This window comes from Commensalibacter nepenthis, assembly GCF_029953305.1.
GTDB classification, from domain to species: Bacteria; Pseudomonadota; Alphaproteobacteria; order Acetobacterales; family Acetobacteraceae; genus Commensalibacter; species Commensalibacter nepenthis.
The window spans coordinates 288,356-749,728 of sequence record NZ_JASBAN010000001.1; the positions used below are offsets into that span (position 1 = coordinate 288,356).

Annotated in this window: 411 protein-coding genes, 5 tRNA genes, 1 other RNA gene, 9 pseudogenes and 2 riboswitches (2 of these 428 only partly in view); of the genes and pseudogenes, 166 read left to right on the forward strand and 260 right to left on the reverse strand. The window is 37.5% G+C overall.

The annotated features are described in order from the left end of the window. Positions 1–1,499: the 3' portion of an ATP-dependent Clp protease ATP-binding subunit ClpA gene (clpA, locus tag QJV33_RS01290; protein WP_281461618.1), read on the forward strand. 826 nt of this gene lie to the left of the window's left edge; 1,499 of the gene's 2,325 nt are visible here — the last part of the coding sequence; its start codon lies off the left edge, out of view; it ends in the stop codon at positions 1,497–1,499. A 92-nt stretch (positions 1,500–1,591) separates the two neighbouring features. On the opposite strand, the gene QJV33_RS01295 is transcribed toward clpA, so the two are convergent. Next, the gene (locus tag QJV33_RS01295) at positions 1,592–2,590 is read right to left on the reverse strand and encodes a PPK2 family polyphosphate kinase (protein ID WP_281461619.1); all 999 of its coding nucleotides are present in this window, start codon (positions 2,588–2,590) and stop codon (positions 1,592–1,594) included. A 25-nt stretch (positions 2,591–2,615) separates the two neighbouring features. Continuing rightward, entirely contained in the window at positions 2,616–3,377 is a 762-nt protein-coding gene (locus tag QJV33_RS01300) for an SDR family NAD(P)-dependent oxidoreductase (protein WP_281461620.1), read from the reverse strand. Positions 3,378–3,560: 183 nt separating this feature from the next. Between QJV33_RS01300 and QJV33_RS01305 the strand changes: the two genes are divergently transcribed. Further along, positions 3,561–4,136: a YqgE/AlgH family protein gene (locus tag QJV33_RS01305; protein ID WP_281461621.1), complete on the forward strand. Its 576-nt coding sequence runs from the start codon at positions 3,561–3,563 to the stop codon at positions 4,134–4,136. Between the two features lie 202 nt (positions 4,137–4,338). On the opposite strand, the gene QJV33_RS01310 is transcribed toward QJV33_RS01305, so the two are convergent. The 8 genes from QJV33_RS01310 to aroA form a co-directional block, all read right to left on the reverse strand. Then, on the reverse strand, positions 4,339–4,584 hold the full coding sequence (locus QJV33_RS01310) for a hypothetical protein (RefSeq protein ID WP_281461622.1): 246 nt from the start codon (positions 4,582–4,584) through the stop codon (positions 4,339–4,341). Then, complete coding sequence (locus QJV33_RS01315; RefSeq protein ID WP_281461623.1) at positions 4,577–5,101, reverse strand: GNAT family N-acetyltransferase; 525 nt, start codon at positions 5,099–5,101, stop codon at positions 4,577–4,579. The genes QJV33_RS01310 and QJV33_RS01315 overlap by 8 nt, the downstream gene beginning before the upstream one ends. Positions 5,102–5,230: 129 nt before the next feature. Further along, complete coding sequence (locus QJV33_RS01320) at positions 5,231–6,199, reverse strand: CgeB family protein (RefSeq protein WP_281463362.1); 969 nt, start codon at positions 6,197–6,199, stop codon at positions 5,231–5,233. A gap of 156 nt (positions 6,200–6,355) precedes the next feature. After that, positions 6,356–11,617 (reverse strand): glycosyltransferase, encoded by a 5,262-nt coding sequence (locus QJV33_RS01325; protein ID WP_281461624.1) that lies wholly within the window; start codon positions 11,615–11,617, stop codon positions 6,356–6,358. A gap of 90 nt (positions 11,618–11,707) precedes the next feature. Beyond that, the gene (locus tag QJV33_RS01330) at positions 11,708–15,073 is read right to left on the reverse strand and encodes a glycosyltransferase (RefSeq protein ID WP_281461625.1); all 3,366 of its coding nucleotides are present in this window, start codon (positions 15,071–15,073) and stop codon (positions 11,708–11,710) included. Positions 15,074–15,306: 233 nt separating this feature from the next. Continuing rightward, on the reverse strand, positions 15,307–17,031 hold the full coding sequence (rpsA, locus tag QJV33_RS01335) for a 30S ribosomal protein S1 (RefSeq protein WP_281461626.1): 1,725 nt from the start codon (positions 17,029–17,031) through the stop codon (positions 15,307–15,309). A 779-nt stretch (positions 17,032–17,810) separates the two neighbouring features. Continuing rightward, a complete protein-coding gene (gene cmk / locus QJV33_RS01340) occupies positions 17,811–18,443 on the reverse strand; it encodes a (d)CMP kinase (protein WP_281461627.1) in 633 nt (210 codons plus the stop codon). Beyond that, a complete protein-coding gene (gene aroA, locus QJV33_RS01345) occupies positions 18,440–19,783 on the reverse strand; it encodes a 3-phosphoshikimate 1-carboxyvinyltransferase (protein ID WP_281461628.1) in 1,344 nt (447 codons plus the stop codon). Before aroA ends, cmk begins: the two co-directional genes overlap by 4 nt. Positions 19,784–19,941: 158 nt before the next feature. On the opposite strand from aroA, the gene QJV33_RS01350 reads away from it, so the two are divergent. Continuing rightward, positions 19,942–20,265, forward strand: coding sequence for an FYDLN acid domain-containing protein (locus QJV33_RS01350; protein ID WP_281461629.1), 324 nt, complete (start codon positions 19,942–19,944; stop codon positions 20,263–20,265). 681 nt (positions 20,266–20,946) lie between these two features. Here QJV33_RS01350 and folB read toward each other — a convergent pair. The 7 genes from folB to QJV33_RS01385 form a co-directional block, all read right to left on the reverse strand. Beyond that, positions 20,947–21,342 (reverse strand): dihydroneopterin aldolase, encoded by a 396-nt coding sequence (gene folB / locus QJV33_RS01355; RefSeq protein ID WP_281461630.1) that lies wholly within the window; start codon positions 21,340–21,342, stop codon positions 20,947–20,949. Between the two features lie 12 nt (positions 21,343–21,354). Next, a complete protein-coding gene (locus QJV33_RS01360) occupies positions 21,355–22,161 on the reverse strand; it encodes an SDR family oxidoreductase (protein ID WP_281461631.1) in 807 nt (268 codons plus the stop codon). A 182-nt stretch (positions 22,162–22,343) separates the two neighbouring features. Then, entirely contained in the window at positions 22,344–22,484 is a 141-nt protein-coding gene (locus QJV33_RS01365; RefSeq protein ID WP_281461632.1) for a hypothetical protein, read from the reverse strand. Positions 22,485–22,511: 27 nt separating this feature from the next. Then, positions 22,512–23,438 (reverse strand): FAD-dependent thymidylate synthase, encoded by a 927-nt coding sequence (gene thyX / locus QJV33_RS01370; protein WP_281461633.1) that lies wholly within the window; start codon positions 23,436–23,438, stop codon positions 22,512–22,514. Between the two features lie 87 nt (positions 23,439–23,525). Beyond that, complete coding sequence (locus tag QJV33_RS01375) at positions 23,526–24,959, reverse strand: hypothetical protein (protein WP_281461634.1); 1,434 nt, start codon at positions 24,957–24,959, stop codon at positions 23,526–23,528. Between the two features lie 153 nt (positions 24,960–25,112). Continuing rightward, entirely contained in the window at positions 25,113–27,164 is a 2,052-nt protein-coding gene (locus QJV33_RS01380) for a hypothetical protein (RefSeq protein WP_281461635.1), read from the reverse strand. 102 nt (positions 27,165–27,266) lie between these two features. After that, on the reverse strand, positions 27,267–28,652 hold the full coding sequence (locus QJV33_RS01385; RefSeq protein WP_281461636.1) for a hypothetical protein: 1,386 nt from the start codon (positions 28,650–28,652) through the stop codon (positions 27,267–27,269). Between the two features lie 125 nt (positions 28,653–28,777). Between QJV33_RS01385 and ssrA the strand changes: the two genes are divergently transcribed. The 5 genes from ssrA to QJV33_RS01410 all read left to right on the forward strand — a co-directional run bounded on the left by ssrA (position 28,778) and on the right by QJV33_RS01410 (position 31,492). After that, positions 28,778–29,082, forward strand: a transfer-messenger RNA (tmRNA) gene (gene ssrA / locus QJV33_RS01390). 45 nt (positions 29,083–29,127) lie between these two features. After that, the gene (locus QJV33_RS01395; protein ID WP_281461637.1) at positions 29,128–29,661 is read left to right on the forward strand and encodes a ClpXP protease specificity-enhancing factor SspB; all 534 of its coding nucleotides are present in this window, start codon (positions 29,128–29,130) and stop codon (positions 29,659–29,661) included. Between the two features lie 167 nt (positions 29,662–29,828). Then, the gene (gene wrbA, locus QJV33_RS01400; RefSeq protein WP_281461638.1) at positions 29,829–30,431 is read left to right on the forward strand and encodes an NAD(P)H:quinone oxidoreductase; all 603 of its coding nucleotides are present in this window, start codon (positions 29,829–29,831) and stop codon (positions 30,429–30,431) included. Positions 30,432–30,688: 257 nt separating this feature from the next. Continuing rightward, positions 30,689–31,084: a hypothetical protein gene (locus tag QJV33_RS01405; RefSeq protein WP_281461639.1), complete on the forward strand. Its 396-nt coding sequence runs from the start codon at positions 30,689–30,691 to the stop codon at positions 31,082–31,084. An 87-nt stretch (positions 31,085–31,171) separates the two neighbouring features. After that, positions 31,172–31,492 (forward strand): integrase core domain-containing protein, encoded by a 321-nt coding sequence (locus QJV33_RS01410; RefSeq protein WP_281461640.1) that lies wholly within the window; start codon positions 31,172–31,174, stop codon positions 31,490–31,492. A 73-nt stretch (positions 31,493–31,565) separates the two neighbouring features. Here QJV33_RS01410 and QJV33_RS01415 read toward each other — a convergent pair whose 3' ends face one another. After that, positions 31,566–31,706: a hypothetical protein gene (locus tag QJV33_RS01415; protein ID WP_281461641.1), complete on the reverse strand. Its 141-nt coding sequence runs from the start codon at positions 31,704–31,706 to the stop codon at positions 31,566–31,568. A 197-nt stretch (positions 31,707–31,903) separates the two neighbouring features. Between QJV33_RS01415 and QJV33_RS01420 the strand changes: the two genes are divergently transcribed. Then, the gene (locus QJV33_RS01420) at positions 31,904–32,287 is read left to right on the forward strand and encodes a hypothetical protein (RefSeq protein ID WP_281461642.1); all 384 of its coding nucleotides are present in this window, start codon (positions 31,904–31,906) and stop codon (positions 32,285–32,287) included. A gap of 395 nt (positions 32,288–32,682) precedes the next feature. Here the strand turns inward: QJV33_RS01420 and queA are convergent, their stop codons facing one another. The 3 genes from queA to QJV33_RS01435 form a co-directional block, all read right to left on the reverse strand. Further along, positions 32,683–33,732 (reverse strand): tRNA preQ1(34) S-adenosylmethionine ribosyltransferase-isomerase QueA, encoded by a 1,050-nt coding sequence (gene queA / locus QJV33_RS01425; protein ID WP_281461643.1) that lies wholly within the window; start codon positions 33,730–33,732, stop codon positions 32,683–32,685. Positions 33,733–33,811: 79 nt separating this feature from the next. Further along, on the reverse strand, positions 33,812–34,285 hold the full coding sequence (locus QJV33_RS01430) for a hypothetical protein (protein WP_281461644.1): 474 nt from the start codon (positions 34,283–34,285) through the stop codon (positions 33,812–33,814). Between the two features lie 604 nt (positions 34,286–34,889). Further along, a complete protein-coding gene (locus tag QJV33_RS01435) occupies positions 34,890–36,029 on the reverse strand; it encodes an MFS transporter (protein WP_281461645.1) in 1,140 nt (379 codons plus the stop codon). A gap of 415 nt (positions 36,030–36,444) precedes the next feature. Between QJV33_RS01435 and tgt the strand changes: the two genes are divergently transcribed. Beyond that, on the forward strand, positions 36,445–37,581 hold the full coding sequence (gene tgt / locus QJV33_RS01440; RefSeq protein ID WP_281461646.1) for a tRNA guanosine(34) transglycosylase Tgt: 1,137 nt from the start codon (positions 36,445–36,447) through the stop codon (positions 37,579–37,581). A gap of 90 nt (positions 37,582–37,671) precedes the next feature. Continuing rightward, positions 37,672–38,334 carry an ankyrin repeat domain-containing protein gene (locus QJV33_RS01445; protein ID WP_281461647.1) on the forward strand — a complete coding sequence of 221 codons (663 nt, stop codon included), beginning with the start codon at positions 37,672–37,674 and terminating at the stop codon, positions 38,332–38,334. Between the two features lie 164 nt (positions 38,335–38,498). On the opposite strand, the gene QJV33_RS01450 is transcribed toward QJV33_RS01445, so the two are convergent. Beyond that, positions 38,499–39,305 (reverse strand): polysaccharide pyruvyl transferase family protein, encoded by an 807-nt coding sequence (locus tag QJV33_RS01450; RefSeq protein ID WP_281461648.1) that lies wholly within the window; start codon positions 39,303–39,305, stop codon positions 38,499–38,501. Positions 39,306–39,423: 118 nt separating this feature from the next. Between QJV33_RS01450 and QJV33_RS01455 the strand changes: the two genes are divergently transcribed. Beyond that, the gene (locus tag QJV33_RS01455) at positions 39,424–42,066 is read left to right on the forward strand and encodes a glycosyltransferase (RefSeq protein WP_281461649.1); all 2,643 of its coding nucleotides are present in this window, start codon (positions 39,424–39,426) and stop codon (positions 42,064–42,066) included. A gap of 47 nt (positions 42,067–42,113) precedes the next feature. Here QJV33_RS01455 and pdxT read toward each other — a convergent pair whose 3' ends face one another. Beyond that, entirely contained in the window at positions 42,114–42,713 is a 600-nt protein-coding gene (pdxT, locus tag QJV33_RS01460; protein ID WP_281461650.1) for a pyridoxal 5'-phosphate synthase glutaminase subunit PdxT, read from the reverse strand. A gap of 1 nt (position 42,714) precedes the next feature. Next, positions 42,715–43,602 carry a pyridoxal 5'-phosphate synthase lyase subunit PdxS gene (gene pdxS / locus QJV33_RS01465; protein ID WP_271833015.1) on the reverse strand — a complete coding sequence of 296 codons (888 nt, stop codon included), beginning with the start codon at positions 43,600–43,602 and terminating at the stop codon, positions 42,715–42,717. A gap of 254 nt (positions 43,603–43,856) precedes the next feature. Here pdxS and QJV33_RS11995 point away from each other — a divergent pair. After that, positions 43,857–44,003, forward strand: a pseudogene (locus QJV33_RS11995) (metal-sensing transcriptional repressor); the annotation flags it as partial. 94 nt (positions 44,004–44,097) lie between these two features. Beyond that, positions 44,098–45,492, forward strand: coding sequence for an aminotransferase-like domain-containing protein (locus QJV33_RS01475; protein ID WP_281461651.1), 1,395 nt, complete (start codon positions 44,098–44,100; stop codon positions 45,490–45,492). Between the two features lie 150 nt (positions 45,493–45,642). Here QJV33_RS01475 and QJV33_RS01480 read toward each other — a convergent pair whose 3' ends face one another. After that, positions 45,643–46,128, reverse strand: coding sequence for a DUF2938 domain-containing protein (locus QJV33_RS01480; protein ID WP_281461652.1), 486 nt, complete (start codon positions 46,126–46,128; stop codon positions 45,643–45,645). A gap of 91 nt (positions 46,129–46,219) precedes the next feature. Here QJV33_RS01480 and QJV33_RS01485 point away from each other — a divergent pair, with 91 nt between their 5' ends. Beyond that, on the forward strand, positions 46,220–46,813 hold the full coding sequence (locus QJV33_RS01485) for a Holliday junction resolvase-like protein (RefSeq protein WP_281461653.1): 594 nt from the start codon (positions 46,220–46,222) through the stop codon (positions 46,811–46,813). Between the two features lie 11 nt (positions 46,814–46,824). Here the strand turns inward: QJV33_RS01485 and QJV33_RS01490 are convergent, their stop codons facing one another. Beyond that, positions 46,825–47,715 carry a LysR family transcriptional regulator gene (locus tag QJV33_RS01490; RefSeq protein WP_281461654.1) on the reverse strand — a complete coding sequence of 297 codons (891 nt, stop codon included), beginning with the start codon at positions 47,713–47,715 and terminating at the stop codon, positions 46,825–46,827. 139 nt (positions 47,716–47,854) lie between these two features. On the opposite strand from QJV33_RS01490, the gene metE reads away from it, so the two are divergent. Beyond that, positions 47,855–50,170 (forward strand): 5-methyltetrahydropteroyltriglutamate--homocysteine S-methyltransferase, encoded by a 2,316-nt coding sequence (metE, locus tag QJV33_RS01495; RefSeq protein WP_281461655.1) that lies wholly within the window; start codon positions 47,855–47,857, stop codon positions 50,168–50,170. Positions 50,171–50,278: 108 nt separating this feature from the next. Here the strand turns inward: metE and QJV33_RS01500 are convergent, their stop codons facing one another. Beyond that, entirely contained in the window at positions 50,279–50,851 is a 573-nt protein-coding gene (locus tag QJV33_RS01500) for a CC0125/CC1285 family lipoprotein (protein ID WP_281461656.1), read from the reverse strand. Positions 50,852–51,070: 219 nt separating this feature from the next. Between QJV33_RS01500 and queG the strand changes: the two genes are divergently transcribed. From queG to QJV33_RS01535, 7 genes are all read left to right on the forward strand, one after another. After that, positions 51,071–52,126 carry a tRNA epoxyqueuosine(34) reductase QueG gene (gene queG, locus QJV33_RS01505; RefSeq protein ID WP_281461657.1) on the forward strand — a complete coding sequence of 352 codons (1,056 nt, stop codon included), beginning with the start codon at positions 51,071–51,073 and terminating at the stop codon, positions 52,124–52,126. Beyond that, complete coding sequence (locus QJV33_RS01510; protein WP_281463363.1) at positions 52,123–52,353, forward strand: ribbon-helix-helix domain-containing protein; 231 nt, start codon at positions 52,123–52,125, stop codon at positions 52,351–52,353. Before queG ends, QJV33_RS01510 begins: the two co-directional genes overlap by 4 nt. Positions 52,354–52,419: 66 nt before the next feature. After that, positions 52,420–53,250 (forward strand): TerB family tellurite resistance protein, encoded by an 831-nt coding sequence (locus tag QJV33_RS01515; protein ID WP_281461658.1) that lies wholly within the window; start codon positions 52,420–52,422, stop codon positions 53,248–53,250. 366 nt (positions 53,251–53,616) lie between these two features. Further along, positions 53,617–54,378: an MlaA family lipoprotein gene (locus QJV33_RS01520; RefSeq protein WP_281463364.1), complete on the forward strand. Its 762-nt coding sequence runs from the start codon at positions 53,617–53,619 to the stop codon at positions 54,376–54,378. Between the two features lie 15 nt (positions 54,379–54,393). Then, positions 54,394–55,047: an MlaC/ttg2D family ABC transporter substrate-binding protein gene (locus tag QJV33_RS01525; protein ID WP_281461659.1), complete on the forward strand. Its 654-nt coding sequence runs from the start codon at positions 54,394–54,396 to the stop codon at positions 55,045–55,047. Positions 55,048–55,150: 103 nt separating this feature from the next. Further along, the gene (bluB, locus tag QJV33_RS01530) at positions 55,151–55,789 is read left to right on the forward strand and encodes a 5,6-dimethylbenzimidazole synthase (RefSeq protein WP_281461660.1); all 639 of its coding nucleotides are present in this window, start codon (positions 55,151–55,153) and stop codon (positions 55,787–55,789) included. A gap of 170 nt (positions 55,790–55,959) precedes the next feature. Next, complete coding sequence (locus QJV33_RS01535) at positions 55,960–57,645, forward strand: sugar MFS transporter (RefSeq protein ID WP_281461661.1); 1,686 nt, start codon at positions 55,960–55,962, stop codon at positions 57,643–57,645. A 162-nt stretch (positions 57,646–57,807) separates the two neighbouring features. On the opposite strand, the gene QJV33_RS01540 is transcribed toward QJV33_RS01535, so the two are convergent. Both QJV33_RS01540 and QJV33_RS01545 read right to left on the reverse strand, forming a co-directional pair. After that, positions 57,808–59,226, reverse strand: coding sequence for an NAD(P)/FAD-dependent oxidoreductase (locus tag QJV33_RS01540; RefSeq protein ID WP_281461662.1), 1,419 nt, complete (start codon positions 59,224–59,226; stop codon positions 57,808–57,810). A 45-nt stretch (positions 59,227–59,271) separates the two neighbouring features. Continuing rightward, positions 59,272–60,621 (reverse strand): APC family permease, encoded by a 1,350-nt coding sequence (locus tag QJV33_RS01545; protein WP_281461663.1) that lies wholly within the window; start codon positions 60,619–60,621, stop codon positions 59,272–59,274. A 348-nt stretch (positions 60,622–60,969) separates the two neighbouring features. Between QJV33_RS01545 and QJV33_RS01550 the strand changes: the two are divergent. Next, positions 60,970–61,803: pseudogene (locus tag QJV33_RS01550) on the forward strand (IS5 family transposase). An 85-nt stretch (positions 61,804–61,888) separates the two neighbouring features. On the opposite strand, the gene ppa reads toward QJV33_RS01550, so the two are convergent. Beyond that, positions 61,889–62,413: an inorganic diphosphatase gene (gene ppa, locus QJV33_RS01555; protein ID WP_281461664.1), complete on the reverse strand. Its 525-nt coding sequence runs from the start codon at positions 62,411–62,413 to the stop codon at positions 61,889–61,891. A gap of 257 nt (positions 62,414–62,670) precedes the next feature. Between ppa and QJV33_RS01560 the strand changes: the two genes are divergently transcribed. After that, positions 62,671–63,558: a hypothetical protein gene (locus QJV33_RS01560; RefSeq protein WP_281461665.1), complete on the forward strand. Its 888-nt coding sequence runs from the start codon at positions 62,671–62,673 to the stop codon at positions 63,556–63,558. 177 nt (positions 63,559–63,735) lie between these two features. Here QJV33_RS01560 and QJV33_RS01565 read toward each other — a convergent pair whose 3' ends face one another. Continuing rightward, entirely contained in the window at positions 63,736–63,993 is a 258-nt protein-coding gene (locus tag QJV33_RS01565) for a PIN domain-containing protein (RefSeq protein ID WP_281461666.1), read from the reverse strand. Between the two features lie 139 nt (positions 63,994–64,132). On the opposite strand from QJV33_RS01565, the gene QJV33_RS01570 reads away from it, so the two are divergent. From QJV33_RS01570 to nfsB (QJV33_RS01585), 4 genes are all read left to right on the forward strand, one after another. Further along, positions 64,133–64,206, forward strand: a tRNA-Ile gene (locus QJV33_RS01570). A 103-nt stretch (positions 64,207–64,309) separates the two neighbouring features. Further along, positions 64,310–65,989 carry an energy-dependent translational throttle protein EttA gene (gene ettA / locus QJV33_RS01575; protein ID WP_281461667.1) on the forward strand — a complete coding sequence of 560 codons (1,680 nt, stop codon included), beginning with the start codon at positions 64,310–64,312 and terminating at the stop codon, positions 65,987–65,989. A gap of 88 nt (positions 65,990–66,077) precedes the next feature. Then, positions 66,078–66,599 carry a GNAT family N-acetyltransferase gene (locus QJV33_RS01580; protein ID WP_281461668.1) on the forward strand — a complete coding sequence of 174 codons (522 nt, stop codon included), beginning with the start codon at positions 66,078–66,080 and terminating at the stop codon, positions 66,597–66,599. 235 nt (positions 66,600–66,834) lie between these two features. Next, positions 66,835–67,479: an oxygen-insensitive NAD(P)H nitroreductase gene (gene nfsB / locus QJV33_RS01585; protein ID WP_281461669.1), complete on the forward strand. Its 645-nt coding sequence runs from the start codon at positions 66,835–66,837 to the stop codon at positions 67,477–67,479. 197 nt (positions 67,480–67,676) lie between these two features. On the opposite strand, the gene QJV33_RS01590 is transcribed toward nfsB (QJV33_RS01585), so the two are convergent. The 10 genes from QJV33_RS01590 to QJV33_RS01635 form a co-directional block, all read right to left on the reverse strand. Further along, positions 67,677–68,765 carry a hypothetical protein gene (locus QJV33_RS01590; protein WP_281461670.1) on the reverse strand — a complete coding sequence of 363 codons (1,089 nt, stop codon included), beginning with the start codon at positions 68,763–68,765 and terminating at the stop codon, positions 67,677–67,679. A 180-nt stretch (positions 68,766–68,945) separates the two neighbouring features. Next, the gene (locus QJV33_RS01595) at positions 68,946–69,713 is read right to left on the reverse strand and encodes an ABC transporter ATP-binding protein (protein ID WP_281461671.1); all 768 of its coding nucleotides are present in this window, start codon (positions 69,711–69,713) and stop codon (positions 68,946–68,948) included. Further along, positions 69,707–70,642 carry an ABC transporter permease gene (locus QJV33_RS01600; protein WP_281461672.1) on the reverse strand — a complete coding sequence of 312 codons (936 nt, stop codon included), beginning with the start codon at positions 70,640–70,642 and terminating at the stop codon, positions 69,707–69,709. The genes QJV33_RS01595 and QJV33_RS01600 overlap by 7 nt, the downstream gene beginning before the upstream one ends. Continuing rightward, entirely contained in the window at positions 70,639–71,676 is a 1,038-nt protein-coding gene (locus QJV33_RS01605; protein WP_281461673.1) for an ABC transporter substrate-binding protein, read from the reverse strand. Before QJV33_RS01605 ends, QJV33_RS01600 begins: the two co-directional genes overlap by 4 nt. Positions 71,677–71,865: 189 nt before the next feature. Then, positions 71,866–73,149, reverse strand: a complete 1,284-nt coding sequence (locus QJV33_RS01610; protein WP_281461674.1) for a glycosyltransferase family 4 protein — start codon at positions 73,147–73,149, stop codon at positions 71,866–71,868. A gap of 101 nt (positions 73,150–73,250) precedes the next feature. Beyond that, positions 73,251–74,333 carry a hypothetical protein gene (locus QJV33_RS01615; RefSeq protein ID WP_281461675.1) on the reverse strand — a complete coding sequence of 361 codons (1,083 nt, stop codon included), beginning with the start codon at positions 74,331–74,333 and terminating at the stop codon, positions 73,251–73,253. A 90-nt stretch (positions 74,334–74,423) separates the two neighbouring features. Next, positions 74,424–77,489, reverse strand: coding sequence for a glycosyltransferase (locus tag QJV33_RS01620; RefSeq protein WP_281461676.1), 3,066 nt, complete (start codon positions 77,487–77,489; stop codon positions 74,424–74,426). 49 nt (positions 77,490–77,538) lie between these two features. After that, complete coding sequence (locus QJV33_RS01625) at positions 77,539–79,467, reverse strand: SEL1-like repeat protein (RefSeq protein WP_281461677.1); 1,929 nt, start codon at positions 79,465–79,467, stop codon at positions 77,539–77,541. A gap of 38 nt (positions 79,468–79,505) precedes the next feature. Then, positions 79,506–81,074 carry an HlyD family type I secretion periplasmic adaptor subunit gene (locus QJV33_RS01630; RefSeq protein ID WP_281461678.1) on the reverse strand — a complete coding sequence of 523 codons (1,569 nt, stop codon included), beginning with the start codon at positions 81,072–81,074 and terminating at the stop codon, positions 79,506–79,508. Next, positions 81,074–83,347: a peptidase domain-containing ABC transporter gene (locus QJV33_RS01635; RefSeq protein WP_408869645.1), complete on the reverse strand. Its 2,274-nt coding sequence runs from the start codon at positions 83,345–83,347 to the stop codon at positions 81,074–81,076. The genes QJV33_RS01630 and QJV33_RS01635 overlap by 1 nt, the downstream gene beginning before the upstream one ends. Positions 83,348–83,738: 391 nt before the next feature. Here QJV33_RS01635 and metH point away from each other — a divergent pair, with 391 nt between their 5' ends. The 10 genes from metH to nfsB (QJV33_RS01685) all read left to right on the forward strand — a co-directional run bounded on the left by metH (position 83,739) and on the right by nfsB (QJV33_RS01685) (position 96,969). Further along, positions 83,739–87,233 (forward strand): methionine synthase, encoded by a 3,495-nt coding sequence (gene metH / locus QJV33_RS01640; RefSeq protein ID WP_281461679.1) that lies wholly within the window; start codon positions 83,739–83,741, stop codon positions 87,231–87,233. A 261-nt stretch (positions 87,234–87,494) separates the two neighbouring features. Beyond that, entirely contained in the window at positions 87,495–88,910 is a 1,416-nt protein-coding gene (locus tag QJV33_RS01645) for a hypothetical protein (RefSeq protein WP_281461680.1), read from the forward strand. A 427-nt stretch (positions 88,911–89,337) separates the two neighbouring features. Then, positions 89,338–91,056 (forward strand): Na/Pi cotransporter family protein, encoded by a 1,719-nt coding sequence (locus QJV33_RS01650; protein ID WP_281461681.1) that lies wholly within the window; start codon positions 89,338–89,340, stop codon positions 91,054–91,056. Between the two features lie 59 nt (positions 91,057–91,115). Next, positions 91,116–91,802 (forward strand): thiamine diphosphokinase, encoded by a 687-nt coding sequence (locus QJV33_RS01655; RefSeq protein ID WP_281461682.1) that lies wholly within the window; start codon positions 91,116–91,118, stop codon positions 91,800–91,802. A gap of 228 nt (positions 91,803–92,030) precedes the next feature. Continuing rightward, positions 92,031–92,663, forward strand: a complete 633-nt coding sequence (locus QJV33_RS01660) for a CvpA family protein (protein WP_281461683.1) — start codon at positions 92,031–92,033, stop codon at positions 92,661–92,663. A gap of 57 nt (positions 92,664–92,720) precedes the next feature. Then, positions 92,721–94,190 carry an amidophosphoribosyltransferase gene (purF, locus tag QJV33_RS01665; RefSeq protein ID WP_281461684.1) on the forward strand — a complete coding sequence of 490 codons (1,470 nt, stop codon included), beginning with the start codon at positions 92,721–92,723 and terminating at the stop codon, positions 94,188–94,190. A 15-nt stretch (positions 94,191–94,205) separates the two neighbouring features. Next, complete coding sequence (locus QJV33_RS01670) at positions 94,206–94,871, forward strand: SDR family NAD(P)-dependent oxidoreductase (RefSeq protein ID WP_281461685.1); 666 nt, start codon at positions 94,206–94,208, stop codon at positions 94,869–94,871. A gap of 124 nt (positions 94,872–94,995) precedes the next feature. Then, positions 94,996–95,292 carry a hypothetical protein gene (locus QJV33_RS01675; protein WP_281461686.1) on the forward strand — a complete coding sequence of 99 codons (297 nt, stop codon included), beginning with the start codon at positions 94,996–94,998 and terminating at the stop codon, positions 95,290–95,292. Between the two features lie 160 nt (positions 95,293–95,452). Beyond that, positions 95,453–96,226 (forward strand): glycosyltransferase family 25 protein, encoded by a 774-nt coding sequence (locus QJV33_RS01680; protein ID WP_281461687.1) that lies wholly within the window; start codon positions 95,453–95,455, stop codon positions 96,224–96,226. An 86-nt stretch (positions 96,227–96,312) separates the two neighbouring features. Further along, positions 96,313–96,969 (forward strand): oxygen-insensitive NAD(P)H nitroreductase, encoded by a 657-nt coding sequence (gene nfsB, locus QJV33_RS01685; protein WP_281461688.1) that lies wholly within the window; start codon positions 96,313–96,315, stop codon positions 96,967–96,969. A gap of 98 nt (positions 96,970–97,067) precedes the next feature. On the opposite strand, the gene QJV33_RS01690 is transcribed toward nfsB (QJV33_RS01685), so the two are convergent. After that, a complete protein-coding gene (locus QJV33_RS01690; protein WP_408869662.1) occupies positions 97,068–98,477 on the reverse strand; it encodes a lytic transglycosylase domain-containing protein in 1,410 nt (469 codons plus the stop codon). Positions 98,478–99,005: 528 nt separating this feature from the next. Between QJV33_RS01690 and QJV33_RS01695 the strand changes: the two genes are divergently transcribed. From QJV33_RS01695 to QJV33_RS01720, 6 genes are all read left to right on the forward strand, one after another. Next, positions 99,006–99,776, forward strand: coding sequence for an ABC transporter permease (locus QJV33_RS01695; RefSeq protein WP_281461690.1), 771 nt, complete (start codon positions 99,006–99,008; stop codon positions 99,774–99,776). 25 nt (positions 99,777–99,801) lie between these two features. Further along, positions 99,802–100,905, forward strand: a complete 1,104-nt coding sequence (locus QJV33_RS01700; RefSeq protein ID WP_281461691.1) for a glycosyltransferase 61 family protein — start codon at positions 99,802–99,804, stop codon at positions 100,903–100,905. Positions 100,906–100,923: 18 nt separating this feature from the next. Beyond that, positions 100,924–101,745, forward strand: a complete 822-nt coding sequence (locus tag QJV33_RS01705; protein ID WP_281461692.1) for an ABC transporter ATP-binding protein — start codon at positions 100,924–100,926, stop codon at positions 101,743–101,745. A 104-nt stretch (positions 101,746–101,849) separates the two neighbouring features. Beyond that, on the forward strand, positions 101,850–102,920 hold the full coding sequence (locus QJV33_RS01710; protein ID WP_281461693.1) for an AI-2E family transporter: 1,071 nt from the start codon (positions 101,850–101,852) through the stop codon (positions 102,918–102,920). Positions 102,921–103,057: 137 nt separating this feature from the next. Then, positions 103,058–104,377 carry an L-fucose:H+ symporter permease gene (fucP, locus tag QJV33_RS01715; protein ID WP_281461694.1) on the forward strand — a complete coding sequence of 440 codons (1,320 nt, stop codon included), beginning with the start codon at positions 103,058–103,060 and terminating at the stop codon, positions 104,375–104,377. A gap of 276 nt (positions 104,378–104,653) precedes the next feature. After that, positions 104,654–105,655, forward strand: coding sequence for an aldo/keto reductase (locus QJV33_RS01720; RefSeq protein ID WP_281461695.1), 1,002 nt, complete (start codon positions 104,654–104,656; stop codon positions 105,653–105,655). A 47-nt stretch (positions 105,656–105,702) separates the two neighbouring features. Here the strand turns inward: QJV33_RS01720 and QJV33_RS01725 are convergent, their stop codons facing one another. Then, positions 105,703–106,032, reverse strand: coding sequence for a DMT family transporter (locus QJV33_RS01725; protein WP_281461696.1), 330 nt, complete (start codon positions 106,030–106,032; stop codon positions 105,703–105,705). Positions 106,033–106,096: 64 nt separating this feature from the next. On the opposite strand from QJV33_RS01725, the gene QJV33_RS01730 reads away from it, so the two are divergent. Continuing rightward, a complete protein-coding gene (locus QJV33_RS01730; RefSeq protein WP_281461697.1) occupies positions 106,097–106,252 on the forward strand; it encodes a hypothetical protein in 156 nt (51 codons plus the stop codon). On the opposite strand, the gene QJV33_RS01735 is transcribed toward QJV33_RS01730, so the two are convergent. The 3 genes from QJV33_RS01735 to mutY all read right to left on the reverse strand — a co-directional run bounded on the left by QJV33_RS01735 (position 106,249) and on the right by mutY (position 108,862). Beyond that, on the reverse strand, positions 106,249–106,602 hold the full coding sequence (locus QJV33_RS01735; protein ID WP_281461698.1) for a POTRA domain-containing protein: 354 nt from the start codon (positions 106,600–106,602) through the stop codon (positions 106,249–106,251). The genes QJV33_RS01730 and QJV33_RS01735 overlap by 4 nt on opposite strands. Before the next feature lie 163 nt (positions 106,603–106,765). Then, positions 106,766–107,770 (reverse strand): ferrochelatase, encoded by a 1,005-nt coding sequence (gene hemH, locus QJV33_RS01740; RefSeq protein ID WP_281461699.1) that lies wholly within the window; start codon positions 107,768–107,770, stop codon positions 106,766–106,768. Positions 107,771–107,779: 9 nt separating this feature from the next. Further along, positions 107,780–108,862, reverse strand: a complete 1,083-nt coding sequence (mutY, locus tag QJV33_RS01745) for an A/G-specific adenine glycosylase (protein WP_281461700.1) — start codon at positions 108,860–108,862, stop codon at positions 107,780–107,782. Between the two features lie 21 nt (positions 108,863–108,883). On the opposite strand from mutY, the gene QJV33_RS01750 reads away from it, so the two are divergent. From QJV33_RS01750 to QJV33_RS01760, 3 genes and pseudogenes are all read left to right on the forward strand, one after another. Beyond that, positions 108,884–109,390 (forward strand): DUF721 domain-containing protein, encoded by a 507-nt coding sequence (locus tag QJV33_RS01750; protein WP_281461701.1) that lies wholly within the window; start codon positions 108,884–108,886, stop codon positions 109,388–109,390. 5 nt (positions 109,391–109,395) lie between these two features. Continuing rightward, positions 109,396–110,316 (forward strand): bifunctional enoyl-CoA hydratase/phosphate acetyltransferase, encoded by a 921-nt coding sequence (locus tag QJV33_RS01755; protein WP_281461702.1) that lies wholly within the window; start codon positions 109,396–109,398, stop codon positions 110,314–110,316. Between the two features lie 47 nt (positions 110,317–110,363). Next, positions 110,364–111,398 (forward strand): annotated as a pseudogene (locus tag QJV33_RS01760) (acyltransferase). Positions 111,399–111,648: 250 nt separating this feature from the next. On the opposite strand, the gene QJV33_RS01765 reads toward QJV33_RS01760, so the two are convergent. The 28 genes from QJV33_RS01765 to QJV33_RS01900 all read right to left on the reverse strand — a co-directional run bounded on the left by QJV33_RS01765 (position 111,649) and on the right by QJV33_RS01900 (position 146,672). Then, a complete protein-coding gene (locus QJV33_RS01765; RefSeq protein WP_281461703.1) occupies positions 111,649–113,064 on the reverse strand; it encodes a sulfatase family protein in 1,416 nt (471 codons plus the stop codon). 354 nt (positions 113,065–113,418) lie between these two features. Beyond that, positions 113,419–114,363, reverse strand: a complete 945-nt coding sequence (locus QJV33_RS01770; RefSeq protein WP_281461704.1) for an ABC transporter substrate-binding protein — start codon at positions 114,361–114,363, stop codon at positions 113,419–113,421. Between the two features lie 439 nt (positions 114,364–114,802). Continuing rightward, the gene (locus QJV33_RS01775; RefSeq protein ID WP_281461705.1) at positions 114,803–117,199 is read right to left on the reverse strand and encodes a TonB-dependent receptor; all 2,397 of its coding nucleotides are present in this window, start codon (positions 117,197–117,199) and stop codon (positions 114,803–114,805) included. Beyond that, a riboswitch (TPP riboswitch) is annotated at positions 117,192–117,289 on the reverse strand. Its footprint overlaps the gene before it by 8 nt. A gap of 121 nt (positions 117,290–117,410) precedes the next feature. Then, positions 117,411–119,594 carry an FUSC family protein gene (locus QJV33_RS01780; protein WP_281461706.1) on the reverse strand — a complete coding sequence of 728 codons (2,184 nt, stop codon included), beginning with the start codon at positions 119,592–119,594 and terminating at the stop codon, positions 117,411–117,413. A gap of 94 nt (positions 119,595–119,688) precedes the next feature. Next, on the reverse strand, positions 119,689–121,848 hold the full coding sequence (locus tag QJV33_RS01785; protein WP_281461707.1) for an FUSC family protein: 2,160 nt from the start codon (positions 121,846–121,848) through the stop codon (positions 119,689–119,691). Positions 121,849–121,980: 132 nt separating this feature from the next. Beyond that, a complete protein-coding gene (locus tag QJV33_RS01790; RefSeq protein WP_281461708.1) occupies positions 121,981–122,520 on the reverse strand; it encodes a hypothetical protein in 540 nt (179 codons plus the stop codon). A gap of 3 nt (positions 122,521–122,523) precedes the next feature. Next, entirely contained in the window at positions 122,524–123,423 is a 900-nt protein-coding gene (locus tag QJV33_RS01795) for a tetratricopeptide repeat protein (protein ID WP_281461709.1), read from the reverse strand. Positions 123,424–123,476: 53 nt separating this feature from the next. Beyond that, positions 123,477–124,223 (reverse strand): tetratricopeptide repeat protein, encoded by a 747-nt coding sequence (locus QJV33_RS01800; RefSeq protein WP_281461710.1) that lies wholly within the window; start codon positions 124,221–124,223, stop codon positions 123,477–123,479. Positions 124,224–124,264: 41 nt separating this feature from the next. After that, positions 124,265–126,391: an FUSC family protein gene (locus QJV33_RS01805; RefSeq protein ID WP_281461711.1), complete on the reverse strand. Its 2,127-nt coding sequence runs from the start codon at positions 126,389–126,391 to the stop codon at positions 124,265–124,267. 133 nt (positions 126,392–126,524) lie between these two features. Next, entirely contained in the window at positions 126,525–128,618 is a 2,094-nt protein-coding gene (locus tag QJV33_RS01810) for an FUSC family protein (RefSeq protein ID WP_281461712.1), read from the reverse strand. A gap of 91 nt (positions 128,619–128,709) precedes the next feature. Then, a complete protein-coding gene (gene lnt / locus QJV33_RS01815; RefSeq protein ID WP_281461713.1) occupies positions 128,710–130,308 on the reverse strand; it encodes an apolipoprotein N-acyltransferase in 1,599 nt (532 codons plus the stop codon). 37 nt (positions 130,309–130,345) lie between these two features. Next, positions 130,346–131,191 (reverse strand): GNAT family N-acetyltransferase, encoded by an 846-nt coding sequence (locus QJV33_RS01820; protein WP_281463366.1) that lies wholly within the window; start codon positions 131,189–131,191, stop codon positions 130,346–130,348. Positions 131,192–131,218: 27 nt separating this feature from the next. Beyond that, positions 131,219–131,653 carry a Fur family transcriptional regulator gene (locus QJV33_RS01825; RefSeq protein WP_281461714.1) on the reverse strand — a complete coding sequence of 145 codons (435 nt, stop codon included), beginning with the start codon at positions 131,651–131,653 and terminating at the stop codon, positions 131,219–131,221. Between the two features lie 153 nt (positions 131,654–131,806). After that, complete coding sequence (gene rimI / locus QJV33_RS01830; protein ID WP_281461715.1) at positions 131,807–132,256, reverse strand: ribosomal protein S18-alanine N-acetyltransferase; 450 nt, start codon at positions 132,254–132,256, stop codon at positions 131,807–131,809. 2 nt (positions 132,257–132,258) lie between these two features. Then, on the reverse strand, positions 132,259–132,954 hold the full coding sequence (gene tsaB, locus QJV33_RS01835) for a tRNA (adenosine(37)-N6)-threonylcarbamoyltransferase complex dimerization subunit type 1 TsaB (protein WP_281461716.1): 696 nt from the start codon (positions 132,952–132,954) through the stop codon (positions 132,259–132,261). Between the two features lie 4 nt (positions 132,955–132,958). Then, positions 132,959–133,546 (reverse strand): malonic semialdehyde reductase, encoded by a 588-nt coding sequence (locus QJV33_RS01840; protein WP_281461717.1) that lies wholly within the window; start codon positions 133,544–133,546, stop codon positions 132,959–132,961. 15 nt (positions 133,547–133,561) lie between these two features. Then, positions 133,562–134,128 carry a NifU family protein gene (locus QJV33_RS01845; RefSeq protein WP_281461718.1) on the reverse strand — a complete coding sequence of 189 codons (567 nt, stop codon included), beginning with the start codon at positions 134,126–134,128 and terminating at the stop codon, positions 133,562–133,564. 113 nt (positions 134,129–134,241) lie between these two features. Then, positions 134,242–135,423 (reverse strand): MFS transporter, encoded by a 1,182-nt coding sequence (locus QJV33_RS01850; RefSeq protein ID WP_281461719.1) that lies wholly within the window; start codon positions 135,421–135,423, stop codon positions 134,242–134,244. 169 nt (positions 135,424–135,592) lie between these two features. Further along, positions 135,593–136,819, reverse strand: coding sequence for a tetratricopeptide repeat protein (locus QJV33_RS01855; protein ID WP_281461720.1), 1,227 nt, complete (start codon positions 136,817–136,819; stop codon positions 135,593–135,595). A 15-nt stretch (positions 136,820–136,834) separates the two neighbouring features. Continuing rightward, complete coding sequence (locus QJV33_RS01860; RefSeq protein WP_281463367.1) at positions 136,835–137,278, reverse strand: ExbD/TolR family protein; 444 nt, start codon at positions 137,276–137,278, stop codon at positions 136,835–136,837. 21 nt (positions 137,279–137,299) lie between these two features. Next, the gene (locus QJV33_RS01865; RefSeq protein ID WP_281461721.1) at positions 137,300–137,755 is read right to left on the reverse strand and encodes an ExbD/TolR family protein; all 456 of its coding nucleotides are present in this window, start codon (positions 137,753–137,755) and stop codon (positions 137,300–137,302) included. Continuing rightward, positions 137,752–138,681: a MotA/TolQ/ExbB proton channel family protein gene (locus QJV33_RS01870; protein WP_281461722.1), complete on the reverse strand. Its 930-nt coding sequence runs from the start codon at positions 138,679–138,681 to the stop codon at positions 137,752–137,754. Before QJV33_RS01870 ends, QJV33_RS01865 begins: the two co-directional genes overlap by 4 nt. A 458-nt stretch (positions 138,682–139,139) precedes the next feature. Then, positions 139,140–139,565: an energy transducer TonB gene (locus QJV33_RS01875; protein ID WP_281461723.1), complete on the reverse strand. Its 426-nt coding sequence runs from the start codon at positions 139,563–139,565 to the stop codon at positions 139,140–139,142. A gap of 14 nt (positions 139,566–139,579) precedes the next feature. Further along, entirely contained in the window at positions 139,580–140,287 is a 708-nt protein-coding gene (locus QJV33_RS01880) for an energy transducer TonB (RefSeq protein ID WP_281461724.1), read from the reverse strand. A 55-nt stretch (positions 140,288–140,342) separates the two neighbouring features. After that, positions 140,343–141,474 (reverse strand): peptide chain release factor 2 gene (prfB, locus tag QJV33_RS01885; RefSeq protein WP_281461725.1). Its coding sequence is split into 2 segments (ribosomal slippage): positions 140,343–141,404 and positions 141,406–141,474, totalling 1,131 coding nucleotides; the frame shifts between segments, so codons are not numbered across the junction. A 71-nt stretch (positions 141,475–141,545) separates the two neighbouring features. After that, positions 141,546–144,065 carry a penicillin-binding protein 1A gene (locus tag QJV33_RS01890; RefSeq protein ID WP_281461726.1) on the reverse strand — a complete coding sequence of 840 codons (2,520 nt, stop codon included), beginning with the start codon at positions 144,063–144,065 and terminating at the stop codon, positions 141,546–141,548. 110 nt (positions 144,066–144,175) lie between these two features. Further along, on the reverse strand, positions 144,176–145,090 hold the full coding sequence (locus tag QJV33_RS01895) for an aldo/keto reductase (protein ID WP_281461727.1): 915 nt from the start codon (positions 145,088–145,090) through the stop codon (positions 144,176–144,178). Positions 145,091–145,133: 43 nt separating this feature from the next. Continuing rightward, a complete protein-coding gene (locus QJV33_RS01900; protein WP_281461728.1) occupies positions 145,134–146,672 on the reverse strand; it encodes a TerC family protein in 1,539 nt (512 codons plus the stop codon). A gap of 144 nt (positions 146,673–146,816) precedes the next feature. Between QJV33_RS01900 and rdgB the strand changes: the two genes are divergently transcribed. Further along, positions 146,817–147,419: an RdgB/HAM1 family non-canonical purine NTP pyrophosphatase gene (gene rdgB, locus QJV33_RS01905; protein ID WP_281461729.1), complete on the forward strand. Its 603-nt coding sequence runs from the start codon at positions 146,817–146,819 to the stop codon at positions 147,417–147,419. Positions 147,420–147,440: 21 nt separating this feature from the next. Here the strand turns inward: rdgB and QJV33_RS01910 are convergent, their stop codons facing one another. Further along, positions 147,441–150,044 carry an MMPL family transporter gene (locus QJV33_RS01910; RefSeq protein ID WP_281461730.1) on the reverse strand — a complete coding sequence of 868 codons (2,604 nt, stop codon included), beginning with the start codon at positions 150,042–150,044 and terminating at the stop codon, positions 147,441–147,443. Positions 150,045–150,296: 252 nt separating this feature from the next. On the opposite strand from QJV33_RS01910, the gene QJV33_RS01915 reads away from it, so the two are divergent. Beyond that, on the forward strand, positions 150,297–150,461 hold the full coding sequence (locus tag QJV33_RS01915; RefSeq protein WP_281461731.1) for an AAA family ATPase: 165 nt from the start codon (positions 150,297–150,299) through the stop codon (positions 150,459–150,461). Positions 150,462–150,519: 58 nt separating this feature from the next. Then, a pseudogene (locus tag QJV33_RS01920) lies at positions 150,520–151,002 on the forward strand (IS6 family transposase); the annotation flags it as partial. On the opposite strand, the pseudogene QJV33_RS01925 reads toward QJV33_RS01920, so the two are convergent. Continuing rightward, positions 151,000–151,206, reverse strand: a pseudogene (locus QJV33_RS01925) (IS6 family transposase); the annotation flags it as partial. The pseudogenes QJV33_RS01920 and QJV33_RS01925 overlap by 3 nt on opposite strands. Before the next feature lie 62 nt (positions 151,207–151,268). Between QJV33_RS01925 and QJV33_RS01930 the strand changes: the two are divergent. The 3 genes from QJV33_RS01930 to QJV33_RS01940 are packed head-to-tail and all read left to right on the forward strand — an operon-like array spanning position 151,269 to position 153,170. After that, positions 151,269–152,153: an IS1595 family transposase gene (locus QJV33_RS01930; RefSeq protein WP_281463368.1), complete on the forward strand. Its 885-nt coding sequence runs from the start codon at positions 151,269–151,271 to the stop codon at positions 152,151–152,153. A gap of 7 nt (positions 152,154–152,160) precedes the next feature. Further along, a complete protein-coding gene (locus QJV33_RS01935; RefSeq protein ID WP_281461732.1) occupies positions 152,161–152,595 on the forward strand; it encodes a KilA-N domain-containing protein in 435 nt (144 codons plus the stop codon). A 5-nt stretch (positions 152,596–152,600) separates the two neighbouring features. After that, positions 152,601–153,170 carry a TOPRIM nucleotidyl transferase/hydrolase domain-containing protein gene (locus QJV33_RS01940; RefSeq protein ID WP_346771125.1) on the forward strand — a complete coding sequence of 190 codons (570 nt, stop codon included), beginning with the start codon at positions 152,601–152,603 and terminating at the stop codon, positions 153,168–153,170. A gap of 54 nt (positions 153,171–153,224) precedes the next feature. On the opposite strand, the gene ribH is transcribed toward QJV33_RS01940, so the two are convergent. The 4 genes from ribH to ribD are packed head-to-tail and all read right to left on the reverse strand — an operon-like array spanning position 153,225 to position 156,687. Beyond that, positions 153,225–153,707, reverse strand: coding sequence for a 6,7-dimethyl-8-ribityllumazine synthase (gene ribH / locus QJV33_RS01945; protein WP_281461734.1), 483 nt, complete (start codon positions 153,705–153,707; stop codon positions 153,225–153,227). Positions 153,708–153,737: 30 nt separating this feature from the next. Further along, the gene (ribA, locus tag QJV33_RS01950) at positions 153,738–155,012 is read right to left on the reverse strand and encodes a GTP cyclohydrolase II (RefSeq protein WP_281461735.1); all 1,275 of its coding nucleotides are present in this window, start codon (positions 155,010–155,012) and stop codon (positions 153,738–153,740) included. After that, the gene (locus tag QJV33_RS01955; protein WP_281461736.1) at positions 154,994–155,614 is read right to left on the reverse strand and encodes a riboflavin synthase; all 621 of its coding nucleotides are present in this window, start codon (positions 155,612–155,614) and stop codon (positions 154,994–154,996) included. Before QJV33_RS01955 ends, ribA begins: the two co-directional genes overlap by 19 nt. Then, positions 155,596–156,687 carry a bifunctional diaminohydroxyphosphoribosylaminopyrimidine deaminase/5-amino-6-(5-phosphoribosylamino)uracil reductase RibD gene (ribD, locus tag QJV33_RS01960; protein WP_281461737.1) on the reverse strand — a complete coding sequence of 364 codons (1,092 nt, stop codon included), beginning with the start codon at positions 156,685–156,687 and terminating at the stop codon, positions 155,596–155,598. The genes QJV33_RS01955 and ribD overlap by 19 nt, the downstream gene beginning before the upstream one ends. 79 nt (positions 156,688–156,766) lie before the next feature. Continuing rightward, a riboswitch (FMN riboswitch) is annotated at positions 156,767–156,923 on the reverse strand. Positions 156,924–157,157: 234 nt separating this feature from the next. Here ribD and QJV33_RS01965 point away from each other — a divergent pair. The 3 genes from QJV33_RS01965 (at position 157,158) to QJV33_RS01975 (ending at position 159,418) form a co-directional block, all read left to right on the forward strand. Beyond that, positions 157,158–157,232, forward strand: a tRNA-Thr gene (locus tag QJV33_RS01965). A gap of 427 nt (positions 157,233–157,659) precedes the next feature. Next, positions 157,660–158,571, forward strand: a complete 912-nt coding sequence (locus QJV33_RS01970) for an IS1595 family transposase (protein ID WP_281461738.1) — start codon at positions 157,660–157,662, stop codon at positions 158,569–158,571. 7 nt (positions 158,572–158,578) lie between these two features. Further along, a complete protein-coding gene (locus QJV33_RS01975) occupies positions 158,579–159,418 on the forward strand; it encodes a KilA-N domain-containing protein (protein WP_281461739.1) in 840 nt (279 codons plus the stop codon). Positions 159,419–159,795: 377 nt separating this feature from the next. Here QJV33_RS01975 and QJV33_RS01980 read toward each other — a convergent pair whose 3' ends face one another. From QJV33_RS01980 to QJV33_RS01990, 3 genes are all read right to left on the reverse strand, one after another. Next, positions 159,796–160,632, reverse strand: a complete 837-nt coding sequence (locus QJV33_RS01980; protein ID WP_281461740.1) for a tetratricopeptide repeat protein — start codon at positions 160,630–160,632, stop codon at positions 159,796–159,798. A gap of 69 nt (positions 160,633–160,701) precedes the next feature. Then, positions 160,702–162,966 (reverse strand): hypothetical protein, encoded by a 2,265-nt coding sequence (locus QJV33_RS01985; RefSeq protein ID WP_281461741.1) that lies wholly within the window; start codon positions 162,964–162,966, stop codon positions 160,702–160,704. A 276-nt stretch (positions 162,967–163,242) separates the two neighbouring features. Next, positions 163,243–163,767 carry a hypothetical protein gene (locus QJV33_RS01990; RefSeq protein WP_281461742.1) on the reverse strand — a complete coding sequence of 175 codons (525 nt, stop codon included), beginning with the start codon at positions 163,765–163,767 and terminating at the stop codon, positions 163,243–163,245. 232 nt (positions 163,768–163,999) lie between these two features. On the opposite strand from QJV33_RS01990, the gene QJV33_RS01995 reads away from it, so the two are divergent. Both QJV33_RS01995 and QJV33_RS02000 read left to right on the forward strand, forming a co-directional pair. After that, positions 164,000–164,389 (forward strand): hypothetical protein, encoded by a 390-nt coding sequence (locus QJV33_RS01995; RefSeq protein ID WP_281461743.1) that lies wholly within the window; start codon positions 164,000–164,002, stop codon positions 164,387–164,389. Between the two features lie 120 nt (positions 164,390–164,509). Further along, complete coding sequence (locus QJV33_RS02000) at positions 164,510–165,130, forward strand: hypothetical protein (protein ID WP_281461744.1); 621 nt, start codon at positions 164,510–164,512, stop codon at positions 165,128–165,130. A gap of 60 nt (positions 165,131–165,190) precedes the next feature. Here QJV33_RS02000 and QJV33_RS02005 read toward each other — a convergent pair whose 3' ends face one another. The 41 genes from QJV33_RS02005 to QJV33_RS02205 form a co-directional block, all read right to left on the reverse strand. Beyond that, positions 165,191–165,484, reverse strand: coding sequence for a PIN domain-containing protein (locus QJV33_RS02005; RefSeq protein WP_456305228.1), 294 nt, complete (start codon positions 165,482–165,484; stop codon positions 165,191–165,193). A 356-nt stretch (positions 165,485–165,840) separates the two neighbouring features. Beyond that, complete coding sequence (locus QJV33_RS02010) at positions 165,841–166,359, reverse strand: hypothetical protein (protein ID WP_281461745.1); 519 nt, start codon at positions 166,357–166,359, stop codon at positions 165,841–165,843. Positions 166,360–166,777: 418 nt separating this feature from the next. After that, positions 166,778–167,191 carry a hypothetical protein gene (locus tag QJV33_RS02015; RefSeq protein WP_281461746.1) on the reverse strand — a complete coding sequence of 138 codons (414 nt, stop codon included), beginning with the start codon at positions 167,189–167,191 and terminating at the stop codon, positions 166,778–166,780. Beyond that, positions 167,172–167,420 carry a hypothetical protein gene (locus QJV33_RS02020; RefSeq protein WP_281461747.1) on the reverse strand — a complete coding sequence of 83 codons (249 nt, stop codon included), beginning with the start codon at positions 167,418–167,420 and terminating at the stop codon, positions 167,172–167,174. Before QJV33_RS02020 ends, QJV33_RS02015 begins: the two co-directional genes overlap by 20 nt. Before the next feature lie 76 nt (positions 167,421–167,496). Further along, positions 167,497–171,291: a phage fiber-tail adaptor protein gene (locus QJV33_RS02025; RefSeq protein WP_281461748.1), complete on the reverse strand. Its 3,795-nt coding sequence runs from the start codon at positions 171,289–171,291 to the stop codon at positions 167,497–167,499. A gap of 10 nt (positions 171,292–171,301) precedes the next feature. Beyond that, positions 171,302–171,781, reverse strand: a complete 480-nt coding sequence (locus QJV33_RS02030) for a hypothetical protein (protein ID WP_281461749.1) — start codon at positions 171,779–171,781, stop codon at positions 171,302–171,304. Positions 171,782–171,784: 3 nt separating this feature from the next. Then, positions 171,785–172,279, reverse strand: a complete 495-nt coding sequence (locus QJV33_RS02035) for a phage fiber-tail adaptor protein (protein WP_281461750.1) — start codon at positions 172,277–172,279, stop codon at positions 171,785–171,787. 19 nt (positions 172,280–172,298) lie between these two features. Then, the gene (locus QJV33_RS02040; protein ID WP_281461751.1) at positions 172,299–173,936 is read right to left on the reverse strand and encodes a hypothetical protein; all 1,638 of its coding nucleotides are present in this window, start codon (positions 173,934–173,936) and stop codon (positions 172,299–172,301) included. A 10-nt stretch (positions 173,937–173,946) separates the two neighbouring features. Then, on the reverse strand, positions 173,947–174,780 hold the full coding sequence (locus tag QJV33_RS02045) for a DUF2612 domain-containing protein (RefSeq protein ID WP_281461752.1): 834 nt from the start codon (positions 174,778–174,780) through the stop codon (positions 173,947–173,949). After that, positions 174,773–176,191 carry a baseplate J/gp47 family protein gene (locus tag QJV33_RS02050; protein ID WP_281461753.1) on the reverse strand — a complete coding sequence of 473 codons (1,419 nt, stop codon included), beginning with the start codon at positions 176,189–176,191 and terminating at the stop codon, positions 174,773–174,775. Before QJV33_RS02050 ends, QJV33_RS02045 begins: the two co-directional genes overlap by 8 nt. Then, positions 176,178–176,522, reverse strand: coding sequence for a hypothetical protein (locus QJV33_RS02055; protein WP_281461754.1), 345 nt, complete (start codon positions 176,520–176,522; stop codon positions 176,178–176,180). Before QJV33_RS02055 ends, QJV33_RS02050 begins: the two co-directional genes overlap by 14 nt. A 63-nt stretch (positions 176,523–176,585) precedes the next feature. Further along, on the reverse strand, positions 176,586–176,768 hold the full coding sequence (locus QJV33_RS02060; RefSeq protein WP_281461755.1) for a YqaE/Pmp3 family membrane protein: 183 nt from the start codon (positions 176,766–176,768) through the stop codon (positions 176,586–176,588). A gap of 93 nt (positions 176,769–176,861) precedes the next feature. Further along, positions 176,862–177,416: a Gp138 family membrane-puncturing spike protein gene (locus tag QJV33_RS02065; RefSeq protein WP_281461756.1), complete on the reverse strand. Its 555-nt coding sequence runs from the start codon at positions 177,414–177,416 to the stop codon at positions 176,862–176,864. Beyond that, positions 177,413–178,459, reverse strand: coding sequence for a hypothetical protein (locus QJV33_RS02070; protein WP_281461757.1), 1,047 nt, complete (start codon positions 178,457–178,459; stop codon positions 177,413–177,415). The genes QJV33_RS02065 and QJV33_RS02070 overlap by 4 nt, the downstream gene beginning before the upstream one ends. Beyond that, positions 178,459–178,773: a phage baseplate plug family protein gene (locus QJV33_RS02075; protein ID WP_281461758.1), complete on the reverse strand. Its 315-nt coding sequence runs from the start codon at positions 178,771–178,773 to the stop codon at positions 178,459–178,461. The genes QJV33_RS02070 and QJV33_RS02075 overlap by 1 nt, the downstream gene beginning before the upstream one ends. 19 nt (positions 178,774–178,792) lie before the next feature. Then, complete coding sequence (locus QJV33_RS02080) at positions 178,793–179,443, reverse strand: phage baseplate protein (RefSeq protein ID WP_281461759.1); 651 nt, start codon at positions 179,441–179,443, stop codon at positions 178,793–178,795. A 38-nt stretch (positions 179,444–179,481) separates the two neighbouring features. Further along, positions 179,482–179,700, reverse strand: coding sequence for a hypothetical protein (locus QJV33_RS02085; protein ID WP_281461760.1), 219 nt, complete (start codon positions 179,698–179,700; stop codon positions 179,482–179,484). A 310-nt stretch (positions 179,701–180,010) separates the two neighbouring features. Next, a complete protein-coding gene (locus QJV33_RS02090; RefSeq protein ID WP_281461761.1) occupies positions 180,011–180,610 on the reverse strand; it encodes a hypothetical protein in 600 nt (199 codons plus the stop codon). A 237-nt stretch (positions 180,611–180,847) separates the two neighbouring features. Beyond that, the gene (locus tag QJV33_RS02095) at positions 180,848–181,351 is read right to left on the reverse strand and encodes a hypothetical protein (RefSeq protein WP_281461762.1); all 504 of its coding nucleotides are present in this window, start codon (positions 181,349–181,351) and stop codon (positions 180,848–180,850) included. Between the two features lie 94 nt (positions 181,352–181,445). Continuing rightward, the gene (locus QJV33_RS02100) at positions 181,446–181,964 is read right to left on the reverse strand and encodes a phage tail fiber protein (protein ID WP_281461763.1); all 519 of its coding nucleotides are present in this window, start codon (positions 181,962–181,964) and stop codon (positions 181,446–181,448) included. Position 181,965: 1 nt separating this feature from the next. After that, on the reverse strand, positions 181,966–183,549 hold the full coding sequence (locus QJV33_RS02105; RefSeq protein ID WP_281461764.1) for a DUF3383 family protein: 1,584 nt from the start codon (positions 183,547–183,549) through the stop codon (positions 181,966–181,968). 178 nt (positions 183,550–183,727) lie between these two features. Next, a complete protein-coding gene (locus tag QJV33_RS02110) occupies positions 183,728–185,941 on the reverse strand; it encodes a hypothetical protein (RefSeq protein WP_281461765.1) in 2,214 nt (737 codons plus the stop codon). A gap of 176 nt (positions 185,942–186,117) precedes the next feature. Next, positions 186,118–186,477: a hypothetical protein gene (locus QJV33_RS02115; RefSeq protein ID WP_281461766.1), complete on the reverse strand. Its 360-nt coding sequence runs from the start codon at positions 186,475–186,477 to the stop codon at positions 186,118–186,120. Positions 186,478–187,184: 707 nt separating this feature from the next. Continuing rightward, positions 187,185–187,973: a LysM peptidoglycan-binding domain-containing protein gene (locus QJV33_RS02120; protein ID WP_281461767.1), complete on the reverse strand. Its 789-nt coding sequence runs from the start codon at positions 187,971–187,973 to the stop codon at positions 187,185–187,187. 697 nt (positions 187,974–188,670) lie between these two features. Beyond that, on the reverse strand, positions 188,671–189,084 hold the full coding sequence (locus tag QJV33_RS02125; protein WP_281461768.1) for a hypothetical protein: 414 nt from the start codon (positions 189,082–189,084) through the stop codon (positions 188,671–188,673). Positions 189,085–189,224: 140 nt separating this feature from the next. Continuing rightward, positions 189,225–190,118, reverse strand: a complete 894-nt coding sequence (locus QJV33_RS02130) for a hypothetical protein (RefSeq protein ID WP_281461769.1) — start codon at positions 190,116–190,118, stop codon at positions 189,225–189,227. 48 nt (positions 190,119–190,166) lie between these two features. Further along, positions 190,167–191,117 (reverse strand): hypothetical protein, encoded by a 951-nt coding sequence (locus QJV33_RS02135; RefSeq protein WP_281461770.1) that lies wholly within the window; start codon positions 191,115–191,117, stop codon positions 190,167–190,169. A gap of 102 nt (positions 191,118–191,219) precedes the next feature. After that, complete coding sequence (locus tag QJV33_RS02140) at positions 191,220–192,014, reverse strand: hypothetical protein (RefSeq protein ID WP_281461771.1); 795 nt, start codon at positions 192,012–192,014, stop codon at positions 191,220–191,222. Positions 192,015–192,038: 24 nt separating this feature from the next. Further along, on the reverse strand, positions 192,039–192,599 hold the full coding sequence (locus QJV33_RS02145; protein WP_281461772.1) for a hypothetical protein: 561 nt from the start codon (positions 192,597–192,599) through the stop codon (positions 192,039–192,041). 10 nt (positions 192,600–192,609) lie between these two features. Next, complete coding sequence (locus tag QJV33_RS02150) at positions 192,610–193,053, reverse strand: DUF4054 domain-containing protein (protein ID WP_281461773.1); 444 nt, start codon at positions 193,051–193,053, stop codon at positions 192,610–192,612. After that, positions 193,053–193,409, reverse strand: coding sequence for a hypothetical protein (locus QJV33_RS02155; RefSeq protein ID WP_281461774.1), 357 nt, complete (start codon positions 193,407–193,409; stop codon positions 193,053–193,055). The genes QJV33_RS02150 and QJV33_RS02155 overlap by 1 nt, the downstream gene beginning before the upstream one ends. Positions 193,410–193,412: 3 nt before the next feature. Beyond that, the gene (locus tag QJV33_RS02160) at positions 193,413–194,456 is read right to left on the reverse strand and encodes a major capsid family protein (RefSeq protein ID WP_281461775.1); all 1,044 of its coding nucleotides are present in this window, start codon (positions 194,454–194,456) and stop codon (positions 193,413–193,415) included. Positions 194,457–194,468: 12 nt separating this feature from the next. Beyond that, positions 194,469–194,939 carry a structural cement protein Gp24 gene (locus QJV33_RS02165; protein WP_281461776.1) on the reverse strand — a complete coding sequence of 157 codons (471 nt, stop codon included), beginning with the start codon at positions 194,937–194,939 and terminating at the stop codon, positions 194,469–194,471. A gap of 2 nt (positions 194,940–194,941) precedes the next feature. Further along, entirely contained in the window at positions 194,942–196,189 is a 1,248-nt protein-coding gene (locus tag QJV33_RS02170; protein WP_281461777.1) for a DUF2213 domain-containing protein, read from the reverse strand. 86 nt (positions 196,190–196,275) lie between these two features. Beyond that, entirely contained in the window at positions 196,276–196,521 is a 246-nt protein-coding gene (locus QJV33_RS02175; RefSeq protein ID WP_281461778.1) for a hypothetical protein, read from the reverse strand. A 111-nt stretch (positions 196,522–196,632) separates the two neighbouring features. Then, positions 196,633–196,788, reverse strand: coding sequence for a hypothetical protein (locus QJV33_RS02180; RefSeq protein WP_281461779.1), 156 nt, complete (start codon positions 196,786–196,788; stop codon positions 196,633–196,635). 260 nt (positions 196,789–197,048) lie between these two features. After that, positions 197,049–198,422 (reverse strand): DUF1073 domain-containing protein, encoded by a 1,374-nt coding sequence (locus QJV33_RS02185; RefSeq protein WP_281461780.1) that lies wholly within the window; start codon positions 198,420–198,422, stop codon positions 197,049–197,051. Positions 198,423–198,489: 67 nt separating this feature from the next. Next, positions 198,490–199,941 (reverse strand): phage terminase large subunit, encoded by a 1,452-nt coding sequence (gene terL, locus QJV33_RS02190; RefSeq protein ID WP_281461781.1) that lies wholly within the window; start codon positions 199,939–199,941, stop codon positions 198,490–198,492. Continuing rightward, complete coding sequence (locus tag QJV33_RS02195) at positions 199,889–200,176, reverse strand: hypothetical protein (RefSeq protein ID WP_281461782.1); 288 nt, start codon at positions 200,174–200,176, stop codon at positions 199,889–199,891. The genes terL and QJV33_RS02195 overlap by 53 nt, the downstream gene beginning before the upstream one ends. Positions 200,177–200,194: 18 nt before the next feature. Further along, positions 200,195–201,217, reverse strand: coding sequence for a NosD domain-containing protein (locus QJV33_RS02200; protein ID WP_281461783.1), 1,023 nt, complete (start codon positions 201,215–201,217; stop codon positions 200,195–200,197). Between the two features lie 218 nt (positions 201,218–201,435). Next, positions 201,436–202,416, reverse strand: a complete 981-nt coding sequence (locus QJV33_RS02205) for a GlxA family transcriptional regulator (RefSeq protein WP_281461784.1) — start codon at positions 202,414–202,416, stop codon at positions 201,436–201,438. Between the two features lie 402 nt (positions 202,417–202,818). On the opposite strand from QJV33_RS02205, the gene QJV33_RS02210 reads away from it, so the two are divergent. Further along, positions 202,819–203,586: an acid phosphatase gene (locus QJV33_RS02210; RefSeq protein WP_281461785.1), complete on the forward strand. Its 768-nt coding sequence runs from the start codon at positions 202,819–202,821 to the stop codon at positions 203,584–203,586. A 697-nt stretch (positions 203,587–204,283) separates the two neighbouring features. On the opposite strand, the gene QJV33_RS02215 is transcribed toward QJV33_RS02210, so the two are convergent. The 3 genes from QJV33_RS02215 to QJV33_RS02225 are packed head-to-tail and all read right to left on the reverse strand — an operon-like array spanning position 204,284 to position 206,163. After that, entirely contained in the window at positions 204,284–204,817 is a 534-nt protein-coding gene (locus QJV33_RS02215) for a hypothetical protein (protein WP_281461786.1), read from the reverse strand. Between the two features lie 38 nt (positions 204,818–204,855). Further along, a complete protein-coding gene (locus QJV33_RS02220; protein WP_281461787.1) occupies positions 204,856–205,320 on the reverse strand; it encodes a hypothetical protein in 465 nt (154 codons plus the stop codon). 27 nt (positions 205,321–205,347) lie between these two features. Next, the gene (locus QJV33_RS02225) at positions 205,348–206,163 is read right to left on the reverse strand and encodes a hypothetical protein (RefSeq protein ID WP_281461788.1); all 816 of its coding nucleotides are present in this window, start codon (positions 206,161–206,163) and stop codon (positions 205,348–205,350) included. Between the two features lie 562 nt (positions 206,164–206,725). Here QJV33_RS02225 and QJV33_RS02230 point away from each other — a divergent pair. After that, positions 206,726–207,475 carry a LexA family protein gene (locus QJV33_RS02230; RefSeq protein WP_281461789.1) on the forward strand — a complete coding sequence of 250 codons (750 nt, stop codon included), beginning with the start codon at positions 206,726–206,728 and terminating at the stop codon, positions 207,473–207,475. Positions 207,476–207,661: 186 nt separating this feature from the next. On the opposite strand, the gene QJV33_RS02235 is transcribed toward QJV33_RS02230, so the two are convergent. Both QJV33_RS02235 and QJV33_RS02240 read right to left on the reverse strand, forming a co-directional pair. Next, positions 207,662–208,180: a hypothetical protein gene (locus tag QJV33_RS02235; protein ID WP_281461790.1), complete on the reverse strand. Its 519-nt coding sequence runs from the start codon at positions 208,178–208,180 to the stop codon at positions 207,662–207,664. Between the two features lie 83 nt (positions 208,181–208,263). Next, positions 208,264–209,571, reverse strand: a complete 1,308-nt coding sequence (locus QJV33_RS02240) for an ammonium transporter (RefSeq protein WP_281463370.1) — start codon at positions 209,569–209,571, stop codon at positions 208,264–208,266. 398 nt (positions 209,572–209,969) lie between these two features. On the opposite strand from QJV33_RS02240, the gene cysE reads away from it, so the two are divergent. Both cysE and QJV33_RS02250 read left to right on the forward strand, forming a co-directional pair. After that, positions 209,970–210,806 (forward strand): serine O-acetyltransferase, encoded by an 837-nt coding sequence (gene cysE, locus QJV33_RS02245; RefSeq protein ID WP_281463371.1) that lies wholly within the window; start codon positions 209,970–209,972, stop codon positions 210,804–210,806. Between the two features lie 317 nt (positions 210,807–211,123). Continuing rightward, positions 211,124–211,336: a hypothetical protein gene (locus QJV33_RS02250; protein ID WP_281461791.1), complete on the forward strand. Its 213-nt coding sequence runs from the start codon at positions 211,124–211,126 to the stop codon at positions 211,334–211,336. Between the two features lie 182 nt (positions 211,337–211,518). Here the strand turns inward: QJV33_RS02250 and QJV33_RS02255 are convergent, their stop codons facing one another. The 3 genes from QJV33_RS02255 to rlmB form a co-directional block, all read right to left on the reverse strand. Then, a complete protein-coding gene (locus QJV33_RS02255) occupies positions 211,519–212,574 on the reverse strand; it encodes a linear amide C-N hydrolase (protein WP_281461792.1) in 1,056 nt (351 codons plus the stop codon). A gap of 67 nt (positions 212,575–212,641) precedes the next feature. Continuing rightward, entirely contained in the window at positions 212,642–213,745 is a 1,104-nt protein-coding gene (locus QJV33_RS02260; RefSeq protein ID WP_281461793.1) for a glycosyltransferase family 61 protein, read from the reverse strand. A 90-nt stretch (positions 213,746–213,835) separates the two neighbouring features. Beyond that, entirely contained in the window at positions 213,836–214,600 is a 765-nt protein-coding gene (rlmB, locus tag QJV33_RS02265) for a 23S rRNA (guanosine(2251)-2'-O)-methyltransferase RlmB (protein WP_281461794.1), read from the reverse strand. 129 nt (positions 214,601–214,729) lie between these two features. On the opposite strand from rlmB, the gene QJV33_RS02270 reads away from it, so the two are divergent. Continuing rightward, positions 214,730–214,815, forward strand: a tRNA-Tyr gene (locus QJV33_RS02270). Positions 214,816–215,325: 510 nt separating this feature from the next. On the opposite strand, the gene QJV33_RS02275 is transcribed toward QJV33_RS02270, so the two are convergent. Next, the gene (locus QJV33_RS02275) at positions 215,326–216,075 is read right to left on the reverse strand and encodes an IS6 family transposase (protein ID WP_281461795.1); all 750 of its coding nucleotides are present in this window, start codon (positions 216,073–216,075) and stop codon (positions 215,326–215,328) included. A 121-nt stretch (positions 216,076–216,196) separates the two neighbouring features. Here QJV33_RS02275 and QJV33_RS02280 point away from each other — a divergent pair, with 121 nt between their 5' ends. After that, positions 216,197–217,390: a tyrosine-type recombinase/integrase gene (locus tag QJV33_RS02280; protein WP_281461796.1), complete on the forward strand. Its 1,194-nt coding sequence runs from the start codon at positions 216,197–216,199 to the stop codon at positions 217,388–217,390. Then, complete coding sequence (locus QJV33_RS02285) at positions 217,391–217,954, forward strand: hypothetical protein (RefSeq protein WP_281461797.1); 564 nt, start codon at positions 217,391–217,393, stop codon at positions 217,952–217,954. It abuts the gene before it with no gap. 228 nt (positions 217,955–218,182) lie between these two features. Here the strand turns inward: QJV33_RS02285 and QJV33_RS02290 are convergent, their stop codons facing one another. Together QJV33_RS02290 and QJV33_RS02295 are read right to left on the reverse strand one after the other, a co-directional pair. Then, positions 218,183–218,482, reverse strand: a complete 300-nt coding sequence (locus QJV33_RS02290; protein WP_281461798.1) for a hypothetical protein — start codon at positions 218,480–218,482, stop codon at positions 218,183–218,185. Between the two features lie 34 nt (positions 218,483–218,516). Beyond that, entirely contained in the window at positions 218,517–218,933 is a 417-nt protein-coding gene (locus tag QJV33_RS02295) for a terminase small subunit-like protein (RefSeq protein WP_281461799.1), read from the reverse strand. A gap of 180 nt (positions 218,934–219,113) precedes the next feature. Between QJV33_RS02295 and QJV33_RS02300 the strand changes: the two genes are divergently transcribed. The 3 genes from QJV33_RS02300 to QJV33_RS02310 are packed head-to-tail and all read left to right on the forward strand — an operon-like array spanning position 219,114 to position 222,122. Continuing rightward, positions 219,114–219,341, forward strand: coding sequence for a helix-turn-helix domain-containing protein (locus QJV33_RS02300; protein WP_281461800.1), 228 nt, complete (start codon positions 219,114–219,116; stop codon positions 219,339–219,341). 2 nt (positions 219,342–219,343) lie between these two features. Continuing rightward, a complete protein-coding gene (locus tag QJV33_RS02305) occupies positions 219,344–219,697 on the forward strand; it encodes a hypothetical protein (RefSeq protein ID WP_281461801.1) in 354 nt (117 codons plus the stop codon). Further along, entirely contained in the window at positions 219,687–222,122 is a 2,436-nt protein-coding gene (locus tag QJV33_RS02310) for a DUF927 domain-containing protein (protein ID WP_281461802.1), read from the forward strand. Before QJV33_RS02305 ends, QJV33_RS02310 begins: the two co-directional genes overlap by 11 nt. Positions 222,123–222,341: 219 nt before the next feature. Here QJV33_RS02310 and QJV33_RS02315 read toward each other — a convergent pair whose 3' ends face one another. After that, positions 222,342–222,962 (reverse strand): hypothetical protein, encoded by a 621-nt coding sequence (locus tag QJV33_RS02315; protein WP_281461803.1) that lies wholly within the window; start codon positions 222,960–222,962, stop codon positions 222,342–222,344. A 128-nt stretch (positions 222,963–223,090) separates the two neighbouring features. Here QJV33_RS02315 and QJV33_RS02320 point away from each other — a divergent pair, with 128 nt between their 5' ends. After that, complete coding sequence (locus QJV33_RS02320; protein WP_281461804.1) at positions 223,091–228,073, forward strand: DEAD/DEAH box helicase; 4,983 nt, start codon at positions 223,091–223,093, stop codon at positions 228,071–228,073. Between the two features lie 146 nt (positions 228,074–228,219). On the opposite strand, the gene QJV33_RS02325 is transcribed toward QJV33_RS02320, so the two are convergent. The 7 genes from QJV33_RS02325 to QJV33_RS02355 form a co-directional block, all read right to left on the reverse strand. After that, positions 228,220–228,311: transfer RNA gene (locus QJV33_RS02325), tRNA-Ser, on the reverse strand. Positions 228,312–228,839: 528 nt separating this feature from the next. Next, positions 228,840–229,043: a CPCC family cysteine-rich protein gene (locus QJV33_RS02330; RefSeq protein WP_281461805.1), complete on the reverse strand. Its 204-nt coding sequence runs from the start codon at positions 229,041–229,043 to the stop codon at positions 228,840–228,842. 76 nt (positions 229,044–229,119) lie between these two features. After that, complete coding sequence (gene gatB, locus QJV33_RS02335; protein ID WP_281461806.1) at positions 229,120–230,571, reverse strand: Asp-tRNA(Asn)/Glu-tRNA(Gln) amidotransferase subunit GatB; 1,452 nt, start codon at positions 230,569–230,571, stop codon at positions 229,120–229,122. Further along, entirely contained in the window at positions 230,568–232,049 is a 1,482-nt protein-coding gene (gene gatA / locus QJV33_RS02340) for an Asp-tRNA(Asn)/Glu-tRNA(Gln) amidotransferase subunit GatA (protein WP_281461807.1), read from the reverse strand. Before gatA ends, gatB begins: the two co-directional genes overlap by 4 nt. Next, on the reverse strand, positions 232,049–232,357 hold the full coding sequence (gene gatC, locus QJV33_RS02345; RefSeq protein WP_281463372.1) for an Asp-tRNA(Asn)/Glu-tRNA(Gln) amidotransferase subunit GatC: 309 nt from the start codon (positions 232,355–232,357) through the stop codon (positions 232,049–232,051). Before gatC ends, gatA begins: the two co-directional genes overlap by 1 nt. Positions 232,358–233,102: 745 nt before the next feature. Then, a complete protein-coding gene (locus tag QJV33_RS02350; protein ID WP_281461808.1) occupies positions 233,103–234,215 on the reverse strand; it encodes a glycosyltransferase family 2 protein in 1,113 nt (370 codons plus the stop codon). Between the two features lie 109 nt (positions 234,216–234,324). Further along, entirely contained in the window at positions 234,325–235,068 is a 744-nt protein-coding gene (locus QJV33_RS02355) for a tetratricopeptide repeat protein (RefSeq protein WP_281461809.1), read from the reverse strand. A 171-nt stretch (positions 235,069–235,239) separates the two neighbouring features. Here QJV33_RS02355 and QJV33_RS02360 point away from each other — a divergent pair, with 171 nt between their 5' ends. Continuing rightward, positions 235,240–235,761 (forward strand): GNAT family N-acetyltransferase, encoded by a 522-nt coding sequence (locus QJV33_RS02360; protein WP_281461810.1) that lies wholly within the window; start codon positions 235,240–235,242, stop codon positions 235,759–235,761. A 25-nt stretch (positions 235,762–235,786) separates the two neighbouring features. Here QJV33_RS02360 and QJV33_RS02365 read toward each other — a convergent pair whose 3' ends face one another. From QJV33_RS02365 to QJV33_RS02380, 4 genes are all read right to left on the reverse strand, one after another. Continuing rightward, entirely contained in the window at positions 235,787–236,131 is a 345-nt protein-coding gene (locus QJV33_RS02365) for an aminotransferase-like domain-containing protein (protein ID WP_281461811.1), read from the reverse strand. Between the two features lie 419 nt (positions 236,132–236,550). Then, on the reverse strand, positions 236,551–236,706 hold the full coding sequence (locus QJV33_RS02370; RefSeq protein WP_281461812.1) for a hypothetical protein: 156 nt from the start codon (positions 236,704–236,706) through the stop codon (positions 236,551–236,553). Beyond that, entirely contained in the window at positions 236,687–237,691 is a 1,005-nt protein-coding gene (cydB, locus tag QJV33_RS02375) for a cytochrome d ubiquinol oxidase subunit II (protein ID WP_281461813.1), read from the reverse strand. The genes QJV33_RS02370 and cydB overlap by 20 nt, the downstream gene beginning before the upstream one ends. Next, the gene (locus tag QJV33_RS02380) at positions 237,688–239,064 is read right to left on the reverse strand and encodes a cytochrome ubiquinol oxidase subunit I (RefSeq protein ID WP_281461814.1); all 1,377 of its coding nucleotides are present in this window, start codon (positions 239,062–239,064) and stop codon (positions 237,688–237,690) included. The genes cydB and QJV33_RS02380 overlap by 4 nt, the downstream gene beginning before the upstream one ends. Positions 239,065–239,311: 247 nt before the next feature. Between QJV33_RS02380 and QJV33_RS02385 the strand changes: the two genes are divergently transcribed. Next, complete coding sequence (locus tag QJV33_RS02385; protein WP_281461815.1) at positions 239,312–239,635, forward strand: YnfA family protein; 324 nt, start codon at positions 239,312–239,314, stop codon at positions 239,633–239,635. Between the two features lie 100 nt (positions 239,636–239,735). On the opposite strand, the gene QJV33_RS02390 is transcribed toward QJV33_RS02385, so the two are convergent. After that, positions 239,736–241,358, reverse strand: coding sequence for an NAD(P)/FAD-dependent oxidoreductase (locus QJV33_RS02390; protein WP_281461816.1), 1,623 nt, complete (start codon positions 241,356–241,358; stop codon positions 239,736–239,738). A 196-nt stretch (positions 241,359–241,554) separates the two neighbouring features. On the opposite strand from QJV33_RS02390, the gene QJV33_RS02395 reads away from it, so the two are divergent. The 3 genes from QJV33_RS02395 to QJV33_RS02405 all read left to right on the forward strand — a co-directional run bounded on the left by QJV33_RS02395 (position 241,555) and on the right by QJV33_RS02405 (position 244,184). Then, a complete protein-coding gene (locus tag QJV33_RS02395) occupies positions 241,555–242,547 on the forward strand; it encodes a cation diffusion facilitator family transporter (RefSeq protein ID WP_281461817.1) in 993 nt (330 codons plus the stop codon). A 44-nt stretch (positions 242,548–242,591) separates the two neighbouring features. Next, positions 242,592–243,491, forward strand: coding sequence for a cation diffusion facilitator family transporter (locus tag QJV33_RS02400; protein WP_281461818.1), 900 nt, complete (start codon positions 242,592–242,594; stop codon positions 243,489–243,491). A 117-nt stretch (positions 243,492–243,608) separates the two neighbouring features. Next, the gene (locus QJV33_RS02405; protein ID WP_281461819.1) at positions 243,609–244,184 is read left to right on the forward strand and encodes an NYN domain-containing protein; all 576 of its coding nucleotides are present in this window, start codon (positions 243,609–243,611) and stop codon (positions 244,182–244,184) included. A 25-nt stretch (positions 244,185–244,209) separates the two neighbouring features. Here QJV33_RS02405 and QJV33_RS02410 read toward each other — a convergent pair whose 3' ends face one another. After that, entirely contained in the window at positions 244,210–245,277 is a 1,068-nt protein-coding gene (locus QJV33_RS02410; RefSeq protein ID WP_281461820.1) for a WD40 repeat domain-containing protein, read from the reverse strand. A 204-nt stretch (positions 245,278–245,481) separates the two neighbouring features. Continuing rightward, positions 245,482–245,604 carry a hypothetical protein gene (locus QJV33_RS02415; RefSeq protein WP_281461821.1) on the reverse strand — a complete coding sequence of 41 codons (123 nt, stop codon included), beginning with the start codon at positions 245,602–245,604 and terminating at the stop codon, positions 245,482–245,484. 405 nt (positions 245,605–246,009) lie between these two features. Here QJV33_RS02415 and QJV33_RS02420 point away from each other — a divergent pair, with 405 nt between their 5' ends. Next, positions 246,010–246,465, forward strand: a complete 456-nt coding sequence (locus tag QJV33_RS02420; protein ID WP_281461822.1) for a hypothetical protein — start codon at positions 246,010–246,012, stop codon at positions 246,463–246,465. Positions 246,466–246,496: 31 nt separating this feature from the next. Then, on the forward strand, positions 246,497–246,829 hold the full coding sequence (locus tag QJV33_RS02425) for a hypothetical protein (protein WP_281461823.1): 333 nt from the start codon (positions 246,497–246,499) through the stop codon (positions 246,827–246,829). A gap of 147 nt (positions 246,830–246,976) precedes the next feature. On the opposite strand, the gene QJV33_RS02430 is transcribed toward QJV33_RS02425, so the two are convergent. The 8 genes from QJV33_RS02430 to QJV33_RS02465 all read right to left on the reverse strand — a co-directional run bounded on the left by QJV33_RS02430 (position 246,977) and on the right by QJV33_RS02465 (position 255,421). Beyond that, positions 246,977–248,026 carry a CobW family GTP-binding protein gene (locus QJV33_RS02430; RefSeq protein ID WP_281461824.1) on the reverse strand — a complete coding sequence of 350 codons (1,050 nt, stop codon included), beginning with the start codon at positions 248,024–248,026 and terminating at the stop codon, positions 246,977–246,979. Then, positions 248,013–249,347, reverse strand: coding sequence for an O-antigen ligase family protein (locus QJV33_RS02435; RefSeq protein WP_281461825.1), 1,335 nt, complete (start codon positions 249,345–249,347; stop codon positions 248,013–248,015). The genes QJV33_RS02430 and QJV33_RS02435 overlap by 14 nt, the downstream gene beginning before the upstream one ends. Positions 249,348–249,446: 99 nt before the next feature. Then, positions 249,447–250,532 carry a glycosyltransferase family 4 protein gene (locus QJV33_RS02440; RefSeq protein WP_281461826.1) on the reverse strand — a complete coding sequence of 362 codons (1,086 nt, stop codon included), beginning with the start codon at positions 250,530–250,532 and terminating at the stop codon, positions 249,447–249,449. Between the two features lie 67 nt (positions 250,533–250,599). Beyond that, on the reverse strand, positions 250,600–251,649 hold the full coding sequence (locus QJV33_RS02445) for a taurine ABC transporter substrate-binding protein (protein ID WP_281461827.1): 1,050 nt from the start codon (positions 251,647–251,649) through the stop codon (positions 250,600–250,602). An 85-nt stretch (positions 251,650–251,734) separates the two neighbouring features. Then, entirely contained in the window at positions 251,735–252,802 is a 1,068-nt protein-coding gene (gene mnmA / locus QJV33_RS02450; protein WP_281461828.1) for a tRNA 2-thiouridine(34) synthase MnmA, read from the reverse strand. A gap of 4 nt (positions 252,803–252,806) precedes the next feature. Continuing rightward, on the reverse strand, positions 252,807–253,121 hold the full coding sequence (locus QJV33_RS02455) for a ferredoxin family 2Fe-2S iron-sulfur cluster binding protein (RefSeq protein ID WP_271829061.1): 315 nt from the start codon (positions 253,119–253,121) through the stop codon (positions 252,807–252,809). 24 nt (positions 253,122–253,145) lie between these two features. After that, positions 253,146–254,300: a cysteine desulfurase family protein gene (locus tag QJV33_RS02460; RefSeq protein ID WP_281461829.1), complete on the reverse strand. Its 1,155-nt coding sequence runs from the start codon at positions 254,298–254,300 to the stop codon at positions 253,146–253,148. A gap of 23 nt (positions 254,301–254,323) precedes the next feature. Then, complete coding sequence (locus QJV33_RS02465; RefSeq protein ID WP_281461830.1) at positions 254,324–255,421, reverse strand: cysteine desulfurase family protein; 1,098 nt, start codon at positions 255,419–255,421, stop codon at positions 254,324–254,326. Between the two features lie 255 nt (positions 255,422–255,676). On the opposite strand from QJV33_RS02465, the gene QJV33_RS02470 reads away from it, so the two are divergent. The 7 genes from QJV33_RS02470 (at position 255,677) to QJV33_RS02500 (ending at position 260,455) form a co-directional block, all read left to right on the forward strand. After that, positions 255,677–256,339 carry an alpha/beta hydrolase gene (locus QJV33_RS02470; RefSeq protein ID WP_281461831.1) on the forward strand — a complete coding sequence of 221 codons (663 nt, stop codon included), beginning with the start codon at positions 255,677–255,679 and terminating at the stop codon, positions 256,337–256,339. A gap of 117 nt (positions 256,340–256,456) precedes the next feature. Continuing rightward, the gene (locus QJV33_RS02475; protein WP_281461832.1) at positions 256,457–257,977 is read left to right on the forward strand and encodes an APC family permease; all 1,521 of its coding nucleotides are present in this window, start codon (positions 256,457–256,459) and stop codon (positions 257,975–257,977) included. Positions 257,978–258,005: 28 nt separating this feature from the next. Beyond that, positions 258,006–258,821 carry a glycosyltransferase family protein gene (locus QJV33_RS02480; protein ID WP_281461833.1) on the forward strand — a complete coding sequence of 272 codons (816 nt, stop codon included), beginning with the start codon at positions 258,006–258,008 and terminating at the stop codon, positions 258,819–258,821. A 98-nt stretch (positions 258,822–258,919) separates the two neighbouring features. Continuing rightward, positions 258,920–259,414: a hypothetical protein gene (locus tag QJV33_RS02485; RefSeq protein ID WP_281461834.1), complete on the forward strand. Its 495-nt coding sequence runs from the start codon at positions 258,920–258,922 to the stop codon at positions 259,412–259,414. Between the two features lie 76 nt (positions 259,415–259,490). Beyond that, positions 259,491–259,688, forward strand: a complete 198-nt coding sequence (locus tag QJV33_RS02490) for a hypothetical protein (protein ID WP_281461835.1) — start codon at positions 259,491–259,493, stop codon at positions 259,686–259,688. Further along, on the forward strand, positions 259,634–259,993 hold the full coding sequence (locus tag QJV33_RS02495; RefSeq protein WP_281461836.1) for a hypothetical protein: 360 nt from the start codon (positions 259,634–259,636) through the stop codon (positions 259,991–259,993). Before QJV33_RS02490 ends, QJV33_RS02495 begins: the two co-directional genes overlap by 55 nt. A gap of 93 nt (positions 259,994–260,086) precedes the next feature. Further along, entirely contained in the window at positions 260,087–260,455 is a 369-nt protein-coding gene (locus QJV33_RS02500) for a DUF4186 domain-containing protein (protein ID WP_281461837.1), read from the forward strand. A gap of 4 nt (positions 260,456–260,459) precedes the next feature. Here QJV33_RS02500 and QJV33_RS02505 read toward each other — a convergent pair whose 3' ends face one another. The 4 genes from QJV33_RS02505 to QJV33_RS02520 all read right to left on the reverse strand — a co-directional run bounded on the left by QJV33_RS02505 (position 260,460) and on the right by QJV33_RS02520 (position 265,658). Further along, positions 260,460–261,596: a glycosyltransferase family 4 protein gene (locus QJV33_RS02505; RefSeq protein ID WP_281461838.1), complete on the reverse strand. Its 1,137-nt coding sequence runs from the start codon at positions 261,594–261,596 to the stop codon at positions 260,460–260,462. A gap of 9 nt (positions 261,597–261,605) precedes the next feature. Continuing rightward, complete coding sequence (locus QJV33_RS02510; protein WP_281461839.1) at positions 261,606–263,528, reverse strand: heparinase II/III family protein; 1,923 nt, start codon at positions 263,526–263,528, stop codon at positions 261,606–261,608. Positions 263,529–263,570: 42 nt separating this feature from the next. Further along, the gene (rpe, locus tag QJV33_RS02515; protein WP_281461840.1) at positions 263,571–264,242 is read right to left on the reverse strand and encodes a ribulose-phosphate 3-epimerase; all 672 of its coding nucleotides are present in this window, start codon (positions 264,240–264,242) and stop codon (positions 263,571–263,573) included. Positions 264,243–264,395: 153 nt separating this feature from the next. Continuing rightward, positions 264,396–265,658, reverse strand: a complete 1,263-nt coding sequence (locus tag QJV33_RS02520; protein ID WP_281461841.1) for an RsmB/NOP family class I SAM-dependent RNA methyltransferase — start codon at positions 265,656–265,658, stop codon at positions 264,396–264,398. 164 nt (positions 265,659–265,822) lie between these two features. Between QJV33_RS02520 and QJV33_RS02525 the strand changes: the two genes are divergently transcribed. The 6 genes from QJV33_RS02525 (at position 265,823) to QJV33_RS02550 (ending at position 271,812) form a co-directional block, all read left to right on the forward strand. After that, the gene (locus tag QJV33_RS02525) at positions 265,823–266,614 is read left to right on the forward strand and encodes a glycosyltransferase family 2 protein (protein WP_281461842.1); all 792 of its coding nucleotides are present in this window, start codon (positions 265,823–265,825) and stop codon (positions 266,612–266,614) included. A gap of 54 nt (positions 266,615–266,668) precedes the next feature. Beyond that, positions 266,669–267,349 (forward strand): YggS family pyridoxal phosphate-dependent enzyme, encoded by a 681-nt coding sequence (locus QJV33_RS02530; protein WP_281461843.1) that lies wholly within the window; start codon positions 266,669–266,671, stop codon positions 267,347–267,349. A 247-nt stretch (positions 267,350–267,596) separates the two neighbouring features. Continuing rightward, positions 267,597–269,537 (forward strand): potassium transporter Kup, encoded by a 1,941-nt coding sequence (locus QJV33_RS02535; protein WP_281463373.1) that lies wholly within the window; start codon positions 267,597–267,599, stop codon positions 269,535–269,537. Positions 269,538–269,543: 6 nt separating this feature from the next. Then, positions 269,544–270,716, forward strand: coding sequence for a radical SAM family heme chaperone HemW (gene hemW, locus QJV33_RS02540; RefSeq protein ID WP_281461844.1), 1,173 nt, complete (start codon positions 269,544–269,546; stop codon positions 270,714–270,716). Positions 270,717–270,747: 31 nt separating this feature from the next. Next, the gene (locus tag QJV33_RS02545; RefSeq protein WP_281461845.1) at positions 270,748–271,167 is read left to right on the forward strand and encodes a DUF1489 family protein; all 420 of its coding nucleotides are present in this window, start codon (positions 270,748–270,750) and stop codon (positions 271,165–271,167) included. A gap of 93 nt (positions 271,168–271,260) precedes the next feature. Beyond that, complete coding sequence (locus QJV33_RS02550; protein WP_281461846.1) at positions 271,261–271,812, forward strand: SPOR domain-containing protein; 552 nt, start codon at positions 271,261–271,263, stop codon at positions 271,810–271,812. Positions 271,813–271,826: 14 nt separating this feature from the next. On the opposite strand, the gene QJV33_RS02555 is transcribed toward QJV33_RS02550, so the two are convergent. Continuing rightward, complete coding sequence (locus QJV33_RS02555; RefSeq protein WP_281461847.1) at positions 271,827–273,179, reverse strand: hypothetical protein; 1,353 nt, start codon at positions 273,177–273,179, stop codon at positions 271,827–271,829. A gap of 183 nt (positions 273,180–273,362) precedes the next feature. Here QJV33_RS02555 and QJV33_RS02560 point away from each other — a divergent pair, with 183 nt between their 5' ends. From QJV33_RS02560 to QJV33_RS02575, 4 genes are all read left to right on the forward strand, one after another. After that, complete coding sequence (locus QJV33_RS02560) at positions 273,363–274,466, forward strand: lytic transglycosylase domain-containing protein (protein ID WP_281461848.1); 1,104 nt, start codon at positions 273,363–273,365, stop codon at positions 274,464–274,466. A gap of 14 nt (positions 274,467–274,480) precedes the next feature. Continuing rightward, on the forward strand, positions 274,481–275,629 hold the full coding sequence (locus QJV33_RS02565; RefSeq protein WP_281461849.1) for a DUF3142 domain-containing protein: 1,149 nt from the start codon (positions 274,481–274,483) through the stop codon (positions 275,627–275,629). Positions 275,630–275,673: 44 nt separating this feature from the next. Then, positions 275,674–276,162, forward strand: coding sequence for a hypothetical protein (locus QJV33_RS02570; RefSeq protein WP_281461850.1), 489 nt, complete (start codon positions 275,674–275,676; stop codon positions 276,160–276,162). Positions 276,163–276,229: 67 nt separating this feature from the next. Beyond that, positions 276,230–277,210 carry an AEC family transporter gene (locus QJV33_RS02575; protein WP_281461851.1) on the forward strand — a complete coding sequence of 327 codons (981 nt, stop codon included), beginning with the start codon at positions 276,230–276,232 and terminating at the stop codon, positions 277,208–277,210. A 2-nt stretch (positions 277,211–277,212) separates the two neighbouring features. Here QJV33_RS02575 and QJV33_RS02580 read toward each other — a convergent pair whose 3' ends face one another. The 4 genes from QJV33_RS02580 to QJV33_RS02595 form a co-directional block, all read right to left on the reverse strand. Beyond that, positions 277,213–277,746, reverse strand: a complete 534-nt coding sequence (locus QJV33_RS02580; protein WP_281461852.1) for a YdcF family protein — start codon at positions 277,744–277,746, stop codon at positions 277,213–277,215. A gap of 259 nt (positions 277,747–278,005) precedes the next feature. Continuing rightward, complete coding sequence (locus tag QJV33_RS02585; RefSeq protein ID WP_281461853.1) at positions 278,006–280,147, reverse strand: hypothetical protein; 2,142 nt, start codon at positions 280,145–280,147, stop codon at positions 278,006–278,008. 159 nt (positions 280,148–280,306) lie between these two features. Then, positions 280,307–280,813 (reverse strand): integrase core domain-containing protein, encoded by a 507-nt coding sequence (locus QJV33_RS02590; RefSeq protein ID WP_281461854.1) that lies wholly within the window; start codon positions 280,811–280,813, stop codon positions 280,307–280,309. A 183-nt stretch (positions 280,814–280,996) separates the two neighbouring features. Continuing rightward, entirely contained in the window at positions 280,997–281,572 is a 576-nt protein-coding gene (locus QJV33_RS02595; RefSeq protein WP_346771134.1) for a tyrosine-type recombinase/integrase, read from the reverse strand. Positions 281,573–281,634: 62 nt separating this feature from the next. Between QJV33_RS02595 and QJV33_RS02600 the strand changes: the two are divergent. Next, positions 281,635–282,383 (forward strand): annotated as a pseudogene (locus QJV33_RS02600) (IS6 family transposase). 654 nt (positions 282,384–283,037) lie between these two features. Here QJV33_RS02600 and holA read toward each other — a convergent pair. The 7 genes from holA to QJV33_RS02635 form a co-directional block, all read right to left on the reverse strand. Beyond that, positions 283,038–284,102 carry a DNA polymerase III subunit delta gene (gene holA, locus QJV33_RS02605; RefSeq protein ID WP_281461855.1) on the reverse strand — a complete coding sequence of 355 codons (1,065 nt, stop codon included), beginning with the start codon at positions 284,100–284,102 and terminating at the stop codon, positions 283,038–283,040. A gap of 19 nt (positions 284,103–284,121) precedes the next feature. After that, positions 284,122–284,835 carry an LPS assembly lipoprotein LptE gene (gene lptE, locus QJV33_RS02610; protein WP_281461856.1) on the reverse strand — a complete coding sequence of 238 codons (714 nt, stop codon included), beginning with the start codon at positions 284,833–284,835 and terminating at the stop codon, positions 284,122–284,124. Further along, on the reverse strand, positions 284,832–287,447 hold the full coding sequence (gene leuS / locus QJV33_RS02615; RefSeq protein ID WP_281461857.1) for a leucine--tRNA ligase: 2,616 nt from the start codon (positions 287,445–287,447) through the stop codon (positions 284,832–284,834). The genes lptE and leuS overlap by 4 nt, the downstream gene beginning before the upstream one ends. Positions 287,448–287,470: 23 nt before the next feature. After that, positions 287,471–287,962 (reverse strand): DUF3576 domain-containing protein, encoded by a 492-nt coding sequence (locus QJV33_RS02620; RefSeq protein WP_281461858.1) that lies wholly within the window; start codon positions 287,960–287,962, stop codon positions 287,471–287,473. 127 nt (positions 287,963–288,089) lie between these two features. Next, complete coding sequence (gene larC / locus QJV33_RS02625) at positions 288,090–289,343, reverse strand: nickel pincer cofactor biosynthesis protein LarC (RefSeq protein ID WP_281461859.1); 1,254 nt, start codon at positions 289,341–289,343, stop codon at positions 288,090–288,092. Positions 289,344–289,417: 74 nt separating this feature from the next. Further along, a complete protein-coding gene (locus QJV33_RS02630) occupies positions 289,418–291,610 on the reverse strand; it encodes a tetratricopeptide repeat protein (RefSeq protein ID WP_281461860.1) in 2,193 nt (730 codons plus the stop codon). 226 nt (positions 291,611–291,836) lie between these two features. Then, complete coding sequence (locus tag QJV33_RS02635) at positions 291,837–293,093, reverse strand: tetratricopeptide repeat protein (protein ID WP_281461861.1); 1,257 nt, start codon at positions 293,091–293,093, stop codon at positions 291,837–291,839. A 403-nt stretch (positions 293,094–293,496) separates the two neighbouring features. Between QJV33_RS02635 and QJV33_RS02640 the strand changes: the two genes are divergently transcribed. Then, positions 293,497–294,726: a mechanosensitive ion channel family protein gene (locus tag QJV33_RS02640; protein ID WP_281461862.1), complete on the forward strand. Its 1,230-nt coding sequence runs from the start codon at positions 293,497–293,499 to the stop codon at positions 294,724–294,726. Between the two features lie 327 nt (positions 294,727–295,053). Then, entirely contained in the window at positions 295,054–295,221 is a 168-nt protein-coding gene (locus QJV33_RS02645) for a hypothetical protein (RefSeq protein ID WP_281461863.1), read from the forward strand. A 223-nt stretch (positions 295,222–295,444) separates the two neighbouring features. On the opposite strand, the gene QJV33_RS02650 is transcribed toward QJV33_RS02645, so the two are convergent. The 3 genes from QJV33_RS02650 to QJV33_RS02660 all read right to left on the reverse strand — a co-directional run bounded on the left by QJV33_RS02650 (position 295,445) and on the right by QJV33_RS02660 (position 299,879). Further along, entirely contained in the window at positions 295,445–297,640 is a 2,196-nt protein-coding gene (locus tag QJV33_RS02650; RefSeq protein ID WP_281461864.1) for a GH39 family glycosyl hydrolase, read from the reverse strand. Between the two features lie 528 nt (positions 297,641–298,168). Further along, complete coding sequence (locus QJV33_RS02655) at positions 298,169–298,615, reverse strand: PACE efflux transporter (RefSeq protein WP_281461865.1); 447 nt, start codon at positions 298,613–298,615, stop codon at positions 298,169–298,171. 826 nt (positions 298,616–299,441) lie between these two features. Further along, positions 299,442–299,879, reverse strand: a complete 438-nt coding sequence (locus QJV33_RS02660; RefSeq protein ID WP_281461866.1) for a PACE efflux transporter — start codon at positions 299,877–299,879, stop codon at positions 299,442–299,444. A 106-nt stretch (positions 299,880–299,985) separates the two neighbouring features. On the opposite strand from QJV33_RS02660, the gene QJV33_RS02665 reads away from it, so the two are divergent. Next, on the forward strand, positions 299,986–300,867 hold the full coding sequence (locus tag QJV33_RS02665) for a LysR family transcriptional regulator (RefSeq protein ID WP_281461867.1): 882 nt from the start codon (positions 299,986–299,988) through the stop codon (positions 300,865–300,867). A 75-nt stretch (positions 300,868–300,942) separates the two neighbouring features. On the opposite strand, the pseudogene QJV33_RS02670 reads toward QJV33_RS02665, so the two are convergent. Then, a pseudogene (locus QJV33_RS02670) lies at positions 300,943–301,692 on the reverse strand (IS6 family transposase). Between the two features lie 64 nt (positions 301,693–301,756). Between QJV33_RS02670 and QJV33_RS02675 the strand changes: the two are divergent. Next, a complete protein-coding gene (locus QJV33_RS02675; RefSeq protein WP_281461868.1) occupies positions 301,757–302,122 on the forward strand; it encodes an RNA 2'-phosphotransferase in 366 nt (121 codons plus the stop codon). A gap of 64 nt (positions 302,123–302,186) precedes the next feature. Here QJV33_RS02675 and QJV33_RS02680 read toward each other — a convergent pair whose 3' ends face one another. From QJV33_RS02680 to QJV33_RS02720, 9 genes are all read right to left on the reverse strand, one after another. Next, the gene (locus tag QJV33_RS02680; protein ID WP_281461739.1) at positions 302,187–303,026 is read right to left on the reverse strand and encodes a KilA-N domain-containing protein; all 840 of its coding nucleotides are present in this window, start codon (positions 303,024–303,026) and stop codon (positions 302,187–302,189) included. A 7-nt stretch (positions 303,027–303,033) separates the two neighbouring features. Beyond that, on the reverse strand, positions 303,034–303,945 hold the full coding sequence (locus QJV33_RS02685; protein WP_281461738.1) for an IS1595 family transposase: 912 nt from the start codon (positions 303,943–303,945) through the stop codon (positions 303,034–303,036). A gap of 117 nt (positions 303,946–304,062) precedes the next feature. Further along, positions 304,063–304,449, reverse strand: a complete 387-nt coding sequence (locus QJV33_RS02690) for a hypothetical protein (protein WP_281461869.1) — start codon at positions 304,447–304,449, stop codon at positions 304,063–304,065. Between the two features lie 64 nt (positions 304,450–304,513). Then, positions 304,514–304,966 (reverse strand): barstar family protein, encoded by a 453-nt coding sequence (locus QJV33_RS02695; protein WP_281461870.1) that lies wholly within the window; start codon positions 304,964–304,966, stop codon positions 304,514–304,516. 24 nt (positions 304,967–304,990) lie between these two features. Continuing rightward, positions 304,991–306,001 carry a ribonuclease domain-containing protein gene (locus QJV33_RS02700; RefSeq protein ID WP_281461871.1) on the reverse strand — a complete coding sequence of 337 codons (1,011 nt, stop codon included), beginning with the start codon at positions 305,999–306,001 and terminating at the stop codon, positions 304,991–304,993. 102 nt (positions 306,002–306,103) lie between these two features. Next, positions 306,104–306,253, reverse strand: a complete 150-nt coding sequence (locus QJV33_RS02705; RefSeq protein ID WP_281461872.1) for a hypothetical protein — start codon at positions 306,251–306,253, stop codon at positions 306,104–306,106. 43 nt (positions 306,254–306,296) lie between these two features. Next, positions 306,297–306,857: an Imm42 family immunity protein gene (locus QJV33_RS02710; protein ID WP_281461873.1), complete on the reverse strand. Its 561-nt coding sequence runs from the start codon at positions 306,855–306,857 to the stop codon at positions 306,297–306,299. Positions 306,858–306,885: 28 nt separating this feature from the next. Beyond that, entirely contained in the window at positions 306,886–307,089 is a 204-nt protein-coding gene (locus QJV33_RS02715; protein WP_281461874.1) for a hypothetical protein, read from the reverse strand. A gap of 36 nt (positions 307,090–307,125) precedes the next feature. After that, positions 307,126–308,325: an RNA-guided endonuclease InsQ/TnpB family protein gene (locus tag QJV33_RS02720; protein ID WP_281461875.1), complete on the reverse strand. Its 1,200-nt coding sequence runs from the start codon at positions 308,323–308,325 to the stop codon at positions 307,126–307,128. Between the two features lie 22 nt (positions 308,326–308,347). Between QJV33_RS02720 and tnpA the strand changes: the two genes are divergently transcribed. Then, positions 308,348–308,770, forward strand: a complete 423-nt coding sequence (gene tnpA, locus QJV33_RS02725; RefSeq protein ID WP_281461876.1) for an IS200/IS605 family transposase — start codon at positions 308,348–308,350, stop codon at positions 308,768–308,770. A 150-nt stretch (positions 308,771–308,920) separates the two neighbouring features. Here the strand turns inward: tnpA and QJV33_RS02730 are convergent, their stop codons facing one another. Next, positions 308,921–309,415, reverse strand: a complete 495-nt coding sequence (locus QJV33_RS02730) for a hypothetical protein (RefSeq protein WP_281461877.1) — start codon at positions 309,413–309,415, stop codon at positions 308,921–308,923. Between the two features lie 25 nt (positions 309,416–309,440). Here QJV33_RS02730 and QJV33_RS02735 point away from each other — a divergent pair, with 25 nt between their 5' ends. Continuing rightward, positions 309,441–309,572, forward strand: coding sequence for a hypothetical protein (locus QJV33_RS02735; protein WP_281461878.1), 132 nt, complete (start codon positions 309,441–309,443; stop codon positions 309,570–309,572). 182 nt (positions 309,573–309,754) lie between these two features. Here the strand turns inward: QJV33_RS02735 and QJV33_RS02740 are convergent, their stop codons facing one another. Genes QJV33_RS02740 through QJV33_RS02755 form a run of 4 tightly spaced genes read right to left on the reverse strand, consistent with a single transcriptional unit; the run spans position 309,755 to position 314,571 of the window. Continuing rightward, a complete protein-coding gene (locus QJV33_RS02740; RefSeq protein ID WP_281461879.1) occupies positions 309,755–310,108 on the reverse strand; it encodes a hypothetical protein in 354 nt (117 codons plus the stop codon). After that, positions 310,105–313,365, reverse strand: coding sequence for a hemagglutinin repeat-containing protein (locus QJV33_RS02745; RefSeq protein WP_281461880.1), 3,261 nt, complete (start codon positions 313,363–313,365; stop codon positions 310,105–310,107). Before QJV33_RS02745 ends, QJV33_RS02740 begins: the two co-directional genes overlap by 4 nt. Positions 313,366–313,391: 26 nt before the next feature. Continuing rightward, the gene (locus QJV33_RS02750) at positions 313,392–314,171 is read right to left on the reverse strand and encodes a hypothetical protein (protein WP_281461881.1); all 780 of its coding nucleotides are present in this window, start codon (positions 314,169–314,171) and stop codon (positions 313,392–313,394) included. Then, complete coding sequence (locus QJV33_RS02755) at positions 314,155–314,571, reverse strand: hypothetical protein (protein ID WP_281461882.1); 417 nt, start codon at positions 314,569–314,571, stop codon at positions 314,155–314,157. The genes QJV33_RS02750 and QJV33_RS02755 overlap by 17 nt, the downstream gene beginning before the upstream one ends. Before the next feature lie 62 nt (positions 314,572–314,633). Here QJV33_RS02755 and QJV33_RS02760 point away from each other — a divergent pair. Beyond that, a pseudogene (locus tag QJV33_RS02760) lies at positions 314,634–315,382 on the forward strand (IS6 family transposase). 255 nt (positions 315,383–315,637) lie between these two features. Here QJV33_RS02760 and QJV33_RS02765 read toward each other — a convergent pair. The 3 genes from QJV33_RS02765 to QJV33_RS02775 all read right to left on the reverse strand — a co-directional run bounded on the left by QJV33_RS02765 (position 315,638) and on the right by QJV33_RS02775 (position 318,131). Continuing rightward, positions 315,638–316,876, reverse strand: coding sequence for a tyrosine-type recombinase/integrase (locus tag QJV33_RS02765; protein WP_281461883.1), 1,239 nt, complete (start codon positions 316,874–316,876; stop codon positions 315,638–315,640). 125 nt (positions 316,877–317,001) lie between these two features. Next, positions 317,002–317,092: transfer RNA gene (locus QJV33_RS02770), tRNA-Ser, on the reverse strand. Between the two features lie 61 nt (positions 317,093–317,153). Further along, positions 317,154–318,131, reverse strand: coding sequence for a bile acid:sodium symporter family protein (locus QJV33_RS02775; RefSeq protein WP_281461884.1), 978 nt, complete (start codon positions 318,129–318,131; stop codon positions 317,154–317,156). 131 nt (positions 318,132–318,262) lie between these two features. On the opposite strand from QJV33_RS02775, the gene QJV33_RS02780 reads away from it, so the two are divergent. Beyond that, positions 318,263–319,210, forward strand: a complete 948-nt coding sequence (locus tag QJV33_RS02780; RefSeq protein WP_281461885.1) for a hypothetical protein — start codon at positions 318,263–318,265, stop codon at positions 319,208–319,210. A gap of 3 nt (positions 319,211–319,213) precedes the next feature. Here QJV33_RS02780 and QJV33_RS02785 read toward each other — a convergent pair whose 3' ends face one another. The 4 genes from QJV33_RS02785 to QJV33_RS02800 form a co-directional block, all read right to left on the reverse strand. Next, positions 319,214–319,681, reverse strand: coding sequence for a DUF805 domain-containing protein (locus tag QJV33_RS02785; protein WP_281461886.1), 468 nt, complete (start codon positions 319,679–319,681; stop codon positions 319,214–319,216). Between the two features lie 498 nt (positions 319,682–320,179). After that, a complete protein-coding gene (locus tag QJV33_RS02790; RefSeq protein WP_281461887.1) occupies positions 320,180–321,079 on the reverse strand; it encodes a LysR family transcriptional regulator in 900 nt (299 codons plus the stop codon). Positions 321,080–321,234: 155 nt separating this feature from the next. Continuing rightward, the gene (gene mfd / locus QJV33_RS02795) at positions 321,235–324,711 is read right to left on the reverse strand and encodes a transcription-repair coupling factor (protein WP_281461888.1); all 3,477 of its coding nucleotides are present in this window, start codon (positions 324,709–324,711) and stop codon (positions 321,235–321,237) included. A gap of 21 nt (positions 324,712–324,732) precedes the next feature. Next, the gene (locus tag QJV33_RS02800; protein ID WP_281461889.1) at positions 324,733–325,026 is read right to left on the reverse strand and encodes a succinate dehydrogenase assembly factor 2; all 294 of its coding nucleotides are present in this window, start codon (positions 325,024–325,026) and stop codon (positions 324,733–324,735) included. A gap of 59 nt (positions 325,027–325,085) precedes the next feature. Here QJV33_RS02800 and recG point away from each other — a divergent pair, with 59 nt between their 5' ends. Further along, entirely contained in the window at positions 325,086–327,200 is a 2,115-nt protein-coding gene (recG, locus tag QJV33_RS02805; RefSeq protein ID WP_281461890.1) for an ATP-dependent DNA helicase RecG, read from the forward strand. Between the two features lie 239 nt (positions 327,201–327,439). Here the strand turns inward: recG and QJV33_RS02810 are convergent, their stop codons facing one another. The 4 genes from QJV33_RS02810 to trhP all read right to left on the reverse strand — a co-directional run bounded on the left by QJV33_RS02810 (position 327,440) and on the right by trhP (position 331,599). Continuing rightward, entirely contained in the window at positions 327,440–327,895 is a 456-nt protein-coding gene (locus tag QJV33_RS02810; RefSeq protein WP_281461891.1) for an NfeD family protein, read from the reverse strand. Positions 327,896–327,949: 54 nt separating this feature from the next. Further along, entirely contained in the window at positions 327,950–328,936 is a 987-nt protein-coding gene (locus QJV33_RS02815; RefSeq protein WP_281461892.1) for an SPFH domain-containing protein, read from the reverse strand. A gap of 585 nt (positions 328,937–329,521) precedes the next feature. Continuing rightward, entirely contained in the window at positions 329,522–329,899 is a 378-nt protein-coding gene (locus QJV33_RS02820) for a DUF4145 domain-containing protein (RefSeq protein WP_281461893.1), read from the reverse strand. A gap of 335 nt (positions 329,900–330,234) precedes the next feature. Then, positions 330,235–331,599, reverse strand: a complete 1,365-nt coding sequence (gene trhP, locus QJV33_RS02825) for a prephenate-dependent tRNA uridine(34) hydroxylase TrhP (protein WP_346771126.1) — start codon at positions 331,597–331,599, stop codon at positions 330,235–330,237. Between the two features lie 363 nt (positions 331,600–331,962). Between trhP and QJV33_RS02830 the strand changes: the two genes are divergently transcribed. Beyond that, positions 331,963–332,139, forward strand: coding sequence for a hypothetical protein (locus QJV33_RS02830; RefSeq protein WP_281461894.1), 177 nt, complete (start codon positions 331,963–331,965; stop codon positions 332,137–332,139). A gap of 71 nt (positions 332,140–332,210) precedes the next feature. Here QJV33_RS02830 and gltX (QJV33_RS02835) read toward each other — a convergent pair whose 3' ends face one another. Genes gltX (QJV33_RS02835) through QJV33_RS02850 form a run of 4 tightly spaced genes read right to left on the reverse strand, consistent with a single transcriptional unit; the run spans position 332,211 to position 336,653 of the window. Next, positions 332,211–333,545, reverse strand: a complete 1,335-nt coding sequence (gene gltX / locus QJV33_RS02835; RefSeq protein ID WP_281461895.1) for a glutamate--tRNA ligase — start codon at positions 333,543–333,545, stop codon at positions 332,211–332,213. Positions 333,546–333,582: 37 nt separating this feature from the next. Continuing rightward, positions 333,583–333,984, reverse strand: a complete 402-nt coding sequence (locus QJV33_RS02840; protein ID WP_281461896.1) for a hypothetical protein — start codon at positions 333,982–333,984, stop codon at positions 333,583–333,585. 38 nt (positions 333,985–334,022) lie between these two features. Further along, entirely contained in the window at positions 334,023–335,228 is a 1,206-nt protein-coding gene (locus QJV33_RS02845) for a beta/alpha barrel domain-containing protein (protein WP_281461897.1), read from the reverse strand. A gap of 24 nt (positions 335,229–335,252) precedes the next feature. Further along, the gene (locus QJV33_RS02850) at positions 335,253–336,653 is read right to left on the reverse strand and encodes a class II 3-deoxy-7-phosphoheptulonate synthase (RefSeq protein ID WP_281461898.1); all 1,401 of its coding nucleotides are present in this window, start codon (positions 336,651–336,653) and stop codon (positions 335,253–335,255) included. A 296-nt stretch (positions 336,654–336,949) separates the two neighbouring features. Between QJV33_RS02850 and QJV33_RS02855 the strand changes: the two genes are divergently transcribed. The 3 genes from QJV33_RS02855 to QJV33_RS02865 are packed head-to-tail and all read left to right on the forward strand — an operon-like array spanning position 336,950 to position 339,552. After that, the gene (locus QJV33_RS02855; RefSeq protein ID WP_281461899.1) at positions 336,950–337,771 is read left to right on the forward strand and encodes a MetQ/NlpA family ABC transporter substrate-binding protein; all 822 of its coding nucleotides are present in this window, start codon (positions 336,950–336,952) and stop codon (positions 337,769–337,771) included. 31 nt (positions 337,772–337,802) lie between these two features. Beyond that, the gene (locus QJV33_RS02860) at positions 337,803–338,858 is read left to right on the forward strand and encodes a methionine ABC transporter ATP-binding protein (RefSeq protein ID WP_281461900.1); all 1,056 of its coding nucleotides are present in this window, start codon (positions 337,803–337,805) and stop codon (positions 338,856–338,858) included. Further along, positions 338,845–339,552, forward strand: coding sequence for a methionine ABC transporter permease (locus tag QJV33_RS02865; protein WP_281461901.1), 708 nt, complete (start codon positions 338,845–338,847; stop codon positions 339,550–339,552). The genes QJV33_RS02860 and QJV33_RS02865 overlap by 14 nt, the downstream gene beginning before the upstream one ends. Positions 339,553–339,619: 67 nt before the next feature. On the opposite strand, the gene QJV33_RS02870 is transcribed toward QJV33_RS02865, so the two are convergent. Both QJV33_RS02870 and QJV33_RS02875 read right to left on the reverse strand, forming a co-directional pair. Beyond that, on the reverse strand, positions 339,620–339,829 hold the full coding sequence (locus QJV33_RS02870; protein WP_281461902.1) for a hypothetical protein: 210 nt from the start codon (positions 339,827–339,829) through the stop codon (positions 339,620–339,622). Positions 339,830–339,930: 101 nt separating this feature from the next. Further along, positions 339,931–340,140, reverse strand: coding sequence for an SMI1/KNR4 family protein (locus QJV33_RS02875; RefSeq protein WP_281461903.1), 210 nt, complete (start codon positions 340,138–340,140; stop codon positions 339,931–339,933). Positions 340,141–340,362: 222 nt separating this feature from the next. Here QJV33_RS02875 and QJV33_RS02880 point away from each other — a divergent pair, with 222 nt between their 5' ends. Next, complete coding sequence (locus QJV33_RS02880) at positions 340,363–340,773, forward strand: hypothetical protein (protein WP_281461904.1); 411 nt, start codon at positions 340,363–340,365, stop codon at positions 340,771–340,773. 7 nt (positions 340,774–340,780) lie between these two features. On the opposite strand, the gene gorA is transcribed toward QJV33_RS02880, so the two are convergent. Both gorA and QJV33_RS02890 read right to left on the reverse strand, forming a co-directional pair. Then, entirely contained in the window at positions 340,781–342,178 is a 1,398-nt protein-coding gene (gorA, locus tag QJV33_RS02885; protein WP_281461905.1) for a glutathione-disulfide reductase, read from the reverse strand. Positions 342,179–342,181: 3 nt separating this feature from the next. Further along, a complete protein-coding gene (locus tag QJV33_RS02890; RefSeq protein WP_281461906.1) occupies positions 342,182–343,012 on the reverse strand; it encodes a ferredoxin--NADP reductase in 831 nt (276 codons plus the stop codon). A 324-nt stretch (positions 343,013–343,336) separates the two neighbouring features. On the opposite strand from QJV33_RS02890, the gene QJV33_RS02895 reads away from it, so the two are divergent. Next, entirely contained in the window at positions 343,337–345,664 is a 2,328-nt protein-coding gene (locus QJV33_RS02895; RefSeq protein ID WP_281461907.1) for a helicase-related protein, read from the forward strand. Between the two features lie 210 nt (positions 345,665–345,874). On the opposite strand, the gene ubiM is transcribed toward QJV33_RS02895, so the two are convergent. Together ubiM and QJV33_RS02905 are read right to left on the reverse strand one after the other, a co-directional pair. Further along, on the reverse strand, positions 345,875–347,092 hold the full coding sequence (gene ubiM, locus QJV33_RS02900; protein ID WP_281461908.1) for a 5-demethoxyubiquinol-8 5-hydroxylase UbiM: 1,218 nt from the start codon (positions 347,090–347,092) through the stop codon (positions 345,875–345,877). Positions 347,093–347,139: 47 nt separating this feature from the next. Then, positions 347,140–347,730: a nitroreductase family protein gene (locus QJV33_RS02905; RefSeq protein WP_281461909.1), complete on the reverse strand. Its 591-nt coding sequence runs from the start codon at positions 347,728–347,730 to the stop codon at positions 347,140–347,142. Positions 347,731–347,943: 213 nt separating this feature from the next. On the opposite strand from QJV33_RS02905, the gene hisB reads away from it, so the two are divergent. The 9 genes from hisB to nth are packed head-to-tail and all read left to right on the forward strand — an operon-like array spanning position 347,944 to position 353,133. Beyond that, the gene (gene hisB, locus QJV33_RS02910; protein ID WP_281461910.1) at positions 347,944–348,540 is read left to right on the forward strand and encodes an imidazoleglycerol-phosphate dehydratase HisB; all 597 of its coding nucleotides are present in this window, start codon (positions 347,944–347,946) and stop codon (positions 348,538–348,540) included. Continuing rightward, a complete protein-coding gene (locus tag QJV33_RS02915; RefSeq protein ID WP_281461911.1) occupies positions 348,537–348,893 on the forward strand; it encodes a hypothetical protein in 357 nt (118 codons plus the stop codon). The genes hisB and QJV33_RS02915 overlap by 4 nt, the downstream gene beginning before the upstream one ends. Before the next feature lie 4 nt (positions 348,894–348,897). Beyond that, positions 348,898–349,572: an imidazole glycerol phosphate synthase subunit HisH gene (gene hisH, locus QJV33_RS02920; RefSeq protein ID WP_281461912.1), complete on the forward strand. Its 675-nt coding sequence runs from the start codon at positions 348,898–348,900 to the stop codon at positions 349,570–349,572. An 18-nt stretch (positions 349,573–349,590) separates the two neighbouring features. Next, entirely contained in the window at positions 349,591–350,151 is a 561-nt protein-coding gene (locus QJV33_RS02925) for a hypothetical protein (protein ID WP_281461913.1), read from the forward strand. A gap of 17 nt (positions 350,152–350,168) precedes the next feature. Further along, positions 350,169–350,930 carry a 1-(5-phosphoribosyl)-5-[(5-phosphoribosylamino)methylideneamino]imidazole-4-carboxamide isomerase gene (gene hisA, locus QJV33_RS02930; RefSeq protein WP_281461914.1) on the forward strand — a complete coding sequence of 254 codons (762 nt, stop codon included), beginning with the start codon at positions 350,169–350,171 and terminating at the stop codon, positions 350,928–350,930. After that, on the forward strand, positions 350,924–351,685 hold the full coding sequence (gene hisF / locus QJV33_RS02935) for an imidazole glycerol phosphate synthase subunit HisF (protein ID WP_281461915.1): 762 nt from the start codon (positions 350,924–350,926) through the stop codon (positions 351,683–351,685). The genes hisA and hisF overlap by 7 nt, the downstream gene beginning before the upstream one ends. Before the next feature lie 23 nt (positions 351,686–351,708). Further along, positions 351,709–352,053, forward strand: coding sequence for a phosphoribosyl-ATP diphosphatase (locus QJV33_RS02940; RefSeq protein ID WP_281461916.1), 345 nt, complete (start codon positions 351,709–351,711; stop codon positions 352,051–352,053). Between the two features lie 19 nt (positions 352,054–352,072). Further along, positions 352,073–352,441 carry a histidine triad nucleotide-binding protein gene (locus QJV33_RS02945; RefSeq protein WP_281461917.1) on the forward strand — a complete coding sequence of 123 codons (369 nt, stop codon included), beginning with the start codon at positions 352,073–352,075 and terminating at the stop codon, positions 352,439–352,441. Positions 352,442–352,455: 14 nt separating this feature from the next. Then, on the forward strand, positions 352,456–353,133 hold the full coding sequence (gene nth, locus QJV33_RS02950) for an endonuclease III (protein WP_281461918.1): 678 nt from the start codon (positions 352,456–352,458) through the stop codon (positions 353,131–353,133). 506 nt (positions 353,134–353,639) lie between these two features. Here the strand turns inward: nth and QJV33_RS02955 are convergent. The 3 genes from QJV33_RS02955 to QJV33_RS02965 form a co-directional block, all read right to left on the reverse strand. Next, positions 353,640–355,694, reverse strand: a complete 2,055-nt coding sequence (locus QJV33_RS02955) for a ComEC/Rec2 family competence protein (protein ID WP_281461919.1) — start codon at positions 355,692–355,694, stop codon at positions 353,640–353,642. A gap of 156 nt (positions 355,695–355,850) precedes the next feature. Then, positions 355,851–356,183, reverse strand: coding sequence for a hypothetical protein (locus QJV33_RS02960; RefSeq protein ID WP_281461920.1), 333 nt, complete (start codon positions 356,181–356,183; stop codon positions 355,851–355,853). Positions 356,184–356,304: 121 nt separating this feature from the next. Beyond that, positions 356,305–356,601 carry a Gfo/Idh/MocA family oxidoreductase gene (locus QJV33_RS02965; RefSeq protein WP_281461921.1) on the reverse strand — a complete coding sequence of 99 codons (297 nt, stop codon included), beginning with the start codon at positions 356,599–356,601 and terminating at the stop codon, positions 356,305–356,307. A 296-nt stretch (positions 356,602–356,897) separates the two neighbouring features. Here QJV33_RS02965 and gltX (QJV33_RS02970) point away from each other — a divergent pair, with 296 nt between their 5' ends. The 8 genes from gltX (QJV33_RS02970) to QJV33_RS03005 all read left to right on the forward strand — a co-directional run bounded on the left by gltX (QJV33_RS02970) (position 356,898) and on the right by QJV33_RS03005 (position 368,267). Beyond that, entirely contained in the window at positions 356,898–358,301 is a 1,404-nt protein-coding gene (gene gltX, locus QJV33_RS02970; RefSeq protein ID WP_281461922.1) for a glutamate--tRNA ligase, read from the forward strand. Beyond that, positions 358,294–359,229 carry an aspartate carbamoyltransferase catalytic subunit gene (locus QJV33_RS02975; RefSeq protein WP_281461923.1) on the forward strand — a complete coding sequence of 312 codons (936 nt, stop codon included), beginning with the start codon at positions 358,294–358,296 and terminating at the stop codon, positions 359,227–359,229. Before gltX (QJV33_RS02970) ends, QJV33_RS02975 begins: the two co-directional genes overlap by 8 nt. Further along, positions 359,226–360,518 (forward strand): dihydroorotase, encoded by a 1,293-nt coding sequence (locus QJV33_RS02980; protein WP_281461924.1) that lies wholly within the window; start codon positions 359,226–359,228, stop codon positions 360,516–360,518. The genes QJV33_RS02975 and QJV33_RS02980 overlap by 4 nt, the downstream gene beginning before the upstream one ends. Beyond that, a complete protein-coding gene (gene plsY / locus QJV33_RS02985) occupies positions 360,515–361,189 on the forward strand; it encodes a glycerol-3-phosphate 1-O-acyltransferase PlsY (protein ID WP_281461925.1) in 675 nt (224 codons plus the stop codon). Before QJV33_RS02980 ends, plsY begins: the two co-directional genes overlap by 4 nt. 1 nt (position 361,190) lies before the next feature. Beyond that, positions 361,191–362,339 (forward strand): DNA-processing protein DprA, encoded by a 1,149-nt coding sequence (gene dprA, locus QJV33_RS02990; protein ID WP_281461926.1) that lies wholly within the window; start codon positions 361,191–361,193, stop codon positions 362,337–362,339. A 168-nt stretch (positions 362,340–362,507) separates the two neighbouring features. Then, positions 362,508–365,129, forward strand: coding sequence for a type I DNA topoisomerase (gene topA / locus QJV33_RS02995; protein WP_281461927.1), 2,622 nt, complete (start codon positions 362,508–362,510; stop codon positions 365,127–365,129). A 287-nt stretch (positions 365,130–365,416) separates the two neighbouring features. Beyond that, the gene (locus QJV33_RS03000; RefSeq protein ID WP_281461928.1) at positions 365,417–366,928 is read left to right on the forward strand and encodes a S41 family peptidase; all 1,512 of its coding nucleotides are present in this window, start codon (positions 365,417–365,419) and stop codon (positions 366,926–366,928) included. 187 nt (positions 366,929–367,115) lie between these two features. Then, positions 367,116–368,267 (forward strand): OmpA family protein, encoded by a 1,152-nt coding sequence (locus QJV33_RS03005; RefSeq protein ID WP_281461929.1) that lies wholly within the window; start codon positions 367,116–367,118, stop codon positions 368,265–368,267. 64 nt (positions 368,268–368,331) lie between these two features. Here QJV33_RS03005 and cysK read toward each other — a convergent pair whose 3' ends face one another. Then, positions 368,332–369,315: a cysteine synthase A gene (cysK, locus tag QJV33_RS03010; RefSeq protein WP_281461930.1), complete on the reverse strand. Its 984-nt coding sequence runs from the start codon at positions 369,313–369,315 to the stop codon at positions 368,332–368,334. 172 nt (positions 369,316–369,487) lie between these two features. On the opposite strand from cysK, the gene QJV33_RS03015 reads away from it, so the two are divergent. After that, complete coding sequence (locus QJV33_RS03015; RefSeq protein WP_281461931.1) at positions 369,488–369,937, forward strand: RrF2 family transcriptional regulator; 450 nt, start codon at positions 369,488–369,490, stop codon at positions 369,935–369,937. Between the two features lie 48 nt (positions 369,938–369,985). Here the strand turns inward: QJV33_RS03015 and QJV33_RS03020 are convergent, their stop codons facing one another. After that, positions 369,986–370,546, reverse strand: a complete 561-nt coding sequence (locus QJV33_RS03020; protein WP_281461932.1) for a hypothetical protein — start codon at positions 370,544–370,546, stop codon at positions 369,986–369,988. A gap of 408 nt (positions 370,547–370,954) precedes the next feature. Here QJV33_RS03020 and QJV33_RS03025 point away from each other — a divergent pair, with 408 nt between their 5' ends. Further along, a complete protein-coding gene (locus QJV33_RS03025) occupies positions 370,955–371,506 on the forward strand; it encodes a hypothetical protein (protein WP_281461933.1) in 552 nt (183 codons plus the stop codon). Positions 371,507–371,572: 66 nt separating this feature from the next. After that, entirely contained in the window at positions 371,573–373,579 is a 2,007-nt protein-coding gene (parE, locus tag QJV33_RS03030) for a DNA topoisomerase IV subunit B (RefSeq protein WP_281461934.1), read from the forward strand. Between the two features lie 356 nt (positions 373,580–373,935). Here parE and fumC read toward each other — a convergent pair whose 3' ends face one another. The 10 genes and pseudogenes from fumC to QJV33_RS03080 all read right to left on the reverse strand — a co-directional run bounded on the left by fumC (position 373,936) and on the right by QJV33_RS03080 (position 385,807). Next, complete coding sequence (gene fumC, locus QJV33_RS03035) at positions 373,936–375,387, reverse strand: class II fumarate hydratase (protein ID WP_281461935.1); 1,452 nt, start codon at positions 375,385–375,387, stop codon at positions 373,936–373,938. 109 nt (positions 375,388–375,496) lie between these two features. Next, the gene (locus QJV33_RS03040) at positions 375,497–377,038 is read right to left on the reverse strand and encodes a complex I subunit 4 family protein (RefSeq protein WP_281461936.1); all 1,542 of its coding nucleotides are present in this window, start codon (positions 377,036–377,038) and stop codon (positions 375,497–375,499) included. A gap of 118 nt (positions 377,039–377,156) precedes the next feature. Further along, positions 377,157–379,034: a DNA mismatch repair endonuclease MutL gene (gene mutL, locus QJV33_RS03045; protein ID WP_281461937.1), complete on the reverse strand. Its 1,878-nt coding sequence runs from the start codon at positions 379,032–379,034 to the stop codon at positions 377,157–377,159. 23 nt (positions 379,035–379,057) lie between these two features. Beyond that, entirely contained in the window at positions 379,058–379,576 is a 519-nt protein-coding gene (locus QJV33_RS03050) for a DUF3035 domain-containing protein (RefSeq protein WP_281461938.1), read from the reverse strand. Positions 379,577–379,639: 63 nt separating this feature from the next. Further along, positions 379,640–380,149: a signal peptidase II gene (gene lspA / locus QJV33_RS03055; protein ID WP_281461939.1), complete on the reverse strand. Its 510-nt coding sequence runs from the start codon at positions 380,147–380,149 to the stop codon at positions 379,640–379,642. A 21-nt stretch (positions 380,150–380,170) separates the two neighbouring features. Beyond that, the gene (gene ileS, locus QJV33_RS03060; RefSeq protein ID WP_281461940.1) at positions 380,171–383,050 is read right to left on the reverse strand and encodes an isoleucine--tRNA ligase; all 2,880 of its coding nucleotides are present in this window, start codon (positions 383,048–383,050) and stop codon (positions 380,171–380,173) included. 129 nt (positions 383,051–383,179) lie between these two features. Beyond that, entirely contained in the window at positions 383,180–384,121 is a 942-nt protein-coding gene (locus QJV33_RS03065; protein ID WP_281461941.1) for a bifunctional riboflavin kinase/FAD synthetase, read from the reverse strand. A gap of 135 nt (positions 384,122–384,256) precedes the next feature. Further along, positions 384,257–384,415, reverse strand: a pseudogene (locus QJV33_RS12000) (twin-arginine translocase TatA/TatE family subunit); the annotation flags it as partial. 350 nt (positions 384,416–384,765) lie between these two features. Further along, a complete protein-coding gene (locus tag QJV33_RS03075; RefSeq protein WP_281461943.1) occupies positions 384,766–385,221 on the reverse strand; it encodes a CHAP domain-containing protein in 456 nt (151 codons plus the stop codon). Positions 385,222–385,237: 16 nt separating this feature from the next. Continuing rightward, positions 385,238–385,807 (reverse strand): regulatory protein RecX, encoded by a 570-nt coding sequence (locus QJV33_RS03080; RefSeq protein WP_281461944.1) that lies wholly within the window; start codon positions 385,805–385,807, stop codon positions 385,238–385,240. A gap of 149 nt (positions 385,808–385,956) precedes the next feature. On the opposite strand from QJV33_RS03080, the gene QJV33_RS03085 reads away from it, so the two are divergent. The 6 genes from QJV33_RS03085 to QJV33_RS03110 all read left to right on the forward strand — a co-directional run bounded on the left by QJV33_RS03085 (position 385,957) and on the right by QJV33_RS03110 (position 391,399). After that, entirely contained in the window at positions 385,957–387,147 is a 1,191-nt protein-coding gene (locus QJV33_RS03085) for an aspartate aminotransferase family protein (protein ID WP_281461945.1), read from the forward strand. Then, positions 387,144–388,145: an ornithine carbamoyltransferase gene (gene argF, locus QJV33_RS03090; RefSeq protein ID WP_281461946.1), complete on the forward strand. Its 1,002-nt coding sequence runs from the start codon at positions 387,144–387,146 to the stop codon at positions 388,143–388,145. The genes QJV33_RS03085 and argF overlap by 4 nt, the downstream gene beginning before the upstream one ends. 92 nt (positions 388,146–388,237) lie before the next feature. Next, the gene (locus tag QJV33_RS03095; protein WP_281461947.1) at positions 388,238–388,789 is read left to right on the forward strand and encodes a hypothetical protein; all 552 of its coding nucleotides are present in this window, start codon (positions 388,238–388,240) and stop codon (positions 388,787–388,789) included. 54 nt (positions 388,790–388,843) lie between these two features. Next, positions 388,844–389,767 carry an Hsp33 family molecular chaperone HslO gene (gene hslO / locus QJV33_RS03100; protein ID WP_281461948.1) on the forward strand — a complete coding sequence of 308 codons (924 nt, stop codon included), beginning with the start codon at positions 388,844–388,846 and terminating at the stop codon, positions 389,765–389,767. Between the two features lie 98 nt (positions 389,768–389,865). Then, positions 389,866–390,741, forward strand: coding sequence for a hypothetical protein (locus QJV33_RS03105; RefSeq protein WP_281461949.1), 876 nt, complete (start codon positions 389,866–389,868; stop codon positions 390,739–390,741). A 76-nt stretch (positions 390,742–390,817) separates the two neighbouring features. After that, positions 390,818–391,399: a M949_RS01915 family surface polysaccharide biosynthesis protein gene (locus QJV33_RS03110; RefSeq protein WP_281461950.1), complete on the forward strand. Its 582-nt coding sequence runs from the start codon at positions 390,818–390,820 to the stop codon at positions 391,397–391,399. An 8-nt stretch (positions 391,400–391,407) separates the two neighbouring features. Here the strand turns inward: QJV33_RS03110 and QJV33_RS03115 are convergent, their stop codons facing one another. The 5 genes from QJV33_RS03115 to QJV33_RS03130 all read right to left on the reverse strand — a co-directional run bounded on the left by QJV33_RS03115 (position 391,408) and on the right by QJV33_RS03130 (position 396,758). Beyond that, positions 391,408–391,989: a LutC/YkgG family protein gene (locus tag QJV33_RS03115; RefSeq protein WP_281461951.1), complete on the reverse strand. Its 582-nt coding sequence runs from the start codon at positions 391,987–391,989 to the stop codon at positions 391,408–391,410. Then, positions 391,982–393,424 (reverse strand): lactate utilization protein B, encoded by a 1,443-nt coding sequence (locus QJV33_RS03120; protein ID WP_281461952.1) that lies wholly within the window; start codon positions 393,422–393,424, stop codon positions 391,982–391,984. The genes QJV33_RS03115 and QJV33_RS03120 overlap by 8 nt, the downstream gene beginning before the upstream one ends. Next, the gene (locus QJV33_RS03125; protein WP_281461953.1) at positions 393,421–394,164 is read right to left on the reverse strand and encodes a (Fe-S)-binding protein; all 744 of its coding nucleotides are present in this window, start codon (positions 394,162–394,164) and stop codon (positions 393,421–393,423) included. Before QJV33_RS03125 ends, QJV33_RS03120 begins: the two co-directional genes overlap by 4 nt. A 95-nt stretch (positions 394,165–394,259) precedes the next feature. After that, on the reverse strand, positions 394,260–394,484 hold the full coding sequence (locus QJV33_RS12005; protein ID WP_408869663.1) for an abortive infection family protein: 225 nt from the start codon (positions 394,482–394,484) through the stop codon (positions 394,260–394,262). A 189-nt stretch (positions 394,485–394,673) separates the two neighbouring features. After that, the gene (locus QJV33_RS03130; RefSeq protein WP_281461954.1) at positions 394,674–396,758 is read right to left on the reverse strand and encodes a protein-disulfide reductase DsbD family protein; all 2,085 of its coding nucleotides are present in this window, start codon (positions 396,756–396,758) and stop codon (positions 394,674–394,676) included. A 101-nt stretch (positions 396,759–396,859) separates the two neighbouring features. Between QJV33_RS03130 and hrpB the strand changes: the two genes are divergently transcribed. From hrpB to QJV33_RS03150, 4 genes are all read left to right on the forward strand, one after another. Continuing rightward, positions 396,860–399,343, forward strand: a complete 2,484-nt coding sequence (gene hrpB, locus QJV33_RS03135) for an ATP-dependent helicase HrpB (RefSeq protein WP_281461955.1) — start codon at positions 396,860–396,862, stop codon at positions 399,341–399,343. Next, positions 399,343–400,590 (forward strand): S1C family serine protease, encoded by a 1,248-nt coding sequence (locus QJV33_RS03140; protein ID WP_408869646.1) that lies wholly within the window; start codon positions 399,343–399,345, stop codon positions 400,588–400,590. The genes hrpB and QJV33_RS03140 overlap by 1 nt, the downstream gene beginning before the upstream one ends. A gap of 237 nt (positions 400,591–400,827) precedes the next feature. Continuing rightward, positions 400,828–401,877, forward strand: coding sequence for a transporter (locus tag QJV33_RS03145; protein ID WP_281461956.1), 1,050 nt, complete (start codon positions 400,828–400,830; stop codon positions 401,875–401,877). Positions 401,878–402,057: 180 nt separating this feature from the next. After that, positions 402,058–403,062, forward strand: a complete 1,005-nt coding sequence (locus tag QJV33_RS03150) for a transporter (RefSeq protein WP_281461957.1) — start codon at positions 402,058–402,060, stop codon at positions 403,060–403,062. Between the two features lie 7 nt (positions 403,063–403,069). On the opposite strand, the gene QJV33_RS03155 is transcribed toward QJV33_RS03150, so the two are convergent. The 6 genes from QJV33_RS03155 to QJV33_RS03180 all read right to left on the reverse strand — a co-directional run bounded on the left by QJV33_RS03155 (position 403,070) and on the right by QJV33_RS03180 (position 409,258). Continuing rightward, positions 403,070–403,462, reverse strand: coding sequence for a DUF3293 domain-containing protein (locus tag QJV33_RS03155; RefSeq protein WP_281461958.1), 393 nt, complete (start codon positions 403,460–403,462; stop codon positions 403,070–403,072). 5 nt (positions 403,463–403,467) lie between these two features. Further along, on the reverse strand, positions 403,468–404,622 hold the full coding sequence (gene rodA / locus QJV33_RS03160) for a rod shape-determining protein RodA (RefSeq protein ID WP_281461959.1): 1,155 nt from the start codon (positions 404,620–404,622) through the stop codon (positions 403,468–403,470). A gap of 45 nt (positions 404,623–404,667) precedes the next feature. Beyond that, on the reverse strand, positions 404,668–406,602 hold the full coding sequence (gene mrdA / locus QJV33_RS03165; RefSeq protein ID WP_281461960.1) for a penicillin-binding protein 2: 1,935 nt from the start codon (positions 406,600–406,602) through the stop codon (positions 404,668–404,670). 14 nt (positions 406,603–406,616) lie between these two features. Further along, complete coding sequence (locus QJV33_RS03170; protein WP_281461961.1) at positions 406,617–407,195, reverse strand: hypothetical protein; 579 nt, start codon at positions 407,193–407,195, stop codon at positions 406,617–406,619. After that, complete coding sequence (mreC, locus tag QJV33_RS03175) at positions 407,195–408,106, reverse strand: rod shape-determining protein MreC (RefSeq protein WP_281461962.1); 912 nt, start codon at positions 408,104–408,106, stop codon at positions 407,195–407,197. The genes QJV33_RS03170 and mreC overlap by 1 nt, the downstream gene beginning before the upstream one ends. A 108-nt stretch (positions 408,107–408,214) precedes the next feature. Continuing rightward, on the reverse strand, positions 408,215–409,258 hold the full coding sequence (locus QJV33_RS03180; protein ID WP_281461963.1) for a rod shape-determining protein: 1,044 nt from the start codon (positions 409,256–409,258) through the stop codon (positions 408,215–408,217). 526 nt (positions 409,259–409,784) lie between these two features. On the opposite strand from QJV33_RS03180, the gene QJV33_RS03185 reads away from it, so the two are divergent. Continuing rightward, positions 409,785–410,060, forward strand: coding sequence for a hypothetical protein (locus tag QJV33_RS03185; RefSeq protein ID WP_271789214.1), 276 nt, complete (start codon positions 409,785–409,787; stop codon positions 410,058–410,060). A 185-nt stretch (positions 410,061–410,245) separates the two neighbouring features. Here the strand turns inward: QJV33_RS03185 and QJV33_RS03190 are convergent, their stop codons facing one another. Then, the gene (locus QJV33_RS03190; RefSeq protein ID WP_281461964.1) at positions 410,246–411,160 is read right to left on the reverse strand and encodes an N-acetylmuramoyl-L-alanine amidase family protein; all 915 of its coding nucleotides are present in this window, start codon (positions 411,158–411,160) and stop codon (positions 410,246–410,248) included. 505 nt (positions 411,161–411,665) lie between these two features. Here QJV33_RS03190 and QJV33_RS03195 point away from each other — a divergent pair. The 10 genes from QJV33_RS03195 to QJV33_RS03240 all read left to right on the forward strand — a co-directional run bounded on the left by QJV33_RS03195 (position 411,666) and on the right by QJV33_RS03240 (position 422,873). Beyond that, positions 411,666–414,371 carry an Rne/Rng family ribonuclease gene (locus tag QJV33_RS03195; RefSeq protein ID WP_281461965.1) on the forward strand — a complete coding sequence of 902 codons (2,706 nt, stop codon included), beginning with the start codon at positions 411,666–411,668 and terminating at the stop codon, positions 414,369–414,371. Positions 414,372–414,474: 103 nt separating this feature from the next. Further along, positions 414,475–414,921 carry an RrF2 family transcriptional regulator gene (locus tag QJV33_RS03200; RefSeq protein ID WP_281461966.1) on the forward strand — a complete coding sequence of 149 codons (447 nt, stop codon included), beginning with the start codon at positions 414,475–414,477 and terminating at the stop codon, positions 414,919–414,921. A gap of 331 nt (positions 414,922–415,252) precedes the next feature. Then, a complete protein-coding gene (aspS, locus tag QJV33_RS03205) occupies positions 415,253–417,073 on the forward strand; it encodes an aspartate--tRNA ligase (RefSeq protein ID WP_281461967.1) in 1,821 nt (606 codons plus the stop codon). A gap of 186 nt (positions 417,074–417,259) precedes the next feature. Then, entirely contained in the window at positions 417,260–417,697 is a 438-nt protein-coding gene (locus tag QJV33_RS03210) for a hypothetical protein (RefSeq protein WP_281461968.1), read from the forward strand. Positions 417,698–418,056: 359 nt separating this feature from the next. Next, positions 418,057–419,490 (forward strand): amino acid permease, encoded by a 1,434-nt coding sequence (locus QJV33_RS03215; protein WP_281461969.1) that lies wholly within the window; start codon positions 418,057–418,059, stop codon positions 419,488–419,490. Positions 419,491–419,570: 80 nt separating this feature from the next. Next, on the forward strand, positions 419,571–419,795 hold the full coding sequence (locus QJV33_RS03220) for a sulfurtransferase TusA family protein (protein WP_281461970.1): 225 nt from the start codon (positions 419,571–419,573) through the stop codon (positions 419,793–419,795). Between the two features lie 113 nt (positions 419,796–419,908). Then, a complete protein-coding gene (locus QJV33_RS03225; RefSeq protein ID WP_271789223.1) occupies positions 419,909–420,139 on the forward strand; it encodes an exodeoxyribonuclease VII small subunit in 231 nt (76 codons plus the stop codon). A gap of 20 nt (positions 420,140–420,159) precedes the next feature. Next, positions 420,160–421,071: a polyprenyl synthetase family protein gene (locus QJV33_RS03230; RefSeq protein WP_281461971.1), complete on the forward strand. Its 912-nt coding sequence runs from the start codon at positions 420,160–420,162 to the stop codon at positions 421,069–421,071. A gap of 39 nt (positions 421,072–421,110) precedes the next feature. After that, entirely contained in the window at positions 421,111–421,851 is a 741-nt protein-coding gene (locus QJV33_RS03235; RefSeq protein ID WP_281461972.1) for a TlyA family RNA methyltransferase, read from the forward strand. A gap of 23 nt (positions 421,852–421,874) precedes the next feature. Further along, positions 421,875–422,873, forward strand: a complete 999-nt coding sequence (locus QJV33_RS03240) for a bifunctional GNAT family N-acetyltransferase/(deoxy)nucleoside triphosphate pyrophosphohydrolase (RefSeq protein ID WP_281461973.1) — start codon at positions 421,875–421,877, stop codon at positions 422,871–422,873. A gap of 9 nt (positions 422,874–422,882) precedes the next feature. Here the strand turns inward: QJV33_RS03240 and QJV33_RS03245 are convergent, their stop codons facing one another. Beyond that, positions 422,883–423,776, reverse strand: coding sequence for an SMP-30/gluconolactonase/LRE family protein (locus QJV33_RS03245; RefSeq protein ID WP_281461974.1), 894 nt, complete (start codon positions 423,774–423,776; stop codon positions 422,883–422,885). 82 nt (positions 423,777–423,858) lie between these two features. On the opposite strand from QJV33_RS03245, the gene QJV33_RS03250 reads away from it, so the two are divergent. Continuing rightward, a complete protein-coding gene (locus QJV33_RS03250) occupies positions 423,859–424,611 on the forward strand; it encodes a competence/damage-inducible protein A (protein ID WP_281461975.1) in 753 nt (250 codons plus the stop codon). Between the two features lie 4 nt (positions 424,612–424,615). On the opposite strand, the gene QJV33_RS03255 is transcribed toward QJV33_RS03250, so the two are convergent. The 3 genes from QJV33_RS03255 to QJV33_RS03265 all read right to left on the reverse strand — a co-directional run bounded on the left by QJV33_RS03255 (position 424,616) and on the right by QJV33_RS03265 (position 427,162). Next, positions 424,616–425,575, reverse strand: coding sequence for an acetyl-CoA carboxylase carboxyltransferase subunit alpha (locus QJV33_RS03255; protein ID WP_281461976.1), 960 nt, complete (start codon positions 425,573–425,575; stop codon positions 424,616–424,618). 83 nt (positions 425,576–425,658) lie between these two features. Beyond that, a complete protein-coding gene (locus QJV33_RS03260) occupies positions 425,659–426,576 on the reverse strand; it encodes a tyrosine recombinase (protein WP_281461977.1) in 918 nt (305 codons plus the stop codon). 16 nt (positions 426,577–426,592) lie between these two features. Continuing rightward, complete coding sequence (locus QJV33_RS03265; protein WP_281461978.1) at positions 426,593–427,162, reverse strand: hypothetical protein; 570 nt, start codon at positions 427,160–427,162, stop codon at positions 426,593–426,595. A gap of 188 nt (positions 427,163–427,350) precedes the next feature. Here QJV33_RS03265 and aroB point away from each other — a divergent pair, with 188 nt between their 5' ends. From aroB to QJV33_RS03280, 3 genes are all read left to right on the forward strand, one after another. Next, complete coding sequence (aroB, locus tag QJV33_RS03270) at positions 427,351–428,994, forward strand: 3-dehydroquinate synthase (protein ID WP_281461979.1); 1,644 nt, start codon at positions 427,351–427,353, stop codon at positions 428,992–428,994. 307 nt (positions 428,995–429,301) lie between these two features. Next, the gene (locus QJV33_RS03275) at positions 429,302–430,441 is read left to right on the forward strand and encodes an OmpA family protein (protein ID WP_281461980.1); all 1,140 of its coding nucleotides are present in this window, start codon (positions 429,302–429,304) and stop codon (positions 430,439–430,441) included. Between the two features lie 97 nt (positions 430,442–430,538). Further along, positions 430,539–430,967, forward strand: a complete 429-nt coding sequence (locus QJV33_RS03280; RefSeq protein WP_281461981.1) for a GtrA family protein — start codon at positions 430,539–430,541, stop codon at positions 430,965–430,967. A 34-nt stretch (positions 430,968–431,001) separates the two neighbouring features. On the opposite strand, the gene QJV33_RS03285 is transcribed toward QJV33_RS03280, so the two are convergent. Next, complete coding sequence (locus tag QJV33_RS03285) at positions 431,002–431,508, reverse strand: integrase core domain-containing protein (protein ID WP_281461982.1); 507 nt, start codon at positions 431,506–431,508, stop codon at positions 431,002–431,004. A gap of 633 nt (positions 431,509–432,141) precedes the next feature. Here QJV33_RS03285 and QJV33_RS03290 point away from each other — a divergent pair. Beyond that, complete coding sequence (locus QJV33_RS03290; RefSeq protein ID WP_281461983.1) at positions 432,142–434,358, forward strand: Hint domain-containing protein; 2,217 nt, start codon at positions 432,142–432,144, stop codon at positions 434,356–434,358. Positions 434,359–434,439: 81 nt separating this feature from the next. Here QJV33_RS03290 and QJV33_RS03295 read toward each other — a convergent pair whose 3' ends face one another. Continuing rightward, positions 434,440–435,144 (reverse strand): TenA family protein, encoded by a 705-nt coding sequence (locus QJV33_RS03295; RefSeq protein ID WP_281461984.1) that lies wholly within the window; start codon positions 435,142–435,144, stop codon positions 434,440–434,442. Between the two features lie 153 nt (positions 435,145–435,297). Between QJV33_RS03295 and alaS the strand changes: the two genes are divergently transcribed. The 3 genes from alaS to QJV33_RS03310 all read left to right on the forward strand — a co-directional run bounded on the left by alaS (position 435,298) and on the right by QJV33_RS03310 (position 439,686). After that, the gene (gene alaS, locus QJV33_RS03300) at positions 435,298–437,946 is read left to right on the forward strand and encodes an alanine--tRNA ligase (RefSeq protein WP_281461985.1); all 2,649 of its coding nucleotides are present in this window, start codon (positions 435,298–435,300) and stop codon (positions 437,944–437,946) included. A gap of 152 nt (positions 437,947–438,098) precedes the next feature. Further along, on the forward strand, positions 438,099–438,791 hold the full coding sequence (locus QJV33_RS03305; protein WP_281461986.1) for a carbonic anhydrase: 693 nt from the start codon (positions 438,099–438,101) through the stop codon (positions 438,789–438,791). Between the two features lie 10 nt (positions 438,792–438,801). Continuing rightward, positions 438,802–439,686, forward strand: coding sequence for an endonuclease/exonuclease/phosphatase family protein (locus QJV33_RS03310; RefSeq protein ID WP_281461987.1), 885 nt, complete (start codon positions 438,802–438,804; stop codon positions 439,684–439,686). On the opposite strand, the gene QJV33_RS03315 is transcribed toward QJV33_RS03310, so the two are convergent. Next, on the reverse strand, positions 439,683–440,546 hold the full coding sequence (locus tag QJV33_RS03315; RefSeq protein ID WP_281461988.1) for a DUF2076 domain-containing protein: 864 nt from the start codon (positions 440,544–440,546) through the stop codon (positions 439,683–439,685). The two genes, QJV33_RS03310 and QJV33_RS03315, sit on opposite strands and share 4 nt — an antisense overlap. Before the next feature lie 285 nt (positions 440,547–440,831). On the opposite strand from QJV33_RS03315, the gene QJV33_RS03320 reads away from it, so the two are divergent. Together QJV33_RS03320 and glyS are read left to right on the forward strand one after the other, a co-directional pair. Beyond that, on the forward strand, positions 440,832–441,719 hold the full coding sequence (locus QJV33_RS03320) for a glycine--tRNA ligase subunit alpha (protein WP_281461989.1): 888 nt from the start codon (positions 440,832–440,834) through the stop codon (positions 441,717–441,719). A 1-nt stretch (position 441,720) separates the two neighbouring features. Next, positions 441,721–443,781, forward strand: a complete 2,061-nt coding sequence (gene glyS / locus QJV33_RS03325; protein WP_281461990.1) for a glycine--tRNA ligase subunit beta — start codon at positions 441,721–441,723, stop codon at positions 443,779–443,781. A 1-nt stretch (position 443,782) separates the two neighbouring features. Here glyS and QJV33_RS03330 read toward each other — a convergent pair whose 3' ends face one another. The 6 genes from QJV33_RS03330 to fzlA form a co-directional block, all read right to left on the reverse strand. Then, complete coding sequence (locus tag QJV33_RS03330; RefSeq protein WP_281461991.1) at positions 443,783–446,314, reverse strand: glycosyltransferase; 2,532 nt, start codon at positions 446,312–446,314, stop codon at positions 443,783–443,785. A 144-nt stretch (positions 446,315–446,458) separates the two neighbouring features. After that, positions 446,459–446,998: a translation initiation factor IF-3 gene (gene infC, locus QJV33_RS03335; RefSeq protein WP_281463377.1), complete on the reverse strand. Its 540-nt coding sequence runs from the start codon at positions 446,996–446,998 to the stop codon at positions 446,459–446,461. Between the two features lie 141 nt (positions 446,999–447,139). After that, positions 447,140–449,107 (reverse strand): threonine--tRNA ligase, encoded by a 1,968-nt coding sequence (thrS, locus tag QJV33_RS03340; protein WP_281461992.1) that lies wholly within the window; start codon positions 449,105–449,107, stop codon positions 447,140–447,142. 51 nt (positions 449,108–449,158) lie between these two features. Next, positions 449,159–450,073: a glycosyltransferase family 9 protein gene (locus QJV33_RS03345; RefSeq protein ID WP_281463378.1), complete on the reverse strand. Its 915-nt coding sequence runs from the start codon at positions 450,071–450,073 to the stop codon at positions 449,159–449,161. Next, entirely contained in the window at positions 450,073–451,236 is a 1,164-nt protein-coding gene (locus QJV33_RS03350) for a glycosyltransferase family 4 protein (protein WP_281461994.1), read from the reverse strand. The genes QJV33_RS03345 and QJV33_RS03350 overlap by 1 nt, the downstream gene beginning before the upstream one ends. A gap of 17 nt (positions 451,237–451,253) precedes the next feature. Next, positions 451,254–451,922, reverse strand: a complete 669-nt coding sequence (gene fzlA, locus QJV33_RS03355) for an FtsZ-binding protein FzlA (RefSeq protein WP_281461995.1) — start codon at positions 451,920–451,922, stop codon at positions 451,254–451,256. A gap of 302 nt (positions 451,923–452,224) precedes the next feature. On the opposite strand from fzlA, the gene minC reads away from it, so the two are divergent. The 3 genes from minC to minE all read left to right on the forward strand — a co-directional run bounded on the left by minC (position 452,225) and on the right by minE (position 454,096). Beyond that, positions 452,225–452,932 (forward strand): septum site-determining protein MinC, encoded by a 708-nt coding sequence (gene minC, locus QJV33_RS03360; RefSeq protein WP_281461996.1) that lies wholly within the window; start codon positions 452,225–452,227, stop codon positions 452,930–452,932. Positions 452,933–453,017: 85 nt separating this feature from the next. Next, positions 453,018–453,833 (forward strand): septum site-determining protein MinD, encoded by an 816-nt coding sequence (minD, locus tag QJV33_RS03365; RefSeq protein ID WP_281461997.1) that lies wholly within the window; start codon positions 453,018–453,020, stop codon positions 453,831–453,833. Then, entirely contained in the window at positions 453,830–454,096 is a 267-nt protein-coding gene (minE, locus tag QJV33_RS03370) for a cell division topological specificity factor MinE (RefSeq protein WP_281461998.1), read from the forward strand. Before minD ends, minE begins: the two co-directional genes overlap by 4 nt. Before the next feature lie 88 nt (positions 454,097–454,184). On the opposite strand, the gene QJV33_RS03375 is transcribed toward minE, so the two are convergent. From QJV33_RS03375 to QJV33_RS03405, 7 genes are all read right to left on the reverse strand, one after another. After that, positions 454,185–455,885, reverse strand: coding sequence for an alpha-keto acid decarboxylase family protein (locus QJV33_RS03375; RefSeq protein ID WP_281461999.1), 1,701 nt, complete (start codon positions 455,883–455,885; stop codon positions 454,185–454,187). 146 nt (positions 455,886–456,031) lie between these two features. After that, positions 456,032–456,472, reverse strand: coding sequence for a SufE family protein (locus QJV33_RS03380; RefSeq protein ID WP_281462000.1), 441 nt, complete (start codon positions 456,470–456,472; stop codon positions 456,032–456,034). Between the two features lie 47 nt (positions 456,473–456,519). Continuing rightward, on the reverse strand, positions 456,520–457,854 hold the full coding sequence (gene hslU, locus QJV33_RS03385; RefSeq protein WP_281462001.1) for an ATP-dependent protease ATPase subunit HslU: 1,335 nt from the start codon (positions 457,852–457,854) through the stop codon (positions 456,520–456,522). Continuing rightward, positions 457,854–458,432, reverse strand: a complete 579-nt coding sequence (gene hslV / locus QJV33_RS03390) for an ATP-dependent protease subunit HslV (protein WP_281462002.1) — start codon at positions 458,430–458,432, stop codon at positions 457,854–457,856. Before hslV ends, hslU begins: the two co-directional genes overlap by 1 nt. 42 nt (positions 458,433–458,474) lie before the next feature. Beyond that, positions 458,475–458,867 (reverse strand): response regulator transcription factor, encoded by a 393-nt coding sequence (locus tag QJV33_RS03395; protein WP_281462003.1) that lies wholly within the window; start codon positions 458,865–458,867, stop codon positions 458,475–458,477. Positions 458,868–459,224: 357 nt separating this feature from the next. Further along, a complete protein-coding gene (locus tag QJV33_RS03400) occupies positions 459,225–459,464 on the reverse strand; it encodes a hypothetical protein (protein WP_281462004.1) in 240 nt (79 codons plus the stop codon). A 19-nt stretch (positions 459,465–459,483) separates the two neighbouring features. Beyond that, a complete protein-coding gene (locus tag QJV33_RS03405) occupies positions 459,484–461,043 on the reverse strand; it encodes an ATP-binding response regulator (protein ID WP_281462005.1) in 1,560 nt (519 codons plus the stop codon). Between the two features lie 267 nt (positions 461,044–461,310). On the opposite strand from QJV33_RS03405, the gene QJV33_RS03410 reads away from it, so the two are divergent. Then, a protein-coding gene (locus QJV33_RS03410; protein WP_281462006.1) for a hypothetical protein crosses the window boundary here: on the forward strand, positions 461,311–461,373 show its 5' portion. The gene runs 372 nt beyond the window's last position; the window shows 63 of its 435 coding nt (coding positions 1–63); its start codon is at positions 461,311–461,313; its stop codon lies off the right edge, out of view.

Consider the following 461,373-nt stretch of genomic DNA (forward strand, 5'->3'; position numbering starts at 1 on the left):
AGCGGTTAAAAGCAATTATCCAAGCCCTACAAAACGAAGAAAAAGCCATTCTCTTTATTGATGAAATCCATACGATCGTCGGTGCTGGATCGACTTCTAATGCTTCCTTGGATGCGTCTAATTTATTAAAACCAGCTTTGGCGAATGGCAGCTTACGTTGCATTGGTTCCACAACCTATAAAGAATATCGTCAACATATTAAAAAAGATCATGCTTTGGTCAGGCGTTTTCAAAAAATCGATGTCATTGAGCCAACCGCAGATGAAACATTCCAAATTCTTCTTGGACTAAAGGAAAATTATGAAAAACATCATAATATTTCCTATACCAAAGAAGCGATTCAAACAGCGGTTACGTTATCAATTAAATATATTCACGATCGAAAATTACCTGACAAAGCACTGGATATTATTGATGAGGTTGGTGCAATCCAAGCACTCTTGCCTGAAAATAAAAGAAAGAAAATTATCAACGTCCATGATATTGAAAAAACCATCGCGAAGCTGGCTCGAATTCCAGAAAAAACAGTTTCCTCGGATGATAAAAAATCATTAAAGCAAATTGACGCAAAACTCAAAAAAGCGATCTTTGGACAAGACCAAGCGATTGATTTATTGACCTCTGCCATCAAAATGTCCAGAGCTGGGTTGCGTTCGTCTGAAAAACCGATCGGCAGCTATTTATTTTGTGGCTCTACGGGCGTGGGTAAAACAGAAGTCGCACGCCAATTGGCACATGTCCTTGGGGTTAAATTAATCCGTTTTGATATGTCTGAATATATGGAAAAACATTCTATTTCCAGATTAATTGGTGCCCCTCCTGGTTATGTGGGTTTCGACCAAGGTGGGTTATTAACCGATTTTGTCGACCAGCATCCTCATTGTGTCTTGTTACTTGATGAAATCGAAAAAGCACACGCTGATATCTATAATATCTTGTTGCAAGTGATGGATCATGGCACGTTAACCGACCATAATGGCAAAGTGGTTAATTTTAGAAATGCCATCATTATCATGACCACCAATGCAGGAGCATCAGAGTTCAGCAAGCCTGTTATTGGATTTGTGAATAATCAAATTAATATTGATAATAACGAAACAATTAAAGAAACTTTTTCCCCTGAATTTAGAAACCGTCTTGATGCCATCGTTCCATTTGCTGCATTGTCAAAAGTAACAATTACCAAAGTTGTCAATAAATTTATTCAAGAATTACAAGACCGTTTAAATGAGCAAAAGGTTATTCTCACCCTGTCCCAACCAGCAAAAGATTGGTTAATTAAGCACGGATATGACCCTGTTTACGGTGCGAGACCATTAAACAGAATTATTCAAGATAATATCAGTAAAATTTTAGCAGAAGAAATTTTATTTGGTCAACTTGTTAATGGTGGAGAGGTTCATATTCATGTGGAGAACGATAAATTAAGTTTTGAATATAAAGCAATGCCCTTGCAAAAACTTAAACGACAAAAAAAAGCTGCTTTAGAATCTTCTTAAGTAATTAATTTTTTCCCAAGCCAGTCAAATATGACTGGCTTTTTTTATGCTCGTTACATTAAGAACAGCAAATCATTCTAGGTAAACTTTGATTATTGGTTTTTAATGTTTTGCTTTTCTTCTTTAATCTTTTTTTCAATTTCTTTTAACTTTGCAATTTTCCTTGCTTTTTTCTCTTTCATTAATGCTTTATGATCTGGATCCCCACCCAACTCTACCTTAAGTAAATTCAAGGATGTTAGAATTTCAGGGTTGGGCTTAGGCGCAACCATTTCAAATTTTTCTAACTCAGCTATCATCAATTCAACCACAACAAGACGTGCAAACCATTTATTGTCTGCAGGAACGATAAACCAAGGTGCTTCTGAAGTTGCTGTCATTTCAATGGCTTCTTGATAAGCATCTTGATATTGTTCCCAGAATTTTCTTTCTTTTGGATCACTTGGCGAAAATTTCCATTGTTTATCCGTACGATCCAAACGAGACAAAAGACGTAAACGTTGCTCTTCCTTAGAGATATTCAAAAATATCTTAACAAACCCGTAACCTTGTCTGTGCAAATAGGCTTCAAAATTGCAAATATCTTCATAACGGTATTTCCAAAAATTTTTATCTTTCATCACTTCTTCAGGAAGTCTTTGTTTTTCCAAAACTTCTGAATGAATTTTGGTCACTAATACTTCCTCATAATGACTACGATTAAATATTCCGATTTTCCCTTTTGGTGGCACGGCAACATGAATACGCCATAAATAATCATGTGCCAGCTCAACAGGACCAGGCTGTTTAAAAGAAGCCACAAAGATACCTTGTGGATTGACCCCTGACGTTACATGTTTAATGGTGCCATCTTTGCCTGATGTATCCATTCCTTGTAAAGCTACAATCAAAGTACGATTATCATTAGCATATAATAATTCTTGCAACTCACATAAACGTTTCACCCGTTTTTTCAGAGCTTTTTTAGCTTCTTTTTTAGTTAAAGAAAGTCCTGCCGTATCAGCAGGATCATAATCAGAAAGTTTAAATTTCTTACCATGTTCAACTTTATATTTTGATCTTAGAATTTCACGAGCGGATTTATCAACCATTATTATTCTCCAATTATTTCAATTTTTAATTAATTTTTCTTGCTACGGCAACGCCTGCAGGTGCCTGACATACAGGCATCATTTCAATCCTATTTATATTTACATGAGATGGTAATCCAACAATCCAACTGACTGTCTCAGCAATATCCTCTGCAGTCAAGGGGGTTGTTCCATCGTAAACCGCTTTGGCTTTTTGAGGATCTTGCAACCTAACTTCACTAAATTCAGTCCCACCACAAAGACCAGGTTCAATATTTGTCACTCTGATCGAAGTACCCAATAAATCTGTTTTTAAATTTAACATAAATTGAGCAATAAATGCTTTTGTTGCACCATAAACATTCCCTCCAGGATAAGGATACGTCCCTGCTATACTACCAAGTGAAAGAACATGTCCCTTCTCTCTTTTCAGCATCCCACTGATTGTAAGCTGTGTCAAATGAATAAGCCCAATCACATTTGTTTGAATCATTTGATCCCAATCTGACAAGGAAATATTAGGAATAGGATCAACTCCCAAAGCCAGTCCTGCATTATTAACCAATACATCAATTTCTTGCCATTCAGCAGGTAAATTTTGTAGGGTCTTTTCGATCTCTTTAGAGTCAGCCATATCCATAACCACAGGATACACATTTCCCGACAATTCTTGAGCCAACTGTTCTAATTTATCTTGACGACGTGCTGTGGCAATCACTTTATATCCATCATGCGCCAACCGACGGGTAATTGCCCTACCAAATCCAGCAGAAGCCCCCGTCACCAAAGCAATTTTTTGTTCTGCCATTATATTTTTCCTTGTTATTAACATATTTATAATAAATTATAAAATATATAGATAATTCGCCACTGAAAAAATCATCATTTAAAACAACTTTACATTATACTCTTTAAAAATCTTCATAATTCCCATAAAATGATTATAGTAATATCGTATTTTGTTTCTTTATAAAAACAAGGTAATATAGTTTTGCATTTCTCTGATCTATCCAACGGTCTTGCGGGTCAATTGTTAATCGCCAGCCCTTTCATTACCGCACCGCCTTTTGCACAAACGGTTATTTTTCTTTGTGCGTACTCTCCACAAGAGGGAGCAATGGGGATTATTGTCAACCGTCATCTTACAAAACCCACTCCCGAAGAGTTGTTACAACAACTCGGCATTGCCCCCATTCCTCCAGACGCTGCATTCTCTGTCAGCGCTGGTGGGCCCGTTGAAAATGCACATGGGTTGGTATTACACTCTACGGACTGGGAAACCAACGGATGTATTCCCGTGACGGACAAGGTTTTGTTAAATGCAAGTCTTGATGTCTTACGAGACCTTTCAATTGGAAAAGGTCCTAAATATTCTTTATTAGCATTAGGACATGCCAGCTGGGCGCCTGGCCAATTAGAAGAAGAATTAAAGAATAGTATTTGGCACATCGCGCCTTGCCATGAAGAAATGTTATTCAGTCCTCATTATACGCAAAAATGGCGTAACGCATTACATTCTATTTCAATTGACCCTGGCAAATTATCTTATTTTATAGGAAAATCCTAATTAGTTAATCAAATACATTTCTAGAAATAAATAAGAAACCTATACAGAAAGAGTTCATATCATTCTTTAACAACTATGATTGTCTACGCTCTTCTTCTTTCTTATTATTCCTAGAATATCGTCCAGCTTTTCTGTCTGGATGGTTACCTAACCCTTGAACTTCCCAGTAAAAATCAGAATAAAGTGTGCTTAGATCAGGATATTAAATGTCTAAACCAGAATCACTTATTTGATACCCAGCACAACTGATAATTCCATCAATAAGAGGAGCGTCAATTTCTACATTTAATTGTTTTTTGTAAATCTGTTTGAATAATGGTTCTAATATTTCATAAAATGTTCTCAGAAAAACATCTTCTTGTTTATATTCATTTAACAGACTTTCTAATCGTTCTGCGCATGCTATTAAATTTTCAAAGTTCAAAGAGGGTTTAAACAACTTAACCATTTTGATTTTTTATTTTCTTTTTCATTAAAATATCAACTTGCTCATCTTGCCCTAGTATAAACGGATGCTTACTGAAAGCAACAAAACCGTTTTTTTGATAAAATGCAATCGCTTTATGATTATGTTCCCAAACACCAAGCCACACATAATCCACCTTTTTTGATGCTGCAATCGACATTGCATGTGAAAATAACGCCTGCCCTATCTTTTGCCCATGATATTCGTGCAGGATATATAACCGCTCTATTTCTATTGCATGATCTTCTTTAAACTCATTTTGAGCCATACCAAAATTTAATTTGATATATCCCACATACTCCTCTTCTATCTTGACCATATAAAATTGTGAAAAAGGATTATTTAGCTCTGAACTCAACCGTTCTACTGATAAATTATTTTGCAAGTAATCATCCATATCTTCCTTGCTATTCACCATATAAAAAGTATCAAAGAAACTTTTTTGAGCAATAGATTGCAAAACATGCACTTGTGTAATGGCTACGTGTTCGATTATCATTTTGTGAACTTACCTTTGAAATGAATATTGTACATAGAATAACTGCAACGTATAATATTTCAAAAGACATACAAAAAAAAAGCATGCTACTTATACAGCATGCTTTTTTTTAACTTTAATGATTAAAAATTAATCTAAAAAACCATCCTGTTTTACAATCGATAATACCGTTTCAATGCGTTTAGAATAGGTATGGTCTTTTAAAGTTCTGGCTTGTGCTTTTCTAGCTGTTTCAAGGATTAATTCTGGATTATTTAAGTATTTATCCAATATTTGTTGGAAATCATAACAGGTTGAAAACACTGGTAACTCATCACGTTCATAAAAATCATGAATTGCATAATTGTCTTCATGAAATAACTGCATTGCACCCGCAGCAGCAACCTCAAACGTTCTGGGACCAGGATTAGAAGGCATAATAATAAAGCGTTTATTTTCAAAATGCAAACTACGACCCAAATTTAATACAATTTTAGAACGTTGATATAATTCAATCAACTGAGCTTTTTCGATACGTGCATCTGAAAACCCAATTCCGAACTCACCCCAACCTGGACCAACAATTTTAATATTCAAATCAGCTAAAGCAGGTTTAATACTGCGCATTACATCTTTACGGCTACCGAATGCAACGCCACAGAACATCACATCAATGTTTTTTTCAAGCGTTTCATCGAGAGGTCGGTAATGTAATTTCTCACATGCAGCTAAAGGCAAGAAATGTGCATGTGGATGCTCGTAAAAATTAGTCCCCCAACGATCACACGAGAAAATCACATCAAAATCATCAACAACACGATAATTGGCATCTTGTTCATAAGGATCTTCTGTTGCCCAGAAAATCGTTATTGCACCAACAGCTTTGGCTTTTTGACAAACTTCACCAAAATAAGTGCTTTCTGGTAAATAAGAACCAATAGAGAATACGATTTTAGGTTTGATATAATCAATTGCTGCAGAAGCACCCGCGATATTTGTTGAAATTACATTTCCTTTACCAAAGACACTTTCCCAACCAGACATGATGGCTTCACGAATTTGCGCATTTGCTTGGGATTCATATCTTCCGCCACTGCAAACCAATACTTTTCCACTCATTTTTTCACTGATAACCTTGGTCACAGCGACATTTTTGGGTGTTGTATCAGCATTGGTTAGATTTTTAGTTGTTTTCTTTTTAGATGCTTCAGTAGCATTCGATGCTTTTGTCGAAGCCTTTTTTGGGGTTGTTCTTACTGCCATTTTGCCCGTTCCCTATTGGTGAGAAATTACTTGTGTTAAAATTTGTTGAAGATTGTCTCTAAATTGCTGTTCATTACATTCTTTATCAATACGTGACAATGCATTATGACGCAGTGTATTCCATAATTTTTCCTCTTGATAAAGCCGAACAATTTGTGATGCAAAAAATTCTGGATTGTAGATTGATGCTGCCAAAATATCTGTATCGTCTGTCCAACCCAATTGACCAACCAATAATTCAGTTGCCACAATTGGAATACCAAAAGATGCTGCCTCATGTAACTTATAGGGTATCCCACCAGCAAAACGTGTTGGCGCGATACAAACACGATGGTCATTGTATAAATAAGTTAAATTCTCTACAGCGCCTAATAATTTAACCTGAGGATATTTTGCAAATACCGACATATCAACTGATGGATGCACATATCCAGCAATGGTGAAAGTAAAGTCGTGACCCATTTTTTTTATAACAATGGGGAAAATTTCACTCAAGAACCATTCCAAACTATCAAAATTCGGCGATAGAGAATCATGCAAAGCACCCACAAACAATAACCCAGCTCGGTCTTCCCATTTTTTTGGAGTTGGTCGGACATTTACCATATGCCCTAAAACTGACACTTGATCAAAGCCCGTTGCCTTTGCATAATTGGCATCAATTTTATTCACCGTGACCATTATCTGACAATGTCTTGCACAAGAAAGTTCACGTTCCAAACCAACCTCTAATGTATCCTCTTCACCCTTGTTAAGACCCAAGACATCTTGACGCAGTAATGTTCTTGGTGTTGCGATAACTTCGGTATCTAAAATCAAACAATCATGAGGAATATAACGATTGGCCTCGCCCATCATTGGCAAAATACGCTGTAAATTATGGGTGCGCCCAATCCAAATGGCGTCATAATAGCCAGCACGTTTGAAAAAGAATTCAGATATATCATCAATCGTTTTATCATAAAGCACTTCAACTGTTTCAGGTAAATCAGAATAGATTTGGAACAAATGAGGATATTGATTGTTAATTGGATACACCGTTACACTGTACCCCAAATTTGCCATTTGGCGAATAATGTCATTTGAGCGCACATATCCTGAACCTAAACTGCGCAGGGGAACTCTATCCTCTATAAATAGAATACGCTTGCTGTTCCCTATCCGTTCACGAGCAATAACAACGTTATCAGAATGCCTTGGATGTTGAAAACATAAAAAATCAGCATGAGCTTTTACAAATTTCTGATGGTTACGACGTGTCAAACCACTTGATACAATAGGATCACTGGAAGCATATTCCATATGTTCCACAACAGCATCAGGATGATAAACAACACGGTATCCTGCTTTAAGTATCCTTACACATAAATCAGTATCCTCGAAATATGCTGGATAATAAATAGGCGAAAACCCTTCTAATTGTAACAATATAGACGTCTTAATCGCCATCATCGCAGTAGAGCAATAGTCGACATCACGAACAAAATTCGCCTCAGGAATTGACGGATCATCCCCCCGTAAATAGCCAATTGTTGTCCCATCTCGCCAGATAATAGAGCCCGCTTCTTGTAAATTACCATCAGGATGAATAATTTTCCCCCCAACAGCTGCGATATTATTTTTCGAAACCAAGTGCTTACATAAAATATCAATCGCACCAGGATATAAGTAAATATCATTATTCAAGAAAACTGTAATCGGTGCTTTGACTTGCTCAATCAAGTAATTACAGGCTCTACCATAACCAAAATTATAGGCAAATTTGGTTAAATGAGCACCTATCAAACAATTTTGTATAAAACGCGTATCATCTGTTGAATTATTGTCGCCAATAAGCAGCTGAATCTTGCCCTTATAATTCGCACGCAAAGAAGCCAACGCGGTCAATGTCACAGCCAGATTATTTTTAACCAACATAATGACACTGATGTCAGGTTTTCCCTCATAAGAAAAGTCCAACTTTTGATGCGCTACCGTAGGCAACATAAAATGTGCTTTTTTCCGAAAATATTCCCTAGACTGAACAGTTTTATTGCTTAACCGATAATGAGAATCTTCTGGAAGATGATCGATCCATGCTTCTAGACGTTTATCAAAGACCCAATGCCCAAAAGCATCCCTGTAAAACCCATTTTCAATATCATCACGCACAGAGCCAGACAGATAATATTTTCTTAGATTGACATCTGGATGAGGATTCCTGCATTCCAACGAGCCATGTAACAGAAAATGTTCATAACCGTTACGGAATTTACTGCGTTTGCTTGTTGAAATTACACCTGCTAAATCAGGATATTCTTCTACATAAAATTGCTCAGAAAACCATGGTAAAGGTTCAAATAAAGTTGGTGTTGGATTCATAAAATAATGCTGTAAAGCACTCGTATATTTCCCCGCCTTTATTTCAACTAGAACTTCGGGATATCGATCTAAATACCATCTTGAATCAAAATACAACGAAACCGTTGCCCTAAGATCAGCTTTACTCATATTTAGCAAGTAATTACGAAATGGGAAAAAAGTTTTTTCCACATCACCCGCTTCGTAACAATGACGCTCATAAACTAACGGATCAAAATAGAGTGATCCTGTTTTACGTAACGCATCCCCCTTTTTTAAATAATGGTCATAAGCATTTACATACTCAGAAGACGCATTAATTTCATAAGAAAACTCGGGATTATGATACAAGTAATAATCAGAGGAAAACAACCAGTGCGGTTGGCATTTTTTATGCCCTATACGACAATAATGATCGAAACCAGCTTTAAACTTTCCTCTTTTAATATCTTTTTTTACAAACCCATATTCATAAAGATACCATTGTTCGTCAAAATATGGATTAGGCGAGTGCCCCAAAAAACCACCAATTTGTTCGTAATATTCTTGAACATTATCAATGCCACAAATCTCCATCTTTTGTGGCACATCAGGGTAAACCATCAAATACCACTTCTCATCAAATTGTGCCCATATGGCACCTTGATATGATTTTTCATCTACGAGAATGTCGCTGATATGCATATAATTTTCGGCATCATCCTCTTGCAAGTCTGCGACATTATAAATATCTGCATGACTGGCTAGCCAATGAACATAAACATTCGGATACACGCCATTATTGATATCTCGTTTGACCTCTTTTTTAAAAGAATATAGGTCTAAATTAATCGGTAACGAAGGCTGTAATAATAAATCAATCCCTCTATCGATAAAATGTGCATACCCATTTCTGTAATTTTCTTCTGATCCTAATTCTTTAAATAAGTCAGAATACTCATTATTGTAAAATTTTTCATCAAACCAAAGCAAAGGTGAATAATTTTCTGGATCATCATTCGTTAAATAATGATGTAATGGGTTAATAAAACAACCATCGTCAATTGATACCTGTACATCAGGATATTGTTGCATATACCAATCTGGATCAAAATACCAAGATGTTCTGGTTAAACCGCTGATCGTATCGATATACTTTAAATAGTGGGAATAAGCACCCAATCCCGATTGTATTGGAAAATTGTAATGACCCACGAAAAAAGCAGGGTCAAAAAATACACTTCCACTAATTCCCTCTTTATCGCCCGCACGCAAATAATGATCGTAGCCATTTGCAAAACCATTTCTTGCCAGGGTTTCATCTGTCAAATGTGTCAATTTTTGGCGATAATACGCCTCGGAAAATAACCAATGCGGTGAATATGTTTGATATCCCAAATGACAATAATGTTCAAAACCAGAAATATATTGTTGCTGTTCGATTTGGTTTTGAACTTCTGGATAATTTTTAAGATACCATTGTTCATCAAAATATGGATTAGGAGAATGCCCTTTGTAACATCCAAAAGAGTGATAATATTCTTCAACATTATCAACCTCCAAGGCTTTCATCTCGGATGTGACATTACTATATTTGCGAACATACCATTCCTCATCAAAATCTTTCCAAAAAGCCTTACCAACATTCGACGTAGCAATGGGACGAGGCTCTTTTTTAGAATCCGTCACAGATAAAAAAGGGGGGGATTGCTCTTTTTTCTCAGTGTCAGAGGTTTTTTGATATTCCGCAAATTTAATATCTTCTTTCTGAGGTTCCACTGTAAATAGGGATTGATCTTCCTCTACCGTCAGAACTGGAAAATCTTCATCCTCATTAATGGTTGGTTCCTCTACTACTTTTTGAACAGAATCGTTACCTTGAACATGCGTTACTTCTTCAGATACATTTCTCTGTGCAACTGATTCTGGTGTCGCCTGAAGATTATTTTCAGGAACAATATTGATTTCTTCTTTTATTGCAGGTGATTGAGCGTCTCTAAAATCGGTAATATTTACCTTTAGTTCATTACAATAACGATCAAATAGTACGTGATCTTCTTTTGCAACCCAATATTCAAAAATATTATGAAACATATGAGACGATACAGCGTTGATGACTTCCTCTTGTAATCCAAACTGCTCTAAATCCAAAGTCTCATTTGGCTTTCGCTTTTCTTGACAACCATACAAAATAAAATGCATATATCCATTTCTTAGAGGTTGACCAACACCAACAGAGGCAGCAACATCGCTATAATGTTCACAATAAAATGTTTCCGAAAAGTCAGCCAAAGGGGAATAATTAAAAGGTGTTGAGTTTGATAAATAATGATGTAATCCGCAAGAGAATTCAAAACATTTAATCGAATTTTGAACCTCTGGATATGTATTTAAATACCATTTTTCATCAAAGAACCAAGAAAGCCTTATTTCGCCAGCATTATCAGTCATGTTTTTCAAAAAAAACTGATAAACCCCACCAGTTGAGGATATTGGCTCATAATTATCTTGCTGCAACGAATAAAGATGAGGATTAAAGAAAAGGCTTCCAGAATATAACTTTTGATCGCCTTCATTTAAATAGTGATCATAACCATTTTTATAACCAGCAAAATGATTGGTCAATTCATTATATTGTTGTTGATAATATTCTTCTGTAAACAACCAGTGAGGTGAATGATCCTTATATCCCTCACGACAATAATGATCAAAACCAGACAGAAATTGATTTGATTGAACAGCTTCGGCAATAGTAGGATATGTATTTAAATACCATTTTTCATCAAAATATGGATTGGGTGAATGCCCTACTTTTCTTCCTTTTTCTTGATAGTATAAGTAAACATCTCCAGCATAAATATCCTCAATTATAGGGAGAATGGAAGCATAACGTTTACGATACCACTCATTGTCAAATTTTTCCCATTTTGGAGCCAAAATATCTTTTTTTACCATGTTATCAATCAACTATACTATAAAAACAATCTGGTTTATTAAATAATAAACCAGATTAATACCTATTTTATTCAAAAAACGATAAACAAGTTATTTAAATTTATCATCGATTATTCGAATATTTTTCTCCATAATATCCTCAGTTAAAACGCTATCTTTCACCTCTTCAATAGCATTATTAACGATATTTACAAGAATACCCGTATTGGCAATTTGATATTCATTGTTTACGATGTTAACTAAATACACATGATAATGTCCATTAAACTGTTTAAAACATCCCTGCTTCAAACGAATATCAGCAATAAAACCATTATTTAACGGTGCCGACTGAAAAATATCTGAAGTTTCATGGCGCATAAGTCGTGATGTACCAACAATAAAGCAATCTTCTGATTGATCGTTCACAAATACAATATACATCCGACCAGCCATTAAATTATTGCGATTAAATGCCCAGCCAGCGATTTTCAAGATCGTTTTATCAGCTGTAACAGTATCATTTTCAACTGTACCCTCCTCTTGAATAAACCCGGTGAAATGTTCAATACAATATTCCAACTCTCCAAAACGTTGGGCAAGAATATTTTTCTCTACAAAACTATCCAGCTTGATTCCACGAATTAAACCATCTTTTTCAATAATACGACTAAAATCATCTAAAATAACTTGATTGCTATGTAAAACCGTATGAATTTTCTGAACTTGTCCTTCTTCAACCTCAATTTCATTGGTTGTCAATTGGAACGCAGCAGAACCATTGACAATATTAATCAAACCAATTCTAAAGCGACCTTCACACCATTTTCCTCTTAAAGCAGCCTGTCCAGCAAAACCATTACGAATAGGTGCATTGGCAAAGCTTTCAGCCACATCGGCACGGTTTTCACGTTGACATTCTAAGAATATTGTCAAATCACTATCTGCATGAATTAAAACAGTATATAAAGAGCCCGCATTGGATAATCCAGGAGAGATAAACCAACCACGAATATGGAACTCATGTGCAGGCTTGAACTTTTTATTATCGTCAATATTCAGTATATGATAACAAATATCATCTAAATAATAATTTGCTCCTTGAACAACTGCCCAATCATCAACAGTCTGTGGCAACTCAACATGTAAATCATTGCCTGTTGGTGGGTCGAAAATATGACGAGGCGGTGCCTGATCTTTCCATGATGCATGTGGCAAATAATGTAAACGACCAATATCCCATTTTAAATTACTGACACCTAATTTATCATATGGAACAACATCCTCATAAACTTTTAATAATTCTTTTGAATAATCAGCCGCTGTTACCCATAATTCAGGGGTAATATTATCCATAATTTGTTTGCGCAGCATTTCATCTGAACGGATCAGTTCAAGACGATCAATCACCGTATTCACAGCACCAATCTCAACTTTAAATCCATTCACACCGTCTTTTACACGATCGCCTAATGCCCCGACATCAGTCACAATTGGAATTAATCCATTTTGCCATGCTTCTGATAAAGAAATACAATATGTTTCGGGCCATATAGACAAAGTCATTGCCACATCCGCAACCTGTAATGCCGCAACTTCACCTAATCCATAGGCTCCGTGCAATATCACATTGTCTCTTTTCATTTCCTTTAAAACATTTTCATAATCTGGTTGCATATATCCAAATATATGAAACTCGTAAAGATCAGGATTAGCCGATTGCAGAATGGACAAAATTGTATCTGCACCCTTTGAACGAATAAAATTCCCAACCGTTGCTACTTTGAGTTTTCGACCGTTTAAAGGTTCATATTTCTTCTGTTTCAATGGAATGGACGTATCAGGTGAAGGAATACCCATAACATAGTTTTTCTTAGTTTCTAAAACAGGATAAATCTTCAACGCCAATTCATAAGAATGTTTTGTTCCAAATAAACAAACGTCAACATTTTTCATAATTTTGGCAACAAAGGCACGTCTTGTCTGCTGCACACCGAATTCTAACTTTTCGGAAGTTTTCAAACAAATATCACAAGCACCGATATTCTTTTTATCAATTTCACAATAACGTTGTTCATAATTCAGTAAATTATAATGAGAACAAACTGCCAAAAAGTCGTGATAAGAGAAAACAACCCCAACCCCACATGCTTTTGCAATAATGGGTATGGATAATGTATGATGCCCTAAATGCTGAATATGAACGATATCAAAACTATATTGATTGACAACACTTGAAAATGCGGTTTCTTCGCCAGCATCATTCATTGAATCCAACCAACCCACATCAGGCATATCAAACCGTTCAATTTCCTTACCATTCACATCTGTAAGGTAACAAGCACCACGTCGACGCAACCAATAAAAAAACTCAACATCTTTGACTAGACTGGTAGACAAGATTTGTTGGTAAACTTCAATACCACCCCAGACATGCTCATGCACCGTAGAATGCGTTACAAATAAAACACGTAATTTCGCTTGACGACGTGGCTTTTCAGGCAATATTTCTTGCTTTTGCTTCTTTTGAAAATCTGCCTGAGTAATCTTGGCAATTTCACTCAAACGATCTTTATATAAATGTTTGTTTAAAACAGCTTTTTGTGTCTCTGTTGCTAGTTTTTTTCTTAATTCTTTTTCATTTAAGATATTGGCAATAGCTTCTATTACTTCATCTGTATTCCGTGCAATGGAAACGCCATCTAATTCTTTAAGATATTTTTCATCCATCTCAAATGGCAGCTCAACGACTTGTGCAGTTCCCGCCAAACCCAATTCATATAATCTTGGTCCAGGAGCTGTCGCTTGCCCTACATCACCATGGCTTGCATAATTACGAAACATCGTCAGCGTCACTTGGCTGGCATTTGCGAAATCAATAAAAGATTCAATGCTGACGGGTCTTGGAATAATACGTTTGATTAAATCCTTTGGTAAAGGAGGCAAATACTCATTACCTGGACATATTAATTTAAAACGAGCTTCTGGGAAAGCAATTAGCAAACGACGCAAAACCTCCACACGATTAGGCCACATCGTCCCAGCAAAGAAAATATCATAATCAAGGTCTTGTGTATTTTTAACGGCTCTATAATGAATAGACTTACTACCAGCTAATGGCAAATAATAAGCCTCGACTTGATAGGCATCAATACAGCTCGGATCATTAGTAAATACATAGTCAAAGTTAGAGGTTACATGAACATTAAAATCCAACATAAATGGGTCTTCGAATGCCCAAAATATCATCGTCTTAAAACAAGGTCTTAACCGTTTGATTAATTCAAAATCAGTACGCTGACCATCAATACAAATCAAAACGTCATGTTCGTGTGTGGCTGCAATTGATAATAAATTCATATTATCAGCGACAACAACATTTTCATCTCCCCAAAGTTCTTTTGCTGCTCGTGCAACCGCAAGCGTCAAATAGGAATTTGAATTATGTGTATAGTTTGTGTTGTAAATAACGGCCATGATTAATCTTTATCACCCAGTTGATATTTCAAAACGTAACGATCGTTAAAAACAGAAGTTACGCGCTCAATTGTTAATTAATTATTACTTCATAAATATCTTGATAAATAAAATAGTCAATAGCTACTTACTATTAAATTAATGAATAGTTTAATCGATCTCAATCATAAAAAAAAGCTAAGTAATTTATACGTACTTAGCTTTTAATTTACTTATTTCTTAAGGAGAAATATTTATTCTACGTCTGTATCATTTTCATTACGACGACGAATAGCTGCTCCCAGAATATCCCCTAAAGAGGCTCCACTATCTGCAGAACCATAATCAGAGATTGCTTGCTTGTCTTCTTCAACTTCACGACCTTTAATGGTTAAAGTCAAACGTCGAGCTGCTTTGTCAACAGTAACGACCTTTGCATCAATGCGTTCACCAACAGAGAAACGTTCTGGACGTTGCTCTGCTTTGTCACGGGACAGTTCTGTGCGGCGGATGAAGCCAACAAGAACATCATTCACACTGACATCAACACCATTTGCTTGAATACCTGTAACCGTACAAGTAACAATACTACCTTTGGTAACACTTGCTAACGCATCAGCAGCAGGATCAGCTTGAAGTTGTTTGATTCCCAATGAAATACGTTCTTTTTCAACATCAACATCAAGAACTTTAGCTTTTACAACATCGCCTTTTTTATAGTTGGCCATTGCTGCTTCACCAGCTTCATCCCAAGATAAATCTGACATGTGAACCATACCATCAATATCCGCAGACAAACCAATAAACAAACCGAATTCTGTAATATTACGGATTTCGCCTTCAATTTCTGAACCAACTTTGTGTGTTTCAGCAAATTGTTCCCAAGGGTTAGGTTGAACTTGTTTCAAGCCTAATGAAATACGACGTTTTGAACTGTCAACGTCCAATACAACCACGTCAACTTCTTGAGAAGTAGAAACGATTTTACCAGGATGTACGTTTTTCTTTGTCCATGACATTTCAGAAATATGAACAAGCCCTTCAACGCCAGCTTCTAGCTCAACAAATGCACCGTAATCGGTGATATTGGTAACACGACCTGTGAAACGAGAGCCTGAAGGATATTTGTTTGCAACATTTTCCCAAGGATCTGCTTCAAGTTGTTTCATACCCAATGAAATACGATGTGTTTCAGAGTTGAAACGAATTACTTGAACGCGAACAGGTTGACCAATTTGCAATGCTTCTGAAGGATGGTTCACACGTTTCCAAGCAATATCGGTCACATGCAACAGACCATCAACACCGCCAAGATCAACGAATGCACCATAATCAGTAATGTTTTTAACAACACCGTCAAGGATCATGCCTTCTGCAAGACCTTGGATTAATTCGCTGCGTTGTTCTGCACGTGTTTCTTCAAGAACTGCACGACGAGACACAACAATATTTCCACGAGCACGATCCATTTTCAAGATTTGGAAAGGCTGAGCAACACCGATCATTGGGTTAATGTCGCGAACTGGACGAATATCAACTTGAGATCCAGGTAAGAACGCCATTGCGCCACCCAAATCAACAGTAAATCCGCCTTTAACACGACCAAAAATTGTTCCGTTAATACGTTGATTGCTTTCGAAAGCTTTTTCAAGAGCAGACCATGCTTCTTCACGACGTGCTTTTTCGCGTGAAAGCAGAATTAAACCGTCACGATCTTCGTAACGTTCAATATATAATTCCACCATATCGCCAGGTTTAATTTCTGGCTTTGCACCAACAGGTGCAAATTCTTTTAAAGGAACACGTCCTTCGCTTTTTAAACCAACGTCAACAATTGCATAATCATCGGTTAAACGAACGATTCTTCCTGTTACAACGGAACCTTCGAACCCAATATCTTGACCCAAGCTTTCTTCAAGAAGGGTTGCGAAATCTTCACCAGCAAAATGATCTTGGTGATTTTGTGTGGCTTCAGCCATGTGCTACCTGTAATCCTAGTCATCTTTACAAGGAATAAATCCTTGTTTTATATAGACTTTAAAATTTGCGCGCCTTTATTTTATCCATATAAAAATAAATATACGACTTTTCTTCAAGCATTCTTGAAAAACAAATGATTAAAAAATAATATTTCCTAAAAATATTAGCGGGGATTATATAGGAATTATATAAGTAATTCAATCATTTCTTATTAAATAATTCAAAAAATTTGATCAAACATAATGTGAATACAGTTAAAAGAATCTTCAAAATTGATTAAAGCCATTGGGATGATAAATTATTTTTTTTCTTTTCATGATAAAAAGCAACTTAATTTGATAAAAATTTGAAAAATCACTACCAGAAAAATAGTATCAAACCATCATAGATTAACGCCCTATCCTTAATTCAAAAAAATCTTAATTTTTCTAAAATTACCAATCAGATTTATACAAATAAACCTAAATTTTTAAATAGTGATCTTCCTTATTCAAGTAACGAATATTTTATTGATTGTTGAATGCTTTTAAAGCAAAATATCGTATCATAAAGTAGCGCTTTTGTATCTTGTTGCTGAATTAAAAGCGGGTTTTCATTGCTCAAGCTCACTGAAATCAACGCTATATAAGAAAATTTTAGCAGAATGTAACCCACTAGGCTTTTCTTTAATCTTTCAATTAATAAGTTGATAATAAGTGACAGTTGATTCCCAACTCACCCCACCCAATAAACCAATTATTTTCATCTTTCCCTGCTTTTGCTATTAAACATTATAAATCTAACGCTGAATAATTTCTAACGCCCGTACTAAAACTTCATTCGCACTCAAATAATCTGTATCAATAATGTGCGCATCTTCTGCTGGGCGTAATGGTGCAACGGCACGAGAAGCATCTGCCTCATCACGTTGTGTCAATTCGAGCTCGATCTGCTTGATTTGTTCTTCCTTGACGGGATCATTGGGGTTGGCTGTATATTGTAACCAACGTCGTTCTGCCCGCACTCTAGGTGAAGCAATTACAAATAATTTTACATTCGCATTAGGGAAAATTACAGTACCAATATCACGACCATCCATAACCACACCTTGTTGCGTGGCAAAATGACGTTGCATATCTAGCAAAGCCGCCCTAACCTTAGGTTGTGCAGCCACTTGACTGGCAACTTTATCTACTTCTGGCGTTCGCAAATCGTTACGATTCCAATCTTGTTGCGTTAATTGCTCTGCAATCTGAACAACCTCATTACTTTTAACTGATAAGCCAGCATCGAGCATTTTCCTGCCTACGGCACGATATAATAACCCTGTATCCAGATAAGGAAGCGATAATTTATCAGCCAAAGCTTTGGCTAACGTTCCCTTACCTACACCAGAAAATCCATCAATCGCAATAATTAGATTGTTACTCATAGGTCAAACTTTGCCCCCAACACATTCATTAATGGAAAGTAATTTGGAAAGCTGGTGCGAATAAAAGTAATATCATCAACGTTAACCGACTTTTGAGCGACCAAACCTAAAATAGAAGCACTCATCGCTAAACGATGATCCATATGCGTTACCACCACTCCACCACCAGGAATATTACCTGCGGTGCCGTGAATGATTAAATCATCACCGTCAATATCGACTTGCACGCCATTTCCACGTAGCATCTCAACAATACTGGTGAAACGATCACTTTCTTTGACTCTTAATTCTTCTAATCCTCTGAAACGCGTTACACCCGTTGCATAAGCAGCAGCAATTGATAAAATCGGATATTCATCAATCATAGATGGCGCATGTGCAGCTGGCACGTCAACCGCTTTTAAAGCCCCTGCTTTAATCACCAAATCCCCAACAGGTTCACCCCCTTCAATACGTTCATTCAGTATTTTAAGGTCTGCCCCCATCCATTTTAACACGTCAAAAGCCCCTGTGCGTAATGGATTTAATCCCACATTTTCAATACAAATCTCTGACCCTTTAATCATTGCCGCAGCAACCAACATAAAGGTTGCAGAAGAAGGATCACCAGGCACATTAATATCTTTACCTTGTAATGTTACTGGTCCTTTAAGGCTTATTTTCTTTCCACCCTCTGGTAAATCTTCAACATCAATCTTTACCCCAAAATGACGCAACATATTTTCTGTGTGATCGCGTGTAGCTACAGGTTCTTCTACACAGGTCACGCCGTGGGCGTTCAAGCCTGCTAACAAAATAGAGGATTTTACTTGTGCCGAGGCAACAGGTAAACGATAGGTTACAGGTTTGGCATGATCCGTTCCAATAATTGCCATTGGTAGCTTTCCGCCATCACGCGTAGCAAATTTTGCACCTGTTTCTGACAAAGGAACCGTAACACGTTTCATTGGTCTTTTACGAAGGCTGCCATCGCCTGTCATAATACTTAAAAAACCATGACTTGCCAAAATCCCACTCAATAAACGTGCAGAAGTCCCCGAATTTCCCATATTCAAAACATCTTCAGGCTCTGTTAATTGACCAATCCCTTTGCCAACAACATGCCATTCCCCTTCAGCAATCCGCTTTGGCTGTGCACCCAACGCCTGCATCGCTGCGGCTGTTTGCATCACATCTTCGCCCTCCAGCAAACCCGTGATATGACTTTCCCCTGTTGCAAGGGCTGCAAACATCAATGCGCGATGGCTGATGGATTTATCACCAGGCACATTTATTTTGCCATTCAAGGGTGTTGGCAAAAAAGAAACAATAAGCGGTTTTATTACAGAAGAATTGGTCATATCTTTACTTTCTAAAATAAATTATTGCTAAATAATTCACTACGGGTCATAAAACTTTTATCAGAAATATTGAAATTGTCATTTTAAAGTTTGACATAAGCCTTATAAACTGGCATGTCGCCTATGTATATTTTATTGGTTAGAGGTAGAATAAATCAATGGTTAAATTAGAGTTGGGTATTAAACGAGTATGTTGTTCATGTGGAACTCGTTTTTATGATCTTAACAAAATGCCACCTGTATGCCCCAAATGCAGCACAGAACAACCGATCGAGTTACCTCGTGGTCGCCCACCCGAAGAAGATAATGATACACTGAGTGATAAAGATTTGGATACTGTAATCGATACTGATGATTTGGATACAGATGGCACCGATGTCGATGATGTCATCGAAGATACTTCTGATCTAGAAGATGATGTAGACACCATCGGATCTGAAATCGAAGTTATCAAAGATGATGGCAGAGACGACGATTCTTAGTTGTTTTAAAAAAAATAGCTTTTATGAGGTCTTGCAATTTTCAGACCTCATTCAATCTTGCTATCAACTAATCAGTTAATTCACGACGATATTTACCCACACCTGTTTTACTTGCAAAACTGCTTTCATATTTAATCTTTAAAAAACAAGATCATTATAAAGGGCTGGGTGACAAATTCAAACAGAGCCTGTCATTGATATCACGACAATACAGGACAAAGTTTTTACAAAATACTTGAGACAAGCATCTAAATAACAAAATCACTTTTATGAAATGTAGATGGTCTATATACTAAACTGTCAGTTTGATGTCCCCTTCCTCTTCTATAAAATACGGTCCAGCAGAGACGATCTCTAATATCAATATACAGTTATTTTCTTTACAATAATCACCTAATGGCAAAGAGGCATCTCCATTCGTCCAGCTGAATGAAGGACCCTCTAAATAATGCCATTTAGCAATATTATGAGTTAATAAATGTGTTTACAATATGATCAATTTTATTGCGGTTAAATATGGTGATATTTTTAATTAACATACCCTGAGGACGACGCCATCAATAAATGGACCACCAGTGTCACTCAATCTGCCAGAACAGGAACGAATTCCGACACTGCAAGTATTTCTTAAAAATTCGTAGAATACATTATTCTATGGTATAAATTTAAGCTAATAAAAACTTATACTTCTTTACTCCAACGCTCAATCTCTACACCAACCCCTTGAGCTTCAGGAATGATATCTAGCTTTTCAAGTGTAACTCGCGCCACATGAATACGTTTATCCTCTAAAATTGTTTCAATGATTGTTTCCGCCAAAGTTTCAACCAAATGAAAATGGGTATGGCTAACGATTGTCTTCACTTGATTGGTAATATCTTCATAGGATACAGTCCGAGCGAGATCGTCAATACCGATCCCTTTATCCTCTGTAACTCCCACAGAGATATTTATCTGTAATCGTTGGGTTGTTTCTTGTTCAAAATCGTAAACGCCAATTCGAGCTTGTAAAATCAAATTCTTAATAAAAATACGTCTTAATGGTGGTCTGTTTGACCATGCAGGAAAAAAGCTCATTTCTTAGTTCTATTACTCATCAGTATATGCCCCTACGGCAGGAGACCATTGTAAATGTTGCCCACCATCCAAAGCTAACATTTGTCCTGTCACAGATGGTAAGCAAAGTAACCCTAATACCGCCCTTGCAACTTCTTGTGAAGTCGTTCCTTGCCCCAAAGGTGTCGATTTACATTGACGATCAAATTGTTCATCGCTTTGGCGCTTATGTGCCATTGCAGGTCCTGGACCAACCGCATTCACACGAATAGATTTTGGTGCCAACGCCAACGCCATCGTTTGCGTTAATGTCCACAAAGCTGCTTTGGAAATTGTATAACTAACAAAATGCGGGGTTAGCGACCAAACTCGTTGGTCCAACATATTAATCACGCACCCCTCGCCACCGGTTGGCAGCAATTTAGCAAAATCTTGAATAAGTTGAAAAGGTGCCCAAAGATTCGGATTTTGGTGGTGTTGCCACGTTTCCAGCGTCACGCTATCCCATTCATCACGATCAAATACACTGGCATTATTGACCAATACACCAATCGGACCTAATTGCTGTGTTGCTTGCTCAACTAAAAAAGCCACTTCATCAGGATTAGAAAGCTCTGCTGTCAATAAGACCGCAGAACGCCCCAACGCTCTGATTTCTGTTAAGACTCGATCAGCCTCGGGCGTATAGCTTCGTGCGTGAACCGCAACATCAAAACCAACCTTGGCTAATGTTAACGCAATCTCACGTCCTAAACGAATAGTCGCACCCGTAATAAACGCAACTCTAGGAATTGTGGTCGGAACCATAAAAAAATCATTTAACAATAAACCAACACCCATTTATAGCCTCTGTTTCGTTAAATATAGAAATATTTTTACTATACGCTTATTTTTATGATGAACCATCAAAAGTTTTTTCGTTAATTATTATTTATCATACAGAAATTAGAACCACATCAAGATTATTCAACATGTCTTTATCCTAAAACTATGATATTTTTTGAAAGATAACAAACAGCTTATTATTTTGGCACTGGAATTGCCTCTTGATGCAGGTACTGTTGATCTGCATCCAAGTCACGTCCAACAGGAAAAAACCACATGCCAAGCATCACAAGAATAAATAACAATCCGATGGCTGATAAATAAATCAACTTTTGCACTTCGTCTTTTCCCGCTCGTTTAAGTCATTATTTGCTTTGATAAGGAGTCAACATTTGCATCATTTCTGTCCACTCTCTTTTAGTTAAACCACTATTTTCCTGTTCAACCGTTTCACCATTTAACATTTTACCCAAAACCTGCATCATAGATGCAGAAAAAGTCACGGCTCCACGACGATAATCTTCAAAGGCTTCACAAGCAATTGGCACCCATGCTTGAAGGGTTTTTAACATCGCTTCGGCATAGACTCTGATTTCATATTGAGCGTGTGGATCGATACGCAATTGTAAGAAATGGAATAAATTATGCAAGTTAATTTTCCAATACCATTGGCTATAACTATTCAACGTTAAATTCATTCTGGCAAGTTCACGTGCTAAACCATATCCACCTTCTTTGGCTGGATTTAACAATGTTTCATAATGATCGTAACATTGTTGAGCATCTTGTTTTAGTAATTGAATGACCGCAGCAGCTTGCTCAGAGGATAAAACATCCCCTCTTCCTTGATTATTAATTTTACTTTGTGCTGCCAATACTTCAGGTTCGGGGATATAAAATTCACGATCCATAATAGAATAACGCGCTGAATATTCATTAACACTTGCCGTACGATGGCGGATCCACTGACGTGCTACAAAAATAGGCAAACGCACATGATATTTGATCTCACACATTTCGAAAGGTGTCGTATGATGGTGGCGCATTAAATAGCGAATTAACCCACGGTCTTCAGAGACTTTCTTTGTCCCAGCACCATAAGAAACCCGCGCAGCCTGAACAATAGAAGAATCATCCCCCATATAATCCACCACGCGCACAAACCCATGATCCAAGACAGGTAATGCTTTAAATAATATAGCCTCTAATCCAGGGGAAACAGGGCGTTTGGTTGGAATTTGAATGTTGGATTGAGAATCTATTTCTGCTTGTTGTTCTGCTGTAAGAGGCATGATAATCCCACTCTGATTAAAAAATAAAGTCGCAAAAGTGCATTTCTTTATAAACCACAAACACAGCGCTGAACACCCATAGGGCAACTAATTTTTAGGGATCGCCGTGATCGTCATATTATTTTGATTAATTAACTTAAAGAAGTCCAGAAAATTCATATTTAATAAACTATTAACACGCTCTGGCGTTTCAAACATAATCGATAAATGCATCATATGCTTGGGATACTGTAAAATATCTGCCAATGTTGTATAAAGTTGGCGATCAAGCTCAAAATCTTTTCCTTTAGAAAACTCTATAAATTTATCAAGTGTGTCCGCGTAAACTTGACTGGTGGTCTGCTTGGTGTTCTGTGCAAGAATTGTGAAAATTCTGTTTTTTAAACCTGCATCATAGACCGATAAATTAACAGCTTTCAATAAAATACTATCCGACCAATTGACAATATAGGGATCGAACATTTTTTGATCCACGTAAAAACGACTTTGCAAATACAACCCTATAAAATCATATCCGAAATAATTTAATTTATTCAATGAAAATAAAGAATCTTTGAGATAATAAGTAAAATTCGAGTGAAATGCGCCGTTAATATGCGTATATCCCAATCTTTTCAAATATTCTGCAAATAAACTATAAGAAGAAGTTAAGTCATAATCAAATTTGTCTGCTAAAATCTCACCGTCCCACGTAGTATCTTGACGTGACAGATGAATATTTAACTGTCCAATTGACAATCTATTCTGATGCGCACGATAACCAACCACACCATATGCTTTAAAGAAAAAATCTGTGTTGGATAAAAAAGAAGCAATGCTTTCTATTTCATTGAACTTGCGATCATTAGACATTTCCAAAATAAATTGATCAAAATGCAAAGCGTCCAAAGATGCAGATCGACCTGTTTTATTTGCAGGGTCAATATCAACATTATAAAAAATATAGGGGCGTTTTTTTGCAGAACCCTGTCTGGTAATTTGCCAGCTTCCTAGACGTAACTTTCCCCATTCTGTATAAAAATAAGCCCCTTTCATATTGCCTTGTTCAAAAGAAATATTCCGAATATCAGCCAAAGAAAATCCTGTTTTTTTATCTGACTTTGTAAATGCTGGTATAGTTAAATTGTCAAATGTTAAAAAAGCAATAGATGCTGACAAAGAAGGTGATTTTAATTGAAAATCTTTAATATTTAAGTTGCTGACACTGCGCGTATCTTTTGGCGTTGCGGATATTTTCCTCATCGTCATTTCTATATTCTGAGGAAATATCAGCTTAACATTTGAAATAACAACCGATTGCGTTAACCAATTAATATGAGCCTTTGAATAAGAATAATGCCCATTAACGCCAACTAGCTGTTGCAGCCTGCTTTGCACATGAAGCAAAGCATCCTGTGCGTGCGTATGAGCGACTTGGTAAATTTTAACCCCAACCCATATAAAGAGTGAGCACATAACCAATATTAATATTAATTTCTTTTTCATACTGCTGGCAAAATTCACAATAGTTAATAAAACCATTTTATATTAAACTTTATTTATCTATAAAGCATAATAAAAAAACAAAGAAACAAAATTATCACCTCTGTTCATCGGTTTCCAGGGGGTAATTAATCCAGCATTCTCAATCCAATGAAATAAACCATGAAATGACTTCCATGGCTTAATTAAAAATTAATGCTTTACAGGAACCGCTTGGATTTTAAGATTTAACAAATCAAACTGCTCTGCTGGGGTTTTTTCTTTAAAATTAGCCCCAGAAATAGGCGTTACTGGTGTGGAGGACAGTTTAATTTCTGTCGTTTGTGGATTTTGCAAAAAGACCTCAAGTGTTTTCACAGTATCTTGCGCAAAAGCAGCAGGAATTTCTTTCTGTTTTTGCATGGTTTCTTTGACCGAGGTCACCAGTTCCTCTTTTAGCTCTGTTTCCGTTTTTACTTGCTCTTGGCTAGCAGATTTTAATAATCTTTCGACAACACCATGATTTTGCAAAATAACGCTGAATTCTTTTAATTTTACATTAGGGTTTGTTAGCATTATTTCAGGGGAATTATAAGAAATATATAATGGCATATTTGCTTGTAATGTTGCATTAATTTTACCGATGTCCTTAAACGTCAAATCCTTTAACGACGCAGATAAAACGTTTGTATCCATTTGATATTGCATATTCAAATTACCTGAAACAGAAACTTTTTGATATCCGATCCGTTTCAATGCTTGCAATAATTCATTATAACTTGTGTTAGGAATAGAAAACTCTAAACCATCAAGCGCATATGTCCCATTGGAGCTCCCTTCTTTGCTCACATCTGAATGAATGGTTAATGCCCCTAGTGAAATAAAGTCATGACCCATAGAGAATTTTAAACCTGAAACCTTACCCTCACTTTGAATGCCTCCAACCTTTTGGATATATTCTTTTTGCAAACCAGCAATATCTTTACTAAATGTATTAGGATTATTGAAATCAAGATTCTTTAGCATACTGACAAGTACCGCCACATCCACTCCAGAAGTTTCATAAGAGGCTAAGGATAGACTTATTTTATTGAAATAGGGAATAACAACAGAAAAATCTTTGATAGACTGGCTGGTTTTACGATTCATGCCATAATCTTTCATTTGATACTGAGCCAATTTAAACACAAATTTATACTCTTCTATTTGCAAATTATCGATACTAAAAAGGTTAAATTGCATTTCCGATATTAATTGAATGTATTCTTTGATTTTTTCACTCGTAGATTTGCTATAATCTTTATCAGTAGCAAACTCTGATTGAGTTTTAAGCATATTTGCCAAATTGATTTGATCAATTTTAAAAGCGCCAATAGATACAGTATCATTGGAATCTTTAACTAATAAATCCTGAAGCAAAATATCTGTCTTTTTGTCTAGCCCATAATTTTTTGTCTGATAGTGAGCGATTTTAAACGCAGAACCATATTTATCTTTGAATTGCAAATCATCAATGTTCAATAAATCAAATTGCACCATTGATAAATTTTGAACCAAAGCTTTATTTCCAGCATCCGATGATCTTTGATTATTTTTATCTGAAACAAATTCTTCTTGCTTTTTTGAAATATCAGCTAAATTCACTTGATCCATTTTAAAAGATCTAATTGAAAAATTATTACGATTTTTATCAGATAAATCTTCTAAAACAATATCCGTTTTCTGACCTAACCCATAATTTTTCATTTGATAATGGGCGATTTTAAAATGTGTTCTGGAATCTGGTTTAAATTCAAGATTTTGTAGGTTTAACAACCCGAAATTTATTTTTGATGGAACAATTTTTTTAATCTTGCCATTTTCAATCACAATCCACCCAGCATCTGCTTTGGCATTGGCAATTTCTGTGTGTTCAATGGTCAAAGGCGCTTCTGAGGAACCTTCTTTTTCTTTAACTGCCAATTTATCAATAGTTAGATTTTTAATTTCATTATCAGAGCTCATCGTGGCACTGACTTTATCAGCTGTGTAAACTTTACCATCTATATATTTTACAACAACTTTATCCATTGTCACTTCTTGTGAAAAAACACCAATATTGTGATCTGCATATGCTATCGTCAAACCAGGAAACGTGCTTTTAATCAATTCAATTTTTTCTTGAAATTTCTTCTCTGCTCGTTGAGAAACGTAATAATATCCGCCCCCACCAACAACGCCAACACCGATCACAACAACAGCTCCAATAACCGCAACTTTACTCATATCAACCACCAAAAATATTCATTATATTCAAAAAAAGCTGTAGAAATATGAACTTCTACAGCTTTATACAGTCAAAAGAATGATGTTAACTGGTTCGTTAACTTATTTTCCCGCTTCTGTTTTAACGGTCAAATTCAATTTCTCCATTATTGATAATGGAGAAATCCCTACCAGTTCCATACCACTCACAGGTGCTGTAGGATTCATTGTAACAACCAGTGGTTTATTAGGATTATTAATCAAATCAATAACCGCTTCATCTGCTTGCTTTTGAACAGGAATTGTTGCATTTGCTTCATCTTGTTTCAGCTCATTGATCATATTTTCTTTGACTTTATCAGCGGATACAGATTGTTTTTTGGCTTCTTGGTCAATGACTTTTTGAAGCAATCCTTGGTTTTGTAAAATAACTTTCAAAGAAATTAGTTTATAATCCGTCATGACTGATTGAGGATTGGTATTTGAAATCGCTGCTGGACCATTGAATTGTAAATCAGCATTCAAGTTACCCATATCCTTGATCGTCATTTCAATAGGGGTAAAAGACCATTGTTGTTTGGCTTTGCTGTAACTAGCTGAAATTTTACCAAATCCATCCAGTTGGCTATATCCCATTTCCTTGAGCGCAAATAATTGAGGATTATGTGCTGTATCGATTTTTAAACCAGAAAATGTTGCAGAGCTTTTTTGGTCGCCGTTTTGATCGATAGCATTTTCAGTTTCAATTTTAGCAAGAGACCAGCCTTGACCTTTAGAATTAAATTCTAGACCTTCCAACGTGCCTTTTTTAGGTTGACCTGGTAGTAATACTTGCGGTGTTTTTCCTTGTTCAACCGTAGCAACGATTTTTGCAAAATCCAAGCCATCTATTTGCATTTGATTGACTTTTAAATCTTCTGAATCTCCTTCGCTATAGCTCGATTTCAATTCAAATTGTTTTAAATTTTGATCGGATTTACGATCTAAACCATAGTTTTTTAATTCATATTGTGAAACCGTAATGGTTTCGCGTCCATTTGGTCCAACAGCTTTGATGCCTTGAAGGTTTAATAAATCAAAACTAACCTTTGAAGGAAAAAAATTCTTAATTTTACCATCTTCTATAATCACAGCATCTTTGGCAGCGACGGCGTTTTTAATATCAATATGATTAATGTCAATCGTTCCATCATCAATCGCAGTATGAAATTTATCCAAAGAAACATCGCCCAACTTGTCTTGAGAAACGCCACTGGCTACCAATGTATCGGCTGTATATTCATGTCCTTTATCATCTTTGAAAACAACTTTATGCAAAGTAGCAGATTTAGAAAATGGGCTAACACTAGAGCTTTCATATTTTAATGAATATCCAGGTATTGATTTTTCAATTAATGAAATGGTTTTATGCAATTCCTCATTTGCTTTATTAGAGGCATAATAGTAACCACCCCCACCAATAATTCCAATACCAATAATAACAATACCAACAACGGCGCCTTTACTCATTAAAACTATCCTTCACTAAAACTAAACTAGCGTCATTATAAATATAGTTTTACTTTATACAATTCCTCTTATAAAAAAAATGATAATCGTTACATATAATCTATAGTTTTATTTATTTTGCCCCCCCCCTTTTTTTATTTTGAAATTTAAGATATGATAATTACGTTAATTCGTTAACTATGGTAATAAACGGTATATGGAATAAGCGTAGTGGACCCGGGGGCAGTACCCGGCATCTCCACCAATTATGGGGATGAAACAGGCTCGACACGCGTAGTAAAGATATATTTTTTACTCGGCATGGTTCCGCCGTTATCGGGCTATATTTTACAAATGCCAACGATAATTTCGAGGCACACGCTGTTGCGGCCTAATAAGCCAATGTAACAAGCGCGGCTGAGGGTGCGCCGGGCAACAGAAGCCCCTCATTATAAATACATATATTAAATATAAAGTTTTAAAGAGACTGTAACATATGACGCATTCTGATGGTTTTGGTGAAAACCCACCCACAAACTTATTACCTTATCAAGGATGGATTGAATCAGCCTATCGCCAAGTAACCATCAATGCATTGAAACATGTTGCTCTAAATGGAATGCCTGGTAATCACAGTTTTTACTTAACTTTTCTTACTGCTTATCCTGGGGTTTCAATTCCTGCTCGTTTAAAAGCACAATATCCCGAAGAAATTACAATTGTTTTACAACATCAATTTTGGGATTTAACGATTGATGAACAAAAACATATTGTATCAGTCGGTTTATCTTTTGGTGGCGTAACATCCACCCTCATCATCCCTTCAGGGGCAATAACCGCCTTTTCCGATCCAGAAGCCAAATTGCTATTTACTTTCTCGCCGTTGCCATTACCTGTTTCTGCGATATCGACCTCACTAATCAAAGAACATACAGACACTAATGTCGAAGCATTACCCACATCCGACATTCCTGATACCCAAGAAGCCCCAGTTATCAGCCTAGATGCATTTCGTAAGAAACACGAATAAAAAAAACTCTAAATAATACAGTATCTCAACAAAGATTTAAGCTCATTATATTTTATCGCTTCCTACTCTTAGTTTAAGATGTTTTTATTAAATGACCTTTTATCTTTTCGAACATATTCGTTAAGATAAAATCATTACAAAATACATTACTATGAAGGATTAATATAATGTCTGCACGTATCTTAGTTTTATACTATTCTGCTTATGGTCATATTGAAACAATGGCTTATGCCATTGCCAAAGGGATCGAAGCGACAGGAGCTACCGCCATTATAAAACGTGTTCCAGAAACAGTTCCAGAAGATATCGCCAAAGCCAATCATTTTAAGCTCAATCAAGCTGCTCCAATTGCAACACCCGATGAACTTGCTAACTATGACGGCATCATTCTTGGCACTGGCACTCGTTTTGGACGTATTTCCTCTCAAATGGCAAGCTTCCTTGATCGAACAGGTGGATTATGGGCAAAAGGTGCGTTAATAGGAAAAGTTGGTGGCGCATTTACCTGCACTGGCTCACAACATGCTGGTCAAGAGTTAACATTGATGTCTCTCATAACCAATTTGATGCATTACGGCATGACAATTGCCAGCTTCCCATTTTCTTTTGCGGGACTTACAGAAATTAACGAGGTTACAGGTGGCACGCCATATGGTGCATCAACCATTGCTGGTCCAGATGGTTCACGCGCAGTCTCTCAAAATGAACTCAATGGTGCTGAATTCTATGGTAAACATGTAGCTGAAATTACCAATAAATTAAAATCATAAAGTAAAATAAAATGCTCTTTTAAATAATTTTTTTTTATTATAAAGAGCATTTTTTAGGTATCTTGCTTATTATAAAATTATGCCAATTCTTTATCAAAGAAACAGGTAACTTGTCTTTCATCATTTGCATAAGATAATGTAATCGCATCAAAGCCATTTCATTTGGCGGCTTCCCATGACATAATTTGCTCATTAATCAAAATTATAATCTGTAGGAATTGATCGCGTTGTTTGCAGTGATATGGAATATTACTGTAATGAACATGCATAGGAAAACGAAGTTTACGCTGTATCATCGAGAGGAGATATGGCGATTATATCATCAAGAGAAAGCCATGGTAACGGATCTGGCTAAGCGTTTTATGGTCAGCAGACCTACGATTTATGTTGTATTAAGGCGAGCTCGGTTGCAATTATTTGTGCCGATGGTCAGCACAAATGAGCGTTATAAAACGATCAAATATGGCATTAAACGCCTTGCTAAGATTGAAAAAACACTTGAGGACAACCTCAGACGGCAAGCCAAAAAATATAACAACTCTTATCCTGGGGAGATGTTGCATGTTGATACAAAACGGCTTCCTTTGTTGAAAAATGAGACTAAACTGCAAACTCGAGAGTATCTTTTTGTAGGTATTGATGATTTTTCTTGAGAACGCTATGCTGGGATTTACAACGATAAATCTCAGTTTAGTGCAGCTCAGTTCCTACAAGACGATGTGCTGGTTCAATGCCCTTATATGATCGAATGTGTTTACTCTGACAATGGCAGAGAATACCAAGGAACACCTGAGCATCTGTTTGTTAAAACCTGTTATACCAATCGGATTAACCAGAAATTTACCAAGCCAGCTTGCCCTCAAACCAATGGCAAAGCAGAGCGCGTCATTCGCACACTCATGGAAATGTGGCATGAGCGTGAATGGTTCGTCAATGCTCAAGATCGAAAGTTAAAGTTGAAACGATTTATAAATTATTATAACATTGTTAAACCCCATAAAGGCATTCAAGGAAAAACACCCTATGAGGTCTTAGATGGTTATTTTAAACAAAATCTGTAAACAACGCGATCAATTTCTACATTTAATGATTATATAATATTTTATGTGACCCACAACTAACTGGTGCATTTTTTCATTGCAAACCATGTGTAATAACATAAATAATGCCGCTAATAACGCCCCTATCATCAACATGTGCAACTCCATGCGACAATCGAAAATAAGGCGATATCATCGCCATCTGCTCTTCACTCAATAAAAATAAATCACTCATCGGCTACCTCCATAACATCAATGAATCATAAGGCAATTAAAATAGGAACTGACAAAATTAATAGGTCTTGACCCTAATCGGAAATTGTTTATTATTTTCAGAGTAATTAGGTGATATTTGAATAGTTTGATCCTTCTATTGTATTTGTACAAAAATAATATTATATTTTTATGTTCAAAAGATATAGGTTAAGCAAAATGACAATTAAACATTTTTTTATTACTAAGAAAACAGAAAATGCAATCTTAGAGTTGCAGGATAATAAATTGGTTATGACCAAAGTTTCAAAGCGTAAACCAAAGGTTTATCTTTCAACAATAGATATGAAAACAGGGGTTATTCATAATAAGTCTAAAATATTTCGAACTGTCGATCTTGTGCTTGTAAATCCTACAACATATGCATTGCAAAGTAAAGAAACTGGTCTTTTTTACTCCAGCGCTCCTCTAAAAGCCGATAAAGTAACAGCATCCGTAGAGGTAAATTGTAGTAAGGTTCAAGAGTGGGAACATTTCAATCTTCAAAAAAGTAAAAATATCATGATTTCTGATGATATTTTAAAAGTTCTGAGTGATCTTTAGCATTATATTATCACAGAAAATGATAGCTATATTGAAATATTAGTATCTAATCATAGAGTAGAGACACTCTCCCAACGTATCCTCAATCAAACATGAATTGCTTTAAAAATAAAACCATTCCAAATATTTGACAGATTTTTAATTGCGATATATCAGGAGGTTTACTTGAATATTGATAAAATTCATATGAATTTATATAATAAAAAGAAAACAAATTGAAAAAAATATTGTGACTTTATCTTTAATGTTGTTTCTATGAATAGCACATGCTCAATCTAGCAAAAAGCAAGCGATTTAGGTTGTTGAAGGGTGTCGCAAAAGTGGATCAAGATAAAGAAAAATATAATATGAAACAAGAAAACTGCTTTGATCTTGATAAACTAAAATAACCTTCTTTATATAGGCGCTCTCTCAATCAAACACGCATCTCCATAAGAATAAAAACGATACCCACTTTGAATGGCATGTTGATACGCATGCCGCATTTTTTCTGTTCCTCCAAATGCACAAACCAACATAAATAATGTTGATCTGGGTAAATGAAAGTTTGTCATCAACATATCAACAACTTTAAAACGATAGCCTGGACGAATGAAGATAGAGGTTTCTTTGTGAAATGGATGTATAATACCGTGTTCATCAACAGCACTTTCCAATAAACGCAAAGAGGTCGTTCCAACTGCAATAATACGTCGTTTGTCTGCTTTGGCTTGGTTTAAATGTTTGGCAACTTCAGGGGTAATAATGCCATATTCTGCATGCATGTGATGATCGTTAATATTATTACTACGTACGGGTAAGAACGTCCCAGCCCCAACATGTAAGGTTAGGGTTAATCGTTCAACGCCAATACGATCAAATTGCGCTAAAAGATCATCGGTAAAATGTAATCCTGCTGTAGGGGCTGCCACGGCACCTGGATGGTGAGAGAAAATCGTATGGTAATCTTTTTCATCTTGTTCTGTCGGACCCGTTGGACGCACAATATAAGGGGGCAGGGCAAGTTGACCAATAGCGCGTAACCATTCATCAAAAGCATTACCTTCAATGCTGAATCGAATGAAGCCACTGCCACCAATTTCTAATTCTTCAACTGTTGCATAAACTTTGTCATCAGGGAAATCGAGTTTATCGCCTATTTTTAATCTTTTACTGTTTTTGATTAATACATGCCATCGTCCATCACCCATTGGGCGATCCAACGTAATTCCAATATGGGCTGTACCGCGCATGGCGGATAATTTTGCATGAATGACTTTGGTATCATTCGCAATAAGAATATCACCTTTATGAAAAAAAGAAGGGAGGTCACGGATGATTTTATCTTCTAGATCATGCTGAGCAGGAATATAAAGTAACTTAGCTAGCTCTTTGGGGCGCATAGGATGATGCGCAATAGAGTTCTCTGGTAAGTCAAAATCAAAATCAACCGTTTGGTTAGTCATTCTAAATTATCCATTATCATCTGGCGGAGAGTTACTATGCCTATAGATAACGAATGATAAGAATTAATCAAGAGCGATCTTATTTCTGGCAATGTTTTGCCAAGCTTTGTAATGGATTATGATCGTCAACATAAGGTGCCAGACCATCGCCAATATAATAAAGCAATCCAACCCCTTTGTCCGTTGCGTATTGCGCAGATTGCCCACCAAAGAAATAAGATGAATCAGCAACTTTTTTAATCCGTTCCTCAAAGGCGCGTTCATTGATAAAAGATTTATCAAGATCAGGAGGCAGCTGCCGACCATCAGTTGCCATGGTCAAGATCAAATCTCCAGCAACGCAGATTTCGATATCAGCATTATTGATATTTGTTTTTTTATAGCATCTTTGCACATCTTTAATCAGCCCACTCAAGCCTTGTTGACACACAATAGGCGCATATCGATCGATGACTTTTTGTGCAGTCTGTGGAGACATTTGTTTTGAATATATTTGTGCGTTGGCTGATATGGGTAATAATAGAACGGTTAAGACTAAAAGCGTTTTTTTCATGAGGAGTTCTCGATAGAGATATAGGAATAACTATATAGAATTATTTGGTTTTCTTGGTTTTGGAATAAACGGTAATTCCTTTTTCTAAAGGGTTTTCCTGATATTCCGATTGTTAATTATACCAATCATCAAATGGAATTTCAAACTTATAATCTTTATATTTTTTCCAAGCATAAATTAAAACAGATTCTATTTTAATTTATGCTTATAATAGTGTCGATCTTTTTCACAAGTCATTTGAGGGATAAGCTGTGCAAGATCGTCTTGCGCAAGAGCTCATTGCTGAAAAAGGTTACGATGCGGACAAGTTCAGGCAAGCCTTGAATAATGGAAACATAAAGCCTTGCATTCCTTTTCGAAAAGCTAGAACAGGAACCATCCTCTTTAACAAGACAATCTATAAATTATATCATAAGGTTATGAATATATTTGCAAAATTCAAGGATCGGAGAGTATCGACACGAGATAGGAACGATACGCTCATACCTTCTTCTCCGCAATATGCATCCCTACAAGTGTCATCTTTTATCTCAATGAATGAGTCCTGACATTAGAGGGTATACAAGAGTTGTTGCATTTATTTAAGTAAAATATATTTATTTATCTAATTTTGTTTAAAGGTTATAAATATTTGTATTAATAATATTATAAAACAGATTCCTGCTGAAAAATAAGGTAATTGTAATGGATTGAAGTCGGAGACTAACAATAAGCCTCCTAAGAACGTTCCTACTGAACTACCTAAATAGTTAAAAGAGCTATTAAGTGCCACTGCAACTGCACCATTAGAACTGTTGATAGAAAATAAAATATGCTGCTGTGATGGAAGATAAGACCATCCCATAGCACCCCATATTATAAATGGTAAAAAAGTCCAAGGTTCATTAAAACTTAATCCTGTAGGTAATAAAAAGAATGTTAATGTTAATATTATTAAAATTCCAATCATTAACAATTCAGGTTTTCCCGTTTTGTCAATAACTATACCGATTGTAAAACTTGCAATAACTCCTCCAACTCCCCAAGACCATAAATATAAAATAGTATGAGGTGCTTCAACAGTTTGTTGTAATAAAGTAGGGATATATGAATAAAGTCCTAAGCTAATCATGGCAATTAAAAAAGTAATATATACCGTTGTTGCTGTATAAGCTTGTGTTAATAAGGATAATCGTTTTTTTAATGAAGGAGGTGGTGGTATAAAAAGATTGGGAAAGTTAAATAATAAACCACAAAGGCTTAGAATACCAATAAATGTTATAATCCAAAAACAATTTTGCCAACCTAAATAAGTTGCAATGTTTAACCCAACAGGAACACCAATAACTACCCCAGAGCTCATCCCTGCAAAAATAAATCCCAAAGCTTTTCCCTTATTGTTTTCTTTTGATAATGCAACAGCCGCAGAAGAAGCCATTGGTGAAAATAAACCCGCCCCTATTCCCGCAATAGCACGGGAAAATAAAAGCATTTCTAAAGAGATACTTAGAGCACTTAGTATATTTGCAAGAGTAAATATAAATAATGCTAAAATTAATACTTTACGTATTGACCATTTTGCTAAGATTGTAGAAAAGAAAGGCGCTGAAAGTGCATAACAGAGTGTAAAAACAGTTATTGTTTGTGCATTTTGTACAGTATTTGTACCAAAACTTTGTCCAATATCAGGTAATAATCCTGTGGTAATATACGCATCTAATCCAAGAGAAAACATTCCAATAGATAAAAATAATAATTTATTCATGAAACAAATCCTCTTTAGTATTTGTAATTTACGTTATATTTAAAGTAAGTGCACGTTTATTTGATGTAAATACAAGTATTTGTTAATTTGTTTTTATAAATATCAAATCATAATTTCATAATCATTTTAAAAGTTAAGGAGGATATTATGATTACAATTGCTGTATTAACGACAGATTTGAAAAACGATTTGCAAATAAAAATAATGAAAGAAAACAAGCTATTACTAATGTAAGAAAGTCTTTTTCACATTTTTTAAACGAAATCAGAAAAAAGAGACAATTCCTACAAATAAGATATTTAGTCAAATACAAAATATTCTTGTTTTTTATTTAAAGCGCATTCTCTACTTTCTTTTCAACGCATAAATTTATATAAAGAACCTTATCCATTCAATATTTATGCAAACAACTGATATGACCCAACCAAAATTCCACTGGACTAAACAAGCTCAACATCACAATGCGCGTGCGGGAACCTTACATACTGCACATGGCGACGTACAAACCCCAACCTTTATGCCCGTAGGCACTGTTGGAACTGTCAAGGCCATGACGATGGATGCCGTGCGCTCTACGGGTGCAGGAATTATATTGGGAAATACCTATCATTTGATGTTACGTCCAGGCGCAGAGTTAGTTCATGAGTTGGGTGGGTTACATAAATTTATGGATTGGTCTGGTCCAATTTTAACGGATTCAGGTGGATTTCAAGTCATGTCCCTTGGAGATTTGCGGAAGCTTGATGAAGACGGCGTAACATTTAGATCTCATATTGATGGGTCTGCACATCGATTAACCCCAGAAAGCTCTACTGATATTCAATATCTATTAGATGCCACCATTACGATGTGTTTTGATGAATGTCCTGCCCTACCCGCCACTTATGAAACCATTGCTAAATCAATGCGGATGTCAATGCGGTGGGCAGAGCGTTCTCGCAAGCAATTTAAAAACCGTCCTGGCTATGCACAATTCGGAATTGTGCAAGGTGGTATTGAACCTGATCTTCGTGCTGAAAGTGTCGAGGCATTAACCAATATTGGTTTTGAAGGATATGCTATTGGCGGGCTGGCAGTTGGTGAACCTCAAGAACAAATGTTCTCTACCCTTGATTTTACCACACATTTAATGCCTACCGATAAACCTCGTTATTTAATGGGTGTTGGCACGCCGGACGATATGCTGGGTGCCATTGAACGAGGGATTGATATGTTTGACTGTGTGATGCCTACGCGTGCAGGGCGCACAGGGCGAGCTTATACTTCACGAGGCACGTTAAACATGAAAAATGCGTGTCATATTCATGACCCTCGCCCCATTGATCCAGAATGTGATTGCCCAGCTTGTTCCAAACATAGTCGCGCCTATATGACCCATTTATTCCGTGCCAAAGAAATATTGGGGGCAATGTTATTAACATGGCATAATATTGCTTACTATCAACGCGTTATGCGCACTATCCGCCAAGCAATTATTGAGGATGATTTAACAGAAGTTGCAGCAGGTTTGCGTGCCAATTGGATAAAAGGCGATTGGTCTGTTGATGAATAATATTTATAAAAGTGATGATAATGTATTTTATTCATTATATAAAATATAGATAATATGGATGAATACTCTATAATAAAAAGGAGCATATTGATGAAATTATCTTCCAAATTAGTAGAGTTATTTTTTATTTTAGGAGTTATCGTTATGAATATCGCACAAACACAAGCCACCCCATTACATGAAGCTGTTCGTAATCATGATGTCAAAAAGGTCATGGAGCTTGTTAAAACAGAAGCAATAGAAGCACGCGATGGACAAGGCAGAACAGCATTAATGATGGCCACACAGCAAAATCATACAAAGATTGCAAAAATATTAATTTTTGCTGGAGCTGACGTAAATGCCAAAGATAATATCCAGGATACACCTTATTTGCTGGCTGGCGCACAAGGATATAATGATATTTTAAAACTGACTTTGGAACATGGTGCAAATATCAAAGATACCAATCGATTTGGTGGAAATACCATTATCCCTGCAGCAGAAAAAGGTCATCCAGAAACTGTTAAAATCTTGTTAAAAGCTGGTGTTGATCCTAATCATATTAATAGATTAGGTTGGACGGCATTGCTAGAAACGATTATTTTAGGTAATGGATCGCCTTTGTACACAGAAATCGCCGAAATTTTAATTAAAGGGGGTGCAGACGTCAATATTCCTGATAATGAAGGGATCAGTGCATTACAACATGCCAAACAAAAAGGTTATAAAGATATGGTTGATCTGTTGATTAAATCTGGCGCAAAAGAATAGTTCTTCTATAATAAAAAGACGAGCAAAAAGACAAAACTATAGATGAAATTTGATCAATTTCAACCATCTTTTTCTCTATACTCGCTTTTAAAATAGATTGAATACTCTCCCTCTCCATCTCTTTGTACATTTCGGTTACAGGAGTGATAAGAGGGAAGTTTATATTATTTGATAAATACAGTATTTGAAAACATGTTTTGAATAGAGTGATTAAATACAGCTTCATTTTTATAATAAGAATTCGGGTAAAAATTTACACGCATATTTAACAAAGATCCTAAAATAGCTATATGTAATCGATCTGTATTAACCACTTTATATTCTCGTAAAAAACTGATTAATGAACGTGTAGAGTTTCTTGCTAGACTGATATTTGCCCAATAATCGCCATTCCAAGATAATGAAATATCGTGATTATTTTCATGATTTGCCTTGGTTTTAGATTCATCATCTGTTCTAAAACAATTTACCTCCTCCTTAAAACCAACAGGAGCTTTTTTATCTAGATATTTATTTAAAATTAATCCAAAAGCCATATCATGGGTTAATAATACAGATTTATTCGCAACATATCCTAAACTTAGTATTTTACTATATGAGACCTCTTCACGACAGCAAATGATAAACCGATCTTGATTGTAAGTAAATAGATCATTATAGCCTCGAATCGTATGAGGCAAAATTATTGTCTTGTAGAATAATTTATACTGTTGATGAATGAAATTATACCCATCTAAATATAATCCCTCAATCAAATTTCCACCGCCAGCATATAGTAAAATATCGCGCTGGGAATCATAACTTTCCTTATTACTCCAAAAATGAAATGAAAACCCTCTTTTTTCGAAAAAGTCATAAGTGGCTGCAGCAATAACACTGTCCCCAGCATTCCCAGGATTAGATTTGTATATAAAGCGATATTTATAATGAAAGTCATTTAGTATATTCGATAAAGTATCGTTATAAAGCATATGACAAATCCCGACATAAAAAACTATTATAGTTACTATTTTGTAGTATAAATGAATTCGCAAAATATCTCTATGAAAATCACATTTAGACCAAAATTAGATAAAAGTACTGTAAATTATGAACAAAATATTAATAATTACCCCTGATATAGAAGGTCCAATTCGAAATGGTGGCATTGGAACTGCATTTACCTCATTATCGCACTTACTTGCGTCAACAGAGCACTCGATAGATATATTGTACACAACACCAGTGTCAGAAGTTGCAGATAAACCCATTGAATATTGGGAAAAAATTTATAAAAAAAATAACATTAATTTTATTCAACTCGATTTTCCAAAAGATTTAATTTTTACGAGCCCACATTTTAGAAATATTAGCTATCTTGTCTATAAATGGTTGGTAAATAATAATTATCAGACTATTATTGGTTGTGAATGGCAAGCTCTACTTTACTATAGTTTACTTGCAAAAAAACACGGGCTCAACTTTCTTAATACGAACTTCATTATCAATACACATGGCGCGACTTTATGGGCAGATGAAGGAAATTATCAACTTCCCTATGGGCAAGATAATATCGAACTCTACTTTATGGAGCAAAAAGTTGTCGAAATGGCAGATGCAGTTATTAGCCCTTCACAATATTTGCTTGATTGGATGACTAGTAAGAAATGGAAACTTCCACAAAACACACAAGTCATTTTAAACTGTGAACCTTTTTTATTAGAAGAACCTAAAACGATAGAAAATAAAACTAATAAAGAGTCCTATTTAGAATTAAAAAAAGACATAAGCGAAACTGATCCTACCAAAGTTGAAATTGTTTTCTTTGGTCGCCTTGAAACCAGAAAAGGTTTAGATATATTTTTAAAATCATTAGAATTATTAACTTTAGAACAAATTGACACTATTTCTAAAATTACTTTTCTTGGAAAAAATGTAAATATTCATGGTGTTGATTCTGTTACCTATATTCGTGATAAAATCAAACATATACAAAAACAAATCACTGAAAATACTGATCCTGCGCAACTTAAACAATTTTTACTAAAAAGTAAAAAAAATAACCAAGTTAAAAAGTCAGATAAGTTTGAAAAATCAACAATATCCAAAGATTTAAAGCCTGATTTATCCAAAAAAATTAATATTATTAATACTTATAATCGGATGCAAGCACATGATTATATTCAAAATAAGAATGTGCTTGTGGTGATTCCTTCTTTGGTTGAGAATTCTCCCTACACTGTGTATGAATGTTTATTAAACAAGATTAATTTTATTGCTGCTGATGTTGGTGGAATTCCTGAACTGATCAAACCAAATCAGCGTGAAAATATCTTGTTTAAAACAACACCCGTTGAGCTTTATAAAAAACTTTCATATAGAATAAATTCCTTGCGTGTCAACGCTGAACTCATTCAAGATTTAAACACTATTCATCAAAATTGGCTCAAGGAATTAGACAAACCAGTCTCTATTTTACCCTCACCAAATACCCCAACAAAAACTCCAAAAGTAAGTGTTTGTTTGACCCATCATAATCGTCACACATTGTTACAGCAAGCCATCACCTCTTTACAACACCAAACTTATGAAAATTTTGAAGTTATTCTGGTGGATGATGGTAGTAGAAGCAAAGAAACACATCAATATTTAGACTTAATTCAACCCTATTTTAACAAAAAAGGCTGGAAAATCATAAAAAGCACCAATAATTATCTTGGCGCTGCTCGTAATCTTGCCGCACAACATGCTCAGGGTGAATATTTATTATTCATGGATGATGATAACGTTGCAAAACCCCATGAAATCAGCACATTTGTAAAGGCTGCTTTGCATTCTAAATGCGATATTCTAACGACCCCTAGCGAAATTTTTTATACAGAGAAATATCCTTCTGATTTAGAAGATACAACTACATATTGGTTGCCAATAGGTGGGGATTTGAATACCGGCAGTATTCAAAACTGTTTTGGAGATGCAAATGCATTTATAAAAACACAAGTATTTGCTGATCTTGGGGGATTTACTGAAGATTACGGTATTGGGCATGAAGATTGGGAATTCTTCGCCAAGGCGGTGTTCAAAGGATATCAGTTAGAAGTTGTTCCAGAATCGTTGTTTTATTATCGCGTATTAAATACTGGAATGTTTTTAAGTGGAAATAGTGCTAGAAATCTTTTCCGTAGTTACCGTCCCTTTATGGATTCAGATGGAAAAACCCCTTACGCACTGGGATTAATACCAGCTTTATACGACAAAATTAATAATTTAGAAGGTGAGTTACATCATTGTAAATCTCAATCTCATTATAATGAAATTTATGCTATTAAAGAACAATTAGATCATTTATTTTCACAACAAAAAGAGGGATGGGCTAATGATCGATTTAACATCCTGAATGAAAAAATCGAGGCGCTCACATCTCAACAAAAAGAGGGATGGGCTAATGATCGATTTAACATCCTGAATGAAAAAATCGAGGCGCTCACATCTCAACAAAAAGAGGGATGGGCTAATGATCGATTTAACATCCTGAATGAAAAAATCGAGGCGCTCACATCTCAACAAAAAGAGGGATGGGCTAATGATCGATTTAACATCCTGAATGAAAAAATCGAGGTTCTTCTATCCGAACATAAAGACCATTATGCTGACAACAAATTGGAGGCGCTTGAAAATAAATTAAATAAAATATTAGAAACTATTGAACACAATAATAATCAGAAAACCTTTAAAAAATATCTAAAAAAGTAAACTGATGATCGCATGGTTAATTATTTTTATACAATTAACCATGCTTATCATTTTGTTATAAACTTTAAATCTTGTAGGATAATTTTGGACATAAAATATCCAATGACCTCGTTATTATCGGTCAATTCTGGGTGAAATGAGCATACCAAAATATTACCTTGCTCTGCCATGACGATTTTATCTTCGTAAGTTGCCAGAGCTTTTACGCCTTGCCCAACAGAAGTAATAAAGGGCGCACGAATAAAGACCGAAGGAATGGCTTTGCCAACATTCTCAATATCGAGATCAACTTCAAAGCTATCAACCTGACGACCAAAGCCGTTACGTGTCACGGCAATATCAATCAGATTCAATGGCTTTAATTTCTCTCCACCATCCGTGATGCCAGAACCGCATAAAATTAATCCTGCACATGTTCCAAAGACAGGATTGGTTTTGGCGAATGCTTGAATAGGTTCATATAGGTTTACTTGTTGGATCAAACGGCTGATTGCTGTTGATTCACCACCAGGAATAATGAGTCCTTGAACCTGTGCCAAATCAGCTGGAGTTTTAATGGCAATGCCTTGTCCACCCAGTTGATTGATCTGACTGATATGTTCACTGACCGCCCCTTGCAGGGCTAAAACTCCAACTTTCTTGGTCATTTTATTGGCTTCTATCTTGCATACGGTCTGAACCGCTTAAATTCTTCATTTCGATCCCTTTCATAGGTTCACCTAAACCTTTTGAAAGTTCTACGATCATTTTATAATCTTCAAAATGCGTTGTGGCTTGAACAATTGCACGAGCGAATTTCTCTGGGCTGTTAGATTTAAAAATACCTGAACCAACAAACACACCATCCGCACCCAAAGACATCATTAATGCTGCATCTGCTGGGGTTGCAATACCGCCTGCTGCAAAATTCACAACAGGAAGTTTACCCAAATCTTTGATTTGTTTTAACAACTCATAAGGTGCCCCCATATCTCTGGCAACAACCATTAACTCATCATCAGAGGTAGCAACAACGTCTCTGACTTGAGCTTGCACCATACGCATATGACGAACAGCTTCGACAATATTTCCTGTTCCTGGTTCGCCTTTGGTACGAAGCATAGAAGCCCCTTCCCCAATACGACGAAGTGCTTCGCCAAGGTCACGACACCCACAAACGAAAGGCACGGTATATTGGCTTTTTAACAAATGAAATTCATCATCTGCTGGAGTTAATACTTCACTTTCATCAATATAATCAACGCCCATTGCTTCCAAAATACGTGCTTCAGCAATATGACCAATACGAGCCTTTGCCATGACTGGAATAGTAACGGCTTTCATAACTTCTTCAACAATGGTTGGATCAGCCATACGAGCCACCCCACCGGCCGCACGAATATCAGAAGGAACACGTTCCAATGCCATAACCGCAACTGCGCCTGCTGCCTCAGCAATTTTTGCTTGTTCAGCATTCACAACATCCATAATCACGCCGCCTTTTTGCATTTGAGCCATGCCGCGCTTTACGGTATCAGAACCAATCTTTTTATTCATTTTTCTCTCCAATTTACAGAATTGCCCCATCATGCAAAAAAAAGCAAGAAATGACAACAACCAATTGGATTGTTTTTTACCCATCCAATTTATTTAAATATTTTACCTTAAAAATATAACATTTGGATTTTATATCTTTCATTAAACTATACCCCAGTATAGTTTAATGAAAGATATAATATGCATAGTCTCCACAATAAAAAAAGCTACTGCCATGCATTCGTCGCATCAAAGGGTAATCTGAATCTTTAGAAAAAGCATTAGAATTGGAAGAAGATTGCTTAAATATCCTTCAACATATTGCTGCAATTCGAGGTGCTGTGAATGGGTTGATGGTAGATGTGCTTGAAGGACATATTACTGAACATGAATATATTATTGATAATGAACATCTTCACTGACCCAAACTCAACAAATAAAAAAATAATATCACTTAAATTACAAATTGATAAAATAGATAAAAAATCGTTTCAATCAACATTATAAACAAACACTATGTGGAACCTATCTTCATCTTCATCCCAGCCTTTATACCAACAAGTTATTAACCTAATCGAACAAGCGATTATGAATGGACAGCTATCACCAGGAGAGCGTTTACCTTCTGAACGTAAAATGAGTGTTCTGTTGCAAGTCAATCGTTCTACAATTATTCATGCATTAAATGAATTGACCGATCGAGGCGTGATTATTCGCAAGATTGGCAGTGGCTCTTTTGTTAATCCCGACAAATGGGGATTACAAACACATCCTTTGATGAACTGGCAGCCTTTGAAATCGGCTTATACCCAGTTTCCTAAAGATGATTATACCTTACAAGTTCAGCATTTTCGTAAAGAAAGCAATGAACATCAAAAATCAATCAAAGACATGGCAACAGGCGATCTTTCCCCAACTTTATTACCCGATTTAAACTTTATGGATTTGCCTATCAAAGACCTCTTATCCCTTGAACAAGATGATGAAACCACACAGCTAGGACTTTACTCTTTTCGCCAAGCAGTGCAAAGCCACATGCAAAAACGATTGGGATTAAAAGTAGATTTATCTGAAATATTGATTACCACAGGCACGCAACAAGCGTTGTTTTTAATTTCTCAAACCCTATTAAAGCCTGGAGATCGCATTGGCGTGGAAGCCCCCTCTTCTTTCTATCGATTACCGATTTTTCAAGCCGCTGGATTACGAATTTGTGCATTACCTATGGATGATAATGGCGTGATGTTACAAGAATTAAAAGCGTTACTGCAAAAACATCCGATAAAAATGGTGTTCTTAAATCCTTTATTCCAAAACCCTACGGGCTCTTGTATGGATCAAAAACGTAAGCAACAGATTTTAAAATATTGTCGTCATCATCAAATTCCAATGATCGAAGACGATGCGTGCAGCATGTTGTCTTTTTCATCAAACATCAATATTACCCCAATCAAAACCTATGATACCCACCAGCAAGTGATTTATATGGGGTCGTTATCTAAATATATGGGAAAGAATATTCGAGCTGGTTGGATCATTGCCCCCAAAGCCATAATTACTCAACTCGCACATATTCGACAGCAAATTGATGGTGGATTAAGTGTTTTACCTCAATTATTGGCAGAGCATTATTTACGGTATCAATTAGACCCACATTGTAAAAATTTAAGAAAACAACTTTCTATCAAAGCAACGCAACTATGCCAATGGTTAGAAAAATATCATAAAGATGATTTATCTTTTACCTCACTTCAAGGAGGATTATATTGTTATGCAAAATTTCATGAGGATAAAATCAAAGACATGCCAAGGATTTTACAAAACTGGCTAAGCCAAAACATTACCATCGCCAAAGGAGAAGAATTTGGCGGGAAAGTTGGTGAAATTCGGTTTAATTTTTCACAGTTTTAAGAAAACTATAATTTTTTTACTAAATCCACCATAACTTCTCTACACTTAACTCTTTGCTCTTTTGAAACTTGAATTATGTCGCCATAAACTTCATGCGAATGCTTATCCATTTTACTTAATGGTAACCCTTGATTAGCAGCGATCTCTTCACTAGACAAATGATCCTAACAATAACGCCGTTCCATACATACCCACTGCGAAAAATGTATGTGCAATGATCCCCAAAACGCGGACAGTCCACGCATTGGGTAACTTAGAGGCTGCAAAACCAAGACCAAGACCTGGTTGTAGAATAAACCAACCTGCGCCCAATGTGATAATCCCCCAAATCCATACAGGCAGGAAAGCTGGATTGGCAAACCATTCGTGACCACCATAAAGCGCAAAAATAACGCCATAGATAATCCCCACCGCATAATGAAAAATCCATCCCAATGCGAGTTCATTTTTATAAGGGGTCAAATCATCAATGGTATCATTAAATAATTTACCATCTTTGAGGTTCCAAACCCATCGCCCTATGGGTGCCCAATTGGCTCTGGACTGTCCTGGCAAAAAGCCAAAAATCATATCCCAGATATCTAAAACAACAGTCGCACCAAACCCGATTATAATGCCGTCTATAATTAAGCTCATCCTATTTTACTCTTTAACGAATTGTTTATAATTTCATAAGACTATATAGTCATCTTGTTATAAATAAAAATAAAAAAAGAGTTCATAACCTATGAATACCACCATCATAATCGCTTTATTTATCATCATTGTTTTATTACTCTATTATATCAAAAAAATCGAAACGATTGCTGAATTGAAAAAGCATCATCAGCAAGAAATCAATGCACTCAAAATAAACCCCTATAAAGATATGAATGTATTAAGAGCTGAAAAAAATAAAGAAATACGAATTTTAGAAGAAAATTTACATAAATTACGAACTGAATATTACAAAGGGATTAAGCTGCCGATAGAACACGCACTAACCAGTTCAAGAAATGCTTTCAAAAGAGAGTTGGGAGAATTATTTTGCCCGTTTCATAAGGGTTTCCCCTATCATCCAAAGGATTGCATGTTTGTAGGCAATCCAATTGACTATATCATTTTTAATAATTTAGATGGATACCGTGATGGAGAAAAAAATATAGAAGATGTAGAAATTATATTCTTCGAAGTTAAAACAACTCATTCTGCGCACCTCTCTACAATTCAAAAAGCCATCAAATATGCAATTGAGAATAAGAAGATTAAATTTAAAACATTTCAGTATGATGAGAATACTATTAATAAAGGAAAAATAACCTTAAGTGAAAAGTATAATTAAAAAAACACGCTTTAATATAATGTCACTGCCATTGCTTGGTCTATAAACGATTGAATATATGACAGCTCTTGATCTTTTTTACGTATTCCAACATGAATATGTTTGGATATGCCATTCTTTCCTAATCGAACGGCAGCAATCTTAAATTGCTTCATATTTTCTTTGACTAACCATAAAGGTAAAGCCGTTACGCCACGATGGCTTTCGACCATTTGCAAGATAATATCTGTTGTTTCTATGGTTTTATGTTGATGCGGAATAATCCCCGCTGGAATCAGAAATTGGCTGTAAATATCTAAACGATCAACTGGCACTGGATAGGTAATCAAGACTTCGCTCAACAAATCAGAGGGTTGAATATATTTCTTGCTTTTTAAGGGATGATTTTTACCCACAACTAAAATCTGTTCATAATCAAACACAGGTTTAAACCATAAATCCTCTTTGAAAATTGGATCAGGTGTGACCAACAAATCAATTTCATAATTCTCTAACGCAACCAAACCACCAAATTTGAATTTTTGCTTTACGTCAATATCAATGTTTGGCCATGCTTCTAAATAAGGAGAAACCACTTTTAATAACCATTGATAACAAGGATAACACTCCAACCCAATACGTAAATTACCCGCTTTTCCCTCGGCATATTGCTGTATCATCATTTCTGCATGATTCAACTGAGGCAAAATACGACTGGATAATGATAAAAGATATAACCCCGCTTGCGTTAACCGTAAATATCGACCATCCCTGACCCACAATACCACACCCAATTGTTGCTCTAGCTTTTTCATTGTATGGCTTAATGCGGATTGGCTAAGGCATAATGTTTCCGCAGCTTTTGTCAAAGATTTTTGCTTATCTAGTTCTTTGATAATCTGCAAATGAATAATTTCGATCATTTAGTATCATTACCTCTCAATATTATACACTCATTGAACCATGCATTATATTCATAGTTCAATGAATTAATATCATTTTTATTTCAAGTTTGTTTTACCTATTATACTTGTAATTCACGTTCAACAGGAAAATAGACACATGGTAACGACACATAATCTTGGCTTCCCGCGCATCGGTGTTAAAAGAGAATTAAAATTTGCACTGGAGGCCTATTGGAATGGTTCAGAAACACAAGAAACACTTTTGCAAACAGGCAAAGAATTAAGGCAAACCCATTGGCAACATCAAAGTCATTTAGATTACATCCCAGCAGGGGACTTTTCTTTTTATGACCATATTCTGGATGCCAGCTTTTTATTAGGAAATATTCCAACCCGTTCGATCAAACAACAAGATACGCTTTTAGATCAATATTTTCGTGTTGCCAGAGGACGCTCGGTCAATGATATTGCGGACGGTAACCAAACTTTTGCAGGGGAAATGACAAAATGGTTTGATACTAATTACCATTATATTGTTCCTGAGTTTACCAATGATACAAAATTCTCGTTAAATCCAGAACATTTATTACAACAAATCAAAGAAGCCCAACACATTAACCCCAATGTTAAACCTGTCATCATAGGGCCTGTCAGTTATTTATATATTGGTAAAACCTATGGTGATCTTGACAAAATTAGCTTATTGCCACAATTGATTGAAACTTATCAACATTTACTAAAAATACTTGCTGAACACCAAGTGAAATGGGTGCAATTTGACGAACCAATTTTAGTCACTGAACTTTCTGAGGCTTGGAAAAATGCGTTTATCTCAACCTATCAAGTCTTAAATACGCCTAATATTCATATTTTAATTGCCACCTATTTCGGACAATTACAAGATAATCTTCCTTTGCTGGCTGAGTTGCCTGTGCAAGGGGTTCATTTAGACACAATCAATGCTTTTGAAGAAATTAATCCACTGATAAATGCCATCACAGACAATAAAATCATCTCATTAGGGGTTGTTAACGGGCGTAATATTTGGAAAAGTGATTTAAATGCAATTTTACAATGGCTGGAACCGATCGCCCAACAATTAGGAGAGCGTTTGTGGATTGCCCCTTCTTGTTCTTTGCTACACGTCCCTGTTGATTTAAATAACGAACAAAAGTTAGATCAAGAATTAAAGTCTTGGATGGCTTTTGCGTTACAAAAACTTGAAGAAATTAACATTCTTGCCACCGCTTTAAACCAAGGCAGAGCCTCTGTCCAACAATTCTTGGACGCAAATCAATCTGCAATCAATAGTCGTAAAAACTCTGATCGCACCCATAATCCAGCAGTGCGTCATGTTCGCTCTTTAATTACACCAAAACTTGGACAAAGAAAAAGCAATTATGCTGAACGATTTAAAAAGCAACAAGCCATTTTGAATCTTCCTTACTTCCCTACTACAACGATTGGATCTTTTCCTCAAACTGCAGATATTCGCAAAGCAAGAAATCAATTCAAAAAAGGATTCATTGATTACGAAACTTATCAAGCGGCAATGCATAAAGAAATTGCCTTTTGTATTGAACAACAAACCAAACTAGAACTTGATGTCTTTGTTCATGGTGAGGCAGAACGTAACGACATGGTGGAATATTTTGGCGAGCAACTGAATGGATATGCAATCAGCCAACATGGATGGGTGCAATCTTATGGGTCTCGTTGTGTAAAACCACCCATTTTATACGGAGATATCTCTCGTCCCACTCCTATGACGATTGATTGGATTAAATATGCACAATCTTTAACGGATAAACCTGTCAAAGGTATGCTCACTGGTCCCGTTACCATCTTAAATTGGTCTTTTGTTCGAGACGATCAACCAAGATCAGAAAGCTGCTATCAACTGGCTATGGCAATCAGAGCCGAAGTGTTGGATTTAGAAAAATCTGGCGTCAAAATCATTCAAATTGACGAAGCTGCATTACGTGAAGGGTTGCCATTACGTCGTTCACAATGGAATGAATATCTGAATTGGGCTGTGGAATCTTTTCGTATCACCGCCAACGGCGTGCAAGACGAAACCCAAATTCATACCCATATGTGCTATTCTGAATTTAATGATATTATTGCTGCCATTGCATCTATGGATGCTGATGTGATTACCATTGAGACCTCGCGTTCTAATATGGAATTATTAGAGGTGTTTGAACAATTCAACTATCCAAATTCAATTGGTCCAGGCGTATATGATATTCATTCCCCCAACATTCCATCAACCAAGCAAATCACCGAATTAATGGAAAGAGCCAAACAACTTATCCCCGTCAAGCATTTATGGATCAATCCAGATTGTGGGCTGAAAACACGTCAATGGCAAGAGGTCATTCCTGCTCTTGAACATATGGTTCATGCTGCTAAATATCTAAGAAAAAACACTATTAACGATCAATTTTATGCATCGATTACCACACATTAATCTTTAAAGCATTTGATGTACTCTATTTTTGTTTTTTAGTATAAAACAAAAATGTTGTTTACAGTGATATGGAATATCACTGTAAACAACACGATCAATTCCTACATATTATTTATGTTGTTCTGGCTGTTGGATAATCACCTGCCCTGTTGGGCTGACACCATATTTTTGACCGATCGTTTTTAATATTAATGCTGCATTATACGCATTTTGTGGCGCAGTTTGCTCGTTCGCATAACATTCTATGTTATAAGCGATTTCTGCGGGTCCTGTTGTAACCACTTGTGGCACTCCATAAAATGGGTCATTCCACACAGGTGTCCCCCAAGCACCAGGACCCCAAAAACCTGGACCGCCACCCCAATAACCACCGCCATATCCACCGCCAGCATAAGTTACCTCTCTTTGTGGTTGTTTATGAACGTTGCTAGAGCTATTCATCACAATAAAATATTGATACCCATTTTGAATCGTCGTTTGGGCGGCTTTAATCAACGTAATATTTTGTGCTGCGGAATAGCTGATATTGTCATTTGCTATATAAGCGATGCGAAATGTTTGTTTATTTAAGGGATATGCGCTAAAATCACCAAGCTGATTAAACGATAAAGGAGTGCTTGATGCACATCCAGAAATTGCCACCACCACAGCAAGTGCTGGTAAAAAAGAAAAAGCCTTCATCCTTAATCATTCCTTTACATTTGATGGAAAATTATTGCTGACAAAAAATCAACTTACAAAAATAAGATACTCATATTGTTGAATATTTTACAATATATTTATTCTTTTAATGATTTCAATAATCCCAATAAACTCTTTTGTTTTTCTTTACGCTTAATTCTGATAGGTTAGTGCTTTCTTAACATATTTCCTTTATCAAACTCTTTTGTTTTATAGCTCATGTTACCTGTATCTTTCACGCATCTTATTCGGAATAAAGCATTTGAACTGGGGTTTGATCAGTTTGGTATTTGTAAAGCACAACTTTCGCCAAAAAAAGCACAACAATTAAACGAATTTATTGAAAAAAAACGCCACGGAGACATGCAATGGTTAGAAGATCGTGCTTTTCAACGGTCTAGCCCAGACCATTTATGGCCAGAAGTCAAATCTGCTATTGTTTTAGGAGTTAATTATGGACCTGACCTTGATCCACTCGCCAATTTGAACCGTCCTCTAACGGGAAATATTTCCGTTTATGCACGCCACAGAGACTATCATGACATGATAAAAGGATGGTTAAAACATTTGGCACAATATCTTTTAAAAGAAGCCAAACCCTATTCAATACCAACAGATCAGGTTAAAGTCTTTGTCGATACCGCACCCATTATGGAAAAACCCCTTGCCCAACAAGCAGGGCTGGGTTGGCAAGGCAAACATACCAACTTAGTCTCGCGCCAATTTGGCAGTTGGCTTTTTTTAGGAGAAATTTTAACAACCTTAGAGCTCCCCTCATCTGAAATTCCCAAAAACCATTGTGGTAGTTGCAATCAATGTTTACAAGCATGTCCAACGCAAGCCTTTCCAGCCCCTTTTCAATTGGATGCTCAACGCTGTATCTCTTACCTTACCATCGAATATGGGAACAGCATTCCGATTGAATTTAGAAAAGCCATTGGCAATCGCATTTATGGATGTGATGATTGCTTAGCGGTATGCCCATGGAACCGTTTCGCGCAACATAGTCGCCATATAAAATTACAAGCACGCCAAGAGCTTAATAGCCCTTTATTACAGGAATTTATACAATTTTCAGAAGAGGAATTTCGACAATTTTTCTCTGGCTCACCTGTCAAACGGATTGGATATATACGTTTTATACGCAATGTTTTAATTGCAATCGGGAATTCACAACAACAGTCATTGCTATCTCATGCATTATTATGGAAAAATCATGAGAATGCTATTGTCCAAGAAACAGCCCAGTGGGCGATACAACAACTTCAATTATGAGCAATCCTTATTTACAAAAACGCAGCCTCAGGCTTTCTGGTCATAAAACCAGCGTAGCCTTAGAACAAGAATTCTGGCAAGCCTTAGAACAATATGCTCAAAAACAACAATGTTCTTTAGCAGCATTAATCATGTCTATTGACACAGACAGAGACCCCAATCGACCGCTTTCATCTGCATTACGATTGGCAGCATTGGATTTTGCATCAAAGTCAAAAAACGGATAAAAACATTGCCTTTTGCTGCAAAAATAGTAGACTTGTAGTCTATTTGTAATTTGTATTGTTGAGCATATGGCGTTTATTGGAAAAATTTTTGGTACCGTTGCTGGCTTTGCTGCTGGGGGACCTATGGGTGCTTTATTGGGCGCAGCATTAGGACATGCAGCGGACAAAAATACTTTGTTGGATCCCCCTCCTGGTGGGTGGACAGAACAATGGAAACGTAAAATCTCTCCAGATTTTATGGGGGCTGCCAGCTATATCGCTGTAAAAATGGCTGTCAATACAGGTAAAAAAGATCAAGTACTTGCACTCTGTATGATTATTCTATCCGCAAAAATCGCCAAATGTGATGGCGCCGTTAATCGTCAAGAAATCGATGCTTTTAAACGTTTTTTTGCAGTGCCTGCTCAACAGCAAGCAGCAATTGGAAAATTATTTGACCAAGCACGCCAACGCGTTGACGACTATCCAAAATTTGCAGAGGAGCTTTCTATTGCTTTTAAAGACGAAAAGAGCAAACTCGAAAATCTTTTAATCTTGCTCTTTGCCATTGCCAAAGCAGACTTAGATCCATCAGCGCCATTACATGACGAAGAAGAAAAATTCTTACGCCAAGTTCATAAAATCTTTGAACTGCCTCAATCTGCATGGGATTATGCATTAAATGGTGGAACTTTACGTAGTGTAACAGAAGAACAAAACCCTTACGAAGCCCTTGAAATCCACAGTAATGCCACAGATGAAGAAGTGCGTAATCAATGGCGCAAATTGGTCAGAGAACATCACCCAGATGTCATGGCATCCAAAGGTGCGTCAGAGGCAGAAATGGCAAAATCAGCCATTAAAATCGTTAAAATCAATGCTGCTTGGGATTATATCAAACGCAATCGCGGTCTATAGGCACCAAATAGTTCATTCATCATTTTTTACATAAACGATTCTTATGTGCAATTCTTGTTTTATATCAATATTTTACAATAAAAACTAAAATAATATTGTGATTATATTACAACATTTCATCAAGATACGATTATTTTTTATTCTATCCATAACCTTTTTTCTGTTGTTTAGAAATGAATCTGCTATGGTCGAAACGCATTCTGTGCAAAATAAATAACCATTATATTTTGAATCATCTTTGAAATATTATTTGGTACGTTTAATATAATCTATGAAATTAATTAAGGTCACTTGAGAGGCAAAATGGATTTGAATTACACGAATATTTCTCATTCTTTACAGTCTCTAACAAAGAAAAAACAAAAAATGCGTCGTCTCTCTTATATCACTTTGACTGTTGGTTTATCTCTTTTTGCCAGTGCTTGCACAGCACCTGTTCCCAAAGATCCAGAAGCCTTGGCTGAATATAAACGCAATAATGATAAATACGAACCCACAAACCGTGAAATGTATGATTTTACCATGACAGTGGATAAATATACGTTACGCCCTGTGTCAAAGGCATATGTATGGGCGGTTCCCAAAGTGGTTCGCAAATCTCTGAGCAATATGATTACAACAATGAATGAACCTGTTGTATTCTTTTCTGATGTAGGTGCTGGCAAACCAAGGCGCGCAGGCGATACCTTTGCCCGTTGGTGTATCAATATGGTTGCTGGTATTGGTGGTTTTATTGATGTTGCCTCGATGGTTGGGTATGAACATCACGATACCACCCCAGGCATGACCTTGGCTTCTTGGGGAATTAAATCAGGTCCTTATTTATTTGTACCCTTTATGGGACCATCGAGCTTTCGTGAAGCCGGTGGCTCTATCATCGCTGTTGGTTTGCAACCGCTTAACTATGTCCCCAGAGGATATGGGTTGATTACTTTTAACTGGGCCTATAATATCCTAGGTGTGATTAGTGCTAGAGCTGACTATATGGATGCGTTGGATCAGTTACAAAGAGATTCATTGGATCCTTATGCAACAGTTCGAAGTGCATACCAACAACAACAAAGCGCTGAAATCAAAGAGCTGATTAATGACCATAGAGCCACAACACCAGCTTGGTATATAAAATAAGTTAGGAATTATACAATGAAGAGTTACTCTTGTCGTTTTCTTTTTTCTGTAGCCGCAGTTTCAGGTATATTATTATCTAGTACTATAGTTCCTCATGCTCCCTTTGCTATTCCAGCTGCGCACGCGCAAAAAACTTATTCAAGTGCAGAATTACGTCAATGGCTTGAAGCCACAGGCAATAAAATGGTCTCTGTTGTAAACAGCAACAAATCAGCAAAAGAGAAAAAAGAACAATTTTTAACGATTTTAAATCAAGATGTTGATGTAGATACGATCGCTAAATTCTGCCTTGGTCGCTTTTGGCGTGTTGCAACACCAGAGCAACAAAAAGAGTATGTCCAATTATTCCATCAGGTTTTAATTAACTCTATTACTGACCGTTTGGGTGAATATAAAGGCGTTTCTTTTGACATTGGCAAGGTTTCCAACGTTGAAGGCGGTAGATTTTCTATAGAAACCATCCTTCATCGTCCAAAACAACCCAATGTTTCAATACAATGGATTATCAGCACAGAAAGCGGATCCCCTAGAGTGGTGGATATTATTGGTGAAAATGCGTCCTTATCCGTAACACAAAGAGGTGACTATACGTCCTTTATTGCTCGACATGGTAATAATGTGTCTGCATTGATTGATGCTTTAAAACGTCAAATCTCAAAACATCCATAATCATTCATTTCAAAGATAAATATATTTAGTGAAAAGCCAGGAAATCTTATTCTCCTGGCTTTTTTATTTCAATCTATACTAAACAAACGGGGGATCTAATATCATGACCGCTCCTCAATTTTCCAATGATTTCATTCTAGAGCTTGAACAGCTCTTTTCTTGGCGCAGAGATGTCAGGCATTTCCAGTCTAAACCGGTTGATAACCAAATTCTGGACCAACTTTTATCAGTTGCCTCGTTGGCTCCGTCTGTTGGTCTCAGCCAACCTTGGCGGTATATTAAGGTTGAAACCCCTGCACTTCGTGAAGCAATTTATACCCTCTTTCAGGAATGTAACCATCAAGCTGCACAAGAATATGCGTCTGAACAACAACAGCTTTACTCTAATTTAAAACTTTCTGGTCTGAACGATGCCCCTCATCATATCGCAGTCTTTTCAGAGGCAAACCCACAACAAGGCAAAGGATTAGGCAGGCAGACTATGCCAGAAACCACTGCTTACTCAACCGTGATGTCTATCTTCAGCTTTTGGTTGGCTGCCAGAGCCTATAATATTGGTGTGGGTTGGGTTTCAATTTTACCTCCTGAAAAAGTAAAATTAATTTTAACCGTTCCAAAAGATTGGAATTTTGTAGCCTATTTATGTGTTGGATATCCACAATTTCAAAACATAATCCCAGAACTAGAGGAAAAAGGCTGGGAAAAACGCAATCCAGAACGACAGCAATGGATCATTAAATAGAACCATCAAAACATCATATATAAATAATCTCTACTCGATCTGATAAAAATCTTTTGATTTTTATATTTGTGTGTTTTTCTATAGGTATATTATTTTGCTTACTATAATTTTATATGTAACAAGCGAAATTTAATGCTCCAATTTTATAAAAATACAGAAACAGGACGATTATGAGCAATTCTTCACTAAGGGTTTCTGACACACCTGAAGCCCATCAAAATTCATTCACATACTATCCCGTCGCATTAAGCGTCATGACAACTGTTTTCTTCATGTGGGGATTTCTGACATGTTTGAATGATATTCTTATTCCACATTTAAAGACCGTATTTGAATTAAACTATGCCCAAGCAATGTTGGTTCAATTTACATTCTTTGGTGCATATTTTCTAATGTCTATACCGGGGGGAAAAATTATCTCTTCATTAGGGTATAAAAAAGGCATTGTCGCAGGTCTGATTATTGCAGCCATTGGTGCATTTGGATTTTGGCCTGCGGCTATTTCTTCGAATTATTATATTTTCCTGATTGCTCTGTTTATTTTGGCGACTGGGATCACAATCTTACAGGTCGCAGCCAATCCATATGTGACTTTACTAGGATCTCAAAAAACCAGCTCTAGCCGATTAAATTTGGCACAAGCCTTCAACTCTTTAGGAACGACCGTAGCTCCCTATCTTGGCGGGGTTCTAATTCTTGTAGGTGCGTCTTATACATTGCCAAAGGACGTTGCAACAGCTCCAGAAACAGTGCAATTAATTTCTATACTTGAAAATAAATCACTCCCCGATATTCAATCAGCATTCAATCAAGCAAAACCAGAAAATATTGCTTATGCCCTTAAAAACATTCCACCTTTTATATTCAATAAACTTTCGAATGAAGTGTTATTAGAACAATCCAATCGCCTTCCCCCTGAAATATTAGGAACCGTTTTAAGCGATATCCCTACTGAGCAAAAACTCTTTATCCTTAGCAATATTTCTACAGAAAAGTTGGATCAATTGCCTGCTGATGCGCTTGTTCAGTCAATGGATAGTCTTGTTACGACTTCATTAGATACAAACCAAACAAGCATGCTTCAAAAGTTAAAAAATGAAATAACACCCGCCACGCATCAAAAGATGCAAGCATATCGGACTAATCAAGCCAAATCAGTGCAAAAACCCTATGCAATATTAGGGCTCATTCTTTTGTTACTGGCTGGTTTCGTTGCCATTTTTAAACTTCCTGAAAATAAAGATCAAGCAGAGGAAAATAAAGATACACCACATTCTTTGAAAGATGTATTTCAATATCCTCATGCAGTTTTGGGGGCATTAGGGATTTTCTTTTATGTTGGTGCTGAAGTATCGGTCGGCAGTTTTATGATTAGCTATTTAACATTACCCGATATTGGTCGCATGACAGAACAAGTTGCCTCTCAATATGTTGCTTTTTTCTGGGGAGGCGCTATGGTTGGGCGTGTAATAGGGTCAGCATTAATGGTGAAAATATCCCCACGAAAATTGCTATCTCTTTGTGCAATCGTTAATGTCTGTTTGCTGGTTATTACATTGACATCTTCTGGCAACCTTGCCGTTTACTCGATTATTTCCATTGGATTATTTAACTCTATTATGTTCCCCACTATCTTTTCTTTGGCAGTGACTGGAATGGGAATTTTAACTGAACAAACATCAAGCTTGGTAGTAATGGCAATCGTCGGAGGCGCTGTAATCCCATTTGCTCAAGGCTTTATTGCCGATAGCATCGGATTACATCACGCTTTCTTATTGCCACTCCTTTGTTATTTTTATATTCTATATTACGGTCTAAGGGGTGCCAATCTTTCTAAAACAGTTACAAAACAATAATAACTATATTACTGGACAATAATATGTTGTCCAGTAAGCATTAGTTGTAGGAATTGATCGCATTGTTTTACTGTCATTTCACAATGCCACAAAGATAAAAAAGCAGCCTTTTGATTTAAAAAATCATTAAGCTGCTTTATATAAGTTAGTAAATCATATTCATTAGAAAGATATCATTTTACCAGGTGTAATCATTCCTTGTAGTCCTAACAAAGATTTTGCTAGTGGGATCGCCACTGGTGATAATTGTCTACCTAACAAAATAGAACGATGCTCAATCGCTGCCAACATTGCAAAATCATCGTTATTTTTTAGAATGTCATCACGTATAGATTTACCGATGCGAACTGTCTGCGCAACACCATGGCCGCTCCATCCATTAACAGAATAAATAGGCACTTGCTTTTCAATTTTACGACAATCAGTCGCACCATTGAGAGTTAAGTCTGTGGTACCACTCCATGCAAAATCAAATTTTAAATCTTTTCTTTCTGGAAATACAGTTTCAAGACGAGACGTTAAATATGCAATGGTTTTTTCTTCGTTCCAACGAGTCCCTGTCCCTTGCCCACCGAACAAGATACGCTGTTTTTTAACAGGACGATAATAATCAATTTGAAATTGTGTATCATATACAGCCATATCGGTTGGCAATAATGTTTTTGTACCCCCTGCAACTGGATTTGTTACAGCCACATATGTATAAAATGGAATGGTCGCATCAGCCTCAGATAATAACTTAAATGTAGAATCATGCACAGCAAGCACAATGCCTTTTTTGGCTAAGACACTACCTGCTTCTGTTCTAACTCTGGTTCCATTGGGAGTTTCTTCAATTTCAAGGACTTCGCTATCCTCAAAAACCTGTCCACCATTTTGCACAAAGCCATAAATCATCCCACGAACGAGTGCCAACGAGTGAATTTGACCGCCCATACTGTCTAAGGCACCGCCAAAATAAATCTCAGAGTTAATATGCTCTTTAATTTCATATTCACCTAACATGCTAACGGAATCATCGCCAAGATATCTACGAGCATCTGCACCTTTTACCAATGCACCAATATGACCAGGATGAATTGCAGCGGTTAAATGTCCCTTGCGCATATCAACAGATAAATCATATTTACTGACGATCTCTCTGATTAAGTCAAAACATTCAATAGATGTAAAACGCCATAAACGACATGCTTCGTCATAATCAAAATGTTCAATCATAGTTTCGGCTTCCCAACGGGCTAGCCCTGGGGTTAATTGCCCCCCATTACGACCCGAAGCCGCAGAACCGATGCGATTTTTTTCTAACAAAATTGTATCAACACCAGATTCTGAGAGATGTAATGCTGATGAAGCACCAAGCAATCCCCCACCAATTACCACGATATCACAAGTTGTTTCTTCTTCCAGTTTGGGAAAACCAGCCCAACTAGATAAGGTTGCTTCGTAATAATTTGCTGGATGTTCTGGCTTTTGATCGCCATCCACCCAACTCCAATCTTCTTGTTTATCTGTGTTATTGGTTGGAGCAATCAATGCATCATCAATTAATACTGGTTTTTCAATCTTTTGTTTTACAGTCATTTAATATAACTCGATATATATATATATATATTAATGATAAGGATTCTAGACTTTTGATTCGTAATTTTCGTTATCTGGAACGAAAAGTGATTTGTTGATTTTCTTTAGATAAAAAAGATAAAGCAATCCTAAAAATGTCCATGATAAGCCAAATATAAAGGAATCTTCTTGTAAGTTCAACCACATATACGCAACTGTTACCAAACCCAAGACTGGGAAGATCAGATTTAATAAAATTTGCTTCATGGTTGCAATTTCTTTGTTTTTGTAAACAAACATGACTAAAATACAGACATTGACTGCACTAAATGCAATCATCGCGCCAAAATTCACAAAGGACACGGCTGTATCTAAGCTACAAAAAATAGCACCTAAAGATAAAAATCCAACTAACAACACACAGAAATAAGGGGAATGATACTTGGGATGAACATATCTAAACATCTGACCAGGGATAAATCTGGCAATGCCCATGATGTATAATAGTCTTGCGGCACTAGCATGCGATGCCAATGCAGAAGCCAACGTATTCACCAACATCGCAATCATAAAGAATTTTTGGAAAATGATTCCCCCGACATATAATGCAATTTCAGGAGAGGATGAATCTTTATAATTTTTTAATAATTCGTTTGTTGGGTAATATAATTGAATAAACCAAGCACTGATGAAAAAAATTATCCCACCAGATAATACGGTAATCATAATGGCTCTGGGTATGTTCTTTTTCGAATCTTTTGTTTCATTCGCCAAAGTCGATACCGCATCAAACCCTAGGAAAGAGAAACATAAAACAGCCGCACCACCCACAAGTGGTTCCAAGCTATTATCACCATTGAATAAGGGTTTCATGGTTAATACAGCAGTTACACCTTGTCCTAATTTTATATGAATGACCAAATATATAAAATAAATCGTTAAAATTAAGGGTACGCCCACAAATATAAAATTCATATTTGCCAATAAACTGACGTTACGTAAATTAATAAAGGTCACAATAGCAACGTAAACAGTTATTAAAATCCAATTGGGAATATCTGGAAATAATGCACTTAAATAAGCACCAGACAACAAGGCATTAATCATTGGTAATAACATATAATCTTGCAGAGTTGCCCATCCAACAATAAAACCATTCGCTTTACCACATATTTTACTTGTATATGTAAACGCAGAACCAGATTCAGGAAAGGTGGCTGCTAGTCGACTATAACTCATAGCGGTTAACATAATAGCCACTAACGTCAATAAATAAGCCAAAGGCACTCGACCATTTGTACGCTCAGACACGATACCAAACGTATCAAACACAGTCATTGGCGTCAAATAAGCTACACCAATGATAACGACTTGCCATAATGATAATAGCTTCTTACTCTTTTTTAACTGATCCATTAATTACATCTTTAACTTCTCGAAATATTACAAAAGCATTTTAAAATAAATTGCTATAACAGAACAAAGCAATTAAATTTAAAATAAACCTTATACTATGCAATTTATGTAATAAATAGCAAGAATAACATTGCTGTTTATAACAATATTTGATTGATATGCCCTGAAATTAAGTAAAAAAACGTTTTTATACTTTATAGAAATCTTTTGCTGTCAATATATGTTGATAAAAATCACAAGGATTCAATATGTTATTTGTATTATTATCTAAAAGCCTGACCGATAATTAATTTGAGTGATTTCAGTTATTTATGATTCTCTGTTGTTAGCACAACGACGGAGGCTCAAATGACGTGGACCAAAAACACTCGCAAGCAATATGAACGCAACTCAATGCGCTATGCAAGCGATAGTTCAGACAATGAATGGTCAATTATAGAACCGTTTCTTCAACGCTACAGTTCCGTTGGGCGTCCATGGACGCATAAGCCGCATGATATATGGGATGCTGTGCAGTACATCGTGTCAACAGGTTGTCAGTGGCGAGCACTTCTGAAATAATTTCCGCCTTACTCGACGGTACAACATCATTTCTACAATTGGCGCGACAACGGTCTTTTGGTCTTGATCGACGAGACTTTGGTGGAAGCAAAACGCATTCTTGAAGGGCATAGTCCTTTACTAACAGCGGATATTATCGACAGCCAGTCGGTGAAAACGACTGAAAGCGGCGGTTCGCGCAGTTATGATGCTGGAAAGAAAATCAAGGGGCGCAAGCGCCATATTCTGACCGATACAGCAGGCAACTTGCTGACAGCTATTGTGCATAATGCTGACATTCAGGACCGCGACGGTGCTACTCACGTCATCGAGCTAGCTAAAGGGAACTATCGCTCCATGATAAAGTTCTTTGCCGATGGAGGCTATGCAGGAGACAAACTCGCAACCGCTGTGGCGCATATTAAAGACTCCTCCATTGAGATAGTTTGTCGTTTGGACTGTATGAAAGGCTTCGTTGTTATCGCTAAAAGATGGGTGGTAGAGCATACTTTCTCATGGCTCAACCGCTGTCGGCTATTGGCAAAAGATTGGGCAGCCACTCTTGCTTTGTCCGAAACACGGACCTTCACCGCTTCAATCCGAAAAATGACACGAGCTATCCCGCAACGCTTACAAAAATAATTATAAGTCAGACTCTAACATTACTAGTGGTTGCTGAAAGTATGTTAATCAATTAAAAAAGGAGCAAAAATGCTCCTTTTTTACATTATTTTTTATAGTTTTTAATCGAAGTTTCGATGAGTTCACATGCCTTGGCTTTATTATCCCATCCTTGGATTTTAACCCATTTTCCTTTTTCAAGATCTTTATAGTGGGTAAAAAAATGTTCGATTTCTTGGCGGGTGATTTCTGGAATTTCTGAAACTTCGTTGATATTGGTATAAAAAGGGTGGATTTTATCATGTGGAACACAGATGATTTTTTCATCCATTCCCGATTCATCTTCCATTTTTAAGACACCAATCGGGCGTGCACGAATAACACATCCTGGAATAACAGGCTCTGGGCATAGCACCAACATATCAATCGGATCACCATCAGCAGCCAATGTATTGGGTACAAATCCATAAGCAGCTGGATAAACCATTGGGGTAAAGACAACGCGATCAACAAATACAGCACCGCTATCTTTATCAACTTCGTATTTTACTTTTGAACCTTTGGGGATTTCAATAACAACATTAATATCGTTTGGCACATCTTTGCCAGCAGCAATTTTAGATAAATCCATAATGTAATTCCAATCTATATGAAAAATACGGTAACTGTAGCGAATTGTAAGAACATTTTCAATATATATAAGCTGTTTGTCACCATGTGCTTTTATGATTTATAGATAGAGATACAAAAATTTGATTTTCGAAGAATTATTAAAGTAATATTATAAGGGAGATATTTAAAAGAGACTGCCAAAATGAATTAAGAGAATATTTATAAAATTAATTTTTTTGATAAAAAATTTATGCATAATATAAGGAATATTCATCAATGACAATAACGCATTTAAATTATAAACTCATTGTATTAGAAGCCATTAAAAGAAAAATTATTGTTATTAATCCGAATGATTATTCAACAAGAATACTTATTGGGGATAAATCTGGAACTCCAGATGGTCTTGTATTTAATCCAAATGATCAGCTACTTTATTGGACAAATATGGGTGCAGATTACGATATTTGGGATGGTTATATTCAACATTGTACTTTGGATGGCAAAGATAGAGGTATTACGGTTAAAATGGGAGAGACCCATACTCCTAAACAAATCCAATTAGATCATCGAACAAACTATTTATATTGGTGTGATCGTGAGGGTATGAAAATTGAACGCTGTCATATTGAAACGGGTAAGGTCGAATTTTTACTAGATACACATGAAATGTATTTGGATGAAAATAATAAAAACAGACATTGCGTTGGGATAGCATTGGATATTCAAAATAACCGCGTCTTTTGGACAATGAAAGGCCCACCCAAAGGCGGAACAGGTCGTTTGCTTTGCGCGCCTTTTGATTTTAAAGATAAGCAAGCTGTTATTGATCCTTTTCAGATTAATGTCGTTTACGATCATTTACCAGAACCGATTGATTTAGAAATAGATTATAAAAATGACTATCTTTATTGGTCAGACAGAGGCGCCGAACCTGATGGAAACTCTTTAAATAGATTACAACTATCAACCTTAAGTAAAAAGGAAGTCGTTATTCGTGGGTTTGATGAAACGATAGGGTTTACGGTCGATGCAGATAATCAACTGGCTTTTGTTTCTGATAAGACTGGGCATGTATATCAAGCTGACCTGCAAACCAAAGAGAAGAAGGTAATTTACAAATCAGAAAACGGTGGGTTTACGGGGTTGATTAAAGTTGGTTAGTTGTAGGAATTGACGTAAAATATTATGCTCGTCGACAGGTATAGTTTGAATAATAGGTTTCTAAAGCTGCTGTAGAATTTTTATTAATATCAGCAAATTCTTTATTTATTATAGAAGTTAAAAAATTAACTGATTTTGCTAATTTGTCAGATGTTCTAATTTTTCTTTGAAACTCTTTTAAGTTTTTTGCAAATTATCTAAACCGTTTTTGGTATTATCATTAGTATGAGAAATGATTTCATTGATAACAATTTCAGAAAAAATAACAGGAATGCTTACAGAAGAAAATTGTTGCAAAGCTTGTAAAAAAGGTGAATCGAATTTATATCCCATTTTATGAAAGATACAAGTATCAACGCTGATACCAATAATTTTGTTTTCTTTAATTAGATCAATAATTTTCTCTTTGTTTTTTCTTGGCATAATTTGCTTCACTTGTTAAAATTTCTATTCGTAATTTGCGAATATTCTGTACTAATTTTGGCATAGGAACAAATTGAGAAAATATTTATTTTTTTTTAGATAAAACCCTTGCAAAAAAGATCATTTTACGGCAAATAAGTGTAGCGTCTATGCGCCTGTAGCTCAATTGGTTAGAGCCGGCCGCTCATAACGGTCTGGTTGCAGGTTCAAGTCCTGCCGGGCGCAGACGCTTTTTATATATTTTTTCGCCTGAAGCAAAGAATTGGGCGGGCATCATTTCCCCCCTATAGTATATGTTTGATGGATTTTTAAAGGGAGCTTCTCGACGATGGCTGGTCCTCAGTATGTTTATGTAATGAAAGATTTGACCAAGGCTTATCCTGGCGGGCGTGAAGTCTTCAAAGGGATTACGTTATCCTTTTTGCCAGGTGTGAAAATTGGTGTGCTTGGGGTGAATGGTGCGGGGAAATCAACCCTTTTGAAAATCATTGCTGGCAAAGATAAAGAATTCGGTGGTGAGGCATGGGCTGCCGAAGGAATTAAAGTTGGGTATTTAGAACAAGAACCTCAGCTTGATCACACTAAAAATGTCGGCGAAAATGTTGCCGAAGGGTTTGGTCCTTTAAAAAGAGCCGTTGATCGTTTTAATGAAATCTCTATGAAGTTCGCAGAACCCATGGATGATGATGAAATGAATAATTTGCTGGCTGAACAAGCAGAATTACAAGAAATCATCGATGCTGGAAATGGTTGGGATTTAGACCGTCAAATTGAAATTGCGTTAGACGCATTGCGTTGTCCGCCTGCAAATATGAATGTTGAAAAACTTTCTGGAGGTGAACGTCGTCGCGTCGCACTTTGTCGTTTGTTGCTTGAAAAACCGGATATTTTGTTACTTGATGAACCAACCAACCATTTGGATGCAGAAAGCGTTGCTTGGCTTGAACAAACATTGCGTGAATATACTGGCACCGTCATCCTCATCACCCATGATCGCTATTTCTTGGATAATGTGACAAACTGGATCTTGGAAATTGAGCGCGGACGTGGCTATCCATTCGAAGGGAATTATTCTTCATGGTTGGATCAAAAACGTAAACGCTTGGCTCAGGAAGAAAAAGAAGAAAGTGCACGTCAACGTGCATTGGCTGCTGAACAACAATGGATCAGCGCTTCACCAAAAGCAAGACAAGCCAAAAGCCAAGCACGTATTGCAAAATATGAAGAAATGCTAGCACAAAGCCAAGAAAAAGCTGGTGGAACAGCTGAAATCAATATCGCACCAGGTCCTCGTTTGGGAAGTGTTGTGATTGAGGCAGAAAATCTCAGTAAAGGATTTAACGATCGCTTATTGATTGATGGTCTTAATTTCAAATTACCACCAGGGGGCATTGTTGGGGTGATTGGTCCAAATGGTGCAGGGAAATCAACATTATTCAAAATGATTACGGGCGCAGATAAACCCGATCAAGGTGAAATTCGTATTGGTGAGACAGTCCAATTGGGATATGTCGATCAGTCTCGTGATGATTTAGACCCTAATAAAACCGTATGGGAAGAAATCTCTGGCGGAACAGATGTGCTTTATTTTGGCAAGCGTTCTATTGCGTCTCGTGCTTATGTAGGTGCATTTAACTTTAAAGGTTCCGATCAACAAAAGAAAGTCGGTATTCTTTCTGGGGGTGAACGTAACCGCGTGCATTTGGCAAAAATGTTGAAAAAAGAAAGCAACGTTTTATTGCTTGATGAACCAACCAACGATTTGGATTTGGATACATTACGTGTATTAGAAGAAGCGTTAGAGGAATTCGCAGGTTGTGCTGTGGTTATCAGCCATGACCGTTGGTTCTTGGATCGTTTGGCAACGCATATTTTGGCTTTTGAAGGGGATAGTCACGTTGAATGGTTCCAAGGGAACTTTGAGGCTTATGAAGAGGACAAACGTCGTCGTCTTGGTCCTGATGCAACTGAACCAAGTCGTATTAAATATAAACCTATTTCACGGTAATTCCTATTTTAGCATGTGAAATAGATGCACCCATTTCATTATAGAATGAGATGGGTGTTTTCATTTGTAAGAGTTTCTAGAAAATGTCATGATCTCGTCTCAGTTATATACACCAAGATTAATTTTATCCCCTGTCGGATGGCAAGACTTAGAAGATGTTGTTTCTTTGAAAACGGACAGCCAAGCATTTGGTCACATGTTAGGGGGGGTCAGAACACGATTAAAAGCTGAAATGGAAATGGCAGAAGATACGACATATTGGGGCTGTCATCGAATTGGTATGTATGTTGTTCGTGAAAATATACGATCTGGCTGTTCTCGTTTTTTAGGGATAACTGGTATTCATCATCGTCAAGATGATCGCGGGTATGCGTTAAGATTTTCTTTATGGCCGTGGGCACAAGGGCGCGGATATGCCCGTGAAGCTGCCTATGCTGTATTGATGGAGGCTCATGCTAGAGGATATGAACGTATTGTTGCAATTTCAAAAGAAGATAACATTCCATCCCGACGTGTGTTAGGTGGAATAGGAATGGTAGTTGAAGAAGTCTTTATGCGATATGGTAACAAAATGTTGATGTATGTCAGCACAAACGATAATAGAAGCTAATCCTTATTCAAATAAAATGATTAATAATTCTTTTTTGCACTTTAACAGTAAACCAGACTTTAGAACTTTTGCACGTTAATTACAAATATCATCGATACTTAATAATCTAAAATATCTATTGTGTTCGTGTATTTTTCTTAAGTTTCTTACTCATGTAGTCGCCCAGTAATCTTGATTTTATATTTACATAAAGCTGTATTGTATCCTAGATTTAAAATTTTTAAAGGATACCTCTATGAATATTGTTAATATTTCAAAACAACGTTATACCGCAAAACGTTATGACAAAAATAAGCTTGTTTCCTATCAAGATCTGGAAAAACTGTTAACAGTTCTTAGAAACAGTCCCTCCTCTGTGAACTCACAGCCATGGCATTTTATTGTGGTCAATAATGCGACTTCACAAGACAAAATCTTGCCAGCTATTTTAGAGTTTAATCATGCTCGTATTACAGATTCATCCTATACAATTATTTTTTGTATCAAATCGACACTAAGCAATGATTATTTAAAACATATTCTTGATACAGAAATCAAAGATGGTCGCTTTACCAAGCCAGAAATAGCCCAAAGCATGGATAAGGATCGCCGTTATTTCATTGGATTAAACAGTGCCACGGATGAACAATTACACAGCTGGGAAAGTCACCAATTATACTTGGCTTTGGGACAATTTATGTTTGCAGCAGCCTCTATTGGAATAGACTCAACCCCAATCGAAGGGTTCGATGCACCAAAAATGGATGAACTGTTAGGATTAAAAGAAAAAGGTTTAAAAAGTATCGTCGTCGCCAGTATTGGTTATCACGCCGATAACGACAGCAATGCCAAAAGACCGAAATCACGATTGCCAAAAGAGGAAATATTTACGTTTATTTAAATATTGTTTTAACCTTAGCATCACTCACAATTTGGTAAATCGTTGTTAATAAGAACATTAATGAAAAGAAGCTACTTATAGCTTCTTTTCTTAGAAATAGATTTCAATGTTAACGTTCAGTTATTTTATGTATTTAAACATTTTTATTTAATAACTTATGAATAATACACAAACTTAATCGATAACATTAGTATCATTTAATCAGGAATTACTGTAAAATGCGTTTGTGTTTCTTGATTAAATTGAAAAGTATTATCTGTTGGTTGATCAAAAGTATTTACAATAGCGTGAGCAACACAATCTCCTGCCTCTAAATGAATAGGTAGTTTATTGTTTCCTGACATTTGTTTTATATCAACACCACGGCCACTACCACTTAATGTCATATCAGAAACAACATTGCTTGTTGACCAGTTAATAGAATTGCCTAAACCATGCATACTACTTTCAGTATCTTGCCACATAAACTTTGTAGGGCTATGATTTAAGAAAGCTTCTTGACAGCTTCCATTTTTATAAACAGCAATCTGATTATGACCTTGCCAATTTTTCAATGTTGCCAGAGGATTCATCATACTTGCATTACCGTACACACTTGTTAAAGTCCCTGCTGGAACTGTGTTGTTAGCCCCATCCTTTGTCACTGGTATTACCACATAAGATACTAAAGGATAGATACCAGGCGAAAATTCACCATCTAAAGAATATGTTTTTACAGCTTTTGGATTAGGCACTTTAATAATTAAATTTAAATCTGCTTTCATCGTATAATTTTGATTAGCAAAGTCTGATCCATCCATAGATAAAAATACACATCTACCTTTACCAAATTTCATTGGTATACCATCTGATAATTTATAATCATAATTGAATGTTTGTACACCAGCCACATTTTGCTTAACAATTGCTGTATTATACGAATACCCACCATATTTATTAAAGATAACATTATAACCATCCGCTACCTCTCCTTGTGAAGGGCAAGCATCTGTAGTACTAGATAAAAGATTAAACAACGTTTCTGAATTTGTCTTGTCTTTACCAGACACAATATACTGCAGTGTCTTTGTTGTAAAACTACCTTTAATACCGTAAAATTTTGTTCCCTCGACGACATAATCTGGCAAAGTTACAGCAAAAAGATTTTTTTTATCAAAATTTAATGATTGTTTTGTTAATTCTGCTTTAAATGGAATAACCTGATATCCATCTTCCGCATAAGAAGAAGTTGTATATCCAGTTAAATAACTAGACATAACAACAAAAGCTAAAAGTATTTTTTTCATAAAATAATCCTGAATGTAATATTATATTATTTAATTTTAAATAAAAATTGTAATAATAAAATAGTTATTAATATATTATTACTTTTATTATTATATCATAATATTTTATAAAAAATAGACTATATTATTTTTTACTTAAATATACAAATAAAAAAGGACAGTAACAACTGCCCTTTCTCACTACCAATCGGACGTATGTCCCAATAAACCGAAAATCTCTCGACGGATTTTTAAAAGCTCCTTAGCATCCCGATGTCTTGGATAATCCATATCCAATTTGAACTCTCCAATAATATGCGCTGGGCGTTGACGCATCACAATGATGCGAGTTGCAAGCAACAAGGCTTCCTCAATATCATGCGTGACCATCAGACCTGTAAATTGTTTATTTTGCCACAAATTCACCAACTCTTTTTGCATGGTAATACGGGTTAAACTATCCAGTTTTCCCAAAGGCTCGTCTAAAATTAATACACTCGGATCATTGACCAACGCCCTAGCCAACGCAACACGTTGCGCCATCCCACCAGAAAGCTGTGATGGATACGCATTATCAAACCCTGCCAGTCCAATCATTTCCAACATATCGGATATGACTTTATCATCCTTTTTCTTTTGGATTTTAAAGCCCAATTCCACATTTTGTCGAACGGTTAACCAAGGAAACAAGGTTGGATCTTGAAACACAACAATGCGAGACGGATCAGCAGAAATAATTTCTTCACCATTGGCTTTGATTGATCCTTGTTCAGGATGCTCCAACCCCGCCACCATTCGCAGCAACGTCGATTTTCCGCATCCTGAAGGTCCCAAAATCACAACGAACTCATTGGGTTCAATCGTTAAATCGATATCTTCCAACACAGGCAAATCATGGTCATCTAAACTATAACTATGACTGACATTCGTAATTTCGATTTTTTGTTGTTTGACCAAAGAATTTACCATTTAATACTTTCCTTTTGCCAACCTAAAAGACGATTACGAACTTTAAATAACAATGTCATAAAGGAAGTACACATCACCGCCATAATTAACAAAGCTGCATACATATTGGGATAAGCTGCCCAGCCTTGCGCCCATTGCATATAGAACCCAAGACCTGCCTTTACCCCGAGCATTTCCGCCACAACCAGCATATAGAAACATGATCCCAATGCCATAAACATCCCAACAAACACAAAAGGCAATGCTGCGGGAATAGCCACATGACGAATCAGGAACAAAGGTTTTGCCCCCATTGTTTTGGCAACATCGTAATAGCTGGGATTAACCCCAGCTATCCCTGACCAAGTCAATACTGCTACAGGAAAAGATGCCGCAAAAGCCATCAATAACTCGCCCGCGACAAAACTGGATGGAATCACGGCGAACAATAAAGGTAAAAACGCCACAGGTGGCAAAGGACCTAGAAAACGCAAGATGGGATGTGCCCAATAGCCAAAGAGCTTTGACCATCCCATCCCAACGCCAATAATAAATCCAATGACACAACCAAGAATATACCCACCCACCAGCAACATCATGGAATGTGCTAAGGAATTGAGCAATTTAGCCCAATCGGTAATAAATACATCCAGTAATTCTTGGGGCGCACCAAAGAACGGTCTTGGCAACAATAATAATTTTGCTTGGATCAGTTCCCAAACACCAATAAATACCGCCAAAGCCAATAGCCATGCGCCATAATAGCGCACTTTATTCAAAGGCAAAGTGACGACGGTTAAAAGCGCAATCACCAAACAACATAACGCAAAAGTAGCTGTTCTTGGAAAATCATCCGCATTTGGAATAAAATAAGTCAGCCCTGCCGTCACCAACCAAGCCACAGAAGCAACAATTTGAGACCAATATGCGTTCTTTACAACTTGTTTCATCCAATAAAAAGATCCTGTGTCACTTTATTAGCATAAGTTTCAGAATTTAGACTCTGTGGAAATACACCAATCTTTTTCAGCTCGTTCGCATAAAACACCACATTGTCACGTAATTGTTTTCCAACAGATTGTTCGTGCGTACCTTCTGTTTCTAAAATAGCAGCCAATTCTTGAGCAGATACTTTTGGTGCATAAGGTTCAAACATCTTCGCAGCTTCCATTTTATTATGATGCACCCACTGCCCAGCTTCTAAAATAGCTTGTGTAATGGCTTTGGCAACCATTGGCTCTTTGCGAATTAATGATCCACGTAGCCCAACCACACAACAAGCAATATGCTGCCATTTACCCTCCATGTTGGAATCAATGGATACTAATTGGTTTTTTGTTTGGAATAAATGTGCCAATGGATCATCCAAACCTGCGGCTTGTATTGCCCCTCGTTTCAATGCAAGCGGCAACATGTCTTCTGGAAATTGACGCCAATTGACATCTTTTTCAGGATCAATGCCGATTTCTTTAAAACGCATACTAAAGAAATTCTTGGCAGGTCCACCAATATCGCCAACACCAATGGTCTTCCCTTTTAAATCTGCAAGCGTTTTAATAGCACCATTTTGCGGTGCCAATAAATGCAAACAGCCAGAATGTAATCCAGCCACTAATTTCACATCAAACCCTTGTTGCAAAGGTTTTAACCATCTTAATGCCATGCCTGATGCACCGTCTGCTTTACCAGTAGACATGGTTTCCAACATTTGATCAACGGAACCCGCAAAATCAATAAAATTCACATCAAGATTATATTTCTTAAAGAACCCTTTTTGTTGAGCCACTGGAAATGCTGCTGTACAAATAGAATCCGCACTCCATGCCAAGGTTACCTTACGCGGTGTCCCTTCAATTTTAATAGGCTCGCCTATATTCGGAAATGCTGTATCCATTTCTGCAGCCATTGCATGGCGCAATGGATTAACCAATAATGCCGCCCCAGAAGCAGCTAATAATGAACGTGAAAATTGCCGCCGATTCATAAGATTAAACCCCATGTTAAATTGTAAAAGAAAAGGAAATATAGAATAAAATAGATTAATAGTAGTATGTAATTAGTTTATTCAAAAATACAATCTTATTTTCAAGTACAAAGATTAAAAGCACTATAATTTTAAGTATAAATTAAGCAAAAAATTGCCTTATTCTTTTCAATGAACAAGGCTTTTATATTATTTTTTATAATTTTGTATAGCTCTATCCGCAGGCGAGTTCCCTAGATTCAAGGACGGCGTTCGATGATGAATTAAATCATCAATCAATGTTTCATAATTTTTAAGATATTCATCCATGGACAGGCTACGTTCTGCTTCAGCCCGTGCCCCTTTACGAATAGATTGCGCAAGTTTTTTATCCTCTAAAACTTCTAGAATCCGATCCGCTAATGCATCATGATCTAAAAATGGGGTTAATATTCCCGTAACACGATCTGCGATAAATTCTTGTACTGGTTGTGTATCACTAGCGATAATCGGACACCCCGTTGCCATTGCCTCTCTTAAAGACCAAGATAAAACAAACGGATACGTCAAATAAATATGCGCATCAGAGCGTTTTAAAACACTATTAAACACATTATACGGAACTTGCCCTGAAAAATGCACCCTCGACATATCAAGTTTTTTATGCACTTCTTTTAACATGTAGTCACGCCAAGACATACCACTTTCCAAACTGGCACCATAACTTACCTGTTCTCGACCAATCATGAGGACTTTAACGTCTGGACGTTCTTGCAGTAATTTTGGCAATGCCCGCATGAAAATATGAAACCCACGATAGGGTTCTAGCCCTCTGGCGACATAAGTCACCAGCTTGTCATCTGGTTTAACAACAAAATCCTTTAATTCCAAATCGGTTTTATAAATCGATGGATCAGGACTACATTTTTTAAGATTAACCCCTTCCCTTAAAATCGTAATTTTTTTCTGAGCCCAATCGGGATAGGTTGAATGTTGAAATAATGTTGGCGTCTGCCCCCAACCTGGATTGGTTGCTGAAACCAGATTAATTGTATTTTTAATTCGCACGCGCGCAGGCAACATTTCATCAGCTGGGAATTCAGGATCAAAATCCACATCCAATCCAGAAGAATGATAGTAAAATTCAGTATAGCTTAAAACAGGAACATCGGGGTATATGTCTTGTAAATTTAACATTTCTCCCCACCCTTGATGCCCAATAATAATATCAGGGGTCAATCCTAGATTTTTAAGGGTTTTGATCGTTTGATAAACAGCATCCCCTCTTTTCATTGCCAAATCAAGCTCTCCCAAAGGAGCAGGCAACCCTTTGGCTGGCTCGGGAACTTGATAAAAAACTGAGCGTACTCCCTCAATTCTAGCGTTCGAAGGTTGGCTGATAAACACAATCTCATTATCAGGTTGCTTGGCAAGATGTTGAACGATATGTAAATATTGCCCAGGAAAATTCTGATGAATAAATAAATATTTCACGACGATACCAATTCAGTAATATTTTACCTTGCCCTATATCCTTTGATCCAAGCACAAGGTAAAATTGTCACACTAAAGTTATAAAAAACAAATACAAAATTTTATTTTGTTTTCTTAATTGTGGCTTTTGTCGTTACCTTACGCTCCATCGCTTTTAAAGCGGCTTCTTTCGATGTTGATGTTTTTAATTTTATATTGCTTCGCACTGATTTTGCTGGGACTATTTTTCTAATAGTTTTTTTCGGTGCCTCGGTTTCCAAAGGAACAGAAGCCGTGCTTGAAACACCAAAAGATTTTCCATCAGCAATAGAGATTAATTCAACGCGGACTGCCTCTAAGGGGGCAACAGATTCCGCAGACAACATTGTCGCATCTTCTACAGGTCCAACTTTTGTACCATCAACAAAAGTAGCACTTAAACGAACATGATATTTTTTCGCAGCCTCATCGCTCAATTTAATGCTGAGCCCACATAATGGTAATCCCATACCGCGGCTACCGCAGAACTGGTTGCCTTGATGCCAAGGGGACATCCATCCTTTTCCCAACAAAGCTTGATATTCGATGTCTTCTGGTTTGATATAATTATTGATATTCAATCCAAACCCTTCGATCCAAGTTTTGCTATCTGGAATACCAATCCAATCGCCCAATTTTACAGAAACGTCACCCATTCGTTGAATATGAGCAAAAATAGAAATGCTATTTTCAGAATCTGTTGCGGCTTGTTTGACAGCTGTTTGTTGTTCTTGTTGAGCAATATTGGCATATTCTTTGACAGCGGCAACTGGAACAACATCATTGTTATTTAGAGCAATAATTTCGGGTGCGTCATTTAAACGCACGACTTGTAACTTAGGTGCTGGCAATTGACTGGACGGATTTTGATAAACAGTCACTAAAATCAAACCAGCCCCCCCTGAAATTCGGATCAGAGCAGCATTTTTTTCGGCACCCAACCAGCCATCTTTTTCAAAAGTTTCAATTGACACATGTGCCGACTGTTTGAATGGCGGCAAAGAAATACGCAAACCAGGGAAACCAAAATCATCTGCTGGGGCTTGTTCTGGTGCATGATAAATACAATACAATCCCACATCTAAGCTCATCAAATGACCGTTGACATTTAAATCAATCACTCTTTGTTGTTGCCCTTGCCTTCCTTGATCTTTGCCTTCTGACATTTATATTTCCCTATTTTGCAGTAATTATTATATTTGAATTAATTTTATTTTTTTATTATCTAACTTAACCAGTACAACATTGCGGCATAATTATCCATCATCTAAATGTTTTGCCTTTCTATTATACCGCAACTGTTTACAAAGAGTTAATAGCATATCATTTTGTTCAGGAATAGTCATTAAAAGCGATAAAGCCCATCCCCTTTGCGTATTTTTTATTCGTTGTGCAATTGCACCTATATCGAAGGCAGCGGTTGACAATCCCGAGCGCCATGCAATGCTAAGCGCATAACACCATGTTTCTGGCCAAATCGCTGGAAAAAAAGCCATGTCTGCATTTTGTTGTTTGACCAAAGCAATTGCCTCTTCCTCCTTATAAGTACCTGTAATAAACAAACGATCTGATTGCTCAAAGATACGATCATCAACCGTTCGACCAACCAAAACAAATTCCAAAGGCAGCGCCCTTTGATCCGCATCTTTGACCAACGCTTTGATAATATTAAATCCCTTTTCAATACCAATCGCACCAATGATACAGACTCTAAATCGACCTGAGTTCATGATAGGTTGTAAATATAAATCAGCCTCGGCAACTTGAGAAAAATAGGCGAGCTGTTCGATCGATAAATCAGGGCGATCATCCTCTAATTCTTGGATTTGTATCCTTTTTAATTTAGGAAAATGCTTTGAAATTCGGTCTTTCGTATCTTCAGAAGGCACAATAATCGATCGTGCTGCATTTAACTCTTTCTGTGAACGCGAGAGCCATTGTCGTATTTTAATAGGGTTTTCTTCGTCAAAGCGATCATTACCAATACATTGCTGACATACATCCATATCCTCGGGTTCACCACAATAATGTTCTTGCGGATTAATCAAAGATATTCTAGGACAAAAAGACATATAATCATGCAGATATACCTCATATTCAATTTCTAAATCTTGTAATAAATTACGAACAGCTACATGATGACCCGCAAAATGATGAACTTGTATTATTAAAATATTTATACTCTTTAAAAATTGTAATAAAATACTATATTCCGATGGCAAATTAAACACAAGATTAGGATATAGGTCTTCAATCTCAATTTTAGTTGATAGAGTTGATTTGAATTGTATTTCAATACGACACGCATCACCTAATAATGTCGGACGCAGGAATAACGCTATTCCTCCTTTTAAACGCCAATCACTGGCACGTTCCTGTACGGCTCGTTCCACACCCCCACCATAAGTATGGGTAATAAACAAACCATATTGCAAGGATTTACCGAGTTTCTCTTGCTTTCTTTCAAATTCCTTTAACCGATACAAATCGATTTGACGACGTATAATACGCAAAAAATCTCGATCAATATACGCCATGACCATTTCATCATAGTCGGGGTAAAATTTATTCAAAATAGCAATATTACGTTTTAATAATGCATTTTTATTATTTTGAAAGGAAACGCCCCCTTTGTGACCCACAAAAACATCTGCTGCTAAAACATGTCGCCAGCCTAAATGCTGAGCGCGCATGCAAAAATCATTTTCCTCGCCATATCCTTGTGCAAATAAATTCTCTCTAAACAGCCCCACTTGATGCAAACAATCATGACGAATAAACATACAAAAACCATGCGCTGTCGGCACATCAATTATTGTTTTCTTATTGATTTTTCTGACGACATTCATCAAACATGTAACGGAATTTAAGTCTGGAACAGGATTTGCTTGGTCATGATAAGGATACGAGAAAATACTAGCATCATTCGAAAAAGGCGTAACCGTTCCAATCGCCTGATCGCTATAGGCAGCATCCAGTAAACCTTTAAGCCATCCCTTTGGCACCAACGTGTCACTATTTAATAACACCACATCATACCCAGACCAAGCCATCATTCCTGTATTTACAGCACCTGGAAAGCCAAGATTTTTCAAATGATGTATCATGAAAACATTATCGTGATTGACCTGGGATTCCAGCCATTCTATTAACTCGATATCTGGCGAGCAATCATTCACAATCTGTATCTTCACTCCTTTGGGCAATGTTTTCAAAACTGATTGCACACAGGATATTGTTTCTTTTTTTCCTTTGTAAACAGGGATAATGACAACAATACCTAATCCTAGATATTCCGATATTTGAGGATAACTCCCCTTGTAATATGCAGATACTGGCAGATAATGTTCATGTTTTTTATTATTTTTCCTATATCGATTCGTTTTGCACTGTAATAATAATGGATCAATTGGACTACCAGTTAAATGCCTGCCATACGCATCCGTAAAAGAATAAGACCCTGGTGAGAATTCCTTTATATCAATAAAAAATTGCTTGGCTTTAAAAAGAGGAAATTCCAAAGTTGCTACATCGAATTCTGTTTCGGCTTGCACCTGATTACACAGAGTATTTTGCCCGTCATACACGTCAATCGTTGAAACGCGATCAGCTTCTGCTGGATACCATAACCAGCCTTTGACACAGTGATCATTACTTTCGACAAAACCTTCTGTGCGTATAATTGCTTGTAAATCAATAGGGCTGCCAACCAGTGGTTTTTCCTGTGTTTCAATGGATAGGAAAGAAAAATGCTCCCACCCCTCTGGTAGAGAAAAAAAAGGGTCTTTTGTTTCTAAAATTAAAATATCATCTAAAAATACAAAAAGCGTTTGGCGTTTTCTGTTATCAATCCACACCTGTCCCAAAGAGCCAATAACACCACAGCACCCTTCTTCTCCGCCATCCCTAACAATTTCTCTAATGGTTGACCATGAAGTCTTCGCTGGGCAATAACGAGACAATAAATATTGTATCGCTTCAATGGCTTGAGGAAATTCATTTCTGTGCACATGTATGATTGCTAATACGACCCACCCTTGATAAAAATCAAATTTTTTAATTAAAGGCATAAGCAATCGATATGCATCATTATATCGTTGCTGTTTTAAAAGCAACATCACCAAATCAAAAGTAATATTTGGATTATGTTCTGCCAATCGATGGGCACGATCCATCCAACGAACAGCTTCTACAATGTTGTTTTTATTTTGCTCATCCAGAGCACGTATAAAAGCGGATTGAGCACTTTGACGTATACGCTCAATCCCCTCTTTTTTTTTCTTAGTATATTCTAATAGTCTTTTTTTATATTGATTTGACAATGAACCACTCTTCAAAAGTTAAATTACAGGATTCATCATTTTTCAAATATTACTTTTTCTTTACAAAGAACAAACCAGGAGCAACCTCTACTTTATGGGTTGGTTTTTCTTGCGTTATTCCTTCAAAAACAGGTAATTCTTGCTCTTGAGATCCAGAAACTTCCTGAATTGTTTTAGCCTCTTTGGATTCTGGAACGAAATTAGGGTTTTCTAATCTTTTCAGATCGTTTTGAGCATCTTTTTCCCCAGCTTTCAAAGCCATTTCAAACCAATATTTTGCTTGTTTTGTATCTTGTTGTCCAGCCAAACCTTGCGCCAAATAGCGACCTAACATTAATTGAGCTTTTGAATGCCCTTTTTCGGCTGCCTTTCTGAACCAAATCTGTGCTTTTTCACGATTAGGTTCTAAATGATTACCCCCACCATAAATAGCACCCAAAGAAAACATTGCTGGGACACTGCCTTGATCTGCCGCCATTTGATAGAATTTTAAGGCCTCTTCGGCAAGGACTTGTCCATTATTAGATTTACCCTCTAATAAAATATGAGCCCATAAAACTTGTGCATCTACAATCCCTTCTTCTGCTGCAGATGATATCCAAGCATATGCCTCGTCAGGTTTTTGCTCTCCTCCGGCGCCCTCAAGCAGCATTCTGCCATACCAATATCGTGCTTGCATCACTTCTGGACAGCTTTTCCTCAGCCATTCTCTGGCTTGTTCTTCTTTTTCGATATCAAAATTAATGGTATTACTTTTCAACAAAGCCACTGCCAAATTAAACATAATCGGCTGCACGCCCTGTTCGGCACCAGGCGTTAAATACTCCTTAATAACATCATCTATTTGCAACTTACTATCGGGTAATTGAATTGCCATATCACCAAGGGTGACCGTCGCAATAACGTCCCCTTTTTTAGCTGCAAAACTCAGTAAATCTATTGCCTTATCTGTCGATTGCGGAAGACCCATTCCCCTCAGATACAATAAACCCAACGACCTTGTTGCCGTAACATGCCCACTTTCGGCTGCCACCACATACCATCGTGCCGCCTCTACATAATTAGGCGGAATATCATCATTTCCCTGACCATTCATATCAGCCAATACAACAGCCGCCTCTATATCCCCTGCCAATGCAGCCTTTCTTAGCCACGTTTCCGCTTGAATGAAATTTTGTTCTACGCCTTGACCATTTTTTAACGCAACACCATACAATGCTTGAGCCGCTCTGACACCATTTTCAGCTGCTTTTTTGTATAATTCCGCCGCACGTTTAATATCAAGAGGCACCCCTCTACCTGTTTGATACATCACCCCTAATTTGTATAATGCGGTTGCCATATCTCTTTCTGCAGCAACATTTAGAAATTTAGCAGCTTCAGCATAATCATCATCATTTTCGCCCATTCGCAATAAAAGTAATCCTTTACCCATATAACCTTGGGCGGAATCTTGTTCAATTGCTTTGTCATACCAACTTAACGCCTCAGAAACAATTTCGGAGTCTTTTGTTTCTGAAGAAAGTAAATAAGCATATAACGCTTGGGCTTCAGCCAAACCTTGTTCGGCAGCTTGTTTGACCCAATAACGTGATTTATCTAAATCAGGTTGTAAATTATCGTAATTTTCTTCTGGAGACGATTCAAAAATATTTTGCCCCGTTATTTCTTGCGCTTCTGGCACACCCCTCATATATAGCAATGCCAGCATATATGCTGAATCAATCCAGCCTGCTGTTGCTGCGGTTTCATGCCACAAAGCCGCTTCACTAAGGTTTAAAAGAACCCCATGTGCATTTAAGTAACACATCCCCAACCAATATTGTGCCTCAGGAGACTGCATTGACGCAGCTTGAGAAAATTGGTTAAAAGCTGTTTCATAATCTTCATCTTCATATGATTTCTTAGCCTTTTCCAATATTTTCTCAATTTTTTTAGATTGACGACTTTCACCGCCTATTCTAAACAATCTGCGCATTTTAAACTCCTGTAAATTCAACAGTAAATACTCAATTATTACTGAGGATCACGCATACCATTGGTTAATTGGGGAACAATACCATTCATCAAATACTGCGCAACAGTTCTTTTACCAACATGGATATCAGCAGAAACAATTAATCCTGGTGTTGGATGAAAAAAGTTAGGAACGTTGTGTAATGTATATTTTTCAATTTTTAAACGCGCTCTGAAAAAAGGTTTATCCCTAAAGGTTATAGGTGCAGCCCCCAATCGGTTTGTTTCTTGTGTCATATCACCTGGTTGGAAAACGTCAGCACTAATATTTGTCAGGACTGCTTCGGCACCACCATATTGAGTATATGGAAAAGTATTAAACTTAATTTTTGCCTTATCTCCCAGCTTCAAATAACCAATCTCGTCACCAGAAACAACAGCCTCAACTTCTAACCCCGTGCCAACTGGAACAAGAGTCATAAAAGGAACACCAGCATTTAATACCGAACCAACAGACCCTTTGGTAATAGATAAAACAACAGAATCCTTTTCAGCTCTTAGTAATACTTTATTTTTACGCAAGAGTGCCTTCTTGTAGTCGCCATCATCACGTGCATATTGTTTAATGGCGATATTCAATTCTTTAAAGATCGTCCCTTTCCAATTCTCAATATATGCCTTACGATCTGATTGTAAGGATTCAATACGCTTGACCGTTGCATTTGCTGTTTGTTGCGCTGTTATCAATCGATTTTCAACATCCATCAACGTATCTTGTGAACCCAATGTGGATAATCTGCTACCGACTTCTTCTTTTTGTAATTTTTGACGCATTTGGTGAACATCAGTAGCCACTTTCACACGACCTCGTAACACTGCAATACTCGCAATAGCATTTTTTAACTGAGCTTGTTGTTCAGCAATTTTTTGATCAAAACCATCAACCTTTGCGTCATATTCCAACTTACGTTTCAGAAATAAATTTCCTTGTTCAACAGAATATAAATCTGATGGGTCAACGGTATAAGTTTTTTCATCTGCCTCTGCGCGTAAACGATCATATTCTGCTTTATCAGCACCAACTTGAACTTTTAAATTGTCTAGATCTGCGTCCGATAATGTTGGATCAAGATGGGCAACAACCTGTCCTTTAGCAACAAAATCACCTTCTTTAACATCAATTGATTTAATAATACTTTGTTCCAAAGGCTGTACTAACAAGGGCGTTTCTGTAGAAATTAACCGACCGTCTGCCGACACCACTTTATCAAGTGGAAAAAAGCACATTCCTAAAAATGAAAAAAGCGCCAAACCACCAATCAACCATGTAATATATTGGGCAGAAGCTGTTGGAGGCATATTAATCGCTGCAGAAGTCGGAGAATGAAATTCCAACAATGCAATAGGCATATCGGCCTGGAAACTATCATCAGAATCTGCCTCAGGCAAATAATACCCATCTGGCACATGTTCATCATCATTCTGACCGTCGGCGACCTCAGATGCTTTTACACCTTTCTCGGTCAACTGCCGATTTTCTTTAGATAGAATTGCGTTATCTGTATCGTTTTTTCCATCAGGTTGAGCGCCTTTTGGTAATTGATCATGTTTATTATCATCAACCATCATTACATTCCTTCAGGCACGAAACCATCGCCGCTTTGTTTTTCTTTGCTAGATTTCTCTTGTGTATGCCGATTTTGTTGCAACCATAAAGTACGATAGATTTCGCAACTTTCCAATAACTCTTCATGATTACCAATTGACTGCATTACCCCTTGATCTAACACTAAAATTTTATCACAATTTACTAGGGAAGAAAGTCGATGCGAAACAATAACCATTGTACGCCCAGTTGCAATACGCTCTAAGTTCGCATTAACCAAAGCTTCGCTTTCTGGGTCCAATGCTGACGTTGCTTCATCCAAAATCATGAATTTAGGGTCTAGAATAACAGAACGTGCAATAGCCAATCGTTGACGTTGTCCACCAGAAATATTAGTAGACCCCTCTTCAATAAAGGTATCATAGCCTGCAGGCATACGCTCAATAAACTCTTCGGCTCCTGCTAAACGTGCGGCACGAATAACATCATCCATTGTTAACCCTGGACGACCTGCTGTAATATTATCTTTGATCGTTCCTCTAAATAAGAAGTTATCTTGTAACACCACACCAAAAGAACGTCTTAAATGTGTCAAGTTAATCTCACGCAGATCGACACCATCTAACCGTAAAAAACCTGTATATTCACGACTGACACCTTGCAACAAACGGGTAATTGTTGATTTACCAGAACCACTTCGTCCAACCAACCCTAACATTGTTCCGGCAGGAATAGAGAAACTTAAATCTTTTAACGCGCGACTACTGCCCCCAGGATATGTAAAATTGACATTTTCGAATGATAAAGCTCCAACAATTTTAGGACGTAATCCCGTTGTTAATGCTTTAGTTTCTGTAGGATTATTTAAAATTTCACCTGCTTGACCAAGAGACGTATTTACCTCTGTAATGGATGAAGTCAATTTCGCCATACCAACTAATGGCGTGGCAACTCGCCCTCCTAACATCATAAATGCCACAACCACACCTGCATCAATTCCAGATGTAGGATTTGTGATTGCTAAAAACGCACCGATCAAAATAATACCACGGTTAATGAAGAAATCCAGTGGCATCACCAATGTTTCTGGCCAGTTTTGTATACGAGAAGTTGATAAACGCCACTTAGAAACAACGGCAATAACCTCATCCCATTCACGTCGACGTGCAGGTTCCAATGCCAATGTTTTAACCGTTCTAATTCCAGCCACAGTCTCATACATCATTGACGCCCGTGTCATTTCAGCTTCAATACGGTTACTAAATCGCTTAGTGATAGCCGGCAGGAATAAAATGACAATAAGACCAATCAAACCGGCAGCTGCAACCGTCAACCACGCCAAAGTAGGGCTGATATAGAATAAAAACGGCAAAATCACGACCAACGTAAACAAATCCAAAAACGTCGTCAGCAATTTACCTGTAATAAAATCCCTAACCATATAGATTTGGGATACCTTCCCAACAATACGACCGGCTTGTTGACGTTCGAAAAATTCCAATGGCAGTGCCAACAAACGATTGTAAGTATGAATAGAAATACGAGAATCTAGCCTCGTAGCTAAAACAGCGGTTAATTCACGACGCGCATAGCTAATTAAAACTTCATAAAAAGATAAAATAATCAACAAGCCCGAAATCGAAATCAGTGTTGCAGTTGAATGAAAGGCAATGACTCGGTTAACAACCTGCATCACAATAAAAGCTGGGAAAATTTGTAAAATACTGATAATCATCGAAGCAAAGCTGATATCACGTAATAGCATACGTTCACGTAACACCATCTTGGCAAGCCACGTAAAGTTAATAACAGCATCACCCTCAGAAAGATTCCGGTTGGCTTTGACCAACAACACATCCCCTGTCCACGCTTGGCGCAATCGCAGTTCATCAACCGCAATCGGGGCATCTGTTTCTTTTCCAAGAGGATCCCTTAGAAAGACAACCCGTTTCTTTGGGTTAACCCCAACCATTAATCCCGCAGAACCATCCTTGAACATTAACACGACAGGCGGAGAATTATACAAACGAATCAAATAGCGCCACTTTAAACGCATACCTTTTGCAACCAAGCCCTGACTATTGAGCCAACGAGCAAGAGTTGCTGGAGAAGGAGATGATTCGTCTGGTTGCGTAGCAAGATCCCGAATATCAAGATCAACACCATGATATTTTGCGGCTGCTATTACGGCACGAATACGGATCATCATCGGAGAAAGGCGCTCAGTTTTTTCAGACGCACCGTCTTTATTTTGCCCCGATCCTGACTGAAGGGGAGTGTTTAATGGTTGATCCACGGATCATCTTTCATCAAAAATCTCTACAATACTAAAACTCAATGCTTATTGGATATTGAATTACCTAGACTATTACTCTTAGATGACTCTTTTCCAAAGAAACACAACGGAACATATCAATAATTTGTTAATAATTCAACCATTTCAGATATTCTTAAAAATTAAGTATTTTAAAAAACGAAATATTGTAAATTATTTACCTTATAATATTAAGTCAAAATGGAGATGATAAAATAATTTTATATACAAAACAATATTATTTTATATTAATCTTTTTAATTTTATATCTTGTCATGATAAAGTAGTATTTAAATTGAAAAAACTTAACTTACAAACTTCAATCAAACATCTTCACTCTTTATCTTAACCGATCATTAGGCTTTTTTTATTTATGTCTGGACAAAGTAAACTTCTCGAAAAACTTCAACAACAAATCCTGCTATGTGATGGTGGCATGGGTTCGATCGTTCAAATGCTTGACCTTGATATCCAAAAAGATTTTTGGGGCAAGGAAAATTGTACCGAAGTCCTAAACTTATCCAGACCCGACCTTGTTCGCGATATCCATCGGCAATATTTCGAAGCAGGCGCAGATATGGTGGAAACCAATTCCTTTGGCGGATCCACGATTACCCTTAGCGAATTTGACCTTCAAGACCAAACCTATGAAATCAACAAACGTGCTGCTGAAATTGCCCATGAAGCAGCGAATCTATTCAAAGATGGCAAGGAACGTTTTGTTGTTGGCTCTATTGGTCCAGGAACGCGCCTGCCCTCGCTTGGTAATGTTGCTTATGATCCATTGGAAGCTGCGATTGCAGAACAATGCCGTGGATTGATAGATGGCGGTGTTCACGGGTTTCTTATTGAAACATGTCAAGATCCACTGCAAATCAAAGCCGCTGTAAATGCTGCTAAGCTCGCACAACGCGAAGCTAAAATATCCTTGCCTATATTCGTGCAAGTCACCATTGAAACCACAGGAACCTTGTTGGTTGGCAGCGATATTGCCGCAGCTGCAACCATTATTGATGCGCTTGACGTGGATATGATGGGAATGAATTGCGGAACAGGTCCTCGCGAAATGGCCGAAGCAATCAAATGGCTGTCACAATATTGGCCTCGCCTGATCTCTATGCAGCCTAATGCTGGCTTGCCTGAATTATTGGACGGCAAGACCCATTATCCTTTATCCCCCGAAGAAATGGGACATTGGATGGCACGATATATTGAGGAACAAAAAATCAATATGCTGGGCGGATGTTGTGGGACAAACCCTAATCATATCGCTGCGATGGACAAAGTATTACGTGAAAGAGCGCAAAAAGAAGGTTCTGCGGATCGTCCTAAAACCATTCCACGCACGCATATTGCAGTACCTTCTGTTGCTAGCTTGTTCTCCTCTGTGCCTTTACGTCAAGAAAACAGTCTCTTTTCTATTGGTGAGCGTTGTAATGCTAATGGTTCCAAAAAATGGCGTGACTTACAAGCGGAACAGGATTGGGATGGATGCGTTACGATTGGACGTGAGCAGTTAAAAGAAGGCTCAAATGCACTTGATGTATGTATGGCGTTTGTAGGACGTGACGAAATTGCAGAAATGGGAGAAATTATCCCACGCTTTACCTCGTCTATTAATGCACCTTTGGTTATCGACTCTACGGGTACTGATGTTATTGAAGCCTGTTTGAAGTTACATGGCGGAAAGCCTATTATTAACTCCATCAATTTCGAGGATGGCGAAGAGATTGCTGCCGAACGCATGGTATTGGCAAAAAAATTCGGTGCTGCCGTGGTTGCATTAACTATCGATGAAGTCGGCATGGCAAAAACGCCCGAGGATAAATTACGCATTGCTTCACGTTTGGTTGAATTTGCATGTGATCGTTATGGGTTACCTCAATCAGATTTAATGATCGATCCCCTCACCTTTACTATTGCAACTGGCGTTGAGGATGATCGAAAACTGGGTTTATGGACTTTGGAAGGCATCAAAGCCATCCATGATAAATTCCCAGATATTCAAATTGTGCTTGGACTGTCTAATATTTCCTTTGGACTAAATCCTGCAGCTCGTGCAGTATTAAACTCTGTCTTCTTATATCATGCCCAACAAGCTGGCATGACTTCGGCGATTATTCACGTTTCAAAAATCCGCCCCATGCATCTAATTGACAAAGAAGAAGTCAAAGTCATGGAGGATTTAATTTTTGACCGCAGGACAGCTGACTATGATCCTTTAAAGAAAGTCTTAGAAATCTTTGCAGATCGTAAGGCTTCTCAGGCAGCAGCACGCCCCGTTGCTACGACAATCGAAGAACAACTGCATGATCGTATCGTTGATGGCAACCGTAAAGGGCTAGAAGAAGATTTAAACAAGGCAATGGAAAAATATGAGCCTTTGGAAATCATCAACACCTTACTCCTAAGTGGAATGAAAACGGTTGGCGAGCTGTTTGGTTCTGGTAAAATGCAGTTGCCTTTCGTTTTACAATCCGCTGAAACCATGAAAGCTGCGGTTTCTTTCCTTGAACCTTTTATGGAAAAAACCAGCGATGATACCAAAGGCACCATGGTTCTAGCGACTGTTAAGGGTGATGTGCATGATATTGGCAAAAATTTAGTTGATATTATCCTTAGCAATAATGGCTTTAACGTTGTTAATTTAGGGATTAAAGTGCCTGTTGCGGATATGATTGTGGCTGCCAAAGAACATAAAGCCGATGCGATCGGTATGTCAGGGCTATTGGTCAAATCCACCGTTATTATGCGTGAAAACCTTGAAGAAATGGCAGAACACGGTTTGGATATTCCCGTATTATTAGGTGGTGCTGCCTTGACCCGTGCTTATGTCGAAGAAGATTGCTCCGAGGCTTATAGTAAAAATAATGGTTTGGTTGCCTATGCTCGAGATGCGTTTGATGGGCTAACCTTGATGGAAAAAATTGCTGCGAAAGATCTAGACAATTATATCGCAGCACAAAAAATCAAAAATAAACGTCCCAAACGTAATGCTAAAAAAGAGAAAATTGAAGCTATTCCTTTAACCAAAGCAGAAGCCACTCAACGACGCAAAGAAATGGCACCTACTGAAGATGTCCCTACTCCACCTTTTTGGGGCGTAAAGAAATTAGAAGCCAAAATGAAAGCGATTTTGCCTTTTCTTAATGAGCGTTCTTTGTATCAACTCCAGTGGGGTATGAAAAAGCAAGGAAAAACATTGGAAGAGTTCCTTGAAAATGCCAAGACTGAGTTACGCCCAATCTTACATCGTTTAATTGAAGAGTGTGAAAAAGAAAATATTTTGCAACCCCAAGCTCTTTACGGTTATTGGAAGGCTGCTGCTTGTGGCGAAGATTTGATTTTATTTGATGAAGATGGTCAAACAGAACTTTGCCGTTTTGCATTACCCAGACAGCCTGGTGCCAATCGTTTTTGTTTGACTGATTTCGTTCATGATATTGATGATCCCGTGCGTGATGTCGTGGGGTTACAAGTTGTTACCGTAGGTCAACAAGCATCTGATACAACCCGTGTATGGTTCGAGGATAATCGCTATCAAGATTATCTGTATCTACATGGATTATCCGTTGAAATGACAGAAGCTATGGCAGAATACACACACCAACGCATGCGCTCTGAATTAGGATATATGGGGGAAGATGATCCCGATATGAACCAATTATTAATGCAGGGCTATCGTGGATCACGCTATTCTTTTGGGTATCCAGCTTGTCCCAATTTAGAAGATCAAAAACATATCTTAAAGCTATTAAAAGCCGAACAATTGGGTATTTCTCTATCTGATGAATGGCAATTACATCCAGAACAATCCACGTCTGCACTGGTGTTATTCCATCCAAAAGCAAAATATTTTATCGTCTAGTAAAAATGAAATAATTTAAACGATTTTCTCAAGCGATTTAAATTCAAAATATATTTACAGCCATTTTTAAAATTAAATCTAGTTGTAAATATATCATACTAGTAAATTATTACTTTTAAAACAAATGATTATATCCACATAATAATACGTATCGTACCTATATAATCAAATAACTGGTATCTTTAAAAACAATACCTGTATTAAATAATACAAAATGATACTTAAATATATAACAAAAAGTAATAACTTAAGGGGTATATTATGATTATTTATGAGGGCAAAGAACTATTTCTGCATCATCATGAAGGTAATACAGACTATATTATAATCTCATTTTTAGGAGCCCACGAAACTAATATAGCAAAAGAAACCTTTTTTCTTAAGCCTATTGTAGAGAAATATAATATATCTTGTTTAGGGATTACTCCTAAAGTAGATAATTATTATCTACATTCTGATATGCATGAAATTATTTCTTTGTGTAATGATATTACTAAAAATTACAAAAAAATTATTCTTATTGGTCAGTCTGTGGCAGGCTATGCCGTAATAAAATACTCTAAACAACTAAATGCCGATGTTGTATTAGCCTTAGCACCAAGAGCGACGCTTGATCAAGAAATATGTACAGTAACAGACGAAACGGTAAAAATAGCATCAGCACTTACCCCTGAGCAAGTTAAAGAGACAACAATTAAAAAAGATGATTTGCAAGGGGAAATATTTATTGTATACGACCCCTTAAGTCGTTCACATTGGTTAGATAAAGAACATATTGGTTTATTAAAAGAACAAATCCCTCATGTAAATTTCATCGTTACTTATTTTACAGAACACCTCATCATTTTTCATCTACTAGGATCACAAGTATTTAAATCTATTATTGATTCTTTAGTTTCTGGAAATAAGCAAAATATTGTTCAAACTATCAACTACGTACGACGGCATCATATCACAAACATTGAATCCAAAGTTCTTTTGTTAACTGAAAAATATCCATATCTTATCTACAAAATGTTGACGAGCCAGTCCATGTCAAAGGTTAGAAATAACCACAGATTATTTAATAATAATACATTAATTTTAAAATTATGTTTCTGTTTAACAAATAAAGGATATCAACAAGAAAGCTCACAACTCTTACAAAGCATTTTTATTTCAAAAACTGGTAATTTGGAAAACTTCTTTAAACCAAATCAACAATTACGATGCCTGAATCCTTATCCATATCTTATAAGTTTCCATGGTAACTTCTTGGTTTATAATTACAACACAAATAAAGTCGAAACAGCTATTAATCTTGATGAAAAACCTAACTGCGCGCCTATTCAGCTTTATAATCAAAATGGTAGAATAAAACTTGTATGTATCCATCATGGTTATCTGTTTGAGCTAGAATATTACGATAATATGTCTTTTAATTTAACTAGCCTTACAAATGATCCTATACCCAATCAGATCAAATTAACATTTTCTGGTTACATGATATTTATCCATACTTCTGACAAAAAGCACTATATAGGGGTCAATGCTAATGGAAGTATACATTACGCAACAAAGCCACAAGGTTGGGAATCTTTTACTGCCATTCCAGCCATTTACTCTTCAGAAAATACAAAGCAACATAGTTTATCTTTTAATGTGAATAATCATAATATCACCATATCTATTCAATAGAATATAAATATAACTCAAAACCTACGATATAAATTTTGCTGATTGGGCTACAAAATCTGGTCAAATTTTACTATCGAGATAAGATGACGATAACGAATTTGCCTCAATAAATTGCCATGATGAATAATAGCCCAAACCCACATTTTTTAACAATATCAATTTATTATATAATCGTATTAACATATTCTGATACTTGCAATAAATACAAAAAAACATATGAATATTGCTGCCACTATCAGTGGATGTCCATTGCAAAATATATAATTGCATTATATCAAAATTTAATGGTATAATACTTGCGTTTTTGAATGCCGTTTTATTTTTAAAGCATTTCTATTAATCGCTATTTACCATATTTTTATTTTATCTCGCATTATATATCCTCTCAAAAGTTATTATCACTCTTTTATTTAAGTGAGGTTTATCATTGAATCTTGTTAATATCATTGATCTTGCCGGTAGTGTCGCCTTGTTATTATGGGGTGTGCATATGGTCCAAACAGGCGTACAGCGCGCTTTTGGTGCAAGGCTCAATCTCATTTTATCGAAAACATTACGAAACAAAATTCAAGCTTTCTTTGCAGGTTTGGGCATTACTGCCGTTTTGCAATCATCCACAGCAACGGGATTAATGATTACCAGCTTTGCTGCGAACGGAGTGATTGGGCTTCCTTCTGCCTTAGCAGTGATGCTAGGGGCAAATGTTGGAACAACTTTGATTGTTCAACTTTTATCGTTTGATGTCTCTCGTATCGCCCCATTATTCGTTCTAATTGGGGTGATGATGTTCAGACGATGGATGAATGCCGTGCGTGATTTGGGCAGATCATTCATTGGATTGGGATTGATTTTGATCTCTTTGCATCAATTCTTGGAAATCCTACAGCCTTATACCAACCAGCCTTCTTTGCGGATGATGCTGGGAAGCATCGCTGACATGCCATTCATTTCGGTGTTAATTGCGCTAGTTTTAACATGGATTATGCATTCCTCTGTTGCTGTGGTTCTATTAATTGCTTCCTTTGCATCGCACAATGTCATCTCACCAGAGACTGCTTTTGCAATGGTTATTGGTTCCAACATAGGAACCGCGTTGAACCCAGTGCTTGAAGGTGCTGGCAAAGATACCGTATCCAAACGCCTGCCTGTTGGTAACTTATTAAACCGTTTGATTGGTGCAGCGATCTGTCTGTTATTCCTGACACAAATAACCCATTGGCTGATTTATTATTATCCTGACATGAACAGATCGGTTGCCAATTTTCATACGTTTTTTAACATTGTTACAGCGGCTGTATTCTTACCCTTTTTGACCCCATATGCAGAGTTCCTGAAACGCATTATGCCACGTCCAAAAGAAGAAAAAACAGAGGATCCATCCAAACCAATATATCTTGATAAATTAGCAATTAAACAATCCCCTATACTTGCAATTAGCAATGCGATCAGAGAATCTTTGCGTCTATGTGACTCCTTAGAAAAAATGCTCTATGGGGTGGATAACACCTTAAAAAGCAAAACCCCTCAAATCGCTATTGAAGCACGAAGAGTAGACATTATTTTGGATAAATTAAGCAATTCCATCCAAAGTTATGTCACAGCACTGGATCCTGAATCTTTAAACTGCCATGAGTTAACACAAACGGAACGTATATTGACTTTTTGTACTCAAATCGCCAATGCCAGTGATGTCTTAGATCGCAATGTCTTACCCACAGTTCATAAAATGGCTAAACAGCGGATTATATTGCCTGATGAAATGATGCAGCCGTTAAAAGATATGTTAAAACGGATGCACAAAAACTTGCGGATTGCTGCGATTTTGCTGATGAATGAAGATGAAACCATTGCCAGAAAACTTGCTGAGGAAAAAGATATTTTCAGAGAAACTGAGAATCAAGCCAACTCTATTTATTACCGCCGCTTGCGCGAGGAAAACACCAACAAAAAAACACAGATACTTTATGGTTCATTTATGTTGGAACTTGCGCGTGATTTAAAACGCACCAATACACATATCGTCGCATCAGCAGCTTATCCAGTGTTAGATCAATCGGGATTGTTGTTACCCAGTCGTCTACAACCTGAGGATGATGCAAATTTATCTGTAGACAAGGAGTTATCCAAAAGTGAAGATAATGAATAATGATCTATTCACAGCTTCACATCATTTTATAGTTACAATTTCTTAACATATCTACTCTCATGACCTCTAGTCCACCGCAGAAGAAACGCCATATGATATACTATCCTATGCCAACTGGAAAAAGCACTGCACAAACCATTATCCTTGCCAATGGTGATTTCCCTTGCCATCCTGTTCCCGTATCTATTTTACAGTATAATCAAGATAGGCTCGTCTGTTGTGATGGGGCTGCTAACCATTTATTTGATCATCATCTTACTGCACAGACCATTATCGGGGACGGCGATTCTTTATCATCTGAAAATCAGGCAAAATATCAAGATCAGTTTGTAAAGATATCAGAACAAAACACCAATGATCTGACCAAAGCCGTTCTGTTTTGCCAAAGTAAATCCATTCAATCTTTGATTATTTTGGGCGCAACAGGGAAAAGAGAAGATCATACCATTGCCAATATTGCCTTGTTAGTGGATTATTTATCAATAATTGAAACTGTCACAATGATTACTGACTTTGGTGTTTTCAATGCTATTCGACAATCGTCAAATTTTGAAAGCTATTCTGGACAACAAGTCTCTTTATTCAGCCCTTCCCCTACCCCGATTACCACAAAGAACTTGAAGTATCCTTTGGATAAACAAAGCCATACCTATTGGTGGCAAGGGACGTTAAACGAATCTTTGACGAACGAATTTATAATTGAAGTTAATGAGGCCTTGATCGTTTATCGAGCATTTCAAGAATAATTAACGCTCGTACAAAAAATAGCAAAATATTTTTTACCAAGATTTGATTTTAAAACAATTATCCCTATCTATCATTCATCGAGCAAAATAACGATCAGGCAAATAACCAAGTTCTAGATATAACGAAAATAATTTATAACTATCTATTGATATAAAGACAGTGTTTAATTATGAATATGTTTTACACACTTCATTAAAAAGGGATCTCTTAATAAAGTGCTAGATAATATGAACTGGATTGATCTGGTTTGCCTTGGGGTGATTGTCCTAAGTGCTTTATCGGGATTAACCAGGGGCTTTACCCGAGAATTCATTGGTTTATTTGGATGGGTTGTTGCTGCAAGCCTTGCTAATCGTTGGTACCCTGATCTTGTGCCAAAGATCACCCCTTATATTAGCAATGAAACCCTCGCAGACATTGCATCATTTGCTATTATTTTTCTATTATGTTGCATTGTCATCAACACCCTTGCGAATGTAATTGTCGGTCAGAATTCAACTCGTTTTTCTATATTAGGAAGGTTGGATCGAATTTTGGGGGCTGCCTGTGGCGCAGTAAAAGGTTTTGCCACGCTAGCGATTATTTATATTTTGGGTGGAATTATTTTCCCTGCTGCACAATGGCCTGATACGTTGCAAGAAAGCCAAATGGTTCCTTATGTTTATCAAGGAGCTGCCTATATCAATGAATTATTACCCAGCTCTATGCAAAGGGATATCGTTGTACCACAGGTAAAAACACCCAGAAGTTCTTATCCCGCAGATACAAACACGAACACCAATGTAATTACTGATCCAAATGCGCCTATGCCTGCCACTGGACAACAGAATACCAACCAAGGGATTTCCCCTGATTATTAAGCTCATATTACTCTTTTACGATTATTTTGTTTTTCCCTTAACCACCACGGATTTATCATGACACATTCCTCTCTTTCTTCTCATGAACTTGATTTTATCGACGATGACGAATTCCACGAAGAATGCGGTGTTGTCGGTGTATGGACCACTCAAGATGCCGCTTCTTTGACCGCATTGGGGTTACATGCCTTGCAACATCGTGGACAAGAAGCCAGTGGCATTGTGACCTATGACGGGAATCAATTTCACACACATCGTGGTCTAGGATTGGTTGGAGAAGTCTTTGATGACCCCAGAGTGATTGCCTCTTTGCCAGGAGGAATGGGAATTGGTCATAACAGATATGCCACCACGGGTGAAACACAATTACGTAATGTGCAACCTTTATATGGTGATTTTGAATTTGGCGGGTTTGCGGTTGCGCATAACGGCAATTTAACCAACGCACAATTATTAAAACAATCTTTGGTGCGCAGAGGATGCTTATTTCAATCCAGCACAGACAGCGAAGTCTTTATCCATCTCATCGCAATTTCTTTATATAGCAACGTGATTGATCGTTTTATTGATGCGATTAAACAAGTTCAAGGGGCATATTCTTTGGTTGCTTTATCCAAAGACATGTTGATTGCTGCCAGAGATCCTTTGGGGGTTCGTCCATTAATTCTTGGAAAACTACCATATAGTCAAGATAAAAATTCATGGGTTGTTGCTAGTGAAACTTGTGCTTTATCCAGTATGGGTGCGGATTTTCTTCGTGATATCGAACCTGGCGAAGTCATTATTATAGATCAAGACGGTGTCCGTTCCATCCATCCGTTCTCTGACAATACGTCAAGTCGTTTTTGTATCTTTGAGTATGTATATTTCGCCAGACCTGATTCAGTCATTGAAAATAAATCCGTATATATAGCACGTAAAAAAATTGGTGCTGAACTAGCAAAAGAATCCCATGTTGAAGCTGACGTTGTCGTTCCTGTTCCTGATTCTGGTGTTCCAGCAGCGATTGGTTACGCCGAGGCAAGCAATATTCCTTTTGAGCTAGGGATCATTCGTAGCCATTATATTGGACGAACCTTTATTGAACCAACCGATCAAATCCGTAATCTAGGTGTTAAGCTTAAACATGCAACCAATCGTGCCGTCATTAACGGTAAACGTGTGATCTTAATTGATGATTCGATTGTTCGTGGAACCACATCCAAGAAAATCGTTGAAATGGTTAGAGCAGCTGGCGCAACAGAAGTTCATTTACGCATTGCCTCCCCACCTACACAACATTCTTGTTTTTATGGAATTGACACCCCTGCCGAAGAAAAATTATTGGCACATACCCATTCAATCGACGAAATGTGTAAATTAATTGGCGCAGATTCGTTGGGATTTGTGTCTGCTGATGGTCTTTATCGTGCATTGGAAGAGGAAAAAAGAAACAATCCAAATCCACAATATTGCGACGCGTGCTTTACAGGTGATTATCCAATCCCACTAACAGATCATGACATGCAGTTGGTAAAATCAAAATAAGCAATGGATTTGCCATTGCAAAATAAAATCGCATTTATTACAGGTGCCAGCCGTGGCATCGGTCAAGCCTGTGCTGTTGCCTTGGCACAGGCTGGTGCGCATTGTATTATCAGCGCCAGAACTCAGATGGGATTAATGCAAACAGATGACCTAATACAATCCGTTGGGGAAAAGGCAACGTTATTGCCTTTGGATTTAGGTAGTCAAGATGCTTGCAAACAAATTGATCTGATTGGTCCATCGATTGCAGCTCAATTCAAACGATTAGATATTTTTATCCATGCTGCTTTTCAATATGTTCCCTTAACACCAGTAACACAAATCACCGATGTGGCATGGGACAAAAACATACAGGTTAATTTATCAAGTCCTTGGCGATTAATCCGCACATTGTCGCCATTACTCTCTGCCACTAAAAATGCCAATGCATTTTTCTTTCAACCGATGGCTTCATACCTGCCCTTTTGGTCGCCCGTTACAGCTATACACGCAGCACTGGGGGCAATGATTCAATCTTGGCAGCAAGAAATTGCACAATTATCCTCATTGCAAATCCATTATCTTCCCCTATCCCCTACGAATACTTTATTAAGACAATCTTTTTTCCCAGCCGAAAATAAACAAACCTTAAATACACCTGCACAAACAGCCAAAGAAATCATTGCGCACATTATTCATTAATATTTTTATAATTGATTGACATCCTTTTACTTATTTAGTATACTTAAAGATCGGTGTAATAATTTTACGGCAAAACCCATATATGAAATAATCGCTAATTAATAAAGTGGAAAGGAGAGAAAACATGTATTTAATTCATCGTTATCTCTATGGAGCAACTGTTTGTTCTCTTGTTGTTTGGACAATTTACCTATTAACCATAGATTTTTTTTCAATCGCATTTGTTCCTTATCAATATAAACAACTTATCCACGTCCCTCTGCCGGTAAGCTGGCTTAGCTTTTCTTATTTAGCACTCATTAATATGGCTACACTGTTAATAATCTCTGGTTTAACATTGATTGCTCAATTTAAAAACATCAAAATCATTCCAACACCTATTTATCACCTAGATGGGTCTGAAGATAAAGTGGAAATTTAAATCTTTTGTGAAATACATTGCTTTTTATAATATTATCACGTTAATATTTTAATTTTATAAAACGCAATGTATATCCAATGTTTGAATATTCCTTTATACAAAAAATCAGAAAGAATATAACAAACAAAATATACACAAATCATGGACTAATTTAAGTAAGATGAAATATTTTGTTATATATCCTGATGACAACAAAGATAATTTAGAAAAATTCAAAACTAATAATCAACATCTAGCACCTGAAATAGATATTATTCCTGTCAAAGCACCTGTTTCTAATCTTAATTTGCGTGATGAATTAATTAAAAAAAATATTATTACCAAAGATAATGAATATGATTTGATAACCCTTGCTTTTACCAAAGCCCACATTTTATTATGGCAACAAGCAGTGGAAACCCAATCCCCAATCACTATCTTTGAAGCAAATACAATTACGCACAAAGATTTTTTGGACCATCAAAAACAATCTTTATCCTTGAAAACTAAATATGATTTAATGATTTGGGGATATAATTTAAACTGGAACCCTTGTTTAGAGATAATACCTAGCTTACCTAAGGTCATTTATACATTTATAGGTTACGGCACAGAAGAACTCAAAACACCCAATAACGATCTAATTGATGTATCATTATATAAAAATAGCGACTTACGAGCCGTTCAAACGCTTAAAATGCTCTCTTTTTCTGGTATGGGGTGTTATAGTATTTCTGTTAACGGCGCAAAACAGCTTTTACAAAAAGCAATTTCTATAGGAAACGAAGCAGCTCCGTCGTATCAAGAAAAACCTTACGGAACTAATTTTTACGTTTTTAATCCTGTTGCTAAGCGAGAAAACACTTCTTTTGACGTAGAAGTCAACCGTCATATACAATCATTAAATACATACATGACCATCCCAATGTTAGCGGTCATCCCAACAACTCCTTAACCCATCATTTATTTTATTACTTGATTACTTACATCATTTTGTATGTATTCCATTAAACCTAGCTCAATTTTTTAAAAGAGAAAAATATGAATCTTCAACAAATTATTCATCGACGTTATTCAACAAAAAAATATAATCCCAACAAAAAAATACCCGAAGATCAAATTGAACAATTAATCGAATTATTGCAATATACGCCAACATCGATTAATTCACAGCCTTATCATTTTGTTTTAACAGGAACCCCTACGGGTAAAAAGCGTATTGCAACATCTATGGCTGATGGGCATTTTGTTTTTAACCATAACAAAGTTATTCATGCTTCTCATACCATTGTTATTTGCTCTAAAACCAGCATAGATCGTGAATATCTTACTAAAACGATTAAAAAAGCCCATAAAGATGGTCGCATTGATTCCCTTGAAAGGGTAGAACAACAAATCAATCAATATATGGGCTTTATTGATTTGCATAATAATGTACATAAAGATGCTCAAAGCTGGATGGCAAGACAATGTTATATTGCATTAGGCAATTTATTACTGGGTGCTGCTGCTTTGGGAATAGATGCAACGCCTATAGAAGGTTTTGACAGTGCGATTCTTGATAAAGAACTTGGTTTAACAGCACAAGGTTACATGAGTTTGGTTGTCATTGCTTTGGGATATAGAGCCGATGATGATATATTTGCTAAATTACCAAAATCACGCCTACCTAAAGAAGATCTTTTTACTTTTTTATAAGATAGTCAGTAGAGAGATTAAATTTTAATCAACACATATATTGTAAAAGAAAAAGCAGCTTTAATAGCTGCTTTTTAATATAATATGTTCAATAATTACTAGATTTTCGAAGGCGAAAGCAACATACAAGAAGATAGTTTTTGACACGCATTTTGGGCTGCATCTTTGCTTAGCCCTGTAACTCTGGCGCGATAGAGTTTATTTTTACCAACTTGAACAGCCTGCACTTGTTGAGAGCCTGCCCTTAAAGCCGCCTTACTTTTTGCTTTACCAGCAGCACTTTGCGCTAGTGAAGAGGATGCAAAAGCCCCAACCTGAATGCCCCAATCTCCAGAAGAAGAAACGTCACTGGTCTTTACAGGGGCAGTCACAGCTCTTTTGGCACTCGCAGAAGGCATACGATAAGAAACAGGTTGATAATAACGGCTGCTATTGCCAACAGGTGCCGAAGCAACTTGGACCGGTTGAGAAGAAGGTATGAAAACAGGTGGCTCACCACTAGAAACAGGTGGTGAGGACGCCTTATATCCCCTTGATGCCCAAGCTGATTTAATATCTTGGCGTGTTTCTGATTGTGCCACTGTCGTCGGTTGACGATCAAAACTTTTCCACTGTGTTGGATATCCTGTATCAACATTACGCCATGATGATTTAGCCGAAGCCACAACACGTCCAGAATTATTTAAACTTTGACCATTTAATGCTTCCGTGGTCGCAGTACCAACACGGTTTAAACTCGCTACATTTAAATTATCTGCAGATGATTGACCACCACCATTCATGCGATTAGCCCAAGCCTGTTGCACTGAATTCGCTTGTGGAGATAAAGCTAACTGACGTGAGGATGTTGGTTGCGCAGCCGACGCATAAAGGGTTGGATCAACACCTGAACCTAAACTATGGCTTTCCACCAACAAATCTGCTTGAGAGCGACGCTTTGGATTAGCTCCTTGAATCTTTGGACCAATTGAAGCCACATAACGACGTGTTTCCAAAGGCAATGTTCTGTTACGGGTTAAGAAATCATCCAACCGTCCCGGTCCACCATTATACGCAGCCAAAAAGCCTGGAGACCCGTAAATATCATACATTTGACGAATATAAGCGGCACCAGCAGCAATATTATCATGTGGATCATACGCATCATCACCCAAATTATATGCGATCCGCAGTTCATCGTAAGTGGGTGGCATTAATTGCATTAATCCCATCGCACCAGGTCCAGAAGTTGCAAACGAATTTCCACCTGATTCTTGCTTCATCACAGCGCGTATCCATGCTTCGGGTACATCAAACCGTTCAGATGCCTCTTTGATATAAGGTCCCCATGGGTCACTTGCTGGACCAGGAGGCGCATAATAAGAGCGAGCGCGTGCTTTATAATTGGCAACTTCTTGTGCAATAGGGAGCTGTTGCTGGCGTGGAGCAGAGGAAGAGCAACCGGCCACTAAAGCTGCCAATCCACCAACGCTCCCGATGCGCAATATCAAGGCAGTAGACGATTTCATTGACAGCTTGTGTGGAATACGAAATTGACACCAACCGAATGAAGACTGTAATAATTTGCTTCTCAAGTGCGCCATCATGCCTTTACCTTAATCAATATTCATTCAAAAATAAATAATTCCATTTAATTTTGAGTAAATTTATGCACTTATCCTATGTTTTATGATGTGTTTATGAGATTATATTTAATAAAAGAATCAAAATAAATCCAATAAATATCTTCTAACATTTACAAGAGATTTATTCTTTTTGCAAGCACAAGCTACGGGATTAACCATTAAAAATACACACCATCCGTTAAAAAAGAAATCTTTGCTAAACATCTGTAAAAAAGCCTTAATATGTAGCCTTTAATATAAAGATTGTTTCTTGGAATACTATCCTTTATAGTTAGCTATCTCACCATTTGAGTGTGTCATTGTTTTAAACATCTTGATCTTTTTCAACTCTAATTGCATAGTCATTTTAACCGAATGTCATTACTTACAAAAATAAATAGCAAGACAACAAATTCGCGATACTATCAGGCAGTGATAGATATTATCAATGGATTTAAATTATGGCGATTAGCGCTCTCTCTGGGTTGGTTTGATATTAAATTGCGATATAAAGGTTCTGCTTTGGGACCGTTGTGGATTACATCGACTTCGGCTGCTATGACTGCAACAATGGGTGTTATTTACAGCTCACTATTCAAAATGGATATTCATGAATACTTACCTTTTGTTGCTTTATCAACGGTTTTGTGGGGACAGGGGATTGCTTTAACCTTATCAGATGCATGTCAATGTTTCCTTCAGGCAAATGACACCATCCACTCTATCAAGCTCCCTTTTTTCCTACAGGCACTTCGAACAATTTTTCGTAATATAATTATTTTATGTTTAAACCTGATTATTCCTATTATCGTTTTTATTGTATTCAAAATACATGTGGGTTGGAATGCCTTATTGGTAATCCCTGGTTTTATCTTGTGGTTTTTTAACGGATTGGCAATTTGCTTGTTGTTGGGCTGTATCTGTGCTCGATATCGTGATATTCCACAAATTATTAATAGTTTTATACAAATTATTTTTTACATAACGCCTATTATTTGGTTACCACATCAATTAAAACATCATATGTCTTATTTGGTTTTTAATCCATTATATCCTCTTATCGAAGTGGTCAGAGGACCATTGTTAAATAATGGTTTTAATAGCACTATTTGGATGTATGCGCTTGGATATAGTATGATAATATGGTTGGCATCTGCATATGTTTTTATCAGAGCCAGAGGGCGTTTAGCTTTTTGGATCTAAAATTAAGATTTTTGAGGTATTTAAAATGAAAATTAAGGGTCAATATTCTTCATTCACCTTTCGCCCACCGGGTGTGTTAAAGAGTTCAGTCTCAACATCCCCTCGCCCAAGGTTAAAACCTGTTGAAGTTATCCCTAATCAACAAATGCTGCGTTTAGCGCAAGGCATTGACCCCAAAAATGAAAAACCACTAGAAGCGCTTGACGAAATTCCAGCAGGAATGCTGTTTTTTTGTGAATTGGAAAATGCTTATTTTATCATTAAAGACGGTATAGACGGTCTGATTATTACCGATGATTTGCATGCCATTTCAGAAAGTATGTATGATACAAAATTTCAACCAAGCGATCTGCCTGAATTACAAAATGTTGAATTATTAGATCATGTCTTTCTCTCTTTTGATTCACAATGGATGCGTTATAATCACTGGATGGGATATTGCTTGTCCAAAGCGTATTTAGCAAGCCTGTATACCCCTGAAACTGTACAAATTGTAATTCCAGAATATCGTGAAAACACGTCTATCCCACATCCAATTTCAAAGGAAACCTATGAGGCCACCCTTAAAAAAGCAGGATTAAATAAACGCGTTGTTCAGTTAAAAGACGGAATTTATAAAGCCAAGAAATTGACTTATTTCTGGCCAAACAGTTATTTACCACACTCTTATTTTAATTTTCATGATGCAAAGTCAGTTTTTTCACATATTAATAAAACCACCAAATATGATGATCACTTTCCTCCTCGTTTTTTCATCAATCAAGATCAAAATATGGAGCCTATTTTGAATAATCAGGATATTGATTTGATACAAAAAACACTGGAAGAACTAGATATACCCTGTATTGATTTAGACAAAATGGATTTAACAAGCCAAAGAATCCTTTTCTCTCAAGCTGAGTTAATTATTGCACCACATAGACCAGAGTTAATTAATCTTTTATATTGCAAGAGTGATACAGAAGTCATTGAATTCACACGTTCATTAAACAGAACAAATTATTTGCCTGCTTGGCCTTATTTGATTTCATCCTCTAATCGATTGCAATACACATTCTTTGATCTTGATTGGGTTGTCTTAACAGCCGACATGATTAAAAATGCCGTCCATAAACTTGATTCGATCTGATTTAACCAAGCGCATATAATGAACATGTCAGCCCCTGCCAGCTTTATTAAACTTGAACATCTATCGATTGAATTCCCTGTATTTCAATTAGAAAGCCGTTCTTTGAAAAAAACATTATTTTCCAATGTCAAGAAAATGATGAATAATCCACAGCGTCATCACCAACGTACAGGGGCTGAAATCGTCACAACAGCCAATAATGATGTCGTTGTTCAAGCATTACGGGATATTAATTTGACCATTCGATCTGGTGAAAGAGTGGGATTAATTGGTCATAATGGCGCAGGAAAATCAACATTACTTCGTGCAATTACAGGGATTTATGAGCCGAATTCTGGTCATATTCAAAGCCATGGTCATATAGAAGCGTTGCTCAGCACCAATGCCGGAATGAACCCTTTATTATCAGGCAGAGAAAATATTTACCTTCGGGGGAAAAGGCTGGGACTATCTACAAAAAAAATCCAAGAATTAGAAAAAGATGTCGAAGCCTTTGCCGAGTTAAATGAATTTATAGAGCTGCCAATTAAAATATATTCTTCAGGCATGTTAATGCGGCTTGGCTTTGGGTTATCAACCTCTATCGTTCCTAATATATTATTAATGGATGAATGGTTTATGGCGGGTGACAGCAATTTTCAAGAAAAAGCCCGTAATCGATTGGTATCAATCGTTGACAAAGCTGATATTCTTGTGTTGACGACGCATTCTTTGCCTATTTTACAGCAATGGTGTAATCGACTTATTTGGCTCAAAGCGGGGCAAATTATCGCTGATGGACCAACAGAAATGATTTTAGAACACTATAAACATGCGATGACAATGGATTCTGACTCTTAAAAATTGAATTCTTCTATTGTATTATTCTAATAATCACTGCAAGATAAAATAACATGGCTTAATTTTACTCTTATTTGAAATATAAATTGTAAATGTCTTCTATTATGCCCTCTCCAACAGAACCAACGCAACAAGAACGGTTTTACGCTTTGATTCAAAACGTGGTCATCGCCGCTGTTGGAATTCTGGCCATTTGGTTAATTGGTGATTTGTTAATGATCGTTTTTGCGGCAACATTAACGGCCATCATTTTAAAAGGCCTTGCGTCTATTTTACGTAAACATACACACTTGCCTTATTGGATATCCTTAACGATTATTATTATCGTCATCATCAGTGCTTTTATTGCATTAATGTTAACCAGCGGGCCACAAATTAGTGAACAAATTATCAAATTAAAACATGCCATTACAACACAAGTAGGCAGCCTTCGCGATCAATTACATACCAATCCACTAGGCAGTATTATTATGGATTATCTGCCAAACTCTGTTGGTGGAGGTGGGCATCGTCCTTCAGGTGCTTCTTTGGGATCACGTATAGCAGGTTCAATGACAGGCTTTATTACCTCTGTTTTTGGGGTTTTGGGTACTATTTTTGTAATCTTTATCGCGGGATTATATTTTGCAGCATCCCCGACCTTATATGGAAACGGATTGCTGCGTTTATTCCCAAGTCGTCAACGTCCGCAAATGCGTAAATTATTATTAATTGGTGGACACACATTGTGGTCATGGACAGCAGGACAATCCATCGTCATGTTGGTTGTGGGAAGCTGTTCTTTTATTGGGCTGAGCATCATTGGAATCCCATTGGCGTTGGCATTGGGTGTCGTTGCAGGCTTGGCGAATTTTATCCCTTATATTGGCGCGATTATCGGTGCGGTGCCTGCAATTTTGATTGGATTATCCCAAGGAAGACAAGAAGCTATTTTGGTTTTGGTTCTATATTGTGTTATTCAATTTTTAGAGGGGAATGTGATTTCTCCATTAGTACAAAACCACGCTGTACGCATGCCTCCTGGGATCACTATTCTTTCACAAACCGTCTTTGGAACGATCTTGGGGATGCCAGGATTGATTTTGGCTTCACCTTTAACGGCTGCGATTTTGGCAATTATGGATGCCAGCACGCCAAAACTTAAAGATGAAGAGAAATTACCCCCTTTGGATTAAACTGTTACAAAAATATTACTGAGCGCGAAAAAGAGTCCCATTTATAAAAAGAACGGTTTGAATTACTTGTTTTTGATTAGATTAACTCTTTTTTACTGATTAGTATAATTGCATTAAATTAGTAAAAAGGAAGTCTCATGACTAATAAAAATTCTATTGAACAGCTTCCAGATGGTTATTTAAATAAAACACCAATTTTTCAATTTATCTTACTTTCTTGTTTATTTGCCTTATGGGGCATCCCAGTTAGCCTGAATGATATTTTAATCACACAATTCAAAAGTATTTTCAATTTAAGTGATTTTGCAAGCGCTCTTGTCCAAAGTGCATTCTACGGGGGCTATTTTTTAATTGCTATTCCAGCCTCATTAATTATCAAAAAAACAAATTATAAGACAGGTATTATTATTGGGCTGGCTGTTTATATTATTGGCTGTTCTTTATTTTTCCCTGCTTCGACGATGGCAACCTATACAATGTTTTTGGCGGCTATCCTTGCCATGGCTTTTGGTCTGAGCTTCCTTGAAACAGCTTCTAATACCTACAGCTCTATGCTAGGACAAAAAAAATACGCCACATTGCGACTCAATATCAGTCAAAATTTTCAACCCTTTGGGGCTATTTCTGGTGTATTGATGGGAAAATATTTAATTTTTCAGGACGGCACCAGCCTTCATTCCCAAGTGCAAAATCTTTCTGGAGATGCGCTCAAAGCTTTTCAATTAGAGCATTTGCAATATACGTTAACCCCTTATAAATATATTATTATTCTTCTTGCTGTTGTTTTACTGTTATTTATTTTAACATCCTATCCAAATTGTAAACCAACCAACACTGCAAATCATAAAGTCGAAAAAGCCTCTTTTGGGGAAACAGTTTCGTATTTAATCAAAAATACCAGCTTCAGAAACGGTATTATCGCACAATTTGTTTATGTTGGCATGCAAACTGCGGTATGGTCATTTACCATTCGATTGGCTTTGGCATTGGGGGCTCACAATGAAAGAGAAGCTGCCAATTTTATGCTATACAGCTTTATTTGTTTTTTCATTGGTAAATTCATAGCCAATGTCTTTATGACCCGTTTTAACCCTAAATTAGTCCTCTTTATTTACTCTATCATTGGAACAATATTACTGCTCTATGTGTCTTTTGCCAGTGACTTTTCCGCGATTTATGCAGCCATCTTAACCAGCGTGCTAATGGGGCCTTGTTGGCCAACGATTTTCGCTAATAATTTAGAGGTCGTTGATAAAAAATACGTTGAAATCGCCGGTGCTATTACTGTCATGTCTATTGTTGGTGGTGCGGTTGTCCCTGCAATCCAAGGATTTGTATCCGATCATTTACATTCTATGCAACATGCCTTTACTGTATCCGCTATATGTTTTGCAATTGTTGGGCTTCATTTCCTTAGAGAATATCTAAAAAAAGATAATTCCCCTACTGTTGTTTAACGATACTACCATTCCTTTATTAATTATTTATTAAAGGAATGGGTAATTGTTCAAAAACCTTTCCATATTGGGGTTGCATTCAATCCCATTTATCATTAGCATCATTATATCGACTGTTACTTTATAACGTGATGTCAGGGATACAACATTGTTCCTTTAACAATAATTTATCTCAATTGAATGATTCTATCGATCGAACCCTATATCATAGAACATATTCACGACTTATTTTTAAATAATCGCCTAATTATTATATTGATAGTGTAAGGAGATTTCATGTCAAGTAATTCAAAAGATACTGTTACAATCAAGGGAATAGACCAACCTATATTACGCATTGCCCTTGGAACTTGGGCAATTGGCGGGTGGATGTGGGGAGGTCCCGATGATGACAATGCTATTAAAACCATTCACAAAGCCATTGATAATGGGATCAATATGATCGATACAGCCCCGGTCTATGGGTTTGGGCATTCAGAAGAAGTGGTTGGAAAAGCCTTACAAGGAAAAAGAGACAAGGTTGTCATTGCAACCAAGGTCGCCCTGAATTGGACAGATGATAAACAAAAAGTCTTTCGTGACACTAGACCTGAACATATCCGCCAAGAAATTGAAGAATCTTTGAAGCGATTAAAAACAGATTACATTGATTTATATCAAATCCATTGGCCTGATGATAAAACCCCTATTGAACAAACCGCGATTGAATTAAATAAATTACATAAAGAAGGCAAAATCAAAGCCATTGGGGTCAGTAATTTTTCTGTCCAACAAATGGAAGATATTTGTAAATATACAGAATTATCCTCTATCCAGCCGCCTTATAATTTGTTTGAAAGAGAAATTGAAAAAGATATTCTCCCCTACGCTGAAAAACATAATCTGGCGGCGCTTTGCTATGGTCCTTTATGTCGTGGCTTATTAAGTGGTAAAATGACCAAAGATCGCATATTTAACGGCGATGATCTGCGTAAATCCGATCCTAAATTCTCGGCTGAACATTTCGAAAACTATCTGGCCGCGACCAATGAGCTAAAGGCTTTTGCTAAAGATAATTACGATAAATCATTGCTAGTCTTGGCTATTCGTTGGGTTTTAGATCAATATCAAGGTAATATCCCATTATGGGGAGCCAGAAAGCCAGAGCAAATTGAGGGTGTTCGAGATGCTTTGGGCTGGTCTCTGTCTAAACAAGATTTAGAAACAATCAATGATATCTTAACTAAACATATCAAAGAACCAATTTCACCAGAATTTATGGCTCCTCCTAGCCGCTAATCAGTTTTTATCCCTTTTATCATATGGATAAAAGGGATTTAAATAGTTTATGTGTGATGGCTTATATTTCCAAGATTAACAATAACAACGCCTGTCACGATAAAAACGATGCCAATAATGGAAGTAAGCGATAAATTTTGCTTATAAACAAACCAAGCAAGTAAACAAATGCCTACTGTTCCTATGCCGGACCAAATCGCATAGGCAATTCCAACAGAAATTTCACGTAAAGCCATTGACAAAAAGTAAAAAGAAACACCATATCCTATTAAAGATAACAATGTAAAAACCCAATTCGTAAAGCCCTCAGATGCTTTTAAACTGCTGGTTGCGCATATCTCTAAGAGGATTGCAATTACTAAATATATATAAGACATTCATTTTCTAACAAATATTAAGTATAATATAAACACCAACATACTACAAAAAGGAGTAATCATAATGGGTATATACGGAACAATGATGATATTAACAATTATTGCTTTTTCATTATTTCAGTTTTTTCTTAAAATTATTGGATCGACACAAAAAGAGAACGCTCATAAATCATTAGAAGAAGCTATTCAAAGAGACACAGATGAATTCAATCGATCTTAATTTGCTTTAACCGCAGGCTGTTGCTCATGAATATCGAATTGAATTTGTGTTGAATTAAGCGCTTTTTTCTCTAAAATTGGGGTGATCGTTATTTTGATATTTTTGGTCTTGTAAAGTTGTGCAATTTTTACCATTGAATTCGTAATGATCTCTGCATTAGCAACATTCCCTACTTTTAATGGGATCACTTTTTGTAATGCTTGTGATGTAAATGCTGTATTTCCGGTAAAGCTAATTTTTTTGATGGTTGCTTGAGAAACATATTCCTCTTGAGTGTCTGAAGCGGGATTTTCTTGTGTATTTTGTTGAGTTTTACCTTGGGATATTTCACTTACAGAATGCGTATTCATGGGTTTTGCATGCACAATAAGAGCTGTAAAAAATCCACAGAGCAGCATCATAGAAAAAAGATATTTTTTGTTTACCACAATTATTCTCATTTGTTTTTCAACCATAAAGTTCGCATTCTAAATAAATTTGACTTTAAATTGCAATAATTTTCTATCAATATTCCTAAACCCACCCTTTAATTTCTTGGTCAATCAGATTTTTTAACAGAGTAATTGCCAAAGGATGGTCATTTATACAAGGAATATAGGTAAATTCTTTCCCTCCATTGGACAAGAAAAGCGTTCGATACTCATAATCGATTTCCTCTCTGGTTTCCAAACAGTCCGCCATAAATCCAGGGGCGACGACAGCAATATTTTGGATGCCCTGCTTGGTATATTCTGTAATAACATCGGCAATATTAGGTCCTAACCATTTATCTGGTCCGAAACGAGATTGAAAAACCAACGGCATTTCTTGTTCGGTTTTACCCAAGACAGCACGTAAAGCAGCTGCTGTTCTCTGACATTCCCGTTCATAAGGGTCTCCTGCTTTCACATAACGAAGTGGCAAACCGTGAAAAGACAATAAAATACGTTCGGGTTGCACAGCCAGTAATTGCAATTGCTCTTGGATCGTATGTTGTAACGCCTTGATATAATCAGGATGATCGGCAAAAGAAAATAATGTACGTATAGCAGGTTGTTGGCGATAGCCCATCAAGGTGCGAAACACTTCATCATTTACGGTTGCCGTTGTCGTTGCACTATATTGTGGATATAAAGGCAAGACAAAAATATGATTACAATCTTGATCTTTTAAAAAATTAAGTTTCTTTTTAATCGATGGATTGCCATAACGCATCGCCCATTCAATGCAAATATGTTGTTGTGTGAACTCGAGCTCCAAAGTCTCGGCTTGATTTTGTGTAACCACCGCCAATGGGCTTTTATTTTTGGTTTTATCCCATATTTTTTTATAGGAATGCCCCAAACGACGTGGGCGAAATGTTAAAACAAACCCTTGTAAGATCGGCTGCCATAACCAAGACGATAGCTCAATCACACGTTTATCCGACAGAAACTCGGACAAATATCGACGAATAGACCAATAATCCGTTCCCTCTGGCGTTCCCAAATTCACCAATAATACACCTATCTTGGGACGATTATTCTGATTATTATTCATGATATTTTCCTATTTTAAATCTTCGGATGATATTGTGGTCATATAGGCAATCATTTTTTTCATTAAAGATGAACAAGGATATTGGCTCAACTTATTCAAATCAATCCATATATTGTCCTGTGTTTTCTCAAGCAACTTTAAATTATTCTCTAGTTTAAACAACTTAACTTTTAAAGTAAAATGTGTAAAGACATGCTTTATCTGTCCACTTTCTTTAAAATTTCCATGACAACCAATTTCATTAAGTGCTTGTTCTAAAGACGTAAATTGCTCTGACCATAATGTGCTAGGCAATTCCATTGTTCCAGCCAACACACCTTTTTCTGGACGTTTACACAGTAAAATTTGACCTTTTTCATTTTGGATAAACAGAGAAATACCATATTTCGTCGGTTTCGCCGTTTTCTTTTGACGTATTGGTAAAATATCAGCAATATTCTCCTGACATGCTTTGCAAACTTCTGATAAAGGGCAAATTAAGCATAATGGATGTTTAGGCTTGCAGATTGTTGCGCCAATATCAAACAAAGCCTGTGCAAAATCCCCTGCTCTTACTTGCGCCTCTTGCCCTGCATTCAGTATTTTTGCAAGGCTCATTAATGTTGGTTTAACCGCTGGCAAAGGCTCTTGGATTGCAAATAATCGTGCCGTTACACGCTCTACATTCCCATCCACCGCGACATAAGGTTGGTTATACCCAATGGATAAAATTGCCGATGCTGTATAATCGCCAATCCCTGGTAATGCTTTTAATGCGTGATAATCATTGGGGATCATCCCGCCTTGTTGTGCGATTTCTTGGGCACAACGGTGAAGGTTACGAGCCCGGCTGTAATATCCCAATCCCGTCCACATCGCCATTACTTTTTCCAATGATGCCTCTGCCAGATCATTAAGCGTTGGAAAATTTTCAATAAACTTGTTAAAGTATGGAATAACTGTTGCAACTTGGGTTTGTTGCAGCATAATCTCGCTAAGCAATACGTAATAAGGATTAGGTATTGTGCCTGTTTTTGCTCGCCATGGCAAAATGCGTTGATGACGATCATACCAACGTAAAATCAAAGTGGCATATGGAATTTGAGTCGACATATATCAATGGTGCCTTTAAACATGGATGAACAAAATAGTGACAATGATGCATATTATAGTGCAGACTATCCTGTAAATAAAACAGCAAAACGTAATCATGATATGTATCAAATTGCTGGCTCTATTCAAAAGGTCACGCGCCCTATTTTCAAACAAAAAACACTGTCAACTATTCAATTAATCACAGATTGGAACGATATTATCGGTCATCATTATGGAAACCTTACATTTCCCTATCGGCTTGTCAATGGCACGTTAACGATCGCTTGTTCCAGCACAACCGCTGCTGAAATGCACTATATCAGCAATAACATCATGCAAAAGATAAATATTTATTGTGGCAAACCCATTGTCACCACAATCAAATTTTTATCAAACAGAAACGCACTGGCTTCATTATCCAAAAAACCGATTTTACCTATTCGTCCGCCCGCCCCTATTAAAATAGATAATTTTCCCCACAGCCCCCTGCAAGAGGCTTTGGCGAGATTAGGTGGACATTTACAATCTAAACACAGAGGAAAATAATCATTATGTTTGCACATCATCAAAAATTAATTGAAAAAGCAAAAGATAAAGAAGCCCCCAAATGTGCTGTCTGTTATCCATGCGAACATACTGCCATTGAATCAGGCATAGAAGCACACAAGCTCGGGCTGTTAAATCCTATTTTTGTAGGACCAACAGATGAAATCAAAGCCATTGCTGCCAAACATAATATTTCTTTGGATGGGTATGAAATTGTTGATGCAAAAAGCGAAGCCGCAGCAGCGACAGCCAGTGTGCAATTAATCCGTGAAGGCAAAGCGCAACTCTTAATGAAAGGCAGCCTTCACACTGATGTCATGCTAAAGGCCGTCGTGAATAAAGAAAATGGCTTAAGAACAGGCAAACGCATTACTCATGCCTTTTTAATGGATGGTTTAAACTGGGAAACACCTTATATTATTTCAGATGCTGCGATTAATATTGCACCCGATTTAACCACCAAAATGCATATTATCCAAAATGCCATCGATTTACATCATGCCTTGGGTTATGGCGTGCCACGTGTAGCGATTTTATCCGCTGTTGAAATGGTTAATCCTGATATTCCATCAACCCTAGAAGCAGCAGCCTTGTGTAAAATGGCAGATCGTGGGCAGATCACTAATGGCATTTTAGATGGTCCATTAGCCTTAGATAATGCCGTCAGCTTAAAAGCAGCTCAAATGAAAAAACTGGATACACCAGTCACAGGCAAAGCACAAATCCTAATCCCACCCGATTTGATCTCTGGCAATATTTTATTCAAAGCATTATGCTTTATTGGCGATCAACCTGCCCATGCGGACAGTGCTGGTATCGTTTTAGGTGCCAAAGCCCCAATTATTTTAACCAGCCGTGCCAGTGGTCTGGATAGTCGATTGGTTTCTTGTGCAATGGCGAAATTAACTTATTATCACAGTGTATAAAAGAAGGCAAAGAGTATCTAGTAATAGATACTCTAACATTATAAAGAATGAATGTTAATCAATTTACAAATAAAAATACAACAAGAATATCATGGATAGATCAATTGAAAGCGATATGTATGATCCTTGTTGTTTTTACACATTGCCATGAAAATACATATGATCTTCCCAAAGTTTGGACTAGTATTTTTTATTCTATCGATAGATGCGGTGTGCCTATATTTTTCATGTTGTCAGGTGCATTTATTATCGCCAAAGCATATAACCAAAACATATTTACTTTTTATATTAAAAGGATACCAAGATTTATTTTCGCAATCGCTCTTTGTGCGATTGTAACCAACACGATTTTCTTAATAACAACTGGTAAGCCTATTATACATGCTGTATCATCAGCCATTTATCATTATAACGGTATCTATAAAGGTGATGATGGTAAAGCTATTCAATTATAGTTTATGTATCCTTTGATACTTCTTTACTTAATGGCTCCTTTTATATCGAAAATGGTTATAAATTCAACTAACAAAGAATTGTTGCTTTATATTTTTCTATGCCTACTTTTCAATCAAATTCAGGATATATTTTACGTAGCTAATATAGAAACAGCATTAAACAAATTTGGGAAAGAATTTACTGGTCCCTATGTTGCTTACTTTATTTTAGGTTACTATTTATTCAATATTAAAATAAAACATAACAAAATTTGGTTGATTTTCTCTATTCTTTCTTTTTTCTCAACAACTTGTTTTTTATATATTTTAGATATGCATACTAATATAAATATGCATTGGTACGGAAGTTCTTTGCCTATATTTATATCTAGCGTATCATTGTTTTTTATACTCAAATATCTTTTATCTTGTATGAATCTTTATTTTTTAAATGATATAGGTAAGAAATCTTTTGGAATCTATATTTTCCATTATGCAATCATATTTATCATTTTATATTATATCAAGGATATAAAAATAATCTGGTATTTAAAATGCTCTCTTCTCTTCTTTATATCCTTTTTTGGAGCATATATAGCTACAATATTTTTCTTAAAAATCCCACTATTAAATAAAGTCTTAAGCTGATAATCAATTTGAAACAATTTTATCTTGATTATGCCTTCTTTATTAAAATTAATGTATTTGCTCTATTTTGATCAATTAATCTTTGTCAAACCATTTTTTGATTTTAAATCTTGAGCTTATACTTTAGTTTCTACTAAAAATTACAGCATAAAAAGAAACCACAGCTTAAAACCGTTAATTTTAAAACATTAAAGCACGCTCTGTCTGATTAAAACAACTTCTTAGTCAAAATATTCTATATTTATTAATATTACTCATCATTATCAGCAGGAACACCATAATGATCGGCAAAATGCTTGCCATCTGCACCCCAGCTGTAGTTTTGAGGAGTATAAGGCAACATTGTTGCATTCCATTTTTTCCAATCTTGTTTTAATCTGGAAAATAATTCAGGTAAACGATCTTTTAAATTCGCCCGTTCTTTGGGATCACTAACAACATCAAATAAAAACTCGTTCTTACCAATTTTTAAATATTTATACTGACCTTCTAAGTGCGCATGTTGGTCATGGATATTATAACGCCAAAACAAACTGCGCTTGCCTTTTTTGTTTGTATCCGTCAAAAATGGCAATAAATTTACACCATCTGTTGGGAACGATGGATCTGGTTTTTTCCCAGCAGCATTGATAAATGTTGGCAACCAATCCATTGTTATATTTACTTGTTCGGACACAGATCCAGCTTTAATCTTGCCTGGCCAACGCACGACAACAGGAACACGCACCCCACCTTCTAATAGCTCCCCTTTCATACCTGTAAATGGGGCGATATTTGAAAAGCGTTCCCCTCCATTATCACTGGTAAAAACAATAATTGTATTCTCAGCCAAATGGTGATCGTCCAATGCTTTTAAAACTTGTCCAATTTGGTCGTCCATTGCTTTAACCATATTACCATAAGTCTTTTGTGTGCCACCATCATAATCAAAAATATGTCCATTTATCCGTTTTGATTCAGCTTCATCCTCTGAACCTTCCCAAGGCCAATGGGGTGCATTAAAATGTAAACTGATAAAAAAAGGATGATCAGTTTTTGCATATTCATCAATTAAACGAATGGTTTCCTTACCAAGTAACCCTGTTAAATATCCGTGGTCGTGAATCACTTGGTTATCACGATAAAACTGGTCTTCTCCTTTATGCTGTTGATGGGTAAAATAATCAGCAGCCCCACCCAATATTCCATAAAAATGATCGTATCCACTTTTCAATGGACCAAATTGAGGCGGATATCCTAAATGCCATTTCCCAATCAATGCAGTTTGATAACCAGCTTTTTGCAATTGTGCAGGCAATGTTGGCAATCCTGGTCGCAGTCCAATTCTTTTATCCTTGCCTGTCAATGGTTCGTCCAAACCACATTCTATACGATCTTGATAGCGTCCAGTAATCAATGCGGTTCGCGTTGCCGAACAAACCGCTGAATTAGCATAAGAACGGATCATGCGTACACCCTCATTTGCAAGACGATCGATAGCAGGTGTTGTATATCCTGGATTACCAAAACAACTAATATCCCCATATCCCAAATCATCAGCCAAGATAAAAATAATATTTGGTTGCTTGGTTTGATGGGAAATATTTGCTTTCGTTTTAAGCGTCGTCGCAACGCCCAATCCAACAAAAGCCCCCAATACACCGCGCCTATTTAATGAAGAAGCCATCATCATTACCTTTTCTGTTAATATTTATTAAACATACTATATTGTATGTTTTATTAAACATGCAACTATAATTTTAAGTAATTTAAAATATACAACTATAAAATATAGTTTAATTATTGATTACTCTGGGCTTCATCTAGCCATTAAGTTCAAAATAGAATATCTTTTTTATATTACCATTTCCTTCATTTCCCAAATATCTTCAGAAATATGAGGAATATATGACACAGGGCTATTTACATAAAAATGAAAAGCCATGTGAATTTTACGTAAAAATCAAGTAAAATAAACAATCAGAATATATCTCGAAAGATCAGGTGGTTCATCAAAACACACCTGATCTATCATGCTCTATTACTTTACCTGTACAACATAATCAGATAACGGATGTTGTTGCTTAATCACTTTTTTATTAAATAAATAATTCATAAAATTCTGAATCTTTGCGTCATCTATGTTGCCTGGCTCTGGCGCGATTGAAGACAATGTTGCTAGCCATGCGGCTTTGTTCAAGGGTGTATTGAGTTCGGGATGATCTTTGATTGCTTTGTTGAACATCTCATCAGAATGGTTTTTAAAATAGTCATTGCCTTCTTTTAATGCCATCATAAACCGAGCAATCTTTGGATCTTTGGCTTTGTCAGGACGTGCGACAAAAATTAACTCATCATAATTTGGTACGCCATAATCTTCAGGATAAAAGAATGAAACTGGAAATTTACGTTGTTGCAAATCAATCAATTCATAATTCCGTGCTGCCCCGATCACCGCATCTACCGCACCTGTCATTAATGCTTGTTCTAGTTGAAAATTCACATTAATTAATTGAACATCAGACAAAGATAATCCTGCACTTGCCAACATACTTCCTAAAACAGCCTGTTGATCTCCCGCAATCGCAACACCTATTTTCTTGCCTTTTAAGTCTTTGATCGATTTAATATTGCCATTCGTAATCAACACATCCATCGGTTGATTCAACAAAGATCCAACTTGAACCAATGGAATATGCTGATCCACCATCATCCCTAGTTGTATAGGATAAGAAATAGCCATATCCGCCTGCCCTGCTGCAACTAGTCTTGGTGGTGCATTGGGATCAGCTGGTGCGATCAATTCCACATCCAATCCATGTCGTTGAAACGCCCCACTATATTGTGCTGCCAACAATGATTCATGACTGGCATTTAAAAACCAATCCAAAATCACTGTGACTTTATCATTGGCATATGCACCAGAATTAATGAAACATCCAGCCACCAAAATAAAAATAGCCAACAAATATTGCTTTTTGATCATATTTTATTCCTTATTCACACAATACAATGATTTAAAACAACGCCTTAATACAAAAAAGAAAAGTTTTTATAATGAAAGCAAAAACAATAATTGTGCCTGCTAACGAGGTCATAAAAACAACAACAAGATATATCCCAGTAAATATAATGATAACATAATGCCAAAAGCGATTATATTTTATTTCTGTTTCTAAAATCAGGGGCAATATCCACCCATAAATATTGATAAACTGATCGAAAATAAAATCAAAAATCCTTAACATAAATCAAGACCAACATACATTACTCACTTATGTTTTGTGCGTTCAATAGCAGCATTGAATTGATTTGCTAATGGCTTCCAATCATCAATAATTTTTGTAGGAAAAGATAATATAGATCATTTTGCTTTAATTTTATCATCCAACATGATTACTACTTTTTCATAATTAATATCTTGTCTAAAACGCAGTCGTCATGGTCAACATTGTCGCAAATCCACCGCCAATATAATAATAAGGCGACGATCCAGGAATGGTTGTACCATATTTTCCCACTGTATCATGGGCATTACTGGTTGGGCTGGAAACACCAGAAAGATATTTTTGATCGGTAATATTGATAAAATTCATACGAATTTGTGGGTGCTTCATAAATCCATAACTATCAAATCGATATCCAATTGCCACATTACCCGTTGCAAAAGAACCAATAGATTCATCATTCATAAAGGTTGCATATTGCTTACCCACCATTTTGACATTTCCATTGGCAAAAAAATGCCCATTATCATAAGTTAACCCCACAGCAAATTGCCAAGGTGGACTACGCACAGCTTGTTTGCCTTTAGTAGGTAATAAATCGCCATAGGTGCGCAAATCATTATCCATTCTGGTATATAAATATTCTCCAGAAACATAAGGGCTGAAATGATGCCAAGGTTTTAATCCAATTTCTGCATCAACCCCACGCGATGTTTGCCCACCAGCATTAATACTGGAACCTACCCAAGCCCCATTTTGACGCAAGATTGTTGAAATCATACGGTTCGTATAATTATAATTAAAAAACGTAATACTGCCTAGGAACCTTGATCCATTATACCGATATCCCAGCTCTTCTTCGATAGAATATTCTGTTTTTAAGTTATTCGTTCCTGATTGAACAATATTGCCTGAATTGGGATCATATGTATCAAACAAAGTTGATTTATGCGGCACAGCAAAATTCGTATTCACACTGGCAAAAATCTGATGCTCTTTGGTAAATTGATACCGCATTCCTATTCTTGGCAAAGGTTTAGAAACATTGTCACCCGTGCGATATTGTGGACCAGGTAATTGATTCCAGCCTGCACGGTTCAAAAATACTTGCTTGAACCCCACATCGATAAACAACTTATGATCCATAAAATTCATATGATCGCCCAAAAATATGGCATTCGTTTGTGTAATTGTATGATCGTTTTCGGCAGCTAATTGCTGACCATTGGGTAAATGAATGTTATTGTTAGAACCACTCCATAAATCCCATGGTTTTCCATTTGATGATACTGCCGTAAAAGGTTGTGTGACAACATCATCTGAATAATCATACCAATATCCCAATAATAACTGATGATGTTTTAGATTATAAGTCAGTGTCGGTGTAAAGCCTGAACGATAGGTGCGTTGAAACCACCCGCCCATTACCAGTGCAGAGCCATCCACCGCCCCTGGGATAGACATCTTGCCATCAACAGGTTGGTTCCCTTGCCATAAACTATCTGTGTTTAATATGGTTCCATATGGTGAATTCCCATACCCATATTGAAAATAAGGGGTGACTTTGAATTGTAATTTATCAGTTAATGTAAATTGAGAGGGTGCAGCAACATAGATTTGTTGGAATGTTTGTTGATATAATTTCCAATAATTTGTATTTTCAAGACGATCTTTATACCATGTTCCAGAATAATTATTACCATTCCCTGGCCCTTCTGTAATCCATTCAGATTTCGTTGGCGTATAATAGCTGCTGCTTAATGCGTGGTTCCAATCCCCAAGCAATGAAACATGGTTATCATTCCCCCATTCTTTGGTGAACTTGAAATCAATATGATTTCTGTGGTCATATCCAGGTCCACGCCAATTATTGCCACCTGTGTAAGAATAAGAAATAAATCCTTTGATGCCCGTTTTACCGACCTCACCCGTGTCAATTCGCATAAAGGCACGCCCTGTATGGTGTGATCCATAGGACAGCTCTGTCATGCCTCCAAAATGATCCACAGGGTCTCGTAATTTTAAATTAACCACCCCACCTGCTGCATTATAAACAGGGCTGTCTAAATCAGGAGATCCTTGAGCCAAGGAAATGGTTTGTAAATTTTCACTATCGACAAACTGATTTAAATACCCAAATCCATCAGAGGCATCATTGAGTGGCATTCCTTCCATTACATACCCGATCGAATTCCCCGTCATTCCACGCACAGTAATATCATTTTGCGAAGATATTCCATAAGGATCAGAGCTCGACACATTCGCCCCAGGTAACATACTGAGAAGATTAAACACATTGGATGTTGGTGCCTGCATTTGAATATAATTTTGAGAAATATTGCTGACCGATTTATTTGCGGTTTCAGGCTTTATCAACCCACCGCCTGCTTGATCGCCTGCATACCCATAAGCTGTTTTATATCGTGGGGTTTTACCTGTCACCGTAATATGTTCCCCATCTCTTTGATCTGTAATATAAGGTTCAGATGATGGCACTGACAAAGCTTCTTGAGCCAGACTTTTCTCATCAATACAAGGCAATAAGAGTGTGATTACAAAAGATACGCGTACGAATAACGAGACTTTAAGTGTCATTTTTTCCTCTCCCTTCGCTGGCATGATCCAGATCAGGTTCTACGGGTATATTCTCAGCCTCTAATCAGAGAGACACCCCGGTTAAAACAAATTATTTTAGCTATTTACTGTATTTCAATAGGTTTGAATAGACCTTTTTATCAAGAATAATCCATTTCGATCAATAGTGTGATTTTTAAGTGAATTCACATTCATTCCAATTTTTATCTTTTTACTCGTTCCATTTATCATCCAATAGGAAATAATGATTTACATCTAAAAATGCCGCATTTTTCTCTAGTGAATCTGCAATAATGGTCAGACCTGAAATAGCAGCAATAATCTCCATCCTAACTGCCAGATTTTTTTCAATTTTTTCCCTTTTACGCAACCGCCTAATCACATTATGCGCCATCATGACTGTGCGACCATAAGAACCATGCACGTTAAATCTTTCAACACGTCGCAAAACAATTTTTAAGAGTATTTTAATGTCATTCGTCACAATGTCTTGATCAATCATAGAGCGTAACCGCAAGACATTCAGCCCAATCATCATAACGGCGATGGTACCCAAGTGATACGCCTGCACAACTTTAGTATTTTTGGTTGTATTTAATTGTCGCATCATTGTGACCAATAATTCAGTGGTTTGAAATAACCAAATACGCGGACTTTTTTTTGTGACTTTGGGTAATAAACGTAATTTTTTTAGTAATGTCTGACGCAAATGTAACCGAGTATGAAGTGGTGTATAGGGATAAAATAATTTAAAAGAAAGTATAGTAATAATAATTCCCATAAATAAAGATAATGAATTATTAAAAAAAGATATTTCATCCAACCGCACCCCATTATCCAACCCAACCATATAAGGCAAATAAGAAGCATACGACGCTGATACAGATAGCGTTTTCGGATTGGCAATTCCCAATCCACCAATCATGGTTGGAATAAATAATACAGCACATAATGTCTCAATATCGCTTAGCGATGGAATAAAATAAAAGGTTAATAACCACCCAGCCAACAACGCCCATAAAGACCCTTTTAACCATCCCATCGTCGTCGCAGATGGATTTTCAAACAAGCAAAAACGTGCACATCCCATCCCAACCAAGGCAACAGCTGAACCCCCTTTATCCCAACCGGTAATATACCACATGATACATGCTGCAAACATCGCCATTAACGTGCGAATACAATTTTTCCATGCCAAATCATAATTTAAAGAAGGATGAACATGAAATTTAAAAGGATCATTTTGCACAGGATGTGTACTTTTATAATACTCATCCAACGTCACTTGCAATTCACCCAAAAGCTCACTTAAGGTTCTAAATAAAATTCGATCGTTAAAGATCGCTTCTTTATATTTTTCACAATCCTCTGGATCGCCTGAATAGTTCTTTTCATAAAAACTATCTGTAATACGTTGTCGACATTCCCAGCGCAATTTATTTAATTGCCTTTGTTCATGTTTAAAATCTTGCTCTTGATCGATCCGACGCAATAGCTTTTCTAAACGATCTTGAACTTGTGGAATAATCGTTGTGAATTCAGACGTTACATTTTGGAAATGCGACATCTGGGTCGCCAATCCCATCCCTCTGGCAATAACCGCTGTCACCGAAAATAACGCAGCATGCGCATGATCCCCAGTATGGTCATACCCATTCATTTCAATTTGTCTAAATTCAATCGAAGAATTAAAATTTACAATAGAATCAAATAACTCTTGGGACTCTACAATCGCCTTGGTATCCCCACCAACAATCTTAAAAACAGATTCCAACGTCCCTTTGATTGCAAACAATAAATTGTCATTCAGTTGCTTACGCGCATGACTATCAAGATTTAAATCAAAAATACGACCCACAAAACTATCAGCAAAAACACCCAAAAGAATATAAGTCGTTCGTGACATCGCCAACATAAAAATACCGTTGGGATTATCCACAGAACCAAAAGCAATAATCGCACACGTATATCCCGCCAGCACCATGGCATATGCTTTGAAACTTTGCATACAAGTTCCAAACCATACGCAAATCGACACAAATAGCGTGACCGCAATATCAAATAACCACGCCTCTTGAGGGAATATCGCAACAAAAAAGACGGCTGCAATCGCACCAAAAACCGTTCCAACCGCACGCCAATAGGCTTTGGAAATCGTTTCCCCACGCGATGTATTGCGTGCGCATACCCAAACCGTCATAGGCGCCCATTTTGGGCTGTCCATTTGCAACCATAATGCAATCGCCAACGCTAGGAAAGACGCAATCGTTGTCCGCAATGCAAAAAAAAAGGCTGATGCGGATGGCGCATAAATCCAACGAAAAGATTCTATAAATTCTTTGCGTATTAGTAAATGCCTATCCATCCAAGACGTGACTGTTTGAAGTCGTGTCACAATAACCCTTTTTAAATGAAAGTGAAAAACTTGCCTAAGTTATCCCTTTTTTCATTGATCTTCAAACAATTATTTCACGTAAAATAGCTGTATCTTAATAAAATAAAGACCTGTATGATCTGACACGTAAAAAAGATGCGTTTTTATCCAAAGCATAAGTCATTAATATTAAGGCAGAAATCGCCACACTGATTTCCATACGAACGGCTAAATTCTTTTCTATGGCTTCCCTTTGACGAAATTTTTTAATCGCACGATATGCAATAATTACCGTACGTGTATGTTGTCCATATTGCGCTTTATGTCCCTGAAATTTGGCAACTCGCCGTAATACAACCCGCAATACATCACGAATATCTTGGGTGATAATATCATTCTCTACCATTAACCGTAGGCGAATAACACAAATCCCAATCAACATCACCGCCATACTGCCGTGACGATAAGCATTTGCTGTTGAAATGCTTTTATTAATCCCAAGTTGATTCATGAGGATCGTAAAATTACCTGATACGAAATTAATCCACTCTCTGGGCGAATAAGGTTTGGCTTTATTGGCTAAATTATGTAATCCATCCAACAATTTTTGACGCATTTGGAGTTTTAACCTGCGCCCATGATAGGGGAAAATAATGCTATAGGCAATCAACGCGACTAAACCACTTATAAATAATGCCATTGCATCATTAAAAAATGCCAGTTCATTCACTCTGCCACTATTTTCGAACCCCAATAAATAGCAAAAAAAGAACATATATCCACCTGCAATCGGCGCATATTTTGGCGTGCACATCGCCAAAGCACCAATAGACATCGGAGGTAATAAAATCATACATAAAATTTCAAAAGAAGTAATCTTTGGCATGATGAACATATTAAAAATAAAGGTTACTATGATCGCAATACATATCCCTTTGAACCATCCCACACATGCGACAATAATATTATCAAATACGCAAAATCGCGAACACCCCATACATAAAAATGCCAAGAATACAGTGGCATTGCTCCACCCTGTAATCTCCCAAATCAGGCATCCAATCGTAATGGTAACAAAGGCTCTGATCGCATTTCGTGCGGCACGTTTATAATCGGGTGGAAATTTTATAGAGAATTTAAAATTATCTTGCAGAGTGGTATCTTGACTTTTATATAATTCTAATAAAGTGCTTTCTAATTCTGCCAATATTTCACGTAAATTTTGATATAAAATACGATCATTCAAAGATTTTTGTGCATGAGTCGCATCAAACTCTTGGGCGTTTCTAACATCGCGATAAAAGCTATCAGAGATTTTTTGCCTACACTCCCACCGTAATTGATTAATACCCGCCAATAAGAATTTTAACCCATCGTTATTTTTTAACCCTTTGATAATGGATTGTAATGTGCTTTCTGCCTGTGGTAGGATTCGATCAAAATGTAATAATTGATTTTTCATTTCCTTAAGGTGAATTGAAAAGCCCATCGATTTAACCAGCAAAGAAGAAACTAGGGATAAGGTTGCCCGTGCGTGATCGCCTGTATGTCCTGTTCCTTTCAACTCTATTTCACGGAATTCAACATTATGAGTTAACGCAATAATCGACGTTAAAAGATGATCCGATTGTGCCGCAGCCCAATTTTTCCCCTGAATAATATGTATTACCGAAATCAACGCGCCTTCGACTGCTTTTTGAAGATCATTATTTAATTTTTGATGGGCATAGCGATGCAAATTGACTTCGAACAAACGAGCCACCAAATTTTCAATAAAAATACCTAGGATAAAATAACTCCCCCTCGACATTGCCATCATAAAAGTTGTGTTTGGATCTTTCACAGAAGCAAATAAAACAATCGCACAGCTAAATCCCGCCATTGACCAGCCAAACGATAAAAAATGTCTTGTACAACTGGCAAACCAACAACAGACAGAAACCCATAATGCGACTGTTAATTCAAATAATAACGGTTGTTGAGGAAAGCTGGACATAATGCATAACACAGCAATAATGCCGACAATATTTCCCAAAATCACCCAATAGGCTTTGGATAATATTTCCCCACGAGAAGAATTTTGCGCCACCACCCAAACAGACATAATCGCCCAACGTGGGCTGTCCATTTCCATCCATAAAGCAATCGCCAACGCAGCATAAGAGGCGAGAATAGTTCTGAATACAAAAATAATTGCAGTTTTAGAAGGAAAAAATAACCAACGCCAATTTTCAAACGAAAAAAAATCAAACGATATTATTCTGCTAAAACGCACTAAATCAGCCTTACTTATATTTTAAAATAAAATGCATCTTACTAAAATGACGTAAAAATCAAAGTCTCTCTTCATCAATTAAATAAAAAACGTTATTTTGTGATAAATAAAACATTCTACTTTAATTTTTCGTTATTCTATTGCTTTAAAGCACGTCGCTATTTTTACAGATAATGAATTATAACGTGATTCCAACGTTTCTGAATATGTCAATAAAGCAACCATTGCTTGACCATCGGTGCCTTTTAACAATTTCATATACACGATATTCCCATCCTTATCATACCCACTGACAATAGCCCACCGAGAATGACTTGTACGATAGGTAATGCGACCAGCATCACCAAGCACAGAATGACTGACTTCTAGGATCATTTTCTCGAAATCATTATGATAAAGAATATTTAAACTATTTGACCCATATACGCGTATGGTGGCACCATCCTTGGCAAGGAATATTTGACCATCTCCATTCTCTGCTTCTCCTTGTGGGATCATGAAGGGTGGATAACATATTTGATAGTGAAAACGAGAATTCTGATAAACACGCCACTGACTGGTTAAAGATGTTTCCTTGGCAATTCCGTTATGAGTTAAAAATAATAACCCAACGATCATCCATGAAAAACAATATGCAATTTTGAGTTTTGTAATATATCTTTTAAAATTCATGAATTATTCTTTGAGTTTATTAAACCATAATTGTGATTGCTCAAGGTTCTTAGCCACACCTGTCCCTTGCTGATACATCATCGCAATATAATGCATTCCCTCTTTATTTCCCAACTTGGCAGCATGTTCATAATAATAAAAAGACTGCGTTGGGTTTTTCACTATTTCATCTCTTCCAGTATAATAAATTTGTCCCAACATTAAATCAGCATCAATAATAGCTTGTTTTATCGCTTTATCTTGATCCGCGGGATCAGTTGCAGCAATTTTTCTCCATATCCTCACCGCTTTAACAGGATCAGCACGACCAGTGATCCCCATAAAGTAAAAATTACCCTGTTGATAGAGGGCAGGCAAATATCCTTGTTGTGCAGATTTTTCCAACCAATCCAAACTGGTTTGCAAATCATGATTATAAAGATATAACATCGCCAATTGATATTGCGCTTTGGCATTGTCTTGATGGGCTTGGTTTTGAATGTGTTGAAGCGTCATTAACAAGGATTGAACTGATTCCAAACCTTGTTGATCGATCAATTTTAACATCGCCACAGCATCTTGATTGCCTTGTTTCACAGATTGCTTATAAAATATCATCGCTGCCCTTGTATCAGCAGGCATCTGACAGCCAATCAAGTGTAACTGTGCCAAATGATATAGACCCACACCATTTGGTTTTGTTAAATAGCTTTTCCCTGCTTGCAGACAGCCTATTCCATTACTTTTATCATCAGGGTAATAAGTCTTATCAATAAAATGCGTGATTAGATCTTTTTCATCAATCGTATTTTGCGTTTGTGCATTGATTAAAGAGGGTAATAAATTGGAATACGCAAAGCTACTCGTCGTACAACCCATTGAAAACGTAACTATCATGTAGAATAGTCGTCTTTTTTTTTGCATGGATATTATCCTAAAAAAATCCTTAATCAATAACTTCCAACAATGATAGACAATTATCGATTTTGTTGCAATTTATCACATGCTTGTTCATAACCATTGGCACAAGATTGCTCATAATATGCTTTTGCTTTTCCTATATCTTGCTCTACACCATGACCATATTCATAGATTTCACCAAGGTTAAATTGTGCATAAGCATTGCCTTGCTCGGCAGCTTGTTCATAATAAGCGATAGCTTTTTGGTAATCTTGTGCCACGCCCTCTGCAAAATAATACATTCCGCCCAAGCTAAATTGTGCATTCACATGATTTTGAGCGGCAGCTTGCTGATAATAGACAACAGCTTTGTCAAAATCTTCGTCCACACCATCACCTAAATGATATTTTAATCCCAAGTAAAATTGAGCATTCGCATTGCCATATTCTGCCGCTACAGTAAAATAATCTATTGCCTTTGGAATATCCTTGGTAACCTCAGCACTGCCTGTAAAATATAACATGCCTAAATTATAGTGAGCTTCGGTATCCCCTTGTTCGGCAGCTTGTTGATAATATTGAACAGCTTTCTGAAAATCTTGCTCTACACCAGCACCATGTTCATAGAGCAACCCAAGATAAAATTGAGAATCTATATCGCCTTGACCTGCGGCTTTTAAAAAATATTCAGCAGCTTTGAGGTAATTTTGTTCACCCCCATCCCCTGTGAAATACATCAAACCTAAACCATATTGAGCCTTTGCATTGCCTCTATCAGCCATTTCTTGATTATGTTTGAACGCTTGTTGTTGATCTTGTGTCATTAAACTGCTAATCCTTTATAATATAATCAATATAGTCTATTTTAATGTTTCTTAATTCTTAAAAAAGAAGCATTTTTGTCCAACGCATAAGAGATCAAAATTAACGATGAAATCGCAGCACTGACTTCGACACGAACAGCCAAATTTTTCTCTGTTGCTTCACGCTGTCTGAAACGTGTAATGGCACGATGTGCAATCATGACGGTTCTAGCATGTTGAGCATATTCCGCACGACGACCATCAAAAACCGCAATCCTTCTTAATACAACCCTTAAAATATCCTTGATATCTTCTGTCATAATATCATGTTTAACCATGTGGCGCAGGCGAATAATATTAATCCCAATTAACATCACCGCCATACTGCCATGACGATAGGTTTTTACCAATGTCGTGTTACGATCTTCATTTAATTGACGCATTAACACCACAAATGCTTCGGAAACAAATCCAACCCATTCCCTCGCCAAAGGTAAGGATGATGCTTGTGCTAACTGATGCAAACCGCGCAATAATTTCATTCTCATTTGGCGTCTGAGCTTTCTGGCACGATAGGGGAAAAATAATCGATAGGACGCCAACGCAAACACACCACTCGTAAACACAGCAAGCGAATTGTTTAAAAATGAAATTTCATCCACACGTCCCTCATTCGCAAACCCCAACATATAGCAAAAGAAAAACGCATAAGTCGACGCAACCGGTGCAAGACGAGGAACACACATTGCCAACGCCCCAATCCCCAAAGGAATAATCATCAAAATAAATAATAAATTCAGATTACTAACAGCAGGCATAATAATGAAATTATAAAAACCCCCGACAATAATCGCAATACATGCCCCTTTGAACCACCCCAAACACGCCAAAGTTGCATTTTCAAACAAGCAAAAACGCGCACATCCCATACATAAGAATGCTAGGAATAAATACCCTCTGTCCCAACCTGTGATTTCCCATGCAAAACACCCCAACGCAATCGCAAAAAAAGCACGGATTGCGTTCCTCCATGCTCTTTTAAAATCGAAACTCGATTTTACCTCAAATCGGAATTTATCATGTAAATTAAAATCCCGACTTTTACTTAACTCGCGTAAAGTAACTTCTAATTCTGCCAAAATTTCTCGTAAACTTTGATATAAAATACGATCATTTAAACTTTTACGTGCATAATCTTCGTTGGTGGCTTGGGGTTGCCCCAAATTTTTATAAAAACTATCAGCAATGCGTTGACGACATTCCCAGCGCAATGCGTTCAACGCTGTTAATGTTTCTGATAAGGGTGCTCCTGTCTTTAATTGTTCTCGTAATTTCAATAAATAACTTTGCGTTAATGGAACAATATAATGAAAATTAAGAACGTCTTTTTGAATTTGCTTTAGGTGAATAGAGAAGCCCGTTGCCTTGACCAACAATCCAGACACAGATGCCAACACAGCGCGTGCATGATCGCCAGTATGCCCCGTTCCCTTCATTTCTTGCTCTCGAAATTCAATATTATTATTCAAATTAATCATAAAAGAAAGAAGCTGATCTGATTGAGCCACCGCCCAATCATCCCCATCCAACATCTGAGCAACGGACTTAATACCTTCTTCAACTGCATTTTGCAAATCATCATTAAGCTTTTTGTGTGCTTGATGATGTAAATTCAGGTCAAATAAACGTGCGGTAAAATTCTCTGCCAAAATCCCCAAAATAAAATAACTACCACGCGACATAGCAATCATAAAAGTATCATTGGGATCACTGACCGAAGATAATAACACAATGGCGCAACTATATCCCGCCATCACCATCCCCAACGCTCGAAAGTTTCGTGTGCAACTGGCAACCCAACAACAAAATGCCACCCATAATGCCACCGATAACTCAAATAAAAGAGGTTGTTGAGGAAAACTACCCATAATACAAAGGGCAATAATAATGCCCGTAATATTGCCCACAATAATCCAATAGGCTTTGGACAAGACCTCTCCTCGAGAGGAATTTTGCGCCACAATCCATACCGCCATAATCGCCCAACGTGGACTGTCCATCTCCATCCACAATGCAATCACAAGCACAATATAAGTGGCAAGAAGCGTGCGAAACGCAAAAATTATCGCCGTTTTTTGAGGGGCATATAACCACCGTAACGATTCAAAAACGGACTTACTTAAAATCATGGACAAAAATGCCTAATCGTATTTAATAATGATTATTTCAAATAATTATTAAAAATTTATATATATCATAATATGAGTATTACAAAATATTATAAAGATCCTTTTATAAATTTCATATTACTCAATATTCTATCTAATCTCGATTATATAAACGATACGAAGGGTTAAGAAAAGCAGCATTTTTGTCTAATGCAAAGAAAATTAAAGTCAAATACGCAATTGCCTCTGTAATTTCCAAACGTTTGGCAAGATTTCTTTCTTTTCCTTCTCTTGCTCTTAATCGCCGCACCGCACTTTTAATAATTAAAACCGTGCGCCCTAAACGTCCCCCTTGGAAATGCTGAATACGACGCATCACAACCCGCAACTCATTTTTAATATCCTCGGGCAATACATCATGATCGATCATACTGCGTAATTCCATAATATTTAACCCAATAGACATCACCGCCAATGCGCCATGATTATATTTTTGAATTAAAATCGTTTCATTCACAGGATCAAATTGACGCATTAACGAAACGAACCAATCCATTGTCGATGCCAACCAACGACGATGATTAGGATTCTGCGAAACCGTTGTTAATTCACGAATACTATGTAACATACGAGACCGAATTTCGCGCCTGACTTTCTGAGGAGAATACGGGGCAACAAATCGAAAAGCCATCGCCGCCAAGCCCACCCCACAGACAACAGCTAGGGTTGTGTTTAAAAAAGTTACCTCATCCATCCGGCTTTGATTACTCACGATAACCAAAAAGGGGAAAAAAATAGTAAAGCTCATTCCGATACCGCGCGTGGGTAAATGATAAATTGCAAGCCCGCCAATGAATAAAGGGATAAACAGCATCAAAAATACCATCTCTATTGAAGTAGTTAACGGCATTAACGTTACATCAATCAACCACGCAGCCAAAACGCAAACAATCACCCCTTTGAAAAAGCCGATACACATCTTATAAGCATTTTCAAATAAACATAACCGCCCGCATGCAACACATAACAACCCAATCGCGCTGGATAATTCATCCCATGCGGTAATTTCCCACAAAAAACACGCTACAATAACAGCAATAAACACACGCAGCAAATTCCCCCACGCTAATTTAAAATTATACAAAGAAGGTAAAGAAAATCTAAATTTATCTTTTGGATTTGGGTTAATTGCTTTTTGATATTGTATAATTATGACTTCTATTTCACCCAACAACTCACTTAAAGAGCGATATAAAATACGTAAATTCAACAAACTATTTTCATTTTTACTATTTTGTATCGCATTTGTATCCTCATAAATATAATCTGTAATGATTTGTCGGCAATCCCAGCGTAACTGACTGAGTGATTTTAAATGATCTTGAAAATTTTTATCCTGCTTGACTGATACAATCAGCTGATCCAAGTATTTTTGTATCTTTGCAATAATATTTTGAAACCGAATATCTTTTTCAAAATAATTCATATAGATGGTTAAGTTAATCAAACGCGTTAACACAACACTAATTGATGATAAAATCGCATATACATGATCGATTGTACGATCATCTCGCATCAATTCTTCTTTGCGGAATTCGACACTACTTTGAAACGCAGAGACTGCGGCAAAAATCTTTTGTACCTTAAATGCTGCTTGATAATCCCCTTTCAAAGTTTCACCAATCACCGTCAAAGCCCCTGAAACAGCCTGAGACAATTTGTCAAACAATATGGCTTGACTTTTTTCACGCATATTTAATGCAAAAACACGCTCGATGAAGGTTTGGCACAACACCCCAAGAATAATATAACTTCCGCGCGACATTGCCATCATAAAAATCCCATCAGGGTTGCTTGATGTACTCAATCCAATCAATGCACAAGTATACCCCGCCAACACAACGCCATAAGAACTGGAATTACGCATTAAGCTGGCTATCCAACAGCAACAGCCCATCCAAACAGCCAAACCAACCCCAAATAGAACAGGCTGTTGAGGAAAAGCAGCCGCCATTAAAATAGCTATACTAACCCCAACCAAAGTGCCAACAACACGCCATCTTGCTTTGGAAATCGTTTCCCCTGGTGACGTTTGGGCAACAATCCAAACCGTCATCATTGCCCATTTGGGACTGTCTAGCTCCATCCATAACGCAATCGCCAACGCCAAATATGATGCAAGAAGCGTCCGTAATGTGAAAAATATTGCTTCCTTAGGGGGGGCATATAGCCATGAATATGATTTCAATTTATTCAATGCAAACGGTTTGAAGTTTTTTATCCACTCTAAAGTCACAAAAATTGAACTCACATCCAGATATTATTTAAAAAACCACAGATTATTCATCTGCTTTATTAAGTATTTTCATTGTATTGTTGGGCACAATGATCCCCAATAAAATATAAATCAAGGAAATGATCAACGGAACCCATCGTCCTGCATATGAAAAAATCGTTCCAGACAATGAACCAGGCAAAGCAACCGCTTTCGCAGCACCTATTCCCCAACCAATCCGTAATAATTCACGACCATAAGGATCAAATACTGCTGAAATACCCGTATTCGCCACACGAACAATCGGGATACCCTCTTCTACTGCCCGTAACCTTACGGCAGCCAAATGTTGACGAGGACCGGCTGAATTTCCATACCACGCATCATTTGTTAAATTCAATAACCATTTTGGTCTTTGCGAGGAATCAATAACTTGCCCTGAAAAAATAACTTCATAACAAATCAAAGGTCCAAAAGCACTAACCCCAGAAAGCGGTATCGTTTGCACACCTTTTCCCGGCGTTAATGGTGAACCTGGGACAATATGAAATGGGATATACCAAGGCTGAGATTCCCCAAAAGGCACCAATTTTGCCTTGTCATATTGTGCAATAATTGCACCATCTTCGGGCTTTAACACAACCAAACTATTATGAATATGCCCTTGCTCATCACGCGTAATAGCACCCAATATTCCTGCAACCGCACCTTTTGCTTCTTGCATCAATATTGATCTCGCCATGGAATCATAGGTTATGTCGCCAGGAAAAGCGCTCTCTGGCCATGCAAATAATACGGGACGGTCAGGAATGGATTGTTGCTTTTGAAGTTGCAATGCCTCTTGCATCCCCTCTGCTGTCAAAGACAAGTAATTTTGGAAAATTCGTCTAGGATCCGTATTGTTAATTTTATCATCCTCAGCAATATTGCCCTGAATTAATGCAACAATCGGCGTATCTTTGTGTGCAACAGGTGCTGGGGCAACCCTCGCCAATCCAGCCCCCACCCAGCATACCAACGCAATACCAAGCATCATCCAACCTTTACGCCCATAAATAGGTAATAAAACCAACAGAACGGTGAATAATGTCAATCCATCTACACCAACCCATGCCGCAGGCTGTATTAACAGATCGCCCACATAACCTGGGATTTCCCAAGCGCTGCCCAAAGGATTCCAAGGGAAACCGGTTAATATCGGATTCCACCAAGACGGCGATAATAAAATCGCCCGAGACATATCACAAACGGTCCATAGTCCTGCGAAAACAAAAATCTTTCGCCATCCATTGGGACGTAACCAATAATATAACGCCCCGACTAATCCCGTCCAAAAAGCCAGTAAAATTGCACATAAAGGGGAAACAATAGGAACAAGCCACCAAAAATCTTGTGCCCGGATTAGTATCGCATTCACCAACCAAGACAAGCCAACCGTATGTAACCCAAACCCAAACCAATATCCTTGAGCAAAGGCTTTTTTCCAGCTTGGAGCTTGTTCTATCCTTAAAAGCAATACAGGAAACGTAAACAATAACATCGGAATACAATAAGTCGGAGGGAACGCTAGTGCAGAAAGCCCCCCCATTCCTATTACCAGCAAAAGCCCTTTGATCCCAGTAATAGTGGTTAATTTATTCAAGACACTATGTGCATTCATCATTAAAAACTTTGTTCATCATGCGATGCACTGTTCTAGGTCATTCCAAGGCATCACGCAAGCGACGTTCGTAATGACGGTAATATTTATCCGCAAATAATTCTGTTTTGACGATAATCGCAACATCAGTCGTATTAAACTGTTCATCAATCACTGCGCCGTCACCCACATAGCCACCTAAACGCAAATAGCCTTTGATTAATGGTGGTAATTTAACCAACGCATGACGGTGATTTAAACTATGGAGATCCATATGCACCATCTCAACACGTCTTTCTGGAACAGCAGTCACCCTTAGCGCTGGCGGGGCTAAATGTGCATGATATAAATAGGTCAGACTTTCGGCATGATCGGCTAAATTGGTTCCTGGCAAGCTGGCACAGCCAAATAAAATATCAATACGATGAATAAAAATATAAAGCGCAATCCCTTCCCATAACAGCTGCATCGCCACACGCCCACGATATTTTGCATCAATACAAGAACGTCCAACTTCTAACAACCGACCAGGATATTCTTGTAAGGCAGACAAATCATATTCCCCTGCACTATAGAATTTCCCTGCCAAATCCGCTTTTTCCTGTGGCAACAAACGATAAGTTCCAACAACCTGATCCATGACTGTGCTTTGATCGTAATCAATTACCAATAAATAATCCGCATATTGATCAAAATCATCAAAATCTCGTTTGGTACGAACTGCTTGTTCGCTGGGGATTGCCCCCATTTCTTCATAAAAAATACGATATCTTAACGCTCTGGCAGCATCACGCTCTTCATCATTTTTAGCCAAACGCACGCCTAAATTCCCAGCACGTAATTCAACATGCTCATCACGTCGTAAATTCAATTCTAATAAATTATTCGTGGATTTTTCTTCTATCACCACAATCAATTTCCCTTTCTCTAGCTTTTATTTCTCTTGAATACGACGTGCAAATAGCTCTAGGCGATGCTGTAACAGATCAAATCCCAGTTTTTTTGCCATCACTTGAACCAGCTTAACATGTTCGGGATCTTCAAATTCAATAACTTTTCCTGTATCAACATCAATTAAATGATAATGGGTTCCTTGTTCTGTAACCTCATATCGGGCTCTACCACCACCGAAATCATGTTTTTCCAAGATTCCTTTTTCCTCTAGCAAACGCACCGTCCGATATACGGTTGCCACTGAAATATTATCATCAAGACGAGAGGCTCTGCGATACAGTTCCTCTACATCTGGATGATCGTGGGATTGTGACAAAACGCGCGCGATTACACGGCGTTGCCCTGTCATTTTCAATCCTTTTTCAATACATAAACGTTCTATATGGGATAAAATATCTTTATTTTCGCGTGTCATAGAAACCAATTTAACAATTAATAAAAACTTTTTCTAAAGTTGCTTATAAAATACACAGAATGCAAATGATATTTTATAAATTATGCTTTTTTTTAAGATAAACAGAAAATAACATTTAAACAACAAATTATTTATTCATGCCGATGATGATGTTCATAAGGTCAAAGACATTAACAAAGCATCCACATTATTTTTATAATAATTGGCTCGTCTCCCATTATGGGAAAAACCCAATCGATGATATAAATTCACTGCCACCAGATTATCCTCTGCAACATCCAGCAACACTTTTTGAACCTGTTTTTCCCTCATTTTTTCTAAAAAAATACTGAACAAGCTTTTTCCTATGCCTTGATGTTGTTTAGCAGGATGGACACAAAAAGTAAGGATCTCTGCTTCATCCATTATCAAAGAATATAATAAAAATCCATTGAGTTGATTATTTTCATCATAATCAATCACCGCGTGATGAAAAGAAATTTCAAGCAATTCGTGAATATCTTTTTCTGTCCAACGTTGTTTTCCAGAAAAAGCCACCCTATGTAGCAAAGACAATTCTACTTCTAATTCTGTATTGCTATGGCTTAAAAATTCGACTGCCATTCCTAAATCGGAGCCTTTCTTAACCCTTTTTGTGGTAATTTTGCTTCGGGTGGGTCTACATATAAAGGATATATCTGATTCGAAATAATTCTTTTACTATCGTACTGATCTGAAATTTTTGCCATCATAAGCGCATCTGCTTCATTCATATCTTGCAATTTATGCGCATGACTTGGCAGCGTGTCTTCTATCGTTGCAATAGCCTCTCCAGTAATAAAAAAAGGCTCATCAGGAAAAAATATTTCGGTATCATTATACGCAATCACTCGTGAAGACTGATTGGTTTCCACGAAAACACGCCCTCTACGCGCTTGTGTAACATGCCAAATTAGTTGAGAGGACCCATGATGAACAGACAAGAATGGAAATAGCACCTCGCCACGCCTTAATCCAATTGCAGGGCATCCTAATCCAAGCTGCATTCCCAAAGCAAACGCAATCGATGCGCGCAGCCCCGTAAATGACCCAGGTCCCACCATCACAGCAATCAAATTGATTTGATCTGCAGTTAGGATATTTTGCTTAATAAAAGACTGAAAATACTGTGGGAACCGTTCAGAACCCCCTTTAAGCGTTGTTTTTTCTTGTGCAATAACGGAATATTTCTCGTGATTCTGTTGGACAATCGCAATATAATTGGGCGCTGTTTCAGACGAAGACGCACCATTCACGACCAAAATCGTTTTACAGTCGCTCATCAAATTACAACATCAAACATGCATCTTGGAATTCAAGACGAGGCAACCGTTCAGATTGTTGATCTTTCTTGGCATAGCCCAAGCAAATTAAAAAATTAGAATGCCATCCTTGATCTTCAAAAAACAAGGTATCAACCATGGAATTATCAAATCCTGACATTGGCCATACATCCAGCCCCAATGCTCTGGCTGCCAAAATCAAATATCCCCCTTGTAACGTTGAATTCCGAAAAGCTGTTTCCTCAGCAAAAGGAATATCCTCGGCATACCAAGAGCGCAGCTCTGTTTGAGGATATAATTTAGGCAATTCTTCGTAAAATAAAGGATCATGAGCAACGATAACAACTACTGGTGCGTTCAATGCATTATCAACATTCCCCCCCGATAATGCAGAACGGAGCTTTTCTTTGCTAACCACATGGGTTAAGAACGCAAAACGTGCTGGCTGACAATTACCAGATGTCGGCGCTAGCTTTACCAAATTATAAAGTTGAATCAACAAAGCAGGTTCAACTTCTTTATCCGACCAAAATTTTGGCGTTCTGGCATCTTCAAATAATTGACGCAAAGATTCCTCTGGCAATGAGCTCATTTGCAAATCTCTTTTCTAAAAATTGACTTTTTCAACAGAGACAAGATCAGGCAAATGACGGCGTAAAATTGTCTCTACTCCGTGTTTTAACGTCAAAGATGAAGATGGACACCCCTGACACGCACCTTGCATCCTCAGATAAACGCTGCCATCTTTATAACCATGAAAAATAATATCCCCACCATCACGCGCCACAGCTGGTCTGACCTCGTCATCAAGAATATCTTTGATTTTCTCGACAATCTCTTGATCTTCAACAGCAATTTTCATCTCAGAATTTTCAGAAGTTGCGGCATCCATTTTAATCATCGTCTTGTGCATTAAAATGAATTCGATCATTACGGATACAACCAACCCTTTTAAGGTCTTCCAATCCACAGAATGATCTTTGGTCACCACCAAAAAATCAGAGCCAAAGAATATTCTTTGAATCCCTGCAATATCAAATAATGATTGTGCCAAAGGCGCACAGACAGCGCTTTCCTTATCTGCAAATTCAATCGCTTGATGTTCTTGCAAAATGGTTCGCCCCAAAATAAATTTCAATGCGTTTACATTCGGGGTTTCTTCGGTATGGATCATTCTTACTTGAGAGTCCTTAACGCTCTGTATCGGATATACTATATAATTAGACAGATATTCTTTTTATGCTTTTCTTGATAAATAATCAACTCTTGTTCACTTTACAACGATAATCATTCAGTAAAATAGGCTCTGTTCTTGGTAAACATCACAATAATCACCGCAAGCACCATCGAGACCAATAAAACAGGAATCGTCCGTTCAAACCCATTACATACAAACGAAATCACATTGCCCAGCACACTGCCAAAGCCAAATCCCAAATAAATAAAGCCATAATTTTTGGTAACCCCTGCGATGCCAAAAAAATCACCTATCAATGGTGGATAAACAGCAATCGTTCCCCCAAACGCAAAAGCAATACACGCCACCGCAATAAAAAAGAATAGCGTATTCAAAGCGAGGTAACAAATAGTTGCAACCCCTATACACAACAATATTTGGCATATTCTCAAAGATAATAAAGTGCCAATTTTATCCGAGGCACTTCCAATCACCAAACGACCACATAAATTAAAAAATGTTAATACCGCCACCGCATTCGCCGCCATATTCGCATCCAGATGTGCTATTTGTTCGCCAATATCTTTGGCGGCACCTATGATATAAATACCCGTCATAGACGTCATTAAAAAAATTGCCCAAAACCCCCAATAGGATTTATAAATCACCACTTTTCTTAAACTATTGGCAGCATTTTGAATTTGTTCTGGGGCATTAACCATCACAAAGGCTGGCACAATCATCAATACAAAAACAATAATACCCCAAAGAAAAAAAGCATATTCCAACCCATACGAGGTCAACAGATGATGATTAACATATTTAAAAATCACCCCCCCAAGCCCATAAGCACCAATGGATAACGAAGCAATGACCCCTTTGATTTGTGGGAACATTTTAACACAATTGGTGATAATCATTAAATAAACAGCACCCTCTGCCGCACCCATAATAATTCCTGCACCAACATATATCCCTAATAGATTGGTGGATTGCGAAGCAAGAAATAACCCTGCAAACATCAACATTGCGGCAATCATGGTCGTATAACGAACGCCAAATTTTCTTTGCAAATAAGCTGCTTGGGATGATGCTAAGGATAGGCTTAGACAAAACAAACCAAACGTTATCGCCACTTTGTAAACATCAACATGTAAATGATGCGCAATAGAACTGTTAAACAAACTCCACGTATAAGCAGACCCCAAAGCAAGTTGAATAATAATCGTCCCGATCAGCGTGAGGATTTTTCGAGAAATAGGTAACACATCAGGTAAAACTGCTGAATTCATGGCAATATATTACTTTCACACTTATTTAATATATATCGATAGACAGACATCAATTACCTTATTTCATTACTCAAAGAGCAATCAAATCACAATATTAAAAGACCGTTCTGAATAATTAGTGAAATATAAAATACTAGCCATAAAGTTCCTTATGAATATCTTTTATCCCTTAATTTGCTTGTAATCTCATCAACCACAACCTTGCCAACTCTGCTGGTACTCCTGTTCCTTTGATGGATTTCAATATCTGGATTGCCTTGGCTTTTTGACCTATATTTTGCTCGGCAATCGCGCTTTGCAATAACGCAAGATTACGATCTGTAATAGGCTTAGACAAAGCATGTTGCATCAACTTTGGTGCCTCAGTCACTTGTCCATTCCAGAATTGATCGTATCCCAACGTAAATAAAGCATCACCAGAAGGATCTTTTTCTGCTTGTGCAAGTTGAGTTGAGTAATCTGCTTTCGCTTTTGCCGTAATTTTCCCGACATAATCTTCAAAACGCAACACACGTTTTTGATCGCTGCTTGCAAACAGATTTTTACTATGAATTTGAGCCATCGCTTGTTGTGCAGCATAAGGATAACCCGCTTGAATAGCAATCTCCGCCATCGTGATATATTGATCGGCTGTTGTTAATAAACCTGCTTGGGCTCTGAACTGCCAGACTTCGAATTCAACAGCAGGCTTCATACCCTTGGTCGTCACCAAAGAATTCATCACATGCGACCAATATTCAGGTTTTGGATAATGCGTTGCAAGCTCCATATAACTATTGCGCACCCCCTCTTTGTCGCCTAATTTCTGTTGACAATTCACCATAAATTGCCATTGCGTTTCCGCAGGAACAGAGCCCTTTTTAAGCTCTGTGTCAATTTGCTTTTGTTGTTCTGCCAAAGCCGATTTATAATCATTATTCAAAAAGTAAGACTGGATCAGCAAGGTCTGCATGTGAGGATTGTCCCCACCTTCTTTGAAATAGCTTTGAATATATTGGATGGTCTGGGGATATTTTCTGGAACGATACGCCAAGCTGGCTTGTGCCATCATCGTTTGAACACGTTGTGCTTTGGTTAATCGGGACGAAGCCAATAAATGCGTATATCCCGCCAAAGCAGCATCAACTTTGTTTTGTTTGACCGCAGAAGCAATTTGCAGCTGTGTGATAATATCGCGTTCATAAGGGGTAGCATTCGAGATTGCTTGTGCTTCTTTGATCGCCTCATCAGCTTGAGCATATTTACTTTGCTTCATGAACTGCTCGGCTTTTTTCAACGGCACCGCCATTTGATTGCTTACCACATCTTTGGCATGAAGCGTTACCGTACCAATGCTGACCACAGATGTTAAAATGGTTGCTACAAATAAATTACGCATCCAAACTGATTGTTTCATCAACTCTATCCCGACTTAATTTTGTCCCATAATCCCAATTTTTTTAATACCCAACCGTTGAGCATCCGCCATAATAATGGCAACTGTTTTATAACTTGCCAACCTGTTCGGTTTGATAAAAATCGTTGGTTGATCTGGAAGCGCTGCGATCTCTTTAAATTTCTGTTGTAACGCCTCTTCATTGGCAACCGTCTGATTATCAAATGAAATCGTATTATCAAAATCAATACCAACTGTTAGGCTTGGTGGCGGTTCAGCTTGGGTGGGATCGCCACTCCCCAGTGCAAGTTGCACGGATTGCGTTTGCAAAGGAATGGTAATAATCAACATCACCAACAATACCAGCATCACGTCAATCAAAGGGGTCGTGTTAATATCAACAATAACCTCTTCCTCTTCTGTGCTTTTTTGCATAGCAAGACGGCGCATTTGTCGGGTTCTTAATGTATTATTATTCATCATTAATCATCCTTGTTCCCCCTAGTTTGGCTTTGGAGGTTGCGTAATAAAATCAACACGGCTGATCCCAGCTTGTTGACATGCTTCCACGATTTTACCAACAAATTCATAACGTGCATTAATATCTCCACGGATTTGAATTTGGGGTTGTGGCTTCAACGCTGCGATTTCAGCAAGTTTTGTATTTAATGTGCTAATATCTGCAATAGGTTGTTCATCCCAGAACATTTTCCCCTGAGCATCAACCGCCAACACAATATTCCCTTGCTTGACAATCGTCATATGACTCATCCGTTCAGGAAGGTTGATCTGCACCGAGTGCGTTGCAACTGGAATTGTAATCAAGAAAATAATTAATAAAACCAACATAATATCGACCAAAGGGGTTGTGTTGATTTCGGAAACAACTTCGTTTTCCTCGCCCCCCATTCCCCCATAATCCCCACCACCGCGGGGACCACCTATGTGAATGCTCATGCAGCGTCACTTTCTTTCGTTGCTGGATTTTTAGATTGAGGATTTCCACCAATCAATACACATTGAACATCTGCTGTGAAATTACGGGCTTGATCCATCACCACTTTGTTACGACGTACTAAAAAGTTATATCCCAATACTGCTGGCACAGCCGTTGCCAAACCAATCGCAGTCATAATCAACGCTTCACCCACGGGGCCTGCAACTTTATCCAATGTTGCTTGACCGGCAATGCTGATTGCAGAAAGCGCATGATGAATCCCCCAAACCGTTCCAAATAATCCAACAAAAGGTGCCGTTGAACCCACTGTTCCAAGGAAAGCCAATCCGCTTTGTAAACGCCCTTGAACATGATCCAATGCACGATGCAAGCTCATTGATACCCAGCTATATAAATCGATAGAATCTTGCAAGGCACCTTTGTGATGTTGCGCAGCTTCAATCCCATTTTCTGTAATATAACGATATGCAGATTGAGAACCTAAAACTTCAGCACTTTGTTGTAAATTCTTTTGTTGCCAGAATTTTTTGCGGCTGACTTCTTTATACGCACCTGCAACGCGATTTTGTGCAATCACTTTAATCACAATCACATACCAGCTACCAATCGACATAATCGCCAAAATTAACAACGTAATACGAGAAACAATATCTCCACCTGACCATAATGCTTTTAATCCATAAGGATTTTCAGCAGGTTTTACCTGATCCGCAGCGGCAGGCATCGCAGAAACAGGCTGTTCTTGTGCAGGTACACGCGCAGCTGCTGGTTGTGCTGTTGCTGGGGCTGCTGGTGCAGCAGCAGGCTGAGAAGGTGCTGCTTGATTAGGTTGTTGTGCCATAGTTGTTTGATTAGCAGCCACCGCCATTGCTAATGTAAAAGCAACAGGAGCAACATAACGAACAAAGTGATAACGCTTACTCATAATTTAAAAATATTCCTCAACAAAACAAAAAAGCAAAATGGTTCAAAGATAATCTAGTCTTTATATTCAATGGACTAACAAACACGAAAACGCATCTCAGAAATGGACTTACAAACAAGCCCTCTCGGGATAAACAGTAACAAAATCAAAACGAATCTTAAGTAAATCAACCTCGGAATACTCGATTGAAATTGACTTAGAAAAAAACCATCATCTCTTTTGACAGTCTTTCTGAGTAATTTTGCACTACAAAGCAAACGGGTTCTCCTCAATGCCTTCGTTTTTTATTGCGTCAGAAGAAACGGTCAACTTACGCTGATTTGCCGAGTTTTCTTTTGACAATTTACGACCAAAAAAGACATATTTTTTTGTGTTGGTTGATTTAGAGGACATGCTCCGCAATTTTTGTATGTTCTCGTATAACACAATTAAATTATTCATTCTTTGTAACATAGTACTTATTGACCTAATCTAAAATCAACAACATAGCGATGCTTATATTCTCTGACAGGAACACCTTCTTCCATCGCTGGATCGAACAGAGCTTGCATCATATAACGTAAAGCAGCAACATCAAACGCTTTATGTCCACTAGTTTGCGTTATCTCACAATCGACGGGCTTTCCTGTGACTTCTACATCACAAAATAATATAACCCTTCCCTGCTTTCGAGCGTCCAACATATCCTTTGGATATTCCAGCTGGACACCGTTAACAGGACGATTTCCAGCTGCACGCGTGATTGCCTCTATATTCGCTTTTGGCAATTTTTGTTCCGTTTTATTTGCCCAAGGATATAAGAATTGACCCAACGACCCTAGACAACTTAACAAAAATAATAATGCTGAAAAAAACATTTGTAGAAGATGATATAACTCTGACAATAAAAATTATTACCTTATAATCTAAAGTTAATCGTATAACGGTGTCCTAATTCTTTGACAGGCACACCATTTTTAGTCGCAGGGCGATATCGCGCACTATTGACATATTTCAATGCAGCCTTGGTAAATGACATGCCCCCAGAGGAACTGATTACATGACAATTACTGGTTGAACCATCTGTCTCTACGTCACAAGATAAAATTACACGCCCTTCCTTTTGAGCAGCTTCCATATCAGGGGGGTACTCAATCTGCGCCCCGTTCAAAGGGCGACTGCCTGCACTGCGATCGGGCTTACCAACACCCGCATTTGACTGACCTTGACCTTGCGTGCCTGCCACCGTACCAGAGGTCGCATCAGGTTGTGTGGCTGGCTGACTATGTAAAGGTGGTGACACAGGAGGACGTTTTTTAACCTGCTTTTTCTTGACTATTGGAGGAGGCTTTGGTTGCGGTGGTGCCTCGGTATTAATTGGTGGTGGCTCTATTTCAGGAGGCGGTGGCACAATCATTTCAGGGGCTGGCGGTTGCGCCGTTGCCGATGATGAAGCCGAAGAAGCAACATCAATAACTTGAACCTGTACAGGAAGCGTTTCCGCTTGTTCCTTTTTAGGGGTTGATAAAAACACCACCAAAAGCCAAATTACCAAGAGGTGAAAGATAACAACTCCGATGAACCCAGCAATATGCTCAACAGGATGACGCTCATTCAAATTGACCATTAATCAATTCTTCCTATACTTTGTAAAACCATAACCACCCAACCCCTATAACATTTTATGATGCCTGAGCACTAGCTTCCGAACGTGTTGCCCCAACCCGTAATGCCAAAGCCGCCGCCATAAATTCATCCAGATCCCCATCTAATACAGCTTGAGGATTTGTTTTTTCAACCTCTGTACGCAAATCTTTAACCAATTGATACGGCGCCAATACATAAGAACGAATTTGATGTCCCCATCCAATATCTGTTTTCCCAGCTTCTGTTTGAGCAGCAGCCTCTTCTCTCTTTTTCAATTCAGCTTCGTACAGACGTGCTTTCAACATCTCCATCGCCGTCGCACGATTACGATGTTGTGAGCGATCCGTTTGACAAGCCACAACAATCCCTGTTGGCATATGGGTAATTCGAATAGCGGACTCTGTTTTGTTAATATGTTGCCCACCTGCACCAGAAGCACGATAGGTATCCACTTTCAAATCCGATTCATTCACATCAATTTGTATCGAATCATCAATCACAGGATACACCCATACAGACGCAAAAGATGTATGACGACGTTTCGCAGAATCAAAAGGCGAAATACGAACCAAACGATGCACCCCAGCTTCTGATTTTAACCAACCATAAGCATTAATCCCACTGATTTGCAATGTGGCGGATTTAATCCCAGCCGTTTCCCCCTGCGTGCTTTCCATAAATGTTACCTTATATCCACGCTGTTCAGCCCAACGCGTGTACATACGCAACAACATTTCCGCCCAATCTTGAGCCTCGGTTCCACCGGCACCGGAATTTACCTCTATATAACAATCATTACGATCTGCTTCACCAGACAACAGACTTTCGATCTCAAGGCGTTTCACCTCTTTTTCTAATGCTTTTAAATTATTCAAAGCATCATCAATAATGGCTTGATCCTCTTCAACCTCAGCCAACTCAATCATCTCAAGATTATCTTGGCAATCACGCTCTAACTTGCGTACTAATTCAACTTGATTAGCAAGATAGGTTCTTTCTTGCATAATCTTTTGCGCATTATCCGCATCGTCCCATAGATTAGGGTCTTCGATCTGATGGTTCAGCTCCGCAAGTCGATCTAACGCAACATCCCAGTCAAAGATGCCTCCTCAGCAGCTCTAACGACTGCTCAATCACTTGATGAATGGCTTCACTCTCTGTAGACATATCCTCTTAACTTCCAATTGCAAATGGTTCTCAATATTAATATCAACTTTTTGAAACGAATACAAGTCTGTCTAATACAAACCACCCATTCCAATATCCTCCCCACCCCCAGATGGTGATGGGGCTATTTTTGGCTTGATCTTACCATTATCGTTTACGTAATCGCCTGAATATCCAACCCCCATATTATCTTCGGAATCTGGAACATTCTCAGCCCCCGTATCTGCAGCACTTAATGTACCTGTCGCAGCTCCTGGACTTAAATTAATGCTATCCCCTGGTTTTTGATCTGTTTTAAACGCATCGGTAACCATCCCCTTACTGGTGCTATAACTTGCCATAACAATGCCAGAAGGTCTGATAAAATCTCTCTTTGGATAGGTAGGCAAGACATCTTTCATATAAGCATTCCAGACTGGACCTGCCAACACGCCACCCGCCATTCCTTTTCCAAGCGTTTTAGGCGTATCAAATCCAAACCACACAATGGTCACCACATCAGGCGAAAATCCTGCAAACCAAGCATCGTTAAAATTCTGAGATGTTCCTGTTTTCCCAGCAATTGGTGTATCGATCCCTTTGCTTGCAGAAAAACCCGTTCCACGACGCATAACATCTTCCATCATCGTGATAATTTGGTAAGAGCTTTGCGCTGATACAACGCGTTTACGATTATCAATAAGCGTAGGTAAATGATTAGGATCATTCACGTCATTAGCTGAGAACTCACCTGAACGCCAAATCACTTTACCATTGCGATCTTGAATATAATCAACAGTTGTCGGATGAACGACCACCCCACCCGCAGCAATACTGGCATAAACCCCCGCATGACGCAAAACAGTCGTTTCCACAGCGCCCAAAACTGCTGGTAATACTTTTGGCATTGAATCCACTTCACCCAATGCAATAGACAGATTCGCAACAGCATCCATACCAATTTGTGCCGCCAAACGAATAGTAACCAAGTTCCGTGAATATCTTAACCCGTTATGTAGCGCCGTTGGTCCCCAAAAATTCTTTTCATAATTGTTTGGATGCCAATCCCCCACTGAGAATGGAGAATCCATAAAAATCTGTGAAGGTAAAATCCCTTTTTCCATCCCCGCTAAATAAACAATCGGTTTAAAAGATGATCCGGGTTGACGCATAGCCTGTGTTGCTCTGTTAAATTGAGATTCAGCAAAAGACCATCCACCAAACATTGCCAAAACACGCCCAGTCCGAACATCCATCGAGACCAATGCCCCTTCGATCAAAGGAATCTGACACAGCTCCACTTGATTACCCTCTGACTGAGGTTCAACCATGACAATATCACCATCTTTCAATGGTTTCCGTTTTGACCAAGATAAGCTTTTGGATAAGATCGTTCCTTGATGAGTTTTTCCTGCGCCAGACAACCAGCCCACTTCGCCAGTTTTTGCATTTAATACCATTGCCAAACGCCAATTTGGCAACATACCCGCGGGGGCTTTTTGTTTCTTTAAATTCTCTGTCCAATCAGCAACAGTATCCTCGCCAAGATGTGTCACCGCACCACGCCAACCATGATTACGATCATATTTTATCAAGGCTTGACGCATTAACTTTGTTGCCAAAGTCTGATCTTGTAAATTAAGGCTGGTATGAACTTCCAATCCACCTTGCATGGTTTTCTCAAGACCATACCGATCAATCAAATCACGACGTACAGCCTCGGCATACCATTCTGTTCCAGGTAATGGACCACGTCGACCACTGATATTTTTGGAAGATATCGGTTCATTTTGAGCCTGAATTTTTTCTTCTTGAGTAATCGCCCCTGTTTCCGCCATCCGACTAAGTACAAAATTACGGCGTTGCTTGGCAGCTTCTGGCTTGCGAAACAAATCATAATTATAAGGCGATTTTGGAAGCCCGCCCAAATAAGCAGCCTCAGCAGTGGTTAATTGGTCTAAATTTTTATGAAAATAGATTTGTGCCGCTGCTGCCACCCCATAAGCCCCAGCACCAAGATAAATTTCATTCAAATAGATTTCTAGAATCTGATCCTTGGTCAAAGATTGTTCAATACGCATCGCCAAAATGGCTTCTTTGATCTTGCGTTCCAACTTGCGGTCGTTATTTAACAACATATTCCGCGCCACTTGTTGCGTAATGGTCGATGCGCCTACCAAACGTTTACCATGAACTCGAAAGATATCTTGCAACACAGCGCGTCCAATAGCCATTGGATCGACACCACCATGGGTATAGAAATTTTTATCTTCAGTTGAAATAAAGGCATCTTTGACTTTTTGGGGAATAGCCGCTATTGGCACGAACAACCGACGTTCAGAAGCCAATTCAGCCACGACCTGATCGTCACCAGAATAAATCCTGCTCATCACAGGGGGGGAATAATCGCGCAACCCCACAATGGTTGGCAATCCTTTGACTGCACTTTGATATTTTATCCAAACGGCAAGCCCCCCACCAACAAATACAAATAAAATCAATCCAGTCAGTGACCCAATTAATATTCGCCAGAACCGGTATCGACGGCGAGGCGAAATAGCAGTAGAATTTTTACGTTCAGAGTCACGCGTATCAGGGGTTTTAGGAGACATATGAATCAGGCTCTATTCTCAAAAATAATATAAATAATTCAATTTAACTGTCATATATACAGATTTTCAACAAAAATTGAAATAAGCCAAATCAGTTAAGGATTAAAAACTTACTCTTCTCTCAAATATAATTTAACAGAATCTTTACGTTTTTCCCACATTTCTGCACCTTCTTGATCTAGGCGTGCAAATTCGACATCTGACAGATGAATATTCACCGCCGCCACATTTTCTTCTAAATGATTGACTTTACCCGTTCCAGGAATAGGAATAATCTGCTCGGCACGTCTTAACAACCATGCCAACGCAATTTGACGAGCAGTCGCTTGCTTATTCATCATGATTTCTTTTAAGACAATCCCCTCTTCAAATTCTTTTTGATCCAAAGGGGCATAAGGGATAAAAGCAATATCATGTGCCGCGCAATATTGTAAAACATGCTCTGATTCACGATTAATCAGATTATATTTATTTTGAACCGAAACAACATTGAAAAATTCTTGCGCTTTTTTAATCATGCTGACCCCCACCGCAGACAACCCAACATGACCAATCAATCCTTCTTGCTGCATTTTGGCAATCACTTCAAATTGCACTTCTGGTGATGTATCTTCTGCCACGCGATGTAATTGCCAAAAACGAATCTGATCCAGCTTTAGGCGACGTAAACTCATCAATACACATTGACGCAAATACTCAGGATTACCAATCGGACGCCAAATATCAGGACCATGACGCGTATGTCCGCCTTTGGTTCCGATTAATAATTCTGGTGGATAAGGATACAAAGCTTCACGAATTAAATCTTCGCTGATAAATGGACCATAACTGTCCGCTGTATCAATAAAATTGACCCCCAATTCCACCGCACGTTGTAACGTTGCAATGGCTTGGTTGCGGTCTTCAGGTTCCCCCCACACGCCCTGCCCAACAATACGCATTGCACCAAAGCCCATACGATTAACGGCGATATCCCCACCAATTTTATATGTGCCCGCATTGGCTGCATTTACATCTAAGCCCATTTTTCGGTTCCTTTTCTACAAAATACCATTTTATCAAAACCGCCTATTGTTCGTTTACGTCTGTTATTTTTGTAATTCTGACTAATTCAATACGATAATCTTTGACCTCTAAAACTTTAAATCGTAATTGTTGAATTTCAATAACTTCACCAACATTTAATATTCGTTTGTGATGCGCAAACAAAAATCCTGCCAAAGAAACATATTCTTCATCATGATCAAAAAAAGCACCACAATTCAAAGTCATCATTACAGAATGGATGTCTGTTGACCCTTTGACAAGCCATCCATCGCCATCTTTGATAATTTTTGACGTTTCGTCTTCATCAGGAAACTCCCCAGCGATTGCCTCCAACACATCCACAGGGGTTGCTATTCCTTGAACAGTATCGAATTCATTGGTAATAATCACCAAGCGCCCTTTGGCTTTCTTTAAGGTCGGTAATAAGTTAATCACATCAATCATATCAGGCACAATAATCGGAGGATATTGTTCAGCAAATTCCGCCACATTCCCATTCTCATTAATAACCATCAACAAATCTTTGGCTCTGACAACGCCGATAATTTTATCCAATTCCCCTTGACAAACAGGGAAAATATTATGCGGTGTCGCCATAATCTGCACTTTGATTTCCTCCAAAGAATCTTCACAATCAATCCAAGATACTTCTATACGTGGGGTCATAATACTGCGCAATGAGCGCGATGCCAATGTCAAGACCCCATTAATCATATAGCGTTCTTCTTCGGCAAAACTTTCCTGCAACATATTTTCAGTATTACCCGCAGCTTGCCTAGGCGCATTTCCGCCAAGCAATCCCAAAATTTTTTCAGCAGTTCGATCTCGAAAAGGTATTTTGGATTGATTTTTAAGGAAATTCCGTCGCGCCACTTGGTTAAAGAATTCAATAAGCAAGGAAAAGCTGATTGCAGCATAAATATATCCTTTGGGAATATGGAACCCTACGCCATCAGCAACCAGACTGACACCAATCATCATTAAAAAGCTGAGGCACAACACAACCACCGTAGGATGCTCAATGACAAATTTTGTTAACGATTTCGAGGCATAAATCATCACTATCATTGAAATAATGACCGCCGCCATCATAATCGCCAGCTCGTCGACCATTCCAACAGCGGTGATAACGGAATCCAAAGAAAAAACAGCGTCCAATATAATAATCTGAACAATTACCACCCAAAATTTGGCGTTGCCTTTACCTTGATTATCTTGATGCTCATGCCCTTCTAATCGTTCATGCAGCTCCATCGTGGCTTTGAATAACAAGAACACACCACCAATAATCAAAATCAAATCTCTGACTGAAAGGCTGAAGCCTCCATAACTGACCAACGGTTTGGTCAATGTTACAATCCACGACACAATGGATAATAACCCCAGACGCGTCACCATCGCCAAAACCAGCCCAATAATTCTGGCTTTATCGCGTTGGTTAAAAGGGAGTTTATCAGCAACAATCGCTACAAAAACGAGATTATCGATCCCAAGGACAATTTCCAAAACAATTAAGGTTATTAGTCCCATCCACGCCGAAGGATCCAATAAGAGTTCCATATTTCTTTCTCAAAAAAAATAAAAAGCCAATTTAATCATTATTCGTATCTCAGTACAAAAATTATTTATATCACCCCAAGTTCCATGCCAATATGTTAAAAACGATCAAGTCCACTTTATTTATAGAACAAAGAAGATTTTTTTATGACGACTTATCGCAAACTTAACCATAACTCTGAATTGGTTGTCGCCACATATAATACTGGCAAAGCAAAGGAAATAAGCAGTTTACTGGCTCCATTTAAAATAAAAACCTATTCTGCGAGGGAATTAAATTTACCAGAACCAGAAGAAAATGGTTCCAGCTTTCAAGAAAATGCACGCATCAAAGCCTTGGCTGCGGCTCAAGAATCAAAATTACCCAGCCTTGCTGATGATTCTGGTTTTTGCATCAATGCGCTAAATGGGGACCCTGGGATTTATTCTGCACGTTGGGCAGGTCCAAAAAAAGATTATGTTATGGCGATGCGCACCATGTATGAAAAATTACAATTTTTCTCTGATCGTTCTTGTTACTTTATTTCTGTGCTGTGCTTGGCTTATCCTGATGGATATACATGCGAATTTGAAGGGAAAATTGAAGGCGAATTTATTTGGCCAGCCAGAGGTCAAAATGGACATGGCTATGACCCAATTTTTCAACCCAAAGAGTTCTCTGTCACTTTTGCAGAAATGAGCGAGGCTGAAAAAAATAAAATCAGCCATCGAGGGTTGGCTTTTCAACAATTTATAAAAAATTGTTTCTAAGCCACTTTCTTTTCCCGCTTTTTATCGCTCATCAATATCACGTTTAGGTAATAAAGCGGGAACCAGTCCCAACGTTACAAGCAAAGTACATCCCAATGAAATCAACAATAATACCCCCATACTTGACGTTCCAGGATGCGCAGAGGCTGCCAAAGCACCAAACGCCGTTCCTGTTGTCAATGCAGAGAATAAAACCGCTCTGGCTGTGGGAGAAGATAACGGTTCTTTTAACCCCTCTCTCCAATTCATCACAAAATAAATATTAAACGAAACGCCAACTCCTAAAAAGAGTGGCAATGTAATGATATTCGCAAAATTCAACGATTGCCCAATCACAACAATCACAATAATTGTCATTAATGCCGATAAAATCAACGGGATCATGACCAGAACCATATCCAACACACGTCGTAATGCAATGAATAAGATAATCGCCAACACAACTATCGCCATGATTGCAGCAATAATAAAAGAATGAACGACTGTATTGGCACTTTCGACAATATCAACAACCGTTCCCGCTGCATCAGGTGCCACAGTGCGAACTTGTTTTACAAAATCAATGATTTGATCGGTCGTTAAATCAACTCCTTTTGGGTAAACCTCCACCCTTAGCCGTCCATCTTTTGTGCGATATTGCTCAGCAAGTTCTGCTGGAATATCTTGCGTTGTGGTGATGGTTGGTGTCAAAATCATTTTCAGTCGCTCTAGCTGATAAGGCAAGAATTTAACCAAATTATCATTAATTGCAATCAGTTTATCATCAGGCATTTTCTCAATTTTTTGCAAAGCAACTTGCATACGACGCAAAGGACTATCAGCAGACACTAGGTTTTGAATTGAATCAAGACCTTGCACCATTTTCTCTACAGACTGCCGCAATTCTTGGGCTGTGGGTTTATCCTTTTGATGTTGCAAAGACAATGTGGGCAACAAAATAGAAGCCGCATCATTCAGCATTAACATTTTTTCTTGTTGTTTTTCTGGAATAAAAGAGTTCAACCAAACAACATTTTTCACCGCAGGCAGTTTTTTAAATTTCTTGGCCATTTCTTCGGCTTGCTGAGGGGTATCAACTATAATATCAGCAGTATAAGGTGAGGTATTGGGATCCCCCATCATTTTTTTCAATGCTACCATCCCTTCAGAATGAGGATCTTTGGTATGAAATGGATCAGCATCAAAAATAACTTTATGATCTGCAAGCAAGAAAATACCAATCGCCCCCAGCACCGCATAAAAGCTGATTATCATAAAACGATGCTGACGCATTTTTTTATCAACAGATTTTAACCAAGGGAAACCAGCTTCTTTTTGAACAATATTCGGACGGAAAATCACCAGTAAAGCGGGTAAAAATGTAACTGTACAAACAAATGCAATTAACATACCCCCACCAGCAATCAAACCTAATTGCTTAACACCAATAAAATTCGTTGGGGTAAATGCTAAAAATCCAGCTGCTGCTGCCACTGCTGCGGTAAAGATTTGATGTCCTGCCTCATAGCCTGTATGAGACAACGCATAGGGTAAATCTTCTTTTTTCTTGGTGCTGATTAAATCCTGTCCTCTAAAACGCACACAAAATTGTATGCCAAAATCAACAGCAATACTGACGAATAAAATCGCAAAAGAAATCGAAATCAGATTTAATGTCCCGACTGCTAATGTCGCAAAACCCGTTGTTAACACCAATCCGATAAAGAGCAATAATAAAATAGGTAAAATTAAACGCCAAGTGCGAACCGCCATAAATAGCCAACCCGCAACCAACACAAATGAAACAAATAAACCAACAATCATCCCATGCAAAACGGTCGAGAATTCCTCGTCGTTAATTTGAGCATCACCAGTCATATAGACTTTGACCGCACCACTTTTAACATAAGGCAAGTTATTCATGGTTTCGCGTAATAAATCAGAAGGCACACCTGAAGGACGAATTGAATTCAAATCCATCTTTGGTTTTGCAATAACAAGCTGATATTTCCCCCCAAGGTCTGATAAATCCCCAGACAGACTTTTTTCCCAAGAGAAAGGTTGGATTTTCCCTTCGGCATTTTGGGTTAGAACATTCGCAAAGCCATTCAGCGCATCATTAAATTTAGATAGATCAATCTGTTTTTCTTTGACCCCCAACGTCACCATTCCCAACGTATCAAACAATCCCCGCATCGAAGGATCGGCGGATAAGCTGCTTAAAAAAGGTTGTGCTTGAATGATATTATTTAAGGTTTTATCCAGTAAAGGAGTTGGCAAAAAGAGCAACCCATTCCTGACAAGAAATGGATCATTTTGCAAAGATTCAACAAAATAAAAATGTTTTTTATCGTTCTTTAATTTATTTACCAATGCCTGTGCACTCAATTCTCCCTCTTCAGGAATCTTTGATTCAAATAATGCCACCAACAAATATTCTCGTTGTGGAAAGTCTTTGCTCATCTGATCGGAACGTTTTTTCCAATCCATACTTGATGAAAACATCTTACTTGTATCTGTTGTGATCTCTAGATTTTTATAAGCGACCCAAGACGAGGCTATTGCAATTACAATATAAAATAAAATCACAAACCAAGTATGGCGAGAACAAAACGCCACCACACGCCCAATAAATGTGGACATCATTGGTAATAAACCCCTTTAATCTTCATATTGATTATCACTTAAATAGATACAATTAAGCTGGCAGAATAATTTGAAATGGAATTATCCTTGCATCCATAAATAGAAATAAACAGGAAAGAAAACAACCATTATATCCACACAAAAATAAAAATAGTACAATTACAACGATGGAGTAGAATAATTTTTTAAATGCAATAAAATAGTTTTTATTACTTACACGGATATTGTTCATCATTTTACACAGGTTTATTTATGCGATTAATCAAAGCAAGAGTGCAAAATTATCGAAGCATCATCGACAGTGGCGAATTCAAGATTGATACAAACAAAACAATTTTGGTAGGTATTAATGAATCTGGCAAAAGCGCAATTTTAGAAGCATTACATCTCTTAAACCCAGTCTTGTCGCAAATTTAATTATGTATTTTAGTATAATATAGAAATGGAGTGAGTATTTATATTTTAGGAACGATTTATGTCTATTGGTATCTATAGCAAGCTTATATTAAGGTCTAAGGATGATTTTAAAGGTCGCCACTTTAGTGGGTTGATGATTATTCAAGCGATCAACTAGTATTTACGCTATTCCTTAAGTTATCGAGATATAGAAGAATTATTTCTAGAACGTGGGATAAATGTAGATCATAGCTCGTTAAACCGTTGGGTATTACGCTATGCATCACTATTAGAAAAACGTTTGAGAAAATATAGAAAGCCCCATTGTGGAGAGGTTAGAATTGATGAAACCTATATCAAAGTCAAAGGTCAGTGGAAGTATCTATATAGAGCCATTGATAAAGAAGGCACAGCTATTGATTTCTTGTTAACAGCTAAAAGAAATATAAAAGCCGCACAACACTTTTTTAGAAAAGCATTTAAAGAAGATGGTCTATTCGCTCCAACCCATATTGGAACAGATAAAGCATTACCGTTTCCAAAAACCATACAAACCATGAGGAGCATAGCGTAATACCCAACGATTTAACGTGCTATGATCTACATTTATCCCACGTTCTAGAAATAATTCTTCTATATCTCGATAACTTAAGGAATAGCGTAAATACTAGTTGATCGCTTGAATAATCATCAACCCACTAAAATGACGACCTTTAAAATCATCCTTAGACCTTAATATAAGCTTGCTATAGATACCAATAGACATAAATCGTTCCTAAAATATAAATACTCACTCCATTTCTATATCATACTAAAATACATAATTAAATTTGCAACAAGACCTTCCCAGATGAAGAAGCGTGTATCAAACACCTTGAGAATTTAAAATGGGGTGGCAATATTATCTCTCCTTTTGATCCAGCTTCAAAAGTTTATGTATGTAAGGGTAATCGATACCGTTGTAGGAATACTAGTAAATATTTCAATGTTAAAACAAACACCTTATTTGATAATTCAAAAATACCACTTCAAAAATGGTTTTTAGCAATATGGATTATTACTTGTCATACTAAAGGAATCTCATCAGTGCAGTTAGCTAAAGACTTAGGTGTGACGCAAAAAACAGCTTGGTTTCTTCTGCATCGTATTCGCAATTGCTTTAGTTTTGATAATAACAATGTCTTAAACAATGAAATTGAAGTAGACGAAACTTATGTCGGTGGCAAGAATAAATTTCGTCATATCTGTAGAAAAGTACAACATTCTCAAGGTAGAAGTTCAAAAGATAAAACACCTGTATTTGGCATGATTGAACGTTCAGGAAAATTAAATGCTAAAAAGGTTAATGATGTATCAGCAACAACATTGACAAAGCAAATTGTTAGTTACGCTAATAAAGATGCCACTATTTATTCTGATGAATGGTTAGGGTATTCACAACTAACTAAAATCTATAACCACGCTATCGTAAAACATGCCAATAAAGAATATGTTAATGGTAAAGTTCATACTAATACTATAGAAGGTTTCTGGTCGTTATTTAAGCGCGGCATCATTGGAATTTATCATTCGGTGTCAGTTAAGCATTTACAAAAATATGTTGATGAATTTGTATTCCGCTACAACACCCGTAAACACCGGCAAGACCATCGCTTTGATTATCTGCTAACACATATGAGTTGTAGAATGACTTATCAAAGTTTAACGACATGAGGTAGAAATGGAACAATTAGATTTACCGCTTATTCAAAGACAAGAAAATAATGTTTTAATATCGCAACGCGCTTACGACGGTTACATTAATGCTACTGCTATGTGTAAAGCTGCGAGTAAAGAGTTTAAGCATTATAATAGTTTATCCACTACAAAGGCCTTTGTTCAGGAACTTTCTTCCGTGGTCGGAATTCCGACCACGGAATTAATACAGTCAATACAAGGAGGTGTTCCTACATTACAAGGTACATGGGTACATCCTCAAGTAGCAATAAATTTAGGCCAATGGGCATCACCCAAATTTGCTGTTCTGGTATCTAAATGGGTTTTAGAATGGATGCAGGGTGGCGAGAAAAAACACTCAACACTTCCTTGGCACATTCGCAGGTATTTAATCAATAGAGAAAAAATACCACCTACTCATTTTTCTATAAATTTATAATTATTTTGTGTAGAGATGTATATAATTACCAAAATTTATTATTAGAAGGATTAACAGACTTGTGGTATTTGCAAGGCATTAACAGTCTTATCGAAAACAAGCTAAATGAAGATATCGCCTTATTACCTGTAGGTGGCGTTACCAAAATTACCATTTATGCAAATATATTATGTAATAATGACCTTAAAACCGTTGCATTCATTGACTCAGATAACGAAGCCAACCAAGCCGCACAAGATGCTATTATAAAATATAGACTTGGCAACAAAAATATTTTACAAGCCAAAGTATTTTGCAGTCATAATATTCCTGCTGCTGCAACTGAAGATATTATTAGAGCAACCTTAATTCCGATTTTTGAGAAGATTTATAACAAAAAAATCAGTGAAAGAGATAAAACATCAACGGAACCTATTATTAAAATTTTCAAAAAAATACAAAAGGATTTTTCAAAGGAAAAACTTGCAAAAGAATTCTTACAGTGGGCAAAGGAAAAATCATCCAGTGATCTTACCGCTGATGAACAAACGCATTGCCAAAATCTAATCAATACAATTAACCGGCGCTTAAAATAAAAAAAGCGGTCAGACCCAATGAAGGATCTGACCGCTTTAATAACTATCCTGATTTTATTTATATTGTTGGATCAAAGCAATGCTTTCAATACAAGCAGCCACCGCTTCACGTCCTTTGTTGTCTTTGTTTTCCTCTGAACGGATTTCAGCCTGTTCCCCAGTATAGGTTGTAAGAATACCAAAACTGATGGGTATTTCCGTTGTCAAAGAAGCCTGCATAATGCCAATTGTCGCCCCAAGGCTGATATACTCAAAATGTGCTGTATCACCTTTAATCACACATCCCAAGCAAATAACCCCGTCATATTTACCAGATTTTGCCAACGTTTGCGCAATTAATGGCAGTTCAAACGCACCAGGCGCATAGATTAAATCTTCTTCGACATTAAAAGGAATATGATGTTCGGCTAACCATTCTTGTGCGCCCTTTGCCAATCCACCTGTTACTTTTTCGTTAAAACGACTGACCACGATTGCAACACGTGGCATTTTCTTAAATGTAAACTCTTTCAAAGATTGAGGAGCTTGTTTAACCATTATCAAAGACTTTCAATAAGTAAATTATAATTATCGATCATTATGCTCAAAGGACAATGCGTGCCCCATACGATCTCTTTTTGTTTTTAAATAAGATTCATTATGCGGATTGGCTTCAATTTCGATAGAAACACGGTTTTGCACAGAAAAACCTTGCTTTTCCAACATTTCGAGCTTGTCCATATTATTGGTTAACAAATCAAGCTGATGGATATGGAGCTTTTCTAAAATTGCGCCTGCCACTTTCCAATCGCGCATATCGGCTGCAAAACCCAAGCGGTGATTGGCTTCTACGGTGTCTAACCCTTGATCTTGCAACGCATAAGCAGAGATTTTATTGAACAAACCAATGCCGCGCCCTTCGTGCCCTCGCAAATAAATCACAACGCCTTTATCAGATTCACCAATCATTTTCATGGCTTTGTGCAGTTGAGGACCACAATCACAACGCAAAGACCCCAATACATCCCCAGTCAAACATTCGGAATGCAATCGAACCAAAGGTGTTTTACCATCATCCAAAGAAAAATCACCTTTCATAATGGCTAGATGCTCGTTCCCTTTTAAATCAACAAAAGATTGCACCGTAAAATCTTCACCACCGTAATAATTAGGAAGTTTTGCAACCTCTCCAGCTCTTACAAGAGAAATCAACGGATCGACGGGCGCTGCATCATATTGTTTGCGCCATTCAATAATAGCAGACACACTTACCAATGGAATTCCGTGCTGGGCTGCAAATTTTTTCAGCTCTGGCATCCTAGCCATCGTGCCATCTTCATTTAACACTTCACAAATTGCAGCAACAGGTTTTAATCCTGCCATTTTAATCAAATCAATCGAACCCTCGGTATGACCATCTCTTGCCAAAACACCATTTGGATCCGCAACCAAAGGAAACATATGACCAGGGCGAACGATATCATTGGCAGTGACATCATCCTTCATGACAACCTCAAATGTTTTCGCACGATCATCCGCAGAAACACCCGTTGTAATCCCCTCTTTGGCTTCGATAGAAATAGTAAAAGCCGTTTCATGAGGGGATGTATTATGTTGTGCCATTTGATACAAATTTAATTGCTGGGCTTTATTCGCCAACATTGGCATACATAAAATGCCACGCGCATGGGTAATCATGAAATTAATAATTTCGGGCGTTACGAACTCACCCGCAGCAACCAAATCGCCTTCGTTTTCACGACCTTCATCATCAACCATTAATACCATTTTACCAGCACGTAAGGTATCAATAGCAATTGTCAGCTCAGGACTGAGCGTTTTAATCATTTCTGGACTAAACATAAATTCTCCACATACTTTGCAATAATATCCACTTCCACATTTACCATATCGCCTAGGGATAAATATCCCAGCGTCGTATGTTCCCAAGTATGCGGAATAATCATAATATGAATAATAAACTCATCTGAACTGGCACCATCTTTGCCAATTTCACCAACACCATTAAGGGTCAAGCTGGTCCCATCAATCGCAATAGAGCCTTTTTCAACAACATATTTTCTTAAAGATGCGGGGAACGCAAAAAAAACTTTATGTGCATCGCCACTTTGCTCCGCTTTAACAAATCGTCCTGTAGCGTCCACGTGACCTTGAACAATATGTCCAGATAAACGCGTTGAAGGCGTTACCGCACGTTCTAAGTTAACGCGTTTATTAACCTGTAATTGGTTTAAATTGGTTCTATTGAGTGTTTCAGAACTAATAAAGAACGAGACCTTCCCTTGTGCATCGTATTTCACAACGGTCAAACAAACACCGTTTACGGCAACACTTTCCCCTATGGAAAGATCTGGAATACCCGTATCAACCTCAATCACCATCGCATTAGGTTTACGGTTAACGGTTAAAATGCTTCCTAAGGATTCTATGATACCAGAGAACATAAATCCTCCTTTTCAAAAAGAAACTGCACATCCGATAAAAGTTGGCGTGTTGGGCAAGCAGGATGCTTGGAAATAATTGCCACGTCATCTTCACCTTGGGCTTGCTGGCGAATAGTCAACCATTCGTCCCATAATTGGCGTTGACGAAATTCTTGTAATAATACAGGACCCGCCTCGACCATTGCCCACATGACTTTATGGGCATAAAGCAGTTCTGGCAATTGCTCTAAATCATTACAAAGTAACAAAGAAAAACCATTGGCTTTTGCTTGTTTTATATAATGTTCAGACAAAGCATCTTCTAATTTTTCTTTGACTTGGCTGCAAATCACTAATAAACGGGTTACATCTGGATGATCGGGCACATGACGAACGGTAAATGAAGGAATATCCATTTTAATCGTATTCACACCTGTAATAATTGCCTCTGTCCCACGACGCAGCTGATGTGCCAAGGTTAATGATTTTTGCGATGTAAAGGTTTTTTGTCCTTTGGGAGGAACCATCGAGCCCGTCATATTCATTGCTTGTTTGACGGTAATCCAAGTTTTTTGTTCTAACATAAATTTGGTAAAGGGAGCCAACAAATCAATACATTGTTGGTGCCAGTATTGTGCTATTTCAGAAGAATGTTCTTCTAGTAAAATAACATCTTTACCGCCTTCACGTAATCTGATATGTCCTGCACCAGCAACATACGGATTAGGGTCTTTGATACCAATCCATATTCTTTTTGCAGGTGTTTTTAACAAAGCCTCGGAACAAGGTGGCGTGCGACCTGTATGATTACAAGGCTCCAACGTTACAATCACATCGGAGATCCGATCCCATACCCCAAGCTCTTTACATTGCTGCAATGCCAAAGCCTCTGCATGCAATGCACCCGCTTGATGATGGGCGGCAACGGTTAAAATATTCCCTTGTTCGTCTAAGATCGCACAACCAACAGGAGGATTGGGCGCGGTACGCCCAACATATTGCAAGGCTTCGCGAATGGCTCTACGAAACCCATTTACAATTCTTTCAGAAAAATCAACCTTATCTAATAAAGTTGAATGAATGCGTGCTTGCATTATAAAATCAGTCCTTTGCTCTGGACGCACGCGGGCAGATATGCCAGACCCGTCGCATAGTTTCCTATGTACAGTCCCAGCACGTTCTTTCTCATCCGGACTATGACCGTCGGCTTCGGAATTACACCGAAATCTGCTTGACCTTATGTTACTCGTAACATAAGCGCTCACGGGCTTAGAAATATTGCCATTTCATCACCGTCGGTGAGGAGTTCCACCTCGCCCCAAGAACGTCGTATTCATTTATAATAATTTTAAGAGTCGTTAACGTCTCTTGATCCGTATTCTAAATTTATTTGACCATATTATCAAGATAAAAACTGTATTTTCATGAGAAATTCTAACAATAAAGCGTGATTATCGATCGTTCAAAAGGAAATTAAAAAAAATTAAAGTTTTTATCATTTTTTACTTGTAATCCAACTCAAAATATTGCATAGAACATTCCAGCAAGCGTCATCATGCGAAACGCCGGATTAGCACAGTGGTAGTGCAGCGGTTTTGTAAACCGAAGGTCGGGAGTTCAAATCTCTCATCCGGCACCATATAATTTCCATTATATTATAATTTATCAGCATTCACATTTAATGTTCTATAATGTGCTGAGAAATCAACAGCCTTTGAAACCTGCGACCCCATCAATAGGAAAAAGTACATAACGCGCTTATATATAATGATCTGTTCATAATTTTATCCTTAATAATGGTCTCTATATGTCGTAAAAAGCAGCAATAATTCTTTTTCAATTTGGTATAGATTGAATATAAATTTAACGTTAAAATAACCAGTCGGTATCTGTCATTTTCCCTTTAATTAGGCAAAGTAACCGACACTGCACAATCACCTTCGCCAACGCGAATGAACAGTTCTTGGTTGATATGAATTAAAAAATTTAAGGTAATTATATACATTTATACACAAAAATATTGACATTGTGTTAAGTTATACTAAGATATTAGTAGAGGTAGCAGAATGATTAAAAAGTTTAACACTATCATAGATCTTATTAATACTTTCCCAGATGAAGAAGCGTGTATCAAACACCTTGAGAATTTAAAATGGGGTGGCAATATTATCTCTCCTTTTGATCCAGCTTCAAAAGTTTATGTATGTAAGGGTAATCGATACCGTTGTAGGAATACTAGTAAATATTTCAATGTTAAAACAAACACCTTATTTGATAATTCAAAAATACCACTTCAAAAATGGTTTTTAGCAATATGGATTATTACTTGTCATACTAAAGGAATCTCATCAGTGCAGTTAGCTAAAGACTTAGGTGTGACGCAAAAAACAGCTTGGTTTCTTCTGCATCGTATTCGCAATTGCTTTAGTTTTGATAATAACAATGTCTTAAACAATGAAATTGAAGTAGACGAAACTTATGTCGGTGGCAAGAATAAATTTCGTCATATCTGTAGAAAAGTACAACATTCTCAAGGTAGAAGTTCAAAAGATAAAACACCTGTATTTGGCATGATTGAACGTTCAGGAAAATTAAATGCTAAAAAGGTTAATGATGTATCAGCAACAACATTGACAAAGCAAATTGTTAGTTACGCTAATAAAGATGCCACTATTTATTCTGATGAATGGTTAGGGTATTCACAACTAACTAAAATCTATAACCACGCTATCGTAAAACATGCCAATAAAGAATATGTTAATGGTAAAGTTCATACTAATACTATAGAAGGTTTCTGGTCGTTATTTAAGCGCGGCATCATTGGAATTTATCATTCGGTGTCAGTTAAGCATTTACAAAAATATGTTGATGAATTTGTATTCCGCTACAACACCCGTAAACACCGGCAAGACCATCGCTTTGATTATCTGCTAACACATATGAGTTGTAGAATGACTTATCAAAGTTTAACGACATGAGGTAGAAATGGAACAATTAGATTTACCGCTTATTCAAAGACAAGAAAATAATGTTTTAATATCGCAACGCGCTTACGACGGTTACATTAATGCTACTGCTATGTGTAAAGCTGCGAGTAAAGAGTTTAAGCATTATAATAGTTTATCCACTACAAAGGCCTTTGTTCAGGAACTTTCTTCCGTGGTCGGAATTCCGACCACGGAATTAATACAGTCAATACAAGGAGGTGTTCCTACATTACAAGGTACATGGGTACATCCTCAAGTAGCAATAAATTTAGGCCAATGGGCATCACCCAAATTTGCTGTTCTGGTATCTAAATGGGTTTTAGAATGGATGCAGGGTGGCGAGAAAAAACACTCAACACTTCCTTGGCACATTCGCAGGTATTTAATCAATAGAGAAAAAATACCACCTACTCATTTTTCTATGCTAGATCAAATGACATTAAAACTATTAGCACCTCTAGAATCAAGAGGATACTTATTGCCGGATCGAATGATGCCAGACATTTCTCTAGGAAAAATGTTTTGTAAATGGCTAAGAAGTAATGGTTATGATCCAGATTCTTTCCCAACATATACTCACTCTTTTGGAGACGGGAAACGCCCTAACGTCAATGCAAAACTATATCCAAACGAACTAATAACTTCTTTTAATTTAGAGGTTAATAATTGGATTGTAGATCCTAACAAAGCTCTTAAATATTTCAAAGATCGTGATAAAGAGTCAGTAATCCCGTTAACCAATTTTATTCTTACTTTACCAACTCCTGAGAATGCTCGTACAGAACTAGACAATAAACTAATTACAGCATTGACATACAACCCAAAAGATCAATTCTAAATAAGGTTTTTTAGATTTAATTTTTCTATGAATTTGTAATTATTTTGTGTAGAGATGTATATAATTACCTATTTTTATATTCTTTGGAATAATTAGATTTATTTTTAGATTTAATAACAGATAGTGTGAATACTATTTGTTACGATACTTAATAAAATTGTTTTTACAGTAAGTTTATTCATTAAGTATCAGGCTAAAATTATTTGGAGCATCAATAAATTCTATATGATTATAATAGGTTAAGGTCGTCATTGGTCTATACTCAAAAGAACACATTTATAAATAACCATAACTAAATTTATCCATAAACTAGCTTAATGAAATAGTTTAAAGATAGAATATGGCAATCCTATTTATTATTAATCTCTATTATGTATTTAATCATGATGTTGAAGTAATTTTGAGTCTTTCATGATGTTAATATTAAATTTAGCTTGTTCACTTCCTTGAGCGGCAGCTTTTTGAAAATACTCCATTGCTTTGGGATAATTCATATGAACAAGAATTCCGTCTCTATAAATTATCCCAAGATTTACTTGAGATTGCATATCCCCTTGATCCGCAGCTTTTTGAAAATACTCCATTGCCTTTATCGGATCCCTAGGCACACCTTTACCTTCATAATACATTGATCCAAGACAAAATTGAGCTTTTGCAAATCCTTGGTCTGCGGCTTTTGTGAAATATGCTATTGCTTTAGAGTAATCTTTAGACACTCCTTGACCTTCATAATACATCATCCCAAGACTTAATTGTGCCTGAGCAAATCCTTGATCAGCAGATTTTGTAAACAATTCTATTGCTTTAGAATAATCTTGAGGAATTCCTTTCCCTAGATAATACATTGTTCCAAGACTTGACTGTGCTTGAGCAAAGTTTTGATCAGCGGCTTTTTTAAAATATTCTATTGCTTTAGAGTAATCTTGAGTTACACCATCACCTTTATAATACATGATGCCAAGAATAAATTGAGCCTCTTTACTATTTTTTTCATCAGCTTTTTGAAAATACTCTCTTGCTTTAGAATAGTCTTGAGTTACTCCTTTCCCAGTATAATACATTGCTCCCAAGCCGAATAAAGCTGTGAGGTCACCAGCGTCAGCACGTTGTTCTATTGCTGCAACATTAGGTTGACTAGTATCAACAGAAAAAGATTGATATGGAATACATAATAAGGAAAAATTAACTAAAAAAACGTATTTGAATAACTTCATTGGAACAATCTATATAATGTTAATAAATAAGAAATAATACAAGAATTTATTGAACTTATAAAGTTTTTTTTAAGAAGCCCCTCTCATGCCAGCTTGAATAGAATGATTGCTTGCAGCAACAACACCTCCTTTAGAAATAGGAATATTATTTTCAAAAGTATGTTGGGTTGTTTTAGATCCATTTTGATTTACTGTAATAGATAAATTTAACTTTTGAGATATTGATCGAGGCATATTTAATATTTGATTCATTAATTTTGAATTTGTATTATAGCTTGAAGAATATGGTAAAGATGGTTGCTTATTGATAGAATTTTTGATTATTTCCTCTATTGGTAACGATGACGTTTTCTTAGGCATAAGAACTGGAGATAATAAACCTTTTTTATTTTGATTTACATTATCAGGAATATTAGGCGAAGAAGGAGATTGAGAATTTTTTTTCTTTAAAGCAGCAGCATCATTATTAAGTTTTTGTTGTTGTAATGTTCTTAATATTTCTGGATTACTATATAAATTTTTTAATAGTTGTTCTAATGGAAGTTGAATTAACTCTTTTAATGGCAAAAGCATTTTACCATTATTTTGTAAAATTCCTATTTGTTTAGTTGTTGTATCTAAACCAATATTAAACCCTTTTTCTTTTAAGGCAGCCATATTTTGTTTTGCTATTTCTGACGTAAAAGGTCTTATATTAGCAGCGATTTTATCTAGCTTTTCACCTAATGGTATCATGCCACCATCTTTAGTTTTCAAAGAAAAAGGAAAACTAAGTTTGTAAGCAATACTATTCGGATTATCCATATCAGGAGGTATATATCCTGTACCATACATGCCTGTAAAAGAATTGGTAACTCCATTAGCTATATTATTTCCAGGATCTTTACTTGGTGGCGCACCCTTTTTCTGGTCTTGAATGATTGCAACACCCATTGTATTTAATAATGCAATTATATCTTTATTTTTTTGTAATTCTTGTTGAGAAACCTCATACGTTTTTATATCTTTTACTCCATACACTCGATTTGGCATATTTTTTCCAGAATTAGCGGCTGTTGCTGCTCCAGTATTTGTTATACCTAAATTAAATAGTTCTGTTCCACCCTGTATTGGATCCGAAACATTTACCCCTGTCAAGTTACCTATTTTAGCCAATGATATAAGTACACTCTCTACTTCTTTTAAACTTTCTGGAGTAGAAAAGTCTTTATATTCATTTTTAAAATATTTTGTTACATTATCAAAAAAAGATTTCCATTGATTATTGTACCAATCATCTATAGTTTCTTGATCCTTCTTTGCTACCACTCCTCCTACAGCAGCCTCTGATCGTATATCACGTGTTTGTTGAATATTATCGGATAGATGATGAGTTTGAATATTTTGTTTAATACGATCTTTATAATCTTCTTCAACTGTTTCCCCTTGCACTTGCGCTGCATAACCAGGATTTCTTTTTATTTCTTCTAATCTCTGTTTCGCATATTTTATTCCCCCATTTTTAAAATTTTCTTGATCTTGCGAAGAAACATATTTAGCGCCAGAAGATGTGTATGAAGTATATACATCGTCATCGTCTGAATGTTTTAAAGTTTCTTTTAATGCTGTTTTATCTAATGCAGATTTATCTTTTTTATTATAAATAGCTTCTATATTTTCTCTTAATAAATTAGAAAAATCTGATTGAGTTTTTGCTTGTTGTAACTGTTTTAATAGTTCAGGATTATCTTTAGCTTGAGCTTCAACTATGGATTTTATCCAATCGCTTTGCATCAGATTGTCTTTATGGGTAAAAAGATCATTGATTTTCTTTGCATCTTCATCTGCTTTTTCTGCACTTACATTTGAATTACCCATAAGTTGACGATTAGCATACAAATCTGCCATTGGAATACCACTAGCATTAGAAATATTATCCATTGTTTGTAGAGTTTCTTTCATCGTGGGTTTTTTCATAATGTTTATAATTTGCTGCAAGGCAATATTAATATTAGAAAAAGCTTGGTTTTGATTAGCTACGAGTTGACTGTATTGTAACCCTTCATTCAATTGTTTTTGAGCTGCTTGTTTTCCATTAGTTTCAGCAACGTCTAAAATTTTAGAATTTTTAATTTGTGTTAATGTTGTATCTAGATGTTTTTCATATGCCATAAATGTCGAATTAATTTTAGGAAAAGTTTTTTCAAAAAATTCATTCATTTTATTAGTAGCAACTTTCACACTTTCATTTGTTGCTTGAACTAAAGCTTTATAAAAAGCATCCTGTTTTTGATTTAAATCATTCTGATGTTGACTAATAGTATTATAAAAAGTCATTTCTGTGTAATTAGGCATTTTTAATAATCCTAAATATATTGGTTATTAAGACATAAAAAAAGACGCAGTTATTGTGTCTTTGGTTTAGATATTTTTTGATTTTTTCTATAATTGAGTCATAAAAAAACGACCTCTGAATGGGTCGTTTGTTATCTGTTTGATATTGCGATCTACCTTGTAGGCGCAACAATTTCATTATGGTTTTTACCATAGCATAATTATACAAAAGTTTCAATGAATTATACCTTATCAGGCTTGCTGGCTTTGTTGATGTAGCCAGCAAGTGAATATCTATTACAATCTCATTCCTTGTATTTTTATCTGCACTTTTCCATCATCTGTATTTTGTAACTCGTAGCGAATATCATTATCGAAAATCCCTTTATTTAACAGAATATTTTGTATTTCTTGTTTATCTTTAGCAAAATATTCCTGAGGTATTTTTTCCATATATTGATCTAAAATTGTTTTATCAGCCATAGCACTGACTGTTGCCGAACAAGTTCTAATCTTACTTTCCTTGTCATAAGTTATCTCTTTGACAAAAGAAGGTTTCATCTTGGCATGATAAGTTAAATCTATTGTCATTATTGCTGGTGCTGAAGGAAACTCTTTTTTAGAAAATATTCTTTCTCTACTTTGTTCGATATTACTCCATGATTTTAACTGATTATGAATGGCATCTTCATAAACTGATTGTATCAATTGTTCTGCCTGTTCTGATTTACACGCTGGTGGCGCCTCATCAGAACATCCACCTAATAATGGTAATATAAACATTCCTACTAAACATTTTATCCCTATCATTGATTTTAACATTATACCCTCACTGTTATATCATTATAAAAATCATTATTGAAGTTATTTTGATTCTTTAATATTTATATATTATACAAATGTAAATTGAATTCTTTATGGATGCTTATATGATTATATTTTATATTGACATTATAGTAACAATTATATATCGAATATATAATAATCAAAATTGATATTTATATATATATCAATTTAAAATCTTTAGAACTTCTTATTTGATTGGATATATAAAATGAACTATAAAATACTTATTACAGGTCTATTGACCTCTGTATTTATCTCATCTGCTTGTTTAGCAGCAGGAAGTAATCCTTTATATTCTTGTAAGAATGTTAAAGCGCTTGCCAATAAAGATGAGAAGAGTAAATCAAACTTTGTTTTTCATACTATGCCTAATTATGTCGGTAATAGTGATGTATGGAGAGATGATATTGAAGCTAAGTTTGCTTGGATTAATAAATATCACGCTCAATCAGGACGTTTATTAATCTTTTTCGTACTTAATAAAATGTGTAACAAACTACCTAGTAATTATAATCCAACAAAATATCCTATAGAAGATATGTATTTTTATGCAGTTGATAATACGTTTAAGTATCTTGAAAAAAAAGATAGTGAATAAATAATTAAAGTTTTATATTTTTAATTCTTTCCATTGTCATTTTTTACTATTATATTAACACCAATAATGATTTAATTTAGAACTCAGTTAATATTCAAAAATGATGATAGGAAATAGGGCATGAGTGGTATTATCGAGATGATTGATAGTAATGAAAGTGGTAAAAAAGATACTGTTGCTACTACGGTTAGAATGAGTGAAGAGATTGCAGCTAAGATTGAAGGACTTGTAGATTACCTTGAAACAACCAAAAATGAGGTGATGTTAAAATTATTAACTACGGCTCTCAATCAAGCTTACAACCATATTGATGAAATTAATAAAGATAGTTCTCTTGAAACACATAAGGGTGAGAAAAGTTATTTTTTATTAAATACTCATAAAGGTGATAATATTGATAGTCATAAAAGAATGATCCAAGAAGGTAGAGCAGAAGCCTTTTGTAAACCTTGGATGGATGACATCAAGAAAATTAAAGAGAATGATATTGTATTTTTGTATAGCAATGGTGATGGCATCATTGGTTACGGTGTAGCTACTGGACAAGTAGAAAGTGGATATCGATATGATGATGATAAACAAGACCCTAGTTGTTACCAAGTTTTAAAAGAGTTTAAACAACTGAATAAACCTTTTAAAGCCAGTGATATTCGTAAAATTTTAGATAAAAAAATCCCGTTTTTAAAAACCCTTATCACTATTAAAGAGGGTGAGAAATTACTCAAATCTATTAAAAAATAATAGAGAATAGACAAGTGCTTTTTATACAGCCCTTGTCTATTCAATTAATATAATAAAATATTAAACCCAATTTTCTACAGTTAATCCCTTTACCCTTTTAAACTCTTTAACATTATTGGTAACTAAAGTTACTTTTAACGCTAAGGCATGAGCAGCAATTAACATATCCAAACTACCAATTGGTTGACCTGTTGATTGTAATTGATGCCTTAACTCTGCGTAATGCCAAATAGCTTGTTCGTCATAAGGAAATATTTCTAAAGATGCTAGAAACTTATTGAGTGCTTGTTTGTTTCTTTGTGATCCAGATTTTTCAACACCAAAAGCAAGTTCTGAAGCGGTAATACTAGAAATTCCGGTCTTGTCGCAAAGTTTTAAGTTTAGTGGTTTTTAATATTTTTCTTCAAAATAGGATTTTTTAATTCATTGTATTATATAAATATTTTATAATAACTAACACTAGTAAAAACTTAAAATTTTATAAAATTTAAACTTTGCGACAAAACCAAATTATCTATTTCGCTGCTTTAAGTTGCTAGCCTCAGTGAAACACCTGAATAATAGACAAAAAATAAATGCTTAACTTGGTAATCTACTATCAAACCCAATAACGTTATTTGTTTTATTGGTCATGGTATATTTATCTATGGTTACAATCATATTATAGTGAACGTATTGTAATATTAACAGTGATTAAAAACTCTTAATCATCAAGCATCAATTGCTTGTTGGAACCGATCGATATTCTCTTGCCAAACGGCTTTTCCCAAAGATGTGTTATAGTATTTCTTATGATATTGTGCCATTCCGCTCGCATCATTTGCCAGTGGTAAGGCTGTTGGAACCCTTAAATAAAAAACCCTACACATCGCAGCAGCAAAGAAAATATCCCCTGTTAATGTGTTTGCTTTGGGAATTCCTGTACTATCTGTGTTAAAAGTGCCAGCTATATTTTTAAGCAAGGCTGCAAGATGGCTGCGTTTTGGAGTGTTTAAAAAGTTCTTCCAAATATCATTATAGGTAAATGGTTCCATTTGCATCGCACCCACGGCAGGTCCTTTGCCAAGTTGCTTGAGATACGTATAACCGCCAGCATATCCTTCGGCTAAGAACGTGCCTGTAACTTGGTTAACTGCACGCGCCCCACCCAAACCCAAATAGTCCAACGCAGGTTGCACGATTTCATTTTTTAAATGAGGAATATAAATCCCTCCTGTGACTTTAGACATATTCAATTTTCCTTTTGATTTTTCGTGATAATTTTAAGGTTGTATTTGATTACGTTATTAGTTTTTACCGCCTCCGATAAAAACATATTTCCTGATGGCAGGAAAAACTGATTGTATTGACGTCAACAAAAATAATACCTTTTTCGGGGACGCCCCGAAAAACCTAAAAAATGCTACTTAACCGCTATTTTTATTGGGTCAGTATAATTTAGATAAAAAAAGCCACCTCAACGGGTGGTCATTATACTATCATAACTTTCAAAATATTTACTTTCACCTTTCTCGCCAGACCTTAATTAAAATACTGATTGCACGGATTAGCAAAGACAATGGGATACAGACTGCCATGACAGGGATGACCCATGGGTCGTGGATTTTGATCCATTCGGCGTTGCTTTCCCACCACCATTTCAGGATTTCAAAGAAGTTCATAGTGTTTCTCTATCCCCCTTGCAATTCTGTAAAGGGCATAGAGATTAATGGATGCAAATATCCCCCACGCGACCAAGCTGAAATGCCATTGACCATAAACAAGGATGTTTAACGTTCCCCAAATCAATAAGATAGAAGCAAAAAAGGCTGCAAAGCCACGACCTAATAAATTATCACAACCAAGTGAAACCAATTGAAACAACCCGACAAAGATAAACAAGAACTCCCACAAATGAGCAGGTAATATCTTGATAAACCCATCAATAAAGGATTGTTGAATGATAAAGCTGTTAGGCACACATAATCCATACACCCCAACAACCACCAGTAAAATAGAGCTCCACCACTCGGCAAACCAATGATCGTGCGTTTTCATTGAATTAAGTAATCTTTTGACCATCCTTACTCTCCGTTTTTGGGATCGATGGCGTTTTAAACGATGCTAATACGTGAAATAATTTCCATAATGTATAAAGTTTACTGGTCGGCTCTGGCATTTTCCAAAACCGAATAATCAACGTGCAAATCGTCACCATCGCCGTCACCACAGCCACAATATTCCCCGCAATATCCCCAGGAATAACCCCCAGTAAATATTGAAAAACCTGCATTAACAAATCCGTATCCATCTTCTCTTTTCCCATAAAAAAGGCATAAAAAAAGACGCTTAACACGCCCCATTTCATGCCTATTATTATTGTAATTTTAGTTCAATACATTCCCCATTGCATCAACCCATTTTGCTCCATCCCACCATACTGGTTTGTTATTAATATCATCAAATACTTGTAGACCTTTGGGTGTGTTGTATATTAAACCATTACTAATATAATCACTTTTTGTTATAACAGTTTGAATATATCTTTTAGAATTACTATTTACATCAAAATAAGTGATTACACCATTATAATAGTTCTGCATACTATATACACCTGTAACAGATGATACTTTCACCCAAAATATACCAGGTTTATAATAATCTAATTCAACTGTATCACCATTTACAACAGTAATTTTTGAACTAGTTCTTTCCTCAACATTATCATCTATATATGGTGATAAAAAGTACCCAAGTATATCAGCATTTGGTATTGGTTTTTTTGTAATAACTCTAATTATTGTTTTTGCAGTATATTCCATACGAAAATTTTCAAAAAACGCCATAGATGTATGTTTAGGATTATCAAAAGTTAGATTAATAATAACATTTGTTAATTTAGATACATCACCATTTGGAGCAGCATTAACAACATCCTTTTCAAATGTTAAGGAATTAGCATTAATAACTACAGGTATATCCTTACCTACCCAAGATGTACCATCCCACCATATAGGGGTTTTATTATTAATATCAAAAGACTGTGTACCAACAGGAATTTTTGAAGTGTCTGTTATAGTGTCTTTCTTATCTGATGGAATATAAGGAACACCTAATGGTCTTGCTTTTGAAACATCATCAGTACTCTCATCCCAAATAACAGGTGTAATAAAACCATCTTGTTTTTCATCATCATCAGATTGTGTAAAATAGTTAGTAGCTAATGCAATAGTCCCAGCCATAAACTTATTAGAAATAGTTTTGATGTTAGATGTAACCATCCTAATTTCAGATAGTTTTTTAGGTAAGAATCTGAATAATCTTGAAGATATATACCAAGGATCAACAGGATTTAAATTTGCATTATATCCATTAAATCCAGTAATATCATGTCCAATAAATTTATCATTTGCAATTAATGCAATTTCTTTTTCATCCCCATATGCATCAATATATCCACCTAATTTTAATGCAATTGACATACTACCATCTTGAGTATTAGATGCATCATCTGAAGGATAGAAAAATATATCAACTCCTTTATAAGGATCTTCGGTTGTATATGGTGCCCATTTATTGTTAGCATATCTTCCATAAATTCTGAATTTATTAAAATTAACAAATCCAAATGTTTGAGTTTGATCTCTATAAGTTCTTGTAAATTGACCTGTTAAGTTTTCATCTGTTAAATAATTGTTATATTTTGCAATTTTTATATTACTTCTAAAATTAACAGATGAAACTGAATAGATATCAATTCCATCTTTAGTAAGTGTTATAGAAGAATTACCAATATTGTTTGGGTCTTTGTTAGTCATATTTAAACTCACAGAACCAGATTCATTTATAGAAATTGAACTCTCTTGGTTTTCTCCTTCTTGATATAATTTTATACCATCACTATTTGAAAATGAAGTTTTATAATCACCAGAAGTAATATCTAAATTACCCTCACCATCTGATTTAATTTTTCCACTATCTGATAAAATAGATTTTACATTTAAATCAACGGTTCCATCATTGATATAGTTTTCTCCATCTTTACCAGCGTCCCCCGTTTTACCTTGTTCACCTTTGACGAGTGCGAGGTTAAGTGTATTAGCACCATTTTCACCTTGAATAATTTCGGCTGTTGCTTGTTGATCTGGTTCAAGCGTTGTGACGGTTCCGATAGAAAGAGTTGGGTTGATCCCATCTGATCCTTTTTGACCTCTAGGGATCGTAATATCAAGGACTGCATTAGTTTCATCCCCAACATTTGTAACACGAGCCTCTGTTTCAGGATTACCCGTTGTAACAGTGCCAATAGAAAGAGTTGCAGCTTGTCCTTTATCCCCACGAGGAATGGTAAAGTTCAAAAGAACATCGCTTTGTGTGCCGACATTTTCAATGATGACATCTGTGCCTGGCTCACCCGTTGTGACAGAATTCACAGCAATAGAGGCAGGTTTACCCTCTGGTCCCGCAACCATTCCAAGAGGTTCTGACCATTCACCGTTTTCAAGTTTGATATAGGTTTTGGCTTTGTGGTCTTGGGCTGCTAGTTGTAGATACATATCCCCAGGACGAGGCGCACCCCGTTCGTCTTGAACACCTGTGGAGGCATTGGGTTCTTGTGTGCCCGCATACCAACGAGAGCCTGCATCCCCTTTATCCCCTTTGGGTAATATAAAATCTAACAGTGCAGCATTCTCTGTCCCACGATTAACAACACTGGCAACCGCACCATTTTTTACATCCCCAATTTGAACAGTGGCAGCTTTACCATTTTCACCTGGCAACCCTTGAATCCCCTGAATACCCTGCTCACCTTTATCCCCTTGGATACCCTGAATACCTTGTTCACCTTGCGCACCTTGTTCGCCTCGCTCGCCTTGCGCGCCTTTGATGTTACCGACTAATTGCCATTCAGAGCCATTATTGACGTAAATATCATAAGTCAATTCATCAAAGTAACAATCAAACTCTTTATAGTTCTTTGACGACGCAGGAACGCCCTCAGCACTAATCCATAAAGAACCACGTTCACCTTTATCCCCTTGGATACCCTGAATACCTTGTTCACCTTGCGCACCTTGTTCGCCTCGCTCACCTTGCGCGCCTTTGATATTGCCTGATGGTTGCCAATTGGTACCATTAAATACAAAAAAATCAAACGTTTTCGTATTTAAATAACTATCTAATTCTTTAAAATGAGACGATATAACTGGGGCTTCTGATCCAAAAAACCATAAAGAACCGCGTTTGCCTTGATCCCCTTTTAGATTACTCAACTTCACCCATTGTGTCTTGTTAAAGCTAAACAGGTCGCTACTGGTCGTATTAAAATACAAATCACTGGTTTTGTAGATCGCATTATAAACAGGGTCGCTGGTTCCAGTGTAAATAACGCTGCCATCTTCCCCTTTTAAATTACCAATCTTATCCCATGAATACAAAGTATCACTTACTGGAACAGTTTCAAACAAATCACCCGTAGCCGTATTCAACCATAAAAGGTTTTTGCCAGCATCATCATTCACAGGATCACGATTAGAGGTCAGAATGTGTGTTCCAGCTTCCCCTTGAATCCCCTGAATACCCTGCTCACCTTTATCCCCTTGGATACCTTGAATACCTTGTTCACCTTGGGGACCTTGTTCGCCTCTGGGCAAAGTAAAATCAAACACAGCGTCATATTGTGTGCCTGTATTCACAACACTTGGTTGACTACCCGCTTCAGAGGCAATCACTTTACCAATGGTAATACTTGCAGCTTTGCCTTGCTCTCCTTGAGGACCATCATTCCCAATCACATAGGCGCCATTCTCACCCTCGCCAATAACACCAGAAGGAGATATCGGTAAGGTTACAACAAAATTCAACACTTCCGTCAATGCCGTTGTCACGGTAAAACGAATACCAACTTTGGTATTTAAAACGCCCCCACTAATCCGAACTTTGAATGTTTGACCAGAAATGGTAATTTGATCAACCACAATTGTATCATCAGAAGAACTGGGGGACGCAGTAACGCAAGTAATCCTGTCCGTAGATGCCATTCGATTAGCCATCGAAAATTGATAGAATACCGATTCGCTGGGCGATTTACATTGCAAGTCTATTTCTGTTTGCCCCAAACAACCAGCAGGCAAAATTACAATCTTACCACTTTGAATCTTGTTTAAATTATTACAAGTCATTATTTTTTCCTTAATTACAGTTTTCGTTATTATTTGAACCTTGCATCAAAACACCCCCATTCAGCCAAGGACTGCCATCACCTGGATCTGAAGTTGGTAAAATTTTAAATGCTTCTGCCAATGATTTCTGCATCGCTGTAGGCGATAGAGAGTTAAAATTTGATGGATCACCCGAAGCAACACGAACAAATCCCTCGTCCAACCATAAGGAACGTCCGTTCGCGGGATCCGTTCTGGGCATAGTTTGAGTAGCCCTTTCCATAATCATTAACGCGACTTCACTGTCTAAATTATTCAATTTCGCTTTATAGACTTCTGCCCCATTGCCGTTAATATCTCTTAAGACAAGAATTTGATCATCAGATAAAATCATATTCGTTTTTTGAACAACTTCAACTGCTTCAGAAGATGGCGTTTCATCGCTATTCCCATCGCAGAATTCAAGATTGCTGATCATACAGCAATTTTCTTTGTTTTTATTTGCTAACATCGTTTATACCATAATATATGAATTTTTTTTATTAATAAGATAACGACCATCAATCGCCAATGCGTTGAATGGTGGTCTGTAGTTAGGAGCATGACTTGTTTTAACTAGAGCAATAACTTTATGATCGCTATTCGTTTTATCTGTAAAACGACCATAAGTCGGTAATATAATATCTTGGAAAAACTCATTTCCTTTGTTGGTTTGCACAACAAAAGTCAAATAAAATGAACAGTTTTCTTTTCCATCAGAAATCCAAGCTGTTAAATATTGTTGTCGAAAAAAAGAAGAGTTAACTTTTAATTCTGCACGATTACATAAAACTTTTCCTTTGATGATGACTTCTCTATCACTCAATTGATTGGAAAAATCAACTGAGTAATCTAGATAAGAAGCAATATGTTTTGCTGAAAAAGTTGAAATTCCCTTTTTATTTTTAATGCGCTTAGGAACTGTATAGATACGTAATGGATTTAAATTAAAGCTGGATAAAAGTTCCATAATAACCGATAGCCTTTCCTTAAAGATGTGCTTGAACGTAACAAGAAACTAATCCAACATCTTCAGTCACTTTATTTTCTTTTGCTCTTCCTACAATGACATCTTGTTTATTTGTACTGACAACGCCATATCCATCTTGACCAATAGTTATTTTATCGCCGCACTTCACAATCCCTTTGACTTTGACGGGTACTTTACCGTTTAATGCAATTAATACAGAATTTGGATTATCTTTTGCATCACCATTCATCACATATCCTGGTTTTGTCGACACTACGCCAAAAAACTCACCAGCTTGGTTCAAAGACCGACATAAAGTCACCTCAGAATCAAAACCATGACACATTAACGTACCTGGTTCATAGTCTGGACGGTCAGCTTGATAATATTCAGCCAAGTCAGCATTTGGACCATTTACAAATGCCCCAGCAGGAGCATAAACATTATAATCATCATGGTTTAATCTCAAAATTGTAACATGTATATTTTGAGCTTTGTCATGTAATTGTATTGAATAATCTATGATATTTTCATTTTTGACATTGTTTATTGTACGTGCTTCCAAACTTGTTTGCCATGTTACTTCTTTTGGAGTATATGTCATCTGCATAAGATTATTCTCTATTGCGAATACGCTTTGTACATGAAGTGTTCCACCATTAAAAAAGGAATTGTTTGCAGAAAAAAAAGTGCTAGTTATATTACTATTATCAGTTTCACATTTTAAGGTAATTACACTATCTTTTCGGACATCTTTTGTAGTGCCGTTGTCAGACGATGGAAAACCAAAAAACATATACTGGTCACCATAGAAATCTATACTTCTATTATTTTGTGTAATGTAACCTGAGGCGTTACAAAAACGATATTCAACCGCCTTCATTGTACTGGCTTGAAATGGTGTACTACAAGTCCCCTTGGGAGCAAAAGTGCTATTTACATATGATAAATTAGCCTTCTTATCTAACTCTTGATTTACATATGTTGTATCAGCCTTCTTACCCAACTCTTGATTTACATATACTGTATCAGCCTTCTTACCCAACTCTTGATTTACATATACTGTATCAGCCTTCTTACCCAACTCTTGATTTACATATACTGTATCAGCCTTCTTACCAATTTTATAATAAACGTCACCAAAGGTTTTAAGATTATTACTATCACTAGTATCATTGCTATTAATAACCACTATATCATCTTCGGCGGCTTTTAATCTTCTTTCTAAATCTTTGAAATCAGTTTTAATCCAATTATTTTGCGGACTTTTAGTATTATCAGGATCATTTTGGTTGTTATCGCCTATGGAAAACCATAATGTTTGCACCTCATTATTGCTTTGTAGAATTGCACCAAAAGGATATCCATTAATTTTCTTGCAAAATTCATAATTATAAGTCGCTGTCCCACCCGCCTGGATCCATTGCAAACTCTTTGTTATACGATATAGAATACCGTTGTGATCTTGACCCCATGGTGGTTGTCCCCCTCTTATCGCTGAGAGCATCGTAATTTCTGGAAAGCCTTGCTCCATACTGGCTCTGGCTACATGAGCCTTTTCTGCTTCGGCTGCCAGCTCTGGAATGTTAAATCTTCTTTGTGTTCCTTCTGCCCATGTGGTCGTAAATAATTGTGGCTTGTCTGTTGATGTTGTCATCTTACTCTCTTTAACTTCTTTGAACTTGAATATCTACTTCGTAAAATTCCACACCTGATGGTCTGGACAATAATGCTGTATTGTAAATTAATGCGACTTCTCTTTTGATGGGCAACCAATTTAAATAAATAGTTAGGGACATATCTAAATTATCTTTGATATATATAGAGCGTGTATATGTATAATCTTCACAACATGTTGCAACACAATTATGGTCACATATCTTTTCACATTTTTGACTACATTCTTTTTCAGCTAACAATGCCATTAATAAAAAATTGATATTTGAAATACTATAATTACTAATATTAGCGTACGCTTTGGCTAGAATTAATTTGCGAAAATCTTTGTCATCAAAACTATATTCTTCAATCAAATTAACACCATCATTGTTCTGTCCCTGAAAATCGCGAAACATACCAAAAGCTGTTTGATATTGTTCTGACTGTTTATCTAGCGGCACAGACGGATCATATAAACTCTGATCATATCCAGTAATGTCACAATAAGGTCTGGCGATTAATAGGCTCTCCTCATTAAATCCCCAAAAAACTCCCATAAACGTACTTACTTTACGTGATACACCAACAATACGCCCCCAAATATCTAATCCAAATCCCTCTGCTGTATTGATATTCCAAACCATTCGATAAAAATCATCAAAAAAAGGACAAACTTTAATTTTTTGATCGATAGCATCCAACAAAGCTAGTAGCGTTGGTGAATTAGAATATTGCGCAATAACGGTTGCCTTATAATCTAAACATGCTGGACCTTGATCCCGAAGATCATTACGATTTTCATTACAAACAGAACATTCTTTTTGATCAGTATTATCATTCATAAGATGCTCCATGTGCTTCTGGAAAGACTTCACTTATTTTTGGATCAAAAACGACATCTATATTGTCTATGTCCAAAGTTGGCATTTGATTGATGGCAACTTTAATCATATCCTCGGTTGGATTTGCACTTAACCCTATTTTAAGATTGATAATTTTGACCCAATCACCCAAAGATTGAACAGCACAATAAAATTGAGATGCTAAAATCTGACTACCCATTCTGGGTTTATTAACACCATTTTGCTCAGTGAATACACTGTATATCTTATTTTTAACTAAAACCGTTGGATCACCTACAATTGGTTTTGGTTTAGATAATTTCACAGAAATATAAATAGGAATTTCTTGTGCGAAATCAAAATTAATTAAATAAGTAGGCACTGCACTGGGAGCATATAACGCTTTGCCATTCGCATCGACCGTGTCATCTGCGACTTCTACACTAATACTTCCATTTAAAGCGCATCCCGGTGTTTTTTTGCGCCAAATGGTTTTAGCAATTTTCAATTCAATATTTGATTGCTCGTTTAGTGTGATGGGCTCTGAATTCGTTGTTTGCTGTTTCTTTTGATAGACACAAACATAAATACTATGGGGCTTTATAACCAGATCATTGGTAATTTTCTTCTCTATGCCTTCATAATTTTCTGTAACATACGCATCTTCAACCTCATCCATCATTAATAAATTCGCCATAATGCTATCCACACTATTTAACGAATTATGCGCAACAGATTGCCTGCGTCTTTGTTCAAATTGGGCTTGGCTCTCGTTCTCTCCACCTATAATTCCATCATACTTATTGGTAACACTCTCCCATCCTTCAATAACTTCATATCTTTCTGTTAATGTCCCTGCTGGGCATGGAATTTCACCTTTTTCAGTACATTCAAAATTAACATCAATAAAGCTTTCAATTACTTTTATAGGTTGATTATTTTTATCATATGCATCTACCTCTTGATTTATCATAACGGCATTTTCATCCAATGACCGATAGATATTTCCCTGTATATCTTTCACTAGAGTACCGGCGGGAATAATAGTTCCTTCTTTGCCACTACATTTAGCACGCACAGTCGTATAAGTTGCTTGTTTACGCTCAATAAAATAAATTCGCCCAATCGCATCTTGCATACGCCCAATTGCATAGTTTGGATCAACTTGGTTCACATAATGAGCCAACAAACGATTACGATCAGATATAATCGCAGCAATAGAAGTTACCAATTGCCCTTGTGGTGTCGAAAGTAAAAATTCATTATTTGAATTGTAAAATTTAAGTTTATTTTGAAATGCATTTTGAAAATCTTGAATAACTCCGTTGAGGATTTCGCTTTCTTCTGGTAAGGTAATGCCACTATTTTGAAATTCTAATTTTGGTACGTTTGTTTGATTAGTAGACGACATTAATAGTTTCCCCACTTATACTGGTAATAAAAATATTTCCATGTAAAACACGATGATTATCAACGTACATATCAATATCGCTATGCATGACTTGATCGACCTTATTGACACGAGCCAATAAGAGGTTACGAATTAATCCTAGATTACTGTTCACACCCAATATCTGAGCAAAATGAGGGGTTCCTTGGGATTGATCGTACCAGCCCTCTCCTTCGAATAATTTAATCTCATTTGCAGCCTGCTGTGCAATGGAATAAGGCTCAATACAAACAGCAATGTTGCCATTTACATCAGCCATCAAATCCCAATCTTCTGTTAATAATAAATCCATCTTTTTACCCAATAAAAAAGCCACCTCAAAGGGTGGCTTGCAGTTCTCAATATTTTTAAAATTTTATTGATATTTTTTAAATTTTTGATCGGTTCGCCAATTACTTAGCGCATAAACAGCCCAAATCGCCGCAGGTATCCAACCAATTAATGTAATTTGTAATAATAAACAAAATAATCCTTGAAACGGTTTTCCAATTGTAAAGAACACAGTAAAAGGTAACAAAAGAGCTAGCAATAATCTCATTATTTTTTCCCTTTAAAACAATATAATACATTATTATATGATATTGATCGTTTTAAAAATCAAGTTGTTCTTTTACCATTAAAAGCACCGTGATTATTGAGGAGGAGTTGTTTTCTTTCCATCATATAAATGCGTATGCCCCACAAAAGAAATACCATTAATTGTTGCATCTTTATCAATGGTTACATTACCTTTAATATTTATATTTGTTGCCTCTATTTCAACAGTATCACCAGTAATTTTAATAAAAGTTTTTGGCTCTTCATACAATAAAGACGCAATATACATCCCGTCAGACATCGAATGTTTCCGTAAACTGGCTGGTTTTGCTTTGCCCTTACTTTCCACAACATCAGAAATATCGCGTGAGGCAAATACAACCAATCCCTTATCTCCGGCCTTTGGCTCAATAATCAATCCATAATCCCCGCCTTGCAATCGCGCATAAGGGATGCCCGTGATTGGAGCATGTTTAACAGATTTTCCTTGATTATCCAACATATCAACCATTGGCATCGCATCCAAGGTATGATTTTCATAGACTTGCAGAACCGTAACAGGCATTGCTGTGGAAACGCTGCTAAGGGCATTATCTATAATACCAACCAACGTATTGAGACTGCTGTTCCCTTTATTTGGATTTATCATTTCTTTTTGTTACCTTCTTTATCTTCTTTTTCAAAGTTTCTGGCCAATCCAATCGTTGTTAACCAAGGACCATTTGGGGTAAAACATGAAAGCTCATGTTGCATTGAAATCATATATTTCCACAAACCATTCACAGGTTCATAATGTGATTTAACAAAAATTTCCTCCCCAAAAGTAATGGCTCCTGTAAAAATAGAACGAACAGTAATCCCCCCATTCGCATAAGCAGGATATCCAATCATCCCTGTTTCATAAGAAAAAAACCTTGGAGACCATTTTTTTATTTCTTGTTGATTTGAACCAGATTGATTCATAGCATCATTCAAAGACATATCCATTGGCCAAATATAAACTGTGCCATTTTGGACATTAAAACGAAAATGAGCATCATTGGCACATTTGCGAATTTGCTCTATTAAATCACCACTGTAATTCGCATTATTCAATTTTACATTCACGCCAGCATTTTTAAATTGTAAATACAATGGATCATCTGGAGTTAATGAAGATTTGCGATTATAATTATCAATAATAGACTTCATAATACCTGCTGCGTCACCTTTCCCTCGAAAAGATAAAGACTTTGCAGGAACCAAATTCAATCCCCCCAATGCCATTGCTCTAACATGAAATGACACATCAGGTGCTGAACCAAAATCAGTATAAGCAACGCTGATACCGCCTTCAAAAATCTTGGTATAAACAGGTTTATCAGGGGGACTGTCATAAGTGCTTGCATAAATAACGATAATATTCCCAAGACTTTCAGTCTCTTTTTGATATTGCCCCAAAGTTGTCAACGCATTTGCCAACTCTGTATGAACATTATAAATTGTACAATCACACTCTGGTAAGCTACCACCACCGCTATAATTAATAGATACGCTAGCCTTTAAATTCTCGACAACTGCATTTTTTGCTTTGGTTGCAAAAAATGTTTTCTTACCATTTTTATCGTAACCACCAATAAATTCGAATTTTAAATACCGTTTGGTAAAAGCAGAATATAATTTGGAGGATGGATTATTGATAACATCAACCATTACATCCCCACCCCGTCATCACCTTCATCCAAAGCATATAAAAGATAGCGCGTACCAAAACCCGTATAAACTGGATGATTGAAGCCTTCTTGATCGACAAACATCAAATCACCAGGAAAATTTAAATATGCAGAGCGCACCAAACGCACACGATCCAGACATAATATCCCTGTTAATACAGGTTCAACCCCATCATATATATCCATAAAAACGCCTGCATTTCCTTTGTCCATCAGGCGAAAACTGTACATAGTTCCACCAAAATTAGATGAAAATTCTTGGGCTTCTATTGCATTCAAAGATATTATTTTCATGAGTATTCTTCTTTATATATTATTGCGTTTTGCTTGCAGCTTGCTGCTGACTTCCTGAAGGAGAAGTCGTTTCCAATTGTCCCTGATTTTTACTATCGGCGAAATATTCCACAGTATTTTCCAAATCACTCTTAATCGTACTGACCAATATTTCTTGAAACGTAATGTGATATTGTACTAATTGCGTTCCTTGGCTTGAACTACGATTAACAGAATAGCCCGTAATTTTGATATTTTGCATGACACGCTCTGCGGTATGCAATTCAAACAATATAATTTTACTTTGAGCTGTTTCCAATGCAGTTTCAAATAATTTACGTTGTTTTTCTGTGCCTGTAGACACATAAGTCACTTGTCCTTGACGAGGTTGTTCAACCAAATTATATGCAATGGTTTTTCCCTGCTCCACGGGTGCCGTTGTTATATTAAAATTTTTGTTATAATTTAATGCCGTCACCCCACTTTCTGTTAATAAATCTGATGTTAAAAACTTAAAGGAATTTAAAAACCCTTTTTTATCATCCTCTTTTAATACAGATTCATAAAAAGCATTTCCTTTTGCATCGAAAATACCAAAACGAGAGTTAGCATTAATTAGCTGGTTTAATGCCTTCCACCCCGCACTTTGTGCATAAGATGCCATCACATCCCCCACCCCTATTTTTGCCATCTGGTCCTCCATAAAAAAAGCACCCAAAAGGTGCCTGATTATTCAATATATTGTTTGTTGGAAAAAATTATAAATGCTGTAAATTTACTCGACTTTTTATTACACAAATTAAGAATATTATTTACATAAGAAAGACCGACCATGAAAAAGCTGTTATTCACTCTGATTGCGCTGACCTTACCGCCATCCGCTGTTACAGAAAGAAAACTGGAACCACGGGAAACACTAAAAGAAGAGGCAAAAAGGTCTTGTTGCAAAGTTTTAAGTTTAGGAGTTTTTAATTTGTTAAAGTATTATAGATATTTTATAATAACTAATGCTTGTAAAAACTTAAAATTTTATAAAATTTAAACTTTGCGACAAAACCATCAGATTTGTTGCATTAGAATTCAAATTTACCGTCGATTTGCTAAAAAGTTTGATCTCGTTTATTATTTATATTCTGTTTTATTTGTTCAACAATAACGATTTCATTATAGTTATTAATCAGTATAACTTCCAAGAAATCGTATAAATCTTGAACCCCGTAAATGGTTTTAAGATCATTCAGCGTCGCAAAACCAGAAATTACGACTTGGCTGATGGTTTGGGGGATATTGGGTGTATATCGGATGACTGAGTGGTCACTGAGTCCATATAACTGAGAAATTTGCTCAAGTGACGCTTGGCGCCGTTCGTAAAAAAATCAGTATGTAATTTAAATGCCTCCCGTTTTAATCCAAAAATGGTTGAGGCCTCTTCAATATATTGCGTTGGATTATTTAAGACCGGTTCGGTCATTTGACTTTGACCTGGGTTTAGATAAATTGAACAACATTGCAATAACGGATCGCTAACCACACGTAATTCATCATAAGGGAGTTGAAAAAACATAGATGAAAAATAAATCGCTAAACTCTCTGTTGCTTGATTAATCGCAGCCTTACCCTCTTCACGTTCTTCAACAACTTCTTCCAGAGATTTATCCTCATTCAGCTGTTGAACATAAGAATAAACCAAAGGCAATAAAACTGCTAAATCCTGAGAAGTCGCATTGCGCAAAATCGCATTAATTGTGCGTTCTGCCCATGCTTCGGTATCAAACGCTGACATTTCTGTGATTTTAAAAAGTTTGCCTTGATCTCTACCTTTTTCTTCAATCTTGAGGTCAATTGAGCGACGTGCCATCTATAGTTCTCCAATAAAAAAGGCACCTGTTATGAGTGCCTGTTTGTGTTTGATTTTAAAATGTTATAAAGTTATTATAGTTTCAGTTAGGATATAAGATAGGATTATAATTTATGGCTAAAAGACCACCGCCTCCAAAACCAACCTCCTCAACTACTCCACCCACTTCACCTTCTAGGATATCTAATGAATCTTTAGTCAGAGCGAATGATTCAAAAAATAAACCAAAATAAAAAACTATTTCATTAATAGTTGAACTAAAAAACCAATAAAAGGGGTAACTAAAAATGATATCCAAGCCCCTTTCATACATTTTTGTAATCGATAGTAAATTCGAGTATTTTGTTGATTATGTCGTTCATATTTGAGTGTTAATTTCTCAATAATTTCTAACTCAGTTCCGAAATCGTTTTGAAAATCATCCATTCCTTGTAATTTGATATTAGTATATACCCAAGGCGTAGAATAAAGTGTCGCTACACATAAACAAGCTGTTATTAGAATAAATATCAACATAATTAATGATGAAAAATAAAAAACCGGATGCATAAAAAAGACAGCACACAGAGCAATACTAATTGTAACTGTCCATCCAACTAAACTATTTGCTCTATTCTTTAACCGCTGCACTGCATCATCTAATCTTTTTGCTTCTTCTTTAGCATATTCCAAAGATAGCCTTGCACACCAAAGTCGCAAACCATCCTCTTTGACTTCTCCAACCTCAATTTCTTGATCCATTATATTCCTCAACTGCTTTTTAAGAAATTATACTATATTTAACCCAAACAAATAATAGTAAATAGGAAACATTATTCCTATTTACTTTGAAATATTAAACTTCTAATGTTTCATCCACTGATTCAAAGCGGAATTTACAAGCAATCGGTTGCAAGATTTTCGCATGGGTTGGAATAGATTGCCATTCCAACCAATACCCATTATTCAACGCAAACGTTTTTCCTTGTGAAGGAACAATCATAGTCCCATTAAACTTCATGGTTTCACGTTGAACTTGCATAACTTTTGCCAATGCTTGCAATGTTGCCAATGAATCAGAAGCGGCAATAAAGGTAATGGTTAATTCAACAGTATTTGCTGTTGCCAAATATCCACCATATAAATTCCCTTCCATTGAGGTTTGTGTTTCAACCATGGTTTGATGGGAAAAGCTGAATGGATTATCAGAGGTCATTCCCTCTAAGCTCAATGGAACGCCAACCAACGGGGATACAAACCCTGTTGCTGTTGATCCAAGACCCACAGTATCTGCTGCGGTGTTATTCATCCAAGGGTTAGACGCAATCAATGTTAATTTTGTATTAATTGCGGTAATTGTTCTATTTGCTGCCATGTTACTGAATCTCGATACTATTCATGTTGATTTGTTGAACGGATTGACCATCTGTGTACCAGAAATCAATAGGGGGTGATCCACGAGCAACCCGTATTTGTGGGCTTACTCTTGCCATATCGATTTTGAGGTAATACCCAACTGTCGTAATATTATTAATTTGAGATTGATTTAACCCTGCTTGTTTAAGCTGTTGAATTTGTTCATCAGCCAAACTGATCCCAGAACGTATAGCCCCAAAATTCGCAAATTGATCAATCGCTGGTTTAATGGCTGTCGTTAAAATCCCTTTACCATCTGTATTATACGGAATTTGTCCTCTGGCCAACAACGTCATTACAAAATAATATTGTAATTGACGACGCATCCAAACTTGACAGAACCAGCTGTCTAGCCATACATATTGTCCAGAAATACGACCTTCATACATAAAGGTAAAGTTACTGGTAGAAGATGCCCAAACACCATAAAAGTTATATCCTTTGGCTTTTAATACCAAAGCATCACTTTCATTTTGAACATTCGCTTTTAATAAAGAATTTCTTCTAAATGCTGCGGTAAAACGACCATCCGTTTTGGTCAAATCCCACGCTGCGGGATATCCAGCGATAAAGGCACAAAGCGATGGATTACAATAGGTACAAACAACACCTTCATACTCTCTTTTCTTAACCACTTCAGCAATAGATAAATCTTCTTCTTTTACATTCTCAGCAGAACCAGAAACCGTCTCAGAATTTGTCGCTTTTCCATCAAGATTTGCATCATTCAAAAGAACACAAACATCATCTTTCATCGAATTTGCCCATTTTGCAAATTCTAATTTTTCAGCACGATCTGTTGCAATTAATTTATTAAGATCACTACTTGATAATTTGTCTAGATCTTTTTGATCCGCAAGGTCCCATGCTAAAAACACAGAACAAAAAGATAAATTTGTTTGACGCAATGTATTAAGTAACTTAGCGATATTTGTATTTGGTTGTACAATTGATTTTCTGGCGCCTGTTTCTGAGGTTAAACATAAGTTGGTTGCTAATTCACCAGAAGCACTGATATTTGACCCACCATTTTCAACGGTGATCGTCATAGCATCATTTCCATAAGAAATCGTTGCCGGCTGTTTATTTGTAGTTGCGTCAAGAGGAATAGCTGCGCTTAATTTTTTTGCTGCATCACTTAAACTTTTAGAACGGCTTAAATCAACTTCTGCAAGATCATACGCTTTTTGATCAATAGTAATTGATAATTTTCCTGTAAAATTGCGCAAATCTGATAGGCTGGTAAAAGTTCCACCAATCAAACTGATCGAAGGATTGGTTAAATAATAAGGAGCCATATATAATTGTGCTGCAACACGATCTGAGTTCGTAAAACCAGCAAAATATACAGTTGCCAAGTTATATTCACTGGAATCATAACCAAATTTGCTGCCAACTTGATCTGCACTTGTAAAAGTAGTTGTCTGTCCTGCTGGTAATCCAGTTGATTTTGTCAACATTAACCCAAATAGGTTATTTCCATTATTCCCGACGTCTAATACGCCAGGATTAATTTTTACAATATTATTTAAAGGTATAGACATAAAATTCTTAATCCTTACTTTATTTTGGATTGTTATTTAAATAAAAAAAGGACACATAAAATATGTCCCTCGTTTCATAACGGGTTCTAACCCCGAAATTATTTGATGATTACTCCAATAAAAAAGGCATCTTTTTACAGATGCCTTTTCCATAATTATCAGTTTAATCAACAGGTGATTAAAAGTCAGATAACGCAACACGTTTCCATTTATTGGTTCCAACACAAACGTAATGATAATTCACGTCATCTTTGAATTCACCTACGGTACATGGCGCAGAAGCAGAAGATGGCGTTGATAATGTTCCCACAAATTGCTGTCCAACAATTTTAGGCGCAGAGATTTTATTGGTTAACTCAGCTGTTTGACCATAATATCCATTAACACCGCGGATATTTGCACCGCCAGCAACATTACTTCCAACAAACAAATCACCCCTTGTATCTGCTTTTCCAGCGGCTTGATCTGCATCAGTATAATTCCCAGCATCTAATTTTAAGTAAACACCTTTCAATTCCTCACTATTTTGAAAAAATATTGATTTTCCAGTAGCTACTGATAAGCCCTGTTTCATCATTGGATAAATATCAAAGAATGACTCTCTTACCCCAAACCGAACCAAAGGTTTCTTATTTTCAATTGAAGCACCAGTAGTAGTATTATAAAAATCAAAGCCACCATAATCATTCGTTGGATCAATATTTGTAAATTCAGTATGGGCATTCCCTGGATAATACGTATTCCAAGTTTGCATCGATCCTTGTCCGTTGACTTTTTTCTGCGTTTGATTGTAACCCGCAGCTGAAGTTAAAATTGCTTTTCCAAATAATGCATTTCCATGTGCAGTGATCTGTTGTGCAAAATTAACAGAACCATCACCTTCTTGACATAATCCTTGGTTTGAATCATTTCCAAGCAAACAAACACCACCATAATGAGCCCCATTGTAATTAAAAACAATTGAACCCATACGGTCTCCATCAAACAACCCTTTTTTACGATCCCTCTTGCTATTATAATCCATCACTAGGCGTACACCATAATCACGCCAGTCATTATATTTAACCACTTCTCTATTAATAATGGTATTCATATGTATAATACTAGAATAATCACTAGGTGATAAACGACTGGCAAAAGAATTCATAATATGATTAGAACCAACGATAGGATCCTTACTATAACCATTTTTATCAATAACGTGTGGTGCACCATCTCCACCTATAAATGTACTAAATCCAGAAAATTCTAATCCATCACCAACGGTTTGCGCCACAAATGCCCGAGGCAATCCATCAGGACCGTTAACAAGGTAAGCATAACTATCTTCCGTTACTGCATTTGGATGACAATTTGGACGGCATTCAAAAGAAGTGGTCCATCCATGAAAGGTTAAACTGTGCGGTTTGGTCCAATTATGAGCGCGAAAATCGAATTCTTCTCTCTCATATTCATTTGCAATTGCTGTAGCATTGTCACCAATAACTCTGCTACCTTCGGCAACCATAAATTCATTTTCAGCAAAAATTTTATTTGAAACACCAATAAATACCATCGGAACTTTATATGTGGACAACTCATTATCCAAATAGTGCACATCTGGAATTAGATGATTAGCAGTAGCAACACCATTTCTTACAGCCCAATCATAAACATAAATATGATTTGCATCCCATGATTTGATATAACCCCAATATCTATTTGGCACTATTAAATTTGGGTAACTTTTCATATTTGGATCAATCACATTGGTTGCAATATACATCCCTTGATGAAGCTGCGACATTTGCTCATCAGTCATTGGAGAAGACAAAGTAACGACCCCCACACCAAAAGAAGAAGCCTGCGTAACTATTCGTGCTGGCGTATTATCATCATAATGATAAAAACCAACAGTGGCCATATCACCGTTAGTAATCGCACTTGCACCAACACGATAATCCAACCCAGAAACAGCAGCTTGACCGTCACCACTGCTCATTCCACCAGCCGATGAAAAAACACACAATGTACAGCCAGCATTATAATTTCCATAGGGTCGACCGTAAACAGAAAGAGATGTCGGAACAGTTTTCCCGTTTGTGTCATAATCACCACCAAACTGCACCGTTTCTTTTCCCAAAGTAAAAAAAGATTGATCATCTGGAACTAATTTTATCAATGGACGTTTAACGATTGTTCCATCGCTCGATTGATATTGGTCAACAATTTTTAATTGTGATGCCGTAATACCCAAAGGGGTAGTTATATCCCTAGTATTGATAGTTTGTGTATCATCAGCCTTAAGTGTTGTAATATTATCCTTCGCATGCCCACATGCCAACGATAGCATAAAACCAAAACAAGCCATCGTTATGCTTGTATTGATCTTCAACATTCCTCTTAAATTCATTTGTTATTTACCTTGTAAATATATTGTAATTATTAATAAAATTTTGTAATATTTTTATGAAAATAAAATAAAAAAAGTAATATATCACGATATATTACTTGTCCTATTCTTTATCTTATTTAATTGTTCTCTTAGTCTATGTTATAAAAATTAGCGCTATGCTCAATTGAACATTTCTAAAATTCATTGGTTTGATTAATACTTAATGCTTTTTGTATCTTGATATAATGAACGAACGCAGCACTGACGATTGCTAAGGAAGGTGTTAATGTAAACAAAGAAGCAAAAAGAATTAATATTGTTTGACCTGATGGGTTATTCACAGTTGGGGTCATAAAAAGATACCAATATGACAAACCCCAACCAATTGCACAGACAAGAACCAGTGTGATTAATGATGGTAATTTACTGACTTTCGCCATGTTAAGTTGCGATGATTTAAACGGAAACGTCAGCAATGCGATGGCTGCACCAAGAGCAATAATAAACCCCAGACCACCAATCATTCCCGCTTTAAATATAACAATTGAATCCATAAAAGATCCTTTATATAAATCAACCCACTTTTAATCACTATAATAAAGTTTTTTATTCAACACAATCTTCTTGTGTTGATATAACCAACAACCTATTTAAGACCCAATGCTTTTTTTAGCTGACCAAACTCACCGCTTAATGATGCCTTACGTTCTTCAATTTCATCTTATTTTTCACGATCATCGTCAAATCCTCGGATAATAATATAATCTATGAAATTTTTTCTATAAGGGCGTATCTAAATTGTAAATATCCCCCAATCAATAGGTGCCTCATAAAAAAATTTAGCCCCATCATGTAAAGTTTAAGGCATATTTTCATATCATCACTATATAATGGAAATAAAATATTGCTGTATTATGCAAATTGCTCTCTCGCTCAACTGTCATTAAATCTTATTTCAAATGCTTTGACCATTTTATATGATTTAATATTCTTGTTGCCATAAAATTCAATAGAGACAATCACTTCATAAACTTTATGTACAATTTTATGCTGAGCAGTATATCTTGTTTGGCTATATGAAAGCGTTCTTTCCCTAGAAGATTATATCAAGATATAAGGGGTTTGAGATGGAAATATTCTCTTGTTTAACCCATTCACAATGGATAATTTCTCACCGTTAATCGTTACCACTTTACATATAAATTTCGCAAAAAATTATGCAAATTCCTTATGATATAATCCTTTTTCTATTTCTGATTTATCATAATTTATCCCTTAATTCTTTATTTATCGAAGCAAACGCATATTGTAGCTTATATTGATACCGATGATCCCCTTTGGCATTATATTTCTTCGCCACGCTAGAAAAAGTCATTACGTCCCAGCCTGTGATATATTTTTTAATGATAGCTTTTTTATACTTTAATTGCATCCCAGGTTGTAAATGATGCTGATTTATTGCTGGATTTAACTGCTTAATAATTCCAATCGTTGTATGATGTGACGAGGCAATTTTATTTAAATTATCTCCTGCTTTCACATTTAAACGATATTCAGTATCCTCATTAATAACTGTTCTATACCCATATTTAGCATGACGCATTAACAAATACGCAATTCCTGCTTGAATATTCAACTGGGGATTATGTCGAATTTTCTCTTTGTTATTAAAAGTTAAATTCGGTTTATATTCAGGGGGAATAATCAGTTCAGCACCTTCACTTTGAATATGTATTTTACCATTTTTTAACCGAGTTTTCTTTAAATGTAATACCGCTTTTAATCCAGCATCACCCCTATTCCCAATTTGCATCGGACGTAAACGCCACGCAGAATTTTTATGCCCGCTTTCTATCCATATAATTGCTTTGACCATGCGCCAATCTAAATCATGATAATTTGACGCTGGGTATTTGTTTTTAAGATAGCGATTAAATGTATCCACGATTTGACGAATATCAGAATCATACTGATTTCTCATTTCATTTGTTTGACTGAAATTATCTGAACAATAACTATGACATGCAGCGGGCATGCCATCATAAGACATGTCCAGCCTCTTTTATATTTTAAACTGTAAAAGATTTATCAACAGAGCAATAAAAAAGGTCTTTATTGACCTGAATATCAAGCCTAAAGACCTTGCTCTTAATAGATGATTTTATAAAATAAACACAATAAAACCATTCTGAAGATAATATACCATCTTTAATCAAAAGACGCAAGTGTATAAATCATAATCTTTGAAATTAATGACGATCTTAAGGAACAGGTTTACTTGCATATACGACTCTTAGGCACTGCCCTGACAAATTCCTACTTCATAATGATACTCAAAATATGTGGTTACACTATAACAATCTATATGTAGGAATTAATTTTCTAATTTCCTGCAAAAGAGCCACGGTAAGTAGTGGTATGCTACTTTTTTGTTTTGCATGAGGCTTTTGTGACTTGGCAAAAAATTTTGTTTGTTTTGCAAAGGGCTTATGTGATTTCGCATGAGTTTTTTTGCTCTTAACATGTGGATGAGTAGGTATGTTACTCTCCTAATCAGCGATGCCAACACCCATCACAATTTCTTTGGCACTATTTGCACAAACACCAAATTCTGAATGATATTCAAAATAAGCAACTACCGAACATAAATCTTCATCTTGATCTTCAGCATCGATGATAATTCTTTAATTTCAATATCTTCACTATATAATATATAAATTTTTTTATATTTTTATTTTTCTTAACTTTTACTCAACATAATCTTCAAGCACCGCATCATCATCTTCTGGTTTATCGAGTTGTGCGACCACGGCGACTTTGCACCAATCAGAATTCTCCCATGCTTCCAAGCGTTGTACGACCAGCCAACGCCTGCCATAAAACTCCAATAAATCCCCACCCGCACCACGAACACGATCAATGCCAAAAGCCTGACCATTAACATACACAACTTTGCGCTCGCCTTGTTGGTTTAAAAAATGAGAATGCGTTAATTTATCCCCTGGCACAGACTGAATTTGCAACTCTACTTGAATGGGGTCTTCGTAAATCGGCTTTTGCTGAGTTCCTTCTAACTCATATCCTTTGGATCGATACAAAGACCCCATAATGTTGGGATTCACAACCCCAATCATTCCCCTAACCAAGTCATGGATTTTCATGATTATTTCCCTTTTACTTTATGTATCGTGACATCTTATTGAAAAACCCCTCCTCGTTTTTTAAACAATATGCAGGGCTATAAATCTCGAATAATCGAAATTTATAAGCCCTTTATGTATTCATTAAATTTCAGAAAAAATTATTTAATTAATTGATCTGAATCACTATACGAATAAGTCATTTTTCCTGTTTGAATATTCAAATTTGCTTTGACAATCGGAACAATTACACCCGACTGTTGATAATAATCTTTTTGATAATAACGAGCGTCATTCAAACCACTTTGACCTTGATCGTTCACCATATAAAAGAATGTTTGAATAGGCAATTTTGCAGGTTCTGCAACTAAGTTATTAGCTGTTAAAGGTGCTACATTAATCAATATTTCATTATAACTGTAACTACCTCTGATATCTTGCAATAATTTTTGAGCATTTAATGCTTGGTTAAATGCATTGGCGGTATCGGTTCTGTTACTTGACAGATCAAACCCACATTGATGACGTAACCTATCAGAGCTATTATCCGCAATAGATGTAAAATGATTAATCCATGATGCCGCTGTATTAATTCCCTGATCCTGACATGCTTTACTGACTGTTGGATAAGTATAATGCTCACCACATCGATATACCCTTCCATCAGTCCAACCATCTACTGGAAAAATACATCTAGCCTCATCCCCCACTTTCCCTTTGGGAACAATCATCGAGGGATAATAAATCAATCCCAATGTTTTATTTTGAAAAGCTTTGTCAATTGGAATATCCCGTCTAATATACATAAAAGGAATACCTTTTTTTATATAAGATTGATAACTGGGATCCCACACATGATAACTTGTAGATGGACTGGTAAATCGAATTAAATTCCCTGAACATAAATATCCAGGCTTATCGCTTGATCCGCAATTCTTAACGATTTTATTATAATTAGCTATTAAATCTTGGGCAACATTAGCATCTGCTTTATTTGCAAATCCTGCTGCAGACACGACAACAGTCATTAATGAAATTACATGAATAAATTTCATATTATGCTATCCTTTGATTTTTTAATGAAAATTTTTATATATTAACAATTATTTGTTAACATTTTGATCAGCAATATTATAACTGTAAAGAACTTTACCGAATGTACTATCTTGATGAACTTTTACAATCGGAATAATAATATGGTTATTTAGATCATAATATCTTTTTTGGAAAAAACGTGCATCCTCTAACCCAGAATTTCCTTTTGTATCTGTTGTATAGAAAAATGCTTGTATCGGAAGATTTTGTGCATTCCTTATATGACCATTACTGTCCGCTGGCCATAATTTCATAATTATCTCATTATAATACATAAAAGTATCACCATTGATTACACCCTCAGATACCGCTAGATCACGACCTTTTAACATCTCATTGAACATATCTGCTCTATTGGCTGTACCTTGTTCAATGTTAAAGCCACATTGATGAATACCTCGTGTCCAACTTGTCCCATCTGATGCTTTTGGAACAGAAATAAAATGTTGATACCAGCCTTGTGCAGTATAAATTCCTTGTTCTTGACAACTACGGCTTGCATTGCCATGTGTATTACTATCTAGGGTATTAACCCCACAGCCTTTGACCCGTTCATTGGTATCTGCATCTACTGGAAATGCACATGTAAATTCAGCTTGTAATTTAGTTTGTGGTCTAATAAGTGGAGGATAATAAATAACTCCAAAATATTGACCATTAAATTCAAGACGGCTTTTTACATCCCGACGTATATACATAAAAGAAACACCATTCTCATTTTGATATGAGGTTGAGGGTGCTTCCCATGGTAAATAACTATGATTATTCGTTGTAAACCGAACAAGATTCCCTGAACATAAATAAGCAGGTTGATCGCTTGATCCGCAATTTTTTACAATCTTATTATAATTAGCTGTTAAATCTTGCGCAATATTAGCATCTGCTGAACTAGAGAACCCCACTACGCTAATTGCAGACACAATAACAGCCATCAATGAAATTTCATGAAGGAATTTCATGGCGTGTTTATCCTTAAATTTTAAATGAAATTTGAAAAAAATATTTTTAAAAAGAAAATATTTACTAGGTTATAATCCTAGTTATTTTGAATTAGATATTAATTATCCCAACTCAAATTGATTTACATTAATATCTTTGACTGACATACCTGCCAAAATAATTGTGTGATTTTCTAATTCAATAATAGCATTGCCGTTGACATCAATTGCTTTAACCAAAATCTCATTTAAACTATTTTGATCTAGACCATATTGATATAAACTAATTTTATTTTTTGCATTTAAATTAAAATTCAAAATCATGGTTTTTCCTCCAGTAACAGAGGATTTGACAAACATAAAACTATTACTTGAATTATTGCCTCCAGAAAAAACAGACATTCCTGTGCCTGCAGAAAAAACTGTATTTCCACTCCCTGAAAACATCCACAATGATGACAAAGCATCATTATTAGGATAAGCCCAAAGCGTTAAATTTGCTGTTGATTGAGAAGCATTGATCATACACCCCCCTTTATCTCCAACAACAAACCCGTTCTCACCAAAAGCATCAAGGGTTAAATTCAATCCATCACTCAGAAAGATTGATGCAGTACCATTGACTTCAGCATATGTTTTTCCAGTGCCGTTTAAAAAGCTTAAATCACGATCCGCATAGATTGTATTATTGCTTCCTTTAACAACCTGCAAGTTAGTATTAGAAACACCATGCACTGTTGCATTGGTTGAATTATTAATACTACTTTGTGCTACATTGTTTTTATCATAATTAATAAGGAATGCAGTATAATTATCCCCTCCTGAAATAGTACTACCCCCTAAAAGTTTATTAATACTATTACTCACGGGTGTATTTAAAGTAATTACACCTTGATTTTGATAATCATTGATTGTCATATTGACTCCAAATATTTGTGTTAATTAATCTTTACCATTCATTATAAAAACTAAACCCTTTGATAATGGTGGCCAACTTTCATGTGTTTTTAAAAATTTATTCCATAATGATCTGGTAATTCTGGTAAAACCAACATCCCCACAAGTTGTTTCTTTTTCTTTGATCGGCATGTCATTAATACCACGTAACAAAACCTTGTGTTTTCCCAAAGAAATAACAACACCATTTGGAAAACGACATCCAATCACAACATAGTTCTGATGATCTTCTTCAATGATCTGTCCAGAATTGTCATTATCAAAAATCCTGTTATGCAGTTCCGTTGTAATGACACGATCAACAGGTTCAAAACTATCGCTATTTCCTGTAATCTCTTGATCCTCATCTTCTTGAACATGACAATTTTTGGTTATATTTAGTGCTGAACGCAATAAACATTCTGTTTCATCGGACTGAATATCATCATCAATCGTATCTTCTACAGCAGCAGAAACTTTATCTGATGCTTTAAGCTTCTGAACTTTAACTGTTTTTTTTTCCGAAGCAGATTTGTTTTTTGTTGTTTTTACCTTAATATCAGCCATTACATGTTCCTTATGGAAAAATTCTTAGTCTTGGATCGGGAATAGGTCGGATATAGAATGTGCTGCGGTATTTTTTGCTGAGCGCCCAAAATTCTTGACCGTATCGGGTCTGGGACAACCATGGATCAATTTTTCCAATGGTACCTTTGGTATCAACTGACAAAGAAACACTGCCCTCTGAAACAGAGGAAACAGGTCCCATAAGTTGATCCCCATCGGCTGTTTTCTTTTGTAATAAAACCAAATGGGAAACCAATAGATTCAATAAAATACGACGCTCTCTTGCACAACAAACAACCCCTTTACTACTGGGATTGAAATACATTGCTGCGCGTTCAGCGATTTTCTGCACATTATGAGGTCGGAAAAAACTTTCAAGTTCTGGAAAACTTGCAGCCCATTCCGACCATTCAAAAACAACTTCCCGATCCGATACAACGGATCGTTCACTCATTAAATTTGTCCTGCTTTAACTTGTTCCAAAGTCTTAGGGAGTTTAGAAGGATCAATCCGTTCTAAACCGCTCTTTACTTCTGATTTTTCATCCGCTTCATCCAATAAACGTTTCTTTTTATCAGATGCAAAGATCAGTCCTTTTTTGACAGGTTCGAATTCTTGATAATCTTTGATCCATGCTTCCCAAAAATCACGAGGAACTTTGGTTAATCCGACACTGTTAGAAGGAGCCATAAAAAAAGGCGCTTCGATGCGCCCACTTTGCATTACCCCATTTAATCTTACACGCTGTTTACCAACGTCTAAATATATCCCGTGCGGTAACTTGCACGCGACCAAAATATCATCACTCATTCTTTATACCCCAATCATTTGTGCGACTAATACAGGACGTGTTAAAATGGTTCCCCAAGAGCCTTGGGTTAATTTTTCTTTCATCGAAGAGCTTTCACGAACCACACCATGGCTGCGTAATTTTTCAGAGAATGCACACGTAAATGTATCAATGCCTTGATAATTTTCGACGAATAATTGCACCAATTCCCCACCTTCCAATGAAAGTTGCGGTGCGCTCATTTGAACTAAATTAGGAAAGTTCTTTTTCAATAAATCAAGAACAGAAATGCCATACTCATTAGTTTTTAATAAATAAGCTTGGACATTATTAGAAACGACCAATTTCAATGGACTATCCATATCCACAGCGCTATCTAAACTGACCACACCTTTGGTTTGGCTTTGCAGCTCACGATATAGCTCTTGGATATCTTCGTAGATTTCCATTGCAGTAGCTTTTTCCCAAGTGGTTCCTGAAGCAGCTTTGGTTTTAGGTGCAATCGCTGGCAATAAATTAGGATCATTTAATGCGCCATAATTTTGTAAATTAGCCACGCCAAAGAAATAGCTTTGGTTTTGCCAATGGTTTAACAACAATGCTGCTGCTAACCGTTTACGTGAAGGCAAATCAATATTGGCAAGTCCTGCACGACCTACTTCACGATCACCCCATTCAGCAAAAGCTTGTACAAGGAATTGTTGACGTTGTGGAAAATTCGTATTCATACGACTATATCCAGCTTGATGAAAATCTCCATAAGCCGCAACATCACCAGCAGGTTCAACAACGGTAAACATCATTGTATCATGCAACCAATCACCCTTTTTTGCTTCGCCATAAATTTGTGCAGCTTTTAAAGGCGCAATCAATACATCAATTATCTGGGGATCAATATAGGTGGTAAATTGTGAAGGAATAGCATTATTACCAGCGGTAATTGGTGTAAATGCGCTATCACCTACTCTGGCATTGATATTATATTCGACAACATTTGGCAAATGAATACCAAATTCATTTGCTAAAATAGCTCTGTCACGAGCCCATGATTTTGTTTGAATAGACATTAAAATAATCCCTTAAATCCACGCTGAAATAGCAACCAAATCGCCACCTTTGGCGTTGGATACATATTTATATGTTGTGGCAATTCCTTTACCACCGACAACAACAGCACCTGTTGCACCGTCTACACTGACAACATCACCGCGTTTCACGGCATTGGCATCTGCTGGTAAAGCAACCAAAAATTCACCTTTTTCGTAAACAGTCACCATAAACCCTTCGGGAATATTTATGGATGCTTCTTCTAAATAGCGTGCTGGCACGCCTGTTAATTCACGACCAACAAAACCTGCTGGGCTGGCTGAACCGGTATTGACAACGGTCTGAGTTGCTTCATCAACCCAAACAAAAGACCCTGCTTGGACCCCATTAACACCTGCTTGAAAAAAACCGTTCCCTAGCAAAGATACTCTGATATTCGTTGAGGCAAAATCACCATGCCAACCTTTTGCTGGCTCTAAATTTACTTTATTTTGAAAAGACATTCTTAAATACTCCGTAACCGTGTTGCACCAAAACGTTGCAAATCACCTTTATGCATTCTTTTGCTATCGTTTGCTCTGCCATGAGATTTATGGGATAAAACCAAATCAACCGCATATTTCAATCCAGCATAACCCATGGATGCTGGTGGTGCTTCACCAGTAATTTCAACAAGAACACTGCGCAAGATTTCTTCACCTTCATCTTCACTGATCGCCCATTCACCCACCAAAGGTTTTACCAATTGACGTGCTTCTTGAGCTTGTTTTGCTTTGGCTTTTAATTTCTTTTCAATGGAACGTTCCAAAGAAGCTGCATCAAAAGCTTGAACGCGTTGTTTTGTTTTTTTCTTATCCAAACGATCACAATCAGAGACATCCAACTCTGATTCATCATCATCTTGTGCGGAAACAGTGTCGACGGGTTCTTCGTCACCAATATAGTCTTCACCTTCATCCATCACACGATTAACCGCAGCATCTATTTGATCGTCTTTGACACAATCGCAATCTGCTGCTGTCATGTTGTTTGATAAAATGGCTTGTAAGATTTTGCCAAGATTTTTACGTCTTGTACCACTGGCGGTTGCAACTGCATCTGCGACATCACTACGGCTTAGCGCAGTTTTACCGAGTAAATTTGCCAAGGCGGTTGTTAATTCCAGCCCTGTGTCATTAAGTTTTGGCATTGTGTTATTCAACCTTTCATCTGAAACTCTAACATCTGGACCTGCCCGTCCTTCTGCCACTAATGCGACGTGATCGACATAAATTTCTGTCATAATCCCGTCATAAGATTCCCCTTCAAATTCACCCTTATCCATAATCGGGGTAAACGCATAAGACGCTGATAATTCAGCCTGCGTATTATTCTTAATCGCCTCGATATAATCCCCATCCCAAATCGTGATAGAAGATTGAATATAGGGATAAGAAAAAGCAGGTTCAGAACCCGTCGTTCCAATAACTTTGGAGTTATCCAAACGATTAGCATCCGCTGCTTTATGAACATAAAGAATGGGTCGTTCTTTAAAAGATCCCACCGCTTTTTCCAAAGCATCAGGTGAGCGTAAAAAACGATATTTTTTATTGGGATCAAGCCCATATTGCTTATGATTGTTGATTTCAACACCATAATATTCACAGACATTTGCTTTGGTTAAATTCGTGTTATGTACACGCAAATGCCCGTTCCAGTCTTCGAAACGCATAGACTGCGCATCAAAAACCACCGTTCTGTTTTTTAATGTCATGAAATTATAATATATTCCTAAGTTTATTAATAAATAGGATCGATAAATCATAAGAAATAAATGATATATCGATCTATAAATTATTATTAGCTTGCTTGATTATATGCGTCTGTTTGATCCAGTTTATTGTAAATATATGTAACCAACCCAATTGTTGCATCGAGGTCTAATTTAACAATAAAAACATCAAAGCCAACAGTATCATGATAATCTTGGTACCCACGCGCTTCAACCAAAGCTGTTTCATTCATATAGAAAAATACTTCTATCGGTAACGTTTTAGGGTTTTCAATTTGAAAGGCATTATTATAAACAGGAATACTTAAAACCAATTCATTATAACTTGCACTGCCTCAAGCTTCTTGCAAGGGTTTCTGACCCCCCATAGCTGCTTTAAAAATACTCTCTTGATTGGTTACAGTGCTTACTAAACTAAATACACATTAATGAAAAAATCTATTTCCACCAGGAATGGTACGATCCGAAAAGCATTTATACCAACTATCTGCTGTTGTAATTCCTTGTAATTGACATTGCGTGCTGGCAGGAAAATAATTTACAAATAACCCACAACGACCATATGGACGACCATCTGTCATCCCACCATACTCTATTGACTTAGAACTAGGATCCCATACATGGTAATTTGGGCAATAAGATTCTTGACGAAATCAAATACCAAAATAAAATATCAGAACATTTATATGCTGGTGTATTAACATCACCACAATCGCTTACAATTTTATTATAATTTGCATTCAAATCATCAACAATGTTCGCCAATACTGTTTGGATGCCCCAAACTAAAAATAGCCTCCATTAGGATACGTCTAAGATCATCTTTTTATTCATCGAAGCTCTAAAAATTTTTATGACTAATAATCTCTTTCACTTTTTTTGCATCTACTGCACCAATGTTTGCATAATCAGTAAGAAGCTTGGCTGTATTAACATCGACTTGTGATTGTTGGACTTCGTCCAATTGCCATAAAGAGTTAAATTCAAAAGTAAGATTGGGATCAATAATGCCAAATAAATGGAGCTGGACGATATTTAGAATTGTTTGAATGGGCTGGCGTAGAACGGATTGTTGTAATGCTGAAATTTTATCATAAAAACAGCGTATTTCTCCATCAGAAGAAGCATTCAACCCCGAAGGTGTAATCCCCAATAATTTAACCAAAGGAATACCAGAGATAGAGGCTAAATGTTCTTGAGATTGGGCTTGTAATTTATCCAACCCTGTTAAAGGGGTGGCGATATTTGCCAAATCTTCGCTATCTTTATCAACAATTTGCAGACCACGATTATCCCGATATGCTGCCATTAATTCTGCACGTTTGCTTAATTCTTCACAGCCTGGGCTTAATAATTGTGATAAATCGGTCTTTAACACCATGGTTGAAAAAGATTTAATCAAATCCGATACAGATTGGCGCGTGCGTAACCAATTATCCACATAAGGTTTGCACATAAATGCCAATGGCACCCCCCCAAAGTTATAGGCTGGTTTTAAAATATCTGGCACGGGTTGGGAAATCATTGAAATCATTCGAGACGCGTGGATTTGCTGTCCCAAAATCCACCATAATGACGGTTTATAGAAATCGTCACTAAACGGATCAATCGCATCATAATTCACAGGCGTAACCCACGTAGGATCAACGAGTTTAAATCCCTTTAACTCTCCTTTTTTTATTTTCTTGGGGGTTAAAAAGAGCGGGCTCATTTTCTCTTCTGGATCATGTTGCGCTGTTTGTAAATCGATATATAAAAAAGATTGTCCAAAATACCCTTCGGTGCAAAGTGATTTTCGCAACAATCCTTGAATATCCAATCTTTTGAATTCAGCATTGATCTGAGCAATTTTATCATCATAATTAACGATTTTTTCTTGACTCTTGATTGTAATCCATTGCCGTGTTGCTTCTTCTGCTCTGGTTTCCACGACCATACGATATTCACCACGTAAAGAAAGCTGTGCTAAATAAGGATACCCTGGAAATCCAATCCCTTCTTCAAATAAAGTTGTCATTGGATCGTTGGTTACATTAAAATTACGGAATTGATCTGTAAAAAGACTGTCACTGACCAGCGAATAATCGTCTTCATCGCTTCCACCCACAATCCCATCTGGCGCATCGTAAGGTGCAAAAAGATCGTGTTTATTAATCGGATTATTTTTTCTGGTCTCAGAAATATAAATTTCTCTTAATTTAGTTTTTTTTACCATTACTTCTTTTCTCGACTATTTAAAAAAATCACAAGGAACAAATACAAGCATTTTTACATTCACCCAGCTATTTTGAAATGCGTAATAAATTTGCCAAAGACGGCATCTTTGGTAAGCCTTTTTTAATGGCTATAAATGCAAAAGCGCCCGATGCTGCATCGACCTGATCGTCATGACCGCCTTTTGGAAAACAGCTTAACTCTTCTAAAAAAGCTCTATTCCAAGGGGCGCGGATTAATGCAATATTTCCTATATTGATTTGTGCTGCGAAAGGCTCTGCTCGGGTTGCTTTATCCCCTGTTTCTCTTACTGACTGAATTTTATACCCAGCCAATAATTTCGTGTAATATTGCACCTGAGCAACCCCTGCTTGACCAGGGTCTTGAGGCAACACAATATGCACGTCATATCCATCCTGGCTGGCCACAGCCATCACAGTTTTCTCTACCTCATCAGGGCGACCACGAAACCTTACAACATCAAGGATCGTATATCCATCATCCTCATTTCGTTGCATTTTAACCCCCACCGTCCAATCGGGGTTATAGCTTCCTGTTGCTTTACTGGCGGCAAAATCCCACCGTCTAACTACCTTAAGCGCTTTGGGCGCTGCATCAATAATAGGAACCCGTTGTATTTTGAAAAATGAACCTGTTGATACCGTTGGTACCCCTTGATACAAAGCCATCCAATCTCGTTCGCCAACAGCTTTTTCGATTTGAGTTAATTCTTTGTCACCAAAAACTTGCCCCCATAAAGGTGCATTCACAGACCGACCTAAAAGATCATTATCCATTGCCCTAGCTGGTAAATGCAAAACATCCCAAGCCTCGCCCGTACCATTTTCCATTTCATTTAGTAACCGCCCCGCAAGGTCATCCACATGCCAACGTGTTAAAACCAGAATAATCGCACCACCTGGCATAATCCTTGTTCGTAAAACGGATTTATACCAATCCCAGACATTCTCTCTGATAACTTCACTTTCTGCATCTTGACGGTCTTTGATTGGGTCATCAATAATCGCAAGATCACCACCATAACCCGTCATCGCCCCACCAACCCCAGCTGAAAGAAAAATACCACGCTGATTGGTTTCCCATAAATCCTTTGCTTTGCTGTCCGAAGACAAAGCAACCGTTGGAAAAATGTTTTTAAATAAAGAGGAACTAACAATATTACGCACATCCCTACCAAAACTATCTGACAATTTTGCAGAATAGCTGGCAAGAATCAGTTGTTTGGTTGGATTACGTCCCAAAAACCATGCAGGAAAGCGTTTAGACGTTAATTCACTTTTCCCATGCCTTGGGGGCATAAAAACCATTAACCGTGTGATTTTTCCTTGTTCCACCGCTTCCAGTTTCTGACATAAAAGACGATGGTGAGAACCAACACAATAATCTTGTTTTGTATAAGTGGTAAAATCAATCAAATGCGTTCGGGCTAATTGCCGTTTTGCGAGCTCACGACGGGCTGCCTGCCTTGCTTGCGCCGATAAAGATTTGCAGCTCTTCATCACTCATCTCCTCTGGACGCTTTAAATTAGTTACTTCTAGTTTTGACTCTGTTAATTTTGCGTGAAGATACGGTGCAACTTTATATGCCACATTCAACGCCAAATCATAATTTTCCTCTTCAAGGCTTTTATTCATGATAAAAATCATGACTTCTAAAGGTGTTTTTTGTGTTTTGGAAATAGATTTTCTTAATATTTTCTTGGTTGGTTCTTTAGATATTCCTTTATCAATCATTACATTCAACCTGTGATTTTAATTACTAATAGTATTATTTCGACCTTGATTTAAAATATTACTAGAATTGGAAGCATATGCGTTTCCAAAAACCTTCCAGCCTCTAGTATCTTGATCCAACGTAATGCCGACTGCATATTTTCTAATAATATTATTGCTAATAATATTTGTATCTAATCCTTGCGGTGATGCGCGATGCATCATAATTGCATATCCAGAACCATTACCTTCAAATTGATTGCCTGTAATAATATATCCATCAATATAAGCATTACATGCAATACCAAAAGTATTCATATACCTTGTAAAAACAAGATTATTACTGAATAAAAAACATGTTGTCCCCCCATCAAAAAGTACAGCACAGTAATAACAATCAAACTGAGAATTTGTGATACCAATTTGATAGCCATTATCAGGAACATACACTCCCGTTTGACAATTAGTAAAATTAGATTGTGAAATTGTTAAACCCTGAGTATCTATCTTATTTTCGACGCCGCGCATTAGGCGTAAAAAGATACAATCTGTAATATTCGTAACAATAGAATTAACTGTATTCGAATCATAGTGCTGTGAAAGAACTGAAACTCCAACGGAATAGTTAGAATTATTGTCGTTATTACCAATAAAATCACAATCCACGATATTATTAAAAGAAATTCCAATCATAGTTAAACAACTAACCCACCCAGCATTACCCGATGCTTGCCCGCCGTAACCAGTTATTGCCACTCCACGCATGGATAAATAACCACCAAAAATATTAGAACTATTATTGACTATATTAAGACAGGTACTCCTACTGTTACCTTTGGTTACCAAGCTCAAGTCATAGATATTATATCGGGAAGATCCATTACCAATATCTGTATGTGACAAACCAATACCCGCACCACTTCCCTGATCATTCCATAGAAGTCTAGTAACTCCTTTACCCTGCCCCCGAATTGTAATCGACTGGTTGACATTCGCAATTTTTCTTGAATTTAATTGAACTATTAAATAAATAAATGCCTGCCCCAAATTCAATAACTGCATTTGCCATAGCTATTTCAGCTACAATTTTATTCCATATAGCAGTACAATCGACTGCTCCGTTCGATATTGCTCCGTAATCATCGAAATAATATGTTTTCATTTTTTTCCTTTACATATTTTATAATAAAAAAGGCGAACATAATTCTTATTACATTCGCCATGAATTGATTCATTAAAGTTAATTTTGTTTTCTTAACAACTATTTCTATTTTAGTGTTTCATTCAATAACGGAAAATATACAACGATACACACTTGGCTTTAACCCAACAATTCTCGTAAATACTCTGGTAAATGCGCCCTCATCTCTATATCCAACATTATAAGCAATTTTATGAATTGGCATATGCGTGAATTGCAAGAATAATTGTGATTGATGAACACGGAAACGTTGTAAATATTCAGTCACATTGCAACCTGTTGCTTTAAAAAAACGCCTTTGCAACGTTCGTTTGGTTAATTTTGATACTTCGGATAGTTTTTTTAAAGTGATTTTGTCCCTAATTTTCGTCGTTGAAATCCATCGTTGAACTCTTAAAATATCATTATCCCCATGATAAAAAGACGGCTCAAAAATACTATAATGCCGTTGCTCTCTGGTCGAAGGTTGTATCAAACACATCTTAGCCGTTTCAGACATCACAACTGGACCTAGCAATCGTTTAATCAAACATAGACCCAAATCTGCCCAGCTCAAACCACCACTTGCGGTAATAATATCTATATCATCAATAAGTAGCTGATCAGTGTTGATATGAATTTGAGGAAAGGCTTTTTGTAAAGAATTTGCATATTTCCAATGTGTGGTAACAACTCTATTGGTTAACAATCCCGTTTCACCTAATAAAAAAGCCCCTGTGGAAACAGAGGCCAAAATTGTGCCCTTTTGGTGGTGACACTGCAAAAACTTAATATAGACATCATCCTTTGAAATAGAGGGTATCCCTTGTAAATCAGGCGGGATAATAATTGCAGAAAAATCCCTATTTGGGTGATAGAATTTTAAAAATGCAATATCCGTGTAATCAATTTTATCTTCTAAATCAATAATGCTTACCTTTAAATTAGGCAAACATTGTTCAGTGATTTTCTGAGCCGATTGATTGGCTATGGTAAATAGATCTTTTAATCCCAAAACGCTTGCTTCTTGTGCGCCAGGATAGCGTAAAATACCAATATGTATTGCTTGAAAATTTTTCATTTTTGCCGTCATGATTATATAAATGAGAATGATTACTTAAATAAATAGAGCCCATAAAATTGCTCTATTTTATTTTGCTGAAAATCAGAAAAATATGACATGAATTAATCATCAATTTTCCTGAATATAGACAGGTTTGATGAAAGAAACTGCAAACTAAATCTAAAAATTATATATAAGATCAGGAAGAAATTATTCACAAAACCTGCCATTCATATTTTTGTATATACATACAAAAAACTGGACAATAACCTTTAAACTATTGCTCAAATGACACCTATATGTTTCCATTAGTATAAAATATTTATTTAACACATACATATTCGAAATGACTTGATCAGTTTATATTTATTAAATTATATAACAAATGTACTATTTCAAATAAATCAATAGGATTACTTCATGATTCTCAACAAAATTACGGCATCACTCTTTCTAGGTGGCATAATATTAAGTATTCCAACGCATCTATTGGCGATTGAAACACAATCTGTTTTGCAAAAGAAAACCAACGAACCCTATACCTCTTATTTAAAAGAAAGCAATATGGTAAACAGTATTGCTTTGCTTCCACCACCCCCAAAAGAAAATAGTGCGGCTTTTATCGCCGACCAAGAGGCGTATAAACAAGCATCAACACTTGCTCATACACCCAGATGGGCTGTGGCCCAATCAGATGCAGACCTTAGCGATCATAACATTGGCAAACCATTCTCAAACGTTCTAGGCGTGTCAATTTCCAAGGAAAATACACCAGCCACTTATCATTTAATGCGTAACATAATGGTTGATAGTGGCTTTTTAGGAACCGAAAAAGCCAAAAAATACTATAAACGCATCAGACCTTATGTGTATTATCACGCGCAAACATGCTCACCACAAGATGATAACATCCTAAAACATAATGGTTCTTATCCTTCTGGTCACACTGCTATCGGTTGGGCAACCGCTTTGGTATTTGCAGAAATGTTTCCAGAAAAACAAGATCAAATTTTACGAAGAGGATATGATTTCGGACAAAGCCGAGTGATCTGTGGTGTTCACTGGCAAAGCGATGTTGATGCTGGGCGAATCATTGGTGCAGCCGTTGTCGCAAGGCTGCATGCCAACAAAGAATTTATGCAAGATTTTCAAAAATCAAAAAATGAACTTCTTGCAAAGATGAAATAACAAGAATAGCCCCATTATTAAAATTATAATGGGGCTATTTTCATAAAAATAGAGTATATACTTAACGATTAATCATCGCCATCAATAAGATTTTATTAAAATTTCTTTTGAAAAAAAACAATGTGTTTTATACTCACGCCTATAATAAAGACGCAATGAATACATTGTACAATAAATTTAACACAAGTTTGACAAGAGTGCAAGCCCTTTTAGATCATTTGGCAGAATATTTATCGACACAAGGCTTTAGAATAATTTTGATAACCACGCCCTTTTTGACAAATTTGAGGCATATCTTGTTAAATAATTTCCCAAGAATGGCTGTCATTTAATTGTAGAGTAAGTTCATAGCGCTTTTTTCTTGATGCTATTATCATCCAAGCCATCAATGGTCAAAATGACCTTTGCTTGTAAAGGGCATAATTGCGAAGTTTTACAATATATACGAGATTGTTATAAGGTAACAATCTGTTTGCCCTCTGCATCCCTATTGGGTAATTTATACTATAAAAAGCAATAATAACTTCCAAAAGTTTTTGTTCTGTTTTCCCTATATATAACGTTTTTCAGACGCGGAAAACGGTAAAAATAACGAAATAATACAAATTACTATACTCTTTTCAATCAGTGCGATACTATTTTTTCACTATAACAAACACGCTCAAAAAGTATCATTTTTAACCTTTTATGATAAAGTTTATTTCATAAACACATTTTCATATGCTTCTTCTAATAAAATAAAGGTTGAAAGCACCTGCCCCATCGTATAATGCAAATTTAACTTCATCGCTTGGGAAATGTCTTTTGTGCTCATATTTCCTAGCACGATCATATTTAAAATTTCCCTGTGATAACGCCCCATCTCGTTCCACAATTTAAAGAGTTTCTCATAGGCTTCATGTTGTGCTGCAGAAGGCTCCCAAGAAGACCCTCCCCCATCCCTCATAAAATTCATTTTAGCATATAAATCGCCCGTTTTACCCAAAGCCTTTTCACATAAAATAGCATATTTTTCAGCATAATCTTTTTGCTCTTGGGTAATGGATCCTCTGTTGAACATTTCATCATAAACGGCTTTACGGCGTAAACGCGTCGTCACTTTTTTGGGATTATCAGCATCAATCTTTTTCTCAACTTGATATTCACCCCGCAAATATGGAACAACCATCCCTTGCTTCTTAACAATTTTGGGGAACGTAACCCGTGGTTGCTTTTGGGTATAATTGGTCAATTTATTTCACTCCTCAACAATAAAACGCTTTAATTTTTTTAAAGTAATTTTTGCAATATTTTCATATTACGGGTAACTTTTTCCTGATGATTCATCAGAACATTTTCTACATTATGAGCAGACGGAAAGAATGGCGTTAACACTGCCAATTCTTTACAGGTTTCAGTATTAAAAAGAAGCAAAGGGACGGTTTTAAAAATCGAATGTAAAGATTTTACTTTCAGGTCAAAAACCTCTTTGCTTAGAGGATGAGCAACCGCAAAATTAATAATTTTGAAAAAATCAACAAACACCTTAAAATCAACCGCTGTCTGCGACAACAACTCTAATTGTGCTAAATATTCCTGGACACGTTTTTTTTCAAACAAAGAGGAAAGCGAATCTATTATCAACCCATTATAATCTTGCTCTTCGGGAGTTGGCACAACAGAAAGCCATTTGGGTAACGTTAACAAATGTTGCTTCACATAACCATCATTTATTTTTTCCGAGATCAAACACATAAAATATTCCTATATTCACGTATATCTTTAAAAAGTTGAGCATAACTCAAGATTCTTTTTTTTTTCATCAGTCAGCTTGGATGTTGTTTTGCGCCACTGATTTGCGATCCTGCACCATCGACGCCATGCGGCTGACCAATCCATTTTGATTGCTTCTTTTCCGACTTTTGCATGCCAATAATCGCGAAAATCCTCGGCTAATGTTTCTGGACACAGATCAAGATCAAACGCAAATTGACGACATTGTGCATCCGGATACCAATTTGATGGTAAACGTGAGCCCGAAGCTCCATAAAAATTTTCATCTTTACCCTTGATATCGCCCTTTGTAGGTTCCATATTAGATAAGATGTCTATATTTTGTATTTCATTCGTTATATTTTCATATAAGGAAGAAAAATTTATAACATTTTGTTCTCCTTGATTTTTGTCACGATAACCAGAAGATATTTTTTTATTTTTTAACTGGTTATCGTTTTTTTTATATCGAAGCTCAAAATCGTTATAGTTTGTATTTTGATTGCGTCTCTTTTGCTCTCTTACAATACGACGGCAATATAAAACACCCTCCTCAGTCACAGAGCACACATCATTATCAATCAGTTTTTGTAGTAAACGTTCTGTTCTGTCTTTGCGAATACCAACACGTTTGGCAATATCAACCGCAGTCATCGGACGACCATTAATAACTAAATAGCCAATTTGGTCACTTTTATGCATAATCGCAATTAAATTAATCCACAACCCTTGTGCTGCCAAATCACAGCTTTGTAAATTAATATCATTCAACCACGCATCCCAATAGAATTTTCCCCAACTATACTTAAAACCCATTTTTTCCATGGTGTTTACCTTTAACCACATTTTTATAGGCAATCATTGAATATTCAACATTCCCTCTTTAATTAAACTCGTTCACCCTTGATCTTTAATAATGGACTTCTAAATTCATTAATATCTATATAATAATAAATAATTGTCCATATACAAATAAACATATATTAAATAAACTATTGAATACTTATTGATTAGAATATAAAACTATATTCAACAATAAATTTATGTAAAAACAGAATTTTAATTATATGAGAAAATTTTAAAAAAATTAATTTCACTTTTAATATCTTTAAAATTAAGTTAATTTTTTAAAATACTCTCTTGAATATTTAGAAATACATAATAAATTCTTCATAAACCGATACCTCCTCTATTTGGTATAAATATCTTTAAATAAGTTTTATATTCCGATATAAAAACCTTTTAAAATATTTATAAAGATGAAATTATTAATATTAAGGTGAATAATTGTAATACAAATTACTTTTAAGGTTATTTAACCTTATTGTCAACATTAAATAAGGCTATAAATCCTGATATCTTTTCAACATTCAGCAAATTGACGAACATGAAGAATAAAATCTTACTAGATCAAATTGAAAAATTACTTCGCGAAAAAAAAATAAGTGCCAGAAAAGCCTCTATTAAGGCTGGTGTTGGAGAGGATTTTATCAGAAATTTAAAAAGATATAGTAATATCCCAAAAACAGATAAATTGTTAAAGCTTGCCCAAGCCCTAGATGTGAATGTAAATTACTTCCTTAATGCGGCGCAATGTAATGAGTCAATTTCGCCAGTTGAGGTGAATTCACCGATTCCAATCACAACAATTTACATACGTGGCGAAGTCCAAGCAGGACAGTGGAATACAGCAACAGAATGGACCGAAAACGATTGGATTCCGTTGACCGTTCCTGTTGATCGCCGCTATAAACATTTTACCAGCTTTGCCTTGACTGTCAAAGGCGATTCTATGAATTTATTATACCCCGAAGGTACGATTATAATTGCGGTTAATTTCTCTGATATTGGTCGAAATCCAGAAGACGGGGATTGCGTCATCACAATCAGGAGAGATTCTTTAACCGATTGTTATGAAGCAACACTGAAAATTATCCAAATCAAAGAAGATGGCAGTGTTCTGTTATGGCCCAAAAGCGATAACCCCAATTTTGTCAAACCAATTATTTTGCCAAAAATGACCACAGAATATCAAGGTAATGGTATGGATGGTGATATTGCGTCGACTCCTGATATTACGATTCAAAGCCTCGTAATTGGCAGCTATAATATGGTTGGTAAAATGAATATCAAATAATAATAAACTTCAATGCATTAACTACAATTTAACACGAATAATACCACGAAATCGTAACTATAAAGAACATATTTCAAAACCAATAATGTTATAACATGGTAATGAATATATGACGAATAATAAAAAAGACCTGTATTCTAGTCAAAAGAATACAGGTCTGTTCATTGGTATTTTTTCAGAATAAAATTATTTACCAGTAGCTGATTTTAAATGTTTATTACATTCACTGTAATATCCACCACCTTTTTGAATCCATTTTAAGCCACCATTTTTATTTGATGTTTTATTCAAATGATATTGCTTTTTACAGGTATTCATACGAGCAGTTCCCTCTTTTTCACTGGCAAACTGAGGGTCAATTTTATCAGGGAACACAACATCTCCACTGACAACAGGTGCTTTTTCCACTGCGTCTTTTTTCACAGGCTCTTTTGCTTCATTGGCTGGTTTGTCAGCTTTTGCCGCATTTGCTGCTGGTTTATCAGCAGGGATGGCAGCTTTTTGATCGCAGTTGGCTGCTTTGAATTCTTTAAAATTCTTTTCTTTTAATGTATTGGCCTTTTTAGCAGCACTAAATTGCTCGTAACATGCTTTTCCTTCTGCTGCATGAGCAGAATAAGAAAACCCAACCATCGTGCCGACTGTTAACACAGCAACAGTAGCATAAGATCCTAATATAGAAATTGGGGAAAGGAAATTTTTCATGGATTACCCTTTTAATATGAAAAAAAACTACCGATAAATAATATCCTTTTTAGATAAAGACACTATTCAAACATTCATAAGAATTATGAGTTAATCTGCTCATTATGTAAAGCCATATCCAACCCTTCACGTTCTTCATCTGGCGTCACACGCAAGCCAATGGCTTTATCAATTAATTTTAATAAAACCCAAGAAACCATACCACTCCAAATAATGGTCACCACTACGGCTTCTATTTGAGCAATCACCAATCCAATAGATGCCGAGATTCCTGCTGGATCAGATTCCGTCGCGGATAAAGGACCAAATGCGAATACACCAGTCAGAATAGCACCAATAATGCCACCAATCCCATGCACCCCGAACGCATCCAAAGAATCATCATAGCCTAATTTATGTTTCAGATAAGAACAGCTCCAAAAACAGGCTATTCCACCGATAAAGCCCATTAATAACGCAGGTCCAGGCAACACAAACCCTGCCGCTGGCGTAATCACCACAAGCCCCGCAATAGCACCAGAAACAACTCCTAAAACAGTTGGCTTTTTACGTTTGATCCATTCAATACACATCCAGCCAATACCACCTGATGCGGCGGCAACTTGAGTAACCAACATCGCCATCCCTGCGCGTCCATTTGCCCCTAATGCTGAGCCTGCGTTAAAACCAAACCAACCCACCCATAACAAAGATGCACCAATCACCGCATAGCCCACATTATGCGGGGATAAATCACGTTTACCAAAGCCTATTCTTTTGCCGACCATAAATGCGCAAACCAAACCAGCTACCCCAGCATTGATATGCACCACAGTGCCACCCGCAAAGTCAATCGCCCCTAACGCAGCCAACCATCCTGTTGAAGTCCATACCCAATGTGCAATCGGCACATAGGATAATAATCCCCATCCAAGGCAAAACAAACATAATGCGCTAAATTTAATACGTTCCGCAGCGGACCCGACTAAAATTGCCACGGAAATGATGATAAATGTCATTTGAAAAATAACATAAACACTTTGTGGAATGGTCATCATCACAGGTGCTGAACTATCAGCCCCTAATACAAACCCTTTATCAATCCCCAAATGATAATGATCTAGGATCCCACCCAGCATAAATTGAGAAACATTTCCAATAAAAGGCGTTCCTGTGGTAAAAACAAGACTATATCCAATCACAACCCATAATATACTCATCATACAACAAATAGAAAAAGATTGCATCATCGTTGCCAGAACGTTCTTCTTTCTGACCATACCAGCATAAAACAAAGCCAATCCAGGAATAGTCATTAATAAAACCAATGCTGCACTGATTAGCATCCATGCTGTATCCCCTGTATCCAACGTTGGTGAAACAACCGTAGCGCCATAAGCATGCATGGGCATTATACCAAGCAACCCCATTAGAAAATAATTTCTTAGCCGCAAAACAGTTAAAATTCTGCCCCCCATAGACAAAAATCCCCTTCTAAAATACGATGTATGAAAAATATAAAATCCTCAAACAGTCCAAAATGATAATTATACATCAATAAATAGTTCATTCTTGATATATAATTTTTAATCTAAACACGAAACTGTGATTGTTGGTAATATTTTTTTGCCAAATCAATATAAAAAATAAATCTGTTTCTTAAAAATGACATATTATATAAACTGAAAACAAAGTAATAATATATGTAATCTTTATCTTAGGATTTTTTGAAAATAAATTTTGCGAGGCTTTATTAATGAGTGATTCTTTATCGCGTTATCCAAATCCCATTATTCCAAAACAAAACGCCATGAATAATCCACGCAATACACTTGCCAGTGGTCCAGATAGTCATGAAATCAATCTGGATGCTTTATGGATAAAAATAATCGACGAAAGCCGTGCTTGTTGTGACCCTTTATTAGCCAGCTTTTTTAATGCGTGCGTTCATCGCCACCCTAATTTTTCCGCAGCATTGGCGGATATTATCGGACGCAAATTAGGCGATACTTCGATTTCCCCATCAGCACTGACGCACCTGATCCAAGAAACCTATCAACAGAGCCCTCCCTTGGTCTCTGTCGCAGCGGCGGATTTAATTGCGGTCATGATGCGTGATGCCGCTTGTAATAATTTAGTAACGCCTTTTTTATTTTTTAAAGGATTTCATTCAATCCAAGCCCACCGCATTGCCCATTGGTTATGGAGACAAGAGCGTCCTTTCCTTGCCTTGCATATGCAAAGCCGTATTTCCGAAGTCTTTGCGGTGGATATTCACCCCGCTGCAAGACTGGGTCAACGGGTTATGATTGACCATGCCACAGGTGTCGTCATTGGGGAAACGGCTGTCATCGAAGACGATGTTTCTATTTTACAAGCCGTTACATTGGGTGGTACCGGCAAGGTCGAACAAGATCGCCATCCAAAAGTACGCCGTGGTGTCTTAATTGGCGCTGGTGCCAAAGTTCTGGGCAACGTAGAAATCGGCGAAGGGGCAAAAATCGGCGCTGGTTCGATTGTATTGGAAAATGTCTTGCCTTATACCACAGTCGTCGGCAACCCCGCCCGCCCTGTTGGTGTCAAACACAAAGACTTGCCTGGAATCTCAATGGATCTTTCTCTACCGCCGATTGATTATGTAATTTAACATTATCATGTTGCAAAAGGGTAAGATATAAAAATTTTATATTCTTAGTCTTTTGCATATTAAAAGTCATATTCTTTTAATATGTGATTAAACAATGTTAAATGATATTTCCAACCTAGCGCATCAGACATATAGAACTACAACCCATGTTTGCAAGAATTATATATTTCGGTTAAATTAAGTATCGAAAAAATTTTTGAATATAATCAGCATTTCTATATGATTGAATTAGGGATTACAGGTAATGGTTATATGCCCGTTATTGCCCCCATTTCCAAAGAACCTTAATCTTAGATCAAAAACGATTAGGAGGAGATATGTCCCACCTTAAATATGACTTTGATGATTATCATTTTGGATATGACGACTATTTATATCAATTTAGAAAACTTCTTGATGCCAAACCTTCTATGAAGGATAACGATATTAATTGGGACGAAAACTGGCTAACTCGTTATAATTACTTGCTTAAGGTTCCTAAAAACCACACCAAGAAGTTCTTTATGACTATCCACATGAAATATTGTTAATTGTTCGCAGCATCCCCCCTAACGAAGAAATCGATAACGAGAATAATAGACAATTCAATGATATCAATTCCCCATTATTCCAACATTATCTAAAGTATCGCTCTTAACAAAACCTATAACGTAGATCGTATCAAAACCAACACTATTTAAAGCTGCATACTCTAAAAAAAATTATATATATCTCACTTTACCCCATTGATCGGCAAAAATTTAAACATGGGTGCTTCTTTGAACGATGCAGTGGCGTTACCAGAGAAGATATTGGTTTGGTCTTTGCCAAGGTCTAATTTTTTGACTTTGCCAGTTTTTTCCGAGAAATCGACTTGATCTAAATCAACCCAGAATATATTGGGTGTTAATGCGGATTCAAAGTAATAGCGTTTATTTTGCTGATCCGCCAACGTGCGCCATCGTGTCGAGGAAATATTGGGTTCGTTTTCTGTATTAATACCAAACGGCACAGACGCATTGCGAATCACACTAAATACGCTTGCCACAGCAGTCCGATTATCAAGTTTTTTGGGAATAGCATTAATATAAAAAGAAGCCCTAGCAAAACGATCCGCAGCACGATTGGTGCCTGGCAACATGACCGTTCCCCCAATGGATTTCCAGTAAGCATCCAACGCTAATTGCTGGTCAAATACGGGCGAGTTCGTCAGCACTTGGTATTTACGATTATGGTGAATGATTTGTTTGCCATCAATATATTCGATAATCGCACTGTCGCCCGTTGGATCAGAGATAGACATATGTAAAGTCGCCATTCTTTTCTCACCTGGAACAGCATCGGTGATGACGGTAAATGGTTCTTTTTCCAATGCTGCAACAGCTTCATCAACGGTGGAAAAATTATCCAATACATATTGCCCCCATACAGAAAGAGACAATGTCGGTTTATCCTTGACAGGCGTGGGGTAAACGGACTCTACCAACCACAACATATTCACATCCAGACCTTTTTCATTCATACCGTCTGTGGTGGCAATGTCATATCCTGTGGCAATTACGCTGCCATATTTAGATTTCCAATGAATTGTATTTTCACCCGTGGCACCGTCTCGATTCATTCCTCGAGGTAAAATCCATAAATTCGTTCCAACATCGCGTTTCCAATCCATAGATCGTGCGGTAATGACTTGTTTATTATCACCTAAATAGACTGCCCTAGTGCAAGCCAAGCTGGTCGAAGAAAATAAACAAGTCCCTGCAATAATAGCATTCAGCAATTGACGCATGATCTATAACCCTATTCCCAACATAATTATTCATATAAGATAATCAAAAAACAATAAGATTACAATATTATTCTGGGATAAATTGTTCCAGCTCGTCCAGTCTTTTGGAAACAAAATCAATATCCAATATATTCACCCATGCGCTAAGATGATCTGGCTGGTTATGATCCACGCCTGTATCGAATTTATCCGCCCAATATCGTAATTGACCTTGCAAAGACATTGTCAGGAAACAAGGATTATCATGATGACTGGGGATTAATTCATAAATGATTGTATTGGGTTTACAAAAAGCAATATTTGACAATCCAGCCCCCAGTAATGCCACAACGATTTTCGCATGCTGAAAGATCACAATCTGTTCATCAATACTATATTTTTCCGGATCAAGGATAAAATATCCCTTTGCCTTTAATAACGCAATTAAATCGCCTTCATTGCTGAGATGGCGGTGCTCTTTATTGGCACGGCTGATATAAATCTTATCATGACATAATTCAGAGGTTACAGGAATTTTTACATTCCCAACCATTATTTCATAGGCTTTGACCGACAATTTAGACTCAATAAAATCCGCCTCACCCGTTGCCAGTTCATAATAAATCAATGATGAAAAGAAATATTGTCTGTCTTTTTCCACTTGGAGACATTGGGATAATTTTATTCCCAACAACTCCAAAGTGCGCTGTTGCCAAGAGGTTAACGCCATCGGGATTAAATATTTACCCTCTATCCCCGATTGTTTCGCCGCATAAAACGCAGGGATCGCATGAGCCAACCAATGAAAATAATTCCCTTCCCAATGGTCAAAACAACAAAAAACAGGTTCTTGATCTTCGTAAATAATCAGATTTTCAGAACGAACAGACAAAGATTTCAGTAGATCGCCATTAATAAAATGGCTGCTATTCACAATTGTTTTATTGTCTTTGAAAAAAACTTTGTAATAAACGTCTAAAACAATTTCTGGTAATTGATAATAATATATTGGTTTAGCAGCACTTTTCCAACCAGAAAATGGATAATAATGCTGATTTGACAAACGCTCAACACCAACCCATGTCAGGCGACCATCACATAAATCACAAAATTCAATTTCAACCTGCTTTTGCGCAACGTCCGCAAGGTATAAATCTTTGGGTTCTGATATTACTTCCGCCTTTAGTTCCATAAAATCTTCCTGCTTGCTAAACTGCTTTTTAATTGCAGAAAAAAATGAATTCAATCCCATTAATTTATACCTAAATGATTTCAACGAATATTAAAAGAAATGACGTGTGATCTCATATAAAGCAATCGCTCCAGCCACAGAGACATTCAAACTATCAATATCGCCCGTCATCCGTAGGCTGGCAATTTCATCACAATTTTTTTTGGTCAACTGTCTGATCCCTGCACCCTCTGCACCCAAGACCAAGACAACGCGGCGTTTTACAAAATCAGCACCATTCAGCAAATTGCCATGTGCATCCAATCCAACCACCCATAATCCAGACTCTTTTAATTTAATCAATTCACGGGAAAGATTAACCGCACGCATAATGGGAATAGTGTCCAACCCACCAGAAGCTGCCTTGGCCATAACACCACTTTCATCAGGAGAGTGACGATCTTGTAAAATCACCCCAGCCGCACCAAAAGCCACCGCAGAACGTAAAATAGCCCCAATATTCCGAGGGTCGGTAACTTGATCCAACATTAAAATAGGACCTTCACGTTCCAACATATCCTCTATACTGGCGCTGCCCAACGGCATGACATGCAACGCAATTCCTTGATGCACTGCCTCCTTGCCACAGATTTGATCCAATACAGGACGTTCAACAATTTCATGTCCTATTTTAAGCGGTGTATCCAATTTTGAAATTACAGTGTCATACGCATCAGACGTTGCCACCAAACGCATTTTTTGACGTTTACGATTGGATAATGCCGCTTGTACTGCATGTTGCCCATACAACCAAAAACCACCCTTTATAGTATAATTCGCATTGTTATTTGTGTTAGGACGAGGTCTTCTATTCATGGATCATCAATCTTTAAAGTTATTAAAAAACAGACTTTATAAAAAAAAACGAAAATTCTCCAGTGAAAAGTTATTTATCTTGTTGACAATTGCTTAACAAACCTGTTATTAACCTCCTATCTTATTTACGGAGGGGTGCCCGAGTGGCTAAAGGGGGCGGACTGTAAATCCGCTGACGTACGTCTACGTTGGTTCGAATCCAACCCCCTCCACCATCCATATTGTCCAGTATGTTGATTTTATTTCCCATAATAAATTTATTATTTATCTCTAATCATTGCTATGGTTAATTGTTACTTTAGTCAACATAATTAAATTTGAACAATATTAATCACACCTACTTATTACATATTTAAGAAATCAACGTTTTTTAAAAAATGATATTTTTCTACTGGTTCTTAAACTAATATTATTCACAAGACCAACTATCTTTTCTTTTTAGATTCTGATTCTTGATTCTTTTAAAAAGACAAATTCAATACAAGGCTTGATCTTACTGCATTCTATTAACGATAATCGTACGATTTGCGTTCAAATTTCCTCCCACCTATTCTCTATAATAGAATTTTTAAAAATTATACATAGAGTTACTAACAAAGTTATCCACAGATTTTTTCAAAAATAATATTGTTTTAAATGCAGAGCAAAAACGTCTATTTCTGTAGATATTATGGTCTTGTCGCAAATATTGAATGGTGCTGTGATTAGCCATAAAGCTAGCTAATTTAGACGGGTATATTATTATTTAAACCGAATATGCTTTGAATGAGTTTTATTTGTTCGTTGATTGTCCATTTTCCTTTAAAGCCCAGTCCTTTTTTTATCCAGAGAATGGCCTCATATCCTTTGAGTGTTTTCCTTGCGGTATGAAAAGACTGAAAGCAACCATTCTTTGGGATAATTCTCTTTACTCTAAAATGATCATTTTCTATTCCCTGTTGTAAAGATTTCTTTGTTTCATGAACGCAGTGATTGGCAAGGATATGCTCACTCTTCATGGTCTGTATGGTTTTTGGAAAAGGAGATGCTTTATCTGTTCCAATATGGGTTGGAGCGAATAGACCATCTTTTTTAAACGCCTTTCTAAAGAAACGTTGTGCTGCTTTGATATTTCTTTTAGCTGTTAATAAGAAATCAATAGCAGTTCCATTCTTATCAATGGCTCTATATAGATACTTCCACTGACCTTTTACTTTGATATAGGTTTCATCAATCCTCACCTCACCACAATGGGGTTTTCTATAGCTTCTCAAACGTTTTTCTAATAGAGGAGCATAGCGTAATACCCAACGGTTTAACGTGCTATGATCTATATTTATCCCACGTTCTAAAAACAATTCCTCAATGTCTCGATAGCTAAGACAATAGCGTAAATACCAGTTTACCGCTTGGATAATCATCAACCCACTAAAGTGGCGACCTTTAAAATCATCCTTAGATCTTAATATAAGCTTGCTATAGATACCAATAGACATAAATCGTTCCTAAAATATAAATACTCACTCCATTTCTACATCATACTAAAATACATAATTAAATTTGCGACAAGACCGTATAATCTCATGATATAAGATGGGTTTTATAGTGGGTTATAATATGAGTCGCATACCAGCTGGTCAATTAACTATTCGCAAGATTGATGGTCTCGAGGATGGCGTTCATGGTGATGGTGGAAACCTTTATTTAACCATCAAAGGGCAAGCGCGTCATTGGACAGTGCGTTATTTTAGTCCAACCACCAATAAACGTCGTGAGATCGGTATAGGATCAGCTTACATCCTGACTCTAGCCAAAGCACGCCAGATCGCTGTTGATATACGCAGGCAAATTGCAGAGGGCATTGACCCTTTGGAACTCAAAGCCAAAGCAAAGCATCAAAAGCAAATACCACATTTTGCAGAATTAGCCGAACGCTATATCGAAGAACAACAAGCAGGCTGGAAAGATCCCAGATCCGCCCCCATTTGGAGAAGCTCTTTATCCCGCATTGCTTACCCTGTCATTGGCAGTAAAATCGTCTCATCTATTGACACGGATGATATTCTTGCTGTGTTAAAACCCATTTGGACAACCAAGACAGAAACGGCCGATCGGGTTCGTGGTCGAATAGAACGTATTTTAGATTATGCAACAACGCATCACTGGCGTGAAGGGGATAATCCAGCACGTTGGAAAGGGCATTTATCCAATATCCTTCCTAAGCCCTCCTCAGTAGCTAAAGTCCAACATCATGCAGCCATTGAATGGCAAAAGATCCAACCTGTGATTGTTAACTTGCAAAAATCTGATGGCATCAGTGCGTTGGCTGTGCAATTCTTATGTTTATGTGCATCTCGTTCCAGTGAAGTGCGTTTTGCACGGTGGGAGGAAATTGATTGTGATCAAGCCATTTGGACAATTCCAGCCAATCGTATGAAGACAGGGAAAGAACACCGCGTGCCTCTATCACACCAAGCCATAAAGATTTTAAAGACAGTTGAAGCATTTAAAAAAGATAGTAAGAGTTTTATCTTTCCTAGTATTAAAACGAACAAAGGATTATCTGACGTTGCCTTATCCAAAGCTTTGCATTTGGCTGCTAATACCAAAGAAGTCACCATTCACGGATTAAGATCAACTTTTCGGGATTGGTGTGGAGAAGCCACCAGTTGGCCAAGAGACGTGGCAGAAATGGCATTGGCTCATACGATTGCCAATAAAGTAGAAGCCGCCTATCGTCGTGGCGATCTATTTGCCAAAAGACGCGACATGATGCAACAATGGGCTGAGTATTGTTATCAGGAAAGTTAAATGTCAAAGACACGTAAAAAATTCCTTAGACGTATATACAGATATTCATATCAAAAGGGCGCGGCATGGCCTTTTTATTTTGAATTACAGATTCATAATCCAAAGGGAAACCCAAAAACCGATATATGGGAGATTATTCATGAAGATTTTGAAGAACCTGTCATTACAGTCGATGAAGTGAATCGATGGTTTACCAAGTCTTTTTTTGAACTTACGTTAAATGAAACAGAATTATTTACAAAAAAGTTGAACATTTTACGCGTTACAAAACCTATTTATACAATGCCTGTATATGAACCTATGCGTCAAGTTATCCATCTTTATCAAAAATTATGGGATAGCTTACCCGATACAATCAATTTCTTAGATGAAAAAGCTACTATTTTTAATGATAATATAGATCAAATGAAAGATATTGTTTTTTTATCTACTCATTGCAAAGCTATTCTACAATTAATTAATTCTTTAAAACAAAATGCTTATCTTATTGATGAACCATCATTAAAATATCAATCAGCAACCAACTTTAAAATATCAATCAGCAACCAACTTTTGGCATATTGATACGGTTTTTATTGCTCAAGAAATACTACATTTTGCAGAAACTAGAAATTTAAAGTTTAGTTTTAAACAAGCAAATTCTATTTTTATTCAGCTGATCCATTATATTTTAAAAAGAGTTGGAATACGTTGCGTCAGTCAATCTGCCATTGTGCAAGCATTAAACCGTTTTAAATCAGAAAAAGAATATAAAAAAATGATTAAATATGCACCTGATTAATCGTCATTCATTTAATTTTTATTAACAAGATAGTGTAATTCTTCGTCACTCATCTCTTGTATTTTCTTCATTTGATGGATATTGGCATTTACTTCATTTAATCGTGCATGTAGATAAGGTGCAGCTCCTTTGGCAGCTTCTAAGGCTAGTTTATAATCTTCACTTTCATAGGCTTGATTCATAATCTTTAGAATGATTTCTAATGGGCTTTGAAAATCTTCTTTGTCCATGATGGCTTGGACAGTTGATAAAGAGATTTTATGAGTTGATCCTTTTTTACGTCCTGATCCGTCTCTATATCCACCACGCATTTTTTATTCTTGCCTCTTTTATTGATTAATTTGATTATTTTTCAATGTGACACTCTTTATGATCAGCATTAACAAACTCAACTTTAATGGATTGCTCATCTCTGTTGGATTGTGAATTAAGTTCAACTTTATCACCATATATTTTTGGTAACATCTTACTTAATCGCCATTTCATCGTATCAATCTGTAAACGTGCTTGTTGGATTTGGATCATGCTTTGCATAGGCTGACGAATAATCTCATCCATCTCATCAAAGAATTGATCTGCCTGCATCATTCTTGCTTGTGTGTATTGGTCGGAAAACGCTTTATTACTTTGTAACCAACTATAAATTGTATCGCGATTAGGTAAAGAATCATCTTTACAAATTTGACGCAAACTTTCTCCGTCAACGATTCTCTGACAAATATGATCTATTATGTCTTTTGTATAGATTGAAGGTCGTGCCATTTAATAAAAAACCAATAATAACGTTATATATCAATATATTATTATAAAATATTTTTCCAAAAAGTACAAGATTTTAAAAGCCCAGTACATTTTTAAAAAAAGTTGTACTGGGGGCAAAGGCTAATATTTATGATTATTAGTTATCTCCATTTAACATATACAACTTGGAGATTGTCGATTATGACACAACCAACACTTTACCACCCGATGTCTTTACTAAGCATCAAAGATACTTGTGCATATTTAAGCACTTCACGGGCAAATCTGTATCGCTTATTACAAGCTGGCAAGTTAGAAGCCATTAAGATGGGGCGCAATACTCGTATCCCTTATGCCTCTATTGAAGCCTATATTCATAGCTTACCCAAACTTCATGATCATTCCTCTACTCAACGTAAAGGAGTGTAATCATGAGTGTTTATGTCAAAACAAATAGCTTCAGAGCTACCCCTCATCAATCTTTGATCAACTATAAAGCCATCAAAGAACAGGCAAGGATCAATAGTCATTCTTTATTGAGACAATGGCTACCTAATGGGATCATTAAAGCCCATGAATATATTGCTTTAAATCCCACGCGCAATGATCAGCATTTAGGATCTTTTCGAATTAACATGCGTTCAGGACAATGGGCAGATTTTGCAACCTCTGATCGCGGTGGGGATTTAATTGCATTACTGGCTTATTTAGATCATTCCACTCAAAGCCAAGCAGCACGTAAAATCTCTTCCCTTTTTGGATTGGAGGTTCATCATGTTGGATAAAGTCAACTCATCTTCAACTTGTGTAGAGCAAGAACTGATCTGGGAACCTATCATTCCAGCACCAAACGAACCCAATAAACCATCATTTGCATCCAGTATGTGGGTTTATCGTGATGCGAACAATAACCCATTAATGGCAAGATTGCGCATTAAAAAAAGTCATGTGAAGAAAGACTTCTTACCCATGACGTATGGACACCGTGTATGGATTGATAAGCATGGAAATAAGCAAGATCAAACCAAGTGGCACTTTAAAGAACCCAATTCAGTGTTGCCATTATATGGGTTGGAGATCCTTACACAGCGTCCAACTGATCCCATCCTTATCGTTGAAGGGGAAAAGACAGCCGATGCCGCTCGGATTTTATTCCCTGATTATGTGGTGATGACCTCACAAGGAGGCAGTCACGGAGCCAGTCGCAATGATTGGTCAGTGTTAAAAGATAAATCCATCATCATTTGGCCAGATCACGATCAAGCAGGGGAAGATTATGCAAAAAATCTTATTGAAATTTTATATGAGATTGGTATTCAATTCCTTCGCAAAGTCGCTTTACCAACAGATTTACCCAATGGATGGGATCTGGCTAATCCTGTTCCTCAAGATTGTTTAAAGAGTAATCAAAAAGAACACGACTATTTAACGCATTTACTGAATAATGCTCAGCCGATCGAAAAACCCATCAAGATCATGATGCCCTCTGGTTATAAATTCTATAAAGATGGATTATATTATACCAATCCTTCTAAAGATGATGCTTTACCGGTTAAAATCTGTGACCCCTTTACGATCTTAGGTGCCACAGAGGATAAACACGGTGCTAATTGTGGGTTATATATTGCGTGGATCAATCAGAACTCAGGTACAGAGCATACATATTCTATTCCACGTAGTTTAATCCATTCTAATGGTAATGAGATTCCTGCCACCTTAGAGGGGAAAGGATTGGCATGCCTTATTGCTGGACGGAAATTGTTATTGAACTTTATCAGTCAAGTAAGAATCAATATCCTATTACGGAGCACTCATAAAACAGGCTGGCATCATTTAAATAACCAAGCTTTGTTTATGATGCCGAATGGGAAGGTTATAGGGTCATCATCACAAACTAATAGTAGCTTAATCCTACAAACGGGGAATATCCATCAAGGGCAATGCTTTACCCAATCTGGTAGCTTATCAGACTGGCAAGAACAGATCGGACGGTATTTGGTTGGTAATTCTCGATTACTCTTCTTTGCCTGTGCTTCTTTGGCAGGAAGTTTACTGGAGATCACTTATATTTCTGGGGGTGGATTACATCTAATCGGTAAAAGCCAATCAGGGAAAAGCACAGCGTTATTTGTTGCAGCCTCTATCTGGGGGAAAGGTGCCAGAGATGGACAAGTCAGAAGCTGGCGACATACAGGCAATGGATTAGAAGGTATTGCCAATGAAACGTCTGATTTATGTTTAATCTTAGATGAGTTTGGAGAAGCCTCAGCCAAAGAGATTGGGGATATTATTTATATGCTGGCCAATGGAATTGGTAAAGGCAGAGCCAATCAATTGGGTAATGCACGTTCTGTAAAAACATGGCGATCCATCTTCTTATCCTCTGGAGAAGTGATGTTAGATCAAAAGATGGGAGAAGATCAGAGATCCAGTAAAATGGGGCAGAAAGTCAGATTTATGGAAATCCCAGCCGATGCTGGGGCAAATATGGGGTTATTTGAAGATATCCATGAATTTAAAGAAGCTGGATTATTCGCATCTTACCTACAAACGCAATCAGCCAAATTCTATGGCACGGTTGGGCTGGCTTTTATTGAATCTTTATGTAAAGCACGTCAAAACAATGAGGAAGGCTTTAAACAACAACTCATACAAGCCATAGAACAACGCACACAAGCACTTTTATCAAAGAACACAACCAGCAAAGATGGTGCGATCAGAACCATTGCACAGCGTTGCGCCTTGATTGAACAAGCAGGATTACTAGCCATTGAGTATGGAATATTCCCATTTGATCAAAATATGATTATTCAAAGCACTGAACAATGCTTTAAAGACTGGATCAATCACAACCCCAATCTGCAAGAACATGAAGAAAAACAAATGATCCTGCATATCAAACATTATCTCGAAACGCATGGAGCCAATCGGTTTATTGATATGACGTTCGCAGATACCGACAGAACGCCCCACCGCGTTGGGTATAAAAAGAAAAATACCAACGGCGTGTTCGATTATTTAATCCTTGCGCAAAATTGGGAAAAGGACATGTGTAAAGGATTTAATGCAAAAGAGGTGGCAAAAGCACTCATGAAAACTGACTTATTAGAACAAAAAGAAGGCGTGCGACCGAACTATAAACTTACTATTCCTAGTATAGGATTAACACGTATTTATCACATTAAGGCCAGCATTATGGAGTATGAATAAACAAAAATAAAACCTAAAAAAAACACTGGGGAACGTGGGGAAGCTGGGGAATGAGCAGAATACAGCCATTAATTCCTTCCCCAGTAAAAATATGCATTGGGGAGCACTGGGGAAGAAAAAACTAAATAAAAAACATTATAAATCAATATGTTATAAAACACTCCCCACGCTCCCCAGCTTCCCCAAGGAAAAATGAAGGGTTTTTTACTCATGTTTATTTTAGAAATTACCCTTAATTATAGAATTGAGTTTTTGTAGCCTCTCAGTCATATAATTACACGTATCATAAGAAACAACAGAACGAATATCATTTAATGCTTTATCTGGAATTTGTGGATGTTCATTATGTGCAATTTTTCTAAATGCTTTTTGGATCATATTTGATGTGCTTTGATCTAATGTAGATGTTGTTGAATTATCCATCAACGCTAAACTATCACTTGAATATTTATTGTTTGCATTATAAGCAATAACCATTTCAACAAGTTCAATAAACTTACCAATGTTTAATTCAATAGGGTTAAAGTTATAATCTCTATCAATTGTATAATCTTCTAGATATAATTTAACTCCCACACAAACAGGCACAGATTTTTGATCTGTTGATTTTATTTTAAGATTTATAAAATATACAGATAATGCTCTAAGATCACTATTTTTAGAACAAAACAAATCTGTACTTGAGCCTTTATTGTAATTACTACATTTAACCAAAGAATTATCATTAAAATCAACAATAGGCGGCTCTGCATGAGATGAGTTGAATAAAGTTATATTAATTAAACATATTAATACAAAGGATGCATATTTAATATAATTAAATTTTTGCTTTTTATACATTGTCATTTTCCTTTAATATTTTGATTAATAATTTAAAGACAAACAGTAAAAAATAACAATATAATTTTTTTTTAAATAAGCTAAAGTAATAATAATCATGTAACACAAATTTCAAACGGAGCCATCCCGTGACGACACCCTTACAAAACTTACTTGCACAATTCAGACTACAAACACAAACAAAACGTGACAAAGGAACCAGTTTTGAAAATCTAATGGTGCAATATTTTAAAACAGAGCCTGCTTATAAAAGTATCTATAAAGACGTTCTTTCTTATGCGAATTGGGTGGATCAGTATGGTGATGCATTAAATATCACTAATAAAAAAGATGCTGGTATTGATTTGGTTGGGGTGACGTTAGATGGAGAATATCATGCGATTCAATGTAAAAATTACAATCCTGATGAAACAATCAACAAAAGTGAAATAGATAGCTTTTTCACAGCATCAGGCAAGAAATACTTTACGCACCGTATCATTGTATCAACAACGGATAAATGGACTAAAAATGCCGAGGAAGCATTAGAAAACCAAAACCCACCTGTTTCTAAAATTGATTTACATTATTTAGAACAAAGTATAATTGATTGGTCAAAATACCAAAATCATGCCAAAACGATTTTAAAACCACAAAAGACATTAAGAGACCACCAACAAACTGCTCTTGATGCGGTGCAACATGGATTAAAAACCGCAGATCGTGGCAAGTTGATTATGGCCTGTGGCACAGGGAAAACCTTTACCTCACTAAAGATTGCTGAGGCGATGGCTGGTAAAGGCAAGATGGTTTTATTCTTAGTTCCCAGCCTATCTTTGCTTAGTCAAAGCCTAACCGAGTGGACGCAGGAAAGTGCTATTGAGATAAACAGCTTTGCTGTTTGTTCAGACAGAGATGTTGGCAAAAAACATACCCAAGAAGATGACAGTGTCATTGTAGGGATTAGTGACCTGCAATTCCCAGCGACTACCCATGCCAAGAGTTTAAAAAGAGCAATCACGGTGGCACGGCAAAAGCGCCCAGATGCCATGATAGTGGTTTTTTCGACCTATCATTCTATTGCCGTATTGCACGAGGCACAGACAGGAGAGCATGCGTTATCTGCTTTTGATTTGATTATTTGTGACGAAGCCCATCGCACCACGGGGGCAACGTATGATGGTGAAGAGGAATCTGCTTTTGTTCGCGTTCATGATAATGCGTTTATCAAAGGGAATAAACGATTATATATGACGGCAACACCACGGATTTATGCCGAGGATAGCAAGAAAAAAGCCAAAGATGATAATATTGTTATGTATTCGATGGATGATGTGCCGACTTATGGACAGGAACTTTACGTCATTACCTTTTCCCAAGCGGTGGCACGAGATTTATTGGTGGATTACAAAGTCATTGTTTTGGCGGTTGAAGAAAGTCATATCAACAGACGCTTACAAGGCCTACTAACAGATAATAACAATTCGTTAAAGGTGGATGATGCGGCCAAGATTGTGGGCTGTTGGAAGGCTTTATCTAAACAAGGTTTATTTGAAAAAGATCATGCGCTGAGCAATCCGATGCAACGGGCAGTGGCATTTTGTCAGGTAATTGAAAGCACCTATAAAGGCAAAGTCCATAAAGTTAGCTCTAAACTGATTGCAGAGATGTTTGGCAGTGTGGTTGAACAATATCAAGCTTATGAAACCAAAGAATTATTAAAAGAAAATCCTAATGCACCAATTGATCCTGCCTTAACCATGATTTGTGAGGCAGAACATGTAGATGGTGGGATGAATGCCAGTGAAAAAGAACAAAAGCTGGATTGGTTAAAAGCGGAAACACCAGAGAATACTTGTCGTATTTTATCCAATGTTCGATGCTTGTCTGAGGGGGTGGATGTTCCCGCCCTTGATGCGGTGTTATTTTTAACGCCTCGTTCCTCTCAAGTTGATGTGGTGCAATCGGTTGGGCGGGTGATGCGCAAAGCCCCAAATAAAGAATTGGGCTATGTGATTTTACCTGTGGTGATTCCTGCTGGTATAGAGGCGGATAAAGCGTTGGATAATAATCAGACCTATCGTGTGGTATGGCAAGTATTAAATGCACTGCGTTCGCATGATGATCGTTTTGATGCGATGATTAATAAGCTGGAATTTAACGGCACTGCCCCTGCAAAAATGGAAGTTATCGCAGTTGCAGACAAGATTGCAGCCAAAAAGCAAAAACAAACCAAAACACAGAAAATGGCAGGACAAGCCCGTGGGGGCAGTGCCATTGGTAATGCAGCCCCACCGCCCATCCAAGAAACCATGAGCTTTGAAGTTGGCGAAATTGAACGCGCGTTATATGCAAAAATTGTGAAAAAATGTGGTAATCGCCATCATTGGGAAGATTGGGCAAATGATATTTCCAAAATTGCCCAAACCCACATTGATCGGATTAAGTTGGTTTTGGAAAATCCAGAAAATACACAAGCCATCACGACTTTTAATGAATTTGCACGCGAATTACGTGATGATTTGAATAACAGCATCAGCGATGCAGAAATCGTTGAAATGCTGGCACAGCATTTAATTACGAAACCTGTCTTTGATGCGTTATTTGAGCATTATGAATTTACACAACATAATCCGATTTCCAAAGCGATGCAAAAGGTTCTAGATCAATTTGAAGAACAAAGCCTAGGAAAAGAACGCAATACATTGAACTCTTTTTATGAATCGGTGCAAATGCGTGCCAACGGAATTCATAATGCCGAGGGTAAACAACGCATTATTGTTGAACTTTACGATAAATTCTTTCGGAATGCTTTCCCCAGAATGACGGAAAGATTAGGCATTGTTTATACACCAATTGAGGTTGTGGACTTTATCATTCACAGTATTGAACATGTCTTAAAATCTGAATTTAACAGCAGCCTTGCCGAACCCAATGTACATATTTTAGATCCCTTTACAGGCACTGGCACCTTTATTACACGCTTGTTGCATAGTGGTATTATTCCACGTGACAAATTACCGCATAAATATACCAAAGAAATCCATGCGAACGAGATCGTGTTGTTGGCTTATTATATTGCCGCAATTAATATCGAGTCCACATATCACGGGATGATGACGCAACAAATTGATGGTCGCAACCCTAATGAAACAGAACAAGAAATTGAAAAAGCCTATATACCTTTTGCAGGGATATGCTTAACCGATACGTTTGAAATGACCGAGGACACGCAAAAAGACATTGAACATGATGTGTTACTCCGTGAAAATAATACACGGCGTTCACGTCAACAAAGCCTTGATATTCGCGTGATTATGGGCAACCCACCCTATTCCGCGGGGCAAGAATCAGCCAATGATAATAATGCCAATGTGGCCTATCCTTTGCTGGACGGACGTATTCGGGAAACTTATGCCAAATACTCCACCGCAACCAATAAAAATGCGTTATATGACAGCTATATTCGTGCCATTCGTTGGGCATCGGATCGTATCAAAGATTGTGGGGTGATTGGCTTTGTCACCAATGCCAGCTTTGTCGACAGCAATACCAGTGATGGATTAAGAAAATGTTTAACTGAAGAATTTAGTAGTTTGTATATTTTTCATTTTAAAGGAAATGCCAGAACGTCAGGAGAGCAAAGACGCAAAGAAGGAGGTAATATTTTTGATGCGGGTAGTCGTGCGCCAATTGCGATTTCAATTTTGGTTAAAAATCCTGAACAAAGCCAAAAGGGACAGATTTATTTCCATGATATTGGCGATTATTTAACCCGCACGCAAAAATTGGAAACCATTCAAGAATTCATCAATATAGAGAGCATTACCCAACAACAAGGCTGGGAAAGGATTCTTCCTGATGCGTTTAATGATTGGATCAATCAACGCGATCCTAATTTTGATCTTTATATCTCTATGGGCGATAAAAAAGATAAACAAGCCATCACAATCTTTGAAAATTATTCTCGTGGTGTAGCAACAAGCCGAGATGCATGGGTTTATAATGCTTCTCTGCAACAATTAACGGATCAAATACAACGCTCTATTAATTTTTATAATAATGAAGTTGATCGTTACCTTGCCCAACCCCAATCTGCGAAAATAACCAAACCAGAAAATTTTGTAATTTTTGATTCTACAAAATTTTCATGGGATTTTGCGAATAAACAAGATTTAGAAAAAGGAAAAAAATATCAATTCATTGAGGAATCTCTTTATCAAGCTTTATATCGTCCTTTTACGAAATCCTATTGTTATTTTAATAAAGATTTAAATAATAGACGTTACCAAATGCCTAGACTTTTCCCAACAGCACAAACGGATAACCGGGTGATTAGTGTAACAGGTCTTGGGGTTACGAAAGATTTTTCTTGTATAATGACTAACATTGTTCCTGATGTTCAATTACAAGCAAATGGGCAATGCTTCCCATTATATCTCTATGACACGACCTCCACCGATGATTTATTGGGCAATACCACCCCACAACGACGCGATGCCATTACCAACGAAGCCTTGGCACATTTCCAAGCTGCCTATCCCAATGAATCTTTTACAAAAGAGGATCTATTCTATTATATCTATGGCTTACTCCATTCCGAGGATTATCGCACGCGGTATAATGATAATTTAACCAAACAACTCCCTCGCATTCCTTGTGTGAAATCCTTTGCTGATTTTATGGATTTTTCCAAAGCAGGACGCGACTTGGCAGAATTACATATTCATTATGAAACGGTCGATTGCGATACAAGTGTGCAAATTGACGGCCTGACCATCACTCCCCAAGGGATCAAAGGCGGTAAAGATGATCATTTTTATGTCTCTGCCATGAAATTCATCAAAAAAGACATCAAAACCACGGTGATTTATAACAGTCATTACACCATTAAAAATATTCCAGAGCAGGCCTATGACTATATCGTCAACGGCAAACCAGCCCTTGAATGGATCATGGAACGCCAAAGCGTCACCACAGACAAAAAAACAGGTATCACTAATGATGCCAATGATTGGGCAATTCAAACCATGAACAATCCAAAATATCCGTTGGAGCTTTTCTTGCGTATCATCACCGTCAGCCTTAAAACCAACGAAATCGTCAGAACCCTGCCAAAACTGAAACTGTAACCCTACAAATACAAAACGCTGTCCATAAAATGACAGCGTTTATCGCTTGATAAGAATCTATTCAATCCATAAGATGGGTTTTATTATGGGTCAGATTTAATTTTTAAGGAAATATATAATAAAATCAATATGTTAATTAACATAAATGGCGGAGGGGATGGGATTCGAACCCACGGTACGACTTTCATCGTACAACGGTTTAGCAAACCGCCGCCTTCAGCCTCTCGGCCACCCCTCCGCAAGAAGAGTTGCTTAGTAACACGGCGTTTGCTCTGATATGGTTCTAATCGTTTATGAAGAAACTGTCAATTTCCTTTTTATATTTTTTTAAAATAATTATGTTTAAAGCTGTTTATTTATGATGAATTAAAACACTATCAAAAGATGACCTCGGCTTTACCTGTACTAATTCTATAATAAAGAGACATACTCTTCTCTTTTAAACGTCTAAACAAGAATATGCTCGATGATTATCTTGACCAATCGTTACCAAGACTAACGAAAATACAATTATTGCTGATTACGACATGATTATTAATGTTAGGATCAAAAATAAACTTGTTGCACCTAATGAGATTACCGCTATTTTTTTGATAAAATTCAAAATAAATTACCCGAACTGCAAGAGGAAAATGATCTTTTTGCTTTGGTTCAGAGAAATTATCAATTTATATAATATACTGATAACCCTAGCAAAATTGTTCAACTAGATGCTATCAAACAAGGCAGATAGGATATTTTGTCTTATCTGGTGCTCGAACATTTTTTATAAATCTTTGCTCACTTGTCCTAATTCTTTAAAGTTCAACCGTGCTTGATGAAGCGTTATTCTATTAGATCCACTATCTGCATCAGCTTGATCATTTTGTATAGGATCATCTTCCCAAAAACAGACAGAACAAATATCATAATTCCCATTACTGGGTTCAGCTCTGGTTAAAAAACTACAACAAGCGCATGGATATGTCATTTTGAACCTCTTAATACATTTTAACAAAAATTACTCAAATCTATTAACGACGTATTAAGAGGCTCTCAATTATCTTTTAAGATAATTGTTTTTTCAACAATTCATTGACAATGCCAGGGTTGGCTTTACCTTGCATTTCTTTCATGACTTGCCCAACAAAGAACCCAAATAATTTATCTTTACCAGATTTATATTGTTCAACTTTATCAGGATTAGCGGTCAAAATATCTGCAATCACTTTTTCAATTGCGCCCGTATCAGTAACTTGCTTTAACCCTTTGCGTTCCACAATATCCGCAGGCATATCGCCTGTTTCAACCATATCTTCAAAGACTTCTTTGGCAATTTTACCATTAATGGTGTTATCAGCAATCAAATCTAATAATGCACCCAATGCGTCTGCACTGACTGGACTTTCGTGGATTGTTAATCCTTGCTTGTTCAATACAGCAAACAGCTCACCCGTGACCCAATTGGATGCCATACGACCATCACGTCCTTTGGCAACTTGTTCAAAGAAATTCGCAATATCTTGTTCAGCAACCAATACATTTGCATCATAACGAGGTAATCCATATTCTGATTGGAAACGATTGCGTTTATCATCAGGCAATTCCGCCAAAGTTGATTTTAAATAATCAACATGAGATTGCTCGACAATCAAGGGCAATAAATCTGGATCAGGGAAATAACGATAATCGTGCGCGTTTTCTTTGCTGCGCATCGTGCGGGTTTCCCCACGAGCCACATCGAATAAACGGGTTTCTTGATCGACTTCACCGCCATTTTCGTAAATCTCAATATGACGTTTGGCTTCGATCTCAATTGCCTGCATCACATAACGAATAGAGTTGATATTTTTTAATTCACAACGCGTACGATACTCTTCACCAGGCTTACGCACAGACACATTCACGTCGGCACGCATAGAACCCTCTTCCATATTTCCATCACATGTGCCAAGATAACGCACAATCGCACGGATTTTACGAAGATAAGCCCCTGCTTCTTCTGGGGAACGCATATCAGGTTCACTGACGATTTCCATCAACGCCACGCCAGAACGGTTTAAATCCACAACCGTGTCTTTGGGTGTTAAATCATGAATGGATTTCCCTGCATCTTGTTCCAAATGCAAACGAGTAATCCCAATATTCTTAACCGAACCATCTTCTAGTTCAATTTCAATCGTGCCTTCCCCAACAATCGGAAACTCAAACTGAGAAATTTGATAGCCTTGAGGCAAATCCGCATAAAAATAATTCTTGCGATCAAAACGGCTCATCAAGTTAATTTTAGCATTTAACCCAAGTCCTGTACGAATGGCTTGATCCACACATTCACGGTTCAAAACGGGCAACATTCCAGGAAATGCAGCATCCACAAGGCTGACATGCATATTCGGGTCAGCACCGAAATGTGCTGATGCGCCAGAGAATAATTTGGCTTTACTGATGACTTGCGCGTGAACTTCCAACCCGATGACTACTTCCCAAGCACCCGTTGAACCTTCAATCATATAACTCATAGGGAACCTCCAGCAATAAGAGTGGGTTTATGGGTAAAGTTTGCTGCTTTTTCCATCGCAGAACCAACGGCAAACAACGTTTCCTCACCAAAAGGACGACCCAATAATTGTAATCCCAAAGGCAATCCCTGACTGCTTAATCCCGCAGGAAGTGCCAAACCAGGAACCCCAGCCATGCTGGCAGGAACCGTGAAGATATCATTCAAATACATTTGCACGGGATCTTCTTGATTTTCACCTTTGGCAAAAGCTGCAGTTGGAGCCGTTGGGGTTAACAACACGTCAACCTTATCAAACACATTCGTGAAATCTTGATAAATTAATTTACGTACTTTTTGCGCACGTAAATAATACGCATCATAATATCCCGCAGAAAGCACATAAGTGCCCATCAAGATACGACGTTTAACTTCGTCACCAAATCCTTCACCGCGTGTATTTGCATAAAGCTCATCCAAGCTGTTACCCACAACACGACGACCATAACGAACGCCATCGTAACGTGCTAGGTTTGAAGATGCTTCAGCAGGAGCAATAATGTAATAGGTTGCTAAACCATATTTGGTATGAGGTAATGAAACATCCACAATTTCACAACCTGCTTCTTTGAGCCAGTTAATCCCTTGCTGCCAAACGGCTTCTATTTCAGGGGACAAGCCAGGCGCACGATATTCCATTGGAATACCAACTTTCATACCTTTTAAAGAACGGTTACACGCTGCACGATAATCAGGCACTTCTTTATCTACAGAAGTACTGTCTTTTGGATCAAAACCAGCCATTGATTGCAACATAATTGCACAATCTTCAACGGATTTCCCCATTGGGCCAGCTTGATCGAGAGAACTTGCATAGGCAATAATCCCCCAACGGCTGCAACGACCATAAGTTGGTTTAATCCCCGTAATCCCACAATAAGCCGCAGGCTGACGAATAGAGCCACCCGTATCTGTTCCCGTTGCACCCATTGCCATTTGTGCAGCAACCGCAGCAGCAGAACCACCAGAAGATCCGCCAGGAACGAGGAATGTATCTTCACCCTTACGTTTCCATGGATTTTCCACCGCACCAAAGGCAGAGTTTAAATTTCCAGAACCCATTGCAAATTCATCAAGATTCACTTTGCCCAAAAATACAGCACCATCACGCAATAAATTAGCGGTGACTGTGCTTTCATAAGGAGGCACAAAATTTTCTAAAATACGGCTGGCTGCGGTGGTTTTAACGCCTTTGGTACAAAATAAATCTTTGATTGCCAAAGGAATACCCGTTAATGCAGGTGCATTCCCAGCAGCCAATTTTTTATCTGCTTCTTTGGCTTGTTGAGTTGCAGCGTCCGCAGTCACCGTAATATACGCATTGATACGATTATTTAATTGGTCTATCGCTTTGATATGCGCTTTGGTTAATTCCTCGGCACTAAATTTCTTTTGACGCAATCCATCGACTGCCTCGGTAATTTTCATTCCCGTTAACATTATTCAACCACCTTTGGCACAGCATAAAAATCAGCAATCCGTTCAGGAGCATTGGAAAGAACATCTTCTTTACAGTCCCCATCCGTCACAACATCTTCACGTAAACGCAACTGGGCAATTTCCGTGCCAACCATTGGCTGCACATCGGTAATATCAACTTCGTTTAATTGTTCCATCCAATTGATAATGCCACCCAAATCCGTGGCGTAAGTCGTCAACTCATCCTCTTTGACCGCCAAAGAAGAAAGTTTGGCAACACGTTGGACAATTTTCGTATCCAATATTTTATCCGTCAATTCAGCCCCCATCGTTTCAATAGTGCTTGAGTTTATAAATTTCAAAATTACTTTTATTCTATACCATAATATGAGATCAAAGAAATAAGGGTTATTAAAATTATTATAGAAGATACGAAAATGAATGAGTTAGCCCCATTATTGATGATCTTATTGATATGTATTTTGCCTTTTTTGATTTTCTTTGTACCCGTTCTTTATAATTTGATTTATTGTTTTACACAAACACCTCAAAAATCATTATTTAATACAAACTATAAAGGAAAAAAGCTATTTTGGGCGCATCTAATGATCTATTTATGGATCATTATTCTCCTCATAATCAATAGTACACTCTTATATCGCTCTGAATCTTGTATTCAAACAACCGACATTTTTATACCATCGCGTTATCCCTCGCATATTTCCTCAAATGATATTTCTTTAAAAATAACCATGAATATTGTTTTTGATATGGGTATTTTTTGCTGGGCTCCTTGGGTTTTGCTTTATCTACAAAAAAGACCGATTGCACCAATACGCAAACTATTTACTCAATTTTTATGGGTTCTGCTAGCGTTCACCATTATTTCTCTGATACTACATTATGATATATTACACATGAAAAAATACTAAACTCTTTATGAATATTTATGATTTTAATTCATTTATTAACCTAAAAAAATTATCGATAAACTGTTGGTCTGTGCTTTAATAACAAACAATCAATCATTAGAACCCACACCAATATAAACAACATAAAACAGACTATTCTTAGTTATTTTAACTGTGATAATTTTAAATTAAAGATATATAAATCATTTGGGTTGGATAAATATTGAGTAAAATTATCTCGTGGCACTGAAAGGGTAGAATGTAGCACGTTCGTCATACGTGTTTCATCGATAAATCCATGTAAACAAATGTGCCGAATAGGATGAATGCCAGCATCTTTGACATCTTTGCTCGTTAATAAATATTGTATTATATCAACATATCCAATCGAGTAATTTTCGGGTTTATTTACATCTGGATATCGAATAAGAATTTTGTGTAGATCAGAGGGCTGTATGGGGATATATTTGGCGTTAAAAACAGAATCTATATCAATCGAAAGGGACAAAAACAATTGAATTAATTGATAAAAATAAATATTACCATGATTACGATAGAGTTGAAAATATTCATATTTACTCATGGAAAAATACTGAACCAGATGCCCACCTGGCCCTACGTAATTCTTTACAGATTCTAAATTATTGACATTAACATAAGGGGTCAATTTCGCTTTTGCCAATGCCAATGTTTCCTCAAATGAACGATTATGAAAGTGAACATAAGCCAACCGAGTATCAAACTTTTTTTTAGAATTTCGAGCAGCAGGATGATGAAAACCATGATCTAAATACTGAATTGTATTGCGTGCAAAAAAACCTTTTGCAACACAAGTCGGTGAGAAAAAACCAACCTCACCTGGAACATTCAGATAAGATTCATGCATTAAAAACGCATCTTGAATCCCAACCAAACTTTGAAAATAATGATGGATTTCATCTTTGTTACATGATGGATACTCTTGTTGTAAGATAATAAATTCATCTATATCAATGGGAATAGCAAAATCATATGCTTCTTTTTTATCCCATTCCTTGATGATATTACCAATAATATCACCTTTATCTTCAAAATCTTTGCCAGTATCATACTGCCTTATCACATGACATCCAAGCACTTCATAAGAAGATAAAATCTCTTTTGTTTTTTCATTGGTCGATCCATTATCCAAAATATACAAATTCTCTATACCAAATAAATATGTATAATATTTGATCCATGCGTCTAATAAATAAGTTTCATTTTTCTGCATGGTAATACAACGGATATTGGGCATATTGACTCTCTAATCAAAGGATTTGAATGACACAAATTATAGATCAACAAAATGAACTTGCAAAATAATATATGTATAAATTGCTGGCATTCATCAATGATAACATGAATTATAAATGCTCTTTATATTCTTTACACCCATCCGCATTATGCAAATCACAAGATTGCTTGAAATACAATTTAGCTTTTTCTTTATCTACATCTGTTCCTGTGCCTGTTTCATACATATATCCCGCATTATAAGCCCCATCAGAATGACCATTTTTAGCCGCCGCCTTAAATAACTCTAATGCTTTATGATATTCAACAGCACCGCCTTCTCCTTGATAATAAATAAGTGCTAAATTATATTGGGCTTCTGGTACATTTTGTTCTGCTGCCCTTTTGTACCACAAGATTGCTTGTTGCATATCTTGTTTTACCCCCATGCCATGTTCGTACATATACCCAACATTGAAATCTGCTTTGGGCATATATTGAAATGCAGACATTTGATAATATTTCATTGCCTTCATATAGTCTTGGGGTGTTGCAACCCCCTGAAAATAAATTACACCAAGATTAAATTGCGATTGTGCGTCACCTTGATTGGCTGCTTGTTCAAAATATTGGATCGCTTTATGATAGTCTTTGGAAACCTTCTTGCCTTCTAAATATAACACGCCAAGGTTAAATTGAGCTTTGACATGTCCTAAATTTGCTTGTTTTTCCATGTCAGTCACATCCATAGAGGTATGGGAAACAATATCGGTCCTCGGTTTATTCGGAGAAACAATAATATTGGTTTGAGCGATGGCTATATGGACTGGAAAACATCCAAGCATCACAAATAATAACCGCCAAAAACACTTCATCTTTAGTACCTTTTATCACTGAAATCATAGAATTTTTTACAATATAACGCCAAAATAAGTGTTTGTAACAATTTCTTTTCCCTTCATAAATACAATTTATCTACTTTTCCTTTATTTAACAAAGTGATATAGATAATGTCATTTTTAAACCGTTGATTTTATGAAAAAATAATGATGAATATTTATCCCGCTACAGATCGCGAATTAGACGATATTTTAAGAATTCAAGATCTTTGTTACCATGAAATAGAACCAGAATCCCCAGAAGTCATGGCATCAAAACTCCATACCAGCCCTAATACATGTTTTGTTGCCAAAGATACTAACGGGGTCAGAGGATATTTGCTCTCTCTCCCTTCCAGTTTGGGAAACCCACCCCAATTACACAGCAATACACAAACCACAGAGCCTGATCCTAATTGTTTATATTTACATGATTTGGCAATTCACCCCAATGCCAGAGGGTTGGGAGTCGGTAAATTACTGATACAATATTTCGCAAAAACTGCTCTTGAAAAACAATTTCAACATGCGTCATTGATTTCAATTCAAAATTCAGTGCCCTTCTGGGAAAAATATGGATTTAAAGTCATTCCTCCTAATGCTTATTTACAAAAAAAGCTGAAAACATATGGAGATAATGCAACTTATATGGAATGTTTTTTACCAGATTACTATTCAATCACAGCGTAACATCAACCAACATATTTTAATCGGATTAGTTTGTTAAAGCACTTTCAAACGCACTTACATCAAATCCATGCTTGGGATGTTCGGGAATGGTGATAACGTTTAACCCCAACCTTTCTACTACTTGCCAAGCACCATAGAAAATTGTTTGTTGTAATAAGATACAATCACCTAGCTTGGTTAATGCTTGTAACGACAGATTTAGCGCATCCAACGCCCCAAAGGTAATCACAATATCTTCTGGCTGAGTGGAAATCCCATTTAAACTATACCGACTGGCAAGGATTTGTCGCCGTGGCAAAGAGCCAAGGGGCATACTATCTGTAATCAATAAACTATTGGATATTTTTGCATGTCGTGCAAGGATTCTCATAAAATAGGTATTGCACAATAATGAAAGCGACGGAAATGCTGATCCCTAGTGGAATAATATGATCTTGTTGCAGCTTTTTTAGATAATCGAATACCAATGAATTGATTTTAATATTCGTAGTTAACACAACTTTATTCGTGTATTCTGGGGGTATATTTATCCCCCAGATACATAATATCCAGATTTTGTTTCGTATAAACCATCCTTTTGCTTCCAATTCTTGATACGTGTTTAATATCGTCATCAAGCTATATCCAGAGCTGTGAGCCTGTGCTCTCAAAGAAGGTAACTTTTATGCGCAGCCCAAGACCCGCTTTCGATCAAGAATTGAATATTTTTAGCAAGCTGTTTAAATTTATACAGTGATCTCAACATCAAAAAAGCAAAAGTAGCACTATAATAATAACATACCTACATCCTTAGTGATAAAGGCTGTTCTTTGCCATCAATAATAGTACCCGAAAGCACTGCGCCACAATCCCCAAAGACAAGACCCCAGACAACCATAAAACAATAAACCATTGCCATTGTTTGAGTTGAATATTCTTTGTGCGATTAATGATACCCTTCATCATCTACCCCCACTTTATTTTTAAACACCCAATAGGTTAATATTGTATAAGCAATAATAATCGGCAATAAAATCCCAACACCAATCAAAGCAAATAATTGACTACTATGAGGCGCTGCTGCCTGCCACAACGTAACAGACGGTGGAATAATATTAGGCCATAGACTGATTAAAAACCCAGCATAGGTAATCAATACCAAACATAAAATATATAAAAAAGGTTGCTTGTCACACTGCGTCCGACATGCACGCAAAATAAGCCAAGAGAATAGCAATACTAAAACCGGCACTGGTGAAAGATATAATAAATTAGGCATTGTAAACCAGCGTGATGCAATCTCTGGATGAATAAAAGGCGTATATAAACTAACACCTACAAAAATGACCAATAATCCAATGAGTAATTTAGGCATTAAATGATACATGCTTTGTTGCAAATCTTCTTTAGTTTTTAAAATAAGCCATGCACATCCCAAAGCCGCATACATCATCACAACACCCACACCCGTAAACAAAGAAAACGGTGTTAACCAATCCAGAGGACCACCAGCATAGGCGTTATTGACCACATGTATCCCTTGGATATATGCGCCCAAAATAACCCCTTGGAAAAAACTGGCTAAGGTTGATCCCCAAATAAACGCCCAATCCCATAAATATTTACTGCGATGTGCTTTAAAGCGAAACTCAAAAGCCACCCCTCGGAAAATAAGAGAGACAAGCATTAGAATAATTGGAATATATAAAGCTGATAAAACCGTGGCATAGACCAATGGAAACGCTGCAAATAATCCAGCCCCTCCTAAAACCATCCATGTTTCGTTCCCATCCCAAACGGGGGCAACACTATTCATCATCACATCACGATGTTTATGATTTTTGATAAAAGGAAATAAAATCCCTATTCCCAAATCAAAACCATCCAAAACGATATAAATCAACACACCAAGCGCAATGATACTTGCCCAAATAATCGCTAAATCTATCATAATAGCTCTTCCTTATTATTCACTTTTGCAGATGGAGCATATAATGCGTATTCTTTGGGTCCTTGATTGATTAATTTAAAAATATAATATATGCCACTGCCAAAAACGACCGTGTAAACAATGACGAAAACAATCAAACTTAATCCGACTTGATCTGCAACAACCGTGTTTGAAAAACCATGTTCCGTGCGTAACATATTATAGACCACCCATGGTTGGCGACCAACTTCTGTGGTTACCCAACCTGACAGTAACGCAATATATCCTGTTGGTCCCATAAAGAGCGCAAAGTAACTGAACCATTTGCTGGTATATAATCGTTTTTTATACCGCAACCACAAGGCTGTGAATGACATTATAATCATCAAGAAGCACAACCCAACCATCAAGCGGAAACTCCAAAAAACAATCAAAGAATTGGGTCTATCTTGTGGTGGAAACTCTTTTAAGCCTTTAACCACCCCATTCCAATGGTGGGTTAAAATCAAACTGCCAACATAAGGAAGAGAAACAGTATAATAGTTTTTTTCTTGCTTCATATTTGGAATAGTAAATAAAATCAAAGCCATTGGATTGTCTGTATTTGTCTCCCAATGTGCCTCAATAGCTGCCAATTTAGCAGGCTGATATTTCAACGTATTTAGCCCTTGTGAATCGCCGAAATAAACCTGAGCACAAGAGGTAGCCAAAACCATCCACAACGCCATAGAAAATGCTTTTGTTGTCATTGGCGAGCGATGACCACGTAATAACTGCCATCCTGACGCGCCAACCACCAATAAGGAAGATACTAAAAAAGCCGCCGTTCCCATGTGAAGTAATCGATGGATAAAACTTGGGTTAAAGATAATTTGCCACCAATCATGGGGGACAATAATCCCATTTTCGACGCTAAATCCCTGAGGCGTTTGCATCCAACTGTTCGAGGACAAAATCCAAAACATTGAAATACATGTTCCCAATGCAACCATAAAAGTCGCCGTAAAATGGGCTTTGGGTCCAACGCGTCCCCATCCAAATAACATGATACCAAGAAAGCCCGCCTCTAAAAAGAACGCGCTTAACACTTCATAGGTTAACAAAGGTCCTGTGACACTTCCTGCAATACGGGAAAATTCGCTCCAATTCGTGCCGAATTGATACGCCATCACAATGCCCGACACAACCCCCATTCCAAACGCAACCGCGAATATCTTAGACCAATATTTAAACATGTCTAAATAAACTTGTTGCTTCGTTTGCAGCCACTTCCATTCAATAATCGCCAAAAAACAGGCTAAACCAATAGAAGTCGCTGGAAAAATGATATGAAACGAGACGGTAAATGCAAATTGTATCCGTGCCAATTCCAATGCTGTAAGACCAAAAAACATAATTCCACCTTATACACTTTGTTAATAAAAATACTGCACAAAGACTGTTAAGCATGTAATGATGCTAGTAAATAAAAAAATAAAATAAAAACCATAACAGATCATTAACAAGCTTATATATGGTAATCTGTTATACCATATATGACATCATTGCTATGTTATTTAACCTCACATCAATTTGATTGCTGCATTATAGCATCTTTATAGTTAAACCTCTATCAAAAAAACGTTTTTTGAGAATATATTGATGACCTCTTTTATCTTCTACCTCTTGGCTGCGTTTGCAGAAATTGCTGGATGTTTTTCCTTTTGGGCATGGGTGCGTTTGGGGAAAACCCCGTTATGGATCATACCAGGCACGTTCTCTTTGCTATTTTTCGCATGGATTTTAACAAAAATAGACGTGGATATGGCTGGTCGTGCCTATGCCATTTATGGTGGGATTTATATTATTTGCTCTTTGATCTGGTTATGGGCGGTCGAAGATACTCCACCCGATAAATGGGATATCACAGGCGCAATCATTTGTTTATTAGGAGCAAGTATTATTTTATTCGCTCCACGCTCATAACTGAATTTTATCGGCTTTATAGAGTTATTCTAAGGAAAACACGAAATGATATGCTAAACGCTATCAACATATCATTTCGAGCATACTATAAATTATATATTTATGGTTGTCCTATGATTGATCTTGCCACTGCTTCTGCCATTTTAATCCCATCAATCGCAGCAGACATGATCCCTCCTGCATAACCAGCCCCTTCGCCTGCGGGATATAAGCCTTGGGTATTAATACTGTTACCATTATCTTCTCTGGGAATACGAACAGGCGAAGAAGTGCGTGTTTCAACACCCGTCATCACCGCATCGGCAAAGCTAAAGCCAGATAATTTTCGGTTAAAGGAAGGTAAAGCCTCCTTAATCGCATCCACAACAAAATTTGGTAAAATATCAATCAGATTACTCGGGGTCACGCCTGGTTTATAAGAGGGAATGACATCCCCTAATGCCTTGGTTGCACGCCCTGCAAGGAAATCTTCTACCCGTTGAACTGGCGCCTTGTAATCCGATCCACCCAGGACAAAAGCCTTGCGTTCCAATGCTCTTTGAAAATCAATCCCTGCCAATGGATGATCTGGATAATCTTTTTGTGGGTCAACACTGACCACCAATGCCGCGTTGGCGTTGCGTTCCGCACGAGAATATTGGCTCATCCCATTCGTGACCACACCGCCTTCTTCTGAGGCTGCCGCAACCACCGTTCCCCCAGGACACATACAAAAAGAATAAACCCCGCGTTCATTCCCCGCATGATGCACCAATTTATAATCCGCTGCTCCGAGCTTTTTATGACCCGCTTGCGAACCAAAGCGCACTTGATCGATCATGGATTGAGGATGCTCTATCCGCACGCCCACAGAAAAAGGTTTTGCTTGAATAGCAACCCCATCTTTGTATAAAGAGCTCATCATATCTCTGGCACTATGTCCCGTAGCAAGGATTACATGACGACTGGCAATTTGTGTGCCATCGATTAATTGAACCCCCATAACTTGACGATCTTGATTCATTAAAATCGATTCAACATGCGCACTAAATTGATAGATTCCGCCCAAAGATTCAATTTCTGCACGAATTTGCTCAACCATACTGACCAATCGAAATGTGCCAATATGGGGTTTAGAAAGATATAAAATCTCTTCAGGCGCACCCGCTTTGACAAATTCGGTTAATACTTTATGCCCATAATGGTTTGGGTCGCTGATCTGTGTGTATAATTTACCATCCGAAAAAGTTCCTGCACCGCCTTCGCCATATTGAACGTTACTTTCTGGATTAAAATTTGATTTGCGCCAAAACGCAAATGTATCCACCGTACGTTCACGTACCGCTTTGCCTCGTTCCAAAATCAACGGACGCAACCCCATTTGTGCCAGCAAAAGCCCCGCCATAAATCCGCATGGACCCGCCCCAATCACAATCGGTCTTTGATAAGAAGACTGGTTGGATATTTTTTCACCAGCAGCACGATCCACGACAAATTGATACTGAACTGCGGGTGCTTTTTGAATATACTTATCTTGAGCATGGGCACGTAAATACGCTGCATCATCGACAACAACACAATCAATCGTGTAAACCAGTAGAATATGTCCCCGTTTACGCGCATCATACCCACGACGAACGATATGATATTCTTTAATATCTGTTAAAATTCGTTGTTTAAGTGCATTTTCAAGGTCTGCATCACTGTGATTAAGAGGAAGTTTTAGTTCTGTAATTCGAATCATCGGCTTTATTACTGTGAAAAAATATTTAAGAAAATAACAAGGTAAGATGTTTTCAGGATATACCCTATAAATAACATAGAAAACTATTTATATTTACCATCAAAATCAGTATATTAATACGAAAGTTAAATTCATTCTTCTGTATTACCCCTATTTATCAAATAAAATTAATCCTCATTACCAAGGATCGCCTGACATGTCCGATCATTCCCATCATCATCACGAACATGACCACCAGCATAATGACGACCATCATCATGGCTGCAACGATGGTCATTCGCATTCACACTCTCATGGACATCACCATGTTCCAAAATCCTTTGGCACAGCATTTGCCATTGGAATCACATTAAACCTGATTTACGTCATCGCCGAAGCGGCATGGGGGTTTTGGGGCAATTCTTTGGCATTATTGGCAGATGCCGGACATAATCTTTCTGATATTCTTGCGTTGGCATGCGCTTGGATTGCCGCCATTCTGGGAAAGAAAAAACCAACCGATAATTTTACCTATGGGTACCGCAGAACTTCAATTCTCGCGTCCCTGACCAATGCTGTGATCTTGCTGATTGTCACAGGTGGGATTATTCTGGAAGCCATTGAACGTATCCTGCACCCCGCCCCAGTTGCTGGGTGGACGGTGATTATTGTGGCGGCTATTGGTGTGGTTGTCAATGGTGTGACCGCAATGATGTTTGCTTCTGGACAAAAAGAAGATTTAAATATCAAAGGCGCTTTCTTGCACATGGCTTATGATGCGTTGCTTTCCTTGGCGGTGGTTGTTACGGGGATTATCATCCTCTTTACCAATTTTAATCTATTAGATCCGATTATCAGCCTTTTTGTTTCCGTTGTCATCATCATGGGAACATGGTCTTTGCTCAAAGATTCTGTGACGTTGGCGGTGGATGGTGTGCCAACCAATATTGATCGCAAAGAAGTCGAACAATATCTGCGTGAATTGCCCAGTATCGTTGATTTACATGATTTACATATATGGGCAATGAGCACCACTGAAACAGCATTGACCGTTCATTTGGTCAGTAATGTTGACCATCGTTTGGATGATTTCCTATCCGTGACTTCGCAGCAGCTCAAAGATCGGTTCAAAATTGGGCATACAACAATTCAAATCGAATTACAGCACGAAGCCGATGCTTGTCTGTTAGCCCTTGTAGAAGCCGTATGATCGTTTCATCATTATTGGCAAACATAAGATAGAAATCCCTCTCCATGATTTTTAAAGTTGTCCAAGACAAAAAAATACTATTCAGTATTGGCAGTATTATTATCAGTATCGTTGTATTTTCTTTAAAATACATGGCTTGGTACAGTACCAACAGCGTTGCATTCTATTCAGATATGCTTGAAACGCTGATTAATGTTGCTGCTGCGGTCTTAGGGTGTATTGCTTTGATCTTTTCATCTCGCCCTGCTGACCCACAACATCCCTATGGTCATCATAAAGCGGAATATATTTCTGCAGCTATCGAAGGATTATTGATATTAACCACTGCGGGATTAATTATATATGAATCCCTTGAGGCTTGGCAGCACCCCAAATTACCCTCTGCGCCTTTTATTGGAATATTCTTTAATGGAACGGCGGGTATCGTTAATTTAATCTGGTGCATTATTCTGATCAAAATTGGCAGAAAATATTGTTCCCCTACCCTGATTGCGGGAGGGGAACATATTTTATCTGACGTTTGGACAACATTTGGATTAATTAGTGGCTTTATTTTAATTCCTATTTTTCAATGGACCTTATTGGACGCAATCCTAGGGTTTTGTATCGCCATTAATGTTCTGCGCGTGGGGTTACATGTGATTATTGATTCTTTCAACGGGTTAATGGATCAAGCACCATCCACGCAAGTGGCAGAACATATCTATGAAATCATAAAATCAAATGCCCCCGAAGCATTGGAATTTCATATGGTGCGTTTTCGTCAAGTTGGTGCAATTACTTTTATTGATTTTCATTTGGTCGTTCCTGGCACAATGAATGTTTACCAAGCCCATGAAATTTGTGACCGTATAGAGGTTGCGCTTAAAAAAGCAATTGGTTGCATTTCAGTAAATATTCATGTTGAACCCGAAAATGAAGCAAAAGTAACGATTACAGAATAAAATAAGAGTAACTTTATGAAGATTTTATCTTTTTTTATTTTTTTATAATTAAAATATATATCTTTTGATAAAATTCGCATATTATACCGGCATTACTGAATCAAATTGGTTACAAATATGCAAATCTCTTCTCGTTGTGCAATCTTTCTTGACGCTGGGTATATTGAATATATCACACGACAAGAATTCCCAAATATACAAATCAACTATGAAAAATTAGTGACAGAAATCACTTCCGACCATTTTTTGTTCAGAACTTTTTACTATAATTGTTTGCCAAGTTTGGATTTTTCAACCGCTGAAGATGATAGAAATCTTTACGAAGGAAAGATGAATTTCTTTGAAGCATTGAAATTTCTTCCTCATTTTGAAGTACGGCTTGGTTTTTTATCTAAATATGAAGATCAAGAAAGCAACTCATTAAGCTTTCACCAAAAACGTGTCGATATCTTGATGGTTGTCGATATGATGCAACTTGCCTTAACCAAACAAATTGACCATCTAATCATTGCCACAGGGGATGGGGATTTAATCCCCGCAATCCAAGCAGTTAAACAAGCAGGTGTGTTGGTTACCTTATGGCATGGCTCTTTTCGTGGAAAAGCCGCTCCAAATAGAGAGCTTTTCCAAATTTGTGATGAACGGTACGAGCTTGGAAAAATCATCCATAAAATACAAAAACAGGATCGATAATTTACCTATAAAGCATCAGAGCCAATTATGCTGATGCTGCCAAATCAATAACTCCAATCACACCTTTTTCTGTACCGAAACACAATATATCCCCTGAACTGTTGAAATTCAAAGCAGTAATTGCACCAAAATCCTTGTCTTGTCCCAAAGTAATAGGTAGCACCTTTTCCCCGTCTGGACTGATTAATAAAACACTGCCATCAATAAAACCTGCCGCAAGTAAATCCGCATAAACAGAATGAAACCGCACGATCGTACAATATCCCCCAGGAATACCAGGTAATTCAACGGGTGGTTTTCCCATCGGTCCACCATCAAAAAATGGCCACATCACCACCGATTCAGCACCGCTGGTCGCCAACCATTTCCCATCATTGGAAAAACTCAAAGATTGAACCTTTACTGGGTACCCACTCATGCGCATATTATGCCCATCAGAAATACGCCACCCATGTAAATCATGATCTTGCATAGCGGTTACAATGGCTTCTTCTTGTGGATGTAACGCAACAACGAGATGACTGCCTTTCCAAACGAACTCTTTTATTTTTGCGCTTTCTTTGCCTGTTATAGACCATAAGGTTGTGCCGTTATAATAAGACGTTACCAGTTTTTGACCGTCTTTGTTAAAAACCACATCACTGACAGTGGATTCATGTTCTAATATCGTTATAGGGGCATCGAACTGATCTTGATAGACATGAACCTCTTTACCAACACTGAAAGCAAGGAGTGTACTAACGCCTGTCGCATCAAACCAAGTCACCATATGCTCCGCCCAACGTTTGGTTTTTACCAACAATTCAGGTTCTTTTCCCGGGACAATCCGCAAGATTTGATTATCGTCACCCGCAGTAATAAAGCCAGAAGGGGTCATATCTTGGGACAAGCATAAAATTCCCCCCTCATGAGGCTGCAACTTTTGCCACTTTTCAGGCTGTTGCAAATCTTTACGATCAACCAACCATAAATCCCCATCCGCCGTCGCAAAAGCAATATATTGACCATCTTGAGAATGAACACAATCAATTATATTCCCTTCAACCTCTTTAAATTTCCCACGACTGTCAATTAATTGCAGGGGTGTCTTCATGATATTTAATCTCTTTCAATTCAAGTAGCAAAATTTTGATCTAGAAAATAACGGATATGGTTAAGAGTTAAACTTACTTAACATCTGGTCTATCGTCAATTTTGTTTCTTGGGATAATTTGTGGTAAACCATTATGAATTGTGCTAAAAAATCATTTTCTGTATATAAAAACACCAAAGGAAATTCTAACACATCTGCCAGCTTTTAGGCGGTTTCGATATCGACCTTATGCACGCCTTTTTTTTCATATCGATTAACTCGGGGAATGGCGACGAATTCATCAAGCCCTGCAAGAATGTCCAAATTTTTTTTATGATAATCCTTCAAGCTTTCTAGCCTCTTTTAAACGACAGCAAAAGATATCTCGATACGATTTCGGTACCATTGTAACTCTTTAAAAAAATAAGAGTTACGATATTCGTAGTTTATCTAAACCATGTATAATACTGGGTTATTCATAGTATTTAAGAAGGTTAGTATCTAAAATGAACAATATTCTTGGATTTTTTTGGGTTGATTATGACAATTTTAGGAGGGGGAACAATTATATCGCCATTCTATGTATTTCTCTATGACATCCGTCATGATTATATTCTATCAGCAACCTTGGATATTCTTCTATTTCCTTACGAAATATTACGAGGGTTTTACTTGTTTCTTGCCTATTTATTTTAGAATTCACCATGAATGGAATAAGTAAAATCATAAATCAAAACAATTAAGGAATATTGAATGAAACGAATATTACCATTATTATTTGCAAATATTTTGATATTAAGCGGTTGTGCTTCAATCGTAGGTTCGAGCAAACAAAATATAAGCATCAACAGCAACCCAGACAAAGCATCTTATGTAATTTCTGATAATAAAGGAAATATTATAGCCCAAGGCGAAACTCCCTCCTCGGTATCATTAGAAAAAAGTGATGGTTCCTATTTCGGAGGGATACAATATACGGTTACTCTAAGCAAAGCTGGCTATAATGATATCAAATATCAACTAAAAACTTCCCCCAATGGTTGGTATTATTTGGGTAATCTTGGATTTGGTGGGCTAATTGGCTGGTTCGCCGTCGATCCATTTAGCAGTAAAATGTATAAAATCAGACCGAAAACGCTAAATCAAGAGTTAACCCCAATCAATCCTAATACACCAACGCCAGAACCTATAATTCAGACCATAGCTTAAAGAATTATATAATGTTTAAATGAGAAAATAAATGAAGAAAAAATATATCATATTATTGGGAATTTCTTTGCTATCCACACAAGCATATGCTCAAATGCCCTCAGACAATATACCTACTGGACTAGAAACACCTAGTAGTAATAGGGGGTTAAACAATGCGAATCATCCTGCACCCTCTAATCATAACAATGCAACCTATCAAAGTAATATGGGTAACCAATACCAATATGATTTAAACAATCCTTCGGATAGACTTGAATATTCTGTTGATGTAGACGCACAAACAAGAGACAAGGCAAATCCTACGATACAATTAGATAGAAAAATGGGGCAATTTGGTGGGGGTATTGATCCTGATAATTAATAATCTTGCTATCTTAAATTCTGCACTATTTACAATGACTATTTGTATAATATAAATACAAACACCATTATAATTCAATGCTTTAATAAAAATACGTATATTCATTAGAATATACGTACTATCAAAGTCTAATAAGCCATTTTAATTTTAAGAAGACGCAATACAGCTTTTAAAACCGTCACGTAATTTCTTCTCATCCAAATGACGACCAATAAAGACCAGACGGGAACATCTTTTTTCGTTCGGTTTCCAAGGGCGAATAAAATCCCCATCTGCCATCATATGCACAGCTTGAAACGCAAAACATTCTTTGGAATCAGAGAAATTCAATATCCCTTTGGTACGCAACAGCTCGACACCAAATTGTTGTAAAACAGACCCTATCCAAAGATCAAAGCGTTTTGAATCTAATGGCTGGTCTTCTAACAATGATATACTGGTGACACCATCCCCATGATGATGATGTGCGTCATGGTCATGCTTATGATCGTGATCGTGATCGTGATCGTGATCGTGATCGTGATCGTGATCGTGATCGTGATGATTATCCAAGAAATCAGGCGCTAATTCCAACGCTTTTTTCAAATCAAATCCACCACGATCTAGAATTTTATCCAACGCAATTTGACCTTTTTGCGTATGATACAAAGCCACATAAGGGTTAATCGCTTTAACCCGTTGTTCCACTGTTTTTAAAGTCTTTTCATCCACAAGATCGATTTTATTCAGCAAAATTACGTCTGCAAATGCGATTTGATTAACGGCTTCTTTGCTATCATCCAGTGTTTGCATGACATGTTGAGCATCAATCACAGCAATCACCGCATCCAATCTGGTCTTTTTCTTGACGTCCTCGTCTACAAAAAATGTTTGTGCCACAGGCGCAGGATCAGCTAAACCCGTCGTTTCCACAATGATTCCATCAAATTTCGTACGGCGTTTCATTAATGTACTTAAAATACGCACTAAATCCCCACGAATAGTACAGCATACACAGCCATTATTCATTTCAAAGATTTCTTCGTCTGCATCAACGACTAAATCGTTATCAATCCCTAATTCACCATATTCATTCACAATCACCGCATATTTCTTACCATGTTGTTGCGTTAAAATATGATTTAACAAAGTTGTTTTACCCGCACCTAAATATCCCGTAAGCACCGTCACTGGCACCGTGTCGTTAATTTCTGACATTATTATGCTCTCTTTCTTTCATTGTTGTTTGATAATCCCAACTATATGCTAGCCCCATACCTAGTAATAAGAAAAACCACCCCCCCAACGGCATATTAAAAAAGCTGCTGGTCGAGGACAAAGGCCATTCATGAATAAACACTGCTGCAAATAATCCCACGCACCATGCTTTTTGAACGGCTTGATTTTTAGTTGTTGCCGTAACGGCTAATCCCTTGGCTAGTTCAACCAATAAACTACCAATAAATAAAATAAATAATAATAATCCAGGAATGCCAGCATCAATAAAGATTTGTAAATAATGATTATGAGGATGCGTCAAACAGATAATCGCCCCCCCACCATTCCCAGAACTGGGATCCCAAAATGGCCAGCCATAAAAATAAATCGGATTACCGCACGCATGTTTAAACGCATCATATCCCAACCCTGCCCAAGGATTCATCACCCCCATAACAAGGGCCCTGACATAGACCAATCCATAAGGGCTGGTGGAAAAATGAGACATTTGGTCTATAAAATGCGTCACCAAATGATTAAAACTTTCAGGAGAAGCAAAGGCAGTCACTAGAATAAGAACAGGAATAGCGATCAATGTTGCCAACGCTAAAACACGCAAATATTTTAACCAAATCGTTGCAATTCCTAGACCAAATACAAACAAAACAAAGGGCATTCTTTGTCCTGCTAAAATCATGATCCCAATCACAAATAGCAAACAAAATAGCGTATAAATCTGTCCCCTAGGCTTTTTACATTGCCACAGTAAATAAGCACAGCTCGCCAAAGTAACCGGCAACAAAATCCGCGACAATGGTGCAGCAGCCCGCGGATGCTCATAAGGTCCCGTCAAAGTACCATCAAAATAACGTGGCATTCCTAAAATATTATAGCCAATCGTTAATTGTGCCAACATATTGAGCAAAATATATATTACACAAAATGTAATAACATAAGCCAACCATCGGCGATATTTTGCTTTTCTTAACACCCATTGTTGCATAGCAATAATAAAAAATAAGAAACGAACGACTCCTATTGCTTGTAGGAAGCTGCCATTGGTTGCATATCCTGCAACTGAACCAAAAGGTATAGAGCAAATCAATAACCATCCCCACCAAGCAAACATCAACATCACCCAAGTTTGCTTTGTCCATTCCCATTCTTTATGTATCAAGCAATCGAATATAAAACAAATCGCAACATAGCTGATTAATCCATCTGCAATCCCTCTGAAATGCGTCAAAAAGAGGGGCAAAATAAGCGTTGCACCTATTGAACTATATTGAAAAAAATCTGATATTTTTTTATTTTTAACCATATAAAAACTGCACCACTTAATCCATAAAATGCCAAAACGATTCCAAGACCCAGCATAACGCTTTACTCTATAATAATCGCAGCATAAAATAAAATTTTATTAATGATATTCAACAGCCAGAGCAGGGCATATTCTTTTTCTAAATGCGACCAATCTTTGAAGTGCATCTGGTTTATTATACAAAAAAGCTTGTTGCCTCGCTTTTGTCGATAATTCTTGTTGTAACTGGATATCATTTAACAATTTAGATAACATGATCGCCGCTTGCTCGGTTTTTTTAGGATCAATAAACACCCCACCTTGACCAACGATTTGAGGCAATGCCCCCACAGAGGAAACCAACAAAGGAGTACCACATGCCATTGCCTCTAAAGCTGTCATTCCAAAAGGTTCCGACCATCGGCTGGGCATAATCACAGCCGAGGCATGTGCCATCTTTTGCAATACTTGATCGTAAGGCAAATAGCCTGTCATATAAATTTGTTTTGATTTAATTTGCTGTTTTAATTGCTGAATAAAAGGCGTTTGGGGACTGTTTACATCAAAACGATCTGCACCGATCATTTCGACCGTCCATGTTGGGTCTATTTGCAGAAATTGCTCACAAATTTGGACAAATAAATCTGCTCCTTTATCAGCAACAACGCGACCAACAAATAAAATTGTTCTTTGACGTTCAGTAATAGGAACATATGCAGGAATTTCTTGAAAATCAATCATATTGGGCAATATTGTAACGTTACCTGTCACATGATGGGATAAAAAACGATCCTTTACCCATTGAGATACCGCAACCACATGCACTTTGCGCAACATTTTTTTTCGCTCTATACTGGTTTTTAACCCTCTCATCAATAAGGGGTCATTATGCAACGTTAACGTCACAGGTATACGAGGAAATCGTTGTGCAATAAATAAAGCAATCTCGGGGCGGTTATGGATTTCAATCAAACAAGGACGATATTTTTTTACAAAACCAGCAACACCATGACGATATGCTTTGTTTTTCATGAAAATTGAGAACCAATTTTTGGATATTTCTAAATAGCGCAATCCTGAAAAGGGCAAATTGGTCAAAGCTCTCCCCACGATCAGATCATTGGGTTGCGCCAAACGACGCACAAGCAACCCAACCGCACCAACACAATCGGGCGAAAAGCCTTCTTTTGGAGGAAGCACTGTCATTATCCTTGATGTTTTCTTCATCACGACAGTACCACCCTCCTTTTAATATTTAACTAAATATCAATAACTATTTGATCTTTGCGTCGCCAACAAAGCTGGGATAAATATAAATTAAATAATCAGATAATACATTATTCATTACATTTAGACCCCGTAAAAATAATGCAATATTTCCCAAATATGATGGCAAACGACGTTCAAAAATCAAAGATTGCTCTCTTTGTCCTATATAAAGATTGCCTTTTAACAAAGTTAGCGTATCTTCTGGAGAAAGTTTTAATAAGTTTGCAACATCCACAATATCTTTGGATTGTGGTGTTAATTGATCTTTTCGTTGATTAAAGCCTTTGATAATACTCAATGTTGTATTCACAAAAGGTTCAACATAATAAGGTTTTGCTGCAATCATGTTATCCATTGTTACCCAAAAAACATACGTAGGATATCCCCAATCCGCAAGTTGTTGAGAATTTACCAATACATGCCCATCTTTTTGAAAATGAAGCAACGTAATCCCTTCAACATAAGCCCCATCGATATCTCCCTTTTTCCAAGCATCCTCTATTTTATCCGCAGGCATATTGATTAATTGCACTTTGTGAAAATCAATTTTCCAATGTTCTAATGCTTTTAACAAACTATAATGAGCAGATGTTAAAAAAGGCACAGCAATTTTTTTACCGACCAAAGATTTTGGCTTATCAATATGGCTTTGATTACGTAAAACCAGCCCACTGCCTGTGCCATATTGCGAACTGATAGCAATAATGCGCACCTGAACACCCGCTGTCACCGCAGAGGTCAGCGCAATCAATCCAACTGGTGCGAAATCAATTTTTTCAATAGCAAGATCATGAAGCATTTGGAAATCATCATTATATTGTTTCCAATCAATCCGTTCCCCAAGCGCTTTTCGATAAGCTCCATTGACTTGTGCAATTTTTGCCAAATCAACCTGATCTGTCCACCCAATACGGATCGCAGCATGGGCCGTTTGATCGACAAGACAACAAATAAAGACCATCAATAACGCAACAACACATAAAATATAGAATTTTATCTGACTCAAAGATGATTTTAAAAACAACTGCAGCATCCCAATATGTAACGATTTCATTGCTTATACCCAGAGAAGCCATTTCTCAGGCATTCTCTGTAATACAACAGCAACCTTTGGAAGAAAAGAAAAATATTATATAATATTATGATAATGTAATAAAACCACCCCCCAATACCCGTGATCCTTGATAAAATACACAGGCTTGCCCAGGCGCAGGATTGCCCGTTTCTTCTAATTCCACTTGCACACGCTGATCTGGTAATATTCTAATGGTTGCAGAGCGTTCTTGTTCTCGCGCACGGATTTGAACATTACAACGCATATCTTGCTCAGGAATAGGTATCAACCAATTTAAATCACGCAAATAAAATAACTTGCGCCCCGCATCCTGTTTTGGACCAATAACAATGCGTCGGGTTTGGGAATCAATACGCAACACCATTTGCTTGTCGCCTTGACGCATTGCCAAATTACCCAAACGTTTGGTTTGCCCTACAGTGTAATGAGCGATCCCTTCATGCTGTCCTAGAACTGCGCCCGTTTCATCAACAATATCGCCTTGTTCTAACCCTTCGGGGGACAGTTTTTCAACAATTTGAACATAGGATTTATCGGTAACAAAACAAATATCTTGGCTATCTGATTTTTGCGCAACCGTTAAGCCAAAACGTTCTGCCTCTTGACGAACAACATCTTTATTAGGCATTTCACCCAAAGGAAAGCGTAAAAACTCTAATTGTTCAGAGGTCGTTGCAAATAAAAACCAAGATTGATCGCGGCTCATATCCACAGGGCGATGAAGTTCTGCCCCGTTAATACCCTCTATCCTACGGACATAATGCCCGGTTGCCATTGCGTCCGCGCCTAATTCCCGCGCCATATTCAACAGATCAGTAAATTTGACCCCTTGATTACACTCGATACAAGGAACTGGCGTTTCCCCTCGTGTATAAGATTGTGCAAAGCGATCAATCACCGTTTGGTGAAAGCGATCTTCGGCATCAATTACGTAATGAGGAATTCCTAATTGATCGGAAACTCTGCGGGCGTCACGAATATCTTGTCCTGCACAACATGATCCTTTTTTCACCACACCACGCGCATCATACAACTGTAATGTAGCCCCAAAAACATCATGTCCTTGCTCTTTTAACAAAGCCGCAGTCACAGAACTGTCAACACCACCAGACATGGCAACCATAATACGCATTGTTCTATGACAATCTTGGTAAACGAACAACAAGACCGTCTAATTCTTCGGTCATAATAATTTGACATCCAAGGCGAGAGGTTTTTTCAAGACCAAACGCCATATCCAACATATCTTCTTCTTCTTCAGCAGCAGATTTTAATTTATCCCACCATGCTTCATCAACCACAACATGACAGGTTGCACAAGCCAATGAGCCTTCGCAAGCGCCTTCTAGATCAATATCATTTTTATGAGCAATTTCCAAAACAGATAACCCAACAGGCGCATCAACTTCACGTTCCGTGCCATCACGTTCAATAAATGTCATACGAGGCATTTTTACTTCCTTTAAATAAAATGATTATCTTCCTGCCATAATATCTTCATAAGCACAAGATAAAGCATCAATCACTTGCTGTATTTCAGTTTGCATTGTCATCCGACCAAACGATAACCGAAAACTTTGAAATGCTTCTTCCGTAGACTTTCCCATCGCAATTAAAACATAAGAGGGAACGAAAGAAGATACAGTACAAGCAGACCCTGTTGATAGATATAAATGAGGCGTTTTCTTGAAAAGATCAAGAGCCTGCACCCCAGGAAAGCACAAATTTATACATTGTGGCAAAGAATGTACCAAAGAACCATTGACCTTTATCATTGGAATTGCTTTGCGTAACCCTTCCAACAATTGACGTTTATAGTATCCTAATCTTAAATTTTCTGTGTGCCTTTCTTGTTGCAAAATCTGACACGCAGCACCCAACCCAACAATTAACGGTACCGCCAACGTTCCAGAACGAATCCCTCTTTCTTGATATCCCCCATAAAATAAAGGGGATAATCTTACGCGTGGTTTACGACTGATATATAAAGCACCCACCCCCTTGGGGGCATAGATTTTATGTCCTGATAATGATGCCAAATCAATATGTTGGAATGACGGAGAGCTTATTTTACCAACCGCCTGCACCATATCACAATGAAATAATGCCCCATATTCATGCGCTATTTGTGCCAATTTTTCAACAGGATGCAATACACCAGTCTCATTATTTGCTGCCATGATACTGACTAATAATGTTGGAGTTTTAAGAGCTTCTTTGAACCGTTCTAAATCAATCAGACCCTCATGATTTACTGGCAAAACAACAATTTCAATTCCCCATTCAGCCAAGGAATGAACTATTTCCAAAACTGTTTTATGTTCCGTGCAAACAGTAATGACTCTGCGTGCCGTATTGCCTTGTTTAAGTAAATATTTAACTGCTCCTTGAATGGCAACATTATTGGCTTCTGTGGCTCCAGAAGTAAAAATAATTTCTGAAACCATCACCCCTAATAGTTCAGCAACCTGCGCTCTTGCTTGTTCAACGGCATGATGGGCTTGTTGTCCTAGTTCATGATCCGAATGGGGGTTACCAAAAGACTGGGTAAAATAAGGCAACATCGCCTCTAAGACTCGTTGGTCACAAGGGGTTGTGGCTTGATAATCTAAATAGATAAATGAATCCAATAAATCATTCCCTTTACAATGATCTATGCAGCAATCATTCGGCAATAAGCCTCTATAAATTGTTCTGTTTCTTGTTCGGTAATATTCCACGGCAAAGAAACACGAATACTATACCCTGCCAAATGTTCTAATCCCATTGCAATTAACACGGGGGATTTTGCCACTTTACCCGAAGAGCAAGCTGATCCCGTTGAAACACAGAAACCAGCCATATCCAATGCCATCAGCTGTTGTTGAGCTGATTTACCTTCGAATGCTATACAAGACGTATTATCCAACCGCTCTGCACCCTCACCGCAAACTATGGCACCTTGCTTTTTCGCCGCCATTTCAATCGCATCACGCATATGTATAATAGCAGTTCGGTCTTGAATATAAGAAGCCCTCACTGCTTCTGCCATTCCAACAATGATAGGCAAGGCTTGCGTTCCGCCTCTGCGCCCTTGTTCTTGACCACCGCCAACAAACAAAGGCTCTAATCGTTTTGCACCTCTGATATTGCCCGGGGCTAGTAACAAAGCACCAACCCCTTTGGGACCACCCATTTTATGGGCGGAAACCGCCAAACTATCTGCGCCCAGTTCTAATAAATCAATTTTAATGCGCCCCGCTGCCTGAACCGCATCAACATGCAGCAAAGCCCCGTATTGGTGACATAATTCTGATGCTGCTTTGATGGGGTGTAAAACACCTGTTTCACTATTAGCAAGCATTAAACAGACCAACGGTGGGGTATCGACCTGTTGCAATGATTGTTCTAAGAAACCAAGATCAACAATTCCTTGTTGCGTCACAGGTAAAATGGTTTTAGGACAATCAATTTGACTGATCGCGGGATGTTCCGTTGCCCCAACCCACAAAGGGCGATCTTGCTTTTGTCCATAGATCGCCAAAATGTCTGCTTCTGTGCCACCAGACGTAAAAATACAGTTTTGAACATCCCCTCCAAAATGATCTGCAATCACTTCACGTGCATCCTCGATCATATGATAACACCGCCGTCCCATTGCATGCACCGACGAAGGATTACCCGTGACCTGCAATGCTTTGACCATTTCTGATATCACAGAATCTCGAACGGGCTCGCTAGCATTGGCGTCTAAATAAACAGGCTTATTCATCTTTGCTCTTTATCAATAAGAATAGGGTTGTTCAGTTTACAAACTTTACCCAGAACACTTCAATAAAAAAATAATAATTTGATAACTTCTCATAAAATAACAAAATCACATAAAAATTATGTAATTTAATCACAGGGATATCATTAAATTCTTTAAAAATGCTTTTCCTTTATCTAAAATCGTTTTATAGAAGTAGGCTTGTGATTCTTTTTTCAGCAATCAAGCTCATCATTTGTCAAACTAACGGATAACTATATGCCAGAGGTAATGTTTGCAGGTCCTGCAGGTCGTCTTGAAGGGCGGTATCATCATTCTCATGAACCCAACGCCCCTCTTGCGTTAATTCTTCATCCCCATCCCTTGCAAGGGGGAACCATGAATAATCGTATTACCTATACGATGTATCAAACGTTCCAGAGTTTGGGTTTTTCCGTATTACGTTATAATTCTCGAGGCGTTGGACGCTCTCAGGGCGAGTATGATGGTGGCATTGGTGAAATCTCTGACGCAGCAGCAGCACTCGATTGGTTGCAAATGGCAAATACAAATTCCAACGAACTCTGGATCAGTGGCTATTCCTTTGGTGCGTTTGTTGGGATGCAATTATTAATGCGCCGTCCCGAGATTCAAGGCTGGATCAGCGTTGCCCCTCTTGCCAATCATTATGATTTTAACTTCCTAGCCCCTTGCCCTTGTGGTGGGCTAATGATTGCAGGTGAAGCCGATACCATTGTCCCAGTTGGGGAAATTGATAAACTTGTTGAAAAGCTGAACACCCAAAAAGGCATTGATGTCGATTATCGTGTTTTACCAAAAGCCAATCATATTTTTGCCAACGAAGCCGATAAAATTGGTCAAGCGATCGAAGAGCATGTCCAAGACATCATTACACGTCGTAAAGAATCACCATTAGATTAATATTTTGGTCAAAAAAATGGTTTATTGATGCCATTCTTTGACCATTTGTATTTTATATCCCATGAATAAATCATTTTTATAAAAACTGATTTTACCGCTGATTTAAATTTTTTAAGTATGGCCCTTATTTCAAAGCGTAAATCCCTTGAACAAATTACAAAAGAAGCAGATTCCCATAATCTGCATCGTTGTTTAGGACCTTGGCGACTGACCACGATTGGGGTGGGTGCCACGGTGGGTGCGGGTATTTTCGTCATGACAGGCACGGCAGCGGCTAATTTTGCAGGACCGGCGGTCGTTTTATCATTTATCATTGCCGCTATTGCATGTCTTTTTACTGCCCTCTCTTACGGAGAGCTCTCTTCAACTATCCCTGTTGCTGGATCTGCTTACAGCTATGCCTATACGTCATTGGGGGAGAAATTTGCATGGGCAGTTGGGTGGCTATTATTACTGGAATATGGAATTTCTGCGGTTTCCGTTGCGTCTGGATTTTCCAGTTACAGTGTGTCTTTGTTACAAGATCTTCATATTAACCTGCCTTCCTTTATCCATCATCCGATGTTTCAACCCTCACCCGAAGGTTATAATAAAGGCATTATCATTGTAAAATCGATGGATCTGGTCGGGGCGATGTGCGTTATGATGGCTTCTATCGCCTTATTATTTGGTGTTTCAGAATCTACTACAATCAACGGAATTATTGTTACAATCAAAGTCGGTATTTTAATTTTATTCATTGCCATTGGATTTTTCTATATTAACCCCATGAATTTAACCCCTTTTATCCCTGAATCAACGGGGGCTATGAATTTTGGAACCACAGGAATATTCAGGGCTGCATCAACCACTTTCTTTGCATATATTGGTTTTGAAGTCGTTTCCACCGCTGCATCCGAAGCAAAGAACCCTCAAAAAGATGTTCCTTTTGGGATTGTTGCTTCTTTGGGGATTTCAACATTAATCTATATCGGGGTGGCTATTGTGTTGGTCGGTGTGGTTCCGTATAAACAATTAAATGTTTCCGATCCTTTGGCAATTGCAACCAACTATATTAATATCCCGTTTTTAACATGGACACTAAAAATCAGTGCCGTCATTGGGCTATGTTCTGTCATGTTGGCGTTATTATATGGCCAGACACGTATTTTTTTTATTATGGCAAAAGATGGGTTATTGCCCCCCGCATTTTGCGGATTGCACCCACGATATAAAACCCCTTGGCGTGGCACCTTGATTCTGGGTGTATGCGTTTCCATTGCCACTGCCTTTTTACCCATCGACATTATCAGTGATCTGGTCAGCCTTGGGACAGCATCAGCATTTATTATCGTTTGCTTTACTGTTATTTGGCAACGTAATGCACATCCTGATTTACCCCGACCTTTTGAAGTGCCTTTGGGTGGGTTCTATTTAAGGGAAATATGGATTGGATATATCCCCATGTTAGGCATCATTAGTTGTATAGCAATGATTATTCCGCTATTAATTGATATGGTTTCGTCTATTTTTCATCATAACCCTATTCCAATGATTTTATTAATTTCCTATGCAGTGGTTGGTTTTTTTGGATATTATGGGTATGGTCGTAAACATTCCGTAATTGGAAAACAACACCAATCGCCTAACCAGTCCTAGTCCGTATTTTATATAGGGAATTACCACAATGCAAAATCTATATCCACGCGTCGCTGCTTTTACGCTATGCTACAAAGAAGATATTTTATTACCTATTTGGGTAAATTCCTATAGCAACCTTGTTGGTCGTGAAAACCTATTTATCTTAGATCACAGCAATGAATCTCCTATTGTCATTGAGGGTATCAAAAGTGCAATTGTTAAACGCCCTTATTATGATGAAGTTGAACGACTGAACGCAGTCAAAATGTGGCAACAACAATTACTTGAAACTTATAATTGGGTCATTTTCTCTGATACGGATGAATTTATTGTATTTCGTCCGCCCTCACCTAATATAACCATACAAACCTATCTTGGACAACAAACCGATAAAATTTTACGTTGCATTGGTGTAAAAGTCGTTGATCCAGAAAACGCGCCACCAATGGATTGGACCAAACCTATTCTGCCGCAACGTCCCAAAGGGATGATTTCGAGCTGGTCTTGCAAAGCGCTAATCAGCTCTATTCCCAATGATTGGAACCCAGGTTTCCATACAACAAATTCTAGTTCTACATGGAATAAACATTTTTGGTTATTTCATCTTAAATATGCTGATGAAACCCGTTTAATGCACAGACTTTCTATGACGCGTCAATTCGAATGGAGCGCACAAAGTATAAAAGCAGGATTTGGCGGATTGCATCGTGTATCTGATAGTACAATGCGAAAATATTTGAATAAATTACGCACAAATCAACAAGACGGCACTTTGGATGATATGTTAAACACAACAACTGATCCCAATATAATTTCCTCACCTTTGATGGATATCCCTCAGGATTTAATGTCCTCGCTTTAACCTAATAATAAAGAATTAAAGGATAAAACCCTTTATATATTATGGAATAAACAACTTACTATTCTCACCCCTTATATGATGATTAAAGCACAACAATTATGATAAAAAAATATCTATTCTTTATCTCTTTACTGTTATTTTTCCCTTTGACGGCCCATGCAGTTCCTGCACCTGTTGCGATGCTGCCTTTGACAATTGAAACAGCAATTAAACAATTTTCGCCCCCTTTCTGTCAAAACGGATTGCAAGGATTGGCATCAGCCGTTGAAAAATGTTATCAAAACACTAAAGATACCAGCGTCACCATGGACATGTGTATTTTAGGCGATATCACGATTGCAAAGATATTGATCCAAGACAAAAAAGCTGATCTATCGATATTAGATAGAAAACCCTCAGAAGTGATCGCTGATAAAAATATCCCCGTCAGTGGAACAGAATCTTACTTAAATTTCGCCTCTGTGGTAAAACGACTACAAATGTTGGGCGACATGCCACGGTTTTATATTTACAACAGCCCACAAATCTTGGCGTATTTACAACAAGGTGCTGATCCTGTGTATAAAGGTATCACAGGGCATTGTAAAAAATAATAAAAGCCTATTTGCATTATTTATTTCTTTTTTATATAAGAATTTATGAAATATAATAATAGTAATATAGGTTATCATGAAGAAAATATTATTTACACTTGCTGCTCTTGCCCTACCCTTTACGGCGTCTGCCAAAGCAGAGCATACATTACCTCAATCAACGATTAATGCCTCTATTAAACGTTTTACGCCTGCTTATTGTAAAATGGAATCGATGGCATGGCCAAGGCTTTGGATCAATGTTTTAAAAAAGCAGGCATCAGAAGTCCAATAGTTGATCAGTGTTTGGTTGGTAGTGGATCTATGCTGAAACTATTAATTAAAGATAATAAAATCAGTCAGGAAGAAGCTGAACAAATTGTTGCAGATTTCCAAAAAAGTCCAATAGACTTAATTACAGATAAAACTATTCCAATGACGGGAACAGCTGTTTATTCAAACTACAAATCTCTACTTAGAATGATGGTCTTATCTGCTCTTTCACCGCGTTACACAAATTTTGAAAAAGGTGAAATGCTGCGTTATATACAACCAGGTGTCCAAGAAACTTATAAAAATCTTGTTGAAAAATGTAAATAAATACAATCATACTGAAACGATCACATCTCTCTCTACAAAAGGATATAAAAGACAGATGCTCTTTTATATCCTTTTTAGTATCGTGAGGGATCAATGACCTTCCCCAAGCCTCATCTTATTCTGCAACGCCTTAGCTATTCAGCTTTTCGCGCTCGTTTTACTCTAAAAGAAAAAGAGCTTGCTTATTTACATCAGCAAGGGATGGATAAAATCATGTCCCATGCGCAAGATTTTATCATGCAACGGCTTGCGCCAGCCGAGCCTAAGAATGATGGGAAACAAACCCCTTGGAAAGGACATCCTGTCTTTATTACCCAACATGCCACGGCGACTTGTTGTCGGAGATGCCTACAAAAATGGTATAACATTGCTCAAAAACAACCATTAACCTTAGAAGAGCAAACTTATATTTTATCTGTCATTCACTTATGGCTGATACAAGATTTACAAAAGCACTCATAAGCAGCTAATGAGATAACAATATCTGCATGGCTTTCTTGAGTTGCTGTTCCTCGGTAAAACACTCCAAGCCGCGCTTGCGCCCTCGTTTACCCATTGCTTGACGTTCTTGGGGATATTCAATCATCCACGCCATTGCCTTTGCCAATTCAGACACAGAGCCAGCAGGAACCAATAACCCCGTTTTTTGATGTTCGACTTGCTCACGTGGACCACGAATTGCGGTGCTTATTACAGGAAGCTCTGACAGCATTGCTTCAACAATCGACATGGGCAAGCCTTCAAAATGGCTGGGTAATACGAACACATCTGCTGCTTTCATCAATTGGTTAATATCGTCTCTGTATCCCCACAACCGTAATTGATCGCCTAATTTTTCTTTGGCACTATCAAACGCGCGATCTAACGCATCCCCATGATCCGAAGAGAGACGTTCCCCAACAATCCATAATTCAGTATTCTTATATTGTGCTGCAATCGCGATAAAGCATGCTAATAATTCAGGATATCCTTTATGACGCACCAAGCGAGAAACAATTAAAAATACGATTTTATCGTTATTAATTCCAATAGCTTGACGGATTTCAGAACGTATAGCTGCATCAGGTGCAAATTTCACAGGGTCTCTGCCATTCCCAATATAAACAGGCTGAGGATGAATCTGTAATCTTTTTGCATCTTTGGTTTCTTCCGCAGAAACCGTCATATAAAGATGTGTAATTTTTCCTGCACACCATTCCAACGCAAATGATAACCCACGCCGGATCAAAGATTTCATCCCTTGCCCTGCTTGATTAAATAAATACCCATGACAAGTATAAGCAATAATCGGAGTGCCACACAAAAACGCTGCCACTCTGGTTAAAAAACCACTGATCGGCATATGTGCATGCACAATATCAGGTCGTTCCTGCTTAATAATTTTATAAATCGCCCACAACGCCTTGATTTGACCCACAGGCGCATAAGAACGCACAAAAGGCACCGTCCGAATTACAAAGCCTTCTTGTCGGACTTTTTTGAGCAAATCACCCTCGGCACAAACACCAATAACTTCATGTCCTTGTGCTTTTAAAATACGCATCAAAGGCAATAAAAACTGATATAATGAAAAATCAACATTGGTTACTTCAAGAATTTTCATAACAACAACTTATAACTTACGATGCAACGCCCAGCGAACGATCTGTGGTGAATTGACTGCTTTTTTAGAATTTTCAATTTCAGAAGTTGGTTTTTCTGTTTCTTTTTTTTCTGTTGACTCTGGTATCACTGGGTCTTCTTGCGACACAATTGTTTCAGGCATAGTTTCAGGATGTATAACAGCATCACTTTCCTGCCCACTTCTTTTATCATTGTTTTTACTATGAAAAATAGCCACATAATCCGAACTCTCCTCTTGTTGTTCAACCAACACCGTTTGGGTATCGACTGCATCTGCACTAGATGTCAATTCTGTTGGAACAGAAACGATTTCTTCTTTATTAGCCTCTTTCTCTGGCAATGTCACATATAAAACAATCTGCTTGGTCAATACACGACTGCCACTGCCAAAATAAACACTTTCTTCTATTCTTGCATCTGCACCAGCAAAACGAAACCACCAAATTTGTCGACCTTCATGCGGATTATTGGCCATTAAGGAATAAACATGCTCAGGCTTCCCTTTAACAAATTCAATAAATTCTTCTTCAACAATGATAGAAGGATGCAAATGAAAACGCACCATAAAAGGATAGTGTTGAGGACCATCAATACGCTCCTCACCCTTCAGGATTTGACCGCTTGATGAGAGATAAATTGTCCGTTGATAAATAACTCCATAGCGTTTTAACCAGCCATTATGACCCATTTCCAAAAGGTGGGCGCCCTCTTCTATATGATGTTTTGCAACGGCTTCAAAACTAGAGGTTACTTTGCCCTGTACAAATTCGACTGAATCCGTACCATTTAAATCAAGCACAGAATGTGCAGCCGTACATCCCAAAATAGATCTCCATGTTTTGGTTTCGCCCGCACCACAATTGACAAAAACACGTTGTTTGCCAACAGAGAATTCCACAGAAAGACACCCTGCATGTTTACTTCTGCGACCAATATCGGCGGGGGTGCCACTATCCACCAATAACGTTGCTCTATTGGCGTGACAACGAATATAGCCACCCTTGGTCATATTGGTCATTGCCACACGCTTTTGAGTGGCGTGAAATAAAATACGATCAATAAATTGCGAATTTGATTCGTTTGATCCATTAAACAAAGCCAACCCACCATCACCATGACGCAACGCACGCAATGCCCTGCTCAAATTATCCAACGCACTGGTTAATTCATTCGGCGGACGGCGATGGATCAGCTGATACATTAATTTAATTTCAACCAAATCTTGCAACACCATCAATTGGATTTCAGCGTTACGCTCTATATGAACCCCGTCTTCGAGGATTTGATTAGCCAGTTCATTCTTTAAACATTTGGTTATTTTTACAATCAAATCAAATTGTTCGGGCAAACATAATGAAACAGCCATAACCCCCTTTAGCATTGCAAATGCATAATAGCTGCGAGCAGTTGGGGGCAACATAGCAGTGATATAACGTCCTTCTATCATCACCCGATGTATAAATTGTCGTTTAAACGCTTCATCTGCCGAGGCAGCAAAAAAATCGTAATGCCCCAACCAATTGGTCAAGCGTTTCCCTAAAATATCGCCTCGATAAGCAACTTTGTGTTGCGTATTGAGGGGACGGCTCATCCAATCGACGATTAATGCACGTGCACATAATCGGGCATTATCCGTTCCAAATTCTCGCAAATCACGTAGCCAAGAAAAATCGAAAATCTTACATAAGCCATCAATAGGGATATTTTGCTTACCCCATAATCCAGGTTGCAAAGAAATAATGTAATCTTTGTAAATCAACTCTCCTTTAATCAGATGCATTCCATAGATAGAATCACCACTCCATAAATCACGCAGAAAATAGGCAGGGTTTAAAGGGAGTTTTCCATAGCCAACAGGAGGAAGGAGCGCCAAAGATAGCCGCATTTTTCGTAGCATGCTTTGTAAAGCCATCCTGACCTGCCCCCTTCTTGTTTAACAAATAATGAATAATTGCTATTTTTTATCTGTTCCACGCAAAGCATTCATCGCCTGACGGTAATCTTTTTGACCGTAAACCGATGTCCCAGCAATCAAGACATCCGCCCCCGCTTTGGTGACGAGTGGCGCTGTTTCCTTTGTAATCCCACCATCGACACTGATACGAATATCCCGTCCTGTTGCATCAGCCATTTGACGAATTTGTTGTATCTTTGGCAGTTGGCTTGCAATAAATTTTTGCCCTCCAAAACCTGGATTAACGGTCATAACTAAAATCGTATCAACCATATCCAGAACTTCAGAGATTGCCTGTGCTGGGGTTGCTGGGCATAATACGATCCCAACTTTGATCCCAAAAGATTTAATCGTTTGTAACGTACGATGCGCATGAGGACCAGCCTCTATATGAAATAAAATCTGATCTGCCCCTGCTTTGACAAAGGGTTCTATGAACAAATCAACAGGTTGAATCATTAAATGCACATCGAAAAGAAGTTTACTATAGGGACGTAAAGCCTTGATAACCGAAGGACCAAATGTCATATTCGGTACAAAATGCCCATCCATAATATCTAAATGAATCCAGTCCGCACCTTGTTCATCAACGGCTTTGATTTCTTCACCAAAACGAGCAGCATCTGCAGAAAGGATACTTGGGGCAATGAGAGGAACGGCTAAAGCTGGCATAAAAACTCCATTCGTAATGATAACAGGATTCACATTTTATTGAAATTATACAATAAAATGACATTAAACTAGGTAAAAAGAAATATGATATACACGCAATTTCGCCAATTTTTTCTAATTTTTTACAAAACGGTGTTTATATATCATAGTAAATCATTTTTTTACAAATCTTGCCATAAAAAATCCGTCCAACCCTCCTTTTTCTGACCACATAGAGGGCAATGTCCTAACCCAACCCTCTTTGATAATACTTTCAGGTAAAAATGGAATATCCTCAACCGTCAAAGGTAAAGGCAATATTTCTGGCAAACTGGACATATATCGTGCTTGCTCTTCTGCCTCGGCAGGTTGTAGGGAGCAAACGCTGTACATTAAACGCCCCCCTGGTTTTAAATATCTTAGTGCCGCCTGAATTAATTGACGTTGCACGTTGACCAGCCCACTAATTTCTTTTGGTTTTTTTATGTGCAATACATCAGGATGACGACGGAAAATACCAGTGGCAGAACATGGGGCATCCAATAAAATCGCATCAAATTCTTCTTTATATTGCAGCTGGGCGGCATCAGATTGCACAATTTCTGCTTTTAATTGCAAACGATCCAGATTTTCCTTTAAGCGTTTAATCCGTTTTGGATCCTTTTCAACAGCCACGACCTGTCCGCCAGCCATCACGAGCTGAGCAGTCTTTCCACCAGGGGCAGCGCATAGATCAGCCACTTTTTCACCTTGTTTTACCTGTAATAAAAATGCAGGTAAAGACGCTGCCACATCTTGCACCCAAAATTGTCCTTCTTCAAATCCAGACAAATTATTGACTTTGGTTCCCACAGGATATCGATAACTATCCGCACATAACAAAACCCCACCTTGTGGAGCAGATAGACCAGATTTGACAGATAAATCCAAAGGCACTTCATAATTCAAACATTGCGCTAATTGACGGGGATTAAAGCCTGCTTTATCCCATTCTTGCCATAACCAAGTCGGTAAATTCAACCGCTCTTGATCGAGCCCTTCTAAACATTCCTTGCCTTGATCTGCGACTTTGCGTAAAACCGCATTCACCAAACCTGTAAACCCAGAAAACCCATTTTTGCGCGCCAAATTCACTGTTGTATTAATCGCAGCATGCCTTGGCGTTTCCAAAAAAATAATTTGTGCAACCCCCAACAATAAAATAACTGAAACAGGTTGAGGTGGCGCGCGTCGTAATAAAGGTTCAATAATGGCTTCCAAGACACCTTTTTGCCTTAGACAACACACGATCAACCGATAGGCTGCGGCTTTGTCTCGGCTATCTGCGTGACGAGATAACAAAAGATCCAAAACAGCATCCAAAGAACGGTTACGTTCTAAAACTTGGCAAAGGGCTTCAAAAGCGATTTGACGAGTGTCGTCTTTTTCTTTATTCATTATTTCTGACTTAATCTTATAGTTTTATATTGAATGGGATTTTCTTTGTTTTACACTTTAAATACATATTATCAATCCTATATCCCTTAAATATGCCACATTTCTGCTTATTATAGTATCTTTATTTTTCATTACTCCACGACAAAGGAACATTACTTTTTACCATGAAAAAATGGTCTATCCTTCTGCCTTATTACAACGAAAAAAAATTCCTAACTGGCACATTAGAATCCATCTGTGCTCAACATTTCAAAGACTTCACATTAATTTTAATTAATAATGCCTCTGACGACCAATCCGAAGCTATTGCCAAACAAACATTAGCAGCCTATCCTGATATTGATGCTGTGTATCTATACGAGCCTAAACCTGGCAAGACACTGGCTTTAGAAACTGGATTAAAAGCAGTCAACACCCCTTATGTTGCCACGATTGATGCGGATACCTATTATCCGCCTTATTATCTTTGGTTTTGCAATCATATTTTCGAACAAAAGCCAGAAGTTGTTGGTGTAATGGCATGTGACATTTATGCCCCTTATTATGACCATAAAAGTCAAAAACGATGCCGTAAGATTGCCAGAAAATCAAAAATATTTAGCAAACAATGCCACGCGGGTGGATATGCTCAGACCTTTCGCACCGATAGCTTAAGGCAAGTGGGCGGATTTGACCAACAAATTTGGCCTTATGTCCTGATGGATCATGAAGTTGTTCATCGTTTACTCAAAGTGGGCAAAACTTATTATTCTGCTAAACATTGGTGCATGCCCTCTGAACGACGTGCAGACCGTAAAAAAGTCCAATGGAATAAATTTGAAAAGATGCTCTATGAATTCACTCCGTTTTTCCTAAAAGATTGGTTTTTTTACAGCTATTTAAGGAAAAAATTCCAAAAACGCAAAGCCACAATCACGCAGTTGCGCGAACATTTATGGGAAAAAAAAGATGGATAACGCATTCTATTCATTCTAGTATAAAATTCATTTCAATTTATACTGATTTTTATAATGAGCGCGATCACTATACAACAGAATCTTGATATAATTACACAACGTATTGAACAAGCAGCTTTGCGTTGTGGTCGTCATTCCAAAGATATCCGATTGGTAGCCGTATCAAAATTTCATCCGACACCAGCCATTCAATCTGTGATAGACCATCATCATTTGATCTTTGGCGAAAACCGTATTCAAGAAGCCAAAGAAAAATTCACACCTTTAATTGAATCTCATCCTAATATTCAATTACATATTATTGGTGCTATTCAAACCAACAAAATCCTTGATGCCGTTAAAATTGCCAATGTTATTGAAACGATCGACCGCGTTGCTTTGTTAAATCCTTTACAAAAAGCAATCGATAAAACTGGGCGATGCCCCAAATTATTCATTCAAATCAATATTGGTCAAGAACCGCAAAAAACAGGAATATTACCCACACAAGCAAATGAGTTTATTGAACTTTGCTTGAAACAATTTGGCACCAACGTGCACGGTGTGATGGGAATCCCCCCTATTGGTAAGGATCCTGTTCCCTATTTTCAACAATTAGCTCAATTTGCACATCATTACGAATTACCTGAAATCTCTATGGGAATGTCTGCTGATTTCGAAGACGCGATTGCATGTGGCGCCACATTCGTGCGTGTCGGCTCTGCTATATTTGGGGCTCGCCCTGCAAAAATATAAAAAAACTTTCCAAAACATATAAAAAGCTATATGTGTCGTTTGTTTTGGCTTACAGTTGTTTTTGAATAATCTGTAGCGATTATGAATATATGTGGAGTTTCTTTACATGACTGATTCTTCCAACGAAGAAGATAATCATCACAAAGACAAATCATCGTCGAACAAAGCTGATGATACAAAATCTGTGATTATTGCTGCCTCTGGTGATGCTGTTCAAAAACCAACAGAAGAAATCCAAGGCGATATTATGGTTCTTCCTTCGCTCGATGAAGAAAGCCAAATTACCGAATTTGGAACCGATCAACCAGAACATAAAATAAAACCCATAAGCGCAGCGATCTTAATGACCGTTCTTGGGGTTGTTTATGGCGATATTGGTACCAGCCCCATTTATGCATTCCGTGCAACAATGGGGGTTGTTTCCAACCATCATGCTGATTTACAACGCTGGGAAATATTCGGTATTATCAGCCTGATTTTCTGGGCTTTGGTTTTAATTGTGACCGTTAAATATGTCATGCTGGTGATGCGTGCTGACCATAATGGCGAAGGCGGCATATTGGCATTAATGTCTTTGGCACAACGCGTTACCAAAAATACCAGAGGTAAAATTGCCTTGGGTATTGTAGGGATTGCGGGAACTTGTCTTTTCTTTGGTGATGGCATGATTACCCCAGCGGTCTCGGTCTTATCCGCCATTGAGGGGCTAGAAGTCTCCGTGCCAAGCATGCAAGAATTTATTGTGCCAATGGCTCTGGTCATTTTATTTGGTCTCTTTTGTATGCAAAGCAAGGGAACAGAACATATCGGCAAAATCTTTGGTCCAGTTATGTTCCTATGGTTCAGTACGATTGGTGTTCTGGGGCTGTTGCAAGTATTACAACATCCTTTTATCCTCGTTGCTTTGTCCCCTTATTATGCCATTTCTTTTGTGATCCATCACGAATGGATGGCGTTCCTAGCGCTTGGCTCTGTTGTGTTGGCGGTTACAGGTGCCGAAGCACTTTATGCAGATATGGGACATTTTGGCAGAAAACCGATTGGATATGCATGGGTATTCTTTGTATTGCCTGCATTAACTTTAAATTATCTGGGTCAAGGTGCATTGGTTTTAACCAACCCCCATACGTTAAGTAATCCTTTCTTTTACTTAGCCCCCCATTGGTTTAATATTCCTTTGGTTATTTTATCAACCTTAGCGACTGTAATTGCCAGCCAAGCGGGTATCTCTGGTGGATTTTCTCTTGCCAAACAATTAACCCAACTTGGATATTTCCCACGACTGCGTATTTTACATACGAATGCCCATGAAGAAGGGCAAATTTATGTTCCTGACGTTAATCATGCATTAATGATTGGATCGTTATTATTGATCGTCAGCTTCAGATCATCCGAAGCCTTGGCAGCAGCTTACGGTATTGCGGTGACTGGAACATTTATTTGTACAACCACATTATCATGCGTTGTGTTCCATAAACTTTACAAATGGTCAGCTTATAAAGTTGCGATCATATTTGGTATTTTCTTCTGTATTGATATTCCATTTTTTACTGCCAATGCGCTAAAAATTCCTGAAGGTGGCTGGGTGCCATTATTGCTTGGTATTTGTTTAACCATTATGATGACCTCTTGGAACAAAGGGCGCAATATCATTATCAAAAAACGTGCGCAAGATGCGATGCCAATTGCCTCATTCTTGGCGCGTTTGCCACAAGGGAAAATTACTCGTGTATCTGGAACAGCAATTTTTATGACACCAGATCCGATGTCCATTCCCAATTCTTTAATTCACAATTTGCGGCATAACAAAGTCTTACACGATCATGTTTTATTCGTCACGATTGAGAACTTAAAGCAACCCGAAGCAGAATATGGTCATCGTATTGCAATGCGTCAGCTTGCACCCAATATTTATCAAATCATTGTGCGATATGGGTTTATGGAGATGCCTAACTTACCAAAAGTCTTGGAGCTCTTAAAATCTCAACCACAATTAGAGTTCTTTGATCCGTTACAAGCATCTTACTTTACCACCAGAGAACAAATCGTTCCTGCTTCTATTCCTAAGATGAGCAAATGGCGGATGGCTATCTTTATGTTTATGAACAGAAATGCCAGCCCTGTCACTGACTTCTTACGAATTCCTGCGGATCGTGTGGTTGAATTAGCTGTGCGGGTATCTATTTAATTATAGATGAAAGCAAGAGTTCAAAACACACAGCAAGGCATTGGGCTTTATATTCATTGGCCCTTTTGCCTTGCCAAATGTCCGTATTGTGATTTTAACAGCTATGTTGCTGAACATATTCCGCAAGAAGCTTATGCCAAAGCCTTGGTGCAAGAATTAAAAACAGCCTTAGCTGAAATTCCAAAGATTCCCCTAACCTCTATTTTTTTTGGTGGGGGAACGCCTTCCTTAATGTTCCCTTCAACGGCACAAGCACTGATTGATACAGCGACTTCTTTGTTGCCTGTATCAGATAATTTGGAAATTACCCTAGAAGCCAACCCAACCAGTGTTGAAAATCAAAAGCTCAAAGATTTTTATCATGCTGGGGTTAATCGTGCATCTTTGGGTATTCAAAGCCTAACCCCCACTGCCCTCAAAGCATTGGGTAGAGAACATTCAGTTAGTCAAGCCATCGAAGCATTGACCATCGCCAAGAAAATTTTCCCTCGGATTTCTTTTGATTTAATTTATGCCCGTGAAGGACAAACCATCAAAGAGTGGGAAAAAGAACTGCAAGAAGCACTGGCTTTGGCACACGATCATTTGTCATTATATCAATTAACCATCGAGCCTGGGACAATCTTTGCCAAACAATACCGACAAGGAAAAATCACATTACCTGATGAAGAACTCAGTACAGATATGTTAAACACTACCGAGGCGATTACGCATCAATACGAATTAAAAGCCTATGAAGTGTCAAATTACGCCAAGCCAGGCGCAGAGAGCCGTCACAATTTAACCTATTGGCGATATAAAGATTATATTGGTATTGGACCAGGTGCGCATGGGCGGGTGACCCTTGACCAGACATTATATGCGACTGAACGACATAAAAACCCTGTCAAATGGTTGGAACATGTGCGGCAAAACGGACATGCATTGTCTGTCAAAGAGGCGTTGACCCCCGTGGAAAAAGCCCAAGAAATGTTATTAATGGGATTGAGATTGACAGAAGGTATTCAAGCACATCTTTTTAAAGAACGATGTGGTATTGCCTTAATGGATGCAGTGAATATGTCAATGCTGGAGGCATTGGTTGATGAAGATTTCCTTACTTGGGATCAATATTGCCTTAAAACGACACCTCAAGGGCGTTTGCGATTAAATGCGATCTTGGAGGCTCTCCTGAAATAATATACATTATATGTAACGAAAGGGGTTTTAAATGCTGCATATTATGAAAGTCGCGGTCGGCGTTACGGATATTGAAGAGTTACAACAAATTAATCTGCGACTAGCCAAAGAAAATAAAGGGTATCCTTATACATTAACGCGTTTCCCGCCAAAGCAAACTGAAGATATCTTGCAAGGTGGGTCTTTATATCGGGTTATCAAAGGGTCTTTATGCTGTCGGCAAATTATCAAAGAGTTTATTCCCAGCACCAGAGAAAACGGCAATCCTTGTACACAAATCCTATTAGAACCAGAGATTATTCGCACGCAATCTATTGCTATGCGCCCCTTTCAAGGATGGCGCTATTTAAAGCCTCAGGATGCCCCCATTGATTTAAGCGTAAAAGGTGCTCAACTGCTTGATATTCCTATCAAATTACGTAAAGCATTAGAGGAGCTTGCATTATTGTAAAATAATATTGTTCAATCATAAATATAAATTGAAGCATTCTATCATTTTCTGATATACATAAACTATTGTTTCTTTATTTTAAAGAGTATCATAATGGTTCTTATACACAGATCTTTTCTTGCTCGTCCATTATACTTTGCTCGCTTTCTTCCTTTAATAGCTTTGTTATGTTTTGCAGCTTGTGGTAAAAAAGACCCTGCCTCAGAACCTTTAAAAATCACCCCCAATGAACGTATCGTTCCCTCATCCTCTCCAAAAGAACCACCAATTATTATCTTGTCCCCTTCTTCTGGCAACACTGGGGCTTATACGCCGACAACTAGCCCATCATCATCTCGCAAGGTTAAGAAAAAAGCATCTTTACCTTCATCTTCTTACAGCGCCAGCAATGTAACCACCAGCCAAGGCAGTTATGCAGTACAAATTGGGGCTTTTTCGTCTGAATCTGTCGCTAATCGCGCTGCTAATCAAGCCCGTCAGAAAGTCCCTTCATTACTATCTTCAACGACGACGAGAATTGATACCATTCCCAAAAATGGTCAGGATTTATATCGTGTAAAGCTCTCTGGATTAACAGCAAACTATGCATCACAAGCATGCACTGAATTAAAACAACAACAAATCTCTTGTATTATCACACGATAAATCTGTATTTTTTATTAAACAATGGCAAATTTTTCCCACTCTCTTGGTTCAATCCGATAAAAATCACCATTGCCGTCAAGATCTACACGAAAACAGAATTTGTGTTCTGGTGTATATATAATCGCTGTTTGATCTTGTTGCTCGATACTTAACACATTATTTGCTTGCACTTCACTATGTAAAGGCATCAAAGCGATTTCTGATCCCATATATTTCAGCGAAAACACCATCTCTTTCCACAGACAAACGAGCTGATTGTTATATATTCGCAAAGGTAATTGATGTGATTCACCCTTTAAGAAACGCGTCGTTGTGATTTTTTTCTGAACTGCATCAAAAACAAGCAAATATCCACTATGCGCCACTAAATAATCTAATTGATCTGATAGTAAACGAAAACCATGACCAGCGTTTTCATTCATTTGATTGGCCTCATATAAACTACATTGTAATAGCCCCCTTAAAAGACAGCTTCTTAATAATGAACGGCTTTCTTTGACATATCCACGTATGAATAATTGGTAAATTAATGTTAAATTACGCTCGTTATCATCATATACGATATGATTATTTTTAACTTGAGATAAAGATTTGCTAAGTAATAATTTATAAACCAGCAAGGGATAACGGTCTTTAAGGATCAGTATCTTGCTATAAATATTATGAATATGATACCGACGTATCTTGGCAACTTGTGCAATCACCAGATGATCTTCTTCAGTCACCAACATATCCAAAATAGACTTAAACTCTTCTGATCCTTTTAAGCTATTGACTACCAAATGATGCGCAAAAGGCACAGGGACAAGCACGCTGTTGGGTAAATTTTCCATGATTTTATTGGCATGTCGATGATCGATATCGTTATAACCTAGTATTCCCTTATAAATATCATGAGCAATATAGAGTTTCCCCGAAACTTCATGAGGAAAGATGGTGGTTTCTTGAATGGAATAAGGATCCAACCGATCAATCGTTCGTTGCATAATCCCACAAACAGGCGCAACCATTACATCCAACGTATATCGGGCCCCCATCGCAAAAACAATATTCGCGTGCAGAGCGGCTGAGAATTTTAATGCAGCATAAGCACCCATTGAAAGACCAATAATAATTATTTTCTTATAATGTTGTGTGATTTCGTTACATAAAGGGATAATATGATGCATATCCGAATGTTGATAAAAGTTATCAATTTTCGTCGTAATACCCAGACATGATAAATGATATTTCTCAGCAATAGGCTGTAAAAAATAGCGATCATATGCGTGTTCTGTTTGATCTGCGGATGCAAAGCTGATAATGATATAATCGCTTGCTGCCTCATGAAAATGTAACAGCAGCTCTTCGCCTTCGAAAATGATCATCTTCTATCCTTATCGTACTTTTATCTATCAAAAGTATCATCATATCATAATTTATGACTGCAATTAATGATATTTTATTCGCCTTTCAATATCATTCTCTTTTATAAAAATTGAATATGACTTTAACAAAACAATCATTCTCTGATATATATGAAGAATTGCTTTAATTAGGTTCAAATAGGAATGACAATCCATCACAAGATACAATTTCATTCATTATTATATTTCTTACGTTTTTCACCGATTATAGCCCTTATACTATTAACGGCTTGTGGAGGTGGCGGTAATAAGAATAAAAATGGTGTTGTCTCTTCGCGTTACAGCAATTATATGGACAATCATCCAGAATGGCGACCACCAGGACCGCCCGCAGACCCTTGGGGACCTTATATCAACCAATCCTCACAGCGCTTTAATGTCCCCGATCAATGGATCAGAGCCGTCATGATGCAAGAATCTCGTGGGTATCAATATTATAATAAACGTCCAATTACCTCTCCTCACGGTGCCAAAGGGTTAATGCAATTAAAAACGCCAACCTACCGAGATATGGCAAAACGCTATAAACTGGGCAAAGACCCCTATAATCCACAAGATAATATTATGGCGGGAACCGCATATATTCGTATTTTATATCATCAATTTGGCGCACCTGGATTTGTTGCTGCATATCATGGTGGACCTGGCACCTTAAGCAATCATTTAAAACATGGTTCTTCTTTACCCAAAGCAACAAAACAATATTTAACTGCTGTTTCTGCTAAACTCGGAAATGATATTCCGATGAGTGGACCTTTTGTAAAATATGCCAGCGGATCGTCAAGGCGTTCTAAATCAAAAACTCCTTTGCCGCTTGAAGCCTATTATACTCCAAAATCTTATGCGCCAACCACAATGGTTGCACAAAACACAGTGCAATCTAAGGAAAAAAGAAAATCAAGGGTGGGTTCAACTTATCAACCCATGACACCTGTTTATCCAACCCAATCACACCCCAACCCAAATATTGTGCAAGTTGCTTATGCCCCCACCGCATCTTCCTCAAAAGGAAAGTGGGGTGTTCAAGTCGGCGCCTATCCCTCGGTCAGTCTGGCACAACAAGCCACCGCCAAAGCACAATCAAAAATAGCCGACAGCATCTCTTTTGCCAGCCCATCGATTGAAAGCGTTAATAAAAATGGCACCACGCTTTATCGAGCACGATTAACAGGAATCAGCCAAATCTCAGCAATCCAAGCCTGTCGCCAGCTGAAACAAAAAGGTATGAATTGTATAACCGTGCAATAAAGGATTGTTATCGATTGATACAAATTTTTTGTATCTATTTGCTGCTCTGTTTAACCCATAGCACCCATAACCATCATATTTTGCCACAAGAAGCCTATATTTGGCAAAAGAAATGGAATAATTCTTTAAAACCCGCCATTGAACAAACCATGCCTTTTATAACAGGATGGCGATTTTTAGCAGGGGAGTCTGAACCTGATGGGCAAGTCATTTATCCCTCCATTGAATTTAACATCTTACAACAATCGCATTTACCCTTAACCGCTGTCTATCGGTTTGATCGTTTACGCCCGTTACCTTCTGTTGATGAAGTTTTAACCCTGATCCAGCAATCTCCTGCCTATCAAACCCACCATATTCATCATATAGAGCTTGATCTGGATTGGCCAACGTCTAAATTGCCCATATATATTCAATTACTTCGCTCTTTAAAAACAAAACTCCCCCAAGATGTGCAATTAAATATTACCATGATCCCAGATTGGATGCGTTCACCAGTTTTCCCAGAGTTAACGGAACAAATCCCTTACCCTGTTTTACAAGTCCATAGTGTTGATAATCCACAAACTGGATTATTTAATGATGAGGCTGCACTTGCTTATATCCGGAAAATGGATCATTTAACGCACCATCCTTTTTATATCGCATTACCAACCTATGGGTTAAAAATACAAGCAACACCTTCAGGAACTATTTATGCTATTGAAGGAGAAAATGATTTTAAAACGGGGCACTCAGGTCAAGAATTATACAGCGACCCTCAACAAGTCAGAAATCTAATCAATAAGTTACAACAAAATACCCCCACTAACCTCAAAGGGATTGTCTGGTTTCGCCTGCCAATCGTCAGTGACCAACGAAATTGGAGCCATGACACATGGATGGCAATGATCCGCCATCAACCTTTGAAAGGACAAATCATTGTCCAAGAAATTCCTGATTCCAACAATCCTGGAGCAATAAAAATTATGCTGTTCAATCAGGGTAATATTGCCTTACCTTTACCCCCTATGGTGCCTTTGAGGTGTCATATTGCCGATGGACTATTCCCGTATCAATTATCATTGAATAATCAAGGGAAATATATGTTAAATTTGATAAAACAAGTTGCACCTTTGAATACCCATCAAGAGCGTGTTATTGGCTGGATGCGATGTGATTGAAACATGACGCAGATAGAATAAGATATGCGTTAAAAGGAATATACATGCAAAAAATTAGTTATATACTGTTCTGTATTTTATTCCCAAGCACAGCACTTGCTCAAAATCACATTCCTAAAACCAACGACGCAATATTAACCGCAACAGAACGATTTATACTCCCTATTCTCTGTCAAAACAATATCAATAATGTGACTCTAACCATTGAAAATTGTTATAAAAACATATCAATACATAACCCATCAAGAGAGAAATGCGTTATTGCTGATTATGCCCTTTATGACTTGGCACACTATTTAAAAGAACGCGCAGACATCATAGGCGATCCAAACCTTATTCATACTTCCTTTTTTGAAGAAAAAGCCATCAATCAACGATTATCCGATTTTCAAAAAACAAGCCCTCCATTCCAGTCATACACACCACAAGAATTTAAACATTACATCACTGTTTCAGCCTCTGTCATAAAAGACCGTTATTTAAATAAATACGATCAAACAGGCAAAAATTGTTCAACGGACTATCAACCTTAAAAGATTATATATATTCAATTTGAATAAAACTATTTTGCCTGCTCAATTTCGATGATAAAAGCGCTACATGAATCATTTATTACAATCTGTTGGGATCGTTATTCCCATTATTCTTATTTTATTTTTTGGATTTTTTTCTGCAAAAAGAAATCTATTGGGTGATAATGCCAGCGCAATTTCTGTCCTCAGCAAATTGGTCTTAACCATTACATTACCCCCTGTATTATTTGCAGGAACCCTCAGCGTTTCCAAAGAACAATTGCACGGTGCTTTGTTGCTATTTTTGACTTTAGTCATCAGCACCATATTGATTTATTTAATTGGTTTTTTCCTAGCTAGAATTGTTTTTAAAAGAAATATTATTCAATCTTCATTGGCAGGATTAGGAGGCAGCTTTTCGGCAGGTCCATTCTATGGTCCCGCATTGCTAGACCCTTTATATGGACATAATAGCAGCGTCGCCATCAGTATGATTGCCTTGGTCATCAACCTTGCATTAATTCCGTTGGCAACCATTATCATCGAGATTGAACTTGAAAAACAAAGCACCACACAACAAAAACCGATCTATCACCTCATTGCCAGTTCTATCTATCATGCCATCATAGACTGCCCTTATGTCTGGGCGCCTTTATTAGCAATTATATTATTGTTTTGTGGGGTTCAATTACCCAGTTTTATTGGTGACACATGCTTCCTTATTGGCAAAGCAACCTCTGGTATTGCCATCTTTGTTGCAGGAATGACATTGGCGGTCAATCGCTTTCGCTTTACCAAAGAATGCATTGGCTTTGCACTCATCAAAGACATTGCGTTGCCGTGTGTTTTCTATGGCATTGCCTCTTTATGGTTCTTAAAATCAGGAACGGATATTTTTAACGAAGGGTTATTATTATGCGCAATGCCCTCTGGACCGATGATTATTTTACTGAGTAACCAATATAAACAATATCAAGAAGAATCCGCATCCATCCTGGCAATTTCAACCTTTGCAATGATATTTACCATTTCTATTTTAATTGGATTTCTTAATGTATCTGTTCATTAATTTTATTTTAGATTAAGCCAATAGGCTGGATAACCCAGCATTTCACGAGGAACAGAGAAAAAATCTCGCCACGAAGTATAATTGGGCGAACCTTGTCCAATCTTATCAATTCCAACCGCTTGAAATGCCAATTTTGTGCGCGGAATATGAAAATATTGAGTGATAATAATTACTGATTCCATATGGTTTTTGTGCATATATTCAGCGCTATTCTTGGCGGTTGCTCTGGTATTAACGCCTTGATTGTCTTGAATAATGACTTGCTTGGGAACACCGTGATCCACCAAATATTGAGCCATCACGCTGGCTTCATCATACCCTTCTTTTCCTGTGCCACCGCTGACCAAAATAACAGGCGCATATCCTTGTTGATAGACGCTGATTGCTTTATTCAATCGTGCTTCTAACCCACTACTGGGAGTGCCGTCCAATTCTACCTTGGTCCCCAAAACAACCATCAAGTCTGCTTTGAATAAATGATCTTTAATCCCACCTAGAATAATAAAGAGCATTACCAAGCAATATATAATAACCACAGAGCAAATCAATTTAAACATAATTAAATACAGACAAGATGAATGAACACGAACAAATTACAATATTTAAAGCAATACCATAATGCACTTATTCTGACCGTATTAATCTTTTATTTTAAAAACAATTTTTTCATAAATAATATCGCCAATTTATAGCTCATCATAATCATCGTCATCATGACACTATATTGCAAACAAGAGAACCACCTTGATGATATTAAAGGTGGTTCTCAAAATTTAACTCATATAGAATGAATAATTAGAAATCAGATAAAGCAACTCGTTTCCATTTATTATTTGCAACGCATACATAATGATAATTTGCATCATCTTTGAAATCACCTGCACTACATGCTTCTGATGAAGAGGACGGCGTTGAAAGTTGAGCGTGGAATTGCTGACCTATAATTTTAGGTGCAGATACACTATTGGTTAAGGTCGCAGTTTTTCCATAAAAGCCATTGACTTTACGAATATTTGCCCCATTACTCATTTGAGTTGAAAAATTCATATCACCATTTTCATCGCCAGATATTGTAAATCCCGCACCAGTTTTATTGCTTTGGAACCATATATCTTCACCTATTGCAATCGATAAACCAGCGTTAAATTTAGGCTGTAAATTAAATACCGTTCCCGATGGGCTTAATGTCAACATAGGTACGGACGTTTTTGCTGAAGCAAAACTATTCACATCATAAAAATCAAACCCACCATTGCCATTAACGGGATCAACATTTATCAATTCACTACGTGCACGCCCTGCATTAACAGTATTCCACAAAAATACACTTCCTTGCCCTGAAAAATATTTAGTATCAAAGTTATAATCAGCAGAAGAAAAAAGAAGTGACTTCCCAATGCGCGCTGTATCGTTAAAATTAACTTTATTATTAAATTGTGCCAGTTGTGCAAAATTCACAGAACCATCTGACTCTTGGCACAAACCTCTCGTATCATTATATCCCAGTAAACAAACATTTCCTTGTGAGTGATTATAATTAAACGCAATCGATCCCATACGGCTTCCTCCTGTTAGACCCTTACGACGATTACGTTGGCTATCAACATCCATCACGAGGCGAATACTATAATCTTGCCAATCATTTGCTTGGGTACTATCCCGATTAACAATTGTGCTCATGTGCAACGCATGTTTTCCAAGATATTTATCCCCGCTAAATGCGTCCACTTCGCTTTCAAAAGAAGACATAATGTGATTGGAATTTATAATTGGTTTACCAATATTCCCTTGATCGTCAACCGTGATGGGTGAACCATTACTCCCAATCATTGTGCTATAGCCTTGAAATTCAAGCGCATGAGCATCCAGTAACGCTTTATATCCAACAGGAAGATAACCACCATTCACCAAATAGGCAAAACTGTCTTCATTCACTGCATTTTTATCACAATTATCGCAAGTAAAAGAATTAACCCACCCTTGATATAGTAAACTATTTGGCTTTGTCCAATTCTGTGCTCTAAAATCTAACTCTTCTCGAGCGTAAGTATTAGACACACTGGTTGCATTATCGCCTAAGACACTACTGCCATCTGCAGTCATAAATGTATTTTCAGCCAATACCCCATTGGAAACACCTACAAAAACCATCGGCTCTTTATAAGTGGAGAGTTGGTCATCCAAATAGGAAACATTTGGTACTTGTCCAGAGGCTGTACTACCACCACTTGCTGCCCAAGCATATACTTTAATATGTGTCGCATCCCAAGATTTAATATATCCCCAGTATGTATGAGCGTGCAGTAAGCCTGCTTTATGAGCATTATTCGTATCTTTTATTGTTGGATCAATAACATTTGTAGAGATATACATTCCATCATGTAGCTGAGACATCTCTTCGTCTGTCATTGCCCGACCTAATGTAACCCCTGAAGCGTCAAACGAAGCCACTGGAGCGACCACTCGAGCTGGCATATTTTCTATATATTGATAGAAACCCACCATCGCCCGGTCGCCTTTTGCAACCGCTGGTGCGCCCGCACGATAATCTATACCAGAGATCGCTGCTTGACCGCCGCCTCCACCCATACCAGAAGCTGAAGAAAAAATACACAAAGTACAACCAGCATTATAATTCCCATAGGGTCTACCAAAAACAGAAAGAGACATAGGAACCATTTTTCCATTCGTATCATAATCCCCACCAATCTGTACCATTTCTTTTCCCAAAGTAAATGCAGATTGATTATCAGGCGTTAATTTAACTAATGGGCGATTAATAATAGACCCATTTGCTGATTGATATTGATTGGATATCTTTACCTGTGCGTTATTCACATCAGCAGTGACTTGCTTATTGGCGTTCAATCCTGCCACACCATTTGCTGAGTTGATTTGTGATTTTGTTATGTAATCTTCTGCATTTGCACAAGACATAACTATTGTAATGCAAGATAATAAAGCTAAATTACCAGAATTTAGAACTATTTTTAGAAACATAAAATCCTCGGATTCGAGATAAAATAATATTAAATGTAATGTTATTAATAATTACAAATTTAAGCGAATATTATTTGTAGGAATTGATCGCGTCGTTTACAGATTTTGTTTAAAATAACCATCTAAAACCTCATAGGGTGTTTTTCCTTGAATGCCTTTATGGGGTTTAACAGTGTTATAATAATTAATAAATCGTTTCAACTTTAACTTTCGATCCTGAGCATTGACGAACAATGCACGCTCATGCCACATTTCCATGAGTGTGCGAATGACGCGCTCTGCTTTGCCATTGGTTTGAGGGCAAGCTGGCTTGGTAAATTTCTGGTTAATCCGATTGGTATAACAAGATTTAACAAACAGATGTTCAAGCGTTCCTTGGTATTCTCTGCCATTGTCAGAGTAAACACATTCGATCATATAAGGGCATTGAACCAGCACATCGTCTTGTAGGAACTGAGCTGCACTAAACTGAGATTTATCGTTGTAAATCCCTGCATAGAGTTCTCGAGAAAAATCATCAATACCTACAAAAAGATACTCCCGAGTTTGCTGTTTAGTCTCATTTTTCAACAAAGGAAGTCGTTTTGTATCGACATGCACCATCTCCCCAAGATAAGATTTGTTATATTTTTTGGCTTGCCGTCTGAGGTTGTCCTCAAGTGTTTTTTCAATCTTAGCAAGGCGTTTAGAAGATTTAAACTTTCCTACAAGTATGAAATTTACAAATATTTGCGTTCGATGGTCATTAGAGGAAGTGGAAAGATGGGAAACCCAGAGAATAAAACTTCAACGTCTGGCTAGCAAAAGCAAGTCTTGTGATGACATTGCTCCATCAAAAAGCAAATCCGCCCATATTTGAGATAAAATTTTTCTACGGTCTAAATGTTCCGCTCTATTATACGCAGCCTCTACAGTATTTGTAGGGGCGTGTGCCAGCATTAAATCAATAATATTTCTATCATTAGGATATTTTTCGTTCATTATACCAGAAAAGGAAGCTCTAAACCCATGTGGTACATGAATACCTTTATAACCAGCACGATTTAGTAAATATCCCATTGCGTTTTCACTCATAGGCTTCATAATTGTTCTGCTATTTGGAAAAACTAAACCACCATGCCCAGTAAAAACTTTAACAACCTCTAAAACTTCGATTGCTTGCCTTGATAAAGGAACTTGATGTTCTTTACGCATTTTCATACGTTCGGCTGGTATAACCCATACATCACCTTTAATTTCTTCCCAACTCATTCCCCGCACCTCATTTGGACGAACGGCTGTTAATGATAGGAATCTTAAAGCGAGTTTTGTTACTGGGTGTGCTGGCGTTCTATCTACCGTATCAATGGTCTTGTCGCAAATTTAATTATGTATTTTAGTATGATGTAGAAATGGAGTGAGTATTTATATTTTAGGAACGATTTGTGTCTATTGGTATCTATAGCAAGCTTATATTAAGGTCTAAGGATGATTTTAAAGGTCGCCACTTTAGTGGGTTGATGATTATCCAAGCAGTAAACTGGTATTTACGCTATTGCCTTAGCTATCGAGATATTGAGGAATTGTTTTTAGAACGTGGGATAAATATAGATCATAGCACGTTAAATCGTTGGGTATTACGCTATGCACCACTATTAGAAAAGCGATTAAGAAGCTATAGAAAACCTCATTGTGGTGAGGTGAGGATTGATGAAACCTATATCAAAGTAAAAGGTCAGTGGAAGTATCTATATAGAGCCATTGATAAGAATGGAACTGCTATTGATTTCTTGTTAACAGCTAAAAGAAATATCAAAGCAGCGCAACGTTTCTTTAGAAAGGCGTTTAAAAAAGATGGTCTATTCGCTCCAACCCATATTGGAACAGATAAAGCATTACCGTTTCCAAAAACCATACAAACCATGAAGAATGAGCATATCCTTCCCAATCACTGCGTTCATGAAACAAGAAATCTTTACAACAGGGAATAGAAAATGATCATTTTAGAGTAAAGAGAATTATCCCAAAGAATGGCTGTTTTCAATCTTTTCATACAGCAAGAAAAACACTCAAAGGATATGAGGCCATTCTCTGGATTAAAAAAGGACTGGGTTTTAAAGGAAAATGGACAATCAACGAACAAATAAAACTCATTCAAAGCATATTCGGTCTAAATAATAATATACCCGTCTAAATTAGCTAGCTTTATGGCTAATCACAGCACCATTCAATATTTGCGACAAGACCCGCCAAAGTCTTGGACCAACTTTTGTAATTAGCAAAAACAACCCAAAAGAATCGAATAATTTATAATCTTTTTTTAGGTTTCGCCTTTTTTATAGCAACATCTGTAAGCATTTTTAAAATACCCCCATCCCTTTTGAATTATACCCCCAACTATACCCCCAGATTTATTGCCTTGTATTGTATTACATTGAATTGAATTAGAAAAGAAATTATATTTTTTCGGCTATTTTCTGCTAGTCTTGTATTAGATTGAACTATATTAAAATATTTAATGGTGTCCACGGCGGGATTCGAACCCACGGCCCCAGGATTCATCTCACTACGATTTTCATCGCCATTGTGACACAACACAATGTTTGTAAGCTGGACTGTCTCTTTACCCTAGGAACATATCCCTTAGGCACCACCCGTACAGTCTCTACACCTTCCCCACAAATAAGGGCTTGGCTCGGGATTGGTATGGCAAAGACTGCCGAAACGTTCCCCGAATTTGAGCGGATCCACTTTATCGTTTCCAAATAAAGCGCCCAATTTAATTTTAGGAATCCTGTGCTCTATCCTGCTGAGCTACGCAGACACTTGTTTACCTTTTAACGTGTCTTTATAAATTTGAAAAGAGCTTGCGTTCATCTAAATAGTTTTTTTTCTCTTTTACATGTTGTGCCACAGTCATCATAAAGTGCTGGCACAGAGTTTCTGCGGGAATTGCTGTTTGTTTACACAAATATTCCAATTTTTGCGCATAACGTAATAACACATAAAGTGCTTCAGAATTCCAACTATCCATCGCTTTTAAAAAACCGTCCGTACGTTTAAAAAAAACAGGCGGGCTTAACTTGGAAATAGCGACTTTAGCGGGCATGCCCTCTTCAAATAAAAACCGTGCTTGTAATAAACGATCCACATGCTGCAACAAACTACGGGTCAACGCAACCATATTCACGCCTTCTTTGATCGCCTTGGTCAGGGCTTTATCAACCATGGCTGGTTGCCCACACATGGCGGCATAAACAACATCTTCAACCGAATATTCTGCATCATCGCCAATCGCTTGTTGCACATGGATCAAAGTAATCTCAAGATCAGACCCAACATATAATAATAATTTTTCTATTTCATTACGAATTAATGCTCTATCCGTTCCTAAAATAGCCAGCAAATATCGAAAAGCATCAGGCGCTATTCTTTTTTTACCCAATAATACACGAAGGGTTTCGTCCAAGGAACGTCCTGTTTCTGCATAACAAGGAATGGCTGCAATCAAAGGATGCTTTTCTGCTAAGACACGCAAAGGCGATCTTGGGGATAAACTACCTGCCTCAATAATGACAACAGAATCAAAATCAGACGGATCATGCTTCTCTACAGGGTATAAAGCACATAATGTTTCAAGTGTTTTCGCAAGTGCGTCACTCGCTTCACGAACCCATACAGCCCGTTGCCCACCCATCAAAGACAGTGCCGTTGCTTCTTCGTTTAATCGTTCATGATGTTCTTTATCCAGCACACAGACTTGAAAAGGGTCATCCAAACGACCAGCAACTTTTTTAACAAGCTGGCTTGCCCTTTCGCGAACAAGCCCGCTATTTTCACCATAAATCAAATAGACACGAAATTGTATAGGTCCTTGTAAAAGACTTATGATATTTCGTGCATCTATTTTCATAATCTAAACCTGCCAGATCTTAATTACCAGGCACATCATCAGTCGTCATATTATCCATACCCACAGGAATCATCGTATTCCGACCTGTTGCCATTGCAGGTATCCCATCAACCCCAACACCTTGAGTTGCTGCACCATTAGATCCAGGATTCATACTAGGTAACATATAGGTTGGTTTGGGTGTATCTGGTGTTTTTGCTTTGGTTTGATACGTATCATTATTTCTGAACCATGTCGCAACCTGTTGCGTGACTTCATCCGCCAAATTTTTTGCAACACGAGCTTGAGCCGTTTCATCATTCAAACTTTGTGCAAAATATTGCTCATAAGTAACGGTATACCCATCCATTGTCTGAGCATCACCTTGAGCCAACACAACAGGATTAATTGAAATCGTCTTTAACGCCCAATGTGCGGTTCCTATCATTCTTGCGCGACCCGCAGAGTTATCATAATGAATATCAATTGCTTCTTCTGATAAATTAGGAGAAACATCTAATTGATAAGTTTTTGGATCCTCTGGTCCCGCACCCGCAAGGTTCTGTTGCAATGCTTGACGGACAAGCTGACCATAACGATTAGGTAATACAGGAACATAAATTTTCTGTAGCTCATCATTTACATCTAAGTTTGCAGTTTTGCCATACATAGGTTTAAACCCACATCCTGACAACATTACCCCAATACCTAATAAGACACCGAAGGTTGTTAGAAACTTGCTAATTACTTTCATCCGCCTACCACAAAATTAACGATCTTATTAGGGACATAAATGGTTTTTATAATTTCTTTACCATCTAAGAATTTTGCAACCGCTCTTTCTTCACGTGCAAGGGCAATCACAGCATCCTTATCCATATCAGGAACCACTTCAATTGTTCCTCTGAGCTTTCCTTTGATTTGCACCGCAATGACAACACGCGTTGCAGCAAGTAAAGAGTCATCAGCGATTGGCCAAGGGGTTTGTGCAACTAATTTGTCTTGCATTCCCAGTAAACGCATCATATCTTCAGCCATATGCGGAACCAAGGGGCCACATAATAAACTTAACATATACGCTGCTTCACGACGGGCAAAACCCATACCCGTTTCTTTGGCTTGTTTTTCTGCATCAGCAACCGCATTTGTCAATTCATGTAAACGGGCAATCGCCACATTCATTGCAAACCCATCCAATGCCTCAGTCACCGCAACAATGGTGCGATGGGTCATACGACGCAAATCATCTGCAGTTTGGGCAAATTGCTCTGGCAAAACAACATCTTCTGGAACATCTTGGGCAATAATAGACACAACACGATATAAACGTTGCAAGAACCGAGAAGTTGCAACAGCGCCCTCTTCTGTCCATTCCATATCACGCTCTGGTGGATTATCTGATAAAATAAACCAACGTGCTGTATCCGCGCCAAAACGCTCTATGATCGCAGAAGGCGCAATCGTATTTTTCTTGGATTTGGACATTTTTTCAATACGCCCAACCGTAATTGCCTCCCCAGTATCGCGCTTTACAAAACCCGCATCCGTCTTTTTAATTTCGTCAGGAGATACCCACTCACCCGCAGCATCTTTATAGCTTTCATGCATCACCATGCCTTGGGTAAAGAGTGCTTTAAAGGGTTCTTCCATACCGACTTCACCCACACTATTTAAAGCACGCGTAAAGAAACGAGCATAAAGCAGATGAAGGATAGCATGCTCAATCCCACCGATATATTGATCGACTGGCATCCAACGATTCACCGCAGCATGATCGAGTGGATCAAATGAATGCGGTGCTGTAAAGCGTGCAAAATACCAAGAGCTATCCACAAATGTATCACATGTATCGGTTTCTCTTTGTGCTTTGCCATGACATTTCGGACAATCAACATGCTTCCATATGGGATGATTATCCAATGGATTACCAGACAAAGAGAAATCAACATCTTCTGGTAAAATAACGGGCAATTGATCTTCCGGAACAGGAACCACACCACAAGTTGGACAATGAATCACAGGAATTGGGCAGCCCCAATAACGCTGACGCGATAAGCCCCAATCTCTTAACCGCCAATTAACAATTTTCTCACCAATGCCCATTTCTTCTAAACGCGCAATCGCTACTTTTTTAGCTTTGGCAGTCGTCAGCCCGTTTAAAAAATCTGAATTAATGAGAATACCATCACCCGCATGAGGCTTGTCCGTAACCACAAATTGGGCTGGATCTTCGTCTTGAGGCATGATGACCGTTGTAAAAGGTAGATTATATCTCAAAGCAAAATCAATATCCCGTTGATCGCCTGATGGGCATCCAAATACAGCACCTGTGCCGTAATCCATCAACACAAAATTTGCAATCCAAACAGGGAATTTTTGATCAGGCATAAAAGGATGAATAACATGCAAGCCTGTATCAACACCTTTTTTTTCGGCTTTTTCAATCACCTCTTCTGAAGTCCCCATACGGTGACATTCAGCAATAAATTCAGCAATTTTAGGATTATTCTGAGCAAGTTTTGCAGCAATAGGATGATCCGCAGAAATCGCCAAAAATGCCATTCCGAATAAGGTATCAGGGCGCGTGGTAAAAACTTCAACAGATCGTAGTGGCTCTTCGAAATCTGCTGGAGCTTGATCCAAAACAAATCGAACTTTTGCGCCCTCTGAACGTCCCAACCAACGTTCCTGCATGGTTTTGACACGATCTGGCCAATTATCCAGCGTTTTTAAACCATCTAACAAAGGTTGGGCAAATTTGGTAATCTTAAAAAACCATTGAAAGAGCTGCTTTTTTTCAATCAATGCACCAGAACGCCAACCTCTGCCATCGATAACTTGTTCATTAGCCAGAACGGTTTGGTCTTCTGGATCCCAATTTACCCAGCTCTCACGACGTTCCAGCAAGCCTTCTTTCATCAAACGAAGAATGAGTTTTTGTTGTTGTCCATAATATTCAGGTTGGCAAGTCGCAAATTCGCGATCCCAATTCAAAGAAAAACCCAAGCGTTTGAGCTCGGCACGCATGGCAGCGATATTTTCCATCGTCCATTTTGCTGGCGATACACCACGGCTTTTGGCGGCATTTTCTGCTGGCAACCCAAAAGCATCCCAACCCATTGGGTGCAAAACACTATAGCCACGCGCACGTTTATACCGAGCAATCACATCCCCCAGCGTATAATTCCGCACATGCCCCATATGCAATTGCCCCGAAGGGTAAGGAAACATTTCCAGAACATAATATTTAGGAACATTCGCATCAGGAACGTTGGGAATATCGAATAAGCGACGCTTTTCCCATTCTTGTTGCCAAAACGGTTCTGTATGTTGGAAATTATACGAAAAAGAAGGAGAGTCACTCATAATATTTAATCAGTATCCGTTAATTATTTTTGATATTTATCAGCACGTAATTCACGTGCACGAACTTGAATTTTACTGGTGATATCAGATGCCGTGTTATTTGCCACGGGCGCATCAACCCATTGTCCATTGTCTTTGACTTGACGATGAACAACAACACTGATCGAATCAGAACGCAAACGACGATCCAGAACCGAGCAAATAATTTGGAAACGCTCTGCGTTTGCTGGAACGGGTTGATACCAATCGGTAACAATTGTTCCCCCAACCGCATCGGCTGATATAAAAGGCATAAAAGACAATGTATCAACCGCAGCACGCCAAAGATAAGCATTAACGCCACCTTGTAAACTATCATCCCCACCTATTGCAGAACGATCTACACCAACCAAACGTTGGTCTGGAAATGCCAAATTTTCTTGTTTTTTGTCTTTGGAACATGCTGTAAGCCCCAAAGACAAGGCACTTGCCACCAATAAAAGTCGAGAAAACGACAATGAGGATACAAAATTCATAGTTTATGGCGCTCCACTATTCCCAAATCAGTGACCTGACGTTGATGGTTTTCAACAAAAACGTTACAATAATATTGCCGTTTGTTATACAGAGTTTATATTAATTTTTAAATCTTTATTCTTGATATTACGTTTTTTTTCTTGTTAAAAAAAGCGTTTTTACCGTTTTACGGATCTGATCTGGATGTAAATCATGTTTTTGGGCAACAGATTCACAAATCTGGGCATCTGGAATCACAAAAATAATTTTATTATCCAATAATTGACCCACTTGCACTTTGACCTCACCCCAAGGGGTTAATACCAACTCTTCGTAATGGATTAAATCTTCGTAATGTTCTGTATGCCAATGCACCGTATGTAACGGGATTTGAGAAAATAAATGATAACGTATCGCCACTGCATCCTCAGGTAAAGAAATAACTGTCAATTTTTCCGTAACCTGATGAGTCGATGAGACAATAGGTTGTGTATAAATTAATTGCGCGGCTCTTTCATAAAGCTCCTGTTGCAATTTATTAATTTGTTCAGGTCGTAAATCTGTAAATTCTGCCTCGGTTACAATAACCTCATGATTAACATTTTGCTTTTTCCCGCCATCAATATGCCCGATACAGACTCTTAAAAAATTAGGCAAATTGTCATATTCTATTCTGCCTGCACCATATCCAATATTAGTAATGCATACGGGCGGATAAGGTGCAAAACTGACTTTTAATGCTTTCAGCAATGCTGCACAGGTTGAGGTCAACAGCTCTTTTTGAGGCCCTTCTGAAAAAATAGAGGCTTTATCCCCTAGCAACTTTAAAGTCGCAGGTGTTGGAACTGGTAGAGATCCTTGGGGATATTTCAACATCCCTGACCCTACATTCAAAGGCGATACATACCATTGGTCAATATTTAACCAATCACAACCAACACAACACAACGTAACCGTCACAACTGTATTTAATGCTCTGACTTCATGAAAATAGATTTCTTCTATAGGTAATGCCCGCACCTCTGCCTCTGCCTGAGCAAGAAACGTAAAGGTATCTATCGCCAATTCTTTTGCTCTTTCCGATATAGACGCATTGGAAATCAACGCAATAATCGTACTCAACAACTTTAAATTTTCAGGTGATTCATGTCGTTCTAGAAAAATAGGCAGTTCATAATAAGGGGTTGATTCCAAATCAATATCTGCTGAAACCAAACTGACATGTGCTTTGGTCGTTTCGATCATGTTACGCTTGATATGCATTAAATCCAAACGCGCGCCAATATCCAATGCGTCCACCGCTTCATATAATATTTCCGCAGGCACACCCGCATCCACCAACGCCCCAATAAATCGACTGCTGCTCATCCCTGCAAAACAATCCAGATACGCAATTTTCACAAAATTATTCTTTCGTAAGTCACTTTATGTATTCAGCCTGTTGAGTATACTGTGATTGATGAGGAAACAAAAGACTAATGTCCTCTGAGCGATTGTAACGATTTTTTGACCTCTTTCCAGAATAAATCACGCTTTAATTTTGGCACGGCACCAAATTTAGGTTGTGGGCAGTTATATCCAAAAGTCGTTGCGAAAGGAACAACCGCACCATTTTTTAAGTAAAGATTATAAAGCTCTCTGGATTTAGCATAGGCGAATTGAGAGTCATCCACAGTACCTAACAACCTACGTGAATATGATGATTCTGTACCATCAACCACAGATACTCCATAATGATAAGATGTTTTCTGCATCCAACCATTCGCATGACATAATAATGCTGCATAGGCTTGTGATTGGTGCGGAATTAAGTTTGCGGCATATAAAGCATCTTCGACTGCCAAATAACGATAATGAAAACGATGATTAGGAATAGGCCAAGAAGCCCCTGTTCTGACTTGCTCTGCTGGTACGCTCCATGGTTTGTTATTAGGATCATTAACAGGACCAATCATCTGACCAATCCCTTCTGGATATGTTCCAGGATTTTGATCTGGATATCCAAAAGTCCCCATTAACTCCATCCCATGTTGATGTAATATCGTTGCAGCATTCCATGCAGCCTTGGCACGATCAGTTGCCCAAAAACTTTTACGCATATCTGTTGTTGCTTTGATATAAGATTGCTCTATTTGAACATGTTTAGGTGTATCTTTACAATTTGCATCACCAATCTGAACAAAATACGGGGCTGCTTCTTGTAAACGCCCTTCTCTCATCAATCGACGAGCTAATAAATGACGTAAAAGTATAGGGCTACCTTTTAAACTATACCCACTATCAAAACTATACCTTATATTATATTCATAATCGGAAGTTTCAGCAGCATTTTGATCGACATAATCTTCCTCAACATCTCTATTACATACCGCTTTTGGATCCTTGGGAACTTGTGTGTGACTATTTACAAACTGCCGCAATTCGTCGGGCGTTAACACATTTTCTGCAAGATATACAATATCCCCCCAATAAATATCTCTTACTGGCCATAATTCTTCCAAAGCCTGAACAAAATTTCCTTGAGACAAAGTTAAAACAGCACGTTCACCTTGGACACGTTGTTTACTGCGCGTCTGTAAACTTTCATCATTAAAATGGCTGATGGCTTGATGGTAATAGTCTTGAGCCTTTTTCTTATCGCCTTTTCTTAAAGCAATCTTAGCCAAAATCCATGCATCAAGAGCCTTTTGATTTCTGTTCCAGTCATATTCTGCAAAGGACTCCGCCCTTTCCATATCGTTATTTTGATAGGCAAAAGCAGCCAACGATCCCATATCCTCAAAATCACTTTTGGGGTCTAACCCAACTTGTAAAAAGGCATTTAGTATATTTGGGATTTGAGGTTTAGAACGAACCATATAATCATCTTCGTACGTTAAGACATAAGCCAATAATAGCTTACGCATCAAAGAATTCCGAACAGCTTGCTCTAAGAGTAACTTAGCATCATGATTATCAGGATTGCTTAACCCTCTTAAAATCACAATGATAGAGTTCAGCCCACCATCATCCCCCAATTTGACTTGTTTGAGATAAAAATCCACAGCCCTTTGAAGTTGTAAGAAACTATCTTCTTTTAAAGAACCAACCTTCCAAAGAACCGCACCATCTTCTGGATAACTGCGCGTGCCAATCTGATCCAAGATCACTCCTGCCGCCTCGCCATACGCATCGATCCCCAAATGTAAAGGATCAGGCGCACCGTGTGCCACTAAATAAGCCGTACTATTAAAGGATTGAACCGCATCCTCAAAATGCCCTAACTCTTTTTCAATACGCCCAAGGGTATATTTGGCGCAAACTTGTTGGGCTGGGTTGCTGTTATAGGCTAACATTGAAAACGCAGAATAGGCATCTTCCCATTGTTTATTATGAAATAAGATTGCTGCTTTTTTATAGGCTTCGTCTGTGTTGGGGCAAGTCGTTTGACCAATATATGGATCATTGATATTACTCGCAGAATATAAATTCTTCTTTTCTTCTGCCGTCACAACACCAAGATTTTTTACTTTCTGAGAAAAACTGTCAGTCGCTGGCAAATCGAGCAACGTTTGTTTACGATTATCCAATAGCTGCCACGGAAAATACGGAGCACAAGCAATCGCCAATGTCGATGTTAATGCAGTCACTCCGACACAATACAGCATAATTCTGACAGACCGCTTCATTTAACGATTTTCCTTTATCATTAAGCATACTAAGAAAAAACATACTGACATAAAATTAACTGTTAATACACAGGGAATTCGCGAACAACTATAGAATTTAATCCTCTATAGCTCATATCAAACGTAACAAATTCAGAAACCATAAAAATAATTGCCTTGATATTATTTTATATCACTCAATTCATTCCAAACCCTTTACCTATGATATGAACGCAATATTCAACTTCTATCGCGCGATAATTTTGCTATCTTTCTTTTTTATACTCTGCATCATATAATTTTCCTCGGTAATATATTGTTGTAATATTTTAGGCGTTTTTTCATCAGCACTCGCCAGTAATGCTTTGGAATAATAGGATTTTGCTGTATCAATATCACCTTTTTTATAAGCAATTTTCGCCAGCACCCATGCTGCCAAAGGATCTGTTTGTTGAGAGACATTCCAACGAAATTGTGCAAATTGATGTGCTTTAGCCAAGTCATTATTTTGAAAAGCTAAGGCTGCAAGGTAACCTTCTGTTCCACCAATATCAACATTGGTACCATCGATTGTTTTAATAATAAAATTTTCAATATAAATCCGGATCTTAGGATCAGAAATATAATAAATGCCTTTTTGTGCATTAAATAAATAAGCCCACAAAATATCCCTAATTCGATCAGTATAGAGTGCATCTTTTAACAAAACTGGTGCATTGGGGTTATCAGGATCAGTAATTCCTGTAAAAACCGCGGAAATCGAATCAATCGCTTTATCATGCCCTAATGTTACTTGAGTTGTATAATAATCTATGATTTTTTCGAATAAATCTTGACTATTCTCATGTATTTCCATCCCTTCATAACCAAGAATAGAGGTCGCCTCATACGATGATGGTGGATTTTCTTTGTAAGGGCCGACCTTCCAAATGACGATCCCTTTATCAGACAGGCTGCGAGTTCCAATTTGATCCAACATCGCCCCTGCACTTTCCCCCAACGCATCAATACCCAAATGCAAAGGATCAGGATAGGCTTTATCGGCAACCAATTTGTATGTTTTTACAAATAAACGACTGGCTTTTGCGTGGTTCCCTAGTTGATTTTCGACTTGCCCTAATTTGAAACTGACACAGACTTGTTGAGGTTCAGAACCTGTGCCAATTAATGCGGTAAATGCTGTTTGTGCTTGTGTCCATTGTTGCTTTTTATATAATTCTAACGCTTGTTGATAAGCAACATCTGTTTGAGGGCATGTACGATCTTTGTTTAATAAAGATAGATAGTTGACTGATAGTAATCTCTTTTTTTGTTGTTGCCCCTTACTGTTCTCGTAATCATGATTATGACGTGTTATTGCATCAGAAAGATCGGCAAAAGGTCGAATAATCGTTAAATTAGATAATTGCTGTTCGGAAAACACAGGACGCGCCAGTGAGGCGTTAGAAAAAAGTCCTATTCCCAAACCGATAATCGTAATGAAAAAGCTATTTTGTTGTCGCATAAATTTAAAACAATAAAGGTTACATAAGCAAAGTATTACTTTGTAAATTCAATTTTTACATGTCAATATATTTCTTTTATAGATATCAACGGTAATGCCGTTCTTAATCTGGACAGCCACATCATTACATTACAAAATGTCTCTGTATTTAATCTGAATGTTAATCAATTTTTTGTATTAAATTCTAAATAAATCATTCAGGAAGATACTATGTGTATCAGTCTGAATATCAATTCTGCAACTTTCGTGATTTACCGATTTCGGCTTTCAACATATTATATTTGCTGATCAAAAATACATCATATGAATACCATCATTAATTTTATTCTTATCATGGTCTAATGTTTAAAATTATAATAAACTCCGTCGTTTAAGAAAATATTTTAATCATTAGGATTTAACCATGCAAAGCTTAACATCAATGTTGGATTGGATTTATTCCCATAAAATCGTATTTTCTTTATTATCCATCGTGTTGATGTTGTTTTCTGGATTTATTGCATCAATTATTTGTAAATATTTTCTATTAAGCATTGTTCGCCAGTTTATTCTACACAAAAACAGCAGCAGTGATGATCAAAAGAAAGATATCCGTATTACGGAACGCTTGGCTCATATTGCGCCTGTTATTACTGTATATTTTATGTCCTTATGGATCCAAGGTTTACCCCCGGGTTTAGTCGAGGCCATTCATACAATTTGTGCCGTGATATTAATCATCAATATCACGATATTAATCAACGAATTGCTGGATATGACCAAAGATGCATACGCCAAAAAACATGGTGCTAAATCTGGGTCTATCAAAGGATATATCCAAATTGGTAAGATTGTTATTTCTTCAGTTGCGGTCATATTAATTGTTGCTACGTTGTCTAATAAATCCCCAATCATTATCATCTCTAGTTTAGGTGCAATCGCAGCCGTATTAATGTTAGTGTTTCAACATACATTGATTTCATTGGTTGCTAATATTCAAGTATCCTCTTCGAATGTTATTCGTCTAGGGGACTGGATTGAAATGCCTGTTGTGAATATTAGTGGCGAAGTCACCGATATTGCATTACATACAATTACTATAAGGAACTGGGATAATACCATTTCACAAGTCCCTACCAAGAATTTCATCACCGAGACTTATACAAACTGGCAACCCATGTTTGAATCAGGCGGTCGCAGAATTAAACGCAGCTTTTTTGTCGATCAATCCAGTATTATTTTTTTTAACAAAGAGTTACTCAACAGTTTGCAATCTTATGATGGCGAAATTGTCGATAATATTAAAACTCACATAACAACAAAAATTGCTTTGCCCCAATATCAAAATATTACCAATCTGGGATTATATCGCAGCTTTATTCTTGAATATTTAAAAGCCCGCGAAGATATTTGCAAAGATATGTATATTGTTGTTCGGCAACTTAGCCCCACTTCTGAAGGACTACCGATTGAGATTTATTGTTTTACCTCAAATGTGTTTTGGAACGAATATGAAGAAACGCAGTCAGAAATTTTTGAATTTATGTATGCCACCACAACCTTTTTTAAACTGGGTGTTTATCAAAAACCTTCGGGAATTGATATTCAAAAATCCTCTTCAATACAAGCCAATAGCTCATCTGATTTAAATTAGCTCATAAAACAAGCATCTTATCCTTTATAAACCAAAAGTCAGTTCTTGAATGTATGGTCTAATAATTTTGATTTTATGTTATACCTAAAGGGCTCTGCTATTAAATTAGAAAGCATTGAATAGTTAAATAGTTGGATCGTGAAAATCGACAAAATCATCATAAAAAAGTAAATGAGCTATTGTCATATTTTTAATACAAATCATAAAATTATGAATAATATATATTATTAGGAGCATATTTCTACTTTAATAATAAAGCAATTATGAATAGGGCTGTTCTATTATTATTTTAACATATATATCGCAATGATTTAGATATGGATCAAAATGCATCTGTTCAACTTATTGGAACTGCCAACCACAATGCTGAAACCTTTTACCTTCTTGCAACCAACAACACATACAGAATTGATTAATAATGTTACTATCGAGGATAGCGATACCAACCTAACCCTAGGTGATGATAATTATCATATGGTCTTTGGTAATGGGTAATAATACTTTGATACTAAATGATAACTCCTGTAATTCAAGCTGATTAAAACAAAAAACAGCTTGAATACAAAGAGTTAACCTTGCAAATAGAGGAATAATCTATTCCTGTTTTATATATCCCTTTTGCTATCTTTTAGACTGCTTTAGACTATATCAAATTCGGTCAATATTATTTATATATTGACTGAAAAAGAATATGATTATTCCTACTCATGAAAGAGACTTATTGAGGAATTAACACATAATCAATTATGTCATTATATCCACCAGATTGTCCCGCACCAACATAAGCATTACCGTTAAGATTTGTATTTTTATATAAAATACCAGAAATATAAGGCGTAAAAGTTAAATTATCTGCTTCAATATCAAAGGTTTTTGCTAGATTAGAATCACAACTTTGTGTTTCCGCATTGAAAACTGTATTACCTGGACATGTATATATTTCTCCAAACATACTTATAAGTGCAATTTTATATCTTTTATTTGCAGTAAATACATAGTTAGGAGGTAATAAATCACGAATAGGTAATTTTTTTCCAATCGGAATTTTAACAGTATGCCTTACAAGACCACTGATGTTGCCATTACCATTGCCATTCCCACCATTACCATTGCCATTGCCATTGCCACCATTACCATTACCACCATTGCCATTATTATTATCGCGACCAACTAGCTCGATAGAATATAATGTAACAGTAGATGGCTTTGCACCAGTATCAGTAATTTTCAAAACACCACCAGCAAAATAGGTTTGAATAGAGGATGAAACTTCTGATGCGGTCATGCGATCCAGACGAGTACCTTCAATCACTCTGTATGCCGTTAGTTTAAAGCTGGTATAACCACTGGATATATTATTAATTTGAAAGCCAACACCCGTATTGCTTTGGGTATAGGTTCTGGCTCTTGCTTTTAAATAACCATAAGTTGGTAATTGTGAAACAACCGTTTTTTGTGTCACAGTATTATCAAAAGTTACGGTACTTGGATCAACGCCACCAAACCAATGTTCGATACTCCAACTATCATTTAATTGATTAACCGTTCTGTTGGTATCTAAATAATGTTGCTTGTAATTATATTTTGTAACAGTTCCAGAAACGAAACTCATATCAACCTGATAATTTGCTGCAATAATATTAATTTTATTGCCAGCATCATTTTGCGCAGCCAGCGTTGCCAATCCAGTATTAAACTGATTATCATGGCTTAGAATATTTGGGGTCTCATGCATTCTGCTGAATAAATGAAAGCCTTGCGCAGCACATGTACAAAAATTCTTATTTCTTGAATCAGCTGGATTTGACACATCGTTAAACAATCCAAAAGAACTTGCATCACCACGATAATAATAGGCTTTATCTGTTTTACAATATTGCATAAAAATTAAAGCAGATGTCAAATAAGCCGCATTTGTTGCTGATTGAACATTGGAAAGAATATTCACCCTACCAAAAGGAGAAGAATTCCATTCTGTACAAATACTTTCAATATTGCTATACCCATATTTATTCAAAGCAGTTTGAATCGAGTTTCCAATATCAATAAAATTTTGTGGATCCGCAGTTAAATTAGCATAAAAGTGCCAAGACAAAAAGTCGATAGGAGTACCTGTCCTGCGACAATAATTTAACAAACCATCAATATAAGCACCACCTGGATTATAACCATTGGCCACACCACAACCACCAACTTTGGCATCTGGGTCAATAGATTTAATCATACGTGCAATTTTGGAATAAAATTCATAATAAACCTGTGCATTATTGTTATTCCAAAAGAATGTTAAATCAGGTTCATTCCAAATTTCCCAATAAGTCACTTTTCTGGGCAATCCAATCGATTGATAATTCAGAGAATAACGTTTGACGAGCTCTCCTACCAAAGTAGTATAAATATCAAAATTCTCAGGAATTTCATATCCACCATCTAGTGTACGTCCAACACGAAACATAACTTGTCGTTGAATATTATTTGGATTAACAGACGCATTATTGTCCAAAATACGTTTAATATAACTGTCAGTTGGTTTGTAATTGACATTTTTCATCGCAAGATTAAGGTTATTAGCCCTCATCCCTGCTGCTGCATAAGGGAAAATTGTTCTTTTATTTCCATATTCTGCAATAAATGTTTTTGCTTTTTCTTGTGAATCTCTTGGCACATTAAGCATTAATTGGTTTTGATTACTTAATCTGTTGGCAACAAAACCATCATCAATGTCGCCGATCCCAAAAATATCATGTAAACGAACATGAGTAATACCCATTTGATTAAATTGATCTTCTAAATCTGGAAAACCTGGCGCAACAGAAATAGGTGAACCATTGACCCCACCTACGTCTTTAATTTTACCGCCTTTTCCAGCCGAAGTATTAATTTTGCTTTTATTAATATTAACTAAGAATACCATTTAAAATACCTAAAAAATTTATAATTAAAAAAAATCTTTATTATAAATAATCAAATTAATAATAAATATAAATTGAAAATATATTGATAAAGATATAATTATTATAACATATTTTTTTATAACTTACATAATTAATATTTATTATTATAAAATAATTTTTAATACATTATAAATTCGAATAAGTAATAATAAAAAACTAGTTGTGGGAATTGATCACGTTGTTTACACTAATATTCCATATCACTGTAAACAACGTGATCAATTCCCACAGTTAAAGGATATGAAACCATCCTCTAGATAAAAAAAGGTCTTGGCTTTAAACGAACATGGACAATCAACGAACAAATAAAGCTCATTCCAAACATATTCGGTCTAAATAATAGAACACCTATCTAAACTATCTAACGTTATAGATTAAGTGCAGCATAACCAGCTATTTGCGATAAGACCAAAAAAAAAGAGCCCAACCCCGTTGGGTTGAACTCGAATATATAAATTGAATAAAATGAATGTTTAGTCAATTAGCCATTAAGGATTAAGGGAATAATGCACCTCGCCTTTCTTCTCGTCAATAGGAAAATTATAGTCATAAGCAAGATTAAAACAGAACGTATATCCCAAGTAAAATACAACAATGGTGATATCCATTACAAAGGCCGCAATCAAGCTTATTCCCAAATACCATGCGACCACTGGAACGAGGGAAATCGTTAGTCCCACTTCAAACAAAATTGCATGAAATACACGAATAATCACGTTTTTTTCGGTTGTACCACGGAAATAAAACATAATTTTATCAAAGGATACATTGTAAACGAAATTCCAAATGGTTGAAACCAGTGATGAAGCAATTGCAACAATACTCATTTCTGTAATCGGTTGGTTGAATAGTAATACACCAACGGGTATAAATAAAAATAGTCCAATTATCTCATAAGAAACCGCATGCCGAACTCTATCTCGGAAGGTACGCATTTAAAAATACTCTTTTTTAGTTCAATATTCTTCTTTTTTAACAAATCAATTACTAAGGCTGTATTTTATTTATTTAGGTTTAATTTTTTTTCTTCTTTTTACGCTGTTATTACTTGTATTCAACTATATCTGCTTTGGTTTTAGAAATAAACAACAACAAATCGCTCATAGTGCTTCAATTTTGAAACACACTACATTGAGATAAACACAATTTATTGTAAAATTAAAGGATTAACTTTTTGATAAAAAGAGACCCTTTTACCTTACAACCACCTATTTTCGAAAGGAATCTAGATATAAAAGAGCAAGTAATGATTGCGACTGAATCTAAGGGAATAATCACGCAACGATACCTCAAATGATGCAAATTGACCAAAAATAAATTGATACTGGAACAATCTAATAAATAAGAAATCTATTCATAATAATGTTAGAGGAAACAATGAACTCTGTAATCATATTACTGCTAAAAGGCGAGACGCTTTTGTTAGAAACCAAATAAAAAATAAAAACTATATCGCTTGGTTTGAATTATCGCTACAAAATCATTTAAAACCAGCCTATCCTCTGCGAACAGAAAATTATGCAATGATAGGATATTCTAAATATCCAAACTCTCTGTCCCATTAAACAAGCCCAATTTAAATATCGTGACTCTTCATTTCTACGATCCGATATTGAGAATGAATTCGATCCCTCTTATGAACATGTTGGTCAATATTTTTATTTAAATTCTATGGATGAATTGATGAAATATTTGAACCATCACAAATTAAACCTTGGTGAGTTTGTGCCTGCAAACCAAGTGAGCAATTATCCTTTATAACTATTCAGCACAAAAAACGGTTTCTTTCTCTTTGACTGGAAAAATAAAATCATAAGCAATGTTGAAAAAGAACGCATAGACCAAATAAAAAACCATAATCCCCACATCCATAATCAATGCATTGACAAAGCTAATATTTAAATACCAAGCAATAAAAGGCATTGTTACCAAGGTCAACCCAACCTCAAACAGGATCGTATGAATAACACGAATAAATAAACTCTTTTTCACGTACCCACGAAAGAACAATAAAATTTTATCAAACCCTAGATTATAAAGAAAATTCCAAATAGTCGCCGCTAAAGAGGAAAAAATACCAATCACCCCCATATCGGTTACTGAATGATGAAATATCCATACAGAACAAGGAATGAATAAAACCAACCCCAAAATCTCAAACAGGATTGCATGACGAACTCTATCCCAAAAGCTGCGCATTTATTACTCTTTTTATTTCCATATTGTGGTTTACTTTTATCCAGCCAACCATATATGCTTTACTTTTAGATGTAAATATTAACAATTAATCCTTGGCAGTTCATTCATGAAACATATGAATTGGGATAACCTTAGAATTCTAGTCATCGTTGCACGTTCTAAAACGTTGCGTCGTGCAGCACAAAAAACAGGAATCAGCCCCGCGACTTTGTCTCGTCGTATTGACGATCTGGAACAAGAGTTGGGCGTAAAACTGATTGAACGTGTACAAGCAGGATGTATCCCCACCCCAGCAGGCGAAGAAATCATCGATTGGGCAAAGGATATGGAGGAAATTGCTTTTGAAATCGAACGCACGGTCGACCAACAAGATTTCCACGAGGTTGAGGGAACCGTCAAGATTAATGCCAACGAGTTAATCTCTTATTTCTTAACCTCGCGATTTGCAGCATTTCACAAATTACATCCCAATATAGAAATTGAAATCATTACCTCCCACCGTGCCTATAGCTTAACAAAGCTGGAAGCAGATATTGGTATTCGAACCTTTCGTCCAGAACAGGGTAATTTAATTATCCAAAAAATAGGCACCCTTTCCTATGGCTTATATTGTGGACAGGATTATTACAAAGAACATAAAGCAAATATTCAAAAACAAAATTGGAGCAAACTCGATTTTGTTGGTTTTGACGAAGTGCGCTCTCACTTTGAAACCGAGAAATGGCTGCGATCCTTACCCAAAGCCCCCACGCCATGGATGCGATGCAGCTACGCTCTGGGGATATTTGATGGGATTACGCATAATAATGGGCTGGGTGTCTTGGATACATTTGTAGGCACAGAAATCCCTAGTCTCTTACACCCTGTGATACCGCATATTCCAGAACTAGACCAAGAGATATGGCTCTCTATTCACAGTGGTTTACGATCTAGTGCAAGGATCAAAGCTGTTAAAAATTATATTAGCGAACTTTTTACTAAAAAATGAGACCATTAAATGACTGACTCATGGTCTTGTCGCAAATATTGAATGGTGCTGTGATTAGCCATAAAGCTAGCTAATTTAGACGGGTATATTATTATTTAAACCGAATATGCTTTGAATGAGCTTTATTTGTTCGTTGATTGTCCATTTTCCTTTAAAACCCAGTCCTTTTTTAATCCAGAGAATGGCCTCATATCCTTTGAGTGTTTTTCTTGCTGTATGAAAAGATTGAAAACAGCCATTTCTTGGTATACCCCTCTTTAACCTGAAATGATCATTTTCTATTCCCTGTTGTAAGGATTTTTTTGTTTCATGAACGCAGTGATTGGGAAGGATATACTCATTCTTCATGGTTTGTATGGTTTTTGGAAACGGTAATGCTTTATCTGTTCCAATATGGGTTGGAGCGAATAGACCATCTTTTTTAAACGCCTTTCTAAAGAAACGTTGCGCTGCTTTGATATTTCTTTTAGCTGTTAACAAGAAATCAATAGCTGTGCCTTCTTTATCAGTGGCTCTATATAGATACTTCCACTGACCTTTTACTTTGATATAGGTTTCATCAATCCTCACCTCACCACAATGAGGTTTTCTATAGCTTCTCAAACGTTTTTCTAATAAAGGAGCATAGCGTAATACCCAACGATTTAACGTGCTATGATCTATATTTATCCCACGTTCTAAAAACAATTCCTCAATGTCTCGATAGCTAAAACAATAGCGTAAATATCAGTTTACCGCTTGTATAATCATTAACCCACTAAAGTGGCGACCTTTAAAATCATCCTTAGATCTTAATATAAGCTTGCTATAGATACCAATAGACATAAATCGTTCCTAAAATATAAATACTCACTCCATTTCTATATTATACTAAAATACATAATTAAATTTGCAACAAGACCATAAAAAAAGATTTACAATATCAGATGATGGTTTAAATATTCGTGCAGCACAAGGGCACTCTACAAAACAAGTTGATATTCAATATCAAGAACAAATACCACCTGAGTTTTTATATCATGGCACAGCAACACGTTTTCTTGATTCCATTAAAGACAAAGGTTTAATTTCTGGTTCTCGTCAATATGTCCATTTATCTTGTAATGAAAAAACAGCAATATCTGTAGGAGAGCGCCATGGGAAACCTATTATTTTAAAAATCAACTCTATTTTAATGTATCAAAAAGGATTTAAATTCTACCTAGCTGATAATAATGTTTGGTTAACCAAACACGTGCCTAATAATTTTTGGTAATTATATACATCTCTACACAAAATAATTACAAATTCATAGAAAAATTAAATCTAAAAAACCTTATTTAGAATTGATCTTTTGGGTTGTATGTCAATGCTGTAATTAGTTTATTGTCTAGTTCTGTACGAGCATTCTCAGGAGTTGGTAAAGTAAGAATAAAATTGGTTAACGGGATTACTGACTCTTTATCACGATCTTTGAAATATTTAAGAGCTTTGTTAGGATCTACAATCCAATTATTAACCTCTAAATTAAAAGAAGTTATTAGTTCGTTTGGATATAGTTTTGCATTGACGTTAGGGCGTTTCCCGTCTCCAAAAGAGTGAGTATATGTTGGGAAAGAATCTGGATCATAACCATTACTTCTTAGCCATTTACAAAACATTTTTCCTAGAGAAATGTCTGGCATCATTCGATCCGGCAATAAGTATCCTCTTGATTCTAGAGGTGCTAATAGTTTTAATGTCATTTGATCTAGCATAGAAAAATGAGTAGGTGGTATTTTTTCTCTATTGATTAAATACCTGCGAATGTGCCAAGGAAGTGTTGAGTGTTTTTTCTCGCCACCCTGCATCCATTCTAAAACCCATTTAGATACCAGAACAGCAAATTTGGGTGATGCCCATTGGCCTAAATTTATTGCTACTTGAGGATGTACCCATGTACCTTGTAATGTAGGAACACCTCCTTGTATTGACTGTATTAATTCCGTGGTCGGAATTCCGACCACGGAAGAAAGTTCCTGAACAAAGGCCTTTGTAGTGGATAAACTATTATAATGCTTAAACTCTTTACTCGCAGCTTTACACATAGCAGTAGCATTAATGTAACCGTCGTAAGCGCGTTGCGATATTAAAACATTATTTTCTTGTCTTTGAATAAGCGGTAAATCTAATTGTTCCATTTCTACCTCATGTCGTTAAACTTTGATAAGTCATTCTACAACTCATATGTGTTAGCAGATAATCAAAGCGATGGTCTTGCCGGTGTTTACGGGTGTTGTAGCGGAATACAAATTCATCAACATATTTTTGTAAATGCTTAACTGACACCGAATGATAAATTCCAATGATGCCGCGCTTAAATAACGACCAGAAACCTTCTATAGTATTAGTATGAACTTTACCATTAACATATTCTTTATTGGCATGTTTTACGATAGCGTGGTTATAGATTTTAGTTAGTTGTGAATACCCTAACCATTCATCAGAATAAATAGTGGCATCTTTATTAGCGTAACTAACAATTTGCTTTGTCAATGTTGTTGCTGATACATCATTAACCTTTTTAGCATTTAATTTTCCTGAACGTTCAATCATGCCAAATACAGGTGTTTTATCTTTTGAACTTCTACCTTGAGAATGTTGTACTTTTCTACAGATATGACGAAATTTATTCTTGCCACCGACATAAGTTTCGTCTACTTCAATTTCATTGTTTAAGACATTGTTATTATCAAAACTAAAGCAATTGCGAATACGATGCAGAAGAAACCAAGCTGTTTTTTGCGTCACACCTAAGTCTTTAGCTAACTGCACTGATGAGATTCCTTTAGTATGACAAGTAATAATCCATATTGCTAAAAACCATTTTTGAAGTGGTATTTTTGAATTATCAAATAAGGTGTTTGTTTTAACATTGAAATATTTACTAGTATTCCTACAACGGTATCGATTACCCTTACATACATAAACTTTTGAAGCTGGATCAAAAGGAGAGATAATATTGCCACCCCATTTTAAATTCTCAAGGTGTTTGATACACGCTTCTTCATCTGGGAAAGTATTAATAAGATCTATGATAGTGTTAAACTTTTTAATCATTCTGCTACCTCTACTAATATCTTAGTATAACTTAACACAATGTCAATATTTTTGTGTATAAATGTATATAATTACCTAATTTTTTTACTCTTCTTTAAATCCTTTTTTATTTAATCTTTACTCACAATCAGCTTTAAATTCTTTCGATTGTTCTTTTGCAATTTCTAGCCATACATCGAAATTTTCAACATTACCACGATCTTCCCATCCAGGAGATGCATAAGTATGCACAAAAAATACTTTTGGATCTCCTGATGTATCATCCCCATCAAAACAAACGATATCATCAGAAGGATTCCAATGTGCAAAAGGAATTAAATTCCTATTAGGATATAATCGTCTTACACAAACAAATCTTCCATCAATGTATTTTGCTGATTGAATTAAAAAATACCATGGATATATCTCATCTTTATAATTCGATTGAATATAATTAATAAAATTATTACTAAATTTAAATCCTACTGGTAAATATTTTTTATAAGGTAAAAGTATGTCATTCATTTGCACTTCCCGCATCACCACCCGTCGCTTCGAAGATGATATATAAAATGTTTTTTAGTATTGATTAAATAAAATCAGAAAGTTCTTTATCTTCAAATAATGGAAAATCTTGATCGATATTCTGAAATATATAGTAAACATGTTTTTCTTCATTATCATATTTCATAGAATCAATAGGGACTTCTATTGATGATTTCTCAAAATAAGACAAAAAGTTATAGCTTTCTTCTGATAAAATTTTATCTGCATTGGTAAAAAAAACAAATATTCTTTTTTCAAAAATCCATGCTAAATCACATATACACTCATCAAAAGATCCCTCAGCGCCTGAATAATAATAAGGAAATTGTAAGACTGCAGAAATTTCATCGCAAAATGTTTTCCATACTTTCATTCTATCTCCTCTACATATCAAGACCACTGAGTCTTTATCATTACTTTTTATATCTAAAACGAATTGCCATATTTCTTCAAAAGATTTATGAGTTTGAAGTAAATTTTTATATTCTTTAATCATTGTTTGTTCTCTAACTTTTTTATATTATCTTATTTTTTGAAATGTACGATAATGAGTATTAGTATAATAAGCAGAGCCATCGCTACCTGTTACAACTCTATCAGCATTTCTATTTCCTTTTACATATAAATCAGTATCCCATTCTTTATAAGAAATTGTATTACCATTTGCATCTTGTTCAGGCAATTTTTGCTCTCCTGGTTTTGGATTATTATTATATGTTCTTCCTCCCTTATACCCAGCAAAAGGACTACCTTTTTCATCTACACGATTTAATGTATCCTTAGCTTTTTGTGGGATCTCAACCGTATTTTGTGATGGATCAGTTGGTGCCTTTGGATTATCAAAATTATTCCATTCTGTTTCTGTTGGTTGTGTTGGTTTTGGTCTGGTTGTTTCGACGGGACGTGTTGGTAAATCAGGAAGGTCATCATAATCAGATGGATTACCTCTAGCTGGATCAGCAACAGGGTCAATATCATCAATCTGACCATTTTTTACTTTCTGAATATTCGAAGAATTTACAGGTCGACCTGATTGCTCTAACTTTTGTGCAGCTTCTAACTCTTCACGAGAAGTATTTACCATCTCTTCGGTAATCGTGGGATTAATAGAGGTTAAAGCAGAACAATCCTTACATAATCCCCTTAATTCTCTTTCACTATTATTATAGGAAACTTTCCAAATCGCCTCTTGAAGAGGATCAATTAATCGACCATTTTCATCACGATCTTCAGGACGAAACTCTTCTTCACGTTCGCTTGCTGATTGATTATATTGTTGCAGATCAGAAGAAATGCCCAAACCATTTAAAGCACCAGAACCTCCATTTATTGCACCACCCGCACCAGCACCAATTGCACCAGCAATCACATTTTCAATGGCATTCGTTAATAATCGTGCCGTATCAGGATTACCGTTACTTTGCGCAATCGCCCAATCTTTTATCGTATTAACCGTCGAGGCAGTAACAATATCCCCAGCGATTGCACTTCCCGTAGCGGCACCGACGTTGCCGCCAGTAACGCCTGCCACGGCGGCGGAGCCAGCGGCTTCGAGGAGGATGCGTCCCCAATCGTTGGATAGTTTCGTTTCGTCAAAGCCATTGACACCACTATTATGTAACGCATCAGAGATTTATCCCATGACTTCGCCGACGAGCTGCATGCCGAGCTGGCTGTTTTGCAGTTGGTTGGAAAGTTTATCGGCGTTAAACTTGTTGTCCATGTGACCATTGGCGTTGTTGACATCCATGGTATAGCTGCCCTCTGTGCTGCCAGCATCCATATGGATATTCCCACTGATCGCAGACTGGCTGGTACTGGTTTCATCATGTTTTTTCTGTGATTTGTTTTGCTGCTTCCTCAGCAATTAAAATAGGCTGTAACCGAGCAAGATCTTGGTATGCTTGCTCTAAAACATGCTCTGCTTCACCTAAGGGAATAAGAAAACTTTTATAATGATTATGCCTTGGATCTGTTGATTTACAATACCAAACTTTTGTATATTCATCATTATCAACAAAATAAATAATATAATCATCTATAAAAACAGATGTATTATCTAATACCAACATATAATCGCTTAAGTCTCTTTTTTGAGGTAAATATTGATAAAACAATTCATCTTTGTCTTCAAAACAAACTTTATAAATTACATCAGAAAATTCTTGATCACTTAGTGCAAATAATTTTGGAGCATATCGCTGATCATTGTTTTTCAATAACTGTTTTAAAATCATCATTAAATCTACTAGATACCACGTATATGGATTTTTACCAATAGGATTTCCTTGAAAATATAAACAACAATTACCCATCATCAATTTTCCACAATGATCTTCATCGATTTGGTATTCAATAGCAAAAATATCTTTATTTCCATATAACATTTCCTTCTCCTTCAAATCTTTATCTTCATCACTTATGTGCATCTCTAAGAATTTTTACCACATCATTATTTTTATTACCTCTCATAACCTCCACGCTTTTATTACCTGCGAAATGTACTGTACCACTATTATCTGGACGATACACATTATATATTTCAGGTTTTTTGCTAACTTGTAGATAATAATTTCCATTCTTTTCAACTACAGGTGTCTTTGGATCATTGTTTGACATCCACCCCTCCCTAAAGTGAGGGGATTCCTACCGTGTTTAGTCTGTTAGGACTAACTCACCTCGGCGGGTTCCTGTTGCTGACAACTCAGTGTTATTCACTTCACAGGCTAACTGGGCAAGTCCTGCCCTTAAGATATTTGTTGCACCGACTAGATCGGCATTTTCTTCAAAGCCACACTCTACACAGTTAAAGTTTGCTTGTGTTTTTCTATTTTCTGCACTGATGAAGCCACAACAAGGGCAAGTTCTGCTTGTGTTCTTTGGATTAACGGTGATTAATTGTCCGCCATTCCAAAAAAGTTTATAGTCAAGCTGACGTTTAAACTCGAACCATGATTGATCTAAGATAGATCGATTTAATCCTGATTTTTGTTTTACGTTTTTACCATGTTGCTCAGCGTTTCCTTTGGCAGACTTTGACATATTGGTAATCTTTAAATCTTCCATACAGACAATAGCGTGATTTTTGCTAAGCTGTGTTGTAATTTTATGCAGATAGTCTCGCCTGACATTGGCAATATGAGCGTGATGCTTTGAAAGCTTTTGTTTTACTTTTCTCCAATTCTGACTAAACTTTTTCTTATGACTTAATTGCCTTTGCAATTTCACAAGTTTAGCTTGTTGTGTTTTCAAACTGTTTTTTGCTTCAAAAAACTGACCATTGGTTAAGGTTGCAAACCGAGCAATCCCCATATCAATCCCAACCCTATCCCCTGTATGGATAGGGTCTATATGGTCATATTCTGTTTGAATAGAAACAAACCATTTACCACACTTACAACTAATCGTAACATTTTTGATTGTTCCAATCACATCACGACTATTACGATACCTGATCCAACCGATCTTTGGTAAATAGATACGGTTATTATGCTGTTCTAGTTTACACCCTTGAGGGAAACGAAAGCTTTCCTTTAATCCTTTTTTCTGAAACTTTGGAAAATCAGCTTGCTTACGAAAAAAGTTACGAAATGCACTTTCAAGGTCTTTTAAAGAATGTTGCAAAACCTGACTGTGACAAGATTTTAACCATTCAAACTCTTGCTTCCATTTCGGTAACAAAACCGCAATCTTAGCATAGCTGAACTTAAAGTCAGTATCAATTTTACGTTGTTCTTCGTTATACGCCAAAGCCCTATTATAGACAAACCGAGAGCATCCGCAAAACTGACGCAGTTTGCGAATATCCGCACCATTTGGCATTAATTCATATTTAAAGGCTTTCTTTATACGCATGACTGTATTATAGACTTGGTCTATGAATAGTCAACAAGATATACGACATGGAAGACATTGTGTATTTAATATTCATATACACTTAGTCTTTGTTACAAAATACAGAAAAAACGTTTTTAATCAAATGATCCTTGATGATCTAAAAGGTATCTTTGATGGAGTATGCCTGGATTTCCAGTCTGAGTTAATCGAGTTTAATGGCGAACATGACCACGTCCATTTACTTATTAATTACCCACCTAAAATCGCTATATCTAATCTTGTAAATAGTTTAAAAGGTGTCTCTAGTCGTATGATTAGAAAAAAATATGCAACCCACCTAAAACAAAAATTATGGGGTAATCATTTATGGTCACCGTCATATTTCGCTGGAAGTTGTGGCGGTGCTCCAATCTCAATTATTCGTCAATATATCGAACAGCAACAAAAATTAGATACTAACTAAGCCTTATATCTCCGCCCTAAAGGACGGAGTTTTACGGCTATTCATGATAAATCAATATCTTTCTGTGTTTGACGTGTTTTTCCTGGTTGTAATTGTGAATCATGTGCTGGATTAGTAGAAAGTGGTATACGATTATTTATATCAACAAGATTAGCTCCAGTTTAAAGTAAAGATGGTTCCTTTTCCAACATCTGGATCGGCAGTGTATCCTGGCAGTTCGAACTCATTACCAACATCACTAATTGGATCGGCAATAATACCTGAGTTTTTATCTTGATCGGTAATCGGTGTAGAGACCGTGCTATCCCACCAATTCTGATCAGGAATAGGGGTGACTAATGTTGTTCCTTTATTCTCAGTAATAGGAGTAGTTAATATGGTTTCTTTGTTCGCATCGGGATGCGCCGTCATATCACTGGAGATAGAACCCGAACTTTGGGTATCTCCATATATCAAATTATACAAATAAGCATATGCGTATAATGGTCCCCACTGTAATAACTTCTCTGTATTATGAATAGTGTTATCATAAGCATTCTGCATTTGCTTAATGTCAGCGTCTGTCATTGCATTTGGGTTATTCCCAGCAGCACTCGCACCACCAGCAGCTTCAATCGCTGCTTGTTGTTGCAAGAATAACGCCATATTATATTGTTGAAGTGCAGAAGAGATGTCAGCACCATTAAGCGCACCAGAGCCACCACCAATCACTCCACCCGCTGCGGCACCTCCAGCACCTGCAATCGCGTTTTCAATTGCGTTTGTTAATGCAGTGGCAACTTTGGGATCACCATTACTCTGAGCCTTTGCCCAATCATAAACACTATTAAAGGTTGTAGAAGTTGCAATATTCCCCGCAACAGAGCTTCCTGTAGCAGCACCGACGTTACCGCCAGTAGCTCCTGCAACGGCGGCGGTTCCTGCGGCTTCGAGGATGATACGGCCTATATCGTTGGAAAGCTTAGATTACATCACAATCAAATATTAATATAATGGAAAATATTCATTATATATTTTTTCATCTAACTCAGGATCTATTAATCCTTCTGATTTTACAATTTCAAGAAAACGATCAAATGCTCCAGGTTCACTTTCTATAATATCATACAAAAGATTTTCTTCTATTAATGCCCAATGAAATATACCATGTATATCCGCACGATGATAAACAGCCCTAAAATTAATATTATAATCAATAATGCCCACTTTATCTTTTTTTGGATCAATAGCTGTTAACCCTCTATATCCTCGAGATAACTCCCAAAAAAGTGTGTTATTTTCGGACAAATAGATTCCAAATACATTACTTATAAAGCCTTCTTCATCCATAATTTTCATTTGTTTGTTCCTTTAATTGAATTCATTATATCGGTTGGCTTACTCCACGTATTCTGAGGTGATTTTACCTTCATATCATATACTCTTCCTGTGTTTACATTATATTGATAATGAATTTCTACACTTTCTCCTGTCTTTGGATTTTTATAATTTTGCGCCATTTTTCTAAAACCCACATTTCTAGGAAAACGACCATCTGCATCAGTTCCTAAATCTTTACCCTTTGCAGGACTACTTTCTACCTCTTTCCAAAAAACCTGCTCCTGTAAATCTCTTGGATGATCATAAGTGCCTTTTGATGGATCAGCAGTAGAAACATTTTCAGCATTTTTAATAATCTGCTGTTGTTCTGCTGTTAGTTCAGACGAACCATCATTCGGTGTTTTATTTGGTTCTTTATTTTTATCATTATCCCCTCCATCATTACCTGGATCGCCCCCTCCTGCACTGGTATTTCCTTTATTAACGGAAGCCTCCTCTTTTTGTTTTTGAGCAGCTTGTTCGTTGGCATTATCCTGATTTACAGCATCAATCACAGCACCAATAATTGTAGAAACAATTGCTGAAACCGTTCCTTTTACTGTGCCAGCCGCCGCCCCAGGAAGGGCTCCAACACCTTCACCTGCAACCGCTCCAACAACAGCACCTTGCACTGCGCCTTTGCCCGCTTCTGATGGTATCTTACCTACTGCTTCCCAAGCTGTATTATAACTATTATTAACTAATATTTTGCCTGTTCCACTAAACGTCCAGTTATATTGCTGAAGCGTTGAGGCAATATCAGCTCCATTCAAAGCACCAGAACCACCATCAATGGCAGATCCAGCTGCTGCACCACCAGCATTCGCAACAATATTAGCGCCAATATTCGTAAAAAACTCGGCGAGTTTTTTATCACCAACCGCAAGAGCTACGGCATTATCAGCAATAAACTGCCCTGTTGCTGCTACTGTTGCAGTACCTGCCGCTGAACTGGCTGCCGCACTACCGACATTTCCACCTGTAACGCCTGCGACGGCGGCGGAGCCAGCGGCTTCGAGGAGGATGCGTCCCCAATCGTTGGATAGTTTCGTTTCGTCAAAGCCATTGACACCACTATTATGTAACGCATCAGACACTTGTCCCATGACTTCGCCGACGAGCTGCATGCCGAGTTGGCTGTTTTGCAGCTGGTTGGAAAGTTTATCGGCGTTAAACTTGTTATCCATGTGACCATTGGCGTTGTTGACATCCGTGGTATAGCTGCCCTCTGTGCTGCCAGCATCAACATGAATCGTCCCAGAGATCGCAGACTGGCTGGTTGATGTTTCGTCATGCTTGCGATTACCACCAGCAATCAAACCAGAATTCCCAGCCAAGTTCCCAGCAATCACGCCTAATGGTCCCAAGGAACTGCCCAAAGCCCCCGTGCCAACACTCAGTCCACCCCCCGTAGCCGTCGCATCCCATTTCGATTGGTTCTCTTGAGTTTCCGCAATCAATTTCCCCGTGTCAAAATGGTTCTTGGACGCATCCGCGGTGCTGCTAATCACCCCAGCCTTTAAATGCGTCGTGTCACCCACGTGAATATCAACACCACCATCCCCTCCGTAAATGCCAGAAAGATCCTTGCCAGTGCTTTGATAATGATCCTTGATATTCTGATTGCCATAGCTGCCACCAGCACTCCAGTTGCTCCCCGCTTTGACACTCAACCCCGCTTGACTGCTGCTGTCATAATGTGAGGTGTCTTGGGGGCTGGTAATATCCAAATTCCCCGTATCAACCGTCACTTGATTTCCAGAAACAATTCCACCATTAATCGTCGTCTTACCAGGGGCGGTAATCGTCACTTTGTCCGTCGCAGATACATTCGTATTTACCCCAGTCGAACTGTCACCATTCGCATGTTGTTTCGACCCATTGGCATTCGCAGCAACCCCAATATCCCCTTTGGTATTGACCTCAATCCCAATCGCTCCACCAAAGCTGCTGCCTTTGCTAGAGGAATGCGTCGTATCAAAATCTGATTGCAACGTCACATTCTTCCCAAATAAGGTCACATCCTTACCCGATAAATTCGCAGCAGTCGCCGTTAAGTCACCATTATGCACATCATTAACATTATCCCCGCGCGCAACAATGCTCAGACTATTCCCAGCCGTGGCAGAAGAACCAACAACACTGCTTTGGGAATATTCACTCTTGGATTTGCTTGAACTAAATCCAGCCTGAACCGTACCAGAAAGAAGCCCACCCCCATATTTGTCAGCATTCGCAATCCCATTGCCAATCGCATATCCCCCTTGCATCGCATTCAACGTCTTGCCCGCAGCACTGCCCGAACCATTCACATTCGACGCCGCCTGACCATATTGCGCCGCTTGACCCACAGCAGAGTCAGAAGATACCCCAACTTTTAAGCCGCCAAATACAGAGGATTGTTTGTGCGTCTGGTCTATTGTGTTATGAACCGTATCAAAGGTTACAGACGATCCACTGATACTTAAATCATTCCCCGCACTAAGGTTTGTCCCCGTAAATATCGATGCTCCCCCAGAAATAATAGTTAAATTATTCCCAGCACTGACCTCACTGGGGGTCCATGTCGTCGTCTTGCTCGTATCCGTTTGTTTATCAGAATGATACCCAACAGACGCCATCCCCCCACTAAAGCTGGCACCCAGTCCAGAACTGCTCTTATGAGAGTAATCCTCGGTCGTATCTTTCGTCGCCATCGTCGAAAGATTATTGCCAGCAATTAAATTAACATCATGTTGACCTGTAACGGTTCCTTTGATCGTTAAATCATGACCCGCACCAATGGTGATATCTTTGCCCGCACCAACAAGCGACCCAATCTCTTCTGTTCGGGTTGAATTTCCTACCTCTTTTTCTTTTTGTAAAATACTAGAGCTTTTATGCGAGGAAGAGGACGAAGAGCTATTCGTAACAGAACCCAGAGTAATATCATGACCCGCCAGTAAAGTCGTATTCCCATCCCCAAGAACAACAGACCCCGCCAAATGAATATCATTCTTTGCACCCAGCGTAATATTGCCATTCGAAATAATATTACTACTGAGTGCTGTATTATAAGAATTCTGCTCACTAAAAGAACTGTGATTAAACGCCCCAGATTTATTGCCTTTGATGTCAGAGAAGCCACTGTCGATCACGGCGTTTAGACCGATATTGCCAGCGGAGGCTAAAGAGACATTCCCCCCCGCATTTAACGTGCTGCCAGAGAAATTTAAATCCCCAACAGTCGATTGCAAAGAGATTCTTCTCGTTTAGGGTGGTGTTAGGAGCCTTTTTTTGGGTTGTTGGTTTCTACACGGACAACTTGAGGTTGTTCTTGGCTGTAGAGGAAGACTTTGTGTTGTCCCATCATATTGGGGTAGTCATGCCAAACCGCCGTCGTAATGTGATTTAAGATATAAGGTTGAGAATTTGCATCAGTACTCATTGATCCTGTTCCTGTAAAAATTACTTCATAATTATCAGGATGTTCAGGGGCTACACATAAATTAGTACTCAGATCGGTATTATTACAAACAAATAGTGAATTATTCTTTCCCTTTGGTCTGACCAAGGTGACTTTATAATCAATATGTTTCATGGTATAGGCTTCGGCTTTGGTATCCCATGCCGTTGGGGTTCCCATACTGTCCGTATAGCTGGGTTCCGTCCATGTCCGTATTACATTATGCGCTTTGCTGGGGTCTTCCGCTGATTCAACCAATGCAATTACATTTGGATGACCCGCACCACCTGCTTTAGAACCCGTATCAACTACATGATATCCCAATGCCTGTAAACGATCCTCCGTATATTCTCTCGCTGATAAAATATACATAGCTGATTTATAAGATAATAACCAATCTTTCCCTTGCTCTCGTGCTTTTTTAACTAATTCAGGAAGATTATTAGATACAACCACTCTAACCGTATCAGATGTTTTAGAAAGGGGCTGTACATTCCCTGCCTGATTATTTACAGGCACATAATACTCATTTGGCCCACAGGCTGTTAATACTGAACATAACCCAAGTAGAATAAGCAGCTTATTTTGTAGGCGCATTTGGTTCTCCTGTTGTTGTTTTCTTTGTATCAGTTGATTTGGTATCTTTCTTTTGACTTTTGGGTTTTTCTATTTTAGGTGCTACTTTTAAAGACGTTATGCCTCCAGCAGTCGCATCTAAACCAACATTGCCACCACCAAAAACAATACCAGCCAAGGCACCTACACTACCAACAATCACATCATGAGCAATACCACTAACAACTTTGTTTATATCTGTTGTCGTATCATAAGTTTGATTTTTTTGTGTATTAGCTCCCTCTTGTTGTGTTTGTTGGTTATTAGGCAATATATTCGAAGTATCTGTCGAAGTTTTTCCTTCATGATTATCAGCAGCTCCGCCATTCTTTCGATCTTGTGGATTTTTTTGGTTTGGGGAGATTTTATGGTCTTGTTGCAAATTTAATTATGTATTTTAGTATGATATAAAAATGGAGTGAGTATTTTATTTAGGATTGATTTATGTCTATTGGTATCTATAGCAAGCTTATATTAAGGTCTAAGGATGATTTTAAAGGTCGTCATTTTAATGGATTGATGATTATCCAAGCGGTAAACTGGTATTTACGCTATTATCTTAGCTATCGAGACATTGAGGAATTGTTTTTAGAGCGTGGAGTAAGCGTTGATCATAGCACGTTAAACCGTTGGGTATTACGCTATCTCCTCTATTAGAAAAACGTTTGAGAAGCTATAGAAAACCTCATTGTGGTGAGGTTAGAATTGATGAAACCTATATCAAGGTAAAAGGTCAGTGGAAGTATCTATATAGAGCCATTGATAAAGAAGGCACAGCGATTGATTTCTTGTTAACAGCTAAAAGAAATATAAAAGCAGCACAACGCTTTTTTAGAAAGGCGTTTAAAAAAGATGGTCTATTCGCTCCAACCCATATTGGAACAGATAAAGCATCTCCTTTTCCAAAGACCATACAAACCATGAAGAATGAGCATATCCTTCCCAATCACTGCGTTCATGAAACAAAAAAATCCTTACAACAGGGAATAGAAAATGATCATTTCAGGTTAAAGAGGGGTATACCAAGAAATGGCTGTTTTCAATCTTTTCATACCGCAAGAAAAACACTCAACGGATATGAGGCCATTCTCTGGATTAAAAAAGGACTGGGCTTTAAAGGAAAATGGACAATCAACGAACAAATAAAGCTCATTCAAAGCATATTCGGTTTAAATAATAATATACCCGTCTAAATTAGCTAGCTTTATGGCTAATTACAGCCCCATTCAATATTTGCGACAAGACCCAAAAGTATTATACTTTCGAGGGGCTACGTAAGAGATTCAATTTTGAATATGTGGATGTTAGAACTGCCAAAAAGATTTTTGAAAGTGAAAATTTTCCTAAACCTTTAATCTTTAATCTTTAATCTTTAACACGAATAAAAAATTATGGGTAAAAGAAGAAGTTCATGATTGGGAAGATAAGAAAAAGACAGAACGACTTAATCAAGGTTTCCTTGCAACAGAAAGTAAATCTATAACGGGAACAATATCTTCAAAAAGCATATCTGCATAAATCTGATACAGCTCTTTTCTTCTCTCACTATGCTCTGCCCGATTATATGCAGCCACCACTTTATTCTTTTCTTCATGAGCTAACATTAAATCAATAATCTTTTCATCTTGAGGATATTTCTCAACCATAATACTAAAAAAAGAAGCTCGGAAACCATGAGGGCAGTGAATATTTTGATACCCTGCCCTATTTATCAAATAGCCCATTGCATTCTCACTCATTGGTTTGAAATGTGAATTATGGCTTGGAAAGACAAAAGGGCTATTCCCACTAAAACGCTTTACGACTTCAAGTATTTCTAATGCTTGACGAGATAAATACACTTTGTGAAGTCGTTTCATTTTCATCCGCGCCGCAGGAATAGTCCAAACATCCCCATCTATTTCTGACCACCGCATCCCACGAACTTCACCAGGGCGTGTAAACACAATAGATAAAAACCGATAAGCAAGTTTTGTCACTGGTTGAGATTCTTGTTGATCTATAACCTTCATCATTTCTTGAAGCTCTGGCAATGTAGAAATGGAAAGCTGCTTTTTTTTATAAATAACCTTTTTCAATGCATTCTTTAAGCTAGCAGCAGGGTTTGCCTCTGTATATACTCCCCTTGCAATGGCATAATTAAAAACCGCCTCCACTCTTTGTCGAATACGTTGAGCCGTTTCAATCGTTCCCTTTTCCTCCATCTTTTCCAAGACTTCATATATAAGAGGCGTTGTAATATTATGAATAACCACATTACCAAAATAGGGAAAAATCTTTTTCTCTAAACTGTTTATGACATCATGAGCATGTTTTGTGGTCCAAGTATCTTTGTATGTGTCCCACCAAAGTCGTGCGACATTCTTAAATGTGTTTTGCTGTTGCGTTGATTCTATTGCTTTTCTTTGTTTCTTTGTAATACTTGGATCGATACCATCTGCAATCTCACGTTTTGCATCATCCCTTGCTTGCCTTGCTTGGGCTAATGTTACAAGAGGATAAGCACCTAAAGATAACTCTTTTTGTTTTTTATTAAATCTGTACCTAAAGCTCCATAATTTAGAACCATTAGGCTTAACAATAAGGTATAATGATTGCGTGTCACCTTCCAGATATTCCTTATCTCTAGGTTTGAAAGACTTAATATCTTTATCAGTTAAAGGTCTATTTCTTTTTTCACGTGACATGGCAATACCAACAAAATTCATGCTTTGAAATGATATAAAATGCTGCAAAATGCAGAGCAAAAACGTAAAAAATGGCTGTTTCTGTAGGTTTTATGCTATATTATGTTGGGAAATGTATGGATATATGGCGGAGGGGGTGGGATTCGAACCCACGGTACGCTATTAACGCACGGCGGTTTTCAAGACCGCTGCCTTCAACCACTCGGCCACCCCTCCTGATTTGTAAAAACATTCATATACGATTTTATATCAGCTTGGCAAGCGGTTTTTTATAAAATTAATCTTCTTTTTTCTCTGCCAACCGCTTATCTATTAATTTTGCATAATATTTTGCTAAAATAGCAATAATAAAAAGTTGAATTTGATGAAAAATCATCAATGGCAAAACAATAATCCCTACCATACTGGATGGAAACAACACATTTGCAATCGGAACGCCAGACGCCAACGTCTTTTTAGAGCCACAAAAGACAATACTAATACGATCAGCCATCGGAAACTTTAAAATTTTACTTACGATTGTTATAATAATTAATACGAGAAATAACAATGATATATCAATCACAACAATATATAATAATTGACCGATACTTAATTTTTGCCATAAATGCATATTCACGGCTTCACTAAACGCACTATACACAACAATTAAAATCGACCCACGATCAGAAAAAGACAATAAACGCCGATTACGTACTGCCCATTCACCTATCCAAGGCTGTAATATTTGCCCTGCAATGAATGGTAGCAATAATTGATATACAATATTAATGGTACCATCAAGATTCATATGACCTTGGCTACTGAAAATCAACCCTGCCAATAAAGGCGTAATAAATACCCCTAATAAATTAGAAGCCGTTGCCGAACAAATTGCAGCAGGTACATTTCCTTTGGCAATCGAAGTAAATGCAATCGACGATTGAACCGTCGAAGGTAAACAGCATAGAAAAATAACCCCTGTCCATAATCCAGGAATCAATAAATGTGGAAACAAGTAATACAAACCAATCCCCAAAACCGGGAATAATCCAAAGGTACAAAGAAAGATTAGTAGATGTAATCGCCAATGCAATAAACCCTCTACCATTGCTTGTCTGGACAATCTTGCGCCTTGTAAAAAGAACATTAACGCGATTGCAATAATGGATAAATTATTAAAAAATGCCACACCACTGCCATAACATGGAAATAGACTTGCTAATAAAACAGTTGATAGTAGTGAGAATAAAAAAGGATCAATAAATTTAAACATTTCGAAGGGGAACCTTAAATAAAATCGTATCAAATATAAAAGAAACTATAATTCTTTCTTTGATATCTCATGAAATCTCTATATAATTTAACAATTAGTATCAATAATTTATTATAAAAAAATTGAGTATCATGAATAAAAAAACAACATTATTTACCCTTTTGGGATTGATTGCGATAAGTAACTTACCTTCTCATACTGCCCATGCGTCGCAAACATGGCAGTCATTTTGTTCTAATGTAACGGTGAATAACAGTTCTTCGAACTCTAACTCTATTAGCGCAACCAATTATACGGTGAAAGATTCAAATAATCCTGCTATTAAAATGATCGCTCAGCAGTTGAACACCACTCAAACCAATCAAAATTTATCAACAGATCAACTACAAAGAATCACAAATATTACATCCACGGGTATCTTAAATCTTGTTTTAAATCATCAAATGAAAGATTGTAATAAACGATATTATACCGATAGCCTTGCCCCTTTACTCACCACATTGCAAAGTGGCAATAAAGTAAATTTTACGTGGGATAATATTCATATACAAAATAGCAAAGCATCTTATCACGCAAAGCATTTGACTGCACAACTAAGTGGTCAAGGTAATAATATTCATATTACCATTAAATTTTCAGGATTGTCGACAACGTCGCAACATAAAACACCTACTGCTTTTGTTCCTCAACAAGGAACTATTGATATGACGACAACTGCACAATTTTATCCCCTTATCCTTGCTGCGACCAGTGGAAATATGGATACAGCCGCAAGTGGTACATTTCCCGTAAAGATTAATAACCTTAATGTCAAGAATCCGCAAACAACCATTACAGCAAATGGAGATGTGACTTTGAATAATAAACCCACGTTGACTTCTGCAAATGGTATATTACGCTTGACGAATATGCAGGCACTGATCACAGCCAGCAATGAAAGCAAAAACAGCAAACTTAAAACTGGATTAATCCTTGCCAAATTTGCTGGGCGGAGAGTTGGAGACAATGCTTTGGAATGGGATATTAACTGGCAAGGCAATTTATTTAAAGTTAATAGCGTCCCTATTCCTGTATGGTGATATTTATATAGTAAAACAGGTTTTTGGTGGGCTGCCAAATCTTTCCTTCTCGCTCGATGGATAACAGGCCACCATCAACATAAACCACTGACAAACGAAATTGACATACAAGTAAGGGATGGTTGCAAATAAAACAAGAAACCATACCCAAAACCAAGCTCCTCTTAAATTTAAATCATGCAACCGTCTGATACATAAACAAAAAGAGGGAATCATACTTAATAAAATATACACCGTAAATAACAGATAACATTCCAAATAGACAGTATGAACCTGCACCCCATAAATCAATCCCAATTGAGCACTTATTACAAATAATGCATATGCTATTAGACTATTGATAACCGCGAATGACCAAAAACCAGATCTATTTGTGCGTCCTTTAAAATAAAAATAATGACGCCATGCATCCACCCATCCTTGTGGCATATTCTTTATAAATAAAAGAATATCATGAGTTACCTTTTGCATTTTATTGCGCCTCTTATTTTATAAATTCATTCACCAAAAACCATGACTGCCCATCACGACCCCCATAATGGTAATACCATTTAAAATAAGCAATACCCAATATAGTTTTTGTACTAATTTATATGCTTTTTATGGATTTTTTGGGATATTTGATGTAATTTCTTTCTAAGAAAAGAGGCGCCAGAATAAAAAGCATCGTCATAAACAGAGCCCATATTAAGTACATCGCATTCATCCACCAATAAGAAATAGGGTGAAAACGATCCCAAGCAAACAAACGCCAAACCATATAAAAAAACCTGACAGTCCAACCAACAGGACGACAAATCTTGCCTGCCATGCAAAACGCTCTTCAGTTAATGTGCCTTATTAACAAAAGATGATAAAATTGTAATATTAGAGTAATTGTTGGGCTAATAACTTTGACTATGAAATAGTGCTTAATTTTTTATTATTTAGTATCATCAAGTCAAAGAGTTTTTTGGACAAATATTAGTTTTATTTTTTATTCCTGTTTTGAAACATTTTTAAAAATAGAGAAAAAGCATAACTATGCTGGCGACGATTGGGATAATATAAATAATATCCTGGGATATAAGGGCAACAATCTTCTAACACCCGAACCAAACGACCTTGTTGTATTGCTATGCTCACTTCATCTTCTGGAACATATATAAAACCGAACCCGTCCAATGCTGCTTGCAGCATCTGTGTTAACGTATTACAAATGACTTGTCCTTCAACATTCACTTTGACTTCGCGTCGATTGACCTCAAATTCCCAAGCATATAAATTACCCACCGTTGGTAATCTTAGATTAACGCATTGGTGTTTTAATAAATCTTTTGGTTTTTTGGGAATGAATCTATTTTCTAGATATTGAGGGGATGCAACCACAGCCATCCGAATTTCTGGACTAATGGGCAATGCAATCATATCCTTATGAACAAGCTCGCCTAAGCGAATGCCAGCATCATATTGCTCTGATACAATATCTTTTAAAGCAAAATCAACATCTATTTCCAACTTGATGTCAGGATAATCTTTTAAAAACCCTCTTAATTTAGGCCATAAAATAAAATTAGCTGCATGCTCATCTGCGGTCAGTCGAATGGTACCCGCAGGTTGTTGTTTAAATTCAATGACTCTGCTGAGCTCTTGTTCCATTTCCTCTACTCGAGGGGCAATATTCCTTAATAACAACTCGCCTGCTTCTGTAGGTGCAACACTGCGCGTTGTACGCATCAACAAACGAATCCCCAGACGTCCTTCTAAATTTCGCATTGTATGACTTAACGCAGATTGCGACACACCTAACTTAGATGCGGCTTTCGTAAAGCTGCGTTCTCTTGCTACACTCAAAAAAACTAAAAGATCGTTAATGTTTTTTTGCAACATACTAGAAAAATCCAATCCAAAGTTGTATTTAAAATCTTATAAGGAATATTTATTGTGACCATAAATATTCCCTGACATAAATAAATTTAATAATAATAAATATTTATAATAATTATTACACTTAAGTAAAGTCTTTTGTAAATATAATAAATTATTTATTTAGAGTTGTATATTTCCCAAAGTTTTTCTAACAAAAATTGAGTTCGTTGTACTCTTTTTGCAAATGGAGTTTCCCTCAAATAAACTAATTTCCCATCAGGTCGTAACTTCATATATTCCGCCCCAATTCCTGCAACCCATTTTATGAGACCTTCGGGGTTTTTGAATTGGTTATTCAAAAACTGAACCACAACCCCTTTGGGACCTGCATCTACACGCTGAACACCAATTTTTTTACACAACCCCTTCAATTTCACGACTGCCAATAAATTAGATACCTCATCAGGCAGGTCACCAAAACGATCAATTAATTCTGCACGCATTGCTTCAATTTCATCCTCTTGCACCAAATTACCAATACGACGATATAATCCCAACCGCACAGGCAGATCTGTAACATAGTTTTCAGGTATCAATACAGCCAGTCCTAGTACTATATTAGGGCTCCAGTCTTGATTTTCAATAGGTTGATTATCACGTTCTGCACGCAGTGATGCTACTGTTTCCTCCAACATTTTTTGATATAATTCGACGCCAACCTCTCGAATATGACCAGACTGCTCTTCACCAAGCAAGTTGCCGGCACCACGCAAATCCAAATCATGAGAAGCCAGCGTAAATCCAGCCCCCAAATTATCCAAAGATTGCATGATCTCCAGTCGTTTTTCAGAATTTTTGGATAGGAAATGATTTTGTGGCCACGTTAAATATGCATAACCTCGTTGCTTACCACGTCCCACGCGTCCGCGCAGCTGATACAACTGCCCCAATCCGAAACGGTCTGCTTTATAAATTATTAACGTATTCACCGATGGCATATCCAGACCACTTTCAACGATATTGGTTGAAAGCAACACATCATATTTCCCATCACTAAACTCTGTCATTACACGTTCCAACTCAGTCGGTGTCAAACGACCATGTGCCTGCACCACACGTAAATCAGGGATAATCTCTAACAATTGCTCTTGTAACGGCTGTAAATCTTGTAACCTTGGGACTACACAAAAAGCCTGTCCCCCTCTAAAACGCTCTCTTTGTAAAGCCTCTCGGATCACAACACGATCAAATGGCATAATAAAGGTTCTGACGGCTAATCGATCGACAGGCGGTGTTGCAATCAGACTAATTTCCCGCATACCCGTCAAAGACAATTGCAAAGTCCTTGGCAATGGTGTTGCAGAAAGGGTTAAAACATGAATATCTTCTCGTAATGCTTTTAATTTTTCTTTATGCGCCACGCCAAAATGTTGCTCTTCATCAATAATAAGCATTCCCAAATTGGCAAATTGTATCCCTTTCGCCAACAAAGCATGGGTGCCAACAACGATATTCACCGTGCCATCAGCAATTTCTTTTTTTACCTGCGTCGCTTCTTTGGCAGTCACCATGCGTGATAATTGTGCAATTTTAATAGGAAAGCCTTCAAAGCGTTTCATAAAGGTACGATAATGTTGCCGCGCCAATAAAGTCGTTGGCACAACAACAGCAACTTGGGATCCTCCCATTGCTGCAATAAAAGCAGCACGCAAAGCAACTTCCGTTTTACCAAAACCAACATCACCACAAATCAAACGATCCATGGGTCGACCAGAGGATAAGTCTTGGATAATATCTGCCACCGCTCTAGATTGATCTTCGGTTTCAATAAATGGAAACCTTGCGCAAAATTCTTCCCATAACCCTTCTGGGGGCGTTTCAATAGAGGCTTCTCGCATTAAACGCGTCGCAGCCGTTCGTAACAACGCATCAGCCATATCACGGATACGCACTTTCATCGTTGCTTTGCGTTTTTGCCAAGCAGGGCTTCCTAATCGATCCAGCGCCACACCCGATTGATCTGAACCAAAACGACTTAATAATTCAATATTTTCAATCGGCAAGAATAGCTTCTCCTCGCCGTAATACATCAAAGATAAACAATCATGCGGGGCATTGCCTATATCAAGATTAACCAACCCTTGATATTGACCAATTCCATATTCTTGGTGAACAACCAAATCCCCTTCGCTAATTTCAGAAGCCTCTGAAATAAATTGCTCTGCCCTTTTACGCTGACGATGTGGACGGGAAATGCGCTCCCCTAGCAAATCTTGCTCTGATATTAATGCAAAATCCTCAGCAATAAATCCGTTATCCAACCCCAATGTTAACAAATAAACAATTCCAGCCTTAGATTTCTTGGCTTCGACCCAACTGGTCAGTTGTTGGGTTGGAATTTGATGTTCTTTTAATAAAGTGGCAATGCGTTCTCTGGAGCCTTTGCTCCATGCAGCGACTAAGACTTTACGCCCAGCCGACCCCCATTCAGAAACTTTTTTCCCAAATAAAGCAAAAACATTTTCACGTTCTGATGCTGCAAGACTTTTCGCAAACATAATACCAGGGCGCCCACCAGCATCTACACCCACCGCTCCATCAGGTTTAGCAAAAGGTTGAAAAGAAAAAATTTTATAAGCAGAAATATGTTGATCCCAAGTCTCTTGGTTCAAATAATGATATTCTGAAGGTAACGGACGATAAGGCACTTCGTTGGGTCTGATCGGTTGTTTTCTGGCTTCATAATGATCTGCAATCATTTCTAATCTGGGCTGCAACGCTTCTTCGGCTTGATAAGCAAAAGATAAAGACATCTTTGGAATATAATCAAAAAAAGTTTCCATTTTATTATGAAACAAAGGCAGCCAATGTTCTATACCTTGATACCGACGACCATTAGAAACCGCATCATAAAGAGGATCATTCGCTGCTGTCGATCCAAATAAATCACGCCATTTTGTTCTGAACCTTGCGATACTTTCTTCGTCCAAAGAAAAATCAGCCGTTGGACGCATTACCAACGCATCCATAGCGCCTGTCGAACGTTGAGTAATTGGATCAAAAGAACGAATTGAATCGATTTCATCCCCGAATAAATCCAAACGTACAGGCTCTTCTTCACCTGCAAGAAAAATATCAAATAAATTGCCCCTTACAGCGAACTCACCTGCTTCCATCACGGTATCAGTGCGATTATACCCTTGAGAAACAAGTAAATCGATTAAGAATTCCTGATCTAAACTATCGCCTTTTTTTAGATTCAATGCCCGACCAGAAAAAACAGAACGTGGAGCCACTTTTTGTAAAAGAGCCGAGATCGTCGTTAACACTATTCTAGGTGATGTAACAGGTTCCAATAATCGTGTTAACGTCGCAACACGCTCAGAAACAACCCGTTTATTTGGCGAAACACGATCATAAGGCAAACAATCCCATCCTGGAAAATTTAATACTTCCAAACTTGGATCAACAAAATTTAATAAATCAGCAATTCGAATCATATCCGCATCATTACGGGCAACATGAACCAAAGTTTTTTGATCTTTGGCAAAACATTCTGAAGCATGATTCTTTAATAAAAAGGCATCATATCCGTCTGGAACACCCCATATTGGCAAAAAGTTGTTCTGCTGTTTTGATGAGGTATCCCCCATTCTATTTCTCCTCGTTAACTCTTATAATTTTGAATGAATAATTTTAGCGAATTCACGCATTTTATGCATCATTGGAATAGTTAATAACTCGGTCGGAATTTCCTTAGCACCCGTTAACCACAATGTTAAATCCGTATCATCTAAACCCATAATATGCTCAAGCTCATTTAATTCTTGCTCATCCATATCAGCAATATAGTGCTTTACAAAACGACCAATTAACAAATCTGCTTCGTATGATCCACGATAATTTCCCTGATAGATTAAACGACGTTTACGAATTTCTAAATCCGTCATTGTTTCTTTTTGATCCATAATGCAATATACCTTTATCTTAAACGCTTTTATGATCCTTAATATAGCCGAGCCAACTCATGGGTGAAACCTCTATTTCATCAACAACACAACTTGCTTTATCTCCATTGCTTGCTCCTTTATCTTCACTTGATGGTATTGGACCAAAGACCAGCGAACTTATTGCCAGAGCAGTAAGTGGACATCGTGTTATTGATTTACTCTTTCACTTGCCTGAAAATATTATTGATCGACGATATCGCCCTCAACTACAAAATGCAATCATAGGTCGAATTGTCACGTTAAAAGCACAGGTCACCCATATTGAAAAACCTCTACGTAACAAACAACCTTGGCGGGTTCATATCACTGATGGTACTCAAAATGCGGATCTTAGCTTTTTCTCTCAATGGCAAGCTAAAAAAATCAAACCAAATACACAAATTATTGTTTCTGGCATATTGGAAACTTATGGCAATCGATTACAAATAACCAATCCACATTATTTGGAATCAATCGAGAATGAGTTTATGATTCCTCTCATCGAACCTATTTGGCCATTAACCGCAGGATTATTTCCAAAAAACCTATACAAAGCCTTACGTTCTGCCTTATCCAAATGCCCAAACCTACCAGAGTGGATTGATCCCACCATCATTCAACAAAAACAATGGCCAAGTTTTAAAGAAGCCTTACATCTTTTACATTTTCCTGGTGACTTTCCTGAACTTTTTGACAATCAAACCTATGAAGCTGCTGAAAGCAAAGCACGTTCAAGATTGGCCTTTGATGAACTCTTTGCCGAACAGCTTGCAATAGGACAAGCCAAAAGAGCAACACAGAAAAGTCCTGGTCGTGCATTAATAGGAAACCAAACACTTTCTAATCAAGCGTTAGAGCAATTTGGCTATCCTTTGACCCAATCTCAAACTCACGCATTACAAGAAATCAAAAAAGATTTAGAGCGTCCTTTTCGCATGTTACGCTTATTACAAGGCGATGTAGGATCAGGTAAAACCATTATTGCATTATTAACAGCCTTACATGCCGTAGAAGCAGGATATCAAGCCGTTATTATGGCACCTACTGAAATCTTAGCCAGACAACATTTTGAAGTTTTTTCTCAATTATGCGCAGTTAAAATTGTATTTCTAAGTGGGTCTATCAAAGGAAATGCACGCAAAGAGGTTTTAGAAAAAATTCAGAATGGTAGCGCAAAAATTGCTATTGGAACGCATGCTTTATTTCAAGAAGGGGTTGAATTTCATAATCTTGCTTTGGTCATTATCGATGAACAACATCGTTTTGGCGTAGAACAACGCATTAAACTGGGTGATAAAGGCGAAAATACGGATATTTTAGTCATGACCGCCACCCCCATTCCCAGAACTTTGCTTTTAACACGATGGGGAGAACTACAGGTCAGCCGTTTGACCGAAAAACCCGCAGGACGGAAACCCATCCATACCACATTGCATAATCTAGGCAGTATGGAGCAAATCTTACAAGGTGTGCAGCGCATGATTTCACAAGGAAACCAAATCTTTTGGGTATGTCCTTTGGTTGAAGAAAGCGAAGTCATGGATTTGGCAGCGGCCAAAGATCGGTATAACGAATTAAAGCATCATTTTGGTGAAGATAATGTCGGGCTTGCACATGGTCAACAAGATAGCCAAGAACGCCAAGATGCTTTGGACGCTTTCACGCAAAATAAAACCAAAATTTTGGTTGCAACCACCGTTATTGAAGTCGGTGTGAATATCCCCAACGCCAATATTATGATTATCGAACACGCAGAACGTTTTGGCTTGGCACAATTACACCAATTACGAGGACGTGTTGGTCGAGGGGAAAAGCAATCTTATTGTTTATTACTCCATGATGATAAAATCAATTTTACTGCCAAAAAACGTCTAGCTCTACTACGAGATACTGAAGATGGTTTTTTAATCGCCGATGAAGATTTCAAAATCAGAGGCGGTGGTGAAGTTACAGGACGCAGGCAATCTGGACTTCCTGATTTTAAAATAGTCGATGAAATTCGACTAGAACAATGGCTCAACAGTGCTTGGCAATCCTCTGAACAATGGTTTCAATATGAACCAAAAGCTTCTATGCAACAAAAAGAAGCAATAGAATGTTTGCTCCTTTTATTTGCCAAAAATAATGCAGGGCGCTTATTACGATCAGGTTAACCAATTTCATTAGGAAATATAAATGCCCACTCTTAATTTACTTAAGAATTATAAGAATAATTAACAACACCACCGTCAGAAGATTTATTTATTTATTGATTATTATGAAAATGATGCTTTTATTGAGTTTTGAGACAAATAATATCATTCTTATATTTTTCAATTAAGAATATTTTTTAGTATGGTAAAAATATTTAAATATGTGTTTTTTCTAAGTATTACCTGTAGGAATTGATCTGTTACTTTTTCTCAAAATCTACTTGCAACAATCGTTCTCCAACCCTTTGAACAACAATGACACGCGTTTCCACCGGAATAGGGTTGTTGGCTATACATTCCCATTGCGACAACCCATCAACGGGTTTTTGTAATAACAGTATCCCTTTATTCTGGGCATCACATTTTTTAGCCAAAATCCCAATTTGTCCAATAAGTTCTTTGTCTATATTTTCAAGTGGTATATCTCTTTTTGAAAAGCGCATCCATAAGAATGCACAAATACACATCGCAATAATCCAAACAATAATTTGGAATTCCAAGCTCATATTTGGACTAAAAAAAGACAATATTGCCGGAACAATTGCTGCTCCAGCCATCCACAATGCAAAAAAGGTTGTTGTAAACAACTCTACAAGCAAGAGAATTACACCAATAATAATCCACATTAACCAGAGTGTGTGTAAATCTATAAACACTTTTTTGTCTCGCTTATATCATTATAAAAACAGTTCAATAAGGAACATTAATGGTTAACTATTTTCAGTATTCCATGAAAAATTAGTGTTTGTTTGACTTTTCTTCTTTTTGTTATCAGAAACAACTTCTGCCGTTGTTCCTAAGACAACCCCTGCATTGATTAAACTACCTATTGATTGTGATAATTCAGAGGGCATTGCAACAACTTTGGTATTGTTACTCTGAGATAGCGCAGACAAAGCATCCACATAACGTGTTGCTAATTGAAAATTTAATGCTGCTTGCCCTCCTTCACCATTAATGCTTTCGGCCAGAAGCTGACTTGCTCTTTTTGTTCCTTCTGCCAAAGAAATCGCCGCCGCAGCTTGTCTTGTTGCAGATTCTTGCTCTGCTTCTGCTCTCAGAATGGTTGATTGCTTGATCCCTTCTGCTTCTAAAATCGCAGCTTGTTTATTCCCCGCAGCTCTGGTTTCAGTAGCTTTACGCTGACGTTCTGCAGCAGCTTGCTGTTCCATAGCACCTTGCATTGAAGATGATGGCGCGATATCTTGAATTTCAATGGAACGTAAAATCAATCCCCAATCCGTCATTTGATCTGACATCACGCCTAATAGTTCAGCTTTAATCACATCCCGAGAAGACAAACTTTCATCCAAATCCATTTTACCAATCGTAGCACGGAGTGAAGTCATAGCTAGGCTCGCCGTTGCTTGTTCATAATCTTCGACACCATAAGCTGCTTTTTGTGGGTCTGAAATTTTAACAAAACAAATCGCATTCACAGTCACAACAGCATTATCTTTGGTAATGACATCTTGGCTGGGCACCTCTAAGATTTGATCTTTATTGGAAAGACGATAAGCAACACGATCCATATAAGGAACAACAATATTCAACCCTGCCCCCAATGTTTCTTTGTATTTTCCTAATCGCTCAACAATCCATTGTTGTCCTTGAGGCACAATCCGAACCCCTTTGAACAAAGTCATCACCACAGCAAATAATATGATTATGATGGTGACTAAGCCTGTACTTATCATCTCTTGAACCCTTTAATATATGTTCTTTTATTCATATATGAATTTCAATTATTTTACCATTGCAAAACGAGGAGACATTTTTATGGTAAAATGACTGTTGCGTATTTAACATGTTTTTGATGATAACCCATTTAAGCAATCTTTTATGGATAATGATCCATTTCCAAATATCCAAAATCATCCTTGGGCATAATAAACTATAGTGTATTTTAATTCAAACGCAACAACCTGATGTTGCTTTATACCCATTCCCACCTTCCATAAGCTCAGACATCGATAATTTAATTGGTACAAATTTCGTTTTTATAACAAGGGCGTTATATGCAGATTGAAAACCTACCTCTAATAAACAATCTTCAGCAACAGATTTCAAAAGAATATATAAAAGACTAGAGGAAACAGTAAATAATATAGAAATTATGGCTATTAATATTATAAATTATTTAGACATAATATTTTCCTTATGTTATTTATTATTTTTTAAAGCTATTTTTTCATTACCAATAGTTGTAACTTTTGCTAATCTTTCTTTTTTCTTATGATCTTGAATATACCATTCTTCAATCAACATTTCGATTAACCAGATCAATCTTTGTGCCTCATCGGATCAACATCAATGATAACATTAATATCCTTTTCCATATGAGCCCCAATATTTCCAATCTGGCGACTAACATCAATTGCATCATATAAATCAGAGTCAATTTTATCTTTGATTTGGTTAATTTCTTGATAAAGATTAGGTGCCTCAACCTTCCAAAAATCTCGGATCATCCCTTGCAAACATCTTCCTGATAATGTCGCCGATGCCTTTGGGCTTTTATCTTTAATTAAACAAGCTTCCTTATAATCATCAAGAATAACTTTAGGAATATAATCTGGAAATGTTTTTGCTAAGCCATCAGGTAATAAGCTCCATTGTTGTATCAATTTTTTAGAATCTTCTAAAAAAAATTCCTGCATCAATACTATATTTTCTACATGCAGAATTCAAACAAACTACACATCTTACTCCCAATACTAATCTTTCATTCTCTTTATTATAAGTGTCTAATTCTCCTAAAACATTCTGACTTCTATAGCATGTAAGAGTTACAGTCTCCTACACTTCATTTTTATCTAATATATTTTCTGTATTACAGTAAGGACACTTCCAATTTTTACCCATCTCATTCCTCTAAATTACATTCATCAAAACGTAATACCAACATCCTACTCGTAATTTATATTACTATCAAAACAAAAAAAGCCAATCTTTTATCAGATCAGTCTTTTCAATCACCTTAAAAATAAAACTCTTATTCCTCACCTAAATACCGCATCAATAACGCATATTCTAACTGCACATCATCTGCAATCGGAATATAAACCGTATGGCTGTTTCCTGGTGCAACTGTTGCTGCTTCACCTTTGGTATTTTCCATTTTCTCAAGCGTAAAACTGATATTTCCTTTCGGGGTCATCATTTCTAAACGATCACCAACTTCAAAGCGATTTTTTACCGTGACTTCTGCTAAACCATTTTGACGTTCACCCGTAAACTCACCGACAAATTGCTGTTTAATCGAAACTGAAGAACCCGTTTCATAATTTTGATAATCATTATGTTTATGGCGTTGCAAGAACCCTTCGGTATAACCACGATGTGCCAAAGATTCCAAGGTGCTCAACAAGCTGGTATCAAATGGACGACCTGCCACCGCATCATCCATTGCTTTACGATAAACTTGAGCTGTACGAGCCACATAATAATGGGATTTCGTACGTCCTTCAATTTTCAAAGAATAAACACCAATATTCACCAACTTTTCAACATGCTGAATAGCACGCAAATCTTTGGAGTTCATAATATACGTGCCATGTTCATCTTCAAAAGCAGTCATTTCTTCTTCGGGTCTGGTACCTTCACGTAACACAAACACTTTATCGGTTGATGGTCCCTCACCTAATGTGGGTTGAACCTCTTCCTTATCATTACAACATCCACCAGATTGTTCTTGTTTTTTACTAACAATCTCACCAACTTCATTTTCAGTGCCTTCTTCAACGCCATATTGCCAACGGCACGCATTGGTGCAAGTCCCTTGGTTTGCATCACGATGGTTTATATACCCAGACAATAAACAACGTCCAGAATATGCCATACATAATGCACCATGAACAAAAACTTCCAATTCGATATCAGGCACGTTTTGATGGATTTCTTCGATCTCTTTGATGGATAATTCACGAGATAAAATCACCCGTGTTAATCCAAGTTGTCGCCAGAACTTAACCGTTGCCCAATTCACCGCATTGGCTTGCACAGATAAATGCACCGCCATATCTGGAAATGCCTCACGCACCATCATAATCAATCCAGGATCGGACATAATCAATGCATCTGGGTTCATTGCCACAACAGGTTCTAAATCTTTAATAAACGTCTTAAGTTTGGCATTATGAGGCGCAATATTCACCACTACATAAAAACATTTCCCTTGAGCATGAGCTTCATCAATGCCTATTTTAAGATTCTCATGATTGAACTCATTATTTCGAACTCTCAGGCTATATCGAGGCTGCCCTGCGTAAACAGCATCTGCCCCATAGGCAAAGGCATAACGCATGGATTTTAACGTCCCTGCAGGACTTAAGAGTTCAACTTTCATAGGATTTGACATTGTATTACAACTGGCTTTTTTAATTTAAAGGAAAGATCTTTTAACAAATTATATATGATATTTAAATCTTTTTATAAAGAAGCTACTGAAAATTAATCGGTCTTGTCGCAAATTTGAAATTGGGTTGTATTTTGGTATAAAATGAGTGAGTTAGCAAGGTGATGTGTTATTTAATCCGAATATATTTTGGATAAGCTTTATTTGTTCGTTGATTGTTCATTTTCGTTGAAAGATAAGTCCTTTTTTATCCAGAGGATAGCTTCATATCCTTTAAGAGGTTTTTTGCTGTATGAAAAGACTGAAAACAGCCATTCCTTAGGATAATTTTAGATTTACGACAAGACCCAAACTCTAGCCTATGCCATGAATCTCTCAGCCTTTAACCTTTCTAATGCTATGGACGCATGGACTGGATGGCCTGCAATTACTACAGGTTTTGGTTGGGCATCTATCGGTATAATAGGCGCAATCCTTGCCGTCAGTGGCATACCATTATTTATTCTATCGATAACAGTTTATAACAGGACTAGAAAAACATGAATAAAAAAGGAGTTTAACTTTTCTGTCAAACTCCTTTTTATTATGCACTTTTAAAAATCGCTCTCTTGTAATTAACGAGAAACAGCCTCTTGTAAACGACGAATAACACGCTCACGACCAATCAAAGGAAGCATCCCCTTCATTTCTGGACCTTTTTCTTCGCGCGTTAATGCGATACGCAATGGATGAAATAAAGATTTCCCTTTTCTGCCACTCATTTCCTTTAACGCAGCCGTCCATTGTCCCCAAGTTTCTTCGCTCCAAGGGTCTTCTGGTAAACAATCTAATGCTTGTTGCAAATATTCTTTATCTTCTTCGTCAACTTCAGGAATAAGATCTTCATGAATTAAATCCCACCAATATCTTGCTTCACTTAAAAGATCGATATTCGGGCGAACAACATTCCAGAATTCCTCTGTAACATAAGAAGGCAAACGATCTTTGACTTCTGCGAATTCCATGCTATGCAAACATTTTTTATTCAACATTAACATTTGTTGAATATCAAAACGAGCTGGAGATTTGGAGTAAGTTAATAAATCATAATCTTGTGCCAACTCATCTACACTCAGTAATTGCGGATCACGTGATGTCCCTAGACGAGCTAAATAAGAAACAATCGCTTTGGCTTCTAATCCGTCTTCACGTAATTCTTTCAAAGAAACACTGCCTAAACGTTTAGACAGTTTACCGCCATCCGCATCCATCAATAAGGGTAAATGTGCAAATGTGATTGTATTTGGCTTACCTGTTAATGCTTCAATTAAATCGATTTGAACGCCCGTATTCGTCACATGATCTTCCCCACGAATAATATGCGTAATATCCGTTTCCAAATCATCCACAACGGATGCCAACGTATATAAAACCGTTCCATCTGCTTTAATCATAATTGGATCAGAAATCGAAGTTAATTTAACTCGGCATTGCCCCATAACCAAATCATCCCATCTGACTTCACGATCAGAAAGTTTGAAACGCCAATGAGGAACCTTGCCATTTGCCTCGGCAGATGCACGTTGTTCAGGGGTTAATCGTAACATCGCACGATCATAAATAGGGGGCTTATTCTGACGACGACGTAATTCACGTTTAAAATCCAACTCTTCTTTGGTTTCAAAACATGGATATAAACGTCCAGATTCCTTTAATCGTTCAATCGCCAAATTATAACGATCCATACGATCAGATTGTTTCATATATTCGTCCCAAGAAAACCCAAACCATTCCAAGGCCTTATGAATTTCACGAACATATTCTTCTTTGGAGCGTTCAACATCCGTATCATCAATACGCAGCATGAACTTACCGCCATGACGACGTGCATACAAAGCATTCGCAACAGCTAAACGAGCATTTCCTACATGCATTAAACCAGTAGGACTTGGGGCAAAACGTAATTTCATTTTTAAAACTTATCGCTATTTATATTATCTTCAAATTTTAAGAGGGGTATTCTTCATCATCTTCTGGAAATTCGTCTTCTTCAACCAATCGACGAGGGTCTAGTGAACGCCAGTCACATTCCATAGAGGTTGCTTCATTTTCAACAAAAGACATTATTTCATCAGAGGAACTCCAAACCACTTCCTCTTTTTTCATAACTTTTATGTCTTCACCAAATGCAGACCAAGCATTAAAAATTTCTTGATTTGTCGCACCATGAATACGACAATTTTCTACACTTGCTCGCACATAAGCATGTGCAAAAACAATCGCATGTTCTTCGTTATAAAAACCATCAATAATCTCTACAACTTTATCTTCAGCATCACTGGAAAGATCAAAAACATGAACTTTACATTCACCTTTTTCAATGTTTTCATCATTGTTTTGACTATCCAAAAACTCTACTCCTATTCACTCTCTTACTCTTGAAACACCTATAGTCCTGGAACATATTGGCGCGCAAAATTAATCAAAAACTCTCTTCCCTGTTTTACCAAAGCCTGACCATTATAAGCAATAATATCAGCAGTCGCATAAGTTTCACTCCAACGACTAGGGATAAAGGAACCTGTACCAATATAATCAACTGGGGCTTTGGCCTCGGCAATCATACGGCATTTTGTCACATCAAAACCAGAAGAGGCGATCAATTTAACATTTTTAAACCCTGCTTCATCTAAACGTTCGCGCATCCACCAAATCGCTGCAGCAGAAACACCCGTCCCCGTTAAATGCGTCAATTCTTTTTCAGAACAATAACGTTGCAATGTCTCTGGAGCGTGACGCATAATCAAAGAATATGAAGTTTGTCGGTTTAAGCCTTCCAAGAAACGCCCTCCATGCGTATCTAAACGCAAAGAAATTTTTCCTTGGGCAGCCAACTCTGGAAAGCGTTGACAAACAGCTATACCATCTGTGACTTCTTTCCCAAAATAATCAACCAACACACCCAATATTTGATCAGGAAATTGTTCATGAAACATCTCTGCCGCACGAACGGTAGAACCTGCATATCCAACCAAAGCATGAGGCATTGTCCCCATCCCTGCATCTAGCCCAAACATTGTCGCTGTGCTTGCTGCGGCTGTGCCAATGAACCCTTTGGAACCACTCTTTTTCTGCGCCGCCTGCGTTCCGACCCATGCCGCATATTCGACCAACTCCTGCATTTCATAGCCAGCGCAATGACGCGCGCCCATCGCAATAAAATCCACCTCGGGCAATGCCTGTGCCATTTGAAACGCATTACACGCAGCAACACAACAGACACCAAGCTTTTGCAACAAAATGGTTTCTAAAACAACAAGTTGTTCGAAAGATCCTTTTAAATATAAAATAGGTTGACCTGCCCCTACCCATTCCCCTTCTGGAAAAGCGACATAATAGGTCGCTTTGATTTTTTCTTGTTCAAATATTTGATCTAACCACTGCAATACCAATCGTGGAGCAGACAGAACAGGGCGACGTAAAAAAACTGCATACACAACTTCTTTGTCACCGTAATGATGAACAATCTGTTGCGTTCTGTCAAAATAAGCATCCGTTCGTAATGCAATAATATCTGCATTTTCTGGTTGTTTTACTGAAACCCAATTATTGAACTCAGATGTTAAGTCGTGGTTATTACCCTTGGCAGTCATATAACACTCTTTCAAAAACCTAGGTTATTTTTCTTTATTTGCAGCAACACGACGTTGAGCCAATTCTTCTGCTACTAAAAAGGCCATTTCAAGAGATTGTTCAGCATTTAAACGTGGATCACAGAATGTATGATACCGTTTCCCAAGATCAGCTTCTGTCAAATGATGTGCACCACCAATACATTCGGTTACATTTGCACCTGTCATTTCAACATGCACCCCACCTGGGATCGCACCTTCTGATGCCATAACATCAAAAAAACCCATCACTTCGGACAAAATTGCATCAAATGGACGTGTTTTTACACCGTCACTGGTTGAAATTGTATTACCGTGCATCGGATCACATAACCACGTCACAACTTTGCCTGAGTCCGTTACTGCTTTCACAAAAGGTGGAAGCAATTCTTTTACTTTTCCTGCCCCCATACGTGCAATCAAAGAAATACGTCCAGGCTCATTCTCAGGGTTTAAAATATCCAATAATTTTAATAAATCTTCGATATTGGCACTGGGTCCAACCTTAATTCCGATAGGATTTTTAATACCACGCAAGAATTCAACATGCGCCCCATCGGGTTGGCGTGTTCTGTCGCCAATCCATAAGAAATGTGCAGAACAATCGTACCATTCGCCAGAAGTTGAATCTATTCTGGTTAATGCTTGTTCATAAGGAAGTAATAATGCCTCGTGTGATGTATAAAAATCAGTTTCCTTGATTTGAGGCGTATTATGACCTGTTAAACCACAAGCATTCATAAATGCTAATGTTTCATCAATTTTTTCTGATAATACGCTATATCGTTCTGCCAATGGAGAACGTTGAACAAAGTCTAAATTCCAACGATGTACTTCATTTAAATTTGCATAACCACCATTTGCAAACGCACGAACTAAATTCAATGTGCCTGCTGATTGAAAATAAGCAAGCTCCATCCGTTTTGGATCTGGCACTCTTGAAGATTCAGAAAATTCAATACCATTAATAATATCCCCACGATAAGACATAAAGCTAACACCATCTTTGGTTTCATTATCTGAGGATCGTGGTTTGGCAAATTGTCCAGCAATACGTCCAATTTTAACCACAGGCACTTTTGCCCCATAAGTCAAAACAATCGCCATTTGCAAAATTACCCGAAACACGTCACGAATAATATCCGCTGTAAATTCCTCAAAAATTTCTGCACAAGGACCACCTTGTAAAACAAAGGCTTTCCCTTGCGAAGCCAACGCCAATTGTTGTTTTAAACGGCGGGTTTCCCCAGCAAAAACCAAGGGTGGATATCGATTTAATTTTTGTTCTGATTCAGCCAAAGCATATTGATCAGGATATTCTGGAACGTGTTTAATTGGAAATGAACGCCAGCTATTTGGCTTCCAAGAAGAATTTTTTGCCCCAGAGTTCGAAGAAGATTCACTCATCGGATATATCCTAATCAATTATAAAAAAGTTACAAAATTCGAATAATACTTTATTTCACGAAAATGATAAAAAGTTTCGCGTATAAAAGCTTAATTATTGTATCGTATTTTTTGATTTTTCCTATAGAAAAATATAAATTTTCCTTAAAATAATCGTTTTTAATTGCAACATTAAAAAGATATTATCTTTATAAGTTGTAGTTTAACTATTGTTTTTTTGAAATTTTACTATAGATATAAAATCAATTTTTCAATTAAACTGATCGTTTTCACTTGCATCACAAGGGGCTTTGCTCATGTTTTCTTCTTTATCTCGTCGAGTTATTCTTGTGGGTTCTGTTGCTTTTGCACTTTGCTCTTTTACAGCACTTCAAACCAAGGCTGCTGATTCACAAGACAAAACAATCAAAGTCGGTGTGGTATCAGGTCCCGAAGAAGATCTAGCCATTGTTGCAAAAAACGTTGCAAAGACAAAAGGGCTAAATATTCAATTAATTGACTTTGATGATTATAACCTTCCAAACGAAGCACTCGTTGGCAAAGATATTGACGCCAATGCATTCCAACATATTCCTTTTATGGATGCACAAGTCAAAGCACGTGGATATAAACTTGCTGTTGTTGGTAAGACGTGGGTTGAACCATTGGGATTTTATTCTCATAAAATTAAATCTTTAAAAGAACTGCCTGATGGTGCCAAAATTGGGATTCAAAATGATCCATCCAATCAAGGTCGTGCTTTAAATCTTCTTGCAAAACAAGGGTTAATTAAACTCAAAAAAGATGCTCCCACACTCCCCAGTTTAGCTGATATTACAGAGAACCCTCATCATTATGATTTTATTGAACTTGATGCCGCCCAACTTGCACGCTCTTTGGACGACGTCAGCATGGCATCAATTAACACCAATTATGTTATTTCTGCCAAAATAGATCCAAAAACAGTTCTTTTACAAGAAGATCGTCTACATAATCCATATGCAAATATCATCGTTGTCAGAAAAGGCGATGAAAACCGACCAGAAATTAAAACTTTGGTCGAAAGCTTCCAATCCGATGCCGTTAAAAAAGCAATGGAAGATAAATATCATGGGGCGATCCTACCTGCTTGGCAATAACATCTTTTCTTTGTTGTATATTTGAATAAAAATGACCTTACCCTCTGAAACCAAACATGATGTTCCCGTCGTCGAATTTGACGATGTATGCCGTAATTTCGATACTCATATTGCTTTGTCTCACCTTTCCTTTTCTGTCAAAAAAGGTGAGATATTAGGAATTATCGGACATTCAGGCGCAGGAAAAACAACGCTGTTACGTTGTTTGGCTGGATTGGAACATCCTGATACGGGTAAGGTCAAAATAGAAGGCAAAGATATTGCCAATCTTCCCCGCAAGGAATTATTGCCTTTACGTCAAAAAATTGGTTTGGTCTTTCAGCATTTTAATTTGATCAGCAATCAAACTGTTTTGAAAAACGTTGCCTTACCTTTAAAAATATCTGGAATATCCAAAGCAAAACGATACCAAAAAGCCCAAGAATTACTCAATCTTGTTGGGCTGCCTGATAAAGCGCATAATTACCCAGCACAATTATCTGGTGGACAAAAGCAACGTGTAGGGATCGCAAGAGCATTGGCTGCCGATCCTGCACTATTGCTATGTGACGAGGCAACTTCTGCCCTAGATCCCGAAACCACACGTTCTATTATCGAGTTATTGTTGCAAATCAACAAAGAATTGAAACTAACAATTATTTTGATTACGCATGAAATGAGCGTCATTCGTTTATTGGCTGATCGGGTCATTGTTATACAAAAAGGACAAATCATCGAAGAAGGTATCGTTGCGCAAATTTTCTCTCATCCCAAAACAGAGACAACGAAACAATTACTTACCGAAGAACAGCCCTCTTTACCAGCCAGCATAGTAAATTTGTTACATGACGAACCTACACCCAATGACTCTGCTATTCTACATGTTATTATGTTTGGTAACGTCGTCAGAAAACCTTTAATTGCTGACTTACAAAAAGACTACTCTATTTCTGCTTCTTTATTAGAAGGAAGCATTTCTCATATCAGAGAGACCCCTATTGGCACCTCATTCTTAGCCGTTCCTGCAGAAGATTGTACAAAAACAATAAATGCTTTGGCATCAATGGGTGTAGAAACAGTTGAAAGAGTTGGATATGCTGCACTCTAGTTTAGATCAAATAAACGCATTTATTGCCAATACTCTTAATCTTTCACCCTATCTATTAAAGCAACTCTATCAAGCCATTGCTGATACAGCGGAAATGACTGCTGCCTGTAGCTTTTTAACACTCATCGGTGGCTTACCGATTGCCCTATTTTTAGTGATAACAGCCCCAGGTGGTTTGCGTCCTGCTCCATTTTTAAATCGTATTGTTAGCATTATTATCAATATTTTCCGTTCTATTCCTTTTATTATTTTATTAGTCGCCTTAATTCCTGTTACACGATTTATCATAGGCACCTCTATTGGTACAGAAGCCGCCATTATTCCCTTATCCATTGCAACTATTCCTTACTTTACCCGCATTGCTGAGGTTTCTTTAAAAGAAGTCGATCAAGGCCTAATTGAAGCCGTCAAAGCAATGGGGGGCAGCCGATTGACAATCATTAGAGAAGTCCTGTTACCCGAAGCCTTACCTGGGTTAATTGCTGGTTTTACTGTCACCATTATCCTTGTCATTGGTATTTCTGCAATGGCTGGCACGATTGGTGCTGGCGGATTAGGGCGTTACGCGATTAAATATGGATACCAAGATTATAGGAATGATATTACCCTGATCGTTACTGTATTATTGGTTATTATAATTTCTGCAATTCAATGGGTTGGGGATTATTTAGCAAGAAAAGTAAATCATCGATAAAATTCTAACTTATTGTTCTCAACGTCAATATGCAAAATGAATCTAATCATAATTTCCAAGTTGCAAGTTATAACGCTGACAAAATGACCTCTTCAGTATTTAACTCTTTGAGCATATCTGTAAAATTTGGTGCAACATAGCCTATTCTCCACCAATCATTAAGATCGGTGCCAAACGTATAATAGGTCAAATCAGAATGATAAAGGATATTGCCGAAACTTGCTGGTCGTAAATCAATCAATAAAGAAGCTTCTTGACCACCCGTTAAAGGCAGCAAAAATTTTGGTAACCTAGGGGACCAATCTCATCATTATGTGGAGAGGGTTCATAATAAGATATCATTGCATTTATCATTAATCTTGCACAATATACTAAGCTTCAAATCATCGCAAGTTTAGCACCTGTGACATACTCCACTTTAAAATATGAGCAATTATTTTTCGGTGTCGGTGCAACAGATGAGTATTCAAGCATAAATTCAGTAAAATCTGCAGGCAAATGACAGCCAACCATATCTTCAATTTGCTGTAATTGTTCCATTGTGCTTGGCTCATAATATGGTGCCCCTGCATTTTTCTCCGCAACCAAGCATTATAGACAATCGGGTTAATTGCTTGAATATCCTTTGCTTTTTTCCTTTTGAACAAGTCTATATATGATACATAATTTACACTATGAGATTAATAAAACCATGTTGCCATAAATAAATCATTTTGAATCTATATTTTCTTTTAAATTATATATAAAATAAACGATAATTATCATAGAATATACAATTCTTACTGCTCAAAAAAGTAAAAGGATATAAAAATGCACTGGCTGAAACATAGCTTATATGGGCTATTTCTAATCACCCCTTTACTCATAACCAACAGTTATGCACAAGAGATGAATGTGAACTCTAACAGTGCCACATTACCAGGTCTTTCAGGGCAATCCACAAATATACAAACCCAAAAATCAGGCAATAATGATTCTGGTGGGGGCGAACATATTACGGTTCGCGGTCGCAGAACGCCTCCTCCAGGTTACACCTATGCACCCTCAATGGATATGACCAAGGGTCCAGACCCAGAACACCAACAAGCATTAAAAGAAGGAAAAGACCCTGTCAGTGGTGCCAATCTTTCTCGTTACGGCACTGCCTATAGAGAAAGTGGCCCAATGGGTAGCGGTAAACTTGGGGACTCAACGGGTAATGGTTGGTTAACCCCAAGATAATTCCAGATTATTGTTTTTGGCTGATTCTTGTTACTTGTCTCAAAGTAACAAGCTCTTCAGCTGAAGATGGATGAATACCAATCGTTTGATCGAAATCACTCTTTGTTAAACCAGCAGCAATCGCCACAGCAAACCCTTGCATAATTTCAGGCGCATCATCACCAAGCATATGTAATCCAACAACATGTTGCGATGCTTTATCAACTATCATTTTGATATACGTTTTAATTTTACGCTCGGTAAACACATATTTCATTGATGTAAATTGTGAAATATAAACTTCTACCTCGCCTTTTTCAGCAGCTTCTTCTTCTGATAATCCAACACTCGCCAAAGGTGGATAAAAGAAAACTGCTTTAGGGGTCATATCATAAGCACTTTTACGAGTTTTACCTGCAAATAGACGATCTGCCAACGCATGTCCCTGAGCAATCGCGACAGGGGTTAAATTAATCTTATCAATCACATCACCAATGGCATAAATATTTGGAACCGATGTGACAAACTCATCATTGACAATGATCTGTTTTTTCTCAGAAATCCCTACCCCAGCTCGATCGAGCGCCAGCCCTTCGATATTCGGATGACGACCCGTTGCAAAGAATACGCAATCTGTCGAGAGCACTTCACCATTGTCCAAGTGTAGCTGATAGGCATTGCCATCTTTCACAATCTTAACAGGCGACGTACCTGTATGTTGTGTAATATTGGCACGTACATCAATAGCATCATATAATGCTTGACGCATATCTTGGTCAAATCCACGCAAAGGAACAGATTGTCGATAAACTAAATCGACCTCAGAACCTAGACCCGCAAAAATACCAGCAAACTCAATCCCAATATAGCCTGAACCCACAATAGATATTCTTTGCGGACGTTCTTTTAAATAAAAGGCTTGATCGGAAACAATTGCATGCTCTTTGCCCTCTATATCCAAAAGGCTTGGCGATGAGCCCGTCGCAATGACAATATATTTTGCCGTAATATTCAATTTACCTTGCATATCAGGCTCAGATAAAACACTTTGTGCGATATTAATCGTATGTGCATCTTTAAAAGAGGCAGCACCTCTAAAGATCGTGACACCAGCCTTTTGAAGCATAGAGACATATATCTCATTTAATCGATTAATTTCTTTATCTTTTGCTTCGATCAGCTGTTGCCAATGATGCTGTCCCTTTTTCGTATCCCATCCATACCCATGACTATCTTCAATCAAATCGCCAAAGGTACTTGCAAACATCATTAATTTCTTGGGAACACAACCAATATTCACACAGGTCCCACCCCAATGTTGTTTTTCAATAATGGCAACTTTTGCGCCATGCCCAGCGGCAATTCGTGCACAACGAACGCCACCTGAGCCTGCTCCAATTACGATAAGGTCAAAGTCATAGGTCATAGATTATTGCTCCGCAAATGCTTTTTCAATAACGAAAGAACCAGGAGAATTCCCGTTTCCTTCAATAAAGCCTCGTTTTTCAAGGATATCTTTGATTTCAACCAACATTTCTGGTGAACCACAAATCATTGCACGATCTAATTCAGGATCCATTACAGGTAAGTTAATATCGGAGAATAATTTTTCATTATTTACCAATGTCGTAATACGATCACGAACAGGGAAATCTTCACGCGTAACTGTTGGATAATAGATAAGTTTTTTAGAAACATCTTCACCAAGGAATTCATGATTAGGAAGCTCTTTGGTAATATAATCACGATAAGCCAATTCACCCACAGTACGGACACCATGTGTTAAAATAACATTATCAAAATTTTCATATACTTCAGGATCACGAATCAAACTCATAAAAGGTGCAAGCCCAGTTCCTGTAGAGAAGAAATATAAATTACGACCTGGTTTTAAGTTTGATTGAAGCAAGGTTCCCGTTGGTTTACGACCAATTAAAACCGTATCCCCAACTTGCATATGACATAGACGAGAAGTTAATGGACCATCTGGAACCTTAATTGACAAGAATTCCAATTCTTCTTCATAATTTGCACTGGCAATACTATAGGCACGCAACAGAGGTTTGCCATTAACTTCGATCCCAATCATACAAAACTGACCATTTTCAAAACGCAAGCTAGAGGAACGTGTGCATTTAAATGAAAATAAACGGTCAGTCCAATGATGAACACTCAGCACTTTTTCAGCGTTTAAATGACTATATTCCTTGGTTGGATCGGTCAGACGAAAAGAACTATCAATAACGATTGGTTCAGACATTATAAAGAGGCTCCTACTAAATTAACTCAAATTATTGCGCAAATAAAAATTATTCACATTTAAAATGTACTTTAACCCATTCCTATTCAAAATTGAACAGTTTTCAAAGAGTAATTATAAGTTTTTTAACTTTAACAAATTATTACTACTCTTTTAGTGAAATAATAGCTAATATCATGACATAAAGCTATTTAAAGTGACAAAGCAGAAACCAATAGGGTATATAGACTCTATTATATTCGAAACCTGTTTGCACTTTCAATAACTTCTTTGATGTTATCCTTTTAATTACTTTTGCACAAATCCTTTAACTTTTGGAAATTCATGAATTTATCTCCTGCTGAACTTGCCTTACAAAAAGCATTACAACAAAACCCTATTACCCTCACAACTCAAGAAGAGCCTCGGTTGTTAAAGTTAATTGCTCGTAATTTACAACCAGAGCAAACCGAGATTTCGACAGCGACTTTTAACAAATTGCTTTGTATTATTCGTAGGAAAGACTGGGCAAAATACTTAAATAAACAAGTTCAAAAAGAAAATAAACATTGGATTCAATCCGAAGATATCGCTTGGGCAGTTTCTTTTATTCATGATCCAGAACCCAACGAAGAATCTTTACAAAACGCACTAGAACAAGCGCTTCACACACGGTTGCGTCAAAGTGGCAAAAATGCAAATGATGCGTTTCAAACGCTTTATACAGATTTGCTCGACAGTGGCAAACCCATTATTGGCAGCAAATCTTTACGGTTACTGGCACAAGATGTCGCTTTGGCGTTTGAATTATCTCCTGCAGATACCGAACATTTTATCGAAGACATTGTCTATCAAGAACAAAAGCAACAACAAAAAGATCATGAAATCCATCAAATTGCTCGTGACCGCAAAAAGGACGAGATAAAAAAGCAAAGAGAGTGGGAAGATAGCCTCGTTTCTTTTAAAGAAATCCCTGCTTTACTCCATTGTTCTCATAAAGAGGTCTTACGATGGATTGCTGAGAATAAAATTCCTGTTGCCCAAAAAATTAAAAAGCATGGCAAAGATATTTGGCGTTTTGATCCCAAAGAAATCAAAGCATTGCGCTCCCAAATTTCAAACTGGCGCAATGATACACCAACCAAGGGGAACAAGAGCGCCTTTATTAATTTAGGTGATTTGAATATTAAAAACAAAGTATTGGCAAACGTTGCAGCGATGGATCGTTATGCAGGTCACTTTGTTACAGCACGCAGTTTAAAACGTCGCATTACCATTGTGACAGGTCCAACCAATAGTGGTAAATCTTATACTGCCTTAAAAACGATGGCTGAAAGTGAAAGCGGAATCGCTTTGGCGCCTTTACGTTTGTTAGCACATGAATTTAAAGAAGCCTTAGCAGAAAGAGCGATTGCAGCATCCCTTAAAACGGGCGAAGAACGCCAACTTATCCCCCATAGCAAGTTTTTAGCTGCTACGGTTGAAATGTGCCCAATGGACAATCCTGTTGATGTGGCATTAATTGACGAAGCACAAATGTTGACTGACCAAGACCGAGGTGCTGCATGGACGGCTGCGATTATGGGCGTACCAGCACGGCAAGTTTTTGTATTAGGATCGCCAGAATGTATTCCTATTGTTAAAAACATAGCACGACTTTGTGACGATCCTTGGGAGGAAATCTCTTTAGAGCGTAAAAGTGCGTTACAAACAGCCTCAGCCCCTATTCGACTAAATCAACTGCATGCAGGCGATGCGTTAATTGCGTTTTCAAGACGTGAGGTCTTGGATTTACGTGCGATCCTCATGCAAAAAGGACATCGTGTTGCAGTTATTTATGGTGCTTTAAGTCCAGAAGTTCGCCGTGCTGAAGCAAAACGCTTTAACGATGGTGAGGCAGAAATCCTTGTTGCAACCGATGCTATTGGTATGGGATTGAACCTGTCAATTAAACGCGTGATCTTTAGCACGATTTATAAATTTGATGGAACCAACAGACGCCCTCTTACTTCTCAAGAAGTCAAACAAATTGGTGGTCGCGCAGGACGATATGGAAAACATGAAACAGGAACCGTTGGCTTATTAGCTGGGGCTGGTGATCCTGATTTTATTCGTCGTCAATTAGAGGCCCCTCCTGAAATCCTAAAGGATTTACGACCTTTGGTGCAACCAGATAGCGATATTGTTCAGCTAATTGCCAATGAAATTAATTCAAACAGTTTATTTGGTGTATTAACACGCTTAAAACGTGCGGTATTACGTCCCGATGATCCCAATTATCGCCTCGCACCTATGGAAGAAACCTTTGCCATTGCGTCTGCTTTAGAAGGCGTGCAAGGATTAGAGTTAAAAGATCGTTGGACATATTCTGTCTGCCCTGTCGATGATCGCGATAATGGTATTCAACGCCTTACGCGTTGGGCAGCCGACCACGCTGCAGGCAAAGAAATTGCTGCCCCCAGCACGGGCAAGCTCCCTCATCCTAGCAATGCATCACGTCAAGAGTTGGAACGTGCAGAAAAACGCCATAAACGTCTTGTTGCATGGCGTTGGTTGTCTTTACGTTTCCCGAAAATATATCCTGATTTAGAAACCGCAGAGAAAACTACTCGAGAGCTGAATGATTGGATTGAATCGGTTCTACGTCAACAACGACGAAAAGCAGAGTTATAAATAATGTAATGAAGGCAAACTATTGATACTGTAATTTCTCATTATTCCAGCGATAGATTTTGCTTTTTTTATTCTTAGCCCCTTTTTGTGTCTGTTTTATATCGTAAAATTCGTTTGTTTGATGAGACAGAATAGATAAAATATATTTGACAATATTTTTCATCATGATAATTTAACGAATCCAAAGATACTTAGTCATTATTTTAGCAACTATTTTGTATCTATTGATGATGAAGGTAAACGCCTTTTTTTATCAATTAGCTGATCCACAACTTTATCTTTAAGGGGTTTCAATAAATTGGCAGCCCGCATTCCCGCTTTCCTTAGCATCCATAACCCTTTTTCTTCACGGGTATATAAAGTGGCAATCGTGTTTGTAATCGTAAACATAGGGAATGTTTTTTGTCTTAAGCGACGTTCATAACGACGAAGCTGTTTGACTGCACCAATCTCTTCACCACGTTCGATTCCTGATTCAACTTCTTGTGCCAAAATCTCTTGCCCAAGCATGGCAAAATTAAATCCATGTGCTGTAATTGGGTGCATCCCAATCGCTGTATCGCCAATTAATGCGGTGTGACGCGTTGCAAAACGATTAGCAAAAACTGTTTTCAGTGGATATACGTGACGCGTAGAAATGGACTTCACTTCACCTAAACGATTTTGTAATCGTTTGCTAATATCAGCTGTAAATGCTTCTTCGTCTAATGCCCTTACCTTGTTCATTTCATCAGGAGGCAATGATAAAACAATCGATGATACATTCCCATTCAACGGCAGTAACGCTATGGTTTGACCTTTATCAAACCATTGTAGTGCAACGCCTTGATGTGGCAATTCATGTTCAAGACGGGTTACCATCATATGGCGATGAAAATCATGTAAATGATGCCCAATTCCAAGACGATCTCTTGTCTTTGAAAATCGTCCATCAGCTAATACTGCTAGCTTTGCGGTAATTATTTGATCTTTTATTTGAATTGTTACGTAATCAACAAAGCAAGACAACTCTTCACAAGATTGTTCTGGTAAAATAGTAATCCCTTCACGGCTTGCGGCTTCTTCAAATAAAGATTTACGAATAGCAAAATTAGGCACTAAATATCCAAGAGCCTCTTCATCTTTCCCCTTGGTATCAAAGGTCAAAGGGTGGTTTTCATCGCCATTCTCTACGCGGGCTTCCTGTATCACAGAAATATTTTCGGGTCGAATACGATCCCACACCCCCATTGATTGCATCAAAGAAACCGTATGATGCGTCAATGCGATTTCACGCCCATCAAAAGATGGATTTTGTAAAACGTGTAATGGTGCTGGATCAATCACAGTCACCTGCAATCCCAATGCCTCCAAAGATAATGCTGCCCCCAAACCAGCAGGACCACCGCCAATTACAACAACATCTTTCTTATCCATTGGTAATGGCATCTTATACTCTCCCAAAATACTAAAATCTTTTTAAAGTCTCAATAACTCTATTTACTATCTACTTTAAATTGAACAGGTTTCCCATTCCAAATAGCAACATAATCATCAATAGCCACACGAGGTGGAGCCACTTCTGCTTCACACAAGGTGCCAATAAATAAAAAACCAAGCATTCGATAAGGTTCCTGAAATCCTAACCCGTCCACAATGTCTTGATTAGCAATTGGACCTGTTACCCATTTAGCGCCAAAGCCAAACGCATGTACCGCATTCAAAACATTCATCACCGCAGCGGAGCTGGCCATTAATTGTTCATCCACAGTCACACTGGTTTTTTCAGTAATTTGACGCATCCCCAACGCAATCACCATTGGGGCGCATGAAAAATTATGCTGCACTTTTTGCAAATAAGAAGCTGGATAATCATATTCTGGTTTTTGCATCGATTGCTCAACCGATTGCAACCATTCAGCTCTATTCTGTTTTGGAATCACAATAAAACGCCAAGGGCGTAACTTACCATGATCTGGCGCACACACTGCCGCAGATAAAATTTGATGTAATTGTTGATCCGAAGGGGCTGGTTCTTTCAAAGCACCACTTGAAAACCGCGAAAGTAAAAAATCAATATTTGACATTTGCTAATCCACTATAATGAATATTAAAGACCATATATCGTATTTTAATATTCAAACACTCTATATCTCGAATAAAATTAAAACGGATATAATTAATAAAAAACTCCTTTTCTTACATTATTATATTTCTATAAGATTGTCTTTTCTTTTTCTTGGCCTTATATTTCTATCTTGTATCGCCAGCAATCATTATCAATGGACACAGAATATTTCATGACTCAACCAAGACAGACCAACATACACAGGCAAACTTCAGAAACTGATATTCAACTGACGTTAAATATCGATGGCACAGGCAAATCAAATATTAATACAGGCATTGGTTTCTTTGACCATATGCTAACTGCGTTGTCTAAACATAGTTTGTTTGATCTTGAGTTACTTGTCAAAGGTGACCTTCATATTGATGACCATCATAGTGTCGAAGATACTGGGATTGCTCTGGGGCAGGCTTTTCGCCAAGTGATCGGTGATAAAAAAGGCATTTGTCGTTTTGGACAAGCCACCGTGCCACTTGATGAAGCATTGAGCGAAGTGATTATTGATATTTCTGGACGTCCTTATCTGGCATGGGATGTTTCATTCCCTACACAAAAAATTGGACAAATGGACACAGAATTATTCGAGGAATTCTTCCGTGGCTTCGTAATGAGTGCCCATATTAATCTGCATGCAATCAAACGTGCTGGACGTAATTCCCATCATATTGCCGAAGCAACATTCAAAGCCACAGCCAGAGCATTACGCAGCGCGTGTGAATTTGATGCACGTGCTTTGAATAATATTCCATCTACCAAAGGTGTCTTGTGAAGTTTTTTACCGTTTATACCAATCCACTATATCCTAAAAATATCAAACTGGTTCCGAATGGTTTTTCATGGATGGTTTTGATTTTAGGTGCTATTGGTTTACTTATCCAAAAAAGTTGGATACATGGATTAATTATCTTCAGCCTATGTATTTCATTACGATTTTGGTTACACCCTCCTTTTGTGTTTTTATTTTTTATCCATTTTTTGCTCGCATGTTTTGCGTATCATTTTCAAAGAACCGAGCTTACATTATCTGGGTGGAAAATTAAAACAATCATCGCAGGACGTAATAAACAAGCTGCTTTATTAAGATTACTCGATCAATATCCTGATCTTGCTCAAAAGATATAATATAATGTCTCATTCTCCTTTAAAAATCATTGTGATTGATTATAATGGCGGTAACCTTGCCTCGGCACAGCGTGCTGCATTATATGCCGCGCAACAAATCAATTTGTCCGTTGATGTAGAAATCAGCAATCATCCAGAAATGATCCTGAATGCAGATCGTATCATTTTACCTGGTCAAGGTGCTTTTGCAGATTGCATGAATGGGTTAAACAATATCCCTCATCTTTTAACAGCATTAGAACAAAGCACCCATAAAGGTACTCCTTTTTTAGGGATTTGCGTTGGAATGCAATTGATGGCACAACGAGGGTTGGAACATCATATTACCGAAGGTTTAGGATGGGTAAAAGGCGAGATCGCTCAAATGACTCCCAAAACTCTACCTCTACCTCAAATGGGATGGAATGAACTGCATTTCAAACCGAACCAACATCCTCTTCTTGAAGGGATTGAGGCTGGTAATCATGCTTATTTTGTGCATTCCTATGCCTTAACGCATGCTGATCCTCAAGATATTATTGCAACGACAGATTATGATGGAGTGACTGTCCCCGCCATTATTGCCAAAGGCAATAAAGTCGGCACACAATTTCACGTTGAAAAAAGCCAAGAAATTGGGTTAAGAATTCTAGCCAATTTTTTAATGTGGGATACTAGTCCGTCCCTTCATAATCATTAATTAACATTAAGTCTTAGAATGGATCATTTTACATCTAGCCTCTTACCCAAAATACAAATTGAACAAATTGCATCTTTAGAGAATGAGGATGATCTTCACTCTCTATCTGAAGCATTAGAGGCGTCAATTATTGCTGGATATCACTGTAAATGGACAAAGCCCCCGCCTCGCCATTTGGTTGAAAACTACTTTAAGAGCGTCTTGTTGGTTTCTGAAAAACTTTTATTTACGGCGCGTCTTGATGGAAATATCACTGGAATCTGTGAGGTGACAACGCCTCCTAAACAAAAAGATTCCTCTTTAATTGCTGCAACCATAGACATATTTGCAGTTGCACCTTATGCATCAAATACTGGTGTTGAGGAACGGCTTTTATCCAAAATGGAACATACTGTTTCGCAGCTTGGGTTTCCTATTATCAATGTCATTATTGATGAAACCCAAAAAAAGTTATTTCAGTTTTATTTGCAAAATGAATACCAACATTGGGCAACTCATCCCTATTATCAAAAAATAGATGGGCAAATTGTCAAAGGCTTGTTGCTCTATAAATCATTTTTAAATACTTCCTCCTCATAATCAGGAAAGCTTTTTTTATGTCATCTCTTTCTTCTCCGCGTCCATTAACCTTATATCCTGCAATTGATTTAAAAAATGGTCAATGTGTTCGATTACGCCAAGGGGAAATGGATCAAGCAACCATCTACTCTGATAATCCAGGCAGCCAAGCCAAAGAATGGCATAAGCAAGGATGTAAATGGTTACATGTTGTTGATTTAGATGGTGCCTTTGCCAAGAAACCTGTGAATATTGAAGCAGTTCAAGCCATTCTTGCAAATTCACAAGTGCCAGTCGAACTTGGTGGAGGCATCCGAGACCTGCAATCTGTTGAATTCTGGTTATCTCAAGGAGTTACGCGAGTAATCCTAGGCAGTGTTGCTGTCAAAAATCCTCAGTTGGTTTATGATGCGTGTAAAGCATTTCCTAATCAAATTGTGATTGGAATTGATGCAAAATCTGGGTTCGTCTCTACAGAAGGTTGGGCAGAAACCTCAGAAATGAAAGCTCTTGATCTTGCTTTAAAACTACAAGATAGCGGTGCTGGAGCCATTATCTTCACTGAAATCCAACGAGACGGCATGTTGTCTGGATTAGATTTAGAACAAACTGCTGAACTGGCACATCATTTATCCATTCCTGTCATTGCCAGTGGTGGTGTAGGGAATTTAGATCATCTACGTGCTTTACGTGAAGTTGCTAACACAGAGCCAAATATTGAAGGGGTTATTGTTGGGCGTGCTTTATACGATGGACGCATCAATATTACCGAAGCATTAAAGGTCTTGGAAACATGTTAAAAACCCGTGTCATCCCTTGTCTTGATGTCAAAGATGGTCGCGTTGTCAAAGGGGTTAATTTTGTCTCTCTACGTGATGCAGGCGATCCTGTAGAACAAGCCCTCGTTTATGACAAAGCTGGTGCAGATGAGCTCACATTCCTTGATATTACTGCCAGTCATGAAAATAGAGATACAATTCTAGATGTCGTAACCCGTACTGCAGAAAGTATCTTTTTACCATTGACCGTTGGTGGAGGTGTTCGCCGTGTAGAAGATATGCGCGCCCTTTTATTAGCAGGTGCGGATAAATGTGCTATTAACTCTGCGGCTATTAAAACACCAGAACTGATTAACGAAGCAGCTAATAAATTCGGCAGCCAATGTGTTGTTGTTGGCGTGGATGCGCGCTCTAATGGCAAAGGCTCATGGGAAATATATACGCATGGTGGTCGTAATCCGACAGGAATTGATGCCATTGAATGGTGTCAACAAATGGCAGAGCGTGGTGCAGGTGAAATCTTATTGACCAGCATGGATCGCGATGGCACAGGCAAAGGATTTGATTTGGAACTGTTAAAAACAGTCTGTAACACGATCAAAATCCCTGTAATTGCCAGTGGTGGTGTGGGAGAGTTACACCATTTTACTGAAGGTGCACAAACAGGTGCCACAGGATTATTAGCGGCAAGTGTCTTTCATTTTGGGCAATTTACAATCTCTCAAGTTAAACAAGAGCTTGCTCAAAACAATATTCCTGTTCGTTTATCCAAATAAAACCAAACCCAAAGAAGATCACCATGAACACTAAGATCAGCGCAGATATCCTGAACCAACTTTATGAAACTATTCTTTCAAGAAAAAATGCAGATCCAAATACCAGCTATTCTGCAAAATTACTTGCGAAAGGTTCCAAAAAAACCGCTGAAAAATTTGGTGAAGAAGCGGTTGAATGTTTGATTGAGTGTGCAACTGGAAATCAAAAAGAATTGATTACCGAAAGTGCTGATGTATTATATCATTTATTGGTCATGTGGGTCAGTGCAGGTGTTTCCCCTGATGATGTATGGCAAGAATTACATCGCAGAGAGGGAACCAGTGGTATCGCAGAAAAAGCTGCACGTTCTAATAATCCTTTGAAATAAATCATGCAAGGAGAAAGCTATGTCTATTAATATCTCAAAATATGATCCTCAAAATGTTTTTGCAAAAATCTTAAGAAAAGAAATCCCATGTAAGGCAATTTATGAAAATGATTTTGTGCTTGCATTTCACGATATTGCCCCACAAGCACCCGTTCATGCATTGGTCATTCCTAAAAACCCATATACATGTTTTGCAGATTTTGCCGAACGTGCTGCTCCTGAAGAGCTTATAGCTTTCAGTAAAGCCATTGCTCATGTTGCTAAAGAGCTGGGGCTAGAAGATAACGGGTATCGTATTATCAGCAATACAGGCAGAGATTCTGGACAAGAAGTCCCTCACTTTCATTTTCATATTATGGGTGGTCGAAAAATGAGCTTTATGGGTTAATTTAATTCTTCACTATGGTAACCAAGAATATCGCATCAGATCAAAAAGTCAAAGCAATGTCTTTGGTAGAAGTACGAACTTTTATCGAACATTTAGCCAAAGAAAATCCTGATGCGAAAAGTGAGCTCAATTATACCTCTCCTTACACGTTGCTTGTTGCTGTTGTTTTGTCGGCACAAGCTACAGACGCATCGGTCAATAAAGCAACAGAGAAGCTCTTTAAAGTGGCTTCTACACCCTCAGAAATAGTTGCTTTGGGTGAAGAAGGCGTTGCACAATATATTAATTCCATTGGTTTATGGCGTGCCAAATCGAGGAATGTTGTTGCTTTATCAACACAACTTCTGGAACAACATGATGGGAACGTTCCTGGAGAGAGACAAGCATTGGAAGCATTACCCGGTGTAGGTCGAAAAACAGCGAATGTTGTCTTAAATATTGCCTTTAATCAAAGCACCATGGCTGTGGATACACATATTTTTAGATTGGGAAATCGCACAGGTCTCGCTTTGGGCAAGGATGTGCTTGCGGTTGAAAAAGCACTGGTCAGGCGAATTCCAAAAGACCTTTTACGAGATTCTCATCACTGGTTGATATTACACGGACGGTATATTTGTAAAGCCAGAAAACCCGAATGTTGGCGTTGCCCTGCAACTATTGTCTGTCATTATCCCAATAAAAATTTAGGTTAACCCAACATTCATTTAAATATTTTACCTTATAAATCCTCATATTGTTTAAAACTACGTAAATAACACAATATTTCCCTAAATAACCACAAATCATTCTTAAATTTGTTACGATATCATAAAATTATAATAATCAATTACTTTTTAATATTGAACAACATAAATGAAAAAATTGCTGATATTTTTACCTCTCGTTTTTATTATTGGTTATTACGGAGATCAAGAATATCTTCTATCTTATGATAATACAAGTTACCAAACATCTCTATATTCCAATGATTATACTATTTATAATTATTACCCTCAATATCCCACTTATCGAAACACTATCAATCATAAACCACATATAAATCAACCACCTCCACCACCATTTTTAAATACTTCAATAAATCACAACAGACCTCAGCCACCGCCTCATTTAGGGCATGATAGAAAGTAAATAAACAGTGAAATAATCCTTTTAAAAAAATACCCACATTCCTTTTAATAAAAGTATTTGCTCTAAAAAATCATTCCTGTTGTGCCATCGGCATCTTAGGAATTCCTCTTTGAATAGATTCCATAACCCAAGGTCGCTGCCCTCTATTCTGTATATCTGTATTTATTGTTAAAGGATGTAACCAAATACTATGCGAGCCATTGATCCAATTCTCTTTTTTATTCACAACAGGGATATTCTTACAAAAAGACTGGTTCCATAAGAAAGATAGCTCTATAATACTTGACTGACATAAATGTTCTTGTTGATTATTTGGAATATTCTTTAATACAATTAAAATTTTTTCATCATCCAAAAAACAATATTCCTGATTACAATATATTCCTGCTTCTTTTGTATTATCCGACACTATTTTGACTGCTGTTGCTTTTGAGACTTTACGCCATTCTTCAGCAGTTAAAGAATCACATCCTCCTTGGCATACCATCAATAGTTGATGATGGTGATTGATCCCTATCATTCGCCCATTAGGTGACGTTATGATAGTAGGTGCTGTTACAAAAAAAATGGAAGATATACCCATGATCATCATCACTATACCACTCCAACGGATGGCTGTGATACATAAACATAAAATACACAATCCAAAGAAATAAAGTATATATCCCCAAGCAGGGAAAAGTGGCACTGTAATACTGGCATAAGGTAAATGGGCAACCCATTCTGCCAACCAAATTACCCAATCTATTCCAAAAAACATCAGGTTTAAAAAAATATAGTCAAGCCCAAAAGCCATTGTGCATAATGCTAACAATCCCAACGGCATAATCCACAACGCCATTAAAGGGACGGCTATTAAATTCGCACAAACAAAATATAAATTTAATTCGTGAAAATAAAACATTATTACAGGAACCACAGCTGATCCTGCTAAGATACTGACCCAAGCGCCTTCTAGAATATATATTTTAATAAAACAATATGTATAAGAATGAACATGTTGATATTTCTTTAACCATCGAAAAATCAACTGATAGCCAGAAACCAAAGCCATAACAGCAGCCATTGACATCTGAAATGACACATCCAATACTGAGGCAGGAGAAAAAAGTAAGAGAAATAATGCAGCTAGCATCAAATTATATTTGGAAAATACAGAACGATTACAAAGTAAAGCCAACATCACAATACTTGCCATAAATAGACTACGCATTGCAGGAATGTGCAATCCTGTTAATATCAAATAACAGCATCCAACACCCCATCCAATAACAATCGCAATGGTTTTGGTTGACCAATATAATGCCAATGTTTGACTGCGCAAAAGCAACCAGCGCACTGTAAAAGTAACAATCCCTATGACGATCCCTAAATGTAACCCTGCGATTGCCAATAAATGCGCCAAACCAGAAGCTGCAAATGCGTGACGTACGTCGGGGGATAACTCTCCACCAATGCCTGTTAATAATATTTGCGCAATGATCCCCGCAGAACCAGCATTCACAGCACGAATATGTGTGGCGATTTTTTCTCTTAATTTTTGTATTGAATAATTGGGTCGAGCAGCAATGATCTTTACAGGCTCTAAGGCATATCCATATGCACCTATATTTCTAAACCAAGATTGAAATTGTAAATCATACCTTTTTATAAATTGAGGTGATGAAGGACGATGCAACATCACTCTTGCTTGCACTATATCGCCATTTCCAAAAGATTGATGATCTTTTGCAGACAGTGTGAATAAGATCACTCTTTTCCACTCTTGTTGATCTGATTCTGGTGCTGTGATAAAACGCACTTGTTGTAATGTAATACGTTGCTTCCCAGTGCTTAAATATTCAATAGATTTAACTTTCCCTTGAACAATCGTTGCACGCGAAGGCACCGCATAAAAAGGCTCTTGGCGATGGGTTTGTAACGACGCCAAGCCAAAACCAAGTGCGACAAGAGTAATTGTCCAACTGATTTGATAGAGACCTAAATACGCCGTATAGTAACGACGTATTATCGCCACCCCTAGCAAACCTAAAACGAAAGATCCAATACCCCAAATGACAGACGGCTCAACAGGGAGTAAAAAATAAGCCAAACATCCAATAGCAAAAGCAATAGGAATCCACAATCTTAGCGATTCCGTTTCAATATATAAATATTGATACATCCTATAGAATATTGCTTGAATATTGTTAACCTTAATAAAATTAATACATAAATAGGTTCTATATTAATATATATTATTAATCTTCAAAGCAAATATTCTATCGATGAGACTATAAAATCATCGACTAATCGTTGCTTGCAAAGCGTCAATAGAGGTTTGAATACCCGCCTCCGTCGACATGGTAAAATCTTCCATTTCCAAGCGAATCCAACCATTATATCCAACCATCCGCACAATAGAGAAAAATTCTTTCCACCATTGCAAATCTTTACCTGCACCAACCGCCACATATTTCCAAGCACGATTGGCAACATCTGTTACTTCTTTTAACTCTAACAACCCATTTACATCAGCCAATTGAATAATATCTTCGATTTCTTTTAAATGACGTTTCCCCATTCCCCCTGGGTCTACAGGATTGCCTGAGCAATTTAGTGCTGCAATTTTCAAGCCAACGCACACCCTCTATTCCAGCATCAATTCCAGGATAGCGACGCGTTTGCAAGAATGCTTCACCCCTTTTCCCTTGGCGTTAATTGCTTGGGCAATCCATAAATAAATATTTACCCAACTATCCCCTAGCACAAACGTTATACCAAAAGTCTTGGGGTTCGTTCTCCATTTTTAGTGCTTCGCTAGCATCTGTATCATCCCCAGAATTAAATCCATGCGTATATTGCAGATCAACTATACGGATTTCGCCCAACATCCCTTTTTTAACCATCATTGCCATTTGTTCAACCAATGGATATCCTGTAAATCCATAAGTTACGCCAATGATTAACCCTTTTTCTTCGGCAATTTTTCGAACTTCATCACATTCTGCAACCGTAAAAAACAAAGGTTTTTCACAAATAACATGCATCATATTGGAAAAAATAATTCTATTTATAAGGCAAAATTTTCTCTATATAGAAAAAAAATCTATAACTATTGGTAAACAACATTTTAAAGAACAACAATAAGAAAGTATGTTTTGATAGATCAACCTATTTTGAAAAGATAAAAAAGAATCATAAACATATTTAAAAAGAACGATTTTAAAACGATGAATAAATATACCAACAAATGTGAAACTAGACTTCACATATATCATTTAAATAATTATAGTATGATCGTTTATACAAAATATATTTTAACTTCGCGCATTCAAGAAAGACGCTTATGACAGTTCGTACACGTTTTGCCCCCAGCCCCACAGGTTTACTCCATATCGGAAATGCTCGCGCGGCACTTTTTAATTATCTTTATGCCAAACATCATAATGGCGAATTTTTATTGCGTATCGAAGATACTGACAAAGAGCGCTCGACCCAACAAGCGGTCGATGTGATTTTTGATGGTTTAGCATGGATGGGATTAACCCCAGATGAAGACCCTATCTATCAATCGACCCGTATTCAAAGACATCAAGAAATCGCTTTACATCTCTTAGAAACAGGCAAAGCCTATAAATGTTTCTGTACCCAAGAAGAACTTGCCGATATGCGTGCCAAAGCACAAGTTGAAGGGAAACCCCCTCGTTATAATGGTTATTGGCGAGATCGTGACTCTTCAGAAGCTCCAGAAAATGCACCTTATACAGTGCGTATCAAAGCCCCACGCGAAGGTGAAACTGTATTACAAGATTTGGTTCAGGGTGAAGTGACCGTCGCAAATATCGAACTTGATGATATGATTATTCTTCGCGCCGATGGTACACCCACCTATCAACATGCGGTTGTGTGCGACGATCATGATATGAATATTACCCATGTTATTCGCGGAGATGACCATTTAACCAATACATTCCGTCAACTCATAATTTATCGTGCAATGGGCTGGGATATTCCGAATTTTGCCCATCTTCCGCTGATTCACGGACCTGATGGTGCAAAACTCTCTAAACGTCATGGTGCCAGCTCTGTTGTAGAATTCCGTGATGAAGGCTATTTACCAGAAGCCCTATGTAATTATCTATTACGCCTAGGTTGGGGACATGGAGACGAAGAGATCCTGAGTCGTGAAGAGCAAATTAAACTGTTTGATCTCGATGGTGTGGGGCGTTCACCATCACGTATGGATTACGCCAAATTAATGTATGTGAATGGGTATTGGCTCCGTCAAGCTGACGATCAAAGACTCGTAAAAGATGTTGTTTCTCGTCTTTCAAAAAATCCTGAATTAATTTTGGATCAAGATCATCAAAATCGTTTATTAACATTAATGCCAGGGTTAAAAGAGCGTGCTAAAAACCTAGTAGAATTGGCTGAAAATGCAAAGTTCATTTTTGCAAAAATGCCTTTATCTTTTACTGAAAAAGCACAAAAACTACTCAACGAAGAAAATTGTGGTATGTTAAGCAAACTTGCATCTCAACTTGCCACCTTAACTCCTTTTACCAAAGAGAGCATTAACCAATTTCTTCATCAATTTGCAGAAACAGAGGCACTCAAGTTAGGCAAAGTCGCCCAACCTTTGCGCGCAGCTGTAACAGGCAGCACGATGTCCCCTGGAATTGACGATACCTTATTGGCTTTGGGCAAAGAAGAAGTGTTGGCTAGATTAGGAGCCATAACCAATGGATAACCCATTTGGACAACATTTCTTGGGAATAGAAGGTCTATCCCCTCATCATATTGAATCTTTACTGGATCGCGCTGATAATTATGCATTGCTAAATCGTTCTCGTAAAACACCCAGAACGTTGTTAAGAGAACGTACACTCATTACGCTCTTTTTTGAGAATAGTACACGAACCAGAACCTCTTTTGAACTTGCTGGTAAAAGATTGGGGGCAGACGTCATTAATATGTCTGTATCCACATCCTCTGTCAGCAAAGGTGAAACGTTATTAGATACTGCCTATACACTCAACGCAATGCGTGCAGATCTATTGGTTATTCGACATTCTCATTCAGGCGCACCAGCCCTTTTGGCACAAAAAGTCGATGCCAGTGTCATTAATGCGGGTGACGGAATGCATGAGCATCCAACCCAAGCATTATTAGATGCTCTGACCATTCGTCGTCATTACGGTACATTATCAGGATTAACCGTTGCCATTTGTGGTGATATTTTACATAGCCGCGTTGCACGCTCTAATATCTTACTTTTAAATACAATGGGATGTAAGGTACGCGTTATCGGACCACCAACATTACTGCCATTAACCATTACGAAAATGGGGGCTACTCCCTATTATTCTATGGATGAAGGTATTAAAGACGTTGATGTTATTATGATGTTACGGATGCAAAAAGAACGCATGCAAGCGGGTCTGGTTCCAAGCAGCAGAGAATATTTCCGTTTTTTTGGGTTGGATCGTCGTCGATTAAACCTTGCCAAGCCAGGTGCTTTAGTCATGCATCCAGGTCCATTAAATCGTGGAGTCGAAATTGACAGTAATGTTGCAGATGACCCAGCCCAAAGCGTGATCCAAGAACAGGTCGAAATGGGGGTTGCGGTTCGAATGGCAGTTCTTGAAAAATTCTCTCAGATAAAGGCTCAACCATGAAACCATTGCTCCTTACCAATGTTCGTTTAATAGATCCTAAATCTGGACTAGATAAAATTGGGCGTTTACTTGTCAAAGAAGGCAAGATCGCAGCTGTTGATATGCCAGAAAGCGAAAAATTACCCGATGCATGCGAAATTATTGATGGACAAGGCGCTGTGCTATGTCCTGGTTTGGTAGATATGCGGGTAACTGTTGGCGAACCAGGTTACGAATATCGAGAAACCATCGCCACAGCTGCCGAAGCCAGTGCTGCTGGGGGAATTACCACCATGGCGATCTTACCCAACAGCAAGCCAGCAATTGACAATCCTGCGCTGGTCACCTTGCTGAAAGCCAAAGGGGAAGAAACACATTCTGTCAATATTTTACCTTATGGTGCGCTAAGTGTGGGGTGCGAAGGCAAGGAAATGGCTGAAATTGGTTTGTTACAAGAAGCGGGCGCGATTGCATTCACCGATGGTAACAAAGCTCTTGAGAATACACGCCTGATGATGTTAACCATGGCGTATGCCAGAGGATATAATTGCCTTGTCGTACAACATCCAGAAGACCCCTCTCTTGCCAGAAAGGGCAGCGCCACGAGAGGTGAATTGGCTACCAAACTAGGCTTACCCTCTATCCCTGCTGCTGCTGAAGCCATCATGATTGCAAGGGATTTACGCCTTGCCGAACTCACAGGATGTCGTTTACATTTTGGTCACGTCTCCACCGCAGAAGGGTTAGGATTAATTCGCCAAGCCAAAGCCAAAGGTTTACCCGTCAGTTGCGATACTGCGCCTGTATATTTTGATTTAAATGAAGACGCTATTGGTGATTTTCGTACTTATGCAAAATTATCCCCCCCATTAAGATCAGAAGAAGATCGCCAAGCCGTTTGTCAAGCGCTTGCTGATGGAACGATTGATGCGATTGCATCAGATCATCTTCCTCGGGATGTTGATGACAAGCGCTTACCTTTTGCTGAAGCTGCTGCTGGTGGCACGGGATTGGTGACATTATTAAGCGTGACTTTATTACAGGTTAAAAAAGGCGATCTCTCTTTGTCGGATGCACTATCCTTATTAACCTATCGTCCTGCAGAATTACTAGGGCAACAGTTTGGTACCTTAAGTATTGGAGTTGATGCTGATCTTTGTTTGTTTGATCCTGACCAAAATTGGTTGGTAGAAGCTGGCAAATTGCCTGGTCGTGCGCAAAACACACCTTTTGACAATCGTGAATTACCAGGCGTTGTTTTAGGCACTTGGAAAGCTGGTCGTCGTGTCTATGCAAGGCAATCATCATGATGTGGCATATTCCTCCTTCTGCAATGCCTTTGATGGTTGGTATTGCGTTAATATCTTATCTGATTGGCAGCATTCCCTTTGGGATGCTTATCAGCCAATTAGGCGGTCTGGGGGATATTCGCAAAATCGGCTCTGGCAATATTGGTGCAACCAATGTTCTAAGAACAGGTAATAAGAAACTTGCAGCACTCACCTTATTATGTGATATGGGCAAAGGGACTTTCGCAGTAGCTTGTGGGTATATATTTGGCACAGGTCTACCAAACCTTAATCCTGCGATATCTATTGCTGCTATTTTTGTCGTGCTTGGACATTGTTTTCCAATATGGTTGGGCTTTAAAGGGGGCAAAGGTGTTGCAACAGGTTTGGGCGCTGCACTTGCCCTGACACCAATTTCTGGCATTTTATGTTGTGCTGTCTGGCTTTTAGGCGCTAAATTATCAAAGATTTCTTCTATGGGTGCCTTAACGGCTTTTATTGCGTGGCCTTTATTAGTCATGATTGAATCTCAATTTGATTTAAAAGCACCTTTGTTATTTCCAGCGTTAATCATCAGCCTGTTGGTGATTTGGCGACACCAAGCCAATATTCAACGATTGATGAATGGCACTGAGCCTCGTATTGGGGATAAAAAAGAACATTCTTCTTTATCTAATCCATCTAATGACTAAAATGACCTCCAATAACCTGTCTATTCAAAAGCTATCTTCTTATTTAAGACTTGCAAGAACAGACGGTATTGGAGCCATTCGCTTTCATCAGCTGTTAAAAAAATATCGTACGCCCGAAGCAGCTTTGGACATATTGCCTTCTCTAATCAGAAATAAAAAAACATCTGCGTTTTTTTCGCCACCACCTTTATCTGTTATCGTTAAGGAAATTGAGAAAACTTTTGAACTGCAAGGACAGTTTCTAATTCATGGATTTGAGGATTATCCCCCATTATTAAGTCAATTAGATGACGCGCCGCCAGTTCTTACCATCCTCGGAAATATCGAGTTTCTTCATAAACAAAATATTGCAATTGTTGGAGCCAGAAATGCGTCTATGCATGGTATCAGAGTTGCAGAAAGTCTGGCTGCTGATCTAGCTGCACATTCTATTGGTGTCACTTCTGGTCTTGCCAGAGGCATCGATCAAGCCGCACATAAAGGGGCTTTATATACTGGCTTTACGATTGCAGCGATTGCATGTGGAGTTGACATCGTTTACCCAACAGAACACGAAAAATTACAAAAGCAAATCGCTGAAAAAGGCGTTATCGTATCAGAATTTCCGTTGGGAACCCCTCCTCAAACCACCCATTTCCCACGTAGGAACAGATTAATTGCAGGATTGTGCCATGGATGTGTCGTCATTGAGGCTGCCCTTAATTCTGGCAGTTTGATTACAAGCAAACTTGCGCTGGATTATAATAAACCTATTTTTGCTGTGCCCGGTTCGCCTTTAGATCCGCGTTGTAAAGGCAGCAATAACCTTTTAAGAATGGGCGCGGTTTTAACAGAAAATGCTTTGGATATTCTTCCAGAACTTTCATCATTGCTTATCAACAAGAATAAACCTTTTAAACCTGATTTATTTGCTAATATTAATCCGCCTATTGAAACCATCAACGATCAACCAACCGATATTACTCAGGAAACGACAGGCAATTCAATAGAAAAAGACATCATCGCTTTATTATCCACTACACCGACCCCTATTGATTTAATCATTCGTCACCTTTCTTATTCTGCAACTGAAATACTTAGCACAGTTACTTTACTTGAGATTAATAACAAAATTATCTTTCAACATAATGGATATATGTTAACTTCCTAAAATTATTACTGGTTTGTTAAAAATCTCTTTCATATCTTTACAAGAACACTACCAAACATTATTACAAGGCAATTAAATAACATTTGCTTCTTTGAAAAAAAACGATATGATTTTGTTTTTTATATTTTCGACTGCTTACTTTTCATTTTATTCTCGTCTGGAGAAGCAATGACAGACGTCATTATAGTAGAATCCCCTGCTAAGGCTAAAACAATTAATAAATACCTTGGCAATCAATATACTGTTCTTGCCTCTTTTGGTCATGTGCGCGACCTACCACCCAAAGATGGCAGCGTGCGCCCTGACGAAGATTTCGCTATGGATTGGGCTGCGGATGAACGTGGTACAAAGCAAATCAAAGCCATTTCACAAGCGCTGAAAGGGGCTAAAAACCTCTATCTCGCCACTGACCCTGATCGTGAAGGTGAAGCAATTTCATGGCATGTTCGGGCAATGTTAGAGGACAAAAAACTCCTTAAAAACATCAATGTTGAACGGGTAACTTTTAATGAAATTACTAAACAAGCCGTTCAACATGCGATGCAAAATCCTCGAGAACTCGATCAACCCCTTATTGAAGCTTATCTTGCTCGTCGTGCCTTGGATTATTTGGTTGGCTTTACCCTTTCGCCTATTTTATGGAGAAAACTGCCTGGCTCTCGCAGTGCCGGACGCGTGCAATCGGTGGCTTTACGCCTGATTTGCGAACGTGAAGCAGAAATTGAAATATTCAAATCCAAAGAATATTGGACCATTAGTGGTACGTTTTTAACGTCTGAAAATGCTGCATTCACAGCCAAGTTAACGCAATTCAAAAGTGCAAAATTAGAACAATTTGATCTTAGTAATGAAGAACTTGCACAACAAGCGGTCAAAGTCCTTCAAAAAGAAAAATTTGCTGTTCAAGCCGTTGAACGAAAAAAAACCAAACGCAATCCAGCTCCTCCGTTTACGACGTCTACTTTGCAACAAGAAGCTTCTCGTAAATTACATATGAGCGCACAAAATACGATGCGCACAGCCCAACAGCTTTATGAGGGGGTTGATCTTGGCGGGGAAACGGTTGGATTAATTACTTATATGAGAACAGACGGCGTGCAAATGGCAAGCGAAGCCATTGCCTCTATTCGTCAACATATTGAAACTCAATTTGGGGATAAATATCTACCTTCCAAGCCCCGTCATTATACAAGCAAAGCAAAAAATGCCCAAGAGGCACATGAAGCAATACGACCAACGAATATCAGTTATACTCCAGATCAAATTACTGATTATTTAACACCAGATCAAAAAAAGCTCTATGAATTAATCTGGAAACGTGCCGTTGCAAGCCAAATGCAATCTGCAGAATTAGATCAAGTTGCAGTAACGCTTGCCAATCCAAGCAAAGAGCATTTATTCAGAGCAACAGGCTCTATGATTGCCTTTGATGGTTTCTTGAAACTTTATAAAGATATTGTTGACGATCAAGAAAAAGACCCAGCTAAACAAGAAAATTCTACAATGTTGCCCTCTATGAAAGAAGGCGAGAGCACCTCAACCAAAACAATCATACCCGAACAGCATTTTACACAGCCCCCTCCTCGTTACAGTGAGGCGTCTCTCGTAAAAAAAATGGAAGAGCTGGGTATTGGTAGACCCTCTACTTATGCTTCTATTTTAGGAGTGTTGCGTGATCGAGAGTATGTAACGCTTGAAAATCGATATTTCATCCCACAAGATCGTGGAAGGTTGGTCACAGCTTTTCTAACGTCTTTCTTTAAACGTTATGTAGATGTTGATTTCACAGCTAATTTAGAAGAAAAATTAGATGAAATTTCCGACAGTAAAATTAACTGGAAAAAAGTTCTAAGAGATTTCTGGGATGATTTTTCTAAAGCAATCGAACAAACAAAAGATCTCAAAATTTCCAATGTCATTGATGCGTTGGATCATGATTTGGGCAATCATTTTTTTGCAGAATCAACCGATGGTACTGACCCACGTAAATGTCCAGCTTGTGAAAGTGGAAAACTACACCTTAAACTTGGTCGATATGGTGCTTTCATAGGGTGTACAAACTATCCAAAATGCCAATATACCCGTCGACTAGCCGTTGATGGTGCCAATCCAGAAGAAGATGAGAGCTTAAAAGAAGGTTCTCGCACTCTTGGCAATCACCCTGATACAAATGAAGCGATTGTTTTAAAACGGGGTCCTTATGGACTCTATATTCAATGTGGTGAAGCGGATCCTGAAAATAAAAAGAAAAAGCCTAAACGTGCAACCATACCCAAAGGAATGGATGGGAATACAATTACGTTATCAGACGCTATTGGATTGTTATCTCTGCCTCGCACTTTAGGGGAATATCCAACAACTGGCGAGGTCATCCAAGCTGGTTTGGGTCCATTTGGACCTTATATTAAGGTTGGTAATATTTTTGCTTCTTTGGATAAAACAGATAATGTTTTGACTGTTGACCTTCCACGTGCGTTAGAAGTCGTTGAGAAAAAGATGGCTTCTATTCACAATTTAGGACCACATCCAAAAGATAAAGAACCGATTTTGTTAAGAAAAGGACGTTTTGGGTTCTATTTACAGCATAAAAAAACAGTTGCTCCTTTACCAAAAGGTGATAACGGCGACAATCTTACCCTAGAAACAGCAGTTTCTATTTTAGAAGAAAAAGGTAAAGCCACCAAAGAAAAAACAAAAAAGAAAAAAACAACAACAACTTCTACAGCTAAAAAAACAACGAGCGCGACTACTAAAAAAGCAGCCCCTCGTAAAAAAGCAAAGAAAGACTAGGACCACATGATTGTTATGTATATTTTATGTAACAATCAGTGTATTTTTATCACAACATTCACATTTATATCAATAATCTCTGTTCTTTTTGGTGAAGTTCTGTACTTAATATCTTTTGTAATTTTTATTGCTCACCTTACTTTAATCGGAGAAATACGATTCTAGTCCTATTAAGGCAAACAACATTTCCATGTATTGAAACTGTTGCGGTGCAACTTATCCTTTTAATAATACCGTGTTGTAAACGACTTTTAAAAATATTACTTGTCGTTAGTTTTTTAATAGCGATGAGTTGTTCTATTGCCATTGCACAACAACCTCAATCCAATGCCGTACATTCAAACGACAAAGACTTCAATCAAAGTAATTTAGTTAATATTATCGCAACAGCATTAACATTTTTGCAGCCAAGAACGCTGGATGAACATTCTATAGAACAATTATGCTTATGGGGACTAAACGGTTTAAACGCAATTGACCCTGCTTTTTCTATCAAAGAGGAAAAAGGACAGTTAAATTTATATAAAGCCCAAAAACTCGTTTATAGCACAGCAGTCCCTCCATCAGCTGATAACATCAAATTATGGTCACAAAGCGTTATCAATATCTGGTATAATGCTTGGCAAAATTCAACAACAATTCAATCTATTGGCAAACAGGCAATCATACAGGCATTCTTTGACGAATTATTCGATCATATGGATCCATATTCCCGTTATGTTGCCCCCAGTTCTGCGATCACTGATCGTGATATACGTGATGGTGGTGATGCCAGTGCAGGGATTTCTTTGATAAAACAAGGAAGTTATTTTATTATATCTTCAATCAATCCCAATGGTCCTTCTTGGGAGACCAAAATAATGGTTGGTCAGCGTTTATATGCTGTTGATGAAAAAAAAACAGCCAAAGAATCATTAGATACGGTTAAAAAATGGTTAAAAGGTAAAGAAAACACACCTCTCTCTTTAACAGTTGGCGCGGTTGGTAGCTCAAAAACCAAAATAGTTCGTATAAAAAGAGCTTCTGTTCCTCCCGCCACTGTTTTTGCATTTACCAGTAATAATATTGTTATGCTGAAGATCACTTCTTTTTCAACAGATACAGCCGAAGAAATCAGCCAATATCTCGATCAAGCAATGCAAGATATGAAAATCAAAGGCTTGATTATTGATCTTCGGGGCAATCGTGGCGGTGTATTACAACAAGCCATTACCAGTGCAGCCTTGTTATTAGATAATGGTATTGCGGCGACCACGCAGGGGCGCTTTGATGACGCAAATCATATTTGGGCTGTTCAAGGCGGAGACCTTACCCAAGGGATTCCTATTGTCATATTAGTAGATGGGCATACAGCTAGTGCAGCAGAAATCTTGGCAGCAGCGCTGGCAGATCATAAAAGAGCAGTCGTTGTAGGTAGCACAACTTTGGGCAAAGGATTGGTTCAAACCATTGCACAACTTCCCGATGAAGGTGAGCTATTTGTTACGTGGAGTCGTGTTCTGGCACCACTAGGATGGCCTCTTCAAGGATTAGGGGTCATGCCGCAATTATGCACCAGCCGTGGACAGCAATTTATAAAAAAACAAGTTGATTCTTTAAAAACACCGTTCCCTTTTTATAAAGATAGTGTCATTTCATCTCGCAAAGCACGTGCTCCTTTGGATGCAAAAACCATTCAAACTATTCGCAGTGCCTGCCCTGCTGCTTTGGGAACGGACGCTGACCTTGATATCGCAAATATGTTAATCCTTAAACCAACGCTTTATAAACAATTACTAAATTTTATCCCTAATGAATAAGTTTTATGGCTTAATTTATTTACTTATACTTAAAAATCATGAGGAATATGTGATGTTTGTATGACAAAAAGAAACTTTTTATGAAAAAATATTTTTTTTACTTCTTTCTTACAAAAAAACACGCTATTCCAAAATGACATTGTACTAAACAACAGCAGCTACACTTAACAGGAGTTTAAAGGTTAAGATGAATTTACGCTTTCGTCTATTAATGACATCCCTATTCAGCCTTTCAGCATCTTATTGTGTAATCCCTTTCTTAGCCTCTACTGCTAAAGCACAGCCCGTGCAAGGAATTTATGTTTCAGGGGCTGGCGGTGTCAGCTTTAACCAGGATCAAGTTGTTCGATTAAACAAATTTATGCCAGGTGGACGAGACAAATATACGCCCGGTGCAACCGCAGTCACAAGCCTTGGTTATGGTCTTGGTAATGGTTTTCGTGTTGAAATCGAAGGAAACTATCGTAATAACCCACTAAGATATCAGAATCTAGGTTCTTATAAAGCTTGGGGGCAAGGACGCCAACAAACGTACGGGTTTATGGCAAATGCTCTTTTTGATATGGACGTTGGTAGCCCCTATATATTCCCTTATTTCGGTGCTGGTATCGGATATGGATGGTCATCTATGAACGGGGTAAGACTTCGCACTACGGATAATCGTCTTACAGAGCATCTCGGTGGAACATTTGGTAATTTTTCCTATCAAGCAATTGGGGGATTGTCTTTCCCGACACCTTGGGTTGTAGGACTGTCATTCACTACGGAATATCGTTTCTGGACAATGTTAGGACCGCAAAGTCATACTGCTGATGTTTGGGGAACGCAAGGCGGATATAACACCACCCATGCTTATAGCCAAGCACGTGGAAATAGAGATACCACAACCTATTTCAACCATTCTATTTTACTGGGATTAAGATATGAATTTAATCCAGCCCCGCCTCCTACTCAACCTGTTGAGGCTGCCCCAACGGTTCCATCTTCAAGAAAATCACGTACTTACTTGGTATTCTTTGCATGGGATAGTTATGCGCTGAACAATCATGCAATCTCTATCGTCAAAGAAGCGGCTCAAGCATATAATAGCGTTCGTAGTACACGTATTGAAGCTGACGGATATACAGATACTTCGGCAGCACCAAATGAGCAAGGCAAACGATATAATGTTGCACTCTCTCTTAAAAGAGCGCGTGCAATCAAAGCTGAGTTGATTAAAAATGGTGTTCCAGCAAGCAACATTGATATTCACGGTTATGGATCAGAAAACCCATTAGTTCCAACAGGTTCTAATATTCGCGAAGCACAAAATCGACGTGTCGAAATTATTATACGTTAAGTTAATATGACCAATAAAAAGCGGGGTTATTTCCCCGCTTTTTTTTGCAGATTAATGTAATCTACTAGCCTAAATTATTAAATAACGGTGTTGATAGATACCGTTCTGCAAATGAAGGTGCTATAGCAACAATCATTTTACCTTTGTTTTCAGAACGAGACGCCAACATCAAACTAGCATGTAATGCTGCACCTGATGATATCCCAACTGGAATACCATCAAGACCAGCTAATCTACGAGAGGCAGCCAAAGCATCATTTTCTGAAACCATCAGAACTTGTTTAATCAAATCCATTTCCAGAACTTTTGGTTTAAAGCCAGCACCAATGCCTTGGATACCATGAGGACCAGGTTCTTCACCGTTTAATACAGCACTTTCAGCAGGCTCAACCCCATAGATTTCAATAGCTGAATTATGCTTTTTAAGCCCTTTTGCAATCCCTGTAACCGTACCACCTGTGCCAATACCAGCAACGACAATATCTACTTTGCCCTCTGTATCTTGCCAAATTTCTTCAGCAGTTGTGAATTCGTGCATCGTTGCATTAACTGGGTTTTCGAATTGCTTTGGCATCCATGCATTTGGAGTTGTCTCAACAATTTCTTCCGCACGTGCAATTGCCCCTGCCATTCCTAAATGCCCGGGGGTTAACTCTAGCTGAGCATCCAAAAAGCGCATCATTTTTCGACGTTCGATAGAGGCTTTTTCAGGCATAGTTACAATTAAACGATACCCTCTTGCTGCAGCAACAAAAGCCAAACCGATGCCAGTATTTCCAGATGTAGGCTCAACCAAAATTGTCTTATGTGGGCTGATAATTCCATCTGCTTCAGCTTGTAAGACCATTGCGGCTGCAAGCCGATCTTTGACGGATGCCAAAGGGTTAAAACACTCTAGTTTAAGTAAAATGTCCGCAGCAACTTGATCTTTTTTTAACAAATTCGAAGGACGTACCAAAGGTGTCCCACCAATAGTTTCCAATAATGAATTATATACTCTTCCTCTTGCCTTTGAGAAGCCAAAATCATTCCCATGAATATTTACCATTTAATTTAACCTTTAATTATAAATGTTATAATTCAACATATTACTATATTTTATTGTATATAATATAATTTTTTGTACAAAAACCCTATTTTTTTTACTAAAATACTATAATATCTAATTTTAATGATATTAAATATTTTTTAATGTTCAATTATTAATTGTGGAAAGATTTATGCTTTTAAGACAAGATCGAGCGATAATTGCTCTTTTAATCGTGACAGATGTTGCTTTTTATTCCAGTCAAAACAATACAGTCAGTGCTGCCGATATATCAACAAGAACCACGCTGCCTAAACGCAGTATTGAACCTTTATTACAATTACTTTCTAAAGCCTCTATTTTGGAAAGTACCAGAGGTCCCCACGGCGGATATCATCTTGCCAAACCAAAGCGGCTAATTACCGTTGCGAGTATAATACAAGCGATTTCTGTTCAAGAAAAAGAAAAATACACAGAAATCTTATCCCCTTTATACCAACAAGTTATCAAACCCTTTTGGGAGGAAACAGATCATAAAATATTAAAAGATGCTGCAAAAGTAACATTACAAGATTTAATCAAATCAGCAGAAGAGAAAGGGATGAAAAGACCTCGCCCTAATCCGATTTATTTTACCATATAAAATAAATATGAAATCAATTGATCTCATATTTATTTTTAATGTAATAGACTATTTTTTCTTAACCGTAGAATGACGTGTTGTCTTTTTACGAGTTGATGATTTAGCTTTTTTACTGGTTGTTTTTGCGCTACTTACAGGTGCTGTAACAGCAGGTTTTGGAACTTGAACCCCGGTATTATCAACAGTGACGTCAACAAGCAGTGATGTTCTTTTTGCACCGTCTTTGTTTATTAGACTTGCTGTAAATTTATCTGCACCAGCATATGCCATTGTTGGTGTGTAACGGACATAAGTACGATTGTCATAATTGTACAAAAATGTTTTTCCGTTTTCAGGTGCTGCTATCAACCCAAAAGAAGCAAATGAACCACTTGCCTCTGGATCTTTGACAACAAATTCACATTGTCCATCATCACTGCGTACAGCCATAGTTGTTTTCCAACTACCGTCTTTTTCTTTGACAATTGGCGTTACTTTACACACAGCGGAACGTTTTGTGTATTTAAACGGATTATTTGCCTCACTATCAGAAGAGGTAAGCTGCTGATTTTGACATGCGGTTAAGGCAAACCCTAAACCAACCAAAACTAAAGATAATTGAAGACGCACGTACTAGCCCCCATTGCATTAAACGAAAAACGATTTTTCGTTTTATGATTACTAATCAAACCATTTATTTATAAAAAACTATATCAAAGACTTACCCTGATCCCAAGCAATGTTTATTATTAACAGAATATATTGATATAATTTTAATATTTTACATAACCTTTAATCATTTATCAAAGATAAAACAATGCTTTTTTATACTGGATGTTCAGTTAATGTAAAGCATAATAAACTATTGCATTATATTGAATACCTGCTATATCGAAAAAGCAAATCATATGAACTGATACAGGTTTGAGTTGCTAAGAAAATAAAAATAGCTGAAAAAAATTACCGAATCGGTTATTTTATATATTCATTTGATATATTCTTATAATCATTGTCCTTTGTCCTGATTTGGAGAATTGAATGTCTTTTTCAATTAAACGTCTTGCTCTTTCTGGGGTTATTCTTAGCGGCCTTGTTATTGGTCAAATTAGTATTGCAAATGCGGCTTGCCGCACCTCCTCTGCTCATGATGCTTTTAACGTCGAAGGTTTAAAAAGCGAGCTGATGGTAACCGCTTTATCTTGTAAAGCACAAGATCAATATAATGGCTTCATTAAACAATTTGGCTCCATTGTGAATGATCAAGAAAGCCAATTAAAGCGGCATTTTCGTACAACTTATGGACGTAGTGCCCAAAAAGCACAAGATGATTATATTACCCAGCTAGCAAATGTTCAATCTTCTCAAGGATTAAAAGCAGGAACAATTTTCTGTTTACAAAGAATGAGCATGTTTGACGAGCTTAAACCTTTAAAAACAGCAACAGATTTGTCCCAGTACGCAGAAGCAAAAGATATTGCACAACCGACCTCTATCGAAGTGTGTGATGCCCCTACTTCTTCCTCTAAAAATAGATCAAAATCTAACAAAAAACACACCGTCCGCCATACAAAAAAATCAGCCAAAAAATAACATTAAATTAAGAAAGATGAAGAAAATAGTGTGTAAAATTGTGCCGTTTATAGGAACAGTAACAATATGAGCGATTTATTTTCTTCTAACGATTCTGAGAACTCTCAACAACCAGCGGCAACAGCATCTACGACAAATAGCTACAGTGCAAATGATATTGAGGTTCTTGAAGGACTCGAGCCTGTTCGCAGACGGCCAGGAATGTATATCGGTGGTACAGATGATGCAGCATATCATCACATGGCTGCCGAGATCCTTGATAACTCGATGGATGAAGCGGTTGGAGGGTTTGCCAATCTTATTTATGTAAGATTAGATATAGGCAATAAGCTAACCATTCGCGACAATGGTCGTGGCATTCCCGTTGATCCCCATCCCAAATTCAAAGATAAATCAGCACTAGAAGTTATTCTTACCACTTTACATGCTGGTGGGAAATTCTCTAACAAAGTATATAATACTGCTGGTGGTTTGCACGGCGTAGGCTCATCGGTCGTGAATGCCCTTTCCTCTTGGATGGAAGTTGAAATCGCTAGGGATAAAATACTTTGGAAGCAAACCTACGAACGTGGCAACCCTGTTACAGCATTGATCCAAGTTGGTCCAATCCAGAATCGTCGCGGTACTCAAATCAGCTTTATCCCTGACACCGAAATATTTGGTGATATTCATTTTTCTCCAAAACAACTTTTCAAATTATGTCGTGCCAAAGCCTTCCTATTCAAAGGGGTTACTATTCGTTGGTCATGTGATGAAACGCTTCTTAAAAATAGTGATATTCCAGCGCAAGCAACACTCCATTTCCCAAATGGATTAGAAGATAGTCTAAAAGAAGAAATTGATTTAAATAACCTTGTTTGCCCTATTTGGTCAGGGGATTTCGCCCTTCCAACAGATACAGAGGGTAAAGATACAGGTCGTATTGAATGGTCAATTGCATGGTTGACCAAAGGCGACTCTTCCCTAAGTTCTTTTTGTAATACAATCCCCACTCCATTAGGTGGAACACATGAGCAAGGGTTCAAAAATGCCTTACTGAAAGGCATCAGAGCTTGGGGCGATCAACGTTCTAATAAACGTGCTTCAATTATAACTGGTGATGATGTCCTAGGATCACTTGCAGCCAAGCTATCTGTATTTATCCGTGATCCTGAGTTTCAAGGGCAAACCAAAGAGAAGTTAAGCTCCAAAGAAACCGTCAAACTTGTTGAAACGGCATTACGTGATCGACTAGATCATTGGTTGGCTGCTGATCCAAACCAAGCCGATACATTATTTGCCGCGATTTTAGAAAAGGCTGAAGAACGTCTACGTCGTAAAGAAGCCAAAGATACTCCACGCAAAAGTGCGACCAAACGTTTACGCTTACCTGGTAAATTGACAGACTGCACCAAAGAAAACGCAGCCATTACCGAAATCTTCATTGTTGAAGGGGATTCTGCTGGTGGTTCTGCAAAACAAGCGCGTAATCGTGAAACGCAAGCGATTTTGCCCTTACGTGGAAAAATTCTGAACGTAGCCAGTGCCTCTAATCAAAAGCTGAATAATAATCAAGAGTTAAAAGACTTAATCGAAGCGCTAGGATGTGGTATTGGCTCCTATTTCAATATCGACAAATTACGCTATGGTCGCATTATTATTATGACTGATGCTGATGTTGATGGCGCCCATATTGCATCTTTGTTAATGACGTTTTTCTATCAAGAATTGCCCGAGCTCATCCATCAAGGAAAACTGTATTTAGCACAACCTCCCCTATACAGATTAACTCAAGGGGAAAAAAGTATCTATGCAATGGATGATAAAGATAAAGAGAAAAAACAAAGTAAACTAAATCAAGGACGTGGAAAAGTCGAAGTTTCTCGCTTTAAAGGTTTGGGCGAAATGCCCCCAAAAGACCTCAAAGAAACAACCATGGATCCTAAACACAGAACTCTATTGAAAGTGACTATTCCTCAAGAGGAAACAGAGCTTACCGAAGAGCGTGTATCGAACCTCATGGGTAAAAAATCCGAAATGCGTTTTCAGTTTATTCAAGAACATGCTGGTTCTGTTGAGGCTTTAGACATTTAAAATTATTATACTGATATTATCTTATAATAGATATTCTGTATTCTTTTGCTCTTGTGACGCAAACATACGATCAGAAACGATCATATGTTATTTTATAACTATTAACAAAAATACTAAAATATTTACAAATATGACCGTAAGATAAAAGATATTGATCGTTTTTTGAATATTGCTCTACAAAAAAGAGATCACGTCCTTTTTATATAAATAACACATAATCTTATAATCATCTTCTGTTTGCTACAATTTCGATTTTCATTGTCATCTCCAAACCACATATTTGTTACAAAAATAAAGCAGTTAATTAAAATATATTAACTGCTTTATAATTATATTTAAATTCTAAAAAAGAAACCTTAAGCCCCTTCTACACCTTCACCAGCCATGAGTCGTGGTTTAATATGCTCATCGAATTGTTTTTCATCCAACAATCCTGTTTTCAATGCAGCTTCTTTTAAGCTTAATCCCTCAACATCACCCAGATGAGCAATTTTAGCAGCTCCATCATAACCAACAACAGGTGCCAACGCTGTTACCAACATTAATGAATTATCGATATAATGTTGGATACGTTTTTCATTTAAGGTCGTGCCTTCAACTGAGAATTCACGGAATGCTTTTGCTGCATCGGTTAATAAGCGGCTCGCATGCAATGCGTTCATAATCACCAATGGACGAGTTACGTTTAATTGCAAATTCCCTTGAGAGCCAGCAATCGCAACCGCAGCATCGAGTCCCATAATTTGCGTGCAAACCATAATCATAGCTTCACATTGTGTAGGATTTACTTTGCCAGGCATGATCGAAGACCCTGGTTCATTTTCTGGCAAATGCAATTCACCAAGCCCACAACGAGGACCAGAAGCCAACCAGCGTGTGTCATTGGCAATTTTCATCAACACTGTTGCCACACCGCGAAGCGCTGCCATCACAGCAACCATACCGTCCAATCCACCAAGGGCTGCAAATTTATTGGGTGCAGTAATAAAAGGTTGTCCCGTAATTTCAGAAATCTTTGCTGCAATCGCTTTAGAGAATCCTTTGGGCGCGTTCATTCCTGTTCCAACCGCAGTCCCCCCCGCAGCCAGTTCAAATACACCTCTTTCAGCTTCTTTGACACGAAGTAACGCATCTTTTAATTGATAAGCCCAACCAGACCATTCTTGACCAACAGTTAAAGGAACCGCATCTTGTAAATGTGTACGACCAATTTTAACAACTTCAAACCATTGTTCGGCTTTAGCTTCAATTGCTTTAACAAGTTTGCTTAACTCTGGGAAAAATTTCTTTTCTAGCTCCAAAGCCATCGCAACATGCATTGCTGTTGGGAAACTATCGTTTGAAGATTGCCCCATATTGACATGATCGTTTGGATGAACAGGTTTTTTAGAACCGATTTGACCACCTAGCAATTGAATAGCACGGTTAGCAATCACTTCATTGGCATTCATATTGGTTTGAGTACCAGACCCAGTCTGCCAAACACATAATGGAAAATGCTCATCCAACTCTCCATTTGCAGCTTCTTTAGAAGCCTGCACAATAGCTTCTGCAACGGTTTTATCCAAACGTCCAGCAGCTGCGTTGACTTGTGCTGCTGCACCTTTGACCACACCATAAGCATGATAGACCTCACGTGGCATGACATCACCACCAATATTAAAATGATGTAAAGACCGCTGCGTTTGTGCGCCCCAATATCGATCAGCTGGAACTTCAACAACCCCCATCGAATCGCTTTCTTGGCGATTTCCAGTTGCTTGAATACCAATTTCCACATAGTTGTAAGACGCTTTATCCTGAGCCATTGAAAAATTCCTTTTATTTATAGAATAACACATCATAAAAAAAACCCACTGCAAAGCCAAGGGCTGCAATGGGTTTTTCATCATTTAAAGGAATAAATTCCTTCACATTTTAGCGAACAATAGTTGAATGAACGTCTAAACTACTCACAGCAACATTGTGAACTTGAGAGGTTAACTCTGCAACTCGACTTGAGCTGGTAAAAGAAACAACTGCTGGATCAAAAACAGATAAGAAACTATTAGGATAAATTCCCATCCATAATGTTATCAAAGCCAAGGGGACAAGAATAGTTAACTCTCTGGCACTTAAATCACGCATATGACTGACTGCTGGTTTCACAACAGCACCAAAGATAACGCGACGATATAAAATCAGGGTGTAAATCGCACCTAAAATCATGGTGGATCCACCTAACAAAGCAATCCAGAAAGAGACTTGCAAAGCCCCCACCATCACCAATAATTCACCAACAAAAGCCCCTGTTCCTGGTAATCCAACATTTGCCATGATAAAAATCATCGCTAATATTGCAAGCCTTGGCATTTTACTGGCGACACCACCAAACTCGGTAATAGAACGGGTCTCGGCACGATAACTTACCGCTGCAATACACAAGAATAACGCTGCAATCACAACACCATGTGAAATCACTTGCATCAAAGCACCATTGATACCTTCAGCAGTCATAGAAAATAAGCCGATCGCAATCAATCCCATATGAGAGAAAGATGAATATGCCATCATGCGCTTAATATCTGTTTGTGCCAGCGCAATCACAGCACCATAAATCACAGCACAAACGCCCAGGATCATAATTAATAAAGAATAACGATGAGAAGCCTCTGGTAACATCAATACACAAAATCGTATTAACCCATAAGCACCTGCCTTTGACATCACACCAGAAACCAATAATGTCGTTGGTGCTGGACCTTCGGTATATGCATCGGGTAGCCAAGCATGCAAAGGGAACAAAGGCAATTTGACACCAAATGCCAAGATGAAACCCAGTAATAACCAGCCTTGAACAGTTCCAGAGAAAGATTGATGCATCAATACAGGAATATCAGTCGTGCCTGTATGAACCCATATCCACAAGATACCAATCATCATAAAGAGTGAACCAGTAAATGTGTATAAGAAGAATTTCAAAGATGCAAAAATACGTTTTGGGCCACCCCAAATCCCGATTAACATGCTGCTTGGAATTAATGTTGCTTCGTAAAAACAGTAAAAAACCACCATATCTAGCGAAGAGAACAAACCGACCAATGTGGTTTCAAGCAATAATATAGCGACCATATAATCACGAATACGATCAATAATCATTTGCCAAGCGGCTAAAATAGCAACCAATGTCAGTAAAGTAGACAGAATAATAAAGAATAAACTGATTCCATCAACCCCGACATGATAGGATACGCCATAGCCTTCCAACCAAGTGCTTTGATAATCAAATTGGTATCCAGGCAATGTTGGATCGAATTTGCTCCACATTACAATAGATAAACCAAAGACAACAACACTGATCCATAAAGCGATCCATCTTGCAGTACGTGCAACCTCTTCAGAAGATCCACGCATCAGGAAGATAATTAGAGCCCCAAGTAAGGGCAGATACGTTACGAGCGTAAGTAATACTGTGTGCACTGTATTCTCATTATTTTATTGATTCAAATACGATAATAAAAAGTTTATACATCTTTATAAGGGAATTGCCCAGAAATGATTTTAACTTTTTAGATTTTACCATTATTTACATATCGCATTAAGAGCGATGAAACAGCTTTTCTATATCTTTTTTTGACCATTTCAACCAAGTTGGGCGACCATGAGAGCAAGTTCCTGCCCTAGGAGTTTCCTCCATTTGCCGCAATAGTGCATTCATTTCATCTATTTTTAACGAACGTCCCGCTCTTATACTATGATGACAAGCCATTCGTGCCAAAATCGCATCTAAACGAAAATGTAAAGATTCTGTCTCTTTGGGCTGAGCTTGTTCATCTGCTTCTAACTCTTCTACTAAATCAATCAATAAAGGCTTTACTGAGATTGCACCTAGTAGTTTGGGCAATGATCGAACCAAAATAGACCTACCCCCAAAAGATTCCAACTCGATCCCCAGCCCTTCCAAACTCTCTTTAAAATCCAATAAACATTGTATCTGGGAATCTGACAACTCAATAACTTCAGGTATCAATAACGGTTGAGCGCAAATTCCTTGTTCTATATATTGTTTTTTTAATAATTCATGAGTTAATCGTTCATGTGCTGCATGTTGGTCAACAATGACCAACTCATCTTCACTTGTAACAGATAAAATATAAGTTTTAAAAATTTGCGCAATGGCTGCACCCAAAGGAAATACTATGTCCTTCGTGTCTTTACCAAAAGTTGGATTTGAAAATGTGACCAAACTATTTCCAACGTCTCGGGCTGACAAAGCACTCTGATTAAATAACACATCCATTTGTTGGAGGGACGTGTGCTGTGGAACAGAAGGTTCAGGTGGCGAGAATAAGGGTCTCTGTATCGAGGATGGATATTGTATATTGACTGATTTTGACTGATATTGGCGCGGAACAACATGCAACGATTCTGGATGAACACCAATATTCCCTGCCCCCATTGCCAAACTTTTTTGAATACTACCGATTAATAATGCACGCACATTGGCTTCATCAGAAAATCTTAATTCTGTTTTAGCGGGGTGAACATTCACATCTAACTGGTCTAAGGGCACTGATAAAAAAAGAGCAACGACTGGGTGCCGTCCCTTTTCTAAAACATCTCTATACCCAACCCGTATAGCCGTCTGCATCACAGGATCAATAACAGGACGATTATTCACCACCATAATCTGACCATTCGTCGTCGACCGATTCACAGAAGAAGCACCGAGAAAACCAGTTAAGTGTAACTCTTCACGCTGAAAATCAATAAAAATCAGTTCTTCTTTGCGTATATCGGTTAAAATTGCCAAGATTCGTTCTTGTTGGGTTTGAATCGGTAAATCAAAAACAGTTTTATCATCCCGAATTAAACATAAAGAAACTTCTGGTCGGGCTACAGCTAGCCTTTGTATCATCGATTCACATCGAGAAAATTCTACTCGAGGAGTTTTTAAAAACTTCCGCCGTGCTGGGGTTGCAAAAAATAAATCTTCGACAACAACTTGAGTTCCTTCCTGTCCAGCAGAGGGCGATATTCCTTTTGTTTTTCCACCTTCAACACTGATCTGCCACGCTTGAGAGGCATTCTTTGTACGAGAAATAATTTTTAAACGTGCAGCCGCACCAATAGAGGGCAAAGCTTCACCACGGAATCCAAGAGTTTGAATGTGAATTAAATCTTCTTCTTTTAATTTAGAAGTACAATGCCGCTCTATCGCCAAAGGCAGATCATTGGATGACATACCGCATCCGTTATCAATCACTTGAATACGGTCTATGCCTCCGTTTACAAGGTGTATAACGATACGATTGGCACCAGCATCCAGTGCATTTTCAACCAACTCTTTAACAACTGCTGCTGGGCGTTCTATGACCTCCCCCGCAGCAATTAAATTAATCGTATGTTCAGATAATTGGCGAATTTTATTAGGATATTGAAAAGCAATATCCCCTCTATCACTTCGTTCAACCAATATCGATCACCTCAAGACAAAAGTTACTTTTTATCTGTTGTAGGGGTTGCGCCTTGATCGGGGCTGATCCCTAAGCTCAAATTATTATGTAAACGTTTATTTTCAGCCGCGCCATCCACAGCAAGATCAGACGGTTTTCCGCTTTTCCAAAACATAATTTGGTCCACAAATCCTTGGTCTGTTACCAATTCATGTTGACGATTAACATCAGCGGACTTGTTGGCTTGTGTTACCAATTGTGACTGACCCTCACTTGGAACATCTTTATCTCTTTCCAAAGCAACATCTGGGGACAAAATTTCCAAAGTTTGTTGACGAATAGATTGTCCTGCAGGACGACCAGCATTGCTATCAGGTAATAACAAACTTTCTGATGGAGGCATGGATAAAGGTGAACGTGTTGTCACCGTATATTCATCAGGCATAGAACGTTTTATCCCAAAAGCACGGGAAACATCTTCCCCCGAACATGCAGAAAGAAGAAACACCGTCATAAGACAGCCAACCGGCATCAAAAAATTCAGGCTTAACTTATGCACCATAATTTGCCTCACCCCTAACTTACAATAAAAAATCAACAAACATTCAATTAAGCGATATACGAATTAACGTTTTGATTCTTTACGAAAAAAAGCGTCAATTAGCAATACACCCACACCACAAACAATCGCGCTATCGGCGATATTAAATACATACCACGACCAACCGCTAACATGAAGATGTATAAAATCCACAACAGCCCCAAAACGTACACGATCGATAATATTTCCGATAGCCCCACCAATAATTGCACCTAAACTGAGAATAACACATAGTTTAGATGCTCTTATCATCCATACAAACAGACCAACTGCAATAGAAAAAGCAACAACAGCAAAAATTATTGGGGCATATTGACCTAAGGCATCCCCCAACATTCCAAACGTGATTGCTTTATTCCATACCATGGTAAAATTTAAGAACGGAAGCGTCTCAACAGAATGCTTTTCAGGCAAGTTAAAAATATTTAAAATCCAATATTTACTAAACTGGTCGCAAACAAGAACCACCACCAGCATCAACATCCCAAAAAGCCATTTTTTAGTTTTCGTCGAACGTGTCGAGACTATATTCATTTTGATCTACAATTTCTATAGTTACTGACTAACGACATCTACACAGCGTAGGCACAATTCTGGATGTTCAGTATTTTCACCAACCTCATCCAAAACTTTCCAACAGCGCGCACATTTTTCACCAGACGCAACCGTAATCACTGGCGGTGCATGGGGGTCCCCTTGTTGTTCTTCATCTTCTGTATAAAGCGATGCTGAACCGGGCACAACCTGAATATCTACTTGTGAAACAATCACCAACTCTGCCCAATCATATTGCCCAAAAAGTGCCGCTTCTTTTTCTGAGAATGCAAGTTCAACAGCTGCTTGTAAAGAAGATTTAATCAACCCTTCTCTTCTAGCATTTTCGATCTCAGTGGTAATAATACGACGAATGGCTCTGACTTGTAACCATGCTTCAGCCAATCCTTCATTATTCCATTCTGTTGGTAAGTCTGGAAAATCTTGTAAATGAACACTTTGATCTTCACCAAAACGAGCCGTCCATGCTTCTTCTGCGGTAAAACATAATACAGGTGCCAGCCAAGCACATAAACAACGATGCAAAATATCCAAAACTGTTCTGGCAGCTCTGCGACGCAGATTACTTGTATCATCGCAATAAAGAGCATCTTTACGGATATCGAAATAGAACGCAGACAAATCAACCGTACAAAAGTGATGTAAAGTTGGATAAACTCCTACCCACTCATGAGATTTCACGGCTTGCTGAATAATTTTATTCATTTCGGTTAAGCGATGCAAAACCCATTTTTCAAGTTCTGGCAACTCTGTATACGGCACTTTCTCAGAATCAGAGAATCCATCCAGCCCCCCCAACAACCAACGCAACGTGTTGCGCAAACGACGATATAAATCGCCTTGTTGTTTTAGGATTTCATTACCGATACGCAAATCTTCATTTGTGTCAGAATTCATAACCCAAAGACGCAAAATATCCGCACCCATTGAATCATTTACATCTTGTGGGGCAACGACATTTCCCAAAGATTTGGACATTTTGCGTCCTTGCTCATCCATCACAAAACCGTTTGTAACAATGGCTTTATATGGGGCAACGCCTCTGGTGCCAACACATTCCAACAACGAAGACTGAAACCAACCCCGATGCTGATCTGATCCTTCAAGATATAAATCAGCTGGAAAGTTTAATTTATCTCGTCCCAAAACAAAGGCATGGGTTGAACCACTTTCAAACCAAACATCCACAATATCAAAGACTTGTTCAAAATCATCCGCATTATAGCCCTCACCGAGGAAACGAGACGCTGGAGAGGTATACCAAGCATCTGCACCTTCAACTTTGAATGCTTCAACAATCCGTTGCATTACTTCTTTATCGCGCAATACCTCACGTGTTTCTTTGTTCACAAACACAGCGATCGGTACGCCCCAAGCCCGTTGGCGACTAATACACCAATCTGGACGAGATGCCACCATACTGGTTAAACGATTACGAATTTGTGCAGGAACAAATGTTACATCTTCTAATACAGACAAAGCATTTTGACGGATTTGTCTATCATCATCCATCGCAATAAACCATTGTGGTGTTGCACGATAAATAACTGGCGCTCTTGAACGCCAAGAATGAGGATAAGAATGAACAATAGAAGATCTGGCAACCAGACCTGTAAAGGCTTTACCTTCTGTTCGTGCTTGTTGTGAAGCTTCAATCAACTGGTCACAAACGGGTTCTGCTGCTTTAAAAACATGAATACCAGCAAATAATGGAACAGTTGGTGCATACACACCGTCATCTTGAACCAGCTCATCAACACCAATTTGATGGTCACGACAAAGATAAAAATCGTCTTCACCATGAGCAGGCGCACAATGAACCAACCCAGTTCCAGCTTCTGTCGTTACAAATTCACCTGCAAGCAAAGGCACATCATAATCAAACCCTTTCCCGCGGAAAGGATGTGCTGCAACAGCACCCTTCAATTCTTGGCCAGAAAATGTATGTAACGCTTGATGATCGGTAATACCGACTTGCTGACAAAATGAATCCGCAAGATCTTGTGCAATTAAAAATTTAGAACCAACAGTAATATGCGATTTATCGCTGACAACTTGAGCAATAATGACTTGGTAATTAATATCATTATTGTACGCAATCGCCCTGTTTGCAGGAATGGTCCAAGGTGTCGTTGTCCAAATCACCGCTGAAACACCGTCTAACATACGACTAGGCGTAGAATCTGTTACAATTGGGAACGCGACAAAAATCGTCACAGAAGTATGATCGTGATATTCAATTTCTGCTTCGGCCAACGCTGTTTTTTCAACAGGGCTCCACATTACAGGACGTAGACCACGATACAAACTGCCATTTAACAAGAAAAGACCAATTTCTTCAACGATCGTTGCTTCAGAAGAGAAATCCATCGTTGCATAACGATTATCCCATTCAGCCTGAACCCCTAAACGTTGAAACTCAGAAGATTGAGTGGATAACCATTCTTTGGCATAATTACGACATTCTGCACGAAATTGTAAAACAGGAACATCATCTTTATTCTTGCCTGCTTTACGATATTGTTCCTCGATACGCCATTCAATCGGCAAGCCATGACAATCCCAACCAGGAATATAACGAACAACCTCACCACTCATTCTATGGGCACGGTTAATAACATCTTTGATAATTTTATTTAACGCATGACCAATATGTAAATGACCATTTGCATATGGAGGTCCATCATGAAGCGTAAATACTTTATGACCCGCAGCCAAACGTTCGTCAGATTTTTTCTGTATGGCTTCATCCAACCCTATCTTCTTCCAGTGAGCCAGAATTTCTGGCTCTTTTTTAGGTAAGCCACCACGCATAGGAAAGGAAGTAGAAGGCAAAAATACTGTATCACGATACAGATCAGTCGGTTTGGATTCAGTCATAACATTATTCTAACTGTAACAATAATAAACAAAACGACTATCAATCCTTAAATAACGATAAAAATCAATAGTCCACGAATATCCATCAATAACCTATTTAATAGATTATTTTCAATTCATAATTACAAATTATCTCATTATTTCAAGATTACTAAAAAATTCTTTTGCATCCAGTGCATCTTTGGCGATTTGGTTCTTTAATTCATCCAACCCAGAAAAGCGTTTTTCTGCACGTATAAAATGATGCAACCATACGTGTAGCTCTTGCCCATAAATATCTTGATCGAAATCAAATAAATGCACTTCTAAACGGCATTCATTTTGCTGACCAAAAGTAGGGCGATAGCCAACATTAGCAACACCATCACGCATTTCGCCATTAGGTAACGCAATTTTCACAGCATATACCCCACACATGGGCTCAACATGCTCACCCAATGGTAAATTTGCCGTTGGGAACCCAATTGTTCTGCCACGTTTATCGCCATGTTGAACAATAGCCTGAATACTCCAAACCCTACCTAATAATTCAGCAGCTTTTCGAGGGTGCCCTTCTCTTAATAAATGACGAATACGACTGGAAGAAATAACTTCTGCTTTGTCCTGTAAAGGTTCCAAAACCGTCAAACCTATTCCCAGAGATTGTGTTTCAGAGGTTAAATATTCAATATTTCCACTGCGCCCCTTACCAAAAGCAAAGCAATTACCACAAGCAATATGGGTCACCCCTAATTGCATATGTAAAATTTGATGTACAAAATCATGCGCACTTAAAGATGCAAATTCTTGTGTAAAATCGATTTGAAAAATGAAATCTACACCCAGCGCTTTCAAAACTGCATTCCGTTCATCAGCATTTGTTAAACGAAAGGGTGCAGCCTCTTTGAAAAAAAGCTGTCGCGGATGAGGCTCAAACGTCACAACAGATAAGGGGCGGTTTGGATGCTGTTCACGCAAGCTTTGTATCAAATATACATGCCCACGATGCACACCGTCAAAATTCCCTAAAGCTGCCACACTCCCTTTGGCATCTTGGGAAAGAGATTGGTTATTTTTAAAAATCACAGTCATAAACGACTATCTATTCCTTTGGTAAATTTACTTCTTTTCAGAATCAGAAGAGACAGTCGTTTTTGAAGGTTCATTAAAAGACACAGAGTCGTCTTTCTGATCTGATGCTGATAATGTTTTATTTTGTTGGGTCGTAGAAGAATTTGACGATGATTCATCATCAGCCATATTCTTTTTAAAAGATTTGATCCCCTTGGCAAAATCCCCCATCAAGGAAGATACTTTAGTTGATCCAAATAATAATAAAATAACAATTAATACAATCAGCCAATGCCAAATACTTAAGCTACCCATAGTATCCTCATATTTATGTTTGGGTTAAATCAATATCTCTATTGTTTCAAATACTTCTTAAGTGCTTTGATAGCAAGTATCAAGAAAGTAATCACTAAAACAATTACAGCAAGATATACAACTAGAATCAACAAAACAACTAGCCAATGAAAAACAATCAGATCACCCATAATACACTGCACCCAAAATATTCAACTCATTTAAACATCACAACCAAATATTTTATAATATCTAAAGAATTACAATATAATTTGATTTCTCGGGCAATACTATAATTTTATCGAGGATGCAAAATTTATAAATCCATACGTACTTTTGTTACGGTTCAATTTTCCTCTACAAAAAACTTATTAAGTCTTTCCAGGCAAAATAAACCCATAAGTTGGGTATTTACGTGTTCCTAATTTATTCGTTGGCGGCCACCATACACGCACCAAAGACCAATCATTGCGAGAGGAAACATCGACAACAGATGCATTATGATTAATTCGTTGTGCATCCCAATTTGCATGATCTACAATAATGGTGCGAGAATCTTTAATTTTCTTGACAACCGACACATGACCATCAGGCAATTTTGATGTTTTACGAAAGACTAAAATCGCCCCTTTTTGGGGTTGTTTTGTATGAGGATACTTTCCTTGCGATTGATACCACCAAGTATAGGCGGAACCTCTAAGCTGAACCCCTGTCAGTTTTCTGGCATAAGGCGCGCATTGTAAAGAACCATTATAACTGCGACCACCACATGCAGCAAGCAAAGGCAACAACAATGTCAATATAAACAATGATCTAAAAATCGTCATTATATCATAACCTTATTTATAAAGACCGCAATCTTTGTATGGTTTCCTCAGCCTCTGCCAGTTCCATTGATAGCACTTTATCTACCATCACAAAAGAAAACCCTCCTCTCGCAAAAGAGGATTGTTCTTTTTGTTTGCTTTCATGAGTAACCTCACGATCTACACGACGAAAAGGACCAATACGCCTTTTCCTAGCATAGACCAAAGCAGCTAATAATTCTGTATCTTGATCCTGATATTGACCTAATACCGACTGAATAACCTCAAAAGCAACACCTTTTTGTAATAATTTATTTTGTATTGCTTTTTGTGAGCGTCCAGAACGTATCAATGAATTCATTTTATATTCAGTATAAGAACAATCATCAACAATTCCTATTTTTTTTACCTTGGCAATGATCTGAGGAATTTGTTGTAACCCTTGTTGTATTCCGTTATCAATCTTTGATTGATCGATACCTTCTTGTTCCGACTTTAATGCCCAACGGCGCAATTTGGCTTTCAAAACACGAATTAACCCTTTTTCAGTGTTATTATATCGTGCTAAATACGCCATTGCATATTCTTGAAGATCTGGATATTTCACAGGACGCATACTCTAATTACATAATGAAACATAATAATAATATTATTGTATATATTTAGCCATGCAAAACAAAAAGAAAAATTGACTTTATAAATACAATCACAGATTATGATTCTTTTCTTTAAACTAATTCATGAAGAAGAGTAACCATGATATCCGTTCTTATGCCTACCTATAATCGTGCAAATCTTGCTTTTACGCAAGGTCAAGGCGCTTGGCTTTTTACGGAAGATAAACGACGATTTTTAGATTTTGGTGCAGGCATCGCGACCTCCTCTATTGGGCACAACCACCCTCACCTTGCAAATACCATTGCGGAACAAGCAAAATTAGTATTGCATGTTTCCAATTTATATCGCATTCCACAAGCAGAAAAACTGGCACAAAGACTGGTTGAAATCAGCTTTGCCGACAGTGTTTTTTTCTGTAACTCTGGTGCGGAAGCCAATGAAGGACTAATCAAGGGAATCCGTAGAGCGCAATTTAAAAATGGTCATCCTGAACGTACAGATATTATTTGCTTTGAAAATGCTTTTCATGGCAGAACGTTGTCAACCTTAACCGCTACTGGCAATCCAAAATATCTTGAAGGATTTGAACCCAGACTTCCTGGAATAAAACATATTCCTGTTGGAGATTTAGAAGCCTTACACAAGGCTGTTGATGAACATACTGCGGGATTCCTGATTGAACCCATCCAAGGGGAAAGTGGTATCAATGTTGTTCCAGAAGATTTCTTACAGGAGCTTAGAAAAATCTGTGATGAAAAAGAATTATATCTAGGGTTTGATGAAATCCAATGCGGGATGGGACGCACTGGTAAAATGTTTGCCTATCAATGGACAGGTATTGAACCTGATATTATGTCCTTAGCAAAAGGAATCGCTGGTGGTGTTCCAATGGGTGCGTTTTTGGCTAAGGAATCCATTGCAAAACATTTAACGTCAGGAACACATGGATCAACCTTTGGTGGAAATCCATTGGCTTGTGCTGCAGGAAATGCGGTGTTGGATATTTTATTAGCGCCTGGTTTTTTAAATCACGTTATACAAACAGGAAACTATTTAAAGAACGAATTCCAAACATTAATTGCACAATACCCAACGATTTTTGAAGAAGTCAAAGGCAAAGGATTAATGTTAGGTCTTAAGGGGACATTACCTCCTACTGAAATTCAAAATACCGCTTTACATCAAGAGTTACTAACTGTTGCTGCAGGAAATAATGTGCTTCGAATTGTTCCTCCTTTGATTATCAACGAGGAAGAATGTCGCGAAGGTGCAAACCGTTTGGCAAAAGCTGCAAAGCAATTACAAAATATTATGGAACAAAATCAATGAGCCCTTTATCAAAGCCTCATCAAAACAACCAGCATAGTGCAAAATACAAACATTTCCTTGATATTCGTGACCTATCAAAACAAGATTTACAGGACATGATTATTTTGGGAAAACAGATGAAGGATATGCAGGCAAATCGCAAATATCCTTTACATCCTGCAGCACCTTTAAAAGGGAAAAATATTGCGTTAATTTTCTCTAAACCTTCGACCAGAACGCGTGTTTCTTTTGAAGTCGGTATTCGTCAATTAGGCGGTGATTCAGTTGTTTTATCAACGGATAGTATGCAGATCGGTCGTGGGGAAACCATTGCTGATACAGCACGTGTATTATCCAGATTCGTTGATGCAATGATCCTCAGGACAGGTTGCACAGATGATCTTGTGGGTCTTGCTGAATTAAGTTCTGTGCCTGTTATTAATGGATTAACACCGACCTCTCATCCTTCTCAAATCATTGCTGATATTATGACTTTCGAGGAACATAAGGGACCAATCAAGGGACGAACCCTTGCATGGCTGGGCGATGGCAATAATGTTGCCAGCTCTCTCATCGAAGCAGCAACACAGTTTGAATTTACTTTAAATCTTGCTACCCCTCATGCGTTTTCCCCTTCTCAAGAAGTCCTAGAGTGGGCTAAAGCAAACGGTGGCAATATTCACGTAACAACAGATCCTAAAGAAGCGGTTAGAAATGTGGATGCCATTGTGACCGATACTTGGGTCAGTATGTCCGACAGCGATGATGAAAAACAAGTTCGTTTAAAAGCCTTAGCCCCTTATCAAGTCAATACCGAGTTAATGAAATTAGCCGCTTCTGATGCGATTTTCTTACATTGTTTACCTGCACATATTGGTGAGGAAGTGACCGAAGAAGTCTTTGAAAGCAAACAATCTGTTGTATTTGATGAAGCTGAAAATCGCCTTCATGCGCATAAAGCCATCTTGATTTGGTCAATGATGGGTGACGATTGGCGACAATATGGTTCTGAAAGTTAAGAATTTTTAATCGTTTTCTATCTTGAATCAATCAGTGGATTTATAAATATTATAGATCCATTTTTGAATTTTAAGTACCTGAAGAAGTATCGATGTCTATCATCCCTATTTTAAAAAGTGAATTAGATATAAAAACGATTTTTAAACCCAATGGTAAATCCAGTGGGAAAAGTGTCATTTATCTAAAAGGATATAAGACAGAATGCCTTCTTAAAGGTTGTTTTCTTGATAAAGTTTTTAAAATTTATTCATATTATGTAATTTTTACTTCCTATGATAAAGATGAAGTTCATAATTTGATTATTTCAATAATCACACTGGATGCTATTCTTTTAGAAGAAGTTGCAATTACCAATCCACAATGGGTTTATGATTATTTTGATGATACGGCAGATCATGTATCCAATTTTACTTTTGAACAGCCGAATATCATCAATTTTTATTTTTTAAATAATGATTTATGGAAGATGGAAATATTTGAACAACCTCAATTTATGTGGTCATCTATAATACTCTTTGATTTACTGCTTATTACGTTTGATGGAGAAAACTGTAAAGGAGTTCGTCGTAAATCATGGCTCTTTAAAATCTATTTCAGATTTCAAAAGAATAGCGACTTGCTTCAAAATAAAAAACAATCCTAGAACAAATTAAAATAAGATATCAATCCTTTATAACGCAAAAAAAGAAACAAAATAATGACTGAACATACACATATTTCCGACCGTCCTGATGTCCCTGAATTGACAATCCCAACAGGTATTACGCCTTTCTTTTTCCCTTATGCCAGAGGGCGTTTAATTCGCCTTGGTGCGTTGGCAAATACATTATTAGAACGTCACCAATATCCTTATTCTATTTCTAAACTCGGTGGTGAAGCACTAGCACTTGTGGCAGGATTAGCAGCAGCGCTTAAATTTGAAGGTTCTTTTTCTTTACAGGTCAAAGGCGAAGGTGCTGTTTCTTTGCTGGTTGTTGATTGCACACATAACGGAGAGCTGCGTTTTTATGCACGTTTTGACGAAAAAAAAGTAGCCCAATTACCCAAAGAAGCAACTGCTTTAGAACTTTTTGAAAAGGGGTTATTTGCTCTTACTGTTGACCAGCATAATGACAAAGATACCTATCAAGGAATGGTTAAAATTACGGGAAACAGCCTCTCTGAAATGACCAGTCATTATTTTGAAAGCAGCGAACAACTCTCCAGCTGGATCCGCTTATATTGTGAACACACCTCAAATGGGTGGCAAGCCTCTGGATTAATTTTAGAAAAAATTGCCAATGACCCTTCTACCATTGTGAAAAATGACGAAGAAATCACCAACGCAGCAGAAGAATGGAACACTTTGACTATTCTGGCAGAAACCATGACTTCCAAAGAAATGCTGGATCAAACGATTGACAATCATCAATTGCTTTATCGTTTATTTAACAGCACTTCTATTTCTATTGGAACGGCAAAGCCCGTTTCTTATGGGTGTCGTTGTTCTCGTTCTCGTCTGGAAACTCTTTTGAAAACTTTCAGCAAAGAGGACATTAATGATATGAATAAAGATGGAAACATTACAATGACATGTGAATTTTGTCGTTATGATTTTATTTTTAAACAAACAGAAATTTAATGCATAAAATAAAACGTGTATCTTAACGTAATTATCTTTATAATTTCATTTTAAATTTATACATGTCTGCTGTTTTATTCTGCACAAAGGAATATCAAATGTCGTCAACACAACAAACCACATTATCTCTTAGATTAAAATTATGTGCTTCTGCATTGCTACTCATCACACCAATGATTGGATTAACCGCCTGCTCCAGCGATGATCCAAAAACATTTGCACCCTTAACTTATGACTATTTGACTCCTATTTTTTTAAATGTCGGTCAAATTAACGTCCAAAATATAGCCGAGAATCAAAAATATCCTCGTGATGTTACCAATCTTAGTCCAGTTTTACCGGCTGCTGCTTTGGAAAATATGGCTAAGACACGTTTTCAAGCTCGTGGTTCTTCTGGCAGTGCGAATTTCATCATTAACCGTGCTTCTTTGCAAGAACAAGGTCATAATGGCATTTACGGACAAATGGATGCTACGTTGGATATTTATGATAATAGCAATAAAAAAGTTGCGTCTGTTACTGCCAGTGTCAATCATACCTATAATATTGATTCTGCCAAAGGCGCAGCAAGCAACAAAAGCAATCTATATGATGCAACTCAAAAGCTGATGCAAGACATGAATGTAGAATTAGAATTCCAAATTCGTAAGCATTTAGGAAGCTGGATTGTTGATGCTACGGGAACCCCTGTTGCTGGAAGCATCCAAACCCAAGACCTTGGAAAACCTGGGTCAACAGCACAACCCCCTACCACCACACCTACTACGCAATCAAGTAGTAAAACCAATACACCTCACCCATCCCCATCATCAGATGACGATGACCTCAGTGCTATTTTTCCAGGTGGAAAACCCGATACTGTTAATAAAAAGACACAAGAGGGGCAACAATCTTCAGGGAAAACAACCAATGGTAAATTTCCCGTTGGAAGTTTAGGAACTCTGCCTGAAGGTTCTACACCTAAGGGATATTAAGTTTTTCGTTCAATTCTTACTTATGAAGCACGTTTGAACTTCATGAGTAAGGTTGGTAATAAATCGGTAAAAAACGATGACGTTTAAAAATAAAATGCACCTCATTAAAAATGCCATTGCATTTATCATTTCTATGGTTTTGAACCCATTTATCGCGCAAGCAAATACGTATAAAAAAACATGGAACGACGCAAAGGGACAGCATGATGTTATCCTTATCGTCAAAGAAATGGCTTCAGATGAGCTGCAACAAGTATCTTTATCAGGAAAAGGTTTTATTAATAATCAACAAGAGTGGACTATCCATGATTTTGTTAAAGACTGTCCTGTCGATGCAAATATAACAATAAACCCAAAATCATTTGAGAATATTGACCTTAATAAAACGAATAATCATTACCTACTTTTTTCATACAGCATCAGCTGTCGAGGGGGTATTGATCCCGAAGATATAAAATATTTTGCATATCAAAATGGTCAAAAATATACCATGAAAGGTGAACAAACTATTATTATAGGAAAGGATAAATTTGGAGGCGAGAGGAAACCTTCAGTCAGCTCTAACTTGCAAAAGAACCTTTCCTTATTGAACTACATGCAGGAAAAATGGCCAATTATTTCTACCTATAATTATAATATAGATAACTCTGCTAAATAATGAATAAGCTATTCTATCAATAACACAGATAAAGAACGCACCCCTTGCGCACCACGGATTAATACGCCTTCGATATCCGCAGTCGCTGAGGGTCCACTATGTAATGCTGCATAATGAATTTGTTTCCATTCTGAACGTGCATAAGCATCGTGCAAATTCTCTACTATTTGTTTTGGATCAAGGAATATAATCAAATGTTGAGGTAAATATCCTAACGTATTAATGAATAAATCCTGTTCAGTTAAGCAAATCGAACCTGTTTCAGCCACGCCAAAACTAGCACGTAAAACCCCATAATCTATATCTTGCAACTCTTTAGGCTCAGTTGTTTCCGTTAAATGTCTATTGCCTAGTATTTCAGGAACAACAGAGCAAATAATTTTGCTTTGTGCAATTTTTTCTTTAACAAATTTATAAGGGTCTTGTGGGTCTGTTTCAATGATCTGCCCACCCATTGCAATCAATGATTGCTTAAATTTATCAACGATATTTGCAGGATCTTGATGAAAGAAAGGAACTGTTGGTGCCTCAGAACGCTCGGTATGACAAGATTGACGGATTTGAGTTAAAATAAATTCACGACTACTCATCAGCCTTTCCTTTCTTCATGTAATTTTTTGCATACCAACTATGAAAAGTTTCTTTAGGAGGTGTTGGTATATCTCGTTGCCTTCCCCATGTATTCAACTGATTATAAACCATGAAATGAGGTAAATATGACAAAAGCTTGTCGCCTGTTTGAACTGCCATACGATAGGCTTTGGGATGTGCAAATAATTTGCCCAACGAAGTCATAATAATACGCTTGGACAAAGAAAGCTCTTTTTCCTCTGCAAGCGTTTCGCGCCAAGCAAAAATTTGCTCGTGTAAGTTAATTTTTACAGGACAAACATTTGTGCAACTGCCATTCAACGTCGAAGCAAAAGGCAGATTACGATATTTATGAACATTATAAGTCGGGCTTAAAATCAACCCAATCGGCCCAGCATAAACACTGCCATAGCTCAGCCCACCACTGCGACGGAAAACAGGACATGTATTCATACAAGCCCCACAACGGATACATTTCAATCCAGCTTTGAATTTATGACTGGCAAGACGTGTTGATCGACCATTATCCACCAACACCACATGCATTTCCCCCCCTTTACGAGGACCACTAAAATACGAGGTATATTGAGTGATCGGCGATCCCAAAGCACTACGGGACAAAAGACGGATAAAGACAGCAAGATGCTCCATTTTAGGGATAATCTTTTCAATCCCCACCGTGACAATATGTAAAGGAGGCGTATTCGCCGAAAGATCAGCATTGCCCTCATTGGTACAAACAACAACAGCCCCAGTCTCAGCCACAAGGAAATTCGCCCCTGTCATACCAGCATCAGCGTTTAAGATATAAGGGCGGGTAGTTTCTCTTTGCGTTGTGGCTAAATAATGAACGTCATTATTGCCTTCTTCGGCGTTTAATGTTTTCACAAAGACCTTGGAAACATCGGTTCTGCTTTTATGCACTGCGGGCACAACAACATGACTAGGGTCTTCTTTATCCAACTGTTGAATACGTTCCCCAAGATCTGTTTCAATAACTGTCACGCCTTCTTCTTCTAAGTGCTGACGTAACAGACATTCCTCACCAAGCATGGATTTGCTTTTAACAAGATTCTTTGCATCATGCTCTTTTAAAATACCCGCAATAATCTGGTTACTTTCTTGCGCATCTTTAGCCCAATGCACATGCACCCCATTTGCTTTGGCATTACGTTCAAATTCTTCTAAATAATCCGCCAAATGATCTAAAGTATGGGATTTAATATCAGAGGCTAAGTCTCTCAGCTCTTCCCATTCAGGGATCAAATGCATCTGTGCATCACGCTTCTTACGCAAATCCCATAAACGTTGGTCGTGCATTTGCTGATGCGCAGAGGCTGCAATAAAACGATTAGCTGCCTCTAATTGATTAACCGGTTTATTCCCTTTGATTTTAGCACCTTTGGGCTGAATTTCTTGTTGTAAATCACTCATGATAAATCTCCATTTAAGATTTGCGCAATATGAGCATATTTTAAATCAACACCCATTCTCATTGCACACCCCTTTTGATGCATTAAACAAGAGCTATCCGCAGAAACAACATATTCCGCACCACTGCGATGTTGATCCATCACTTTATCCTGTCCCATTTTTGCGGAAACGCCTTCCTCAAAAATAGAAAAAGTTCCGCCAAAGCCACAACATTCATCAGGGCGTTCTAGTTCAACAAATTCAATCCCTTTGACTTTGGATAATAAATCTTTGGGTTTAGAGAAAAAAGGTTCTCTACGTTCAGACATACTGGCATGACGCAACCCACGTAGTGCATTGCAATTATAATGAATCGCCACTTTATGAGAAAAATTTGCCCAAGGAAAAGAAGCTACCTTTAAAATATCATGCAAGAACTCAACTAAATCATAAGTATTTTTACGAACATGTAAAACTTCATCTGTTTGCTGAATCGCATCAAAATGATGGCGTACTTGGTTAGTGCAGCTTCCTGAAGGCATTACGATATAATCAAAACTTGAGAAATTTTTAACAAATAATTTTTCTGTTTCCTCAGCCTCTTTATGACATCCTGTATTCGTCATAGGCTGCCCACAGCAAGTTTGATCAAATGGATAGGTTACATTAACATCAAAACGCTCAAGCAACTTTAAGGTCGATATCCCTACCTCTGGTTCCAAAGCGTCCATATAACATGGGATAAATAACCCGACTTCCATCTGACTAATCCTTTATATAATTTAAATATAATCATATCGATAAGTAATTATGCTCTTTTTTGTAATTGAACTAAAGCATTTAAATATTAAATTATTTAAATGTAGGAATTGATCTCATGTTTTTTCTTATCCCACGTTTCAAGTATAAATAATGCTATTATGTGAGATGAATGTACAGCTAATCGTGCATGACGAGGCTCTAATTTATATGTTTTTTTACCTTGACCATGTGCTGAACTTGAATGTGTTCTAAGACTGGATATACCTTGTACGACAGAAATAAGCCCTGATAAAATTTGTTTTAAATCATGATCCTCTATATTTTGAGATTAAAAATTTAAATCATTTCTAACAATTTCGAAAACTGATTTTAGATCTAAGTTTTTAGGTTTTTCCAACTGTTCGTCTTCTATGTAAACCTTACATATCGTTTCTAAAATGTAGGAATGTTAATTCTCATCTTTTTCCCTAGTATACGGTATTAATTATATTAATAATCTTGCATTACTCTATCGTTTAGGATCAAATAGATAATCTATAACAATTTGAGGTGTCAAAATCTGTGGCAATATCTTTGGTTTACCCTCGGCTGGATAATAAATATATAACGGTACTCCTTCTCGCCCATGTGCTTTTAAGAAATCACCAATCGATTTATCATATTGCGTCCAGTCCCCAACCATATAGGTAATATGATGATTTTTAAATGCTTTTTGAACTTTTTCAGAAGACAAAGCGACTTTATCATTCACCATACAGGTTAGACACCAAGAAGCCGTCATATTGATAAACACAGGCTTATGTTCTCTACGAAGTTCCTCCAGTTTTTGTTCCGAAAACGGTATTGCATCCTCTTTGATACTTGCAATGGATAGTGTTGGATCATCATGAACAAAGAAATAAAAACCACCGCCTAATAAACCAATAATCAATAAAATCAGCACGCCAATGAAATTACGAAAAATACGATAGGTTCCTTGCATATACAATTGTTGGATTAATCCAATCCCCCAAGCTATAAATCCTAGTCCAACAAATCCCGTTAATAGTATCAAAAAACTCATTGGTTGTTGATGTTGATACACGACCCAAGCCAACCATAAACAACTGAGCAATAACGGAAATGCCAAGAATTGCTTGAGAATATCCATCCATAATCCTGGACGAGGCAAAATTCGAGCAAAAGAAGGAATACAGGCAAATAGAACATAAGGCAGAGCCAACCCCAGTCCCATACCAATAAAAATTAAAATGCTGATCCATAACGGTGCATTTAAAGCCCCCGCAATCGCAATGCCCATAAAGGGTGCTGTGCAAGGCGTTGCAACCAACACTGCCAATAATCCAGTAAAGAAATCAGAAATATACCCAATAGTTTTATTATTTAAACTAACACTATTTAAGGATAATTGAACATTAAATACGCCAAGAAAATTCAAAGCAATTACAAATAAAAGCCAGCATAATAAGACCACAAATCCCACCGATTGGAATTGAAACCCCCATCCGAATTGAGATCCGATCCAACGCAAACCAACAAAAGCAAGCGCCATCGCGACGAAACTGCATAATATCCCTGCTGTATAAGCAAAACTGCTTTTATAACGCATCGTAATATGATCTTGACCGATGCGGCTGAGCGATAACAATTTCATAGCAATGACAGGAAAAACACAAGGCATCAGATTTAACAAAATCCCACCCAGAAAAGCACTGCCAATCAAAATGAATAGACCTGTTGGTTGTTTTGCTGATGTAGGTAAAGAAGCCACCGAGGCTTGAACAGAAAAATGCTTAATTTTTTGATGCTCATCTTGTATGGCTAGAATTCCACCAAGTGGCTTTGAAGCATCAAGCTGATGAAGCGGTTTTAAACCAAGCGTTAACAACCCTGGTTTAATCATCACTGTTTGTGGTGCTACTTGATCGATCATACCGCTTTTTTCCGGCATGAACCACGCATGTGTCATGTGCAATGGATTGATTTTACCATTTTGAATCCACAACTCCCCAATAGGCGTAATATGCACATCCCAGGGGCTGGGTTGAGGTTTTTGGGATAAAGCCTGTTGTATTAAAACAGCCTCTTTTGATTCCGATGCTTTACCTTGAGGTAACTCCAAAGCAAACTCACCCTCTTCTGGAATACAAACATCAGCACAAACCAACCATCTGGCTTTTAGTTTCAATTTTAAAGATTTATTCATCTGATCTTGAGGCACAGACATTTTGAAAGGTAAAATCACGTCCCCTTTATAAATATAAGACATTAAGCCATTTTCAGATAATGGTTCTGGAGAAGGCCATTCAATTTTACCTTCCTGTGCTTTAGGATCATCATTCACTGTAACAAAAACGGATGCAGGCTCGCCCGCATCACCAGGATTAATCCAATAAGTATGCCATTTAGGATCTAATTTTATTCGTAACCCTAATGTTAACTCTTTACGCCCATCATAAGTGTCGCTGTCTGATAGAATAGTCGTTTGATCGTGTTTATTAATGACTGCATTAGTTTCTTTGGCTAAAATAGAATATGGACTTAGGGTTATTAATCCAATAACCAAAAGAAAAAACAATAACCACGCACGCAATGAAACTATCCTTTGATAAATAATATTTTGTCTTTTATATAAGAAGATAAAGATAAATCCGTTATAAAATTTCTTCTCAATATTTTACCTTCACGAATTCTATGTTTAGTATATCAAATATTTCGCTACCTATCCAACACACTCTGCCAGAAGTCTACGAATATTTGAATCAACATTCGAATGTGATCTTGGTTGCCCCGCCTGGCACTGGGAAAACAAGCCTTGTTCCTTTGGCTTTATTGGATGCACCTTGGAAACGAGGCAAGAAACTAATTATGCTAGAGCCTCGCCGTATTGCAACGCGAGCAGCAGCAAGGCAAATGTCCCTTCTATTAAACGAAGAGATTGGGCAAAAAATCGGCTATCGAACCCGTATGGACAAAGCCATCAGTGCCAATACGGAAATCGAAGTGGTTACTCAAGGGTTATTTTTACGACATTTATTAAACAATCCTCTTTTAGAGGATGTGGCAGGCATTCTATTTGATGAAATCCATGAACGTTCACTAGACGCCGATTTATGTTTAGGACTATGTCGTAATTTACAACAAAATCTACGCCCCGATCTACACCTTATTGCTATGTCCGCAACACCTTCATTGAAAAATCTTCAAGAGATTCTGCAATGCGATATTATTGAAAGCAAGACTGCATATTATACTATTACAACACATCATCGTAAAAGAGATTTAACCCATATCAGAGAGCTTCCCTCTGTCATGGCGGCACAGATTACTGAAGCTTATCGAGAAGAAAAAGGAAATATTCTTGCCTTTTTACCTGGTACTGGGGAAATCCATAAAACAATTGGTTTATTAAACCTTCCTAATGCTGAAATTCTTCCTCTTTACGGCGATTTACCAGCAACAGAACAAGATAAGGTCTTGCGACCCGTAACGCCACAAACACCACGACGTATTGTGTTAGCCACTTCTATTGCCGAAACCTCTTTGACCGTTCCAGGCGTGCGCATTGTTATTGATGGTGGCTATCGCAGATTACCACAACTGAACGCAGATACAGGATTAACACGACTGCAAACACAACGAATTTCCAAAGCCGCCGCAACACAGCGTGCTGGACGTGCTGGACGTGAAGACGCAGGTGTTGTGTATAAATTATGGACGGCTGCTACAGAACGCAGCCTAGCTTTACATGATCGCCCTGAAATACTCGAAGCTGAGCTCAGCGAGTTTTTACTTGTCTGTCAAACATGGTCAGATATTATGGGAACAAACATCTCAGAACTTCCATTCCCTGACAAGCCTTCTGTTGGGGTGTTAAAAGCTGCTAAAGAACTTTTAACTCTTTTAGGATGCTTAAATTCTAAAGGGCACATTACTGATTTTGGTCAAAAAGTTGCACAATTTGGCGCCCATCCCCGATTGGCCAGCATGATGTTAAGCGCACAATCAAACGAGGAAAAAGCCTTGGCTGCTGATATCTCTGCACTTTTGGAAGAACGAGACCCTTTGCGTCACGAGGAACCTGCATCTGTTGATATTCTGTCTCGTTTAAAATGGATGCGTCAACAACCCACTTCAAAAAATGACCAAGAGTTATGGCATCGCATTCGTAAGATCAGTCAAGATTACCGTAACAGATTACGTATCTCTGCCACTCAACCCCCTGCACTTAACCCATCTTTGCTTATTTGTGCTGGGTTTCCTGATCGTTTGGCTCAAAGACGAAGTGAAATTGGGTCTTTTCGATTGGCTGGCGGCGGTGCAGCCCACCTATCCCCTCAAGATCCTTTTGCCAAAGAAAGCCTGCTGGCGGTTGCAAGTGTTCACGTGAATAAGCGCACTAATATTTGCTTGGCTTTCCCCGTCCAATTACAAGCATTATCGCATTTAATCGAACAGCGCTCTGAAATTGAACAAGAAACGACATTAGACAGCATCAGTGGCAAAGTCATCCTACGGGAACGTCTTAAATTTGGCAGACTAACTTTACAAGACCGCAATGTTCCTGCTTCAACGAAAGAAGCTGTGCCTGTCTTGCTACACTATATTGCCAATAATTTATCAAAGGCCCTTGATTGGAATGAACAAAGCAAACAGTTACAAGCCAGATATAGGCTTGCTCAATCTGATTTCGGCTTTTCAGCTTTACCCAATTTATCCAATGAAGCCTTGGTGAAAACATGTGAAGAATGGCTTTTACCTTGGATGAATGGCATTACTAATCTTACAGAAGTAAAGCAACTCAATGTCTCAGAAATGCTAGAAGCCTATCTGGGATATATAATCTGTCAGGAACTGAACAAGCTCTTACCTAAATTCATATTATTGAATACTCATAAAATTTATATTGATTATACACAATCAAGACCTACAATTTCTGCACCTGCAAAATATTTTTATGGTATAAATAGCACTCCCTGCATTGCCAACGGGGAAATTACATTACAATGTTGTTTATTATCTCCTGCTAATCGTCCACAAGCGATTACCAGTGATCTACACAGTTTTTGGAACGAAGGATGGAAAGATATGAGAAAAGATATGAAAGGACGGTATCCAAAACATCACTGGCCAGAAAACCCAGGAAGCATTTCTTCTGTAATAAAGCAAAAATCCTAATGAAAATGTTTAAATTAACATCAATTCCTCATTCTCATATAGCTTATAAAACTATCTTATTGATAGGAGCAGCAAGCATTCTGACTGCATTATATATGCGTTCTGCCGACGCACAGGAACAAGAGGCAAACACCAACATTGTCAAGCAAAGCACTGCTCCTGCTCCTGCTCCTGCTCCTGCTCCTGCTCCTGCTCCTGCTCCTGCTCCTGAAAAACATATTCCTTCTGATGAATTAGCAAAGACCTCACCATTATTAGTGGAGTATGGTCCTTTAACCTTTTCCCCTTTGGTAAAAAAAGTTGTTCCAGCGGTTGTTAATATTGCTGTTTCTCAAAATGTTCCTATTAAACACCCCAAAAAAATTGTTATTCCTCCTTCAGTCAGAGGAACACCCTTAGAAAAAGAATTCAGACAAAGACAACATCAACAACAGCAAAAAATAACAGAAGCAGGTTCAGGTTTTATTGTTGACCCCAGCGGAATTATTGTGACCAATACACATGTCATCGGTGATTCAACCGATATTACCGTGTCTTTACAAGATGGAACACAATTTCCTGCTTCGGTTATCGGAAATGACTCTTTGACAGATATTGCCGTGATTAAGATTAATGCCCCCCATCCTTTACCCTATGTCAAATGGGGAGACAGCAAAAAGGTAGAAGTGGGCGATTGGATCTTAACCACAGGAAACCCTTTTGGATTAGGTTCCTCTGTCACAGCTGGAATTGTTTCTGCGCGAGGCAGAGATATTGGATCAGGTCCATTTGATGATTTTTTACAACTTGATGCTCCCATGAATCCTGGCAATTCGGGCGGACCTTCTTTTAATCTGGCAGGACAAGTTATCGCGCTTAATACAGCAATCGTTTCCCCAACGGGCAGCTCTGTCGGAATTGGTTTTGGTATTCCCTCTGAAATTGTTGCTCCAATCGTTACCCAGCTTTGTAAAACAGGATTTATTGATCGTGGATGGCTTGGAGTTACTTTGGGTGATAATGACAGACATGATGGCGTGCGCATTGTTGATATTGATGCCAAGGGTCCTGCTTATGATGCAAAGATCAAAGTTGGGGATCGTATAGAAATGATTAACTCACAACATGTTGATACGGTTCGTACTTTTATGAAAACCGTTGCCATGGCGCATCCAGGTTCAAAAATAGAATTACAAATCAAGCGTAATAAACGAATAATCAATATTATTGCCACGGTTGGGCATCGTCCAAAAGATGCTGATAACTAATTATTGAAAAAAAATACACATTATTTTGATATAAATAGGTATATACATCCCCATAAATTAATATAATAGATAATATTGTGTTGTATATTCACACAAGCTGAGAAAAATAGAATCTATGTGTTTTTTTCATATGGTATTTTTGTTTCATATTCATTAGCTTGATAGATATTCTTCACTATTTAACGATTGCTCATCGTTTCAACCTTATTTTTTTCCCCATTTTTTGGAGACAGGCTGATGCGTTTTTTATTTAAAGACCCCTCACAAATATTATCGTCGAATTATACTCAAAAATTCAAAATTTCTTTTTTATCTATGGGTTTTTTATGCGCATTAGCACCAAGCAGCTACGCTAAATTAACACAACCGTTACCTCCTGAACACCATGATGACAGCGTCAGTATTCTTGATATTCAACGATACACAGGTTCTTTGCTCTCTCCCTCAGGAGCCATCACGCAAGCAGGTGCATTAGCAATCGAGCCATATTTCCAGTCAACTATCAGTCGTGGTGCTTATTTACCAGATGGCCGCGTTAGGAGTAATAAATATCGAACGGATTCTGCAGATAGTTTTGTGATGGTTAAGTATGGTGTAACCAACAATCTAAGTTTTCAAGTCACTCCACAAATCAATTATTACTGGAATGGCAGAACAACATCCAGTACTGTGCATATCTCTGACCTTCCTGTCGAGTTACAATATCGTTGGATTGATCAAAATAATAAAAAATATATCCCCAGCTTTACAACTTACTTAGGTATGAATTTTCCAACTGGAGATTATACCAATCTAGGAAGAGCACTTGACGCAGCGGGAAGTGGTTCCTATGCATTACGCTTTGGCGCACAATCACAGGCTGCTTATAATATCAATAATCATGCTTTACGTGTTCGGTTATGGGGAGTTGCTAGAAAACCCCTTTCATCTGCCGATATTCGCGGAATTAGCAGTTACGGTACTGATATTGGATATAAAGGGAATGCTAAATCTGGTTTATTTGGAAACTGGGGATTCTCTCTGGAATACGGAATTACAAAAGAATGGGTTCTTGCTTTTGACTTCCAATATGATTGGGCAAAGGGCACTCGCATGAGAGGTGCTTATACAAATGGTCCGTTTGAACGCTATGTATCTGCGGCATCACATGATATTCAAGTTGCACCAGCAGTTGAGTATAACTGGACACCCACAATTGGTGCCATTGTTGGGGTCGCATTGACCGTCGATGGACATAACACAAATGATTTTGTACAACCACAGTTCGCTATAAACTTTGCGTTTTAATTTTTAGATATCAAAAAAAGGTCATGATGCATATCAATGGCCTTTCTTGAATTGTATTTATATCAATCATTAAAATGTTATTTCAGCTCTGCTTGAATAATTATAGATAAATATTTGTTTGTTGATTATATCAAGTAAGAATTTAATTCTTCTAAAATTATTAATTACCAGGGACTTTATATGATATCTATCCACAAATATCGCTATGTAATATATGTTCAAATTCTTTGTATCGCTCTTTATACAATCCTGACACATGCCTATGCTCAAGTGACTGCCCCTTCTCAGCAAACCACTGATATTTTGAGCGAGCAACGTTATACTGGCTCTTTACTATCTCCATCTGGTGCTATGGCAAAAGCAGGCTCATTGGCTATAGAACCTTATGCCCAAATAACAATCAGTCGTGGTAAATATCTATCAAATGGCAGCGTGCAAAATAATAGAAACAGAACAGATAATTTTATTAATTTTACTTTGATTAAATACGCTGTTACCAATCATTTTTCTGTTCAAAGCACTCCTCAGATCCGATATGCATGGAATGGACGAACCACCGCCAGCAGTTTACATTTTGGAGATTTACCTATTGAATTACAATATCGCTGGATCGATCAAAATAACCCAAAATACATCCCCAGTTTAACAACGATCTTAGGAATGACTTTTCCAACTGGCAATTACTCTAATCTAGGACGCACATTGGATGGTGTTGGTAATGGAACATACGCTGTCCGTTTTGGGTTACAGTCTCAGGCTGCTTATAAAATATTCAACCGAGCATTACGTATTCGTGTTTGGGGAGTTGGCAGACAACCGTTAAATTCCGCTGATATTAAAAATATTAGCAATTATGGCACTTCCTTAGGATATAAAGGAAACGCTAGACCTGGATTATTTGGTAATACTGGCTTTTCTGTTGAGTACGGTTTTAATAAAGAATGGTTATTTTCATTTGATTTCGTTTATGACTGGGCTCGAGGCACCAGAATGCGAGGCATCGATAAAAATGCTATTTATAATCGCCATATCACTGGGGCATCTCATGATATTCAACTCGCACCTGCTATTGAATATAATTGGTCACCAACGATCGGAGCCATTGTAGGAACAGCATTGACCGTCAACGGACATAACACGAATGATTTTGTCCAACCTCAATTTGCAATTATGATGATGTTCTAATTGATTATTAAGCTAGAAAAATCAGTTTTGACAAACGTTGATAACGTATCAATACAATCGCATTCTGACGAAATTTTCTAGCTAAAACCAATGCCTTTGACAAAGAGATCACAACCATAAAAAGAGGTTCTGAAACCTCTTTTAAAGACCCTTTCCCCATAAAATATTCATATTGCTTTATTTCTTGTTCCAACCTTCGCATCATTTTTATATTCCACCCCAAGGGTCTTAATCGTCCTCCAGGATTGTATGCACTCAACATAATTAAAGTTGATTTGTGTAATTTATGAGGAATACCCTCAGGATATTGATCAATTCTGGTCATCACTGATCCAGCTTGATAGAGACTTTGTTTATAAGCAACATTTACTGCTGGCGTCGGTGGCAATATATTTGGCACTTTGATTACTCTTTGCTCTTTTTTTCCATACCAAAAGTCGAATCCCTATGAACTTGCACCGACAATAATAATCCAAACCCGAACATCACTGTCAACATCGCCGACCCACCATAAGACACCATTGGTAATGGCACACCCCCAACAGGAATAGCCCCCATCACCATTGAAAGATTAACTGCACAGTAAAAGAAAAAATTCATTGTTAGTCCCAATGCTAACAAACGCCCAAATTGATTCTTGGAACGGATCGCAAAAATCATTCCACCTAGAATAATCAATAATAGTAACCCAATAATACAAATACCACCGACAAATCCCCATTCCTCTGATAGCATGGTAAAAATAAAATCAGTCTGTTTTTCAGGTAGGAAATTGAGTTGTGCTTGGGTTCCATGTAAAAAACCCTGACCCCACATTCCACCAGACCCCAAAGCAATCTTAGATTGAATAATATTATATCCTGCTCCTAACGGATCATTTTCTGGATGTAGGAATGTTGTAATTCTTGCTTTTTGATAATCATGTAAATGATTATAAATAAACTCAAACGCAAAAGGTATAGGACAAACCAATAAAAGAATTAACCATAAACGCATTCCAGCAGCAAAAAAAATAGATGCTCCAATACACCCCACAATGACAGCGGTTCCTAAATTGGGCTCTTTTAAAATTAAAACAACGGGAAGCAATACTAAAAATGCTGGAATAATCAACCGTAAAGGATTCCCCATTTGCTTCCAGCTGATTTTATGAAACCAAGTTGCCAGTAATAAAACCAACCCAATTTTCATTAACTCCGATGGTTGTAAAGCAATACCACCAATCACAATCCAACGTTCTGCACCTTTGCCCACATGCCCCATATGCAAAACCGCTAATAACAACGCAATCCCCACGCCATATAAAGGCCACGCGAGTTTCGCCAAAAACCTTAAAGGCGTTACGGCTACCGAGATCATCACAATAAACCCCACGGCAAAACGCATCATCTGTGGACGAGCATACGGATAGTCCGCACCACCCGCAGCCGAATAAAGCGCAATATAGCCAACACCTGCCAACAAACAAATCAGCCCAACATATAACCAATTAATACGCCATAATTTCCCTAATATCTTCAGATTTGGCTCTGCTCTTAGTAAACGTTTTTCAAAAACCATTTATTTCACTCTATAATAAAGAAATTAGATAAAGCGTATCAATATTCATTGATCTGAAGATTTTGGCTGTTTTGTATCTTCTTGTTCTTCTGGTTGAGTATAATCTGTTCTTTTCGCTTTATTTGCAGGATCTCGTTGCAGCGTTTTTAACATAATATTTTTCGCCAAAGGGGCAGCAACAGAAGCCGCAGCATTCCCATGTTCGACCACAACAGAAATCGCATATTGTGGATTGTCATAAGGCGCAAAACAAATAAATAACGCATGAGGGCGATATTTCCAAGGTAAATTCGCAGAGTTAAAATGCCCACTTTCACGCAATGCCCTTGATACTCTTTTGACCTGAGCCGTTCCTGTTTTTCCAGCTAACAATATACCATTATAATTAATTTTCGCTTTTGCCCCAGACCCTCTGGGTTCATTAACAACCGCATACATTCCAGAACGCACCATTTTTAAAAATTCTGGTTTAATATCAATTGTTTTCCAAAAATCAGGATTTGCTTCTGGAACAAGGCTATGGTCTCTTGCACGAACTAAGTGCGGATTAATCACTTTCCCCGTTGCCATACGGGAAGCATATGTTGCTAATTGTAAAGGCGAAACATGCACAAACCCTTGCCCAATCCCACTGACAATCGTATCCCCAATATTCCAATGATGCCCATGCTTTTCACGCCATGCTGGTGTTGGAATTAACCCAGCTTTGACATGGGTTAATTCAATTGGCAAAGAAACACCCAGCCCTAGTTTTTGACAAGTCTTATGAATTGCTTCCATGCCTGTGCGACGCGCCACTTCATAAAAATACACGTCACAAGAATATTTTAATGCTTCATGAAGATTCAAAGACCCGTGACCATATTTGTTCCAACAATGGAAACGTGTGCCACCATAATCATAATAACCAGGACAATTAATGCGAACATTTTCATTGATGGTTCCCGCTTCCAAAGCTCCTAAACCAACAGCTGGTTTAAATGTTGACCCAGGAGGATACAATCCAGCGACTGCCTTGTCCATCAAAGGATTCCGTTCATCATTCATCCATGCTTTCCATTGTGCATGGCTGACCCCACTATCAAACAAAGACGGATCAAAAGATGGGTTACTGACCATAGCCATTACTTCACCATTTTGACAATTTAACACAACAGCACTGGCAGATTCCTCGCCCACTAAATTGACAACGTCCTGTTGTAGTTGCATATCAACGGTTAGTTGAATATCTTGCCCTTGCAAACTTTCCTTTCTGCCAAGCGTCGTAATAATACGACCGACAGAATCAACTTCTACTTCTACTTCTCCAGCTTTTCCCTGCAACACGTCATCTTGCGTTTTTTCAATACCTGCCCGACCGACACGTATTCCTGGTAACGCCAAAAATGAATTGGCAGCCACGTCTTTTTCATTAGGAGGGGCAACATATCCCACTAGATGTGCCAATAACGGACCCGTTGGGTAAACACGCTTTGTCCCCGTATCAATCAATACACCAGGCAAAGTTGGAGAGTTAACCTCGATCAACGCCATTTCATCCCAAGATAAAAAATCTTTTAACATAATGGGAATAAAACGTCTTTGATGATCGACCGCCCATTGTATACGGGCATAATCATGTTCATCCAACGTAATTAATTGACTAAAACGTTCAATCACATCCGATAAATCGCTTGTTTCTTCGGGTATTAATAATGCTCGCCAACTAATTTTATTGTTCGCAAGCACATCTCCATAACGATCATAAATACTGCCTCTGGGAGGAGATAACAGCCGCCTACTTATCAAATTATTTTTAGCCATTTTGATATATTTATCGCCATCAGTAATTTGTAACTTATAAAGACGGCTGGCAAGTAAAGATAAAATTCCTGTTTGCGTTGCAATCAACAACAAGGCTCTGCGTGTGAATACACGGCGCGATGAATGGACATCTTGTTGTTCTTGTTTACTACCGCGATAGGGCTTCTTTTTTTTCATTTCAACTGTAAAACTTACACTTTCGCAGGATTTGCAATCGTCTGATGAGCCCACGTAAATAAAACGGATAACAATGGATAAATGCCAATTGCAAAAATAATTTCAAACAAAAATGAATAATAAGGCACGATTTTTAAACTGAATGCAGATATTAAAATCCATTGCAACACAAACACCCCCGTTGCAGCAAAAGTAAAAATCAACCAAATTACTAAAAAATTATATTTAACCAAACGAAAACGTTGCGTCACGCCTATGCCATAAACAATCAACAATATTAGAATTACTATTCCCGGCGGGGTAAAATTTAAAAGATCAATGAGTAACCCCAGAAAAAACACCCCAATAGCAGGCATTGATTTCGGTCGATAAATAGACCAAAAATAAACAGAAGAAACGATAATAGCTGGCAATAACTCATTCCTGCCAGGAATATCAAAAGGTATCGATAAAAATAATATCATAAAAATTGAAAAAAGCATCGGTACAAATGAACGAACCAACATATCAATACGTTGGAACCTATTAAATGCTGGTCGTATACCAGGGCTTTTCCGATCATTTATACTATGTGTATTATCTTTCTTTATCATTATTCATTATGTTCCAGCATTGTTGGGCTGGCAACAGGTCCTTGCCTTACTTTTTTATTAGAAGGCATAATTCTGCCTGGTGCATCTGGAGGGGTAACCTCTTTATTCCCATAATCCACAATTCTGACAATTCTAAGGTGATCTAAGGGTAAATAAGGAATAACAACAGGTTGTCCTTTTTTTAAATAATGCACGTATCCAATAGGGATCCCCGCAGGCAAGGTATCGCCCTGCCCCTCAGTTACTACTTTTTCTCCTTCAATAGGATGCTTATCTTCTGGATAGAAAATAAGCCTTGGGTACAAACTGTTATCCCCCGCCATAATCGCTTGAGCATGAGAGTTAGATAAACGTATCGGGATACGACTAGAATCGTCATTGATTAACAATATCCGCGCTGATCTATTCCCAACCTCGGTAACCCTGCCAATTAATCCAAATCCATCCAGTGCAACTTGACCAGGACTTACGGCGTGATCTTCACCCAGCACAACCAAAATTGCTTTGTGATATACCCCACTTACATCCGCGACAACACGCGTTGTTACAAAAGATAATTTGGGATCTGGTATCCAATGTAATTGATTTTTTAACTTCATATTTTCTTCGCTCAGTCCCATTGCAACATGGTACCAACGTCGAAGCTGTATATTTTCTTCTTTTAATTTTTTATTATCTGATGATAAATTTTGAAGATCTTTGAAACTATGTGCAAAATTATATATAAAATTAAAAGGCTCTTCTATTAAAGCATATCCAGGAGCCAAAAAATCTGTCACCTTTAAACGCATTGCTTCTACCAGCTTGGGTTGCGCTTGTCCTATTAACATAACCAAACAAGCCATCACAAACAAAAATGGTAATACTAACTTTGCCAAGCCTTGTTTAACATGAATAGATAAAGGGATCATCTGGACAACCAACAGTTACAGTTGTGTATATTTTAATATATAAATAGTGTGTGTTCGTTCAACACACACTATTCAATTCATATAAATATTTTAACGAACAAAATCAGTTTAATACATTGTTGTTAAAATATTTCTAAGACGTTTCATTTCCTCTAGCGCACGACCGGTTCCAAGCGCAACACAATCCAAAGGATTTTCCGCAAGAATAACTGGCAATCCTGTTGCTTGACGTAAAACATCGTCAAAGCGTGCCAGCAAACTGCCACCGCCCGTTAACATAATCCCTTTATCAACGATGTCAGCAGCCAATTCAGGAGGTGTATTTTCTAGTGCAACAGAGACACCCTCGACAATTTGGGCAATCGGTTCAGCCAAACTATCCGCAATTTGTTCTTGAGACACCAAAACTTCTCTTGGGACACCATTCATCAAATCACGCCCTTTGACTTCACGCCAAGGTCCACCATCAGCAGAAGGTGTTGCAATAGCGGCGCCCAACTCCATTTTAATTTTTTCTGCAGAGCTTTCACCAATCAACAAATTATGATGACGACGGATATAGGCAATAATCGCGTCGTCCATTCTGTCACCACCGACGCGTACAGAACGAGAATAAACAATACCACCTAATGAAATCACTGCGACTTCGGTCGTACCACCACCAATATCAACAATCATGCTGCCAGAAGGCTCCGTTACAGGCAAACCGGCGCCGATTGCAGCAGCCATTGGTTCTTCAATTAATTGAACTCTACGTGCCCCTGCACCTTCTGCGCTTTCTTGAATGGCGCGTCTTTCAACTGCTGTCGATCCGGAAGGCACACAAATAACAATCTGAGGACTGGCAAACATACGACGATTATGCACTTTTTGAATAAAATGCTTAATCATTTCTTCTGCGACTTCAAAATCTGCAATAACCCCATCGCGCATAGGACGAATAGCAGTAATATTACCAGGAGTACGTCCCACCATATTTTTGGCTTCTTCACCCACTGCTAAAACTTGTTTTTTTCCACGAACCTCAGCAATTGCAACCACTGAAGGCTCATTTAAAACTATTCCACGACCTTTGACATACACCAATGTATTAGCAGTTCCAAGATCGATCGCCATGTCTGCAGACATAAAACCGAACAGACGAGAAAACATCCACCACTCCCGACAGCAAAAACTTTATATGCTTTTAATCAAACTTTAATTAATAATTTCTATAATCACGATTTTGAAATAGAAACACCCAGCCCCTAAATTACAAAGCTCTCTCTTGGAATTACCCATTTGCAACGTTCGGGGCAAGCCTTAATCTCATAAAAAGAAAGTTTTTTTTTATTTTTTAAGATTTTCAACTTTAAACATAGCACAACATCAACACTGTTACAAAAAAACAACACAAAAGAGATATAAATATATAAACGCAAATAAATAAAATTTGTAGTCAAATTTTAATAAAAAATTCAAATTCACCAAAACCAAGCCTTGTACTAACACGAAAATAGCTTGTTTCTGATCTTATCAAACCTAATTCTCTTTAATATAGTTTTCAATTTTGTAAAAGAATCGCAATCATTAAGAAAATTATAAAAAAAGAAGCTGCCAAAAATAAACCATTTTGTTATATTAAGTTTACTTAAGTAGTTATCATAAAAGTAAAACTCTAGGAAAGAAAAGAACTAAAATGAAGAAAATTTTAAAGTCTACTTATGCGGGTCTGGCTGTTGTTATTCTTTCAACATCTTTTTTAACTGCATGTGATAATGGATATAGTATGGGCGGACGTGCTGGTACTGGCGCATTAATTGGTGGTGGCACAGGTGCTGCAATTGGTGCGCTTGCTGGTGGCGGTGGCGGTGCTGCAATCGGTGCATTGGCTGGGGGTGCCCTAGGCGCGGGTGTGGGTGCTGCAACAACACCTAACAGACCTAAACAAGGTAACTATAACCAAGGGTACTAGTTCAAATACGATAATTTGACAAAAAAAATCTCTATATAATTTTGGGGACTTAACCAAGACTATATAGAGAAAATAAATTAAAAAGATCCAACAAAACATAAATATTTACTTTATAAATAAAGGTTAAATATCATAAATTGTGTAAATGAAATATATCATTTTCTAACATAAAATCAAATTTTTATTTAACCTGTTAAATGTGTGACGCTTCCCCCTATCGCAAAATATCTATCAATAGCTTGACGCATCGAAGATGCAATCAAGGTTCTATACGCTGCTCTTTTCAAAGATTCCTCATCAACTCGGTTAGACATAAATCCCATCTCCACCAATATAGATGGGATATTAATTGATTTTAAGACCACAAAAGCTGCGTATCTTTTGGGATTTTGTAATAAATTAACACGAGAATGAAAAGAGCGCACAACATTTTGCGCCATCGCAACAGATTCTTTCTTAGTCTCTAACTTTACCAAACTTGCCAAAATTTTTTGCACTGCGGGGGATGCCACATGCACATTCGCCCCCCCATATCTATCCGCATTATTTTCGACCGAAGCCAGTGCCGCAGATTGAGCATCAGAAGCGTGATTGGATAAAGTATAGACGCTCGCCCCTCTAATAGAATGATTATTTAACGCATCCGCATGCATTGAAACAAACAAATTTGCCTTGTTCGATTGAGCAAAATCAACGCGACCATCTAACGGGACAAATTTATCTGCATTCCGCGTTAATTTTACATGATATTTTCCTGTGCGCATTAATTGCTTTGAGAGCTCTACTGCTGTTGCATACGCTATATGTTTTTCATACGTCCCAGAATATCCAACCGCACCAGGGTCTTTACCACCATGTCCCGGATCTAATATTATAACAGGCACATGCGGTTTGGCTCGCCCAACGATTGCGGGGGCTTTGCCTTTTGTGCTTTTATTGGTAGAATGTTTTGCGCTTGTTGAATTTTTCGTCACTTTATCAACCGCAATTGCAATTGATGGCATAAATAAAGCCGCTGATGCTGATAACATAATTCGTCTTGACATCTTGGGGATTGATTTTCTTACAATATCATTACAACTTTTAATGTTATCGTTCATTTTCCTGCTAACACTTTTGACCAATTTAAACTTTCACGACTCTATATTGCCCGATTCTGTTCAAGAATTCAAAAAATCTTTTTGATTAAAAAATCTTTATCGACCTGCAAATAATAAAAAAAACTTTGCGTTACCCTACAATTCTGAGATATTGTTTTTTATTAGAGGTGCCTTTGTACCTTGGAAAGATAAACCACATGTCAAATCAATATTATTTTGAATATTTATAACAAGTTATTTAAAGAGTATCCTTAATGATATCTAAGAACTGAAACAGTTAGTCAGCTTTTGCAAAAATAACTTTGTATGAATATAAACAAAATTTAATTTGAGTAATGTAATTATTTTTTAAATTTGCTAAACAAGATTTCAAGTTTTACCTACTTTCAAGTAAGTTTCATGGTTACGTCGTAAAAAATAATATAAAATGCACGTTCCCATCGCAAATATTACTTTGAAATTATTATTGATTGTTTGAAGACAATCGCCGGAGTAATAAATTATTATGACTAAAAAATTGCTGATCGATGCCAGCTACAAAGAAGAAACACGTGTTGTTACCCTCGATGGTAATTGCATAGAAAATTATGATGTTGAAAATTCAACTAAAAAACAATTAAAAGGCAACATATACCTCGCCAAAGTTATTCGCATTGAGCCCAGTTTACAGGCCGCTTTTGTTGAATATGGTGGTAATCGTCATGGTTTCTTGGCTTTCAGCGAAATTCATCCTGATTATTATCAAATTCCAATCGCAGATCGTAACAAACTGCTTGATTTGAATAAAAATGCTATTGAAGATAATCAGCTTGATGATGAAAATTTCGACGATCAACAACCCACTACATTCAATGACGATGATGATATCAGCCAACCTGTTGCCAATATTATAAAAAATTATAAAATCCAAGAAGTTATTCATAAAAGACAAATATTATTAGTCCAAGTTGTCAAAGAAGAAAGAGGGAATAAAGGTGCCGCCCTCACAACCTATTTGTCCCTTGCTGGTCGTTATTGTGTGTTAATGCCGAACTCACTCAGAGGGGGTGGAATTTCCAGAAAAATTACATCTATCTCTGAAAGAAAACGCCTTAAAGACATCATTGCTGAATTAAATATCCCCGTCCATATGGGTATGATTGTTCGCACAGCAGGTGCTCAGTGTCCGAAACCTGACGCATTAAAAGATGGGGAATATCTTTTACATCTATGGGATGAAATTCGTGATCGTACAATGAAAGCTGTTGCGCCATCACTGATCTATGAAGATTCAAGTCTGTTAAAGCGTGCAATCAGAGATATTTATACTTCTGATATTGGTGAAATTTTAATTGATGGTGAAGAAGGTTGGAACATCGCCAGAGATTATATGCGCGCTTTAATGCCTCAAAATATGCGCAAACTTCATTTATGGAGAGATCAAAAACAAACGCTTTTCTCTCATTACAAAGTTGAAAAACTCATTGAGCAAATGCTGTCCCCAACAGTCCAATTAAAATCTGGGGGATATTTAGTTATCAATCAAACCGAAGCTCTGGTCGCCATTGATGTGAACTCTGGACGCTCTATCAAAGAAAAAGATTTAGAAGAAACAGCGTTACGTACCAATCAAGAAGCTGCCGATGAAATTGTTAGACAATTACGCCTTCGTGACTTAGCTGGGTTAATTGTTATTGATTTTATTGACATGGAAAATAGAAAACACAATTATATGGTCGAAAAGCGTCTTAAAAATGCTTTACATAAAGATCGTGCACGTATTCAAGTTGGATCCATCTCCTCATTTGGTTTAATGGAAATGACACGTCAGCGCCTGCGTCCCTCTATTTCTGAATTTTCTTTTATTCCTTGCCATCATTGTAATGGAACAGGAATTATACGCAGTATCCCAAGTGCTTGTTTGCATATTTTACGTCAAATTGATGAAGAAGCACGCAAATCTAAACCTGGTGTTTTAACAGTTCATACATCTTCAAACGATATTGCATTTTATATTTTAAATCAAAAACGTAGCTGGTTATTGGATATTGAAAATAAATATAAAATTCAAATTATTCTTGATATTGACACAACATTAACTGAATCAAAAATTTCTTTTTCTCATGAAGTGAATGAAGCGCTCGAACAAGAGCAAGAAGCAGAACAAGAAAAAGCAAATTTCTTGTTACAAGAAAGTCAAAGCCCTTTCATCAGGGAAATTCCGATCCAATCTGAATCTTCTGAAACAGAAGAAATTTCCGAAGAAAGAGAAAATTACCAAGAAAAACGTCGTAACAATAATAGACGTTCGCGTTACAATAATTATAAACAACGTAGAGCTGAACAACAATCGGAAGAAATTGTTGAATCTGTAGATGTTCAACCAGTCGCAGAAAGTAATTCCCAGGCAATCATCATCACCGATCAAGATGAACAGCCAGATATCAGCTTTCATCCAGTGGTTAATCAAGATGAATATTTTGCAGCCAAACGTGAGGATCGTCCTAAACGTTCCAATCGTTATCCACGTCAACCCCGTTGGAAACGCAATAAATATCAACAAGCTACAGAGGATAATAACCAAGAAAATTCTCGTGACTTAGTTGAAACCGCTGTCAATATTGTGCCTATTACAGAAGCCGAAACACCATCTTCTGTGAATATGCTTAAAACAGATAATGATGCGAGCTCTCCTGCTTTTATCTCGGTTGATATCACAGACACTAAAGAAAACGCTCAGCCAGAGAACACAATCTCCGTTTCTGCACCCTCAACGGCACAATCAATAGCAGTCGATCAATCTGAAAAAGAAATCGTTGCGGAAAAAACGCCTGCTAAACCAGTGCGTAAGACAACGAGAAAGACCTCTACTGTGGTGCAAAGGAAAACTGCAACATCAAAGGCAAAAACTGTTAAACCGACAGAAGAAGCCGGCGATACTCCTACAACGATTGCAACGGATGAAGCAGAAAAGAAACCTGTCAAAAAAACAACTCGTACGAGAAAAACAACATCAACTACAAAAAAAGCTACTGATGTTGATAATGATGCTAGTGCCAAAAAGGCAAAGCCCACTTCTCGCAAAACAGTAAACAAAAAACCGAAAACCTCTAACTCTGAGGTAACGGAAGAAACACAACCAAATCAACAGGATACTATAATTAAACCGATTGTCATTGATAATGCTCCTTCTCCGGCACCTCGTGCTGGCTGGTGGAAACGCTCAAACTAATGACTATATAATGAAATAGGGTTTAGATAAAAGCCGTATTTGAACCCTATTTTCATACTATAAATTATAGAATGTCTATGTTTTGGCGGAGACCTAAAGAATTATGCAACTCTCTTTATATACAGATTATGCACTACGCGTTTTAATTTATCTGAGCATTCATCAAGATCGCCTCAGTTCTATTCACGAAATTGCTACCTGTTATGATATTTCGCAAAATCATCTGATGAAAGTCGTTCATCATCTTGGAAAAGCTGATTTTATTTCAACAGTTAGAGGGCGACGTGGAGGATTAAGATTGAATAAGCCCCCTTGCGACATCACTTTAGGCAGTATTGTCAGACACACAGAAGATACAGAACAACCCATTAAATGTGGGAAATGTGTTATTCAGAAAAACTGCATAATAAAATCAATTATTTTTAATGCGTTTGAATCTTTTTATACAGTACTCGATCAATATACTTTGGCTTGCGTTCTGCAAGATTATGATAAGTTACATGGATTGTTAACTATTGCACAGCCAAGAGCTATTAGTTGTAATCAGTAACATTAACAATATGCTGTTTTTTTTATATAATATTGTCAATTCACTAATCAACCATTGCTGGAATAGACATTGATATAATTGATTTAAATCTTATCAAACATAAGATCATTTTTAAAATCCATTATATTTTCTTTGCATCTGTTCCGACAAAAAACGCGCTCTATATCTACAAAAATAATCTGAGTAGTTATGAATGAATTTGAAAGAATTCGTGATCTCATTTATAATTATTTTTTTGAATAAAATGGTATCGCATTTTTATCGCAACCATGCCTTTCATATCATTAAGACCATAGAATTAAAATTTAATAACAAGATATAGGATAAGTTAATGCATCGCTATCGTACTCATAATTGTGTTGCTCTCAGAGCAAGTGACGTTGGATCAATTGTTAAACTTTCTGGCTGGGTACATAGTAAAAGAGACCATGGCGGGTTATTATTCATCGATCTTCGGGACCATTTTGGTATTACTCAAATTGTAATTCCTGCGGATTCTTCTATACTCGAAACAATTGAAAAAGTCAGAGTAGAAAGCGTATTGTGCATTACAGGGAAAGTCGTTTCACGTGAAGAAGATACAATTAATCCTAAATTACCCACAGGTGAAATTGAAATCCAAGCTGAAAATATAGAAATCCTTTCTTCTGCTGCAGTTTTACCTTTTCAAGTCAATGGTAATGAAAATTACCCCGAAGATTTACGCTTAACTTATCGTTATATTGATCTACGTCGTGAACGTATTCACCGTAATATTTTATTAAGATCCAACGTTATCTCTAGCCTACGCAATCGTATGATTGAACGAGGATTTACTGAATTTCAAACACCAATTCTGACCGCATCATCTCCTGAAGGTGCTAGAGACTTTTTGGTTCCAGCACGCTTGCATCCTGGCAAATTTTATGCCCTACCTCAAGCGCCTCAACAATTCAAACAATTAGCAATGGTTGCTGGATTTGATCGCTATTTCCAAATTGCACCTTGTTTCCGTGATGAAGCTGCTCGTGCGGATCGTTCTCCTGGAGAATTCTATCAATTAGATTTTGAAATGTCTTTCGTAACTCAAGAAGATGTCTTTGAAACGCTAGAACCTGTTATGGAAGGCATTTTTAAAGAATTCGCACCAAATCATAACATCAGTCAAGCTCCTTTTGAACGTATTCCTTATAAAACTGCTATGAAAGAATATGGTAGCGATAAGCCTGATTTACGTAATCCGTTAAAAATTACTGATGTAACAACTGCGTTTGATGGTTCTGGTTTTGGGTTATTTGCTAAAATCACGGCTGAAGGCGGTGAAGTTCGTGCAATTCCTGCCCCTGGTGCTGGAAATAAACCGCGTTCTTTCTTTGATAAGCTTAATAACTGGGCTAGAGAAGAAAAAATGGGCGGCTTGGGTTATATTACTTTTGATGAAACGGGCGCAGCCAAAGGTCCAATTGCTAAAAACCTTGATGAATTACGTTGTGAAGAAATTAAAAAGGCTTGTAACCTTCAAAATGGTGATGCAGTTTTCTTTGTGGCTGGTAAAGGACTGGAGATGGTTAAATTTTCAGGCACAGTGCGTACAAAGATTGCTACTGAACTAGAACTTATCGAACAAAATGCATTCCGTTTCTGTTGGATTGTTGACTTCCCAATGTATGAGTTAAATGAAGAAACAGGATTGATTGATTTCTCTCATAATCCATTCTCTATGCCTCAAGGGGGGTTGGAAGCATTAAACAGTCAAGATCCTTTGGAAATTAACGCATATCAATATGATATTGTTTGTAATGGGATTGAGCTTTCTTCTGGTGCGATCCGTAACCACCGCCCTGACATTATGATCCGCGCGTTTGAGATTGCTGGCTATCCAGAAGAAGAGGTTGAAAAACGCTTTGGTGGGATGTTGAATGCATTCCGTTATGGAGCACCTCCTCATGGTGGTGCTGCTCCTGGAGTTGATCGTATTGTAATGTTATTAACGGATGAGCCAAACATTCGTGAAGTTATTTTATTCCCGTTAAATCAACAAGGCGAAGATTTAATGATGTGCGCCCCTGCCCCCACAACACCAGAACGGTTGAAAGAACTTTCTTTGGCTTTAAACCTGCCTAAAGTGGCTGTAAAAAAAACAGAGAATGCCTCTAGTAATGAAAACGAGTAAAATAACTTATATTATTGAATAAAATTCATAAATTGATAACTTGTGATATTTCTAAATAGAAAGGAAATATCACAATGAAAAAACGATTTTGGGCGTTAACAATTATAGTCTCTATTCTTCCCGCAGCAGTAAATGCTAATAGCCCTGAGATGTCACAAGAGGCATTTCAGCAGACCATAAATAAATATGGTGCAACCTACTGTAAAGAAAGGTATAAATGCACTAATAAAAGATGCAGTTAAAAAATGCCATAAAGATACGCCTAAAAACAGCCCTACACTAGATCAATGTATTCTTGTTGACCAAGCAATGACATCAATTGCTACAAATGTTATTAACCGCAACTACGCAAAACTACATAGTTTTGGAAGAAAGCCCCCTTCTGCAAGCGATCCATATATGACAATTGATGTAGAAGAGAACAGAGTGAAATACTATACATCAACACCACATTTTAAAAATGGTTCTCAATTGAGTCAAATGGATAAATTCACACTATACGACTATTTTCTATTTTTTGATGAATTACGGAAATTATTTATACAGAGATGCGCTAAAAATAACCAAACAGGCTTGATCTGTCTTTTACAACGCCCTTTGACTATTTTATACCTAAAGTTGTAATCTCAAGCATAATCTTTTATAGTGTGACCAGAGACAATCTTTGCTCCAACTCTTTATCATGCAAATATTACGAAATAGCTCATTTTTAAGAAGATTTTAACTTTTGTAATTTAATTTATTATAAATTTCTATGATCCAGCGAATTATCTATTTGCAAAAACAAATAAAATAAGTCAGCATAAATTTTTGCCACAAAAATGTCTTAATCTATTTAAGCCACCTAACTTATTGATTGTAAATAAATAGAAACGTCAACATGATATCTTTAATATATAGAAAAAAGGAATTGATAAACGGTCAATAAACACAACATTATATATTAAATTATAAACTCTATAATCACAACAAAGGATGAAGCATTGATACCCACAAAACATAAAAAACACGTTTCCACCCCCCCTTTAAAAGACGGTGAGCTGGCTCATACTCTTGAACGGCGCCACGTTGTCATGATTTCGATGGGGGGCATCATTGGTGCTGGTCTTTTTGTTGGCGCATCTGCTTCTATTCACGCCACAGGACCTGCTGTTTTATTATCCTATGTTATCACAGGATTAATGATTTTCTTTGTCATGCGAATGTTGGGTGAACTGGTTATTGAAAAACCAGAAGTGGGTTCCTTTTTGAATCATATCCGTCGCGGAATGGGACATAATGTTACGTTTGTCCTTGGATGGGGATATTGGCTATTTTGGATTTCCGCCATTGCTGCTGAATCTATTGCTGGTGGAGAAATGTTACAACATTATATGCATATTCCACCAGAATATAGCTTCGCTGCAACCATGATCTTGGGTCCTATATTGGTTATTGCCATGATGCTCACGAACCTGTTTTCTGTACGTGGTTATGGTGAATTTGAATTTTGGTTTGCGTTGATTAAGATCGTTGCTATTGCTGCCTTTATTGTCGTTGGTGGCATGGCTATTTCGAATTTATTTGGTTTTAAAGCTGGAAGTGTCAACAATATTTGGTCCCATCATGGGTTTTTCCCCAATGGCGTTATTGCAATCTTTACCATTATTCCAACTGTTTTATTTACAGTTACAGGATCAGAGGTCGCAACAATTGCTGCTGCTGAATCAGATAAACCCGCCGAAAATGTTGCCTATGCAACCAGAACAATTATTTTCAGAATTGTTGCCTTTTATGTTATTTCTATTGCCATTATTTTATCAATCGTTCCTTGGGATCAGGTTATCCCTGGCATTTCACCCTTTTTAATGGCGTTACAAGCTATTCATATTCCGTATGCCTCTGACATTATGGAATTTACTATTTTAATCGCAATTTTATCTTGTTTAAACTCTTCGATTTATGCAACTTCCAGAACATTATTTGAACTTGCAGAGTATGATGATGCACCAAGATGGTTAATTCATACAACCAGCAATGGGGTTCCAAAACGCGCTATTATTGCAGCTTCTTTCATTGGGATTGCTATTTCAATTGCTTCTTATATCTCGCCTAGCCATACTTTCTCTTATCTTTTAAGCTGTGCTGGTTCGATTATCTTATTTGTTTATATCGCAATTGGTCTTTCACAAATTAACGTTCGCAAGAGGATGCAAGCAGCTAATCAATTACCCATTTTTCAAATGTGGTTCTTTCCTTATCTATCTTGGTTAACTGTTTTATCTTTAACTGCTGTCATCATTGCCATGCTATTCAATAATACAGCACGCACTCAAATTATCATCACCTGTGCAATTTTAGCAGTGATTGGAGTTATTCGTATTTTTACGCATAAATATAGTAAAACAGGCGAAATGAAGCATACAGAATTAAAATAATACAAAGATTCTATACAAGTTGTTGCAAATATAGTATTAAAGACCTTGGAAACAAGGTCTTTTTTTATAGGAATATCTTCATGAGTGAGATCGTTTTAGATGTTAAAGGATTATTATGCCCTTTACCTGTTTTAAAAGCGAACCGTGCATTACAAACCCTAGAAAAAGGCAAAAATTTACGTATTCTGGCAACAGATCGTGGCACGATCAAAGAGTTTCAAGAATTTTGTCGTCAAACAGGACATGCATTAATTGCTTTTTCAGATCATGGAACGGTGCTATCCTTTTTAATAAAACGAAAATAACGTCAATATTTTCTATACAACTGTATCAAGTCGTCTTATAAACAAGAAAACCATTTACTGAAGAAACAATATATACTTGTTTTAACATTAAAAAGAGCTATTGGAAAATACCGATGACCAATGATTTATCCTCTCTTTCGTTCGAGGATGCTTTAAGCGAACTGGAAAAAATTGTTCATAACCTAGAAACAGGTCAACAAAAACTAGAAGAAGCCATTGTCTCTTATGAGCGTGGTGCGCAGTTACGGCGTTACTGTGAAAAAAAACTAAATGAAGCAGAGGCTCGTGTTCAAATCATTGTCAAAAAAGATGATAACAGCCTTGATACTGAAACTATTGAATAATTTTGAAGGTCCCTTCTCTCATGACATCTTCTACGACATATGATGCTGAATCTCTACGTAATTCTTTAACCCAACGCGCAAAAGAACTAGAAAAAACATTGGACAAACAATTCCCTCGTATGAAGGGTGGAGAAGCCAATTTAATTGAGGCGATGCGTTATGCTGTTCTTGGTGGGGGAAAACGCCTCAGAGGATATTTGGTTACAGAAGTAGCCTCTTTATTTAATGTACCACTGGCACAATCCATATATGTTGGCGCATCCGTTGAAATGCTTCATGCCTATTCTTTGATCCATGATGACTTGCCTGCAATGGATGATGATGATTTACGTCGTGGAAAACCATCTACTCATATTAAATATGGTGAAGCAATTGCTATTTTAGCAGGCGATGCTTTACAAACCAAAGCATTTGAATTGCTGACGATGGAAGAAATTCACGAAAGTGCAACCATTCGTATTCAACTGGTAAAATCTTTGGCTGAAGCAAGTGGATCAACTGGAATGGTCGGCGGTCAAGTGATTGATATGGAAGGGGAAAACCGTCACCTTACATTACCAGAAGTCCTTAATTTACATGCAATGAAAACGGGACGTCTAATTTGTTACTCTGCCGAAGCAGGTGCTATTTTAGGTAAAGCAACACCTGACTTAAAAAATCATATTATTAGTTATGGTAGAGATTTAGGTACTGCTTTTCAAATTGCTGATGATGTTTTAGATGCCACCGCAAGTGCAGAAGAGCTTGGAAAAACCGCAGGGAAAGATGACGCAGCTGGAAAATCAACCTTTGTTTCATTATTAGGAATCGAAGACGCCAGAAAAGAAGCCGATCGTTTGGTTGCCAAAGCTATTCGTCATTTAGAGCCTTTTGGGGCTGCTGCTGACAATTTGCGTGCTTTGGCTGAATATGTTGTCTATCGTAAAAACTAATATTTTTGTCTTATTTATCTATCAAAGAGCTTTGGTCTGATGGCTGGTAAAAAACGTATTGATGTCCTCTTGGTCGACAGAGGATTAGTAGAAAGCCGCACCAAAGCTCAAGCTCTCATTATGGCAGGTCTTGTCTTCAGCAAAGAACAGCGCGTTAATAAAGCTGGCGACATGGTGCGTGAAGATACAGAACTGAGCGTCAAACAACAACCTCATCCTTGGGTTTCGAGAGGAGGCATTAAACTTGACCATGCGTTATCTGCATTTCACCTATCCCCAAAAGGATTAAACTGTATTGATGTTGGTGCATCAACAGGTGGTTTTACAGATGTTTTACTGACTAATGGTGCTAATAAAGTTTATGCGATTGATGTCGGTCATGGGCAGCTTGCTTGGAAAATACGCAGTGATGAAAGAGTTGTTGTGCATGAAAAATGCAATGCACGATATTTAACCCAAGAAATCGTTCCAGATCCTGTGCAAGTCGTTGTGTGTGATGCCAGCTTTATTAGCCTTAAAATGGTATTGCCAGCAGCGCTTTCTTTGTGCCAGTCTGGCGGATGGGCTGTGGCATTAATCAAACCACAATTCGAAGCTGGTAGAGAACATGTCGGTTCCAAAGGCGTCGTACGTGATCCAGCAATTCATGAAAAAGTTTGCCAAGAAATCAGAACTTGGTGGGAAAGTTTGGACAACTGGAATATTTTAGGTATTGAAACCAGCCCTATCACTGGTCCCGAAGGTAATGTTGAATTCCTCATTGCTGCTAGAAAAATATAATATTTATAACAAGGCTTTGCAAAATGACGATCCATAATGTTTCTGTCCCTCCATTACATATCGATCATTATACGTTACGGATTATTCAGGCAGAGGACATTCATTCTATTCATTCTTTGATTAATGATTGGAATGTTGTCAGAATGCTTAGCCAAGTCCCTTTCCCATATCCTAAACCCCTTTTAGAACAATGGATTGATTTGGTTTCCAAAGAAACAGAAACAGGGAAGTCATATCATTTTACGATGATCGATAATACAAATCAAAAAATTGTTGGTTGTATTGGTCTGCGCGTTGATGGCAAAGATCAAATCGGGAAAATTGGCTATTGGATTGGGCACAAATATTGGGGACAACAAATTGCCAGCAAAGCCCTGCAACGTGTTAGTACGTGGGCATTGGCGAATTTAAATATTAATTATATCCGTGCCACCGCAGCAGATGATAATTTAGCATCAATTGCGGTGTTAAAAAAATGCGGTTATCAACCTTTTGGTCAAGGAAAAGAAAAATTCCTTGCACGAGCAACCGAACAACCCGTTTCCTATTTTTTACTACAACGTGAAGATATCTGTCCCAGTCAGACTGCCGCTTCTATCACACTCTCTTCTTCTACACCTAAAAAAATCTTACTTGTTGTTGCAGCCGCATTAATTGATACTGAGGGTCGTTTGTTACTAGCGCGCAGACCAGAGGGAAAATCCATGGCTGGCATGTGGGAATTTCCTGGTGGAAAAGTAGAACCAGGAGAAACACCCGAAGCAGCCTTGGTGAGAGAACTCAAAGAAGAAATTAATGTTGATGTATCCCAAAGCTGCTTGGCTCCTTTTACATTTGCCTCTTTTGAATATACGGACTTTCATTTGCTGATGCCGTTATATGTGTGCCATAAATGGAATAATGTTCCAGAACCCCAAGAAAACCAACAGCTTGCATGGGTTTCCGCTGAGGAGCTGGATCATTATTTAGTTATGGAAGCAGATAAACCCTTCATTCCTTTGCTCAAAGATCTATTATTTTAGCGAAATTGTTTATGATATCTTAAATAAATTTTGGGATCTACCAGGCGTGGACACTTCAAAAGAAAACAACCCACCCGCCAGAGGATATCTCTGTTGTTCTTGTGTCGACATATCCTTGGTTGCCGTTGTTACAAAAGCCGTTTGGTAATTCTCACCCCCAAACGTAATTTTTGTAATATTAGGGCAAGGAAATCGAATGGTTTGAAGCAATGTGGCATCTTGTGAATAAATATTGATTTGTTTACCCGCATATAAACAAACCCACAGATGGTCTTGTGTGTCCATTGCCATCCCATCAGGATATCCATTTTCAAACGTAACAAAAGGCTTCTTGTTCGAAATTGTTCCTGATTCGTTCCAATAAAATTGATAAATGACCTGCTCGTTGGAATGGTTATGATATAAAATGTTATTATTTTCCATAATTACTGGACCATTTGTAACGATGTAATCTTTATCCTTAAGGATGGCAGAAATTTTACCATCTTCTTCATAGCTGAGTAAATAAAGAGACCCACTTGGGCTTTGCTCTTCGTTATCCATGGTTCCAAACCAGAGTCTACCCATAGAATCAACATATCCATCATTTAAACGATTATTTGGATGCATTTCGTTCATTACAAACCAACGGGAAAATTTTCCTTGAACTGGATCAAACCAGTATAATCCATCCTCCATACCACATAATAAAACTGACCCTGTCGTTGGAAAAATAAAAGCAGGTTTCTTGGGAGCATCCCAAACTGTTTTCGCCTGTGTTTGTGGATGGTATCGATAGATTTTCTTTTCTACAATATTGACAAAATAAACGCTCTGTTCATTTTCAACCCAGACCACTCCTTCACCTAAGACAGCTTTGACATCCCAAACACAAACAGGCTCGAAAAATTTTGTATGTAACATTCTCAATCCTTCGCTTATACTACAAGGCAACGCTCTATATTTTATAGATCATTTCATATTTACGTATCGTAGGAAAGCATCAATGAATCCGACAGCTGCAATTATCGTCATCGGCAACGAAATTCTATCAGGTCGAACGCAAGATATTAATGTTAATTATATTGCTAAACACTTGGCAATTGCAGGAATTAAACTAAAAGAAGCCAGAGTGATTCCCGATGATCCAAAAGTTATTATTCATACAGTCAATGAAATCAGAGCAGCTGTGGATTATGTCTTTACCACAGGTGGTATTGGACCAACACATGATGATATTACCTCTGATTGTATTGCAGAGGCGTTCGGAGTCCCCAATCAAATCCACCCCGAATCTTTCAAATTATTAGAAGACTATATCGGAAAAGAAAATTTCAACAAAGCACGTCAACGTATGGCGCACTTACCTTTGGGCGCGAAGCCAATCGCTAATCCAATTTCCGTTGCACCAGGTTACGTGATTGGAAATGTATATGTGATGGCTGGCGTTCCACAAATTATGCAAGCAATGCTGAATACAATTATTCCGACATTACGTCATGGAAACCCAATCATTTCAAAAACTTGGTATGCTTACCAAGCATCTGAAGGAAAAGTAGCGGCTGACCTTAATGATATTCAGAATCAATTCCCACAAACAGACATCGGTTCATATCCATTTTACAAAAATGACAAACAAAATGGCATCGCCCTCGTCGCAAAGGGACAGGATCAACATGCCGTCGAACAAGCCGCAAAAGCAATTTATGAATTATTGATTCGTATGGGGTATCAACCTCAAGAAGGAGAACCCCTTTAATATTTTATTCTACTTCTTGGCGTCCCATCGCCAAGAATTTCTTTCTTCTCTTTGCTTGTAAGGCTTGTGAAGGAATAGCTTTTAACTGATTTAGCGATTCTTGAATTGCTTTTTTAACAGATTCAATAGCAACTTCAGGGTCACGTTGAGCACCACCCATCGGTTCTGCAATGATTTGATCGATTAATTTAAACTTCAATAAATCTTGAGCAGTCAAACACAAAGCTCCTGCTGCTTGTGCAGCTTGAGAGGCATCACGCCATAAAATAGAAGAACAAGCCTCTGGTGAAATTACAGAATAAATTGAATGTTCAAGCATTAAAATTTTATCTGCTGTTGCCAATGCAATCGCACCACCAGACCCGCCTTCACCAATAATCACCGTAACGATAGGCACGGAAGTACGCAAACATGTTTGAATAGACTTTGCAATTGCTTCAGCTTGCCCTCTTTCCTCTGCATCGATTCCCGGCCAAGCACCTGGAGTATCAACCAATGTAATCACAGGCACATTAAATTGGCTGGCTAATTGCATTAACCGTTGGGCTTTTCGATAACCTTCGGGTCTGGCCATTCCAAAATTATGTTCTAAACGTGTATCTAAATCCGAACCACGCTCGATACCAATGACAACCACGGTCTGACCATTGAAACGTCCAATTCCACCAATAATAGCGTGATCTTCTGCGAATAATCGATCCCCAGCCAAAGCTGTGAAATCTTCAATAAACGCATTGATATAATCTAACGCATGAGGACGCTGAGCATGACGAGCCACTTGAACTTTTTGCCAAGGGGTCAGTTTAGCATATAAGGCAGAAAGTTGCTTATCTGCTTTATCAACAAGTTGCTTTAACTCCTCCGCGATATTCATATCATCAGAGGATTGTTCAACACGCTGTAACTCAAAAATCTTTGTTTCAAGTTCAGCCACTGATTTTTCAAAATCTAAAAATTGACGCATAATTATCCGGAAATACCATAAATAAATAAAATTCTATAGTCTATTTGCCTGAAAATCTATCATTTTATCGCTATACAGATTTTCTATTCGCACTTTTTATCCTTTTCTTTTGCTAAAGGATGGTGATTACGCACGGTTTTTTCTAGTTGTTCTATTTGAACATGCGTATAAATTTGTGTTGTAGAAATATCAGCATGTCCCAACATCATTTGCAAAGACCTTAAATCTGCACCATGAGCCAGCAAATGACTAGCAAAAGAATGACGCAAAACATGGGGTGAGATACGTTCTGGATCCAAATCCGCTTTTAATGCCACCTGATAAAGAATCTTATCAAACCCTTGTCGTGTTAGGTTTTTTGATGAATCGCGACCTGGAAATAAAAACATACTTTGTAAATGGTGATCGTTTTTCTTTAAATCAATAGCGGCCTCTACTGCCGAATCCGAAATAGGGATAAAACGTTCTTTTCCTCCCTTTCCATAAATTCGTAAAATTTTTGTATCTGATTGAATTTGATCTTTTCGTATTTTTAACAACTCAGAGATTCGCAAACCTGAGCTATACAGAATCTCTAGGGCTGCTTTTGCCACCAAACCTCGACGATAATCCTCTAATAGAACACAGGCATCTAGTAAAAGACCAATTTCAAGTTCTGTTAAATATTTTGGCAGTGTTTTAGGTAAGTAAGGATTTTGCAACAAGTAAGTTGGGTTATCACTCCGAATCCCCTCTTTGACTAAGAAAAGATAAAATTGACGCAGACATGATAACCGTCTGGCTGCGGTTCGAGCAGACTTTCCTTCTTTGCCCATCCACTCAAAATAGTTTTGGATAATCTCTTTCGAAACGGATTCCAAAGATTTTGTATCGTTCTGTATCACCAGATAACTCAGAAAATCTTCTAAATCCGCTTGGTAAGCCTGTAACGTATTTTTGCTAGCCCCACGCTCTGCAGCTAGCATTTCAAGAAAAGATTCGAGATACGTACTACTATTCATTATTAATCAAACTATCTTAGCGTTGAGCTGGAACTCCTGTTTCATTTCCAGGAACACTGCCTGGTTGAGGCATCGCAGGGATAGGTTGTGTTGGCGGTGTTACAGCAGCAGGTTGTGGGTTTGCTGGTGGTTGACCTTTACCATTTGTTGAACCTGCACCTTGTTGAGGAATAATCAAAGGCACCGTTGATTGCGGTGTTGGTTGAGGTACCCCCATGGTGTTGCCTGTTGCAGAATTTGGCACAGCACCTTGCGACGGTATCGGAGGTATGGTCGTATTCGTCGCTGGCTGACCTGCATTATTTAATGCTCCACCAGCCGTTGCCGCAGATTGTGGTATTGCAGGAATAGATTGTGTTGGCGGTGTTACAGTAGCAGGTTGTTGCCCAGCTGTATTTCCAGGAACAGGCATTGACGGAATTGATGGCAAAGCGGGTGCTGATGATTGCTGTTGCAATTTGCTCATAGGAATCACTTTATGCACTTCTTGAATTGGCATTTCAGGGCCTTTTAATCCAAAAAGCACGATAACAATGGCAAATGCTATAACGATCAAGCCAATAATAATAAAAATAGGACGACGCATCATCTTTCCTTAAAAATTTTAAATCTATGATTTTTGTATATTAAGTCGTTACAATAAACTTTTTCATAGCATAAGAGCGTTGACTTTACGATAGATTGTGTTGAAAAATAAAACCAAATTTTATATTTTTAATCGTTCATTTAAATCAGTATGTTTCAAATAACTTACGCTATCTTCGGTATATTTTAATGTTAAATAAAAAAAAATTAATAAATCACCCTATTGCATTAATAGGGTTAATGGGTGCAGGCAAAACGACTATTGGCAAAAAACTAGCTCAAGCACTTTCCATTCCTTTTGTTGATTCTGATCAAGAAGTTGAGAAAACTGCCGGTTGCACGATAGCTGATATTTTTGAACAATATGGAGAGGAAGAATTCAGGCGTGTTGAACACGAAGTCATCAGACGCTTAATCAAACAATCCCCTATTATATTAGCCACGGGTGGGGGTGCTTTTATACATCCTAAGACAAGAGCATTATTAAAAGAACAAACAACAACAATTTGGTTACATTGTAATGTTGAAACTTTACTTGAACGAATCTCTCAACATACCCATCGCCCTTTGTTAAATTCTGGCAATAAACGCCATATTCTCTCTAATCTCATGATGACGCGTTATCCTATTTATGCCGAAGCCGACCTTATTATACCGTGTCATAATAATTTAGTCGAAACGACTTTAACGCATATTCTTTCAACTTTGGAGCGTGCAAAACACATGCGAACATTACCCATTCAACTTTCCAATACAAAATATAATGTGCTGATCGGCTCGCAATTATTACAACAAGCTGGCGCACTCATCACCCCTATTTTATCCCAAAAAAAGGTTTTTATCATTGCAGATGAAAACGTTGCAGCACTTCACTTACAAACACTCACAAACAGCCTCAACATTGCACAAATAGATTTTGAAACGATTTTGATCCCACCTGGTGAAAATACCAAATCCTTTAAATATTTTGAACAAGTAATTAATCAGTTGCTTGAAAAAAATGTTGAAAGAAAAACACCGATCATTGCCTTAGGTGGTGGCGTTACAGGCGATCTGAGTGGTTTTGCCGCAGCAACTGTTTTAAGAGGCGTTCCCTTTATTCAGATTCCAACGACCTTGTTATCACAAGTCGATTCATCGGTCGGAGGCAAAACTGGCATTAACACCCACACGGGCAAGAATTTAGTCGGCGCTTTTTATCAACCTCAAATTGTTATTGCTGACACGCATACCTTAAATACCCTTCCCCAAAGAGAACTGGTCGCTGGTTATGCTGAAATCGTCAAAGCGGGTTTAATTGATGATTCAGAGCTTTTCGAATGGTGTGAACAATATAGCCAAAAGATTTTATCCAAAGATCATCAATATCTTGATGAAGCCGTAGAACGTGCTTGCGCGTTTAAAGCCAGAATCATTAAAAACGACGAATTTGAGCAAAATTCAAAAGGAAGAAACCTATTAAATTTGGGACATAGTTTAGGACATACCCTAGAAGCAGAATTAGGATATGACGGTCGCATCCTTCATGGTGAAGCTGTTGCCTTAGGGTGTTGCTTGATTTTCAAACTATGTACGCAATTAGGAATATGCCCCAAAGAAGATACTGATCGTGTCCTACGACATTTCCAATCTGTTGCGTTACCAACTTCTATAAAAGATATCGATACACCATTAAAAGCCTCAAATTTACTACAACATCTTCAACATGATAAAAAAGTGAAAGATGGTAAGTTACTTTTCATCTTGGTCAACGGGATTGGAAAAACTTTTACTTCTCAAGATGTTAATGAAAAAGATTTACTTGAACTTTTAATTAATGATGGCTGTGTGTGAGGCATTTGTTGTTGTATAGAAAGCACATCTTTAAAAATCTAGTCTAACAAAGAAGTTTCGATGATTGTAATTCCGTCAAAACTTAATTACTATACCGTCTAATCTTTAGTGGTTAAAAAACTAAGAAAAGTGATTGTGTTATTTTTATTACATGTGATATAGAATTGCGTGTAAAATACAAAAAAGTCTTGGTTTTATAATAAAATAGATTAGATTAACATCTAGTTATAGAGTTTCATTGTTTCAAAGAGCTACCGCTTTAACCAGCGGTCTATCGCTCAAAACGTAATTAAAAGGATAAGTCAAGATGCGTCTTCGTACTGCATTACTTGCAACGACTTTTGCAGTGGCCACACCCGCTGCAGCGATGGCTAGCACAATTACTGGCCCTTATGTTAGCTTGGGTGGTGGTTATAACTTAGTTCAAAATCAACATGCAACATTTTCACCTTCAACACGTGCAAATGGTACAAACAGTCCTGCTGGCAGCAAATCTCAGTACCGTCATGGTACAGGTTTCACCACATTTGGTTCTGCTGGTTGGGGTTTTGGTAACGGTCTTCGCGTTGAAGTCGAAGGTGTTTACAACTATTCCAACATTAACGGTCGTAAAGGCACAGAAGCACCTGCATATAAAACCAAAGGTCATGACCAAGGTTACGGTGGATTAGTAAACGTTCTTTATGATATCGACCTACGTCAATTTGGAATCGATGTTCCTATTACACCTTTCGTTGGTGTTGGTGCTGGTTACCTTTGGCAAGATATGGGTCCATTACAAACAAACTATCGTAATGGTTCTGTAAACCGTCTTGGTGGAACCAATGGTGGATTTGCATACCAAGGTATCGTTGGTGCTGCATACGACATCCCAGGTGTACCTGGTCTTGCTGTTACAACAGAATATCGTATGATGGGTCAATTAGACCAATCTACATATAAATCAACATCTTGGGTTGGTAATGGCGTTTACAAAGGTAATGGTAAAGTTGATCATCGTTTCAATCACCAATTTATCCTAGGTCTACGTTATGCGTTTGACACAGCTCCTCCAGCTCCTCCTGTTCAAACTGTTGTAGCACCTCCTCCATTACAAGCGGCTCGTACATATTTAGTATTCTTTGACTTCGACAAATATACTTTGACGCCTCGCGCTCGTGAAATCGTTCGTGAAGCAGCTCAAGCATCTACACGTGTTCAAACAACACGTATCGAAGTTAACGGTTACACCGATACTTCATCTGCTCGTGGTGGCGCAGCTGGTGCACGTTATAACATGGGTCTATCACAACGCCGTGCGAAAAGCGTTAAATCAGAGTTGATTCGTGATGGCGTTCCTGCTAGTGCGATTTATACTCAAGGCTTCGGTGAATCTCACCCATTGGTTCCAACAGGACCAAATGTACGTGAACCACAAAACCGTCGCGTAGAAATTATTCTTAAGTAATTTTTTACTTAAATAGTAATTTTTAAAAGGGAGGTATCATTTGGTATCTCCTTTTTTTGTTATGTAACCTTCTATAATTAAAAAAGTTTTGATTGATATGATTCAAAGGTTAATAAGTCTTTTAATACCTGAAAAATATCATACAAAATTTAAACAATTTATCCAATTTGGATTGGTTGGTTTATCTGGTCTCGCCCTCGACACCTGCACTGTTTACTTATTACGCCATATCATTGGGCTGACAACAGCTACCCTAGTCGCGTATTTTATCGCAGCAACTTCAAATTGGCTTATAAATCGTTTATGGACCTTCCACGGCTTAGGGAAAAATAAACATTTCGTCAATCAATGGTTTACGTTTTTAATTACGAATATATTGGGCTTCTGCCTTAATAGAGGTACTGTTCTAATTCTGTTTCATTTTAGCCAGACTTGCGTGGCTCATCCCATCATCGCTTTGATTATCGGTGCAGCCACAGGCATGTTTGCCAATTTTAATATATCTCGGAAACTGGTTTATAAATAATTCAATAATGACTTGTAGGAATTGATCGCGTTGTTTACAGATTTTGTTTAAAATAACTATCTAAGACCTCATAGGGTGTTTTTCCTTGAATGCCTTTATGGGGTTTAACAGTGTTATAATAATGAATAAATCGTTTCAACTTTAACTTTCGATCCTGAGCATTGACGAACAATGCACGCTCATGCCACATTTCCATGAGTGTGCGAATGACGCGCTCTGCTTTGCCATTGGTTTGAGGGCAAGCCGGCTTGGTAAATTTCTGGTTAATCCGATTGGTATAACAAGATTTAACAAACAGATGTTCAAGCGTTCCTTGGTATTCTCTGCCATTGTCAGAGTAAACACATTCGATCATATAAGGGCATTGAACCAGCACATCGTCTTGTAGGAACTGAGCTGCACTAAACTGAGATTTATCGTTGTAAATCCCTGCATAGCGTTCTCGAGAAAAATCATCAATACCTACAAAAAGATACTCCCGAGTTTGCTGTTTAGTCTCATTTTTCAACAAAGGAAGCCGTTTAGTCTCGACATGCACCATCTCCCCAGGATAAGAGTTGTTATATTTTTTGGCTTGCCGTCTGAGCTTGTCCTCAAGTGTTTTTCAAGGCGTTTAATGCCATATTTGATTGTTTTATAACGCTCATTTGTGCTGGACATCGGCACAAAAAATTGCAACCGAGCACGCCTTAATACAACATAAATCGTAGACCTGCTGACCATAAAACACTTAGCCAGATCGGTTACCGTGACTTTCTCTTGATGATGTAATCGCCATATCTCTTCTCGATGATACAGTGTAAGCTTCGTTTTTCTATGCATGTTATTTACAGTAATATTCCATATCACTGTAAATAACGCGATCAATTCCTACAAATGACTATTATTTAACTTTCATAGAATAGCCATCAACTTTTAGGCTGATTCAACGCCACACTTTTTTCATATTCTTTTTTGAATCACATTGGAACAAATTATTGCTATAATATTTTATATATAATATAATAAATATATAAATAATAAGTATATAACAAGTATATAACAAGTATACAACAAGTATATAACAAGTATAATAAATATATAATTTCATAATACGATAACTAAATACAGAATACTTAAATTTATAACCGAAATAAAAATTTAAAGTAACTTTATCATAATTATGGAGCTTTTTATGGCAGATACATTTCCTAATGGAGGAACCAATTCAACAGAGCAACTATTCGACCAGAATGGAACTATTTTTATAGGTGGCCGTGTTGCAAACACAATTATAAACGACAAAAATGGTTCCTTTATTTTCACACAACCTAACAGCGTGTTAAATATATACGGTAATTTAACAAACAACGGAAAATTTTCCATAGACCCACAGAGAGTCGGGGGTGGAGTTAATGCAACCTTTGGTTATGGGAGTACGACAAATAGTTTAACGCAAACAGGTGGCTCAATTGAATTGGATCAACCTGATAATACTTCTGGTACTATATTGAACTTGGCCTATTCATCTATCAATAACGATGCAAACAGTAAGATTATATCCAACGCCGGTCCGTCATCAACTTTTAACGCACTATATGTCACAAACTTAATAAATGCAGGTATTATTCAAGGTATTGGTAATAATGGCGGTGCCATGACTGCAAACTGGGGTAATGGAGCAGCAAACAGCGTTTTTAATAATACTGGAATTTTTAATATAGATAATAGATCTGCTACAGGTGGCACGACAATAAATATTAATTTTGCAACAATTGCTAATGATGGGACTTTTTCTTTAAATTATACACCAGGAAGTACTGTTCACGTTACTGCTGGAGCAGGAGGAATTACCAACAACGGCAATTTTATTTACTCCTCAAACGCAAAAAGCGGCGCTAATGATGGATCAACTGTTACTTTGAATTCAACCTCCAAAGGTTTTATCAATAATGGCTCTTTAACTTTTGACCATACGCGGGTAAATCTAAATGTCATGGATATCAGCTCCACCAGTGATAATCCTGGCTATATAAATCTGGCTGGTGGTACATATATTAACAATAGAAATTACACACCAACATTTTTAAACCAAACATTTAATTTATCTAATGGCGACAACATTATCAATTTCTCTCGGGCAACAGCCAAATCATTTCAAGGAAAGATTAGAGGCTTTGGCGCAACAGATCAATTATATTTAGGTTTTAATGGAACTCAAGTATATAATCCAGAAACGGGTATTTTAACTGTTACATATGCAAATACTGTGTACAAGTTTGACATGGGACTTGGCTATGATCCTGCGCTTTTCACTTATTCTGGAATGACTATTAAATATAACGGCGATGCCCCTGAAATTGATACACCATGTTATTTAGCAGGATCTATGATCAACACACCCAAGGGGGATATTCCTGTCGAACAACTCAAGATTGGGGATTATGTTACGACTTTTGATGTTGCAACAAATAGTTATCAAAATAAAAAAATTATATGGGTGGGAACTCGTAAAGTTACTATAAATCACCAACTGCCAGATGATATGGCTGGATATTCAGTTTGTATCAAAAAAGATGCTATTGCCTCAAACAACCCTTATCAAGATATATGGGTAACACCTGAACATTGCTTATTTTTTGATGGTAAATTTATCCCTGTTCGAATGCTGGTTAATGGTGCTTCAATTTATTACGATTACAGCTTAAACGGATTTGATGTATACCACATTGAAACAAAGGAACATTCTATAATAATTGCCAACGGTATGTTTTCTGAGTCTTTCTTAAACACTAAAAATCATAATTTATTTCATAAACAGGGCAATATTATCACACTCCACAATCAAGCATCGAAAACTTGGAAAGATGCAGCAGTACCTTTAGATGTGTCACAGGAATTTGTTAAACCTTTATTCAATCAGTTAAAAAAAAGAGCCATAGAACACGGCTATACCGATCAAACTATACCTTATACACTCACAAGAAAAACAAATTTACATCTTATCACGAATACTGGCATCACCCTATATGGAAATCGTAATGATGAAAGTTACATTTCTATCATACCCAATGATGTAACCTCCGTACATATTATTTCGAATACAAGCCGCCCAAGTGACATAATAGGTCCGTATGTTGATGACCGTCGTTATTTTGGTGTATCAATAGGAGAAATCATTCTGTTTAACAATCAAAATATTCATCAAATTACAACACATTTAGAGAAAACAGAATTAGAAGGCTGGCACAACCTCAGCCAATCGGACTGTCGTTGGACGACTGGCAATGCTTTTTTACCATTTGGTAACAAACTTAATACAAATTCTTGCCTTGTGATAAAAATCGCAGAACCATCTTTTTTTATACAAAAAGAAGATTACAACTCTAAAAAAATGCTGCTAAGCGCTTAATTATCAATATTTTAGAAGCCAATAACCATTCTGTGTTATTGACTTCTAAATCATAGCAAAATAATTACAAAAAATTAATAATTATAGACATATTGCCTGCCCTACACCCCAAAATAAAGTTTCTAATTTTACTGATGTTTGAAATTGTTCAAGTAAATGCTGATATCGCTGTTCAGCCCCGTACTTTGTGCTAATTATTTCAAAAAAGGACATTGTTTTTTGCATAATTCCCAAATATTCTTCACTTGAATACATATTTATCCACGATTGATATGGATTATTATGCATATTTGTTGCAGAATCTGAAATAATATTCAAGCCAACCTCGCCATAACCAATCACACACGGCATTAATAAGACAATTAGGTCTAATAAATCCCCTTGCATTGCTTTACTTAATAAATATTGACTATACGCCAATAACTCTAGCGTTTTAGGGATGTTTTCAATCGCATCTTTCTGAATACCCCACTCATGACAATAAGAAATATGCAAAGGCAATTCGATATTCAACAAATCATGTAACACAGACGAAAAATATTGCATTTCTTCAAAAGAACGACTTTTAAAAACAGCTAGAGCCTCCACTCGACAAAAATCCAATAGATATAGATAATCTTGCAAAAGAAATTGTTGAAATTCTTCTTTTGGCAGAGTCCCTAATGCCAGTTCTTTAACAAATCGATGATACGTAAATTGCCTCCAATCCACTTGACAATCTCTACGTAAACGACCAATTAAGCCTTTATTCAGCATAGAGCGTGTATTTTTAATAACAATAGACATAAAATGTGACCTTTTTCATGCATGTTGAAAGAGCTTTAACTTGCAAATTATCAAAAAAATTGTGAAATAGTTTATAAAATTTCTATCTTACTGACTTATCCAGAAATATTTTTACGACTTATGTTTTTATCTGATTAGGATTATCTATTTAACATGCCCAGTACAAACGAAATACGTTCTACTTTCATTGATTATTTTACCAAAAATAATCATCAACATGTTCCATCATCGCCTCTCGTTCCTCAAAATGATCCAACACTCCTTTTTACAAATGCAGGAATGGTTCAGTTTAAAAACGTATTTACTGGGCAGGAACATCGCCCTTATTCACGTGCGACAACCGCTCAAAAAGTAGTACGGGCTGGCGGTAAACATAATGATTTAGACAATGTTGGGTATACTGCACGTCATCATACTTTTTTTGAAATGATGGGTAATTTTTCTTTTGGCGATTATTTCAAAGAAGGGGCAATCGAATTTGCATGGAATCTAATTACCCGTGAATTTGGATTATCCAAAGAAAAACTGCTTGTCACCGTATATGCCGATGATAATGAAGCTGCTGGTTTATGGAAAAAAATTGCTGGCTTTTCTGATGATCGTATTATTCGGATTAGCAGCTCTGATAATTTTTGGCGTATGGGCGATACGGGACCTTGTGGACCTTGTTCTGAAATCTTCTACGATCATGGTGAAGATGTTTTTGGTGGTCCTCCTGGCTCTGTTGATGAAGACGGGGATCGGTTTGTAGAAATTTGGAACTTGGTCTTTATGCAATATTTCGAAGATCCACCAGGAACACGCACCCCTCTTCCTCGCCCTTCAATTGATACAGGAATGGGATTAGAGCGTTTTGCTGCCATTATGCAAGGGAAAAGAGATAATTTTGATATTGATACGTTCCAAGCCTTAATTCGTGCCTCTGCTGCGGTCACCAATACAGATCCTTTTGGCACACATAAAATCAGCCATCGCGTCGTTGCCGATCATTTACGCTCTGCTGCATTTCTGATTGCTGATGGTGTTTTGCCTTCCAAAGACGGTCGTGGCTATGTGTTACGTCGTATCATGCGCCGTGCAATGCGTCATCTACATATGATTGGCACAAAAGAACCTACGTTCTTTAAATTACTACCTGCATTGATTACTGAAATGGGTGGTGCTTACCCCGAATTGATCCAAGCCAAAGCATTGATTTCAGAAACCCTCAAAGGGGAAGAAGAACGTTTTAAAACAATGCTTGATAGAGGACTTTCCTTGTTGGCTGATGAAACCGATAAACTTCCTAGCAAAGGAAAACTTCCTGGTGATGTTGCCTTCAAATTATACGATACTTATGGTTTTCCTCTTGATTTAACCGCCGATGCGTTGCGTGAAAAAGGCTTTACCGTCGATCAAGAAGGCTTTGACAGTGCGATGAACGAACAGCGCAGCCGAGCCAGAGCTGCTTGGGTTGGGTCTGGAGATAATGCAACAGAGACTGTTTGGTTCGAATTCAAAGAGAAATTTGGTACCACAGAATTCCTTGGATATAAAAATGAAACTGCTGATGCAGAAATCCAAGCAATTATTGTCAATAACCAATCTGTTCAACAAGCCAAAGAAGGTGATGAAGTTGCGGTTCTTTTGAATCAATCACCATTTTATGGCGAAAGTGGCGGACAAGCAGGTGATACAGGATATATTACCAGCAAAAATGGTGTTGTAACTGTTATCAATACGCAAAAAAAATTGGGGGATTTGATTGTTCATTACGGAAAAATCACCAAAGGATTCATTAAAGTTGGGGAACCTGTTGCAGCTGCCCTAGATCACAAAGAACGTCAAGCGATTAAGGCGCATCATTCTGCAACACATTTATTACATCAAGCATTACGGAACCAACTTGGCGATCATGTTACACAAAAAGGAAGTTTAAATAGTGTGGATCGTTTACGTTTTGACTTTAGTCACTCAAAACCATTAACATCCGAAGATCTCGAATCTATCGAAGCGGCTGTTAATAATGAAATCCGTAAAAATGAACCTGTTGTCACGCGTATTATGACCCCTGATGAAGCGGTTAAAATGGGAGCAATGGCATTATTTGGCGAGAAATATGGTGATGAAGTCCGCGTTGTTGCCATGGGTAATGACAAAGAAAAGCTACAAGCATGGTCCATTGAGCTTTGTGGTGGCACCCATGTCACCCGCACAGCGGAGATTGGTTTATTCCATATTATTTCGGAAACGGGTGTGGCTGCGGGTATTCGCCGTATCGAAGCGGTTGCTGGAACGGCTGCAGAAGCTTATTTTAAACAAAATGAAGCAACGTTACATGAAACTGCTTCTTTATTAAATACGCCATCAACACAACTTATTGAACGGTTACAACAATTACTTGAAGAACGTAAATCTCTGAAACAACAAGTTTCCAAACTTCAACATCAGATTGCTGTTGGAGGGAGCGAGCAAAATAACGCAGAGAAAATTGGTAATATTGAGTATATCATGCGTAATTTGGGCGATGTAGCCCCAAAAGAACTAAAATCTTTGGCCGAAGGATTAGTCAGAAAAATGGATAACGGCGTTGCAGTTGTCTTTTCTTCTTTTGGAGACAAAGCTTCCTTTGTGGTTGCGGTCAGTAAAGAACTCTCTGAAACCATCAGCGCAGTTCACTTAGTTCAAATTGCCAGCGATGCCGTTGGTGGCAAAGGGGGTGGCGGACGACCTGATATGGCTCAGGCAGGAGGACCCAATGCAAGCGATTATCAAAAAGCTTTTGATAATATCCTACAAGAAATAAAAAAACTTTCTTCATAAAATGATAAAATAGCAGGTTTTATAGCCTGCTATTTTTTTATTGTTGAAAATTTATATAAAATTAAATTGCAATATATTCTGATCTATCTACAATATTATTATCTTCTTGCTGATTAACAGCTTCTTGGTTTTACATAAATGAAAGAAATCACATGCCAGACTTAAATCCTAAACAGACTTTATTAAACATTTTGCACGGTGTGAAACGTTTTAAAACAGACAAATTCCCTGAACGCAAAGAACTTTTTAATAAACTGGCAAATGGTCAAGAGCCTAAAACTCTTTTTATTACCTGCGCAGATAGTCGTATCCATCCAGAGCTTTTAACAGATCAAGACCCTGGAAATTTATTTGTATTAAGAAATATTGGTAATATTATTCCAGCATACGGAAATGCTATGGGAGGGGTAACCTCGGCAATTGAATATGCCGTATGTGCATTGAAAGTATCCACTATTATTGTTTGTGGACATTCAAATTGCGGTGCGATGGATGCGCTGATTCACCCAGAAAAAACAGATTCAATGCCTGCTGTTAAAAGTTGGTTAAAATTCGCAGCCACAGCACACGCTGTAACCGATGCGCTGACAGCATCAGACGTTGGACCTGAAAATATTCAAACTTTGACAGAGCATAATGTTTTGTTGCAACTACAACATCTACGCACGCACCCTTCTATTGCGGCAGCATTGGCACGTAATGAGATTGCGCTTCAAGGATGGTATTACGATATTCCCAATGGGCAAGTATATATTCTAAATGAAGAAACTCGCCATGATATGACGGTCAGTCAAGCCATTGATATTTTACAAAATCAAATCGACGAACGCCGTTTACAAGAATAATCTTTAAAAAATGTATAAAAAAATCTGTTTTTGTATTTTTTATACATTATTATTTTTTACGACTGACGCAGTACAAGCTGCAACGATTAAGCTAACCACTTGGAATATAGAGTGGTTAGTTTCAGAAAAAGATATTCAAAACACCCCTATTCCGCATAATGTAAATCTCAGGAAATCTGATGATTTTGGTATTTTACAGCGATATGTAATTAAATTACACTCAGACATTATCGCATTACAAGAAATCGGTTCTTTGGAAACGTTGAATTCGATTTTTCCTGCCAATGACTATGTATTCTTTATCTCAAAAGATTTTATTGCGCAACATACAGCGCTTGCTGTGCGAAAAAATATGATTGAGCATATAGAACAAAATACAGATTTAACCGCATTGAGTACTCTCAACGAATCACATCCTTTGCGTAGTGGTTTAGATGTGACTTTATATACAAGAGGACATAACAGCCTCAGGATACTTGTTCTCCATTTAAAATCAGGGTGTCAGGATTATCCTTTAACTCATAAGAATCTAAAAGCTGCCTGTAGACTGCTTAAAAAGCAATTACCCATCTTGCAAGAATGGGTGCAAAAACGTTTAGAGAAAAAGCAGGCTTTTATTATTTTAGGAGATTTTAATCGAATTATTTCTCCAAATGATTTCTTTTTTCAATCATTATCAGAAAAAATGACGACCCCAACCTTTCCAACTGCGTATCAAGCTAGTCCCTGTTGGGGAGGGGGTTATTTCATCGATGGCTTCATTTTAGATCAAAATGCAGCCCAATGGTTTATTCCGAACTCTCTTAGAGTATTGAGGTATCAAGAACAGGACTATGCCCAACAAAATCAATTGTCAGATCATTGCCCTGTATCCATTACCCTCTCAATACCCTAGAAACTATCCCCCCAATTGCCGTCATCACCACCGCTGTCACCCCAGCCACTATCGTCTTGACCGCTATTATCTGCCCAGCCTGAATTATCTCCAGCCCCCCAGCCAGCGTCATTACCAACGCCTGCATCAAAGCCAGAATCAACACCAGTACCCGTGCCAGCAAATGGATCGGCACCCCCGGCAAAAGGATCTGCAGCGCCTGCAGTTGGATCAGATGCAGCAGCACCAGCATGACTGCCACCAAATAAACCACTTAACGCATTATACGCAAACATACCACCAGCAACCCCTGCTGCGGTAGTTAAGGCACTGCCCAGAAAACCACCGCCACCACGGTTAAACATTCCTTGTTGATAGCCAGGCGGATAATTTTGAGGAGGTGGCGCACCATACGCATTTTGTTGTCCAGGATATTGACGACCTTGTTGTCCTTGGAACTGTTGTTGCTGATTCGGCGCACCCCATCCAGGAGGTAGCGTCTGATTTTGCTGTGTTGCTTGATTGGTCTGACGATTTCCACCAAATAACCCTCCTAGGAAACCACCAGATGAGGATTGTTGTTGGTTTTGTGTTTGCTGTTGCATTTGCTGGACTTGCTGAGAGGCTTGTTGCAATTGCCATTCAAGTTGACGAATACGATTTTGAGCCTCTGCCAAGGCGGCTTCTTGCACAACTGCCATCTGAGTCATGCGATATCCTGCCTCAGGATATTTTTGTAAATTATCTTTGATAAGACGATCTGCTTCTTGATCGATAGGTGCCATCTGATTCGTTGTTGGAACGGAACCAGATTGGGATGAAGCATTGCCCCCGACCCTATCAAAAAATTTATTAATAAGCTCACGTTCTTCATTATTCATTTGTTTATAATCCTTTTATAAAACAATAAACTTTTAAACATTATGTAATTTTTAACAGCCGTTTAACAAGTTTTTTCTATAATATATCACGATAAATATAGAATAAGTCTATTTCATGTTGATATGATATTTCTATATCGATATGAATATATTCAAAATTACTCTATCCTTTTTAATATTTTCACTTATTGCTGTTTTAAATAACAGATTGCTCTTATTTTTTTTAATAAAACATTATAAAATACGTTTTAATTTTTATCCTGTTTTCTGAGGACACTATTTTTTATGCCTTCAAACACAAATTCTCCACCATCCGCAAAGGGTGCGTTATCTTTTCAAGGGCTTATTTTAAAACTTCATGAATTTTGGGACTCAAAAGGATGTGCGATTTTACAACCTTATGATCTTGAAATTGGTGCGGGAACCTTATCCCCTCATACAACCTTACGTGCTTTAGGTAATAAACCTTGGAAAGCAGCTTATGTGCAACCATGCCGCAGACCGACTGATGGACGTTATGGGGAAAACCCAAACCGCTTGCAACATTATTATCAATATCAAGTTTTATTAAAACCCTCTCCAAAAGACAGTCAAGAACTCCTTTTGGAAAGCTATAAAGCCATTGGCATTGATCCTAAAAAACATGATATTCGTTTTGTTGAAGACGACTGGGAAAATCCAACCATTGGTGCGTGGGGATTGGGATGGGAAGTTTGGTGCGATGGTATGGAAGTGACTCAATTTACCTATTTCCAACAAGTCGGGGGAATTACTACCAGTATTCCATCAACCGAATTAACCTATGGTTTGGAACGCTTGGCAATGTATATCCAAGGTATTGAAAATGTCTATGATCTTGCTTTTAACAATCATGGATTAACCTATGGTGAAGTGTTCCTCAGAGCTGAACAAGATTATTCTCGTTTTAATTTTGAATATGCAGATACAGAAATCCTCTTTAGTCATTTCAAGGACGCTGAAAAAGAATCCGAAGCTTTAGCTAATCAAAAACTTGCGCAACCTGCCTATGATTACTGTTTAAAAGCCAGCCATTTATTTAATTTATTAGATGCTCGTGGAGTAATCAGTGTCAATGAAAGGGCCTCTTACATTGGTCGCATTCGTAACTTGGCCAAACATTGCTGTGAAACTTGGTTAGCGGAGGAGAAATAAAATGTCAGAACTTTTTATCGAGCTCTTTTCCGAAGAAATTCCTGCACGCATGCAACGCCAAGCTACAGAGAATTTACAACGTTTGCTTTGTGATGCTCTGGGCAACCTATCCCCTGAAAATATTAAAACCTTCAGCACACCTCGTCGTATTGCGATTCGTTTAGATATTCAAAACACCATCCCTGCTCAAAACGTGCAAGAACGTGGACCACGAACGACTGCACCAGAAAAAGCATTGGAAGGGTTCTTACGTAAACATCAAGCACAGCAATCTGATCTCATCGAAGAAAACGGGTTCTGGGTTTTACAAAAGAAAATTGCTGAAGTGTCAGCAGCAGAGTTTATTGCACAAATTTTTCCTCAGATCTTATGGAAATTCCCTTGGCCTAAATCTCAACGTTGGGGCAATGGCAGCCAATTTACATGGGTAAGACCTTTACATTATATTACTTGTTTACTGGATGGAAAAATCATTCCATTAAACCTTGCCATTGCTGAAGATGATGCGCATGGTTTGGTTTGTGATAATAAAAGCGAAGGGCATCGTTTCCTCGCACCGCAAGTTTTTGATATTCACAATGCTCAACAATGGGAAGAAAAACTACTTTCTCAATTTGTGATTGCTGATGTCGATAAACGCCGTGAAAAAATTCTCAGTGAAATTACAGCATTGACTGAAAAATCTAATCTACAACTTGTCCCTGATGAAGGATTATTAAACGAAGTAACTGGATTAGTGGAGTGGCCTATACCTTTATTAGGCAAAATTGACGAAGTTTTCATGGATTTACCCCCTGAAGTTATGCAAGTTTCTATGCGCGTCAACCAACGTTACTTTGCTTTAAAAAATAATGACGGCTCTCCTGCCAATGCTTTTGCATTTATTGCCAATATTATTCCAGACGATGATGGGAAACTTATCATTGCAGGCAATGAACGTGTTTTACGAGCTCGTTTTGCGGATGCACGTTATTTCTGGGATCAAGATCGTAAAACACCTTTGGAACAACGCAACCAACTGCTTCAAAACGTCATTTTCCATGCAAAAATTGGCAACCAGTATGAACGTATTCAACGTTTGGAACGATTAGCAGGCTATCTTGCACAACAATTAAATGATGATGAAATACTAGCCAAACGTGCCTCCTTACTCTGTAAAGCGGATTTAACCACAGGTATGGTTGGTGAATTCCCTGAAGTTCAAGGGATTATGGGTGGGTATTACGCCAAACATGACAAAGAAGACGCTAAAGTTGCTTTGGCTATTTCTGAGCATTATAAGCCTGCTGGTCCAAGTGATAACGTCCCCACAGCTCCTATTTCTATTATCACAGCCCTAGCAGACAAAGTTGATTTATTAACAGCATTCTTTGCGATCGGCGAAAAACCTAGCGGTTCAGGCGATCCTTATGCACTTCGTCGTGCGGCTTTAGGCATTATTCGTATCATTCGTGAAAATCACCTGCGTTTAAATATCAAAGCACTCTTTGAATTTGCTATTGCTGGTTTACCTAAGGCTTTACAAGCATCAGGTGATCTCAATGCTTTGGTAGAATTTATTTATGAGCGTCTTTATGTTCAATTGCGCAGTGAAGGATCTCGTTATGATATTCTCTCTGCTATAGCACCAACAAAACAATTTACTGATCTTGTGGAATTGTTAAAGAAAGTAGAAGCCATTACCTCCTTCTTGGAAACGACAGATGGCAAAGACTTACTTGCTGCGGTAAAACGTGCCAGCAATATCCTACGAATTGAAGATAAGAAAGATGGACCCCATCAAGGAAAATCGGATCAAAACCTATTTACCCAAGATGAGGAAAAAAATCTTGCTACTGCTTTGGAAAAAGCAATTGCTGAGATTAATACCACCTTACAACAAGAGCAATTTAATGAAGCGATGAATAACATTGCAACATTAAAAGGCACCTTGGATCTATTCTTTGAAAACGTAACGATTAATGACGAAAACCCTGCCATTCGCAGTAATCGTTTAAAATTACTTTCTCAAATCGACCAAGCTGCTAGCCTGATCGCTGATTTCAATCAAATAGAGAAATAATTTATTTCTCTGTAGCCTCCGTTTTTTCTGGATTACTTAATTCATAAAAAAGCGGAGGTCTTACTACAAAATTAGGTGAATATGCAGGATCACAGGTATAAATCGCCTTTCGCCCCCAGCTGTTATTCATATATTCTTTTTCATAAGAAAAACGTTCTTCATGCTCTGGACAATCATCAGTTCCTCGTGAAAGACTTTCATGATGTACAGCCATACAATCTGCACTAAAGATGACTTTATATCCAGCTTCTCTGGCACGCAGACATAAATCAACATCATTAAATGCAATTTTTAGATGATTTTCATTAAAGCCGTTTAACTTTTCAAATACACTCGCTTTAATCAGCATCATTGCGGCTGTAACTGCCGTTAACTCCTGAGATAAAACAGAACGGCAAGCATAACCGAACTCTTCTGTTTCCAACCCTCTATTCATATGATCACCGATTACGTCGGGACCCACAACAACGCCTCCATGCTGTACCCGACCATCTGGATATAATAATTTTGCACCAACAATCCCAACATCCTCGGACAATAACGCTTCATTAACTAAAATATGCAGCCAATTAGGATCATTAACAAAGACATCATTATTTAAAAATAAATAAAAATCACTTTCAAATTGTTGCGTTGCAAGATTATTCAAACGAGAGAAGTTAAATTCTTCATGAATTGGTAGAATTTCAATCCCATCATACTGAGAATATTCTTCTAAAAATTCTAATGTTTCAGCTTCCCGAGACGCATTATCAACCAATATAATTTGATAGTTTTTATATTTCGTATACTCCAATAATCGATCAACGCATTCCTTTGTTGTCTGCACTTGATCTTTAAAGGGAATAATAATCGTCACTAAATCAGATTGCGCTTTTTTCCATTCAATTTGATAGGCGGTAAATCCTTTGATAGAAGATACTTTAGCCGATTTTTTGATCCGTTTCAGATGATCTTGAACACAAGCAACCCCAGCATGAATCGCATAATCTTTATTTTCCACAGTTTCCGCCGTGGAACCCGCTGTTTTACGCCAATGATATAATACTTCAGGCACGTGATAAATCTGTTGATAAGGAATCACTTCTGTTAGTCGCAATAAAAAATCATGATCTTGAGCCCCATCATATTTTGAATGTAATATCCCCGCTTGTTTAACCGCATCAGCATGAACCATCACAAAATGACAAATATAATTTAGCCCTAACAAATAACGATAGTTAAAATCCGGTTTAAAGTGCGGTTCAACAAATGCCCCAGAATCATCGACTTTGTCCTCATCAGAATACAACATTTGTGCTGGATATAGCTGTGCAAAACCAATCATGATCTCTAGCGCTTGAGGAACCAACACATCATCATGATCGAAAAAAGCAATCCATTCACCTGTTGCTTTTTTGATCCCCGCATTTGTTGCTTCTGAAATTCCTTTATTTGTTTTTAAAATAACAGATTGAATACGGGAATCTTGTTTAACCAGCTGCTTAATTTCTTTTTGAATATCGGTAGACTTTCCCCCATCATCAACAAGAATTAATTCCCAGTTTTGATAAGTTTGCTTTAAAATGGACGCTACTGCATCTTTAAAAAACTTCATTTCAGGTTGATAAACTGGACAAATAATAGAAATTAATGGTGTTTGAAACTCAATATTTTTTATTGCCAGCTCTAAATGTAACTTTTCTAAACGTTTAGGCAATAAAGAATAATATTTCTTTGCCCAAACCCCATATTCATTAATGACATACTCCGAGCCACTCACTAAACGTTTGAGCTGATTACGCAATGTCGCCATTTCTTTATATAAAAAATCAATTTGATTATTCACAACCAACAATTGCTGCTCTAACAAATCATCAATTAACGTCGTTTCATAAGGACTGCCTTGCAACTCTATTTCTTCTGGCATCACATAAACACGAAATACAGACCTTACTCTTTTGCGTAATATTCTGGGAACAACAACAGCAAACCCACAACGTGCATCTGCATTCACAGCACTCGCCACATCGCCACGAAACTGGTTCGCTTCTACGGTTTTCAAATGACGACCATCCATCGTGACCATTACTTGACATTTACCTGAATATTTTCCTGTAGATGGCTCTTGTTTTAAAACCCAGCCATGGATGGCACCATTTTTCCATCCATCCATACAAGACAATATTTTTACTTTTGTTTGTAATTGCTCTGTATATTGGAAAGAATGTACCGTAATCCCTTCTGGGTTTTTTCTGGTTAAAATAGAAATTAAGTTATGATCTGGAAATCGAAAAGAAAGTTTATGAGGTTTTCCATCTCTGAATTCATTTGGAATTACAAATTGAAAACCAATATCACTCCGTAAAAAATTAATCTTTTCTTGAACATCTTTTCTATCTTGATCACATTTAATTTCTGTTATCTGCTGTTCATCAATAAAAACAGACACGGTTACACAGTCTTGCGGAGAAGATGCATTAATTGCCCATCCAACAATGATCCCATCTTTAATTTCTTGACAAAAACCTGTAAACCGAGACCGCATTGTCATCAGGAACTATCCTTTATATTCATGAAGTATTTTTAAACATCAAAATGATAAAAGAAATTTAATCGATGAGACTAAGAAAAGCGAGATTTTTTTAAAAATATAAATATAAAAAAGGTATGTAATTTCTTACATACCTTTTCTTTTTTAACGTGGAGCCAAAACCATAACCATTTGACGATTTTCAAGCTTTGGCAGCTGTTCTACTTTGGTATCAGCTTCTAAATCCAAGCGGAATCGTTCTAAAAGTTGAACACCCAATTCTTGGTGAGCCATTTCTCGACCACGGAAACGCAGCGTTAATTTTACTTTATCACCACTACCAATAAAACGCTTTGCAGCATTTAATTTTACTTGATAGTCGTTTTCATCGATATTTGGACGCACTTTGAGCTCTTTAATTTCGATGACTTTTTGTTTTTTACGCGCTTCGTTTTTCTTTTTCTGTTGTTCGTATTTGAACTTACCGTAATCAAGAATCTTAGCTACAGGAGGCTCAGCATTAGGGCTAACTTCTAATAAATTTAACCCGACTGCATGCGCCATTTTCAAAGCGTCACGAGTGGCAACAATGCCTAACATTTCGCCTTCAGCACCAACAAGACGAACCTGAGGTGCACGAATCTCCTCATCAACAAGCGGACCTTCGCGGTTTGTTGTGGGGGGTGTCGTTGTCTTTACTACTATGGTTAGTTTTCCTTCTAATTATTTACCTTAGAAAGACATAACCCTATTTGGCAATAAATGCACATTGATATTGAACGATACGCTTTCTAAAGGTATTAAAACTGATTTGGTGACTATTATAATCTATTTTTCTCGAACGATCTAGCCTTCACATTCAAGTTTTAGCTTTTGTTTTACAATCGGAGTACGATTATAATCTGGAGGTGTTGCTTCTTTACCCAAAAGCGTGATTGCTTCATCTAAATCAAGAACTTGCTGAGCTGCACCGCCTAACCTACGAACAGCGACTTGACGCTCTTCAACCTCTTTACGTCCAACAACCAAGATAACTGGCACATGTTGCAGGCTGTGTTCACGAATTTTTGCATTAATTTTCTCATTTCTGGAATCAAGCTCTACATTCATTCCCTTTGATTGGAGCAACTCAACCACTTCTTGAGCATAGTCTTCGGCATCATTCACAATGGTTGCAACCACAACTTGGACTGGTGCCAACCACAAAGGAAAAGACCCCGCATATTGTTCAATCAAAATACCCAAGAATCTTTCAAATGATCCAACAATCGCACGATGTAACATAACAGGGCGATGTCTGGCGCTATCTTCACCAATATAAGAGGCTTTTAAGCGTTCAGGCAGAACGTAATCTACTTGCAATGTACCACATTGCCAATCACGACCAATAGCATCCCGTAAAACAAATTCGAGTTTTGGACCATAAAAAGCTCCCTCTCCTTGATTCAATTCGAATTCAACGCCAACCTGTTTACATGCATCTTTCAAACTATTTTCGGCTTTATCCCAAGTAGAATCGTCCCCAGCACGCTTTTCAGGACGATCAGAGAATTTAACGCGAAAACTTTCAAACCCAAGATCTTTATAAACTTCAGATAACATATGCACAAACAAAGCTGTTTCAGAAGTAATTTGATCTTCACTACAGAAAATATGCGCGTCATCTTGGACAAAAGAGCGAACCCGCATAATCCCATGCAACGCACCAGAAGGCTCATAACGATGACATGCACCAAATTCAGCCATACGCAATGGTAATTCACGATAGGAACGCAACGTATGATTAAAAATCTGGATATGACAAGGACAGTTCATTGGTTTCAATGCATATGTACGTTCTTCATCTTCAACTGTAGCAATGAACATATTCTCTCTGAATTTTTCCCAGTGACCAGAGGCTTCCCACAAAGAACGATCTAAAAGTTGTGGAGTACGAACCTCTACATACCCATAACGGCGTTGGATTCTTTGAATATAATTTTGTAGATTCGTATAAAGCTGCCATCCTTTTGGATGCCAAAAAATGGAGCCCGCCGCATCCTCTTGCAAATGAAATAAGTCCATTTCTTTGCCAATACGACGATGATCCCGTTTTGCAGCCTCTTCAATTTGGGTTAAATAAGCATCCAGTTCTTTTTTATCACGCCATGCCGTACCATAAATACGAGACAACATCGCATTTTTAGAATCCCCACGCCAATAAGCACCCGCAACCTTGGTTAATTTAAACGCACCACCAACATCCGCCGTCGTACGCATATGTGGACCACGGCATAGGTCTAACCATGGTCCTTGCTGATAAACAGAAATTGTTTCTGTTTCTGGAAGATCGCGAATCAACTCTGCTTTATAATGCTCACCAATTTTTTCAAAATACTGAATAGCTTCATCACGGGGCATAACTTGACGAATAAAAGCCTCGTTACGCGTTACAATTTCATGCATACGGCGCTCGATACCTTCTAAATCTTCTGGTTTGAAGGGTTCTTCTCGTGCGAAATCATAATAAAAACCATTTTCAATGGCTGGTCCAATAGTTACTTGTGTTCCAGGATAAAGCTCTTGTACAGCCTGAGCCAAAATATGTGCAGCATCATGGCGAATTAATTCAAGGGCTGCTTCATCCTTTCTGGTCACAAACTTGACCGATGAGTCCTCTGTAATTTCCAAAGACAAATCAACCAGCTTACCATCAACTTCCATTGCCAAAGCTGCTTTTGCCAGCCCTGCCCCAATCGATTGTGCAATCGTTAAGCCTGTTACCGTTCCCTCATATTGTCGAATGGAACCATCAGGCAAAGTAATAGAAAGCATAATCAAATCTCCAGAACAAATAAATCAAATATGATATTTAAACCACAAAAACTAATGAACCCACTTCAGCTCTTGTGCAACCCTTTTTACAGAAAGATCTTTTAAATTTTCCTGATATATTATTTTTACATCATCCCCACGAGGAGCAGTTAAAGACGGATCACTGCCTGATGAGAACAATACTACACAAGGACACCCTACCATCGCAGCCAAATGCATCGGACCTGTATCATTACCCAATGCAAATTCAGCATGCTTCATAACAGCGCCTAATTGTAACAAACTTGTTTGCCCAATTAAACTAATTATTTGGGGGCAATGCTCTTTTATAACTGCAACCATATTTTCCTCTGATTGCCCACCAACAATCACAGGTTGCAAACCCTTTTCCATTAAATATTGTGCAATCTGACCATAATATTCAATAGGCCATTTTTTTTCAGGACGTTTCACAGAACAACCAGGAATCAAGATAACATAAGGTTTAGGCATTTCAATAGACTCTGACAATAACCACGATAAATCAGGATGTGGAAAATCAGTAAGTCCTGTTTTTAACAACTGATCATGTTGACGGTCAATGGTATGCATATCATTTCGTTTGGGATTATCATGAAAATGAGAAGCACCCTTAGCAATTCCAGACCATTTTGGCCTTCCCGCCCATTTGAAATATCTGCTGGAACGTCTAGAGGTTTGCAAATCATATACGAAATCATAACCTTGTAACTTTTGCTTTAATTTCAACCATCCAACCAAATTCAATAAATGAGGTTTATCATCAATGATAACACGATCAAACCAAGGGCTATGCTGTGCCAACTCTACAAAAGGGGCTGTCGTCAATAATGTAATTTCATCGTGCTGGTGATGTTGACGAATAGCCGCAAAAGGATGGAAACTTTGCATAAAATCGCCCAAAGCACCCAAACGTATCACCAAAATCTTCAAGGGTCTTTTGGTCATCATATCTGTAATTGTTTGGCTTTAGGCAGAACCTCATTATAGACTTTTAATGTCGCCGCTTGCATCTGTGTAAGCGCATAATGAGATTGCACATCTTCTCTGGCTAAACGACCCGTCCATTGTAACGCATCCTCTGAAGATTCAACCAACTCTTGTAATATTTGCGTCAATGCTTCTACATTTCCAGGCTCGAAAACATATCCTGTTTTTTTGTCTGTTACTGTTTCGGCCGCACCACCATGATTAGCAACGATAACTGGCTTTTCCATCGCTTGTGCCTCTATTACTACCCTACCAAAAGGTTCTGGTTTTAATGAAGGAACCACAACAATATTCGTTAACATAAAGGCTGCTGGCATATCCTGACAATTTCCAACAAAATATAGCTGTTCTCGAACTTGCAGTTGATCCGCCAATGCTAATAACCTTTGTATAAATTGATCTTTATGTTTTGATGGTCCTACACAAACACAAATCCAATCTTTATGATATTGCTGAATCCTTGCCATCGCACGAACAAGTAACTCATGCCCTTTCCAAGCGGTTAAACGCCCAGGTAATAATATAATTTTTTTTGTTGTAGGAATTTGCCATTTCTCAGCAAGATCCGTCACTCTATCACCAAAAAAAAGCTCTGGATCAAAAATCTTCAAATCAACTCCCCGAGGAATTACCCTTAAAATCTGTTCTTGTACTCCATAATGGTTTTTCAGTCGCTCTGCAACATAATGACTGATCGCAATAACACGTTCACCCTTTGTCATCACTTGATTATACCAGCGTTTACCGCGCCATGTTTCACTGAAAACACCATGCCAAGTCGTTATAAAATGTATTTTCGTATTTTTAACAGCCAACCAAACCGACCATGCAGGCGCTCTTGACCTGACGTGAACAATATCAACTTTATATTCGTTGATAATTTTTTTGATTGCAAATTGGTTTTTCCAAATCACCAAAGGATTTTTTGAATTCAAAGGTAATCGAATATGGATTGCCCCCATACGCTCTAATGATTGTTTCCAAACCCCATCAGCACTTGCAACAAGTGCAACACCACCCGCATTCAAGATGGCTTGTGCAATTTCAATAGTACCTCGTTCGACCCCACCTGTGTTTAACGCAGGTAAAACTTGTAAAATAACAGGTTTATCAAACATCATACATCGATCCGAATAGCCTAGAAATCTAAGTCAGCATAATGTTTAGGGGGGATGACACCACTGACACGGTCATTTAATAACGCACGAAAACTAGGACGTGACTTGATCCTTGCATACCAATCTTTTACCGCAGGATTTTTTTCCCAATTCACATCACCAATATAATCTAACGCAGACAAATGCGCCGCAGCAGCAAAATCAGCCATAGACAAATTACTACCAGCCAACCACACTCTATTTTCTGTAAGTAACGCTATATAGTTTAAATGAAACTTAATATTTTCATAACCTTCTCTTAATGCTTGTGCATTAGGATTATTATTACCAAAGAAACGTTTGAATGTTTTTTCATATAATAAATTATGGGTCACTTCACGGTTAAATTTACAATCAAACCACGCTGTCAAACGACGAGCTTCGACACGTTCAGCAAGCGTACGCCCCATTAATGAAGTATCAGGATAGGCTTCTTCTAAATATTCACAAATTGCATAAGAGTCAGGAATCGTCAACCCTGTTTCCTCAACCAAAACAGGCACCATTCCAGCAGGATTAATGGCAATAAATTCTGGTCTTCTTTTCCAAACCATTTCTGTCATGAGTTCAAAAGATAAACGCTTTTCCGCCATGATAAGACGAATTTTACGACTAAAAGGGCAAAGAGGTAGATGATATAATATACGCATATAACTGAGCCATTTTTTCTAGAATATCATGAACAAACGAGAATATTGAATTTCACTCTGAAATTTAATCTTTCTATCACTATTACCACCAGTAATCCAATAAAATATTTCCTTCAACTTGAAACTTGCAAAATATCAACGGTTAAAAACCGTCTATTTCTTGTAATTTGTAAAATTATAGATAATTAAGTGACAAAAAAATATAAAATGAATATAAAGATTAATTTTAATTTTTATCTACCAAAAAATATTATAAGTTATTTTTATTTCTTTTTCTGCTTGTATAATAGGAATTATTATTCGTGTCAGACACTTCCCCATCTCTTCCTCAAATACGCATCAGAGGTCGATCTTTTTTATCCTTGGTTCTTACACCAGAGAGCCCTTTGCCAAATTGGCTTGCCAGCTTGGATAAACAACTTGAACGTTCTTCATTCTTTTTCTTAGGCAAACCTGTGATTCTAAATCTTGAACTTCTTTCTGGTCAAGAAGAAGGGCTGGAAAATTTACATCTGGCGTTGTCACAAAGAAATATCCAGATTATCAGTGTTGAAGGGGGTTCCTCAACATGGGAAAAATTAAAAAACTGGCCAAAAACATTTATTTTTGGCAATGGAAAAAATATCGATAATCTCGATATGCCAGCAAACCCACAGGCACCCAATACACCCACCCCATGTCTGATTATTGATGAACAAATTCGATCAGGGCAAAGCGTTTTATTTCCAGAGGGGGATGTAATCATCACGAGTTCTGTGGCTTCTGGTACAGAGATTGTTGCAGGGGGATCTATTCATGTCTATGGTGCTTTGCGTGGCAGAGCCATTGCAGGAATTAGTGGGCAACCTAAGGCCAGAATTTTTGCTTATCAACTAGAGGCAGAATTAATGGCGATTGATGGATATTATATGACAGCCGAAGAAATAGAGAGCCATTTTAGTATGAAAGCCGCACAAGTATATTTGGATAAGGATGTTATGACGGTCGCACCTCTATTAAAAATAAAATGATATCACAATTTAATTGTTAGTCTCTATTATAATTCTACAATATATAATAAAATGTTTCTAAACCGCAAATAATAAGGGAAATAATATGGCAAAGGTAATTGTTGTTACCTCTGGAAAAGGTGGCGTTGGAAAAACAACATCGACTGCTGCAATCGGTGCAGCCTTGGCACAAACAGGACAAAATGTCGTTGTTATTGATTTCGACGTTGGGCTTAGAAATCTTGACCTTGTTATGGGTGCTGAACGACGTGTTGTTTTTGATTTTGTCAACGTTATCCAAGGCGAAGCCGCATTATCTCAAGCATTAATCAAAGATAAACGTGTAGAAACACTTTATATCCTCGCAGCGTCCCAAACACGTGACAAAGATGCCTTAACCGAAGAAGGTGTTGGAAAAGTCATCGCAGAGTTAAAAGAAAAATTCGATTGGATTATTTGTGACAGTCCCGCAGGCATTGAACGCGGTGCTAAAATGGCAATGCATTTTGCCGATGAAGCCATTATTATTACCAATCCAGAAGTATCATCGGTACGCGATAGCGATCGTATTATTGGTATTTTAGACAGCACAACAGACAAAGCACAAAGAGGGGAAAAGATTCCTAAACATCTTTTAATCACTCGTTATGCCGCCAGCCGTGCTAGTCGTGGTGATATGTTAAATACAGATGATATTCTAGAGATTCTCTCTATTCCTTTAATTGGTATTATTCCAGAAAGTGAAGATGTTTTAAAAGCATCTAACCTTGGATCGCCAATCACGTTATCTGCACCCAACTCCCCTGCAGCGCGTGCATATTCAGAGGCTGTGAAACGTTTACAAGGTGAAAAAATTGAAGTCACCGTCCCTACTGATAAGAAAGGATTCTTTGACTGGTTAATCGGAAGGAATAAATCATGAGCTTTTTTTCAAATTTCTTTGCTAAAAAAAATACAGCCCCAGTTGCCAAGGATCGATTGCAAATTCTTTTAGCTCATGAACGTTCTTCAAGAACGGGCAACTCTGATCTTTTACAAAAACTACAAAAAGAAATTATGGAAGTCATTCAAAAACATATTTCCATCGATCAAGAAAAAATCCATGTTAAGGTCGATAGAGGAAATGATTTCTCTACGCTGGAAATTGATATTGAAGTCCCTCAGCAAAATCAGTCTAATACTTAATTGCATGAGCCACATACTTCCTTGAAATATAAAGCCAGATAAACAATAAGTTATCTGGCTTTTTTATTTTTATTATGCCGTTACGATCCTAGTCGTCTATATTTTTATCAAGCTCTTTCAAGCCTCTGGGTCCATAATTAAATGCTGCAACCATGTTTGCAGACGATTGAACTGCTTTTGGAATATCCAACGGATCAAACATAACTTCGATCAAACATAATTCCTGACCTGCGACTTGATCTGCATCATTTAATGCATTTTCAAACTCTTCTTCGGTATTGACCTGACGATAGAAGAATTCTTTTCCATCACTAAACGCATCAAATAACTGGAGATAATTCCAATTAGGAACATCATTATATTTAGAATGAAAGCCCATAATCGCCCGTTCGATTGTATAGCCTCTATTATTAATCAAGAAAATAATAGGTTTTAAGTCGTGCTCAAAGAACGAAGAAACTTCTTGTGCTGTTAATTGAAAAGACCCATCACCAATAAAGATCACTTGACGACGGTCAGGCTTTGCCATCAAAGAACCAAATAATGCCGGTAATGAATATCCGATCGATAACCACAAAGGTTGGCTGATGATCGTAATACCAGAAGGCATATCTAAAATCTTCACACCACGCATTGAAGTACCCGCTTCGGTTACAACCACGTCATGTGGTTTAATAAAGCTCTCAACACGTTGCCAGAAACGATTTTGAATTAATTTTTCATCTTTGACTGGCTTCCAAACCTCTTTGCCTTTTGGGGAACTGGATTGCCAATTTTTATATTTCTTAGGAGGCGTAATTTTTGATAAGCGTTCCAATAATTCAATCGCTGAAACACCTTCATACACTTCATGACCAATAATTGTTCTAAAAGGGCGAATATTAATCATATTTTCTGGAACATGTTGGGTAAAATAGCTAGAGTTACTATCTGTAAACTTAACATTTAACCCAAATAAGCAATCTGATTGTTCAATCGCCGCTTTGACTGTATCAGAAGAAGAACACCCACTGTATCCGCCAATCCATTGAGGGTGATCGCCATCCAATACACATTGTGCCGCAGATAACGTTGCAAATGGAATTTGAAGATTTTCGATCATGGATTGGCTTAAATCACGCAAACCAAAGCGATCCAACGCCATCCCTAATAAAGCAGAAGGATTCTCTGCCTTAGCCAGTTTTTCCTCAATGGATTCAACAACAGCATTTAATTGTTGTAAATCGCTGGTTTGCTGACGCAAAGATAATTTTTCGTTATAAACGTCAATTTCAAAAAAAGTAATATCAGATGGTATTTGTAGATAAACAGGACGTTTCTTACGAACACAAGCACGTAAAACACGGTCAATTTCTTCAACAGCATTTTGTGGGGTAATTCTTGCCTGAGCCACAGTAAAAGGACGATAGCAGCTCATCACATCCTCGAAATTGCCCTCAGCTGTTGTATGGTGCAAAGAACGTCGACGATACATACTATTTAAAGGAGGTGCACCCGTAATACAAACAATTGGAACATACTCTGCATATGCCCCCGCAATCCCATTAATCGCACTGAGATCACCAACCCCATATGTGGTCAACAAAGCAGAGATCCCATTCAATCGGGCGTAACCATCTGCGGCATAAGCACCATTCAGCTCATTACGCGTCCCAACGAATTTAATATCGTTTCTTCTTTCTGTTTGGATTAAAAATTGAAGATTGTAATCTCCAGGAACACCAAGGATATCTTTGATACCAATTTGGGATAATCTATCAAGTAAGAAATCCCCTATAGTCATTTTCATATAGACCTCTCTAATATTTTCTTTTTAATAAAATGAAGATGTTAATTTTGTATTTGTTTTTACTCTAGTCAGAAAGCAAAAGAAAATCACAATTCCGCGCTTATATAGATCGGAATTGTTCGTTTACTATTTATAAAAATTAAAAACTATAAATAATTTTGTGATATTGTTTGTATTGCTTTGACCATTGACGCAACGCCGTTACTGCGATTGGCAGATAATGCCCCCGCCAGCCCCAGATCGGTTATGAAAATAGGGTCAACTCTCACGATTTCAACAGCGTCTCGCCCTGAATAAATGCGTAATAACAACGCAATTAATCCTTTGACGATCACCGCGTCTGAACTCCCTGCAAAAAATAATTTACCATCTTTTTCACAGAAATTGAGCCAAACTTGGCTCTGACAACCCACCACACGAAATTGATCAGTTTGCCATTCGATGGGAAATTCAGGCAATTTTTCACCTAAATCAATCAAATACCGATAACGTTGCATCCAATCATCGAACAATTCTAATTCATCACGAATGGCTTCAATAGCTTCTGCAGCACTATCTTCTTCTGGAACAATAAAAGGATCAGACATTATTCTATCAATCTCGTATGGTATATGGTCAGTCAGGCAAATATTAATTAGAGAATAAAGCGACTGAGGTCACTTTTATTTGCCAAGGAACCAACACGTTCATGAACATCTTGACGTGTGATTTCAATGGTTTCCCCTGCTTTATCAGAAGCTGAAAAAGAAACTTCCTCTAGCAACCGTTCCATCACTGTTGCCAAACGACGCGCCCCAATATTTTCAACCCGTTCATTAATATCTATGGCAAGTTCTGCAATAGCGTCAATGGCGTCTTCTGTAAATTCTAATTTCACCCCTTCGGTTTCCATTAAGGCAATATATTGCTTTAATAAAGAATGCTCTGGCTCTGTTAAAATACGGCGCATATCTTCACAAGTCAGTGGAGACAACTCAACACGAATAGGCAAACGTCCTTGCAACTCTGGCAATAAATCAGAAGGTTTAGCCAAATGGAACGCGCCAGAAGCAATAAATAAAATATGATCTGTTTTAACCAATCCGTATTTTGTAGAAACAGTCGTCCCTTCAATCAACGGTAGCAAATCACGTTGTACCCCTTCACGAGATACATCCGCACCACCGCGACCACCACTGCCTTCATAAGAACGCGCACAGACTTTATCGATTTCATCCAAGAAGACAATACCATGATTCTGAGTGCGATTAATTGCTTCTTGTACCAACGAATCATTATCCAACATTTTGTCAGATTCTTCTTTAATCAATGCTTCTCTTGCCTTCGCAACCGTTAAACGGCGTGTTTTTTCAGATTTATTCATTAACCCTTTCATCATATCGGTAAAATTGATGACTTGGGCTGAAGGCATTCCAGGAATATCAAATTGATTAACAGGAGAAGACGTATCCGCAAGGCTAATTTCAATTTCCTTGTCTTCTAGCTCACCATTCAGCAACATTTGCAGGAATTTATTTTTGGTTTCTGCCGAAGCACTTTCACCGACCAAGGCAACGACCAAACGCTGATTGGCTTCGTCTTTTGCCTTTTCCTTGACATCACGACGTTTAATATCACGTAACATTACCAAAGAGGCTTCGACTAAATCTCTGATAATACTTTCGACATCACGACCGACATAACCTACTTCGGTGAATTTTGTTGCTTCAATTTTCAAGAATGGGGCTTGTGATAAACGAGCCAAACGCCTAGCAATTTCAGTTTTACCACAACCCGTTGGACCAATCATGAGGATATTTTTGGGAACAACCTCTTCACGAATACCATCCTCTAATTTTGCGCGTCTCCAACGATTACGCAACGCAATGGATACTGCACGCTTTGCATCATTTTGACCAACGATAAAACGGTCAAGTTCTGCAACGATCTCTTTTGGGGAATAAGTTGGAATATTATTACTCATAATCATTAACCTTCAGCTGACAATGTCTCTATGGTAAGGGAAGAATTTGTATAAATACAAATTTCACCAGCAATCGCCATGGCACGACGTGCTGTTTCTTCGGATGTTAATCCTTCAACCCCTAACAAAGCACGGGCAGCAGCCAGCGCATAATTGCCACCTGAACCAATCGCAACGACACCGTCTTCTGGCTCTAGAACGTCACCATTCCCTGTTAATGTATAGGAATGATGTTTGTCGGCAACCAATAGCATGGCTTCCAATCTACGAAGATAACGATCCGTACGCCAATCTTGAGCCAACTCTACGCAAGCACGTTCCAATTGATTTGGATAACGTTCTAATTTCTTTTCTAATCTTTCTAGTAAAGTAAATGCATCCGCAGTTGCCCCTGCAAAACCAGCAAGAATAGTACCACCTGCCCCTATTCTTCTGACTTTTTTGGCATTTCCTTTTACAACAGTGTGACCCAATGTGACTTGACCATCACCAGCCATTGTTACCTGACCATCACGTCGTACACATAAAATTGTTGTCCCATGCCATTGTATCGGATCATGTGAAGATGAAATATGATTTTGCATATGTATTAAATAGCCTTTTTACTGAAATAAGTCCTATCCACCTTATTCTCTTGCGACGAGCTCTTCAACTCTCTTTGTGAAAACACCCAAAGAAAAAGGTTTTGTAATCAGCTTTATATTATCATCAGCCGGCAGCTTTCCAACCCCATGAGAGTAACCAGTAATAAATAATATTGATAAATCTGGCCACATTTTACGCGCCATTTTTGCCAAATCACTACCATTCATACCAGGAAGACCAATATCAGTAAGCAATAAATCTATATTACTTTTATTGTTATTTAAATTTTGTAACAAAGACAATGCTGTTTGACCATCTTCTGCAACAATGACTTCAAACTCCATATCACTTAATAATTCGACCAACAATGGACGCAAAACAGAATCATCTTCTACAACTAAGATTAATTTCTTATCAATTTGTTCTATTGCCATGAAATATAACCCTTTGAACAAAAAAGATAATTGATTTTTACATTAGAGTTTATAAGCATCTTAATCTTAATTATACCTTAAAAAATATACTAAATTTGTTTTATATAAAATAATACAAAATGAATATTAGGATAGTATGGTTTCAATCAACTTTTGAATAGCTTTCTTAACAATTATAAAAATCCATCTGAAATACAAAAAAATATAAATTAACATGTTGATATATAATGATTTTAAAATTCTGTACTATTCTGTTATTATCACGTTATTATGTAATTTTGCGTTCCCTATGTTAACGTCACTGTGCCAAAAAACCAAACAGAGTCTATTTTATTAGCCAATAATATTATTGACTATTTATATAAATTCTTTTGATACCCAATTGCTTTGAACAAAAAGATCAGCAGTTAATTGGGATGCTTTAATCTTAACCTGATAAATATCGTCAAAAGAATAAGATATTACATTTTTAAATTCTGAATAATGATATTTATACGAATCTATTTTACAATTTAGAAATTGGGGAGGAATGACATAATAATTATTCCCATTCTCATCCTTGGAATCTTCTAAAGCAAAATAAGATTCTTCTTTCATCAGCTTGCAACTCACTCAATTAATTTGGCAAGATCGGTAAATAGATACTAATTGCAGTTCCAATACCAACTTGACTTTTCACCATCACATCACCGCCAGATTGTTGAGCAAATCCATAAACCATTGCTAGCCCCAAACCTGTTCCCCATCCTGCTTCTTTTGTTGTAAAAAAAGGTTCAAAAATATGCGCAATCGTTTCTGGTGACATGCCATCACCTTCATCTTTTACTGTGATTACCACATACTCTCCGCACCCAAGTTGATGATTATAGGTTACAGACTCTGTAATAGATTCTTTGTGTAATATTACCATAATTTTGCCACCATGTGGCATGGCATCAGCAGAGTTAATACATAAATTCATCACTGCCAGCTCGAGTTGTGACGGGTCTGTTTTAACGCAAACCCCCATTGGAATCTGACACCGAACATCTAGATAAATACTTTCTTTAATTTCAGCGTTTTTATCTCCTTTTAATCGAGAAGCATGACGCATCGATAATGTTTGCGATAAAAGTTCATAATTTTCTTTTACCTGTTTCGCCACATCGACTTCTTGCAAAGACAACTTCTTGCGACGACTAAAACTCAACAATCTTTCCGTAAGAACAGCACCTTTCTGTGCCGCTGCCAGGGTATTTACCAATAATCGTTTGATTGAGACAATTTGCTTTTCTTGCAACTGATCTTGCATTAATAATTGTTCTGATAGCTCTAGCGACCCCATCATTGTTGTCAAAAGATTATTAAAATCATGAGCAATACTGCCCGCCATGGTTCCCAAGGCTTGTAATTTTTCAGCATGTTGCAACTTGGCTTCCAGCATTTTTTGCTCGGTAATATCTAGTTCCATAATAACAGAAGAATGCGCAATCTCACCTTTGACTCTGCCCAATAACAACCGCGTAATTAAAAACCATTGCGAAGAATGGTGAATATCAGCAGACGGCACCTCTAATGTTGCAACAAAGCGTTCTTCTTTTTGTAACCGCTCTTTAAACGCCGACAACTCTTGGGGTTTAAATGAAGGCTCTATTTCTTCTTCGGTTTTTCCTAAACATTCTTGAACGGTTAAGCCTCTTCTTATCGCTGCCAATTCGTTCATTTTTGTGAATTTGCCTTGCTCATCTTTAAACGCCAATCCATAAGGCAAATGATCCAATAACCCTTTTAGCAAAATCTGTTCGTGCCGTAATTGTCGACGATATTGAGAGCGTGCAACCGCACGATGTACGATTTCTTTGACTTCGAAAGGAACAAGCGGTTTTGGAATAAAAAAAGATATCCCTCCTTGATTCAAAGCTGAAATAAGAAAGTCAGTTCGATCTTTAGAGGATAAAAGGATACGCGTTGCAACTGTGATATTTCTTACACGCGCAAAAAACACGTTTCCATACATTTCAGGCATGCAATAATTATATAAGATAGCAGAGAAATGAGTCCCTCTTTTAATCATATCCAATGCACAATGTGGAGATTGTGTAATATATACGCAAAACTGATCCTCTAACATCTGCTTGATCTCTTGCAGAATTTTAGGGTCATCATCCACAACCAAAATGGCCGGAAGCGCATCCATTGCTCGTTCTCCTTAACATTTTAACGAACTTTAATGAGTATCAAATGTTTGTATCTGAATTCAGTGACCTATCAAATAATTATTTAGAATTATGTCATTTTTTTATGCTCAATACTGATGATAAAAACCAACTGAGCTCCTCATAAACCTAAAATCATATTGTAGCATTACAGTAATTACATAAAAATATTGCTTTTTATAGGGTTGCATATTACTGAAAACAGAAAGATAATTAGTCTAATTTATTGTCTATTTGAGGATTATTTCGTGAATATACCCACAGATACCACTCGTACAAACGAACGTCTCAGCACATCTATGCCTGAACAG

Coding starts and splice junctions, on each gene's coding strand:
- QJV33_RS03065 (WP_281461941.1), bottom strand. CDS start 384,121: ATGACTGTGATTTTTAAAAATAACCAATCTCTTTCCCAAGATGCCAAA.
- argF (WP_281461946.1), top strand. CDS start 387,144: ATGAGCCCTTTATCAAAGCCTCATCAAAACAACCAGCATAGTGCAAAA.
- mfd (WP_281461888.1), bottom strand. CDS start 324,711: ATGGGGGATACCTCATCAAAACAGCAGAACAACTTTTTGCCAATATGG.
- QJV33_RS01535 (WP_281461661.1), top strand. CDS start 55,960: ATGAGCAATTCTTCACTAAGGGTTTCTGACACACCTGAAGCCCATCAA.
- QJV33_RS01825 (WP_281461714.1), bottom strand. CDS start 131,653: ATGACACGCGAAAATAAAGATATTTTATCCCATATAGAACGTTTATGT.
- QJV33_RS02315 (WP_281461803.1), bottom strand. CDS start 222,962: ATGTATAAAAAGCAAAAATTTAATTATATTAAATATGCATCCTTTGTA.
- QJV33_RS01935 (WP_281461732.1), top strand. CDS start 152,161: ATGGAACAATTAGATTTACCGCTTATTCAAAGACAAGAAAATAATGTT.
- QJV33_RS02170 (WP_281461777.1), bottom strand. CDS start 196,189: ATGACATTAAAAAACAGAACGGTGGTTTTTGATGCGCAGTCTATGCGT.
- QJV33_RS01980 (WP_281461740.1), bottom strand. CDS start 160,632: ATGAAGTTATTCAAATACGTTTTTTTAGTTAATTTTTCCTTATTATGT.
- QJV33_RS03310 (WP_281461987.1), top strand. CDS start 438,802: ATGTATAAAAAAATCTGTTTTTGTATTTTTTATACATTATTATTTTTT.
- QJV33_RS02740 (WP_281461879.1), bottom strand. CDS start 310,108: ATGAAAATTATGGATGAAGAAGGCTTTATAAGTAATGTATTTGGAATC.
- QJV33_RS03280 (WP_281461981.1), top strand. CDS start 430,539: ATGATTCAAAGGTTAATAAGTCTTTTAATACCTGAAAAATATCATACA.
- QJV33_RS01360 (WP_281461631.1), bottom strand. CDS start 22,161: ATGGGTGTTGGTTTATTGTTAAATGATTTTTTTATGGTTCCGACCACA.
- ppa (WP_281461664.1), bottom strand. CDS start 62,413: ATGGATTTATCTAAAATTGCTGCTGGCAAAGATGTGCCAAACGATATT.
- thyX (WP_281461633.1), bottom strand. CDS start 23,438: ATGCCTCTTACAGCAGAACAACAAGCAGAAATAGATTCTCAATCCAAC.
- nfsB (WP_281461669.1), top strand. CDS start 66,835: ATGAATATTGTTAATATTTCAAAACAACGTTATACCGCAAAACGTTAT.
- cydB (WP_281461813.1), bottom strand. CDS start 237,691: ATGATAGATTTAGCGATTATTTGGGCAAGTATCATTGCGCTTGGTGTG.
- QJV33_RS01540 (WP_281461662.1), bottom strand. CDS start 59,226: ATGACTGTAAAACAAAAGATTGAAAAACCAGTATTAATTGATGATGCA.
- QJV33_RS03255 (WP_281461976.1), bottom strand. CDS start 425,575: ATGCGTCAATTTTTAGATTTTGAAAAATCAGTGGCTGAACTTGAAACA.
- QJV33_RS02895 (WP_281461907.1), top strand. CDS start 343,337: ATGAATTTATCTCCTGCTGAACTTGCCTTACAAAAAGCATTACAACAA.
- QJV33_RS01350 (WP_281461629.1), top strand. CDS start 19,942: ATGGTTAAATTAGAGTTGGGTATTAAACGAGTATGTTGTTCATGTGGA.
- QJV33_RS01320 (WP_281463362.1), bottom strand. CDS start 6,199: ATGAGTGGAAAAGTATTGGTTTGCAGTGGCGGAAGATATGAATCCCAA.
- nfsB (WP_281461688.1), top strand. CDS start 96,313: ATGAATCTTCAACAAATTATTCATCGACGTTATTCAACAAAAAAATAT.
- QJV33_RS03050 (WP_281461938.1), bottom strand. CDS start 379,576: ATGGTGCATAAGTTAAGCCTGAATTTTTTGATGCCGGTTGGCTGTCTT.
- QJV33_RS02115 (WP_281461766.1), bottom strand. CDS start 186,477: ATGGATTCAATTGTTATATTTAAAGCGGGAATGATTGGTGGTCTGGGG.
- QJV33_RS03210 (WP_281461968.1), top strand. CDS start 417,260: ATGGTGCAACCTACTGTAAAGAAAGGTATAAATGCACTAATAAAAGAT.
- QJV33_RS02545 (WP_281461845.1), top strand. CDS start 270,748: ATGCTGCATATTATGAAAGTCGCGGTCGGCGTTACGGATATTGAAGAG.
- QJV33_RS02695 (WP_281461870.1), bottom strand. CDS start 304,966: ATGATTAAAGAATATAAAAATTTACTTCAAACTCATAAATCTTTTGAA.
- glyS (WP_281461990.1), top strand. CDS start 441,721: ATGTCAGAACTTTTTATCGAGCTCTTTTCCGAAGAAATTCCTGCACGC.
- QJV33_RS01420 (WP_281461642.1), top strand. CDS start 31,904: ATGACAATTAAACATTTTTTTATTACTAAGAAAACAGAAAATGCAATC.
- gltX (WP_281461922.1), top strand. CDS start 356,898: ATGACAGTTCGTACACGTTTTGCCCCCAGCCCCACAGGTTTACTCCAT.
- QJV33_RS03235 (WP_281461972.1), top strand. CDS start 421,111: ATGGCTGGTAAAAAACGTATTGATGTCCTCTTGGTCGACAGAGGATTA.
- QJV33_RS03195 (WP_281461965.1), top strand. CDS start 411,666: ATGACTAAAAAATTGCTGATCGATGCCAGCTACAAAGAAGAAACACGT.
- QJV33_RS02775 (WP_281461884.1), bottom strand. CDS start 318,131: ATGTTTAAATTTATTGATCCTTTTTTATTCTCACTACTATCAACTGTT.
- gatC (WP_281463372.1), bottom strand. CDS start 232,357: ATGGGGGCTGAATTGACGGATAAAATATTGGATACGAAAATTGTCCAA.
- QJV33_RS01395 (WP_281461637.1), top strand. CDS start 29,128: ATGACGCATTCTGATGGTTTTGGTGAAAACCCACCCACAAACTTATTA.
- QJV33_RS02040 (WP_281461751.1), bottom strand. CDS start 173,936: ATGACAACATCAACAGACAAGCCACAATTATTTACGACCACATGGGCA.
- QJV33_RS02570 (WP_281461850.1), top strand. CDS start 275,674: ATGCAAAAAATTAGTTATATACTGTTCTGTATTTTATTCCCAAGCACA.
- QJV33_RS02090 (WP_281461761.1), bottom strand. CDS start 180,610: ATGGCACGTCGCTCAATTGACCTCAAGATTGAAGAAAAAGGTAGAGAT.
- QJV33_RS01800 (WP_281461710.1), bottom strand. CDS start 124,223: ATGACACAAGATCAACAACAAGCGTTCAAACATAATCAAGAAATGGCT.
- QJV33_RS02355 (WP_281461809.1), bottom strand. CDS start 235,068: ATGAAGTGTTTTTGGCGGTTATTATTTGTGATGCTTGGATGTTTTCCA.
- QJV33_RS01840 (WP_281461717.1), bottom strand. CDS start 133,546: ATGAGCTCATTGCCAGAGGAATCTTTGCGTCAATTATTTGAAGATGCC.
- QJV33_RS01485 (WP_281461653.1), top strand. CDS start 46,220: ATGAATACCACCATCATAATCGCTTTATTTATCATCATTGTTTTATTA.
- QJV33_RS01865 (WP_281461721.1), bottom strand. CDS start 137,755: ATGAGCATTCACATAGGTGGTCCCCGCGGTGGTGGGGATTATGGGGGA.
- terL (WP_281461781.1), bottom strand. CDS start 199,941: ATGAAGAGCTGCAAATCTTTATCGGCGCAAGCAAGGCAGGCAGCCCGT.
- QJV33_RS01515 (WP_281461658.1), top strand. CDS start 52,420: ATGGCGTTTATTGGAAAAATTTTTGGTACCGTTGCTGGCTTTGCTGCT.
- QJV33_RS02765 (WP_281461883.1), bottom strand. CDS start 316,876: ATGTCACGTGAAAAAAGAAATAGACCTTTAACTGATAAAGATATTAAG.
- QJV33_RS02945 (WP_281461917.1), top strand. CDS start 352,073: ATGTCTATTAATATCTCAAAATATGATCCTCAAAATGTTTTTGCAAAA.
- QJV33_RS01510 (WP_281463363.1), top strand. CDS start 52,123: ATGAGCAATCCTTATTTACAAAAACGCAGCCTCAGGCTTTCTGGTCAT.
- QJV33_RS01910 (WP_281461730.1), bottom strand. CDS start 150,044: ATGATGTCCACATTTATTGGGCGTGTGGTGGCGTTTTGTTCTCGCCAT.
- QJV33_RS01705 (WP_281461692.1), top strand. CDS start 100,924: ATGAACATGTCAGCCCCTGCCAGCTTTATTAAACTTGAACATCTATCG.
- QJV33_RS02255 (WP_281461792.1), bottom strand. CDS start 212,574: ATGCGTCAATTGCTGAATGCTATTATTGCAGGGACTTGTTTATTTTCT.
- recG (WP_281461890.1), top strand. CDS start 325,086: ATGGGTGAAACCTCTATTTCATCAACAACACAACTTGCTTTATCTCCA.
- QJV33_RS02095 (WP_281461762.1), bottom strand. CDS start 181,351: ATGGATCAAGAAATTGAGGTTGGAGAAGTCAAAGAGGATGGTTTGCGA.
- QJV33_RS02105 (WP_281461764.1), bottom strand. CDS start 183,549: ATGTCTATACCTTTAAATAATATTGTAAAAATTAATCCTGGCGTATTA.
- QJV33_RS03265 (WP_281461978.1), bottom strand. CDS start 427,162: ATGCGTCGTCCTATTTTTATTATTATTGGCTTGATCGTTATAGCATTT.
- QJV33_RS03380 (WP_281462000.1), bottom strand. CDS start 456,472: ATGTCTGATCCTTTTATTGTTCCAGAAGAAGATAGTGCTGCAGAAGCT.
- QJV33_RS02480 (WP_281461833.1), top strand. CDS start 258,006: ATGCAAAATCTATATCCACGCGTCGCTGCTTTTACGCTATGCTACAAA.
- QJV33_RS02055 (WP_281461754.1), bottom strand. CDS start 176,522: ATGGATTTATTATTAACAGAAGATTGGGATTTGATGGCTGATGTAAAT.
- QJV33_RS01525 (WP_281461659.1), top strand. CDS start 54,394: ATGAAGAGTTACTCTTGTCGTTTTCTTTTTTCTGTAGCCGCAGTTTCA.
- minE (WP_281461998.1), top strand. CDS start 453,830: ATGAGCTTTTTTTCAAATTTCTTTGCTAAAAAAAATACAGCCCCAGTT.
- rpe (WP_281461840.1), bottom strand. CDS start 264,242: ATGCCAGCTTTAGCCGTTCCTCTCATTGCCCCAAGTATCCTTTCTGCA.
- QJV33_RS01680 (WP_281461687.1), top strand. CDS start 95,453: ATGAAATATTTTGTTATATATCCTGATGACAACAAAGATAATTTAGAA.
- QJV33_RS02395 (WP_281461817.1), top strand. CDS start 241,555: ATGTCCGATCATTCCCATCATCATCACGAACATGACCACCAGCATAAT.
- QJV33_RS02110 (WP_281461765.1), bottom strand. CDS start 185,941: ATGAATTTAAGAGGAATGTTGAAGATCAATACAAGCATAACGATGGCT.
- QJV33_RS03190 (WP_281461964.1), bottom strand. CDS start 411,160: ATGAACGATAACATTAAAAGTTGTAATGATATTGTAAGAAAATCAATC.
- fzlA (WP_281461995.1), bottom strand. CDS start 451,922: ATGCGTATATTATATCATCTACCTCTTTGCCCTTTTAGTCGTAAAATT.
- fucP (WP_281461694.1), top strand. CDS start 103,058: ATGACTAATAAAAATTCTATTGAACAGCTTCCAGATGGTTATTTAAAT.
- QJV33_RS01415 (WP_281461641.1), bottom strand. CDS start 31,706: ATGAGTGATTTATTTTTATTGAGTGAAGAGCAGATGGCGATGATATCG.
- QJV33_RS02410 (WP_281461820.1), bottom strand. CDS start 245,277: ATGAAGACACCCCTGCAATTAATTGACAGTCGTGGGAAATTTAAAGAG.
- QJV33_RS02035 (WP_281461750.1), bottom strand. CDS start 172,279: ATGGAACTTTTATCCAGCTTTAATTTAAATCCATTACGTATCTATACA.
- mutY (WP_281461700.1), bottom strand. CDS start 108,862: ATGTCGACTCAAATTCCATATGCCACTTTGATTTTACGTTGGTATGAT.
- QJV33_RS02390 (WP_281461816.1), bottom strand. CDS start 241,358: ATGATTCGAATTACAGAACTAAAACTTCCTCTTAATCACAGTGATGCA.
- QJV33_RS02470 (WP_281461831.1), top strand. CDS start 255,677: ATGCCAGAGGTAATGTTTGCAGGTCCTGCAGGTCGTCTTGAAGGGCGG.
- QJV33_RS01890 (WP_281461726.1), bottom strand. CDS start 144,065: ATGTCTCCTAAAACCCCTGATACGCGTGACTCTGAACGTAAAAATTCT.
- hslO (WP_281461948.1), top strand. CDS start 388,844: ATGACTGAACATACACATATTTCCGACCGTCCTGATGTCCCTGAATTG.
- QJV33_RS02425 (WP_281461823.1), top strand. CDS start 246,497: ATGAAGAAAAAATATATCATATTATTGGGAATTTCTTTGCTATCCACA.
- folB (WP_281461630.1), bottom strand. CDS start 21,342: ATGAGCTTTTTTCCTGCATGGTCAAACAGACCACCATTAAGACGTATT.
- QJV33_RS02360 (WP_281461810.1), top strand. CDS start 235,240: ATGATGAATATTTATCCCGCTACAGATCGCGAATTAGACGATATTTTA.
- QJV33_RS02965 (WP_281461921.1), bottom strand. CDS start 356,601: ATGATGCATGTTATTTGTGAAAAACCTTTGTTTTTTACGGTTGCAGAA.
- QJV33_RS02120 (WP_281461767.1), bottom strand. CDS start 187,973: ATGTCTTATGATGGCATGCCCGCTGCATGTCATAGTTATTGTTCAGAT.
- QJV33_RS01295 (WP_281461619.1), bottom strand. CDS start 2,590: ATGGTTGATAAATCCGCTCGTGAAATTCTAAGATCAAAATATAAAGTT.
- QJV33_RS03275 (WP_281461980.1), top strand. CDS start 429,302: ATGCGTCTTCGTACTGCATTACTTGCAACGACTTTTGCAGTGGCCACA.
- QJV33_RS02225 (WP_281461788.1), bottom strand. CDS start 206,163: ATGGAAAAAATGGGTTTTAAGTATAGTTGGGGAAAATTCTATTGGGAT.
- QJV33_RS01805 (WP_281461711.1), bottom strand. CDS start 126,391: ATGATTTTAAGTAAGTCCGTTTTTGAATCGTTACGGTGGTTATATGCC.
- QJV33_RS02890 (WP_281461906.1), bottom strand. CDS start 343,012: ATGTCTGAACCAATCGTTATTGATAGTTCTTTTCGTCTGACCGATCCA.
- QJV33_RS02100 (WP_281461763.1), bottom strand. CDS start 181,964: ATGGCAGCAAATAGAACAATTACCGCAATTAATACAAAATTAACATTG.
- QJV33_RS02205 (WP_281461784.1), bottom strand. CDS start 202,416: ATGAAAAATTTTCAAGCAATACATATTGGTATTTTACGCTATCCTGGC.
- QJV33_RS01735 (WP_281461698.1), bottom strand. CDS start 106,602: ATGAATACGCATTCTGTAAGTGAAATATCCCAAGGTAAAACTCAACAA.
- QJV33_RS03345 (WP_281463378.1), bottom strand. CDS start 450,073: ATGACCAAAAGACCCTTGAAGATTTTGGTGATACGTTTGGGTGCTTTG.
- QJV33_RS02730 (WP_281461877.1), bottom strand. CDS start 309,415: ATGGCGTTATTCTTGCAACAACAAGCAGCGATTGAAGCTGCTGGTGGT.
- QJV33_RS02790 (WP_281461887.1), bottom strand. CDS start 321,079: ATGTTGCAAAAAAACATTAACGATCTTTTAGTTTTTTTGAGTGTAGCA.
- QJV33_RS01380 (WP_281461635.1), bottom strand. CDS start 27,164: ATGAGTAAAGTTGCGGTTATTGGAGCTGTTGTTGTGATCGGTGTTGGC.
- hemW (WP_281461844.1), top strand. CDS start 269,544: ATGAAAGCAAGAGTTCAAAACACACAGCAAGGCATTGGGCTTTATATT.
- QJV33_RS02380 (WP_281461814.1), bottom strand. CDS start 239,064: ATGTTTTTTGGTCTTACAGCATTGGAATTGGCACGGATACAATTTGCA.
- mrdA (WP_281461960.1), bottom strand. CDS start 406,602: ATGAAAAAAAAGAAGCCCTATCGCGGTAGTAAACAAGAACAACAAGAT.
- QJV33_RS02030 (WP_281461749.1), bottom strand. CDS start 171,781: ATGTTAGCAAATAAAAACAAAGAAAATTGCTGTATGATCAGCAATCTT.
- tgt (WP_281461646.1), top strand. CDS start 36,445: ATGACCCAACCAAAATTCCACTGGACTAAACAAGCTCAACATCACAAT.
- QJV33_RS03240 (WP_281461973.1), top strand. CDS start 421,875: ATGACGATCCATAATGTTTCTGTCCCTCCATTACATATCGATCATTAT.
- QJV33_RS02200 (WP_281461783.1), bottom strand. CDS start 201,217: ATGCAGTTATTGAATTTGGGGCAGGCATTTATTTATTTAATAGTTCAA.
- QJV33_RS02475 (WP_281461832.1), top strand. CDS start 256,457: ATGGCCCTTATTTCAAAGCGTAAATCCCTTGAACAAATTACAAAAGAA.
- QJV33_RS02070 (WP_281461757.1), bottom strand. CDS start 178,459: ATGGTTGATGTTATCAATAATCCATCCTCCAAATTATATTCTGCTTTT.
- gorA (WP_281461905.1), bottom strand. CDS start 342,178: ATGACCTATGACTTTGACCTTATCGTAATTGGAGCAGGCTCAGGTGGC.
- QJV33_RS01500 (WP_281461656.1), bottom strand. CDS start 50,851: ATGAAGGCTTTTTCTTTTTTACCAGCACTTGCTGTGGTGGTGGCAATT.
- QJV33_RS03405 (WP_281462005.1), bottom strand. CDS start 461,043: ATGGATGCGCTTCCGGCCATTTTGGTTGTGGATGATGACCCTAAAATT.
- QJV33_RS01375 (WP_281461634.1), bottom strand. CDS start 24,959: ATGGTTTTATTAACTATTGTGAATTTTGCCAGCAGTATGAAAAAGAAA.
- QJV33_RS01630 (WP_281461678.1), bottom strand. CDS start 81,074: ATGATGGTTGATGATAATAAACATGATCAATTACCAAAAGGCGCTCAA.
- QJV33_RS02350 (WP_281461808.1), bottom strand. CDS start 234,215: ATGCCCAATATCCGTTGTATTACCATGCAGAAAAATGAAACTTATTTA.
- QJV33_RS01970 (WP_281461738.1), top strand. CDS start 157,660: ATGATTAAAAAGTTTAACACTATCATAGATCTTATTAATACTTTCCCA.
- QJV33_RS02575 (WP_281461851.1), top strand. CDS start 276,230: ATGAATCATTTATTACAATCTGTTGGGATCGTTATTCCCATTATTCTT.
- QJV33_RS02210 (WP_281461785.1), top strand. CDS start 202,819: ATGATTCTCAACAAAATTACGGCATCACTCTTTCTAGGTGGCATAATA.
- QJV33_RS02075 (WP_281461758.1), bottom strand. CDS start 178,773: ATGAAAATAATATCTTTGAATGCAATAGAAGCCCAAGAATTTTCATCT.
- QJV33_RS03295 (WP_281461984.1), bottom strand. CDS start 435,144: ATGTCTATTGTTATTAAAAATACACGCTCTATGCTGAATAAAGGCTTA.
- QJV33_RS03145 (WP_281461956.1), top strand. CDS start 400,828: ATGCGTTTTTTATTTAAAGACCCCTCACAAATATTATCGTCGAATTAT.
- rodA (WP_281461959.1), bottom strand. CDS start 404,622: ATGGTTTTTGAAAAACGTTTACTAAGAGCAGAGCCAAATCTGAAGATA.
- QJV33_RS01985 (WP_281461741.1), bottom strand. CDS start 162,966: ATGCCTAATTACACAGAAATGACTTTTTATAATACTATTAGTCAACAT.
- QJV33_RS02710 (WP_281461873.1), bottom strand. CDS start 306,857: ATGTTATATGGAAATAAAGATATTTTTGCTATTGAATACCAAATCGAT.
- queA (WP_281461643.1), bottom strand. CDS start 33,732: ATGACTAACCAAACGGTTGATTTTGATTTTGACTTACCAGAGAACTCT.
- QJV33_RS03245 (WP_281461974.1), bottom strand. CDS start 423,776: ATGTTACATACAAAATTTTTCGAGCCTGTTTGTGTTTGGGATGTCAAA.
- hisB (WP_281461910.1), top strand. CDS start 347,944: ATGACTCAACCAAGACAGACCAACATACACAGGCAAACTTCAGAAACT.
- QJV33_RS03285 (WP_281461982.1), bottom strand. CDS start 431,508: ATGGTGCATGTCGAGACTAAACGGCTTCCTTTGTTGAAAAATGAGACT.
- QJV33_RS02550 (WP_281461846.1), top strand. CDS start 271,261: ATGGTTCTTATACACAGATCTTTTCTTGCTCGTCCATTATACTTTGCT.
- QJV33_RS01410 (WP_281461640.1), top strand. CDS start 31,172: ATGATCGAATGTGTTTACTCTGACAATGGCAGAGAATACCAAGGAACA.
- QJV33_RS02330 (WP_281461805.1), bottom strand. CDS start 229,043: ATGACATATCCATGCGCTTGTTGTAGTTTTTTAACCAGAGCTGAACCC.
- QJV33_RS02145 (WP_281461772.1), bottom strand. CDS start 192,599: ATGGCTGATATTAAGGTAAAAACAACAAAAAACAAATCTGCTTCGGAA.
- cmk (WP_281461627.1), bottom strand. CDS start 18,443: ATGAGTAACAATCTAATTATTGCGATTGATGGATTTTCTGGTGTAGGT.
- QJV33_RS02485 (WP_281461834.1), top strand. CDS start 258,920: ATGATAAAAAAATATCTATTCTTTATCTCTTTACTGTTATTTTTCCCT.
- QJV33_RS02705 (WP_281461872.1), bottom strand. CDS start 306,253: ATGGATGCTGGCAGCACAGAGGGCAGCTATACCATGGATGTCAACAAC.
- thrS (WP_281461992.1), bottom strand. CDS start 449,107: ATGCTTTCTATTACTTTGCCTGATGGTTCCATTCGACAATATGAGGGA.
- QJV33_RS02080 (WP_281461759.1), bottom strand. CDS start 179,443: ATGGCAAAAATAGGGGTGGGGGATGTGATGGCATCTTATGCACAAAGT.
- QJV33_RS03015 (WP_281461931.1), top strand. CDS start 369,488: ATGCTTTTAAGACAAGATCGAGCGATAATTGCTCTTTTAATCGTGACA.
- QJV33_RS02260 (WP_281461793.1), bottom strand. CDS start 213,745: ATGGAACTAAAGGCGGAAGTAATATCAGAACCCAAAGATTTATACCTT.
- QJV33_RS01310 (WP_281461622.1), bottom strand. CDS start 4,584: ATGGTTAAGTTGTTTAAACCCTCTTTGAACTTTGAAAATTTAATAGCA.
- QJV33_RS01580 (WP_281461668.1), top strand. CDS start 66,078: ATGATCTCGTCTCAGTTATATACACCAAGATTAATTTTATCCCCTGTC.
- rdgB (WP_281461729.1), top strand. CDS start 146,817: ATGACGACTTATCGCAAACTTAACCATAACTCTGAATTGGTTGTCGCC.
- purF (WP_281461684.1), top strand. CDS start 92,721: ATGACACATTCCTCTCTTTCTTCTCATGAACTTGATTTTATCGACGAT.
- QJV33_RS02510 (WP_281461839.1), bottom strand. CDS start 263,528: ATGGCTTTACAAAGCATGCTACGAAAAATGCGGCTATCTTTGGCGCTC.
- QJV33_RS02060 (WP_281461755.1), bottom strand. CDS start 176,768: ATGAGATTATTGCTAGCTCTTTTGTTACCTTTTACTGTGTTCTTTACA.
- hslV (WP_281462002.1), bottom strand. CDS start 458,432: ATGCAAAATCATATTTCATCTTCACATGATCCGATACAATGGCATGGG.
- minD (WP_281461997.1), top strand. CDS start 453,018: ATGGCAAAGGTAATTGTTGTTACCTCTGGAAAAGGTGGCGTTGGAAAA.
- QJV33_RS01455 (WP_281461649.1), top strand. CDS start 39,424: ATGAACAAAATATTAATAATTACCCCTGATATAGAAGGTCCAATTCGA.
- QJV33_RS01560 (WP_281461665.1), top strand. CDS start 62,671: ATGACAATAACGCATTTAAATTATAAACTCATTGTATTAGAAGCCATT.
- QJV33_RS03395 (WP_281462003.1), bottom strand. CDS start 458,867: ATGGCAATAGAACAAATTGATAAGAAATTAATCTTAGTTGTAGAAGAT.
- ribH (WP_281461734.1), bottom strand. CDS start 153,707: ATGGTTAAACAAGCTCCTCAATCTTTGAAAGAGTTTACATTTAAGAAA.
- QJV33_RS02165 (WP_281461776.1), bottom strand. CDS start 194,939: ATGTCTTTTCAAAATAAAGTAAATTTAGAGCCAGCAAAAGGTTGGCAT.
- aspS (WP_281461967.1), top strand. CDS start 415,253: ATGCATCGCTATCGTACTCATAATTGTGTTGCTCTCAGAGCAAGTGAC.
- QJV33_RS02275 (WP_281461795.1), bottom strand. CDS start 216,075: ATGTCTATTGGTATCTATAGCAAGCTTATATTAAGATCTAAGGATGAT.
- QJV33_RS01595 (WP_281461671.1), bottom strand. CDS start 69,713: ATGGTAAATTCTTTGGTCAAACAACAAAAAATCGAAATTACGAATGTC.
- QJV33_RS01625 (WP_281461677.1), bottom strand. CDS start 79,467: ATGCGCAGATTGTTTAGAATAGGCGGTGAAAGTCGTCAATCTAAAAAA.
- QJV33_RS02455 (WP_271829061.1), bottom strand. CDS start 253,121: ATGCCTCGTATGACATTTATTGAACGTGATGGCACGGAACGTGAAGTT.
- QJV33_RS03320 (WP_281461989.1), top strand. CDS start 440,832: ATGCCTTCAAACACAAATTCTCCACCATCCGCAAAGGGTGCGTTATCT.
- QJV33_RS02940 (WP_281461916.1), top strand. CDS start 351,709: ATGAACACTAAGATCAGCGCAGATATCCTGAACCAACTTTATGAAACT.
- pdxT (WP_281461650.1), bottom strand. CDS start 42,713: ATGACCAAGAAAGTTGGAGTTTTAGCCCTGCAAGGGGCGGTCAGTGAA.
- wrbA (WP_281461638.1), top strand. CDS start 29,829: ATGTCTGCACGTATCTTAGTTTTATACTATTCTGCTTATGGTCATATT.
- QJV33_RS02140 (WP_281461771.1), bottom strand. CDS start 192,014: ATGACAATCAATGATTATCAAAATCAAGGTGTAATTACTTTAAATACA.
- metH (WP_281461679.1), top strand. CDS start 83,739: ATGTCTGGACAAAGTAAACTTCTCGAAAAACTTCAACAACAAATCCTG.
- QJV33_RS02525 (WP_281461842.1), top strand. CDS start 265,823: ATGAAAAAATGGTCTATCCTTCTGCCTTATTACAACGAAAAAAAATTC.
- QJV33_RS02815 (WP_281461892.1), bottom strand. CDS start 328,936: ATGATAAGTACAGGCTTAGTCACCATCATAATCATATTATTTGCTGTG.
- QJV33_RS02065 (WP_281461756.1), bottom strand. CDS start 177,416: ATGATAAATCCAAATAAAGGGAACAGCAGTCTCAATACGTTGGTTGGT.
- ettA (WP_281461667.1), top strand. CDS start 64,310: ATGGCTGGTCCTCAGTATGTTTATGTAATGAAAGATTTGACCAAGGCT.
- QJV33_RS01475 (WP_281461651.1), top strand. CDS start 44,098: ATGTGGAACCTATCTTCATCTTCATCCCAGCCTTTATACCAACAAGTT.
- QJV33_RS03375 (WP_281461999.1), bottom strand. CDS start 455,885: ATGAAAATGACTATAGGGGATTTCTTACTTGATAGATTATCCCAAATT.
- QJV33_RS02785 (WP_281461886.1), bottom strand. CDS start 319,681: ATGCAAAAGGTAACTCATGATATTCTTTTATTTATAAAGAATATGCCA.
- QJV33_RS02490 (WP_281461835.1), top strand. CDS start 259,491: ATGAAGAAAATATTATTTACACTTGCTGCTCTTGCCCTACCCTTTACG.
- QJV33_RS03085 (WP_281461945.1), top strand. CDS start 385,957: ATGATATCCGTTCTTATGCCTACCTATAATCGTGCAAATCTTGCTTTT.
- QJV33_RS01795 (WP_281461709.1), bottom strand. CDS start 123,423: ATGCAAAAAAAAAGACGACTATTCTACATGATAGTTACGTTTTCAATG.
- cysK (WP_281461930.1), bottom strand. CDS start 369,315: ATGGTAAATATTCATGGGAATGATTTTGGCTTCTCAAAGGCAAGAGGA.
- QJV33_RS01435 (WP_281461645.1), bottom strand. CDS start 36,029: ATGAATAAATTATTATTTTTATCTATTGGAATGTTTTCTCTTGGATTA.
- lspA (WP_281461939.1), bottom strand. CDS start 380,149: ATGAATATAGTCTCGACACGTTCGACGAAAACTAAAAAATGGCTTTTT.
- QJV33_RS02240 (WP_281463370.1), bottom strand. CDS start 209,571: ATGCCCATGCATGCTTATGGCGCTACGGTTGTTTCACCAACGTTGGAT.
- QJV33_RS02310 (WP_281461802.1), top strand. CDS start 219,687: ATGTTGGATAAAGTCAACTCATCTTCAACTTGTGTAGAGCAAGAACTG.
- QJV33_RS01590 (WP_281461670.1), bottom strand. CDS start 68,765: ATGAAAAAAATACTTTTAGCTTTTGTTGTTATGTCTAGTTATTTAACT.
- QJV33_RS02290 (WP_281461798.1), bottom strand. CDS start 218,482: ATGCGTGGTGGATATAGAGACGGATCAGGACGTAAAAAAGGATCAACT.
- nth (WP_281461918.1), top strand. CDS start 352,456: ATGGTAACCAAGAATATCGCATCAGATCAAAAAGTCAAAGCAATGTCT.
- QJV33_RS02220 (WP_281461787.1), bottom strand. CDS start 205,320: ATGTGTTTGATCTCGGAAAAAATAAATGATGGTTATGTGAAGCAACAT.
- QJV33_RS01325 (WP_281461624.1), bottom strand. CDS start 11,617: ATGGTAAAAAAAGATATTTTGGCTCCAAAATGGGAAAAATTTGACAAT.
- QJV33_RS03230 (WP_281461971.1), top strand. CDS start 420,160: ATGACATCTTCTACGACATATGATGCTGAATCTCTACGTAATTCTTTA.
- QJV33_RS02850 (WP_281461898.1), bottom strand. CDS start 336,653: ATGAGTGAATCTTCTTCGAACTCTGGGGCAAAAAATTCTTCTTGGAAG.
- QJV33_RS02020 (WP_281461747.1), bottom strand. CDS start 167,420: ATGGATACGGATTTGTTAATGCAGGTTTTTCAATATTTACTGGGGGTT.
- QJV33_RS03350 (WP_281461994.1), bottom strand. CDS start 451,236: ATGATGTTTGATAAACCTGTTATTTTACAAGTTTTACCTGCGTTAAAC.
- QJV33_RS01755 (WP_281461702.1), top strand. CDS start 109,396: ATGTTTGCACATCATCAAAAATTAATTGAAAAAGCAAAAGATAAAGAA.
- QJV33_RS03330 (WP_281461991.1), bottom strand. CDS start 446,314: ATGACAATGCGGTCTCGGTTTACAGGTTTTTGTCAAGAAATTAAAGAT.
- QJV33_RS02520 (WP_281461841.1), bottom strand. CDS start 265,658: ATGAATAAAGAAAAAGACGACACTCGTCAAATCGCTTTTGAAGCCCTT.
- QJV33_RS02430 (WP_281461824.1), bottom strand. CDS start 248,026: ATGTCAGAAATTAACGACACGGTGCCAGTGACGGTGCTTACGGGATAT.
- QJV33_RS01860 (WP_281463367.1), bottom strand. CDS start 137,278: ATGAATAATAATACATTAAGAACCCGACAAATGCGCCGTCTTGCTATG.
- QJV33_RS01690 (WP_408869662.1), bottom strand. CDS start 98,477: ATGAAATCGTCTACTGCCTTGATATTGCGCATCGGGAGCGTTGGTGGA.
- QJV33_RS02130 (WP_281461769.1), bottom strand. CDS start 190,118: ATGAAATTTATTCATGTAATTTCATTAATGACTGTTGTCGTGTCTGCA.
- cysE (WP_281463371.1), top strand. CDS start 209,970: ATGAATAATCCACGCAATACACTTGCCAGTGGTCCAGATAGTCATGAA.
- fumC (WP_281461935.1), bottom strand. CDS start 375,387: ATGGCTCAGGATAAAGCGTCTTACAACTATGTGGAAATTGGTATTCAA.
- QJV33_RS02180 (WP_281461779.1), bottom strand. CDS start 196,788: ATGACAGATGGTCGTCCATATGGTCGTTGTGGGTTATTTGTAAATTAT.
- QJV33_RS02555 (WP_281461847.1), bottom strand. CDS start 273,179: ATGATCATTTTCGAAGGCGAAGAGCTGCTGTTACATTTTCATGAGGCA.
- QJV33_RS03000 (WP_281461928.1), top strand. CDS start 365,417: ATGAGTTGTTCTATTGCCATTGCACAACAACCTCAATCCAATGCCGTA.
- QJV33_RS01600 (WP_281461672.1), bottom strand. CDS start 70,642: ATGAAACAAGTTGTAAAGAACGCATATTGGTCTCAAATTGTTGCTTCT.
- QJV33_RS02155 (WP_281461774.1), bottom strand. CDS start 193,409: ATGAGTGATGATATTTTGGTCGCGTGCAAGTTACCGCACGGGATATAT.
- QJV33_RS01775 (WP_281461705.1), bottom strand. CDS start 117,199: ATGACACTTAAAGTCTCGTTATTCGTACGCGTATCTTTTGTAATCACA.
- aroA (WP_281461628.1), bottom strand. CDS start 19,783: ATGACCAATTCTTCTGTAATAAAACCGCTTATTGTTTCTTTTTTGCCA.
- QJV33_RS03110 (WP_281461950.1), top strand. CDS start 390,818: ATGACGTTTAAAAATAAAATGCACCTCATTAAAAATGCCATTGCATTT.
- QJV33_RS02010 (WP_281461745.1), bottom strand. CDS start 166,359: ATGTCTAAAGTCACAGGAGGGATTTATATTCCTCATTTAAAAAATGAA.
- QJV33_RS03105 (WP_281461949.1), top strand. CDS start 389,866: ATGTCGTCAACACAACAAACCACATTATCTCTTAGATTAAAATTATGT.
- QJV33_RS01405 (WP_281461639.1), top strand. CDS start 30,689: ATGAACATGCATAGGAAAACGAAGTTTACGCTGTATCATCGAGAGGAG.
- QJV33_RS01725 (WP_281461696.1), bottom strand. CDS start 106,032: ATGTCTTATATATATTTAGTAATTGCAATCCTCTTAGAGATATGCGCA.
- alaS (WP_281461985.1), top strand. CDS start 435,298: ATGCCCAGTACAAACGAAATACGTTCTACTTTCATTGATTATTTTACC.
- QJV33_RS03120 (WP_281461952.1), bottom strand. CDS start 393,424: ATGAGTGATTTACAACAAGAAATTCAGCCCAAAGGTGCTAAAATCAAA.
- gltX (WP_281461895.1), bottom strand. CDS start 333,545: ATGAAATTACGTTTTGCCCCAAGTCCTACTGGTTTAATGCATGTAGGA.
- QJV33_RS02905 (WP_281461909.1), bottom strand. CDS start 347,730: ATGTCAAATATTGATTTTTTACTTTCGCGGTTTTCAAGTGGTGCTTTG.
- QJV33_RS02160 (WP_281461775.1), bottom strand. CDS start 194,456: ATGTCTATTCAAACAAAATCATGGGCTCGTGACAGAGCTATTTTAGCA.
- QJV33_RS02680 (WP_281461739.1), bottom strand. CDS start 303,026: ATGGAACAATTAGATTTACCGCTTATTCAAAGACAAGAAAATAATGTT.
- QJV33_RS02150 (WP_281461773.1), bottom strand. CDS start 193,053: ATGAGTGAACGATCCGTTGTATCGGATCGGGAAGTTGTTTTTGAATGG.
- gatB (WP_281461806.1), bottom strand. CDS start 230,571: ATGAGTTATATGATTGAAGGTTCAACGGGTGCTTGGGAAGTAGTCATC.
- QJV33_RS02560 (WP_281461848.1), top strand. CDS start 273,363: ATGACAATCCATCACAAGATACAATTTCATTCATTATTATATTTCTTA.
- QJV33_RS01300 (WP_281461620.1), bottom strand. CDS start 3,377: ATGGCAGAACAAAAAATTGCTTTGGTGACGGGGGCTTCTGCTGGATTT.
- QJV33_RS01845 (WP_281461718.1), bottom strand. CDS start 134,128: ATGATCCATACCGAAGAAACCCCGAATGTAAACGCATTGAAATTTATT.
- QJV33_RS01915 (WP_281461731.1), top strand. CDS start 150,297: ATGCGATTAATCAAAGCAAGAGTGCAAAATTATCGAAGCATCATCGAC.
- hslU (WP_281462001.1), bottom strand. CDS start 457,854: ATGATTATGAGTAATAATATTCCAACTTATTCCCCAAAAGAGATCGTT.
- QJV33_RS02305 (WP_281461801.1), top strand. CDS start 219,344: ATGAGTGTTTATGTCAAAACAAATAGCTTCAGAGCTACCCCTCATCAA.
- QJV33_RS01385 (WP_281461636.1), bottom strand. CDS start 28,652: ATGAGTAAAGGCGCCGTTGTTGGTATTGTTATTATTGGTATTGGAATT.
- QJV33_RS02535 (WP_281463373.1), top strand. CDS start 267,597: ATGGTTCTTCCTTCGCTCGATGAAGAAAGCCAAATTACCGAATTTGGA.
- QJV33_RS03005 (WP_281461929.1), top strand. CDS start 367,116: ATGAATTTACGCTTTCGTCTATTAATGACATCCCTATTCAGCCTTTCA.
- QJV33_RS01750 (WP_281461701.1), top strand. CDS start 108,884: ATGGATGAACAAAATAGTGACAATGATGCATATTATAGTGCAGACTAT.
- QJV33_RS02365 (WP_281461811.1), bottom strand. CDS start 236,131: ATGAGAATCCTTGCACGACATGCAAAAATATCCAATAGTTTATTGATT.
- QJV33_RS03225 (WP_271789223.1), top strand. CDS start 419,909: ATGACCAATGATTTATCCTCTCTTTCGTTCGAGGATGCTTTAAGCGAA.
- QJV33_RS02735 (WP_281461878.1), top strand. CDS start 309,441: ATGTCAGCACCATTAAGCGCACCAGAGCCACCACCAATCACTCCACCC.
- QJV33_RS01545 (WP_281461663.1), bottom strand. CDS start 60,621: ATGGATCAGTTAAAAAAGAGTAAGAAGCTATTATCATTATGGCAAGTC.
- QJV33_RS01700 (WP_281461691.1), top strand. CDS start 99,802: ATGAAAATTAAGGGTCAATATTCTTCATTCACCTTTCGCCCACCGGGT.
- QJV33_RS02845 (WP_281461897.1), bottom strand. CDS start 335,228: ATGACTGCCAAGGGTAATAACCACGACTTAACATCTGAGTTCAATAAT.
- QJV33_RS03140 (WP_408869646.1), top strand. CDS start 399,343: ATGAAAATGTTTAAATTAACATCAATTCCTCATTCTCATATAGCTTAT.
- QJV33_RS02690 (WP_281461869.1), bottom strand. CDS start 304,449: ATGAATGACATACTTTTACCTTATAAAAAATATTTACCAGTAGGATTT.
- QJV33_RS01710 (WP_281461693.1), top strand. CDS start 101,850: ATGCCCTCTCCAACAGAACCAACGCAACAAGAACGGTTTTACGCTTTG.
- QJV33_RS02500 (WP_281461837.1), top strand. CDS start 260,087: ATGACCTTCCCCAAGCCTCATCTTATTCTGCAACGCCTTAGCTATTCA.
- QJV33_RS02300 (WP_281461800.1), top strand. CDS start 219,114: ATGACACAACCAACACTTTACCACCCGATGTCTTTACTAAGCATCAAA.
- QJV33_RS01655 (WP_281461682.1), top strand. CDS start 91,116: ATGACCTCTAGTCCACCGCAGAAGAAACGCCATATGATATACTATCCT.
- QJV33_RS02045 (WP_281461752.1), bottom strand. CDS start 174,780: ATGAATGATAATACTGATCAAAAAGAATGTTCTGTTTGTAATGAAAAT.
- tsaB (WP_281461716.1), bottom strand. CDS start 132,954: ATGAGCGACTGTAAAACGATTTTGGTCGTGAATGGTGCGTCTTCGTCT.
- QJV33_RS02975 (WP_281461923.1), top strand. CDS start 358,294: ATGGATAACCCATTTGGACAACATTTCTTGGGAATAGAAGGTCTATCC.
- QJV33_RS02860 (WP_281461900.1), top strand. CDS start 337,803: ATGACCTTACCCTCTGAAACCAAACATGATGTTCCCGTCGTCGAATTT.
- QJV33_RS02370 (WP_281461812.1), bottom strand. CDS start 236,706: ATGATGAAGGGTATCATTAATCGCACAAAGAATATTCAACTCAAACAA.
- aroB (WP_281461979.1), top strand. CDS start 427,351: ATGTTAAATAAAAAAAAATTAATAAATCACCCTATTGCATTAATAGGG.
- QJV33_RS03170 (WP_281461961.1), bottom strand. CDS start 407,195: ATGATAAAGAAAGATAATACACATAGTATAAATGATCGGAAAAGCCCT.
- trhP (WP_346771126.1), bottom strand. CDS start 331,599: ATGTCAAATCCTATGAAAGTTGAACTCTTAAGTCCTGCAGGGACGTTA.
- QJV33_RS02855 (WP_281461899.1), top strand. CDS start 336,950: ATGTTTTCTTCTTTATCTCGTCGAGTTATTCTTGTGGGTTCTGTTGCT.
- pdxS (WP_271833015.1), bottom strand. CDS start 43,602: ATGAATAAAAAGATTGGTTCTGATACCGTAAAGCGCGGCATGGCTCAA.
- QJV33_RS03315 (WP_281461988.1), bottom strand. CDS start 440,546: ATGAATAATGAAGAACGTGAGCTTATTAATAAATTTTTTGATAGGGTC.
- mnmA (WP_281461828.1), bottom strand. CDS start 252,802: ATGCGTATTATGGTTGCCATGTCTGGTGGTGTTGACAGTTCTGTGACT.
- plsY (WP_281461925.1), top strand. CDS start 360,515: ATGATGTGGCATATTCCTCCTTCTGCAATGCCTTTGATGGTTGGTATT.
- QJV33_RS01895 (WP_281461727.1), bottom strand. CDS start 145,090: ATGGGCTTAGATGTAAATGCAGCCAATGCGGGCACATATAAAATTGGT.
- QJV33_RS02865 (WP_281461901.1), top strand. CDS start 338,845: ATGCTGCACTCTAGTTTAGATCAAATAAACGCATTTATTGCCAATACT.
- QJV33_RS02445 (WP_281461827.1), bottom strand. CDS start 251,649: ATGAAATCGTTACATATTGGGATGCTGCAGTTGTTTTTAAAATCATCT.
- QJV33_RS02800 (WP_281461889.1), bottom strand. CDS start 325,026: ATGGATCAAAAAGAAACAATGACGGATTTAGAAATTCGTAAACGTCGT.
- QJV33_RS01955 (WP_281461736.1), bottom strand. CDS start 155,614: ATGTTCTCTGGTATCATAGAATCCTTAGGAAGCATTTTAACCGTTAAC.
- metE (WP_281461655.1), top strand. CDS start 47,855: ATGGTAACGACACATAATCTTGGCTTCCCGCGCATCGGTGTTAAAAGA.
- QJV33_RS02630 (WP_281461860.1), bottom strand. CDS start 291,610: ATGAAGCGGTCTGTCAGAATTATGCTGTATTGTGTCGGAGTGACTGCA.
- QJV33_RS02015 (WP_281461746.1), bottom strand. CDS start 167,191: ATGGTCAAAAGATTACTTAATTCAATGAAAACGCACGATCATTGGTTT.
- hisH (WP_281461912.1), top strand. CDS start 348,898: ATGTCTCATTCTCCTTTAAAAATCATTGTGATTGATTATAATGGCGGT.
- QJV33_RS01520 (WP_281463364.1), top strand. CDS start 53,617: ATGCGTCGTCTCTCTTATATCACTTTGACTGTTGGTTTATCTCTTTTT.
- QJV33_RS02495 (WP_281461836.1), top strand. CDS start 259,634: ATGGCCAAGGCTTTGGATCAATGTTTTAAAAAAGCAGGCATCAGAAGT.
- rimI (WP_281461715.1), bottom strand. CDS start 132,256: ATGGCAGTCGAATTTTTAAGCCATAGCAATACAGAATTAGAAGTAGAA.
- ileS (WP_281461940.1), bottom strand. CDS start 383,050: ATGACTGAATCCAAACCGACTGATCTGTATCGTGATACAGTATTTTTG.
- QJV33_RS02530 (WP_281461843.1), top strand. CDS start 266,669: ATGAGCGCGATCACTATACAACAGAATCTTGATATAATTACACAACGT.
- QJV33_RS02295 (WP_281461799.1), bottom strand. CDS start 218,933: ATGGCACGACCTTCAATCTATACAAAAGACATAATAGATCATATTTGT.
- QJV33_RS03125 (WP_281461953.1), bottom strand. CDS start 394,164: ATGGAAGTCGGGTTATTTATCCCATGTTATATGGACGCTTTGGAACCA.
- topA (WP_281461927.1), top strand. CDS start 362,508: ATGACAGACGTCATTATAGTAGAATCCCCTGCTAAGGCTAAAACAATT.
- QJV33_RS03115 (WP_281461951.1), bottom strand. CDS start 391,989: ATGAGTAGTCGTGAATTTATTTTAACTCAAATCCGTCAATCTTGTCAT.
- QJV33_RS02135 (WP_281461770.1), bottom strand. CDS start 191,117: ATGAAATTCCTTCATGAAATTTCATTGATGGCTGTTATTGTGTCTGCA.
- QJV33_RS02400 (WP_281461818.1), top strand. CDS start 242,592: ATGATTTTTAAAGTTGTCCAAGACAAAAAAATACTATTCAGTATTGGC.
- QJV33_RS02685 (WP_281461738.1), bottom strand. CDS start 303,945: ATGATTAAAAAGTTTAACACTATCATAGATCTTATTAATACTTTCCCA.
- QJV33_RS02590 (WP_281461854.1), bottom strand. CDS start 280,813: ATGGTGCATGTCGATACAAAACGACTTCCTTTGTTGAAAAATGAGACT.
- QJV33_RS02420 (WP_281461822.1), top strand. CDS start 246,010: ATGAAACGAATATTACCATTATTATTTGCAAATATTTTGATATTAAGC.
- QJV33_RS03095 (WP_281461947.1), top strand. CDS start 388,238: ATGTCTATCATCCCTATTTTAAAAAGTGAATTAGATATAAAAACGATT.
- QJV33_RS03250 (WP_281461975.1), top strand. CDS start 423,859: ATGAATCCGACAGCTGCAATTATCGTCATCGGCAACGAAATTCTATCA.
- QJV33_RS01315 (WP_281461623.1), bottom strand. CDS start 5,101: ATGATAATCGAACACGTAGCCATTACACAAGTGCATGTTTTGCAATCT.
- ribA (WP_281461735.1), bottom strand. CDS start 155,012: ATGTTTAGTCCAGAAATGATTAAAACGCTCAGTCCTGAGCTGACAATT.
- QJV33_RS02440 (WP_281461826.1), bottom strand. CDS start 250,532: ATGACAGTGCTTCCTCCAAAAGAAGGCTTTTCGCCCGATTGTGTTGGT.
- QJV33_RS02405 (WP_281461819.1), top strand. CDS start 243,609: ATGCAAATCTCTTCTCGTTGTGCAATCTTTCTTGACGCTGGGTATATT.
- QJV33_RS01445 (WP_281461647.1), top strand. CDS start 37,672: ATGAAATTATCTTCCAAATTAGTAGAGTTATTTTTTATTTTAGGAGTT.
- QJV33_RS03150 (WP_281461957.1), top strand. CDS start 402,058: ATGATATCTATCCACAAATATCGCTATGTAATATATGTTCAAATTCTT.
- QJV33_RS02125 (WP_281461768.1), bottom strand. CDS start 189,084: ATGAAAATCCATGACTTGGTTAGGGGAATGATTGGGGTTGTGAATCCC.
- ribD (WP_281461737.1), bottom strand. CDS start 156,687: ATGCAAGCACGCATTCATTCAACTTTATTAGATAAGGTTGATTTTTCT.
- QJV33_RS02660 (WP_281461866.1), bottom strand. CDS start 299,879: ATGCGCAGCTTTTGGGATAGAGTTCGTCATGCAATCCTGTTTGAGATT.
- QJV33_RS02285 (WP_281461797.1), top strand. CDS start 217,391: ATGTCAAAGACACGTAAAAAATTCCTTAGACGTATATACAGATATTCA.
- QJV33_RS01850 (WP_281461719.1), bottom strand. CDS start 135,423: ATGAATTCAGCAGTTTTACCTGATGTGTTACCTATTTCTCGAAAAATC.
- QJV33_RS02665 (WP_281461867.1), top strand. CDS start 299,986: ATGAAACATATGAATTGGGATAACCTTAGAATTCTAGTCATCGTTGCA.
- QJV33_RS02655 (WP_281461865.1), bottom strand. CDS start 298,615: ATGCGTACCTTCCGAGATAGAGTTCGGCATGCGGTTTCTTATGAGATA.
- QJV33_RS02000 (WP_281461744.1), top strand. CDS start 164,510: ATGAGTGGTATTATCGAGATGATTGATAGTAATGAAAGTGGTAAAAAA.
- QJV33_RS01870 (WP_281461722.1), bottom strand. CDS start 138,681: ATGAGTAAGCGTTATCACTTTGTTCGTTATGTTGCTCCTGTTGCTTTT.
- QJV33_RS02880 (WP_281461904.1), top strand. CDS start 340,363: ATGCACTGGCTGAAACATAGCTTATATGGGCTATTTCTAATCACCCCT.
- hrpB (WP_281461955.1), top strand. CDS start 396,860: ATGTTTAGTATATCAAATATTTCGCTACCTATCCAACACACTCTGCCA.
- QJV33_RS01770 (WP_281461704.1), bottom strand. CDS start 114,363: ATGATCAAAAAGCAATATTTGTTGGCTATTTTTATTTTGGTGGCTGGA.
- QJV33_RS01330 (WP_281461625.1), bottom strand. CDS start 15,073: ATGGCCGTTATTTACAACACAAACTATACACATAATTCAAATTCCTAT.
- QJV33_RS02050 (WP_281461753.1), bottom strand. CDS start 176,191: ATGTCGTCTACTAATCAAACAAACGTACCAAAATTAGAATTTCAAAAT.
- QJV33_RS02435 (WP_281461825.1), bottom strand. CDS start 249,347: ATGGTTAAAAATAAAAAAATATCAGATTTTTTTCAATATAGTTCAATA.
- QJV33_RS01605 (WP_281461673.1), bottom strand. CDS start 71,676: ATGAATCGGCGGCAATTTTCACGTTCATTATTAGCTGCTTCTGGGGCG.
- QJV33_RS01880 (WP_281461724.1), bottom strand. CDS start 140,287: ATGGTCAATTTGAATGAGCGTCATCCTGTTGAGCATATTGCTGGGTTC.
- QJV33_RS02195 (WP_281461782.1), bottom strand. CDS start 200,176: ATGATTGATAAAGGAATATCTAAAGAACCAACCAAGAAAATATTAAGA.
- QJV33_RS01660 (WP_281461683.1), top strand. CDS start 92,031: ATGAACTGGATTGATCTGGTTTGCCTTGGGGTGATTGTCCTAAGTGCT.
- QJV33_RS01995 (WP_281461743.1), top strand. CDS start 164,000: ATGAACTATAAAATACTTATTACAGGTCTATTGACCTCTGTATTTATC.
- rlmB (WP_281461794.1), bottom strand. CDS start 214,600: ATGAATAGAAGACCTCGTCCTAACACAAATAACAATGCGAATTATACT.
- QJV33_RS01855 (WP_281461720.1), bottom strand. CDS start 136,819: ATGAAACAATCAGTTTGGATGCGTAATTTATTTGTAGCAACCATTTTA.
- leuS (WP_281461857.1), bottom strand. CDS start 287,447: ATGAGTGACTCTCCTTCTTTTTCGTATAATTTCCAACATACAGAACCG.
- holA (WP_281461855.1), bottom strand. CDS start 284,102: ATGAAAATAGATGCACGAAATATCATAAGTCTTTTACAAGGACCTATA.
- QJV33_RS03220 (WP_281461970.1), top strand. CDS start 419,571: ATGAGTGAGATCGTTTTAGATGTTAAAGGATTATTATGCCCTTTACCT.
- QJV33_RS03180 (WP_281461963.1), bottom strand. CDS start 409,258: ATGTTTTCTCGTCTGTTCGGTTTTATGTCTGCAGACATGGCGATCGAT.
- QJV33_RS01430 (WP_281461644.1), bottom strand. CDS start 34,285: ATGAAAAAAACGCTTTTAGTCTTAACCGTTCTATTATTACCCATATCA.
- QJV33_RS03185 (WP_271789214.1), top strand. CDS start 409,785: ATGAAGAAAATTTTAAAGTCTACTTATGCGGGTCTGGCTGTTGTTATT.
- QJV33_RS02585 (WP_281461853.1), bottom strand. CDS start 280,147: ATGTCTTGTGCAAATGCAGAAGATTACATAACAAAATCACAAATCAAC.
- hemH (WP_281461699.1), bottom strand. CDS start 107,770: ATGAATAATAATCAGAATAATCGTCCCAAGATAGGTGTATTATTGGTG.
- tnpA (WP_281461876.1), top strand. CDS start 308,348: ATGAATAGTCAACAAGATATACGACATGGAAGACATTGTGTATTTAAT.
- QJV33_RS02640 (WP_281461862.1), top strand. CDS start 293,497: ATGCAAAGCTTAACATCAATGTTGGATTGGATTTATTCCCATAAAATC.
- QJV33_RS02235 (WP_281461790.1), bottom strand. CDS start 208,180: ATGAAAAATTTCCTTTCCCCAATTTCTATATTAGGATCTTATGCTACT.
- QJV33_RS01730 (WP_281461697.1), top strand. CDS start 106,097: ATGGGTATATACGGAACAATGATGATATTAACAATTATTGCTTTTTCA.
- QJV33_RS01900 (WP_281461728.1), bottom strand. CDS start 146,672: ATGGAACTCTTATTGGATCCTTCGGCGTGGATGGGACTAATAACCTTA.
- QJV33_RS01765 (WP_281461703.1), bottom strand. CDS start 113,064: ATGGCTTCTTCATTAAATAGGCGCGGTGTATTGGGGGCTTTTGTTGGA.
- rpsA (WP_281461626.1), bottom strand. CDS start 17,031: ATGGCTGAAGCCACACAAAATCACCAAGATCATTTTGCTGGTGAAGAT.
- QJV33_RS02250 (WP_281461791.1), top strand. CDS start 211,124: ATGTCCCACCTTAAATATGACTTTGATGATTATCATTTTGGATATGAC.
- QJV33_RS02465 (WP_281461830.1), bottom strand. CDS start 255,421: ATGAATAAGCCTGTTTATTTAGACGCCAATGCTAGCGAGCCCGTTCGA.
- QJV33_RS03260 (WP_281461977.1), bottom strand. CDS start 426,576: ATGAATAGTAGTACGTATCTCGAATCTTTTCTTGAAATGCTAGCTGCA.
- QJV33_RS02385 (WP_281461815.1), top strand. CDS start 239,312: ATGACCTCTTTTATCTTCTACCTCTTGGCTGCGTTTGCAGAAATTGCT.
- QJV33_RS02230 (WP_281461789.1), top strand. CDS start 206,726: ATGAAGAATAAAATCTTACTAGATCAAATTGAAAAATTACTTCGCGAA.
- QJV33_RS01790 (WP_281461708.1), bottom strand. CDS start 122,520: ATGAATTTTAAAAGATATATTACAAAACTCAAAATTGCATATTGTTTT.
- QJV33_RS03200 (WP_281461966.1), top strand. CDS start 414,475: ATGCAACTCTCTTTATATACAGATTATGCACTACGCGTTTTAATTTAT.
- QJV33_RS02505 (WP_281461838.1), bottom strand. CDS start 261,596: ATGAAAATTCTTGAAGTAACCAATGTTGATTTTTCATTATATCAGTTT.
- hisF (WP_281461915.1), top strand. CDS start 350,924: ATGTTAAAAACCCGTGTCATCCCTTGTCTTGATGTCAAAGATGGTCGC.
- QJV33_RS03305 (WP_281461986.1), top strand. CDS start 438,099: ATGCCAGACTTAAATCCTAAACAGACTTTATTAAACATTTTGCACGGT.
- QJV33_RS03400 (WP_281462004.1), bottom strand. CDS start 459,464: ATGAAAGAAGAATCTTATTTTGCTTTAGAAGATTCCAAGGATGAGAAT.
- parE (WP_281461934.1), top strand. CDS start 371,573: ATGAGCGATTTATTTTCTTCTAACGATTCTGAGAACTCTCAACAACCA.
- QJV33_RS02980 (WP_281461924.1), top strand. CDS start 359,226: ATGAAACCATTGCTCCTTACCAATGTTCGTTTAATAGATCCTAAATCT.
- QJV33_RS02830 (WP_281461894.1), top strand. CDS start 331,963: ATGAATCTCTCAGCCTTTAACCTTTCTAATGCTATGGACGCATGGACT.
- queG (WP_281461657.1), top strand. CDS start 51,071: ATGTTACCTGTATCTTTCACGCATCTTATTCGGAATAAAGCATTTGAA.
- QJV33_RS02750 (WP_281461881.1), bottom strand. CDS start 314,171: ATGCGCCTACAAAATAAGCTGCTTATTCTACTTGGGTTATGTTCAGTA.
- QJV33_RS02780 (WP_281461885.1), top strand. CDS start 318,263: ATGAATAAAAAAACAACATTATTTACCCTTTTGGGATTGATTGCGATA.
- QJV33_RS02820 (WP_281461893.1), bottom strand. CDS start 329,899: ATGCAGGAATTTTTTTTAGAAGATTCTAAAAAATTGATACAACAATGG.
- QJV33_RS01975 (WP_281461739.1), top strand. CDS start 158,579: ATGGAACAATTAGATTTACCGCTTATTCAAAGACAAGAAAATAATGTT.
- QJV33_RS02620 (WP_281461858.1), bottom strand. CDS start 287,962: ATGAATTTTGTATCCTCATTGTCGTTTTCTCGACTTTTATTGGTGGCA.
- QJV33_RS03075 (WP_281461943.1), bottom strand. CDS start 385,221: ATGACGATTTTTAGATCATTGTTTATATTGACATTGTTGTTGCCTTTG.
- QJV33_RS03025 (WP_281461933.1), top strand. CDS start 370,955: ATGTCTTTTTCAATTAAACGTCTTGCTCTTTCTGGGGTTATTCTTAGC.
- QJV33_RS02715 (WP_281461874.1), bottom strand. CDS start 307,089: ATGTCAAACAATGATCCAAAGACACCTGTAGTTGAAAAGAATGGAAAT.
- gatA (WP_281461807.1), bottom strand. CDS start 232,049: ATGTTAACGGGAATGAAAATTACCGAGGCAGTCGATGGATTGCGTCAA.
- QJV33_RS01645 (WP_281461680.1), top strand. CDS start 87,495: ATGATTATTTATGAGGGCAAAGAACTATTTCTGCATCATCATGAAGGT.
- QJV33_RS02635 (WP_281461861.1), bottom strand. CDS start 293,093: ATGCGACAACAAAATAGCTTTTTCATTACGATTATCGGTTTGGGAATA.
- QJV33_RS03290 (WP_281461983.1), top strand. CDS start 432,142: ATGGCAGATACATTTCCTAATGGAGGAACCAATTCAACAGAGCAACTA.
- QJV33_RS02650 (WP_281461864.1), bottom strand. CDS start 297,640: ATGGTATTCTTAGTTAATATTAATAAAAGCAAAATTAATACTTCGGCT.
- mreC (WP_281461962.1), bottom strand. CDS start 408,106: ATGATCCCTTTATCTATTCATGTTAAACAAGGCTTGGCAAAGTTAGTA.
- lnt (WP_281461713.1), bottom strand. CDS start 130,308: ATGATGAATGCACATAGTGTCTTGAATAAATTAACCACTATTACTGGG.
- QJV33_RS01990 (WP_281461742.1), bottom strand. CDS start 163,767: ATGTTAAAATCAATGATAGGGATAAAATGTTTAGTAGGAATGTTTATA.
- dprA (WP_281461926.1), top strand. CDS start 361,191: ATGACCTCCAATAACCTGTCTATTCAAAAGCTATCTTCTTATTTAAGA.
- lptE (WP_281461856.1), bottom strand. CDS start 284,835: ATGAAAGTAATTAGCAAGTTTCTAACAACCTTCGGTGTCTTATTAGGT.
- QJV33_RS01615 (WP_281461675.1), bottom strand. CDS start 74,333: ATGTCAGAAGGCAAAGATCAAGGAAGGCAAGGGCAACAACAAAGAGTG.
- QJV33_RS01450 (WP_281461648.1), bottom strand. CDS start 39,305: ATGCTTTATAACGATACTTTATCGAATATACTAAATGACTTTCATTAT.
- QJV33_RS02025 (WP_281461748.1), bottom strand. CDS start 171,291: ATGACTTGTAATAATTTAAACAAGATTCAAAGTGGTAAGATTGTAATT.
- QJV33_RS02925 (WP_281461913.1), top strand. CDS start 349,591: ATGGATCATTTTACATCTAGCCTCTTACCCAAAATACAAATTGAACAA.
- QJV33_RS01720 (WP_281461695.1), top strand. CDS start 104,654: ATGTCAAGTAATTCAAAAGATACTGTTACAATCAAGGGAATAGACCAA.
- QJV33_RS02645 (WP_281461863.1), top strand. CDS start 295,054: ATGCATCTGTTCAACTTATTGGAACTGCCAACCACAATGCTGAAACCT.
- QJV33_RS01480 (WP_281461652.1), bottom strand. CDS start 46,128: ATGAGCTTAATTATAGACGGCATTATAATCGGGTTTGGTGCGACTGTT.
- hisA (WP_281461914.1), top strand. CDS start 350,169: ATGTCATCTCTTTCTTCTCCGCGTCCATTAACCTTATATCCTGCAATT.
- QJV33_RS01490 (WP_281461654.1), bottom strand. CDS start 47,715: ATGATCGAAATTATTCATTTGCAGATTATCAAAGAACTAGATAAGCAA.
- bluB (WP_281461660.1), top strand. CDS start 55,151: ATGACCGCTCCTCAATTTTCCAATGATTTCATTCTAGAGCTTGAACAG.
- QJV33_RS02185 (WP_281461780.1), bottom strand. CDS start 198,422: ATGGTAAAAAAAACTAAATTAAGAGAAATTTATATTTCTGAGACCAGA.
- QJV33_RS02720 (WP_281461875.1), bottom strand. CDS start 308,325: ATGCGTATAAAGAAAGCCTTTAAATATGAATTAATGCCAAATGGTGCG.
- ubiM (WP_281461908.1), bottom strand. CDS start 347,092: ATGCCATTACCAATGGATAAGAAAGATGTTGTTGTAATTGGCGGTGGT.
- QJV33_RS02280 (WP_281461796.1), top strand. CDS start 216,197: ATGAGTCGCATACCAGCTGGTCAATTAACTATTCGCAAGATTGATGGT.
- QJV33_RS01675 (WP_281461686.1), top strand. CDS start 94,996: ATGTATTTAATTCATCGTTATCTCTATGGAGCAACTGTTTGTTCTCTT.